Source organism: Collinsella sp. CM84Y_54, from assembly GCF_036317945.1.
Lineage (GTDB): Bacteria > Actinomycetota > Coriobacteriia > Coriobacteriales > Coriobacteriaceae > Collinsella.
Genome location: NZ_JAWQCX010000002.1, coordinates 115,343 through 467,163 on the forward strand (window position 1 = coordinate 115,343; position 351,821 = coordinate 467,163).

Consider the following 351,821-nt stretch of genomic DNA (forward strand, 5'->3'; position numbering starts at 1 on the left):
GCGTCCATGTACTTCTTAGCCTGAATACCAAGCTCGGTGCCACCCTTGACGGCAGCACGCAGCAGGTCGCCCGTGGAAATGTGAGCGACGCCAAACTCGGCGACGAGCTCCTGTGCGACGGTGCCCTTACCGGCACCCGGAGCTCCGAGCAATACGAGGTTCATGAGCAATCCTCCTCTAGCCTATTTAAAGAATCCATCGTAATCATACATCTTGATCTGGCCTTCGAGCTTATCGACCGTGTCGAGCACGACGCCGACCATGATGAGGATGGACGTGCCGCCAAATGCCTGGATCAGATGGTTACCCGTGAAGGAGAAAATGATCGAAGGCACGATGGCGATGAGCGCCAAAAAGACAGCGCTGGGAAGCGTGATCTTGTTGAGCGCGTTCTTGATGTAGGCCGCGGTAGCCCTACCCGGACGCACGCCCGGAATAAAGCCGCCCTGCTTCTTAAGGTTGTCGGCCGTGTCATCGGGGTTGAACACCATGGAGGTGTAGAAGTACGCGAAGAACACGATGAGGACAACGTTAAGCACCCAGTTGAGCCAACCGGTCGAAAGCGCAGAGGCAACTGCCTGAATCCAGCCGATGCCGGGGAAGAACACGGCAATCTGAGCCGGGAAGTACAGCAGCGCCGAAGCGAAGATGATCGGCACGACACCCGCGGTGTTGACCTTGATGGGCAGGTAGGTGGTCTGGCCACCCATCATGCGACGGCCCACGACGCGCTTGGCGTAGGAGACCGGGATGCGGCGCTGGCCGCGCTCAAGGAAAACGATCAGCGGGATGACCAGCAGGATGATGGCGCAGATGATCACCATGGTGATGATGCCACCGGCATTGCCCTCGGTGCTGGAGAAGATCGCCTGCGGCAGACCGGCCATGATGTTCGCAAAGATGATCAGCGACATGCCATTGCCGATACCGCGCTGGGTGATGAGCTCACCAATCCACATGATCAGCATGGCGCCCGCGGTGAGCGTGCCGACGACCATGAGGTCGAAGATGATCTCGGGAGCGCCGGCGCCATTAAAGCTGATGCCGAAGCTCTTAAAGAGGAAGAGGTAACCCACGGAGTTGAGGATTGCCAGAGCCAGGGTGAGGTAACGCGAATACTGCGTAATCTTGGTCTGACCGACCTCGCCCTCGCGGGCAAGCTCATGCAGGGAAGGCACAACGGCCTGGAGCATCTGGAGGATGATCGAGCTGGTGATGTAAGGCATGATGCCCAGCGAAAACACCGACACATAGCTCAACGCGCCGCCAGAGAAAAGATTCAGGAGGGCCATAGCACCTGCGGCGACCGAATTGTTATCGGTCGAGAAAAGGCCCAGCATCCCCTGGAAGGGAATGCCGGGCACAGGAACGTGCGCACCAATGCGGTACACGACGAGCATAGCTATGGTAAAAAGAATCTTTTCGCGCAATTCTTTGATGCGGAAAGCATTCTTAAGACCATTTAGCACGGCAGCTCGACCTTTCCGCCGGCGGCCTCGATCTTGGCCTGCGCAGAAGCGCTGACCTTGTCGACCTTGACCGTGAACTTCTTGGTGAGCTCACCATTGCCGAGCACCTTGACGGGCTCGAACTCGCTCTTGGTGATGCGAGCGGCCTTAAGAGCGGCACCGTCGATCACAGCGCCGTCCTCGAACTTGCGCTCGAGACGCTCAACGTTAACAGCGGTGTACTCGATACGACGGGGGTTACGGAAGCCCGGAAGCTTGGGCAGGCGCATAGCCAGAGGAGTCTGGCCACCCTCGAAGCCGGCACCCTTGGTGCCGCCAGAGCGGGAACCCTGGCCCTTCTGACCGCGGCCAGAAGTGGTGCCGTGACCCGAAGAATTGCCACGGCCGACGCGCTTGCGGTTCTTGGTGGAACCGGGCGCGGGAGTAAGATCGTGAAGCTGCATTTGCTACTCCTCTACAATCTCGACAAGGTGCTTGACCTTGAAGATCATGCCGCGGACGGACTCGTTGTCAGCAATCTCGCGAACCTCGCGGATCCTGTGGAGACCGAGGGCACGGACAGTACGGACCTGGTCCTGCTTGCAACCGTTGGTGCTGCGGACCTGCTTGATCTTGATGGTGTCAGCCATGCTTAGTTCTCCTTACCGACGAACATCTCGGAGACCGTCAGGCCACGGCGAGCCGCGACGTCCTCAGGGCTGGAGAGCTCCTTGAGGCCCTCGACGGCAGCCTTGATGATGTTGAGGCCGTTGTCGGTACCGAGGGACTTGGACAGGACGTTCTTGATGCCAGCAAGCTCGAAGAGGGGACGCACAGCGCCGCCGGCGATAACGCCGGTACCCTCGACAGCGGGCTTGATGATGATGCGACCGGCACCAAAGTGGCCGAGAACCTCGTGCGGGATGGTGCCCTGCTCGGTCACCGGCACGTGGAACATGTTCTTCTTGGCATCGAGAGACGCCTTGGAGATGGCCATGGGCACCTCAGCGGACTTGCCCATGCCAACGCCGACGTTGCCCTTGCCGTCGCCAACGACGACGAGAGCGACGAGGCTCATGCGACGACCACCCTTGACGGTCTTCGACACGCGGTTGATGTAAACGACGCGCTCCTCGAACTCGGAGGCCTCGCGCTGCTGCTTCTGATTACGAGCCATGTGCTACATACCTCCTAGAACTCGAGACCGGCGGCACGAGCACCGTCGGCGAGGGCCTTGACGCGACCGTGGTAGATACGGCCACCACGATCGAAAGCGACCTTGGTGATGCCGGCCTCGATGGCACGCTTGCCAACGAGCTGACCGACCTTCTCCGCAGCCTCCTTGTTCGAGGTGTGGGTGCCCTTGAACTCGGCCTCGAGGGTCGAGGCGGAGACGAGCGTCAGGCTGGAGCCCTTGCTGTCGTCGATGATCTGGGCATAGATGTTGGCGTTGGTACGGGTCACGCGAAGACGCGGACGCTCGGCGGTACCCGAGACCTTGCCGCGAACACGACGCTGACGACGCTTGAGGCCTTCCAGCTTCGCCTTATGCTTGTTCATACGTAAACTCCTAAAAAGGTTGATCTTGCCAGCACCTAACGGGGTGCTGGTCTTATGCGAGTAAGTCGGTTACGACTACTTGGCGGCCTTACCCAGCTTGCGGCGGATGTGCTCGCCAACATAGTGGATACCCTTGCCCTTGTAAGGCTCGGGAGGACGATGGCCGCGAATCTCAGCGGCGATCTGACCGACCTGCTGCTTGTTGATACCCTTGACGTTCACGTGGGTGTTGTCGGGAACCTCGAAGGTGATGCCCTCGGGAGCCTCGACGATCACAGGGTGCGAGAAGCCCAGGGAGAACTCGAGGTTCTTGCCCTTCTGCTGCACGCGGTAACCGACGCCGGCGAGCTCGAGCTTCTTCTCGAAGCCCTCGGAAACGCCAACAACCATGTTGTGGATGAGGGCGCGGGTGAGGCCGTGGCGGGCACGGGTCTCACGCTCGTCGTCGGGACGGGAAACGGTGAGGACGTTGTCCTCGACATTGATGGTGAGCTTCTCAAAGACATCGAGCTCGAGCTGGCCCTTGGGGCCCTTGACGATAACGTTGTTGCCGTTGACTGCCACTTCGACTCCGGCGGGAATCTGGACAGGCTTATTACCGATACGAGACACGGTGATCTCCTTTCCTTCTACCTACCGACCGAATTACCAGACGTAAGCGATGATCTCGCCGCCGACGTTGTGCTTGCGAGCATCGCGGTCGGTCATGACGCCATGGCTAGTGGAAATAATGGCGGTACCAAGGCCGCCGCGGACGCGGGGCATGTCGGCAACGCCGGTGTACTTACGCAGGCCCGGCTTGGAAATGCGGCGGATGCCGTTGATGACCTTAGCCTTCTTGGGACCATACTTAAGCGTGATGTGCAGAGTCTTCTGGGGCACGGTGTCCTCGACATCGTAGCCCTCGATGTAGCCCTCCTCGTGCAGAACACGAGCGATCTCGACGAGCTTCTTGCTGCTCGGCATGGAGACCGTGGCCTTGTTCACAGAGTTAGCGTTACGGATGCGCGTAAGCATATCTGCGATCGGGTCTGTAAGGTTCATACAGATTCTCCTTCGTTCTTGATGAACACGTGCTCTTGGTTCTTCGCCGCCCTTAACGGCAAAGCCTATTTAGCGCGTTTTCCCTGTTCCAAACTGATGCTTGAAACGCTGGTAGTGACTTACCAGCTGGCCTTCTTAACGCCGGGAAGCTCGCCCTTGAGTGCAAGCTCACGGAAGCAGACACGGCACAGGCCGAACTTGCGGTACACAGAGTGCGGACGGCCGCAGCGCTGGCAGCGCGTGTACTCACGAGTAGAGAACTTCTGCTTGCGATTGCACTTGACGATCATCGATGTCTTAGCCACTTATATCCTCCTCACATAGAGTATTGTTCGCCCCAAGCGCCGCCCCCTTGTGGGAACGGCGCTTATGGGGCAGGTGAACCTATTTCTTGAACGGGAAACCGAAGGCGTCCAGAAGGGCCTTGGCCTCCTCATCGGTGTTGGCGGTGGTCACGAAAGTGATGTCCATACCACGCTGGTGATCGACGGAGTCGAAGTCGATCTCGGGGAAGATGAGCTGCTCGGTGACGCCCATGGAGAAGTTACCACGGCCGTCGAAGCTCTTGGCGGAGATGCCGCGGAAGTCGCGGATACGGGGGATCGCGACGGAGGTCAGACGATCGAAGAACTCCCACATACGGTCGCCACGCAGGGTAACCTTGCAGCCGATCGGCATACCAGCGCGCAGGCGGAAGGTAGCGATGGACTTGCGGGCACGGGTGATCATCGGCTGCTGGCCGGTGATGGCGCGCAGGTCGCGCACGGCACCGTCGATGGCCTTGGAATCGGTAGCGGCCTCGCCGACACCCATGTTCACGACGATCTTCTCAAACTTGGGGATCATCATGACGTTCTCGTACTGGAACTTGTCCTGAAGCTGCTGCTTGACCTCGTTGTTGTACTTGGTCTTCAGACGCGGCACATACTTCTCTTCTGCCATTGTTCACTCCTTCTTGGGGTTTTAAGCACGGGGCGTGGCCACGATGGGTTGTCCTCGTGCCTCCTGGCTGCATCCGCGCCGCTCATGGCATTTCGCGGTTTGGACTCGACGCAGCAGGAGCCGACAAAACAATCGGTACTATACGCGCATCGGGAGCGTATTTCCAGAAAAACCTCTTCTGCCTGCACAACTCCACAACTCCCCCGCACAAATGGATCCCAAAAGCTGTTGCGGTGAAATAGTTCCTGCCGACCGCCCGTCGGGCCCATCTAGGAACTATTTCGCCGCAACTTATTGATGGGGATGAGATTAGCGCTTGCGGGGGACGAGTTTGGTGCGGCGCAGGTGGATCATCTCGGCGGCGATGGAGATAGCGATCTCCTCGGGGTCCTCCGCCTCGATGGCAACGCCGATCGGCAGGTGCAGCTCGTCGATTTGCTCCTGCGTAAAGCCCTCCTGCTCCAGGCGGGCGCGCACAAAGGCCGTCTTACGGCGCGAACCCAGACAGCCCAGGTAGGCAGGCCTGGCGCGCATCGCCTGAATCACCACGTCGATATCGGACTTGTGGCCCGCCGTGGCCACGACCACCAAGTCGCGCGGACCGATGGGGCACAGCTCGCTCAGGTTCTTGTAATCGACCAGGCGTCGATCGTAGACACCGGGCACCCATTCGGGGGTCAGCGTACCGGGGCGGTCGTCACAAGCCACGACGGCAAAGCCCGCCGCCGTGAGCACCCGCGCCGTTGCAGCGCCCACGTGGCCGCAGCCAAAGATATAGGTCAGGCCCTCGGGGCAGAGCGTCTCGATGTGCGCCGGGGGAATCTCGGAGGCGGCGTTGGTGTAGGTGACCTTACTCCCCTCCTCCACCAGCGAAAGCTCGGGGCAGCCCATTATGGTGCGGCGCGATGCCTCGCCATGGTACTCGGCCACATCGCCCTCGATCGCCTGGGTGACAAACGGTTCAAAGTCGATGACGAAGTCGCCGATGCGCCGATAGGCCAAAACGTCGGCAACCGACTGGAACAACGGCACCTGCGATACATCCAGGTGCAGATAGCACAGGCAGATGGCTCCGCCGCAGATCATGCCAGTATCGGAGTTCTCGCCGCCCATGGTGTAGCGGACCAGACGCGATTGCCCTGCGGCCAGCAGCTCGCGCGCCTCGTCCAGCGCAAAGAGCTCAATCTTGCCGCCGCCGATGGTGCCCGCTTGGCTGCCATCGGCAAAGACGGCCATCCAGGCGCCCACGCCGCGCGGCGATGACCCTGCCGTACCGGCAACTACCACCAGCTCGCACGTCTTACCAGCCTTCAGGGCGCCAAGCGCAGCATTCACCACATCGAGCTTTTCCATTGCAATTTCCTATCCCTGGAATACACCGGTGAGCATGGCGAGCGCCTCGAGTACGCCGCCGCCGACCGACGTCGCCTTGTCCGAAATATAGTTGATATAGCTGGCATCGCCGCGCGGGTCGACGTCGGCGCACTTAAAGCCCTCGGTCACCTGAACGCCGTCGGCCAAAAGGCCGCGCAAGCAGCCGTCAATCTGCGTGACCATGGGAGTATCACCCGCATACCCGATCACATCGCCGGCACTCACGATGTCGCCGATCGCGCGGTCGGACCTAAACACGCCGGCGGCGGGGCTGTGGATAACACGCTCCTTGCCGTATCCGCCGATCATGCCCGGCACGCCCGTGTTGGGCTGGGGCGAGCCCTGGGTGATGACGCGGCCCAAAAAATGCCCGCGCATAGTCTCGACCACGGCATCGCAATCAACCGGAGCGGTAAAGCCCGGCCCTACCGCGATGACGGCAGGAGCCATGTCGCGCGTGGTGCCCAGATTGCGCTTAGCTAGAATCGCGTCTACCACGGCCGCGGGTCTAAGTTCGCCGAGCATCTGTGCCTGGGGGTCCACCACCACGGCGACATCCCCCGCCTCGGTAATCTCAAGCACCTCGACCGGCGTCTGCGCCAAGCGGGCACGAATGCCCTCGACCTGGACCTCGCCCAGGCGAATGGCCTCGCAAAAACTGATTGTGCGACGGATGCACGTGGGGACCGCGATATCGGCCATGACAACCGACACGCCGGCGCGTACCAGACGAGCAGCCACGCCCGTGGCGATATCGCCGGCGCCGCGAACATAAACGAGCATTCCCGGGGCACCTCCCTGTGCTACGGTTTGAGCAGAGCAAAAGCGGTTCGACCGCTACTCTGATGATTATTTATTATCACAGTATTATACGGCGGTGAACAGATGGAAACGGTTAACGGCAGCCTTGCCTCCACGCTCAAGATTGAGCCGGGCATTACCGCGATCATCGGCAGCGGCGGCAAGTCGACGTTGCTCAAGACGCTGGGTCTCGAGCTCATGCGCGCCGGCGGCAGGGTGCTTCTCTGTAGCACCACGCACATGTTTCCCGTCGCCGGTGTGCCATGGGACGGGTCGAACCGTCGCCTGGACGCCGCGCCTTGGCAGCCGGGGACCCTGCATGTTCCCGGCTGCACCTGCGAGGCATGCGCGGGCATGAGCCGCGGAAGCATCTGCCAAGCAGGCGTCTTGGACCCCGAGACAGGTAAGCTCTCCTCCCCTGCCGAACCGCTCGACCAGCTGGCGCAGCGCTTTGACTATGTGTTGGCCGAGGCAGATGGCAGCAAGCGACTCCCACTCAAGGCCCACGCCGCCTGGGAGCCGGTTATTCCTGCCGGCACTGCCAACGTCATCTGGATCGTCGGCGCCTCAGGCTTGGGCAAGCCCATCAACGAAGCCGTCCACCGCCCCGAGCTCTTCTGCGAGCGCTGCGATTGCGAGCCCACCGACATCGCCACGCCCGAGCGCGTCGCCATGGTGCTCAATGCCGAACTGCGGATGCTGAACCTCAACTATGCCCGCATCATGCTCAACCAAGTCGACACGCTTGCCGACCCGGTCGTGGCAAGCCGCTTTGAGACTGCCCTCAGCCGCCCCATCGTCGCCACCAGCCTCAAATAGCCGGCGCTGCCCCAGCAGACCTATAAGTTGCGGTGGAATAGTTCCTGAAACGGCCTATTTGGCGGCTAAACAGGAACTATTTCACCGCAACTGCGAAGGGAATCCGGCGCCCTTCTTGTTAGCGGGGGACGTAGCGGCCGGGTTGGGCTCCGGTGGGCTCGCCGTCGCGTGCCGCCAGCACGCCGTTCACAAACACGGCCTTGGCGCGGCCATGTGCCTCAAAACCCTCGAGCGGCGTGTAGTCCACAGCCTGATGCTGCGTCGCCGCGCTAACGGTCCAGCGCGCCTTGGGATCCCACACGCACACGTCGGCATCGGCGCCCTCGGCAAGACAGCCCTTGCGCGGATACATGCCAAAGACGCGCGCCGGGTTCTCGCTCATCAAGCGGCACAGATCCTCGGGTCCCAGCTGGCCCTCAAAGCTCGTAGCGATCGCGACGGGACGATGCTCCACGCCGGGCCCGCCGTTGGGAATCGCGCGGAAATCATCGCGTCCGCGGTCCTTTTGCCCGTGTAGGTTAAAGCTGCAGTGGTCGGTCGCAATCGTATCGATCTCGCCTGCCACAAGCGCCTCGCGCAGCGCGGCACGGTCGCCGGCATGGCGCAGTGGCGGGCTCATCACGTACTTGGCGCCCGCAAAGCCGTCCTCGCCCTGCTCCAGATAGCAGGTGTCGTCGAGCATCAGATACTGGGGGCAGGTTTCGACATAGATATTCTTCTGCCCGCGCGCCTTGGCGGCACGGATGGCCTCAAGACCAAGCTTGGTCGAAAGGTGCACCACGTTGACTGGTGCGTCGCCGGCCAGGTGCGCCAGATACAACAGACGGCTCACGGCCTCGGCCTCGCACACATCCGGACGGCTGAGCGCATGGCCCTCGGGCCCGTGGATGCCCTGCTCAAACACGCGCTTCTGCAGCTCATTCACCAGCGTGCCGTTCTCGCAATGCACGCACAGTATGCCGCCAATACGCTTGAGCTCCTCGAGCACCTCGAGCGTCTCGGCATCGTCCAAGCGCAAATGATCGTAGGCAAAGTAGGTCTTAAACGACGACACGCCCGCCTCGCGCATGGCCGAAAGATCGGCGCGGTTGCGCTCATTCCACTCGGCGAGTGCCATATGAAAAGCGTAGTTGGCCGTGCAGGTTCCGTCGGCGCGGCGATGCCACTCGGCCAAGGCATCGGGCATGGTCACGCCGCGATCGGCCGTCGCGTAGTCCACAATGGTCGTCGTGCCGCCGCAGGCGGCCGCGCGCGTGCCGGTCTCAAAGCTATCGGCTGTCCAATCCATGCCGGTCCAGCACTGCATGTGCGTGTGGCCGTCGATAAAGCCGGGAAACACCCAGCAGTCCGCGGCATCCTCGACGGTATCGCCCTCGACCGGCTCAATCGCCGCGGCGATCCGCACGATCTTATCGCCATCCATGGCAAGATCGGCGCGGCGAAGCCCCTGGGGCGTCACGAGCGCGCCGTTTTTGATGATGATCATGTTACTCCTTATTGATTAATACAGTTGGCTACGCGATCAAAATACGAGCAGGCCGCGATATGCTCCGTTATGCGTCGCTGGCCCTTGGCGGTATCGACATCCCACAGCTCATAGGCGCGCGCTTCGACCAGCATCACGTCGGTACGGTCCTTGAGGATCGAACCGCCGCCGTCCTTGCCCTCAAGACACATAAGTGCATCGAACAGTTCCGCCGGAAAGAGCACCGGGCTCGAAGGCTCACCGTTGCACGCAAGACGCACCGGATGCTTGCGACCACGCTCGTCAAATGCACGAACCATAGCCTCAAAAGAATCCGCGCTCACAAGCGGCTGGTCGCCCGGCAAAAAGAGGCAACCTTTCCAGTTGCGTTCGACTCCCCACGAAAGGCCCGCACGGACGCTTTCGCTGCGCAGCTCGCCATCGTGCAGCACGCACTGGCAATGCTTGTCCTCGCAAATCTGGGCAACCTCGGGCCAACGCGTCGAAACCACGACGTCAAAGCCCCGGGGAACCGAATCGATGGTCCGGGCAATCAGCGGCTCGCCATAGATATCGGCAAGCATCTTGTTAGAGCCAAACCGCTTACCCTCGCCCGAGGCCATAATCACGCAGCCAAGTTTCATGGCGATACCTCCCCTGAAACCATCGTACCCATAACTCGCGCCGCGGGGCACCTACATCGAAAGCGCTTATCCTACACGCCCGCGATGCAAAAAGGGGGCACCCCGCCGGTTGGCAGAGCGCCCCCTTTACATGGTTTACCTCAGCCCAGCTTTAGGCCTGGAACCAGCGGGCGGTGTTGCGCTCGTCGAGGGCCTTGAGGGCAGCGGCGGGATCGGCAACCTTCTGCAGGAACATCATGGCTGCGATGGCGTACGGCTTGTAGCTGGCCTCCTTGTACATGCCCACACGGTGCATGTCGAAGACGTCGGCGTTGACCTCGCCGTGCTCGCAAGAAACACCGGAGATGTCGGCGGGCAGCGGGTGCATAAAGATGGTGTCCTGGCCGTTGGCAGTCTTCTCCATGAGCGCGGTCGTGGAGCACCAGTCCTGATGGGTGGCGTTCTGGGCGAGCAGCTCCTTCTCGAGCGCGGCGATGCCGGCGTCGTCGCCCTCGGCGTACAGGTTGGTACGCTTCTCCATGGCGGCAAACGGAGCCCAGCTCTTGGGGATTACGATGTCGGCGCCCTCGAAGGCCTCGGCCATGGTGTTGACCTGCTTAAAGGTGGTGCCGGACTCGGCGGCATAGCCCTTGGCGCGCTCAACGACCTCGGGCATGAGGTCGTAGCCCTCGGGGTGGGCCAGGGTGACGTCCATGCCAAAGCGGGGCAGCAGGCTGATCAGCGACTGCGGGCAGGACAGCGGCTTGCCGTAAGAGGGCGAATAGGCCCAGGTGACGGCAACCTTCTTGCCCTTGAGGTTCTCAAGGCCGCCAAACTCGTTGATGAGGTAGAGCATGTCGGCAGAGGACTGCGTGGGGTGGTCGGAATCGGACTGCAGGGAGATGAGCGTGGGACGGTGATCCAGAACGCCGTCCTCGTAAGCCTGCTGGACAGACTCGGAGACCTCGGCCATGTAGGCGTCGCCCTTGCCGATGTACATGTCGTCGCGGATGCCGATGACGTCGGCCATGAAGGAGATCATGGTAGCGGTCTCGCGGACGGTCTCGCCGTGAGCGATCTGGGACTTCTTCTCGTCCAGGTCCTGCAGCTCAAGGCCGAGCAGGTTGGCGGCCTTAGAGAAGGAGAAACGCGTACGGGTGGAGTTGTCGCGGAATAGGGAGACGGCCAGACCCGAGTCGAAGATCTTGGGAGAGACGTTGTTCTCGCGCAGCTGGCGCAGGGCGTCGGCGACGATGTAGAGCGCCTTGAGCTCATCGGTGGTCTTATCCCAGGTGTGCAGGAAGTCGCTGCCGTACATACCCTTAAAATCGAGGCCGTTCAGCTGCTCGACGAGCTCGGTAAACTTGGCGTCCATGGAAATGTCCTTTCTAAAGATGAAACGATCGCAATGAGTAGATGCGCTCCGGCATGCGCGTGTGGCTAGAACATGCAGAGCGCTATGACGAGGACCCGCTACCGTCGAGGAAGCATGGGAGATAACGACCGCGGGCCCCAAGTCGACAGGGGGTGCCGGGGACGCGAGCGGCCCCCGGCTCAACAAAATCGAGGAATGGGACTAGTCGATCTTGTTGTTGGTCAGACCGGCGCGAAACACGGTGGCGTCGCCATCGGCCTGGCTCGGATCGTAGAGGTTCAGGGCAGCCACGTACATGGCGGCAGCGGTGACCAGGTCGTCCTTGTAGGTGACCTCGTTGGGAGCGTGAGCCTGAGACTCGGCACCCGGGCCAAAGCCGACGCAGGGGATGCCATAGCGGCCCTGAATGGAAACGCAGTTCGTGGAGAAGGTCCACTTGTCGCACAGCGGACGACCGGTGCGCTTGTCCATGCTGGGCTCGCAGCCGATGCGCTCGTCACCAAACATGGCCTTGTGAGCGTCGACGAGGGCCTTGACGTGCGGAGCAGTCTCCTTGTTGATCCACGTGGGGAAGTAAGCCTCGGTCTCGTAGACCTCGCCGGTCCAGGACGGACGGTCGTACATGTACATGGAGACCTTCACGTCGTCGCCGTACTTCTTGGCGGCCGGCAGGTTACGGATCTCGTCCAGGCAGGACTCCCAGGTCTCACCGGCGGTCATGCGACGGTCGATGGAGATGGCGCAGGAGTCAGCGACAGCGCAGCGGCTGGGGCTGGTGTAGAAGATCTGGCTGACGGTGCAGGTGCCGCGGCCCAGGAAGCGGGCGTCCTCGAAGTGCTCGGGGTTGTACTTGGGGTCGAGCATCTTGACGAGACCCTTGATGTCGGTCGACTCGTCGCAGCCGTTGTTGTTGAGGGCGCGGACGTCGGCGATGATGTCGGCCATCTTGTAGATGGCGTTGTCGCCGCGGTCGGGAGCGGAGCCGTGGCAGGAGGTGCCGTGAACGTCGACACGGATCTCCATGCGGCCGCGGTGACCGCGATAGATGCCGCCGTCGGTGGGCTCGGTGGAAATGACGAACTCGGGCTTAATGCCGTCCTTGTTGTAAATGTACTGCCAGCACATGCCGTCGCAGTCCTCTTCCTGGACGGTGCCGACGACCATGATCTTGTAGCCCTCGGGGATAAGGCCCATGTCCTTCATCATCTTGGCAGCGTAGGTAGCAGAAGCCATGCCGCCCTCCTGGTCGGAGCCGCCGCGGCCGTAGATGATCTCGTCGGTCTCGTAGCCCTCATAGGGATCGGCATCCCAGTTCTCGATGTTGCCGATGCCGACGGTGTCGATGTGGGAGTCGATGGCGATGATCTTGTCGCCCTCGCCCATAAAGCCCATGACGTTGCCCAGGCCGTCGACCTTGACCTCGTCATAGCCAAGGTTCTCCATCTCGGCCTTGATGCAGGCGACAACCTCGCCCTCCTCGCAGGACTCAGAGGGATGGGAGATCATAGCGCGCAGGAAGCGAGTCATATCAGCACGGTGAGACTCGGCAGCGTTTTTAATTGCCTCAAAATCGAGTTCCTTAGTCATAACAGTTAACCTTTCTACAAGGATTTACCTACAGGTAGATATTTCAGATAGATCACTTGTGCCAAACAGCGTGAGGTCGAGCACCCCACAAGCAAGTAACCATAGGAGGCGGACGGAGGACTTTGCTCCGTCGCGAGTTCCGCACGAGCCGGAGAGCACTTAATGTGCTCTCCGTGCGAGCAGGACTGTCCGAGCAGGGAGTAAAGTCCTCCGGCTGCCTCCGGACAGGTCAGACCTGCTAGCAGGTGGGGTACTCGCCCTCCCAGACGATGCGACGGTACTGATCCGGATCGGTGTCGCCCTCGGTGGAGAAGCAGAGCACGGAGCTCGTCTTGTCCAGGCCGATGAGCTCCTTGAGCTCGGCGTACTCGGGGTCGAGCATGAGGGTCTCGACCAGACCGGTGGTCACAGCGCCGGACTCGCCGGAAATGACGCGCGGGTCGCCCTTCTCGGGAGCACCCAGGGTGCGCATGCCGCGAGCGGTGACCCAGTCGGGGCAGGACACGAAGGCAGTGGTGTGGTTGCGCAGGATATCCCAGCCCAAGATGTTGGGCTCGCCGCAGCACAGGCCGGCCATGATGGAGGGCATGTCGCCGTCCACGATGCGCGGATCGCCGTCGCCGGCGGCAGCACCCTTGTACAGGCAGGCGGCCGGAGCGCACTCGACCACAACGAAGGTGGGCGGGTTATCGGGATACAGGTTGGTGAAGTAGCCCACCACGGCGCCGGCCAGCGAGCCCACGCCAGCCTGGACAAAGACGTGCGTCGGGCGGTTGATGGCCATCTCGCGCAGCTGCTCGGCAGCCTCGGAAGCCATGGTGCCGTAGCCCTCCATGATCCAAGACGGAATCTTCTCGTAGCCCTCCCAGGCGGTGTCCTGAACGATGACGCCGCGCTCGCAGGCATCGGCCTCGGCGGCGGCCATGCGCACGCACTCGTCGTAGTTGACCTCTTCGATGGTCACCGTGGCGCCCTCGGCGGCGATGTTATCGAAGCGGGGCTTGGTGGAACCCTTGGGCATGTGCACGACGGCCTTCTGGCCCAACTTGTTGGCAGCCCACGCCACGCCGCGGCCATGGTTGCCGTCGGTGGCGGTAAAGAAGGTGGCCTGGCCAAAGTCCTTGGCAAGCTGATCGGAGGTCAGGTAATCGAAGGTGCACTCGGCAACGTCCTTGCCGGTCTCGTCGGCAATGTAGTTGGCCATGGCAAACGAACCGCCCAGAACCTTAAAAGCGTTGAGGCCAAAGCGATAGCTCTCGTCCTTAACGCACAGGTTGGACAGGCCCAGGCGCGCGGCCTGGCCGTCCAGGCGGGCAAGCGGAGTGACGGTGTACTGGGGGAACGACTGGTGGAAGGCACGGGCCTTCTTCACGTGGTCGAGGCTCATGATTCCCAAGTGCTTGTCATCGCTCTTGGGCATCGTGTTACCCGCCCACTGGATCTTATCGGCCATACGGTGAACTCCTTAAGTTCTCTCTTGCCGGCCCCCGCATACGCGTTTCAGCCCATTCCCATTCCTGCGACTGAACTTTTATGTGGATGCCAAACAAAAAGTTTGTTAGCTCTGTTCTATCACACTTTTTGATTGGAAAACCTAACAAATTGTTTGTTGCCGTAATCGGTACCCTTTTCCCGCCGAACGGTCAGATAACGCAGCGACGCTTTCGTTATTTGCGAACAAGTGGGGTTTATGGCAAAGTGTGCCCAAACTAATTTTTAGGAAGGCACCCATGACCCCCGCACAGATTGAGTTTTACAAGCGCCTTGCACACGGCCTGGCGCTCCAGTTTGGCCCCAACTGCGAAATCGTCGTCCACGATCTGGAGACCGAGGACGTGGACCACTCCATCGTAGTGATCGAAAACGGCCACGTCAGCGGGCGCAAACTGGGTGACGGCCCCAGCCATATTGTGTTTGAGTCCATGCACGAGGGCACCACCGACGTGCACGACCGCGAGCCATACCTCACCAAAACCACCGATGGCAAGCTGCTCAAGTCCTCGACGATCTTTATCCGCAACGACGAGGGCAAGCCCGTCGGCATTTTGAGCATTAACTTTGACATTACGCTTATGAAGGCTTTTGAGCGCTCGCTCGATGCCTTTACCGGCATCGGCGGCACGGGCTACACCGAGCCCGAGCCCATTACCAAAAACATCGGCGACCTGCTCGAAGACCTGCTGCGCGAGTGCGAACAGCTTGTGGGCAAGCCCGCGGCGCTCATGACCAAAGACGAGCGCATCCGCGCCATTGGCTACCTCGACCGTCGCGGCGCCTTCCTCATCTCCAAGTCGAGCGAACGCGCCTGCGAGTTCTTTGGCATCTCCAAATACAGCTTCTACAGCTACCTCAACGAGGCAAAGGCTGCCGCCGGCGACAAATAGTCAGCGCGCCTGCGCCCCTCCCCTTTTGGGCGCGAGTTCTGGAATGCGCGAATCCGAGAGTCGGCCGCAAGGCAAGTTCCATATAATCGATGAATGCGAGCATTTCGAAAGGATGGGACAAAATGGGGTCGAGCAACGCATCACGCAACGGCCGCGGAGGCTTCGCTTCTGCCGCCAGGCATGCGAAACGCGCGTTTGACGAGGGCGAAGACAATCTGTTTGCGTTGAGCCTCGACGACGTGATGAGCGACCGCCCTTGGACCGCCGATGAGCTCATGGGCGGCGGGGTTCGCCCGGCAGGCCCAAAGCCTACGTCGGCCGCTGCTCCCGCTCCGGCCACTACGCCTACGCCAGCATCCGTGCCCGCAGATGACTTTGCCACCCGCCCCATCATGCAGGTACCGCGCCAGGCCGCACCTGCGCCCCGCCCCACCAGCGATCCGTCCGAGACGGCGGCTTTCCTTGCCGCGGCGGCACAGCGCCATGCGCCCAGCAGCGCACCCGCGTATGCCACCCCGCAGCAGCCGACACACGCGGCTCCCGAACCCCAGCCCGAGCCCGAACTCGAGCCGCCCGTTATGGATCTGGACGACCTCGCCAACCGCCAGTTTGCCTTCGATTCCTGGGCCGCGGCCGACTTGGACGAGACCTCGGCCGGCATGCCGGCGCTCGACATTCCGGTCAACCCGCTGTTTGCAGCTGCCGAGGAGCGCAACTCCGATTACAACGAAACAACAGCGCACGATGACCGCTTTGATGCCGCGCCCCGCGCCTCCCGCATTGAGACCGAGAGCTACGGATCCGCATCGAGCGCATACGATAACGGCCCGTTTGCCAACGCGTCCGCTCCTGAACACAACAAGGCTGGCGTAAAGGCCGCATCGGCATCGTCGTATACCCGCGGCACCGACGACGAGCGCTTTGCCGACTTCTACACCGAGGAAGAGCCGCCGCACTTCTCTGAGTTTCCCCAAGCGGCAAAGATCGTCTTTATCGCGATTATCGTGGCCCTACTCGGCGTGATCGCATTTGAGGGATTCCAGCTATTCCGCAGCCCCACCGCGTCCGAATCGGCAACGCAGCAAAAAGAGGACGACAACCAGTACCTGGACATCAACACCCTCAAGGGCGACCCCAACGACGGAGACGACAAGTAGCGAGGGTTAAGAGAGGGCCGGAAGAGCCGGCGGCACGTCACGGCTCCAAAAGCCCTGCCATAAAGATGGGCAGATACAGCACGTCGCCATCGCGGTGAAGATTACATTCCGTAAATACCAGGGCGCGATCGATTCCGTAGCCCTTCGTTGCCAGTGCGTTATCGAGCGCCGCGTGGGACTTAAAGCTCTTGCCCGATTTGACCTCGATGGCAAGCACCTCCCCATCGAGCGTCTCCTCGACAAAATCGAGCTCGCCGACCTTTTTCGACGTAAAGTAGCGCAACCTGAATCCATGGGCTTTGAGCTCCTGGGCAACAAAGCCCTCAAACGCCGCCCCCATGTTCATGCCAAAGGCGTCTTCTGCCTCTCCATCAAAAACGCCTTGAGCGACCCTTTTGGAATACGACGACATGAGCATTCCGGTGTCCAGGTAAAACAGCTTAAATAGATTTCGCTGCTCCCCCAATAAAAGGGGTGCCACGGGCGCCGTTACGTTATACACGGGAAGCGCAACGCCTGCCTCCGACAACCAGAGAAAATGATCTGTCACCTGCGAAAAACGTTTGACGCCGTTAATCGACGACAGCTTGAATCGCTTGTTTTTGGAGCCAGCCTCGCTGGGAATCAAATCGTAGATATCGCGAATAACCAAGCGTAGCTCGGGCGGAGCGTACTTTGCGATGTCATCGCGATACAGGGCGTGAAGATCGCGGTGGATGTTTCGAACCTCGTCGACATTGCGCGTCGCCAAGAAGGAATTGACCGCGTCGGGCATGCCTCCCACCACCACATACTGATGGAACAGATCGAGCAAGCGGTCATACAGGTAGCCGGGGAGCTCCTCCTCATCCTTTAGACAGCCCCTGAGCATGTCAAACACGCTGGCACCAACGCCATTTGCCCAGCAAAACTCCTCGAAGTCGAGCGGGTACATCTGGACCTGCTCGACATACCCCACCGGCAGAGAATCGATGCCCTCGAGCTCAACGCCAAGAAGCGATCCGGTAAGGATGTATCGAAAGTCGCCGCGCTGGATCAGGTATTTGATAAACGTCACCACGTTGGGGCATCGCTGCACCTCGTCGATAACCACGACGGTCTTGTTCGCAACCATCGGCTGCGTCGCAGCGATAGACATGCGCATAAGCAGGTCGTCCGCACTTTTCGCCGCCAAAAACGAATCACGCACGGACGCGTCGGCGATAAGGTCGAACGTCACGACATTTTCGAACGAGTCGTTTGCAAAGACGTTGACCAAATATGACTTTCCTACCTGTCGGGCGCCCTTGACCAAAAGAGCCTTGTTAAGCGACGAGGTAAGCCAAGATTCAAACTGTGCTTTCGCTTTTCTCTGTAGCATAAGCGCACCCCTTATTACATGCTGTTTTAGCACTAGGATACACTTTTCCGTAGTTGTTAGGCGCTTATTTCGACACTTTTCCGAGGTTTTAAAGTGTGTATTACGACACTTTTCCGTACTTTTACACAGGATATTTCGACACTTTTTCGAATTAAAGCCTAACAGCGGCCGGCGAAATCAAGCGCCACTCACGCGCCATTTCGCAGGCGGCGCTTGATTTCTGTCCGCACGTGCTGATAGACTCCATCGTGCCCGCAAGGAGCGGGCGCGTTTTATCCAGAGTCGGGGTAGAGAGTTGGCTCCACGATCCCGACGCCAACCGGCCAAGAGGCACGGTGGCCCTGCCAACATCGATGAAAGGAGTCCGTATGGACAATTTCTCCGTGCGCAGCGAGCGTAACTTCCACAACCTGGCAGCCAAGCCAAAACGAATGCATCTTTTGGACGAGCCGAGCGGCTATGCCTCGGCCATGGTCAAGAGCAGTCTCTCCCACCAGATGCGCTTTACGGTACAGAAGCTCGAGGAAGAGCTCTGTGCTGCTGGCAATCCACATGTGTTGCAGATCAAGCTGCTCGGAGACGACTCACGTGAGCCGTCCAGCTGGAAGCTCTTCGCCGACGGCGTGTGCGTTGCGGACGGATCTGGCACCTTTGCCCGTGAGTGCTTCTGCGAGGGAGCCGAGGTGTTCCTGGACCTGTGCCGCGACGCCGTACGCACGACCGAGCTGCGTCAGTGGAGCCAGAGGGAGTATGAGCTGCTGAGTGCCGCGCGCGGGATTGCGGAGGTGCAGGCGAACGCAGGCGGTGCCATGGTGACGTGCGGCCGTTGCATGCCGTTTCTCAAATCACACAAGCGCCAGCGTGGTTCATTCGTGATCAGCAGAACCTTTTGATCACTGCCTACTGAACAGGCTGTTACAACGTTTGTAAGCACCCCAAAAGCGAATCAAACACTCGATTTGCCTTTAACAGAGCCCTGTATAGGAGCCAATCGCAACCATTGAATTTACAACTTCTCATTTCGATAAGTCAGATTGTCTGGACTCCAATCATTACGGCGATGGTCCCATAAGAGACTTCTTCATCCACATAATCAATGTCGCTAAAGGAAAAAGTCAGCCCAAGAGTTCAACAACTCCACTTTCGAATGCACGAGGAAATGCAAATGACCTTGACGTACCTCCAAACTCGGCGCTTATATATAAGCCCGCCTCACCATGCGGAGACCGATTAACACAAGTTACAACGCCTTCTCCAAGGCCGGCATGTCTGAGATGGCTTCCAACCGGAGGAGGGGCTTTGCCAACAGGAACAGCATGAAGAGCTGAAACCTCCTCAGAGTCCCGTCCATTACTTCCGCCCGCGTTGCCCTCGAGCCAATCCAGAAGGGCAATCGGATCGCCCATCACGTCAGATGGAGGGGTCAATATAGAAGTTAGGCTCTTTTTGGCGCTCACATCGTCTAATGAGCTGAAGCCCTCATCGTCATCTAGCCCGAGACTTTGCGCCTCCCACTCGAGATCGTCGAGATCGACGCAATCTTCCTGGTCGATTTCCTTAAGCGAGCCATCAATATAGTCATCACCATATCGAGTGGCATAAGTGTTGAGCACCGCCTCAATCGCTTCGTTTCGATCCTCGCGGGTAAATGCCGAAAGGTCGACCATGGAAGAATAGTTAACAGAAGGAAAGACAACCTCATAGGCTGCAATATAGCGCGATAGCGGATATTTATAGTAGTCCCTTATAGCTTCGAATTCTAGAGAATCGAACAAGTCGATCGAGCTCAGAAGTGAGCATGATCCAATATGAATTCTTTCGAGCTGCCCAATATCAACTGTGTCAAACGTAAGCCAATCCGAAAGATAGATGGCTACAGAGCCCTCGCCCGTTGTTTGGAGAAACGAGAGCAAAACGGATTTTTCGCTACGAAAAAAGACGATACTAGGATTATCGTTAAATTTTGAAAAAACCGCATGAATGCCGTAAGCCGCCTCACTACGCATACTGCCTGCATCTTTTAGATCAACAGCGTAGATATCAATGTCAGTAGACGGCTCTTCGTAATCAGAGCTATAGAAAGCGGCGATCTTCGCACACTTATCAATCCTGCCTAGCGCGCGCCTGTCCTCATCAGAAAGAAGTTTATCCTCGGGCAAAAGTGAATACACAAGTCTGTCAGACGAACAAGCGGCTATATCAACTTCTTTGCCCTCGTCCAGATATCCTAAGTTTGAAAAAAACCGCACGGCGGCAGCGTCGATTGGCAGAACAGCCAATTGATCAAACCATTGATATTCATCTTCAAGCGTTACGGCGCCGTCATTCAACGCATCTATCCTTGCATAAGAGACTCTAATTTATCTGAAAAATCAACATCATCAAGCTCGTCTTTAAAAGTCTCCATGACATCCATGGCGCGATCGAGGTACTCGTCTGCCGTTACACCGTGACCGTCTATGAACTGCTCATACATCTCTTCAATTCCCCCACGCACATACGAATTGAAAAGTTCCATATTGGCGACCAGCTTACCAGGAGCGGCATCGTCCGCATAGCCGGATTCTGGAACACGCCTTCCGTCCCAGGCCTCTACCGGAAAATGCGCCCCACCCTGAGGCTCGATTCCGGGACACGGTTTCCGTTTGAAGCCCCGATGGGAAAGCGTGCCCCGTTCCGAGAGCTCATTCCGGGATGCAGTTTCCGCTAGAGATGCCACCGGGAAAGCGTATCCCGTTTTGGAGCCAAATTCCGGGTCGTAGTTTCCGCCTGAGGGCCGATCCGGAAACGGCATCCCATTCTGGGGCCGAATTCTGGGACGCAGCTTCCGCCGACACAGACGACGATCCGCCGCCCTTATCACATACCTTCAAATATGCGATCCAGAAACACAAAACAGCAGATAGAATGCTCTTTTTCAAAAAGTACACGTCCCGAAACTTACCAAGACTTCATATCCAGTTACCGTTCACGGTCGCCAATTACCGCCCACCGATTCAAACAAGAAATATATCGCCAAAAGCAGGTCATCTGCCTGCATGGTTAGATTTTGGTCAGCTTTTGGTCAGTTGAGCGGCAAGTTCCGGCTGATACGTTTTTGCAACCCCAAAAAGGAGGCGGTAGCCCATGGCGCATTGCAACGACCAAACCATCGACCAGCTGTTGAGCCAAGCCGAGCAGGAGGGACGATGCCTTATTCCCCCAAGTGCGGCGATCCGCAAAGCGCTCCTTCGGCGCATCGGCGACATGGTTGTCTCCCCCATGCCGGGACTGTTCGCGCACAAAATGCGCTGGGATGAGCTCAACCGGGCGCAGCGTCATTGCGAGACTATTCGCGCCCTTGCGATCATCCACCCCGATTGGACGTTCTGCTCGTTTTCGGCTGCCTGCCTGCTGGGGCTCGAGGTCTCGTGGCGACACCTGAATGTCGTGCATGTCTGCAGCGCCACCAAGCCGTCGGCTCGCCCGGGCGCGCATATTCAGCGGCACCAGATTGAGCCGGCCGGAGCAATACGCAGAGCCGGCATATCGGTAACGCCGCCCATCCAAACGGCCACAGATTGCCTGCTGCAAACTGGTTTTGCCGACGGCATGCCCATTGCCGATTCGGCGATCTCAAAGCTCGGCCTTGCGCCGGAACAGCTGACGGAGGCCGTTGAGCAACGAGCGACTGCCCGCAATGGTCGCGCGATTCGCACCGCCCTCACAACGCTTCGATATGCCGACGCCCGCGCCGAGAGCGGCGGGGAATCGGTCGCCCGAGCCATCATGATCGAGACGGGCTTTGCGCCCGACTGGCTTCAATACGAGCTGACGGACCCCTTCGATTCGGCCAAGCCCATACGAACGGACTTTGCCTGGGAGCGCCAGGCGCGGGAACTCACGCTGGGCGAACTCGACGGGCTCATCAAATATACCGACCAGACTATGCTGGCCGGACGCACCACCGCCGAGGCGCTCGTTGCCGAACGACAGCGCGAGGCGCATCTATCGCTCTACGGTCACCCTCTGCTGCGCTTTACCATCAGCGAGGTCCGCTCGGCAGGAGTGCTCGCCAAAAAGCTGCAGACGGCAGGCATCCGGCAGACCGCGCTGCCGACATGGCTCAACGAGGTGGACCTGTAGGAGCTGTTGAGCTTATGCCCGCCTGCCCATCAAACTGGGGCACACTTTCCAGTTGGCGGCACCGCGGAAACCATATCTCAGATTGAGTGCTCAGAATGGGATGCGCCTTCCATATGGCATACCTAGCGGAAACCGTGTCCCGGAATCAAGGCCCAGAACGGGACACGCTTTCCGGCTGAAGCGCCCAGCGGAAACTGCATCCCGGAATAGACGCTCAAACTGGGACGCAATTTCCGCTGAGGTTCCATCCGGAAACTGTGTCCCACTCCGAGCGTCAATTCTGGGATGAACTTTCCGCCAGAGGGTTCAGCCGGAAACGGCATCCCACTCTGAAGCGAAATTCTGGGACGCAGTTTCCGGTTGAGGGCTGTTCCGGAAAGTGCGTCCCATTCCAGGCGCGGATTCCGGGATGCACTTTCCGTTTGAAGCTCCAACCGGAAAGTGCATCCCACTCTGGAGCCAAATTCCGGGATGCGCTTTCCGCTAGAGGCTCAAAAGGAAAGCGCGTCTCATTCTGAGGCTTGAATCCGGAACACAGTTTCCGCTCCAAACAAAAGGCCCCGGCTCGCGATGGAGCCGGGGCCAAAGGCGCAGCATATACAGTTGGTGTTGTGCGCGAACAGCCCATCAGCAATGCCGTCTGCGCTCTACCCTACCCGCGGTGACGAGCGCGGCTGTACGGGGTATCCACCATGGGCAGATTTGGACGCAGCTTACCGTCAAACGCGCGGTAGGCGTTCTGCACGGCGGGCGCCGTGGGGATCGTTGCGATCTCGCCAATGCCCTTGCCGCCGTATGCCACGGGCAACAGCTCGTCCTTCTCCACGTAGATGGCGTGGATATCCGGAATCTCGGGCGCTCGGAACAGCCCGAGCGTGCCGTACCTGGCCTGGGGTACGCAGTCCTTGAGCGGCCAATCCTCGGTAAGCGCATAGCCCATACCCATGAGCACGCCGCCTTCGATCTGACCCTGGATGGAGATGGGGTTGACCACCTTGCCGGAATCGTGCGCGGCATAGACCTCGCTCACGCGGCCGTCATCATCCAGAATGACCACATGCGTGGCAAAACCGTAGCAGATGTGGCTCTTGGGGTTGGGAACGTCGGCACCCAGCTTGTCGGTCGGCTCCAGATACACGTAGCCAAACTCGCATCCCTCGAGTGCCTTGATGGCGGCCGCGGGATCCTGAGGATGCATGCCCTGGCCAGCGACGAGCTCCTGCGTGTGCAGCTGATAGGCGCGACCGTCGTCGTACTCGATCTTGACGCCGTCGCCATGCGCGCTCACGGGAGCGTCGGGTGCGGGCTTGCCGGCCTCGATGCCAACCATGGCATCGCGCAGCAGGAAGGCGGCACCGCGCACGGCCTCGCCGGTCACGACCGTCTGACGCGAGCCAGACGTGGTGCCGGAGTCGGGAGCGTTCTCGGTGGAGCACTCGCCGTTGGCGATGCAGCGAAGCGGCAGGCCACATGCCTCGGCAACGTCCTGCAAAAAGACCGTGTTACAGCCCTGGCCGATGTCGGACGTGGCGGCATAGACCACAGCCACGCCGTTCTCGATGCGGATCTTGCAGCGGCCGGCATCGGGCAGGCCCACGCCCACGCCGGCGTTCTTCATGGCGCAGGCGATACCGGCGTGTCCGGGATGCGCATAGTAGGCATCCTTGACCTCGAGCAGCGTCTCTTTAAGCGCCGTGGAGCAGTCGGCAATCTGACCGTTGGGCAAAACCTCGCCCGGCTCGATGGCGTTTCTGTAACGAATCTCCCACGGATCCAGGCCGACCTTCTCTGCCAGCAAGTCGATCAGGCTCTCGAGTGCAAACTCGGACTGACAGACGCCAAAGCCGCGGTACGCACCGGCGGGCGGGTTATTGGTGTAGTAGCCAAAGCCGCGAATGTCGGTGTTCTGGTACTTGTAGGGGCCGACGGCATGCGTGCAGGCGCGCTCGAGCACCGGGCCGCACAGCGAAGTGTAGGCGCCGGTATCAAAGTTGATCTCGCAATCCAGGCCGGTAAAGTTGCCCTCGGCGTCGCAACCCAGCGTAAAGGTGCCGTCCATGGCATGGCGCTTGGGATGGAACGCAAGCGACTCGGCACGCGTGAGCTTGCACTTCACAGGACGTTGGAACTTATATGCAGCGAGCGCAGCCAGGTGCTGGATGGACACGTCCTCCTTGCCGCCAAAGCCGCCACCCACGAGCATAGTCTCTACAACCACGCGCTCGGGCTCGCTATCCCAGCCAAACATGTGGGCGCACTCTTTGCGCGTGTCGTAGGCGCCCTGGTCGGTCGACTGCACCTTGACGCCGTTCTTGTACGGGAAGGCCACGGCGCACTCGGGCTCCAAGAAGGCATGCTCGGTAAAGGGCGTGGTAAAGCGCTGTGTCACGGTAAACGCGCTCTCCGCCAGCGCCTTGGCGGCGTCACCGCGAGTCACGTGACGGCTCTGGCACACGTTGTCCTTGAGCTCCACCGTGTTGCCAAAGGCAAAGAAACTGTCATGCAGACGCGGGGCGTCGACGGCCTTGGCCTCGGCGATGTTGCGCACGGGCTCCAGCGGCTCGTAATCGATCTTTACGAGCTTCTTGGCCTTCTCGAGCGTCGCCTCGTCCTCGGCAACCACCAGCACGATGGCGTCACCCACGCAGCGGGTGATATCGCCCTGGGCGATCATGACGTCCCAGTCCTGGATAAGGTGGCCGACCTGGTTGACCGGCACGTCCTCGGCGCGCAGGATGCCCACCACGCCGGGCAGGGCCTCGGCCTTGGAGGTGTCGATGGAGAGCACACGGGCGCGCGGGTACTTGGAGCGCACGGCGCTGGCATAGGTCAGACCCGGCTGATCGAGCTCGTCGATGTCATCGGGATACTTGCCCTCGCCGAGCACCTTCTTGCGCACGTCGATACGGAAGGCGCGCTTGCCCACGCCGTAGTCGTCGCCGCGCTCCAGGTCCTCGTCGATCTGCTTTTCGCCGCGAAGCACCGCAGCGGCCAGCGAGATGCCCTCGATAATCTTTTTGTAGCCGGTGCAGCGGCAGACATTGCCACGGATGGCGTACTTGATCTGCTCCTCGGTGGGCTCGGGGTCCTCGGCGATGAGTGCTGCACCCGCCATGACCATGCCGGGGATGCAAAAACCGCACTGCACGGCGCCCACGGCGCCAAAGGCGTACACAAAGGCCTCGCGCACGTCCTCGGGCAGGCCCTCGACGGTCACGATGTTGCGACCGGCGGCAAGAGCGGTGGTCAGCACGCACGCCTTGACGGCTGCACCGTCCACATGGATGGTGCAGGTGCCGCACGCACCCTCGGAGCAACCGTCCTTGGCAGAGTGAATGTGCAGGTCGTCGCGCAGGTAGCGCAGCAGCGGTTTATTTTGGGTCGTCGTGCGCTCGACGCCGTTAACGGTAAAAGTGAATTCCTGTGCCATGGTGATTCCCCTCTACACGCCGGCGGCGATGCCGGTGCGGTCGTGGATGGCGCCATGCGGGCAGACGACGGCGCACATGCCGCACGACAGGCAGTCCGCGCCGTCGATATGGGCGCAGTTGTCCTCGATGCGGATTGCGCCGGCAGGGCACTTTTTGGCGCACATGCCGCAACCGATGCAGCTCGTGTCGCAGATCTTGCGGGCGATGGCGCCCTTATCGGTGTTGTTGCAGCGCACCAGGATGTTCTGGTAGCCGGGAACGAAGGCAATCACGCGCTGCGGGCATGCCATGCCGCACAGGCCACAGCCCGTGCACTTTGAGCGGTCCACGCGGGCGATGCCATCGACCAGCGCAATGGCGCCGTGGGGGCAGGCCGTGACGCAGGCGCCACAGCCAATGCAGCCTTCGCTGCAGCGGGCGTCGCCGCCTGCGGAGGCGCAACCGCTTCCGCAGGCAACGTAGGCCACGTTATGTTGAATGGATTTGGCCATAAGAGACTCGCCTATTTCTTAAGAAGGTACGAATAGTTGTCGCGCACGGCCCTGATGGTCAGGCGGACGGCCTCGGGAAGGCCGGTGTTGACAGCATCGACCGAGACGGTGCGGACCGTGCCGGCGACGCGGACCTTAAAGTGGTCCTCGTCCACGGCCAGGAAGCCCTCGTTCTCGGAGTTCTCCATGTCCTGCTCGCTCCAGAACAGGGTGAGCTTGTCCTTGTAGGGACGACCCTCCTGGTAAGGGCAGAACACGGCGCAGTTGCCGCACTCGTTGCACATGCCGTCGACATGGACGACCTGATGCTTGGCCAGGCCCGGCACCTTAATTGCCACGTTGGCGCGGTTGGGGCACACGTCGCAGCAGACCTCGCACACCGAGCCGCAGCCCAGGCAGCGGGTCTTGGTGCAGTTGCGCTTGTCGCGGCACAGCGACCCCTTGCGCTCGTAGCAGGTGTCCTCGCGGCCGGCCTTCTCGTTGCAGTCGGCGTACTTGTTAAAGTCCACGCCGGCGATGGCGCGTGCGACTTCGGCGGCGTCGGCAATAGCCTCGACCACGGTGGCCGGACCGCGACGGCAATCGCCTGCAGCCCAGACGCCCTCGACGCCGGTGGAGGTGGCGGCAAGACGGCCGCGACGGTCGTGCTCGACGCCCGCGGCATCGTACAGGCTGGCATCGATGCCCTCGCCCACGGCGCAGATCACCGTGGTGGCGGAAAGCTCGACGGTCTCGCCCGTGGCGACGGGGCTGCGACGGCCGCTTGCATCCGGCTCGCCGAGCTCCATAACGTCGCAGGTCAGCACGGAGCCGTTGAGCGCCTTGGGCGCCAGCAGCTCGCAGAACTCAACGCCGTCGGCAAGAGCAAGATCGAGCTCTTCCTCGTCGGCGGGCATCTGCTTCTTGGTGCGGCGATACACCAGGCGCACGTTCTTCACGCCAGCAAGGCGCTTGGCCACGCGGGCCGCGTCCATGGCGGTGTTGCCGGCGCCAATGACCACGACATCCTCACCCAGCTCGAGTTTCTCGCCCTTCTTGGCGGCCTCGAGGAACTCCAGCACATCGAGCTCGGCACCCTCGCCCAGGCCCGCAGAGCCGGGCATCCAGGCACCGGTGGCCACGACCACGTCGGTAAAGCCCTGGGCCTTGAGCTCGTCAATGGACTCCACGCGAGCGTTGAGCTGCACCTTGGCGCCAAAGGCCAGGCAGAGCTCGGCGTCGTGGGAGATATCGTCGCTCGCAATGCGGAACTCGGGAATCACGTGACGGACCACGCCGCCGAGAGAGTCGCGGGCCTCGAAGATGGTGACGGGCGCGCCGGCACGCGTCAGGAAGAATGCCGTCGCCAGGCCGGCCGGGCCGCCACCGATAACGGCAACGTTGCGCTCGCCGTCGTTGGCGATGGCCTGAGCACGCAGCTTGGGCAGCACGGCGGTCATGGCCTCGCGGGCGGCCTTGAGCTTGCTGGCGCGAATCTGGGCGCCCTCGGGCTCGTAGAACGCACGCTCGCAGGCACGGCCGCAGGGATGCGGGCAGATGGTGCCGGTAATGAACGGCAGGGCGTTGCGCTCGATGATAATGTTGAGCGCGTCCTCGTAGCGGCCCTCGTCAACAGCCGCCAGATAGGCGGGAATATCCTGCTGAATGGGGCAGCTCGTGCGGCACGGCGTGGTAAAGCAGTCGGAAAGCGGGCTCTTGCCGGCGACCTTGCGGTCGGGCAGCGGGCGCAGCGGCTTCTTGTAGAGCGGGTTGGTGAGCGAGTCGGTCTGGATCGCGGTCACGGCCTCGAGAGAGACACCCGCGAACGGCTTGCCGTCCAGGTCGGTAAACTCGCCGGCCATCTGGCTAAAGCGCTCGTAGCCACCGGGTTTGAGAACGTCGGTCGCCAGGGTGACGGGCCAAATGCCGGCATCATACAGGGCGCGGATGTTGTAGACCGTAGCACCGCCGGAGTAGCTGATGCGCAGCTTACCGTCAAACTGCTCGGTAATGCGGCGGGCGGCCTCGATGGTCAGCGAGAACAGCGAACGGCCGGACATGTACATCTCGGTAGAGGGCAGCTCGTTTCTCGTCACGTCGACGGGGAAGGTGTTGGTCAGCTTGACGCCAAACTCCAGGCCGCGCTCGGCGCACAGGGCAATCAGGCGCTCGAACATAGGCACGGCATCGGCCCACTGCAAATCCTCGCGGAAGTGCGTGTCATCGAAGACGATGTAGTCAAAGCCCAGCTCGTTCAGACGCTGGCGTGCAAACTCATAGCCCAGCAGCGTGGGGTTGCACTTGATGTAGGTGTTGAGGCCCTTCTCGGTGATCAGATAGGTCGCGATGCGCTCGATCTCGGCCGGCGGGCAGCCGTGCAGGGTGGACTCGGTGATGGAGTTGGAGACGCGCGCCGGGATGGACTCGACAAACGCGGCGTCGACATGCTCAAACTTGTCCAGGTTGGCGAGCGCCCACGTGCGGCACTCATTCCAAACCTCGGAGCCGCTGGCGTCCTTCATGCCCTCGATGTAGGCGTCGACCTTGGGGCTCTTGATGCCCTCGAGGTCATAGCCCACGGACATGTTAAAGACAAAGCCGTCCGGGCTGCCCAGGCCGTACTCGCGAGCGATCAGGTGGCAGGCAAACCATGCCTTCACGTACTCGGCAAAGGCCTGCGGAACCTCGAGCTCGGTCGACCACTCGCAGTTGTAGCACTCGTCCTGCGCCACGATGCAGGGTTTGTTCACACACTTGGAGAGTTCCTCGCCGTCCATCACCTGAACGGTCTTGAGCTCAAAGAAGCGTGAACCGGCCACGTAGGATGCCACGATGTTCTGGGCAAGCTGCGTGTTGGGGCCGGCGGCCGGGCCAAACGGGGTCTCGATGCGCTCGTCAAAAATGGGAAGCGCGCCCTCCTGGTTGGCCGTGACCATCTTGCGCACGCCAAAGATGGCGCCCCGAGTCTTGTGCTCCTCGATGATCCAGTTCATCAGCTGCGAAAACGGGATCGGCCTCATGATGTCGCTCATAATGAGCTCCTCTCTGTAACGCCCGGCGAGACCGCGCGGCGGGCGCAAATACGGTGTAGCGCTAGCACAGCGCCGGCGACCCCGCGGAGGCCGCCTATACGCGCGTCGGATGCGGCGAAACATACGACGCGCGCGAATCTCCAATTGGAATTAGTACACGCGATCGTTAAGCGCGCTCCAGAGCTTCTTGGACTCAGCCATGGTCCACGCGTTGATCTTGTCCTCATCGATACCGACAAACTCGCGATCCTTGTACAGGACGCGGCCGTTGATGATGGTGGTACGGCAGTTTTTGCCCATCATGCCAAAGAGCATGTGGCCGTCGATGTTCTCCTCGCTCAGCGGCGTAAAGGGCTTGTAGTCCATAACGATGACGTCGGCGGCAGCGCCGGGCTCAAGCACACCGAGCTTGCGATCGAAGTACTTGCTGGCCATCTTGGCGTTATTCTCGAACAGCATGGTCATGGCCTCGCACCAGCCCACGTTGGGCATGGCGGCGTTGTGGCGCTGAATGATCAGGAAGACCTTGAGGCTCTCGAGCATATCGTGGGTGTAGGCGTCGGTGCCCATGCACACGGGGATGCCGCGACGGAAGAACTCGAGCACGGGGGCGCAGCCCACGGCGTTGCCCATATTGGATTCGGGGTTGTTGACGAGCCAGGTGCCGGACTCCTTGACGATATCCATCTCGGCGGGCGTCACGTGGATGCAGTGGCCGAGCATGGTGTCGGGACCCAGCAGGTTGTGCTGCAGTAGGCGCTCGACGGGGCTGATGCCGCCGCGGTTGAGGCGGGAGTCCCACACGTCGTTCATGCCCTCGCACACATGGATGTGGAAGCCGGTCAGGCCGTTGTTGGCCTCGGCCATCTTGTCCATGGTCTCGTCCGACAGCGTAAAGGTGGCGTGACCGCCAAACATGGCGGCGATCATGTGGTTATCGTTATCGCGACGCTCCTTGGCGGCCCACTGGGCAAACTCGGCGTTCTCGGCAATGGCCTGGTCGCATTTTTCCTGGCCGCGACGATCGGAGACCTCGTAGCACAGGCACGAACGCATGCCCAGCTCCTGCGCGGCATCCTTAATGGTAAAGAGGCTTCCCGGGATCTCGCAGAAGCTCGCATGGTGATCGAAGATCGTGGTGACGCCATCGCGGATGGAGTCAAGAATCGTGGCATAGGCGCTGGCCTTGGTGCCGTCGAGCGTCAGGTTGTCGTCGATCTTCCACCACTGCTGCTCAAGATTCTCCAGGAAGTTGGTGGGGTTGCAGCCCTTGATGGCAAGGCCGCGGGCCAGACCCGAGTAGATGTGGGTGTGGCAGTTGATGAGTCCGGGCATGATGAGGTTGCCCTGGGCGTCGACGTACTCGGCATCCGGGTACTTGGCCTTGAGCTCGCACTCGGGGCCCACTTCGACGATCGTATCTCCGTCAATGGCGACCGCACCGTTTGGAATGAACGGGGTCTGAGCGTTGCGGGTAAAGACGGAACCGTTAGCGACCAGAAGCATGGATGCTCCCTTCAACATCAGAGGCGGGGTTTGACACCTCTGACATGGCGGAGTGCGAAGCGCCGGCCTACACCGGAAACGGGCCCTCTCCCGTCAACGCTTCACCAAAGGGACAAACCCTTTGAAGTGCGGCTTGGCGCCGCATGACGTCGGCGGACGAGGCGATGCGTCCGCCGACAAATAGCACCGAATTGGTTACTTCTTGCTCTCGGGCAAGACCAGATCCACGGCAGCGTCCTTGGCAGCATCGATGTGCTGAGCCACGACCGGCGTCTGCGGAAGAATCAGGTTAAGGACAATGGCCATGATGGCGGTGGGGGTTACAGCATTGGAGCCGATGACGGTGGGCACCCAGGTGGGCATACCCTCACCGGCAAGGCAACCGCTGGCCATCCAGATACCCAGGCCAAAGACGACGGAGGTACCAACGATGGTGGTAGTGCGCTGCGTGAGGCCCTCGCGGGTGAACATGCGCACGCCGTTCATGGTGATGGTGCCAAAGACGCCGACGGTCGCGCCGCCGATGACGGGCTGCGGGATAGCGGAAAGAACGGCAGAGAGCTGCGGGAACAGACCGGCGATGGCAAAGACGGCCGCGATGATCACAAAGACCCACTTGTTGACGACCTTGTTGGAGCAGATGATGCCCACGTTCTGGCCAAGGGCGCTGGTGGGAAGACCGCCCAGCAGGCCGCCGACCATAGAGGTGAGGCCCTGGGACACGATAGCGCCGGAGAGTTCGCGCTCGGTGGGCATACGGTCGATAGAGCCCAGGCAGGCGGCGGAGACGTCACCGATAACCTGGATGGCAACCATGGGGAACACGACGGCGAGGGTAATGCAGACCTCGGGATCAAACTCGAGCGCGTAGGGCATGAGCTTGGGAAGGGCGAAGACCTGAGCGGTAGCAACGCTGGAGAAGTCGATCATGCCAAAGGGGATCGAAACGATCATGCCAACGATCATGCCAAAGAACACGGATCCCAGCTTGAGCGTGCCCTTGCCAAAGTTGGCGAGCGCAAAGACCACGGCGAAGGTGATAAGAGCGACGCACCAGGCCTGCGGGGTGCCCCACAGCGGCGTGCCCATGCCGCCAGCCATATACTTGACGGCCGTGGGATACAGCGAAACGCCGATGGAGAAGATGACCGTACCGGTCACGACGGGCGGGAACAGCCACTTAATCTTGCTGTAGGCCAAACCAAAGAGGACCGCGACGGCACCGCCGACAATCTCGCCGCCCAGCAGCGCACCAAAGCTAAAGCCCGAGGCGCCCATGGCCTGCAGGGCCGGCAGGAACGCGAACGAAACGCCCATGACGATGGGCAGGCCGCCGCCGATGCGACGGAAGGGAGCGAAGGCCTGAAGGGCCGTGTCGATTGCCGAAAGAATAAGCGCAACCTGAATGATGTCGGTGCTCTGCTGGCTATTAAAGCCGTAGACGCCGGCCATGATGACCGCCGGGGTAATAATGCCGGCAAACGATGCCAGTACGTGCTGAAGGGCACACGGGATCATTTCCTTAACGGGCGGCATGCCTTCGCGAGTGAACAGGGCTTCAGTGCCGTTCGTAACCGTCTCCTGGGTCATTTGACCACCAATCCTCGAAGTAGTTGTTTCGCATCTAACGCTCTATTGTGACGCAGTGCGGGGGTGAGGTTGTGCCTTCGTTGCATATCGTATTAAAGATGATTCTCATTCTCAATAATAATTTTTTGTTATCAGACTATTCTTGAGCTGAGGCAATGCATTTCCACAGGTCAGGAAAGTGTCTGGTCAAAATAACATCTAACTTTTCTTTTGGTCGACCGTTTACCGCCAAATTCCTACCGCTCGTCCGTATTACGCAATGTACCTGCGAATATGCGAGTCAATAGACACCGTGTTACCATGAGAATAAATTGTTATGAACATTTCCAATTTCACCCAAAGGAGTTGCCCGTGAACGAGATCGTACGTCGCTTTTTGCCGATGGTCGATTTCCTGGAGCAGATACTCGGCAAAAACAGCGAAATCGTGCTGCACGATTTCTCGGATCCCGACCACGCCATCGTCGATATTCGCAACGGCATCGTGAGCGGCCGTAAGGTCGGCGGTCCCGCCACCGATCTGGCACTCAAGATCATGCACGATGGTAAATATCGCGATCTGCCGTTCATTACGGGCTACGAAGGCCGCGGTGCCGGTGGCAAGACGCTGGAGTCGGCGACGTACTTCATTCGCGAGGACGGCGAGATCGTCGGCATGCTCTGCGTCAACACCGATCTTTCGGCCGTGCGCAACATCAGTGCCATGGCCCAGCAGCTTATGGCCTGCTTTGACGCCGCTCCCGCACGCACCGAGCCCTCCCCCATCGAGGTCGAAAGCCTTTCGGAGTCCACGCAGGAGCTCATCGACCGCAGTATTTCCGAGCTGCTCGAAAGCCGCGGGCAGGATGTCGCCTCGCTCGGCCAGGCCGACCGCGTCGATGTTATCCGCCATCTCAACGGCAACGGCGTGTTTATGCTCAAGGGCGCCGTTGCCTGCGCTGCCGCCGTGCTTGGAATCTCTGAGCCCAGCGTCTACCGCTATCTGCAAAAGGTCCGCAAGGAGGGCTAACCCACTGATCCCTTGGGGACGGAGGAAAACGGATCATTTTTGTCGCATCGCTTGACAAAAGACCCTGCAGCTCGCACGCGCTGCAGGGTCTTTTTGCATGTCATGTTTAGTTGTTGTCAACGCCTTAGAGGGCGGCGATGACCTCGATCTCGACCAGACCGCCAGCCGGAAGGGCGGCAACCTGGAAGGCGCTGCGCGCGGGGAACGGAGCCTCGAACTTGGAGGCGTAGATCTCGTTCACGGCGGCGAAGTCGGCGATGTCGGCCAGGTAGACCGTGGTCTTGACGACATCGGCAAACGTGGCGCCGGCAGCGGTCAGCAGGGCCTCGACGTTAGCGAGGGACTGCTTGGCCTGAGCCTCGACACCCTCGGGCATCTTGCCGGTCGCAGGGTCAATGCCCAGCTGGCCGGACAGAAACACCATGTTGCCGGTCTGGATACCGGGGGAATACGGGCCGATGGCTGCGGGTGCGTTATCGGAAGACACGACGGTCTTGCTCATGTTTTTCTCCTTACGATCAAATAGAGAGCGTGAGCGCGGCGTTCGCACCGGGAGGCACAGTTCGGTCTGAACACCGCGCTTGATTGGGATAGTAGGGGATGATTTTGCCCGATGCAAGATAATTATCAGATTGCGATAATATTTTATCGCCCAACGGCGCGTACGGGCCGACGAACGGCGTGACTGGCAACCTGCCTAAAAACTAACCCCTTTTCTTCCGTCCCCTTCGGAGCACCTAATTCCTTGGGGACGGAGGAAAAGGGATCATTTTTGCCCGAGAGGCTGCTGAAGACTTTGTCCTGCTTAGGCTGCGGGCATCGCCCATCGCGACGGCGCCACTATACTTTTGAGTATCTGAGCATTTTTGAAAGGCAGGATATGACCGCAACCGCCAGTCGAACCACCAACCGCAGACCCGAGCTCTTGGCCCCCGCCGGAGGCCCCGAGCCCTTTGCCGCCGCACTCGCTGCCGGCGCCGATGCCATCTACTGCGGCATGGGCAGCTTCAACGCCCGCCGCAAGGCAACGAACTTTACCGACGAGGCCTTTGAGCAGGCCTGCCGCGCCGCGCACCTGGCCGGCTCGCGCGTCTACGTCACGGTCAACATCGTCATCAAGCAGTCCGAGATGGGCGATGCGCTGCAACTCATCCATCGCTGCTCCACGCTGGGCGCCGACGCCTTCATTATCCAGGACTGGGGCCTGTTCTTTGAGGTCAAGCGCACCATGCCCGGCATCGAGACGCATATCTCGACCCAGGCGAACATCCACGATGACCGCGGGACTATCTGGTGCCGTGAGCAGGGCGCCGACCGCGTGACCTTGTCGCGCGAGCTCTCCATCGACGAGATCGCCGCCATCCACGACGCCGCGCCTGACGTTGACCTGGAGGTCTTTAGCCACGGTGCCATCTGCTTTTGCTACTCGGGCCTGTGCCTGCTGTCGAGCTTTGCCATGGCGGGACGCTCGGCCAACCGCGGCATGTGCGCTCAGCCCTGTCGCCTGCCTTACGAGCTGATCGACGAGAACGGCCGTTCGCTCTCCCCTGCCGGTCGCGAGCGCGCGCTGTGCCCACGTGACACCAACACGTCGCAGCTTGTTCGCCGTCTGTATGACGCCGGCGCCGCATCGCTCAAGCTCGAGGGCCGCATGAAAGCCCCCGATTATGTGCACTCCATCGTCGACGTGTATCGCCATCAGATTAATGACATGCTGGCCGATGTTTCGACCTCTAAGGATGAAGAGGCCGCCCGCCAGCGCCAGCTCAAGCGCTGCTTTAACCGCGACTTCACGCACGCCTACCAAGACGGTACCTCGGGTGACGAGATGATGAGCTACGAGCGCTCCAACAACCGCGGCCAGATCGTGGGCACGGTGCTGGGCAGCCGCCCGGCCAACCGCGATGTGCGCGGCCTCAAGCCCGACGACCGCCGTCGCCGCGCCGCCATCGCCCGCATTGAGCTGTTTGAACCCGTAGGCAAGGGCGACCTGCTGGAGCTTCGTCATGACGATGAGTTCGACCAGTTCCTGACCACCATCGCCGCCGAGGATGCCGCCGCGGGCGACATCATCGACTGCCGCGTGCCTCGCAGCATGCCCGAGGGCTGCCGTGTGCGCGTGATTCGAAGCCAGCGCGCTATCGACGCCGCCGGGGCTGCGCTCAAGCGCGACGTGCTGCGCCGCCGCGCCGTAGACGTGTCCGTTGTGGCGCGTCTGGGCGAGCCGTTTACCGTTACGCTCAGCTGCCGCGACGACCCCGCGCTCACCGCCACTGCCACGGGCTTTACCGTCGAGGCCGCCAAGACCCGCGCGGTCGAGGCTTCCGATCTGGTAGAGCATGTGGGCCGCATGGGGTCCTCGCCCTTTGAGGCCGCGAGCTTTGATGTGGCACTCGATGAGGGCTGTGGCATGGGCTTCTCCGCTGTGCACAAGGTGCGCACCGCCGCCTGCAAGGCTCTGGAGGAGGCCATTCTGGCGCCGTATGAGGAGCGTGTCCGCACGCTCGAGCTGCCGGCGATTGTAACCAGTGATTCCCGCCCCGCGCCTGAGCACTACCGCGATGAGCCGCAGATCTGCGCCACCGTCACCTCGCTCGAGGCCGCCGAGGCAGCGCGCGCGGAGGGTGCAACGCGCATCTACATGACCACCGACGCGCTCGATGCGGCCGAGCTCTCCCCCGCCGATACGCTTGAGCAGGGCATCGTGCCCGTGCTCGACGAGGTCTGCCGCGCCGTTGACCACGTCCGCGTTGACCCGTGGATACAGGCTGGAGCGACTGTCGCCGTCGGCAATATCTCCGAGCTTGCTACTGCCGCGCAGACCGGCGCCACGGCCGAGATCCGATCCTGCCTGCCCGTGCACAACACGCCTTGCATGGAGGCACTTGCCGAGCGCGGAGCCGGCGCGTTTTGGCTTTCGCCCGAGATCACGCTCGACGAGATTATCTCGCTTGGCACCTCCGCGCCCGCAGCCCTGGGCATCACCGTGTTCGGCCGCCCGCGCGTTATGACGAGCGAGCACTGCATCCTGCAGGTGGCCAACGGTTGTATCCACGATTGTGCCAGCTGCCGCCTGCGCGTCCGCAAGCTGTCGCTCAAGAATATCGACGGCAAGGTCATGCCCGTGCGTACCGACATCCACGGCCGCTCACGCCTGTACGATGCCTACCCTATCGACCTCACGCCGCAGGTTCCGCAGCTGCTCGATGCCGGCGTGCGCCGTCTTATGGTTGACGGAACCCTGCTCGAAGCCGATGAGATTGGCCGTGCCGTTGCTCGTGTCCGCCGCGCCATTGAGGCAGCTCAGGCAGGTCGCAAGCCCGCTGCCCGCCTGCGCGGCGCCACCTCGGGCTGCATGTTTGTGGGAATTAGCTAACCGAAAGGCTTACACGTGAACGAAGAACCTCAAGTCCTCTACTGCGACGCCTGGCTCATGGCCATCGATAAGCCCGCCGGCATGATCGTCCACGGCGACGGCACCGCTGAGCGCACACTTACCGACTACGCCAGCGACCTTTTGCTGGCGATGGGCGACGGCTTTGCCGCGACCGACATGCAGCCGCTCAACCGCCTGGACCGCAACACCACCGGCGTGGTGCTGTTCTCGCTCGACAAGCAGACGCAGCCCGCCTTTGACCAGATGGTGAACGACCACGCCTTCGAAAAGCACTATCTGGCGCTGGCCGAGGGCAAGATCGACTGGAACGAGAAGCTCATCGACAAGCCCATCGCCCGCGACCGCCACGACAGCCGCAAGATGCGCGTCGGCGCCAGCGGCAAGCCGTCGCAGACGCGCGTGAAGGTGCTCAAGCGCCTTAAGAGCCGCCGAGGTCTGCCCACGCGTTCGTATATCGATGTCGAGCTGCTCACCGGCCGCAAGCATCAGATTCGCGTCCACCTGGCCAGTGAGCATCACCCCCTGGTCGGCGACGACCTGTACGGCACTGCTCGCCCCTGTGGATTGATGCTCCACGCCCACAGCGTGTCCTTTACGCATCCCGTTACCGGCGAGCACATCCACATCGAAGCCCCCTGCCCCTGGGAGCCTTAAACCACCACAATGGGGACAGGCACCTTTGTGGTGGTTTTGACGCAATGGCTTAGCCGCGGTCCCAAAACGTCTCGATCTGTAACAGTTAGAACCCATTTTCCGGTCTATCTGTTACAGATCGAGACACTCAAATCCCCCTCAAGGGAAAATCTCAATCTGTAACAATAACTCGGCAAAATCCGTCCCAGATGTTACAGATTGAGACAAAGGGACGGCGCGGTTCGGAAGTATCTCAATCTGTAACACCTAGCCTACTTTTAACGGTCCAGTTGTTACAGACTTAGACAAGCCGGCAGACAACGAAATCGGCAACGCCCGTGATGGACGTTGCCGCTTTTCTAATGGGAAAACTACTCGGTTTTCGTTACTAACCACCACAATGGGGACAGGCACCTTTGCGGTGGTTTTGGCCTTAACCTGCCTCTGCTTGCTAGACCGTGATGACGTTGTCCATTGCCCGGTACTTGGCGGGGACCTCGCCTGCGGTAATAATCGTTGCGTCGCGGAAGTCCGCAAACTTGACGGGCGCCACCATGCCAAATTTGCTGGCGTCCGAGATTACGAAGCGCTTGGCCGTATGGCGCATCGAGATGCGCTTTACTTGCGCCTCCTCGATATCTGGCGCCGTGAAGCCCTGCTCGGCAGCAATGCCGTTAGAACCCCAAAAGCCACAGTTGAAGTTGTAGTGGTCTAGGGTTGCCAAGGCATCGGGGCCAACGAGCGCCTCGGTCTCGGGCTTGAGCTCGCCACCCAACACCACGGTGCGCATGCCGCGCAAAGCAAGGTGCTGAGCATGGAGCACGGAGTCGGTCACGTAGGTGACACCTTCAAGGTGTGGAAGATGCTCGATGAGCTTGAGCGTCGTCGAGCCCGAGTCGATGTATACAAAGCTCTCGGGCTCCACAAGCGCCGCCGCACGGGCGCAGATACGCTCCTTGTCGTCGTTATGGAGGTCGCTGCGCTCATTGAGCGTTAGGTCGCGCGTCACGTGCGCGCGTTCAAGACTCGTCGCTCCGCCGTGGACCTTGGCGATGCGGTGCGCTCGATCGAGCGTCTGCAGGTCGCGCCGAATGGTAGACGCCGTCACGCCCAGGGTATCGGCAAGCTCTGGCACAGTAACCGAGCCAGCCTGCTGCACCATCGACACAATCGCGTTGAGCCTATCTTCCGCAAGCATCGCTTACTCCTCCTCGGGGTACACGACTCCCCAGTCGGCGCGGAGCTTGGTCATAAGCTCCATAACATCATAAGCATAATCCAGCAGCTCGCGCTTGGAGTCGTCGCCGGCAACCGCCTTCTCGAGGTCGGCCATCTCGTAGCACAGGGCATAAGCCTCGGTGCCGGCGTGGACCTCCTCGCGGTGGCCGTCCGCAGTCCACACAATGGTCGCGTGATCGGCACGCGGATACTCGTTGACCTCGATATAGCACTTGTCAAAGCTGATGACCGAGCGCTTGGGCTGCTTGGAGTGAAGCGTAAGACTCACAACACCCAGCTGCTGCTCGGCATTACGGCAGACGATGCCGCCCGCAACGTCAACGCCGGTCTCACAGGTGTTGCCCAGCGAAACGACCTCAGCGGGCTGGCTTGCCATAAAGAGGCGCATAACGGACAGAGCATAGACGCCAATGTCGAGCATGGCACCGCCAGCAAGGTTGCGATTGTAGAAACGGTTGGTCAGATCGCCGTACTCCTTGTAGCTGCCAAAGTTGAGCTGAGCGAGGTTCATGCGGCCAAACTCAGCGGCATCCATGCGGCGGCGCAGCTCTTGATATAAGGGCATGTGGAGCACCGTTGTAGCGTCCATAAGGACCACGTTATGCTCGTCGGCAATGGCACGTGCCTCGTCGAGCTCGGCGGAGTTGAGGGTAATGGCCTTTTCGCAGAGCACGTGCTTGCCAGCTGACAGGGCGGCGCGCAGGTAGGTGATATGCGTGTTATGCGGAGTGGTGATATAGATCGCGTCGATGTTAGGGTCGGCATAGAGGTCCTCGGCCGTTTCATAGACCTTCTCGATGCCATACTGCTCGGCAAAAGCTTGAGCCTTTGACAGCGTGCGATTAGCGACGCCCGCAAGCTTGCGACCGGCAAGAGCGAGAGACTGGGCCATCTGGTTGGCGATAACGCCGCACCCAATCACAGCCCAACGAAGCTCGGGAGCCGTAAAGATATCATCGGGGAACGGCTTGCCCTGGACCGAAGCGAACGCTGCCTTTGCGGCTGCCGCGGAGTCGAGTGGAGCCTGCTTGGAATCTGCCATATGTGCCTCCTACATCGTGAAAAGTCTTTCATTTCTGACAGCTCTATATTCGCACAAATGCGCGTGTATGTGCGTGCTTCTGCGTGTATTACCGCTAAATGGTCAAAATTCAGGAGTTAACGGCGCATATACACGTATACTCACGCAATCATACGCACGCAGCTACGCACAGATGCGCATCACCTGATCCCCTGGGGACGGAGGAAAACGGATCATCTTTTACGCGGAAAGCTGTGATGATCCGTTGGGGACGGAGGAAAACGGATCATTTGAGGCGTCGCGCCAGCCAGCAGTTGCCCTTTTAACCGTTGCCTCACCGAGTTCGCAACAACGCACGAGCTGACCGACTGTCACGCCAGCCTTTCGCGCGCGCAACCACTCATTTAAGGCTGTCCCCAATGAGTACCCAATGAGTAGGGATAGAAAAAAGGCCCGGGTGCCGTGGCATCCGGGCCTTTGCTAGCAACTTAACTGTTGCGGGCAGCTTAGAACTTGTGGCCGCACTTCTTGCAGACGCGCAGCTTGTTCTTGCCGTCCTTCTCGTGACCGACGCGGGTAACCTTACCGCACTCGGGGCAAACGAGATTGACGTTGGAGGCGTCGATGGGAGCCTCCTGCGAAACGATGCCGCCCTGCTGGTTGGCAGCGTTGGGCTTGACGGCCTTCTTGACGACCGAAACGCCCTCGACAACGACCTTGTTCTCGGCGGGGAGAGCACGCAGGACAACGCCCTGCTTGCCGCGATCCTTACCAGAGAGAACCTGGACCTTATCGCCCTTCTTGATATACATATATCTCCCCTAACTACAGGGTCTCGGGAGCGAGCGAGACGATCTTCATGTACTTCTTGTCACGAAGCTCGCGAGCGACGGGCCCGAAGATACGGGTGCCGACGGGCGAACCATCGTTGTTGATGACAACGCAGGCGTTCTCATCAAAGCGAATGTAGGAGCCATCCTTGCGGCGGATCTCCTTAACGGTGCGAACGACGACGCAACGGACAACGTCCTTCTTCTTGACGTTGGCGCCAGGGGTAGCCTCCTGGACAGCACCGATGAACACATCGCCGATGCCTGCATAACGACGCTTGGAACCGCCAAGCACCTTGATGCAGCGAATCTTGCGAGCGCCGGAGTTGTCGGCGACGTTCAGCATGGTTTGCATCTGAATCATGGTAGATGTTCCTCCGAACTAAGAACCGAAGAGAGGTGCGCAGCCTTTATACGGCCCGTGGTATGCAAGCCAGGCATACGCACATCTTCGGAAACGTACAAGTCGTAAGAGCGACTGCTTATTTAGCGCGCTCGACGACCTCGATGAGGCGCCAGCGCTTCATCTTGGACATAGGACGGGTCTCCATAACGCGGACGGTATCGCCCACGCCAGCCGTGCACTCCTCGTCGTGAGCGTGCAGCTTCTTGGAGCTGGTCATCATCTTGCCGTACTTGGGGTGACGCTTGCGCTCGGTGATGGTGACAACGATGGTCTTGGCACCGGAGACGGAGGTAACGACACCCGTACGGACCTTACGCGAGTTACGCGAATCAGTCATGTTCTCTCCTTAGGTCCTACTCGGCGACAGCGGACTTCTCCGCTGCGATCTCGCGGGCGCGCTGCTCCGTGAGGACGCGAGCGATGTCCTTCTTCACGGTGTTGACGCGAGCGGTGTTGTCCAGCTGGCTGGTGGCCATCTGGAAACGAAGGTTAAAGAGCTCGGCGCGCATTTCCTTCAGCTTCTCAACGAGCTGAGCGTCCGAGAGCTCACGAATCTCTGCGGGCTTCATTAGTTCTCCTCCTTGGCGGCGGCGGCGTCCTCAGCAGCCCACTTGGCCTCGAGAGCGGCCTCCTCAGCCATCTCCTTCTGGATGCGCTGCTCAGCGTTCTTGGCAGCAACAATCTTGGTCTTGATGGGAAGCTTGTGCTGTGCAAGACGCAGAGCCTCGCGAGCGACCTCCTCGGGCACGCCCTTGACCTCGAACATGATGCGGCCGGGCTTGACGACGGCCACCCATTCCTCGGGGTTACCCTTACCAGAACCCATGCGAGTCTCGGCAGGCTTCTTGGTGATGGGCTTATCGGGGAAGATCGTGATGTAGACACGACCGCCACGCTTCATGTAGCGGGTCATGGCAATACGAGCGGCCTCGATCTGACGGTTGGTGATCCAATGGGCCTCGAGAGCCTGGATACCAAACTCGCCGAAATGCAGCTCGGTATTACCCTTGGCCTGGCCCTTCATGGAGCCACGCTGCACCTTGCGGTGAAGAATACGCTTAGGGGCAAGCACTACTGACCCCTCCTCTCGGAGTTACGACGACGAGGACGGGAAGAGCCCTCGAGTGCAGGGTTGGGAACAGGCTGGCCCGGGAGCTTCTCGCCCAGGTAGATCCAGACCTTCACGCCGCAGGCACCCATGGTGGTGCTGGCGACAGCCGTGCCGTAGTCGATCTTGGCGCGGAGGGTGTGCAGAGGCACGCGACCCTCACGGTACCACTCACGACGGCCCATCTCGGCACCGCCGAGACGACCGGAGCACTGGATACGGATGCCCTTGGCGCCGGCCTTGCGGGCGGACTGGACAGCCTTGCGCATAGCGCGACGGAAGGCAACGCGGCCCTCGAGCTGCTCAGCGATGGACTGAGCAACGAGGTTGGCGTCGAGCTCGGGGCGCTTGATCTCGACAACGTCGACGGAGAGCTGGCCCTTGGAGACGCCAGCGACCTTCTCGAGCTCGGTGCGGAGGGTATCGATCTCGGCACCCTTCTTACCGATGACAACGCCGGGGCGAGCGGTGAGGATGATGACCTTCACCTTGTCGCCAGCGCGCTCGATCTCGACGCGGGAGACAGCTGCGCGGGAAAGACGCTTCTCGAGGTACTTGCGGATCTCGAGATCGTTACCGAGGGTCTTAGCGTAATCCTTCTCTGCGAACCAGCGGGAGCGCCAGTTCTCGGTGATGCCAAGACGGAAGCCGGTGGGGTAGACTTTCTGACCCATACAGCTTTACGCCTCCTTTCGAGGAGCAACGACGACGGTGATGTGGGAAGTACGCTTCAGAATGCGAGAAGCGGAACCCTTGGCGCGGGGACGGATGCGCTTAAGCGTCGGACCCTCGTCAACATAGGCAGCGGCGACAACCAGGTTGTCGGCACGCAGACCATTGTTGTTCTCGGCGTTCGCAACGGCGGAACGGAGAACCTTCTCGACATCCACGGCGACGGCGCGGTCGCAGAAGTGGAGGATGTCGAAGGCCTGAGCGACAGGCTTGCGGCGGATCAGATCGACCACCAGGCGGGCCTTGCTGGGGGAAACACGCACGTACTTAGCGACGGCGCGAACCTCGGTGGCCTCAGTTTCAATAGACTTAGTTGCCATTTACGGTTAACCCCCTATTTGGCCTTGTGGCCACGGAACGTACGAGTCGGCGCGAACTCGCCGAGCTTGTGACCAACCATGGACTCGGTAACATACACGGGCACATGCTTGCGGCCGTCGTGGACGGCGATGGTGTGACCAACCATCTCGGGGAAGATGGTGGACGCGCGGGACCAGGTCTTCACGACGTCCTTCTTGCCAGCCTCGTTCATCGCGGTGATACGCGAGAGAAGGCGAGTCTCCACGAACGGGCCCTTTTTGAGACTTCTGCTCATAAGTGCTTTCTCCTAAAACTCGGTATCCGAAATTACTTCTTACGGCGACGAATGATGTGCTGGTTCGAGACCTTCTTCTTCTTGCGCGTACGAAGGCCCTTCGTCGGCTTACCCCAGGGGGTAACAGAGGGACGACCAGAGGTGTGGTTCTTGCCCTCGCCACCGCCGTGCGGGTGGTCGACAGGGTTCATGACGGTACCGCGGACGGTCGGGCGCACGTTCATGTGACGCTTACGGCCGGCCTTGCCGATGACGATGTTGGAGTGATCGGCGTTGCCGACCTCACCGACGGTGGCGCGGCAGGTAACGAGGATGCGGCGCATCTCGGAGGAAGGCATACGGACGATAGCGTACTTGCCCTCCTTACCCATCAGCTGGCAGGAGTTACCGGCGGAACGGGCGATAGCAGCGCCCTTGCCCGGCTGGAACTCGACGGCGTGGATGAGCGTACCGACGGGGATGTCGGCGAGGGGCAGAGCGTTGCCCGGCTTGATGTCGGCGTCAGAACCGGACATGATGGTCTGGCCGACCTCGAGGCCCTTGGGGGCCAGGATGTAGCGCTTCTCACCGTCAGCGTAGTGCAGCAGAGCGATGCGAGCGGAACGGTTCGGATCGTACTCGATCGTGGCAACCTTGGCGGGCACGCCGTCCTTGTTGCGCTTGAAGTCGATCACGCGGTAACGACGCTTCACGCCGCCGCCCTGGTGGCGGGTGGTGATGCGGCCGTTGTTGTTACGACCGGCCTTCTTGGGCAGGGGCTCGAGAAGAGACTTCTCGGGCTTGGTGCAGGTGATCTCGGAGAAGTCGGAGATCGTCTGCCAACGCCTACCAGCGGAGGTCGGCTTAAGGTGCTTTACAGCCATTACAATCCCTTTCAATAGGAATCCGTTAGCCATCGCAGACAGGGATTCGAGGTTCTGCCTCGGGTGCGATGACACCGGACGTATACACGGCTCCGGGCGTGTCCATTTTATACGCCCAAAACCTTGAGCTCTCGCCTCCCCTATTTGGGAGGCATGAGCTCACTCAACAGCAGCGAGTCTTAGGCCTGGTTGCCAAAGACCTCGATGGTGTCGCCCTCGGCCAGCGTGACGATGGCCTTCTTCCAAGAACGGGTCTTGCCGGCGACATAGCGCACGCGCTTGGTCTTGGGCTTGACCGTCAGGGTGTTCACGCGAACGACCTTGACGCCGAAGATCTCCTCGACAGCGTCCTTGATCTGATACTTGTTAGCATCCTTGGCGACCTCGAACGTGTACTTGTTCTGCTCCATGCCGGAGAAGGAACGCTCGGACACGATCGGACGGATGATGATCTCGTGGGCGGTCATTTAAGCAAGCACCTCCCCGAAGTGAGCGGCGATGTCGGCGGGCATCAGCACGGCGTTGTTGTTGACGAGATCGTAGGTGTTGGCCTCGTCGGCAGTGATGATGAACGTCTTGGGAATGTTGCGGAACGACAGGTAGGCGTTGACGTCCTCATCGCGAACGATGATGGTCAGACGCTTGCCCTCAAGGCCGAGAGCCTTGAGCATGGCAACGGCAGCCTTGGTGGAAGGCTTCTCGAAGCCGTAGTCGTCGACGAGCACGAGCTCGCCATCGGCCAGCTTGGCGGACAGCGCCGAGCGCATAGCCAGCTTGACCTCCTTGTTGTTCATACGCTTAGCGTAGGAACGGGGCTTGGGGGCGAAGACAACGCCACCGTGACGCCACTGGGCAGCACGGATGGAACCCTGGCGGGCACGGCCGGTGCCCTTCTGACGCCAAGGCTTCTTGCCGCCACCGGAAACCTCAGAGCGGCCCTTAGCGGACTGGGTGCCCTGACGCCAAGAGGCCATCTGGCACTTGACGATGTGGTGCATAACGTGGATGTTCGGCTCGATGCCGTACACCTCAGCGGCGAGCTCGGCCTCGGCGACCTTCTTGCCCTCGCTGTTCTTTACTTCAAACTTTGCCATTTAAGTGTTCTCCTTGGTATGACGCTGGGCTAAATGGGCTGGGCCCTTAGGCCATACGGATGGCGACGAGACCATTCTTGGCACCCGGGACAGCGCCCTTGACCAAGATGAGGTTCTGCTCGGCATCGATGCGGACAACGGAAAGGTTCTTGACGGTAACGCGCTCGTTACCCATGTGACCGGCCATCTTGACGCCCTTGAGGACGCGCGCAGGATAGGCGCACTGACCGATAGAACCGGGGTGACGCTGGAAGTGAGAACCATGCGTCATAGGACCGCGGCGCTGACCCCAGCGCTTGATGCGACCCTGGAAGCCCTTACCCTTGGAGGTACCGATGACGTCGACCTTCTCGACATCAGCGAAATCAGCGACGGTGACGACCTCGCCGACCTTGTGCTCCTCGCCGTTCTCGACGCGGACCTCACGAAGGAAACGGACAGGCTCGACGCCAGCCTTAGCGAAGTGACCAGCCATGGGCTTGTTCACGTTCTTGGCCTTGATGTCGCCGAAACCGATCTGGACGGCGTCATAGCCGTCGGTTGCCTGAGTTTTAACCTGCGAGACAGCGCAGGGGCCAGCCTGGATGACCGTGACGGGAACGACGTTGTCGTCCTCGTCCCAAACCTGGGTCATGCCAATCTTGCGGCCGAGAATCATGCTGATCAAGATATGATCCCAACTCTCGCGTGGTCTTGGGACAATGCGTACACCACCGAGCGTACGCCCCTAGAGGACCACTACTTACACGACGTGCTCCCCAGTCTTGTATTGCGCCCAGACTACCTGACAACCCTATTAAGCAGGCATTTTGTCCAGCCAGAATACTCCCCTGGTTTCACACAGCTGTTTAGTATACACGGCTGCGGGCGTATCCATCGAGATTCATATTTCACTCACATTGTTTACGCAGGTAAAGTGCGTGGAGTCGCCTGGGCTTGGCAGAGGGGCGGCGAAATATATTAAGTTTGCTGCTCTACAGTCCTGCGCAAGACGGAAAGCACATTAAGTGCTTTCCTTTGCGTGCGGAACTCGCGACAAACTTAATATATTTCGCCGCCCCTCTGCCAAGCTCGGGAGACGACACGTTGATGTCTGCTTAACTCTGCTCGCTCAGCTAATTACTTTGTTGGGGGTCCACTATTTGCTGAAGGGTGAACTTACACTGCATTGGCTCGCCTTCTGCTTGCGGCTTTTCCTCGTCAAAATCGAAGATCATGATGGCGCAGTTGGGGAGTTTTGCTGGGAGCTCGAAGCCCTCTGGGGCTGCAGCCTTGATGAATTGGCGGCTGGCGCTGCCGTGGCTTACTGCTAGGAGGGTTTCGATATCCTCGGCGCCCATGATATTGGTGAGGGTGTCTACCATGCGCTCTTGCAGCGCCTGGCTTCCTTCTCCTCCGAAGGGCACCAAGTCCTCGCCCGGATCCCATACGTCGGTAGGCAATGCGTCGTGGGGACCTTCCTCAAAGGTTCCGTAGCTGCGCTCGATGATGCCTTCGCAGGGCTCGACTGCTGCATCCGGACCGAGGAGTTCGCATGCGACGAGACTTGCCGTGTCCATGGCTCGGCCTAAGGGTGATGAGACTACTTTGTCGGGGACGACGCCATGGACCTTGAGCCATGCGGCGGCTGTCTGTGCCTGTTGACGACCCAAATTGGTGAGCGGTGAATCGCAGCGACCCTGGACGAGCTTTTTGACGTTGAATTCCGTCTGGCCGTGGCGGAGCAGATACAGCTTCTTCATAGTCTCCCCTTCTGTATAACTTGCTTTGCCGGCACAGCCCTACTCGTGGGTATGCCCTACGTAGTCTTCGTCGATCGTAATCTTTGCAATCGACTTGGGATATTCCGATTCGACCCGTTGTGCCAGCGCGTGTTTGAGCTCATCGGCATCCATGTCCAAATCCGAGGGTCGCACACAGTCAAATATCACATTGGTGTGCGTGGGGCCCGGCACGCAGCGCAGATCGTGAATCGAAAGGCGACTATCGATCTCTTGAGCCATAGCGTTGATGCACAGGCGCATGCTCGCCACATTTGAATCGTCGGTCACGATGGGATCGTAATGGAGCGTGACGATCATGCCGTCCTCGTCCCTAAACGACTGCTCGATGTTATCGAGCGTGTCGTGACTTTCCAGCGGGCTGGCCTCGGCCGCCATCTCGGCGTGCGCACTTGCAAACTTCCTGCCCGGACCGTAATCGTGAACCATCAGGTCATGAACGCCCAAAACGCCGGGGTAGCTCATGATCTTGTCTCGGATGTGCTTGACCAGCTTGGGATCGGGTGCCTGGCCCAAAAGGGGGCTCACCGTATCTTGGATAAGCTCAAAGCCGCTCCAGCCAATATAGGCGCCAACGGCAAGGCCGACCCAAGCATCAAGATTGACATGCGTCACCTGGGAAACAATCGCGCACGCCAGCACAGCGCCCGTGGCCAGGACATCGTTCTTTGAGTCCTGAGCCGTCGCATGCAGCGTATCGGACTCAATACGGTCACCGAGCTTTTGGTTGAGGGCCGCCATCCAGAGCTTTACGACCATCGAAAGCACTAGAACCGTCACCAGGGCAAGCGAGAACTCGACAGGTTCGGGGTGGATGACGCGCTCAACCGAGGACTTGATAAGCTCAAGGCCGATCAGCAGCACGAGCGCCGCCACGACCAGACCCGAGAGATACTCGTAGCGACCGTGACCGTAAGGATGCTCGGGGTCGGCCGGCTTGCTCGCCAGCTTAAAGCCCAGCACGCTCACGATATTCGAGCTGGCATCGGACAGGTTGTTCATGGCATCCGCCACGATCGAAACCGATCCCGAAACCACGCCAATTGCGCCCTTCGCAGCACATAGTGCCACATTGGCGAGAATACACACAACGCCCGTCAACGTGCCCACGCGCGCACGGTCGCCCTGCGCACGCTTAACAATCCACTCGACCATCTACATCCGCCCCCACGGTACTACCTATATATCTATTGCTCAAACGGATTGTAGTGTAGCCACTTTGTCCCCCAGATACAAAAAAGGCCGCAACCCACACGGGCCACGGCCTTGGAATATGGCAAAGGAATCGTCCTTGTGTCGCACAGGTTTACGCGCTTACTTCGGCCACGCTCTTCGAGGTTTCGGGTGAATCGGCTCCGTCCCCCGTCGCTCGCCCCTTCGTCGGCACCACGCCAAAGCAGTAGCTCAGCGCCGCAGACGCCGCAAATGCCGTGCCGCCGGCAACGCAGCACCACAGCAGGTTCAAAATACCGCCCGTGGCAAAGCCAATGACCATGAGGACATTCGTCATGCCGATGGTATAGGCCGTAACGTGGCCCACGGCTGCAACAAGGCCTCCGACGGCGCCGCCAATGGCCATGCACGTCAGGCACCTGCCATATTTAAAGCCGCAGCCGTACAGCGCCGGCTCGCTTACGCCGCCAAGCACGCCCGAGATTGAATAGCCCAGCATGAGCGCCTTCTCATCCTTATCCGCAATGCGGAGCGACGCACCAAAGGGCATGCCCCAAACGGCGAACGTCGCCATTGTCGCGGCAATGAGAATGCACGAATCCGTTCCCACGCTCATAAACTGCGCGTACGCAAGCGATAGGACAACGTTGCTGACGCCCGCAATCTTAAGAAACTCCCAACCCGCGGCAAGCCCCATGAGCGTGAGCAGCGACACGATGCCACCGGAATTGCCAAGCATAAACATAAGTTGGCCCAACAGCATGCCCAGATAGCTGCCCGCCGGCGCCGTAATACACAGCGAAACCGGAACCATAACGAGCATGGTCGCAAACGGAACGAACGAAAACGCCACGGCCTTAGGGATAACGCGCTGAAAGAAACACTCCACTCGCCATAGCACGGGCACCGAGATGAGAACCGGAATAACAGTCGTCGTGTAATCGTTGACCGGCGCGGGAAACAGACCATACACGGAAGTCATCGATGCCGCCGTCGTCGATGCGACATCGACGAGCTTAAGCAGATCGGGCGCAATCAATACGCCGCCCAGCATCATGCCCAGCTGCTCCGAGCAACCGAGCTGGCGGGCGGCCGCCCAACCAAGATAAATGGGCAAAAAGTAGTAGCCGGCGTTATAGAGCCAACTGTAGAACAGGCGATAGATATCGGAATCTGCAGACCACAGACCCAGCATGCCTTCGCCCATAATGACGGCGACGGTGCGAAACAACGCCGCGCAGACAATAAACGGCAGCGCCGACATCATGCTTTTGGACAGATAGTCCACCACGGCCATGGCGTTTGATGAGACCGTCGTTGTAAACGAGGTGTTAGAAACTTGTGACATGGAACGCCTTTCCCAATGTGACATGCGGACTGTCCCTTTGTCACATCGTGCGGTACTGACCGATTGCGCGGTACTTTTCGTAGCGGAGGTTTGTGAGGGTCGCGTCGTCGAGCCGCCCAAGCGTATCGAAGGCATCAAATGCCGAGGACATGACGGCACCGGCGATCTCCTCATGTGACAGGCCCCTATCGTCGACAATGCCGTCGATGATGCCGAGCGCCAACAGATCGGGGGCCGTGAGCTTAAGCGCCTCGGCGGCCTCATTCGCACGCTCGGTATCTTTCCACAGGATCGACGCACAGGCCTCGGGGCTCACGACCGAATAGGCCGAGCTCGAGAGCATCAGGATGCGGTCGGCCACGGACAGCGCCAGCGCGCCACCAGAGCCGCCCTCGCCTGTCACCACCGAGACAATCGGCGTCTTAAGGCCGCTCATCTCCATGAGATTCTGGGCAATCGCCTCGCCCTGGCCGCGCTCCTCGGCACCGATGCCGCAAAACGCACCCGAAGTATCGACCAGGCACAGAACCGGTCGACCAAACTTTTCGGCCTGGCGCATCAGGCGACGCGCTTTGCGATAGCCCTCGGGATGCGCCATGCCAAAGTTGCGGCGCATACGCTCTTTGGTCGTGGTGCCGCGCTCGATGGCGATGACCGTTACGGGGCGTCCGTTTTTCCAGCCAATACCGGCCACCACAGCGGCGTCGTCTCCAAAGTAACGGTCGCCGTGCAGCTCCACAAATCCATCCAGGCCCAGTGAGATCATCTCACCCGCCGTGGCGCGATCTGCCGAGCGGGTCTGCTTGACAATCTCGAGCGCGGTTTTTGGTGCCGTCGAGCGCTTAAACAAGTGTCCCAGCTTTTTGCCGCGGCGACCCGTATGCACGATCTCGTGCGGTGCCCCCAGACCGGGCGCGTGTCCTTCGTGCAGCGCCAGCAGCTCTCCCACTGTGAGCGCAATCTCGCCACGCGGAACAACGGCATCGCAAAAGCCGTGCTCCAGCAAAAACTCGGAGCGCTGGAATCCCTTGGGCAGGCGCTTGTGCATGTTCTGCTCGATCACGCGCGGGCCGGCAAATGCCGTCAGGGCATCGGGCTCGGCCAGGATAATGTCGCCCTCCATGGCAAAGCTCGCGGTTACGCCGCCAGTCGTGGGATCGGTGAGCACCGTGATATACAGGCCGCCCGCCTCGCTATACTTTCTCACGGCAGCAGAGATCTTGGCCATCTGCATAAGCGATGTCACGCCCTCTTGCATGCGCGCACCGCCCGAAACGGTAAAGCCGACAACTGGCAATCCCAGCTCGGTCGCATGCTCAAATGTGCGACAGATCTTCTCGCCCACCACGGAACCCATCGAGCCCATCATAAAGTTGGCGTCCATAAAGAAGAGCGCCGTATCGCAACCGCAGATTTTGCCCTTGCCGCACACAACGGCATCGCGCTCGCCCGAATGCTCGACCGCGCTCTTGAGCTTGTCGGCATAACCGGGAAACGAGAGGAAGTCCTCCGACGCCAGATTGGCATCCCATTCCTCAAACGTGCCCTCGTCGACCGTCATGCGCATACGCGCGCGACCGCTCACGCGAAAGTGTTTGCCGCAACGAGGGCAGACCTCGAGGTTGTCGTGCAGACGTGCTTCATCGATCACACGGCGGCACTCCGGACACTTGATAAACACGTGGCGCGCGGGAAACTCGGCGCACGACTCGGTCATCGGCCCCTCGAGGACGTTGACCGTCTTCGCTTTTCTATTCACCAGCATAGAGATGCCCCATCAGATCGGTGTGATACATGCCCGACAAGAACTCATCGTTTGCCAGCACGTCGAGCTGAAGCTCGCTGTTTTCGCTCACGCCCTCAATCACGAGCTCGCCCAGGGCCGAGCGCATCTTGCGAATGGCGCCGTCGCGCGTGGGCGCACACACGATGAGCTTGCCGAGCATGGAGTCGTAGTACGGCGGAACGTTCGCACCGGTAAACATGGCGGAATCCCAGCGCACGCGCGGACCACCCGGCACACGCAACGCGGTGACCGTTCCGCATGACGGCAGAAAGTCCGGCGTTTCGGCATTGATGCGGCACTCCATGGCGTGGTTGCGGACCGGAACGTCCTCCTGCTCAAAGGGCAGAAGCTGGCCGGCCGCCACGCGCAGCTGCCACTTGACCAAGTCGGTATCGGTCACAAACTCCGTAACCGGATGCTCCACCTGCAAGCGCGTGTTCATTTCCATAAAGTAGAAATTGCCGTCGTCCGAATACAGGAACTCGATGGTACCGGCTCCTTCGTAGCCGACGGCACGAGCCAGGTCGCGCGCGGCCTTGTGCATACGGGCACGAATGCCGTCGTGTCCGTCGAGGCACGGCGCGGGGCTCTCCTCGATCAGCTTTTGGTTGCGGCGCTGCACCGAGCACTCGCGCTCGCCGAGCGAAAACACATGGCCCTGCTTATCGGCCATAATCTGCACCTCGACGTGGTGCGCCGGCGCGACGAACTTCTCCATGTAGCACTCGCCGTCGCCAAAAACGGCCTCGCCCTCGGCACGCGCCTCGATGAACGCCTTTGCCGCATCTTCCACGCGCTCGACCTTGCGAATGCCGCGACCGCCACCGCCTGCACGCGCCTTAATAAGCACGGGGCAGCCAATGCGCTCGGCCTCGGCCGTTGCCTCCTCGGGGCTTTTGAGCAAATCGCAGCCCGGTACGATGGGCACGCCCGCCGCGGCAGCCGTTCGACGTGCGGCGTCCTTGTCGCCCATGTTGTCGATCACCTCGGCCGAAGGACCGACAAACGCCAGGCCATACTTGTCGCAGTCGCGCACAAAGCTCGCCTTCTCGGAGAAAAAGCCATAGCCGGGATGAATTGCCTTAGCTCCCGACTTTACGGCACAGGTGAGCACGGCATCGTCGTTGAGGTAGCTCTCGGCAAGACGCGGGCCGCCGATGCAATACGCCTCGTCGGCAAGCTGCACGTGCAGTGCGTCCGCATCGGCCGTGGAATAAACGGCGACGGTCTTGATGCCCATATCGCGGCACGCGCGGATAACACGGACCGCGACTTCGCCGCGATTGGCGATGAGCACTTTGTCGAACATGAAGCCTTCCTTAACTTTCGTGCATGAGTGCAAAAGACATGTCGGCGCGGCAGCAAACCTCACCGTTGACGCTCGCAGTACCCGTCGCAAAGCGGAACGGCCCGCGCGCACGCGTGATGGAGCACACCAGATCCACCGTGTCTCCCGGGCGCACCGGACGCTTAAAGCGCACCTTGTCCAGACTCGTGTAGAACGGCGTCGCGCCGCGCGCCTCCTCATCGCCCATCAGCAGCACGCAGCAGTTCTGGGCGAGCATCTCGCATTGGATCACGCCGGGGACCACCGGGTTTCCCGGAAAATGCCCCTGCAAAAAGTACTCGTCGCCCGTAATCGTGATCTTGCCGTGGGCCTCGTCGCCCACCAGCTCGGCTCTGTCGAGCAAAAGCATCGGCTCTCGATGCGGCAACAGCTTCTTGAGCTCTTCTTTGTTCATGGATATCACCTATCCGATCCTCATGAGGCAGCTGCCAAACTCTACGAGGTCGCCGTCGGCCACGCAGATCTCGAGCACCTCGCCATCCGCCTCTGCCGTCACCTCGTTGAGAACCTTCATGGCCTCGATGATGCAGAGCGTCTCGCCGGCCTTGACTTTGGAGCCCACGTGCACAAACGGCTCGTCGCCCGGCGCCGGGGCAGCATAGAAAACGCCGACCATGGGAGCGGTCACCTCGGTGCCCTTGGGCTCCGGTGCGGCGGCAGGCGCCTGCGCGGCGGGCTCCGGTGCGGCGGCAGGCATGGCGACAGGAGCCACCGCCGGAGCAGTCACGGCACCCGGCATAGGCATGGGCACGGCAACCGGCTGCGCGGCGCTCGCGCGCTCGAGCTCGACCGCGGTGCCATCGGGCTCCTCAACGCGTACGCGCGTGAGGCCGCGGTCCTCCATCACATCGGCTATCTCGGCAAGTCTTTTGGAATCCATGCTCTAGCTCCTTGCATATCTACGCAGCGCGATGGCGGCGTTGTGCCCGCCAAAGCCCAGGTTGGTCGAAAGCGCCCAGGTAAGGTCGGCGCGAACCGCGCGATTGGGCGTGTAATCAAGATCGCAGGCGGGATCGGGTGTGTGGTAGTTAATGGTCGGCGGCACCACGCCCTGCTCGAGCGCCATGGCGCAGGCCATGACCTCGATGGCGCCCGTGGCACCGATCATGTGGCCGGTCATCGACTTGGTCGACGAGACATGTGCGGCGCGCGCCGCGTCCTCGCCGAGCGCTCGTTTGATGCCCGCCGTCTCGGACGAATCGTTGAGTTTGGTCGAGGTGCCGTGAGCGTTGATGTAGAGGCCCTCGGAAGGCTTAACGTCGCCCTCGGCCACCGCCAGCGATATCGCACGGGCGATACCTGCCGCGTCCGGGTCGGGACTCGTGATGTGGTAGGCGTCATCGGTGTTGCCGTAGCCCACGACCTCTGCGTAAATGTGCGCACCGCGGGCCTGTGCGTGCTCCATACCCTCGAGCACGAGCACGCAGGCGCCCTCGCCCATCACAAAACCGTCGCGGTCTGCATCGAACGGGCGGCAGGCCGTCGCGGGATCGGGGTTGGTGGTCAATGCGCGGCAGGACGTAAAGCCCGCAACGGCATCGGGGATAATGGCGGCCTCGGCGCCGCCGGCCAGGATTGCATCGGCATAGCCGTGCTTGATGGCGCGGAACGCCTCGCCCACCGCATGGGCAGAAGTCGCGCACGCGGTCACCACGGGCAGGGTCGGGCCCTTTGCCTTATGGCGAATCGCAATGTTGCCCGAAGCCATGTTGGGAATCATCATCGCAATCATGTAGGGCGATGCGCGACGAGGCCCGCGATCGGCAATCGTGTGGACGTTGTCGACAAGCGTCTGCATGCCGCCCACGCCCGAGCCCACATAGACACCCAGGCGATCGCGATCGACCGCGCCCTCAACATCGAGGCCCGCATCGTGCATGGCCTCGTCCGACGCCGCCATCGCAAACTGTACACAGGGGTCGAGATGCTTGGCGTCGTGCTTGCCAAAGTACTCGTTGCCGTCAAAGCCCTTGACCTCGGCCGCCACTTTAACGGCGAACGCATCGGTATCGAAGTGCGTGATCGGGCCGATACCGCACGTGCCGGCGCACATGGCCGCCCAGGTGGCAAGCGCGGTATTGCCGAGCGGCGATACGGCACCGATGCCGGTGATTGCAACTCTCTGTTCCATCATGGTCTCCTCATCCAAGCCGTTGTTCGGCCCTGGTTTCTACATCGCCATTCCGCCGTCGACGCGCACGACCTCGCCCGTAATGTAAGCGGCCGCATCGCTCGCCAAAAAACGCACCACGCCGGCCACTTCCTCGGGGCGCGCCATGCGCTTAAGGGGAATCTGCTCCTCGGTTGCCGCACGCACCTTCTCCGAGAGCTTTGCCGTCATATCTGTCTCGACAAACCCGGGGGCGACCGCGTTCACTCGTACGCCGCGGAGCGCAAGCTCGCGCGCTACCGCCTTGGTCAGGCCGATAACGCCCGCCTTGGAGGCAGCATAGTTGGCCTGCCCGGCATTGCCCATCAGGCCCACAACCGAGCTCATGTTGACGACGCAACCGCCGCGCTGGCGCATAAAGGTCTTGGTGAGCGCGCGCGTCGTATTGAACGTGCCCTTGAGATTGACATCGAGCACGCGGTCGAAGGCATCGTCGCCCATACGCATGAGCAGGCCGTCGCGCGTGATGCCGGCGTTGTTGACGAGCACCCAAATGGAGCCAAAGTCATTGAGAACCGTCTCCACGCATGTGTTGACGGCATCGGGGTCGGCCACGTCACATTGATATGCGCGCGCCGTGGCGCCTGACGCCTCGCAGGCTTCACACGTCTCGCGCGCCGCGTCGACGCTACCGGCATAAACGACGGCGATATCGTAGCCATCCTCCGCCAGGCCCACGGCACAAGCGCGACCGATGCCGCGCGAGCCGCCCGTGATCAGCGCCACACGACGTGAATCGTCGCGCTCGAGCGCGCCGTTGTTCAAATTGCCCATGTCGTTCCTTTCGGGTTACAGCCCTGTGGGCTATGCGAGCTCGTCGGCAATAGCTGCGACCTGTTCGGCCGTTTCGCACGAATACACGTGAACGTCGCTCAGCGTACGCTTGACCAGGCCCGACAGCGTTTTGCCAGGGCCGACCTCAATAAACGTGTCGATGCCCTGATCCTGCAGAGTGTGCAGCGTGTCGACCCAGCGCACGGCATGGCTCACCTGGTTGGCCAGCACGTCCGATACTGCTCGCGGGTCCGCCGGATAGGGCGCCGCCGTCATGTTTGCCATGACCGGAATCAGCAGCGGAGACGGCGCGTGGCCGGCTTGGATATACGTTGCCAGCCCCTCAGTCGCCTCGGCCATATAGGGGCTATGGAATGCACCCGACACCGCGACCTTCATGGCGCGGCCGCCAGCCTCTTTTACCAGGACGTCGAGGGTCTGCAACTCATCGGGCGCTCCGGCCACAACCGTCTGCTGCGGGCTGTTGTAGTTGACCGGCCAGCAGTCCTCGCCGGCCTGTTTTGCCAGGTCCTCGACTTGCGCCGCATCGAGCTTGATGACGGCGCGCATGCCGCCCGGATGGCGCTCGGCAGCCGCGGCCATCAATGCCGCGCGCTCACACACGAGCTCAAAACCCGCTCGCGTATCGAATGCCCCCGCAAAGGTGAGCGCGGCGCCCTCGCCCAGCGAAAATCCCGCACAGGCGGCAGGCGCCACGCCGCGCTCACGCAGGGCGACAGCCGCTGCCAGGTCATGAACGAACACGCACGGCTGCGTGTTCTCGGTCTGCGAGAGCTCCTCCTTGGAGGCGTTCCGGCACTGCTCGCTGGTTCCCGGACGCACCTCGTCGGCAATGGCGAACACCTCGGCAGCCGCCGGCGATGCCTCGATCAGGTCGACGCCCATCGCGGGGTGTTGGGCACCCTGGCCGGCGAACAAAAACGCTACGCTACCCATGTGGACGCACCCTTCAGAACGCGCTCGGCACCATCGACCAGGTCGTCAACGATTTCACGTGCGCTTTGGCGTTCGTTGACCATACCGGCAACCTGTCCGCACAAAAACGAGCCCTCTTCGTAATTACCGTCCTTTGCGGCTTTACGAAGCGCGCCCGTGCCCATGGCCCCGAGCTCCTCGGGGCTTGCGCCCGCCGCCTCGTTCTTGGCATACGCGTTGGTGAAGGGGCTCTTAAGCGCACGCACCGGATGCCCCGTCGAACGGCCAGTCGCGCGCGTCGAGGTGTCTCCTGCCTTGAGCACCAGCTCTTTGTACTGTTCGGATACGGTGCACTCGTTTGCGACCAGAAAGCGTGTTCCCACCTGGACGCCAGCGGCGCCAAGCATAAAGGCCGCTGCCACGCCGCGACCATCGGCGATACCGCCAGCTGCCACAACGGGGACATCGACCGCGTCGACAACCTGCGGAACGAGCGCCATCGTCGATGTCTCGCCAATATGTCCACCCGATTCGGTGCCTTCGGCAACCACGGCGGTGGCCCCACGACGCGCCACGAGACGCGCCAGCGCCACCGAGGCAACGACCGGGATGACCTTGATGCCGGCGTCGTTCCAAGCCTTCATGTACTTGGTGGGATTGCCGGCACCCGTCACGACGACCGGCACCTGCTCGTCAATCACAACCTGCGCGACCTGGTCGGCAAACGGGCTCATAAGCATGACGTTCACACCAAAGGGCTTATCCGTCTTGGTGCGCAGCTCGTGAATCTGATCGCGCAGCCAGTTGGAGTCGGCATTCATGGCCGCGATGATTCCCAACCCGCCGGCCTCGGACACGGCCGATGCCAGCGAGGCATCGGCAATCCAGGCCATGCCGCCCTGGAACACGGGCTTTTCGATGCCGAGCAGCTCGCAGAGAGGAGTCTTGAGCATCTCTACTTCTCCAATGCCGCCTCGACCGTATCGGCGAACTCGCCGACCGTCTTGGGGTTCTCCTCGGTATCGAGCTCAATGCCAAACTCGTCCTCGACGGCGACGAGGATCTCGACGGTGCCCAGGCTGTCGAGGCCAATCTCCTCGAGCGTGGACTCGGGCTTCATCTCGACGTCGTCAAGGCCAGCGGTCTCGCGGATAACGTCGCAAACGCGCTCGAAGGTCTTCTGATCTGCCATGGTAGTTCTCCTTTGTTTGTGCCCTAGGGGCGTTTTTATTTCCTATGTGCGACTACTTCCAGCGAAGTAAATAGCCACCTATATCCAAACCGGCGCCAAATCCAACGAGGGCGATGGTGTCGCCCGCAGTCAGTGCGTCGGTACGTGCCAGCCGGTCAAGCGCAAAGGGAATGCAGGCGCTCGAAATGTTGCCGGTCTCGCGCAGCGTTCGAACCACGCGCTCGTCTGGCACGCCGAGGCGCTTGACCGCCTGACTCAGGATTCGTTCGTTAGCCTGATGGAATACAAAATGATCGATGTCTTCGACCGAAATGCCCGCATCGATCGCAAGCTTATGGACCGTGTCGCAGATGGCGCTGACGCCGAACTTGAACACGCGGCGGCCTTTCATGGACAGCACGCTCTCACTATCTGCGGAGTCCTTAAACGGCGAGGTGCCGATCAGACCGGGAACGCGCAACGTCTCGACGTCGGGCGCCGTCGAAAGCTCGACGGCAAGGGGGCTGTCTCCCCCAGCTTCTATCACTGCAGCACCCGCGCCGTCACCAAAGAGCACGCACGTGGCGCGATCTGTCCAGTCAAGCGCGCGCGTCATCTGCTCGGCAGCAACGACAAGCACATGCTTGGCTCGTCCTCGGGCGATATAGCCCTCGGCGACATCGAGCGCAAATACGAAGCCGGCGCAGGCCGCCGAGACATCGAAGGCAGGGCACGTCGCGCCCAGACGCTCGGCAACGGCACATGCCTCGGCGGGAACGAGATGGTCACCCGTTGTCGTCGAGCAGACGATCAGATCCAGCTGGCTCGCGTCGATTCCGGACACCTGGAGTGCCCGCTCGCTCGCCGCTACGGCAAGGTCGTCAAGTGACTCGGTGGAGCAGACGTGGCGGCTCTTGATACCTGTGCGGGTAAAAATCCACTCATCCGAGGTATCGAGGAACTCAGACAGCTCGTCATTGGAAACACTGCGCTTAGGAAGCGCCGAGCCTGTTCCAAGAATCGTGAAACCCATCACTAACCTCCTTTGAGTTGTTGACGTGTTTACATCGACCAAGAGAGGATAACGCATTTCAGTCGTTGTTGACGTGTTAACATTAAATTGTTCAAATGCGACAAAGGCTTCACATTGTGTCTATCTCTCGACACCATTACGCGATTGCCTTATTACCTTAGGAGGTAGCAGCTGTTATGGATTCTCGTTTAACGGTGGTCGACGTAACCGGATCGACCAACGATGACCTGCTCGAAGCAGGAAAACAGGGAGCGCCGCACGGCACAGGACTTGCCGCCCGGGCTCAGACAGCAGGACGCGGCCGGCGCGGCCACAAGTGGGATTCAACCGCCGGCAACCTATTGCTTTCGATTGTTCTGCGCCCATGCGTTAATCCTGCAAAGTACTCTGGTCTTGCCGCCGTCAGCGGCCTAGCGGTGCTCGAGGCGCTCGAAATGCAGGGCCTTGCAAACGAGATTGACCTCAAATGGCCCAACGATCTGGTCGCGCGAGGGCGCAAGCTCGGCGGCATTCTGGTCGAGGCCGCACGCGATAACGACGGCAAACCTTTCGCCGTCTGCGGCATTGGCGTCAATGTGAACTATGTGCCCTCGGAGGTTCCCGATGGCGGCCTGCCGGCAATCGGTCTCTCGGATCTCAACGAGAACATTCCCGCCGTCGATGTGTTACTCAAGGAGGTCTATCACACCGTCGTAAACGCTGTGAACGCGTGGGCAGAGCGTCTCAACGCCATGGAAGATAACGCCGGACCACTCGCGCCCGTCCACGGCGAATATGTCGCTCACCTCAATTGGATTGGGGAGCACGTTATCGCCCGTTCCCCTGCCGGTGACGAGCTGGCACGCGGCATCTTTAAAACCGTCGATGCCTTTGGTCGCGCGTGTATCGAAGCGGAAGGCGGCGTGCGATCCTTCCATTTTGAGGAGGCATCGCTGCGCCCCTTGAGCGAATAGGGCGCCGCAGCCACCTACTCGGCAGCAATACCCGGCAGTCCAAACCATCATTCAAAACAAAAGAGCCCCGCTACCGTAATGGTAGCGGGGCTCTGTAAGCTATGAGCGATATCGCTTAGAGCTTGATGTCGATGTCGACGCCAGCGGGAAGGTCGAGACGCATGAGCGAATCAACGGTGCCCGAGGTGGGGTCGAGGATGTCGATGAGGCGCTTGTGGGTGCGCATCTCGAACTGCTCACGGGAGTCCTTGTTCACGTGCGGCGAGCGGATAACCGTGTACAGGTTGCGCTCGGTGGGCAGGGGGACAGGACCGGAAACGCGAGCGCCGGTCTTCTGAGCGGTCTCAACGATGAGCTTCGCGGACTGATCGACGACCTCGTGATCATAGCCCTTGAGGCGAATGCGGATCTTCTGGGTAGCCAACTTAAACCTCCAAAGAGTGCGAGAGATGTTCTCGCGGATTACGTAACAGGGAGCTCGAACTTAGGCGTTCTTGCTCATGACCTCGTCCACGATGGACTTGGGCGCCGGCTCATAAGAGTCGAACTGCATCGTGTAGGATGCACGGCCCTGGGTCTGGGAGCGAAGGTCGGTAGCGTAACCGAACATCTCGCCCAGCGGCACCTTGGCACGGATGAGCTTGCTGTTCTTGCGATCCTCCATGCCCTCGATCTTGCCGCGGCGACCGGAGAGGTTGCCCATAACGTCGCCCATGTACTGCTCGGGGGTCTCGACCTCGACAGCCATGATCGGCTCGAGCAGCTGCGGATCGGACTTCTTGAGGGCGTCCTTGATAGCCATGGAACCGGCGATCTTGAAGGCGGCCTCGGAGGAGTCGACCTCGTGGTAAGAACCGTCGAACAGGGTGACCTTAACGTCGAGGACCGGGAAGCCGGCGATAACACCGGTGTTCAGGGCCTCCTGGATGCCCTTGTCGATGGACGGGATGTACTCCTTGGGCACGACGCCGCCGACGATAGCGTTGACGAACTCGTAGCCGAAGCCCTCCTCCATCTTCTCGAGCTTGATGACGGCGTGGCCGTACTGACCGCGACCGCCGGACTGACGGACGAACTTGCCCTCAGCCTTCTCGACGTCGTGACCAGCGGTCTCGCGATAGGCAACCTGGGGCTTACCAACGTTAGCGTCAACCTTGAACTCGCGGAGCAGACGGTCGACGATGATCTCGAGGTGCAGCTCGCCCATGCCGGCGATGATGGTCTGGCCGGTCTCGTGGTTGGTGGACACCTGGAAGGTCGGGTCCTCCTCGGCGAGCTTGGTCAGAGCCAGGGACATCTTGTCCTGCTCGGCCTTGGTCTTGGGCTCGATGGCAACGTCGATAACGGGCTTAGCGAACTCGATCTTCTCGAGGACGATCTCCTTGCCCTCGGCGCACAGGGTGTCACCGGTGGTGGAGTTCTTGAAGCCGACGCAAGCGACGATGTCGCCGGCAGCGGCGTCGTCACGGTCGATACGCTCGGCGGCGTTCATCTCGAGGATGCGGCCGAGGCGCTCACGCTGACCGTTGGAAGCGTTGACCACGTAGGAGCCGGACTCGGCGCGACCGGAGTAAACGCGGACATAGGTGAGCTTACCGACGAACGGGTCGGTCATGATCTTGAAGACCAGGCCGGAGAAGGGCTCGTCGAAGGAAGGATGACGCTGGATCTCCTCGCCGGTGTCCGGATCGGTACCGGTGACGGCCTCGACGTCGAGCGGGCTGGGCAGGTAGTCGACGACAGCGTCGAGCAGCTCCTGAACGCCCTTGTTCTTGTAGGCGGAGCCCACGAAGACGAGGTTGAGCTCGTTGGCCAGAACGCCCTTGCGCAGAGCAGCCTTGAGCTCCTCGACGGTGAAGTCCTCCTCCATGAGGATCTTCTCCATGAGCTCGTCGTCAAAGCTGGCAGCAGCGTCGAGGAGCTCCTCGCGCTTGGTGGCAGCGATGTCAGCAAACTCAGCCGGGATCTCGTCCATCGGCTCGGGGTAGGTCATGCCCTTCTCGTCGGCCTTGAAGTCCCATGCAGTCATGGTGACCAGGTCGATGACGCCCCAGAAGTTGTCCTCGGCACCCATCGGGACCTGAGCGGCCACGGCGTTAGCGTCGAGACGATCCTTCATGGTCTCGATAGCGTTGAAGAAGTCAGCGCCCACGCGGTCATACTTGTTGATGAAGGCGATGCGGGGGACGTTGAAGGTGGAAGCCTGACGCCAAACGGTCTCAGACTGGGGCTGAACGCCGGCAACGGCGTCGAAGACGGCGACAGCGCCATCGAGGACGCGCAGGCAGCGCTCGACCTCGGCGGTGAAGTCAACGTGGCCCGGGGTATCGATGATCTGGATGCGGTAGTCCTTACCGTCCTTGTTCCAGAAGCACGTGGTAGCAGCGGAGGTAATGGTTACGCCGCGCTCCTGCTCCTGAACCATCCAGTCCATGGTGGCAGCGCCCTCATGGACCTCACCGATCTTGTGGGTCTTACCGGTGTAGTAAAGAATACGCTCGGTCGTGGTGGTCTTACCAGCATCGATGTGAGCCATGATGCCGATGTTACGGGTATCGGAAAGCTTGTACTTAGGCTTAGCCATGTTAGTTCCTTACCTTAACTTACCAACGATAGTGAGAGAACGCGCGGTTGGCCTCGGCCATCTTGAAGACGTCCTCACGCTTCTTGACGGAAGCGCCCAGGCCGTTGGAAGCGTCGAGGATCTCGTTGGCGAGACGCTCGGCCATGGTCTTCTCCTTGCGAGCACGGGAGAAGTTGACGATCCAGCGGATGCCCAGAGCGGTGGAACGACGGGAGTTGACCTCCATCGGGACCTGATAGGTAGCGCCACCGACACGCTTGGGCTTAACCTCGAGCGTGGGCTTGACGTTGTCCATAGCCTTCTTGAAGGTAGCGAGAGCGTCGCCACCCTCGGACTTCTCGGCAACGATCTCGAAAGCGGTGTAAACGATGCGCTCAGCGGTGGCCTTCTTGCCGTCAAGAAGGACCTTGTTGATGAGCTGAGTCACCAGGCGGTTGTTGTAAACGGCGTCAGGCTGAACCTCACGACGATTAGCTGCTGCACGACGCGGCATGTGAAATCTCCTTAAGTGTCTACCGTGCGGCGCTTAGGCGGCACACGGCGAAAGTATCAAAACGTTATCTGGCTTATTTGGCCTTGGGGCGCTTAGCACCGTACTTGGAACGGGCCTGCATACGGTTCTGGACCGGAGCAGCGTCGTAGGCGCCACGGATGACGTGATAACGGACACCAGGGAGGTCACGGACACGACCGCCGCGGACGAGCACGATGGAGTGCTCCTGCAGGTTGTGGCCCTCACCCGGGATGTAAGCGGTAACTTCGATGCCGTTGACGAGGCGAACACGGGCAACCTTACGAAGAGCCGAGTTCGGCTTCTTGGGGCTCGTGGTGAAGACACGGGTGCACACGCCGCGCTTCTGGGAGTTGTGCTGCAGAGCAGCGTTCTTGGACTTCTTGGGCACGGAACGACGGCCCTGGCGAACCAGCTGGTTAATAGTAGGCAAAGCGTACTCCTTCTCGAATGATTCCAGCTTTCTGTAAAGTGCAACGGCTTGAATCGAGGGGTCAGCATCCCCCTACGAAACACGCAGTTCGATAGGATACGTGCCGTTAGCTGTGCCGTCAACAGACCACGCCGCCGGGCGTATCCTTAAATAGCCACATTTCCGCAAAGCCTACACAAAAGGAATCCCCTCCTGTGCGCTTGGGCGGATTCCCGGACCGGGCGGCCCAGGTTTTAAGTTTGCTGCTCTACAGTCCTGGCTCGCACGGAGGCCACATTAAGTGGCCTCCGGCTCGTGCGGAACTCGCGACAAACTTAACCCCTGTGCCGCCCGGCCCGGGAATCCGGCGTGCTCGTTGGGGCAACGTTTCTCACCAAAAAAAGACCCGCTTCCCTGTTAGGAAACGGGTCTTTGGAAGGGCGGTTAACGTACTAGGAAATTACTCCTCGTCGTTGTCCTTGGCCTCTTCGGCGTCGTCGGTGTCCACGAGCTGGTTGAGCAGCTCGTCGAGGGACGCCATGTCCTCGTTGATCGCGCCGTTGGCGGGAGCCTTCTTGTCGTCGATCGGGGCGCCCAGGAGCTCCTCGTCGGCGTCGGCGTGATGCGTCGGAGCGGAGGTACCCAGCAGGATATCGTCCGGACCGTCGGGGCTAAAGACCATCTGCAGCAGCTGCGAGAGGTCTTCCTCGTCGGCAACGTCGTCGTTGTTCTCGAGGATGTAGAGCAGGTCGTGGGCCTCCAGGCCGTCACGGAGCTCCTCGATCGCCTTGGCACCGATACCATCGATGCGCAGCAGATCCTCCTCGGACTTGCCAACCAGGTCGCCGACCGTCTCGATGCCGACCTCGCTGAACTTGTTGGTCCAGCGCTGCGACACGCCCAGGTCGTCGAACAGGTACAGGCGAGCCTTCTCGGCGGAGATGGTGTGGCCGTTGCGGGTGAACGAACCGTCAGCACCACCGAACTCGTCGTAGCCGGCCCAGTCGAGCTGCTGCGGGAGCTGCTCGTCCAGGTCCTTGAGCTCAACCGGAGCCCACTCGGGCAGCGACTTGGCGTTGGGCGAAGCCGGGCCGTCGATGTCGACATAGCCGTCGGCCGTGCGATACGTCAGCTTGGCGTTGGCGTACGGCTTAAGGCCGGTACCAGCCGGGATCTTCTTACCGACGATGACGTTGGACTTAAGGTCGAGCAGGTGATCGACCTTGCCCTCAATGGCAGCCTCGGTAAGGACGCCAGCGGTACGGATGAACGAAGCGCTCGACAGCCAGGAGTCGATGTTGGACGCGACCTTGAGCGTACCCAGGATGACGGGCTCGGCCACAGGAGCCTGACCGCCCAGACGGGCAACGCGCTCGACCTCGTCGGCGAACTCGTAGCGATCGACGTACTGACCAAGCAGGTACTTGGAGTCGCCGGGGTTGGTGATCTGAACGCGACGCAGCATCTGACGTGCGAGCACCTCGATGTGCTTGTCGTTCAGGTCGACGCCCTGGCTGGTGTAGACGTCCTTAACGCTCTCGACGAAGGTGTGCATCGTCGACTCGATGTCGGTCAGCTTACGCAGGTTGCGGAAGTTGACGAAGCCCTTGGTGATCTGGTCGCCGGCGCGAACCTCACAGCCGTCCTCGATCTCGGGCATAAAGCGCACCGAAGCGGGGACGCGACGCTCGTCGAGGACACGGGTGTGGTCCTCGGAGTCGGTGAGCGTCAGCACGTACTCGGACTTCTCGGGCTTAATCGAGAGGTGCCCGGAGTACGGAGCCAGCTCGGCCTCGCGACCCAGGATCTTCTCGTTGACGTTGCCGACGATATCGAACATACGGCTGACCGTAGGCAGACCCTGCGTAATATCGTCGACGCCAGCGACGCCGCCGGAGTGAATGGTACGCATCGTAAGCTGCGTACCGGGCTCGCCGATGGACTGGGCGGCAATAATGCCGACCGCGGTACCGATGGCGACCGGACGACGGGTGGAAAGATCCCAGCCATAGCACTTCTGGCACACGCCGTACTTGGAGCGGCAGGTGAGCAGCGCGCGGAGCTTGACCTTCTTGAGGCCCGCATCGACCATCTTCTGGATGTCGGCGACCTTCTCGATGTAGCCGTCCTGTTCAAAGAGCACGGTGCCATCGGGAGCCACGACGTCCTCAATGAAGCAACGGCCGACAAGGTCGGTGTTGAGGTCGGTGGTGCCGGGAATGATGAGGTTGTAGGTGACGCCCTCGTGCGTACCACAGTCCTCCTCGCGGACGATGACGTCCTGGGCCACGTCGACCAGACGACGGGTCAGGTAACCAGAGTCCGAGGTGTGGGATGCAGTATCGACCAGGCCCTTACGGGCGCCGTAGGTCGAAATGAAGTACTCGAGCGGCAGCAGGCCCTCGCGGAAGTTCGCCTTAATGGGAAGGTCGATCGTCTCGCCGGACATGTCTGCCATCAGGCCACGCATGCCACCGAGCTGACGCAGCTGGGTCTTAGAACCACGGGCGCCGGAGTCGGCCATCATGTACAGCGGGTTCTCCTCGTCGAACATGTCGAGCATGAGCGCTGCGACCTTGTCGGTACAAGCGGTCCACTCGTTAACGACTTCGATGTGGCGCTCCGTCTCGTTGATGAAGCCCTCCTCGAAGTACTCGTTGATCTGGTCGACGTTGGCCTGGGCGCGATCGAGCAGTTCCTGCTTCTCGGCAGGGATGAGAGCGTCCCACACCGAGATGGTGAGGCCGGCGCGGGTAGCGTAGTGGAAGCCGGAGTACTTGATGGCGTCGAGAATCGGGCCGACCTTGGCCTCGGGGTAACGATCGCAGCAGTCGGCAACCAGCTTGGCCACATCGCCCTTGACCATCTTGTAGTTCATGAACTCGTAGTCTTCGGGCAGGCACTGGCGGTTGAAGATGATGCGGCCGATAGAGGTCTCAAAGCGCGCGGTCTTGTTGCCGGTGACGTCGTAGTCGACAAACTCGTTCTTGCCGTTCTTGACGCGGAAGATACGGGTGCCGTCCTCGTTGATGACGTTGGCGTTCTCGGCGGACACGCGGACCTGGATCTTGGCCTGCATGTCGACCTCGGAGCGGCAGTCATAGGCGTGCAGCGCGTCGTCGAAGCTGGCGAACACGTGGTTCTCGCCCGGCAGACCGTCGCGGACCTGGGTGAGGTAGTACACACCGATGATCATGTCCTGCGAGGGGATGTTGACCGGCTTGCCGGATGCCGGCGAGCGCAGGTTGTTCGCAGAGAGCATGAGCACGCGAGCCTCGGCCTGAGCCTGGCTGGACAGCGGCACGTGGACAGACATCTGGTCGCCGTCGAAGTCGGCGTTGAAGGGCGAGCAGACCAGCGGGTGCAGGTGGATAGCCTTGCCCTCGACCAGCACCGGCTCAAAGGCCTGGATGGACAGACGGTGCAGGGTCGGTGCACGGTTGAGCAGCACGACGCGGCCGTCGATGACCTCTTCGAGGATATCCCACACAAAGGTGGCACCGCGGTCGATAGCGCGCTTGGCGCCCTTGATGTTCTCGACCTTGCCAAGCTCGACCAGGCGCTTCATGACGAAGGGCTTGAAGAGCTCCAGCGCCATGGTCTTGGGCAGACCGCACTGGTGCAGCAGCAGCTTGGGGTCGGTAACGATGACCGAACGGCCGGAGTAGTCGACACGCTTGCCCAGCAGGTTCTGACGGAAACGACCCTGCTTGCCCTTGAGGGCCTCGGCGAGCGACTTGAGCGGGCGACCGCCACGACCAGAGACCGGGCGACCACGACGGCCGTTGTCGAACAGGGCGTCCACGGACTCCTGGAGCATGCGCTTCTCGTTGTTCACGATGATCGCGGGGGCGTCCAGGTCGAGCAGGCGCTTGAGTCGGTTGTTACGGTTGATCACGCGACGATACAGGTCGTTGAGGTCGGACGCGGCGAAGCGGCCGCCGTCGAGCTGAACCATCGGGCGCAGATCGGGCGGAATGACCGGGATGACGTCCAGGATCATGTTCGCGGGGCTGTTGCCGCCCTTCAGGAAGGCGTCAACGACCTCGAGGCGCTTGACGGCCTTCTCGCGCTTCTGCTTCTGGGAGTCCTCGTCGGCGATGATGGCCTTGAGCTTCTCGGCCTCGGAGGGGAGGTCGATGGCAGCGAGCAGGTCGCGGACGGCCTCGGCACCCATACCACCCTTGAAGTACATGGAGTAGTAACGGGTCATCTCGCGGAACAGCGGCTCATCGGAGATGAGGTCGCGCTCGGTGAGCTTCATGAAGGCGTTGAAGGCGTCCGTGCGGAGCTGCTTCTCGTCCTTGCACTCTTCCTCGATGTCGACGATGCCAGAGGCGATCTCCTCGGGGGTCAGCGGCTCCTCGTCGGAGAACTCGTCAAAGTTCTCGGGGTTGCCCTGCTCCTTGAGGGACTCGATCTGGCGGGCGCACTCGGCATCGATCTCTTCCAGATCGGCGGCGAGCTCCTCGCGCAGGTCGTCAGCGTCGGCCTCGCGAGCCTCGTAGTCGACCTCGGTGATGATGTAGCTGGCAAAGTACAGAACCTTCTCGAGGTCCTTGGACTTGATGTCGAGCATACGGCTCATCGGGAAGCTCGTGGGGCTCTTGAAGTACCAGATGTGGGACACGGGAGCGGCGAGCTCGATGTGACCCATGCGGTCGCGACGCACCTTGGCCGAGGTGACCTCGACGCCGCAGCGCTCGCAGACGATGCCCTTAAAGCGGATGCCCTTGTACTTGCCGCAGGAGCACTCCCAGTCCTTGGCGGGACCGAAGATCTTCTCGCAGAACAGGCCGTCCTTCTCGGGCTTGAGGGTACGGTAATTAATGGTCTCCGGCTTCTTGACCTCACCGTGCGACCAGGAACGGATCTGGTCGGCGGAGGCAAGGGAGATCTTTACCGAGTCAAAATCAGTAGCTTCGAAATCTGCCACAGTCAACTACTCCTTATCAGTGGTCGTGGCGGCGACAGCCTCGGGTGCCTCGGCGGTCTCGGCATCCTGGGCCTCGACGTCGGCGTCAACGCCGGCGAGCGCAGCCAGGTCGTCGAGAGCAGAGGTCTCCTCGGCGGTCACAGGGGCGGAGGCGTCCTCGTCGGCATCGTGCATGGGCTCGATGTCCAGCGCGAGGGAACGGATCTCCTTGACGAGAACCTTGAAGGACTCGGGGATACCCGGGACAGGAACGTTCTCGCCCTTGACGATGGACTCGTAGGTCTTGACGCGGCCCACGGTATCGTCGGACTTGACGGTCAGGATCTCCTGCAGGACGTTGGAAGCACCGTAAGCGTACAGTGCCCAAACTTCCATCTCGCCGAAGCGCTGGCCGCCGAACTGAGCCTTGCCGCCCAGAGGCTGCTGGGTAACCAGGCTGTAAGGGCCGGTCGAACGGGCGTGGATCTTGTCGTCGACCATGTGGCCGAGCTTGAGGATGTAGGACGTGCCCACGGTAATGGGCTCGCGGAACTCCTCGCCGGTGCGGCCGTCGAACAGACGGGTCTTGCCGCGCTCGTCAAGCTGGGTGACAAACTCGGGGCGCATGTGATCGCCAAAGGCAGCGGTGGCCTTGTTGAGCATGTTCTTGTTGGCGCGACGGATGACCTCGGCGATCTCGTCCTCCTTGGCGCCGTCGAAGACGGGCGTCGCGGTGAAGAACGGACCGGGGACATACTTGTCGGAGTCGGCATCCTCGGTATCCCAACCGCAGGCAGCAGCCCAGCCAAGGTGGCACTCGAGCAACTGGCCGACGTTCATACGCGAAGGAACGCCCAGCGGGTTGAGGATAACGTCGATCGGGGTACCGTCAGCCATGTAGGGCATGTCCTCGACCGGCAGAACGTTACAGATAACACCCTTGTTGCCGTGGCGACCGGCGATCTTATCGCCCTGCTGGATCTTACGACGCTGGGCGACGTAGACGCGCACCTGCTCGTTAACGCCGGGGGCCAGATCGTCGCCGTTCTCGCGGCTAAAGCGGACGACGTCGATAACGCGGCCGTAAGCGCCGTGAGGCATCTTAAGGGAAGTGTCGCGAACGTCGTGAGCCTTGGCACCGAAGATGGCGCGCAGCAGGCGCTCCTCGGCGGTCAGAGCGCTCTCGCCCTTAGGCGTGACCTTGCCGACCAGGATGTCGCCAGGACCGACCTCGGCGCCGATGCGGATGATGCCGTCCTCGTCGAGGTTGGCAAGCATATCCTCGGAGAGGTTCGGGATCTCGCGAGTGATCTCCTCGGGACCGAGCTTGGTGTCGCGGGCGTCGATCTCGTGACGGGTGATATTGATGGTCGTCAGCAGGTCCTCGGCCACCAGGCGCTCGGACACGACGATACCGTCCTCGTAGTTGAAGCCTTCCCACGGCATGTATGCCACGGTGAGGTTCTGGCCCAGTGCGAGCTCGCCATGATCGGTCGAAGGACCATCGGCCAGAGGCTCGCCCTGCTCAACGGTGTCACCGACACGCACGAGCGGACGGTGGTTGATGCAAGTGGACTGGTTGGAGCGCTGGTACTTGGCCAGGTGATACTCGTCCATGCCACCGGCATGCTTGACGATAATCTTGGAAGCGTCGGCAAAGATGACCTCGCCGGCGTTCTTGGCCAGGGTGACCTCGCCAGAGTCCAGGGCGGCGCGACGCTCCATGCCGGTACCGACATAGGGAGCGGCAGGGTGAACCAGCGGCACGGCCTGACGCTGCATGTTGGCGCCCATGAGCGTACGCTTGGCGTCGTCGTGCTCGAGGAACGGAATCAGCGTGGCTGCGACGGAGAGCATCTGACGCGGCGAGACGTCCATGTAGTCGACGTCCTCGACAGGCACGTCGGCGGGAGCGCCGAAGGAGCCGTCGAAGTCGCGGGTACGGGCGATCACGGTGTGCGGACGGACAATCTTGCCCTCGGCATCGGTCGTGATGAACTCGTTGGTCTTGGGATCGAGCGGCGTGTTGGCCGGCGCGATGACGTGCTTCTCTTCCTCGTCAGCGGTCATCCAGTCGATCTGGTCGGTGGCAACGCCGTTCTCGACGCGACGGAACGGAGCCTCGATGAAGCCGTACTCGTTGACGCGGGCGTAGAGGGCGAGCGAGCCGATCAGGCCGATGTTGGGGCCTTCGGGGGTCTCGATCGGGCACATGCGGCTGTAGTGCGAGTTGTGAACGTCGCGGACGGCCGTCGGCACGTTAGTGCGGCGGCTGGAACCCGACTTGTGGCCGGCAAGACCGCCAGGGCCGAGCGCGGAGAGACGGCGCTTGTGGGTCAGACCGGTCAGGGGGTTCGCCTGGTCCATGAACTGCGAGAGCTGCGAGGAACCGAAGAACTCCTTGATGGAGGCCACGATCGGGCGGATGTTGATGAGCGACTGCGGGGTGATCTCATCGATGTCCTGGGAGCTCATGCGCTCACGGACGACGCGCTCCATACGGCTCATGCCGATACGGAACTGGTTGGCGACGAGCTCGCCGACGGTACGGATGCGGCGGTTGCCAAAGTGGTCGATGTCGTCGACCTTGAAGCCCTGCTCGCCAGCAGCGAGGGACAGCAGGTAGCGCAGCGTAGCGACGATATCCTCGTCGGTGAGCACCGTGACCTCTTCCTCGGTGGTGAGGTTAAGCTTCTTGTTGACCTTGTAACGACCGACGCGGGCCAGATCGTAGCGCTGCGGGTTGAAGAGCAGGCCCTCGAGCAGGCTGCGGGAAGCATCCACGGTGGGAGGCTCGCCCGGGCGCAGGCGACGGTAGATCTCGATGAGGGCATCCTCGCGGGTGAGGGCGGTATCGCGCTCCAGAGTGCGCTTGATCACATCGGAGTTGCCGAGCAGCTCGATGATGTCGTCGTTGGTGACGGCGATGCCAAGGGCGCGCAGAAACATCGTGGCGCTCTGCTTGCGCTTACGGTCGATGGAGACCATGAGCTGGTCGCGCTTGTCGACCTCAAACTCGAGCCAGGCACCGCGGGACGGGATGATCTGGGCCTTGTAGATCTGCTTGCCCGAATCCATCTCGGAGCTGTAGTACACGCCCGGGGAGCGGACGAGCTGCGAGACGACGATACGCTCAGTACCGTTGATGATGAAGGTGCCCTGATCAGTCATCATGGGGAAGTCACCCATGAAGACGAGCTGCTCCTTGATCTCGCCGGTCTCCTTGTTGGTAAGACGGACGTCGGTCAGAAGCGGAGCCTGATAGGTCATATCCTTCTCGCGGCACTCCTCGACGGTGTGCGCGGGGTCGCCGAACTGATGCTCGCCGAAGGTAACCTCGAGAACATGGTTCTGGCTCTGGATGGGGCTGGATTCCTTGAACGCCTCACGAAGGCCCTCGTCCTTAAAACGCTCAAAGGATTCCCTTTGAACAGAGATAAGGTTGGGGAGCTCCATGGCCTCCGGGATTTTCCCGAAGCTGACGCGCTTGCGCTCAGTGGCAGTGTATGCGTAGGTCACCAGGTTTTTCCTCCTTCACGGAAATGCTCGGTGGGTTGGCGAGGCATAGCTTCGCCAGTTATCGCAACCTAATAGTTTATCAGGTACCGACCGTTGAGCAAGAAAAGCCTTGACGCGATTGAGTTTTTGGAGTAGCAAAGTTTTTCGACAGAAAACACGCAGGTAGATGCATGTGTATCGAACATCTGTTCATATATTTTCTGTGAACAGAGAGCCAACAATCGCAGCTCTTATAAAAAACGGGCGCAGACCGAAGTCCGCACCCGTAAATGTCGATGCCCGAAGGCTTACTTGCGCATCAAGCCGCCGCGCTCGTCGATGGCGTCCCAGAAGGCGCTTGCAAAGCGAGGATCGCTTGCAGCCATAAGAGCGTTGGTGGCCATCCAGCCAGACGGGGTACCGGTGTCGTAGCCCGACAGCGGGTCGATGACGACAGCGTACATGGCCTCGCGATCGAGCGAACGGGCCATAGCGTCGGTCAGCTGGATCTCGCCGCCCTTACCGGCCTGCTGGTCGGCCAGCAGGTCCATGACCAGCGGGCTCAGCAGGTAGCGACCGACGATGTACAGGTTGGACGGAGCCGCCTCGGGAGCGGGCTTCTCGACCAGACCGCCAATGCGCCAGACAGCGCCCGGCTCGGCATCGGCAGCATTCTCGAAGCCCTCGAGAGAGCCCACGCGATCGCCGGCGATAACGCCGTAGCGGCTGACCTCCTCGGGAGCGCACGCGGCAACGGCGATAACAGAAGCGCCACCATGCTCCTTAGAGACGGCAAGCATCTTGTCGCAGATGTCACGGTTGGGCACAACGTAATCGCCCAGAAGAACCAGGAAGTTCTCCCCTGCCACAGCGTCGGCGGCAGAGCGAATGGCGTGGCCAAGGCCCTTGGGCTCGTACTGATAACGGAAGTCGACCGGCATACCACCCGCATGGGCGACGGCGTCGGCATAAGCATCCTTGCCGCGCTCGCGAAGCAGGTTCTCGAGCGAGCGATCGGGCTGGAAATAGCTCAGCAGCTCAGGCTTGCCGGGAGAGGTGACGATAATGGCATCGTCGACCTCCTCGGGGTCGAGTGCCTCCTCAACGACGTACTGGATGACCGGCTTGTCGAGCACCGGCAGCATCTCTTTGGGCGTGCACTTGGTACCAGGCAGAAAACGCGTGCCAAGACCGGCGGCGGGGATGATTGCCTTCATAGTATTCAGGGATCCTTTCGCAGGCGCAAATAGCGCCCGTGCATGCGGCTCACCGGCCGCAGACCAAATTGCGATACCGGATTATCTTACCGCTGTTAATTAACGTTAATGCAGGCAAACGCCATTCTTCAGCAGGTCAACGCAAATTATTGCTTGAATGGTGCAATTTTATCGCCCAACGGTAGCGACCCCAAAGCACCGCAAACGACAGCAATTTGCATGCCGAGCCAGCAAAATAGAGTGGTCATAACAAAAAAGACGGGGCTCGCAATGCGAACCCCGTCTGCAAAGAAATCTGGCGAGAAAGCCTGATTACTTGAGGGTGACAGCAGCGCCAGCAGCCTCGAGCTTCTCCTTGGCAGCCTCGGCGTCCTCCTTCTTGGCACCCTCGAGAACAGCCTTGGGAGCGCCCTCGACGACCTCCTTGGCCTCCTTCAGGCCAAGGTTGGTGAGCTCACGGACGGCCTTGATGACCTGGATCTTGTTGTCGCCGAAGCCCTCGAGCACGACGTCAAACTCGGTCTTCTCCTCGGCCTCAGCAGCGCCAGCAGCGGGAGCGGCGACAACGGCGGCAGGAGCAGCGGCGGAAACGCCGAAGGTGTCCTCGATAGCCTTAACGAGCTCGGAAGCCTCGAGAAGGGTCATTTCCTTAAGAGCATCGATGATCTCATCGGTGGTAAGCTTAGCCATTTCTAAGTCCTTTCGGTTTCCGTGTCTGTGCACGGAGATCAGTTAAAACACGGCGCGAATGCGCCAGGGGTGCGGCGTTGCCGCCGCGGGTGAAAACAGCGACTAGGCTGCCTTCTGCTCGGAGACCTGCTGGATCGAACGAGCGAGACCAGAGGAAACGCCGTTGACGCAGACAGCGATGTCGCGAGCGAAACCGGAGATGAGACCGGCGATCTGGCCGAGAAGCTGATCCTTGGTGGGCAGCTCGGCGATAGCCTTAACATCATCAGCGGAAACGGCCTTGCCGTCGGAGATACCGCCCTTGATCTCAAGGACGCCCTTGGACTTAGCAGAGAAGTCCTTAAGGGCCTTAGCGGCCTCGACCGGCTCGGACTCGTAGAACACATAAGCGACGGGGCCGGCGAGGATCTCGTCGAGCTCGGGCTGCTCCTGGTTCTTGAGAGCGATCTTGACCAGGTTGTTCTTGTAGACCTTCATCTCGGCGCCGCACTCGCGAAGCTGATGACGCAGCTCCTGAGCCTGCTTAACCGTCAGACCGTTGTAGTTGACGACGAACAGACCGGCGTTCTCGGCGATACGGGACTCGATCTCTGCAACCTTGTCGATTTTGTACTGCTGGGGCATGAATTACACCTCCTCGAATTCTTTCCGGGCACGGTCCGCCACAAGGACGTGACGGGGGCATGTCCAAAAAGAAAGCCCCCGCGCTGCATGAGCGACGGGGGCGAGAAGACATATCTACTCGACCACCTCGGCTGGCGGGATATCCCATTAAGCTCGCGGGCGATGCCCGTTTGCACCGGCTGTCTCTGGCAGCGGATTCGTGCGTGAACCGAAAGTATTATGGCGGGGACCCCGGCGTCGGTCAACGGAAAACCGGGCTGCACACAATTCCACCATCCGGCACGCTCCGCCGAAGGCCGGGCGCAAGGTTTTCGCTCGGTCAAGTCCTGGGCTCGCACGAAGACCACATTAAGTGGCCTTCGGCTCGTGCGGAATCTACGAAAACCTTGCGCCCGGCCTTCGGCGGCGCGGCCTGCGGTGACTTTGGGGCAGCCCGGGTTTTCGTTGGCTGACGCCCCCACTCATAGTGCTTGAGTCGGTGGGCTGATGTGTTGCGTCCCGCTGGGCTATAAGGTCGAAATGAAGGTGGACAGGCGATTTAGGCCTTCGTCCAGATCTTGGTCGGAAACGCAGTAGCTTAAGCGGATGTGGCCTTCGGTTCCGAAGCAGTCTCCGGGAACTAGGGCTACATTGGCTTCTTTGATGACTTTGATGCAGAAGTCTTCGCTTGTTAGGCCGAATTGTTTGATGCTCGGGAAAGCGTAGAAGGCGCCCGCCGGTTCCACTACGTCGAGGCCCATGGCGTTTAAGGCTACGAGCACGCGTTCGCGGCGAGCTTGGTAGACATTGAGCATGGGGGTTGGGTCGACGGTCAGAGCTCGAGCCGCGGCGTCCATCTCAAAGGAGACGGCACTCGATATTAGGTATTGGTGAGCTTTTGCGATCTCGGCGATGACGGGGGCTGCGGCTGCGAGCCAACCTAAGCGCCAGCCGGTCATGGCCCAGGGCTTGGAGAAGCTCTCGATAACTACCGTCTGATCGCGAAGCTCCGGGTGACGCTGGGCAAATCGCTCGTAGCCGTCCACGTAGACCAGGCGGTTATATACGTCGTCGCAGATTACGTAGATGCCCGTCTGGTCTGCCACGCGCGCCACGGCGTCGAGCGACGCCGCGTCGAGGATGCAACCCGTGGGATTGTTGGGCGAGCAGATGACGATGGCCTTAGTCGCCGGTGTCACGCAATCACGAAGTGCGTCTTCGTCAATCTGGAATTGTGCAGGCTCTGTATCCAAAAAGACCGCTTTGGCATGATTGGCCACGACGATGCTCTCGTACAGGCCAAAGGCCGGCGTTGGGATAATGACCTCGTCGCCGGGGTTGAGCATAGCCATAAATGTTGCCGACAGGGCCTCGGTCGCTCCGTCGGTCAGGATGACCTCGTCGGCCGAAAACGTAAGGCCCGCGTCCCCCATGTAGGCAGACAGCGCCTCGCGCAGGGCGGGGCGACCGTTGTTGGGCGGATAGTGCGTGTCGCCGCGGCCCAGCGCGGCGGTCACCTCGGCGCTAATCACATCGGGCGTGGGAAAATCAGGCTCGCCAAGCGCAAGCGCGATGCACCCCGGATGCTGGGCGGCGAGCGCATTGATCCGACGGATGCCGGAGGGCTTGAGCGTGGCAAGCGAGGTATTCATGGGCAGACGCATGGCATTCCTTTCGTAAGGGTTGCACTAGGATAGCGTGGCGAGACGCCGCCAGACGGTGTAACCTAAACGGAAACCAACCGGAAAGGAGGCGGCATGGAGACGACCGCACGCGGCGATATACCAAAAACGCTGCATAACATCGCGTTTGTCAGTATTCCCGAGAGCGCCGATCTTGAGTTTTTGCTCTGGGACCTCCAGGATGCCATCGCCGCCTATGCCCAGCTTTCTGGCACCGTACTCCCCCGCCCAGTCAACTTGAAGGCAAATGATGCCGGTGCAGTCGATGGCATGGTGCTCGCTGTTGACGATGCATTTGATGATGAGGCTATGATTGCTGTCGAGCAGATACTCGATCGCCTTGGGAATACAGAGACACGCATCTATGTCGTCGTCCAGGCCCTGTCAAAAAACAACAAGCAGGCGGACGAAGTCCTCGACCGCTTGCACCGGGCATGCATTCTACGTGACCTGCCATGGTGCGACGGCGTTGTCATCTGTGCCGGCAGCGGCATCGCAGCGCTTCACCATTCCCCACGCATGGGCGTCTTGCGCCGACCATTTTCGGAAGCGATGGATAAGCTTGTAGGCGCTGTGCGCATGGGCTGCTCCATCGAGCATGCGCAGCTGCTTGGCGGTGGCAATGCCGGTAGTGTCGATGCCGACGGCATGGTGCGTGCCAGGCCCGCCGTGCCCGCACCAATCTGGCGCGTCATCATCAAACGCCTCGGCACCCGCGCCCAATCAGATATCTAAATTACAGAGCGCCCCAATCAACGGCATCGCGCCAGCGCTCGACAAGGCGTTCCAGGCGCCATGCCGCATTGGCGGGACTTGTCGACGGCAGAACGATGGCGGGCAGCCCGGTGCGTTCTTGTAGATAGCGCCTGTAGAGCCGACCAGCTGTGCCACCGTTGCATATCACCTGCTCAATGGGGGCTGCGCCGGTAATGCACTCGATATGTGCCGGCACAACGTTGCGAATGCTCGCGTCACTCGAGCCCTTAATGTCGCAGCTCTCAATCACATCCCATAGGGCTACGCCGCCGTAAAGCAGCATAGATCGCTTGACGGCAATGGAGGCATCGAGCGCCGCGTGCTCACCGCTTGCCAAAGAATCGCCCTCGTTGGGCGGCACAGGCACACCGAGGCACGCGGCCATCACGCGCCAAAAGCGATTCTGCGGATTGCCATAGTAGAAGGCATTGGCGCGCGAAAGCACCGAGGGAAACGACCCGAGCACCAAAACGCGCGAGTGCTGGTCGAACACGGGCTCAAACCCATGCTCAATATGTTGATAGCCCTCGTCGGACGCCGCCATGATCTAGGCCCTCAACAGATAGCGCACCTCGTAGGGCGCAAGCTCGAGGGTGCCCGTCAGCTCGACCGCGAGCGCGTCGTCGGCAAGCAGATCGACAAAGGAGCCGTTGAGCTCGCCGGCGCCAAAGGTGTAAGGCTCGCCCACGGCGTTCACCGCCACGAGCACCGTCGCGCCGTCACAGGCGCGCTCGAACAGCAGCTGCTTGTTCTGGATCACCACGTTGCGATAGGCACCGTAGTTGAGGGCGCGGGCCGCCGCACTGTCTGTCGAGCGCAGGTGCGCGAGCTGCTTGATGAAGGCCGTCAGCTCGTTGGGCGCAGGCTCATCGAGCGCAGGTCGCAGCGCCCAGTCGCCATCGGGGCCGCCCTTTTCGCCAGGAATCCCCCACTCGCTGCCATAGTAGACGCACGGAATGCCCGGCATGCCAAACAGCATGCCATAGGCGGGGCGCAGGCAGGACTTGTCCGTCAGGATGCTCGCCAGGCGCGGCACATCGTGGTTGTCGACAAAAGACAGCAGGTGTTTGCCGCGGTAGATGCACCACGGGTCGCCGCCAAACTGACGGTGCAACGAGTGGGCGATCTCGAACATGTTGACCGAGTTAAAGCTGGAGTACAGGCCCTTGTAGCACTCGTAGTTGGTGCAGGAGTCGAGCATCTCGTCGTTGACGATCTGGTTGTAGTCGCCGTGGAGCGTCTCACCAATCAGCACAAAGTCGGACTTGAGCTCACGGGTAAAGGCGTGCAGGCAGCGCATGAAGTCGCGGTCGAGCATATAGGCGACGTCCAGGCGCAGGCCGTCGATGCCAAAGACCTCGGCCCAGTGACGCACGGACTCAAGCAGGTAATCAACCACAGTGGGGTTTTGCAGGTTGAGCTTCACAAGCTCAAAATGGCCCTCCCAGCCCTCGTACCAAAAGCCGTCGCCGTAGCACGAGTCACCGTCGAAGCTGATGTGGAACCAGTCCTTGTACGGCGAATCCCACTTGCGCTCCTGCACATCACGGAAGGCCCAAAAGCCGCGACCGACGTGGTTGAAGACGGCATCGAGCACCACACGGATGCCGTGGGCATGCAGCGTCTCACACACGGCGGCAAAGTCGGCATCCCTACCCAGGCGGCGGTCAATATGGCGCAGGCTGCGCGTGTCGTAGCCGTGGCTATCGGACTCGAGCGGCGGGTTGATGAGCACGGCGCCAACGCCGAGTTCCTGCAGGTAGTCGGCCCATTGGGCGATCTTCATGATGGGAGCGTCGGGATTGGGCGCGGCGTTGGCAACCTGGGCGAGCTCGTCCTCGGCAACGGGCGCGGCATTCTCGTGCGGAGCTCCGCAAAAGCCCAGCGGATAGATCTGATAGAACGTCGTCTCGTATGCCCACATAACAGCCTCCCAGAAATCCTTCACGCAACGCCACCCATTGTATGCCCAGCTTGTATCCTCTTCCCCAAAATAAGTTGCGGTGGAATAGTTCCTGCTTGGGTCTTCAGAGGCCTTAAACAAGAACTATTCCACCGCAACTGATGAGGGGATGTGGCTAGGCGACGGGCTTTGCGCGGCGTATGGCCGGGAACAGTACGGTAATGGCGAGGATGACGCCCACGACGGCGATCGTGCCGCCCGCGTAGCCGATCCAAGCGATGCCCGGGCCCGACACCACGGCGCCGCCGATTGCGGTGCCCGTGCCGATACCCAGATTGAACAGGCCCGAGAAGATCGACATGGCGACAGCCGACGAATCCGCCGGCGTGTTCTTGATGAGCTCGGCCTGGAACGCCACGTTAAAGGCCGTGGCGCAGCAGCCCCACAGTGCGCAGACGGCAAGCACTGCCGCGAGCGACGATGCGGCCGGACCCATGAGCAGCAGGGCCGCCGGCACGCCGGAGAGCGTAATAGCCAAGAACGGGAAGCGATGCCCATCGAACAGGCGGCCAAACAGCCAGCTTCCGAGCAGACCAGAGCAGCCAAACGCCGTCAGCGTCATGGTGATGGCGCCCGCGTCGACGTGCGCGACCTGTGCCAGGAAGGGCTCGATATAGCTGTAACCCGCGTAGTAGCCGGTCGCCATAAAAACCGTGACCGCGTAGAGCGCGATCAGGAGCGGGTTCTTGAGCAGCTCGGGCAACTGTTTGACGGTAAAGCGCTCGCCCGCCGGCATGGCCGGGAACACGGTCGCCTGGTAGACGACCGCGATGGCCGAGAGGACCCCGACCACGGCAAACGTCATGCGCCAGCCCACGGCCAAGCCAATAGCGCGACCGAGGGGCAGACCAAAGATCTGCGCGATTGACGAGCCCGTAGCGATCATGCTGATGGCGAGCGCCCCGTGGCGAGTGTCGACCAGGCGCGAGGCCATAATCGAAGCGACCGACCAGAACACGGCATGTGCGCAAGCGACCACCAGGCGCGCACAGACCAGGACGGGATAAGTCGGCGCCACAGCGGACAGAAACTGGCCCAGCGAAAACACGGCCAGCACGCCCAGCAACATCCGCTTGAACTCAAAGCGCGAAGCGAACACCATGAGCGGCAGCGACAGCAGCATGACGCCCCAGGCATAGACCGAGATCATGATGCCGGCTTGGGACTCGGTGAGCGAGAACGACGCGGCGATGTCAGTCAAAAGACCGATGGGCATAAACTCCGACGTGTTGAACACGAAGGCGCAGCAGGTGAGTCCGATGAGCGGGAGCCACTGCTTGAGCGTGATGCCGTCTTGCCTTGCCTGAGTCATATATAACGTCTCCAATCGTTTTGAGCGGAGGCGATTATATAGCAACGGTCCCGCATCCGTCAGTAACGGACACGGAACCGAAAACAATTCGATACACAGAGGTTGCGCCGTCAATAAATAACTAAGCCAGCCCCAGCAATATGCCCGCCGAATGCACGACAAACGCCACGATCCAGGCGACTGCCACCTGAAACGCGAACACGGCAACGGCGTAGCGCGCGCCCAGCTCGCTCTTGACGGCGCCGATCGCAGCCACGCACGGCGGGTACAGCAACGTAAAGACCAGGAACACATAGGCAGTAAACGGCGAAAACATGGTCGACAGTGCCGCGGGCGAGGTCGCGCCCAAAAGTACCGTGAGGGTCGAGATGACACTCTCCTTGGCGATAAGTCCGGTGACGAGCGCCGTGGATGCACGCCAGTCGCCAAACCCAAGCGGCGTCAGCGCCGGCGCGATGATGCTGCCGAGGCCCGCAAGCAGACTCTGCGACTGATCGGCGACCACATTAAAGCGGATGTCGAACGTCTGAAGGAACCAGATGACCACGGTAGCGGCAAAGATAATGGTAAAGGCCTTGGTAATAAAGTCTTTGGCCTTATCCCATGCCAGCATCACCGTCGTCTTGACGCTCGGCAGGCGGTAATTGGGGAGCTCCATAATAAACGGCACTGGGTCGCCCTTAAATGCTGTGCGATTGAGCACCAAAGCCGCAATGCAGCCGACCACGATACCGATCAGATAGAGCGAGACCATAGCGGGAACCGTCGCCTGTGGGAAAAACGCCCCGCACAGCAGACCGTAGACCGGCAACTTGGCCGAGCAGCTCATGAACGGCGTAAGCATGACCGTCATCTTGCGGTCGTGCTCGGATGGGAGCGTACGGGTCGACATGATAGCCGGCACGGTGCAGCCAAAACCGACGAGCATGGGCACAAAGCTACGGCCCGACAGGCCAAAGCGACGCAGCACCTTATCCATGACAAAGGCCACACGCGCCATGTAGCCCGAGTCTTCCAGAATGGAGAGGAACAAGAAGAGCACGACGATAATCGGCAGGAAGGTCAGTACGCTACCCACGCCCGTAAGCACGCCGTCAACAGCCAGCGAGCGCACCACGTCGTTGGTGCCGAACGCCTTGAGGCCCGCATCGGCCGAGGCGATGATGGCAGCGATGCCGTCCTCCATAAGTCCCTGCAACGCCGCGCCGATCACGCCAAACGTCAGCCAAAAGACAAGGCCCATAATCACCAGGAACGCCGGAATGGCCGTGTAGCGACCCGTCAGGATGCGGTCGATCTTGACAGAGCGCACGTGCTCGCGACTCTCGTGCGGCTTGACGACGCAACGCCCGCACACGTCGCCGATAAAGCTAAAGCGCATGTCGGCCAGCGCGGACAGGCGGTCGGTGCCGGCCTCGCCCTCCATCTGGGTAATGATGTGCTCGATGGCGTCGAGCTCGTTGCGGTCCAGATGAAGCGCCTCGGTTACCAGCTCGTCGCCCTCAACCAGCTTGGTCGCCGCAAAACGCACGGGAATGTGCGCCGTCGCGGCATGGTCCTCGATAAGGTTGGCGATGCCGTGGATGCAGCGATGCAGCGCACCGCCGTCCGAGCCATCGGGCGCACAGAAGTCCAGGCGACCGGGGCGCTCACGGAACCGCGCCACGTGCAAGGCATGATCAACCAGCTCGCCGATGCCCTCGTTGCGGGCAGCGCTAATGGGGACAACGGGCACGCCCAACAGGCTCTCGAGCAGGTTGACGTCCACGGCGCCACCGTTGGCCGTCACCTCGTCCATCATGTTGAGCGCGATGACCATGGGGCGATCGAGCTCCATAAGCTGCAGCGTCAGATACAGATTGCGCTCGATGTTGGTGGCGTCAATGATATCGATGATGGCGTCGGGATGCTCATCCAGGATAAACTGGCGGCTCACGATCTCCTCACCCGTGTACGGCGACAGAGAGTAAATGCCGGGCAGGTCGGTAACGCTCGCCTCGGGGTGGTTACGAATGGTACCGTCTTTGCGGTCGACCGTTACGCCGGGAAAGTTGCCGACGTGCTGGTTGGAGCCCGTAAGCTGGTTGAACAGCGTGGTCTTACCGCAGTTTTGGTTGCCGGCGAGGGCAAAATGCAGCGGCGCGCCCTCAGGCACGGCCGTCTTCGCGGCGCGGGGCGAATACGTCCCCTCGCCCAGGGCCGGATGCTCCGTCGTGCCGATTGCGGCGTTAGCGCGCGGACCCGCATCGGTGTCGTGAACACCCACGAGCTCGATGCGAGCGGCATCGTCCTTGCGCAGCGTCAACTCGTAGCCACGCAGGCGGATCTCGAGCGGGTCACCCATGGGGGCGTACTTCATCATGGTAACTTCGGTGCCCGGCGTTAGACCCATGTCCAAAATATGCTGTCGAAGCGCCTGATCGTCGGATGTCACCGATGCGACAACGGCGTCCTTTCCAATCTCGAGTGTATCGAGCTTCACGTCCGTGTTCCTCCCCCGGCGCCCACAGGGCGTTGTATTTATGTTCACCATGGCTAACCGTTTGCCATGACTAACCAATTGTAACCATGCATGATAGCGCGAACACACAACGACGTTCAATCGACAGATCGGTGCGATGGGGACAGGCAGGAGAGTTCAGGGCCATAGTTTCCCGATGAGGCCTCTCGGGGAAACTACATCCCAGAATTCTGGCTCGAAACGGGATATGGTTTCCCTAACAGGCCTCTTACGGAAAATGCATCCCAGAATCCCCGCTCGAAACGGGACGCGCTTTCCCAGTCGAGGCCCTATGGGAAACTGCGTCCCACCTTGAAAGGCAAAACTGGGACGCAGTTTCCGGGCGGGGCATCAAAAACGAAGTTGCGGTGGAATAGTTCCTGGATGGGCTGGTTGATGCCCCAGATCGGAGCTATTTCACCGCAAGTTATTGAAGGGCTGGGATGCCCGTCCTCTTACAGATGGCGCTCCAGGAAGCGGAAGGCTAGGCGAATCCAGGGACGGACCGCCACCTGCTTGTCCTCGTTGTCGACCGCGGTGTTGGCGTTGCCGAGCGAAAGGCCGTGACCACCCTGGTCGAAGACGTGCATCTCGCATGCAACGCCCTCCTCGGCCATGCGCTGCGCAAACGGGCATACCTGCGCGATCGGCGCCGTCTTGTCGTCGGACACGCCCCACACAAAGGTCGGTGGCATCTGACGCGAAACATGCGTGGTGGGGCAGATGTCGGCCAGATGCTCGTCAGTTGCCTCGCCGCCCGTCACCATCGACAGGTAGTCGTTGAGCAAATCGCGTCCCGTCTTGCCGCCCGTCTTGGGCACGCGCAAGTCAATGCGCGGATCGCGCGTCTGCATGTCGCGCACATAGGCAAAGTCGAGCAATGGATAGCCCAGCACCACGGCATCGGGACGAATGTCGTCCGGACGCGCCCCGGCAAGTGCCGCAAAGGGGCCGGTCTTCCACTGTGTTGCCAGCGAGGCGCAAATCATGCCGCCAGCAGAAAAGCCCACGACGCACACGCGCTTAGGATCGACATGCCACTCGTCGGCGTTGGCGCGCACCGTGGCGACCATCTTGGCAAGATCTGCCTGGGGGTGCGGAAAGCTCACGTCACCCGTAGAACTCGTGACATAGTTGAGCACAAAGGCCTGGTAACCGTGATCCAAAAACGCAAACGCCACAGGATCCTGCTCATGCGGAGCGATATGCGTAAACGCACCTCCGCCACAGATAATCACCGCGGGGCGGCGGCCATTCGGTTTATCGGGCAACGGCTCGGCACCCAAATACGTAAACGTCGCCGGATAATCCTCGGTCGGCTCCTCGCCCCACAGCGCATGGTTCTCGACAATCATATGTGCTCCCTTCGCGCAAATTATGCGCCCTTGTTTTTCGCCTTCAAGCGTACCCCACTTGAACCCGTGGCGCAGAAACACTCCGGCAATAAGTTTCCCTTCAACTGATATATCACATAATCCCAGTTCAGAGGTATCGTTGAGCAGCGTAGAATAGGGGCGTTGACCAAGCCGCGAAACACATGTGAAACGTTTCCGGCAAACCAAACGCGCGATATGCGCCTATTTAAGTTGGAGGCAACTATGGGTCTGCTCGATTCGCTTAAGTCCACCTTCACCTCGACCGGCGAGGCGTCCGTTCCGCCCGCAGCAAGCTTCGCTACCCGCGAAGGCGTCATCTATGCCCCCGTCAACGGCGTGCTCGTCAACCTGGACGAGGTTCCCGACGAGACGATCGCCTCGGGCATGCTTGGCCAGGGCTATGGCATCGAGCCCATTACCGGCACCATCTATGCGCCCGCCAACGGCCGCATCGGTGCCACCACTGTCACCAACCACTCCATCGGCATGATTACCGAGGACGGCCTGCGCGTGTTCATCCATGTCGGCCTGGGCACCGTGGAAATGAACGGCAAGGGTTTTGCCCGCTTTGTCGAGATGGGCGATGTGGTCAAGGCAGGCCAGCCGCTCATCAGCTTCGACCGCGAGGCCATTAAGGCCGCTGGTCACGAGGACATCGTGACCGTCATCGTCTCCGAGCTCGATCGTCTTAAGAGCATCGACCATGTCGGCGAGTCTGGAACGCTTATCGGCGGCAACCCGCTCGTCAAGCTTGGCGACCCGCTGCTGGTAGCCAAGACCAAGTAGCCAGGCCCCGCGCCACACAGCCAAAAGGCACCTCGTCAAGCGCCCGCGACCATTTGGCCGCGGGCGCTTTTCGTTTGAAAAACCATCCCGCCAATGCCTTATCTGTATAGCCCAAATGAGACGAGCTGCTAGAATAACGAACTGTATGGATAACTATCATTCAACCGTTATGGGAGGATACGTGAACCGCACCAAAATCGCGCAGCTCTATGCCGATGCCGAGTCGCTCGGCGGCCAAACCGTCACCGTCGCCGGCTGGGTCAAGTCCGTCCGCGACATGAAGAACTTTGGCTTTGTTACGCTCAACGACGGCAGCTGCTTCCGCGACCTGCAGATCGTCATGAACCGCGAGGCACTCGACAACTACGACGAGATCGCCCATCAAAACGTCTCGGCCGCACTCATTTGCACCGGCACCGTCAAGCTGACCCCCGATGCGCCCCAGCCTTTCGAGCTTTCTGCCACCTCCATCGAGGTCGAGGGCACGAGCGCCCCGGATTACCCGCTGCAGAAGAAGCGCGCAACCGTCGAGTTCCTGCGCACCCAGCAGCACCTGCGCCCGCGCACCAACCTGTTCCGCGCCGTGTTCCGCATCCGCTCTGTCGCGGCTGCCGCCATCCACCGCTTCTTCCAGGAGCAGGGCTTTGTCTACGTCAACACCCCCATCATCACCACGAGTGACTGCGAGGGCGCCGGCGAGATGTTCCGCGTGACCACGCTCGACCCCAAAAACCCGCCCCTCACCGAGTCCGGCGAGGTCGACTGGAGCCAGGACTTCTTTGGCAAGCATGCGAGCCTCACCGTGTCCGGCCAGCTCAATGCCGAGAACTTTGCCATGGCCTTTGGCGACGTGTACACCTTTGGCCCCACCTTCCGCGCCGAAAACTCCAACACCACGCGCCACGCCGCCGAGTTTTGGATGATTGAGCCCGAAATGGCCTTCGCCGATCTGAACGACTACATGGATAACGCCGAGGCCATGCTCAAGTACGTCCTTAAGGACGTCATGGCCACCTGCCCCGACGAGCTCAATATGCTCAACAAGTTTGTGGACAAGGGTCTGCTCGAGCGCCTGGACCATGTCGCCAACTCCGACTTTGCCCGCGTCACCTATACCGAGGCCGTCGAGATCCTGGAGCAGGCAGTCGCTGCGGGTCACAAGTTTGACTATCCCGTGAGCTGGGGCATCGACCTGCAAACCGAGCACGAGCGTTTCCTGACCGAGGAGCACTTTAAGCGCCCGACCTTTGTAACCGACTACCCGGCCGAGATCAAGGCGTTCTACATGCGCATGAACGAGGACGGCAAGACCGTCGCCGCCGCCGACTGCCTGGTTCCCGGTATCGGCGAGATTATCGGCGGCTCCCAGCGCGAGGAGCGCCTGGATCTGCTCGAGGCCCGCATCAAGGACCTGGGCATGAATCCCGAGCAGTACAAGTACTACCTTGACCTGCGCCGCTACGGTTCCTGCAAGCACGCCGGCTACGGCTTGGGCTTCGAGCGCTTGGTGATGTACCTCACCGGCGTGGGCAACATCCGCGACGTCCTGCCGCACCCGCGCACCGTGGGCAACGCCGACTTCTAATCGCCATAGCGCCACCAAACGCGTTCCAGCGCATCACGCCAGCGCCTCTCGGCAAGCCGAGGGGCGCTTTTTTTCAACAGCATCCGTCAAGCTTTTGGCAAGGTTTTGGTCAGTTAGGCAGGGTTGTTGAAAACTCGACCCGCCGTTTGCCGGCAACCATCGACCGTCCAAGGCGTCACGCGTCCTTGGCCAGACTCCGCACCCTAGGCTCTGATCTGCCATCACCAAAAAAAGGAAAGGACGTGGGCGCTATGACCGAAGCCGTTGTTGAAAACTACGAGACCACGACCAGGGGCTCCGCCTCGATGGCAGCCTATCGCGCCGTACGCATTCTGCAGCTCTTGAGCGAGAACACCGGCGAGGACAAGGCGCTGCTTTCCGACGAGCTGGTCGAGCTCCTCGCCCATCCCGACGACCCCGCCCGCATGCCCATCTCGGCGGCACGCCGCAGCATCTATACCTCGATATCTGCACTTCGTCACGCCGGATACGAAATCGACTATAAGCGCGGCGTGGGCTATCGGCTCCTCACCCGCCCGCTTGCTGACGAAGAGATCATACGGCTCCACGGCATGGTCATGCGCAACCGATCGACGCCCATAGCCATTCGAAAGAGCATGGCACAGCACCTGGTCGCCATGGCGAGCGCCGATGTTCGCGACTATCTCGATATGCCCGAACCGGCACCGGCCGCCAACGACGCGCCCGTCAAGGCAACGCGTCCGCACGCCAAGCGTATCGACACGTGCGAGCTCGTCGAACAGGCCATCGACCATGGAACAACCGTCAGCTTTGATATCACAAATGTCCTGACCCGGGGCGAAATCGAGGTGGTGCGGATGACGGTCCGGCCCTTTGCCATCAGGCAACGCGATGGCGTCTCGTATCTGCTGGGAACGGTCTACGACACCCGAGGCGCCGACGACACTCTGCGCACCGTTGAGGTCAGCCGCATGAGAAACGTCAGCACGCGTTTGCTCGACGGCAAGAAACTCTTTGCCGCGCTAGACGAAGAAGACAGCCCCGCACCCGCAGCATAAGCCCCGTTACCGTCCGTCGTTCCTCAGCACCGCCCATCCGGTTCAGTATTAAAAAACCCGCCAGGTTATTGTAAAAATGGACATCGGCGTTACTATAGTCCCACTTGCACTTTTTCCTAGTGCAGTGTTTCCAGCCATTTTTATACTGGGGGTAATGATATGAAGGACATCACCATCAGCCGCAGGAGCCTTCTTGTCTCCGCTGGCCTGCTCGCGCTCGCTCCGCTCGCCGGATGCGGCGGCAACTCTGGTTCCGGCTCCGCTGCCGCCGGTTCCGACTACACCATCGGCGTTCTGCAGCTTACCGAGCACTCCGCGCTCGATGCCGCCAACGACGGCTTTGTCAAGGCCATCAAGAAGAGCGGTCTCAAGGTCAAGATCGACCAGAAGAACGCCCAGAACGACCAGTCCACGTGTAAGTCCATTGCCGACAAGTTCGTAGGCGACGGCGTCAACCTGATCTATGCCATCGCTACGCCCGCCGCGCAGGCTGCCGCCGGTGCCACCGCCGATATCCCCATCGTTGGCTGCGCCATCACCGACTACGCCGCTTCCGGCCTGGTCCAGGACAACGACAAGCCCGGTACCAACGTCACGGGCGCTTCCGACCTCACCCCGGTCGCCGAGCAGCTCGAGATGATGCAGAAGGTCCTGCCCGACGTTAAGAAGGTCGGCTTGCTCTACTGCACCGCCGAGTCCAACTCCGACGTCCAGATCAAGGCCGCCAAGAAGGAGCTCGACAAGCTAGGCCTCGAGTACACTGACTTCACCGTCTCGAGCTCCAACGAGATTCAGTCTGTCGTCGAGTCTGCCGTGGGCAAGGTCGACGCGCTGTACTCCCCCACCGACAACACCATCGCCGCGGGTGCCTCGCAGGTCGGCCAGATCTGCAAGGAGAACAAGCTCCCCTTCGTGACCGGCGAGGAGGGCATGTGCAAGACCGGCGGTCTGTTCACCCTCTCCATCAACTACGAGGACCTGGGCTATGCCGCGGGCGAGATGGCCGTCAAGATCCTGAAGGGCGAGGCCAAGCCCGAGGATATGCCGATCAAGCACCTCTCGAGCAAGGACCTGGTCGTCGTCAAGAACGACGAGATGGCCGAGGCCCTGGGCATCGACCTTTCCGCTCTGGACGCGTAGCGGCATGCGCGGCGATGTGCCTAGGGCCCATACTCGCGCCGTTGCCGTGCTATTCAATATCTGAGCCACAGGGGCGGACGTCAAAGACCGGCGTTCGCCCTGCTTGTTTCGGATGAGACAAAACATCCGTCCGCAGCTCTTTTATGCATTGTTACCGCTATTATGGAAAATCACGTGTCTACCCTATCCTAGGAGGTATGAAGCATGCTCATTGCATTGCAGGGCGCCGTTTCCCAGGGTGTCCTCTGGGGCATTATGGTGCTTGGCGTGTTTATCACGTTCCGCCTGCTCGACATCCCCGATATGACCTGCGACGGCAGCTTTGCCCTCGGCGGCTGCGTTTGCGCCGTGCTCATTGTCAACAATAACGTCGACCCCTTGATCGCCGTGCTGGCCGGCATGTGCGCCGGCGCCATCGCCGGCGCCGTCACGGGTATCTTGACCACCGTCTTTGAGATTCCCGCAATCCTCGCCGGAATCCTTACGCAAATCAGTCTGTGGTCCATCAACCTGCGCATCATGGGCAAATCCAACACGCCCATCCTTGCCAAGGGCACCATCTTCTCATCCGTCAGCCACATGACGGGCCTGCCGCAGTCCACTGTTGCCATTATCCTTGGCATTGTGCTGGCCGTGGCCATCGTCGCCATCCTGTACTGGTTCTTTGGCACCGAGATCGGCTCGGCGCTGCGTGCCACCGGCAACAACGAGTACATGATCCGCGCCCTGGGCGTCAACACCAACTCCACCAAGATGATCGCCCTCGTGCTCTCTAACGCCCTTATCGGCCTTTCGGGTGCGCTCATCTGCCAGAGCCAGAAGTACGCTGACATTGGCATGGGCACCGGCGCCATCGTTATCGGTCTTGCCGCCATTGTTATCGGCGAGGTGCTCGGCCGCCTGCTGCCCGGCGGTCTCACGCAGTTCTCCGTCCGTCTTGCCTCTGCAGTCTTTGGCTCCGTGGTGTACTTCCTCATTCGCGCCATCGTGCTGCAGCTGGGCATGGATGCCAACGACATGAAGCTGCTCTCCGCCGTGATCGTTGCCGTGGCCCTGTGCGTGCCCGTGGTTTGGGAGCGCTACAAGCTCCGCAGCTCCTATACGAAGGGAGATGAGGCAGATGCTTAAGCTCTCGCACGTCAAAAAGACCTTTAACAAGGGCACCGTCACCGAGAAGCGCGCACTCACCGGCGTCGATCTCACCCTTAACGACGGCGACTTTGTAACCGTGATCGGCGGCAACGGCGCCGGCAAGTCCACGCTGCTCAACATGATCGCCGGCGTGTATCCGCTCGATTCGGGCGTTATTGAGCTTGACGGCAACGATATCTCGCGTCTGAGCGAGTCGCAGCGCGCCAAGTACCTGGGCCGAGTGTTCCAGGACCCCATGCGCGGCACCGCAGCCGACATGCAGATTGCCGAGAACCTGGCCCTCGCCAAGCGCCGCGGCCAGCGTCGCGGTCTTTCGTGGGGCGTCACCAAGGCCGAGAAGGACGAGTACATTGAGCTGCTCAAACGCCTGGACCTTGGTCTGGACACGCGCCTCAACGCCAAGGTCGGCCTGCTCTCGGGCGGCCAGCGCCAGGCACTCACCCTGCTGATGGCCACGCTCACCAAGCCACGCCTGCTGCTGCTCGACGAGCACACCGCGGCCCTCGACCCCAAGACGGCTTCTAAGGTGCTCAACCTGACCGAGGAGATCGTCGACGAGAACCACCTGACCACGCTCATGGTCACGCACAACATGAACGACGCCATCCGTCTGGGCAACCGTCTGATCATGATGCACGAGGGCCATGTGATCTACGACGTGGCCGGCGACGAGAAAAAGTCGCTCACCGTCGCCGACCTGCTCCAGAAGTTCGAGGAGGTCTCGGGCGGCGAGCTCGCCAACGACCGCATGCTGCTGAGCTAAAACCTGCCAAAGAGGGACAGGTTTATTTTGGCAGGTTTTATCTGCACAAACGTCAAAACCGCCGCAAAGGGACAGGCGCCCTTGCGGCGGTTTTCGCATATCATGTCGATAATCCAGCGTCAGCAGGGACCACTGGTCAAGAACTAAGGAAACTGCCTTGAGAAGATCTCTTCCCCGCCGTGCAAACCTTATACCCACCAAGAAGCCTGTCCGAATTTGATCGGACGGGCTTCTTGTTGGGTATCATGGTTGAACGATCATGAGGAGGTTTCCCTACATGGAATTGTTTGAGCCAATTCTTCATTTCTTTGCACAACGATGGGTCCACAACATCATCTGGGCAGGTATCTTGGCTATCGGCACCGCCGTTGCCGCCAAGGTCGCGTCCAAGACCCTGCGCCACCTGCTTAACCGCGACGATAACCCACTCCCTTCATCCAGCATCTTCATCAACATCGCGCGCGCCGTCATATGGACGATCGGCGGCAGTTTTATCCTCGACAACTGCTTTGGCATTAACGCAAACGCTCTCGTCGCCGCTCTTGGCGTCGGCGGCATCGCCATCTCGCTCGGCTTTCAGGACACGCTTTCAAACCTCATCGGCGGCATGCAGGTGACGTTTATGGGCATCATCAAGCCCGGCGACAATATCGAGGTCGGCGGCGTTTCGGGCGTGGTCCAAGACATCACCTGGCGCCATACGACCATCGAGGACGCCTGCGGGCAGACCATCATCGTCCCCAACTCCAACATCTCCAAGAACACGCTCGTGCACCTCATGCCCTTTGGGCGCGTTGCCGTGCCCGTCGCGGTCAAGGACACGTCCAAGTGGGCTTCACTGGACGCGCTGGCAGATGAGCTCACCGACGTCACCAAGGCCGCCGTGCTTCCCATCTCGGGCTTTGACAAGGAGCCCTACGTACTCTTTAGTGAGATCGGCGACTTTGGCATCAAGGGCAAGATCATCTTTATCGTCAGCGACGACAGCACCACCTTCACGGCAGCCGACGCCTGTATCCGCGCCATCGCCCCCATCATCGCCTAAAACCACCACAATGGGGACAGGCACCTTTGTGGTGGTTTCGCATCGTGGTACCATGGTTCATATCGTTGTTTAAACGACTAAGGGAGTAGACACCATGGAAGAGGCCTATCGTCAAGCACGCAAGCGCGGCGAGCAGGGACGCCGTCGCGCCATCAGCCAAAGCGAGCACCCGTACCTTACGGACCTCGACGGCCTCGTTGCCCAGCTCCCCTTAGGCCAGCGAGAGAGCGTCGGCCTGAGGGACATTCCGCTCGAAATGGTCGTCGGCACGGTCACCAAAGGCCGTCAGTCTGCCTTTTCGTGTAACTTTATGCCCCTGCTGCCGTTTAACACCGAGTTCGCCCGCAAGTGGTCCAATCTCTACGACATCCAGGTGACCGAGGGCTATCGCGACCCCATCATCGTCACCGAGTTCATGCATCGGTTCTATGTCCAGGAAGGCAACAAGCGCGTCAGCGTCCTCAAATTCCTGGACGCCCTGACGGTTTCGGCCAAGGTCACCCGTCTCTACCCCGGCACATGGGATTCCGTCGAAAGCCGCCTGTACGGCGAGTTCTGCGCGTTTTGGCGCGTCTGCCCCCTATACGAGATCGAGTTCTCGCGTGAGGGAAGCTACGAAACGCTCGCCAAGATGCTCGGTCAGAACCTTATCGAAAAATGGCCGCAGAAAAAGGTCGACTACCTGCGCCACACCTTCTTGCTCTTTAAGCGCGCCTACCTTCGCGCCGGCGGCGACCATCTGGACATTACACCCGCCGACGCAATGCTCGTATACCTCAATGTGTACAACCAGGACCGACTGCTGGATACGCCGACGGACATCGTCGTAAACCGCCTGTGCAAGATCTGGCGCGAGCTGGTCATCACCGGCAAAAATGACGAGGACAAGGTCGATCTTGTCGAAGCACCGAGCGTCGATGAGGAGGAGTCGCCCGCCAAGTCCACCTCCGGCGTGCTCAACTTCTTTATGGGCAAGACCGTTTATTCGGCGGCCAACCCCCTGCGCATCGCCTTTATCCATGAATTCCCCTGCGCCACGTCGAGCTGGGACAGCCTGCACGACCAAGGACGCCAGCATCTCGACGATCACTTTGGCGGCATCGTGCGCACCGAGGCATTCGAGAACTGCCACAATCCGGACGTGTTCTACGCCGCCGTGGAAACGGCTGTCAAACATGGAGCTAACGTCATCTTCTCGACCTCGCACCGCCTGATGGAATACACGCTCAGGGCTGCCGTCGAGTATCCCCAGGTACGATTCCTCAACTGCTCTATCGGCCTTCCCCACCAAAGCGTCCGTTCGTACTTTGGCAAAATGTACGAGGCCAAGTTCCTCCTGGGCGCCCTTGCCGCCAGCATGGCGGACAACCACCGCATCGGTTACCACGCGTCGGTCTTCGCCTCGGGCGCGCTCAGCGAGATCAACGCCTTTGCCATCGGCGCCTCGCTGCTCGACCCTCGCGCGCAGGTAATCCTCACCTGGGGCGATGTGCCCGCCGGCGGTCTTGCCGAGGCCATGTGCCGCGAAGGCGTGAGTGTTATGACCGGCGCCGACATGTCAAAGTCGCTCGAAGACCCCACGGCCTACGGACTTCACCGCCTGGTCGATGGCAAGGTCGTCGGCATCGCCATGCCGGTATGGAACTGGGGTCGATACTACGAGCTTATCGTGCGAAGCCTGCTGCATGGCACCTGGGATGAGACCAGTGACGATAGCCAGGTTCGCGCCGTCAACTACTGGTATGGTATGAGCTCGGGCGTTATCGACATTCGCTACGCTCCGGGCCTGCCTTATCAGACGCGCAAGCTTGTTCAGCTGCTCCGCAATGGCATCGTCGAGGGCTCCATCAATCCATTTGGCGGCGAACTCCATAGCCAAGACGGCGTGGTGCAGATCGAGGGTTTTCCCCCATTGCCGAGCACGCAGATTGTCGAGATGAACTGGCTGGCCGACAACGTGGTGGGCACCATTCCGCAGCCCAGCGATGAGCCGAAGGTCCGCGCCCTATGAAGATCCTTGCCATAGCCGATACAGAAGAACGATGCCTTTGGGAGTGTTTTCACAAGGAACGCTTTGAGGGTGTTGACCTGATTTTGTCAGCTGGCGATCTGGACCCGGACTATCTTGAGTTTTTGGTCACCGTCATCAACAAGCCGCTCATCTACGTGCGCGGCAACCACGATGACCGCTATGCACGTCATGCACCGGGTGGATGCATCTGCGTCGAAGACACCGTGTACGTGTATCGCGGCGTCCGCATTGCGGGGCTTGGCGGCTCCATGCGCTATCGAGACGGTGCCAACATGTACACCGAGCGCGAGATGGCCAAGCGCATGCGCAAGCTGTCGCGTAAAATCAGGATGGTCGGCGGCTGCGACATCTTGCTCACCCATGCACCCGCCGCCGGCGTGGGCGATCTGGATGATCTGCCACATCGAGGATTCGAATGCTTTAACACAGCGCTCGAGTCCTGGAATCCCGACTACATGGTGCACGGGCATGTGCACCAATGCTATGGCCACGACTTTCAGCGTGAGCGTCGGCATGCATGCGGGGCAACAATCATCAACGCCTGCGGCTATACGCAGTTTGAACTTGACGAAGCGCACTACCCTATCCGTGGCTGGCAGGCAGCCTGGCTCAATTCGCAAACCATGCGCCGCGAGCTCAAGCGCCACGAGGCCATCGAGTCCTCTACCGCCAGAACCCCCTGGTAACCACCTTTAAGGCTTGACGCTGCGCCGGCCCCAAGCACCCCATCTCGCCCCTCAAGCCGTCGCTCGCGTACCAAAGTACGCGTCGCTCCTCTTTCGGGGCGACCTGGGGCACTTGGAACCGGCTCGCTGCGATGCCATAACATTGACGCCAAAGTGCCAAAACCACCACGAAGTGCCTGTCCCCTTTGTGGTGGTTTTGGCCCGAGATAGCAAGAAACCCGGGCCTGTACGAGGCAGAACCGGGTTTCTTTAGCAATGCTTGCTTTGCTCAGGCAGTAACTAGCAGCTACTCAGCCAGGAAGTCACGCTGGACAGCGGGATCGACCTTGACGCCAGGGCCCATGGTGGAAGACACGGAGATGGACTTGACGTACTTGCCCTTAGCAGAAGAGGGCTTGACGCGCAGGATCTCGGTGTACAGGGCAGCGTAGTTCTCGACGAGCTGCTGCTCAGAGAAAGACTTCTTGCCCAGGGGCACGTGGCAGATGCCGTAGCGATCGGCGCGATACTCAACGCGACCGGCCTTGAGCTCGGAGACCATCTTGGCGACGTCCATGGTCACGGTGCCGAGCTTGGGGTTCGGCATGAGGCCACGGGGACCAAGGATCTTACCGATGCGGCCGACCTTGGCCATCATGTTCGGCGTAGCGATAGCGGCGTCGAAGTTGATCTCGCCCTTCTGGATCTGGGCAACGAGCTCGTCGGAACCGATGATGTCGGCGCCGGCAGCCTCGGCCTCGCGAGCCTTCTCGCCCTCAGCGAAGACGGCAACACGAACGGTCTTGCCGGTGCCGTGGGGCAGGGAGATGGAACCACGGATGTTCTGGTCAGCCTTACGAGTATCGATGCCCAGACGGAAGTGGGCCTCGACGGTCTCGTCGAACTTGGCGGTGTCGAGCTCCTTGATGAGCTTGGCAGCCTGAAGGGGGGTGTAGAGCGCTGCGCGGTCGATCTTCTCGGCAGCGGCGTTATAGCTCTTACCATGCTTAGCCATGTGCATTACCTCCTGTGGTTAAACGGGCTTATGCCCTCCCACATCGTATCGTGTGCCCTATTGCACACATATAACGGGCGCCCCGATCGGAGCACCCGTCATTACCTAAAGAAATCGCTACTCAGCGATGGTGACGCCCATGGAGCGGGCGGTACCGGCGATGATCTTCTTGGCGGCGTCAATGTCGTTGGCATTGAGGTCCGGCATCTTGATCTCGGCGATCTTGGTGAGCTGCTCCTGGGAGAGCTGACCAACCTTGTCGGCCTGCGGCTTAGCGGAACCAGACTTGAGGTTCAGCTCCTTCTTGATGAGGTGAGCCGCCGGCGGGGTCTTGGTGATGAAGGAGAAGGACTTGTCCTCGTAGACAGAGATCTCAACGGGGATAATGTCGCCCTTCTTGTCCTGCGTCTCGGCGTTAAAGGCCTGGCAGAACTGCATGATGTTCACGCCAGCAGCACCCAGGGCGGGGCCGACGGGAGGAGCGGGGTTAGCTGCACCAGCAGGAATCTGGAGCTTAATGACGTTGGCAACCTTCTTCTCAGCCATGGTCATTCCTTTCGAATCACGAGTGTGAAGTACTTGCTATATCGTAAGCACGCACGTGTTAGAAGCACTCCTGAGATGAGCAGTCACAGAAGAAGCACGCTCGCGCGAACGGACGAAAACTTAAGCGATGACAGCGACCTGGTTAAAGTCGAGCTCAACCGGCGTCTCGCGGCCAAAGATCATCAGCGTGACCTTGAGCTTGCCAGCCTCGGTGTTAACCTCGGAGACCTTGCCATCAAAGTCGGTAAGCGGGCCATCGGTGACGCGGACGGACGTGCCGACCTCAATATCAACCGAGGTGCGCTTGGGCGAATCGCCCTTACCGGGACGACGAGTCATCTTATTGTACTCGTCGCGGGAAAGCGGAGCGGGCTTGCCGTTGCCGCCCAGGAAACCGGTGACGCCGGGCGTGTTGCGAACACACGTCCATGCATCGTCATCCATCTCCATGCGGACCAGGACATAACCCGGGAAGATCTTGGAATCCTTGGTCTCACGCTTGCCACCCTCTTTAATCTCGGTGACGCGCTCCATAGGAATCTCGATATCAAAGATACGGTCCTGCATGCCCATAGTCTCGATGCGATGCTCGAGATCGGACTTAACGCGGTTCTCGTATCCAGAGTAAGTGTGAACGACGTACCAACGCTTAGACATGGTTTAGCCCCTCAATCCAGAGAACAGAGCAAGAGCCTCGCCAAAGCCAGCATCGAGCAGAGCGATGACGACGCCGACGACGATCAGAGAAGCGCAAACGACGACCGAGTAGTTCACGAGCTCCTTCTTATCGGGCCACGTGACACGCTTCATCTCGGACTTGACCGAAGCGAAATACTTCTTGGTGCGGGCGAAGAAACCAGGCTTCTCGTTCTTCTTGGACTTCGCAGCCTTCTCGTTCTTCTTGGCAACGGCCTTCTTGGCCTCAACCTTGGAGTTGGCGGCAGCGTTGTTGGCAGGTGCCGGCTGCTGAGCCTTCTTCTTGTTCTTCTTGTTGGCCATTTGGGTTACCTCCGCGCAATGCGCTTATACATGAGTAAACCGTAAGCCCCCAATTGGGAGCTTACGGAATAATGACTGGCACGCCAGGAAGGACTCGAACCCTCAACACTCGGTTTTGGAGACCGATGCTCTACCAATTGAACTACTGGCGTATGTGACTAGAGACTAGCGAGTCTCTTTGTGCAGCGTGTGATGACGGCACCAGGGGCAATACTTCTTGATCTCCATACGATCAGGCATGTTCGCCTTGTTCTTGGTGGTCGTATAGTTGCGGCGCTTGCACTCAGTGCACGCAAGAGTAACTAGAGTACGCATGTATCCTGAACCTTTCATATCCGCCCCGTACGGGCACGAGATGGTACTTTATCAGCTCTATGTAAGTGCTGTCAATGAAAACCTCGAATCAATTGGTTCTCGCTGGATCCATTCATATTTGGAACACATCAATGAAGCCAGCGAGATCTAATCGATCCCTCACGCTCGGCTTAAGGGCGAGCGAAGCGCAATCGGCAGGGAACAAGCCCCGCGTAGAAAAGAACCCGGCACCCTATAAGTGCCGGGTTCTCTAAGTCAGCTATATCAAAGAGCTAATTTACTCAATGATCGTGGAGACGATGCCCGAACCGACGGTGTGGCCACCCTCGCGGATAGCGAAGCGCAGGCCCTCCTCCATGGCGATCGGGTGAATGAGGTCGCCCTCGATGGTGATGTGGTCACCAGGCATAGCCATCTCGGTGCCCTCGGGCAGCTTGACCGTACCGGTAACGTCGGTGGTACGGAAGTAGAACTGAGGACGATAACCATCGAAGAACGGGGTGTGACGACCGCCCTCCTCCTTGGTCAGAACGTAGATCTCGCCGGTGAACTTGGTGTGCGGGGTAACCGAACCGGGCTTGCAGAGAACCTGGCCGCGCTCGATGTCCTCGCGCTTGATGCCGCGGAGCAGCAGACCGACGTTGTCGCCAGCCTCGCAGAAGTCCATGGACTTACGGAACATCTCGATACCGGTAACGACGGTGTTCTGGGTATCCTTGATGCCGACGATCTCGACGGGCTCGTTGAGCTTGAGCTCACCGCGCTCGACACGGCCGGTAGCAACGGTACCACGGCCGGAGATGGTCATAACGTCCTCAACGGCCATCAGGAACGGGAGGTCGTTGTTACGAGCAGGCGTCGGGATGTACTCGTCGACGGCCTTCATGAGCTCGCGAATGGCGTCCATCCACTTGGCGTCGCCCTCGAGAGCGCCCAGAGCGGAACCACGGATGACGGGGATATCGTCGCCGGGGAAATCGTACTCGGAGAGGAGCTCACGGGTCTCCATCTCGACGAGGTCGATGAGCTCGTCATCGTCGACCATGTCGCACTTGTTCAGGAAGACGACGATGTAGGGGACGCCGACCTGACGGGCGAGCAGGATGTGCTCGCGAGTCTGAGCCATGGGGCCGTCGGTAGCGGCGATGACCAGGATAGCGCCGTCCATCTGAGCAGCGCCGGAGATCATGTTCTTGACGTAGTCAGCGTGGCCCGGGCAGTCAACGTGAGCGTAGTGACGGGCAGCAGTCTCGTACTCAACGTGGGAGACGGAGATCGTAATGCCGCGCTCGCGCTCCTCGGGAGCCTTGTCGATGTTCTCGAACGCAGTGAAGTCAGCCTTGCAGCCCTCGGTCTCAGAGAGAACCTTGGTGATGGCGGCGGTCAGCGTGGTCTTGCCGTGGTCGACGTGACCAATGGTGCCGATGTTAACATGCGGCTTAGTGCGCTCAAACTTCTCTTTGGCCATAAAGCCCTCCTCTTAACAGGTCGTCCCCGGACGGGACTTTGCCTTTATACCATAGTGGCCTCTCAACATACTATTGAGAAGCCACCGTGTTACCTATGGTAGCGGTGACTGGATTCGAACCAGTGACGCCACGGGTATGAACCGTGTGCTCTAACCAACTGAGCTACACCGCCGGATGGAGCCTGCAACCAGACTTGAACTGGTGACCTCTTCGTTACCAACGAAGTGCTCTACCGACTGAGCTATACAGGCACTTGACGGGTGGGAGCTATAGGATTCGAACCTATGTAGGCAGAGCCAACGGGTTTACAGCCCGTCCCCATTAACCACTCGGGCAAACTCCCAATCGTTCAAGTATCCGCAGGTTCTTTGGTCTTTTGGACCGCCGCCCCCGCGAACGAAAAAGATAATACGATGCAACCTTGGGGGCTGTCAACGAAAACCTCTAGATACACGGTGCCGGGCGTATCTATATGCCTTTGACCTGCGTTTTTGTTGAGTTTAGATATGAAGGGCGGTGGATTTCGCTACGCTGGTGACATTTCCCAAGGGAACACTTTGGCACGGTGGAGTACGCCTACAGCATCGACCTTCGATAACGACCCTCTCGCACTATTACATAGGTCGCGATCGAGCTTTTCCGGCACGGACGAGTGTGGATTATCTCCCGTTTGAAATCGAGCGTGGATAATCTCCCTCTTTTAGCACGGCTTCGAACCCAAAGTGGCAGATTATCCACGCTCATTCACTAGGCGGTAGATTTTCCACGCTCGTACGTCCAGAAATCCACGCTCAAGGTAAACGGCTGGGCCCGCTCCCGCCTTTGTCTCTATCTGTAACATTTAGAGAACATTTTCTCCCCTATCTGTTACAGATCGAGATGTTTCGCAGAGACCCTGGCTTACGTCTCATTCTGTAACAGTACGAACGGTTTTCCGCCCCTTCGTGTTACAGATCGAGACATTTATCTATTCTCGCCTTACATCCACGACATCTGCCCAGTCAATAACGTCGTAGTCATCATCGCTTCGCCAGACGACACACTTGGGTCGTGAATCCGCTTGGGCTGCATCGTCCCTCGCCGCTTGTGGACGACTCGCAAAGAAGCGCCCAAGCTCAGCTCGCGGCAAGATAATCCCTTGCACGCTCCCGCCACCCGCAAGACACACACGCGCCCAGCGACCAGCCTTTTCATATAAGAGCCAATTGGCAACCTGCGAAGATCTGCCCTCAGGCACTTTATCCCCTGGAATATCAGGAACAAACATGGGGTCGACCTCCTCCAGTTGAGCAAAGCCCATCCCCTCCAAACGCGAACCAAGTTTTTCCTTAGCGTAACCGCTCAGCTCGCGCTTGATCATGCCTGCAATACGCCGGGCCGTCCTACCATGGGGATCAAACCGGCTGCATCCGCGCTCATAGGCAGCCAGCGCATCCATAAGCACGTAGACCTCGCTCAAATTGAGCGGCAGCGCCAGCGGGTGTACCGAGGACCTGAATTCGCCGCGATACCCAAACTCCTCGGCCACGCACATGCCGCCGATACGCACGCCATCGCGAATCCTGGCACGGCGCTCCCCCACCGCGTTCTTGCTGCACAGCAAAACGTTATAGGCGATGTCTTCCTGCGAGCGCTCTTCGTGGGAAACGGTGAGCATAATCAAGTCCGCCTCTTCACCGCCAATAAAGGAATCCTTGAGTTCGTAGCCCTTCATGCCTTTGTTAGACGGCTCAGCTGCAAGCAGCGCAAAAAGCTCGTGCACCTGATGGTAGAGCGCTAGGCGTCCCTCCAAATATGGACCATCGGGTCCATTTGCATACGCCTTGACATGCATCCGCAAGGCCCCCGTGTCGACGGGCGCTACCGCCATCTGGCTAATAGCATATCCCTCGCCTGGACGGGAAATCATATCGTTGAGCTCGACCGCATCTGGCATGTTTCTTTTTATGTACTGTCCAAGCAGCATTGGCGGCGCCCGCCTTTCCAATCTTTAACCTATCGATTTTTTCTCTTCGAGTCCATCTCAAGATAGCGTTGGATTTTGTCGAGCGACAAATTGGTCCGGCCCAGGGACTCTGCCGCCGTCAAAATCTTCTGTGCAAGATTTGATCCAAAGTAGTAAATCACATCTCCATTGGCGATGCGCTCAACGTATTCGTCTCCAATCTTATTAATAAGGGAGAAAAACTCGGGGCACAGCATGGGATAACGCTCAGCTATTTCCGTAATCCCCGCATGGCCAAAATCGGCAACGTCCTCGCACTGCCGCTCAAGATCTTCGATACCGTGGCCATTAAGGCCGCGCCCGCAGGAAAAAGCAAGGCCGCGAGACAGGGCAGTTTTGACGCGTTGCCCCTGCTCGTTCGATAGCTTTCCACCCAGCAGAGCTCGCATCATGATCTGGCAGCAAGCGTACGTAGGTCGATAGAGAAAATCGACACGTGCATCACTGGGCATATGGCAATCGCTGCTCAGAGGAAAACAACCGTCTTCTCGTTGCGACTCGAGAATGACATCGAGGGACTCGCGCCAATCCGGATCGTCATCCAAACCATAATCGCGAAAGTAGCGCAGTAGCTGCATCTCCATATCCATGGCACGGATGCTGATGATCGGCTTATTTGTTGCCCTGTCCTTGCCGGCAATGTCGCAAAGAGAGTAAATCATGGTCTTTTTTCCTTTCCGTAGACCCTATGCCAACGATTTCCTTTCGTTGGCTTTGTTGACTCCATTCTCTTTTACAAAGCTATATCCAACGACCAAGCAGTGCTTGGTTATTGCAGGTGACGGAAAAGGAACCAGACCACGTAGGCGCCTACCTAAAAAGAAACGGGCCCTGTCCCATATAGAGACAGAGCCCGAAACTCTCATGGAGCCAGTGACAGGAAGTCCGCGTATTCGCTTCGCGAATCCGCTCCGGCTTCGGATGCCTGCCGGCATCCTTGCCCGCTCGCTACGAACGCTCCGCGTTCGCTTGACGCTCGCGCCCTCGCAGGTTCGATTCCGGCACACATAAGAAACGGGCCCTGTCCCACAAGGGAACAGAGCCCGAAACTCTCATGGAGCCAGTGACAGGAATCGAACCTGCAACCCACTGATTACAAATCAGTTGCGCTACCGTTGCGCCACACTGGCACACTTGGCGCTTTCGCGCGAAGCCTGTTTAGAATAAAGGAATTGCGGACGAGGCGCAACAGGCCCTTTGACCGACCACATCTCAAAACTATTCGTCAGAACGAATAGTTTTTATTACAATGAAGAAGATAAAACTATTCGTTCTGACGAAGGGTTTCGCGATGTTGACCACGAAGGAAGCTGCAGAGCTACTCGACATCACCCCGCGCAGGGTGCAGGAGCTCATAAAAAACGGAGCACTTGAGGCCCGCAAGGCTTCTGGTGTATGGCTCATCGACAAAGACAGCGTCGACACGCGACTCCGTTCCGTGACCAAAACGGGGGGACGTCCCCGCCGCGGCCACGGTAAGAGCGAGATCGCATTCACCCTCATGAATCGCACACACGAAGTCGCTCAGCTGGTCTACAGCACATCGCGAAAAGACTTTACCCACATCGGCGCCGACGTCGATCGTGCCCACGCCCCTATTGGAGTATTTGGCCCTAATAGTCCCATATCGCTCGACTCCTTCCGCATCTGGTGGCGCGGCCGCGGTATCCCGCTCGCACGCATTGGGCTAGCCTCCCTGCTTGCAGAAGCCGCAGTCGATGTTCCCGATGAACTCGTACAGCGAAATCTTGGCCTCTCCCTATCCGACCAGTATTGGATTAGGCCCCAAGACTCCGGTCTCGCGTGGGAAGATATCAATTTCTTCAATAATGCTTTTGACGACGTCTCGCTAACCATTGCACCCTTCGCCCCGGAGGGTAAGGCAGCTGCCGCAAAGCCTGACAACACCTCGGACGGCAATCTTCAAAAGTACTGGACATGCGAGGGTGACCGTCGAATCCTCCACAAGGCAGGTGCACATCTAAACCAGGAACCTTATAACGAGCTGGTGGCGACTGCACTTCACCGTCGCATCCTAAACGGTTGCGATTATGTACCCTATTCGCTCGAAGGCGCGGGTACTTCCGCCTTGAGCACATGCAATGTCTTCTTAACTGACGAAGAAGAATATGTCCCTGCGTTCTATGTAAACCAGCATGCAAATGCAGACGAGCGACTAACCGATTACGAACGGTATGTAGCAAACAGCGAGGAGCTTGGAGCGACAGATATAAAAGACGCCCTTGACCGCATGATCGTATGCGATGACATCATTGCCAACTACGATCGTCATTGGCGCAACTTCGGCCTCGTGCGAAACGTCAACTCACTGGCCTGCAGACCAGCCCCCATCTTCGATTCGGGCTCATCACTCTGGTGCAACATATCACTAGAGGAGCTTAGGGCGGGAGAGCACAGTTTTACCAGCGCACAATTTCATTCAAGCCCCGCCAAACAAATGTTGCTCGTCGAGGACATGGGCTGGTTTGACGGCGGCAAACTCGAAGGCTTCGTTGACGAGGCGATCGAGATTCTGTCTAAAAACGATGCCCTAGCAGCGAGACTGCCTTATCTAAAAGAGGCGCTAACATGGCGCCTCGAAAGAATGGTCGACATCGCTGAATGGAGTTAGCGAGGCAGCATTGCCCCGCCAACTCCCCTACCTCCCGCGCAGGGCCTTGAGCTTGGCCAGGGCATCGGGACTCAGGCGACTGCCCAAAGTCATCTTGATCTGCGGAGCTTCCTCTGCCTCGTGAACGTCGTTATCGATCTGCTTGATCTCGTCCACCAGCATGCGGCTCGAGATACGCGTGACACCCTTGCCCATGACGACGGCCTGGATTGTACCGTCACTCGATACCACGGAGCACGCGCGGCCCTCCTCACGTGCCTCGATGCAGAGCTTCTGCACCACGGTGTCGGCAGAGACGCCCGTCGGCGAAAACTCGATGCGCACGCCGCGGGCCGGCAGGTTGGGACGCTCGCTGGAGATATTGCCCGCGCCGTCGAACACGATCACGGCCTCGTAGCGGCCCTGGGCAAAGGCGGCGACGTCGTTGATGAGGGCGGTGCGCGCCATATCGTGAACGTCGCTGGAATACGGATCGTCGGAATGGTCGTATACGAGCTTTTCGTAGCGCGGCGTGCAGTGGATCACGTTGTAACCGTCGACCACCAGCAGCTCGGGCTTGTTGGAGTGCACCGTCGAGACTGGGTCGGCGATAGCCTGTGCAAACGCATTGCCGCCCACGCCGTAGGTCGCGGCCGAGACAATCGGCTTGGCCGAGCCTTCGCCAAAGCGCTTGGCTTTGGACTTGGCACGGTTCTTTTTGGACATGCGCTACTCCTCCCCCATGAGCTCGCCGGCGTTGCGGCGCAGCCACTCAAAGCACAGCGCCGTGGTCGCCTGGGCAACATTGAGGCTCTCGGTCATGCCGCGCTGGGGAAGCTTGGTCAAAAAGTCGCATTTCTCGAGCACCAGGCGCGAGATGCCATCGCCCTCGGACCCCATGACGAGCGCCACGCGACCCTCGAAGGGAGCATCCCAGCAACTGCCTTCGGCGTGCTCGGAGGCACCGCCCACCCAAAAGCCGGCGGCCTTGAGGTCATCGAGCGCACGGGCGATGTTGGGCACCTGCGCGATAGGCAGATGCATGACGGCGCCGGCTGAAGTCTTGTAGCTGCCCACGGTCACGCCGGCGGCGCGCTTGTTGGCAATGATGACGCCGGCCGCACCCACAACCTCGGCGGAGCGCACGATGGCGCCAAAGTTACCGTCGTCGGTCACATGGTCGAGCACGATGACGAGCGCCGGACCGTCGCCCGCGCGGTCGAGGATACCGGCGACATCGGCATAGGGGAAGTTGCCAACCTCGAGCGCAATGCCCTGGTGAGCGCCATGGCTCGACAGTGCGTCGAGCTGCGCGCGCGGCACATACTTAATGCGGACACCCGCGGCGTTGAGGTCGTCGACCAGGCGCGACAAGGCAGCATCGCGCTCCCCGCCCTCGGCGATGAGCGCGCACTTGATGGGAAAACCGGTGCGTAGCGCCTCGGCGGCAGCACGACGGCCTTCGATAAACTCGCCCTTGGGAGCCTGAACGTTGTCGCGGCCACGCTCGCGCTGCGGACGAGCGGCCTGGGCGCGATCGCGCTGGCCCTTAGGAGCGGCAGCGCGATCATTGCGGCGAATCGGACGCGAGCTAGAAGCAGCCTGCTTGCCGCCACGAGGCGCACGCTTGCGATTGTCGGCCATAAAGCGACCTCCTAAATACAACTATCAATCGAAACAAAATAAACGACCGCCCATGAATATTAATTCGGGCGGTCGGTACGGGTTTTCCAAGTGCCCGAGATTGCCGTGAAAGAGGAGCGACGCGTACTTGAGTACGCGAGCGACGGTTTGAACGGCAAGGTCGGGTGCTTGGGAAACCCGCAGGGATTAGAGAGATTTGATACGGGTACCGGCGGCAGTATCCTCGATCGTGAGGCCCAGGTCCTTGAGCTGATCGCGAATGGCATCTGCCAGATCCCAGTTCTTGGCGGCACGGGCCTCGGCGCGAGCCTCGAGAATCTTGGAAGCTGCCTCGTCCACGTCGTCACCAGTGTAGGCGACCAGGCCGGCGGCAACGCCCAGCAGGCCCAGCGGCAGCTCGACCTTGGGCTCGGGGAGCTCAACGCCAAGCGTATCGAGCAGCTCGGCCAGCGTGTCGGCGGCGGCAAGCGCGGCGGCCTTGTCGGCAGCATCGACCGCCTGCTCCAGATACTGATTGCACTCGGTGACAAAGCCAAAGACGGCACCCATGGCACCGGCGGTGTTAAAGTCGTCGTCCATGCACTCCTTAAAGGCGGCACGAGTCTCGGCGGCCTTGGCGACAAACGCCTCGGCGGCAGCCTCATCGGCGTCGGCCGTCGCGTGGCTTGCAGCCCAGCGCAGGTTCTCGACCGTGCCGGCGATACGCGTGAGCGAGTTCTCGGCACCCTCCAGGCGCTCCCAAGAGAAGTCGAGCGGCGAGCGATAGCTCGTCTGCAGCATCAGCAAGCGCAGAGCCGCGGCAGAGTGCTGCTCGAGCACCTCGGCCAGCGTAAAGAAGTTACCGAGCGACTTGGACATCTTCTCGCCGTCGACCAGCAGCATGCCCGTGTGCATCCAGGTGTTGGAGAAGCCCTGGTGCCAGGCGCAGGTAGCCTGGGCGCACTCGTTCTCGTGATGCGGGAAGGCAAGGTCGGAGCCGCCGCCGTGGATGTCGATCGGGGTGCCCAGGTAGCGGTGCACCATGGCGGCGCACTCGGTGTGCCAGCCGGGACGGCCCTCGCCCCAGGGGCTCGGCCAGCTGGGCTCGCCGGGCTTGGCGGCCTTCCACAGGGCAAAGTCGAGCGGGTCGTTCTTGTCCTCGTTCTCCTCGATGCGCGCGCCCACCATAAGGTCATCGATGTTGCGGCCCGAGACCTGACCGTAGTTGGGATCGCTGCGCACGGCAAAGTACACGTCGCCGTTATCGGCTGCATAAGCGTGGCCCTGCTCGATAAGCGTCTTGATCATGGCGATCATGGGGCCGATCTCTTTGGTGGCGCGGGGACGCACGTCGGGATCGAGCACGTTGGCGGCGCGCATGACGCCGATGAACTTGTCGGAGAACTCCGTCGCGACCTCGGCGGCCGTACGGCCCTGCTCGTTGGCGCGCTTGATGATCTTGTCGTCGACATCGGTGAGGTTCTGAGCAAACGTGACCTCGTAGCCGCTCGCGATGAGCCAGCGGCGAATCACATCGAAGCTGATGAACGTGCGGGCGTTGCCGATGTGGATGTTGTCGTAGACCGTGGGGCCGCACACGTACATGCGGACCTTGCCGGACTCGATGGGCTGGAACTCTTCCTTTTTATGGGTAGCGCTGTTGTAGATACGCATTCGTTACTCCTTAACGGTTTTCTGTAGCAGGCAGACGGCCCAGGCGCCAATTCCCTCGCCTTGGCCTTCCCAACCGAGCTTTTCGGTCGTAGTGGCGGCAACGCCCACGTTTTCGACGTCAACGCCCAGGGCATGGGCAAGGTTGGCGCGCATGGCATCGCGGTGCGGGGTGATCTTGGGTTGCTGGCAGGCAATGGTGCAATCGGCATCGACAAACTCAAAGCCCAGCTCGCGCGCATAGTCCATCACACGGGCAAGCAGCACCATCGAATCGGCACCCTCGTAGGCGGGATCGGTGTCGGGGAATAGCTTGCCGATGTCTCCCCCGCGGCAGGCGCCCAAAATGGCGTCGGCCAAGGCGTGCGCGAGCACATCGGCATCCGAGTGGCCCAGCAGGCCGCGCTCGTAGGGAATGTCGACACCGCCGATGATACATCGACGCCCCTCCACCAAACGGTGGACGTCGTAGCCGTGGCCAATGCGCAGGTTACTGAACATGGGGAAGATCCTCTCCCTCGGCCATGCGGCCGAGCAGAATCGCGGTTACGGGACGCAAGTCCTCGGGTACCGTCACCTTAAGGTTATCGCGTGGGCTCTGGACGCAGCGGACACGCCCGCCCATGCGCTCGACCAGCGACGAATCGTCCGTGCCGATAAAGCCCTCGGCAATCGCCGCGGCATGGGCGCGCTTCATAGCGTCGACACTAAAGATCTGCGGCGTCTGTGCAGCCCAATAGAGTTCGCGCGGCGGTGTCTCAACGATGTTATCGCCATCGACGATCTTGAGCGTGTCAATCGCGGGCTGACCGCACACGACACCGTCGAGCGAGCGGTCACCCATGAGCACGTCGATAGCGTGGTCGATGGCCTCGGTCGTAATGAGCGGACGAGCGCCGTCGTGAATGGCGACGTATTCAAAGCCTGCCGGTACCGCATGCACGCCGGCTCGGGTGGAATCCTGACGGGTATCGCCGGCATCGGCAAAGCTGATGGGCGTGTCATAGCCAAACGGGTCGATGGCCAGGCGGCGCATCTCGGCACGGCGCTCGACAGGACACACCACCACGATGTGGCCGACCTTGTCGCTCCGATCAAATGCGCGGATGGACCAGCTCATGAGCGGACAGCCCGCTACATTGACGAGTTGTTTGCCACCGGGGTTACCAAAGCGCTGGCCGCTGCCACCGGCAACGACCACGGCGCATACGGGCGCCATTATGCGTTCCCCTGTTTGGTGCCCTTCATGCGGTACAGCGAGTCCGCAAGAATGGCAGGGTTGTTAACGCCAAAGTCGCCTAGGCGCTCCGGGTCCTCGCTGATGTCATCCATGAGCTCCTGCAGCGAGCCGTACTCGTCGACAATCTTCTCGGCCACGCCGTCGCGCACGACGGACACGCGCGAAAGCGTGCGCAGGCCCAGCGGCGTCATGACGGAGTCCTCGTCCAGGTCGTCGTAGCCCAGAACCGCCGCCACATGCTGCGGATCGGACAAGTCCTTGGGCGTCATACGGGCAAGCTCAGCGCGAATTTTCTCGGCGTTTGCTTCGGAGGAGTCACTCGCGTAGTCGCGGATCATCAGGTCATACTCGGTATCCATACTGGAGCCGGCGAGCTGCTCGAGCTGCATCTGCACGAGCTTGCCCTGGTTGCCCAGCTTGACAATGCAATCCTTAAGCTCGGTCTTTGCCTGCTGCATGATCTCGAAGCTCGAGAAAATACCGGTAATGTCGGCGAGCGTAACGTAGTCGTCGAGCTCGAGGGCCGTCAGGCGCAGCAGGGAGCGATCGAGCGACTGACGGGTAGTCTGGAGCGTGGCGACGAGCTGGTTGACCGAGCTCATGATGGTGGTAACGGGCTGGATCTCGTAGCTCTTGCCGTGAACATACACGTTGACAACGGCACGACGGGCCGAGACCGAGATCACGATGGCATCCGTGAGCACCGACATGCGAGCGGCGGTGCGGTGACGCATACCTGTCTCGCTCGTGGCAAGCGAGGGATCGGGATTGAGGTGGAAGTTGGCGCGCAGGATCTGGGTGAGGTCACCGTCGATGACGATGGCACCGTCCATCTTGGAGAGCTCGAACAGACGGTTCGAGGTGAACGAAATGTTGAGCGGGAAGCCGTCGTTACCGGCAGCGAGCACGTTTTCGGTGTCGCCGACGCAGATAAGGGCGCCCAGGTGACCGGCGATGATCATGTCGAGGGCGGTGCGGATCGGCTGACCAGGTGCCGTCAGGCGGATGGCCTGTTCCATACGCTTTTGCAGCTCGTTCTTATCCAAGGCATCGCTCCCATCGTATACGCTCCATAAACGCTAAATAGTTTCTCACGGTTTGTCCCCGCAGCAGCCACGAAATCCGATGCTTACAGAATGAGCGAACACCGCTTAGGTAGCTCATTTGGGACGGGGCTCCTTTGACTGCTCATGTGGTAGCATCGGGTCTCATATAAATGAGGGAGTAGTCGCGTAATCGGGCTCGCCCGCAGAGAGGGAGCCAGACCATGGGACTCGCAGAGCTCGTGTTGCTCGCCGTTGGCCTTTCGATGGACGCCTTTGCCGTTTCCATCTGCAAGGGTCTCGGCATGAAAAAGATCAACCTTAAAGTCGCCGTGGTGCTCGGCCTGTTCTTTGGCGGCTTTCAGGCCGGCATGCCCGTGATCGGATGGGCGCTCGGCAGTCAATTCATGGGCATCATCGGGCCCATCGACCATTGGATCGCCTTTATCCTTTTGGCCTTCATCGGCGGCAAGATGCTGTGGGAGGCCTTTACCGAGGACGAGGACGAGAGCGACAACAAGAATGCCGAGAAGATTGACCTGATAGAATACCTGGTTCTCGCCATTGCCACCTCGATTGACGCCCTGGCCGTAGGCATCTCGTTTGCGGCGCTCTCGGTTGACATCGTGCCCGCTGTATCGCTTATTGGCATCACAACCTTTATCCTCTCCATCGCCGGCGTGGCGATCGGCCATACCTTTGGCGCGCGCTACGAAAAGCCTGCCACCATCGTGGGCGGCGTCGTGCTCATCCTCATCGGACTTAAGATCTTGCTTGAGCATCTGGGGATCCTCGCGATATAAAAAACGCCTCTCATAAGCTCAACGTCAACGTGGAAGTCTCATGCAGAGTTTTGCATAAGGCCTTTTCGTGCAGACTTTTGCATGTCATACTGATATGCAAAAGTCTGCACGTTAGGAGATTGCCGTGGATACCTTTCCCATCACCACGCCGCGCCAAGCTGGCATCTACGTGCGCCAGGCACGCGAGTCACAGGGAATCACCCGTGCGACCCTCGCTAAAAAAGCCAGTGTTTCGGAGCGCCTGCTCGCATCGCTCGAGCTGGGAGATGCCACCGGCATTCGACTCGACAAGCTATTGGCGATCTTTAATGCTCTCGGACTGGCGCTCGCCGCTCAAGGGGATATCGTCAAAACGAATAACGAGCAATCAGCCAACGTTCCGCATGCCGATCTGCAACCTCGTAGCACCCCCAGACGCCATCGCGCTCAACGTTTTCGCCATCGCAACCGTCGCAGCGCAGCCATTCCGGCTCTCGCAGACGCCCCCTTTACGTCTGAACTCTACGACAAAGCCTTCGCAGATTTCGCCATGTCCAATCTCGGAGTCTCGATTGCCGCAAACGCATCTGTCCAACCAAAGCCTGACGGGAAATAGCCAATGGCCACCACATCGCTTCGGACTATTATTTGCGGCGAACCTGCAGGAACGCTCATGCAAGATGAGAACGGTCTAGTCAGCTTTGCCTATGATCAAGACTATGACGGGCCAGCATTATCGATCAACATACCCGTATCAAATCGTACATACAGCCAACAGGTCATGAATCCGTACCTGTTTGGCCTTCTACCCGACAGCGAGGACCAACGAAAAGCGATTGCCGCCGAATTCGACGTTAGGCCCAACAATCCCGTTGCGTTGCTCAGCCATATCGGACTCGACTGTCCGGGCGGAGTGCAGTTTTGTGCCGAAGAAGATGCCGACGCCGTCCTGCATCGCGCTGGCGAATACCGCCCTATAGACGACCACGAAATTGCTCTCCGTCTCAAGTCGATCAGAGATGACCGCGATGCATCGTGGATGGGTCTAGATGAAAGTTGGTCACTTGGAGGCAACCAGGGCAAGTTCGCACTCGCACTCATAGACGGTCGCTGGTGCGAATGCGTAGGTTCCTCGCCCACGACGCATATTTTCAAAAATGGCGTTATCGGATTTAAGCTCGAAGCGCTTAATGAGTTTGTCTGCATGAAAAGCGCCCAGCGCGCGGGTATCGCAACGGCGAACGTTGAGTATCGCTTATTTGAGGACGAACCCGCCCTCATTGTTGAGCGCTATGACCGTGTGAATGTCAAAGACGGGACAATCATGCGTCTACACCAAGAAGACCTCTGTCAGGCCCTTGGAGTGATGCCCGCTCAAAAGTACACGGCAGACGGCGGCCCGACCGCACGCGATATTCAGGAACTCCTCGTCAATACGAGCCATCATCAACTTAACCTGTATCTGTTTACGCAGATACTTTTCTTTAACGCCATCATCGGCGCACCGGACGCGCATGCGAAGAACTATTCCCTGCTTCTTGGAAACGGCGGCACAGCTATGATGGCCCGTATGTATGACGTTGCATCTGGGCTGGCATACGAACGTATGCGGCGAAAAGCGCGCCTCGCCATGAGCGTTGGCGGCGAAAACCGTGTGGGACGCATCGGTCCAGGCGCTATCCGCCGATACCACGGTATGGGCGACCCCGCGCTGGAGGCGGCACTCACCGATGCCGGGCTATCCGAGAAGTTTTGCTTTGCGACCATGATGGACCTCGCCTACGAGGTACCCATTTGCATGGAAGAGGTCATGGACGAATACGCCGATCTGCCCGGCATGGCGGACCTGCGCAAGCATATGCTCGGGCCCGTCCGCGAAAACTGCCAGCGCACCCTCGACCTCATCAAGGCGGATATGGGCTAGACGCCAATCAGTTTCCCATTTCTTAAAAGAAGAGAGGGGGCACCCGTCGCAAAAGCTCGGGTACCCCCTCTCGTAATGTCATTTGCAATCCATCAGCAAAGGTTTTGGATCGCCGTCAATGCGACCTTTACGCAGCGAGGCGCTTGAGGACGTCGATGAGCAGCTCGTAGAAGCGCTCGGCAGAAGCGAGCTCCATGCTCTCGTCCGGGGTGTGGACATCGGAGAGCGTCGGGCCCACGGCGATGGCGTCCAGGCCGTGCAGGGCCTCGGCAAACAGGCCGCACTCAAGGCCGGCGTGAATGGACTCGATGCGCAGCTCGGAGCCAAAGAGCTCGCGATAGCTCTCGACAAAGATGTCGCGGACCGGCGAATGCTCGGCATAGCTCCAGCCGGGATACTCGAACTCGAACTTGGCGTCGAAGCCCAGGACATCGGCCAGCGTCTGCAGGCGGTCCTTGAACTCGTTCTGCAGCGAGGTAATCGAGGAGCGCGGGGACAGCATGATCTTGACCTCGTCGTCAGAAGTGGCAACCACACCGATGTTGGAGGAAACCTCGACGGAGCCGTCGGTGGCGACGTTGCGGCGAATCACGCCGTTAGGGGCAAGACGCAGGGCGCGGATGAGGGCAAGCGCGGACTTCTGATCCATGGCCTCGACCTCGGCGTCGTCGGCAATCTCGACGGTGCAGGTAAAGCCGGGGTCAAAGACCTCGAGCTCGGCAGTGACGTCGGCAATGATGCCCTTTGCGATCTGGGCCGCGGCCTCGGCGGCAGCGTGATCAGTGTAGACCAGCTCGGCCTTGCACTCACGGTTGATGGCGTTGTCCTTAGTGCCGCCGTTAAAGCTGACGATGGCGGGCTCGCCGGCGACCATCAGGCGGTCGATGATGCGGGCCATGATGAGGTTGCCGTTGCCGCGCTCCAGGTGGATGTCGGCGCCGGAGTGACCACCCAGCAGGCCGGAGATCTCGAGCGTAAGGGTGCTGCCGGTCTTGTGCTCGCGCACGATCGGGCAGGTGTAGGTAACGACGACACCGCCGGCGCAGCTGACGGTGGCCACGCCCTCCTCCTCGGAATCGAGGTTGATCATGGTGCGGGCGCTAATCTGGGACTTGTCGAGCGTCTCGGCGCCAACCAGGCCAGTCTCCTCGTCGGTGGTGAACACGCACTCGAGGGCCGGATGAGCAATCGAATCGTCGTTGAGCACGGTGAGCATCAGAGCGACAGCAATGCCGTTGTCGGCGCCCAGGGTGGTGCCGTTAGCGGTGAGGACGCCGTCCTTGACGACCAGGTCGATACCGTCGGTCGTAAAGTCGTGCTCGACGGAACCCAGCTTGTCGCACACCATGTCGATGTGACCCTGCAGCATCACGGTCGGGGCATTCTCGGCGCCGGCAGATGCGGGCTTGCGAATGATGACGTTGTAGACCTCGTCCTGATACACATCGAGACCGCGCTCCTTGGCAAACGCGACCAGGAAATCGCTGATGCCCTTCTCGTTGCCAGAACCACGGGGGATCGCGCTGACCTCCTCAAAGAAATGGAACAGCTGGGCGGGCTCGTAGCCGGTAATCTTGTAGTCCATGGTGCCTCCTTGGCGCAACTGGTTAGACAGTAAGACATGCGCCTTGTATATTCCCAGACTTTGCGTGCATAAACCAGTCGAAAACGCCGAGCGTTCTCGCATCATCGGCTAACGGTGGACCGTATAGCGTAACGGTCACAATCACCGCAGCTCTACAAATCGAGGCGCCCTTGCCAGAGCGCCTCGATTGAGCGTATCAAATTGTCGCCACGCCCTACAGCGCGCCGGAGCCAGCTTGCATCATACCGCCGGGGCCCGAGGTCACGCCACTACTCACAGGCGCAGCGTTTCCGGTGTGCGGCGCTGCCGGAGCGGTATCGCCACCGAGCGTGCCCGCCGGACGCGGTGCCGGGATCTCGCCCGTACCATGGCTAAAGACAAACTTGCCATCGGCCACATCGCACAGGACGGTATCGCCACTGCCCCACTCGCCGGCCAGCAGCTCCTCGGACAACGGATCCTCAATGAGCTTTTGGATGGCGCGGCGCAGCGGACGCGCACCGTTGGTGAGGTCGGTGCCCTCGGCCACAATCTTGTCGTAGGCCGCATCGGTGAGCTTGATGTTCATGCCGTTGGCAATCAGGCGCTGGCGCAGGTCGTCCACCAGCAGGTGAGCGATCTTGGTCAGGTTCTCGCCCGAAAGCTTCTGGAACACCACGATGTCATCGATACGGTTGAGCAGCTCGGGGCGGAACAGGCGCTTGAGCTCGCCCATCGCGCGACCACGGATCTCACTCGACGTGAGACCCTGCTCGCCGGTGGTGCCAAAGCCAACGCTCGCATCCTGCGCAATCTCGCGGGCGCCCACGTTGGACGTCATGATAATCACGGTGTTGCGGAAATCGACCGTCTTGCCCTGGCTATCGGTCAGGCGGCCCTCCTCCAGCACCTGCAGCAGAATGTTGAAGATATCGGGGTGCGCCTTCTCGATCTCGTCGAACAGCACGACCGAATACGGGTGACGACGAACGGCCTTGGTGAGCTGACCGCCCTCGTCATGGCCAACGTAGCCCGGGGGGCTACCGATAAGCTTGGAGACCTCGAACTCGCTGCCGAACTCCGACATGTCGAAGCTGATGAGCGCGTCCTTGCTGCCAAAGAGATACTCGGCGAGCGTCTTGGCGAGCTCGGTCTTGCCCGTGCCGGTGGGGCCCAGGAAGATAAAGCTGCCGCCGGGGCGACGCGGATCCTTGAGCGGCGAGCGACTGCGGCGCACGGCCTTGGCAACGGCCTCGACGGCCTCGTCCTGGCCGATAATGCGGGTCTTGAGCACGCTTTCGGCTTGCAGCAGGCGACGGCTCTCGCTCTCGGTAAGCGAGGACACCGGCACGCCCGAAGTCACGGACACGATATCGGCGATCTGGCTCACGTCGATGGTGAGCGGGCTGGCGTCGAGCTCGGCCGTCCAGGCGGCCTTGGCCTCGGCGAGCTCAATCTCGGCAGCTTTCTGCTGCTCGGTGATCTCGGCGGCCTTGTTCATATCGTCGCTCTCGGTGGCCTCCTGCGCGGCGGCCTTGAGCTCCTCCACGCGATGCTCGGCCTCACGCACCGGCTCGGGCGCGCGATTCGCGGCGATGCGAGCGCGGGCACCGGCCTCGTCAATGAGGTCGATAGCCTTATCGGGCAGGAAGCGATCCTGGATGTAGCGGTTGGAAAGGTTCGCGGCGGCCTCGATAGCACCCTGCGTATAGCGCACATGGTGGTGCTCCTCGTAGCGCGGCTTGAGTGCGGTCAGGATCTTGACCGTGTCCTCAACGCTCGGCTCCTCGACATCGATGGTCTGGAAACGACGCTCAAAGGCCGGATCCTTGGTGAGGTACTTGCGGAATTCCTCGGCCGTGGTGGCGCCGATAATCTGGAAGGCACCGCGCGCAAGCACGGGCTTGAGCATAGAGCTCGCGTCGATGGAACCCTCGGCAGAACCGGCACCGATGATGGTGTGCATCTCGTCGATAAACAGGATGACGTCATCGGCTTCGGTGGCCTCCTGGATCACGTTCTTGAGGCGCTCCTCAAACTCGCCGCGATACTTGGCACCCGCCACGAGGCCCGGCAGGTCGAGCGTCCAGATATTCTGGTTCATGAGGTTCTCGGGCACGTTGCCGGCTGCAATCTGCTGAGCTAGGCCCTCGACAATGGCCGTCTTGCCCACGCCGGGGTCGCCCAGAATGAGCGGGTTGTTCTTGGTGCGGCGCGAAAGAATTTCCATCATACGCTGGACTTCCTTTTCGCGACCGATTACAGGGTCGAGCTCGCCGTCGCGCGCCTTCTGTGTGAGGTTGGTCGCGAACTGCTTAAGCGTATCGGTGCCACTCCCCTTTTGCTGAGAGGCATCCGAGCCGCTAAAGAACGGCAGGCCCGCACCGGGACGACCAGCACCGGCGCCGGCGAGCGGACGCTTCTTGTCCTGGTCCTTGGCGGTGAGTTTCTCGATAGCCTTTTTGATGGAGGCGGACGACACACCTAGGCGCATGAGGATGTCCATGGCCATGCCGTTGCCCTCTTCGACGATGCCGATCAGCAAGTGCTCGGTCGACACGTAGGTCTGGTTGTTCTCACGCGCCACGCGGAATGAACGCTCCATCACGCTAATGACGAGCGGCGTAAAGGCGAGCTTGGCCGCCTCGGTCTCCTCACTGGGCTCGGGAACCGTGGTCTGGACCTCTTTGAGAGTATCCATGATGTCATCGTAGGAGATGTCGAGCGAACGCAGTGCCTCGGCGGCAATGCCCTCGTCCTCCTTGGCAAGCGCGAGCAGCAGGTGCTCGGTGCCCACCTTATTTGAATGAAGATCGAGCGCCTCCTGTTTGGCCATCGACATGACCTTGCGCGCTCGATCGGTAAATCTATCTAACATGCTCGTTTCCTTACATGAGTTCATCGAAATCAAAACGCCCGCCCGTCGGCGGCGCTTTTGTCTCTTTACCCACAGGTTGTCTATGTTAACAGCTGGAGGAATATCTATAAACCCGGCTCACATGAATGCAGGTTATGACCGCATCGCGGGACTCACCGCGCGATGCGCGACAGGCGCCCCGCAAGAGAAACCCTAGGCGTCTTTCACCACGTCGGGACTCGTCGCACGCGATGTGCGATAGGCATCGGCCTCCTTGGAGACGCGTTCGAGCAGCTCGGATGTATCGACACCCTCGACTTGCGCGACCGTTTCCACCGTCTGCATGGCGACCGCCCTCAGGTACGCGCACGCGCTGTCCCCCAGCTGCTCGAGGTCTATCTCCTCGCCGCCCTCCCGGGCAAAGCCGACCGCCATCACAAAGTCCATGATGCCCGAGGCCAGAAAGCCCACCGCAAAGCTCGAATCCGCCTTGAGCTCTTCTCCGTCGGGGTGGACGATCTCTCTCACGCGGTCGATGATGATCGTATGGATGCCCTGCACGACCTGCTCGGCGGCACCCGCTCTCATGGTGATGACGATGCGCCGCAGCAGGCAGCGGACGTCGCGCCGGTCGAACGCCGAAAGGTCGCCCTCGCTCGAAAAATGCCAGAGGGCATCGGTGATGAGCTCGTTATCCTGCAGCAGCTGGGCTATGGCGATGGCGACGAGTTCATCGAAATCGTGAAAATAGTAGTAAAACGTTCCGCGATTGCACCGGGCGGCGCGGGTCACCTCGCCAACCGACAGCTCGAAGATGCTGTTGTTCTCGATGAGCTCCCAAAACGCCTCGATGATACGGGTGCGTGCATCGGGCGCATCGGCGTCCTTACGCGGTCTCGCCATGCGCCTCACCGCACCCCTGCGCCTTGGCGTTCATGATGAGCATCTGAAGACGGTTCTCCACGTTGGCGAAGCTCACGTCGGGATCGTAGTCGAGCGGCAGGAACTGCGCCGTGGGATACTGCTCCTTGAGCGCATGGATGAGCCCGCGCCCCACGACATGGTTGGGCAGACACCCGAACGGCTGCAGGATCACGAAGTTGCGGCAGCCGCGCTTGGCGTGCTCGAGGATCTCCGCCGGAATCAGCACGCCCTCGCCCGCATCGAACGTATGGTGCAGGATCTTATCGCTCGCGCGCACGAGCTCGGGCATGCGCGTCGGCGGCTCGTAGAGCGGGCTCGCCGCGCCCAGGCGGTCGCAACGGTCGTGCGCGAGCTCGAACAGGTTGTCCGCCGTGGCGTACCAGGCCTTTTCGGGCAGCGACAGGTCGACGTGGAACTCGCGCGACTGCGCATGCTTGTAGAAATAGGTCTTGCGGATCACGTCGGTCATGCGCGCCTCGATGACCTCGAGCCCGTTGTCCTCGAGGTAGCGCTCGATCTCGTGGTTGGCGCCGAGATGGAAATTGAGCAGGTACTCGCCCACGATGAGAACGGTCGGATGCGGGTTCGAGCGGTCGTACGGAACGGCGTCCATGATCGCAAGCGCGCGTTTGAAGCCCGTCGCCTGGCCTCTCAGCCCGGAGCGCTCCATGCCCTCGATAACCTCATCGAGCGCGCGGTCGAACGCAGCGTCCGCCGCGCCCTTCTCGAGCTCGTAGGGACGGATGCGCCTAAGCATGGCCTCGAGGGTATCGATCATGGGAAGACCGTAGGCGATCTGGATGCTCGGGCCAAGGCCGAGCTTGAAGCCCGGATGCGCATTGTGGGCATCGACGTCGTCGTTGGTGAGCACCGGGACATAGTCGTATCCCGCGTCGTCGAGCGCGCGGCGCAGCAGGGGCATGTAGTGCGTCAGGCGGCAGTCGCCGATATACTTGCCAGTCACCACGGCGACGTCGTGCGGGTCGTACTTACCGCTCTCGAGTGCCGCGAGCGCCTCGCCGATCACGATTTGCGCGGGGAAGCAGATGTCGTTGTGCACATAGCGTTTGCCCAGGCGGATGGCATCCTCGCGCCCGATATCAAGGGCCTCGGCGCGCACGCCCTGATTGCGCATCGCCGCGGTCATGAGCCTGCAGAACGCATGGGAGGTGTTGGGGACCAGCGCGATCTTGTCGTGCCGGTCGCGCTTGGTGTACTTGACCTTATACGGGTCGTCGAGCGGATGGACCGCGTGCACCCGGGCGCCCTCGGCACGCTCCTCCGCGCGACGACGGTTGACCGACTCGATAAACGAACGCACGCGAATGCCCATGGGACCGGCGACGTCGCTCTCATCGAGCTTGATCATCATCGGAACCTTGGAGCCCATCTCGCCCATCATGCGCGCGATCTCGTCGGTGAGATACGCATCGTGGCCGCAGCCGAAGCTGCCCATCTGCACGAGCTCGAGCTCGGGCGTCGATGCGACGATGACCGCGCACGACAGCATGCGCGCATGGTAGTTGTTCACGATGTCGATGCGGCTGTTGGAAAGATCGACGTTGCAGACCCCCGGCACCGCATCGGGCGTCAGCACGGGGATGCCGCGCTCAGAGAAGAGCTTGGGCAGCCCGTGGTTGACCAGCGGGTCGTTGTGGTACGGGCGCGAAGCGATCACCACCGCGTAGCCGCCGTCCTCGCGCACGTTCTCGAGCACCTGCCTGCCGCGCAGCTGCAGCTGGTTCTCAAACGTCTGCTGCGCGCGGTCCGCCTGCTCGGTCGCCTTGGCAACCAGGTCGGCATCGATATCGAAGGTCTCCTTGCACCACGCCTTGAGCTGGCGGTTTCGGTCGCCCTCGTCGTACCAGTGGAACAGCGGCGTATCGAACGGAACGCCGAAACGCTCCTCCGGGTTATCGGAATTGCGCATCACGTAGGGGTATCCCTTTACGACGGCGCACATCCACTCGCTGGTAGAGGCGGTGTTTTCGGTGGGCACCGTCGTGATGATGGGCATGAAGATGCGGTCGACGCCGGCGTCGACGAGATTGCAGATGTGCCCGTGGACGAGCTTGGCCGGGAAGCACACGGTGTCGGATGTGACGTGCGCCAGACCGCGCTCGTACATCGCCTTGGTGCTGCGTCCCGAGACGCGCACCTTAAAGCCGAGCGTGCTGAAGAACGTCGACCAGAACGGCATGGTGTCCCAGAACTCGAGCACACGGGGAATGCCGATCGTGACATCGCGCCCCCCGCAGACGGGAACCGTGGGGCATGACTCGAACAGCAGCTTCTCGCGGTCGACAAAGAGATTGGGGGCAGCCGCGGTTCGGTCGCGCCCCGTGCCGGGTGCCTGTGCCTCGCAAGTACCCTGCGGACGCAGCTCCTCCGCCGCGGGAACCTCGCGCACGAGCTCATCCCATGAGATGGCGCCGCCGCGCGGGCAGCGATTGCCCGTGACGTAAAGCGAGCCGTCGCCAAATGCCACGACCGCGCGCTGGCAGCGGTTGTTGCACCGACGGCAGGTAACGCCGCCGAACTCGCGATGCTCGAAGCGCTCCACGGCATCGAGCCCGATAAACGACGTGCCGGCGTCGCCCTTGCGGCATTCCTCGCGCGCGAGCAGGGCGATACCGATAGCGCCCATCAGCCCCGGGTGGGGCGCACGCGTGACGGGTTTGCTCAGATACTGCTCGAATGCGCGCAGCACCGCGTCGTTTCGGAACGTGCCGCCCTGGACGACGACTTTGTCGCCCAGACGGTTGAGATTTGAAACGCGAATGACCTTGGTGAACACGTTCTCGATAATCGAACGGCAGAGACCAGCCATGATGTCGCCCGGACCCTTACCGCGCCGCTGCTCGGAAACGACGCTGCTGTTCATGAACACCGTGCAGCGGCTGCCGAGAACGGCGGGGGCTTTGGACGAAAATGCCTCGGTCGCGATATCCTCAACGGCTATTCCGAGGTTTTTGGCAAAACCCTCGAGGAACGAGCCGCAGCCCGCAGAGCACGCCTCGTTGACGACGATATCGGTCAGCACGCCGTGGTTGAGCCAGATGGCCTTCATATCCTGTCCGCCGATGTCGAGCACGAAGGTCGCATCGGGAACGCATGCGCACGCGGCGCGGGCGTGCGCGACCGTCTCGACCGTATGGTAGTCGGCGTGGAACGCGCGCGCGAAAAGCTCCTCGCCGTATCCCGTGGTGCCCACGGCATCGATCGCAAGCGTGACTCCCGCTGTCTCCCAGCGGTTCTTCAAGCTGACAAGACCCTGTTGGGCGACGTCGAGCGGTCTGCCGTTATTAGACGCGTAGAACGAATCGACAAGCTCACCCGCCTCATCGACCAGGGCGAACTTGGTCGTCGTGCTCCCCGAATCGATACCGAGCGCCACACGCACCGTCTCTCCGGGCGCATACGCATCCGGACCCTTTGCCGGCGTCTCTTTGCCATGGCGTGCCGTAAAATCCGCCTGCTCGGCAGGTGTGGCAAAAAAGGGCTGGGCAAGACGTCCCTCCCCGCTTGCGGGCGCGACCGTCTCGAGCTTATCCAGCCGGACAAAAGCGTCGGGAAGGTCGATCGGTTGGGACGATGCGAACATGTCGGTCAGCGACAGGGCGGCACCGCGCGCGACCATGATCTGCGGATCGCGCGGGACGATAACCTGATCGTCCGATAGATTCAGTTGCTCCCGGAACACGCGGACCAGCGTGGGGTTGTAGGCGAGCGTACCGCCCTCGAAGATTACCGGCGGCTCGATGTCGATACCCTGGGCCAGACCGCCGATCGTTTGGCGGGCGACCGCGTGAAGCGCCGAAAGCGCCAGGTCGGTGGTAGGAATGCCCTCGTTGAGCAGCGGCTGGATATCGGTCTTTGCGTACACGCCGCAGCGGCCCGAGACCTCGTGGACGGTCGTTCCCCGGCTTGCGAGCTGCTCGAACTCGCCCGATTCGGTGCCGACCCCCATGAGCTTTGCCATCTCGTCGATAAATGCACCGGTACCGCCTGCGCACGAGCCGTTCATGCGCATGTCGGCAACCTCGATGTCTCCCTTATCGTTGGTGCGGAAGAAGATCATCTTGGCGTCTTGGCCGCCCAGCTCGATGGCGCAGCGCGTCTGCGGATAGAACCTGCTGATCGCGAGCGCGTTGGCGACCACCTCCTGAACGTACGAGGCGCCCAGCGCGGTCGCGATATCGCGCGCACCCGAGCCGGTCACCGCAACGCGCAGCGACTCATGGGGAAAGCGCTCGGCGAGCTCGCCGAGCATGGCGCGCACGCTCGCTGTCTGACACGCCCCGTGGCGGCGATATCCCCACCACGCCTCGGTCATATCCTCGTGCATCGCGTAAACTTTGGTCGTCGTCGACCCTACGTCCAGTCCTACTAGCAACGCCATAATGCTCCGTCTCTCGCATTTTTTCTGCTAGAGATATACCACTCTACGTAATACAACAGACTGTTGTATTTAAACTCCGTATAAAAAGCGGCTGCCGAAACGCTTCAGCAGCCGCCGAATGCACCAACAGATTGTTCTGCGCGCTAGCACGTCGGGCAACGGAGCAGCACGGGGCCTCCGGTCATGCGCACCGCTCACGCCCGCGATGTCGCCGAGAGAGCTATCCACGCTTAGGGCTCCAACCAAGCAAGTCGCCCGCGCTCAGCAGATCCCTAAGCGAGCTACTCGCACTCAGGAGCCATAGCCTGCTCCAAGAGCTCGGCATGCTCCTCCTCGAAAACCGTCCCCACAGGGAAGGCGCGACGGAAGACGAAGTGGGAAATCGGACCGGCTACCAAAAGGTTCCACGGCAGCGCCATCACAAAATTATGCGGGATGTTGATCATCCAGATCGCAGGCACGGAATACAGGTTCGCAAGGATGCCGCCGGGCATGTGCGTCAGACCCTCGCAGGCACCGTACAGCGACATGATGATGACCATGGGAACGACCATGCAGGAGCTAACGGCGAGCGTCATGGCGAGCGGCGAGCTCTTGCCCGGCGCGACCAAGTACTTAAAGGCGAAACCCTTGGCGAGCGGGCTGGCGACGAACCAGTCGCAGCACATGGCAAAAATGTAGGCAACGGGGAAGCCGAGCCACGCAGCGGCAACGACCTCGCCGTTGATGGCCCCGTGCTGCAGGGCAACGTTGTAGATGCTCATCCAGAGCACCATGCAAAAGCACATGATAAAGGTGAACAGCAGGCTCTCTCGTTTGTTGATAGGCATAAAGGGCATGGTCCTTTCCGTGTTACGCCGCGGCATCACGCAACAAAAACGGGCGGGCAAGATGGAGCTGTTGGGACTTCATCTCGCCCGCCCGTGATACGTGCGTCTGCGACTACTTATGTGGTGGAACCAGCCTAGCACGAAAACCCCGCGCTTCGTAAGCGTTGAGTTTATGAAGATGCAGGGCACCAATAATCCCCCGACCCCCTAAGTTGCGGTGGAATACGGACTGTTTTGACCCTTTAAGCAGCAATTCAGTCCCTATTTCACCGCAACTCATTTGGTGCAAAGTAACATGTCCCCCTTGCACCAATTAGCTGGTATGGCGCCAGCGAGGGTCGGTGAGCGTACGTGCCACACCCAGGCCAACGGGCAAAAACGCCACGATGAGCACTGCACGCACAAACCAGCCGAGCATATTGACCGTGTCGAAGGTGCACATGTAATACATCGAGCGATACAGATACAAACCCGGCACCATAATGACAATCGATGGCACCGTGAGGGCGATACGTGGATAGGTGAGTTTGATTTCAGCTAAGCTCGCGAGCAGCCCCGATACCAGCGCACCGATAAACGCAGCCGCCTCGGGAGGCATGCCCGCACTCAGCCCCAGGAAGGGAAGCATCGTCGGCGCATCGACGAGCGCAAGACGCAAGGTATTGGACACGGCGCCGATGAGCCCTGCCGCCGCTGCCATCTTTACTGGGCTGTTGAACATAACCGAGAAGCCAAATACGCCGATAAAGCTCATCAGTATGCGCAAGAGCGTAAGAGCCAACGGTGAGAGGCCGAGCGGGGCGAAGTCATCCGGCGCCAGTCCCACGCACTCGGCAACCATCCAACCCACGAGGGTCGCCATCACAATAATCGATACGGCATACGAAAGGCGCTCGATACCGCTTCGCATGTCGAGCTTAGCGATGTCGAGGCCTGCCGTAATGAGCGGAAAGCCGGGAATCACAAAGAGCATGGCGCCGATATAGCCTTCTTGGTGCGACATTGCCCCCGGTATGACCTGGCCAAGGCCGAGCAATGCCAGCAGATACGAAACGCAAGCGAGCGCAACGCCGGTCGTCAGCGCGCTGAACTGACCAAGGCCCTGCTTAAGAATATGGGAGCGGGCAAAGTTGCCGACACCCGCGCCTACGAACGCGCATGCCATCTCAATAGGACCGCCACCAAGTAAAAAGACAAAGGCGCCACAGGCGCAGGCCGCCGCAAGGCCCTGTTGCCAAGGCGCGTAATCAGGTTTTGAACTCTCAACGGTCTTGAGCATCTCGTGATACTCGTGCACCGTGAAGCGACGACCATAGGTCTCGATTTCCTTGAGGAAACTCTCCATCATCCAAATGCGATGGGTATTGACGCCCGTTGTGGGCAAGCTGACGACCTCATTAAAGCAGTGGCCATCTTCGATGCAGGTGCACTCAAACGATAGGAGACTCAGGTCGACATGGATGGTGACGCCGAGCACGTCAGCAACACGATTCATGGTATCGCGCACGCGCCAGGCACCCGTTCCGCTCGCGAGCATAAGCATACCGGTGCGGCAGATGATGGATGATTTATCGGTGAGCGGCGCATCGACGGCAAGTTCATCGCCTGCCGTCACGATCTGGTGCCAGTCAGTTTTCATATGGAGCGCGCCGGCACGGACACCGTGGTGCATGGGGGCTCTCGAAAGCAGCGAGTCAAGGCGCGAAGGCTGTGAGGGCTCCGCCGATTCGCCCTCGTCCTCGTCGGGCTCTTCATCGACCAGATCAAAGGAATCAAGCGGCGCTGGCTCGCGACGGTCGATCAGCTCCTCGTCCTCATCATCAAAGTAATTGAACTGATCGAGCATGTCCTCTTCGATAGCACGCTCGCTCGCATCGTCCATCCCGGTGCTCCCTTCCTACCGACTAACCCCATCCTAGGCAGCAACGGCTAAAGGAAACATAAAAGAGACGGCTGTCATGCGAACCATGTGCGCAATAGCCGTTGAGTAGTCGTTTAAGAATGCCCCCGATGACTATTGACGGCCAAGGCAACGCCGATGCCCTGGCAACGACAGCGAAAGCCCGCCAGAGCGAGCAAGGTGCCTTGAAACAAGGCGGCATTGACCTTTTGGTCATGCCGCCGAAGTTGAAAGGCAGATTGCCGCTCTGGCGGGCTTGCAGCGTCAACTGGTTACGCGGGTTGGTAAACCCGCGTAACCCCCTAGCACATCTTTGCGCCGGCAGGGATGGAAGCGTCGAGCTGAATCAGGTTGAGGCGCTCCTCGCCCTCCTCCTCATGGATGGCGCTGATGAGCATGCCGCAGCTGGGGATACCCATCATCTTGCGCGGAGGCAGGTTGGTGATGGCGAGCAAGGTCTTGCCGACCAGGTCCTCGGGCTCATAGTAGCCATGGATGCCGGAGAGGATGGTGCGGTCGGTGCCGGTGCCGTCGTCGAGCGTAAAGTTCAGCAGCTTCTTGGACTTCTTGACGGCCTCGCATGCCTTGACCTTCACAGCGCGGAAATCGCTCTTGGAGAAGGTATCAAAGTCGACGAATTCCTCGAACAGCGGCTCAACGGCGATCTTGGAGTAATCGAGCGTGGGCTTGAGCGGCTTGACGAACGGGCTTGCGGCGTTGCCGGCCTCGGCAGCCTTGGCAGCGGCGGCACCGGACTGGAAACCCTTCTCGGGCTTCATGTGCGGGAACAGCAGGACGTCGCGAATGGAAGCCTGGTTGGTGAGCAGCATGACCACGCGATCGATACCGATGCCGATGCCGCCCGCGGGAGGCATACCGTACTCGAGGGCGCGCACGTAGTCCTCGTCGTACTCCATAGCCTCGTCGTCGCCGCCGGCCTTCTCGGCCATCTGGGCAGCAAAGCGCTCGGCCTGGTCGACCGGGTCATTGAGCTCGGAGAATGCGTTGGCGTACTCATGGCCGGCGATGACCAGCTCAAAGCGGTGCGTCAGGCGCGGATCGTCCTCAAAACGCTTGGCAAGCGGGCTGACCTCGATGGGGTAATCGCATACGAAGGTCGGGTTGACGATGGTGTCCTCGCCCAGCTCATCGTAAATCTCGGCGATGATCTTGCCAGCAGTCCACTCGGGCTTAATCTCCAGGCCCTTCTCGCGTGCGGCGGCGGCAAGCTCCTCGACCGGCGTGTCGATGGTGACCTGCTTGCCGAGCACGTTCGAGACGATGTCGGTCATGGGACGGCTTGCCCACTCACCGGAAAGATCGATGGTCTGACCCTGGTACTCAATGACCTCGGGGTTGCCGATGGCCTTGTTGGCAGCCTTGATGACACCCTGGGCGAGCGCCTTCATGCCCTCGAGGTCGGAGAAGGCACGGTAGGCCTCCATCGTGGTGAACTCGGGGTTGTGGGTGAGGTCCATACCCTCGTTGCGGAAGATGCGGCCGATCTCGAAGACGCGCTCAAAGCCACCGACGATGCAGCGCTTGAGGTGCAGCTCGGTAGCAATGCGCAGGTAGCACTCCTGATCGAGCGCGTTGAAGTGCGTGATGAACGGCTTGGCCGTAGCGCCGCCCTGAATGGTCTGCAGGATGGGGGTCTCGACCTCCATGTAGCCGTCGGACTCCATAAAGCGGCGGAAGGTGGAGAGAATCTGCGAGCGCTTGCGGAAGGTCTCGCGAACATCGTCGTTGGCAATCAGGTCGACATAGCGCTGACGATAGCGGGTCTCCTTGTCGGAGAGGCCGTGGAACTTCTCGGGCAGCGGGCGAACGGCCTTGGAGAGCAGCGTCGCGCTCTTGGGGGCAACGGAGAGCTGGCCGCGCTTGGTGCGAACAACCACGCCGGTCACGCCCAGGATATCGCCAAGGTCGAGAGCCTTGAGCGTATTCCAAGCTGCCTCGTCCATGTCGTTGATGCGGCAGAACAGCTGAATCTCGGCGGTAGCGTCGCGCACGACGATAAACATGATCTTGCCCTGACCGCGCTTGGCGACCACGCGGCCGCCGATCTTCACGACGTCCTCAGTATCCTCGCCATCGGCAAGATCGGCATATTTGGCCTCAATGTCGACGACATAGTCCTCGATCTCGGAGTGCTCGGGATAGGGGTTCTGGCCCGCCTCGAACAGGGCGGCGCGCTTTGCCAGACGCGTGGCGCGCTCGTCGTTGAGCGTCGAGGCCTGATCAGCGACGTTCTGGTTCTCTGCCATAAGTTAGCTCCTCAAACTAAAACGCTCCCCAGGATTCGGTCCCAGGGAGCGAAAACATACCTTTACGCGGGACCGTGGTCTAGCGTGCGATCTTGGCGATGGTGTAGACGCGGGTCTTGCCAGAAGGCGTAACGACCTCAACGGAGTCGCCCTCGCCGTGACCGATGATGGCGTGACCGACCGGAGACTCGTTGGAGATCTTGTGCTCGAGCGAGTTGGTCTCGGTGGTACCGACGAGCGTGACTTCCATGACCTCACCGTTGGGATCGATCAGAGAAACGGTGGAACCGATGGAGACGGTCAGATCGCCCGTGGTGGCAGCAACCTGAGCGTTGGCGAGGATGGCCTGAATCTCGGCAATGCGAGCAGCATTCTGGGCCTGCTTGTCCTTGGCGGCATCGTACTCGGAGTTCTCCGAAAGGTCGCCGAACGCGCGGGCTTCCTTGATGTCCTCGACGATCTCCTTGGCGTAATCGCCCTCACGCCAAGCGAGCTCCTCGACGAGCTTCTGGCGGCCCTCAGCGGTCAGTACGATCTGGCTTGCGTCCATACGGATATCTCCCCAACTATGATGTAACGATCAACTGTCAACAAAACGAAAAAGACCGGCTAGCCTGCGGGCAAGCCGGTCAGGTGCTCACCCCAAAGGGATGGGACTACTCTGCGTCCGCGTCGCTGTCCTCTGCCTGCTTTTTCTTGGCAGCAGCGAGCTTGGCCTCGAGCTCTGCGATCTCCTTGTCCTCCTTGGACTCCTCGACCACAACGTCCTCGGCCTGCTTGGTTTCGCCCTTATCGTCGCCCTCCATGCCCTCGCGGATATTCTTGACGGTAGAGCCGAGAGACTTGCCGAGCTTCGGCAGGTTCTTAGGCCCGAAGATGATCAAGACAACGACGAGAATAATGATGAGCTCAGGAGCCCTCAGTCCAAACATGTAGACCTCCACAATACAGCGAGACAAGCTCGAATGAGTATACCGCGGGTGCCGCGGTATCACAACAATAGCTAAAAAAAGGGACCGCAAGAAGCGGTCCCTTCTCATGCTCTGGTCGGGTTGACTGGATTTGAACCAGCGACCCCTGCGTCCCGAACGCAGTGCTCTACCAAACTGAGCCACAACCCGTTAGCTCGACTATAGTAACAAAGATTTTCGTCGCGTGCTAGAGAAATTTTTATTTCTTTGGCGCGTCGATTTGAACCGTGTTGGGAATAAGCTCAGTCGCGCAGGCCCACCAGCCATTTTGCTGGGCAGCTCCCGCAAGATGGGCTGCTGCAGCGACGGTATCGCAAATGGCAAACGAGCAAGCACCCGAACCACACACGTCCACGGCAACGGTTCCCTCCTGTGCGCGCAGCCAGTCGAGAACTGCCTGAATCCGCGGCTCCATCTGCGCGGATATGACGCCCAGATTGTTATGAACGAGCGCATATGCCGCCTCGGCATCGCCGGCGCGTAAGACAGAAGCAATCGCATCGGGTTTTTCCGCGGGCACCGGGCTCTCATCAAATCGTCGATACGCTTCAACCGTTGAAATGCTCGTCTCGTGCGGTTTGACCAATACGACAGGTGTCGCCGGAAGCACAGGATACTCAGTGGCCAGCACATCTCCCCCGCCAACGTAGAATGCGGGACTCGTGTGCAAAAAGAACGGCACGTCGGCGCCGATACCGCGAGCGATGTCATCGAGCGCGGGGTCGGCGCGGTCGATACCCCACAGCTCGGCCAAGGCAACGATGACCGCAGCGGCATCCGTCGAGGGGCCTCCCAGGCCGGCGCACAGCGGAATGTGCTTCTCGATCGTCACGCAAACGTTGGCCTCCCGACCATAACGCTCAGCCATAGCGAGCGCAGCACGATAAGCCGTATTCTTTTGCATGGGAAAGTCGGATGCCGGAACCGTCTGGACGGTCAGCTCCTGCGCCGGGGCGACCGTCACGATATCGGCAAGACCGACGGCTGCCATCAGGGAATCGACCTTGTGGTAGCCGCGGTCGTCACGCTCGGTATGAACCCCCAGGTAGAGGTTTATCTTTGCCGGCGCAGAAAGGGTCAGGGACCAATCGGTCACCGTTAGTGCTCCTCGAGCTGATTGCCGAGCGGGGTAAAGATGTGCTCGCCGCTCTCGGGGTCGAACAGTTCGACCTGACCGGTAAGGACATCGATATACTGGTAGGACTGACGCGATTTGCGGCCGCGGCGCTCGTCGACCTCGACGATAAAGACGGCGGGGTGAACGCTCTTGATGGTGCCCATGCGCTCGACGACGCGGGTACGGCCCATGTTGGCCTTAACCTTGACGCGATCGCCCACCATATCGGTCAGCTTCTCGTGGATGTCGTCGACGTGATTGACTTCCATCTCTTCCATGAATGGGGCCTCCAGAGGGTGCAATTCAAAAAGGGGATAATACCCCTAAGATAGACAAAACTCTAATACTATAGCACCCTGCTGCAGTCATATGCAAGCAGCTAAAAAGCCCGGTCCCAAATACGTACCAGTCGACAACCTCGCATGACCAGTTCACGTCAGCGAGCGACGGTTTGAGCGACAGATTGGCCGAATGGTGGCCGTGCAGCGTCGAGTAGTTACGCGGTTTGGTAAAACCGCGTAACCTAAAGGTTGTCGGTATCGAGGACGATGGTGAACGGACCGTCGTTGACCAGGTCGACCTTCATGTCGGCGCCAAAGATACCGTGCGCCACGTGATCGACGTCCTGGGCGACGAGCGTCAGAAAGTACTCGTAAAGTTCGTTAGCGACATCGGGCGCGCCGGCATCCGTAAACGACGGACGGCGGCCGTGGCGGCAGTCGGCAAACAGCGTGAACTGCGATACCACGAGTACCTCACCGTCGACATCGGCCAGTGCCAAATTGGTCTTGCCGTTCTCGTCCTCGTTGATACGCAGCCCGCGGAGCTTGCTCCACAGTTTGTCGGCTTCGGCGCGTGTGTCGCCGTGGCCCACGCCTAGCAGTACCAGGTAGCCGCGTCCAATGCGGCCCACGCACTCGCCGTCGACCGTCACGCCGGCGTTGAGCACGCGCTGTACCACCGCACGCACGACCTACTCCTCGCCCGTCAGCTTGGCGGACAGGTGCTCGAGTGCATGGAAACGATGGCTGATGGCGTTCTTCTCGTCCGCCGTGAGCTCGGCCATGGTCTTGCCCGGCGTATCGACCGGCAGGAACAGCGGGTCGTAGCCAAAGCCGTGATCGCCGCGACCCTCGTGCGCAATAACACCCTCGCAGGCGCCCTCGCCATAGGTGACCAGGCCGTCCGTATCAATAAGCGCGACAACGCTCATAAAGCGCGCGGTGCGGTCCTCGTCTGCCACGCCTTCCAGGTTAACGAGGAGCTTGGCGTTGTTGGCGGCATCGTCGCCATGCACGCCCGCATAGCGCGCGCTATACACGCCCGGCTCACCGTCCAGGGCGTCGACGACCAAGCCAGAGTCGTCGGCAATGGCCATAAGGCCCGTCTCCTCAACGGCAGCCTGCGCCTTGATGATGGCGTTCTCCAAAAACGTCGTGCCGTTTTCCTCGGGGTCCTCAAAATCGCCCAGCTGGCCGAGCGCCACAAAGCGCACCTCGGGCATGACCTTGCCCAAAATGGCCTCGATCTCGGTGAGCTTATGGGCGTTGCCGGTTGCAACGACGATGGTCGCCGCCGGGTCGAGGGTGTCGATGTCAATCTTCTCAAGTGCCATAGCTGGCCTCCTTTGTCTCTATAGCAATGCCGAGTTGAGGACGACGAGGACCTCGGCCTCTCCCCTCTCAATCAACGGCAGTCTTATACTTCGGCGTTTTCGCAGATAAAACCTGCCAAAATAAACCTGTCCCTTTTTGACAGGTTAGGCGAGGGCCTGGCGCTGAAGCTCGATAAGTTCGGCGATACCCTTGTCGCCCAGGTCGAGCAGGGCGTTGAGACGCTTGCGATCGAAGGGCGCCTGCTCGCCGGTACCCTGAAGCTCGATCATCTCGCCGGTGTCGGTAGCGACGAGGTTCATGTCGACCTCGGCGTGGCTGTCCTCGGAATAATCCAAGTCGAGCAGGGTGTTGCCGTCGACGACACCCATAGAAATCGCGGCAACCTGGCCCGTGAGCGGAATGCGCTCGAGCTTGCCCGCCTCGACCCACATGGCAAGGGCGTCGTGCAACGCCACCCAAGCGCCGGTAATGCTCGCCGTTCGCGTACCGCCGTCTGCCTGAATCACGTCGCAGTCGACGGTGACGGTGTACTCGCCGAGCGCCTTCATGTTGACGACGGTGCGCAGGCTGCGGCCGATGAGCCGCTCGATCTCCATGGAGCGACCCTTGCGGTTAGCATGCTCGCGCTTGCAGCGCTTGCCGGTCGATGCCGGCAGCATGGCATATTCCGCCGTTACCCAGCCGGCCTTGGCGCCCTTGCGCCAACCCGGCACGCCCTCTTCGATGGTGGCGGCGCACAGTACGCGCGTGTCACCGAACTCGGCCAGGCACGAGCCGTGGGCGTGCTTCATGACCCCGCGGGTGAGCTTAACGGGGCGCAGTTCGTTGGCTGCGCGGCCATTGGCGCGGTTGACCTGCATATATTCCATAAGAAGACCCTTCTCGACCAAAAACTGTCAAAAGCGAGCGCGCTAGCGCAGCTCCTCCAAGTCGACATGTTCGACGCTCTTGAGCGGCTGACCAAAGATAAAGCTACCAGCAACCGCGAACTCGGCGATGTTATCAGACGTCGTGGCAAAGCGATGCAGAGGCTCCGCGCCGGCCGCCGCAAGCTGCTCGCGGCGTGTAAGGATATCGGCAAGCTCGCGCGTGGTCTCCTCGGCAGAGCTCACCACGCGCACATGAGATCCCAGCGCATGGCGAATGGGACCCGCAAGCAGCGGAAAATGCGTGCATCCAAGCACCACGGTGTCAATGCCGTGCCCCAGCAGGGGCTCGACCGTCGTACCGACTAACGAGCGCACCTGGGGGGTGTCGAAGATGTCGTCGTTTTCGAGCCACTGCTCCTGCAGATGCGCGCCCGAGGCAAGCTCGCTTTCGACTACCTCGACAAAGCTTGAGGCAGGGCAGCCGTACACATCGACGCCCGCATCCAGGTCCTGGATAGCGCGCGTGTACGCGCCAGACCGAATCGTAAGGTTGGTGGCCAGCACGCCCACGCGGCGCGTGCGCGTGCTGTTAATGGCGGCACGGGCGCCCGGCGCGATTACGCCGATGACCGGAACATCGAGCACCTGTTGCGCGACGCGAAGGGCAGCGGCCGTTGCCGTATTGCAAGCGATGACCATGATCTTGACATCGTGGTGCGAGAGCCAGCGACCCACCTGCAGGGCAAACGAGCGCACCTCGTCCTCATCCCTCACGCCATAGGGACAGCGCTTGGTGTCGCCAAAGTAGTAAACAGACTCATGCGGAAGGGCCGTTGCGATCGCGCGCGCGACCGTCAAGCCGCCCAGGCCCGAGTCGAACACGCCGATCGGACGCGTGTCCCCGGCCAGATTCTCGATATCGGACATTACCTCACCAGATTCTCTCTCGAAAAATGCGACCACGCGTGATGTGTCGCGCTACGAACGGGCCGCGACCAGCAGCTCGGCCGTTGCCACCCAACCGTCGACAATCTTGCCGCGCGTTACATAGGCATTGTCGCAGGTGTCCAAGAACTCCGGGGCGCCGGCGCTCGTCAGACCGTTCTCGACCAGGCAGAACATGCCCACGTGGTCGGCCATGTAGAAGTCGGACTCGGAGTCGCCGAGCGCGAGCGTCTCCTCGCGCTCGATCCCCAGGTGCTCGCAGAAGCGCGCAATGGCAACGCCCTTGTTGAGACCCGCCGGATTGATATTGAAGGCGCGGCCGTCCTCGACGCGATCAAGCTCGAGCGTCGTCGGCTTGGACAGGTGCGTCAGATGGCCGTTGCAAGCCCAGACCAGACCGCAGCCGGCCTCGTCCAGGATGGCCTGAACCTCATCGTCGGGCACATCGCCGCGCATGCCGACGGTGACCTCACGGTACTTGTAGCCGGTCGACATGTCGTTGTGGTACTCGATTTTGTGCGGCCAGCGGGCAAGGATCTTCTCACACACGCCGGTCTGCTCAATCACCTGGTGCGGCGTGAGACCGCAGGCGGGGTCGTAGGGCATGTCGCCCGTCAGGTACTCCCAATCGTTGGCCTTGAGGTCGTACATGACCAGACCGCCCATCTCGCCGATGTAGGAGTTGAGGCCGAGCACGCGGGCGTCCTCATGGATCATGGTGCGATTGCGACCCGAGGTGGGGACCACCTGGATGCCGGCACGAGCGAGCGCGACAACCGCCTCGACGAGCCTGGTCGAGGGATTGCCGTCGTTATCGCGCAGCACGCACGAGCCGGGGGCGAGCATCGTGGCGTCCAGATCGGTAAAGATATACTTGACCTTGGCAAGACGCTCGCGCATCTCGCCCGAAAGCTCGGCAACGGTCGGCAGGATGTTGTGGGACATGGTCACTCCGTTTACATAGAAGGGGCTGGTCTTGAGTAGTGAGGCTCGCTTAAGCGAGTCGCACTTGGAACGACGGCGCCCTCAACGCACCGTCGTCAACACAATGTATCAGTCAAACTGAGTAACATCGATCAGGCGATGCGCCAGCGAAAGGTCACTCTCGATGGGCACGAATTCGTCGCCCACATGCATGAGCTCCTCGTCGCCCTTGGCAAGCAACAACACAATCGTGGGCGCATCGGGGTTGATGCACTCCTCGCGTGCCGCCTTAAAGGCCGCGTGCACTGCCGCCTCGCGATCAAGAATAATCTTGTTCGGTGTGTCATCGGGGACATTTTCCGCGAGCTCACGACAGACCTTCATCGGGTCTTCGCGAGCGGGGTCCTCGTTGGTAAAAATCATCAGGTCGGAATACGGTGCGGCCTCGCGCGGTAATTGCTCGCGGCGCTCCTGAGCCTTGCCGCCGGCGGCGCCAAACAGCGCAATGACAGGGCTGGCGGGAAACGCACGTTTGACCGACGAGAACAGCGAACGGAATGAAAGCTGGTTGTGCGCGTAGTCCACGACGCAGACCACACGACCGTCCTTCGACTCCACAACCTCCATGCGACCGGGCACGCGGAATTTGGAAAGGCCCTCTTTGATGGCGTCGATGCCAATGCCAATCTCGCGCGCGGCGGCAATTGCCACCAGCGCGTTTTCCACGTTAAAATCGCCCGCGATACCCAGCAGAATCTTCTCCCCCGCCGCGGGCTCATCTGCGCTCAGGCCATGCAAGTTAAACTCGATGTTAAAGCCAACCATGCGCACGTCGCTTACCCACAGGCTAGCCTCAGGATGCTCAACGCCAACGGTCACGAGGCGCTCGGCCGTCGATGCCGCCTCGAGCACGCGATTGACCTCGTCGGTGCCAAGATTGACCACGGCTGTTTTTGCCTGGTCGAAAATCCTGAGCTTGCTCTCAAAATAATCCTCAAACGTAGGGTGCTCGATAGGCGAAATGTGATCGCGACCGATATTGAGGAAACACGCAACGTCAAAGGGCAGGTTCTCGACGCGCTGGTACTTGAGCGCTTGGCTCGAGACTTCCATAACCATAAACTGACGGCCGGACGTACGGCAATTGGCGATATGGCGCCAGACCTCGGGGGCCTCGGGCGTGGTGTTGGTACTCTCGTAGCACTCGACACCATCGTCGGTGCTCACCGAGCCAATCATGCCGCAGGACTTGCCCGCCGCCTTGATGATGGACTGGAGCATGAAGGCCGCCGTGGTCTTGCCCTTGGTGCCGGTAATGCCCACGATCTTAACGTCGCGATCGGGACGACCGTAAACCTCGGGCGGCAATAGCGCCATCGCCGTGCGCACGCTACGAACGACCAGCATGGCCGCACCGCGCTCTTTGCCCAGCGGAGCAAGCTCGTCTACCAAAGACTCCTCGCACACAAAGGCAACGGCACCGGCGTCGAGCGCCATCGATAGAAACGATGACTTAAAGGAAGCGCCCTTGCAAAAGAACACATCTCCTACCGCGACCGCGCGGGAATCAAATGAGCAGCCGGTCACAGCTCGGCCGTCGAGGCGCTCAGATCCGCGCAGCTCGCCGCTCTTATTGAGCAGGTCGGCAAGAGCGGCGACAGTAGTCGTGATCATACGGTCAGATTGGTGCATCTTGAACCTTTCTGGATTATCCGCCGTTAACGGTTTGCATCTCGTAACAACTTTAACGCACCCGCAAGGATGCGACTTCCCGAGAAACCGTAAAGACACAGCATCGATTAGCAAGGCAGGCCCGCGTCGACACCATACTCACAGGACCCATCGATATTGCGTTATGGATTAGCAGTGTACCGAGCCCGATATCGGCTATACTCTATGTCCGCGGGCGATTGGCGCAACGGTTAGCGCAGGTGCTTTACACGCACAAGGCTGGGGGTTCGAATCCCTCATCGCCCACCATTGAATTGTTAGGCCTCCAGTGATGGAGGCCTTTCTTTTTTTGTGCCCAGCGCATGGGATTCGAACCCGCAAGGGTGCGGAGCTGAGGAAACGCGAAGCGTTTTCCAGCGCAGCACGCGAGGAGCGGAGCGACGAAGCGGGGCGCGGGCGGCGCCAGCCGCACGCGGACATCCCTCATCGCCCACCATTGAATTGTTAGGCCTCCAGTGATGGAGGCCTTTCTTTTTTGTGCCCAGCGCATGGGATTCGAACCCGTCAGCACGTCTGTCACAGAGGCCGTGGCCAAAAATGGCAAAAATGAGTACTGTTACTAATTTTGTAGCAGCGATTATTGGATATGGCTGGGTAAATCAAGCCTTGAATCAGCAATTTGAAGCCTTCGCTACTAGTTTTCCACTAACATAACTGAACATGTGTGGTCTAACTAATCCTGGCCAGTCGGTTTGATATGAGATTCAACTGGTGACAGTACTCATATTTGGCATTTTTTGGCCAGAGGCTCTCCTGGCCTTTGCAGATTTATGACAAAAAGGGTTCCAGACCGTCCAATGATGCATCAAATGACGCACTGACAATCTGGAACCCGTTCAAACTGGCTATGTTTTACTCTCGCTAGGCCAAAACGTCCGACAGAATCTCGATCAGGCTGTCCACGTTGGCCTCTTCGCACACGAGCGGCGGAAGGAAGCGCAGCGTATGAGCGCCCGTAGCGTTGATCACGGCACCAGCCCCCAATGCACGGGCCACAACGTCGTGTGCATCACCCGCGGCATCGTCCAGATCGCAGCCGAGCATCAGGCCGCGACCACGCACCTCTACCACATGCGGAATCTTAGCCAGCGCCTGCTCCATATAGGCACCCACCTTGGCAGCATGCTCGGCATAATCGCCGCGCACAAGCACGGAGAGCGTCGCGGCACACGCCGCAACGGCCAAGCAGCTACCACCGAAAGTCGAACCATGATCGCCGGGCTTAAAGACGTCGGCGATTTCCTTCTTTGCCACCACGGCACCCATGGGCACGCCGTCGGCGATACCCTTGGCAAGGCTCATGATGTCGGGCTCCACGCCATAGGTCTGGAACGCAAACGGCTTACCCGTGCGGAAGATACCACACTGGACCTCGTCGGCGATAAGGACGGCACCCACCTCGTGCGCCAAGTCGCGCGCCGCGGCCATAAACTCCTCGGTCATGGGATGCACGCCGCTCTCGCCCTGAATCGGCTCGAGCATCACGGCGCAAATCTCACTGCCCAACTGCTTAAAGATTGCGCGCAGTTCATCTACATCGTTGGGCGTGCAGGCCACAAAGCCACCCGGCAGCGGGCGGAAACTGTCCTGCAGCCAATCCTGCATGGTCGCGGCAATGGTCTCGAGCGTACGACCGTGAAAGCCGCCGCGCATGCACACGATGGTGTTGCCTCCGTTGCCGGCACGCTTGGCGTACAGACGCGCGAGCTTCATCGAGCCCTCGTTGGCCTCGGCACCGGAATTGGCAAAGAACGTCTCCCACACCTGCTCGCCCGCAGCCGGAGCGCCAAGTGCCGCCGCCGTGGTCTCGTCGCCAGCGGCAATCGCGTCGGCAAGCACGCATGCACCGTCCGTATCATCGTTAGCGAGTTTGGACAACAGCGCCGCGACCTGGCCACGCTGCTCGATGTAGAAGTAGTTAGACACATGCAGAAGCTTTTTGGTCTGAGCCTCGAGCGCCGAAAACACTGCCGGGTTGCCGTGGCCCAGGCTGCACACGCCGATGCCGGCAAGAAAATCGAGGTATTCGCGGCCATCGTCGCCGGTGAGCTTCATGCCGCGGCCTTCGACAAACTCGACCGGCGAGCGACCAAAGGTGTGCATGACGTAGTAGGATTCGAGCGATTGTTGTGCTGCAAGTGACATGAGATACCTTTCGTTAAGCGCCAGGCAGCGCGGACTGCGGGCGTAATGGCGTAGCAATTTCGAGCCGGCTAGACCGTTTGAAGCTTCTCGACCTCGTCGAGGTTCTCGGTCAGGCGCGCCGCAAAGGTCGAAAGCGGGTGCGGGTGCGTATCGAACTCGTAAGCCGTCTCGGTGGAATGGATCACGGTGCCGACGCCGGCATCGGTCAGCAGCTCAAGCAGCAGCGAATGCGGCGTGGTGCCGTTAATGATGTGGGCGCGAAATACGCCACCGGCAAGCGCATCGACGGCGGCACGCAGCTTGGGAATCATGCCCTTATCGACCTCGCCACCGTAGAGCATCTCGTTAACCTCGTCGAGCGTTAGGTTAGAGATGAGTGAGTCCTTGTCGCTAAAGTCCTTGTACAGGCCGTCGACGTCGGTCAAAAAGATCGCCTTATGCGCATGGAGCGCCGCCGCAACGGCGCCGGCGGCGGTATCGGCGTTGATGTTGAAGAATCCGCCGTCCTCCCCCGCCGCGACGGTAGCGATAACGGGAATGTACTCGCTATCGAGCAAGCGCTCGATATAGTCGATGTTGACGTGCGTCACTTTGCCCACGCGACCGAGCTCGGGGTCGAGCGGCTCGGCGATGAGCGTGCCGGCATCGCTGCCCGACACGCCTACGGCCAGGTTGCCGTGGCGGTTGATGGCGGCGACCAGCTCCTGGTTAACCTTGCCGCCCAGTACCTCGCGCACAATATCCATAGTCGCCGGCGTGGTCACGCGCTGGCCGTTCTTAAATTCGACGGGAATATCGTAATGGCTCAGCGCCTCGTTAATAGCCTTGCCGCCGCCATGCACGATGACGGGGCGCATGCCGATAATCTTGAGCAAAACGATGTCGCTCATCACGTCGCGGCGCAGCTGCTCGTCAACCATGGCTGCTCCGCCATATTTGATAACGACCGTCTTGCCGGTCAGGTTTTTAATCCACGGCAGCGCTTCGAACAGCAGCTGCGCGGTTGCTTCGTTGGATTCGCTCGAACGACAATCACGTGCGAATTTCATAATCTGCCTCGTCTTTCGTATCGTTATCGCGCCGTGCTCCGCTGTACGCAATTGCGGCAAGATGCGCAGCGTGCCTGGAATCTAGGAACGGTAGTCGCCGTTAATGGAGATGTACTCGTGCGTGAGGTCGCAGGTCCACACGGTCGTTGCCGCGTCGCCTGCGCCCAGGTCGGCCGAGATTATGATCTCGGGCGCCTCAAAACGTCGCAGGGCCTCATCCTCGTCAAAGGGAACGGTCAGACCGTCGCGGCAGACGGGCATGCCCATCATGTCGATGGAAACGTCTTCCTGATTAAACTTCACGCCGCACTTGCCAAGCGCCATGGCAACGCGGCCCCAGTTGCAGTCGTGGCCGGCGATGCAGGTCTTGACGAGCGGCGAGTTGGCGACGGCACGGGCGGCGATATCGGCTTCCTCGTCGTTGGCGGCGCCGGTAATGTTAACCGTCACGAGCTTTGAAGCACCCTCGCCATCGGCCGCGATGTTGCGCGCCAGACTCTCGCACACCTCGTGCACGGCAAAGGCCAACTCGTCAAAGGAGTCAGTGCCCTCGACGATGGCCTCGGCATCTGCGGCTGCAGCGCCAGAAGCAAGCATAATGCAGGTGTCGTTGGTCGAGGTATCGGAATCGACCGTCACCTTATTAAAGGTCTGCTTAACGGTCGAGAGCAGTAGGGTGTGGAGCGCCGCCGGCTCGACGGGGGCATCGGTAGTAATGACCGCGATCATGGTGGCCATATTGGGCATGATCATGCCCGAGCCCTTGCACATGCCGCCCACCGTATAGGCGTTGCCCGCATGGCCCGCGGCCTCACTGCGATAGCGAACGGCATACTCCTTGGAGTGCGTATCGGTCGTCATGATGGCACGGGCCGCATCGGCACCGCCATGGGCAGAGAGCGCCTCGTAGGCGGACGGAACGGCCGTCTCAAACGTGTCGATCGGCAGAATCTGTCCAATCACGCCCGTAGATGCAACTAGGATCTGCTGGGGTTCACAGCCGATGACCTGCGACGCGATGTTGCAGGTCTCGCGCGCGCAGGCAAGGCCGGTCTCGCCCGTGGCAGCGTTCGCGTTGCCGGAGTTGATTGAAACACCGGCGATAATGCCATAGCCCTTGTCCGCACCGCCCAGGTTGGCACGACTCACCTGCACGGGCGCCGCGCAAAAGCGGTTGGTCGTAAACACGCCAGCGCCGGGACAGGGCTTATCGGGCACGACGAGTGCATAGTCCAAGCGCTCGGGATTCTTCCGGAATCCCGCATGGATGCCTGCGGCCTTAAAGCCGGCCGCTGCCGTAACGCCACCCTCGACGGCGCGAATCTTGATAGCAATCAGGTCGGTATTCATCGTCCCTACGACTCCTTATATCAAATAAAAATAGCGGGCATCGGCTGGCACGCCATACCGGTCGCAATTAGTAGACCAGCTTAAAAGTGGCGCCCAACTCGATACCCGACTACCAAATCGTTAACAATCGAATGTGCTACACCGGGCACGCCACTGTGGGCAAGCCTCGTCGCTCGTCAAAACCAAAGACGATGTTGGCGCACTGGACCGCCTGGCCCGCGGCACCCTTGCACAAATTGTCGATAGCGCCCGTCGCCACCAGCACGCCCGCACGCTTGTTGAGCGCAAGGCCGATCTGGGCGGCATTGGTACCGACAACCGAAGCCGTCTTGGGCTGCTGACCGGCATCGAGCACGCGCACAAAAGTACGACCGGCGTAAAACTTCTTGTAATGGTCGACGACATCCTCAAGAGTCAGCGTGTCGAGAGCCTGCGGCGCGAGCGGCAGCGTCACCGTAGAGAGCAGGCCGCGCTTGAGCGGTGCCAGGTGCGGAGTAAAGACGACGCGGTCGGTCAGGCCCAGAATTTGCTCGATTTCGGGCGTATGGCGATGCTTGCCCACGCCATAGGCCTCCAGGTTCTCGTCAGCGCTACAAAAATGGGTGCGGGCGTTGCAGGACTTACCAGCACCCGTCACGCCACTAATGGCATCGACGATTACGGGGCCGTTCTCGGCCACCCAGCCCGCACGCACGGCAGGAGCGGCCGCAAGGCTCGTTGCGGTGGGATAGCAGCCGGCGCAGGCGACCAACACGGGCCTGCCAGCGGCATGGCTGGAAGCAGCGGTCTCTAAGTCCTGGCAGAACAGCTCGGGCAGGCCGAAAGCGCGGGTCTTGAGCAACTCGGGGCTCGTGTGCTCGGCGGCATACCATGCCTCAAAGACGGACGCGTCGCTCAGACGGTAATCGGCCGAAAGATCAAAGCAGGAAACGCCTGCGGCAAGCAGTGCAGGCACCTGTGCCATGGCAGCCGTGTGCGGCACGGCAAGAAAGACCGCATCGCAGCTCTTGAGCTCGGGGGCGTCATGCGTGGTGAAAACCAGGTCGCTCACGCCAGCAAAGCTCGGATACACCGCGGACAGCGGCTGGCCGGCATCGGCGTTGGACGTAATGGCAACAAGTTCAAACTCGGGATGGCCGAGCACGAGGCGAATGAGTTCGGCTCCGGCATATCCAGCCGCGCCGACGATTCCAACCTTCAAAGACATATCAGACTCCTTGTCTGCGATTTATGCACCGATGCGCATTTCGCAGCGGTCGTTATGAAGTGGCTTGAAACTTTAGCACCGAAAGATGCATGAATACGTAAATAGCTTGCATGTTCATGCATTGAAACATTCCCGACATATTCGCTTGAAGGAATTGACAAATAGAGCAGGTCCCGTATTGCCCGGCGCTCCTAACGGCGTCAGGCAATACGGGGCCCGCCCATGCGAAAAACCAAGTTGTTGGGATGAGCCAGCTGGTTAGAGCTCGACCGGCACCCATTCGTCGTGATTGCAGATAAAAGCCTCGGGATCCTCGACGCTAAAGAAAACAAGCGTGGGGTCGTTAGGCCCCTCATAGTGCTCGCTCAAGCGCTCAAGATGTTTCCATCCGGCCTCGCGCATTTCGCTCGAAGCCCGGTCTTCCAGCCCCGCACGCCCGCGCAGGATCAACCAACCGTGGCCCGGCCACCAACTCGTGGCCTCAAAGCGCTGGTTTTGCAGCAGCTCCTGCCACACATCTTTGGTGCGCGCCGTCACAAACCACAGCTTGCCGTCCTGAATCTGTGCAAACGAGAACGGACGCACATGCGGCTGCCCGTCCACGCTCGTCGCCAGATACCACGCCGGCACCGACGTCAGATACTCCAGCACCGTATTCAATCCGTCCACGTTTCCTCCTGCCGCCTGACCAGTCTTTTTGGAATGGGTAGTTAATTTGGGAAATTAGAGCTCGAGGAGCTCTTCGCTGCCGTCGATATCGCAGAACCGCGCGGCGATGTTGCGGACCGAGAAGAACGCAAGGCGGCCGTCGTTGGCACTATCGTGTTGCTCGCCAATGCCCACCATGTGCTTAAAGCCCGCCTGGCGCACCTTGTCGCTCACGAATGCATCGTCCTCGAGCGCGGCCTCACCGGTTAACACGATCCAGCACTCCCCCGGCTTCCAGCCCGATACCTCAAACTTGGGATTCGCGCTCAACTCCGCCCACACGTCCTTGTCGCGCGACGTGCAAAACCACAGTTTGCCGTCATCAACCATGGCAAACGAAAACGGCCTCACGCGGGGCTGATGCCCGTCGCTCGCATCGGTCGTGGCAAGATACCACGCCGGAATGCGTCTGAGATACGTGCAGACGCGTTCGAGCTGAGCCGTGCGATCGATGTCGGTCATAGAGACCCCTTTCTTGCGCTCGAATCGAGCTTAGACGAGCTGAAGATTGATAACGACAACGCATGTCACCAGCAGCGCCATCGCCACCGCGGCCAGTGCATCCCCGCGGCCAAACGTAAGCGCATGCAGACGCGTGCGTCCCTGCTCGCCGTGATAACAGCGCGCATCCATGGCGGCCGAAAGCGTCTCGGCATGACGGAACACGCCGGTGAACAGCGGAATCGCCACACTGCCGAGCATGCGCACACCGCCGAGCGGACCGCCCGTCACGCGCGCGCCGCGGCTTGCCTGTGCATCGGTCGTCTGTTTCATCTCGGTTGCAAATTGCGGCATAAACCGCAGCGCGATACCCATAATCATGCCGAGCTCGTGCGCCGGAAGCCCCACGCGTGCAAATGGTGCGAGCAGGCGCTCAAAACCCGCGGTGAGGTCGAGCGTCGGTGTGGTGAGTGTAATGGCGCTCATGCCGGCCATCATCAGGGTCAGACGGCACGCCATAAACGCCGCAGAACGCAGCGAGCCCTCGCTCACCTGCAAAAAGCCAAGCTGCCACAGGGTGCGGCCGCTCTGGTCGGAAAACAGGTTGAGTACCGCGACCACCACGACAATCGCCAGCAGTGGTGCCATCGATGATAGGACCCGGCGCAACGGCACCCGGGCTGCGACATAGACCAGCACGACAAACATTGCAACCGGCACCAGCCCGCGGAAGCTTCCGACGGTGAGCACAGTGATCAGAAATGCGAAACCTAGGAGCAGCTTAGTGCGCGGATCCAGACGATGCACCGCGCTATCCCCGGGATAGTAGCTGCCAAATGAGAACGCCTCCATTAGCAGCCCTCCTCTCGCGTGGCTATCTTGGAACCGGTCTGAGACGGAACCCTCAAAGGCCCGTCCGCGCAGCCCGGTAGCAAGCCGGCCAGCTCATCGGCTAACAACTCAACCGTATAAAGCCTGTCGCAGCGGAGCGGCACGCCGGCCTGTGCGAGCGCCAGCGCCATACGCTGGGCGGCAGGAACGCCCAGGCCAATCGACTTGAGCTCGTTCGCGTGCGCAAAAACCTGCGAGGGCGTTCCCTCGGCAAACACCGCGCCCTCGTTCATTACAACGATACGGTCACAACAATTTGCCAGGTCATCCATGCTGTGCGAAACCATGACAACGGTCAGGCCCTCGCGATGGAGTCGATCGATGAGCCCTAGGAAATCCCTGCGCGCAGCCGGATCGAGCCCTGCCATGGGCTCATCGAGTACTAGGACCTCGGGCTCTATAGCAAGCACGCCAGCAAACGCCACACGCCGCTGCTGGCCGCCCGAAAGCTCAAAGGGGCTCTTGTCGCCTATCGCGGCAACGTCGAAGCCCACGCGTGCGAGCGATGATGCGACACGGCGTGCGACCTCGTCTTGCGGCAGGCCAAGGTTACGCGGGCCAAACGCCACGTCCTGCGCCACGGTCTCGGCAAATAGCTGGCGCTCGGGATACTGAAACACCATGCCGACCTTGGCCTTAACCGCGGCGGCGTCTTTCTTGTTTGATAGGTCGAGCCCCAGCGCGCAAACGCTTCCCTCCTGCGGACGAATCAACCCGTTGAGATGCTGAACCAGCGTCGATTTACCCGAGCCGGTATGACCCGCCAGTCCCAGAAACTCACCGCGACGCACCGTCAGCGTAACATCACGAAGCGCCCAGGGGCTGTTTGGATCGTTGCCCCAAAGGGCCTGTTTGCTCGATGCGTCCGCAGTGGTCGAGCGCTTGTGCCATCGACGGCGCTCGCGGGCGCTCAGCGAGTAACTATGCGAGAGATGCGAAATCTCGATGACGGGCTCCGACGCGCCCATCCCGTCGGCCGCAGAGGATCCATTGTCAAGCACATGAGAATCGGATGCGGAAGGCTGCTCTGCGATGTCCAACCCGCTCCGCTCGGTATAAGCCTGTGCAATCTCGGAGACCATATCTGCCTCGCGCACCTGCGCGCAAACGGGCACGCCCTTCGCACGAAGCGACCTGCCCAGACAGCACGACGCCGGCATATCCAGGTTGAGCTGCGCAAGTTCGTCTGCCCGCGTCAAGATTTCCTCGGGCGTACCGAGCATGGCAACGCGCCCCGCCCGAAACACCGCGACACGATCGGCCTCGGCGGCCTCTTCCATAAAGTGCGTAATCATCACGACGGTCATGCCGCGATCGTGCAACGCGCGGCAAGCCTTCATGAGGCCCTGACGCCCACGCGGATCGAGCATCGAGGAAGCCTCGTCCAATATGAGCACGCGCGGTTCCATGGCGAGCACGCCGGCAAGCGCCACGCGCTGCTTTTGGCCGCCCGAAAGCGTGTGGGTCTCGTGGTGCTCAAAGCCCACCAGGCCCACGCCCTTCAGCGCCTCGCGTACGCGCTGCGCAATTTGCGCCGATGGCACGCCAAGGTTTTCGGGACCAAACGCAACGTCATCTTCGACAAGCGTTGCCACCAGCTGATCATCGGGATTCTGGAATACCATGCCCGCGGTCGAACGAATGTCGTAGACCAGCTCGGGGTCGGACGCATCCATGCCGTTGATACGCACCGTGCCCGCATCGGGCTGCAACAGTGCATTCAGATGCTTGGCAAACGTCGACTTGCCCGACCCATTGCCACCGAGGATGCAGAAAAACTCCCCCTCCTCGATGTTCAGATCGATGCCATCGAGCGCCGGTGCAACACCGTCATAGCTAAAGGAAACGCCCCGACACTCAATCATGCGCGACCTTTGACCTGGTCCTTCTTGGGCGTGATGAGATTAGAGACCGCCTTGTACACTGCAAGCGTCAATACCGAGTTAAGCACGGTCTTGATAAGGTTGAACGGCAGAACAGCAGGAAGCATGAGTGGCAAAATCACATCGGCCGAGCCATACCAGAACCAAACGCCGATGGTCAGGTTTGCGACCATAGACAGCACCGTAGCGGCAATGACGCCGAGCGCCAGGCCAATCACGGCACCCTTATAGGTATGCATCTTCTGGTAGACGATAGCCGCAGGCAGAATATAGCCCAGCGTGGCAACCAAGTTCATAAGCGCACCGACCCAATCGCCCGTGGTAAGCGCATGGATAACGATCGCCATAGCGGCAACAGCGGTGCCGGCACCAGGGCCATACGCAAATCCACACACCATCGCCGGCACCAGCGACGGATCGTACGTCAAAAACGGCGCCGAGGGGAGGATGGGCAGCTGCACATACATAAACAGTGCTCCCAAGGCGCACATCAACGCCATGGTAACGAGCTGTTTGGTGCTCCACCTATTCGTGTTCTCAAAATGGATATGCTGCGACTGTTCAGACATAAGATCACCTGCCTCTTTCATCCGGACTCTAACCGTTGGTACTGGAATCTCACCAGTTCAGCCGGCATGCGAACCAACGCACACACGGGTCGCGGACTCATCGGCTCGGCCGCAGGCACGTTTCCTGCGCCACGGTACCCCTTTGGCACCGCCCGATTTACCGCCAGTGGGGAATTTCACCCCGCCCTGAAACAGCAATTGCAAGTGTAGCACGGGCAGGCTTTCGCGCAAGTATGCCAAGGGTAATTTATGGTGGGGATCAGTTGCCGCAACAACCACGTTCTCCGTTCGCTCCAAAGTAGCGCGCCTTTCGCGCAAAGCGCGAAACAGCGAAAGGGACACGTATCCCCATCAACCACATTCTCCGCCCACGCCGACCTCAAGGCCGTAAACGCAGGGGATCCGGGGGCGTGACGGGGTTTCTCTCCGGAACATTCCGCAGGACGCAAAGAGGCTCCGCAGCGCGAAGCGCGATGCGGAGCCTCTTTGCATGTCCGAGGACGTTCCGGAGAGAAACCCCGTCACGCCCCCGGATTCCCGGTGGGAGTTCTAGACCTTGTCGGCCTTAGTACATACCGCCGCCCTGCTGACCAGCGGTGGCAGCAGCGATAGCGTCCTCAAGCTGAGTGTTCTTGGGCACATCGGAGACGGTGGCCTCGGTGATGAGAATCAGGCTGGCGACGGAAGCAGCGTTCTGCAGGGTGACGCGGCTGACCTTGACGGGGTCGAGGACACCCATCTCAATCATGTCGCCCCACTCACCGTTAGCAGAGTTGAGACCCTGGCCGGCGGGCAGCTCGGCAACCTTGTCGACCACGACAGCGCCCTCAAAGCCAGCGTTCTTGGCGATGGTAGCGACCGGAGCGGTCAGAGCCTTCTTGACGATATCGACGCCAATCTTCTCCTCGGGGTCGTCGATCTCGACAGCATCGAGCGCAGGAGCAGCATCCATGAAGGCGACACCGCCACCGGCGACAATGCCCTCCTCGACAGCAGCACGGGTAGCCTGCAGGGCGTCCTCGACGCGATGCTTGATCTCCTTGAGCTCGGACTCGGTAGCAGCGCCGACCTTGATAACGGCAACGCCACCGGAGAGCTTGGCCAGGCGCTCCTGGAGCTTCTCACGATCGAAGTCAGAGGTGGTGTTCTCCATCTCGCCCTTGATCTGAGCGATGCGGGCGTCGATGGCCTCCTTGGAGCCAGCGCCGCCGACGACGACGGTGTTGTCCTTGGAGATGGTGACGGACTTGGCGGTACCGAGCATATCGGCGGTGATGTCAGCGACCTTCACGCCCAGCTCGTCCAGAGCAGCCTGACCACCGGTGAGGACAGCGATGTCCTCGAGGATGCGCTTGCGGCGGTCGCCGTAGCCCGGAGCCTTGACGGCGCAGACGTTGAGGGCGCCACGGATCTTGTTGAGGACGAGGGTAGGCAGGGCCTCGCCGTCGATGTCCTCAGCGATGATGAGCAGGCCACGGCCAGCGCGCTGGACAGCCTCGAGAACAGGCATGATGTCCTGGACGCTGGAGATCTTCTGGTCGGTGATGAGGATGTACGGATCCTTCATCACGGCCTCCATGCGGTCGTTGTCCGTGACGAAGTAAGCGGAGACGTAGCCCTTGTCGAACTGCATGCCCTCGACGGTGTCGATGGTGATATCGAACGTCTGGGAATCCTCGACGGTGATGACGCCGTCCTTGCCCACGACCTCCATGGCCTCAGCGATCTTCTCGCCGACCTCGGGGTCACCGGCGGAGATGGTACCGACGGAAGCAATCTGCTCCTTGGTCTCGACCGGCTTGGCCTGCTTCTTCATCTCGGCGACGGCGGCGTTGACGGCCTTGTCGATGCCGCGACGGATGGCCAGCGGGTTGGCGCCAGCGGCGACGTTGCGCAGGCCGTCGTTGACGATGGCCTGGGCGAGCAGGGTTGCGGTGGTGGTGCCGTCACCCACGGTGTCGTTGGTCTTGGTGGCGACCTCCTTCACCAGCTGGGCACCCATGTTCTCGATGTTGTCCTCGAGCTCGATCTCCTTGGCGACGGAAACGCCGTCGTTGGTGATGGTCGGAGCGCCGAACGTGCGCTGCAGGGCGACGTAGCGGCCCTTGGGACCCATGGTGACGGTAACGGCGTCGGCCAGAGTGTTGACGCCCTTGGCGAGCTTAGCGCGGGCATCGGTGTTGAACGTAATGTTCTTTGCCATGGTGAGTAATCCTCCAAAAGAAATGTGACTCGCGTCGCCGCTTCCGAGTCCTATGCGGCGACCGCGTTCAAAGACGAATCAGAGAGCCTGGTGAGACTAGGCCTCGACGACGGCGTAGATGTCGTCGGCGCGCATCAGCAGATACTTCTCGCCGTCGACCTTGACCTCGTTGCCACCGAACTTACCGTAGATGACAACGTCGCCAACCTTGACGTCCATGGGGATGCGCTCACCCTTGTCGTTGACCTTGCCGGCGCCCACGGCAACGATGGTGCCGCGCTGCGGCTTCTCCTGAGCGTTGCTGGCGATATACAGACCAGAAGCGGTCTTCTGCTCGGCCTCGTCGGGCTTGACCAGAACACGATCTGCAAGCGGCTTCAAAGACGACATGCTTGTCTCCTCCTTTTTGGGCCGCGTGGTTATGCCACGCGAATTAACCCTTTTTGTTTGCGTACGCGTTGAATGGTACCCACGAATGGCGGGTTATACAACACAGAGTCAAAAAATCTTATTTTTTGGCACTTAGATTTTCTGAATGCCGGGGGATAACTTAGCGGTGGCTCCCGTGTGGCTCCGGAGGGGCGGGGCATAAGGTTTCCTGCTCGGGCAGTCCTGCTCGCACGAAGGCCACATTAAGTGGCCTTCGGCTCGTGCGGAACTCGCGATAAACCTTATGCCCCGCCCCTCCGGAGCCACACGGGAGCCAGGTTAACTAATTCGGTCCCGGTATTCAAAAAAGTCGGTGCAGCAAAATGGCGATGCAGATGGTGCGAATAAGAAAGGGGCACGTTGCTGAAACGTGCCCCTTATGAGTGGGGTATGGGGCTAGCGCTCGTAGATCAAGTTACCTGCCAGGTAGGTGGCCTGAACCTTGGTGGCCTGGAGCTCTTGGGGGTCGATGGTGAGCGGGTTTTGGTCCAGGACTACCAGGTCGGCGTACTTGCCAGGCTCCAAGCTGCCAAGGTTTTGCTCGTCGCCCGCTGCATAGGCACTGCCCAGGGTGTAGTTGCGCAGAGCCGTTGCTGCATCGATGCGCTCGCTCGGCAACCAGCCGCCCTCGGGCCAGTGGCTTTTGGGGTCCTGGCGCGTGATAGCCGTGTAGAGCACGTTCATGCTGGTAACGGGCGTGATAGGACTGTCGGTACCGAAGGCTTGGCGAATGCCGCGCTGCTTATAGGTTGCGAACGGCCACATGATGCGGCTGCGCTCCAGGCCCAGATCGCGCTCCGGTCCACCCGGGTCGAGTGTAATGTGGCAGGGCTGGCTCGAAGCAACCACGTTGAGTTTGCGTAGGCGGTCGATGTCCTCGGGCAGGAGGTTCTCCAGATGCTCGAGCGTATTATGGCCGTGCTGGGGCAGGCCGTACAGGTCGGCGGCCTCCTCGAAGATATCCAGTGCGGCATGAATCGCACCGTCACCAATGACGTGGATGCGCACGGTGTGGCCTCGCTCCGCGGCCGCCAGAACCAGCTTGCGCATGCGCTCAGCCGGGACCGTCAGACGGCCCTGGTCGCCCGGGAAGCGCGGATTGGTATAGGGCTCGGTGAGATATGCCGTGTGTTCGCTCGACACGCCGTCGAAGAACTGCTTAAAACCCGGCGCCGAAAGCAGTGCGTTGTTCGCGTAACGTACCTGCAGCTCTTCTAGACGCGACTGGTCATCCAGCAGCGTGGGGAACAGATGGGCACGAATGCCCAGCTTGCCGGCCGTCTGCAGTTTGTCGTAGACATCGTCGCGGATAAAATCGCAGCCCGGCATGGGCATGAGCGACATATCGCAGATCGAGGTAATACCCTGCTCGGCCATGCGCCTCATTTGATCGGCGTAAGCGCTTGCGATGCGATCTTCGCCCAGCCACTCAAGGCAGCGCGGCAACAGCTGCATGGCAGCCGCTTCGTGCGCAATGCCCGTGAGCTCGCCGTTTGCGTCCTTGTCGTAGCTGCCGCCCGCCGGTGGCTCGCTGTCGCGTGTAACGCCAAGTGCCTCGAGTGCGCGGCTGTTGAGCCACAGCGTGTGGCCGTCACCCGAATACATAACGCAGGGACGATCGGGGAATGCCGCATCGAGCGACGCCTTGGTAGGATGCTCGGGCGGGTCCCAACGGTAGTCGCGCCAACCCTGCGTCACAACCCAAGCGTCATCGGGCAGGTCCTGGGAAAACTCGAGCGCGTGCTGCACCAGCGCCGCCTCGGACGTGCCCATATCCATGAGCATATACGGCGAGGAGCCAACCGAGGTGTGGAAGAAGTGCAGATGCGCGTCGTGGAAACCGGGGCAGATAAACTGCTCGCCGTAGTCGATAACCAGCGTGGCGGCGGGAGCGGCGGCGATCACGTCATCGGGCGCACCGACTGCGACGATACGGTCGCCTGCGATGGCGATCGCCAACTCGCGGGCGGTATCGATGCCGTCTTGGGCGGTAAAAACGTTCTTGGAGCGGATGATCCGATCGATATGTTGCATGGGCATCCCCATCTCTGGCAGGAAATTCAACACCCCCGAGTGTACTCCCCTGCCCTTGCAACAAAACCCCAAGCGGCAAACGGCAACTTTACCAGCCCTAGCGGCAGGTGGCATACTGGAGAGAGCCTGTACGATTTTGCGATCAACCCAGCAAGGAGCAAATCGACCATGACGAAGACCAAGGCACAGCAGATTATGGCGGCGACCGAGGCTCGCGCGGCTGACGACGTCACCGCGGCCATCCAAGATATCGCCGCCGAGTTTGAGCCCTATATCATCAAGCAGCGCCGGCACTTCCATAAGTACCCGGAGCTGAGCCTCGCCGAAGAGCGCACGACTTCCGACATCGCCAACCAGCTCGACGCCATGAATATCCCCTACGAGCGCCCGCTTAAGACGGGTCTGGTAGCGACCCTTCGCGGCACCGCGCCTGACGCCTATCGCGAGGACGGCACGCCGCGCCGCCGCATCCTGCTGCGTGCCGACATCGACGCCCTGCCCGTCACCGAGCAGACCGGCGAGGATTTCGCCAGCGTCAACGAGGGCTGCATGCACGCCTGCGGCCACGACTGCCACATCGCCATGATGCTCGGCACGCTGCAAATCCTGCGCCATATGACCGACGACATCCACGGCGAGGTCCGCATCGTCTTCCAGCCCAGCGAGGAAAACGGCCAGGGCGCCAAACTCATGATCGGCACGGGCGTGCTCGACGGCGTCGATGGCGCCTACGCCGCGCATATCTGGAGCGAGGTCGACGCCGGCACCGTAAGCTGCGAGCCTGGCCCGCGCATGGCCAATACCGACTGGTTCCGCATCGATGTCCGCGGTACCTCGTGCCATGGCGCTATGCCCCAGCGCGGCCACGACGCTGTCATGGTTGCCGCCGAGATCGTCAACGCCCTGCAGACCATCGTCTCGCGCGAAATCAGCCCCTACGAGCCGGCCGTCATCACCGTTGGCGAGTTGCATGGCGGCACCGCGCGCAACGTTATCGCCGGCACGGCCTACCTCGCCGGTACGGTGCGCACCTACGGAGATTCGACCCACGAGGAAATGCCGGAGCTTATGCGCCGCATCGTGGAGCATACCGCGGCCGCCTTGGGCGCCGAGGCAGAGCTCACCGACTACACCATCGCCAACTACAAGGTCGAAAACGACGCGGCCTCGAGCGAGCGCTGCCGTCAGGCCGTAATTAAGTGTCTGGGTCCCGCCGGCCAAGGCCATTATCGCGGCACACTTTCGGGCGAGGATTTTTCGGAGTACCTGCGCCGTGTGCCGGGCGTGCTCGCCTTTGTAGGTACGCGTAACCCCAAAATTGGCGCCACGTACGCCCAACATTCCTGCTTCTACAAGATCGACGAGACCGTGCTGGCAAAGGGCTCCATGGTGGCCGCCCAGTATGCTATCGACTTTTTGTCCGAGCCCACGCAAGAGGAGCTCGACGGCCCCGCGATCACCGCGGTCGCCGAAACCAACCCCGATCTGGCCGCCAAGTTGCGCTCTGCCAAGGCGACGACCGCCGAGGCTCGTGACGCCATCCACGACGCCCGCACGGCTCGCCATGCCGCAATCAAGGGCATCCACGAAGCCCGCGCCGCCGCTCGCCGCGAGGAGAAACACGACGAGTAGTCGTCACACCCATCCATAACAGCCTGGCTAAAGCAAAGCAGGGGCGGACGCGTCGAAACGTCCGCCCCCGCTCATCTGTCAAGCGTTATTTCTACCATTTCTACCCCGTCCCCAAATGGCAGGCGGCATGCTACTCGTCCTGAGGGTCCTCGTCGGAACTTGACTCGGGCGCCGGCTCAGGCGCGGGCGCCGGCTCAGGTGCAGGTGCCGACTCGGGCGCCGGCTCGGGCTCAGGCGCAGGCGCAGGCGCAGGCTCAGGCACGGGCGCCGGCTCGGGCGCGGGCTTGGGCTCAGGCGCGATATCCGGAGCACTGTAACCCGAGGGAGTGGACTTCTTCTCGAAGGGCAATACAAAGGTCAGGACGTCATCCTTGTCCTCGTCGGCCCACTCGCTTGCATAACGCGCGACCCAATAGCCAACGGCACGGTGCTTGAGCATCTTGCCAAAGACCGTAAGAAATACGGTGACAAAAGCGACCAGCACCAGGAACAGCACGAGTGTGATGCCACCGCCGGCAACAATCGCCTCAATACCCGTAGGACGATAGTAGTAGCTATACATACCGACAGAGGCAACGGCGCCAAAGACGACCGTCAAGATCCATGTGACAACGTTGGCGACCAGGCCCGTCAAAAACTCGGGAAGGAACGAAGCGCAGAACAGCTTGGTCTTATTGTTCTTAAAGGCTGCCCAAACCTTATCGAGCGAAAACGCGCTCTCGACGCGACCGGTCACCGCAAAGTGCATCACGGCAATGTCGGCGAACATCTTAAAGAAGACCCCCAGGACCGCCGTGGCAATCATAGCCAGGACAAGCAGGCCAAGCGAGCCAAACAGCGCAGCCTCGAGCGCATAAGAGCCGTAATAAGAATACGAGCCCGCGGCGCCAATTACCACGCCCTCCACCAGCGAAAGCACTACACCGATAATGGGAATGGCAGCGATAAACTCGAGTACGACCGAAATAACGCTCGAAAAGATTCCGAGACCAAACGACGTGGAACGCATCAACGGACGACCCATGCCGTCATCGATCTTAAGCGACAGGTCGCGACCCCACTCGATGCCAAAGCCCGAACCGCACACGCTCGCCACGTAGGCAGCCAAAAAGCCGATGGCAGCCGCAATACCGCCGATAACGGGGATGAACAGCACGAGTACCGACACGACACAGATAAGCGCCGGCAAAAAGGCAATCTGGCACACGCGCTGCAGCACGCCCGGAGTCTTGGTCATATCCTCAAACGCCTGAGCCGTGCAGCCCTTGGACGCGTTCGCGACAGGTTGAGGAACAAACTGCTGAGGCTGAGGCTGACCCTGAGGGGTGGAAGCTGCAGCACCGACATTGGGGGCACCACACACGCCGCAGAACTTGTCGTTATCGCCCATGGGGGCGCCACACTGCGAACAGAACATCGAAATCATCCCTTCGTATCTAGAGCGAATCACCTGGATCGCAAACGATGTCTTTGGCATCATTATCACCCAATGTGAGGACAAATACTCTTAGATGACGTATTTGCAACGCGCGAGGCGCTTTTCGATTGTTTGATGAGTGTGTCCGCGCTAGTTCGTGCCGCGGAAACCCTTGCCGACGATCTCGGAGCTGTCGACAATCGTGATAAAGGCACCCGGATCGACCTCGCGCGCATAGCGGCGCAGTTGCACGGCCTCGCGACGGCTCAGCACGCTCATGATCACCGTCACGCACTTGCCCGAAAAGGCACCGTAGCCGCGGCTGATAGTCGCCGTACGGTTGAGATGTTTGACGATAAACTCCTCAACTTTGCGCGGCTCGGAGCAAATGATCGTGCAGACTTTGCGCAGGTGAATGCTCTCGATGGCCTTGTCGACCACAAGCGTCTTGGCAAACAGGCCGAGCACGCAGTACAGACCGACGCGCGGACCGTACAAGAAGGCCGCGATGGTCACGATGCCGATATCGACCAGCAACAGCGCGCGGCCAATCTCGAGCGTGGTGCGTCGCTTGAGGATCATGGCGAGGATATCCGTGCCGCCCGTCGAGGCGCCGATATCAAAGACGATGGCGCTGCCGAGCGCCGGCAAGATGACAGCAAAGCACAGGTCGAGCCACATATCGCCTGTCATCGAGACATCGGTCGGGATAAAGAGCTCGAACAGCGAAACATAGGCAGACAGCGCAAACGAGGCGAAGACGCTCCACAGGATTGCCTTGCGCTCCAAAAAGATAAAGCCCAAAACGACGAGAACCGCGTTGATAATCCACATAAAGACGCCGACGGGCAGGGTCGGGAACAGCGTGGACAGAATAACCGACACGCCCGAGGTGCCGCCAAAAGCAAAGTGATTAGGGGTTTTAAACGCAACGATGGCAAAAGCCGTAAGAATCAGGCCCAGATTGAGCTCGGCGAAAAAGCGCGGGAAGCCTGGCTCCTGGCTACGCTTTTGGCCGGCACGCTCGCCGCGCTCGATATCGGTGCGATCAACCACGCGTTCCATCGGCACCACGGGAGGACGATGTACCTCCTCGGCAGCTCGCGATGCCGCCTCTGCCGCGGCAGCCTCAATCGCCCATGCCTGGCTTTCTGTTTCGTGCTCGTCAGCCATTACGGCAACCCCTCGTTAACAATTTGGAAACAATGCGCCCATTAGGGTAACGCGGAACGCGACGATTGCAACCCCTAGTTAGACGAGCGGTATGCCTACATCGGGGACATACAAATAACGGCCGGCCGCACATACATCCGTGCGGCCGGCCGTTTGACGTTTTCGCAGATAAAACCTGCCAAAATAAACATCCCTTTTTGGTAGGTTACTCGTGCTGGTTGGTGCGGTGTTCGTACTCCTCGGGGGTGATGACATCCTCGATGCGCAGGTTGACGCCTGCCACCTCAAGGCCGGTCATCGCGGCCAGACGCTCGGTCACGCGCGCCTTAACGTCGTCGAAAATCGCGGGCGCGTAGGCGCCGTACTCGATAATGACGGAAATGTTGACGACCACGCGGTTGTCATCGGTGACCTCGACCGTCACGCCCTTGGTCAGATTCTCGGCACCGAACTGCTCCTGCACAAAGTGCATGAGGTTGCCCTTCATGCCCAGGACGTGCGGCACCTCGCGGGTGGCCATGGCGACGATCTTCTCGATCACACCGTTGGAATAGGTCAGCGAATCCTCAGACTCGTCTGTTTCCTCATCGTCCTCGTCCGCATCGTCGGCGGGTTCGGCCTCGACGAGCGCCTCGTCCTCGAGCGTTACGTCCTCGGCCTCGGCAGCGACGGTCTCGTCCGCCTCGAGCTCGGTATCGGCCACATCGACCTTCGTGTTAAAAGCCATGGTTCCTCCTTATGCCCACCGCACACGCGGCGGTCGAATACATGCTAGCGACCGCTAAACAGACGGCCGAAGAAGTTAACGATCCCGTTCTCGCCGTCGCGGATCTGGCCAATCACGGCGCCGATCAGCACAAAGAAAGCAATGACGAGCGTATCCCACAGGCCGAGCGTGAGCACCAGCACGGCGAGCACAAAACCAGCGACGGCTCCAAGCGTGGTGTTGGGATGACGGACGGCATAGCTCCAGATGGCTGCCCCCGTACCCTTGATGAGACCCATGGCCTCATCAAAATCATCGGCGACCGCGTCATGCGACTCGGCGCCCTCTACCTTGGGATCGACGACCTCGCCTGCCGGCGCAGCGCTCTGATCGATGGTCAGGCGCGGAGTGCGAACGGTCTTGTCTTGATTGGTATCACTCACCGGAAACCTCCACGGTCTGGACGGTAGTCTTGGACGGCAAAAAACGAACGCGTGCGATCGTGCCCGGCGTACCGAGCATGGTGTCGCAGGCCTCCTCGATACGCTGCTGCATCGCGGTGGCAAGGGAAGCCATGTCCCGGTCGTCGAGCGCGATGGCGTCGACCTTAAAACGGACGCGCGATTCGTCGGAGCCCTGCACGCGCGCCTCGACATGCTCGACCATCACGCGGTCGTCGCGCTCTGCCGCGGTGCGGGCACACGAGGAGAGGGCCGCGAGCGTGACCTCGATATTACGCTCCCCCGCCGGATGCACGCAGGACGGCTCGCGACGAGCAAACACCAGGCGGAAGAAACCCACGAGCACGCCGAGCGCCACGACGCCGCCGCACGCCGTAACAACGATGCGAGGCAGCGGATCGCGCATCAGCAGCATAAAGCGATAGGCATATGGCCCCCAAAACTGGCAGACCAACGTACCCAGCGCCACGACGGCGGCGGCAAGATACACGATCGCCAGGGCTCGTTTGAGCACGCGCATGCGGCGCTCCCTTCAAATCTCGATCCACAGAATGCAAAACGATTCGCATCATTATAAAAGAGCCGGGTCCGGTGCCTCATGCACGCGGATCCGGCTCATCTATTCCACGAGGCTTGCATGCTCGCTTCATTATGCCCAGATATGCACGGCTCAATCCGTGCGGGCGCTACTCCTCCTCGAGGGCAGCGATGACCTCGTCGGTCATGTCCATGGTGCTGTAGACGTCCTGGACGTCGTCGAGCTCCTCAAGACGGTCGATGAGGCGCTGAACCTTCTTGGCGTCGGCGCCGGAGACCTCGGTCGGGGTGGTCGGGACCATGGTGGTCTCGGAGCCCTTGACCTGGACGCCCTGCTCCTCGAGTGCCTTGGAGACAGCCATGACGTCGTTGGCGGCGGTCCAGACGATCCACTCCTCACCGGCGTCCTCGTAGTCCTCGCCACCGGCCTCGGCGATCGCCATCATAAACTCATCCTCGTCACCGGCAGCACCGTTGGCGATCATGGTCTCCTTCTTGGCGTTCTCGTCCAGGATCTCCTTGGCGACGACGATCTGGCCCTTGCGCTCAAACTGGAAGGCGACGGAGCCCGAGGTGCCCAGGTTGCCACCAGCGTGGGAGAAGGCGGAACGGACGTCGGCGGCAGTGCGGTTGCGGTTGTCGGTCAGGCAGTCGACGTAGACGGCGACACCGGCGGGACCGTAGCCCTCGTACACGATGTTCTCGTAGACGGCGGCATCGGCACCCGAACCAAAGGCCTTATCGATAGCGGACTTGATCTTGTCCTTAGGCATGGACTGAGCCTTGGCCTTGGCAACGGCAGCGGCGAGGCTGGCGTTGTTCTCGGGCAGCGGGTCGCCGCCGAGACGGGCAGCAACGGTGATGTTGCGGCTGAGCTTGGAGAAGAGGGCGGAACGCTTGGCGTCCTGCGCGCCCTTACGATGCTTGGTTGTGGCCCACTTAGAGTGTCCGGACATACGTGTCTCCTATCGGTTTCGACCTAAAGCCCAGCGTGGATGCTCGGGCAATATAAACAAACGTCGTTATGATATACCTACCGGCCTGCAAGATAAACCCCAAAATGAAGGCGTCGTGATGATGCAGCCTCTTGGCACAAAGCAGCCTGGCCCCAATGTGCCAGTCTTTGGTTAGGTCCACAGGAGGTCGCTGCGGGTGACGGTGGCGCCGATGGCGAAGGGCATGCAGGCGATGACCGGGTACAGGTAGCGCATGTAGGTCGATCCGTTGCATGGACCGATCAGGCACACGGCGAGCACGCCCAGCAGCGGTATCCAGATGGCCAGCGCGCGCCACGAATGGCGGCGCAACAGGTAGACCACCACGACGATCATGATCCACACGTAGGTAGCCGAGCTCATGGTGAGCGAGATAAACGGAATGCGCTGCACCGCCACGCGGTACAGGTTAATCAGATGATCGCACCAGCGCACGACCTTGCTATCGACCGGATGGAAGTCAAAGTACTTGAGGTTATCGGGCTTCGCCATGATCTCGGCACTGCGCGCCGTGCTGTAGACCCACGCATCGCGAGCGCTCGGATAGAAGTACCCGTAGTAGTTATTGACGAGCGCCGAGATATAGCACTCGGGATCCTTTTTGAACATCTGGGCCCACACCTCAAAATAGGCCTTGATGTCCTCCTGCGAGGCGTACTCATTGAAGCAGTTTTTGACGGCATCCGACTTGTCGGGGTTATAGCGACGGCCCAGGTTCTCGTACTTAAGCACGCGATCAATCACAGCGCGCTCCTCATCGGTCACCAAGCCGTCGCAGGGAGCTTCCTCAATCGTGCCATCGTCTTTGACCTTGGGGTTAACGCCCGAATTAAGGCCGTCGTGCTTTTGGACGAAGCGTGCCGTCTGTTGAAACGGAATCGAGAGGATCTCGCGCTTGGAGCCCGGCGTGATATCGTGCGCCGGCATAAACACCCTGGTGAAATACATGTTGGAGACAAGGCAGAGCGTAAGCACTGCGAGCACGCCGACCCAGCAGAAGCGCGGCGTGGCGTATGAGGGCGTGACGCCAGACTGTTTGGCCACGCGACGGGCCACATGCGCGTCCCAGGCGCAAAACGCCGCCGCAATCACGCAGGCCGCCAACGGAAAGACCAAGCCGCCATTGCGCAAAAACGTGGAACCCATGGCACCCAGCACGAGCAACAGCCAGTCATGGCGCGCAAAGAGCACGGGCTTCCGTTCGCCCGCACGCTCGGCATTGGCATCGCGACGGGGCAGGCCACATGCCACGAGCTTGACGGTCGGAACGAGCAGCACCAAAAACGCATCGGCGAAAAGTACGTCTTTGGTCAGCAGCGCCGCGTAGTTTGAGAACATCGGCATAAACGCAAAGAACAGCAAGATGACGCCGCGGACCGGCAGGCTCACGCCCAGCTTGCGCAGCGACGATATGGAATAGGCCACGCAGGCGGCCGTGATGACAAATTGGGCACAGGTGTAGATGGCAAGTCCCGCATTGGCGCTGTTGAATAGCGAAAGCCCCAGTTGCACACACGAGCCGATGATGGCCGTGTGCACCACCGGATGATGGCCGTTGAGCAGCACGTTGGGGTTAAGCAGGCGTAGGTAATCGCTCGTGCCGTTGGGGTAGTTGAACCATTGGCGGATCTGCGCGCCTGTATCTCCCATAAAGAGGCCGGGCAGCGAGGCGATAAGCGTGGGCGCCCAGACAATCATGAGCACAAGAAACGGCCCGGCAAAAGGATGGACCGAGAGCACGGCGTGCGCCACACGCCACACGCGGCCAAAATGCGCCTCCGAAAACGGAATGCGGCGAGAGCTCAACCAATCCAAAAACTCAAAAGCCAGATAGAAGGCCACAATCGCCAGAAGCATCCAGCCCGCGCCGCCAATCCAGGCGCAGATAACGCGCGCTTTGTCGCCCAGCACAATCTCGGCCGAATCGGTGAGGTCGTAACTACGGCCAAACACCATGCAAACGGCAAAGAACAGCGATGGCAGCACGACCGACGGACGCCAAGCGTCACCGCGGCCAAAGAACACATAGCGAAACGGCAGCGTGAGCAAACAGGCAAGTGCGAGCAGCATCACTGCGTCGGTATGGCCGGCAAACGAGAGAAGTACCTCGTAGCACACGTAGAGCGTGCCCGTCGCCTTGGGGTCGATCGCCAGGACCGCGTTGCTCGACACCGGGGCGGGATCGATGGAAAACGCCGTGGTCGCCAGCAGGGCGAGCAAAAATGCGACGAGCGTCTGCTTGGCGGGATAGCGCTTAAACCAAACGATGCGGGCGGCGTCGCGCGCAGCCGTTGCGGAGAGGTCGGAATCCTTCACAGTCCGAATAGCCTTTCTAGAAACCTGCCAAAAAGGGACAGGTTTATTTTGGCAGGTTTTATCTGGGGAAACGTTACTGTTCTGTCATCGTTGCCCGGCAAAACCACCACAAAGGTGCCTGTCCCCTTTGTGGTGGTATGTGACAGCTAGGCGTCGAGGTAGACGCGCTGGGAACGGTTGCGGCGGAGGGCAAAGATGATGAGCGCCAGGCCTGCAATCACGAGTGGCAGGCTCAACAGCTGACCCATGGTGATGACGCCGCCCAGCAGATAGCCCAACTGGGCATCGGGCACGCGCACAAACTCAATGAGGAAGCGGACGATGCCGTAACCCATCACAAACACGCCCATAAACGTGCCCTGGGGCAGCAGCGGTTTTTTGCGGCTGAGCACCTGCAGAATGCAGAAGAGCACAATGCCCTCGAGAAATGCCTCGTAGAGCTGGGAGGGATGGCGCGGCATATCGCCCGCGGTGCCGCCAAAGATCACGCCCCAGGGCAGATCGGTCGGCTTGCCCCACAGCTCGCCGTTGACAAAGTTGGCGCAGCGCCCCAGGCACAGGGCCAGCGGAGCACCGATGACCGCGAGGTCTGCCAAAGTCCACGCATCGAGCTTGTACATGCGGCACACGAGCACGCCGCCGATGATGCCGCCCACCAAGCCGCCATGGAAACTCATGCCGCCCTCATTGGTGGCAAAGATCTCGAGCGGATGCGCCCAGTAGTAGCCGTCGCCGTAAAAGATGACGTAGAACAGGCGGGCGCCAATGATAAGGCCAAAGACCACACCGACCACGACGCTCGTCAGGTCGTCGACCGTAATGTCGAAACCCCAGCGACGCTGCGTGCGATACATGATGACCGCCGTGAGCAGAGCTCCGACCACATAGGCCAAGCCGTACCAGTAGATGGTGATGGGCCCCGCCGAAATGGCGACGGGATCAAGCATATGGTAGAGGTCGTTGAGCATATCGGTCCCCTGCTCCCTACATACAAATGCGGCCGCGGGCCTTACGCTCGCAGCCGCATATTTGGGCGTAACGTCTGTGCGGAGCGCACCGTCCGCAGCTTTCGCATCTTAAAACGGCGCGTACTCGTCGTACAGGTCCTCGGCCTCGCCGGAAGCATTGACCTGCTCAACGCGGGTAACGCCGGGCACATGCTCCTTCAGGATACGCTCGATACCCATGGAAAGGGTTAGCGAGCTCATGGGGCAGCCGGCACAGGCGCCCTGCAGCTCCAGCTTGACGACACCCTCGTCGTCGACGCCCACATACTCCATATCGCCGCCATCGGCCTGCAGGTTGGGGCGGATCTCTTCAAGAACCTTCTTAAGCAGCTCTTCGTTAACAGCCACAGGGGCTCCTTTCTCACAATAACGCGGGCGCGCCCGCGGACAGAAGCTATGTTACTACAGCCATGTACCCGCTCACGAGCCGTCCATGCGCGCAGACGCGACTTTCACGAGTAGCCAATTTGGGACGGGGCTCTTTTGGCTGTTTTGCCGCCAGCTGGCGTTGGCACGCGCTACTGCTGAGCCTGTCCCCCGGTACCAATCTGGACATCGACGATGACCTGGCGGTAGCTGATGCCGCAGGAGTCGAGAATGCGGCGGCTGATACGGCCGTCGTCGGTATCGGCATACTTGTTGTCCAGGTAGACGACCTCGCCCACGCCCACCTGCGCCAGGATCTTGGCGCAGTCGTGGCACGGGAACAGCGTGACGTAGACCGTGGAACCCTCAAGGTCTTTGAGCGAGCCGCGGTAGTTGAGCACGGCGTTGGCCTCGGCATGCACCACGTAGTTGTGCTTATCCTGCAACGGGTCGTCGCTCGTGCCCCACGGGAAAAAGTCGTCGTTGAGTGCCGAGGGCGTACCGTTGTAGCCCACCGAAAGGATACGGTGGTTGGTGCTGGCGATGCACGCGCCCACCTGCGTATTGGGATCCTTGCTGCGGCGCTGCGCGGCGATGGCCACGCTCATAAAGAACTCGTCCCAGCTAATAACGTCGCGGCGCTTGCCCGACGCGGTTTGATGAAGATCGTCCGACATGGCAGACACCTCCGTAATCGCAACATTTTGACCCATTGTAGCAGGTGAAAGGTGGGGCTGTTTCCTCTCCCGCCGACGTCCTCAGCTTTATGCGCGACGAGGCTTTTGGTTGATGCGATACAGCTCAGCGAGACCCCGCAGTGTCAGTGCGTCGTCTACCGTCAGGCTGTGGCCGACCAACGCCGCGAGCGCCTCGGCATCGTCGCCGGTAATGACAATGGGCACGCTGCCCTCCCCCGCCGCCTTGGTCGCGCGCATCTCGGCAAGCACCATGTCGAGCATGCCGTCGATGCGGGCCACCTCGCCCAAGACCACGCCCGAGCGCATGGCCTCGCGCGTGTTGCGACCGATCACATGCGTGGGTGCCGAGGGCTCGACCTGCGGCAGGCGCGCCGCAGCGGCCGAAAGCGAGCGGGCGCCAAGTGCCAGACCCGGCGCGATGACGCCGCCGACAAAGGTTCCGCGCGCGTCGATGACCTCGATATTGGTCGTGGTACCCAGATCGATCACAATGCACGGCGAGCCGTAGACGGCACGGGCAGCCACGGCGTCGGCGATGCGGTCGGGACCGATCTCGGCCGGATCATCGTAGTGCACGGGTATGCCGGTCTTGAGGCCCGGCCCCACGGTGAGCACGCGCCCCGTGCAAGTGCGGGAAAGCGCCACCTTCCACGGGCGCTCGAGCGCCGGCACTACGCAGCTCAGCACTGCGGCTGCGGGAACGAGCACACCCGGCATGCCCGCATCGGCTGACAGCGCGCCCATGACCTGCGTGAGCCTCATGCGCGCCTCGTCGGCTGTGATGCTCGACGGCGTCGTGATCTCGCACGTCGCAAGCGGGCATTCCTGCGCCGCGGCCGAATCCTCGGCAAACAGGCCAAAGCGAATGAACGTGTTGCCCACGTCGACCGTCAATATGTATGCGCACCCATTAAGCATCGTCGGCGCTCCTTTCGTCTGCCCAGCAGTATATCGCCTCCCTAAACCAGTCATCCCAAAATGACTAGCTTGCGGCTATACTGGTGCGCGGTCGTGCGCGAGCTCACGCGGCGGCCCTTGGTAACCCGACTTCCCGCGCCGTATCCGTAGCGGCGCTCCCGGGGGAAGCGGATATACGCAAAGGAGTTCTATATGAGCAATCCCTCGAACCGTACCTCGATGCGCGGTCAACTCACGCTGCGCGGCGTCGTCATCGGCGTCCTTGGCTGCGTGATCATCACGGCAAGCTCGGCCTATACCGCCCTCAAGATGGGCGCACTCCCCTGGCCGATCATTTTCGCTGCCGTCATTTCGCTGTTCTTCCTGAAGCTCATGGGCAACGCCAGCCTCAACGAGGCCAACGTCACCCACACCATCATGTCCGCGGGCGCCATGGTCGCCGGCGGCCTGGCGTTTACCATCCCGGGCGCCTGGATGCTGGGCTATGCCGACCAGATCAGCTGGCTCGACATGTTTATCGTGGCGCTCGCCGGCACCATCTTGGGCCTTCTGGCGACAGCGCTCATCCACCGTCACTTTATCGTGGACGCCGCGCTGGAGTTCCCCACCGGCAACGCCGCAGCTCAGACCCTGCGTGCCACCGAGGCCGGCGGCAAGACCGGCAAGCAGCTCTTTGGCTCCATGTCCATCGCAGGCATCTACAGCGTGCTGCGCGACGCTCTGGGCGTGGTGCCCAGCATGCTGTGCACGCTCAATATCCCCGGCGTGACCTTTGCCATCTACAACTCGCCCATGTTGCTGTCCATCGGCTTTTTGGTGGGCTTCGCCCCCGTCGCCTTCTGGTTTGCCGGCGCGCTGCTGGGCAACTTTGGCATCATCGTTGGCGGCACCGCTGCCGGCCTGTTCGATATTGTGACCGCGCAGGGTATCGTCAAGTCCCTCGGTATGGGCCTTATGATGGGCTTTGGCGTCGCCGTCGTCCTTAAGGACATCCTGCCGCAGGTCGCCGGTATCGTCCGCGGTCTTGCAGCCGACAGCTCCACCGACACCGACGAGCAGTCGCTCATCTCGGGCTCGCTTAAGCTCGACGCCGGCGTCATCGGCCTGGGCACCGCAGCCATCGCCGTGATCGTTGCCATCGCGCTCGACCTCGGCCCCGTTCCGGCCGTCATCGTCACGCTGTTCACCTTTGTCACCACCATTATGAGCGCTCAGAGCTGCGGCCAGACGGGTATCGATCCCATGGAGATCTTTGGCCTCATCGTCATGCTCATCGTGGCAGCTTTCGCGCAGCTCGCGCAGGTCAAGCTGTTCTTTATCGCCGGCATCGTGGCCGTGGCGTGCGGCCTTGCTGGCGACGTCATGAACGACTTTAAGGCCGGAGCCGTACTGGGTACCAACCCGCGCGCACAGTGGGTCGGCCAGGCCATTGGCGGCATCGTGGGCGCCCTGGTCGCTGCCGCTGTCATGGTCGCGCTCGTCACCGCCTATGGTCCGGACGCCTTCGGCCCCGACAAGAGCTTTGTGGCCGCGCAGGCAAGCGTGGTAGCCACCATGGTCTCGGGTATCCCGAGCGTGCCGTGGTTCGCAGGCGGCTTTATCGCCGGCATCGTCATGTACTGGCTCGGCATTCCGGCCATGATGATCGGCCTGGGCGTGTACCTGCCGTTCTACATGTCGCTCACGGCCTTCTTGGGCTCCTGCGTTAAGCTCGCCTACGACAAGTGGGCCGCACACCGCGACGCCGAGGCCGGTCTTTCGGACGAGGAAAAGGCCGCCAAGGACGCCGCCTTCCAGGAGCAGGGCCTGGTCGTTGCCAGCGGTCTGCTGGGCGGCGAGTCCATCGTCGGCGTTATCCTGGCGTTTGTTTCTGTTGGCCTGAGCCTGCTGGGCTAAACCCAATAACAACGCACCCGTGCAGAGCGCGGGGTCGGAGACCATCCGGCCCCGCGCTTTTCTGTATCTGCCGAAACCCTCGGCTTCAGTCTCATTTGACGCGCCCCCTTTACCTACTCGTCTAAGTTTCACGTCAAGATGACCACCCCGCCTGTCGCGGTGTAGAGTAGAGGTAGCGGGCGCGATGCATAGCCCGCGGCGGAGCGAGGTGAACATGAAACTCGATAACCAGCAGCTCAAGCGGCTGCGCGAGCGCCATCACCGGCGCCACGGCATCCGCCCTGCCTATAGCGAGGTCATGGAGAACGCCGGCCGCTTCCTGAGGCGCGCATTCAACATTCGCGAGGGTCGCGCACCCTATCACGTGATTCGCAAGCGCTTTGTAAATGGGGCGCGCCTGACCGGCTCTCACCTGTGCATCCTCATCATCGCCATGCTCATCGCGAGCATCGGCCTCGACATCGATTCGGACATTGCCATCGTGGGCGCCATGCTTATCTGCCCGCTCATGGGCTCGGTGCTTGCCATGGCATACGGCATTGCCACGCTCGACCGCGAGATTACCGTCGAGGCCGTTGCAAGCCTCGCGTTGCAGATGGTCTTTTGCCTGATCACGTCCACGCTGTATTTTAAGCTCTCGCCCCTTGGCACCACCACGGCCGCCATCATCGACAACTCGACACCCACCGTATGGGACCTTGCCGTCGCGCTCGCGGGCGGCTTTGCGGGCGGGCTGGGTAACTCGCGCGACCAGGAACCCGCCACGCTCATCGCCGGCGTGGCCGTGGCGACCGCGCTCATGCCGCCCCTGTGCGCGGCGGGCTATGGCATCGCCATCGCAAGCGGGTCACTGTTTCTCTCGGCGCTTTATGAGTTTGGCATCAACGTGGTCTTTATCGCACTGGCTGCCGAAGCCGTGCTGCTTCTTTTGCGCGTGCCGCTCAAGCGCGACCTGAACGGCGACGGTATTGTGACTGCTGAAGAAAACGCCGAGGTCAACGAGCTATCGCGCAAGGTGCGCCGCCACATCATCGTGGGCACGGTGATCTTTGCCATCCCCTGCATCGTTATGACCGCGGGGTCCATTGGCTCGGCGCAGGCCGGCGTGCAGGACGGCTACGGCGTCACTGAAACCACGCGCGAGCTTGCGGCGGTGCTGCCAGGCTTTAAGGACTACACCGTCGCCGTCGAGACCTCGGCCACCGAAGGCGACGAGGAGGGCATCGTCGCGCGCGAGGTTGTCGCCCATGTGACGACAAGCGAGGCGCTCGGGGCACGCGACCGCCACGTCGCCCGCAAGCTCATCGACCTCAATGTGCCCGAGCTCGATCGCGTGGAATTTGACGTGAAGTGATGCAGAGCGCGGCCCTACAGGTCGTACTTGTACACGCGATAGATGTACTTCTCGGCTTCCATCTCGTAGGTGGCGATGGGTAGACCGTAGCGGTCGTACTCGGTAAAGGTCTTGGCCTGGCCCGATGCCACGAGCATGCTATTTGAATCGCCAACGTGCTGCGCACTGCTCACATAGCCCGAAAACGGCACGGCGATCTGGTCTTCGAGCTCGTAGGTGCGCGCGGTCTCGTCCACCGTAAAGATGCGCCCAAACGAATGCGTGCCCTTGCTATAGTCGGTCACCACCGCGGCGCCCAGCTGGCCCCAGTCGAACTTGGGGTAGCTCTTGGCCGCGCCAAAGTTGTTGTCGTACAGCAGCACCTGGTAGCGACCGGTCGTTGCCGTCTTGTCGTTTGGCAGATAGGTCACGCTGTGCTGGCCCGCGTTGAGCGAAAAATCGCCCTGGGCTTGCAGCAGCTTGTCCTCAAAGCCCGAGCCGGCCCATTGCCACTCCTTTCTATTTCTGGGTCCATCTTCTCACTGTTGGCGGCCGAAAATGATCCGTTTTCCTCCGTCCCCGAGATGTCATTTTTTAGTACTTGAAGAAGCCCTCGCCCGAGCTTTCGCCCAGCTTACCTTCGTCGAGCATTTTCTTGAGGACGGATGCCATAGCCTTAAAGTTGTAGGGCATCATCATCTTCTTGAGCAGCGGGCTCACCAGGCCCGGGACCTTCTGATACTGCATGACGATGTTGTAGGCCGTCTGGATACCCACCGTGTCGAATACGCGAAACGGACCCTTGGGAGCGCCGGTGCCGCGCGTCCACGCGAGATCGATGCTCTTGGGGTCGCTCACGCCCGAGACATACAGGTCAAGGCCCGAAAGCAGCCACGGCACCAGCATGGAATTGAGCAGGTAGCCGTTCTTTTCCTTGTTGACGGGCAGGGCAAGCATGCGGATATCGTTGGCGAAGTCGACGAGCTCGTCGAAGTAGCGCTTGTCGGTTTGGCTCTGGGCCATGACCTCGGTCATGTTGTTCTTCCAGATGGAGTTGGCAAAGTGCAGCGACAGGTACTTCTCGGGGCGGCCGGTGTACTTGGCAAAGGTGCTCGGCAGCAGCGTGGAGGAGTTCGTCACGATGACGGTCTTTTGCGGCAGGACCGGGGCGAGCTTCTTGTAGAAGTCGATCTTTGCCTGGGTGTCCTCGGCCATAGACTCGATGACCAGATCGGCGTCGGCCACGGCCTTGGCAAGATCGAGCTCCAGCTTGAGCGTGGAGTAGGCACGCTCAACGGCGGCGAGTGCCGCCTCCTTGTCGAAGGGCTGGCCGCTATCGGCGATACCGGCACACCACTCGCCCGTGCCGTCCGCCATGCCCTCGATAGCAGCGATGTACTCCTCGCGCACATGATCGATCTTGGGCTGGGTGCGGCCGATGCTGCCCTCGCTGCGCAGCCAAATCGTTACATCAAAGCCGCAGTAGGCAGCCTGAAAGGCAATCTGGCTTCCCAACACGCCGCCGCCGGCAACACAAACGGTCTTGTAGCTCATGGGACGGTCCTCTCTTACGTAATTCCATAGATGTGTATTTATTCAACCGTAAGGAGGACGCGCGCTGGGGGTGGGTTCTATAAACGGACGGTAATTTGCGGCGAACGGCAACACCTGTTCATTAACTCTCGATTTTGAGGGCATTTTTTGGCGCTGCTGAACCGCTGTTTTCGGAAGTGCGGGGAAAATCGGGTTTCGCCGACCAGACCGGCTTTTTTTAAAACAAAACCGCAGGTCGCGAGAGTCTAAAAAGGCGGTGCGCTCGGAAGGTTCGCGTTTTTCCCCGCACTTCCGAAATTCGAGTGCATAGAAGGCTGCGACAAAACGATTTACGCAACATATGTCCAGCAAAAACGGGTGGTAGCCGGCACGGCTACCACCCGTTTGTCTCACATCTAGCCCATAGCAGGCCAGTTACTTCTTAATGCCGCGCCCCAGACGCTTGGCGACCGATGCCACGGCCTCCTCGCTGGCAGGTCCGCAGCTCACGCAGCCGTCATGGGCACGCATCTGGCCGGTGACCTCGTCCATCGCGAGCGGCGCCACCTTCTCGAGCTTAAAGCCCTTACCGGCGCGCATGTTCTCCTTCGCCACGCTGATCATGAGCTTAATGCGGTTGAGCTGGTTGACCTCGGACGCGCCGGGGTCGTAGTCCACCGCGACGATATTGCTCTCGGGATGTTGACGGCGCAGTTCCTTGATCACGGCTTTGCCCACCACGTGATTGGGCAGGCACGCGAAGGGCTGCGTGCAGATGATGTTGGGTGCGCCATGGTCAATCAGGTCGAGCATCTCGGCCGTGAGCAGCCAGCCTTCGCCCATGTTGTTGCACACCGAAAGCACCGTGCGAGCCTTGTCGGCCATGGTGCCGATGCGCTCGGGCGCCTCAAAGCGGCGGGACTTTTCGAGCATCTCCTCCACCGGCGTACGCATCCAGTCCACGAGCTTAATAAGCGCTTGCATGCCCGCGCGCGTAATGGCAGAGCTTCCCAGCTCGTCCTTCTGCAGCTCGGCATTGCTCATGGAGTACAGGAAGAAGTCGAGCAGGCCCGGCACCACGGCCTCGCAGCCCTCGCGCTCGATCACGTCGACCACATGGTTGTTAGCCGTGGGGTGGAACTTGACCAAGATCTCGCCGACCACGCCCACGCGCGGCTTGGTGCCCTCGCCCACAAGCGGCATGGTGTCGAACGCGTGGATGGCCTCGCGGCACAGCTTGGTGTAGTTGTGGCGGTTGAACTTGGGCGCCAGCTTGCGGGCGCGCGCCATGTACTCCTCGTAGAGCGCGTTGGCGGCACCGGGCGTGGCCTCGTACGGACGGCAGCGATAGAGCATCTGCATCATGACGTCACCAAAGAGCACCGCGTACACGGCCTGCTTAAGCAACGCCGGCGTAATCTTAAAGCCGGGGTTGTCCTCGCCCAGCGCCACGGCGGAAAGCGAGATCACCGGAATCTCGGGGTGGCCGCTCTCGCGCAGGGCCTTGCGGATGAGCGCGATGTAGTTGGTGGCACGGCAGCCGCCGCCGGTTTGGCTGATAACCACGGCCGTCTTGGACAGATCGTACCGACCGCTCTCGATGGCCTCCATAATCTGACCCGTTACCAGGATCGACGGATAGCAAATGTCATTGTTCACATAGCGCAGGCCAGCCTCGACGGCGTCGTGATCGGTTGAGGGCAGCAGCTCCAAGTTGTAGCCGGCACCGCGGAACACCTCTTTGACCAGGTCAAAGTGGATCGGCGCCATCTGCGGGCACAGGATGGTATAGCCCTCGTCACGCATCTGCTCGGTAAAGGGCACCTTGGGCCATGCGGTCGAAGCGCTCTCACGCTGCGCCTCGAACGTGTACTTGCGGCTCGCGAACGCGGGGGCATCCTTGGAGGGAGCCACCGGCGCGGCATCGCCCTGCTCGTAGGCCTCGCCCGCGGCCGTGGCCTCGGCCAAGCGCTCGGCCTCCTGGTCCTTGAGCGCTGCCATGAGCGAGCGGATGCGGATGCGCGCGGCGCCCAGGTTGGACACCTCGTCGATCTTGAGCACGGTGTAGATCTTGCCGCTGGCCTCCAGAATCTCCTGCACCTGGTCGGTAGTCAGGGCATCGAGACCGCAGCCGAAAGAGTTGAGCTGGATCAGGTCCAGGTCGTTGCGCATCGTCACAAAACGGGCGACGGCGTACAGGCGGCTGTGGTACATCCACTGGTCGACGACGCGAATTGGACGCTCGGGCTTCACCAGGTGCGCAAGCGAATCCTCGGTAAAGACCGCAAAGCCAAAGCTCGAGATAAGTTCGGGCAGGGCGTGGTTGATCTCGGGGTCGTTGTGGTAAGGACGGCCGGCGAGTACGATGCCGTGGCCGCCGTGGTCCTCGACCCACTTAAGGGCCTCCTCGCCCATGGTCTGGATGTCCTCGTGAAAACGCGCGTCGGCCTCGTAGGCGGCGTTGACGGCGGCATCGACCTCAGAGCGCGTGATTTTGGGACCGCGCACGCGACCGCGACCGGCCTCAGCATCGGCCACACGGTCGACGGCGAGCACCTGGTATAGACGGCGCTTGAGCTCGGTCTTGTCGTGATAGGGCACAAACGGGTACAGGAACTCGATGTTCTGCTCACGGATCTCGTCGATGTTGAGCGCCAGCGCCGTGGGGTAGCTCATGACGATGGGGCAGTTATAGCAGTTGCCGGCGGTCGGATCCTCCTTGCGCTCCCAGCGCACGCACGGCATCCAGATAAAGTCGACGTCACGGTCGATGAGGTTCATCACGTGGCCGTGGCTCATCTTGGCCGGATAGCACACGCTCTCGGACGGCATGGACTCGATGCCCGCCTGGTAGGTCTTTTTGCTCGACTGGTCGGACAGCTGCACGCTAAAGCCCAGGCGCGTAAAGAACGCATGCCAGAAGGGGTAGTTCTCGTACATGTTGAGTGCGCGCGGGATACCCACGGTGCCGCGCGGGGCCTCGTCGGGGCTCAGCACCTCGCGGTCAAAGAGCAGCTCGTTTTTCTTTTTGAAGAGGTTGGGGGCCTCAGTCTTCTGCTTTTTGTGGCCGGCGCCCTTCTCGCAGCGGTTGCCGGTAATGAAGCGCCTACCGCCGCCAAAGTCGTTGACGGTAAGCTGGCAGTTGTTGGAGCAGCGACCGCAGCGGACATGCTTTTGCGTCACGGTGAGGTGCGCGATGTCCTCGGCCGAGAGGATGGTCGAGGTGCCGTCGGCGCCGGCGCGATCGCGGGCGAGCAGGGCCGCACCGTAGGCACCCATGCAGCCGGCGATGTCGGGACGCACGGCATGAACGCCGGTGAGCTGCTCAAATGCGCGCAGCGTGGCATCGGACATAAAGGTGCCGCCCTGGACGATCACCTGACTGCCGATCTCCTTGGGGTCGCGCAGCTTAATGACCTTGAACAGGGCATTCTTGATGACGGAATAGGACAGGCCGGCCGCGATGTCGCCCACCGTGGCGCCTTCCTTTTGCGCCTGCTTGACGCGCGAGTTCATAAAGACCGTGCAGCGACTTCCCAGGTCGACCGGGGCCTTGGCATGGATGGCGGCGTTGGCGAACGCGCGCACGTCCATGTTCATAGAGACGGCGAAGCTCTCGATAAAGCTACCGCAACCCGACGAGCAGGCCTCGTTGAGCATGATGTGCTCGATGACGCCGTCCTTGACGCGCAGGCACTTCATGTCCTGGCCGCCGATGTCCAGGATAAACTCGACGCCGGGCAGGAATGCCTTGGCGCCGCGCAGGTGCGCAACGGTCTCGATCTCGCCGGAATCGGCCTTGAGGGCCTCGATGAGCAGCGCCTCGCCGTAGCCCGTGGTGGTCACGTGGCCGATGGTGCAGCCCGCGGGGATGTGGTTGTAGAAATCGGCCATGATGACCTTGGCCGTGCCTAGGATGTCGCCGTTGTTGTTGCCGTACCAGGTGTGCAGCAGCTGACCGTCCTCGCCCACGAGCGCGGCCTTCATGGTGGTGGAGCCGGCGTCGATGCCGATGAACACGCGGCCGGTGTAGCCTTCGAGCTTGCCCTTGGGGACGACCTCGGCGTCGTGGCGGGTTTTGAACTCGGCAAAGTCCTCGTCGGTGGCAAAGAGCGGATCCAGACGCTCGACCTCGGCACCCTGCGTGTCGCCCAGGGCATCGATGGCCTCGATGAGCTGCGGGAACGTGCTGAGCTTGTTGGACTCGTGCGCCATGGCGGCGCCGCTCGCCACAAACAGGTGGGCGTTTTGGGGCACAATGCGGTGCTCCTCGTCCAGGTTGAGCGTGAGGTAGAAGCGGTGGCGCAGCTCGGAGAGGTACTGCAGCGGGCCGCCCAGGAAGGCAACGTTGCCGCGGATGGGACGGCCACACGCCAGGCCCGAAATGGTCTGGGTCACGACAGCCTGGAAAATGGAGGCGGCCACGTCCTCGGGGCGGGCGCCCTCGTTGAGCAGCGGCTGGACGTCGGTCTTGGCAAAAACGCCGCAGCGGCTGGCAATGGGATAGATGGTGGTGGCGTTGGCCGCGAGCTTGTTGAGGCCACTGGCATCGGTGTGCAGCAGGGTTGCCATCTGGTCGATGAACGCGCCCGTGCCGCCGGCGCAGGTGCCGTTCATGCGCTGCTCGATGCCGTTGTCGAAGTAGATGATCTTGGCGTCCTCGCCGCCCAGCTCGATGGCGACATCGGTGGCCGGGATGAGGGTCTCGACGGCACGCTTGCTGGCGATGACCTCCTGGACAAACTCCAGGTCGAGCCACTGGGACAGCAGCAGGCCGCCCGAGCCGGTAATGGCGCAAGTCATCTGGGCCGTCGGCAGCACGGTCGCAGCGCCCTCGAACAGGTCACGGGCGCAGGCACGGACGTCGGTGTGGTGGCGCTGGTACTTGGCGTAAACGATCTGGTTGTCGTCGTTGAGCACGGCGAGCTTGACGGTGGTGGAGCCCACGTCGATGCCCAGGTGCAGGTTGCCACGAGCGTTCTCGGGGTTGAAGATCGCGCCTTCGGGGGCGTGGGCGGCGGTGGCGGCTACGGGTTCAGCGGCGATGGCGGGCTCGCTAGCGACGGACGTCTCCCCTGCCGCGTTCTTGGCATCGGCAACTGCCTCGGCAACTTTCTCGGCAGCTGCGGTCGCGGCCTTCTGCGCGGCATCCACCACGGCGGGCGCAGCCTCACGCGCGGCAGCGACCATACGGTCTTTAATGCCCTCGACGAGTTTGCTCATTGTCTCTCCTCTTAGTTGTTGGACTCGACGGCTGCGGTGGTGTCGGCCGCGTCCTCGAGCTGCAGGTTCAATAGCTTCATGCCGTATTCCGGCACGTTGATATCGATGGGTTGGCCATACAGGTCACCAGGGCGCACAAAAGCGAGCACCGTCATAATGCGCGCCATGGCCTCGGGCGATTCGGTGAGCCCACGCTCAAACCAGCGCTGAATCATGCCGACCTCGGCACTCACGACGTAGGTGACGTAGTAGTCAAAGAACGTGCCCAGCGCCAGGCCCAAAATGCCCGTCTGCGCACGCGGCACCACAGCCTCACGAGCGGTGTCGATGATCCTTTTAATGAAGGCCTGGTCGCCGCCCGGACCCAGCAGCGCACCGATTAAGTCGCGGTTGGCCGCAAGATAACGCAGCAGCTCAACCGAACCGGGCGCCGGCTCGAGCTCATCGATGTTGTGATAGAGATCGGGCAGCTGAGCTGCGGTGATGAGCTCAATACGCTCACGGATCTCGGCCAGCAAGCCGTCCTCGATTTGATTGATAAAGTCGGGGATATCGCGGTAGTGCGAATAGAACGTGCGGCGCGTAAGGCCAGCGCGCTCGGTGAGCGACGCGACATTAATGCGCGAAAGGTCGCCGCTTTCGGCAAGCTCGCTGGCAAGTGCCTGGCGAAGGGCACGCTGCGAGCGAAGGGACCGGCGATCGCATTTCTCGAGCTGGGACAAGCGTCCTCCTTGTTACTCAGCCTGTGCGCTATTGCACAGTGCGAGTATTATTGCACACCGTGTGCATCAACACGTAAAGGCAATATTTTGGATGTGACGAAGAGACAGTCCTTTTGTCACATCATTCGATGACGGTGCGAGAGTTTTGCTTGCGCATGGTGGCGAGCATGTGTTTGGGGACGGCGTGGACCATGCAGCTGCCGATGGTCGCGCTCGCGGCGGCCTTGGCTGCATCGCTTGCGTTTTTGGTCGCGTAGCTGTGGCGGAAACGCTTGAGCATGGCGATGTCGTTGCCGCCGTCGCCGTAGACCGCGACCTCATCCTCGGCAATACCGTAGTAGCCCGCCAGCCAGGCCACGCTCTCGCCCTTGTTGCACGCCACGTCCGTGATCTCGAACATCACCGGATCGAACGGCGCGTTGACCACGCGGTCCGATCGCTCGGCCAAATATGCCTTAAGGTCGCGCTCCAGCTCGGGCGAGGTCACGCGGCAGTTGATCTTGCACACATCGTGGCGCAGGATGTCACCGATCGACTGGTCGAAATACTGCTCCTCGTGATACCCGCCACGTGCACGCATGCCACGCATCACGATGCGCTTGATGGGGCTGTCCTTCTTAAAACCCGCCTGGTGCATCTCGAACGAGCCGCTCGAGAACATGCCGTCGGGCGTGGAGCAGTCGAAGCAAATGTCCGGGAACGCCTTGAGCAGCTCCTCGGTAACCTGCGGGTCGATGGTCCAGGTCTTGAGCACCTCACCATGGCTGTCACGCACGATGGATCCGTTGGAGCAGCAGGCGTCGAGTGCCAGACCTGTGAAGCCATGCTCGCCGATCGGCAGCGTCGAGCGTCCGGTCGCGGGAACCACATGCAGGCCGGCCTCGGTCAGCTCGCGAATGGCACGGCGAATGGTCCCGTCTGCCTCGTGCAGGGCATTCAACAGCGTTCCGTCTAAGTCACTCGCAAACATCTTGATCATGGGCATGCCTCTCCTTCGTCTGCACGATATTGTAGACGAGAACGGGCGCGCCCCGAGAGAGGCGCGCCCGTCAGGCGAAAGATTGCCCTACACCGCAGAAGGGCCGTGTTCGCCGGTACGGATGCGGATAACTTCCTCGACCGGCTCGACCCAGATCTTGCCGTCTCCAACGGCGCCGCAATCTTGGAAACGGCGCGGCAACGGACGCGAAACGAACGGGAAATACGCGAGCAAGGGAGCCGTGAGCGCGCCCATCCCGGCTAGCGCCGAAACAGCTCGTGGGCGCGGTCGCGGAGATTAGTTGCTCGAATGACACCTTCGTAGCGATTGATGCGCAGACGCGGGAAGGCATTGAAAAAGCGCAGGTCACGACGACTGAGTGACACGCTCGGTACCGGACGGCTCATGCGCTTACCGGCAAGGCGACGGCTGAGCGACGGACGCGGCATGCTCGGCGCGGCATCGGCCACGCGGCGGGCAGCGAGCGCCAGGCCGCGAGCACCATCCGAGATAAACGTCGGCATCGAAGCCTTCTCGCGCAGGGCATCGAGCGTCGCGTCGCCCAGCTCCGCCAGCCACGCGTTAACGGCACGGCTGCGGATGTGCGTCTGTGCCACCGAGTCGATCGCCGAATCGGGAATACGTTCGAGCATGGAGTCTGACGCATCGGCAAGCGACTCATTGATGCGGTCGGCAAGGTCGGCCCGGACGCGCTCCAACTGATCGGACAGACGCCGCCAGCTCGCCAACGAGCACACCGCGTCGACCATCATCGCGACCGCGACGATAAAGGCGGACAGCCGCACAATCAGCACCGGCAGATGGGCAAGCAGGCCCAACACCGCCGGCTCCACCACGCGACAAATGCACAACGCACCCAGGCCAAACGCGCATGCCCAGTACAGACAGATGCGTCCGTGCAGGTTAAACGGCAGGTGCGAATAGTCCCAAAAGCGAGCGCCTGTTGTTTTTTCCAGCAGCACGCCCACGCTGTACTCAATCACGCTGCATACGAGCGCTGCAGCGACAAACTGGCTCGACGCGTCAGGAATTCCGCGCAACAGCAGCCAGCAGGCAATGCCGCCCGCGCCATAGATGGGGCAACACGGTCCCAGCAAAAAGCCGCTGTTGGCAAAGCGTCCGTGGTTGAGCATGGCGCAGACCGTCGATTCCCATGCCCAGCCGCAAAACCCGTAGAAGGCGAACGAGAGCACCAGTGCCGAAAGCGGACAGGCGGCAAGCGTCGCGCCGTCAAATGCCATGTCGATCGCGGTCCCCACCGTCTACCCTCTCCTCTTTTCACTCGAATCTTTGCTCGAGCCGTCGCTCGAGCCCTCGCTCAAATCGTTCGCGTCGTCTTTGCGCGGCAGACGGCCGGCGACCGTCTCGCGCAGCGCGCACCATTTATCTGCCAGGCATACAATCCAAGCCTCACGACACGTCGGCGGCACCGGCACCAGCGGAAACATATGCCGCACGATAATATTCCGCTCGCGCGACGTCAGCTCAAAATCTTCCTCCGCACGTGCCAGGGCAAAAAACGGATGCCGAAATCCGTGCAGTCGATGGCTCGGGTCGGGGTCGTGCCAATCGTAGAGAAAGTAATCGTGTAACAGGGCTCCGCGCAGCAGCGAGGCACGGTCGACCGAAATGCCAGCACGGCCCAAGCGCTCGGCAAAGGACAGGCTCGCCCGCGCTACCGAAGTCACATGTGCATAGACCGTCACGTCACCATGCTGGATAAACTCGTGCGTCAGGTCCAAGCGGCCTGCCTGGGCCAGCTGGCGGGCGGCATCGTCGACCTCGCGCGCGATTTTCTCGGCACGAACGGCACTGGACATGCTGCCTCCTTCCAGCGGCTCACGGCGGCAAACCACGGACTGCACGCATTGAATAAAATCATCATCGAATTTACTAGTATGGCATCGGACAAAACGTTTTGCCCCGCCAGTTGGCGAATTACCGCGCCGCCGTCACATATCAAACGCCAAAATGTGCGAGACTGTTTTGTGCAATTGTGCCGGCCGAGGGAGCGCCGGCGCTCGATTCGCATGGAGTAACCCACAACGATGCTGCTTACGCAAACGACAACGCCCGAGGACGTCAAGGCTCTTAATCGCGCCGAGCTCCCGCAGCTCTGCGACGAGATTCGCCACGCCATCCTCGAAAGCTCCGCCGCCGTCGGCGGACACGTTGCCCCCAACTTGGGCGTCGTTGAGCTCACGGTCGCGCTCCATCGCGTGTTTAACTCCCCCACCGACAAAATTGTCTTTGACGTGTCGCACCAGACCTACGCCCACAAGGCGCTGACCGGGCGCGCGTACACCTATATCAATCCGGAGCGTTATGGTGAGGCTTCTGGCTTTGCCAATCCCAACGAGTCCGAGCACGACCTGTTCGCCATGGGCCATACCTCCACGTCGGTGAGCCTGGGCTGCGGCCTTGCCCACGCGCGTGACCTGGCGGGCGACACGTATAACGTCATCACCATCATTGGCGACGGCTCGCTTTCGGGCGGCCTGGCGTTTGAGGGCTTTAACAATGCCGCCGAACTCGATAGCAACCTGATCATCATCGTCAACGATAACGACCAGTCCATTGCCGAGAACCATGGCGGCCTGTATCGCAATCTGGCCGAGCTGCGCGCCAGCAACGGTGCCTGTGAGCGCAACGTCTTCCGCGCGATGGGGCTCGACTACCGCTATCTGGACGCCGGTAACGATGTGTTGGCCCTCGTCGACGCGTTGCAGGAACTGCGCAATATCGATCACCCCATCGTGCTGCACGTCTCCACCGCCAAGGGCAAGGGCTTTGAGCCAGCCCAGAGCGACCCGGAACGCTGGCACCACGTGGGTCCGTTTGACATGGCGACTGGGCGCAAGCTCTGCCCGGGCCATCCGAGCGAGCCCGCACCGCGCACCTATGCCGATATTACGGGCGAGGCGCTCAGCACCGCCATCGAGCGCGATTCGCAGGTCGTGGGCATCACGGCCGCCACGCCCTACATCATGGGCTTTACACCCGAGCTTCGCGCTGCGGCAGGTAAGCAGTTTGTCGACGTGGGCATTGCCGAGGAGCACGCCGTAACTTTTGCCACCGCGCTTGCGCGCTCGGGCGCCAAGCCAGTCTTTGGTGTGTACGGCACGTTTTTGCAGCGCGCCTACGACGAGCTGTGGCACGACCTGTGCCTCAACGATGCCCCCGCAACCATCTTGGTGTTTGGCGCCTCGATCTTTGGCACCACGTCCGAGACGCACCTCTCGTTCTTCGATATTTCCATGCTGGGCGCTCTTCCCAACATGCGCTACCTAGCGCCGGCCTGCATGGAGGAATATCTGTCCATGCTGAACTGGTCGCTCGACCATCGCGAACATCCTGTGGCGATTCGCGTGCCCGGCATTGGCCTGGTGAGCCGTCCCGACCTTGCGCCCACCGAAGACACCGACTACAGTGCCGTTCACTACAACGTGGTTCGCCAGGGTCGCGACGTAGCAGTGCTCGCACTCGGTGATTTCTTTGAGCTGGGCGAGCGCGTGGCAAACCGCCTGGCCGCCGAGTACGGCATCGAGACCACGCTCGTCAACCCGCGCTTTGCAACCGAGCTCGACCGCGAGTTCCTCGACAGTCTTGCCGCCGAGCATCGCGTTGTCGTCACCCTCGAGGACGGCATCTTGGACGGCGGCTGGGGCGAGCGCGTGGCGTGCTACCTGGCCTGCACGCCCGTGCGCACGCGCACCTTCGGCATCGCCAAGGGCTTCCCCGACCGCTACGATCCCAACGAGCTGTTGGCTCAGAACGGCATGACGGTCGAGAATATGGCCGCCGAAGCCGTAAGGCTACTCAACGAGTAAAAAACCTCCGCAGGGGAAGCACCCCTGCGGAGGTTTTTGTTTTCACAGCTCAATTATCTCAATCTGTAACATCTAGGGCCCGAATTCCCGTCTAACTGTTACAGATCTAGATAAGATGTCTTAGTCCCAGACCTTTGTCTCAATCTGTAACAGTAAGAACCCATTTCCTCGTCTACCTGTTACAGATTGAGACAAAGCAGCGAGACATGCCACCACATCTGCAAGAACCACCACAAAGGTGCCTGTCCCTTTTTGGTAGGTAGAATTACCCATAAGTTAAGTATGTTTCTGAGTTATTTCGTGTTGACCCATTTGAGCGCGATAGGGTATAACTCTACTCAACCGCTAGGGATTTTATTGAGAAAGGTGTTCTACCATGAGCAAGAACCTCTCCCAGCAGGTCGTTCTCGACCGCCGCGGCTTCGTTGCCGCCACCTTCGCAACCGTCGCCGGCCTTGGTCTTGCCGGCTGCTCCGACACCAGCACCGAGGCCGACAAGGGTTCCGCCGCCGGCTCTTCCAAGAGCTCCAATGATACCGAGGCTTCCACCACGCTCGACGCTAAGGCATTCGACAAGCTCGTCGACAACGGCCCCAAGGCCGATGACGACGCCATCGCCGCCAGCACCTGGGCCACGGCCGTTAAGGACGCCGGCGTCTTTAAGATCGGTGGCGTTCAGACCTCCACGCTCTTCTCCCTCCTCAACGAGAAAGACGGTCAGACCCGCGGCTTCGACGCCGGTATCGCACAGCTCCTGTCCAACTACATTCTGGGCGAGAACAAGGTCGAGATCACCCAGGTAACCTCGGACACGCGTGAGTCCGTCCTGCAGAACGGCCAGGTCGACGCCGTCTTCGCCACCTACACCATTACCGATGAGCGCAAGAAGCTCGTCTCCTTTGCCGGTCCCTACTACTACACCCAGCAGGCCATCCTGGTACTCGCCGATAACGACGACATCAAGAGCGTCGACGACCTGGCCGACAAGAACGTCGCCGTCCAGTCCGGCTCCAACGGCCCCGCCATCCTGGAGGAGTTCGCTCCCAAGGCCAGCCAGCAGGAGTTCAAGACCGACGAGGAGGCTCGTCAGGCACTCCAGCAGGGCCGCGTTGACGCCTACGTCATCGATAACAACATGCAGCAGAGCGCCCTGGTCCGCGAGCCCGGTAAGTACAAGATCGCCGGCAAGCCCTTCGGCAGCAAGGAGCCCTATGGCATCGGCCTGCCGCTCGATTCCGACGGTGTCGCCTTTGTCAACGACTTCCTTAAGAAGATCGAGGACGATGGCACCTGGACCGAGCTGTGGCAGATCTGCATCGGCGACCGTACGGGCGACACTAATGTTCCCGAGCTGCCCGAGATCGGCGCTTAGGCAGCGAGCCTGGTAACGGCCGCAACGAAACCATATGGAAACGCACGATGCGCTTTATTGCGGTAAACTGTTTCCTCACAGAGTTGTCGGGGCTTCCGTACACACGGGAGCCCCTTTCCTTATCGGCGGGAGGTCCGCATGAGTCTCTCCGAACTCTGGTCGCTCTATGGCCAGAACTATATCGACGCGCTGCTAGCAACCTGGGGCATGACGCTTGAGTCGTTTGCCATCGCCATGGTGCTGGCCGTCGCCGTCACCGTGATGCGCGTGTCGCCGCTCAAGCCGCTGCGCGTCTTTGGCGACCTGTATGTCCAGGTCTTCCGTAACATCCCCGGCATCGCACTGCTCATCATCGTCGTCTATGCGCTGCCGCCGCTCAAGGTCGTCCTGCCCTACCGCACCTGCGTTATCGTCGCCACGGTCCTTTTGGGCTCGGCCTTTGGCTCCGAGAACTTTATGAGCGGCATCAACACCGTCGGCGTCGGCCAGGTGGAAGCCGCCCGCTCGCTGGGGATGAGCTTCAGCCGTATCCTCGCCAAGATCGTGATTCCGCAGGCGCTGCGCTCGAGCGTGCTGCCCATGACCAACCTCTTTATCGCTGTCATGCTCACCACCGCGCTCGGCAGCCAGGTACCGTTGCAACCGCAAGAGCTCACCGGCGTGGTGAGCTACATCAACACGCGCTCGCTCGGCGGCGTCGCCGCGTTCTTTATCTCGGCGCTCGGCTACCTGGGCACGGCCTTTGTGGTGAGCCACATTGGTAACTACATTGATAAGAAGGTGAGGATCCTCCGATGAGCAAGCACTCCACCTCCGCGCTCACCATGCGCGATGCGCTCTACGAGGCTCCCGGCCCCAAAATGCGCGCCAAGATTCGCATCGGCACCGCCATCTCGCTTGTTGCCGTCGCCGTGCTCTTCGCCCTCGTGTTGCAGCGCTTTTATGTGACCGGCCAGCTTTCGGTCCACTATTGGTATTTCTTTACGCACCTCACCACCTGGAAGTTCCTGCTTGCCGGCTTTGAGGGCACCGTTAAAGTCGCACTCACCGCCGGCGCCATCGCGCTGGTGCTGGGCTTAGCCCTTATGCTCGGCCGTACCAGCGACATTAAGCCGCTGCAGCTGGTCTGCCGCGTGCTCACGGATTTCTTCCGCGGCGTGCCGAGCCTGCTGTTCATCTACTTCTTCTTTTTGGTGCTGCCCCAGTACAAGATCGCGCTGCCGTCGTTTTGGATGCTCACGCTTCCCGTCGCGCTCGCTGCCGCCGGCGTACTCGCCGAGATCTTCCGTGCCGGTGTCAACGCCGTACCGCGTGGCCAAGTCGAAGCCGCCCAGGCACTCGGTCTCTCCAAAGCTAAAATCACCTTTAAAATCGTGTTGCCGCAGGCCATTCGGTTTATCATTCCGTCGTTGATTTCGCAGCTTGTGGTCGTAGTCAAAGACACCACCGTCGCCTATGTGGTGAGCTACCCCGACCTCATGCAAAACGCCCGCGTGCTCATTACCAACTACGACGCCCTCGTGTCGGTCTACCTGGTTATCGCGGTCATCTATATCCTCATCAACGTCGCGATTAACAAGGCTGCTGTCTACGTTTCGCACAAGACCGGCGCGACCATCATCCGCTAACGCTTTACCATTTCGAGTCATAAGGAGCCGAGCACATGGCACAGAGCACCTCTTCCACCGGCAATCAGCCGCTGATCGAGCTCAGACACGTCGATAAGCACTATGGCGATCTGCACGTCCTCAACGACATCAATCTCTCGGTCGACCGCGGCGAGGTCGTCGTGGTGATTGGCCCCTCGGGCTCGGGCAAGTCGACCATGTGCCGAACCATCAACCGCCTGGAAACCATCGACTCGGGCGAGATCCTCATCGAGGGCGAGCCCCTGCCGCAAGAAGGCAAGGATCTTGCCCGCATGCGTGCCGAGCTGGGCATGGTGTTTCAGCAGTTCAACCTGTTCGCACATATGACCGTACTGCAGAACGTCATGCTGGGACCGGTTGATGTGCTGGGCGTCTCCAAGGACGAAGCCCGTGAGCGCGCCATGGACCTGCTCGGCCGCGTGGGCGTGGCCGAGCAGGCCGATAAGGTGCCCGCACAGCTCTCGGGCGGCCAGCAACAGCGCGTAGCCATCGCCCGCTCGCTTGCCATGCAACCCAAGGCCATGCTCTTTGACGAGCCCACGAGTGCCCTCGATCCCGAGATGATCAACGAGGTACTCGAGGTCATGGTCCGTCTGGCCCAGCAGGGCATGACGATGATCGTCATTACGCACGAGATGAACTTTGCCCGCCGCGTAGCAGACCGCGTCGTATTTATGGCCGACGGCCAGATCGTGGAAACCGGCACACCCGACGAGTTCTTCGACCATCCCCAGACCAAGCGCGCCCAGGACTTCCTCAACTCCATCAAGGGCCACTAACCCAATTGCCACTCGGGCAAATTCATCAGTAACGTTTGCCCCGCGCCACCCCTGTGCCATGTCCACCCGGATTCGAAAGCCGCAACCATGATCGGAACCCGCACCTCATCGTCCTACACCCCGCACGTCGACGTCGCCCCCGCCGACCGCCCACTCATCCTCGTCGCACCGCGCTGGGAAGAGGCAGAGCCGTTTTTAACCGAGATGCTCTCCCCCAACGAGGAAATCGCAAGTGTCTTTGTCGATGCCATCCTTGCCGCTGGCGGCCTGCCGCTGCAGATGTCCATCACCGAGGACATTGAGGTCATCCGTCATTACGTTGATATCGCCGACGGCATCGCCATCCCCGGCGGCCCCGACGTCAATCCCAAACGTTGGGGCGATGATCGACCCTACGACCCCACCCTCTGCTGCGAGATCCGCGATAGCTTTGAGTTTAAGCTGGTCGGCGAGGTGCTTCGCGCCAAGAAGCCGCTCTTTACCACCTGCCGCGGCACGCAGCTGCTCAACGTCGCCACTGGCGGCACCCTGTGCATGGACGTGCCGAGCCTGGGCGCTCGCGAGGGCCGCACGCAGTGGCGCCACACCCACGTGCTCAACGACCCCGTGCATCCCGTCGAGGTCGTGCCGGGCTCGTTGCTCGACCGCGCGGTTGGTGGCGCCAAGCTTATCCAGACCAACTCCGCACACCACTGCTGCGTCGATTGTCTGGGTAAAAGCACGCGCTTGGTCGCCAAGGCAACCGACGGCGTTCCTGAGTGCATCGAGGTCGAAGGCCAGCCGTTCTGCCTGGGCGTGCAATGGCACCCTGAGTACACGTGGAAGACGCTCGAGACCGACTTTAACCTGTGGAAGTCGTTTGTCGAGGCAGCGGCAAAGGTTAAGCAGGCTCGCTAGCCCGCAAACCACTCAGGTTAAAGCCTCCTATGCCAGGCGGGCGAACACCAGCCACGGTGCCCGCCCGCCTGCATTTGGTTTGCTCGGTATGATTATCCCTCACAAACAATCAAATAAATCTCGACCGCAATCGGTCGATAGTGAAGCAAATGGTAAAAACGCTTGCTACGTTTATTAGGCAGTCAATTAAAATCGAAACGCATTGGCCGTCCCCCAACGGGGTCACACCGCAAATCCACATGAGCATCGAGGACGGAAGCGGAAGCATGGAATTGGCCCCGAGCTGTATGTAGATCGCTACAACATTGACAAGCAGCAGCATGCCAATCGGACCGAAGCCGGACCCAAAATAGGAAACAGCAATCACGCAAGAGACCACATATGCAAGGCAGATGACACTCGCCAGAAGAAGTCGATAGCAAAAAATATTCAGGTTGAAATACTGCTGAGCATCCAAAACGATTACGCAGTTAAGACAGTACAAAACGACACTTGACAGGATAAATGCGCCCAAAAGGGCAAAAGAAGACAGCACCACTCGCGCAACGATAGCGCACACACGCTTCCCTCCCCGAGCCTCCGACAACCCCCACGGTTCCTCAATAAAGCCCGAACTGACAAAGCGCGGCACAATGCAAGCCGCGATGAACGGAAAGAACAATGCATGAGCCAACGGGGCCACGTTGAACAGCAGACCGCGGAAAACCTCTGCATTACCAAATAGAAGGACATCCTCTGCCGATAGCCGAAGTGTCGGGTCTGGGAAAAAGCCCAAGAAACTGTTCTCACGGAGGCTACAGAACCACATCGGGAAAGAATTAAGCTGCAATACCACCATGCACGCATAAATTAACAGGATTAAGGCGTACGTCCATTTGCTCACATGCCTCAATTCTGAATGAAGAAATCTTCTAGTCTGGCGAGCCATTGAGCACACCCCCAGCACGAAAGCTCACGAGAGCGTAAATCAATACCGATAGACAGCTGGCTGCCGCGCCATATCCCAGAAGCGTCAGCTGCCCCATATCGCTATACCCAAGGGCACATCCGACTCCAAGGTACGGCCCCGGAAGAAAGAAGATCCATCGCAAGAACGGTATGGGCATCTGAAGGTAAGTTCCGTAGAGCGTCAAGCTCATGACAAATCCAATAATTATCGCAGCCCCGCTCAATACAGCGCTGTCTGTAATCCGATAGATGGTCACCGTCTCCAGCGCAACCGATATCACCAATACAGCGTTGACTATCATTGCAGGCAAAAATGCAGTTAGCATATCGTGCGAGAGGTTATGCCCTCCACGTATTATGGCTATTGCAAAAAGAAGAAGGCAAAGCGCACTATATGCTACGCCAATTATTAAAGCAAACGAAAGCACATGTGCTAGGACCCCATTAAAGCGGGTAAGACCTCTTGCTGAAGAAATTCGGTGCCCCTCTTCATAGCCGCGCTCCTGTAAAATCGCCAGGCAAACGATGAGCGGAACGAACAGAGACGTGCCGGCAAAAGCACTGCGCACAAGGGACTCATCGGGTGCAGAAGGATCGATTACATTCCAGCAGAAACCAATATCCTCCCCAAAAACGCTATTGCCAAAGGCGAGCAACGTTGTTCCGTTTTTTAGAAAGACACCGAAGAGAAGGCCGAACGCCAGAATAAGCGCAAGACCAAACTTCGCCGGAAACATCCTGTGCAAACGCATCATATCTGCCTTTATGGGATGGATCGCCCGCTTCATAGCGAGACCGCCTTCATCAAGCGCCTGTAATACTCTTTTAGGGACGACGCCTCATCCCTTATGACGTCCATCGATTCCTTTTTCAGCAGTTCGCCGTCATGAATAAACACGCAACTTGTTGCAACTGATACCAACTCATCCAAATCATGGCTAGAGACGAGCATGGTCTTACCCTGTTCTCGATTCAATCGACCGATAAGGGCCCATATACTCTCGATGCCCAGCGGGTCTAATCCATTTGCCGGCTCATCGAAAAATAGTACGTCGGTGTCGCCCAACAAAGCCGTAGCTATATCCAGCCGCCGTTTCATTCCCAGAGAAAAACTGTTCACGCTCTTTTTCTCTTCGACGTCCAGCCCGACTAGGCTCAAAACGCGAGGAATCTCACGATTCGCATCAAGCCCCCATTCCGCACATCGGATCCGAAGATTCTCAGCCGCACTGAGGGATTGGTATGCTCCGCAGGAATCTGGCACATAGCCGACACGCGTCCGCATCAGGCTCAGCTCTTTTTTCGACTTGCCCCCAAAGAGCTCCACGCTCCCCGACGACGGCTCGCAGAGGCCCAAGACGATTTTAATAAGCGTGCTTTTGCCCGCACCGTTTGCACCAACAAGGGCAAGGAGCTCAGACTGATGCACCTCGAAGGAAACGTCATGCAAAACGCGCCGTTTCCCGTAGCGCTTTGACACCTTTGATAACTTTATCGCTGATGCGTTCATCGGCCTCCCGTTCTGCTTGATAGCAAAACCGCTCATATCGTTCCTTCTTTCCTTTATCGTTTTTCATAGTTGTTATTGTTTTTCGATAACTCATATTTGTCAAGGTAATCTAAAAGAAAGAACCCGTGTTAGACACGGGCCCCTTTACGCTGATATTTCGTTATAGTTGTTCGCTTTATGCTACTCGTCGCTCAAATCTACAGCAAAGACTGATGTCGGAAGCAACGCCTCATTGCCTCCGCCGTCCCGCATCTGCCTCACGACATTTTTTGCACGCTCAACAATAAGCTCCTCAAGCTCTTTCTCGCTCACGCGCTGAATAATATCTCCCGGTTGACAGTCAAGTTCATCGCAAATATCGAGAAGCGTCTTAAGGCGAATAGCTTTAATTTTTCCGTTTCTTAGCTTAGAAATATTAGCCGGAGTATGCCCCGTGGCACGAATCAGATCAGCACTGGTCTTTCCGGTCTTAAGTAGCTGCGTCTCAAGCTCGATGATGAGATAGCTCATGCTTCCTCCTACACAAGCTCGTCAGACTGCTCTTGGAGCAGCGAGGCATAACTCCAGATCACCGAGATACACAGACAGACAGCCGCGCCGATAAGCGACCCCGCATCAAAGGCAACGCCTTGGCAAATCTCAATAACGAAGGAATGAGGCACGACGTAAAGCTCCAGCCCACCAATGGTAAGATTGACCGATCCGTAGGCACCAATAAGCGAAACCGCGGCGTTAACAGCAAAGGCAAGCGCAAGAACACGGATAAGCCGCACATGCGTCTTGGTAAAGGGCGAGACGCCTCGCGAGATGTTACGGCTGATCCCACACAGAACGACAAGCGAAATACCCACGACGAGTGCCAGGCACAGTCCGCTTGGGATAACGATGCACCCGCCATCGAGAAGCGTCACGACGCCGAAAGAATCGACAGAGGCAACGTTTGCAACCGCATACCAGATCACGTAAACAACCAACGCGGCAAAAGCGACGAGCATCCCTGCAAAAACGGCTGCCATGCAAAAGCCAAGCTTCCTGATATTTTCGCCCGCTTTGGCCATACGCTGAACGCTGTTAGACATACACTCACCCTCATCGACTCTATCGTTATTCGAACAGTTTATCGAACAACGATATTGATTGCATGCGGAAAGCCCCGCCAGTGCGCATAGGCCATTTACTAACCCGGAGGGGTGAGCGTGGATTTTTGGACACATATCGAACGAGAGTGGATAATCTCCCACTTTAAGGCCGCCACCGGGCCTAAAACGGGAGATTATCCACTCTCATAGTCATCAAGGCCCGCAAGCTCTTATTCGGCCGCCTCGCGCAGGGCCGACATCGTTGCCGCATATTGCTGCTGCAACGCATGCATTCCCTCGCGAGCGCCGTCAACGGCATCGGCGCCGCGCAACGCCTCGGTCACCACGACCGCCGGCTCGTACAGATTATCGAATCCCAGGTTCTGGCTCACGCCCTTGAGCGTGTGCGCTGCCATAAACGCACCTTCGGCGTCTCCCGCCGCCATGGCGGCCTCCAGCTTGTCCATGCTCTCGTCATCCAAAAACTTGAGGGCAAAGCGGGCAAGCATTTCCCCGCCCATCAGCCGAGCGCACGCGTCATCATAATTAGCGCCGATCTTCTCATACGCCTCACGCATGGAAATCATGGATTAAAAACTCCTTTGGTCAAACTAAATCGTAGGAAACGCGACGACATCGGCGGGGCGTGCCAATGTCTCGGCAATTTGGTCTTGCACCTCGAGCAAACAGTCGAGCAGCAACGGGTTAAAGGTGCCGCACTTACCGTCCAGAATCATCTTGATCGCTTCCTCGTGCGGGATAGCGTCCTTGTACACGCGCACGCTCGTCAGGGCATCGTACACGTCGGCCACCGAAACCACCTGTGCGGCAATGGGAATTTCGTCGCCCTTAAGGCCATCGGGATAACCCTTGCCGTCCCAGCGCTCGTGGTGCCAACGCGCGATCTGGTACGCATATTCCATAAGCGCATTGCCGGCGTGATGGCTACCCAGCTCACGCAGCATGTCGGCGCCGATCGTGGTATGCGTCTTCATAATCTCGAACTCCTCGGGCGTAAGGCGTCCGGGCTTGTTGAGAATCGCATCGTCAATCGACATCTTGCCGATATCGTGCAGCGCCGAAGCCAGGGCGATCGTGGAGCGTTCCTCATTGTCGAGGGAGATCGTGTCGCTACGCCGGACCAGACAGCCAAGCAGCAGCTCGGTCAGCTTCTCGATGTTCGTAACGTGCCTGCCGCTCTCGCCGTTGCGAAGCTCCATGACGCCGGCCATGATGTCGATGAGCATGCGACTGTTCTTGACGCGCTCGTTGTACTGCTGGGACAGCAGATTCGTCAGGCGGCGCTGTTTGGCGTATAGGCGGATAGTGTTGCTTACACGGCGGCGCACGACACGGGAGTCAAACGGGCGGTTGATATAGTCCGAGGCGCCCAGCTCGTACGCGCGCAGAACCATATCATCGGAATCTTCGCTCGAAATCATGATGACGGGCAGATTGTCACTAACCGATCGGCGCGACAGATCGGCCAGCACCTCAAAGCCGCTTACGCCCGGCATGACAATATCCAGCAGCACGAGCGACAACTCATCGCCATAGCGGTCGACCATGTCGAGCGCCGCACGACCGTGGTCGGCCTCGAGGATGCAATACTCGTCCTTGAGCATCTCGCTGAGAATGGCTCGGTTCATCTCGGAGTCATCGACGATAAGCACCGAAGGCTTTTCGCTTTGGAAGGCCTCGATGGAATCGCCATCGGTCACGACCGTACCGGCTTTTGCCTTGGCACGGCTCAGTAACTGGACAGCGCGGCCAACGCCCTCATCGACCGTCTCGCCATGAATGCGAACGCCACCAACACATGCCGTCAAGCTCACGTGCTCATGGCCCGGAATAATCGTGGCATGAACGGCATCGGATACCTGACGCAGACGACGGGCAAAGTCATCGGAGGGAATATTGGGCATGACAGCTACAAACTTGTCGCAGCCATAGCGCACAAGTTCGTCAGTCGAACGAATACCGCTGCGTATGGCTGTTGCCACAGCACCGAGCGCAAGGTCGCCGGCATGGCGGCCACACGTATCGTTGAAGACCCTAAAATCATCAAGGTCGATCATCGCAACACCGGCCTTCATGCGGGCGCTACGGAGCTTTTCTTCGTAATATCGGCGATTGCGCACATTCGTCAGCACGTCGGTGTAGACAAGGTCCTCTTCTGCAGCCTCTTGCCCATCGATCGGACGCACCATCAGCAAGACATGAGGCTCGCCCTCGACCTTTAGAGGGCGCAGACGGGCGCGGTACTCAACACCATCGTTGAGCAGTTGCTCCGACACCTCATCGGAATCTGTCAAGGCCTCAAGACTCGACTGACGCAGACAAGGGCAGCGATCGCCGGCGAGCAGGCAGTTAGGCTCGCTCTTAATCTGATCGGCCGACAGCAAACGTACCACGGGGTAGGTCCTTGCGACACGGGCGACCTCGGCGGCAGCCTCCTCGTCGGTTAGATTGACCTCGTGATTATTGAGCATACGGGGCCCTTTCGATAGTTTCGCATGGAGCGGTGGGTTCCAAATGTTACAAGGGTAACACCTTGTCGATGCAGGTAGGCACGTGAATGCTGTTACATTTTTATGAGTTGGCAGACGGCGCGATTGAAGCCGCAGGCGTGAGGTTTTGAGCACGTTTGTTAACACGGCCGAAACGTTTGCGGATGAAGCCTGTTTTGTTTTTTTGCAGCTGCTAGAACCCCAGGATGCCACGGACAGTCTGGGCAGCCGCTGCCGGGCGATCGCGCAGGCCGTTGTGCGCGCCGGGAATCGTTACGAGGGGGCAATCCAAAAGCTCAGCCGCCATCCTCGTACCCGCCTCGCGGGGCGTGCCAATCGAAAGCTCGCCCAAAAGCACGGCGGCCACCGTTTTCGACGCGCGAACGCTATCCCAATCGGGAACGCAGGTCATAGTAATCCCGTATTCGTTCGCCATGAAACTGCGGCCGTTGCGCAGGGCATGCTTGGCTTCTGCCTCGGTTAACTTGGGGGCCTCAGGGTCCGAATCGCCGATGGCGCCCAGGAAGGCCCGTAATGCCCTGGAGACCTTTCCTGCGGCGATCATCTCGAGCAAAACCGGGGCCGCGCCCAGACCGGCACCCTCATCCGTCACGGCGGGTTCATGCAGAATCGCACGCGAGATTATGGCGGGGTTTGCACGGAGAAGCTCCAGGGCCACCAGCGTACCGGCACTGTGCGCGAGCACGTTTACCGGAGCGCCAATATGCTCGATAACAGCTTGCAGGTCGGCGGCTTGGGCGGCGAGGTCGTAGCGTCCGTCTGCAGCGTCGCCACTCTCGCCGCAACCGCGGCGGTCGTAGGCAATGACGCGATAGTCGCAGGCGAGCTCGCGGGCGATACCGTCAAAAAAGACACCGTCGACGCAGGCGCCGTGCACGCACACCAAGGCGGGTGCATCGGACGATACAACCGGGCCGGCATACTCGCGGCAGGCGATCGTAGTGCCCGCATTCTCGACCGTAAAATCCATACTGTGTTCCCATCGTCAACGCCCATCCAGTTGCACGTCAGTACGGCTAGATGGACCCGCATTGCCTTACAGCTTGTTAACAGATTAACTGTACCCGACCCGAGACTTTTCATGGCACGGCATAATGAGCGACGTGAAAAAACGAAACTTGTAAAGCAAGAGCCCGCACCTTGCTTTGGAGCCGATGCTATGCTTAGGCACAATTGTCTTGAGGAGCATATGCCTATGTCTACGTTTTTGAATGCCAGCCCCATCTTTGGGCCCGTTCGCAGCCGTCGCCTTGGTCTCTCGCTCGGCGTCAACATGATGCCGGCCAGCGGCAAGATCTGCACGTTCGACTGCATTTACTGCGAAAACGGCCTCAACGCCGAGCGCCCCTGCCACGAGCCGTACAACACAGCTACCGTGGTACTCGACGCGCTCGAGGCAAAGCTGTGCGAGATGGCAGCCGAGGGCGAGCTCCCCGATGTGATCACCTTCGCAGGCAACGGCGAGCCCACCGCCGCACCGGAGTTTCCGCAGGCCATCGCCGGCGCCGTCGCGCTGCGCGACGAGCTTGCCCCAAACACCAAGATTGCCGTGCTTTCCAACGGCACACGCGCCGACCGTCCCCATGTACACGATGCGCTCATGATGGTTGATGACAATATTCTCAAGCTCGATACGGTCGACTTGGCATTTATCCAGCTGCTCGATCAACCCGTTGGCCCCTACGATGTGGAGCACCAGATCGAGACGTTCACGAGCTTTGACAGTCATGTCATTATCCAGACGATCTTTTTGACCGGCGAGTATCAGGGCAAGCTCATCGACAACACCGGCGAGGAATACGTCGGCCCTTGGCTCGCGGCGCTCGAGCGTATTCGCCCGCAGGAGGCGACCATCTACACGGTGGCGCGCGAGACACCGGTCGCCGGCCTTGCCAAAGCAGCGCCCGAGGTGCTCGACGCCATTGCCGCGCGCGTGCGCGCCCTCGGCATCCCCTGCCAGGTGAGCTACTAGCAAAACCACGCAGCAGCTAGCACCCGCCATCCCGCCCCATCAGTTGCGGTGATATAGTTCCTATTTGTGCTGTTAAACCGCTTTAATCGGAACTATATCACCGCAACTTTTATGGACGCATGGGTGGGCTATACTAGCTGCGGATGAAAGGAAGTTAGCCATGTATGACAAAGGACCCGTACCCGGCCGCAACGACGCTTGCTGGTGCGGCAGCGGCAAAAAATATAAGAAATGTCACAGCAGCTTCGACGAGCGCCTCGAGCGCCTGTGGGAGGAGGGCTGGGAGGTTCTGCCCCGCACGCTCTACAAGACGCCCGCCGACATCGAGGGCATCAAGCGCTCCGCCGCCATCAACGTGGGCGTGCTCGACTACGTAGGCGAGCACATCGCCGCGGGCATGACCACCAACCAGATCGACCAGATGATCTACGACTACACCGTCGAGCACGGTGGCACGCCGGCCGACCTCAACTACGAGGGCTACCCCAAGAGCGTGTGCACCTCGATCAATGACGTGGTCTGCCACGGCATCCCCTGCGATACGGACGTGCTGCACGAGGGCGACATCATCAACGTGGACTGCTCCACGATCCTAGACGGCTACTTTAGCGACTCGAGCCGCATGTTCTGCATCGGCGAGGTCTCGGCCGAGCGCCAGCGCCTGGTCGACGTCACCCGCGCCAGCGTGGAGGCGGGCCTGGCGGCCGTCAAGCCATGGCTGCCGCTGTCCGTTATGGCCGAGGCCGTACAAAAGACGGTCGAGGACGCCGGCTTTAGCGTGGTGCGCGAGTACGGCGGACACGGCATCGGTAAGGAGTTCCACGAGGACCCGTTTGTGGGCTTTACCACCGAGGCACCCGATGTGGACACCATCATGGCTCCGGGCATGGTCTTTACCATCGAGCCCATGGTCAATGCCGGAGCGCCCGACATCAAGATTAGCAAGGGTGACGGCTGGTGCGTGCGCACCAAGGACGGCAGCGATTCGGCCCAGCACGAGGTACAGCTCGTGGTGACCGAGGACGGCTACGAGCTGCTCAGCTGGTAGTTGTGGATGCGCCGGATGCTGACGGGCACGCTCGTCTTGCATCCGGCGTTTTTGTTTGAGCGTTTTGCCTGATAAAACCTGCCAAAATAAACCTGTCCCTTTTTGGCAGGTCGAGCGGAGAGGACTGCTTGTGAACATTCTGGTTTTGCTGCCCGTCAACGACCGCCATCGCGCAATTCTTGAGTCGAGCGCTCCGGGCGAGGACTTTATCTACACGAGCTCCGACGCCGCCACGCGCGAGCAGGTCGCCGATGCCGACGTGATCTTGGGCAACATCGACCCTGACATGCTCACGGCATGCGAGCATCTTCAGCTGTTGCAATTGCAGACCGCCGGCTATGACGATTACTTGGCCGCCGGCACCGTGCCGGCCGACGCCAAACTGTCTTGCTCGGTGGGTGCCTACGGCCAGGCCGCGAGCGAGCACATGTTTGCCATGGTCCTTTCCATGATGAAGCGCCTGCCCGGCTATCACGATCTGCAGCGTGAGCATCGCTGGGAGGATTTGGGGCCGGTTACCTCGCTCAAAAACGCCAATGTGCTGGTGCTGGGCGCAGGCGATATCGGCGGCCACTTTGCCACGCTCTGCCGCAGCATGGGTGCGCACGTCCGCGGCATAAAGCGCCATCCGCTCGTCTACCCCATTGTGTTTGAGGACATGGACGGCATGGACGCTCTGCCCGAGCGCCTGGCCGAGGCAGACGTCGTCGCATCCTTCATGCCGAGCACGCCCGAGACCCGCGGCCTGGCGAACGCCGAGTTCTTCGCCACGATGAAGCCGGGCGCTTTCTTTGCCAACGGCGGCCGCGGCGACCTTGTGGTCGCCGACGACTTGGTTGCCGCCCTGGAGTCGGGACATCTCGCCGGCGCCGCGGTCGACGTCACCGACCCCGAGCCGCTGCCTGAGACAAGCCCTCTGTGGGATGCGCCTAACATGCTCATCACGCCGCACGTCTCTGGCTGGTTCCACCTGGCCGCCACGCTCAACAACGTCATCGACATCGCCGCGGAGAATCTGCGTCACCTGCAGGCCGGCGAGACCCTGCGCTGCTGGATCGAACATTAGGGTTCCGCCGTTCTAACGAACGTCGGACCGGTCGACGCTGCGAGCCCGCCGTTTGGCCAATCTGCCGTTCAATTTCAAAGGCGCGACCAGAAGGTCAGCGCCTTTTCATTTCACGGCACATTGGCTCAAACGGCGGGCTCTCGCTGACTTTTGCTCAACCTGCGGCGTTTCCTTTTTGGTGCAATGGGGTCAAGTTGGCTTGCGCCATACCGGTAGTTCTGTCTGCGACACTCTCGCCAAAGTGATCTCAGACATACACCTAGTGTTTTCGACGCTCCGCTTATTAGAGCCAGTCCGTCTCCTCGTCGTAGCGGTCCGAATAGGCGTTACGCTTGAGTTCTTCATCGCTCGTTGGTCGCGCCTTGGACACGTCGACCCCTGAATCGCGGCAAGCAGTGGCGAACAGCTGCGAACCCTGATCGATAAGCTCAATCTTGCGCTCGGCCTTCATGTCTTCGGCCTGCATTTACAGCCCCACGCTTTCGGCTCCGTTGATGGTTAGGTTGCGCTCGTAGAAGGCCGTGAGGGCGCGGATGGCGTACATCACGTCGCGCACGCCGCCGGTCTCGTAGCTTGAGTGCATGGCCAGCTGCGGCAGGCCCACGTCCACGGCATGCATGCTCGCCTGCATATTGGACAGGTTACCGAGCGTGGAGCCGCCGGCCATATCGCTCTTGTTGGCGAAGGCCTGCGTGGGCACATCGGCGTCATCGCAGATAGCCTGGAACACCGCGCGGCTAAAGGCATCGGTGCAGTAGTGCTGGTTGGCGGCTTCCTTGATGACGATGCCGCCGTTGAGCACAACCTGGTTGCGCGCATCGCACTTCTCGGCGTGGTTGGGGTGCACGGCATGCGCGTTGTCGCAGCTCACGAGCATCGATGCGGCAAGGGCGCGATGATACGACTCGTCGTCAAAGCCCAGCGATCCGTTGATGCGGCGCAGCGCGTCGGCCAAGAACGTCGACATGGCGCCCTGCTTGGTCTCGGAACCAACCTCCTCGTTATCGAAGCAGCAGAAGACCGAGACGTCGCGCGCGTTCTCGGCACCCAAAAATGCCTGCAGCGAGGTGTAGGCGCAGGCCAGGTCATCAAGCTTGGGCGACGAGATAAACTCGTCGGCCCAGCCCCAAATGCGCGCATCCTGACGATTGACCAGGAACAGGTCGCGACCCAAGATTTGCTCGGGCTCAACGTCCAGCTCGTCGGCGATCAGAGCATCAAAGTCGCCCTGCTTAAGCTCGCCGGCGCTGATGAGCGGGCAAAGGTCGACGGCGCGGTTGGGCGCAAAGCCCTCGTTAACGCCGCGGTTCATGTGGATGGCAAGGCTCGGGATAATAGCGACCTCGCGCTCGGTGGCAAGCAGACGGCTCTCAATACGGTCGCCCTCGCGCACCAGCACGCGGCCCGCGAGCGCCAGCGGGCGATCGAACCAGGTGTAGTCGATCATGCCGCCGTAGGCCTCGGTGTTCAGGCGCAGCGTTTCGCCCGCGCCGTCAAGCTCGGGCACGGCCTTGACCTTAAACGTCGGCGAATCGCTGTGCGACGCCGTGAGCTGAAAATGATAGTCACCGGCAACGCCGTCCTCGCCCCACGTCGCGGCCAGGTCCTCGCCCACCTTAAAGGCGATAACGCTCGAGGTGTTGCGCTGCGTGTAATAACGCCCGCCCGGCTCGATGTCCCACGCCGCATTCTCGGGCAGGTAGGTAAAGCCCGCCTCGTCGAGCTCGGCCATAATGGTCGCCGCCGTATGGAACATGCTGGGGCATGCCTCGATAAAGTCGACAAGGTCGTTGGCGGCCTCGATATCGTCAGCCGTCACGTGCACGCGCTCGGGCGTTTCCTGATCCGTCATGCTCTCCCCTTTCGCTGGGTTGATGGTCCCCTCCAGCATACCCCGCCACGCCAGCGCCGCACTCTTCATTCCGTGCTTAATTCCGCGCCGCTCACCAAGTTGAGCCATCATGCCCGCGCTCCTTTTGCGACAATTGCGCTAACAGGACGAGAGGAGCCGTCATGAAGCCACGTAACATTGCCATCGCCTGCGGTGTCGCGGGAGTCGCCGTCGGCCTTGCCGCTGCCGCCGGCATCGTTTACCGCAAGCAAATCAAGTCCGCCGCGTCGCTCAAACGCTTGACCGGCTACGCGGATGGCTATGACCTGCACGCAATCGACATCGTCTACGACTACGACCTCGACTGCATCATCGCCGCCGATGTGCGCGACGACCAGGCCTACATCGATGCTGTGGTGGCACAGGTGTTGCCCGGCGTGCCAGCACATGTCCAGGCGCCCCAGTTTGCCTGCAGCGCTTTTATCGCCGTAGATGCCGAAGGCCGCGTGCGCACCGGCCGCAATTACGACTTTAAGGACGACACCTCGGCGCTGCTGGTGCGCAATCACCCACGCGGCGGCTATGCCTCCATCGGGTTTGCCGCCCTTAACAACCTGGGCGATAATACTCCGCTTGACTCCGTCGCCGGACGCGCCGCCGCGCTCATGGGCCCGTTTGCCCAGCTCGACGGTGTTAACGAATGCGGCGTGTCCATTGCCGTACTCACTCTGGATTCCAAGCCCTGTGACCAGGACACGCAACGCCCCGTCATCAACACTTCGCTCACCATCCGCCTTGTGCTCGACCGCGCGGCTACCACACAGGAGGCCGTAGACCTGCTTTCTGCCTACGACATGCACGCCATGGCAGGACGCGATTACCACTTCTTTATCAACGACGCCTCCGGTGACGCGCGCGTAGTAGAGTGGGATCCGCGCGATCCGGACCGCGCTTTCAAAGCGACCCCTGTACGCCAGGTTACGAACTTCTACGCCTGCTATGGCGACGAAGTGCTGCCCAACCAAAAGAATGGCGAGCTTGGCCATGGCAAGGAACGCGCCGTCGCCATCGCCGATGTCCTTGACGCCCATGCCGGCGCCCAAGACGAGGCAGTCGCTTGGAAGGCCCTACGCGCTGCAGCGCAAGAGCCCAATCCGGAAGACATCACCAGCAATACGCAATGGTCGGTCGTCTTTGACAATACCGAGCCCGCTGCCGCCATCACGCTGCGCCGCCACTGGGGCGACGTCGACGCCTTCGCGCTGTAAGGAGCTGGCACCGTCGTCCTTACGCTCGCCTGACGTTGCTTACATTTCCATACGCTTGAGCTAACACGTTTTACCCCCGTATCAACAGTGTGCGGGGGTAAACTTATGCGCATGTTATAACTTGCCCGGAAGGACTCATCATGCTTAGAATCGGTCTTCTTACCAGTGGCGGCGACTGCCAGGCGCTCAACGCCACCATGCGCGGCATCGTCAAAACGCTCATGACCAATAGCGAAGAGCCTATCGAGATCTACGGTTTTGAGGACGGCTACCAGGGCCTTATCTACAGCAGATTCCGCGTCATGACGCCCGCCGATTTTAGCGGCATCCTCACCCGCGGCGGCACCATTTTGGGCACGAGCCGCACGCCGTTCAAGCGCCTGAACATTCCCGAGGCCGACGGCGTCGAGAAGGTGCCCGCGATGGTCCACACCTATCATAAGCTGCAGCTCGACTGCCTGTTTATGCTGGGTGGCAACGGCTCCACCAAGACCGCCAACCGCCTGCGCGAAGAGGGCCTCAACGTTATCGCCCTGCCCAAGACCATCGATAACGACACCTGGGGCACCGAGATGACGTTTGGCTTTACGAGCGCCATCGACGTCGCCACCAAGTGCATCGACGACATCCACACCACCGCCTCGAGTCACGGCCGCGTGTTCGTTATCGAGATCATGGGCCACAAGGTTGGCTGGATCCCGCTGTACGCCGGTGTCGCGGGCGGTGCGGACGTCATCCTGATTCCCGAGATCCCCTACGACATGGACCAGGTCATCAAGACCATCGAGCATCGCATGGAGACCGGCAGCCGCTTTACCATCGTGGCCGTCGCCGAGGGCGCCATCTCTAAGGAGGACGCGGCGCTGTCCAAGAAGGAGTACAAGAAGAAGCTCGCCGAGCGCACGAGCCCGTCGATCGTCTACGACATCGCCAAGGAGATCGAGGCCAAGACCGGTCGCGAGACCCGTGTCGCTATCCCCGGTCACACGCAGCGCGGCGGCCAGCCCGACGCTCAGGACCGCATCTTTGCGACCCAGTGCGGCGTCGAGGCCGCGCTTGGCTGCCTGCGCGGCGAGTTTGGCTACATGATTGCCCTGCGTGACGGCAAGATGTGTCACATGCCGCTCGAGGATGTTGCCGGCAAGCTCAAGTATGTCGACCCCCAGAGCGATCTGGTGCGCGAGGCCAAGGCGTTGGGCATCAGCTTCGGCGACGAATAGCCTCGGCTGGAACCGCTCTCATCGGAGGCCCCAGGGCTTACCTCCCAAATCGTCCTCGGACATGTCAGGACCCCGCCGTGCGCTTCGCGCGGCGGGGTCCTTCCGTCCTGCGGAAAGATTTGGGAGGTAAGCCCTGGGGTCTCCTGCGGCAACTGAGGAGGCTGAGGCTATTCGTCTTCTTGCTGCGGGTGCCTAGGGTGGGATGCGGCGTGCATTTTTGGGAGTATTCAGCAGCCGAAGGCACCTGCATACTGGATTTTGGGCGAAAGGCAGGCACTATGGGCCGCATCCTGTAAAAAATGATCGGTCCTCGAGGCACCGGGGGCTCAGAATCAAGGCTTTCGGCGCGGTTTTGCACTCCCATTCCCGCGCCCGCGGGCTCCGAGATGCTGAATACTCCGGAATTTGCACGCCGCCCCCGGGGGTACCCGTGGGCAAAAAGCAACCGCCCCGTCAAAGTATGCATTTGGCGGAGCGGTTTATGCAAAAACGCTGCTGCGGGCGTGTCGGCAGTTCGCTAGAACTTGGATCCCAGGACAGGTTACTCGGCACTCTTGAGGGCGCCGACCATGTCGATCTTGTTGAGGGTACGATTGGTGGCGAGATTGACGATAAACGTAAAGCCAAAGGAAAGCACCACGGCGAGCACGTAGCTTAGCGGCTCGACCTCGACGTCAAAGTACAGCGACGGCATCTGCAAAATGTAGGTAAAGCTCTCGGCCAGCAAGCCGCCTAGCGGCACGCCCAGAGCGGCGCCAATCGCCGTGAGAATCAACGTCTCCTTGTTGACGTAATGGTGCACCTCACCACGGCGGAAGCCCAGCACCTTGATGGTCGCCAGCTCGCGTTCGCGCTCGGAGATGTTGGTGTTGGACAGCGTAAACACCACCACAAACGACAGACACGCTGCCATAAAGGTCACGAGCACCACGACCGAATTGATAATCGTAAAGTTCGCCTCATAGTTTTCCCAATGCTCGGCCGTACTCGAAATCGTGAGCCAGCCGTCACTCTTAAGATTCTTGCTAAACGCAATCTGGTCGGCCGACGAACCCTTAAGCAGCACAAAGACGCCGTTAAGGCGTGCGCTTCGACCGAACGCGCGCTCATAGGTGCCCTGAGTCATATAAAGCGTGTTGCCCAGATAGTTGAGCGAAATGTCGCTGACTTTGACCTTGGCAACGTTGAGCGACGAATCCTGGACGTGTGCTGTATCGCCCGGCTGAATCCCCAGCACCAGCTGTGAACTCTTGCTCAGATACACATCTCCGTCACGCAAAGACAGCGGCTCTTTGGACTCATCCTCAAGGCGAACGTAATTGCCCAAGTCACCCGTGCGGTCATCGGGCACCACGATCAGCTGCACGGTCTCGCTCTTGCCGCCAAACGTAAAGGTGACGTTGTCGGTCATAATCGGCAGGGTCGAGGTCGCGGTCACGTTGGAATCATTGGCCGCGCTGCGCTCATCCAATGCCGCGCACGTCTGAGTAAAGTCGTCGGGATTGGCGACCGCCAGCAGGTCGTAGCGCGTGATATGCCCGTACTGTTTGGGCGAAAGCGCCACCGACGTGTCACGGATGCCCATGCCGCAGATCACGAGCGCCGTACAGCCCGCGATACCGAAGATGGTCATAAAGGCGCGCTTTTTGTAGCGGAATAGGTTGCGTGCAGCGACCTTGTTTAAGAAGCCCATGCGGCGCCAGATAAAGCCGATATGCTCGAGCAGAATGCGCGAGCCGGCGCGCGGGGCCTTGGGACGCATGAGCGAGGCTGGGGTCTCGGCCATCTCGTGGCGGCAGGCGATAATCGTAGCGCCCACCACGCCCACGGCAAACAGCGCCACCGACACGAGTGAAGACACGATATCGTACGAAAGCAGCATCTGGGGCAGCGAGTACATGTCGTCGAACACCGTAAACAAGAACAGTGGCAGGCCCACAAAGCCGATGATGTTGCCGAGCACGCCGCCGATCAGACATGCCCACAGCGCATAGTCCACGTATTTGGACAGGATGCGCTCGCGTGAATAGCCAAGCGCCTTGTACAGGCCAATAAGCGTGCGCTCCTCCTCGACCATGCGCGTGGCGGTGGTGAGGCTGATGAGCACGGCGACGATAAAGAAGATAAACGGGAACACCGTGGCGATGGCCTCAATTGACGAGCTATCGCTTTCCACGCTCGAGTAGCTTGCGATGTTACCGCGGTCCTGAATGTACCAAGTGCATTCACCCAGATTGGAAAGCTCGGCGCGGGCATCGGCGAATTGCTGATCGGCGGCGGCGCGGCGCTGGTCCAACTCGGCCTGAGCTTGGACGCGCTCCTCGCTGCCCTCGGCCATGCGGTTGATGCTATCCTGCTCAATCCCAAAGAGCATGGCGGCCTGGCGCTCAGCCGCATCCAAGCTTGCCGGCGTGTCAACCGTCAGCTCCTGGACGCGCGCCTTTTCACGCTCCTCGCGGATCTTCTCGATATTGCCCTTGACCTCATTGATCTTTGCCGTGTAGGCATCCGAGTAGGAGTTGAGGCTCTTGGCTCCCTCGACGATCACGTGGACCGCGGAGTAGGACGATGATGTCGCGGCATCCTCGCTCACATAGAACTTATAGTCCGCAGCCGAAGCGGCACGGAAGGCGTTGACTGTCGAGTCGGAGCTCACATCAGTGGGGTCGAGGACCTCGGCCGTAATGGTGTAATCGCCCGCGGCAAACTGATCCTTGGCGCTTTGGTTCGACGAGCTCGCGTCATTGGCGGCAAAACTCACGGTATCGCCGAGCTTTTTGCCCGAAGCCTTCAGGAACTTCGAAGTTACCGCCACCTCATCGGCGCTCTCGGGCAAATCGCCGTTCACGAGCACTGGCTGATCGATGTTCTCCTTGGAGAGACTTTGCACGACCACGCGCTCGCGCGTTGTGCCCACGGCGGTGTAGGCGGTCTCGGTGTAGATACCCTCGGCCGTCTCGACGCCGTCGATCTCTTGGATAGCCGTGAGATCGTCGCGCGTAAGGCCACAGGTCGACTGCACGTTAATGTCATAGACATTCTGCTGGTCAAAATAGGCGTCGACCGAATCGCACAAATCCTCGCAGCCCGCCTTAAGGCCGCACATCACACTCACGCCGAGCGCGGTGATGACCACGATGGACAAGAAGCGCTTAAGACTGCCGCGGATTGTGCGGTAGATGCCACGGCGAAATACCGTCGGCACCATATCGTTTGAGCTTTGAGCAGTGCGGTAGGTCGTAAAATCCTGCTCGCACTCCGCGTTCTGCGCGTCGCGGCGCTGGCTGTTTTGGCGATCTTGGTCCATGGGCGCTACCACTCGATCGTCTCGATAGGCACGGGATTTTGTTGAACTGTCTCGCTCTCCACGCGACCACTCTTAAAGCGGATCAGACGATCGGCCATGGGCGCGAGCGCGGAGTTGTGCGTGATGATGATGACCGTAATGCCCTGCTTGCGGCAGGTATCCTGCAACAGCTGCAAAATCTGCTTACCGGTTTTGTAGTCGAGTGCACCCGTGGGCTCGTCGCACAGGAGCAGCTTGGGATTCTTGGCCAGTGCGCGTGCAATGGACACGCGCTGCTGCTCGCCGCCCGAAAGCTGCGCCGGAAAGTTGGCGAGGCGCCCGCCCAGGCCAACCTGGCGAAGCGTCTGTTCGGCATCGAGCGAATCGGGGCAAATCTGCGCCGCAAGCTCGACATTTTCGAGCGCCGTCAGGTTGGGGACCAGATTGTAGAACTGGAAGACAAAGCCGACGTCGGCACGGCGGTATTCCACGAGCTGCGCCTCGTTGGCGGAGCTCACGTCGCGCCCGTCCACCGTCACGGTGCCGGAGGTTACCGTATCCATGCCGCCCAGGATGTTGAGCGCCGTGGTCTTGCCGGCACCCGAGGCGCCCAGGATAATGGCGAGCTCACCGCGCTCAACGGTAAAGCTCGCGCCGTCGAGCGCGTGAATGCGGGCATCGCCCTCGCCGTACGCCTTGATGACGTCTTTGAATTCGATATAAGCCATCGATTAATTCCCATCTGGTCGGATAACTCCTTAGTATTACCCATTTCGCACCGACCAAAAAGGGACAGGTTTATTTTGGTAGGTTTTAGAGGCGGACGGTGAAGGTAATCTGGTTGCCGTGGCCGCAGGCAGAAGCGCTCCCGCCATGGGCTTCGGCGATGGCTCGTATCACGGATAGGCCCACGCCCGAGCCGCCCGTCTTGGAGCTGCGCGATACGTCTGCACGATAGAAGCGGTCGAACAATCGGTCCAGGTCGCCTTCGGGCAGCTCGTCCACGGCGTTCGATACGACAAGCTCGGCGGCACCTTTACCCTGACCGCGCGAAACGGCACGCAGGCTCAGCTCAATCACGCTGTCCTCGCTTGCGTAGCGTGTGGCATTGTCCAGCAGCAGCTCAACAACCTGCGCCACTGCCGCGGCATCGGCATGGGCCCGCACACCGCTCGCGATCGACGTCGACAGCCGCTTTCCGCGCGAAACCGCCACCGATTCAAACGGTGCCGTAGCCTTGTCCACGGCCTCTGAAAGATCGATCGATGTCATGGTAAAGCCGGCCGAACCCTCGTCCATACGCGCCAAGAACACCAGACGCTCCGTCAGCGCCGTCAGCCGCGCGACCTGCTCGTGAATGCTCTGCGTCCACTCGCTCTCGCCGCTCTCAATTTCCTGTACCTCGTTAGCGGCATCAATCACGGCCAACGGCGTCTTGATCTCGTGGCTTGCATCGGTAATAAAGCGCTTTTGCTTGCTGTAGCTCTCGACCATCGGTCGAATCACCGCACCCGAGGCACCCGCCACAATTGCAAGCACCGCCAGCCAGCCAATGCAACTGATCGCCACGCTCGCGCTCAAAAACGAATGAAAGCTTGCAAGCTCACGCGAGCAGTCCACGAACACATAGGTGGTCTCGTCGCCCTGAACCGTAACCGTATAGCGGTAGTTACCAGAAAAGCCCGAGGTCCAACCCTTGGAATATAGTCCTGCAGCGATGCATGCAGCGCGCTTGGCGCCCACCGCGGCAATGCGGGCCGTATTGACATCGGCAACCTGTCCGGCGTCAATCGTCACCGTAAAGTAGCGCGTGTCGAAGGGAGACTCCGCCGTCATGCCTTCGAAGTGCCTGATGCGAACGCCCGCCTGGCTATCGCCGGCATCCTTGCCATTAGTGGGATCGTCTTTAGGCTCGTCCCCCCAATCGATACCGTCCTTGCCCGCCAGGATATAGTCCAGGCGAGCGTCGGCCATCTTGCAGACATGCGAATAATTGACGATGTTGATGCCGGCGATGATGAGCGTGAGCACCACGGTCACGGCGCCCATGGCAACGAGGATAAACTTGCGACGCAGGCGGCAGCCCAATGCGTCAACAGAATTTGCCCGCCCCGTACTACTCGAGGCGGCGTGAAACCGCTCCGTCATGCGTTTGCACCACGCGCGCACGCTCACGCCTGTTCGCCTTCCTCGACAACCTCAAGCGAATATCCCTGATTGCGCGACGCGCGGATGGCCACATTGGCACCCAGCGCCGTCAGCTTTTTGCGCAGGTACGAGATGTAGACCCACACCACGTTAGCGCCTTCGGGTGCGTCCTCACCCCAAACCCCGAGCATCAGACGCTCGGTGGGCATGCGCGTGCCGGCGTTACGCATAAAGAGCTCCATAAGCTGAAACTCACGGTTGGCCAGATGTTCCTCGCCCAAAGGCCCAACGAGTGTGCAAGCCGCCGTGTCGAGGCGCACGTTGCCCACACTGAGCGTCGTGGCGTCAATTGCCGTCGCCGCGCGCGTCATGGCACGAATACGCGCAAGCAGTTCCTTGGCGGCAAACGGCTTGGTCAGGTAATCGTTGGCACCAGCATCCAGGCCCTCGACCTTATCGGACACCTCGCTTTTTGCCGTGAGCATGATGATGGGCAGTCGCTTGCCGGCGGCGCGCGTGCACTTGAGCACCTCGATGCCATCCATGCCGGGCATCATGATATCTAGGATTGCGGCGTCATAGTCGTTGGCGAGCAGATATTCGAGCGCCGTCAGACCGTCGAGGGCGGTGTCGACCTCGTAGTCGCTATGTTGAAGAATCGCGGTAAGGGCACGGGAGAGGCCGGGTTCGTCCTCGGCAAGCATCAGCTTCATAGTTGTTCCTTTAGCGCACGGCTATACAGGTTTCGATACTGCCGATGATAGCGCACCGAAAGCTGCCTTAGTGCAGCCTTAGCTGCTCAACCTGCGCGTTTTCAAATACGCAGGATATGGCTTAACCAAACTTAAGGCTCAGATGTCGAGCGCTTGGACGCATGCCGGTCGCGAAAAGACGGCGACTCGTTCTTTCACGGCGTCTTGGCTATGCAAAGTGTTCGAGCGTTACTCCTCGTACGCACCCTCGAGCCGCAGCAGCCACTCCTTGCGGTCAAGGCCGCCGGCATATCCGTTGAGCGATCCGTCGGCCGCCACCACGCGATGGCACGGCACGATAATCGAAATGGGATTACGTGCGACCGCAGCCCCCACCGCACGAGGAGACACAACGGGCGCCTCGTTTCCCGGTGCACGATGTCGAGCCGCAACACGTTGGGCGATCTCGCCATACGTAGCGACCTCGCCACGCGGAATAGAAAGCAGCTCAAACCAAACTTCACGCTGAAACGCCGTACCAATCATATGCAACGGCGGTGTAAACCGAGGCTCCTGCCCCGCAAAATAAGCATTCAACCAAGCCCAAGAACGCTCAAGCACCGAAGACGCCGCACCATTTGCGGGACCCACCGAAGACATCCCACCGGTACCAGAAACTGCATCGGCACCTACGACATACTCCGCATCTTCTTTGAGAAGCGTGGAGCCAAAGTGCTCCTGCCCCTCAAACCAAAGCCCTGTCAAACCGCGGCCATCAGCGGCAAGCAAGATTTCGCCCAAAGGCGAAGCAAACGTCGTCGTGACCACCAGCGGCTCCTTTCAAAACTCCGCAACATAATACCGCGAATTGTGCAGACAACTCCCGCAGATGCGTCCGGACAGACTCGATTGTCCAAGAGAGGGCGTTTTCCCTCTCAATATCGGCCGATACCGAGTCGCAACGCCCAAAACGATGTCCGGCAAAAACGAAGGTGAATGGTTTTCCGAGAAGTGGACGAGTAAAACTAGGGCCCCGAAGCATCCGCATTTTTTAATTGCAAAACAGCAGGATTCATGCGATAAAACCGCAGGAAATGGCGGCCAAAATATGCCGATGCTTCAAGGGTCCAAAATAGGTCGTTCACTTCCCGGAAAACCATTCACCTTCGATTCGCATCAACCCCTAAGCCCTCACAAGCAACAAACACAGGCGCGCCAAAGTTACCGCCTCAACCCCAAAGTTCCCGCAGGCAGCAGGCGCAACAGCGCCGCAGCTGCCGGCGGCGCTCCACAGTCCCAAAAGGCGGCAGGCGCGAAGCGCCGGGGTCGCCGCCGGGACTAGGGCCCGCAACAGCCACGTGCCCCCACATCAGCCCAGCGGCCCCAACCGACAACGACCCCATCGCAGATCGCTTGCAGCAGCGTCGCCGCAGGCGGGGGCTGGGCTTAGTTTTCAGAACACTCCGCAGACCAGTGTGGCGCCTTGTCCGCGGCTCCGAAGGAGCAGGACAAGGCGCCACACATGGTCGAGGACGTTCTGAAAACTAAGCCCGGCCCCCGCCGGACAGGTCACGCTACTCGCAGAGCAGCTTAGCGATCTGGACGGCGTTGGTTGCCGCGCCCTTACGGATTTGGTCGCCGCAGCACCAGAAGGTGATGCCACGCGCGGCCTCGGGGTTCGAGATGTCGCGGCGCACGCGACCGACCCAAATCAAATCCTGGTCGGACGTATCCATCGGCATGGGGAAGCGGTCGTGCGCATCCTCGGCAGCCATATCGTCAACCAGCTTGACGCCGGGAGCGGCAGCCAGCGCAGCACGGGCCTCGTCAACCGTAATGTCGCGCTCAAACTCAAGCGTAATGCTCTCGGAGTGCGAGCGCAGCACGGGCACGCGCACACAGGTGCAGTTCACGCGCAGCTCGGGCAGGTGCATGATCTTGCGGCCCTCGTTTTGCAGCTTCATCTCCTCGGAGGTAAAGCCCTCCTCCTTGACGCCGCCAATCTGCGGAATCAGGTTGCTCGCCAGCTGGGCGGCAAATGCGCGCGGCTCGGGAATCTCCTCGCCGCGGCCCAGGGCGGCCAGCTGAGCCTCGAGCTCGGCCATACCGGGAGCGCCGGCACCCGAAGCCGCCTGATACGTGGAGACGATCATGCGCTTCACGCCGGCGAGCTGATGCAGCGGCCACGTGGGAACCAGGCCGATGATGGTCGCGCAGTTGGGGTTGGCGATAAGGCCATGATGCCACTTGATATCGTCGGCATTGATCTCGGGCACGACCAGCGGTACCTCGGGATCCATGCGGAAGGCGTGGCTGTTGTCGACCACGACCGCGCCGCGCTTGACGGCCTCGGGCAGCAGCTCCTTCGCGATATCGTCGCCGGCAGCGCCAAGTACGATGTCGCAGCCCTCAAAGGCCTCGGGGCAAGCCTCTTCGATCACGATCTGCTCACCGCGGAACTCAACGGTCTTACCCGCGGAGCGTGCACTTGCCAACAGCTTGAGCTTGCCGACCGGGAACTCCTGCTCGTTGAGGCACTCGAGCATCTGGGTGCCCACGGCTCCCGTCGCGCCCAAAATAGCAACCGTGTACTGTTTCATGCTTCCCCCTTTAAAGGTTTTGGCTTTTGCCCGCACGCCGAGCAGGCTGATTATTGTTGTCAGTGTATACAAGAACGGGGCGGACACGAAACCCGCCCCGTCGAAACGAAACCGAAACGAAACGCCCCGCCGTAGATTTTTGAGGCGAGTCCCAAAAATCTAGCGAGATAGTAGCTACTTGTGGAGCGCAGCCAGGGTGGGATCGACCGGCGTGGGAGCCTCCAAGTCGGAGACCTTCACAATGCCGTTCTCGTCGGAGAAGGCACGGTAAATGGTCCGAATCGCCAGGTCGAAGTCCTTCTCCTCGACACCGATAATGATGTTGATCTCGTCGCAGCTCTGCGAAATCATACGCACGCTCACGCCGGCCTGGCCAAGCATGCCAAACAGGTGGCCCGAGATGCCGGCACGACCGCGCAGGTTGCGGCCAACGGTAGCGATAAGCGCCAAGCCCTCGACAACCTCGATCTCGAGCGGCTCGACCTCCTGCTGAATGTCGCTCACGAGCGAGTACAGCGAGTCGTGCACATCCTGCTCCTGCACCACGGCGCCAAAGCGGTCGACACCGGTAGGCATGTGCTCGACGGAAACGTCATAGCGCTCGAACACCGAAAGCGCACGGCGCATAAAGCCGACACGGGGCTTGGTGCGGTCGCGGGCCACGTTGATGGCGACAAAACCGCGTTTGCCGGTCACGCCGGTAATGATGGGCTCGGCCTCACCCTCATCAGCCGTCTCGCTAATGATGGTGCCGGGGTCCTGCGGCGCATTGGTGTTCTTGATGACCAGCGGAATACCCGCCTCGCGCACGGGGAACACGGCTTCCTCGTGCAGGACGCTTGCGCCCATGTACGAAAGCTCGCGCAGCTCCTCGTAGGTAACGCGCGCAATGGGCTGAGCCTCCGGAACAATACGCGGATCCGCAGAATAGAAACCCGAGACGTCGGTCCAGTTCTCGTAAAGGTCGGCGCCCAGGCACTTAGCCAAAATCGAGCCCGAGATATCGCCGCCGCCACGATCGAGCAGCTTGATCTGGCCCTCACGCGTCGCGCCGTAGAAACCGGGCATAACAAAGCCGCCCTGCTGACCGTACTCCTGCACCAGCTCGGAGGTGCGATTCATGCTGAGCGTACCGTCGTGATGGAACGCCACAACCGTCGCGGCGTCCAGGAACGGCAGGCCCAGGTACTCGGCCATCAGGCGAGCGGTGAAATACTCGCCGCGGCTCACGAGCTCCTCGGTAGAGTAACCGCCCGAGCGGGCGCGCTCGGCAAAGGCCGCAAACTCCTCGCGGATGGGATAGGTGAGCTCCAGCTCGTCAGCAATATCAAAATAGCGCTGGCCAATGTCCTCGAGCAGTTCCTCGCACGACACGTGATACTTAACGTGCGCGTTAACCAGGTAGAGCAGGTCGGTCACCTTGGTGTCGCCCTTAAAGCGGCGGCCGCAGGCGGAAACCACCACAAAACGGCGGGCAGGGTCGGCGTCGACGATGGCCTTGATCTTCTTGAAGTGTTCGGCGTCGGCGACCGACGAGCCGCCAAACTTGGCAATCTTAATCATGGGCTGGAGGTTACCTTTCTAAAAAGCCTCTGCGAACCTATTTTGCGCGCTCTGATACCATGGTTTCACCGATTGGGACCAAGGCATCCGAGGAGCAGTGTTATATGGGAACTTATCATAGTACACGAGGACGCACTTTATCGTGCTCAAGTAAGGTGGCAATCCGCACCGGCATCGCTCCCGACGGGGGTTTGTTTGTCTCGGACGAGCTCGGCACCCAGCAGGTCGATATCAGCTCGCTTGCAGATAAATCGTACTTTGAAATCGCTCAAGATGTGTTGGGAATGTTACTGAATGATTACACGGCCGAAGAAATTTCGGCGTGTGTCGACGAGGCATACCGCGGCACGTTCGCGAGTGAAGAGGTTACGCCGCTCGTCAAACTCGACGCCGCACCGGGTGCCGACGCCCCTCAGACCTATGTGATGGAGCTCTTTGGCGGCCCCACGAGCGCCTTCAAGGACGTCGCCCTGCAGATGCTCCCCCGCCTCATGGCCCGCACCTCCGCCCAGGACGGCGGCGCCGAGCGCATCATGATCGTCACCGCCACGTCGGGCGACACGGGCAAGGCAGCACTCGCCGGCTTTGCCGACGCCCCGGGCACGGGCATCACCGTCTTTTATCCCGAGGGCAAAGTCAGCCGCGTACAGAATCTGCAGATGTCCACTCAGGAGGGCGATAACGTCGCCGTCTGCGGCATCCGCGGCAACTTTGACGACGCCCAGAGCGCCGTCAAGCGCATCTTTGCCGATAAGGAGCTTGCCGAGCGTCTGGAGGCCGCAGGCACGGTGCTTTCGAGTGCCAACTCCATCAACGTCGGCCGTCTGGTACCGCAGGTCGTCTACTACTTTGCCGCCTATGCGCAGCTGTTGCGCGCCGGCGCCATCGAGGCCGGCGACGCCGTGGAGTTCTGCGTACCGACCGGCAACTTTGGCGATATCCTGGCCGGTTACTATGCCAAGCGCATGGGTCTGCCCGTCGCCAAGCTCATCGTCGCGAGCGACAAGAACAACGTGCTGGCTGACTTCCTGACCACCGGCGTCTACGACCGCAACCGCCCGTTCTTCACGACCATCTCGCCTTCGATGGACATCCTCATCAGCTCTAACCTGGAGCGCATGCTCTACTTCCTGTCCGATGGCGACTGTGAGCTCGTTGCCGGCCTTATGGAGCAGCTGGCACAGACTGGTCGCTACGAGGTTCCCGCCGATCTGCTGGCAAAGATTCAGAGCGTCTTTGGCTGCGGCTGGGCCAGCGAGGACGAGGTCCGCGCCGCCATCAAGAGCTGCTGGGATGCAAACGGCTACGTGATCGACCCGCACACCGCTTGCGGCTATCACGTCTTTGAAAAGGTCGCTCCCGCCGAGGGCGCCAAGGCCCGCGTGCTGCTTTCGACCGCCAGCCCCTACAAGTTCCCGCGCGCCTGCTGCGACGCCCTGGGGCTCGACGTTCCCGAGGACGACTTTGAGGCTATGCGCGTGCTCGAGCAGGCAACCAACACGGTTGCCCCGGCACAACTCGCCGAGCTCGAGTCCAAGCCCGTCCTCTTCGAAGACGTCTGCGACGTTAATGAGATGGCAAGCTACGTCGAGTCTGCAGCAAAACGAATGAGCACCAACTAGATCCCTTATTAAGCGCCGGCGAAAGCCGGCGCACCTTCTTTCATCAGATAACCCCCGGGATGATGACGAACGCGCACAGCGTGCCTGGCTGTTTAGTTCGTCGCGAGTTCCGCACGCAAAGGAAAGCACTTAATGTGCTTTCCGTCTTGCGCAGGACTGCCCGAGCAGCGAACTAAACAGCCAGGCACGCCAGGAGGACTCACATGATCAAGATCACTGTCCCAGCCACGAGCGCAAACTTAGGCATCGGCTACGACACCCTCGGCATGGCCGTCAGCCTCTACTCGCACTTTACCTTTGAGCGCGCCGACAAACTCACCATCACCGGATGCCCCGAAGAGTTCCAAAACGAGAACAACCTAGTCTACGTGAGCTTTGTGGATGCACTGGCCGCATGGGGCGAGCCGGCCTTCCCCGTTGCCATCGACATTCAGACTGACGTTCCCGTCGCCCGTGGCCTGGGCTCCAGCTCCACCTGCGTCGTCGCCGGCATTATGGCCGCCGCCGCGTTGACGGGCCACACCGTCGACCGCGCTGAGCTCGTCCGCATTGCCACCGAGGTCGAGGGCCACCCCGATAACGTCGCCCCCGCTATCCTGGGCGGCGCCGTTTGTTCCTTTACGCCGACCGATTCGCTCCCCCAGTGCCTGCGCTACGAGGTGAGCGATCGCCTGCGTTTTATTACCGTGATTCCACCTTACGAGGTACATACGAGCGAGGCGCGCAAGGTTGTGCCGCAGGAGATTCCACTCTCCACCGCCGTGTGGCAGATGGGCCGCATCGCCGGCATGACGCGCGGCTTGGAGACTGGTGACCTGGACCTGATTGCCGCCGCTAATGACGACCGCATTCAGGAGCCCTATCGTCGCCGCCTGATTCCCGACTACAACGCTGTGCGCGACACCTGCCTTAACGGCGGTGCCAAGACCATCTGGATCAGCGGTTCGGGCTCGACCCTTATGGCTGTGACCGACGACACCATCGTGGCAAAATTCCTGCAGGTCAAGCTGCGCGAGCAGTTCCCCAAGTGTGAGACGCACATTCTGACGTGCGACACGGAAGGCGCCCAGATCGAATACCTGTAGTCGCCACCCCGTATACCCGCCGAGGAGGCCAGGGGCTTTGCCCCCAAATCGTCCTCGGACATGGCAGGACCCCCGCTGCGCACTTCGTGCGGCGGGGGTCCTGCCGTCCTGCGGAAAGATTTGGGGGCAAAGCCCCTGGCCTCCCCTACGTTAACGTCGCTGGCGGCGGCTACAGGAACCTACGCTCTGGAAAGTCGCCGGGCTGATTTTTTGGCTTCTATTTGATAAAGGCGCACTTCCCAGCATCTCATTCGCCCTATAGCTCTGTTTTAATTTCTAATTGATGATCGATGCGTGACGTCATCTAATTATCTTCGCTACTCAAAACAGCCCCTAGTTTACGTACTAGCGTCTCAGCAGTAATTCCGAGTGCATCCGCATAGACAAACTGCTCATAAACCCTAAGGCTGCGTTCCCCGGTCTCGACCTTTGAGATGAACGATTGAGGTACCCCCAGTTTCTTTGCGAGTTCAACCTGAGTGATACCTTGCTCCCGACGAATCTGGGAAAGGCATTTTCCGCATGTCCTGTTAGCATCAACGTTCATGCCGTTTACGCTATATTCCATTTTGATATATCCCAAACTGGGATATATTTATGTCACCAGCCATTCCGCTTATCAAAAATGCCCATCGCAGATTCATAGCTAGGAAGGAGCCTCGATAAACATGAATGACGAGATGAAGGAGCCCGACGAGGAAAAGGCGCTCAGCGAGTCCGACGAGCGGAAACCAGATTTCAAAGCCGAGCAGTTTTCTGATGGCGCTAGCGACACCCCCTCCTCTGAAATTCCGCCATCAAACGAAGATGACGGCGCACGCAAAAATGAAGAAAACGACTCACTTCTAACGCGGGCCATTCATAAATTAGGCAATAAAAAAAGAGCGGCAATCGCAGCTGCCGTGGCAGTTGTCATCATCTTCAGTTTGCCCATGCTGTTTCCTCAATTGTTTTGTAGCCACAAACTATGGGCCAATGCAACCTGCACTAGCCCTCGTGTATGCAAAAGTTGCGGCAAAACCGAGGGAGAACCTCTCGGGCACGAATGGGAAGAAGCAACTTGTACGACACCGAAGACCTGCCAGCGTTGCGGCAAAACGAAAGGGGAGCCACTCGGACACCAACCGGGCTCGTGGACCAAAGAAGTCGACTACGTAGATGCCACTTCGAAGGAAATACGAGAATGCGAGAGATGCGGAGAGGTCGTTGACACCCGCAACGAGAAGGAAATCACATCTTTTCTTGGCGACGGAAAGTTTTCAATTTCACCTGAAGGCTTTATTGATCGACTTAACGAGGAATTCTCCAATATCCCCAATTGCAGCAGCATGAATGCGGATTACGAACTAGACGATAGCGGCATGGGGCTCGAACTTCAGATCAAAAACGGTTCAAAGATTGCCGGTATTGGAGGCTTCTTTTCGGACTCGAGTAACCCGGTGCTACTCAGCTATCTTGGATCCGAAAACTGCTTCAAAAACATAGTCATGTACTTCGAGAACTCCGACTATGCCGCGGCGACAGCATTGGCAACTATACAAGCAATCGATCCAACACTTTCGTTTTCAGACGCCAAGGAAGTTGGTGCTGCCTGCGTAGATACGCCAACTGTCAAAAATGGAATTACGTACGCAATCGTAGCTTCGAATGGAGAGTACTGGCTAAGCGCTCGAATTGAATAATTTCCTTCGATTACTAAATTCAGACGCCTCTTACTCGCGACATATTAAAACTCAACCCCTGGCAGCATCGTTAATCGAAAATTGCCCCGCCGAGCACTTTAGCTTGGCGGGGCATTTCAATATGAAAGCGGATTTAAATATCAACAAGGCCTGCACGCCCCAACGAGCAGCCGGCTTCGCTGCTCAAATTGCCCTTGGTGAACCACAAGTTGAGCAATCAGTGGCCAAAATCCCCTTTAGGCGGCGCTGGTTTCTTTGTATTCGAAAACTGGTTCTAGGAGGTCTTCGATATTGCAGTGGAGGGCTTTTGCTATAGCTCTTACGGTTGTTACTGAGGCTTCATTGATGTTTCTCTGGCGCTGTTCGTACATTTGGATTGAGCGGAGTGATACGCCCGATTCGTATGCCAGGTCTTGCTGGGTTTTCTTAAGCCTCTTCCTTGCTAGCGCCAGTTTGGTTTGACGAGGTGTTTTCTTCGCTATATCGCAAACAAGACGCGCCACACGCTCCTCTGAGGCTTCGTGCCAGGGGTAATACATATTGCACAGCGCATCGAACGGAACGACATGCAGCAGGTCTTCGAAAGACTCGCCCAGACGCCATTGCAGATATGCCAATATCCAGCCTGTCCAATACTCCGGCGTCTTCTCAAAACGATAGGTGCGGTCCGGTATAGACCCGCTTTGATATCTCGACCTTTCGGCGATAAGTGCGAACAGCTCAACACCTGATTTTCCCGATACGACCCATGCGTTGCCGCGTTCGAACTCGCGAGCTACACCGCTCAGGCAAAAGAGCTCAGCGACCTCGGACCCTTCCGCTCCATAGTCGTTCACGGCATAGTCAAAGCAGTCGCCAAGGTTGTTCATTGCATCCTCAAGGTAGTAGACGGGATATGTCCTACTCGGCCCACAATCCGTTAACTCTTGGATCATTTAAATCAACCCTCCCTGCCATTAAATCCCTAATGTCGATACCTTCGGAATCGAACCCGTTAACCGTATCCAAGTATTTGCGTCGAGCATTCTGCTCTCGCTCAAAACGCTTGGGATAAAACTCAGACCCCAAAGCCTGCTTCCAATCGCAGAATCTTATCGCCGAAAATGCGCACTCGCTCATAAGAGCATATTGGATACCCAAATCACCCAAGCGCATGATACGTTGCAGCTGCCTGAGCGAGATCATGCCGCTGACAAACTGTCTTGCAAACGAAAAATAGGAGTCGTCGGCGCGATAACCTCGAATTACGTCATAGGGAGAAATATCAATCAGGCAGTTATCCAGCAGATAGCGAAGTCCTTCGCGCGCCAGCGGTGTCGAAACATTGAACTCCCTATTGTTAGCCAAAATCGCAAGCCAATTGAGAATTGAAAACTCCCCGGACTCCAAATCCAAGACTGCGAGACCATCCATATCGAGCTCATATCGATTTGCAATGCCATCAGACTCAGTCCGACATGCCCACTCCATTGCCATTTCCTCATGTGGCGTGCAATAAAACCCACACCCATAGTCATTGAATTGTCTGCATTTATCCAACGACGGATGCTCGACAACAACCTCCGACCCGTGCCAAAGCTCCATATCGACCTCCAAACAAAAATATCACCCCAGTGATAGTGTACCAATAACTATCACTGGGGTGATATAGATAGATGCAAACTATTGCCTGCCAAGAGCCCTTACTAGAGGCAGGCCTCGGCGATGCGCTTTTTGAGTTCGTCGATGCCGGTACCGGTCTGGGAGCTTGTGATGATCACGTTTTCGGCCGGGACGTTGAGCTGTTTTTTGATGGCTGCTGCCTGGCGGGCCTGCTGGGTGCGGCTGAGCTTGTCGGCCTTGGTAAGGCAGACGATAAAGTTGAACTCGTTGCCCTGCAGGTAGTCGATCATGTCATGGTCGAGCTTGCTCGGGTCGTGACGAATATCCACCAGCGACACGACCAGGTTAAAGCTGCGCTCCGAGTCGAAGAAGTCGCCGATAAGTTCTGCCCAACGGTCGCGCTCGGCCTTGGAACGACGGGCGAAACCATAACCCGGCAGGTCGACGAAGTGCACGTCGTCGGCCTCGAAGAAGTTGATGTTGCTCGTCTTTCCCGGCGTGCTCGAAACCTTGACGAGATTTTTGCGGCCAAAAAGCTTGTTCATGATCGACGACTTGCCCACGTTGGAGCGGCCGACGAAGCTCACCTCGGGGCAGGTGGACTCGGGAATCTGCGAAACCTTGCCATAGCTGGCAACGAACTTGGCAAGCTGGTAGTTAATGGAATCGGCCATGGACACTCCTTGGTCGTAGGTTCTTACAAAAAACGCGCTAATAGATAGCAGCGATACGGCGAACGATATCGAGCGTAATGCCACTCGCGGTACGGGCATACTCGAACAGGTCGAACTCGCGGTCGCAAATCGCATCGTACGCCTCGTCACAATTATCGCTGATAGCGCGCAGCACCAGGCAATCGACACCATTTTTAGTTGCGACATGAGCAATTGCCGCGCCCTCCATGCCGACACAATCGGCGTGCGTCGCCTCGATAGCGTCGTTGCGCATGGCGGCGCCCGCCACAAAGCGGTTGCCCGTGGCAATCGTGCCGACCAGGAATTGTTTGGCTCCCTCGTTCGAAGCGGCTGCATTTGTCGAAACGTTGACAAAGCCACGCTCAGCAAGCACATCGGCAGCAATATCGACCAGCGCAGGCGTCGAGCCAAACTCCTCGAGCCCCGGTGCAGACTCGGCGATAAGCGCGGTATCGGTATCCAGATAGCGCAGGCGTTTGCCGATGACCACGTCGTCGATATGGAGCTTGGGGTTCAAACCGCCCGCGATACCCGAAAGCACAACTGCCTGCGGAGCATACTTGCTAATGAGGTGCTGTGTTGCGGCGGCAGCGTTTACCGTGCCCATGCCCGCCGTCGTGGCGACAATCGACAGACCATCGAGCCCGCCGGTCACAACGTTCAAGCCCGCCTCCTGTACCATGCAAACGTTACTCAGCTCTTCCTTAATCTGCATGATCTCTTTTTCGAGTGCGCCGATAATCGCGATGGTAGCCATGCCATTCCCCAAACCTATACGAAATTCTCAACCACGGTATGGTACCAGCATTTTGTTTGACCTCGTCAAACGAACACGCTAGGCCAGTGCAGCTCGCGTATCAAACAGAGCCTTTGCAATCGCAGCCGTAACCTCGCTCGAGCGGTCGCTCCACGGCATCGATGTCATGACGCTCATGACATAGGTACGGCCATCGATGTCGATAAGGCCCGCATCGCATGTCGAATAGCAACCATCCTCGCTAATCCAGCCTGCCTTGTTGCGCACCAAGGCTTGGTCGTCCGCAATGCCATCACGGATAAATGAGCGCGATGTTGATGACAGCAGTTCAGATAACCACTGGGAGGTCTCACTGCCCCTGCTCAAATACTCACCCATCTCGCGCCACAACTTGGCCGAGGTGCGCGGGCAATAAGTGGGAAAATCACTCATCGGATCGAGTGCGGTATCGTAATCGATGCCAAGACCGACAATCCAATCCTCGTAACCGACACGGTCAAACGCCGCGCGTAACGCAATAAACGAATCGTTGTCCGAATTAACGACCGAGGCCTCGATGAGTTCGCGAACCGTCAGCCAGCCCATACTGTAGCCGCCATAGGTGCCCAGAGTATCATCGAGCGATACTTGCCCTGTCTCGACCAGGGATTCACAGACGTAGAGCACATAGAGCGCCTTATAACTACTCGCACCGTAAACCTCGACATCGGCGTTATACGTCACGCCCTTGCCACTTGACAGGTCGTAGAACACCACGCCCACATCGCCCAATTCCTTGGCCTGATCAAGGGCATCTTGGAGCGCGGCGAGGCCCTCATCCTCCAGGGCGGGGATCTGGTCATCAACCAGCGAGAAGGTCTGCACGGTATCGCCTGAGGGAATATCGTTAAAGTCCGCCTTCGAAAGCCTCGTCTTGAGACTCGCTGTCGACAGAGTTTGGCTTGCGGTGGCTTTAGATTCAGAGCCCTTTTTGTTTTGCGTCTGTACCGTTGACGCATCTGAGTGTGCCATTCGCTCCGACGCGTAGGTTTTGGCGGTAATTCCGAGGATAATAACCGCCAACGTTAACATCCCAATGGCGGCAATCTTCGTCACGCGGATGCGAGCGTCGGCAAGGCCACGCGAAGACGTGCCCTTCGTCTCATATCTGCTGCTATGCTGCGGCACATACTCGTCCCGCGATGCGTTGTTTCGCACGTGGTCTCCTGACTGCTACCGTTCATATACGAGCAGCATAATACCGAGCAGGCATTTCTTTCCAAAGATATTCAGCGGCGTTTAAGGTGTCTTTAAAGAAACCACAAGCGTATTTATCCAAATGGCACGATTCTGTTGCGCATCTCCACCCAAAACGCAGTTGCGGTGGAATAGTTCCTATTTGGGCGGCATAAGCCGTAAAACAAGAACTATTCCACCGCAACTTGACGGGGCTCTTTGGCAATCAACTTGGTGCCCAGGGGCACTCATTTAAGTCTGTCCCCAATGAGTGCCCTTGGGGAGCGAAAATGGCTCGCTAGCCGATAGCGTTTTTGAGTTCCGCGCGGCGCTTTTTCATGCCCGTCATGACGGCGTTGCGCAGCTCGGGCATGCGCGCGGTATCCATCTGGGGCACGCCCTCGAGCTTATAGGGAATGCCCAGTTGCTCGTACTTGACGACGCCCATCGTGTGATACGGCAGCATTTCCAAGCCCACCACGTTGTGCCATGGAGCGATCAGGCGACCGAGTGCCTCGCACTCCTCCACCGTGTCGGTAATGCCCGGCACCACCACGTGGCGGATAACGACCTTAATCTTGCGACGGGCAAGCTCATCGCCAAACGCCAGGATGCGCGCAGGATCGCAGCCGGTCAGCTTTTTATGCTCAGCCGGATCGGCATGTTTGATGTCGAGCAGCACCATGTCGGTCTCGCTGAGAACGGCATCGAACTTCTCGGGATGGTTGGGGTCAAACGCATATCCGCAGCTGTCAAGGCAGGTATGCACGCGACCATCGGGGTTGTTGTGCATTGCACGGAACAGATCGGCCAAAAACTCGGGCTGCAGGAGCGGCTCGCCGCCGGACACCGTAATACCGCCGCTGCGGTAAAACTCATGGTTGCTCTGGAACTCGTCCATCAGGTGCTCGACGGTCACCATGGTGCCGCCGCTAACCGACCAGGTATCGGGGTTGTGGCAATACGCACAGCGCATGGGGCAGCCCTGAACAAACACCACAAAGCGGATGCCGGGTCCATCGACCGTTCCCATCGTCTCAATCGAATGTACGCGGCCCAGGGCAAACGCAGAGTCCTCGGGACGAGCGTCCACACCCTCGAGCGTCATCTCAGCCATTCCCGCTACCTTGCCTCTCATTGGTTTTAGCTACATAAATGCCAGAATCATTCTAGCCCATACGCATGATGGCGAAACGGTTTAGCGGTCAATTGGGTTGTCCTATTTGGCCCTACGCAAGAGCGGCGGGAAGGTTATCGCAACCCGCCCGCCGCTGAGGCAATAGAAATCGATAGACGCCAGACCTTACGCCTTAAGCGTGAGCACCGCACCGAAGGCGGTCGGGCCGCAATGGCTCGAGATGACACCGCCGACCTGAGTCCAGGTAACGTCCTTAAAGCCCAGGTCGTGCGCATAGACTTCCATGTCGTCGCGCAGCTCCTGGGAAAGGCCTACCGAATACGCCAGGCCAATATGCGAGTAGTCAATCTCGCCCTTCGCAACCATGTGGTCAATAAAGGCGCGGGCGCACTTGAGCATAGAGCCGCGGAACTTCTTGGTTGCCACGAACTTGCCGCCCGTTACCTCAATGCAGGGCTTAATCTTGAGCAGATGGGCACCGAGGAATGCCACGTTGGATAGACGACCGCCCGCCTTAAGGAAGGCTAGGTCGGTAGGAACAAAGCCCAGCAGCACACGGTCCATGACGGAATTCGTAAATGCAAAGATTTCGTCGACGGTGGCATCGGGGTGAGCCTCGATGTATTTGGCGGTCTCGACGGCAACAAGCGACTGGCCCACCGAGACAAAACGCGTGTCCATGGAGTAGACGTAGTCGCGACCCTTGGCGGCAATCTTAGAAGACTGGTGTGAGCAGGTCGTGGCCTCGGAATACGCAAGGTGCAGAATAGTCGCATCGGGCTGCTCGGCATGGATGCGATCGTACACGTGCGCAAAATCTGCCGGCGCGCAGCCGCTGGTCTTGGGCATCACGCCAAACTCGTTGCAGCGCGAATAAATCTCGAGCGGATCGATCGAGCCGTCCTCGACGGTCTCGTCACCAATCGTGACATGCATAGGTACGCGCACGATACCGTAGCGTTCGCAGAGCTCCGGCGTCACATCCGAACCAGACTCAACCACGATTACGTACTTGCCCATTATCATCACGACCCATCTCAACATTGGCTTTTCAACACATGGCACGCGCCGCCGCACTGTTGCACAACGGCGGCAGAGCGCCAAAGAGACGCCGCCCCTTGCACACAACAAAGGACAGCGTCTCCCTGGAAAAACTCCGTGCTAATCTGAGATTCTACACGGTTTATTACTAAGTGTTACTTACTCCGCAAACGGTCGCTATACGCGATAAACGGTAGTTCGCTGCGGCAACTGCGACACATTCCGCCCAGCAAGTCCAATCGTGCTCCACACACGGTTAATGCGCGAGGCGGTAGAAATTCATCGATGCCGCGCCCTCGGCGTGCAGCTCCATCGCCGGAACCGCCGGCGAATAGGTACGGCTCGTAAGTGCCGCCTCGCCGCCATTTGCAAAAATCTCGACCATCGTAGTGTCCGAAAGCACGCGCAGGTCGCGAAGCTCGCTGAGCTCAATCGACCTCTGGTCGCGCCCATAGCCTTCGTCACCCATGTCGAGGGTAAGCATCCCGTCTGCATAGCGCACAAAGACACCCTTGCGGATTTCGAGCTCGACCATCTTGGCGCCCTCGCAGGAAACCACAAGATCAAACAGGCGGCCCGGCTCCTCAACGGTTTCACCGCCTATCGCGCGAACGCAGTCACCGCGCATCCTCTCAATCTCGTGCGCCGGCCGCTGGCAGAGCTTACCATCGCGTATGCTCAGCTCTCGCGGCACCGTCAACGCGCACTGCCACCCGCGCGCCACCGTCGGGTTTTCTGCCGTCGCGTCGGGGCAACCCGACCATCCGATCATCAAACGCCGGCCTGCAGTATCCTCAAAGGACTGCGGAGCATAGAAATCAAAACCGGCATCGACCATCGGGGGCATGCCCTGCCCGACGATTTTAAAGCTCGGCGCCTCCCAATCGGCCTCGATGGAGAACCACACGCACTGATGCGGATTGCGGTAATGCCAACCATCGGCAGGCACACCCTGCGGACAGCAAACGAGAATAAGCTCGCCATCGAGCTCAAACAGATCGGGGCACTCCCACATAAAGCCAAACTTCTCGTCCAACTCAATGCGCGTCGCATAGCTCCAGTCCTCAAGATTGCGCGAGGTATAGACAAGCACGCACCCGCGATTGTCTTTCGTACGAGCGCCGAGAACCATGTAGTAGATACCGTCGTGTTCAAGGATCTTGGGGTCGCGCACGTGCGTACCGATATCGTCGGGGTAATCGACCGGCCCAACAGCTATGCGCTTCTCGCCCAATTCGTCGGGATTCTCGGCAACCATATGAATCTGGTTTTGCTCACGGCCCGTCAACACGTAGTCGTAATCATCGCGGTCAAAATGCTTAACGTTGCCGGTATAGAAGTAGTGAATCTTGCCATCACGTACAAAGGCAGAACCAGAATACGCTCCACTCGAATCCAAATCGGAATCGGGGAACAACACGGGGCCGCGATTCTCGTACGTCACAAAATCCTTTGTCGTCAGATGGTTCCAAAGCACTGGACCGCCATGCGCAGCATCGAACGGATCGTATTGATGATAGATGTGATACGTATCACCAATCTGAACCAAACCGTTGGGGTCGTTGAGCCAGCCAAGCTCAGGCTCCACATGGAACAAAAGCCTATCGGGGTCGGACGCGATGCGAGCCGCCGTCTCATCCTGTCCAGCTCGCCACTGCTCATAGTCCGCACGCATCACCTTGTTTTTTTGATTAAACATCGCCATTGACCTTCTCGTCTATGGGAAAGGACGCTCGACTCACACGAGCCGAACGCCCTTCCTCAAATGGACTTATCCTCAGATTACGCTGAACGGCTCAACTAGAAGCTGACATCGAAGCCAGCGCCAGCGCCCTCTTCATCAGTGGTCGGCACGCCCTTTGCCTTGTTGTAGGCAAAGATCAAGACGATCGGCACGATAAAGGCGATGAGATTGCCAGCCACATACCACATGAGCGTCTCGGGCGTGACGATGAGCAGGCCAAGCACGCCGGTCAGACCCTGACCGATGGCGCGCACCTCAAAGAGCTTCACGAAGGCACCGCCGCAGCCTGCACCGATGCAAGCGCAGATGAACGGGATGATCGAGTAGCGCATGTTTGCAGCGAAGATAGCGGGCTCGGAGATTCCGACCAGCGTCGGGATAAAGGACGACATGCAGATGTTGCGCTCTTTGGAATGCTTCTTATGAATGAGGTACATGCCGATGGCGCCGCCGCCCTGGGCGATAATGGAAACCGACCAGATGGCCTGGATGTAGTTGAAGCCAGTCGTGGCGACGAGGTTTGCCTCGATACCCTGGATGAACTGATGCGTACCGGTAACGACAAGCGGCTGCAGGAACGCGGCGAAGACAAAGGCACCAAAGACGCCCATCCTGTTGTACAGGATATCGATTACGCCGCCGAGGACGTCGCCGATCAGGTTGCCGAGCGGGCCGAACACGGTGAACAGGGCAACGTTAGCAAGAATCAGGGTAACGGTCGGGACAAAGACGAACGAAACGACCTCGGGGATGTACTTCTGGGCAATCTTCTCGACCTTGGCCATAAACCAGGCAGTCAGGATTGCGGGGAACACACCGCCCTGGAAAGCAACCATGGGAATGGATAGCGGACCGAAGTTCCAGTACTCAGCACCCGTCGGGTCCATAACGAACGTATTGCGGTTCATAAGGCTCGGGTGAACCATGACGATACCGACGAGGATGCCCAGGATCGGGTTACCGCCAAAACGCTTGACCGCGCTGTACATAACCAGGACAGGCAGGTAGTCGAACGTGGTGGCGATAATGGCAAAGAAGCTTGCGAGGTTCTTGAGGAACTCGCTGTGATCGGCGAGGCTGCCTTCCATGCCAAAGAGGCCGTTGGCAACGATCAGCGACTTAAGGCCGATGATGATTGCAGCGCCGACGAAGGCGGGAATGATGGGGATAAAGATGTCCGAGAATACCTTGAGGACCGAGAAGAACTTGCCCTTCTTGTCCGCCTCGGCGCCCTTGACCTCGGAAGCGCTGATCTCCTTAACGCCCGTCAGAGCCATAAACTCATCGTAAACCTTGTTGACGGTACCGGTACCGAAGATGATCATGAGCTGGCCGCTGTTGTACAGCACGCCCTTGACGCCATCGATGTTCTCGAGCTCGGCCTTGTTGTATTTGCTCGTATCCTTGAGCACCAGACGCAGACGGGTCACGCAATGCGTGGCGCCCTCGATGTTCTCCAGTCCGCCGACGTTGTCGACGACTTGCTGGGACACTGCCTTGTAGTCCATGTTCCTCTCCATTCCTTTTCTAAATCATAAAACGGTTCGTTGCCGCTACAGAGACGCGATCGTTGCGTTTGCGCACTTGAGCGCACCGTCGGTGACGGTAAGCGCCACACCCTGGCCCTGCTTGTTGCAGAAGCGAGCGTTGAGCGCAACGTCATCGACAAAGATGGTCGCGATGTCGTCGTCGACGACCAGACGCACATGGTGAGTGCCCTCGCCCTTAAAGAACAACGGACGCTCGAGGCCCATGTTGTTGACCTGGAACCACGGGTACTGGGGAGCCGGCGCGAACTCGAGCTTGCCCTCGCGCAGGTTGGCGCGGAACTCATAGGCAAGACCGGTCTCGGCGTCCTCGGCGAACTTGACCGAGAAGCCGGCAGCGTTACCGCCGAGCTCAATGTCGGTATCGAGCAAGTAGGTGGAGCCGGCGTCTGCAGACAAAACCTGCTCGACCTTGCCCGACTCGCAGGAGAGCTCGAAGGCTTCGACAGCCTTGCCCTCGCCAAAGGCGCCGAGCATGCTCTCGGGAAGCTTGGTGCCGAGCGTTCCGTCGGCACGCTGAACGATCTCGAGGGGCATAAAAGTGCCACCCCACAGGTAAGAGCTGGGGTCGCCGCCCTCGTCGCGCGTAGGAACCCAACCAAAGAGAACGCGGCGCTCGCCATCGAATGCGGTGCGAGCGGCGTAGTACGCGCGGCCGTCGAAGGAGTCGTCAGCGGGGGTAATCCAAGGACCGTTGATGGACTTGGACATGCGGTAACGGGTCTTGTTGCCGTCGCTGTACTCGGAAAAGACGAGGTACCACCAGTCGCCCATCTTAAAGAGATCAGGCATCTCGAACATGGTGTACAGGCCCGGGTTCCACCAGTCGCCCTGGAACTCCCAGTTGGTCAGGTCCTTGGAGGTGAACTTGACCAGACGACCGGTCATCAGACGCTTGTCCTCGCCCACACGTGTGCCGAGGATGAGCATGTACTCTTCGTTCTCCTCATCCCAAAGCACAAAGGGATCGCGCCAGTTGCGGTCATCGTAACCCTCCTGGGGCGGAAGCAGCGTCTCGGCGATGTTCTTCTCCCACTTGACGGCGTCGTCGCTCGTTGCGTGAAGAAGAACCTGCTTCATCAAACGTGCGCGGACCTTATCGCGATTGCAACCAGTGTAGAGCGCATGGTACTTGTCGCCCACCTTAAACACCGTGCCGGCATAAATGTACTGGTCGACTTCCTCGTCGCCGCCACGCTCAAGGCTCTCGCCAAAGTCCTTGTAGTTGACGAAATCCTTGGTCGTAGCGAGTGCCCAGCCAAACGGCTCTCCGAAAGGTTCGGGGTTACGCGTGTCACGCTGATGATAGAGATAGAACGTGCCGTCCTCGCCGTACGGCATGATGTCGCCTACCCAAATTCCCTCAGGCTGGTAATACACCTTGTGCATCCGAGACTTCCTTTCCACGACATACTAACTCGGTACAATGGCAAGATATGTCAATCGTTTTCATATGTCAAACGTTTTCATACCAATACGTCTTTTCGCAGTTCCAGTCGTCGGTAAACGGTTGACATATGCCGGCGAACGGTCATCAGAGGCGTTTGAGGAATTCTTTTGGCACGGGATGAACTACGCGGTTTTGCCCTCAATGAGTTCAACGGGGAGCTTGATATTCGATTCGGGATTATCGCCGTTAATAAGAGCGATGATGGATTGCGCCGCGAGCTCTCCGATGCGATCGATATCTTGACGTACGGTTGTTAAGTCAGGCATAAACGTCATGGTTCGGCGGGCACCATCCGCGCCCACGACCTTAATATCGTCTGGAGCGCTCAAGCCGCGCTGCTTCATCACGTTGAGACAGATGGCCGCCATCGTATCGTCTCCCGCAAAGATGCCGTCAATATCGGGGTTCTCATCGAGGATCTTCGCAACGACCGCGCCCTTTTCGTCGTCGGGCTTAACGAACTCAACCTCACGGACAAGCGCGGACAAACCGGCCTGCTCAACAACATCGAGGTAGGCATCGGTACGCTTATTGGCAGGCATGCGCATGCGGCTATTGCTGCGCAGGCACAGGATACGCCTGCAGCCGTCATCAATCAGACGGCGCGTAGCGAGCTCGCCAATGCCATAGCTGTCACTTGCAATCTGGACAGAGCCCTCGCCAAGATCGCAGTCGATGCCAACCAGACTCAAGCCCATCTCGGCATATGCCTCGGCACCGATATTGAGGGAGTTGACGATGACGCCGTCGACCATATTGCGGCGGAGCATGTCAATATAGGAACGCTCAAGATCGGGTCGATTGGCGCTGTTGCACAGCAACATCTTAAAGCCGTTTTCCGCTAACGTGCGCTCGACCGTCTGCACAACCTGAGCATGGAACGGGCTGCTCACAAAGGGAACGATCATACCGATAAGATTCAGGCGACCGTTGAGCATGGCACGGGCGATATCGTTGGGCGTATAGTTGATGCGCTCCATCGCGGCATGGACCTTATCGCGGGTCTCTTGGCTAATATAGCCGCGATTATTAAGCACGCGAGATACCGTAGTAGGCGAAACCCCCGCCACCGCTGCAACTTCCTTGATGCCAGGCTTAGCCGTATCTTTAGAACGAGCACTCTCGCGAGCCATAGCACCCTCCCCCATCAACATGTCATACGTTTACATACGAACAAAGCATACCCCAACAACAGCGGGAAGACGGTAACAGCACAAGTAAGTAAACGACTCATCCAAATAATTAGGAGAGTTCCGCCTAAAGGGTGACTACACAGGACCCCCGCCGGGCCGGTTTTGGGTTATTTTCCAAAACATCCCGCAGGACGCAAAGAGGCTCCGCCGCGCAACGCGCGCAGCGGAGCCTCTTTGCATGTCCGAGGACGTTTTGGGAAATAACCCAAAACCGGCCCCAGTAATCCTACAGGAGTTGAACCCTTTAGAACTTGTCGTGGAAGGTACGCGAAATGACCTCGTCCTGCTGCTCCTTGGTGAGCGTGTGGAAGTTCACGGCATAGCCGGAAACGCGGATGGTCAGCTGCGGGTACTTCTCGGGGTGAGCCTGAGCGTCGAGCAACGTCTCACGGTTGAAGACGTTGATGTTCAGGTGGTGGCCACCCTTCTCGGCGTAAGCGTCGAGCATGTGGACCAGGTTATCGGCCTGAGTCTCGGAAACTTCAGAAACCTTCATAATGTGTCTCCTTCGATTAATAGGCGCCGGCCGAAACCGGCGCGCTAATCAGTAATCGTTATTGTTAGTATAGCACTAACAATAGTTACTCGCCCAGCTGATCAAGGTCGATATCGCCAAAGAACACCTGGTCCTCCTTGCCGAGCGCACTCGGGATGATGGAGAAGGTGTTGGAGATGCCGTCCTGAGCATCGCGGAACGGGAGCTTGGAAACCGAAGACAGCGAAGCGATGGCGCCGTGGCTATCGCGCTTGTGCATGGGGTTAGCACCCGGGGCGAACGGCTGGCCAGCCTTGCGGCCGTCGGGCGTGGAGCCGGTCTTCTTACCGTACACGACGTTGGAGGTAATGGTCAGAACCGAGGTCGTAGGCACGGAGTTGCGGTAGGTATCGTTCATGCGGATGTACTCCATGAACTGGTGCACAACGTCGTGAGCGATCTGGTCGACGCGGTCGTCGTCGTTACCGTACTTGGGGAACTCGCCCTCGGTCTCGAAGTCGACGATGATGCCGTTCTCGTCACGGACGGGGTGGACCTTGGCGTACTTGATGGCGGACAGGGAGTCAGCCACGACGGAAAGGCCAGCGATGCCCGTAGCGAACCAGCGGTGCACGTGCTTGTCGTGCAGAGCCATCTGGATGCGCTCGTAGCAGTACTTGTCGTGCATGTAGTGAATGATGTTCAGCGAGTTGACGTACACGCCAGCGAGCCACTTCATCATGTCGTTGTACTTGGCCACAACGTCGTCGTAATCGAGCGTATCGCCCTCGACGGCGCGATACTTGGGGCCGACCTGCTTCTTGGAGACCTCGTCAACACCGCCGTTGAGTGCATACAGCAGGCACTTGGCCAGGTTGGCGCGGGCGCCGAAGAACTGCATCTCCTTGCCGATGCGCATGGAGGACACGCAGCAGGCGATGCCGTAGTCGTCGCCGTGGTAAACGCGCATGAGGTCGTCGTTCTCGTACTGGATCGAGGAGCTGGCGACAGAAGTCTTGGCGCAGAACTTCTTGAAGTTCTCGGGCAGACGGGTCGACCACAGAACGGTCATGTTGGGCTCGGGGCTGGTGCCCATGTTCTCGAGCGTGTGCAGGTAGCGGTAGCTCATCTTGGTAACGAGCGTACGGCCGTCGACACCCATGCCGCCGATGGACTCGGTGACCCACTGCGGGTCGCCGGTGAACAGGGCCTGGTACTCGGGGGTACGGGCAAACTTGACCATGCGGAGCTTCATGATGAAGTGATCCACGAACTCCTGGATCTGCTCCTCGGTGAAGGTACCGTTGGCAAGGTCGCGCTCAGCATAGATGTCGATGAACGTAGAGGTACGGCCGATGGACATAGCGGCGCCGTTCTGCTCCTTGACGGCAGCAAGGTAGGCGAAGTACATCCACTGGATGGCCTCCTGCGTGTTGGTAGCAGGGTTGGAAATGTCGAAACCATAGGTCTCGGCCATCATCTTGAGCTCGCCGAGGGCGCGGATCTGCTCCTGCAGCTCCTCACGGTCGCGGATGTTGTCGGCGGTCATGACCGTCGGAGTGGAAGCCTTCTGGGCCTCCTTGTCCTTGATCAGGTAGTCGACGCCGTACAGGGCAACACGACGGTAGTCGCCGATGATGCGGCCGCGGCCATAGCCATCGGGCAGACCGGTGATGATGTGAGCCGAGCGGCAAGCACGCATCTCGGGGGTGTAAACATCGAAGACGCCGGCGTTGTGGGTCTTGCGCTCAAAGGTGTAGCGCTCAACAACGTTCTCGTCGACCTTGTAGCCGTGCTGGCTGGCAGCCTGGCAAGCGATGCGGATACCACCGTTGACGTGCAGCGCGCGCTTGAGCGGCTTGTCAGTCTGGAGACCGACGATGGTCTCCTTCTCGCGGTGGGCGTTATCGATGTAGCCAGCGGGGTGGCTCACGATACCCGTAACGGTCTTGGTGTCCATATCGAGGACACCACCCTGCTCGCGCTCCTTAAGCAGCAGGTCGAGAACCTCGCCCCACAGCTCCTTGGTACGCTCGGTCGGACCTACGAGGAACGACTCATCGCCCTCGTAGGGGGTGTAGTTCTTCTGGATGAAGTCTCGGACGTCAACCTCTCCCGTCCAGATACCTTCCTTGAAGCCTTCCCATGCCTCCTGCATTGTGTAACCACGCTCCTAGTTACGTGTAATGCGGCGCTCTCTCACACCGCTACTTATTGAATTCTTGAATTATCGGCTTGCACTACCGGCTTCTTCCGTTCTTCACCACACGTTGGTACAGGGAAAAACGTTTGTCCACCTTGGAACTGCAACCCAAAACCCAAGATTTCACCCGTTTGAGAAGGATAACATAGCCACCCCCTTCATCAGGGCTGTTATATGTTTCTTTTTTTATACCATTAGGGCATTTTTAACAAATCCGCAGGAAATGCGAGCGCGAACAACTACCGTTCACCGATTTGTTTGGTATTTTTCCTTGCCTTTGTACGACGTTCACTCTAGCTGTTATGCCAGCTTTAGCAGGGTAAAGTGCCTCTGAGTAGGCTTTGGGACATGCCTAACGATCTGCCCCAAACTTTACTGGCACCGACGGTGTACGGAGGTCGCCTAAAGGTAGTTTTCTAGGCATGTCCCAAAATCTACCGTATATGGCGCGCGTGCAGGGGTATCATCTTTCACCGAAAATAGTTTCTAGTGTTAGGGGTTTTCGGTGGAAGATACCGATTTCCATGAGCTTGGGAGTCAGCTCCTTACCGAGTTTGGCGGCATTCACCAGCGCGTTTCGCGCTTTGTGGACAAAGCTCTCAGCGGCGAGATGGCTGTCATGCGCGCCCTTATGCTCGCTGGCGGTTCGCTCACGCCGAGCGAACTCGCTGATCGCGCCTGGGTCTCGAACGCCCGCATTGCCAATATCCTACGCGCTCTCGAAGCCAAGGGCTGGGTTGAGCGTGAGCACTCAAAGACCGACCGTCGTCGCGTACACGTCATAGTGACCGACAAGGGATTCCAGGATCTCGAAATCAAACGCCGGGAATTCGAGGACCGCACCGCGGCTTTCCTCGAACAGCTCGGCGAAACAGATACCCAAGAGATGGTGCGTCTTCTAAGGCGTGCCAACGAAATTATCGACCACAATCAAGAAAGGAGAGATGCCGAGTGAGGATTCTCAAGCTCTTTAAAAAGCATGTCCTGGCACTGCTCGCAGCTATCGTACTTATCGTAATCAGCTGCAACGCCGATCTGGCGCTGCCTACCTATATGAGCGACATCGTCGACGTGGGCGTGCAGCAAGGCGGCATCGCCTCGCCCGTGCCCGACACCATTCGCGCCGAATCGCTCGACGACCTCGAACTCTTTATGAGCGCCAAGGACGCCAAAGCTGTGGAGGCCGTGTTTAGTAAGGCGGACAATAACGGCATTCGAACGTACAAGGGCACCGAGGAGGAGCGCGGCGACGGCGACAAGATTGCCGACATCATGAGCCTGCCTGAGACCGTCGTGCTCGCCTTCAACCAGGGCATTGACGCCGACTCCATGGGCGACATGACCGGCGCATCCACCGAGGCAAGCGATGGCGGCGCCGCTCAGGCCATGCCCACCCCCGAGCAGATGGCAGCGATGACGCCCGAGCAGCTCGCCGAGATGCAGCAGAAGGCCGCAGCCGCGCAGAGCATGCAAAAGCAGATCGACGCCGACGGCGGTAAGATCACCATGAAGAGCCTGCGCCTAGGCGTTGAAGGCGGTCTTATCGATCAGGGCAAGCTCGTCGAGGGCGCCAACCAAATGGCGGACAAAATGGGCTCCATGTCGGGCTCCATCGTCACCCAGCGCGCCGTGAGCTATGTACAGGACGAGTACAAGGCACAGGGCATCGACCCCGCCGACGTGCAGAACGCCTACCTGAGCCGCATGGCGACCACGATGTTTGGACTGTGCCTCGTGTCGCTCGTCGCCACCATCCTGACCGGTGCCGTGGCTTCGCGCACCGCCTGCTCCATCGCCCGCGACCTGCGCCGCGAGACCTTCAACAAGGTTATGCACTTCTCGCCGGCCGAGGTGGGCAAGTTTAGCCAGGCCTCGCTCATCACCCGCTGCACCAACGACATTCAGCAAATCCAGATGGCCGCAACTCTGTTTATCCGCATGTGTCTGATGGCCCCCGTCATGGGCATCGTCGCCGTCATGCGCGTCCTGGCCAACCATACCGGCCTGGAGTGGACCATCGCCGTTGCCATCATCGCGGTCTCGGCCGTCGTCGGCGTGCTTATGGGCCTCACCATGCCCAAGTTCAAGAAGATGCAGAGCTTCGTGGACCGCGTGAACCTTACCGCCCGCGAGCTACTCGACGGCCTTATGCCCATCCGCTCGTTCAACCGCGAGGAGCATGAGCTCGAGCGTTTTGACAAGGCGTCGCTCGACCTGATGACCACGCAGCTCTACACCAACCGCGCCATGAGCTTTATGATGCCGCTCATGATGCTCGTCATGAACTGCATCACCGTGCTTATCGTCTGGTTTGGCGCGCAGGGCGTGTCCGACGGCGTGATGCAGGTCGGCAACATGATGGCGTTTATCTCCTACACCATGCAGATCGTTATGGCGTTTATGATCCTCACCATGGTTTCGGTCATCCTGCCCCGTGCCGAGGTCGCGGCCGAGCGCGTGGAAGAGGTCATCACCTGCCCCACCAGCATCAACGACCCCGCCTCGCCCAAACTGCCTGCCGCCAGCGCGCCGCGCGGTGAGCTCACTTTCCGCGACGTAAGCTTCCAGTATCCCGATGCCCGCGCCGACGTCATCAGCGGCGTGAACTTCACCACGCATGCCGGTCAGATGCTCGGCATCATTGGCTCCACGGGCTCGGGCAAGTCCACGCTCGTGCAGCTGATTCCGCGCCTGTACGACGTCACGGGCGGCAGCATTTCGCTCGACGGCATCGATGTGCGCGACATGACCCTTTCCGAGCTGCGCCGCCGCATTGGTTACATCCCGCAGCAGGGGCGCCTATTCTCGGGTACCGTCGAGAGCAACCTCAAGTTTGCCGGCGACATGGTAAGCGATGATGACATGCGCCAGGCCGCGCGCATCGCCCAAGCCGAGGACTTTATCGCCGAGCGCGAGGGCGGTTACGACTCCCCCATCAGCCAGGGTGGCTCCAATGTTTCGGGCGGTCAGCGCCAGCGTCTGGCCATCGCCCGCGCCCTGGCCAAGAAGCCCGAGGTCGTGGTGTTCGATGACTCGTTTAGCGCGCTTGACTACAAGACCGACGCGCGCCTGCGCGAGGAGCTCGCCAAAAACGTCACCGACGCCGCGCTCGTGGTCGTGGCCCAGCGCATCGCGACCATCATGCACGCCGACCAAATCATCGTGCTCGACGACGGCCACGTGGTGGGCACCGGTACGCACGAGGAGCTGCTGCGCAGCTGCCCGGCGTACCTGGAAATCGCACAGTCGCAGCTTTCCGCCAAGGAGCTGGGACTTACCCAAGAAGAAATTGCAGCCGTCATGGAAGGAGGCGAGCGCTAATGGCAGACGAGACCAAGACCCAAATTCCCAAGCCCACCCGTCAGCGTGGACCCATGGGCCGCATGGGCGGCATGCGTCGCGGCGAAAAGGCCAAGGACTTTAAGGGCACCATGAGGCAGCTGCTCGGCTATATCGGCCAGCACAAGGTTGCCGTGTTTGTCGCCGTCGCCTTTGCCGTATGCTCGGTCATCTTTAACATTGTGGGACCCAAGGTACTCGGCCAGGTTACGACCAAGCTGTTCGAGGGCCTGGTTGCCAAGGTCAACGGCACCGGCGATGTCGACTTTAACTGGATCGCCAAGACGCTCGGCTTTTTGCTCTGCCTGTATCTGGCGAGCTCTGCCTGCAGCCTGATCCAGGGCTGGCTCATGACCGGTGTCACGCAAAAGATCTGCTACCGCATGCGCAAGGAGATTGCCGCCAAGATTGCCGTCGTGCCGATGAGCTACTTCAACGGCCACAGCAAGGGCGACGTGCTCAGCCGCATCACCAACGACGTCGATACGCTGGGTCAGTCGCTCAACCAGAGCGTGACGCAGCTCATCACGTCGGTGACGCAGATTATCGGCGTGCTCGTCATGATGCTGTCGATCAGCCTGCCGCTCACCGGCGTCACCGTGCTCACGCTGCCGGCAGCCGCAATTATCTTGATGGTGATGATTCACTTCTCGCAGCCGTACTTCCGCGAGCAGCAGCAGGTCCTGGGCGCCGTCAACGGCATTATCGAGGAGGACTTTGCCGGTCAAAACGTCATTCAGGTGTTCGACCGCGCCGAGGCCTCAATCGAGGAGTTCGACCGTCAAAACGACCGCCTCTTTATTAGTGGCTGGCGCTCGCAGTTCCTGTCGGGCCTGATGATGCCGCTTATGAGCTTGGTGGGCAACATGGGCTACGTGGGCGTCGTCGTGGTGGGTGCGCAGCTCGCGCTGACCGGCAATGCCACGCCCGGCGACATCCAGAGCTTTATCCAGTACGTTCGCAACTTTACGCAGCCCGTGCAGCAGCTGGGCAACGTGAGCAACACGATGCAGTCGATGGCCGCCGCCACCGAGCGCGTGTTTGAGTTTTTAGCCGCGCCCGAGGAGGAGCAGAAGGCCGACGCGCAGATTCCCGAAAAGCGCCCCGGCCACGTGGAGTTTGACCATGTCAAGTTTGGCTACACGCCCGACAAGACCATCATCCACGACTTTAGCTGCGAGGCGCAGCCCGGCCAGACCATCGCCATCGTCGGTCCCACCGGCGCCGGCAAGACCACGCTCATCAAGCTGCTGCAGCGCTTCTACGATGTGGACGGCGGTTCGCTGCGCGTCGAGGGTGTCGACGTGCGAAACTGGGACCGCGCGGCGCTGCGCGGCGAGTTTGCCATGGTGCTGCAGGACACCTGGCTGTTTAACGGTACCATCCGCGAGAACATCCGCTACGGACGCCCCGATGCGACCGACGCCGAGGTTGAGGCCGCTGCGCGCGCCGCACGATGCGACCACTTTATCCATACGCTCGCCGGCGGCTACGACTTTATGATCAACGAGGAGGGCACTAACCTGTCGCAGGGTCAGCGCCAGCTCGTGACCATCGCCCGTGCCATTTTGGCCGACCGCCCGGCGCTGATTCTGGACGAGGCGACCTCCAACGTTGACACTCGCACCGAGGAGCTCATCCAGCGTGCCATGGATGCGCTAATGCAAGGCCGTACCAGCTTTGTTATCGCGCACCGCCTGTCCACGATCCGCAACGCCGACGTGATCCTAGTAATCCGCGACGGCGACATCGTCGAGAAGGGCACGCACGACGAGCTGCTCGCCCAGGGCGGCTTCTACGCCGACCTGTATAACTCGCAGTTCGACGAGGCGGCGTAAATTCTGCCGCAGTGAACGAATAACGCCCGAGAACGGGGGCGCAGGACAACCTGCGCCCCCGTTTTGTGTCCTTCGAGCCTCGAAACGCCTTCCCTGAGACCTCATTGACGGCGCTTTCCAGACCCCGTGGGCAAAAAAGGGCAAATATGAGTACTGTCACCTTTTTAGTAACAGCCAAAACCACCTCAAACGACCTCTTTGCGGCCCCTATACGCCTTTGAATTAATCAAAACGCCCGTTAGCAGACTTCTGTCTGCTAACGTTAATGAACATATTTATCACTTTGTCTATTATCTCGCTAGACTGATATGTTACTAGGTTGGCAACAGTACTCATATTTGGCATTTTTTGCCCACTGGGTACTCCCCGGGGAATCGGCGGCAGGCTTAGGGTCCCTCACGGCGTCATCCCATCCTGGTGAGCGCCAACGTTTACCCAGATAAAACCTGCCAAAATAAACCTGTCCCTTTTTGGCAGGTTTCGGGGTAACAAGGGCTTGCACTTTAGCGTGCGACAGCGGATAATGCCGAACACTCGACAATACGCTTATTGCTCTTTCTTTAGATTGAGGAGGCCCCTATGGCCATGGAATTCAAACGCAGGCTGCCGATCCCCATGGAGATCCGCGAGGAAATGCCGCTTTCTGCCGAGCTTACCGCCAAAAAGCAGGCATTTGACGCCGAGGTCGCCAAAGTCTTTACCGGCGAGGACGCACGCAAGGTGCTCATCATCGGCCCGTGCTCTGCCGACCGCGAGGATTCGGTGCTTGAGTACATGAACCGACTGGCCAAGACCGCCGAGGAGGTCAAGGACAAGCTCATCATCATTCCGCGCGTCTACACCAATAAGCCGCGTACCAAGGGCACCGGTTACAAGGGTCTTCTGCACAACCCCAACCCCGAGGCTCCCGACGACCTGCTCGAGGGCGTCAAGGCCATCCGCCATATGCACCTGCGCGTTATTGAGGAAACGGGCTTCTTCACCGCCGACGAGATGCTCTATCCGTCCAACTACCAGTACCTCGTTGACCTGCTGAGCTATGTTGCCGTGGGCGCACGCTCGGTCGAGAACCAGGAGCATCGCCTGGTGTCGAGCGGCATTTCGGTACCCGTCGGCATGAAGAATCCCACTGCTGGCTCTACCACCGTTATGCTCAACTCCATTTACGCCGCGCAGGCGCACCAGAGCTTCATCTTCCGCAACTGGGAGGTCGAGTGCGACGGCAATCCGCTCGCGCACGCCGTTATGCGTGGCTACATCGGTCTCGATGGGCGCACCTACCCCAACTACCACTACGAACACCTGGAACGCCTGGCCGAGCGCTATACCGAGCACGCCGGCTATGCCAATCCCGCAGCGGTCATCGACTGCAACCACGACAACTCGGGCAAGCGTCCGCTGGAGCAGTATCGCATTTGCAAGGAGGTGCTCGACAGCTGCCGCCGCAACGAGTCCATCTCCAAGCTGGTCAAGGGCTTTATGATCGAGTCCTACCTGGAGGACGGCAACCAGCCGGTCGACGGCGGCGTCTTTGGCAAGTCGATCACCGACCCGTGCCTGGGCTGGGAAAAGACCGACTACCTCATCCACGAGATCGCGGAGCGGATTTAGAGTTACGGCGTTTTACCAAACGCCGTAACGGCTCGACGCTGCAAGCCCGCCAGAGCGGCAATCTGCCTTTCAACTTCGGCGGCATGACCAGAAGGTCAATGCCGCCTTGCTTCAAGGCACCTTGCTCGCTCTGGCGGGCTTTCGCTGACTTTTGCTCTACCTGCGGTGTTGGCGGGGTAGCTAATTTAGGATGGGCTCTTTTAGCTGCCCGCAAAGTAGTCATTGGGGACGTTCTTGTTTGACTAGTCGTTTAAGAACGTCCCCAACGACTACCCGGGGGAGTTGCCTTCCCTCGTGGCGGTCTTCTAGCAGAAAAACCAAGTGAGTAGGCTTTTTGCAGGAGGGCAAGCACGCCCCAAAACGCCACAGTTCTGACCTGCAGTTTTATAGATCATTTGTCGCGATGTGCTCGGCAGGTTCAAAAAAGTCTACTCACTTGTATCTGAGACGCACCAGATTGGCAAAAACCGCCGCGAAAGGGCCCCTGGTCCCTTCGCGGCGGTCATACGCCTCTGATTTTGCGACGGTTTTGTCCGCTTGTTACTCGCTGTAGCGGGTGGCAATGGCGGCTCGCACCATGCCGGTGCTCATGAGGTAGGTCACCAGGAAGTAGCCACCGTATGCTGCCAGGAAGATTGCACAGGTGAGGCCCACGGTGCCGCCGATGCTCATATTTCCGAAAATGCTCACCAGCTCGATGATCACCTTAAGTGCCACAAAGGAGTGCGCCAGGCCCACTGCCAGCGGGAACAGGAAGAATACCGCTTGCTGCGCCATCACCGAATGACGAATCTGGCGGTCCTCACAGCCGATCTGTGCCAGCACACGATAGCTGCGGCTGCCGTCGGCCACGTTGGAGAGTTGCTGGATCGACAGAATCGCCGCGCATGCAACGACCAATACAAAGCCGATGTAGATGGCTAGGTAGCTAATAAGACCGTTCATTTGCGCTGCTTGCGCGTACATCTCGGAGCGTGTGATGAAGGTTCCCCACGACCCCGGCTCCTTGCCGTCAACGAGCAGATTGTCGAGCACAGTGTATTTAATACTCTCGTCTGCCTCGGTCGTATCCATCCCCTGTTTGTAGTTAACGAGCAGGCTACTGGAATACGGCTGCAGATTAAGTTGGGACAACAGCTCGTCGGCAACGACGACGGTACCCGGATTACTGCCCATCGCCGAGTTGGCGATGGCCGCCGCATCTTCGTCCGACTTATCGGTTGCGGGCTTGAGCGTATGCCCGCCCAAGGTAAGGGCATGGCCGCCAGCCATATACTTGGTGTACAGGTCGACCAGCTCGCCGCCCATATCACACGTGAGCAGATACTGGTCGTGACCGATGTGCACCGGCTCCTCGCCCATCATCTGACGCAGTTTGTTGTACTGGCTCGCCGGCGTCACAAACAGACCCATCGTATCGGCATTGCTACCCCCGAACGCCTTGGGAAGCTTTTCGCCCATGACCTTGCACATTTCACTTGGAGTCACCGAAGGATCCGAACCGCCAAGCGGGTAACTCAGATACGAATCGATCTGCACATGCTCACCGGCAACATCGGCAATATTGACCTTCTTGCCGGTCTCGTCGTTGTTGTCCGCCGACTTGCCCTTACGATCGCCGTGCCATGGATCGCCGTGCCATGCGGAGTACAAATCGACCGTACTATCGGCCAGCACCATGCGATCGGCTTCAGACGGATTGATGTACTCTTTGTAGTAGTCGAGCGTATCGGGCGTGTAATAGACATACGTCTGTGACACGTCAACAGGGTTATAGCGCTCCAGGTTTTCGTTCATCACATTGGCAATCGACATACCGCACGTCACCGAGGTGATGGCCAAAAACAGGAGCATCGCGATGACGCCCATCGAAAAGCACACCGTGTTGACCTTGGCCGCAAGCTGGCGCACGGTAAACATGTTGAGGCCGCGCCAATACACGCCGCGCAGGCTCTGCAGCAGCTTGATGAGCATGCCCGAGAGTCCCCAGAACAGGGCAAAGGTGCCCACGGTAACCATAGCGGTCGTAATGCCAAACTGGTTCATGGCCTCTTGCAGCTTGCTGTCCGTCGCGGTTAGCGGGAACCCATCACGTAGCAGACGGTAATAGGCCACGCCCACAAGCACCACGCCCACGGCAAAGATGGCAATCGCAATCCAGGGGTTGCGCGTCTTGATGCTCTCGTTGCGACGCTCGGCACCCATAAGCTCGATGAGTTTGGTACGACGCACGGCGCGAAGGTTCAGCAGTAGCGTGAGCACAAACATTACGAGCATGCAGGCAAGAGTCAGATTGAACGCATGCACCGAGAAAAAGAAGTGGAAATTGGCAATCTGTGTCTTAAAAAGCGAGGCCGTAAAGAACGTCATGAGCTGGGAGAGTCCCACACCCAGCACAATGCCGGCGACAAAGGCCACCACCGAGACAATCACCGTCTCGAGCGCCATGATCGTGGCGACGCGCCCGCGCCCCATGCCGAGCACCTGGTACAGGCCAAACTCCTTTTTGCGGCGTTTCATGATGAAGTTATTGGCATACACCATCAAAAAGGCCATGACACCGGCCAAAAAGTACGTCAGGTCGCCGAGCATGCTGCCCATAACCTGCGCCAAGCCCTCTTCATCGATGCCGGCGATGTCGACCTGCATCGAGATGGTGTTAAAGGCATAGAAGACCGTGACGCCCAGGGTGAGCGTCAAAAGGTAGACGAGGTAGTCGCGGCCGGCGCGGCGGACGTTGCCCCAAGCGAGTTTACAGAGCATCGGAGCCCTCACCGCCCATCATGGCAACGACCTCCATAATGCGGTCGAAGAACTCTCGGCGGTCGGTGTCGCCGCGGCGCAGCTCGGTGAAGATCTTGCCGTCGCGGATAAACAGCACACGGCTCGTGTAGCTGGCGGCAAAGCTATCGTGCGTGACCATGAGCACGGTAGCGCGTAGGCGGCAATTGAGGGCCTCCAGGCTCTCGAGCAGCAGACGGGCGCTCTTGGAATCGAGGGCGCCGGTGGGCTCGTCGGCCATGATCATGGTGGGGTCGGTGACGAGCGCGCGAGCCGCGGCAACGCGCTGCTGCTGGCCGCCGGACATCTGGTAGGGATACTTGTCGAGCACCTGACTGATGGACAGGCGCGCTGCCACATCCTGCACGCAGGTCGAGATCTCTGCCGAGTTTGTGCGGGCAATGGTGAGCGGCAGGGCGATGTTCTCGCGTGCCGTGAGCGTATCGAGCAGGTTGGAGTCCTGGAAGATAAAGCCGAGCTCCTCGCGGCGAAACTGCGAGAGCTTGGCCTGCTTCATGCGCGTCACGTCCTGCCCGTTGATGCGGATCGTGCCGCTCGTGGCGCTATCGATGGTCGACACGCAGTTGAGCAACGTCGACTTGCCCGAGCCCGAAGCGCCCATGATGCCAACAAATTCGCCGCGGTTGACGGTAAAGCTGACGTCGTTGAGCGCACGGGTCACGTTGCCCAGCGCTCCATATACCTTTTCGAGATGCGCGACCTCCAGTACCGGGGTCGCCATGTGCGTGGTTTGCATACCGAGTCCTTTCTTGCGATTAGTCTACGGCATCTATAGTCGCAAGAAGACGAGTCGGCTACCATCGATATGGCTTACGCTTGCCTTACCGTTGTGTAAGGTACGCGTAGCTACCCTGCCACGTGTTGATGTTGAGAGAGGACTCCTGTTGAAGACTGTTCATGTTGCCGCTGGGATCATTCGCAAGGAAGGATCTGATGAGCTGCTTGCCGTGCAGCGCGGCTACGGCGACATGCAGGGACTTTGGGAGTTTCCCGGTGGCAAGCTCATGCGCGGCGAGTCGCCCGAGGACGCCGTACGCCGCGAGCTTATGGAAGAGTTGCAGGTCAAAGTCACCAATCTGCGCGATTTCTATACCGTTGAGTACGACTACCCCGATTTTCATCTCTCCATGGAGTGCTACTACTGCTCGCTGGCTAAAGAGTCTGGCGAGCCCCAGAAGCACGACCGCCAGCTCGATATCCGCTGGATTCCGCGCACCTCGCTTGCCACCGTTGAGTGGATGCCCGCCGACAAGGGACTCATTGATGCCCTAATTGAGTTGAAGGAAGACCGGCTTGAGGCCAACGGCGTTGCCAACGACGCCGAGGCCACCGCGACCGACGAGCCCGCCACCAAGCCCAAGCGCGCACCTAAGCGCCGTAGCAAAAAGCGCCCCAAACCAGGTCTGCTCGACGGCATCGACACCTCGGACCTTTCCGCCGACGAGCGTGAACTCGTGCGCCGTCGCGCCGCTATAAAAAAGTCCATGAAGGGCAACAAGCGTGCAAACACCAAGCCCGAGCTGCTCGTTCGCCAGCGCTTGCGCGCAGCGGGCCTTACGGGTTATCGCTTGGAATGGAAGGTTCCTGGCAAGCCCGACATCGCCTTTCCCGGCCGCAAGATCGCTATCTTCGTCAACGGCTGCTTTTGGCACCGCTGCCCCAAGTGCAACCCTAGCCAGCCCAAGCGCAACGTTGAGTTTTGGGAGGCAAAGTTCCGTCGCAACGTCGAGCGCGACCGCGCTGCCGTGGCAGCACTCACTCAAATGGGCTGGACACCCATAACCATCTGGGAATGCGAGCTCAAAAAAGACCGCATCGACGCCACGATGGAAAAGGTCATCGAGCAGGTGCGCGCCGCAGAGCCGCAGCGCTAGGAACGAGCCATCCACACGCCCCACACAGGCGAGCCACATCCGCGCCACAAACCTTAGAAAGCCCTTAAGCTCAAAACCTTTCAAGAGTGTTACTCGATGGCTTTGACCTGCAGTTTCATCGTAACATCAAACCAGGTTAAGCCTTTCTTTAGCGCTTCTTTGCAGCAGCCGCGGCATAATACTGCCAACGCACGGGACCTAGCAGCATACCCCGAGCGCAATCTATTGGTGGACATCGAGGAGGCCGCACAAGCATGCATTCTTCCAATGACGCAGCACAGCAGCCATCCCTAAAATATGCAAACCTTTTCTCCTTCCCCCCGACACAGAGAAACGGTCTCCTCGACTCCCCCACCACAAAAACCAAGCGCTCAGCCGATCAGAGCCTCAACTTACGAGCATCCTTCGAAAAGCTCCAAGCATCCCTAGACAAAACCTTCCCCAACCAAGCCCGGGCATACTAATCCCCCATCAGCAAAGAAGCCCTAACGCCCCACCCATTTCCGCCCTAACGCCACAAGGGCGACGATCTCGAGCAGGTCACCTTGGGAGGGACGAGGGCTTAGTTCCCCAATCTTTCCGCAGGGGGCAAAAAGCCTCGCCGCACGAAGTGTGCAGCGAGGCTTTTTGCATGCCCGAGGACGATTGGGGAACTAAGCCCTCGTCCCTCCCCGGGATATGTAGCGAGTCGGAGTACCCTTGCTGTTACTCTGCCTTGCCCACAGAGTTAAGGTTGGTCATGCGGATCTTAACCAGCTCGGTGATCTCACGCATACCCTCCTTGGCCGGCTTCTTGGGATCGAAGCAGGCAGGGTTCTCGGCCATGTAGGCCATGAAGCCCTTGGTGTAGGCCTGACGCAGCTCGGTGGCGTAGTTAACCTTGCAGATGCCGTTCTTCACGGCCTCGGCGACCTGCTCATCGGGCACACCGGAAGTGCCGTGCAGAACCAGCGGCACGTCGACGGCGTCGCGGATGGCCTTGACCACGGACTGCTCGATGTGCGGATCGCTCGTGTACACACCGTGGCTGGTGCCAACGCCAATAGCGAGAGAGGTGCAGCCGGTGCGCTCGACGAACTCCTTGGCCTCGGCCGGATCGGTGTAGGGGCTCTCGCCCTCAACCGCGGGACCGTCGTCCTCCTTGCCGCCAACCTTGCCGAGCTCGGCCTCGACGGGCACGCCCATGGCGCGGCCAGCGTCGGCGACGGACTTGGTCAGGGCGATGTTGTCCTCGAAGGACTCGTGCGAGCCGTCGATCATGACAGAGGTGTAGCCCGTGCGGAAAGCCTGCATGCAGCGGTCATAGCCATCGCCGTGATCGAGGTGCAGAGCGACGGGCACGGAAGCGCGCTCGGCGGCAGCTTTGACCATGCCGTAGAAGTAGTCCAGACCAGCGGTCTTGATGGTGCCCGGGGTGGTCTGCATGATGACGGGGGACTTGGTCTCCTCGGCAGCGGCCAGAACGGCCATAACAAACTCGAGGTTCTCGACGTTGAAAGCACCAACAGCGTAGTGGCCGGCCTGAGCGTCCTTGAGCATCTTTTCGGTGGTAACAAGTGCCATGAGCGTTTGCTCCTCTCCCTCGCCCGCATCTGGACGTCGGGCGTAGTTGTTCACAAGGCGTTTTACCTTGCGTTTTGCTGCGCTCATTGTATGAAATTCAGCAGCTTTGCACGTGCGAGATATTGAGCCGATGCAGGTCAATACAGTCGTTTTTGAAAAGTAAACGGAAGGAATTTGAGCCGAGTGGACATGTTCGATATTGAATTTTGGGCGTTCAGCGTCTTTCTTTTATAGAAAAGATAAGTAATCGAAAGGTGTTTTCTTACTCAAAAAGAAAATGAACGAAAATAGAGTCAACACAATTCCTGCAAATTTAGCCGAGAATGGAGCAAGCATGGCCCAAGCCACCAACCGCGCTTTTGCCGACGAACGCCGTACCGCCATTATGGAAATGCTCGATCATAATGCCTCGGTGCAGGTAGCAGAAATCGCCCAGACCTTTGGCGTGTCCTCCGTCACCGCCCGCGCCGACCTGGACGCGCTCGCCGAAGCAGGCAAGCTGCGCCGCACGCACGGCGGTGCCGTATCACTCCACAAACGTCTGACCGTCTCCACGCAGGATCGCCGCATCAATGTCAACGTCGCCGCCAAGCAGGCCATCGCGCAAAGCGCCATCGAGCTCGTCAATGACGGCGACACGCTGCTCGTCGACTCGGGCACCACGGCGCTCGAGTTCGTCCGGCTCCTCGATCAGCGCGACGGTATCACCGTCATCACGGCCGACATTACCATTGCCGATTACATCGACGAGAGCATGCCCTCAGTCGATGTCGTCATGCTGGGCGGGGCGCTGCGCAAAGGCCATCGTTATTTGTACGGACCGCTCACTATGCAGGCGCTCCAAATGGTCCATGCCGATCTGGCCGTCATGTGCCCCGGCGCCTTTGTCCCCAGCTGCGGCTTTACGACCGACTTTCCCCAGATGGCCGAGACCAAAACGGCTATGATCACCGCGGCCCATCAAAGCGTCGCCCTCATGGACGCCAGCAAGGTTAACGGACGCGGCATGTACCGCTTTGCCGAGCTTGCCGATGTCGACTCCATCGTGATGGACCGTGACCCCGACCATGCCGTCGCCACCTCGATCGACGAGGCCACTGACAGCTCACGTCCAGCCCTCGTCATCGCCGGCGCTTAAACAAAAACCACCACAAAGGTGCCTGTCCCCTTCGTGGTGGTTTGAGCGTTAAAAGCGATATATCGCTACTTGGACAGCTCGTCGGCGAGGGCCTCGATTTGGGCGCGCGAGGCGTCGTTGAGCGAGCCCAGCACAGTCACCTTGTTCTGCGTCAGGGTGATGTCCTTCATGCCCTCGAGCTCCTTGGTCATAACCTTGGCAGCTGCGGGCGCCCAGGAACCGGACTCGACAAGCGCCACGGTGCGGTTCTGGTAGGCATGCTCGGCGAGCGTGTGGATAAAGGTGCTCATGCACGGGAAGATCTCGCCCTGATAGGTAATGGAGGCGAGCACCAGACGGTCGTAGCGGAACGCATCCTCAACGGCCTCGGCCATGTCGTCGCGAGCCAGGTCAAAGACGGAGACCTTCTGGCCGCGAGCCTCGAGCGCAGATGCGAGCTCCTCGACGGCAGCTTTCAGGTGCCCATACACACTCGCATAGGCAATGGTGATGCCCTCGTCCTCGGGCTGATAGCTCGACCAGGTGTTATAGGTGTCGAGGTAGTAGCCCAGGTTCTCGGTCAGCACGGGGCCGTGGAGCGGGCAGATGATCTGGATGTCCAGGTCGGCGGCCTTCTTGAGGACGGCCTGCACGAACTTGCCAAACTTACCGACGATGCCAAAGTAGTAACGGCGAGCCTCGCAGGCCCACCCTTCCGGATCCTCGATGTCGTTGGCGCCGAACTTGCCAAAGCCGTCGGCACTAAAGAGCACCTTGTCGGTGGACTCGTAGGAGAAGATCACCTCGGGCCAGTGAACGTTGGGGGCGCCGATAAAGGTCAGGCTGTGGCCGCCCAGATCGAGCACATCGCCCTCTTTGACGACCATTTTGCGCTCGGGGAAGTCGGTGCCAAAGTAGTTGACCATCATGCGGAAGGCGCCCATGCTGGCCACAATCTGTGCCTGGGGATAGCGCTCCATAAAGGCGGCGATACCGGCGGAGTGATCGGGCTCCATGTGATGGACGATCAGGTAGTCAGGCGTACGGCCATCGAGCACGGCCTCGAGGTTGCCGAGCCACTCGTCAACAAAACCGCCGTCGACTGAATCGGCGACAGCGATCTTTTCGCCCAAGATAACGTAGCTGTTGTATGCCATACCGTTCTCGGACACATCGTACTGGCCCTCGAACAGGTCAATGTCGTGATCGTCGACACCGATGTAGCGGATATCCTTGGTGATCTCCATCAGGCAAAGCCTCCTAGATAGACAAAAGAACCCGTCTATCATAACACTCGCCTTCATAGCCACGGCTATCCGTCAGCATCCTTACCGATTGTAATTGAGGCGGAATATACTGCCGTTGACCTGCACAAACTATGCGCGCAGTATCGCCGTGCTATGTCGAATAATGAGCTGGCCGGGAATACGGATGGCAACGGTTTTGCCCGCCGTACCCGCCTCGGGAACCGCATGCTCAAACACCTCGCGTCCGCGCTGATGTAGATCGAATCGCACGGTCGTGAGCTCGTTGTGTGCCACAAAATCATCGAGCGAATCATCGACGCCCACCACGCTCACGTCCTCGGGCACACGCAGGCCGCTATCGCGCAGCGCCGCAATTGCGCCGTTTGCCATCTGGTCGTTTGCCGCGTAAATCGCCGTCATGGTGTGATCGTGCTCGGCCAGGCGCCTGCCGGCCTCGTAGCCGCTGTTTGCAGACCAGTCGCCCTCGAGCGGCTCTGCCGGCTCGATGTGTTTACGCTCGAGTGCATCCTGCCAACCGGCGCGACGAAATTGTTCGTCGACCGAGAACGACGGGCCGCCAATATAGCGAATCTGCTCGTGCCCCAGCTCAAACAGGTGATCCATAAGCAATAGCGAGCAGCCGTAATGATCGGAATCGACCGTGGTCACCCGCGGGTGCGCATACATGGTAACGATGACCGTGCCAATGCCCGGCAGTGGATCAAACGTCTCAAAATCGGGCGCCATGCGGCTCATGCCGATGATGATGCCGTCCACGGGCAGTGCGGCCATACGACGCGTGGCCTCGGCAAGCGAAAACTCCTCGGTCTTGGACATCTCGACCAGCGTGATGGCACAATTATGCTCGCGAGCAGCGCTGGCGATGCCGTCGATCATTGAGAGGTTGCCAAACTTGGTGACATCGTTGACGCATAGGCCAACCGAATGGTATCGACCGTCGCGCAGCGAGCGACCGGCATAACTCGGACGAAAGCCGAGCTCTTGCATAGCGGACTGCACGCGCTGGCGCGTCTGCTCGTTAACGTTGGGCAAGCCGTTGGCGACGCGCGAAACCGTCTGCTGCGAAACGCCGGCAGCGCGGGCGACGTCGGCCATGGAGACCGGACGCGTACCTGTATCGTTGGACGGGCGCCTTGCCACAGGATCACCTTCACCCTTGCGAGATCTGAATAGCGTGAATGCCGGCCCGGGCAGGAGTTTAGCCCGCGCCGAGGCCCGCTATCGTCGGACGCATGTTAACGTACTCTACTTTTTCAATCCGCATCTCTTCTGCTTTATAAGTCCATACGGCAATACCGTTCACGGCTGAATTTCTACCGATTACCAGATTCTCAAAAAGTGACAAGAGTTGTGTTATGAGTACGTTAACATAGCCCGTAACGTGCGGTATCGTGAACACTTGGTTCATGCCGCTTCAAGTTGTTAACGTACTCATAACGACGCAAAACTCACCCTCGCGCGCCAAGGAAAGGACTCCCATGACCACCCCCGACGAAAAGACACTCGCCACGCTCACCAAGCTATTTGAGGAGGAGTTTGGCCCCATCGGCGACCGCCAGGTGCTCTACGTGCACGCGCCCGGCCGTTCCGAGATCAGCGGCAACCACACCGACCACGAGGGCGGCCACGTTATCGCCGGCTCGCTCGATGTCGCCGTTGACGGCATCGCCGTGGCAACCGACTCCAACAAGATTCGCGTCGCCGACGAGGGCTATCCTACGTTTGAAATCATGCTCGACACGCTGGATATTCAAGAGTCCGAGAAGGGCACGTCCGCGAGCCTCGTCCGCGGCATGGCCCACGAGATTGCAGCCCTTGGCGTTGAGCCCCACGGCTTCGATTTCGCCTTCACCTGCTCCGTCCCCTCGGGCGGCGGTCTTTCCAGCTCTGCCGCCGTCGAGGCCGCGTACGGTCGCGCCATGGAAACCCTCTGGGGCGCACCCGCCATCGAGCCCGTCGCGCTCGCGCAGATGAGCCAGCGCACCGAGAACAACTATTACGGCAAGCCCTGCGGTCTGATGGACCAGGCCGCCGTGTGCCTGGGCGGCCTTGCCTACATGGACTTTGAGGACCAGGCTCAGCCTAAAACCCAGAAGCTCGAGCTCAACTTTGAGGATCACGGCTATGCGCTCGTGCTCGTTAAGGTCGGTGCCGACCACGTGGCCGCCACCGACGACTACGCCGCCGTTCCGCGCGAGATGCAGGACGTTGCCGCCGAGTTTGGCAAGGCACGCCTGTGCGAGGTCGACGTTGCCGATTTTGACGCCAAGCTCCCCGAGCTGCGCGCCAAGCTGGGCGACCGCGCCTGCCTGCGCGCCGTTCACTACTGGTACGAGAACGGCCTGGTCGACAAGCGCTGGGCTGCTCTGAACGCCGGCGACATCGATCAGTTCCTGGTCCTGACGCGCGAGTCCGGCGCCAGCTCTGCCATGTACCTACAGAATGTCGTTGCCAAGCTGGGCTCCGAGCAGCCCTCGATGTATGCCCTGGCACTGGCCGAGCACGTGCTCGACGGCCGTGGCGCCGTCCGTATCCACGGTGGCGGCTTTGGTGGCACCATCCAGGCCTTCGTGCCGCTCGACCTGGTCGACACCTTTATCACCAAGATGAACGGCTGGCTAGGCGAGGGCTCTGCCCGCCACTACGCAATTTCTGACAAGGGGGCTTACGCGGCATGGCTGTAATGACTGACGTGCGCGAGGCCGCGCAGGGCCTTATCGAATATGCCATCCACCGATCGATGATCGGACAGGACGACCGCATCTGGGCCTACAACACCATTCTGGAATGCATCGGCGCCACGGGCCCCGCGCTCGACATGGCCTGGGCGCTCCAGGTTGAGAAACTATCGCTCTTGCACCCCGATACACTCCCCGACTTTGATCTTGAAGGCACGCTTGCCGCGCTTTCCGAGGCCGCCGTTGCCAACGGTGCCGCCGAGGACACGGCATCGGGCCGAGACCGCATCGCCATGCGCATCATGGGCGTACTGATGCCGAGGCCTTCAGTTGTAAACGAGGAGTTCAACGGACGCATGGGCGTCAACGAGCCCCGCGCCGCGACCGACTGGTTCTATGGTCTGTGCTGCGACGCCGGCTACGTGCGCCGTGCCGCCATCGCGCGCAACATCAAATGGAGTACTTCCACCAACTGGGGTGACCTGGAGATCACCATCAACCTGTCCAAGCCCGAGAAAGACCCGCGCGATATTGCCGCAGCCGGTGCCGCCAAAAACACGGGCGAGAAGTATCCCGCCTGTCAGCTCTGCATCGAGAACGAGGGCTACCCCGGACGCTCCGCCGCAGCCGACGGCGGCGCTCATCCCGCCCGTCAGAACCTGCGCGTTATTCCCATTCAGCTCGACGGCGAGCGCTGGGGCTTCCAGTACAGCCCGTATGCGTATTTTAACGAGCACTGCATTACGATGAGCTCCGAGCATCGCCCGATGCACGTGGACCGCAAGGGGCTGACCTGCCTGCTCGATTTTGTGGACCTGTTCCCGCACTACTTCATCGGCTCCAACGCCGACCTGCCCATCGTGGGCGGCTCGATCTTGTCGCATGACCACTTCCAGGGCGGCGCGCACGAGTTCCCCATGATGCATGCCGCTGAGGTCTCGCAGTTTAGCGTGCCCGGCTTTGACCAGGTCAGCGGTACCGTGTTGCAGTGGCCGCTCTCGGTGCTGCGACTGCGTTCGCACGACCGCGCCCAGCTGCTCGACGCCGCCGAGAAGATTATCCTTGCCTGGCGCGAGTGGACCGATGAGTCGGTTGGCGTCGTCGCGCACACAGCCGATGGCGTGGCGCACAACACCGTGACGCCCGTCATCCGCCGCGTCGACTCCCGCGGCAATGCCGGCGGCGAAATCTACGAGGCCTACCTGGCGCTTCGCTGCAACATCACGACTGACGAGCATCCGCTGGGCGTATTCCACCCGCATGCCGAGTACCACCACATTAAGAAGGAGAACATCGGCCTGATCGAGGTCATGGGCCTGGCCATTTTGCCGCCACGCCTGGTTCCCGAGCTCGGCGCCGTCCGCGAGCACCTGCTGGCCGCCAAGGTCGACGCAAGCTACGACCTTGGCGCCGCACTCGAGGGCGACGACCTTTGCCGCAGCCACGCCGCATGGGCCGAGGATGTCTTTGCACGCCGCGCCGATGAACTTACGACCGACAACGCCATCGATATCCTGCACGAGGAGGTGGGCGTGGTGTTTGGCCACGTGCTCGACAACGCCGGCGTCTTTAAGTGGGACGAGGCAGGACGTGCCGCCCAGCAGCGCTTTATCGACTCGCTGTAGAGCACAGACCCGGACGCTCAACGGCAGCCCCCACGACATAGCCACCTACACGACAACGGCGCCCGCCGGCAACATCGCCGGCGGGCGCCGTTTTTGCGTGTAGTCATTGGGAACGTTCTTGTTCGACTAGTCATTAAAGAACGTCCCCAACGACTAATGACTCGAGCGTGGAAAATCTCCCACTTTGAGCTCGTATGGGCACCAAAAGCGGGAGATTATCCACGCTCATTCTATTGGGAGTCGCAACCGCTACAACTCTACGACCTCAACGCTGCTGTAGACCTCGTCCCAGCAGTCCATGACCAGGTGGCCGGTCTTGGGGTCCATGGCGTTGAGCTTGCCGCAGGTATTGGCGGTCTTGAGCACGGTGACGTCGTCGGCACCAGCAGCAATAGCATGCGCAAAGCCGGCGATGGTCGAGTCGCCGGAACCCGTCGCGTTCACAGCCGCAATCGCGGGCGTCTTGGCACGGAACGCGCGACCCTCATGGAAGCCCACCGAACCGGCAGCGCCCATCGAAACGACAACCCAGGGAATACCGGCAAAACGGTCATCGGCGGCAAGCGCCTCGCGCAGGGCATCGACATCATCGGTCGTAAAGGACGTACCCAGCAGGCCGTTAATCTCGGTCAGGTTGGGCTTTACGAGCTCAGGCTTAGCGTCGGACTCCAGCGCGGCCTCCAGCGATGCACCCGAGGTATCGAGCAGCACCTTGGCGCCCGCCTCCTCGGCGATCTTGACGAGCTCGGCATAGTAGCCGGCATCGACGCCACGCGGCAGCGAGCCCGAAAGCGTCACAACGTCCGCCTTCGCTGCAAGCTCGGCAAACTTGGCCGTAAAGGCCTCGAGCTCGGCCGGGGCGATCTGCGGGCCGCTCTCCAGCAGCTCGGTCTGATTGCCCTCGTGCAGAATATTCAAGCAAATGCGCGTCTCACCGGCGATGGGCACAAAGTCGTTCTTGACGCCGTCGGCATCCATGAGCTCGGCCATATAGGCACCCATATGGCCACCGAGTAGACCGGTCGCGAGCACGTCATCGCCCAGCTGCAGCAGCACGCGGCTCACGTTGAGGCCCTTGCCGCCAGCGGTCTTTTCGGGCGTCACACGGTTAACATCGTCGATGATCAGCTTGTCGAGCTGATAGCGCGTATCAATCGACGGGTTCATGGTAACGGTCAGAATCATGTTGAACTCCTGTTCCGGGGCGGCATAACCCGCCCCAAACATACGATAGCTCGTTAAAGGATCTCGATCTCAAAGCCGCGGGTGACGGTCTCTCCCGGCTTGGCCACCAGGCAGCCGCGCTTGTGCTCCAGAATATCGTCCTCGTCGGAGCAGGTGGACAGGCCGCCCCACGGTTCCACGGCCACAAAGTCGCCCTCGGGCTTGCTCCACACAATCAGGTATGGCATATCGGGGAACGTCAGGCGCACGCCCTTGTCCTCGGTTTTCTTGGTCAACGTAACCACGCGGCTCTCGAGCACGTCAAAGATGGTCTCCGCGAAGTCGAAGAGTTCGTGGGTAAGCGGCAGGTCATGGCCGATCATGGGGTTCTTGCTGCGATGCTCAACATCAATCAGGCCCGTCGAGGGAACGGCAGTACAGAGCTCGGTGGCCTCACGCTGCTCAAAACGAAGCTCATAATCGTCATAGGACTCGCCCTCGTCAAGCGGGCACTTAAAGCCAGGGTGACCGCCCACAAAGAACGGCATGTCCTCGGTGCCCTCATTGGTCACCTCGTACGACACGGCCACCTTCTCCGCATCGATCGTGTAACGAGCAACGATCTTAAACGGATACGGGTACTGCTCGAGCAACTCGGCATGGTCGGCAGAGCTTAAGCTCAGCACAACCATGTTGTCGCTCTGCTCCTCGAGCTTCCACTCCTGCTTGCGAGCAAAGCCGTGGCGGGCGAGCTTGACCTCGCGGCCGCCCATGGTCATTGCGCGACCGTCACGAAGGCCGCCGCAGATCGGGAAACAAATGGGTGCCTGGCCCGACCACACCGCCGGGTCGCCCTGCCACAGGTACTCACGGCCGTTGGCCGTAATAGAAGTGAACGACCCGCCCGCCGTGCTCAGTGCCACGCGGATAGAACCGTTATCAAGAACAAACTCCATAGGAGCCTTCCCTTTCTTACGACAGCCCGCCAAGTCAATAGGGCTGATAGAAAACCGGCCCGCGCCCCCTCACAGAAACGCGAGCCGTCAATTGAAAAGCTGCAGAATACTGGGTCCCGCCAAAACGAAGCCCACAAGCTCAGCAAGCAAACGTGTTATCGGAGCAGCTTACTGAACCAGAAAGCTTCGCAACAACAGCGGCGACCCCACAGGCACCCCCAACGTCAGCGAGCGCCGCGCAGCATCGACCCGTTACGCGGTTTGGTAAAACCGCGTAACCTCCTTAGTCGTGGTACTCGCCGCGGTCCCACTTCTCGAGGAACTCGTCAAAGAAGTGCGGGTCAGCCTGAGCCTCGGCGTCGGCCTTATTGCAGGCATCGATCTTGGCGATCAGGGCATCGTGCTCGGGGGTCTTCTCGTAGGGCTCCTCCAGGAAGGCAAGCATGATATCGGCCATCAGGAACTCGCCGGTGATCTTGCCGCCAAAGCCCACGATGTTGGCGTTGAGCTCGCGACGAGCGTACAGGGCAGAGGTCATGTCGCGGACCAGGGCGCAGCGGGCGCCGGGAACCTTGTTGACGGCGTTGGTGATGCCAATGCCGGTGCCGCACAGGGCCACGCCAAAGTCGGCCTTGCCGCTGGCAACAGCCTCGCCCACGGCCTTGCCGTAGATGGGATAGTGCGTACGGGTGTGGCTGTAGGTGCCGCAGTCGAGCACCTTGTAGCCAGCCTGCTCCAGGCGGTCGGCCAGATAGATCTTCTCGTCCGTAACGATATGGTCGCAACCGATTGCGATGGTCTTCTTCATCAGAACGTCCTTTCGTCTGAATTCACAAGTTGAGGTAGAAGTTCGAGTTCTCGGTGGCTCTCGTTAGGCCATCTTGTTGAGCATGTCGACACGGATCTGGTGACGGCCGCCGGCGTACTGTGCACGCAGGAACTCGCGGGCGATCTTCTTGGCAACCTCGGTGCCCACAACGCCCGGGCCCATGGTGACCATGCGCGAGCCGTTGTGCTCGCGGGTCATGTAAGCGGAACGCTCGTCGGAAATGTTGGCGACGACCATGCCCTTGATCTTGACGGCGGCCATATAGGAGCCGACGCCGTACTTATCGAATGCGAAGCCCTGGGAATCCTTGTGCTCCAGCAGGTCCTTGGCAACGGCGGTCGCGGAATCGACAAAGTCCGCGGCAGGGGTCTCGGAATAGTCGACGACCTCGTGACCGTCGGCGATGAGCATCTCCTTGATGGACTCCTTCATCGACATACCGTCGGCATCGGAAGCGATTACAACCCTCATGACATCCTCCTTGAGAGATACGCAGGTGCGTAGTTTCTGTTTGGAAGTGTTGAATCGCGTTCAGGTCCGGGCATCTGAATGTGCGGTTCTTCACTGTTCATGTTTATTTGAACACATTCGAACATCAACTGCAAGAATTATTTGTTTGTCTTTGTTCTTTTTTGAACAAATACCGTTCGCGGATGATTGCTGACCGTTTGGAATCGGGGAAAGCCCGCCCTGCCACGTATTCAACAAACAAAAGGGCGGCCGAGAACGTGTCTCGGCCGCCCTTCGGCGGTATTCCCCGGTATATACAGCTGTTTTAGCTACTCGGACTGCCCGCCCTTTTTGGCGTGCTTGGACGGAGCGCTCAGAAAGCGACCCGTCAAATAGTTCGCCGGGCCGGAAATATCAATCCCCAGCAGGGTATGCCCCAGCCACAAAAACGCCGCGAGCACCAGCAATGGAATCACGCACGAGGTCACGATCATCACGATGACGCCTTCGATAAGGTCGGTCACCTGCTGCACGATCTCGTCGGTCATCTGCTTGGCGCCACTGGTTACCGACGTGACCAGGCTTGAGGCACCGTCGGCAAGCTGCTCAAGCACGTTCTTGGACTCTGTGGACTCGGTCTTTTTCTTGCTTGCTTTGGAGCTATCACTATTTGCCGTACCCGCAGCGTCGGCCGCCTTTTGCTCGGCCGCTTCGATGCTCACTCGATACGTTTCGTCGACCTTTTGCGACACCCATACGCTTGCAGGCACCAACGCCATGCCGATCGTGGCGACCACCAGCACGCGAGTCGCCACGCGGCGCAGGACGGCGCTCGTGCTCCAGCGCCCGTGAATGCCGAGCGACACCGCAAGGAGCACCAGCGCAAACGGGATCAGGATGCCCAGGCCAACCGACCACAAAATGGTCAGCAGGTATTTCTCGAGGTAGAGCACGGCAAGCACGATGCCCAAGTTACCCGAAAGCTGCGCGAGCTGCTCGGCAACCGGCGTTCCCGTATCGCCCGGCAGCGCAGTGATACCCGCAGATAGGGCGACGCACGAGGTCGTGAGCGCCAAAACATTGCCCTTCTTTTGATCGATGACCTCGATGGTGGAGTCCCAAGTCTTGGTATCGGCGAAATGCGGACGAGCTACAAAGCCCGACAGCAGCGCCAGTACCACGAGCGCAACGATAAAGCCAATCTGCAGCTTTTTGTTTGCGCACACGACATCGGACAGACTGGGCTGCAGCTCGGTTACCGTCGTGTGCTCGGTTATCTGGACAGGACGCCCATGAGCCATCTCGTGCGCGTCTCTTTTTTGTATTGACCCGTTATCCGGCATTTGGATACCTCCTCAGTCCGGGGCTTAATGCGAAAGGAAGTATACCCACCGAGCAAAAAACGAACGGGAAGACGAACAGAGCGCACCAAGACTGTCCCCAATGACTATCTCCGGATGAGTTGCGGTGGAATAGGGATTGTTTTGCGCCCGTCAGCCCCTATTCAGTCCCTATTTCACCGCAACTTGGAGGAGGACAGAAAAAGCCCTGCTGCGGATAGCGGCAGGGCTTATGGAAGGGGACTTGGTTGTGAGGGCTCGTTAGGCGAGCTTGGCCTCGAGCTCGGCGATGCGCTTGTAGGCATCGATGGTAAAGCGGGCCTGCTTCTCCAGGATCATAGTGGTCATGAGGGTGTCCTGAGCGTGAGCCATGATGAAGGTCATCTCCATCTCGCCACCGCCGGCCTCCTGCGAAAGCAGCTTGGTCTGCGTGTCGTGGGCACCGATGAGCGCATCGCTGGCATCCTTGTGCAGCTGCTCGGCCTTCTCAAAGTCACCCTCGCGAGCAGCATCGAGCGCTGCAAGCAGATCGGTCTGGGCGTCACCTGCGTATGCGACAATCTCGAATCCAACCATCGAGATTTCTTCTTTGGTTGCCATATTGCGTTCCTTTCACATATGAACCAATGGAGAGCATCGCGTCCGGGCATACGCGCTGCGTTCTGTATGGCAGAAACATTAACATTCAAACAAAAAAGAACAGCGCAAAACGTAATTTCAAGCTATGAACGGTCACTTTTCGCCCGTGAACGGTTTTTAAACCAATCTGAACAATATCGAACACAATTAGCGGCAACCCAAACAGACCTGCGCCCTAGCGTACATCGCGCACCGTATCGCCCTCGACGAGCACGCCCGGAAACAGCATGTGCTCCACACCGGGCGCAACGCCCTCGGCGCCGGCAATCTTGTCGACCGCCCACATGCCGACGCGCTTGTTATCAAAGCGCACCGTGGTCAGGCGACAATCGGGCACGATATCGCCCAGGCTGTCATCAACACCCACCACGCTCACGTCCTGGGGCACGCACTTCCCGCGCGACTCGAGCCCACGGATGCAGCCATATGCCATGGCATCGTTGGAGGCATAGATGGCGGTACAGGTCGGATCATCCGCCAGAGCCTGGCCTGCGGCATATCCACTCTGCGCCGTCCAGTCGCCGCGCACGAGCTGCGGTGACTCAATACCATGCGCGCGCAATGTCTCGCGCCAGCCTTCCTCGCGCCGCATGCCCGAAAGCGAGCGCTCGGGGCATGAGATAAAGTGCACAGCCTTGTGCCCCCTCCCCAGCAAATACTCGACCACCTGGCGCGAGCAATCGAACTGGTCGTTATCGACCGTTGAACAGAGCGGGTGCTCCAGCATGGTAACGAGCACCGTCTGCATACCGGGCAGCGGCTCAAAAGTGCCAAAGTCTGCCGGCATGCGGTTCATGATCACGACCATACCGTCTACCGGCAGCGCGCTCATGCGTGACGATGCGCTCTCGAGGGTATACGGATGCCCGTCTACTTTAGTGAGGGTGATGGCATAGCCATGTTTGTCGGCCGCGGCGGCAAAGCCCTCCATACGGTCGAGGTTGCCGGTACCGGTAATGTTGAACATGGCGACGCCGACGGTCTTAAACCTGCCACGGCGCAGCGATCGACCGGCAAAATTGGGGCGATACCCCAGCTCGCGCATGGCGGCACGCACGCGTTCCTTGGTCTCGGGGCGCACGCTGGGCGAATCGTGCACGGTGCGCGAGACCGTCTGCTCCGAGACGCCCGCGAGGCGCGCTACGTCTTTGACGGATACCGATTTTTTAACAGCGGCCATAGGTCGATCTTTCTATGTCAACGATGCCATTGGTGGCACCCTGCGCAGTCATTTTTAACGCCTTCAAGTATATCCAACGCCTCCCCCACCATACGCTCACCACCCAAAACCTACCGTTCACCGACATTTTTGCTTCCACGAACGGCTTTTGTCGACCAAATGTTAACGTTGCCATTGTGCAAACACAGAGCCACCGGGCGGCTCAAACGTTTACGCGTAAGGAATCGACGGTTCGCAGGCACAGGAACCACCGGTTCGCGTCTTTTTTTGTGTCACAAAATGGCAACGTCAACATTTTGGCAACCGAACGCCAAAAGCTACCATCGTTGCTAACCCACCGACTCTTAGGAGCATTGCATGGAGCAACTCATCGCCATCATCGAAAAGGGCCAGCCCTTTTTCAACGCGATCGCCCGCAACAAGTACCTCAAGGCGATCCGCGACGGCTTTATCTCCGTCATCCCCATCATCATCTTCTCGTCCATCTTCTGCCTGGTAGCCTCGGTCCCCAACATCTGGGGTTTCTACTGGCCCGATGACATCAACAACGCCCTGTGGAAGTGCTACAACTACTCCATGGGCATCCTGGCCATCGCCTGCGCCGCCACCACGGCCAAGCACTTCGCCGACGCCCAGAACCGCGATCTGCCCAAGAACAACCAGATCAACTTCATCTCGTGCATGTGCGCGGCCATCATCGGCTTCTTGCTCCTTTCGAGCGACACCATCGCCACGGACGCCGCCAGCGGCTTCAACACCACCTACCTTGGTTCCAAGGGCCTGCTGACCGCTTTCATCGCTGCGTTTGTGACTGGCATCATCTACAAGTTCTTCATTAAGCGCAACATCACCGTCAAGATGCCCGAACAGGTTCCGCCCAACATCTCGCAGACCTTCAAGGACATCATCCCCTTCTCCGTCTGCATCACCGTCTTTTGGGTTTTTGACATCGTCTTCCGCGCTGCTTTTGGCTTCTGCTTTGCCCAGGGTGTCATCCAGGTGTTCCAGCCCCTGTTCACCGCTGCCGATGGCTACATCGGCCTCGCTGTGATCTACGGCGCCATGAGCCTGTTCTGGTTCGTCGGCGTCCACGGCCCCTCGATCGTCGAGCCCGCCATCGCCGCCGCCCTTGTTGCCAACATGACCGACAACCTGGCCGCATTCCAGGCTGGTCAGCACGCTTCCGCTGTCCTGACCCAGGGTGCCCAGTACTTCGTCGTCTGCATGGGCGGCACCGGCGCCACGCTCGTCCTGGTCTTTATGTTCTGCTTCCTGGCCAAGTCTCAGGAGATGCGCGCCGTCGGTAAGGCCGCCATCGTCCCCGTCTGCTTTGCCGTCAACGAGCCGCTGCTGTTCGCCGCACCCATCGTGCTCAACCCCGTCTTCTTTGTCCCGTTTGTCTTTGCCCCGATCGCCAACATCTGGATTCTCAAGATCTTTATCGACTTCTTGGGCATGAACGGCTTTATGTACACCCTGCCTTGGACCGTCCCCGGCCCCATCGGCACCATCATGGGCCTGGGCTTCCAGCCGCTCGCCTTTGTGATGCTCGCCCTTATCCTGGTCGTCGACTTCGTTCTGTACTACCCGTTCTTCCGCGCCTATGACGCCCAGAAGTGCGCCGAGGAGGCCGAGATTTCCGAGGAGGAGCTCGCCGCCAAGAACGCCGAGAAGGCCGCCAAGCTCAACGATGCCTTCCAGGGCAAGGCTGACGCCAAGAGCGTTGCCGCCGGCGCTGCTGCCGAGGCCGTGAAGTCCGACGCCCCCGCCGCTTCCGCCGCTGTCGCCACTGAGGCAACGGCCGTCAGCGACCTCAACGGCAAGCGCGTGCTCGTGCTCTGCCAGGGCGGCGGAACCTCGGGCCTGCTCGCCAACGCGCTGGCCAAGGCTGCCAAGGAGCGCGGCATTAACCTCGAAACCGCCGCCGAGGCCTATGGCAACCACGTCGACATGCTCCCCGACTTTGACCTAGTCGTCCTAGCCCCGCAGGCCGCAAGCTACCTGGCCGACCTGCAGAAGGACTGCGAGCGCGTGGGCAACAAGTGCGTCGCCTGCCGTGGCAAGCAGTACATCGAGCTCTCCCAGAACGGCGACAAGTCTCTCGCCTTCGTAAGCGAACAGCTTTCGAAGTAAGTAACGCTTAGGGCCAGCCGACCATCCACAGCCGGCTGGCCCTTCGATTTAGACGATTGGATCATCATGTCCGTTAACCCTGCTAGCGTCACCAACCCGCCTGCGCAGTTTCCCGAGGACTTTGTCTTTGGCGGCGCCACTGCTGCCTACCAAGTAGAGGGCGAGACCCGCACTCACGGTAAGGGCAAGGTTGCCTGGGACGACTTCTTGGAGGCCCAGGGCCGTTTCTCCCCCGATCCCGCTTCGGACTTCTACAACCAGTACCCCGTCGATCTGGAACTGTGCGAGGAGTTTGGCATCAACGGCATTCGCCTCTCTATCGCCTGGAGCCGCATCTTCCCCAACGGCACCGGCGAAATCAACCCCGAGGGCGTCCAGTTCTACCACGATCTCTTCGCCGAGTGCCACAAGCACCACGTTGAGCCGTTCGTCACGCTGCATCACTTTGACACGCCGCTTCCCCTCTTTGAGAAGGGCGACTTCCTCAACCGCGAGACCATCGACGCCTTTGTGGACTTTGCCACCTTCTGCTTTAAGGAGTACGCCGACCAGGTGACCTACTGGTTCACCTTTAACGAGATCTGGGCCGACGCCTCCAACACCTACATCGAGGGCACCTTCCCCGGTGGCGTCAAGGCGCATCTGGCCGAGGCCTTCCAGTGCGAGCACAACATGATGCTCGCCCACGCCAAGGCCGTGCTGGCCTTCCACAACGGCGGCTTTAAGGGCAAAATCGGCGTCATCCAGTCGCTGGAGTTTAAGTACCCGCTCAACGAGAACGACCCCGCCGACATCAAAGCCGCCAACAACGAGCACGTGCTGCAAAACCAGTTTTTGCTCGACGCGACGTTCCGCGGCGAGTATGCCCCCGACACCCTCGAGTGCGCCAACCGCCTGGCTGCCGTCTCGGGCGGCACCATCGAGATCTTGGACGAGGACCTCGAGATTATGCGCGAGGCAGCGCTCTACAACGACTACCTGGGCGTTAACAACTATCAGTGCCGTTTTTTGAAGGCTTACGATGGCGAGAACGACCTGCACCACAACGGTACGGGCGAGAAGGGCACCGGTCGCTGGCGCGTCAAGGGCATTGGCGAGCATGTGAACAAGCCCGGCATCCCCACCACCGACTGGGACTGGATCATCTATCCCGAGGGTCTGTTCGATCTGCTCGTCTACATTAAGCAGCGCTACCCCAACTACAAGCAGATCTTCATCACCGAGAACGGCATGGGCTACAAGGACCCCTACAAGAACGGTTTTGTGGACGACCAGCCGCGCATCGACTACATCGAGCAGCACCTGCGTTGGCTGCTCAAGGCCATGGAGGTGGGCGTCAACGTGGGCGGCTACTTCCTGTGGAGCCTGCAGGATCAGTTCTCCTGGACCAATGGCTACAACAAGCGTTACGGCTTCTTTTACGTTGACTTTGAAACCCAGAAGCGCACGCCCAAGGCAAGCGCCTACTGGTACAAGCACGTGGCGCAGACCCGTCGTCTGGACTAGTGGCTGGCGGGGTTGCCCGCTCACACAACCTGTCCCCATTTCTCAGCCGGGGGCGGCACGTCACACGGCGCGCCGCCCCCGGTCTTTTTGTTTTTGGGCTGGTCGGGAGCCGTTTGTCTCGATCTGTAACATCTAGCTGAGTTTTTCGCTCCAAGCTGTTACAGATCGAGACAAACAGAACGCCCGAGCAGAAATATCTCAATCTGTAATATTTAGCTGAGTTTTTCGGTCCTAGCTGTTACAGATTTAGACGAACAGGCCGAGCACGTCTACGCCCGCAGGTCCTTTACGCTGGAACGCTCGACCAGCACACCCGAGACAAGCGTACGGCTTCTGGAGCTCGGAGCTTCTAGGCCCGCAACGACCTCGTTGAGCGCACGGATGCCCAGCTCGCGGTGGCGAAACTTCACCGACGTCAGAATCGAGTTGGGAATCGTCTTGTAGAGCTCATCGTCGAAGCCGATCACGGACACGTCGTCGGGCACACTGAGCCCTTTGTCACGTAGAGCCATCATCACGCCGTTTGCCATGCAGTCGTTAGCAGCGAGGACCGCCGTGCAATCGGGCTTATCGGCAAGCACAAGGCCCGCGGCATAGCCACTATCCGCATTCCAATCGCCTTGCAGAGGCTCGGGCGGCTCAATGCCACGCGCCTCGAGTGCCGCACGCCAACCTTTCATACGGCACTGGCTCGACAACGACTCTTTCTTACCCGAAACGAAGTACACGTTCTTGTGACCGTGGTCCAAAAAGTACTCGCACGCCATACGCGCGCCGCCCTCTTGGTCGTCACTGACGGTAGAGCAGGTAGGATGTTCCATCGGTGTGATAATCACCGTCTTGAGGTCTTTCGGCGCCTCAAAGGTATCAAAGTCATCGACCATCTGGCGCAGATTGAAGATCATGCCATCAACAGGCAGCTGCGACATCCTGCGCGCTGCGTCGGCAAGGGTCATCTTCTCCCCTGCCCGCTTTTTGATCATCGTGAGCGCAAAGCCGCGTTCTTCGGCGGCATCGGCGATACCGTCAATCATGTCCACGGCGCCGCCCGACAAGTGGAACATCACCAAGCCGATGCACCCGTAACGGCCCAACTTGAGTGAACGCGCGGCAAAGTTCGCCCGGAACCCAAGCGTCTCCATGGCAGCATGGACCCTATCGCGTGTCGACTCTCGCACGCTATCGGGCTCGTTGATCACACGCGACACCGTCTTGAGAGAAACACCTGCGGCAATCGCCACATCGTTCATTGAGACATTTTTCTTGTCCATCGTTGCCACTACTTCTCCAGTCGGTTTTGCATCGCTTGTTTTTTGTGTTCTAGCATACACTACCTGCCCGACTGACAAATCAACCGTTTACCGGACAATATCGACCGCTCACCCGTATATCCTTGTTGCTCTTCCAAAAATGTCTTACGTTGTCATTAACAAAATGACAACGTTGTCATTTCGCAATGCCTTCCTTAAGCAGGAAGGTTTCCGGGCAGTCCTGACCATCCATCGACGACCAGTTCCATCCACATGCATCGCGCATCAAGTAGCAAAGGAGCTCTATGGACGCCATCGTAAAGATGCTCGAAAAGCATCAACCGTTCTTCGAGAAGATCTCGAGAAACATCTACCTCCAGGCCATCAAAGACGGATTCCTTGGGTGCATGCCCATCGTCCTTACCTCTTCGATCTTTCTGCTGATCGCCACCCTTCCCGGCGTAGTTGGAATCACGTTGCCCCAGCCGCTCATCGACTGGTGCAACAAGCTGTACAACTTCACCATGGGCGTCATGGGCATCATGGTTGCCGGCACCACCGCCAAGAACTTTACGGCTTCCATGAACCGTCGCATGCCCGCCGGCAAGGTGCTCAACGACGGCTCCACCATGGTTGCCGCCCAGTGCAGCATGCTGCTGCTCGCAGTCACGCAGTTCACCACCAAGTTCAACGGCTCCGAGCTTTCTGTCTTCGATTGCACCAGCATGGGTACGCGCGGTCTGTTCTCGGCCTATATCGCCGCGTTCATTACCGTGTGGGTCTATAAGTTCTGCGTCTCGCGCGATCTGACCATTAAGCTGCCCAAGGAGGTTCCGGGCGCCATCGCACAGAACTTCCGCGACATCATCCCCTTCGGTGGCGCTGTCATCATCTGCGGCATCATCGATGTCATCGTGCGCAACCTCATGGGCGTTCCGTTCTCCGAGCTGCTTATCAAGCTGCTCTCCCCGCTCTTTACCGCTGCAGAAACCTATCCTGGCCTTATCCTTATCCAGGCAGCCACCGCGTTCTTCTGGTTCATCGGTGTCCACGGCCCTTCGATTGTCCAGCCGGGCATCGACCCCATCCGTCTTGCCAACCAGGCCGAGAACCTGCAGGTTCTGCTGGCCGGTGGCCACCCCGCCCACTCCCTCACCTTTAACATGTCGCTCGTGGGTGAGTTCGGCGGCACCGGCGCCACGTTCATCGTTCCGCTTCTGCTGATTCTCTTTATGAAGTCCAAGCAGCTCAAAGCCGTCGGTAAGGCCTCGATTGTTCCTGTTGCCTTCGCCGTCAACGAACCGCTGCTCTTTGGCGCGCCCATGATCCTCAACCCCTACATGCTCATCCCCTTTGTTGCCGCCGGCTGCGTCAACGTAAGTGTTGCCAAGTTCTTTATCGACAACGTGGGCATGAACGGCTTCTCCTTCGTGGTGCCTTGGGCTACCCCTGCCCCCATCGGCATCTTCATCACCACGAACTTCCAGCTTATCGCCCTGGTATTTGTCGCGATCATCATCTTGCTGGACGCCATCATCTACCTGCCGTTCTTGAAGGCATACGATAAGCTGCTCTGCGACCAGGAAGCCGAGCGCGCCGCCGAGCTGGGTCTCGAGTCCGATGGTGCTGCCACCATCGCCGCCAGCACCTCTGCGCCCGCTGTCGAGCAGGCCACCGCTGCCGTCGAGCCGACCGCCGCTGCCGCTGACAGCAAGCCTGTCGCCGATCAGCCCGAGCCCGCTGCCGATGCATCCGCTAAGAAGGATGTCGACGGTCTGAAGGTCCTCGTCCTGTGCGCCGGCGCCGGCACCTCTGCCATGCTTGCCAACGCCATCAAGGAAGGTGCCGCGCAGACCGGAGAGAACATCGCTTCCTCCGCAGGCGCCTATGGCCAGCACACTGCCATCATGGATCAGTACGACGTTATCGTGCTTGCCCCGCAGGTCCGTAGCTACTACAACGACATGAAGGCCGACACCGATCGCCTGGGCATTAAGCTGCTCGCCCCGCGCGGTAAGGAATATATCGACCTTACTCGCGACCCCGCTGGCGCCATCAAGTGGCTCCGCGAGAACCTCGACTAGGTTCCTCCCTCTGTTGGTGCCCGGATCCCCAGTTCGGGCACCTCTCCCTATTCGAATCCCACAGAAAGGATGACTCATGACCAACCCCATGCAGTTCCCCGACGGCTTTGTGTTTGGCGGCGCCACCGCCGCTTACCAGGTTGAGGGCGAGACCCGCACGCACGGCAAGGGCAAAGTGCCCTGGGACGATTTCCTGGCAGCTCAGGGTCGCTTCTCCCCCGACCCCGCAAGCGACTTCTACAACAAATATCCGGTCGATATCGACTTGTGCCAGCGCTTCGGCATTAACGGCATTCGCGTCTCCATCGCTTGGAGCCGCATCTTCCCCAATGGCACCGGCGAGATTAACCCCGAGGGCGTCGCTTTCTATCACGAGCTTTTCGCCACCTGCAACAAAGCCGGCGTTATCCCCTATGTCACGCTCGATCACTTCGATACGCCCGAGGCCTTTTACCAGAACGGCGGCGAGGGTTTCCTAACGCGCACGACGATCGACGCCTTTGTCGAGTATGCCAAGTTCTGCTTTGCCGAGTTCACCGAGGTCAAGCACTGGTTTACCTTTAACGAGATTCCCGCGACCGCCGAGGGCAGCTTTATCGTCGGCAACTGGCCGCACGGCGAGAAGTATCGCCTGGACAAGGCCTTCCAGCTCATGCACAACATGATGGTGGCCCACGCCAAGGCCGTCGTCGCCTTCCATGAGGGCGGCTTTGAGGGCGAGATCGGCATTGTCCAGAACCTAGAGCCCAAGTATCCCCTCGATCCCAACAGCGCTGCCGACTGCGAGGCAGCCCGCATGGCCGACGTCATCAACAACCGCTGGGTGCTCGACGCCACCTTCCGCGGCCACTATGCAGCCGACACCATGGAGGCTGCGACCAAGCTGGCCCATATCGCCGGCGGCGAGCTCGACGTTCGTGACGAGGACATCGCCGCGCTGACCGCCGCGCTCCCCTACAACGATTGCCTGGGCGTCAACACCTACAAGTGCCAGTTCCTGCGCGCCGCCGAGGGCGAAAACGACATCAACCACAATGGCACTGGCGACAAGGGCTCCTCGCGCTGGTTCCTCAAGGGCGTGGGCGAGTCATGCGTGCGCGAAGGCGTACCCACCACCGATTGGGACTGGATCATCTATCCCGAGGGCCTGTACGACCTGCTGCTGCGCATTAAGAACGATTACCCCAACTACAAGAAGATCTATATCACCGAGAACGGCATGGGCTATAAGGACGACTTTGAGGACGGCTTTATCGACGACGCCCCTCGCATCGACTACATGCGTCAGCATCTCGCATGGATCCTCAAGGCAATTGACGGCGGCGTGAACGTCGACGGCTACTTTGTGTGGTCGCTGCAGGACCAGTTCTCCTGGACCAACGGCTATAACAAGCGCTATGGCCTGTTCTACATCGACTTCGAGACCCAGAAGCGCTATCCCAAGGCGAGCGCGTACTGGTACAAGAACGTCGCGGAGACCGGCCTGCTCATGGCCTAACTTTTGCCGCATACCCCCTGTCGGCCGCATGCGAATCCCTCCACGGGTTCGCATGCGGCCTTTTTGTTTTTGGTGAGCCCGTGCAGGCCGTTTGTCTCGATCTGTAACATCTAGCAGGGATTTTCGGTCTTAAATGTTACAGATCGAGACAAACGGAACGCCCGAGCAGAAATATCTCAATCTGCAACATGTAGACCACTTTTGACCGTCTACCTGTTACAGATCAAGACAATAAGATAGTCAAACCCAAACTTTCCAAGCAGTTATGAAACATGGTTTCTAGTTTTCGGTATAACGAACATACTTTCGGTATCATTTAATGGTATTATGATATCGAAAGTATGTTCGTGATACCGAAAGGAGCCGCATGCGCCAGTTCGATTACGCCACAGTCCCAGCGGAACTCGAAGCAACTCCAATCACCAACCTCCTCCTCTCGATACGCGAGCATAAAGGCCGTCAGCTTGCTCTGAGTCAAGTCAAACCCGAACTTCTATCGTCCCTTATGGAGGAAGCTAAGATCCAAAGCACCCAATCCTCCAACGGACTTGAAGGAATTATTACCACCCAAAAAAGACTCAAAGCGATCATGGCGTATTCCGCCAAGCCAAGCTCCCGCGCAGAGGAAGAAATCGCTGGATACCGAGATGTGCTGTCGCTTATTCACGAGCAACACGATTCCATTCCCGTAACGCCATCGGTCATTTTGCAGTTGCATCGTGACCTCATGGCGCACACGGCAATCTCGTATGGAGGCCATTGGAAAGATAGCGATAACGAAATCGTCTCCATTGACGATCAAGGTAATCGATTTGTGCGCTTTAGGCCCCCTTCGGCTCTAGCAACCCCGGGACTTATTAAAGAAGCCTGCCAATCCCTCAACGATGCTTTATCTCGCCAAGTTTGCGACCCCCTCCTTATATCGCTCCGCTTTATCTTCGATTTTGTTAGCATTCATCCCTTCAACGATGGCAATGGCAGGATGAGCCGGCTCCTTACAACGCTGCTGCTCGAAAAGACTGGATACGACGTTGCGCGTTACATCAGCATCGAACGACTTATTGAAGACAACAAAGCGCTTTACTACAACGCCCTCGCTGCAAGCTCCACTGGATGGAATGAAAATCAAAACACCGAAGTACCCTTTATCCGTTTCATGCTCGGAACAACCCTGGCCGCCTACCGAAAGCTCGAGCAGCGTACCTTAATTGAATCAAGCACTCGTCCCATGTCGAAGCAAGCGCGCATCGCTGTTCTATTTCAACAGAGACCCGGCGTCATTAAGAAATCCGACATCCGATCAAACTGCCCCGATATCAGCGAGGTTACCGTTAAACGAACCCTCGGTCAGCTTGTTAGCTGCAGCGCAATCGAAAAAACAGGAGCGGGTCGTTCGACGGGCTACATACTCAAAGACGTCCATGCTCTAGAACTATTCTTGCAATCCACAATACCCGACAGCGAGGCCGCAATAACAAAAGAGGCTCCAAAGGATAAGCTTCTTGAACGTGTAAACCGCGCCGAGGATGAAAGCAGAGAGGGGCTCTATGAAGACTACGATTCATTCTCAAGGGACATAAAGACGAAATACGGAGTCTAGTCATATCCCAGAATAGTCTCATCCTTGTTGCCCAAAATTATTTACGCGTCATTGTGAAGCGATAATCCCCGCGCCGGCAGGGGGCAGAAGTATCGCCTGCAGCGTTAGCTAGCAGATGACCTGCGTGTGTTCCTCGATGGCGGCACGATTCTCAGCGGCGATACCCGGTTCGCACACCACGGCATCCAGGCTGTCCAAGCGACAGAAGGTGTAGAAGTCGCGCTTGCCAATCTTGCTGGAGTCGGCGATCAGATAGCGCGAGTCTGCCTTGCTAAAGGCGAGCTGCTGGATACGGCCCTCGTCCATGTTGGACGTAGATACGTCGCCATCCAGAATGCCGTTGGCGCCGATAAACGCAGCGTCGATACCCAGTGCACGCAGGGTATCCTCGGCCGTTGGTCCCACAAAAGCGGCGGTGCGGCGACGGTACATGCCGCCCACCAGGCACAGGTCGCAGTCTTCGCGCGCCTCGAGCAGGTTAAACACCGAAAGCGAATTGGTCACAATGCGCAGGCGAAACGCCGGCAGCATCGAGGCCATCTGCTCAACCGTGGTGCCCGTGCCCAAAAAGATGGTCGAGCCTTCCTCGATAAGCTCCACAGAACGGCGCGCAATCTGCAACTTTTCCTCGGCATGCTTCGTGCGCTTTTCGCTGTGCGAATACTCATGGCGCAGCATAGCGTGTGGACGGCCCTGCGCACTGCGAGCTCCGCCGTGCACGCGCTCGATCTCGCCCAGGCTCGCAAGCTCCTCAAGGTCACGGCGGATCGTCATATCCGAGACACCTAACGCATCCGAAATCTCCTTGACCGAGACCGTTCCCTGTTCCTCGAGCAGCTGCCGAACCTTATCCTGTCGCTCCGCTTTAATCACGATGAGTCCTCGCTGTTCCACGCTCACGTCAATTCAAACAATAACGAACAAATTGTATCAGACTCGCGCGCGTCAGAAATGAACGCCCGCACAGCTCCAATCATCACTTTTTTGAGAAAAATACCCCCTGCTTTAGTGGGGTGTAGTGATAATCTCGCCTGTTCGCGCTACAGTTTGTCCGAAATACCTCGATGTTAGGAACCAAATGATCACTTCCGAGCTTTTCGGCACCGCGCCGTGCGGTACCCCCGTTCATTGTTACACCCTCAACGGGCCCGAGATCTGCGTTCGCATTATGGACTATGGCGCCACCGTGTTGGGCATCGACGTGCCCGACATCCCCGGCAACGCGCGCGATGTGGTGCTGGGCTTCGATAAGCTCGAGGATTACTTTGACAACCCCGCCTGCTTTGGCGCGACCATCGGACCTGTGGCCAACCGCACTGCAGGTGCCACGATCACCATCGCCGGCACGGACTGGCATATGCCCGCCAACGAGGGCACCAACAACCTGCACAGCGATCTTGAGCATGGTCTGCACAAGCGCGTATGGGACGTTGAGCTCGACGAGGTCCACAATGCCGTGCGCATGACCACCTCGCTTGAGGACGGTGAGCTGGGCCTTCCCGGCAACCGCACCTTTACGGCCGTGTTTACCGTGACGCGCACCGGCTGCTTCCGTATCGAATATGGCTGTGAGAGCGACCGCGCCACGTACGTGTCCATGACCAACCACACGTACTTTAACCTTGCCGGTCACAACGCCGGCATGGACTGTGAGCACTTCTTTGTTGCTAACGCTGCCCACTACCTGCCCATCAACGAGCAGAATATCCCCACCGGAGAGATCGCTCCGGTCGAGGGCACGCCGTTTGACTTCCGTGAGCTGCGCCCCGTCGCGCCCGGCATGGAAGCCGACGACCCGCAGATTAAGCAGGCCCGTGGCTACGACCACTGCCTGTGCATCGATGGCTATCAGTACGGCCGTAATCTGCGCCGCGCGATGCACGTCGAGGAGATGTGGACCGGCCGTGAGCTGGACTATTACACCACTGCCCCGGGCGTGCAGCTCTACACCGGCAACTGGCTGGGCGACGAACACGCCAAAGACGATGCCAACTACGGTTGGGGCGCCGGCTTTGCCCTCGAGGCCGAAATGTATCCTGACACGCCGCACCATGCGCTGTTCCCCCAGGGCATCGTGGGCCCCGGTCATCCCTACAGCAATGTGATCGAATACCACTTTATGAGGCACTAGGCCCACAACGCGACATATCGCACAGCAACGCCCGCCGGCACACCGCCGACGGGCGTTTTTCATCTTTTGGGCTCTTTTTCGCTGTGACTGTATGAGTGACATATCAAAACTATGCCCATTTACTACGTTTAGCCCGGGATGCTCGACCATGCACCGGTTTTTGTTAAATGCGCGAGCCGTCTACCTGCGGTTTTGTTTTTCTCAAATTCGACATGCTCGGCGATAACCGATCAAACGTAGTAAATGGGCATAGTTTTTGACAGGCGGCATCGCGCGCGTCCCTCGCAAGGGCAAAATGATCCGTTTTCCTCCGTCCCCAAGGGATCAGTTGAACAGATTGTCGATGGGATCGGGGGCGGAACTGGGGAGATAGCGGATTTCTAGCTCTATGCCGAGTTCTTGCAGCTCTTTGAAGGCGGCGATGTCCATATCGTCTACGGCAACGGCAGGCGTTGCAGAGCGTTTGCCCTCCCCTGTCTGCATATGGCCAATGCTGATCTTGGTTATTGGCACACCACCCTTAACCAGCGCGAGCGCATCTGCGGGTGAGGCCACCATGACCAGAATCCATTGACGCGGCGTTGCGGTATGAATGATATCGATGGTCCTTTGCACCGAGAAAAACCGTGTCCAAACGCCTTCTGGCGCGGCCACCCTCATGGGTGCCCATTGGCGCGAATCCGCCGCGATCTCATCGTTGACGATTAGGACAAGGTTGGAACCAGTCGCCTCGTTCCACAGCTCAATGTCTTGCCCGCAAATAAACCGGTCGTCGATGCGTGTGAGAAGAATCTTGGGTTGAGCCATCGCCACCCCATTCTGTTTGAGACCCGTAAGAGCAAGACATCGCGTCTCCAATATTAGTGCATTTAAAGTGAGAAAAGCCGTCAGAACACTTGCGCGGATGTGCGATGTCCCGTATCATAGACAGCCGTTGACGCCTCAGTTGCGTCATCATATGGCCGCCAGCGTAGCTCAGTTGGTAGAGCACCGCTCTCGTAAAGCGGGGGTCACCGGTTCGAGCCCGGTCGCTGGCTCCATTGCACAAGATAGCCGCCTTTGGGCGGCTTTTTTGTTGTCGATTATGGGCGCGCGCCAATCCACGCATCGCCACGTCGATCGCTTCCTACTCAAAAACAGAAAACCCCACCAAACGTGATTTCCCTTAGGGAAACACGCTTGGCGGGGTCGTAGCGTGATTCCCCTAGGGGAATCACGCCATCAGACGAACAGCTCAACCGAGCAGCTCGTTACTCCTCCCAGTAAGCGTCGGCAAGCAGCTTACTCGGCGAACGCATTACCAAAGCTGTTGCCGCCCACATACGTCTCGACCAGGGTAAGGTCGGGATTGAACACGACTGTGTCAGCGTCGCGCCCCGGCATAATGCTACTGCACTTATCGTCGACAGGAGCTAGCAAGCGATGCCGGGGCCGTCACCCAAACTCTTACAGCTCGGTCACGACAACGCCGTTGTAGACCTCGTCCCAACGGTCCATGACCAGATGGCCGGTCATGGGATCCATGGCGTTGAGCTTGCCGCAGGTGTTGGCGGTACGCAGCACCGTCTCGTCGTCTGCGCCGGCAGCGATGGCATGCGCGAAGCCTGCGATAGTGGAGTCACCAGAGCCCGTGGCGTTAACGGCAGGGATATCGGGCGTCTTTGCGCGGAACGCACGGCCATTGTGGAAGCCAACGGAGCCGGCAGCACCCATGGACACGACGACCCAGGGGATATCGGAGAAGCGGGCATCAGAGGCGAGCGCGGCGCGGAGCTCGTCCACATCGTCGGTGGTAAAGCTCATGCCCAGAAGGCCGTTGATCTCGGTCAGGTTAGGCTTGACCAGCTCGGGCTTAATTTCGGACTTAAGGGCGGCCTCGAGCGAAGCACCCGAGGTATCGAGCAGCACCTTGGCGCCGGCGTTCTCGGCAATGCCCGTGATCTTGGCATAGTAGTCTGCCTCGACACCGCGGGGCAGAGAACCCGAAATGGTGACGACGTCGGCCTTGCCCGCAAGCTCAGTAAACTTGGCGGTAAAGGCATCGAGCTCCTCGGGGGCAATTGTCGGGCCACTCTCGAGCAGCTCGGTCTGGTTGCCGGCGTGGAGGATGTTGAGGCAAATGCGAGTCTCGCCCTTGATGGGCACAAAGTCGTTGTTAATACCGTTGGCGTCCATGAGCTCAGCCATGTAGGCGCCCATGTGGCCGCCGAGCAGACCGGTTGCCACAACGTCGTCGCCCAGCTGACCCAGCACACGGGCCACGTTGAGGCCCTTGCCGCCGGCGGTCTTTTCGGGCGTCACGCGGTTGACGTCGTCGATAACGAGCTCGTCGAGCTGATAGCGCGTATCGACAGACGGGTTCATCGTAACGGTGAGGATCATTTTTAGCTCCTTATCTCGCAGGCTCCTTGTGCCTCGCGATACGAGTCGACAAAACGGAATTACAGAATCTCAATCGTGAACGAGCGAACGACGGTCTCCTTGGGCTTAGCGACAAGGCAGCCGCGCTTATGCTCAAGTACGTCGTCCTCATCGGAACAGGTCGAAAGGCCGCCCCAGGGCTCAACCGCCACAAAATCGCCCTCGGGCTTACTCCACACAATGAGATACGGGAAGCCCTCAAAGCTCAGGCGGACGCCCTTGTCCTCCCCCTTCTTGGAAAGCGTGACCTGACGGCTCTCGAGCACATCAAAGATGGTCTCCGCAAAATCGAAGAGCTCATGCGACAGAGGCAGTGTCTTTCCCACCATGGGGTTCTTGGAGCGATTGGTCACGTCAATCAAGCCAGTCGAGGGGACGGCAGTGCAAAGCTCCGCAGCCTCGTCCTTCTCAAAGCGCAACTCGTAGTCCGTATAGGCCTCGCCCTCATCGAGCGGACACCTAAAGCCGGGATGACCGCCGATAAAGAACGGCATGTCCTCGGTTCCCTCGTTGGTCACCTCATAGGAGACGCGCACGGCAGCGTCCTCGAGCGTATAGCGAGCGACAAGCTTAAACGGATACGGATAATCGCTCAGCAGCGCGGCGTTATTCTCCGAAGCCAGGCACATCACCAGCTCGTTTTCGCCTTGGCTCAGCAGCTTCCACTCCTGTTTGCGCGCAAACCCGTGGCGAGCGAGCTTTACATGATGCCCGGCAAACGTCATGGCGCTGTTGTCGCGCAAGCCTCCGCAAATCGGGAAGCAAATCGGTGCCCGGCCGGACCACACGGCGGGATCGCCCTGCCACAAGTACTCGCGACCTCCAGCCTCAATCGAGGTAAACGAACCACCAGCCGTGGACACCTTAATAGAAATCGAATCGTTGGAGAGAGCGTATTCCATTGCCCATCCTTTCGAACAACTGCTTTTGCTCGCAAGTACCTGTCTCGGCCCTGACCAAAGGACAAACCCGCACGTTCACCGATGCATCCGGTATCCCAGGCATGCAACGGGGCACCATACAGACATTGATGCAATTACAGCTGAAAGGCCTTCTTATGCGAACCATCATCCTCTATGCCTCGCGCCACCACGGCAATACGAAAAAGCTCGTGGACGCCATCGTCGAGGCGCACCCCGAAATCGATACCCTCGACGTCAAGGCGCTTGGCAAAAACGAGTACCCCGACCTGCACGAATACCATCTGATTGGCGTCGCCACGGGCATCTATTACTCCGAGATCGACAAGGACATGGCACGCGTGCTCACGAACGTGCTGCAGCCGCAGAACAAGGTGTTTGGCCTTATGACCTACGGTGGCAAAAACAAGTGGTACGGCAAGGATATCGATGGTATCTGCCGCATGAGGCAGGCCATCTTTATGGAGGTCTACGGCTGCCCCGGCTTTGATACGTGGGGGCCGTTCAAACTCACCGGCGGTGTCCAAAAAGGACACCCGACCGCTGAAGAAATTAAGGGCGCCGTCGACTTCTTCGACAAGATTGAAGACGAGTACGGCGACATCATCGTCGAAGAGTATGCCAAGCGCGAGAAGCGTCTAGCCTACGAGAAGGAGCATCCTGCAGGAGGCCTGGTGGCCGGCGTCAAGCGCACGGCAAAGAAGATCGCTAACAAGCTGTAACTGTAAAGGTGCTTTTGAGCGTTTAACCCATACGGCGGGTCCGAGCAGATTCGGGCCCGCCGTTTTTTCTATCGTTACTCGGTAAAGGCGTTGCCGACGCTCTGACCGCCAACATACGTCTCGACGAGGGTGAGCTCATGGTCGAACACGACAAAGTCGGCGTCGCGACCCGGCATGATGCTGCCGCACTTATCCTCGATGTGCGCAGAGCGAGCCGGCACCTCGGTTGCCATGCGAATGGCGATATCGGCGCTGGCGATGCCCCAGTCGACGATGTTCTTGACGCCCTGGGCAAGCGTGAGCACCGAGCCGGCAATGCTCTTGCCGTCGGCGAGCCAGCACAGGTTGTCTTTCATGATGACGTCCATGCCACCACTGGTGTAGCTGCCCTCGGGCATGCCGCCGCAACCCAGGCAGTCGGTAATGAGCACCGTGTGCTGCCAGCCCTTGGCCTGCAGCAGCGCCTTGATGGCAGCAGGGTTAACGTGCTTGCCGTCACAGATGATCTCGGCGTAGGTCTCGGGCGTGGACATGGCAGCGCCCACGACACCGGGCTCACGGTGATGCAGCCCGCGCTGGCCGTTATAGGTATGCGTAAAGCAGCTGGCACCGGCGTTGATGGCAGCGATGCACTCATCGTAGGTGGCGTCGGAGTGACCGATGCTGGTCACCACGCCCTTGGCGTTCAGAGCAGCCGCATAAGCAGCGGCACCGTCGCGCTCGGCCGCCATGGCGCTCTTGACGATGCGACCACCCGCAGCCTCCTGCCACTGATCAAAGATCTCCTCGGAGGGATCGATAAGATAAGCGGGGTTCTGCGCGCCCACGTGCTTCATGGTAAAGAAGGGGCCCTCCAGGTAGATGCCCTGAATGCGAGCACCGCAGAAGTCGGGGCCGCGACCCTCGTCCGCCTGAGCGATGGCAGCGCAGGCGTCCTTGATCTGCTCGACGCCATCGGTGAACGTCGTGGGCAGCCAGCTGGTGGTACCGCGACGGGCGAGCTCGGTCGAGCTGATATCGATGCCCACGGGATCATTATCGGTAGTTGAGTGGTTGTAGAAGCCATGGATGTGAGTATCGACCATACCCGGTGCGATCCACGACCCCGTGTAGTCCTTAATCTCGCAAGAGGGCTCGTCGGCCTGCCAGGCGCCAAAGACGCCATCCTCGACCATAAGATAGCCGCCCAGTTGCGGGCCTGCCGGCAAGAAGAACTTGTCAGCCTTAATTGCGTACGTGCTCATATGCACTCCTTGCTTCTAAAGCAGTTGACTGTGGTGATGCTATGCCCAGCTCAGGTAAAACAAAAAGCGCCCGCCCGCCGTTATGAGCGGACGGGCGCCCTTACAGAGGGACGCGATCAAGCGGTGAAGGGGTGAATCGTCACGCCCTTGACCACGCGATTGACCGTGCCGGTGGGGCTCGGCGTATCGGGCGTGTTGCCCACACGCACGGAGTTGAGCAGGCTGATAGCCTGGGCAAACATCACGAACGGCAGAGCAAGGTAGCCCTCGGGAAGTGCCTCGTAGCCCTTAAAGGTGAAGGACTCACCCTCGTAGACGGTGGCACCTTCCTGCTGAACGGCGACGGTGTGCTGAGCGATCTCGTCGCCACCGATCTCGTTGAGGATGTCGATGTCGTACTGACGGGTATAGGCATCGTTATTGACGAACACGAAGACGAGCGTCTTATCGTCGACGAAGGACTTGGGTCCGTGACGATAGCCCATAGAGGTGTCGTAGGAAGTAGCGACCAGACCGTGAGCGAGCTCGAGGATCTTGAGCTGGCTCTCCTGGGCAAGGCCACCGAAGGAGCCAGAACCCAAGTAGGTCACGCGGTTGAAGTCGCCAGCCAGGTAATCGGCGATCTCAGGCTCACGAGAGATGACCTCCTCGCCCATCTTGGCAATCGTCTCGACCCACTCGGCCTTCTGCTCGTCAGAGGCCGTATCGAAAATAAGGGTAGAGAGCAGGGTCATGCAGGAATAAGAACCGGTCATGGCGAAGCCCTTGTCGTTGGCGCGCGGAATGAGCAGCGTCAGCGCGTTGGGATCATCGGCAGACTCAACGGCGAGCTTGCCCTCGGGAGCGCAGGTGATGTTGAGGAACTTGACGTTGTGGACGAGCTCCTTTGCAACGGCAACGGCGGCAAGGCTCTCGGGGCTATTGCCAGAGCGGGCAAAGGAAACCACGAGCGTAGGATCCTCGGCGCGCAGGAAGTCGCGCGGGGCGCTCACGATGTCGGTCGTGGCGATGGGCTTAAAGTCGTAGAGATCAGTGTTGCCAGCGTGACGCAGGTACGGGGCGCAGGTATCGCCAACGTAGTCGGACGTACCGGCACCGGTGAAGACAACGGACAGACGACCCTCGCCCATAGCGCGAGCCTCGGCCAGGAAGGCCTCGATGGCCTCCTTGTTCTCGCGATAGATGTTGAGCGTATCACGCCAAAGCTCGGGCTGCTGAGCAATCTCGGCCGTGGTGATCTGGGCGCCGAGCTCGGTGAGCTCCTCGACACTCTTCTCGAACATTTCTAATACCTCTTTCTTTACTAAATTGCCTGATATACAAAGACTCAACCTGAAAAGTCAAATCGAGTAGTAGTCATAGGCTGTTTTTCTTTCGTTAGCACTCGTATCCGATCACACAGTATCTCGATAGTGAGAGATTCTGTACTTGAACTTGTCCGCGCGAGCCACCGAAAGCGTGAACTCGACAACATCATTTTGGGTGTTGTGAGTAGTTCGGGCTATGTCCAGAACTGGCGCACCCTCACTAATACCTAGAAGCCGAGCGTCACATGGACGTGCTATACCCGCAGAGAACTCCTCATCTGCTACTCGAATTTTCTGCTGATAATCCTGCTCAATGACATCGTAAAGGGGCTTCTGTTCGAGTAGAGGACGCTTGAGTGAAATAAAGAGCCTTGCTGGAAGATAGCTACGCTCAACCATCATAGGTATACCATCTGCCATCCGTAAACGTTTGAGTTTTAACACCTTTTCACCCAAACGAATCCCCATTTGTATCGAGAGCGTTTTATCTGCTTCCATTTCACAGAACTCTAAGATGGTTGTTTCTGGCAGCCGGCCCATCGCTTTCATCTGTTCAGTAAAACTGTACGATTGGGTAAGATTTGTTGCTTGAGCTAGTCGATCGGCAACAAACGTACCGCGACCTTGTTTTCGCACAATCCGACCAAGATACTCAAGTTCCTGAATTGCAAGTCGGACAGTCGATCGCGAAAGCCCGTAGCGTTCGGCAAGCTCACGTTCGGACGGAATCAAATCACCTGGCTGATATTCATGATCAATTTTTTCGATCAGAATATCTACGAGCTGGTCATATAGCGGTTGTCTGTGCCTCGTGCACGTCATGATATTCTCCACGAAATGAGCAATTGACCAATACTTCAGCCTTCAGGTAACGCACCAACATGTCCAATAAATGGGCTAATAGCGACACTACATCTCATCGTCTTCGTCAATGTCAGCACTCTCGAGTTTCTTGAGATCGACTCCCTCACGACCAACGACCCGTGCGCGTTCGGCAAGTTCATCAAGCGTTGGGTCTCCAAACGCACGCGTCATAACGAGCTCCACCAACATAGGTAGATTTGTTCCGGTGACAACGGTCACGTTATCGAGCTCAGTCGTCATTGGGATAGCTTGATTGAACGGAGTACCGCCAAGCAAATCAACAAACACCAATACGCCATCACAAGCTTGACGCATCTTGGCAATGCAGGTTCGCAAATCATCACCAAAAGTAACCGCCTCCGAGCCCGCAAAAGGAACTACCTCAAAATTAGGCTGTTCGCCGGCGACCATATCCACAGCGCTTTTCAAACCAGGTGCAAACTGACCGTGACCAGTTAGTACAAATCCAATCATTCTATCTACCTTTCTACCGTTCGCTTTCTCTAGCCATAGAACCCCTCAAAAGGGCTCTTACGACCACTGCATCATTAAAGTTTAGTGAGTATTTTGTTTTATCGTGGGAGGTCTGTGAGCGTCTCTAAGCTGCTTTTCAAGGTTGCGATATCTACGTGCTTCGCTCTTGTTCCCGCTACTCTCATATTGATATGAGAGCAGCAGATAGAGCTTTCCGCGTAACCCAAGGTCGTTCGTATCTAGCATGGCTTCCATCTCATCGATCTTATCATGCCGACGGCGAAAGACTATGTCGTAGGTCAATTGACTGTCCGCCAAAATACCCTTCGACACGACGGGACGCATCTCTTCCAACATGGACGCCGCCCGCTTGCGGTCACCCGTCTTGATATAGAAATTAAAGGCGCGAACCGCAAGCTGTCGACGTTGCTTATCGCTGCACGACATCTCCAGCAAGTGGTCAAGCATTCGATCTGCATATGCGTCCATATCAGCAGCTTCGTAGATAGTGAAACGAAGGTAATACTGCTTATACGTAGACATTACTATACGCGCTAGTTTGCGATCGAGCAGGTCTATGCAATCTTGGTATAAGCCCAAGTTAAACAATACCTGCAATTTCATATCGAAGTTTTTTTTCGCTCCTTCGGTCACAGCGAAATAAGCCACGACAACACAAATGAACAGGACAATCCAAAATGGCATTGCACTATATTCCCTTCAAGGCAGCCTTAATGAATTAATCGAACACGATGACTGCATAACCGCCTATGAACAGCGGTGTCCGACAAAACAAAAGAGGCGCACACTCCAGGGGATATGGCGATAAAGTCGCCTTGGAGGTGTGCGCCACATCTTAATTGAGGATCAAATGTCGCGACAATATGGGGTACTTAGCCCTTGCAAATGATACCGAATGCACCCAAGGCAATGGACAGAACCAAGACGATAAAGATAGCCTTCGTCGAGGTCATGCCCTTCTTACCAAGGAGCCAGTATACGAAGCCGACGAGCGCGGCAGGAACCAGCTTGGGGCAAATCATATTGCAGATATTCTGCAAGTCAACGGTAACGCCACCGATAACAGGCTTCGCTGCAATGACGATACCGACATTGGTTGCGACCAGGGCACCGACCATAAAGACACCCATTACGGAGGCCGCGTCGGTCAACGCGTTCAGGCGGTCGCTCATGGTGGTGACGAGCTTCATACCCTGCTCATAGGCCATGTGGGTCTGCTTGCAGCGGAACCAGTCAACAAGGATGTTAACGGCGACCCAGATGAAGATACCCAAGGGGTTGCCGTTCATGGCCATATTGGCAGCCAGGGCGCCAAAAATGGTCGGGAGCAGCGAACCGAAGATGGAATCGCCGATGGAAGCCAGCGGTCCCATGAGACCAGTCTTGAGACCGGCAACAGCCTCGAGGCCCTCAATGCCCTCCTCTTCCTCAATCGCCAAATCGATACCGGTGATGATCGTGTTGAGGAAGTTTGAGGTGTTGAAGAACGGTGCGCACTGGGCGCGGCAGGCTTCTTTTAGCTCCGGCGTGCCGTCACCGTACAGCTTGCGCAGCGTGGGCAGGATAATCCAGAGATAACCAGAGTGTTGCATGCGCTCGTAGTTCCAACCATCCTGGAAACCAAGCAGGTTACGACGGTTGATCTGCGCAAGGTCGTCCTTGGTAATCTTGTAGCCAGTGGTGCCATTGGCGAGTTTCTCATTAGAGCTCATCGTCGTCGTCTCCCTCCGCAGCGCCAGCAGCAGCGACGGGACGCTGGTTGTTCTTGTAGTACAGCAAAGACAGAGCAAAGCCAATAATAGCGATCGCCAGCATCGACATGTTATTGAACATACCGACCATATCCACGGCGCCCTTACCAAGCGCACCGTTCACAGCGACGATGTTGGCGTTGAGGTTCATGATGCTCGTGAAGGCCGTACCAAACAGGGCGGCGACTACAAAGCCGAGCAGCAGGTAGGCGACGTGCTTTTTGACCGGCAGGTAACGGAGCAGGATGGCGAAGCCAACGGCGGGCAAGGCACCGCCAGCAACAGACAGACCGTCACCCAGCCACTTCAAGTCGCCGTTAAGGGCGGTGGTGATGCCCTCGACCAAGCCCTGGCCAAATGCGAGAGCCAGGAAGACCGGAATCATGCGGGACAACATCCAGGAAACGGCACCGAGCAAGTAGTGTACGTTGTAGGCGCCCCAGTTCATCTTCTCGATATCGGCATCGCACATGTGACCGAAGAACGTGTTGGCGAAACGACCGGCGATATCGGTGTAAACGAGAATGGCAGCGACAGGTACGCCGATAGCGGCAAGAGCCGTCTCGGGATTCATGCCCGCGCCCACGGCAAAGGCCGTGGCGACCAGAGTGCCGGAGTTGGCATCGATACGAGAGGCGCCGCCAAAGGTACCAACGCCCAGGACGGTGAGCTGCATGCTGCCGCCGATAAACAGGCCAGTCTGTAGGTCACCCATAATCAAACCGGTAATCATACCAGAGAAGACGGCTGAGCCGGCACAGGTGTACCAGTTCAGCTCATCCAGAATCTGATAACCCGCATACAGGGTTAACAGAAGAATCTGCCACCAAGCAATCATGGTTAACTCCTTATTTAAGGTGTAACAGTTTCTACAATACCAATACGCTTATATAAACCGTGCATCCCCCTTCACGGCCTAGCGTTAATTCGACTAGAGCGTGAGAGCCTCTGGGTTATCCTGCGGCGTCAGCTGAATGACAATAGGAAGATTATCGGCCTTGAGTTTGGCAAATGCGTCAAGGTCCCCCTGGTCGCAACTAATGTTGCGATTCAGCTTCTTGACCGGCTCCATTGTCGTCATATTACCGACGATGAGCTGCTCAAGCTTAACACCTTGTTCCAAAAGTCGAACGTAGACCTCAGGCTTTTTCGCAACAATGAAGAGACGTTGCGCATCATATTTGCCAGCAGTGATGTTGGCAGCGGCCTTGTCGACAGGAAGCACGGACAACTTCACAGTTGCCGGGCAAGCCATGCGAAGAACCTGCTTTTGGGTAGCATCTTGCGATACCTCGTCGTCAACTACCATGAAGCGGCTTACCTGACGGGCGTTAGACCAGAGGTTTGCCACCTGTCCGTGAATCAAGCGAAAGTCGATTCGTGCGCCTACAATCATTTCTACTCAACTCCTTCTTGTTCAAGTGTACGGATAACGGGCTCAGAGCGAAGGGAGATTTTCGCATCATACACGCCCTCTGTTTCGAACATAACGAGTTCATTGGTACCAGGGTGTAATAAACCGTGCGGAACATAGAGCGTCATGATGGGACCCTTATCCCAAAAACGTCCGACATTCGTTCCGTTTACGAATGCCACACCCTTTCCAAAACCCGTAGTGTCGATAAAGGTATCAGCCGGCTCAGATATATCAAACTTTGCGCGATAAAAGGAAGGTTGCCCCTCTACCCAGCCGGCGGAATAATCAAGATTATCGATGTTATCGAGTGGCAGACAACGCATCTCCCAACCGGTAACAAAGTGAAGATCAACGCAAACTCCTGTCCTAATGCCCTTATGCTGCGTATCAGCGAGCAATTTGTGACCATAATTGACGCGACCCATATCCTCGGTCAGAACATCCAGGCGGTTGTGTTCACAGGGAAGAACGCAGTGAATATCTTCCCCGATGTGCTCCTGATACTGCGTCGCCACCTTGTCACCGTTCACAAACACCTGAGCGCGGTCGCGGGCGTCAATAACCCGAATACGCTCTTCATCTGCACGGTCACGCTCGACAGTCGTGGTATATAACGTATATCCATACGACTGACCCATCTCTTCCATGGGCATAGGATATTGGGCTTCAATCGGCTCCGAAAGAATATCGAGCACATTAAAGAGACTTACGCGCTCACTCACCGAAATATCGGGCATGGAAAACGCCTTTTTTGTTAACGGCTTGCTTTGCGCGATATCGGGATACAGCTCGTGAACTGTCCTTTGAATTGCGAAGTATTTCTCGGTCGGGTTGCCCTGTTCGTCCAATGGAGCATCGTAGTCATATGATGTCACCTGGTGCAGGTCATGCGTATGGCGTGCAGAACATCCGTTCATAAATCCAAAGTTGGTGCCTCCATGAAACATGTAGAGGTTTAAAGATCCTCCAAGCTCGAGCACCTCGCGAACGCAAGAGGCAAGATCTTCGGGATCGCGTCTGATGACGTTCTCCCCATAGCGATTGAACCAGCCGTCCCACAACTCCATGCACATAAGAGGCCATTGTTTTCCATGCTCCTTGTGAAAAGCAGAAAGAGCCTCAAAGTTCTCCTTTGCATGAGAACCAAAGTTGCCGGTGCACAACACATCATCGTCAATGAGCGTACCGGCACGAAGGCACCCACGCCACGGGCCATCGGAAGTACAAAGGGGCACGGAAACCCCACGCTCGACCATAAGGCGACGAATCGCGCGAAGATAGTCCTTATCCTCGCAATATGATCCATACTCGTTTTCAACCTGCATCATGATGATATTTCCGCCCTTGTCAATCTGACGCGAGACGAGTATCGGCATGAGATGGTCGTAGTACTGCGCAACGTGAGCAAGAAATTTGGTGTCGCTGCTACGCGGCCTCATATCATGTTCGCGCAGCAGCCATGCTGGCATGCCGCCAAATTCCCATTCTGCACAAATAAACGGAGAGGGCCGAACAATTGCATACAGACCGAGCGATGCTGCCTCATCAAGAAATGCCGCCAAATCGATTGAGCCAGAAAAATCGAAGACGCCAGGCTTTGGCTCATGAAGATTCCACGGTACATACGTTTCGACCGTATTAAACCCAAGAGCCTTAAGGTTATAGAGCGAGTGGTGCCAGTCGCTCGGATGAACACGCATATAGTGAATCGCCCCCGACAAGATGGTGAACGGCTCATCATCAAGTAGGAATTGATTGGTGATCTTAAACGAATGCATGCTACTCCCGATCTTCGTGCTCTACGACGCGGATGCCGGTTCCTCGGCCCTCGGCTAAACGCCTTGCCTATTATGGACGCATTAACGCAATTATGTAGACAGAATCTGAAGTGGTCCGTAAACGGTAGCGAAATGGCGATGAACGGCTTTAATGAACAAAATATAAACCCGCTGGTAAATTACTTTTTAACTATAGATTTCTAACGATTCTATATTTGAAAGGTGGTATGTACCAGCTATCCACTATTTCATACTAGTTACATTATGTTTCAATCGCATTTCTTCAAATGCTTATCTACTTTGTTGTTGCCGATTTGAGTGCGCGTGCGCCAACCCAAGCATCGTCACGGCTTCAGTTCCCCTATTCATAAACATAAAACCCCGCCAAACGTGATTCCCCTAGGGGAAACACATTTGGCGGGGTCCTTGCGTGATTTCCCTAGGGGAATCACGCCATCAGGCGAACAACTCAGCCGAGCAGCGCGTTACTCCTCCCAGTAAGCGTCTGCAAGCAGCTTAAAGCAGATCTTCTTGACCGGCTGTGCGCCATCGCCCGGGAACTCGAGCGTGGGCATGTGAGGCTCGCCGGCAACAAACAGCGCGAACTTGTCGTCGGCAAGATCGCCGGCGATCGAAGTGTCGGAATCGACCAGATCGTAATCGTCCTTCTCGTCAAACTCCTGGACCAGCGTCAGGCTACCCGTAGCGACCTTAAAGGCCTCGCGACCCTCGACGTCGATCTGCAGATCGTGATAGCGCTGATGCGTCTCATAGTGAGCCTCGTCCTCGGGACGCGTCGTGGGAGCCATGACGTTCGCAAAGACCTTATCACCCAGAATCGGATGGCTTCCGACCTCGAGCTGCGCCGGGTCGTTCTCCTCGAGCCAGTCGATCAGCACGTCGAGGCCCTTGAGCATTCCGCGGTACTCCTCGATATCGCCCAATGCACCGTAAATCATCTAAATCCCCTCTCGGTTCGTTTCTTTGGCGGCTACTCGGTAAACGCGTTACCGACGCTATTGCCACCCACATACGTCTCGACCAGGGTAAGGTCGGGATTGAACACGACAAAGTCGGCGTCGCGGCCAGGCATAATGCTGCCGCATTTATCCCCGACGTGAGCAGAACGCGCAGGCACCTCAGTCGCCATGCGAATGGCGATATCGGCGCTCGCAAGGCCCCAGTCGACGATGTTCTTGACGCCCTGTGCGAGCGTGAGCACCGAGCCGGCGATAGCAGAGCCATCGGCGAGCCAGCAAAGGTTGTCCTTCATAATGACGTCCATGCCGCCGCTGGTGTACTTGCCCTCGGGCATGCCGCCGCAACCCAGGCAGTCGGTGATCAGCACCGTGTGCTGCCAGCCCTTGGCCTGCAGCAGGGCCTTGATAGCAGCGGGGTTCACATGTTTGCCGTCGCAGATGATCTCGGCATAGGTGTTGGGCGTGGTCATAGCGGCCCCGACGACACCGGGCTCACGGTGATGCAGACCGCGCTGGCCGTTGTAGGTATGCGTAAAGCAGCTGGCGCCAGCATTGATGGCGGCGGCGCACTCATCATAGGTGGCATCGGAGTGGCCAATGCAGGTCACGACACCCTTGGCGCTCAGAGCCGCGGCGTAAGCGGCAGCGCCATCGCGCTCGGCCGCCATGGCGCTCTTGACGATACGACCGCCGGCGGCCTCCTGCCACTCGTCAAAAATTTCCTCGGACGGGTCGATCAGATAAGCGGGGTTCTGGGCGCCCACGTGCTTCATGGTAAAGAACGGACCCTCCAGGTAGATGCCCTGAATACGAGCACCGCAGAACTCGGGCCCACGCTCTTCGTCCGCCTGTGCAATAGCGGCACAGGCGTCCTTGATCTGCTCCACGCCGTCGGTAAAGGTCGTGGGCAGCCAGCTGGTGGTGCCACGACGAGCGAGCTCGGTCGAGCTGATGTTGATACCCTCGGCATCGTTATCGGTCGTGGCATGGTTATAGAAGCCATGAATGTGGGTGTCCACCATGCCCGGCGCAATCCATGTACCCGAATAATCTTTGATCTCGCAAGCGGGCTCATCGGCCTGCCAAGCGCCAAAGACGCCATCTTCGACCATAAGGTAGCCGCCCAGCTGCGGCCCCGCCGGCAAAAAGAACTTGTCGGCCTTGATAGCATACGTGCTCATCTATGCTCCCGTACCCGCAGTGCGTTTTAGGGCGGATCAAAAACCACTGCATTGTTAATTCGAGCGATTGTTCGTTGCCTTCTACCGCTTGGCACATTTTGCACCCGCCGCAAAACACGCCAAGCCGTTTATACCCAATAACTCTAGACTGCGCGGTTGTGGTAGACCTTGTACTTAAACTGGTCGGCGCGCGCAACCGAACGCGTATACTCGATAACCTCGTTGTTCATGTCATATGTGGTACGAATCAAATCCAGGACCGGTGCGCCTTCGGCAATCTCGAGCAGACGAGCGTCGGAATGGCGGGCGATACTCGCGTAGAATTCTTCCTCTGCCACGCGAACTTTCTCGTGAAAGTCCTGCTCGATCATGTCGTACAGCGATTTGTTCTCAATCATGGGGCGCTTAAGCGCAAAGAACTTGCGGCTCGGCAAATACGTGCACTCAATCATCAGCGGCACACCATCGGCAATACGCAGGCGCTTGATCTTGTACAGACGCTCGCCCAGGCGTGCGTTCATCTCTGCCGCAATATTCTTATCAGCCTCGACCTCGGTAAACTCAAGAATCGTCGTCTTGGGCACACGGCCGATCGCCCTCATCTGCTCGGTAAAGCTATAGGTTTGCGTGAGGTTTGCCGTTTGCAGAGAGCGGTCGCACACCATGGTTCCACGGCCGCGTTGACGAACCACCAAGCCCAAGCGCTCAAGCTCCTGCAGGGCAAGGCGAACCGTTGTACGCGAGAGCCCATAGCGTTCCGACAGGTCACGCTCAGACGGCAAATAGTCGCCGGGTCGAAGCTCGTGATCGATTTTATCGGTCAGCAAATCGACGAGCTGATCGTACAGAGGTTGTTTGCGCGCTCCCATTGCCATAATGATACCTGCCGGATAAATGACTCGAAATTGGTTGTAACCAGACACCACGTACTATAGCAGTTTTAATGGAATAACAGCAGGTCAACCAGCATATTTCAATATTGTTTGCCGGTTGATAGCCTGCACACTGTAATACCAATTACATCACTGCATCAAGTATTGAGGTAGCAAAAAGGGCCGCCCCCGCGGAGCGGGACGACCCTTTGTAAGACTGATACGTCTTTAAGGCTTAGAGAAGCTTCTTGAGCTCCTCGGCAACAGCCTGGACCTGCGTGCCGATGATGACCTGGGTAGCACCCTTGTCCATCTTCATGACACCCAGAGCGCCAGCCTTCTTGCAGGCGGCCTCGTCGACCAGCTCGGAATCGCCAAGCTCAAAGCGCAGGCGAGTAGCGCAGCAGTCAACGGTCTTGACGTTCTCCTTGCCACCGACGGCAGCGAGAACAGCAGCGGCCAGAGCGGCGAACTTGTCGTCGCCAGCGGCAGCGGAAGCGGAGGTCTCCTCGACATCCTCGTCCTCGCGACCAGGGGTCATGAGGTCGAACTTGGTGATGGCGAAGCGGAACACGAGGTAGAAGACCACGAAGGCAGCGATGCCCAGCGGGATGATCATCCAGGTGTTGGCAGCAGCCGGGAGGCTAGCGGAGAACAGGAGGTCGGTAGCACCAGCGGAGAAGCAGAAGCCGGCACGGAAACCAACAAAGTAGGTGATGACGGTGAAGACGCCGTACAGGGCAGCGTACACGACGTAGAGCGGGAAGCACAGGAACATGAAGCCGAACTCGAAGGGCTCGGTGACGCCGCAGACGAAGGCGCAGATGGCAGCGGAGACAACCAGGCCGATAGCAGCCTTCTTGTTCTTAGCGGTCTGAACCATAGCCAGGGCAGCACCCGGGATACCGAACATCATGCAGGGGAAGAAGCCGGACATGTACATACCGAGGCTCCACTTGACGTCAGCGGAGGTCTCGCCAGCCCAGAAGTGGGTCAGATCGCCCAGGCCGATGGTGTCGAACCAGAACACGTTGTTCAGAGCGTGGTGCAGACCAGTCGGGATGAGCAGGCGGTTAAGGAAGGCGTAGATGCCAGCGCCGATACCACTCATGGCGGCGATACCCTCACCAAGAGCAACAAGAGCACCGAAGATGAGCGGCCAAGCAAAGAGCAGGACGACGGAGACGACGATGCAGATGACGGCGGTCATGATGGCGACGCAACGCTTGCCGGAGAAGAAGGCCAGCCAGTCGGGAAGACGGGTGTCCTTGAACTTGTTGTAGCAAGTACCACCGATGACGGCGGACAGGATACCGATGAAGGAGTTACCAGCGATCTTGGAGAACGCGATGCCCTCGGTCGTGGCAAGCCAAGCGGTCTGAGCATCGGCGTCCATACCACGAATGGTGCCAACAACAGCGGGGTTCAGGAGCTGCTGGATCATCAGGAAGGCGACGAGGCCAGCGAGGCCAGCGGTGCCATCGTGATCGTCGGCAAGGCCGACAGCGGCGCCGACTGCGAACAGCCAGGCCATGTTATCGATAAGAGCGCCGCCTGCCTTGATGAGCAGGAAACCGGCGGTATAGGCAAAACCGGTAGTGTCACCGGCAGCACCCATGACTGCGGGAGCGAGCAGGTAGCCCACACCCATAAGAATACCTGCGACGGGAAGCGCCGCGACGGGAAGCATCAGCGCTTTGCCGAGCTTCTGGAGGTACTTCATCATATGGTATCTCCTCCAACCTTTCTTTCGTTGTTCACCAACGAGTTCCATGTCCGCGCCTTGTGCATACCGGCTTCTCCGCTTGCCGGCATTGGTGCGCAAACTTAGACAACCCAATCCCTATTTGGGGTTGCCGGTATGTACGGTAGCACACACTCAATTCAAACGTCCACCACATTTCGTTCAAATTACTATATCGTTGCCAAACGGTTATTTTTAGCCCGTAAACGGTAATTTCCGCAGGTAGACATGGTGCATTTCTTTCGTTATCAAACTAATTCTTAGCAATTTCCATTCGATTTCGTCTCAAAATTGGTTACTACCAGATGAACAGTGGTACCACATTGTTACTACCAGTTTGGCCGAAATCATTTTCACTTTACATGAATAAAGTCTTCAAGAATTTGTATATAAACCCCTCCCCTACCACTCTCTTCCCCGCCCTTTCTTACAACGCAAAAGCCCGCTAGAACGGCGTTCGTTCTAGCGGGCTCAATCAGATATATCGGCTTCGTACTCGAAAGCTCAGGCGATCTTTATGCAAACAGGCCGTAGATGCTGATGTTGGCCTTGGCGTAGAGGCCGTTAGCATACTCGGTCCACTTGGAGCTGGCGCTCGAAGCCTGCGAGGAATACTGCTGGTAGGCGGTGTAATAGGCGGTCATGGCCTGCTTATAGGTAGCGCTATCGGCCGTAAAGGCATCGTCGGCAAAGGCCTTAGCGTAGGCGCTATCGGCGTCCTTCCAGGTGCCTTTCTCGCTATCCCACTCGTCGCCGGCAAGGTTGATGATGTAATCGGCGTAGTCCTTGCTCGCGGTCTCCTCGTTGCCGTCAGCAGGCTCGGTCGGAGCGGTCGGCATGCTTGCGGAGCTGTCGCCCACCTTCTTCTTATAGAGCTTCTGCAGCGTCGCGGACTGACGGACGATCTGCTTGGCCTGGTCCTTGGACACGCCATACTGCGTGGCCATGGTCTTGTAGTCCGAAGTGCCGATGGAATCCTCGGCGTACTTCTTCATCTCCTTAGAAGAGACGGTGATGCCCTCGTCCTCGGCAGCGTCGAGCAGGATCTTGTTGCGCACGTAGGACAGGATGACGTCGGCAGAGGGAGCGGTGTAGTTGCCATCGCCATCCTTGACGGTGTCGAGGCTGTACTGGCTCTCAATGGCCTCGCGCGCGGTGATGTCGCTCTTCTTGCCGTTGTAGCTGTAGCTTGCCACGGTCGAATCGAGCTGGTCCTCGGTGAGGGTCGCCGAGCCGACGCCCTTGCCGCCAAAACCACCGTTGCCGATAAAGAAGCCGACCACAGCAGCGATCACGACTGCAACCACGAAGGCGGCAATCATCGTCTTCTTGTGCTTGGATGCGCGGTCGTCTTCGTCGGAACCCAGGATATCGTCGTCCTCGTCCTGCTCCTCGGGCATGAGGTTCTCGTCGGCGGCGTCCGCGGCGATCTTTGCCTCCAGGCGAGCGTCCTCCTCCTCGGCCGTCGTACCGGCGGCAATATGTTCGGCAGACGTACCGGCGACCAGATCGATCTTCTCCTCCTCATCACCATCGGGGCCTTCGCCGCGCTCGATGATCTGGATGCCGTCGATCTCGTCCTTCTCGTCCTTCTTTTGAATCAGACCCATATCAGTTACTCCTTGTTAGGAAACATAGTCCACAATAGAATACGCCCGACAAAGCGCCGGGCGTATTGATTCTCAGGTTATACGCAAACACTTAAGTACTATTTAGGCGTTTGCAGTCTGCATGCCTTAGGCCAGGTGCGCGATAACGGCATCGGCAAAGGCCTGCGTGCCCACAGCGCCCTCAACGGAGCCGGTCTGGGCACGACGAACGTCGCCGGTAACCTGCTCACCCTCGTCGAGCGTGGCAGAAACGGCGGCGCGAATGCGATTGGCCGCGTCGTTCTCGCCCAGGTGATCGAGCATCATAGCCGCGGACAGAATCTCGGCCGTGGGGTTAGCGATATCCTGGCCAGCGATATCGGGCGCGGAGCCGTGCGTCGCCTCGAAGATGGCGCAGTCGGCACCGATGTTGGAACCCGGAGCCATACCCAGTCCACCTACCAGACCGGCGCACAGGTCGCTCACAATGTCACCGTACAGGTTGGGCAGCACCAGGACATCGAAGTCGTTGGGGTTCTGGACCAGGCCCATGCAGGTGGCGTCGACAATCTTGTCGTTGAACTCGATATCGGGATAGTTGGCGGCCACCTCGCGCGCAACGCGCAGGAACAGGCCATCGGTCGCCTTCATGATGTTGGCCTTATGCACGGCCGTCACCTTTTTGCGGCCGCAGCGGCGGGCGTACTCAAAAGCGTACTCCACAATGCGGCGGCTCTTGGCGATGGAAATCGGCTTGATTGAGATGGCGGAATCCGCGGCGAAGGTCTTCTGGCCCGAGCGCTCGACGAGCTGCGAGAGCTCCTCGACCTCGGCAGCGCCCTCATCGAACTCGATGCCGGCATAGAGGTCCTCGGTGTTCTCGCGCACGATAACCAGGTCGACGTCGCGGAAGCGCGAGCCGTCGCCCGGCTGCGACAGGCAGGGGCGCACGCAGGCGTACAGGTCAAAATGCTTGCGCAGGGCGACGTTAACGCTGCGGAAACCCGTGCCGACCGGCGTGGTGATGGGGCCCTTGATAGCAACCTTGGTCTCGGCGACCGCATCGAGCACATGTTGGGGCAGCGGCGTGCCAAACTCGTCCATGACGCCGGCACCGGCCTCCTGGACGTTCCAGTTGATCTGGACACCAGTGGCCTCGACCACGCGGCGCATAGCCTGCGTAATCTCGGGACCGATACCGTCACCAGGAATCAGGACTACATCGTGCGCCATAATCTGTTACTCCTCGTCTTCGGCGTCGTCAGATTTTTTTACGCTAGCACGCTTCTTCTTTTTGGAGAGATCCAGGCCAAAACGTTTAACAAGCATTTCGCAAATCTCGCTCGAACGGGCCTTGAGATAGCTACCCTTGCCGTTCTCGGCATCGAACTTAAGGCGCAGCGCGAGCTTCTCGGCGACCTCGGCGTCAATCTCGCCCCGGCCAAACTCGTACAGGCAACCGAGCATGTCGCGATACTCGAGGTCGCCGTGGTAGCACTGGATGGCCTCGTCCAGGATGGGCCAAGCCTCGCGCGAACGCTCGACGCTCGTGGCGCCCCACACGCACAGCAGGCGGAAGGCGGCATAGCGCAGCGTGGACGAAATCTCATCGAACAGCGCGGTCTCGGCGCCCTCAAAGGCATCGCCCAGCTGCTCGGGGCAGGTGGTGGCGAGCGCCGCCAGGGCATCGAGAGCCTCCCAGCGGGTCTGAGCCTCGGGGCGGTCGAGCGCCTCGATCAGCGCGGGCACGCAGGGCACGACGCGCTGCGGATCGCGCTCGGCAAGCAGGCGCAGCACGCGGGCGGCAAACTGACGGATGCGGCGCGTGGGGCAGCCGAGCTCCTGGACCAGGCGGTCGACGGCGTTCTCGTTCTCCTCTGCCAGCTGGAGCTGTGCCAGCTCCTCGTCGGTGAGCTGTTCGTCTTTGTTTTCTGCCATAGTTACCTCTTTTTACTATTTCTTAGCGTGCTTGTCAGCACCCTTGCTGTCATCGGTGACCGAGATGAGCTGTCGGTCGGCCGCGCCATTGCGACGCGCACGGCGGCGCTCCTCGGCATCGCCCGCGTCGGCGGCGGCGCGGTGAGCCTTGTTAACGTTAAAGACCTCGTCGTGTTTGCGCCACGGACCGACGGACTCGCCAAAGCTCATCTTAAGGCCGGCGATAAAGCCGCCGAGCCAGCCGATCGGCGCAAACTGCACCAGCGGGAACAGCGAGAACACCCAGGTCAGCAGGATGACTGCCGCCGCTCCCGCAAAGTTGGCAATCCAGTAGTCGCGCTTGGTGATGACGCGCTTTTCGCACGCCCACTGGCCGCACAAAAAGCCAATGTAGATCGCGAAGAGAAAGAGCACCAGCGCAAGCACCACGAACGTCCAGCTCATGGGCGCTACTCCCCGTGATGGTGGCCGCAGCAGCACTCGTGGCCATCATCATGGCCGTGGCCGCCGCAGCACTCGTGGTCCTCGCCATGGTGGTGGCCGCAACCGCACTCATGGTCGTCGCCGTGCTCGCCGCAACCGCAGCCGTCCTCGTGAGCACCGTGCTCTTCGGGACGATACTGCGACCAGTCCAGACCGGCGGCGATGGCGTCGGCCTCCTCCTTATAGAGGACCGTGATGGCCTGGGTGCCCAGCTTGGCACCACCGATGGCATCGAGCATGTCGTAGAGCGTAAAGGCCACGTCGGCGCCGGGCAGCGCAAGCTCGCGATCGTCGGCATAGGCGAGCGCCAAGCGCAGGTCCTTGATGAAGTGCTCGACCATAAAGCCGGGCTTGTAGTCGCCGTCGAGCGCCTTGGTAGCCAGGCTCTCCATGGCGCCGGACTTGCCGGTACCGCCCAGGATCATCTGGCGGGTCTTCTCCAGATCAAGGCCGCTCAGCTCGGCAAATGCCATGGCGTCTGCCATGCCGACCATGCAGGCGCCCAGCGACACCTGGTTGGCGAGCTTGGCAGCCTGGCCCTTGCCGGCGCCGTCGAAGCAGCAGATGTTGGCCGCAAAGGTGGCAAGGATGTCGCGGACCGGCGCGATGTCGTTCTCGGTAGCGCCCACGATAGCCGTGAGCGTACCGGCGATAGCGCCCGACTCGCCGCCGGTGACGGGGCAGTCAAACGCCATGCGACCAGAAACCTGGGCGGCCTCGGCAATGTCACGGGCAAGCTCGGGCGAGCTCGTGGTGAGGTCGATCAAGACCGCGCCGGGCTTAGTGCACGCGAGCAGGCCGTCGCCCGCCAGGTAGAGTTCCTCGACCTCGGAGGGATAGCCCACCATGGTAAAGACGACATCGGCGTTCGCCGCGGCATCGGCCGGCGTATCTGCCCAGACGGCGCCGCGCTCGATAAGCGCCGCCGCCTTGGACTTGGTGCGGTTGTTGACCGTGACGGGATAGCCGGCGTCCAGAATGTGGCCGGCGATGGGGGCACCCATGATTCCGGTGCCGATGAATGCGACGGAGAGCTTGTTTGCCATGAAACCTTTCCTTTTGGGTTGGGTGTTGTTACCAGGGTGAATACTCAGTGCCAGCGCTTGGGCTGTGAGTCGAGGGCGATTACGGACGCAGCGCTTGCCTACTGACCGCGCACGCGGCGGGCGATACGGTCGGAAAGCGACGCCTTGTCGGCGCGGTTCTTACCCCAAAACGCGCAGCCCACCATGCCGGGGCCCACGTGCGAGCCGATGGTGGGACCCACGGAGCCGCGAATGATCGTGACGTCGGCGCAACCCTCCTCCTTGCGGATGGCGGCTTCGAGCCAGTCACCATCCTTTTCGGCATCGGCCGTCATGATGGCGATGGGCATGGTGCGATCGGGCACGTAGTTCTCGCGGAACGACTTGAGGATGGACTTGAGCGCCTTCTTGCGGCCGCGGTTGACGCCGATCAGCGACAGCGAGCCGGCCAGGTCGTAGGAGAGCTCGGGCTTGACGTCGAGCTTTGCCGTGAGCTGCGCCGCCGCGGGAGGAATGCGGCCGCCGGCAGCCAGTGCGTCGAAGCTCTCGAGCGTAAAGTAGCCGTGCACGTAGGTCTTTGCCTCGTTTGCCCAATCGACCAGCTGCTTGGCGGTCAGTCCCGCCGAACGCTGGCGCACGGCCTCGAGCGCCAAGAGCGCACCGGTCGCGCAGGGCAGAGCGTTGTCGACCACGTAGAGCTCAAAGTTGGGATACTCGGCGCGCACGACATCTGCCGCCTGGCACGCGGAGTTGTAGCTCGACGACAGCGCCGAGGTAAAGCACAGGTAGACCGTGGGCGTGCCCTCTTTGGCGCACTCGGTAAAAAACTCGATATAGCGACCGAGCGACACAGCCGAGGTGGACACGCGGGCACCGGCGCGCATGCGGTCGTAGAACTCCTTAGGGCTCATGCTCGACCAGATGTCGTCTGTGCGCTCCTCGCCATCGATAATGAAAGGGAAACCCAGGATATCGACATCGAGGTTCGCGGCGACCTCGGGGCTAAAGTCGCAGCAGGTATCGACGACGATGCGGCAACGGTTCGAATGACCGGCGGATGCGGCCTTGTCCATCAAAGCGACTCCTTACGTAAAAAGGCGGCCACCCGCATGGGATGGCCGCCAACCGTTAACTCATGCAAGTTAACGTATTTTACTCGTCAAGTGTTTCGATGCGGGGCTTGATGATGCCATATCCACCATTCTTACGGTGATACACCACATTGATGAGACCGGTCGTCGCGTTCTCGAACACGTAGAAGTCGTGGCCCAGCAAATCGGTCTGCACCAGCGCCTGCTCCTCGGTCATCGGGGTGACATCGATGACCTTCTCGCGGACGAGCAGGTCGTCGTCCTCCTCGGGCAGCAGCAGGTCGGCCAGATCCTCAACGCGCTCGACCGGCGCGACATCCGCGGCACTGGCACCACCCTGGCGGTTGTCCACGACCTTGGTCTTGAACTTGCGCAGCTGGCGGGTAACCTTATCGGCGGAGAGGTCGATGGCGGCGTACATATCTGCGCCGTGTTCGGCAACGCGAATCACAGAGCCGCGGGCACGAACCGTGACCTCGACGATTGCCGGGTTGGGGTTCGAGGGGTTCTTCTCATAACGAAGCACGACGTCGACTGTCATGGGCTCGATATCGAAAACCTTGAGCGCCTCACCGATCTTCTCATCCACATGCGCACGCAGAGCATCGGTTACCGTCGTCTTGCGTCCAGAAACCTTGATATCCATACGTGGCTCCAATCTGCCTCGGGGACTTACTGTACTGGCTATGTACCCATTGCCGTACATTTAATCACCCGGATTCTCAAAGACCCGAATAACGATTGCTTGATACCGCATACCGAAGTCTCGCACTTTTCTGTAGCAAAGTGCGCTATAGGAAGGCGTCGGCAAAGCTAGTTTTTCTCCTGGAAATCAGCTTTTACCTGCTGTTTTTACCAAAATAGAAAAGCCGGGCTCCCCTATTGGGGAGACCCGACTATGCGTGTTGAAACCATGAAGAAGCGCCTCGTTCAATGTATGGCAGACGCCACCCCTACCAATAACTAGCTATTGAGCTTGTTGATGTCATCGTCGGTGATGGTGCCTTCCTGGCTAGACGACGGGCTGTCGCCGTTGTTATCGGAGGCGTCGTCATCGGAGGGCTCAGTCTCGTTGGACGTGGAGTCGGATGTCTGCACATTGGCTCCCGAAACGGTCTTGGCGGTAAGGTCATAGGGCATCTGGCCGTACCAGACGCAGTGGACTGCCTCGAGCGTGCCATCGACCGTGATACCATCGAGGGCATCGCTCACGGCACGGCACAGCTCATCGTTAGAGCTAAGGCCTGCGACACCAAGCGTGGAGGGCGTCTCGAGCGTGCCGACATAGGAGATCTGGCTCATCAGGCGCGCGAGGTAACCACCGGCCGTGGAATCACAGATCACGTAATCGACTTCGCCCGACTCGAGCGCCTCAAAGCACTCATTGATGTTGGAGAAGGTCTTTTGGTTGGCCGTAATGCTCTGCTTGGCGAGCGCTTCCTGCGAGGCCGAAGAGGTCTGAACGCCCAGGGTAGCGGTGTTAAGCGTTTCGGTCGAAACGCTCAGCGACTCTCCGTCGCTGCTCTTGCCGAATACGGCGGGGGCGTCGTACAGACAGGTGCCAAGCGAGCTGATATCGCCGTCCGTAGACCTGACGTCACCAATGAAGATGTCGGCCTTTTTATCGCTGAGCGCGGAATCGGCCGAGGACGCATCGACAAAGGCGACCTTGAGACCCATGCGGCATGCGAGGGCACGAGCGGCATCGACCGCATAGCCCGTGAGGTTTCCGTCGGCATCCTGCATGGCTTGCGGGGCATCGGAAGTATCGAGAGCGACAGTCAGGGTTCCCGGCGTGACCAGGGCATTGTCCGATACCGTGGGGGTAACGGTCTCGCGCTCGATCTGGTCGATCGTGGGCGTCGTGAACGTGGACAGTGGATTGAACGCGCATCCACTCAGGCCCAAAACGGCGATGACCGCTGCGGCCCCAGCACCTAACCGAGCCGCGTGCATCAAGCTGCCCCTCACCATGTCCACTACCCTGCCTTCTGTGTCGTATACGATCCGTGCGTTGCGCGGAATATCAGGTTGTTCCCACCAGCTGACCTGGTATTTGACCCCACACTTGCGCACCGGGGTGTTTGCTCGGGAGGCCGCAGCCACCTTCACGACTGGCCCGCTCGCCCGCGAGGCGGTATTGCCCCAAAGAAAGTAGAACGGACGGTGCGGCTTACATCTAGGACGCGCCATGATCGCGCCGCGCGCACGCGGTCGCTTACGTGGATCCCTTTGACCGCGTCTGTCTTGGACTAGGACGGGCATTTCGTCCGTCCGCAACCACAGCCTGGTAGGAACGAAGCGCATTATAGCTAAGTTCAAGCTAAAGTTTAAGGTTAGGGGCGTCATTCGCATCGCGAGTACAGATTTCGCAGGTCGGAGCGGGCTATTCGTGCCCCTATGAAGCCCGGAGCTCCCCTACGGGGAGCTCCGGGGCACCCTTCTTAGGGTGCCCCGGCCAAAATATGGCAAATATGAGTACTGTCACCAATTTAGTAACAGGCAATTTTGGCCTTTCGGACAGATTTTGCGCTCAGAGTCGCCAACCTGATGCTTAGTTATTCTACATTTGTTTATTATCTTCTTACTTTACGCCGCCTCCGAGTTCTAAATTCCTTGATTTTGCTGTTACTGATTTAGTGACAGTACTCATATTTGCCATATTATGGCCAGGGCATATGATTAACCCTCTATTTTCGACGCGAATTAGACCGGCTTAAGCCCAAAACACGCCCGCAGCGTGTTAAGCAACGCTTCTTGCTTCTTCCTGCGAGCATCGACACGATTCCGGTACCGCTTTCGCATACGCTGGTGCATGCGCCATGCGAGCGCCTCCACCGCTTCCATGTCACAGAGCATTTCGTTGTTGACCGTCGCGACCTCGATTCCCATAGTAATCAAGCCCGTGTTGCGCTTTTCATCATGGATACGTCCCCTCCGAGAGGAATGGCCCAGCTCACCGTTGTATTCCAGGTCAAACCGGGCTGCTTCTTGATACGCATCGCAAACTGCATGGGACATCCCCGAGATTGCCTGCGCACGGTCATCGAACTCAATCTTGTAGTCGGTCTTAAAGGGACCGCAGGCAAATCCGCCACAGGAAAACGGAAGCGAAAACAGGGCGAGCATGATGCACTCCATGGGCGAGCGCAGGTTTTCCGAAAGATAGGGACACAGACGCTGCAGCTGCTTGGCTGCGTTCCCCTTGCATACCGCGAGGTAATCTGCCAGACAATCGGGCGTCAGCACCGGCTCAGCCTCAAAGTAGCCCACATCTGCTGGCTGGTCCTTGTCCTTTGCAAGTTTATTCGTAACAGGCGAGGTGTAGGGAGGCAGATACTTCCCGCGGTCACTCAGCGAAATCTTAGAGCACAGCTCCTGAGCCAGGGCAAATGCCTGGATGCAGCCGACCTCGCGCGCAACGGCAACACAAAGGGCCTCGGGAGATAGACTGTACACCCCCGGTTCCACCTCTAGAATCGAGCCGGCGGGCAACCCGGAGCATACGGACCAGCTCACGCCAAGAATGCGGCGGCGCTGCGCTGCAGACCCTGCCAGCAAGCACAAATCCTCTTGCACCTCGCCGCTTGCGGCCCCAATCCGCACCAAGTCGGGAAGATAGATGTCCTCGGTCGAGGGCGACGACGTGCGCAGCACACGGCGCTCTTCATCGGGATCGAGGTCCCTCCAGCTGATGTAACCCATTTGTCGGCGCTCGGCGCGCATCATGCGTAGCGCCGAGGCGCCGGTCAGAATTATGGAGGCCGCCAGTTGCTCGCTTGTCGGCTCGTTGCGCCGCTCAATCTTCACTGCCACAAAACCACCCCTACCAAACGCGTGCGATAGCGAGACCATCGACTGCCGCGGCGCCGGCACGCTTGAGCTCCGCCGAGGCCGCTGCCATGGTCGCGCCCGTGGTAATGACATCGTCGACGAGCAGCAGGCGGCGGCCGCGCACATCCTCGACCGTCTCGTACATACCCCGAGCGTGTTCCCGGCGCTCATCGCGACCGAGCTCGCGCTGGTCACCATGGCCGTACTTAACGAGGGCGTCGAGCAGGGGAACACCCGACAGCTCGCAAAATGGACGCGCAATAGCCTCCATATGATCAAAATCACGCCGCCGAAACGCTGCCGCCGTCGCAGGCACAAACACCACCGCATCCGCACCGGACAGCACACCTCCATAGCGATCGGGCGCTACGACCTGGGCATGCAGGGCGGTGTCGTAGAGCAGCTCCGCCAGATACGGAGCCAGACGTCGCTCGCCCGCATCCTTGTACGCTTTAATGATGCGCGGCAGCGGATGCGCATAGACGGCGCACGCCAGGCAGCGGTCGAGCGCCTCCGTCATTGCCGAGGACGTGCCCTCGACCGAACACTCAGTGCACAGCAAATCCCCAAACGGGGCGCTGCATCGGGTGCAGCTATGACGTGGGTCGATGAGCGTGAACGCGGCAAGGCAGTCTTGGCAAATAAGCGCACCGGCGCGCTCGCAGCCGGCACATCGTGTTGGCGACAATGCCTCGAGCGCCTCGTACGTCGCGCGCTCGGCAAGCGGTAGCAATTCGTCCGCAAACGGTAGGGTGCCTGCACCCTGCAAGCGACTCAACACATTCAAATGCCTCTTCATGACACAACCCTCCCTACGCGAAGGCGAAGGGAGGGTTGTCGGTGTAGAGCCATGATACCCAGAGGCGCTAGGGTCAGGCGAGTCACATCCGCTTACGGGCGCTATTCGCCGGCAGGCGGTTGCGGTGCGGACGAGGTGCGGGTCGAGCCCTCGCCGCCGTCCTGACGCGGCTTGCGGGAGCGACGGCGACGGCGACGCTTTTGACCCTGGTCGGTCGAGCCCTCGCCGCCGCGATCCTCACGCGGTTCGCGCTCGTCGCGAGAGCCGCCGCGCGAAGCCTTGGCGGCAGCTCCTCCGCCGTCTCCAGGGCGACGGCGCGTGACCTTGACTTCGCCATCCGAAACCTGATCGGCCACAGAAGGAACCGAGGGCTTCTGCTGCGTGCCCGAGGAATGGCGACGGCGCGGACGTGGCGCGCGCTCCTCCTCGCCACGCGGCTTGCCAGCCTTGTCGGCAGGCGCATCGGAGGCCGAGACGCCCTTGGGAGCGGCACCGGCCTCGCGAGCAGCTGCGGCGCGGAAGGCGTCCTCGCGCTCCTCGCTCGACAGGTGACGGCGACGACGGCGCGTGGGGTTCATGCCACCGCCGCGGTTTTGCTGCTGGGGCTGCTGAGCCTCGCGCTCGCGGGAAGCGTTCTTGCCCGCGGTCTCGCCATTGTCGACGGACGCCGTGCGCTTGCGGCGGCGACGGCCACCGGCTGCCTCCTCGGCCTCGGGTGCCTCGGCCTTGCCGCGACCCTTTCCACGGCCACGGCCCTCGCCCTGGCCCTGACCGGAGCGAGCATCGGATTCGGCATCGCGGCGACGGCGCTTGGGTATCGACGTGCCGGCCAGACGGTCGGCACTCGACAGACCATCGCCCACATCGACGCCATTCTCGCGATCGAGCTCCATGAGCGCCAGGCGCATCTCGGGCGACTCGATGCGCTCGAGCACGTCGCGCGTCACGCAGTCGGGGCGGCAGTTGCAGCCCTGCTCGGCGGCCTTCTTTTTGCAGCCCTCCGAGCACGTCATATCGGCCAGGTTGACCTTAAAGACTTTGCCGTTCTCCAGGCGCAGCACCAGCTGCTCACGCGGCGTGTCATATTCCTGGATACGCGCCTTGCCAAGCGGCGTATCGATGAGCGTCTTCTTTTTGGGCGCACGGCTCTTAAAGTCCTTGTACGCCTCGAACTCATAGCGCAGGCAGCACATCAGGCGGCCGCAAACGCCGCTGATCTTGGACGAGTTGAGCGGCAGGTCCTGCTCTTTTGCCATGCGGATCGAGACGGGCTCAAACTGTCCGCCAAAGCGCGTGCAGCAGAGCTCCTGTCCGCATTGGGCATAACCGCCCACCAGACGGGTCTCGTCGCGCACACCGATCTGGCGCATGTCGACGCGAATGTGCAGCGTCGAGGACAGGTCCTTGACGAGCTGACGAAAATCGACGCGCTCCTCGGCCGCAAAGTAGAACACGGCCTTCTCGCCGCCAAACAGGTACTCGACGCCGACCGGCTTCATCTCGAGGTCGAGCTCTTTGACGAGACGGCGGAAATCGACCATCGCCTCGTCGCCCTGGATGGCCAGGTCGTCGGCAAGCTGCAGGTCGATGTCGCTCGCCACGCGCAGCACGGGCTTGAGCGGCTGGCCGATCTCATCTTGCGGCACCTCGAAGGGATCGGCCGTGACCAGGCCGATCTCGGTCCCGCGCTCGGTGGAGCAAATGGCATAATCGGCCTCGAGGATATCCAGATCCTGCGGGTCAAACCACAGGTCGCGCGAGGCGTAGGTAAACTTAACGGGTACGACTAACGGCATTTCAGTGCCTTCCTGATATCGAACAGCATGACCTCGATGGCCAGCTGGGGAGTAACGTTTCTGGCGATGTTGCGCTCGGCGGTCGCGACCGCCTCGAGCGCCCGGGTGGCACCCGCAGCATTCGTCGCGGCGGCAAGCCGCCCGATCGTGTCGCGCACGTCTTCGTTCACGACGTCGGCCGCCTCGTCCTGAAGCGTCAGCAGCACGTCGCGCATGAGCGTCCGCGCGCTCGCCAGCGCTTCCATGATACCCGAACGCTCGCGCGCGTTGAGTTCGCGCTTGTTGCGGTCCTCAAGCTGCTTCAATGCTCCACGCGACAGATAGTCGGCGTTTTGCTCGAGCACCTTTTCCTGTGTGGACTTGACCTCGGCGAGCGGTGCCTTAACGGCGACGATGAGCGACTTGGCGCGGCTGAGCACATCAGCCTCGTCGGCAGCGATGAGCGAATCGATGGCGCGGACCATTTGGCGGCGAGCATCCTGGCGCTCGGCACTCTTAAGGAACTCGATGCCGCGTGTGGGGCTTCCCGCCACGGCGACCACCATGCGGCAACGCGCGAGGTCCTGACCCGTCGCGCGACTCACGGCCTGCGCGGCCACGGTGGGCGACACCAACCGAAACGGCACGCACTGACAGCGGCTCACGATGGTGGGCAACATCACGTCTGCCGAGGTGCCCAACAAGATGAACATAACGCCCTCGGGCGGCTCCTCGAGTGTCTTGAGCAGCGCGTTGGCGGTGTTAGCGCGCAGTTGCTCGGCGCGATCGATGATGTAGACCTTGGCCTTGGCACGGATGGGCGCCAGCGGCACGTCATCGAGCAGCTCGCGGGTCTGGGCAATGAGGTAGCCTGTGGCGCTCTCGGGCGTGTAATAGTGCACGTCGGGATGTGTGTGCCGCGCAACGCGCACGCAGCTGTCGCATGCGCCGCAGCCGTTCTGCTCGCAGAGGAAAGCTTGGGCGAGCGCCCATGCGGCATCGAGCTTGCCGGCACCGGGAGCGCCCAAAAACAGGTAGGCGTGCGATGCGCGGCCGCTGGCGACGGCGTTGGTCAAAAAGTCGCGAACGCGCTCTTGGGTGTCGAGCTTGGCCAGCAGGCTTGCCTGAGCGGGGGCCATGTTACTCGGCCTCCTTGGCAAGCGCGGCGGCGACAGCATCTTGCGAAATGTCGAGACCGTACGCGCGAATCTGCTCGACCGTCTTCTCGAAGACTTCCTCGACGGTCGCAGTGGCGTCGATGAGCTTTACGCGGTTTGGCTCCTCGGCAGCAATAGCGCAGAATCCCTGGTAGACACGCTCCTGGAATGCCATGCCTTTGGCCTCCATGCGATCTGCCGCGCCACGGGCTGCCATGCGCAGCGCCGCCTGCTCGGGCGTGATGTGATAGACGAGCGTGAGCGCCGGGTGCGTACCCGCGACGGCCAGGTTGTTGGCGTCACGCACCATCCGGCGATCGAGACCGTCGGCAAACGCCTGGTAGCAGGTTGTGGAATCGTAGAAGCGGTCGCACAGAACCACCTTGCCGGCCGCGAGGGCGGGAGCTATGACCTCGTGCACCAACTGGGCGCGCGCTGCCTCGTAGAGCAGCAACTCACAGGTGTCGCCCATCGCTGTATTGGCGGGGTCGAGCAGCAGAGCGCGGATCTTTTCGCTGATGGCGGTACCGCCCGGCTCGCGCAGGCTCACAACCTGGTAGCCAGCGAGTTCGAGCGCGCGGGCAAGCAGACGCGCCTGCGTGGACTTGCCGGCGCCGTCGACGCCCTCGAGCGTGATAAAGCTATGTTGAGCAGGCTCAAAAGTCATGGGCGCAGCCCCTTCCTACAAGGCGCGTAAATGCAGATATATCAACCAAGCCATGATACCCCAGTGCTCGGCGCGTCCCCAATGGCTAAAGGTGCCTTTCCAAAGTTGCGGTGAAATAGGGACTGATTGAAGCTCTGAGACCGCCAAACAGTCCCTATTTCACCGCAACTTATGAAGGGGAATTTTGGACGCTGGGTATAATCGTCGTATTGCATTGAAATGTGGCGAAAGGAGTGGCAATGTCTCGGTATTGCGCCTCGTGCGGCAAACTTCTTGCAGATAATGCCAAGTTCTGCACCTCGTGCGGTGCACCCGTTGAGCAAACAACCGCAAGCGATAGCCAGCCCGCTTTTGAGCAGACCGGTTCCCTCGATACGCCGCAAGCCAAGGCGGACGACCCCCTCGCCTATCGCCCCGACCCCGCCGCAGGCCCCGCGGCCGTCGAGACCACGCAGCGCATACCCGTCGCGAGCGGCTCGCCCCAACAGCAGCCGGCTCCCGCATACGCGCCCGCTTCGCCACAGACCCCCGCTCCCAAAAAGAGCGGCATCGGGCCGCTTATCGCCGTTATCGTTGTGCTGGTGGCGATCATCATCGCCCTGGTCGTTTTCTTTGTGATCAAGCCTTTCGACAACGCCGCCACGCAGACGACTGCCGAGGTAGCTAAGCTGCACCATGACGTCGACGACGATGACCTAAAGCCTCTCGGCGATCCCAACAGCCTGTACGACGATGACGACGATGACGATGACGACGAGGATGGCGGCGAAGCAACGCTCTCCGAGCAGAATCTCTACCGCCGACTGAGCGAATACTACGACCTGCTCGAAGACCTCGACAGCTACGTCCGTGGCTGCGCGCAGAACTTCAACGGCAGTTATCTGGAAGAGGATCGAACCGCCCGTCAAAATCTCGCCGACGTCGCCGAGCGCACGGAGGACACCATCGAGCAGTATTACGACATCGTCGAGGACCTAGACGTTCCGACGAGCTCCAAGAACTACAGCTCCTGGAAGGACATCATCGCCCTGTACGACGACCTGGATCACCGCATCGATGCGATCTGCGATGCCTGGGAGATCAGCTTAAAGTACGCAAAGCCCGCGGACCATAAGAATGAGATCGTGGCGCCGCTGTCGCGCGACAACGTGGCGGGCACCAATGACAATAAGTACCGCCTAGACTTTGAGGAGCGCTATCCCGGCGCCAAACCCGTCGAAGTGAACTAACGCCTTGTCGTTTCCGAGCCGGCAGTTAGGGACGTTCCTAAACTGCCGGCAGAAAAAGGAACGTCCCTAACTGCCGGTCAAAAAAAGAGCGAGGATCATGGGACCCTCGCTCGTTTTTGTCTTAGTCAATGTTTCGGCTGCGCCGTTACTTATCGGCGGCCTTCTTGGTGGTCGTCTTTTTCGCGGCAGTCTTCCTGGCGGTCGTCTTCTTGGCAGCAGTCTTCTTTGTCGCCGTGGTCTTCTTCGCCGTGCTCGCCTTGGTCGCAGTCTTGCGGCCACGGGCGGGCTTCTTCTCCTTGGTCGGGCAGTCCATGTTGACGCAGATACGCCACGGACCGCGCGCCGTGTTGACCACCACGATGGGGGCGCCGCACTCGGGACAGGTCTCACCCGTCGCCTCGAGTTTGCCACGCGCCGGCAGCGGATAGCTCACGCCGCAATCGTCATAGTTGGTGCAGCGGATAAAGCGCTTGCCGCTCTTCTCGCTCTTGTGCGCAATCAGATCGCCATGGCGTCCGGCCTCGGCACACACCTTGCACTCGCCCACCTTAAGGTCGGGCTCGTAGTTAGTGGGGCATGTGGGGTTCACGCAGATCTCGAAAGCCTTCTGGCGGAACGGCTGGCACTTAATGCGCGGTGCGCCGCATTCGGGGCACACGGCAGCCTCGCCCTCGAGCGGGCTCACCTTGACGCCGCTCGGCACCGGATAGGTCACATCGCAATCGGGCCAGCCCATGCAGCCGATAAAGCTGCCGCGGGTCTTGGCGCTCGTCTTCATAACCAGGTCCTTGCCGCACTTGGGGCAGGCGCCCACGCGCGCATCGGCTGTGACGGCGTCGCTGATGGCGTCGCCCAGCTCCTGCGTATGCTTGAGTAGCTCGTCGAGCACGCCGGCCAGCAGCGCGCGCGAGTGCGTCACGACATGCTCTTCGGTATCCTCGCCGCGCTCCACACGGGTCATATCGCCATCGAGCTCGCTGGTCATATCGGGGCTCGTGATGCGCGGGGCAAACTGCGTCAGCGCGTCGATGATGGCGATGCCCAGCTGGCTCGGCTCAACGGGATCATTTTTGAGATAGCGCACGGCATACAGGCGCTCGATGATGCTCGCGCGCGTGGACTTGGTACCCAGGCCGCGCTTTTCCATCTCCTGAACGAGCTTGCCCTGGCTATAGCGCGCGGGCGGCTCGGTCTGCTTGGCCTCGAGCTTAATGTCGAACACGTCGACCGTATCGCCCTGCTCCAGCGGCGGCATCTGCTCGTCGCGCTTAAGGCCGTACGGGTAGGCCTCGCGGAAACCCGGGGTCACGAGCACATCGCCCGAGGCCACGAACGGCTCGCCGTTCACGTCGAGCTCGAGCTTGGTGTTCTCGATGGTCGCGGGCCCCATGAGCGTTGCCAGGAAGCGACGGGCGATGAGGTCGTAGAGCTTGCGCTGTCCGCCATCGAGCGTGGACGGATCGCCCTCGCCCGTGGGATAGATAGGCGGGTGGTCGGTGGTCTCGACCTTGCCGCGCGTGGGCTTCATGGGACCGGCGAGCACCTTTTTGCACACCGGCGCCAGCGCCGGGTTGATCTTTGCCAGATCGCTCACCACGGCGCCCAGATCGAGCGTCGCAGGGTACACGGTATTGTCGACACGCGGGTAGCTGATGAGACCGGCCATGTAGAGGGACTCGGCGATGCGCATCGTACGCGCAGGCGAGATGCCCTCGGCTGCGGCGGCAGCCTGCAGCGAGGTGGTCGCAAACGGCGTGGGCGGCTGCTGCTTACGCGAGCGCTTGGTCACCGCGGCAACGGTCGCCGTCGCGACGCCGTCGACATGGCCGTACGCCGTCTCGGCAGCATCCTTGTCGGTAAAACGCGCCGTCTTGTGCGCGATCTTAAAGCGGTCGTCCTCGGCAGCGCCCTGCGCGGCACCCATGCCGCGAATCTGCCAATAGTCCTCGGGCACAAACGCCATGCGCTCGCGCTCGCGCTCGACCACCAGGGCGAGCGTCGGCGTCTGCACGCGGCCGGCAGAGCGCACGTTACCAAAGCCGCCAAACTTGGCGAGCGTCAGATAACGCGTGAGCACCGCGCCCCAAATGAGGTCGATGTGCTGGCGGCTCTCGCCGGCGTCGGCCAGGTTCTGGTCGAGCGAGACGAGATTATCGAAGGCGTGCGTGATCTCGGCCTTGGTAAACGAAGAGTATTGGGCGCGGGCAACCGGCAAGTCGGGCGCCACCTCACGCACCTTGTTGAGGGCGTCCGAACCGATCAGCTCGCCCTCGCGATCGAAGTCCGTGGCGATAATGACGCTGTCGGACTTTTTAGCGAGGTTCTTGAGCGAACGAATGAGCTCCTTCTCGGCCGGCAGCTTAATGACGGGTGCCCAGGTGAGGTAAGGCAGGCTCTCGAGCTTCCAGCCCTTGATGGAGATGCCATCGGCAAGGAACGGCTTGCGCTTGGTGTCGTACGGCGGGCGGGCCAGGCCATCGGGCATATCGGCCGGCAGCATCTCGCCGTCCTCGGTGACCGAATACCAACCCAGCTTTTTATCGAACAGCACGCTGTCGCAAAAATCGGGTGCAAGGATGTGACCGGCCAGGCCGATGGTCACGCACTCCTCGCCCTTCCACTCAAAACGGTAGATGGCGGTGTTGTACACCTTATCCTTTTTGGGTTTACCCGTGGACAGACGCTCGGCGATCTGACGCGCGGCGTCGTTTTTCTCGGCGATGATGAGCTTCAAAAGAGGCTCCTATCTCGTGTCTCTGCGGCTACGCCCGCCCGTATGGCGGCCGATTTACGCCCTTGCTTGCTCGATCTGCCCGATGAGCCAATCGCACCAGGCATCCATGCCCTCGCCCTTGCGCGCGCTCACGGCAAACCGCGGCGCCTGCGGATTGAGGTCATCGAGTGTCTTAGTATACCTATCCATGTCAAAATCGAAAGCCGGGGCCACGTCGACCTTATTGAGCAGCTGCGCGCCGGCGTGCTGGAAGATGCCCGGGTACTTGATGGGCTTGTCGTCGCCCTCGGGCACCGAGAGGATCATGATGGACAGGTTCTCGCCCAGGTCAAAGTCGACTGGGCAGACCAGGTTACCCACGTTTTCGATAAAGATGACGTCGATGTTTTGAAGACCCACAGCCCGGTCGAAGGCGTCAACGGCCTCCATGATCATGTTGCCCTCGAGATGGCACAGGCCGCCCGTGTTGATCTGGATGGCGGGCATGCCGGCTTCCTTCATGGTGATGGCGTCGACATCCGAGGCGATATCGCCCTCGATGACGGCACAGCGCAGGCCGGCCTTGTCACGTAGACGCTCGTTGGTGCCCAGGATCGTGGTAGTCTTGCCCGAGCCGGGGCTTGACAGCACATTGATCACATAGGTGTTTGTCTCTTTAAATCGCTGTCGCAGCTGATCTGCCAGGCGCTCATTGCGCGACAGAATCGGCGACGCGATATCAATCGTTTTCTCGGCCATATTCGGCACTCCTTAATTTCCAACATTTATACCCCGTCCCCAGGTGGCTGGCGGGCTAATCGTCGGGGGTTTCGATTTCTATACTGGCGATGTCGAGCTCGCGGCCGTGCAGTAGGCGCACGTTGGCGCCACCGCACTGGGGACAACGGCAATGGAAGCGGTCGTGCTCAAAGACCTCGCCGCAGTCCAGACACTCGCTTTGTGGATGGACTTCCTCTACGGCAAGCTCGCAGCCGCGCGTGAGCGGGTCCTCGTCGCGAAATGTCTCCCATGCAAAGTCGAGTGCCTCGCGCACGACCTCGGTCATATCCCCGATACGCAGCGTTACCAAAACGGCGCGCGAGGCCCCCGCCCCACGCGCCGCGCGAATCACTGTATCGAGTATGCCGTTGACAATGCCAACCTCGTGCATACCGATTTACTCCTCGTCGTCCTCGTCGTCCGAGAACAGGTCCAGACGACTCACGAACAAGCCCTCCTTGCCCTCGCGCGCGGTAATGACCACACGGGCGATGGCAAGCGAAATCTCGTAAAGCGAGAGCAGGGCGCCATACATGAGGCCGAGCGTAACGGGCGAGCCGTCAGGCGTAATCACAGCCGAGCCCACGAGCAGGCCAACGTATACATAACGCCAGGCACCGCGGAAAGCAGCGTAGGACACGATGTGGAAGACGGACAGGTAGAAGATGATGAGCGGCAGCTCAAACGCCACGCCAAAGCCGATCATAAAGAGCAGCTCCATGTTGACGTAGTTCTCTAGATCGGGCAGCGCCGTAGCGACGGCCGAGGTCTCGCCGATGAGCCACTCAAAGCCCGCAGGAATGATGATGAAATAGCAGAAAATGGCGCCCAGGAAGAACAGCACCGTCGAGGCGAGCACCGTGGGCACGACCCACTTGCGCTCGTTGGGGCGAAGCGCCGGCAGGAAAAACGCCAGAATCTGCCAGATGATCATGGGCGTGCACATGACAACGGCCATCTTGATGGCCAGCGAAAAGCGCAAACCAAAGCCACCGAGCGTGGTGGTGATGTAGAACTTACCGTCCGGCACAAAAGAGCGGATGGGGTCTTCCAGGATGTCGAGCACCACAGGCGTGGCGAAATACAGCACGATAGCGGCGGCAAACACCGACACGACCACGATGGTTAGACGGCGACGGAGCTCTCCCAGGTGATCGAAGAGCGGCATACGCGCAGGTCCGATAGGCATTACTCATCGCCTCCCTTCGGGGCGTCGGCGGCAGCGGCGTCGTCCTCGGCCTCGAGCTCGCGAGCGAGCTGGTCGACGACAGCCTTGCGCTTACGGGGACGACGGGCGTAGAGGTCAGCCGTCGTGGGCTCTGCCGGCTCGGGCTCGGGCTCCGGCTCTGCAGCAGGCTCGGGCTCGGCGACGGCAGCGGCAGGCTCGGCCTTGGCGGACTCGGCGCTCTCGGCCTCATCAGCAGCGCCTTCGCCCTCGGTGGCACCCTCGCTCGCAGCCTTCTCGGCGGCAAGGCGGGCACGGCGCTCGGCAAAAGTCTCCTTCTTTGCGGGCGCAGCCGTCTCGACGGCACCCTCGTCCGCATCGGAATCGTCATCGACGGCAGCCTTCTTGGGCTTGACCGGGGCCGACGCGGCCTCGCTTACCGGATCGATAATCTCGGACTGAACAACGGCCGTCATCTTTTCCTGCGTCTCGCGGAACTGACGGATGGCACGGCCGATTGTGCGGCCCATCTGCGGGAGCTTATCCGGGCCAAACAGCAAAAAGCCGAAGACCACGATGATCGCGAGCTCACCCTCTCCAATACCAAACACACATACCTCCAAGGCTCGATGTGAGTCGAGCCCGCACCGCGCCATTCGGCCGGAACTCGTCTATTCATTCGGTCAAGTATAGCGCCCGGACGCCAAAACGTCCGAGCGCATCACAAACATATGCCAAACGGCACGCCCCTTTTGGGGCAGGGCTTATGCCGCCGTGATCGAGATCTCCTGGTCGACGCCCAGCAGCTGAACCACGCGCATCACCGGGGGCTGCACATTGGTGCAGCTAAAGCGCTTGCCGTGGTCGACCGCGTGGTGCGCGGCGCCCACGAGCACGCCAATGCCCGTCGAATCAATGTAGCTCACCTGGGCAAAGTCGAGCTCAACGGCCTCGGTGGGCTGCTCGAGCGCCAAGTCGATGGCGTTGCGCAGACTATCGGCATTGGAGATATCAATCTCGCCGGTTACCTTAATGGTATAGAGCTCTGGCGTGGGGTTGGTGGAAATACCCAAATCCATGTATACGCTCCTTTACGTATCGAAAGTGCGGATAGTACGGGAAGCCGCGCGTTAGGCGCGCTCGGCACGCGCAAGCTCGGCAGCGACCAGCTTCACAGCCAGCACCAGCACATCGAGCGCGGCCTCCAGGTCCTCGACCGTGGGATAGCTCGGCGCGATGCGGATGTTGGTGTCGCGCGGGTCCTTGCCATAGGGCCAGGTAGCACCGGCCGGCGTGAGCTTGACGCCCAGGTCGGCGCAAAGCGCGGCGACCTTCTGGGCCGAGCCCTCGGGACCATCGAAGCTTACAAAGTAGCCGCCGCGGGGGTGCGTCCAGGTGGCACAGTCTGTGTCGCCCAAGCCCTCGGTGAGCTTGCGCTCGACGGCCTCAAAGCGCGGACGCAGGAACTCGGCATGCTTTTTCATGTGCTCCTTGACCGCCTCGATGGTGGGAAGGAAGCGTACGTGGCGCAGCTGGTTGAGCTTGTCGGCGCTGATAAGGCCGGCCTTCAGGCGCTTGGAGAACTCCGCGATAACCGCGGGGCTCGCACCGATAAAGCCGATGCCGGCGCCCGGGAAGGTGATCTTGGACGTCGAGGCAAAGGCCACCACGCGGTCCTCGGTGCCCGCCGCGCGAGCGAGATCAAAGATGTTGGCGAGCTCGTCGGTCTCGTCGTACAGGTCGTGCACGCAGTAGGCGTTGTCCCAGAAGATGCGGAAATCGGGCGCGGCCGTGGGCATCTCGACCAGGCGACGCACGGTGTCCTCGCTAAAGGTGATGCCCGTGGGGTTGGAATACTTGGGCACGCACCAGATACCCTTGATGGAGTCGTCGGCGGCAACCAGGCGCTCGACCTCGTCCATGTCGGGGCCGTTGTCGGTCATCGCGACGGGGACATTCTCGATACCCAAGTCGGCAGTGATGCCAAAGTGGCGGTCGTAGCCGGGAACAGGGCACAGGAACTTGACCTTCTTGCCGTCATGCGCGGTCTCATAAGCCTCCCAAGGCTCGCTGCCGCACGAGCCGCAGCGCCAGAACATGCCGGCGATATCGTGCTCAATCAGCAGGCTCGACGAACCCAGTACGAGCGTCTGCTCGGCGGGGCAACCCAGGAACTCCCCCGCCAGCTTGCGTGCCGAGGGAATGCCCTCAAAGCAACCGTAGTTGGAGCAGTCGACGTTGCCGTCGTGCAGATCGGCATCGGCATTGAGGATATCGAGCATGGGTCGAGAGATGTCCACCTGGGAGGGCGACGGCTTGCCGCGGGCCATGTCGAGCGCCAGGCCCTTGGCCTTGACCTCGGCGACCTCGGCTTTGAGCGCCTCGATGGCGGTATCGAGTTCGGTGGTTTCCATCTTCTGGTAGATCGTCTGCATGGGGTGCGACCTTTCGCGAAGCGGTACGTTGCAGTTCGTCTAAGTATAGACCGCCACCGCCGCAACGTTATGAAGCCGTGATAGATTAAGTCCATCGCAATAAATTACGAATCGCCGCGCATGCCGGCGTGGGGCGCCCAAGGAGGCACTATGGAGTATGGATCGTTCCAGGCCGAGGAATTCGGCGACTTGCAGCGCCTGGTCGACGGACTGTTTTACGACCGCCACGCCATCGACCGTCTGGACCTGATCGTACAGGCCGAAATCTTGGACCTGGCGCCCGATCTCATGGAGATCGTCAACCTGCTACCGCCCGGCTACTACGACCGCCAATCGCTTTGCGACCAGCTCAACTCCGCCTTGGCCGCCCACGGCTGGGGCGCCGTCTACGGCACCGTGGAATAAGCCTCGAGGCCGGCATTTGGCCCGTTTCCCGACCCTGGCGAGGCTTGTTTTAGGGCTTGTGGCCAAAAAAGGGCAAATATGAGTACTGTCACCTTTTTAGTAGCAGCGTTTCTTGGTCGAAATCGGCAAAACTCGACTTGAAACTCCCTAATCACCGTCAGCTAGCGCCAAATTGGAAGTCGATGGTCACTCATTAACGTACAGTTCTTATAAATTTGTTCATTATTTTCCGCACCTAAAATGATACGCCGTTTGTGACAGTACTCACAAACGGCGTTTTTTGACCACGGGGGGTATCTGGCAGGGGGCCAGTAGCGCTCGGATCCGAGTTTCGAACGCATCCAAACCGGTTCTGGTGTCTTTTTTCGAGCTTTTACTCGTTCTTGGGCGCGGAGTGCTTGCAGACCACACTCATGTAGATCATGCCGAGCACGGCCGCGGTGACCGAACCGGCAAGAATGGCAGCCTTGGCGGCAAGAACCTCAAACTCGGCCGTCGGGAAAGCGAGGCCGCTGATGAGGATCGACATCGTAAAGCCGATGCCGCCCAGAATGCCCACACCGGCAATCATGTGCCAGTTGACGTTGCGCGGCAACTGGCAAGCCTTGAGCTTGACCAGGGCAAATGTCATGCCAAAAATACCAATCGGCTTGCCCAGCAGCATGCCAAAGTACACGCCGAGCGTCACCGGGTCGGTGAGCAACGTGCTCATATCCACGCCTACCAGGCGAACCTGTGCGTTCACGAACGCAAAGATCGGCAGAATCACAAAGTTGACCGGTGTGGAGATCAGACGCTCCATGCGGATGAGCGGCGGGGTCACGCGGTGCATGACGCGCTCGACCCTGGTGGTCGAGACGGTAAAGTCATGCTGGCCCAAGATGTGCGCCTCGTCGTCGTAGCGGTCATCGAGCAGCGGCAGGCACTCGCCCAACCAATCGGTGAGGCTATCGAGCTTGACGCCGCACTTGGCCGGGATGGTAAAGGCCAAGATAACGCCAGCAAGCGTGGCGTGCACGCCGCTCTTGAACATACAGAACCACAACAGCAGACCCAGTACCGAATACGGGGCAAGGCGGTAATGCTGCGTCTTGTTGAGCCACACGAGCGCGCAGGTCACAAGCGCGGCGGCGCCCAACCAAAACGGATTGGGGCTCTGACCGTAGAAGATGGCGATGGCGGCGATGGAGATGAGGTCGTCGGCGATGGCGAGCGTCGAGAAGAACACGCGCACGCCGTTGGGAACGCGATTGCCCAAAAGCGATAGCACGCCCAGCGCAAAGGCAATATCGGTTGCCATGGGGATGGCCCAACCGTTGCGGGCGCCGGCATGGTTGAAGATCAGGTAGATACAGGCGGGAACGACGACGCCGCCCACGGCCGCCAGCATGGGAAGCATGGCCTGACGCGGATTCTTGAGCTCGCCGACCGTCATCTCGTACTTAAGCTCAATGCCCACCAACAAAAAGAAAATCGCCATGAGGAAGTCGTTGACGAAAAGCTCAACGGTGAGACCGGCCGTAAGGTTGCCCAGACCCACATACAGCGGGGTCTCCAAAAAGTGATGGATGGCCTCGTAGGCATCGGTATTGGCGCAAATGACGGCGGCGATGGCGGCGAAGACCATGACGGCGGCGGAAATCGTGCCGTTCTCGGTGATGCGTTCCCAAATGTCGTGACGTTCAAAGCGCTTGCGCTCACGAACGTTGAACAGCTGCTCAGTTGCTGCCATGGGCGGCTCCTTTCACGGGAAAGCTCCCGTCTTAAAAAAGCACGGCCCGCCCAAGTGGCGGCGCCGCGCTCTAACGTATTACGCTTGCATCTAGCCTACCCTGCACGACAAGCACGCAGGCGTGGCCGAAAAGCGGAACCACAGGTTGAACATTATTTGCTCAACGGCACGGGCACGCCTGTCCAAGAGACGACGCGGCGCCGTGCACAAAAAACGACCGGAGCGCGGGGCGTCCGCGATCCGGTCGTGGCGTTTAGTCAACTAAACCTAGCAGGCGGCCATGATGGGGGCAGCGACCTGCTTCTTACGGGAGAGGACGCCCGGCATCCAGACGCCGTCGTGCTCGTCGGCAATGCCCAGGCCCTTCTGAGCAGCCTCGGTCTCGCCCTCGAGCAGGACCTGCGAGCCCTCCTCCATGATGTCAGTGATGCACAGGACAATGCCGTCGGCACCCTTCTCGGCGGCGTAGGCGCGCATGGCCTCGCGAATCTCGTCGATCATGCCGAGTGCGCGGGTCTTGTCGACAGTCTCGTACTGGCCGATGAGCAGCTTCTTGCCGGCGGGCTCGAACATCTTGATGTCGTTGCCGACCATCTCGGCTGCGGTGAAAGAGCCAGACGGACGGGTGAGGAAGACCTCCATGCCAAACTTGACCGGGTCGACGCCCACCTGCTCGCCGAGCTTGGCGGCGACGGCGCGGTCGACATCGGTGGTGGTGGGGCTCTTGAGCATGAGCGTGTCGGTCATCATGGCCGAGAGCAGCAGCTTAGCCTGGACGTCGGAAAGCTCAACGCCGAGCACGCCGGCGAGCTTGGTGACGATGGTGCAGCTGGAGCCCCAGGGCAGGCAGATGTAGTGCAGCGGGCCGGCGGTCTCGAAGTCGCCGATGCGGTGATGATCGACAACGCCAAAGACCGTGGCGTCCTTAAGGCCAGCGACGGACTGGGCAGACTCGTTGTGGTCGGTGAGGACGACGAGCTGACCGGCCTCGACGGACTCGATCACGCGGGGCTCGGCGATGCCGGCGTCGGCGAGCAGCTTGGCGGACTCGGCCGGAAGCTGACCAAGGGCGCAGGCCTCGTAGGTGTTGCCGGCATACTCAACCTGGTTGAGCAGCTGGGACAGGACGACGGCGCTCATGATGGCGTCGTTATCGGGGTTCTGGTGACCAAAGACAAGAACGTTTGCCATGGATATCCTCCACTTGATATGTGTACTTGGACGTAGCTATGGTAGCACGCGGATGCCAAGCCTTCGCAGACGGAAGGGCCGCGGCACAATTTGGGACAAGCATGATGGTCAAGTCCGTCACCTTTGCACCATGTTGGTGCAAAGTAACCTGACCCCCTTGCACCAGCTATTTGCCGGCGGCGCGCAGGGCTACGTAGGCGGCACCGATGATACCGGCGTCGTTGCCGAGCGAGGCGACCTCGATGGGCGTCTCGCGCGAGGCGGAAAGCGCGTACTGCTTAAAGTGCTCGCGCACCCTATCGAGATAGACATCGGCCGAGGCGGAGGCGCCGCCGCCGATCAGGAACATCTCGGGGTCGACCACGTTGGCGATAAGTGCCAGAGCACGACCGAGATAGTCGGCCATGGTGTCGGCCGCGGCCAGCGCGAGCTTGTCGCCCTCGCGGCAGGCCTGGAACACGTCCTTGGAATCGGAGGGGCCGGTGAGCTCGATGGGGTCGACGCCCGCCTTCTTGCACTCGGCCAGGTAATTGCTCACCACGCCGGTGGCACTGGAATACTGCTCTAGGTGGCCATGGCCGCCACAGCCGCAGGTGCGCTCCTCGTCGGGGTTCAGGCACATGTGGCCGATCTCGCCGCCGGCGCCCACAACGCCCGATACCACGTCGCCGTTAACGATAACGCCGCCACCCACACCGGTACCGATGGTGACCATCACCACGTTCTGTACGCCCTTGGCAGAGCCGAGCCAGGCCTCGCCCATAGCAGCGGCGTTGGCATCGTTCTCGTACTTAACGACCGCGTCGGGGCAGTGCTTTTGAATGGCAATCCTCAGCTCGGGCAGGTTAATGGCAATGTTGGCCTTGACCTTGGCATCGCCCGACGCCGGGATGGGGCACGGAACGGCCAGGCCAATGCCTGCCACAAAGGCACGCGGAATCTGCGCCTTGGCGACCACCTGGTCGATAGCCTCGGTCACCGCGGCAAAGCCCGCAGCGTCAACGATGGGAGGCGTGGGCACGCTGGCCTTGGCAAGCAGGTTTCCGTCCTCGTCGAACAGGCCCTCCTTAACCGAAGTGCCGCCGACGTCAATGCCGATGTAGTACTGCTTAGGTTCCATGAGAGCCCACCTTTCTCGTTTAAACATTGCCTGTATGGTACCGCTCCCAAGGCAAAAACCTACCAAAAAGAGACAGGTTTGTTTTGGCAGGTTTTATCTGGGGAAATGCAATTGGCTGCTCAACAGGCCGCACAAGACCATCCTCAAAAATAGAGGCGCCGGGAGGCGGAGACTCCCGGCGCCCGTCAAAGGGACTATGTTGTCTGTTGGACCGCACGGTCCGTCGTGGCGATAGCGCCGACTAGGCCTGAAGTGCCTGCAGCTGCTTGTGGATTTCGATGAGCTCCGTCGCCATGACGCGCATGGTCTCGGTGCCGGCCATCTGGTCCTCGGCATGCAGCAGAATCAACGGGGCCTCGCCGTTACGCTCGCCGTTGGCCTCCTTCTTCAGAAGCCCCATGTGAACATCGTGGCCACCGTTATAGGCCTCATCGCCCTGCTTGATAAGCTCCTCGGCGGCGTCAAAATCGCCCTCCTTGGCCTTTTGCACGGCATTGATGTACATGCTCTTGGCGGTACCGACGTAGCTGATGATCTCGAAGCAGGTCATCTGCAGTTCGTTCATATCCTCCATGCGGAGCACCTAGCCCATCACGCTGACGCAGTGGTCGATGATACCGGCAGCGTTCATGCGGCCGTAGTCGACCATGTTGATGACCTCGACCGGAAAACGACCGGCGGCCTCCTTCTCAAAATCGCCCTTGGTGTAGCCGATCTGCGGGCCAAGCAGCAACATGTCGCACTCGTCCAGGTGATCGTGGGCCTCGTTCATGGGACGAGCCTCGACCTCGATATCCAGACCACGGTTTGCAACCTCGGCCTGCATCTTCTGGACCAGCAGGCTCGTGGACATACCGGCATTGCAGCAGAGCGTGATTTTCTTCATGGTTTCCTCCTTATAACTGCGCGGCGCGCAGACGACAACTGGTTTTATTCCTTGCGGCTATTGTGCCCTCTTTCTGCACCCTTACGCAGAAGAGAAATGCGGGCACCGGCACCGCATACCGGCGCCCGCAAAGGTGAAAGGGACGAACGTTAGGCGTTCTACTCGGCGAGAGCCTCCTGCTTGGCGATTGCCTTCTCGGAAATCTTCATGAAGGGCAGGTAGACGGCCATGCCAATGACAATCTCGAGAGCCTGCCACACGCCGGCGCGCCAGTCAAAGCCCGTAGCGAGCAGGGCATTGATGACGGGAGGCATAGTCCAGGGCACCTGGGCGATGCAGGGGCTGATGATGCCTGCGCAGGTAAGGCCATAGGTGACGCCGATGAACAGATCGGGAAGGAGGACAAACGGGATCATGAGCGGCAGGTTGTACACGATGGGGTAACCGTAGATAACCGGCTCGTTGATGTTGAACAGACCAGGCAGGATAGCCATCTTGGAAACGGTCTCGGAAGCCTTGTTCTTGGAGAACAGGAGCGTGTCGAGCAGGAGCATGAGGGTGCAGCCCGAGCCGCCGATGAGGGCGAAGCTGTTAACGATCTGCATGTTCATGTAGTGATCGGGCTGAATGGTGCCACCGGCGGCAAAGGTAGCCATGTTGTCGACGATGAGCATGGTCAGGATCGGCTCGACGGTAGCGCCAGAGATGGTGGACTGGTGAATACCGACGCAGAACAGCAGGTTAGCAAGGGTGTAGATGAGGATAACAGCCCACGGACCGGCGTTCATGATGTTCTTGAGCGGGTTGGAGATGCACGTGGAGATGATGGTGCACAGATCGGTGCCGGCGCACACGGCGAGCAGGGCTGCGGCAAGAGCGAAGATCGCGAGGTTGAGCAGCATCGGGATCATGACGTTGAAGGAGTTGGAGACCGCGGGAGGCACGCCCTCGCCCAGCTTAACCTTGAGCTTCTCGACGCCAGAAATCTTGATGAAGAGCGAGACGGAAAGCAGGGCGATGATAATAGCCGAGAACAGACCGTTGGTGCCGGTGTTGGCAGTCGAAAGGGCGCCCGTGACCTCGGTGGAGGTGATCTTGTCGGTGAGCAGTGGGCTCGTGGCGGCAAGCGAGGCGGTGATCTGCTGCGGCATCATGATGACGAAGGCAGAGATGGCGACGACCACGCAAGCGAGCGGGTTATCGAAACGCTTGTTCTTGGCGAGGCTGTAGCCAATCAATCCGGCCAAGATAATGGCAGAGACGTTGAGGGTGCCCAGCGTAATTGCCGAGCCCCACGTCTGAAGGTTGGCAAGGCCCGCCGCATCGAGCGGGAACAGAGGGAACACGACGTTGTTAATAAGAACCGCGATACCCGCAAGGATATAGAGCGGCGTGATGGTCGCGAAGGCGTCACGCAGGGAACGCAGGTGAACCTGGTTTCCCACCTTCGCAGAGACCTCGGCAAACTTGTCGAGGAAGCTCTTTCCGTTGTCACTGGCCATGATTGCTCCTAACTTTCAAATCCGGCCTTTTCCTATGCGCACGGTGGTCTGTCGCCCTCTGCCACCAGATGTGCCATGTGTTGCGCGCGGCGGCGCGCGGTCTGGGCGTTCGCCCGGTCGCTAATCAACCACGTGGGTCGTGGCGACCTGTTTGAGCCAGGCCGCCGACTTCTTAAGGCGGCGCTTGTAGCCGTCCATGAGATCGACCTCGACAAAGCCGTAACGATTCTTAAAGGCATTGGCCCAAGACCAGTTATCGATGACGGCCCAGTAGTGATAGCCCCGGCACTTGGCGCCCTCGGCGATTGCCTTGGCAACCCACTCCAGGTGCTGACGTACAAAGTCGACGCGGTAGTCATCCTGGATGGTTCCTTCGGCGTCACGGTTCTTGTATTCGTCCATGATGCCGATGCCGTTCTCGGAAACGAACCACTCAAGATCGGGGTAGTTCTTAGCGCAGTCCATGCCAAAGTCGTAGAGGCCCTGCGGGTAGATCTCCCAGCCGCGGCTCTCGTTCATAACGGCGTCGGGCCATACGTACTCGTCGGCAAAGTGCGGCAGGCCGTACTGGTCGACCTTGCTCGCCGGCGCCTGAACACGCGTGGGGTGGTAGTAGTTGCAGCCGAGCCAGTCGACAACACCCTGCTTGAGGATCTCTTGGTCGCCGGCGCGGAACGGGAGCTTAACGCCGCCCTCGGCCAGGCTGTCGAGCACGTCGGCAGGAAGCTCGCCCTTGGTGATGAGGTCGAGCCACCAGCGGTTGTTGATGCCGCTGGTCATGCGCACGGCCTCGAGGTCCGCCTCGCTGGGGTTCTCCTTGGTGTAGACCGGGGTAAAGCAGTTGATCATGCCGATCTTGGCATCGGCGCGAATAGCGCCCTCGTCATAGGCGCGACGATAGTTGGCCACGGCCAGCGCGTGCGCCAGCGAGATGTGATACTGCACGGTGCGGGCGCGGTTGAAGTCGTGGAGCTGCGGGAACCACACGCCCTCCTGATAGCGCTGCTCGGGCTCGACGATGGGCTCGTTAAAGGTGAACCAGTACTTAATCTCCTGGCCAAACTCGTGGAAGGCGACGTCGGCGTAATGTGCGTAAGCCTCGACAACCTCACGGCTCTCCCAGCCGCCACGGTTAAAGAGGTAGGTGGGCATGTCAAAGTGGTACAAGTTGACAAACGGCTCCAAGCCGGCTTCGCGAGAGGCGCGGAACAACTCGTGATACCACGCGGCACCTTCCTCGTTGAGGTTGCCGTCGGCATCGAGCAGACGGCTCCACTGGATGGAAGTGCGATAGGTATCCAGACCCAAGTCCTTCAAAATGCGAAGGTCTTCCTGGTACTTGGCCATAAAGTCATTGCCGGCGTAAGAGCCAACGCGGTTGTAGAACGAACCCAGATCCTGGATGGACCAGGTGTCCCACAGGTTCTCGAGCTTGCCGCCCTGGTTCCACTGACCCTCAGTCTGCGGGCCGGACATAGCAGCGCCAAAGAAGAAGTCGTTGGGCAGCTGATACTGTGCCATCAAAGTCCTCGCTTTCGTGTTCTAGAGCTTCCGGTTGGAGACGGGTTTGCTTTGGCAGGTTATCCGGCGCGGGCGCGCACCGGCCATACCGATATCCAACCCGCCAAAACAAAACCGTCCCCAAACGGTCGATCCTGTTGTGCGGAAGGATTCCGTTCGTTGCTTAAACTATAGCGCTCTAATTTTAAAAGTAAAGCGTCTTTTTCTTTTTTCTTTCTCGAACTTCTTAGATAAAAGTAATATGGATGCCCTGTTGAGGGTTATACTTACTTTTTGTATTCATATATGTCGGAAAGGAGGTTCCATGATTCCCAAATACGAGGCGATAGCTGCAGATATTCGTCGAAGTATCGAGGATGGCGCTCTTAAACCGGGCGACAAGCTTCCCACCGTCGTTGAGTTCTGTGAGCTCTATAGCGTTTCCAAAATCACCGTCAAACGAGCTATCGAGCAAATCACCGAGGAAGGTCTTATTACCAGCCGGCGCGGATCGGGTACCTACGTTAAGGACACGGCGGGACTTCCCGGCCAGGCGTTTTTCCAGGGCAAAAACGACCGTGCCCAGGGCTTTTCGTATGAGCACCGCGGGGAAAAGGTGACCTCGGTGGTCTACGATTTCTCGATTGTTAATCCACCAGCGGACATCGCAGCCCAGCTGGGAATTGCCGAGGATGACTTTGCCTATCACGTCGTGCGCGTGCGTCAGGCCGATGGGAAGCCCATCGTTATCGAGTACACCTACATGCCCCTCGAGCTGATTCCAGGCCTTAAAAAGAAGGACCTGTACGGATCGGTCTACCATTTCATCCGCGAGCAATGCGGGCTGAAAATTTCGAGCTTCCACCGTACCATTCGCGCCGTGGCAGCAACCGAGGAAGAAGCCAATCGCCTGGACACCAAACCTGGCTCTCCCCTGCTCGAGCTCACCCAGATTGGCTTTTTGGACAGCGGCGCCGCCTTTGAGTATTCGGTCTCGCGCAACGTTGGCGACCGCTTTGAGTTGCACAACGTAACGTTGGCATAGGTTTTTGTAGTCATCCGGGCGCTCGCTTTGAGCTGTTTTGTGCAGCGCCCGCACAACACAATGGGGGTATAAACATGTCCGATTTGATTAAGCTGACGCCGATCTTTCACGAGAAGATCTGGGGCGGCCGCCAGCTCGAAACCGTATTTGGTTACGACATTCCCGATGGTCCCATCGGTGAGTGCTGGGCCATCTCGGCCCACCCCAACGGCGACTGCCAGATCGCTGAGGGCCCGTACGCCGGCCACACGCTGTCGTGGCTGTGGGCCGAGCACCGCGAGCTCTTTGGCAACTGTGAAGGCAAGGAGTTCCCGCTGCTCATCAAGATTCTGGACGCCAAGGACGACCTTTCGATCCAGATTCACCCCAACGACGAGTACGCCGCCAAGCACGAGAACGGCAGCTTGGGCAAAACCGAGTGCTGGTATGTGCTGGACTGCGAGCCCGGTGCCACGATCATTGTCGGCCAGCGCGCCAAGGACCGCGTCGAGGCCGCACAGATGATCGAGGAAGGCCGTTGGGACGACATGCTCAACGTGCTGCCGATCCACAAGGGCGACTTTTTCCAGATTGATTCCGGTACCGTGCATGCCATCAAGACCGGCACGCTCATTTTGGAGACGCAGCAGTCGAGCGACGTGACGTATCGTCTGTACGACTACGACCGCCCCGGCACCGACGGCAAGCTGCGCCCACTGCACATTGAGCAGAGCCTCGACTGCATCGACTTTGATGCTCAGGCTCCGACCGACGGCACGGTGACCGCGCCCGAGGTGGACGGCGTGACCGAGCTCGAGTCCAACCCCTGCTACACCGTCGATCGCGTGCGTGTCGACGGCAGCAAGACCCTCGACCAGCGCTGGCCCTTCATGTGCCTGTCGGTCATCGACGGCGAAGGCACCGTCTGCGGCGACCCCGTCCACAAGGGAAGCCACCTGCTGGCACCCAGCACCGTCAGCTCCATCGACCTCGAAGGCAAAATGGAACTGATCATCAGCCACCTGTAGGTCGCACCAACAACCCAAACGCAACAAGGGGCTCTCCCGTCCATGTGCGGGAGAGCCCCTTGCCATATCTATTTATCAGCCCACCCGGCTCTCCAGATCAAAAAGCGAACGAGCAGAGCGACGTTCGCAAGCACCGTTACCCAAGGACCTGGGCGGGCGTATAGGGCAACATCGATCGCGAGTTCCGCACGCAAAGGAGAGCACTTAATGTGCTCTCCGTCTTGCGCAGGACTGCCCGAGCAGGCGATGTTGCCCTATACGCCCGCCCAGGTCCGCCAGGATCACGACAGCTTGACGATCGGCGCAAAGCCCTTCATCAGCTTTTTGGTCTGGCCGGTCTTTTCGAACTGGACCTCGATCATGTCTCCGGCGACCGAGATCACGGTACCCGTGCCAAAGGTCTTGTGGCTCACGGTATCGCCCGCGGCAAAGTCCTGCGATGCGCTGGCGCGATCGACCTTGCGCTCCACCGTCGGAGACACCTTGGACGACGGCTTTTTGGCTCGCGGCGCACCCGAACCAAAGGTCGAGGCAACACGGCCGGCGTCGGGCGAGACCCCACGATGGCGCTCGGTCCCGTAGCTGCTGCCGCCAAAGAAATCGTCAAAGCTCGATCCGCCGCGCGAACCGGAACCGCCGGTCGAGCGCGTATGCGAACCGAACACCTTGCCGCCATACATATCCGAACCCATGCCCGAGCCAAAGGTGCCGTGACGGTCGCCGCGCTTCTCCCAGCCCGTGCCCTCAAAACCGGCAGAACCGATACCGCTAAACTCGATATCCTCAAACGGAATCTCATTGAGGAAGCGCGAGCGCGGGTTGGCAGAGGTCGAGCCGTAGGTGCGACGCGTGGCCGCATAGGTCAGGAATAGGCGCTTACGGGCACGCGTGATGGCGACGTAGGCCAGGCGACGCTCTTCCTCGAGCTTGCCCGGGTCATCGCTGCCGCCAGAGTCGTGCACGTGCGGGAAGATGCCCTCCTCCATGCCGGCCACGAACACCGCCGGGAACTCCAGGCCCTTGGCGGAGTGGATGGTCATCATGGTAATGGCATGCGTCTCGCCGGCCAGGGAATCCAAGTCGGAGCGCAGGGCCAGCCACTCCATGAGTGCCGGCAGCGCCTTACAGGTGAGCGGACCGTAGGTGCGCTCAATCTCGTCGGCATGCACGGCACCCGCCGGCATCTCCGTCGGCGCGGCATACGCGTTGCCCGCGATGGCGGCGGCCAGGGCGTCCTGCGGCGAGAGCGCCGGGGCGGCTAGGCTATCGAGCGGATTGGAACCTGCGGCATCGCGCGCGCCGACGAGCGCCTCAAACGAGGATGCCGGGGCAGATGGCCCCGGTTCGGGCGCAGGCGCGCTCACCACAACGGGCTCGGACTCAGGCTCGGCAGGCACGTCGGCAACGCCGGCTGCGCGCAGCTCTTCCAAGCTCTCGAGCGTACCCTCGATATCCTCGTGCGTCTCCTCAAATTCGGCGGCGACGCCCAGGAATTCCTGAATGTTCTCGGCGCGGCTCTCGGACTCCATGGTGCCCTCGGCGCGAAACGCCTGCAGCAAGCCCGTCTTATCGACGATCATCTCGACAACGTCCTTGAGCTCGCCGTCCATGCGGCGGCCCTCGCGCACCAGCGACACAAAGCTCGACAGGCCGTTGCGCACCTTGGCACTAAACATGCCCGTCTCGGCGCACGCGATCTCGCAAGCCTGGAAGAACGAGCAACGGTTGTCGCGCGCCAGCTGCTCGATCTTTTGGATCGAGGTGGAGCCGATGCCGCGGCGCGGCGTGTTGATGACGCGCTTGACGCTCATCTCGTCGGCCGGGTTCACGATCATCTTAAGGTAGGCCATGACGTCGCGGATCTCGGCACGGTCGAAGAATCGCGTGCCGCCCACGATCTTGTAGGGCACGCCCGCGCGCAGAAACATATCTTCGAGAATACGCGACTGGGCGTTGGTGCGGTAGAACACGGCGATGTCGTCGTAACTCGTGCCCTTGGCATGCAGCTTTTCGATCTCGCCGGCAATCCAGCGACCCTCGTCGCGCTCATCGCTTGCCTGGAAGGCCTGGATCTTCTCGCCGTCGCCCTCGGCCGTAAACAGGCGCTTGTCCTTGCGCTGCGAGTTGTGACGTACCACGGCGTTGGCGGCGTTCAGGATATGACCCGTAGAGCGGTAGTTCTGCTCCAGCTTGACGGTCTTGCAGTCTTTAAAGTCCTTCTCAAAGTCCAGGATATTGGTGATGTCGGCGCCACGCCAGCTATAAATGGACTGATCGTCGTCGCCCACGACCATGAGGTTTTGGTACTTGGCGGCCAGCAGGTTGGCGATCTCGTACTGGACGTGGTTGGTGTCCTGATACTCGTCGACGCTAATGTAGCGGAAGCGCTCCTGATACTTGTCGAGCACCTCGGGGCGGGTGCGCAGCAGCTCGAGCGTGCGCACGAGCAGGTCGTCGAAGTCCATCGCGTTGGCGGCGCGCAGGCGGCGCTCCAGCTCCAGGTAGACTTGCGCGGCCTTTTTGTCATTGGGGCTGTCGGCGGATTTGAGCATGTCCTCGGGGCCGATCATGGCGTTTTTGGCCGAGCTAATCTTGCTGCGGATCATGTTGATGGGGAACTGCTTTTGCTCGATGCCGAGCGCCTGCATAATGTCGCGCACCATGCGCTTTGAGTCATCGTCATCGTAGATGGTGAACTGACCGGTGTAGCCCAACAGGTCGGCGTCCTCGCGCAGCATGCGCACGCACATGGCATGGAAGGTGCACACCCACATGCCACGGGTGCCGCTGGGAATGAGTGCCGCCAGACGCTCGCGCATCTCTGCCGCGGCCTTGTTGGTAAACGTGATGGCAAGAACCTGCCAAGGTTTAACACCCAGGTCGCCGAGCATATGTGCGATGCGGAAGGTCAAGACGCGGGTCTTGCCCGAGCCGGCGCCGGCGAGCACCAGCAACGGGCCCTCGGTGGACAGGACAGCCTCGCGCTGGGCGGGATTAAGGCTGTCAATGTCGACGAGCGGCTTGGCGGGCTTGGGCGCCGGCGCGGGAGCGTCGTAAATGTCGAGCGGGACGAGCTCGGGCTCCGGCGCAGCAGGAGCGGTGTATGCATCGAGCGGCACGGGTTCCGGCGCGGGCGGCACGGATACCGCGGCGTTCTTTTCCCAGGGCAAGGGCTGGGTCATGGGTGACTCCTCATCTGACGGACGGCGCGCCTGCGGGCGGCGCCATAGTTTGAGCCGTACCAGTATACCGAGCCGCGCGGACACCGACGCAAATCACACCACGACTCCGTGCGCCACCGTCAGGCCCACCCCAGCGGATTAGGCGCAATGGGGTCAGGTTAGTCTGCACCAATCAATTGACAATCACGAAACCGCCGATGTCATGGCAGCAGCAGCGAGCGGTGGCCGGGGCGAACAAATTGGCATGAAAAGGGGCGGCATAGACCTTCTGGTCATGCCGCCCCCTTTGAATGACAAGTTGTCGCCCCGGCCGCCGCGCAGCGTCGACTAAGTTACAGGCCGAGCATCGGCTCCAGGACAAAGAAGTACGCAAGCACCACGATGCCCAGGATGATGCGGTAGACGCCGAAGCACTTGAAGTCGTGACGGCGGACGAAGCCCATAAGCCACTTGATGGCGATAAGCGACACCACAAAGGCGACGACGCAGCCCACGCCCAGGATGGCGATCTCGTTGGTGCCGAAGGTGCCGCCCTTAACGAAGTACTTGACCAGCTTGAGCGCGCTCGCGCCAAACATGACAGGAATGGCCAGGAAGAACGTGAACTTAGACGCCACCGAACGCGTGCAGCCCAGCAGCAGGCCACCGATGATGGTAGAACCGGAGCGCGACGTGCCCGGCACCAGCGAGAGCACCTGGAAGCATCCGATACCAAGCGCGGTCTTCCAGCTCAGATCCTCGAGCGTAGTGATGGAGCCAAAGTCCAGATTATCGTCATCGTCTGCAGCGGCAGTCGCAGCGGGCGCGGCAAAATGCGCACCAGCGGGTCGTCCGCCCGCCACCACGGCACGCGAACCAAACGAACCGGCAAGAGCGGCCTGGTCGCGCTTGTTCGCGCGCCAGTTCTCGATCACGATAAACAGCACGCCGTACACAATGAGCGCCAGCGCCACGACGGGAGCATTATAGAAATGCTCCTCCATCCAGTCGTTAAGCGGCAGACCGATCGCCGCGGCGGGAATGCAACCGAGCACAATCTTGCCCCACAGCACCCAGGTGTCGCGACGGCCCTCCTTGCCCTTGCTGGGAGAAAACGGGTTGAGATCGTAGAAGAACAGGGCGCAGACGGCCAAAATGGCGCCAAGCTGAATCACGACCAGGAACATATTCCAGAACGTCTCGCTCACGTTCATCTTGACGAACTCGTCCACCAAGATCATGTGACCGGTCGACGAAACAGGCAGCCATTCGGTAATGCCCTCGACCAGGCCCATGAAGGCAGATTTTAGAAGCTCGATGATATCCAAAGGGACCCCCTCGTTAGACACCCGCCGATAGTTGTTCTGCGGACGGTTGCGGGCGATGTCCCATTATCAACCGTTGGAGGCGCGCCCGCGCCTACCCTTACCAAAAAACTCGCCCGTTCACAGAATTGCGAGCGGTCAAACCCAAATCCTTGGGTATAACTGCAACAAGATAAAGTGTCCGGCGGCCACGCATCCGCGTCCGCCCGATGCACGAGCCCCACGCCCGTGCGATAGACCAAGGAGGAAACCATGAACGAGGGCTACACCAAGGTATTTGTTTCACTCGACGGTACTGAGCAGCAGGATTTTGTGCTCGCACGCGCCATCAAGGTCGCCGCGAACAACGGCGCCAAGCTGATTATCGGCCACGTTATCGATTCCACGGCACTCGAGAGCGCCGGTTCCTATCCGGTCGATCTGGTCAACGGCCTAGAGGAGGCATTTAAGAACTCCATCGCCAAGCAGCTCGAAGAGGCCAAGGCCAATCCCGACATTCCCGAGGTCGAGGTCATGATTCGCGCCGGCCGCATTCGCGAGACGCTCAAAGACGAGATGCTCGACGTGGTCAAGCCCGACCTGGTGCTCTGCGGCGCTCGTGGCCTGTCCTCGATCAAGTATGCACTCCTGGGTTCAATTTCGACGTTCCTGCTGCGCAACACCGACTGCGACATCTTGGTCGTGAAATAGGTTCCTTCCCGCCGGCGCAAGGCCTGCGGGGTTATCACGCCGACGTCCTCGCCGCTTCGCGGCTGCGGGATGTCGGCTTAGATAACCCCTCCCGGCCTTGCGCCTTCGTCACCGTACTTCAGCGAGTTATCTGATAGAAAAATGGCGTGCCGCCCCGTTTGGGGCGGCACGTTTTGTTTGGGCGGCACGTTTTTGTTATAAGGCGATCCTGCTTAAACGAGCTTGCACTTCTGGAATGATCTTCTCGAACATTACCTCCGCCTCGGGAAAACCCTCTTCTTTGAGACCGCGCGCCGCGTCTCTTAGCGCGTCTGGAACCTCATTGCAGGTATCAGCAATCATTCCGGCGACAATTCCCCCGGGCAAACCCGCCTCAATCATTTGGCTCATCACCGACCCACGCGTTACGTCGTCAATCTTGCGGCTCCCACCAAACGAGACGCCCATCTCACGAACGAGACTGGGGTAAACCGTTGTGGACAGCACGTCATAGAGCGGCGCCAACCTCACCTGCTTCCAACTTTCGTCCCATACGAGCGACCAGTTCTTTAGATGGTTATCACAGTTACCTACGGCATAGTCGAACAGCTGGTTATAGCCGACAAGGAACCTGTCCTCCATTTGATTCGTCGACGCCCTTCGCACCGCATCGACGATAAGCCCCAGGTAATTGACGCCCGTCGGCTCATATTTAAGCTCACGCGAGATGCCCTTGGCCTGACAAACATCTTCCTGGTGCAAACGGTATGGAATTGGCAATCCGTCAACCGAGCGTCCGGTATCAGGCGTTACTCGGTCAAATCGTTTCACGGCGATAATTGGCTCGGCATCCTCAACTCGGATAAGAAAGCACTCTTCGGCCGATAGGTCCATCAGAGAGGCGGCTCTCACGCACATCGCTTCGCACACTGTCTCGCCCGGGAACGTTTTCGACCCTGCCTTGAGAATGTGTGTGGATGGGGCCGCTCCATGAGGCAGGTACCATCCACCACATGGGTCATCACCCGTATGGTAGAGACCGACCTTCGCCTGAGCACCTGCAAGGGAGATTCGACTCTCTAGCGTTAAATCAAAAGCAATCTCCGCCGGTGCGTATGCCAGTCCGCTTAGCTGTTCCGCATCTATCTCTTCATAGCCCATTTCGAGACCGTCGGCCGAAGGCTCTCGCGTCAAAACCAGAGCGCCGACAGGTTCGTCGCGGACCAAATCGAGCACCTTAAAGTAATCTCCGCGTTCCGCTCGCGCCCTTTTCTCAAGGTCCCTGTTGAGCTGCCCCTCCGGAATGATGCCGGAGAAAAAGGAACCCGTTGCGTCCGGACTAAATGTCTCGGCCGACAACGGCAGCGAGATCGAAATCGGCGCCGCATCACCGCTCTCGAGATACTTGGGGCTATAGGTGAATATCGGAAACCCCGCATTTTCCTCCAATATGCCAACCGGCTGGTAAGACCCATTAAACTCACGGTGAACGAACAGCGTGCCATCCATTACTTCCCCCTCACCTTCAGAATAAAATCAACATCCACGATGGAGGCGTAATCGAAAATGACACCAATTTCGACCGTTGTCCGCCCCCGTTCGATATCACCAATCACACGAAGGCTGCGACCCGTCATAGTCGCGACGTCACGTTGAGTCAAGCCGAGTTCACGCCTTCTGAGCCTAAGGGCCTTCCCCATCTCGGCGGGATCGAAAACCGTGCGCTCCGAGAAAGCGACTTCCGACGGTTTGAGCTTGATGCGCCCATCCAGCTTTTTAATCGTTGTCACCGTTCTCATGACGCCTCCAGCTATATTCCTGTCCGTGAACTTAGTATAAAACTGTAGCACTATGTTCATGTACGGGAATATAGTGTTGACTACATTAGCAATGTTCCCGTTCAGGAATATAGCTGCTGAAAAGCCTGATTTCTTCTTACATGGGAAGATCCTGAACGGCTACGCCATACGGGCTGACTACTCAAAGTATTGGAACTTGTTGGTTGAGAAGGCAAACGTGATGACGAAGCCTTCGCCGGGCTCGGATGCCGCGGTGACGTCAATGCCCATCTTGGAGCACAGGCGCGCCACCAGGTAGAGGCCGATGCCCGTTGCGCGCTTGGTGGTGCGGCCGTTGTCGCCGGTAAAGCCCTTCTCGAACACGCGCGGCAGGTCGGCCGCGCTCACGCCGCAGCCGTTATCGGCAACAGTGAGCTCAATGCGCTCACTTGCCAGGCCCTCGTCCAGCAACGCGCCCGAAAACACGATCTTCGCGCCGTCCTCGCGCGCGTATTTAATGCTGTTCTGGATGAGCTGCCCCAAGATAAACTCGAGCCACTTCTCGTCGGTAAAGACCTCGAAGTCGAGGTTCTCGCACACTGGGGCCACGTGCGCCGCGATGAGCTCGCGCGCGTTGGCCTTAATCGCGCCCGTCACCAAGGTCTTGAGATTCCAGCGGCGAATCAGGTAGTCCCGCTCCACGACTTCCGAGCGCGCGTAGTACAGTGCCTGGTCGATATAGCGCTCCACACGAGCCAGCTCACGGCCCAGGTCATCCACACGCGACAGATCGTCTTCGCTGCCGTCCAGGTTTTCCAAAATTAGATGGGCCGCCGCCAGGGGCAGCTTGGCCTCGTGAACCCAGCTTTCGATATAGTCGCGATAGTCATCGGTCTGACGCCGGCCTTCGGCAACCTCGTCGCAGGCAGCTTTGCCCACCCGGCGCAAGACCTCGTACTCGAGCTCGCCCTCGGCATAGGTCGGACATTGCACCATCTCCTGCACCCATGCGGGACTCTCGAGCTCCTCTGCCGCACGCTCCAGCTGGCGCAGAAAACGACGACGGCGCGCGTACTCGATCACGATGCCGAGCATACCAAAGATAAAGGACACGCCGACCGCCACGACCACGATAGAAACGGGTGCGCCGGCGACCGTCAGCACAAAGCAGCTCAGCAGCACACCGCACGTCCACACGGCGACGGGAAGCAGCGCATCTTTAAAGAACTTGCCAAACGACATAGCCGGCCCCTAGACCGAATAGCCTTGGCCGCGATGCGTGGTCAAATACCCCTTGATGCCGATTTTTTCGAGCGTGGTGCGCAGGCGGTTGATGTTGACGGTGAGCGTATTGTCGTCCACGAAGGCGTCGGAGTCCCACAGGTCCTGCATGATGGCCGAGCGCGAAACGATCTTGCCCGCGCGGCTCAGAAGCAGCGAGAGGATACGCAGCTCGTTTTTGGTGAGCTCGGTGCTGGTGCCCGTTTGCGTGTTGGTGACCATGGAGCGGGCGAGGTCGAGCTCCAGCCCCTTGTGGACAAGTGTGCTGCGCTCGCCTGCCGCCGTGGTGCGGCGCAGCAGTGCGTTGATGCGCGCCACGAGCACACGGGCGCTGTAGGGCTTGGGAACAAAGTCGTCCGCGCCGAGCGTCATGGCCATGACCTCGTCAATCTCGGTCGTGCGCGACGTGAGGACGATGATGGGAACCTCGGATTCGCGGCGAACCTCATGGCAGATGTGCTGGCCGTCTTTGACAGGGAGTGTGAGGTCGAGCAGCACCAGGTCGGGAGCGGCGGCGAGAATATCGCGCGAGACGTGCTCGAACGATCCGCAGGCCTCAACCCCAAAACCGGCACGGGCGAGGATGTCGGCGAGCTCGCGACGGATGGGCTCGTCGTCCTCAACGATATAGATCAGCGGCATGGGTTCCGCTCCCCTCTTGGTTGTCTTGCCACCATTATGGCTGCGAAACTGCAGGTGTGCACCGCGCGCGGCGCCAAGGTGACAGAACTGTTCGCGAACGAAAGCGTTTGGTTCGCCCCTCGCTCGCAACGGGAGCGAGGATCAAATGATTATTAAATCCCCGTCCCAGAAAAATCATTTAGCGGCGGGCACGAAGCTTTTCGTAGCCGTCGGCAAAGAAGGCGACCGTGGCGGCATCGGAGTCGGCAGCGTCACCGTCGGTGGCAGGAACCACGCCGTGCTCGTCGCTCACTAGGAACAGCGCGCCCTTAAGCTGCGCGGGAATGTCTACGCGCGTGACCGGGATGCCCTTGGTCTGGGCCAACTGCTCGATGAGCGTCGCCGTGCCACACAGGAACTCGTCCGCCGGCGCCACAAAGGCGAGCTCGCCGTTGTTGACGGCGGCGAGCAGCTCGGGCGCCACGCCGGTCTCGTCGGCCTCGGAGCGGGCCTCGGCGGAGCGGGCGCGCAGCGCCTTGGCCGACGTATCGGCGAGCGGCTCGTACTCCCCCACCGTCATGGCGGCGTTGCCGTTGATGTCGATCACCAGCATGAGCACGCCGTCGCGTGCGGTGTAATCACCCTCGGCAAGCGACCACTCAACGTGCTGTTTGGCCCAGCTGAGCATGTTATGGGTAAGCGGCTCGCCCTGCACCAGGCGCTCGGACAGTGCGCGAATGTGGCGGTTGAGCATGGGCACCTTTTTGTTGGACATGCGCCAACGGCAGACAAGCGCGGGCTTGTCGAGCGTGAACTTCTCGACCGCCTCCTGATTGGCGCAAAAGTCCTCGTACGCACGCTGATCCTCGGCATTGCCAAACAGCTCGGCATCATCAATCTGGGGCATGGTCATACCTTTCGTGTTAGTCATTCCGTCCTCTTATACCAAAAAGACGGCCCTCCAAACGGAGCGACCGTCTTTTGCAGAGATTATTTTGTCCCGAGGCGAAACTTAGTGCCTAAAGTGGCGAGCGCCTGTAAAGACCATAGCAATATTGTGCTCGTTGCAGGCCTGGATGCTCTCGTCGTCGCGCTTGGAGCCGCCGGGCTGGATGATGCAGGTCACACCATGCTCGGCAAGCACGTCGACGTTGTCGCGGAACGGGAAGAACGCGTCGCTTGCGCAGGCAAAGCCGCCCTTCTCCACGCCCTCGCGCTCGCAGAAGTCCTCGGCGCGCTCGCAGGCAAGCAGCGCAGAGTCAACGCGGTTAGGCTGACCCGGGCCCATGCCAATGCCGGCCTTGCCCTTGGAGACCAGGATGGCGTTGGACTTGACGCCCTTGCAGACCTTCCAGGCAAACTCGAGCTCGGCCATCTCGGCGTCAGTGGGCTTGCGGTCGGTGGGAAACGTGAAGGTCGCGGGATCCTCGGTCACGTGGTCGACTTCCTGCACCAGCATGCCGCCGTCGACGGAGCGCAGCTCCACCTGGGCGCCGTGGTCCACGCCGCCGGTAGCCAGCACGCGCAGGTTGGGGCGCTTGGTCATGCGCTCGAGCGCCTCGGCAGTGTAGCTCGGGGCGATGATAACCTCGACGAACTGCTTGTTCTGATCGGCGAAGTGCTCGACCAGCTCATAGGGAACCTCGCGGTTGCAGGCGATGATGCCGCCAAAGGCGCTCTTGGGATCGCAGGCAAACGCGCGGTCGTAGGCGGCCGTGATGTCCTCGGCCGCGGCGGAGCCGCAGGGGTTCTGATGCTTGAGGATCACGCAGGCAGGCTCGTCGAACTCGCGGACCAGGTTCCAAGCGGCGTCGGCATCCAGATAGTTGTTGTAGCTGAGCGGCTTGCCCTGGATCTGCTCGGAGCCCACGAGCGGGAACTGCGAGCTCGCGGTGTTCTCGCAGCCCTCGGCAAAGCGGTAGACCGTAGCCTTCTGCTGAGGATTCTCGCCATAGCGCAGGTCGTCGACCTTCTCCAGCGAGATCTCGAGCTTGGCAGAGGAGTCCGCCACGTCGCTTGCCCGAGCGGCGAGCCAGCGGGAGATGGCCGTGTCGTAGGCAGCGGTGGTCTGGTAGACCTTCACCTGCAGGCGACGACGGGTGGAAAGCGTGGTGCAGCCACCGGTCTCGCGCATCTCGGCCAGGACGGCATCATAGTCGGCCGGGTCGGAGATGACGGTAACGCTCGCGGCGTTCTTGGCGGCAGAGCGCAGCATGGAGGGGCCACCGATGTCGATGTGCTCGATGGCATCCGCGAAGGTGACCTCGGGGTTGGCGACGGTCTTCTCGAACTCGTACAGGTTGACGACGACCAGGTCGATCAGCTTAATGCCGTGCTGAGCGGCCTCCTGCATGTGCTGCTCGGAATCGCGGCGGGCCAGCAGCGCGCCGTGAACCTTGGGGTGCAGGGTCTTAACGCGGCCGTCCATCATCTCGGGATAGCCCGTGAACTCCTCGATGGGGGTTACGGGAACGCCCGCGTCCTCAATGGCACGAGCCGTGCCGCCCGTAGAGATGATCTCGACGCCAAAGTCATCGACCAGCGTCCGTGCGAAATCGACGACGCCCGTCTTATCGGTAACCGAGATCAACGCGCGTGCGATCTTCACATCAGATCCCATGCAGTCCTCCTGTCTGGTACGCCGCCGTGCTCTGTGAGTCGGTGATACGTCGATCTGCAGCGCTCGCGCAGCGGCATTGAAAATACTGATTCAATGTAGCGCATCGAGCGCATCGATGCACCCCGCAACGGGCGCATGTGCAGAAAAAGTTTGTGAGCGGAGGGGATGGGCACGGCACTGGGCACGGTGAGTTCATGGAACACAGGGGCACCATAATTTGATGCCAATGGCGTGGTAGAACTGTGCTCGATATGCATCCGCAAAAGAAAGAGGCACCATGGTCTCGCGGGTTCTCTACCGACCGTTTGATACCGAAGACTTCGACGCCATCGCGCTGATTCTGCAACAGCTTTGGCATAACAATTCGGATAACGATGAGTACAACCGCCTTGAGGCCGCGTGCGACCTCGCCTATTGCCTTTCGTCATCGACGTTTTCGCAGGTTGCGGTGATTGACGGCGAGGCGCGCGGCATTGCACTTGCACGCGCAGGACAGAACTCCGGCGTCACTATCAACGAGCATTGGATGGATACCGAACGCGCGTTGCTGTCGCAGATGCGTGAGCTGGAGCCTGATGCCTGCGCCGAATATCTCTCGTTTGTGCGCGCAACCATCCGAACCAACAACCGCCTGCTCGAGAGCAGCCCGTTGCCGCACGACAACGAGGTCACGCTGCTTGCCGTGGATCGCGATGTCCATGGCCTGGGCGTTGGCACGGTTCTGCTCGATGCCGCGGTCTCGCACCTGTCCTCGCTTGGAGCGACGAGGGCGCACCTGTACACCGACTCCAACTGCTCGTGGAAGTTCTACGAGCTGCACGGCTTTAAGCGCACGGCCACGCACCGCGCCAACCGCGAAGAGCGCCGTCACGACATGCCGCGCGAAAGCTTCCTCTACGAACTCGACCTAACAGCCTAGGCCCAGCAGCCATACCTAGTCATTTAGGAACGTCCCCAGTGACTAGTCGTTGGGGACAGTCTTCGTAGGTAGCGCATAAAAAAGGGAATGGGCTTCCCCCGACGGCTGTCGAGAAAAGCCCATCTCGTAATTTAGGACCGTTAGAACGTTCCGCCGCCGCCTCCGCCGACGCCGCCGCCTCCGCCGCCCGAGAAGCCGCCGCCACCGCCGCCGCTCGAGCTATCGGAACTCGAAGCCAGCTCACGGATGCTCTCGTGATACACATCGTTAAACGAATCGAGCGGCGACTCGGTACCGTAATGATGGTAGTACCACCAGTAGCAGGGGTAATTGTCGTAGAAACCGTCGGCCTCGCGCACCTCGGGAGGAACGGCCTCGGCAAGCTGACGCAGGACTTCCTTCGAAACGCCCAGCGCCGCACCCATCACCAGAAGTTTATTCCACAGGACCAGATCGCCGGGGACGGCTTCCTTTAGGCGCGTGAAGTCCTCGAGCCAATGCTTAAGCGCCTTGCAGCGAGCCGCCACCTCGGCGCCCTCCGGCGTAAAGCGGCGGAACGTAAAGCCCACGCCAATACCCACCAGCACAATCGGCACCGAGATAACCGCAGCGATAATGTTCGCCTGTGCACCGTCGGTAAAGATGATGGATCCCGCGGGAACAAAGGCGATCAGAATACCAAGAACCAGGCAAAACACCATTGCGACAATGCCGTCCGAGGCAACATACTCGCTATCGGCCAGCTTGCCCTTAACGGTGTTCTGATAGTCCTCGAGCTTGTCGCCCACGGGTGTAGCGTGCTGCTTGACGTAGTGCTGTAGCTCGTCAAACGTGCGCGAGCGGTCGCCGTTCTCGTCGGGCTTAGCACCGGCAAAGAAGACCTTGAGCACCATGTGGTCAATGCCCTTGGCCGACTTCCAGCCCGCATCACTCACCGTCACGCGATACGTCTGCTCTTCTTTTTCACGCCCCAACAGACCCTTCTTGGCCTTGGTCACGGTCGCCTGCTCCAGCTTAATCACACGGTCGTCAGTGAGCTTCATGAGCGTGGCGATATATGCCTGATCGGGCACCTCGTTCCAGCTCATGAGGGCCGAAAGCACGGCGGGATGGTCGGCCGAAGGCACATCGCGGAAATATTCGTCCTGAAAAAGCGGCTTGGGCTTGCGCTTACGCAGCTTGAGCACAACGATTGTGCCGGTAAAGGCCACCGCCGCGACAACACTTAGCACGGCAAGTGCATTGGCAATCATGCGAGCGTGAGCGCGGCGGGCGTTAGCTTCGTCGGCCCATTCCTTCTCTTCGCTCAGGATCGTTGACATGCGCTCTTCGCTCGAAGCGGAAAGCCAAGGCACCCAGTCTCTGGGGAAGGCGATGCGCGCCTCGGCGAATTCGCCCTGATGCACACAGGGAATGGCATAGGTGACCATGGGCTCGTCCGCATCGAGCGATACGTCGCCCGTCAGCGGGCCGTGGCCCCATGCACGGAAGTTATCGCCCTTGACGGCCGCCGTCCCGGCAGCGGCATTTGCGAAGTACACTTCCATCTCGACATCTTCGGAATCCGCGGACCAGCCGTCGCCCACAAACTTCCAGTAGAGCTCAGCGGTATCGGACCAGTTCATAACCGCACCGGTCATGGTGTAGCTCACGTAATAGATCGCGCTGTCGCCGCTCTCGTGGGGGCTGAACACCTTAATCCTTACGCCGTCACCGGTCTGCTCGACCGTGTAGACGCCAGAGTCGCCCTTGTTCGCGCTATCGACTTTGTTAAACGCGGCATCGTCTTCCTCAACGCTCAGCACATCGACGCCCGCCGTGCCGCCCTGCTGGTTGGTGCCCGCATTGATCTCCCAAAACACGCCGTTAATGTCGTCATCGAAATCAAACTGGCGTCCCTCGACAACGGTCAGCGAGCCGTCGGCCTCAACCGTGGCGCCGATATAGGTTTGGGTCATGGAGTAGCCGTCGGCACGTGCAACGGCGGGCAACAGCAGCAGTGCGCACGCGACGAGCGCGCAAATGGAAGCAAATCGCGCAAACGGGCGGCGCTGCTTGCTGACTTTGGCGGCGAGGGTGTTCATAGGCACATCCTTTGTCTGTAAAACCAACAGCGCCATTGTCCCACGTTTGCGGGTACACATGACGAACATCTGGGCCAACGGAACGTCAAATGGGACAAAAGTCCCACCCGAGCCTGGCACTTAGGGACGTTCCTTATCTGCCGACAGTTTGGGACACTCTTTGGTACGACCTGCGCCAGCAATAGATACCATTTCACAGCTCTGTCACAGGTGTAGCGGCTTTGTGTGGGCGCGGCACGCGCTGATTGAGCCGCCAGCCGAGGGGCATAAAGCAGTTGAGCGAAAACGGTTTGCCCCTTTGCCGTTCGCTCGAGGATCATGTCCCCCTTTTCCGCGGAAACCCCGGCAGTTGCGAAGAGCTGCCGGGGTTTCTGTCGTTTGTGAGGCTAAGTCGGTGCGCAGCAATCGAGACCTTGAGCCGCAAACCAGCCGCGTGCAATGCGCAGCGCGGCCAACTTGCGGACCACAGTGACGCCTCCCCATCGCGCCCCGCGCTATACTCGTCCGCATGGATATCAAAGCACGCAACATAGCAATGCCCGCCGCGAACGCGCCAACGACGCCGCCCACCTCCGTTCCCGCGCCTGTCGTGGGACGCTTTGCCCCGTCGCCATCGGGCCGCATGCACCTGGGCAACGTGTTCAGTTGCCTGTGCGCGTGGCTTTCGGCCCGCAGCCAAGGCGGCAGCATCGTGTTGCGCATCGAGGACCTGGACGATCGCTGCAAGCGCCCGGAACTTGCCGCTCAGCTGATTGACGACCTGGCCTGGCTGGGACTCGAGTGGGACGAAGGCCCCTACTACCAGCACGATCGCCTCGACCTGTACGAGAGCGCCTTGCACCAGCTGCAAGACGCCAGCCTCACCTACCCCTGCTTTTGCACGCGTGCCGAGCTCCACGCCGCGAGCGCGCCACACGCCAGCGACGGCACGCCCATCTACCGCGGCGCCTGCCGAGACCTTTCTGCCGAGGAGGTTACCCGCCGCAGTGCCCTGCGCGCTCCGGCCACGCGCCTGCGCGTGCCCGCCGTCGACGACCTCGCGGGCGACGTGATCGAATTCGTGGATCGCACGTATGGTGCCCAATGCGAAGCACTCGCCACCGAGTGCGGCGACTTTTTGGTGCGCCGCAGCGACGGCGTGTTTGCTTACCAGCTGGCCGTGGTGGTCGACGACGCCGCCATGGGCGTCACCGAGGTCGTGCGCGGATGCGATCTGCTGGGCTCCACGCCCCGCCAAATCTACCTGCAGCGTCTGCTGGGACTGCCCACACCGCACTACTCACATATTCCGCTGCTCATGTCACCGGACGGCCGCCGCCTTTCCAAACGCGATCGCGATCTGGACCTGGGCGAGCTCCGCACCCGCTTTGGCACACCCGAGGCACTGCTAGGCTGGCTCGCCGGGCAAACAGGCATCGCGCCGGACACCACGCCGCGCTCTGCCGAGCAGCTGGTCGAGCACTTTAGCTGGGACGTCATCCGCGCGCACAGGGAGAACATCACCGTAACGGCCGAGTAGCCAAACGCCCCGCCCCTACGCAATGTCCCAGGGTTGGAGTTCGTCACCCAGGTGGATGATGCAGTCGTAGAGTACGGTGTGGCGCTCGGCCGGATTGGCATCGCGATGAAAATGCCCGTAGTACCAGCGCTTGTAGTCCAAGCGATCTTCCAACTCGTCAAAAAAAGCCGTGAGCCGATCGACATCGGGTCGGGTCCAGCCGGGCGCCGGATAGAGCGTGGGCGAAAGCAAGCGCGTGGAGCAGGTATGGGTGATCACGTAGTCGACCTTCCAGTCCACACTATCGAGCTTTGCCCGCGCCTCCTCAAAGTTGCGCTCGTCCGGCAGCTCCTGCGGCCACCAGCTGGAATACGGAATGCGGTATTCCTTATCCACGCTCGTGGCACCGCCCATGGTAAAGATTGTTGAATCGTCAAGCTCAAAAACCTCGCCACGCGTCAGGCGCCGTATGGGCGAGGTGTCCGACAGGCGCTGCGTCAGACCACCATGCCACAGCTCCATAGGGCGCTCCGCCCAATGGTCGAAGCGTTCGTGGTTGCCGTCGACGAACAACACGGTATAGGGACGCGATTCCAGCCAGGCGATATCGGCGCACTCCTCGGCAGAGAAATCCCAGGGAAAGCCAAAGTCGCCCGCAACAATCAGATAGTCGTCACTCGTCAGACTATCCCCAAGATCCCAGTCGCGCAGCTTTTGCATGTCGACGCCACCGTGAATGTCGCCCGTCACATAGACCGTCATCGGATCACCACTTCCCTCTTATAGGTTTCGAGATCGTGCTCGATCTGCTCGTTGCCCGTGGCGTTGACCCACCACGGCCACTTGACGCAGCTCACCGGCTCGTCTACCTGCACAAACCACGACTTGAGCTCCTCCAGGCTCACCGGGGCGTAGCTGTTAGCGCCCGCGCCCACGTCATAGCGCAGCAGCCCCTGTCTGAGGTTGAACTTGTTGTACGCGTCGCCGCAGCTGTGGATATGCCCGTGCAGATGCCAGCTACCGTGCGACATGCCCTGCCAGTCGACCATGGGATAGTGGCTCAGCACGATTTTTTGGCGGTCAATCTTGAGCACGCAAATGGGCGGCTCGACGATAAAAGCATCCGCTACGGCAGGCTGCGTCCAGTCTTTGTCGTGGTTGCCGGGCAGTAGGTGGACGCGCTTGCAGACAATGCTTTTACGCAGCTCGTAGGCGTCTTGGACCGTCATCTTAAAGCTGAAGTCGCCCAAGATGTAGAGCTCGTCATCCGCAGCGACCTTGCTGTTAATGTTAGCGACCATGGCGTCGTTCATCTGCGCGACAGTCGACCACGGCCTGCCGCAGAGCCGCAGCATGTTCTCGTGCCCAAAATGTGTATCACTGGTAAACCAGATCATGGGGAACTCCTAACGCTGCGGGGCATCTATCCCTTATGGCTTACCCCTCGTTCTTCCATCCAAACGGGTCAAGCACCCAAAAAATCAGATCGAGCACGCCGCCAGTTATCATGGCGCCGACAAGGGCCATGCAAACGTGCAGAGAGCTGACACTTCGGAGCACGTCGAACGGTCCCAGAACAGCCAGCAGCGCGACCGCTGCGCCGGCAAGGCACAACGCGAGGCACGGTCCCGCGTCCTTGACGCACTTCTTTGCGAGATGCTTGGTGTTGTCACTCATCAATATTGAACTCCTTAGAGAGTCGTTGTTCAGATGCATGCCGCCGCGGCAGAGCAGGGCGACAGGGTAAGTGTCACATGCCGTGCGGACACGTGTGCAAGCTCATGCCAAACTGCCAACCCCAATCGTCATACATCTAAAACACGAACGATCGATCTGCTATCCTGGCGCCAACATAGTCTTTCGAAAGGTTTGGCCGGGATGACTACGCAGCGACAGATTGATATTGAATTCGACTCGCTTACACGCGAGAACGATTCACCCAAGCTCATCGCCAACTCGAAGGCGACAGGCGGAACACTACTATCCGTTATCAAGGAGCAGCTCTCAGCCTGCGGCTCTTTTGACTTCTGCGTAGCGTTTGTTGCAGACGGCGGCCTTCAAATCCTAGTCGAGACGTTCCAGGAGCTCAAGCAGCGTGGCATTAAGGGCAGGCTGCTCACGTCCACCTATCTCAACTTCAACTCACCCGATGTCTTTCGCAAGCTCCTGGAATACGACAACATGGAAGTTCGCGTATTCCAGGGTAATTTGCATGCCAAGGGATACATTTTTGATAAGGGCGAAACCAGCACGGTCATCGTCGGTAGCTCCAACATGACGCAGACCGCCCTCACCTGTAATAAAGAATGGAACGTGCTGTACCAGACTGTCGAGAACAGCCGCCTACTCGGCGAACTGAGGAGCGAGTTCAATTCGTTGTGGAACGACACCTCAACCGTTTTGCTTTCCCAAGACTGGATTGAGAACTATGCCGCATATCGATCGGCACGTCCGTCAAAGCCCAAATCGAAACCACCGTTCCAGGCGGCTGTTTGCCCAACCACGAACGACCTCGAAGAAATCAAGCCCAATAAAATGCAGCAGCGCGCCCTTGAGGCGCTCGGTGTAATCCACCGCAAGGGCGAGACCCGCGCCCTGTTGGTCTCGGCAACCGGCACCGGCAAGACCTTCCTTTCGGCGTTCGACGTGCTCGCAACTAAACCCCGGCGCGTCCTCTTTCTTGCGCACCGCCGGCGCATTATCGACGCCTCCCGTGCAAGCTACGAACGCCTCTTAGGTAGTACCTATACGTTCGACACCTATCAAACTGGCAAGAATATAAGCAATGCTACCTGCGTGTTTGCCATGTGTTCTTCGGTCGCCAAACATCTGAGCGATTTCCGTCCCGATGAGTTCGACTACATCGTCATCGACGAGGCCCACCGCACGGGATCCCAGGGTTACCAATCCATCATGTCGCACTTTACGCCTCGGTTTTATCTGGGCATGACCGCTACACCCAATCGCACCGACGGCTATGACGTCTTTGCCCTTTTCAATCACGTCATCGCGTTCCAGATCACGCTGCAGGACGCTTTGGCCGAGGAGATGCTAGCCCCCTTCCATTATTTTGGCATTCACGATCTGGAGATTGACGATGAGACAATCGAAGATACCGCCCTGTTCGGGCGCTTGACGTCCGATGAGCGCGTGCGTCACATCACCGAGAAAATCGAAGAGTATAGCGTCACCAAAAGCAACCGCAGGGGCTTAATTTTCTGCAATCGAAACGCCGAGGCCGAAGAACTGTCGCGCAAATTCAACGCTCTCGGATATCGAACGGCTGCGATTAGCGGTCAAGATTCCGATGAGGTCCGCGATGCCGCGATCAGCCGACTTGAAGCCGGCGAGCTCGAGTACATTTTCTCGGTCGACATCATGAACGAGGGCGTCGATATCCCCTCACTCAACCAGATCATCATGCTTCGCCGCACCGATTCGGCGATTATCTTTATTCAGCAACTCGGACGCGGTTTGCGTCTGAATGATGGCAAAGAATACGCGCTAGTTCTCGATTTTATTGGCAACTATCAGAGCAACTTCTTGGTGCCCATCGCGCTTTCGGGTGACAAGACATATAACAAAGACCGCCTGCGCTGTCTTGTCCAAGAGGGCGATTCGGCGATCCCCGGATGTTCGACCGTGAGCTTCGATCGTATTTCCGAGGCACGCATTTACAAGGCCATCGACGGCGGCGATTTCACCTCCGTCAGGTTTTTGAAAAACGAATATCTCGACTTGCGCCAAAAACTCGGCAAGATTCCCTCGCTGCTCGAATTTGATCGTAACGGCTCCATCGATCCGCTGCTTATCTTCAAGAATAGCGGCCTGGGGTCCTACCACGCATTTCTTTCCAAATACGAGCCGGACTACACAGTCCATTTTTCCTCTGATCAAACCAAAATTCTCAAATATATTTCTCAAAAACTTGCCGCGGGCAAGCGATTCGAAGACCTCTATTTGCTTCAAACGCTCGTCGAAGCCGGACACGAGGGCTACCGGCATATGCGCGAGGCTGCGCTTAGGAACTACCGTGCACAGCTTAAGGACAGCGCCGTTAGGTCGGCAATCGCAGTCCTTAAGGGCGACTTTGCCACTCCTAAGGATTTCGTTTCCCTGCTTATTGACGATGGATGCGGACCTCGTCTGACCGAAGTGTTTGCGACCGCCCTGCGCAACGCGGAGTTCAAGCGTCAGATTCTCGAGGTGCTGGATTTTGGTATTGAGCGCAACCGACTCGACTATGCCGAGACGTACGAAAACACAAATTTCGTTCTCAACGCCAAGTACACGTACGAGGAGGTTTGCCGTCTGATGAACTGGCAAAAGAACATCAACGGCCAAAACCTTGGCGGATACTTCTACGATGAAAAGACCAATACATTCCCCGTGTTTATTAACTATGACAAGGCGCCCGACATTAGCGAGTCCATTCAGTATGAAGACCGCTTTGTTTCGCCGAGCAAGCTTATCGCAATCTCCAAGGGCAACCGTACGCTCAACTCTCCCGAAATTCTGCGACTGCAGGCATGGCCGGAAAACGGCCTGAAGACGTATTTGTTTATGCGAAAAAACAAGGACGATAAGGGTGGCAAGGAGTTCTATTTCTTAGGCGAAATGCATCCGACCGGCGAGTTCGAGGCTATTAAAACTAAGAGCAACGACAACGCCGTCGAAATCGAATATGAGCTCAATACGCCCGTGCGTCAGGATATTTACGAGTTTATGCTCAGCGATTTGAGCGAGGCTGAGTAAAAAAGAGCGGGCCGCCATGTGGCGCCCGCCCCTTTCTTACATAAGTCCGAGTTTCTTTTCGAGCTCCTTAACGACTTTAACGTCTGCCGGAAGCCAATCGACCTCCCACAGGTTATTGGTATCAAGCCATTTCATATCCTCGTGAGCGTGCTCTTTGAACTCCCCCGAAAGGATGTTAGCTAGATAGCACTGCATCGACAGGTGAAACGTCGCGTAATCGTGTTCGACCGTGCAAAGATAGTCGAGGTTACCGATCGTGACCTCGAGCTCTTCCTGAATCTCGCGCACGATTGCCTGCTCGCCGGTCTCGCCCGGCTCGAGCTTGCCGCCCGGAAACTCCCAGCCGTCTTTAAACTCGCCATAGCCTCGCTGGCAGCTCAGGATCTTCCCGTCTTTCTGAATAATCGCTGCTGCAACATTGATTGATTTCATAACTAGCCATCACCTCTCCAATTGAGCCCAACCAGTATAGGTGATCGACCGCCCGCCATGTCCCAGTCGTCTGAAAACTGTCTGCTCGACCCATTTCTGCCACCACTTTGTCATCGGCACCCCATCTCCCGCTATCGAGGTCTAATACTTTTCCCACCGCCACCCAAAAACTCATCCAACATTAATCTTGGCTCAAGAATCGCTTAATCTATAACCTGCACTATAGAGTTCGACCAAGGGCGGGGAGGCACCGCGCAACGCAGGCCGCCGAACGCAACGCTCGCGCCCGGGCAGATCGCCCGGCGTCGCGCCCATCGAACGAAAGGACAGGTCATGGACGACCTCGAAAAAGTTGAAACCATCCGCACCAAGTGCAACGTGAGCTACACCGATGCCAAGGCGGCGCTCGACGCTGCCGACGGCAACGTACTGGATGCCATCATTTGGCTCGAGTCGCAGGGCAAGACGCAGACCACGTCGGCGCACGCCGCCACCGAGTCCGCGCCGGTCGATGAGCCCTCGGCCGAGATGGTCGCCGCGCAGGCCGCTTACGAGAAGTCGAGCAAAAAGACCGACTTCTCCAAGAAGATGGACAGCGTGTGGGAGTACCTCAAAAAGCTCTTCCGCCTGAGCCTGGACACCAAGTTTATCGCCACGCGCCGCGATGCGATCATCCTCAACATTCCCATCTTGATCCCAATCGTCGCCCTGTTTGCCTGGGGCGCCACGATATGGCTGATGCTGATTGGCCTGTTCTTTGGCATGCGCTACCGCATCGACAGCGACGGCGACGTGCCCGGCAGCATCAACAACCTCATGAATCACGCCGCCGACGCCGCGGACGACATCAAGCAAAATCTCAACGACGACAAGTAATCGCAGACGGGGGCACGCATGGCACGGATCCTGATCGTAGAGGACGAGGAGAAAATCGCCCGCTTTGTGACGCTCGAACTGGAGCACGAGGGCTACCAGGTGGAGCACGCCGCCGACGGCCGCACCGCCGTGGATCTGGCTCTGGAGCGCGACTACGATTTGATTCTGCTCGATGTGCTGTTGCCACAGCTCAACGGCATGGAGGTCTTGCGGCGTGTCCGCAAGCACAAGGATGTGCCGGTGATTATGGTTACCGCGCGCGATGCCGTGATGGACAAGGTTGCCGGGCTCGATGCCGGCGCCGACGACTACTTGACCAAGCCGTTTGCGATCGAGGAGCTGTTCGCACGGATCCGCGTGGCGCTGAAGCGCTCGGAAGCCGTGCGGGCGGCTTCGGGCGTTGGCGACGCCAGCGCCGGGGCTGGCGCAGCGAGCGGCACGGCCGCCGGTATCGCCACAATGCCCCCGGCAACCGACACGACCCAGACCGCTGCCACGCCCTCCCCCGCCGCGCTTACCGTGGGCTCGGTCGCGCTCGACCCCAACCGCCGCGAAGTCACGGTCGGCGATTCGCCCATCGCGCTCACGGCCCGCGAGTTCGATGTCCTCGCCCTGCTTATGGCGCATGCCGAGACCGTGCTCACACGCGAGCGCATCGCGCACGAGGCGCTGGGCTATGAATACGTGGGCGACACCAACAACGTCGACGTACACATCGCGCACCTGCGCGCCAAGATCGAGGACGCCGGCGGCGCCCGCATCATCCAGACCGTGCGCGGGGTGGGCTATGTCTGCCGTGCGTAACGCCGAGGCCAAGCGCGTCACCTCCATCGCCCGCGCCATCAACTGGGGCTATATGTGGCGCCGCCTAATGAACTACGTCTGGCTCGATCTGCTGCTGATGGTGATTGCGGTGGCGATCCTCGTCTATGGATACAACCAGACGCTGCCCGACAGCGCGTTTACCGCAGGCTGGATTCCCGGCGCCACCGTTCACGGCATGTCGCTGACGCCCGCGCGCGGCTGGGACCTGACAACGCTCACCTATGCCGTCGAGCTTGCGCGTACCACCAAGACCTTCCCCCTTGCGCAGGACCTCGTCGCGCTATGGCCTCTCTACCTTGTCGTTGTGGGTTGGCAGGTCATCAGCGTGCTCAACATGCTCGGCGGCGCCCGCCGCGTACGCCGCACCATGGCACCGCTCAACGACTTGGCACTGCGCGTGGACGAGCTCGGCCGCATGCAGCTCGCCGGCGGCAAGATGGAAACGCTGGAGCAGGCCATCGCGCGCGCAAGCGTCGACTCGCCGAGCGTCACCACCGGCGACGCCGACCTGGCAAGCATCGAGGTCGCACTCAACCGCCTGCTGCGCCAGATGCAAGAGGCCAAGCTGCAGCAGATGCGCTTTGTCAACGATGCAAGCCACGAGCTGCGCACGCCCATCGCGGTGATTCAGGGCTACGTGAACATGCTCGACCGCTGGGGCAAAGACGACCCGGACGTGCTGGCAGAATCCATCGCGTCCCTCAAAGCTGAAAGCGAGCACATGCAAGAGCTCGTGGAGCAGCTACTGTTTTTGGCACGCGGCGATGCCGGGCGCACGGTCCTGCGGCGCGCGCATACCAACCTGGCCGCGCTGGTCGGCGAGGTATGCGAGGAATCGCAGATGATCGATACCGAGCACACGTATCGGCTGGCCTTTGACGCTGCGCTTGTCAGCGACCCGCGCTGCGACGCGCCCGTCGACGTGGCGCTCGTGAAGCAGGCTCTGCGCGCGATCGTGCAAAACGCCGCCAAGTACTCGGATGCGGGAACGACCGTCACATTTGGCATAACGCCCGATGCGGGCATGGGCACGATCGACATAAGTGTTGAGGACGAGGGCATCGGCATGAACCAGGAATCCGCAGCTCACGCGTTCGAGCGGTTCTACCGTGCCGACAACGCGCGCGATGCCGGCGCGCAGGGCTCGGGTCTGGGACTCGCCATTGCCAAGTGGATCGTCGATAGCCATGGCGGTGTCATTGGCGTGACCTCAGTCGAGGGCGTCGGCAGCCGCTTTACGATTCGCCTGCCACGGTAGGGATGCCCCTCGGCATAAATAAAGGGATAGGGCCACGCGGCTCTATCCCTTTTTGCTAGCTGTAGCAGCTTGTGCGCTACTCGCGGCACAGGTGCACGGCGAAGCCGGCGAACTCGCGCTTAAAGTACACGAGCTTGGTGCCGCCGTCGGGCAGCAGCACGCGCGACTCCTCGTTGACCTCGAGCCCGCGCTCGGCAAACCACTTCTCGGCCGCATCGATGTCGTTGACGGCAAAGCCAATGTGGCCCTTGGCGCCACGACCGTTCTGCTTCATGACCTCGACCAGCGAATCGTTGAAGTACGAAACCGGGGTCTCGATGACGGGCAGGCCCATCATCGTCGAGAACAGCTCCGCGATCTCCGGGGCGTCTGCCAGGTCGGTGGCGTTAATGCCCACATGGGCAACGCGCATGCCAAAGAGCTCGACCGGGTTGGCGTTCTGCTCACTCATACAGGCAGCGCCTACTGAGCCATAACGTCGAGGACGGCCTTCTCGGCAGCGACGCGGTTCATGCCGGTCATGAAGGGCACGCCGCTCACGTACGGGCAGGTGAGGCCCTCGGGGGCAACGGTGGTGGCGATCAGCAGGTCAGCGCCCTCGTCGCAGTAATCCTTGGCCTCGGAGATGGCGCACTGCACGATCTCATACTTGCCGGCATAACCGTTGGCGTCGAGCAGGGTGGCGACCTTCTGGGCAACGAGCGTGGAAGTAGCAGCGCCAGCACCGCAAGCCAAAACGATCTTCTTCATAGGTAATGTCTCCCTTCATGGTTTACTTTAGGTAAGTGTACCGCAGCGAGCGATGGCACTCAGCCTCGATGAGCTTTTATGCCAGTTTGCTTGCGCGCTGCGTATAATACATCTAGTACGTGTTGTCATACCACTCGCTTTATGAGCGACTAAGGACCCTAATATGCCCGATTCCCGCACACTCTGGACCGCCGTCGTTATCATCTGCATCGCCGTGTCGGTGTTCTTTAGCGTCAAAAAACGCACCACGTTTAAACGCCTGCAGCAGCTTATGGCCGCCAAGCAGTGGGACGAATTCGATCGTTTGCTCGACGGCAAACTCACCAGCATGCTGTACCCGCGCTACAACCGCGACTACCTGCGCCTGAACTCCTATCTGCTGCGCGAGGACCATGAGCACGCCAGCGAGATGTTCGACCTGCTGCTGGGACTCAACCTGCCCAAGATGCAACGCGTCGACCTGGTCATTAAGGCCTTTAACTACTACGTTGGCCAGGAGGACCGCAAAAAGTCCAAAGAGCTGCTGCACGAGATCAAGGGCTTTGAGGGCGGTCAGGCCGAGGCAGTTGCGCACGAGTGCCAGCTGATGTACGACACGATGATCCTCAAGCGCCACAACGACATTCCCGAGCTGGAGCGCATGCTCGAGGAGGCCGGCGACGATAAGGTTAAGAGTTGCCGCTTGGAGTACCTGCTGGCCCTGCAGTACCAGAACAAGGGCGACGAAGCCAAGTTCCAGGAGTTCCTTGAGAAGTCGGGCCAACACTCGATGGCTGTCAACGCGTAACGGGCGGCTTGTGCTAGACTTCTAGTCTCACGGGGGCGTGGCGGAATTGGCATACGCAGGAGACTTAAAATCTCTCGCCGCAAGGATTGTGGGTTCGAGTCCCACCGCCCCTACCATGTGATCGCTTGCGAGCCCGTGTTCCCCAGGGATGCGGGCTCGCTTCTTTTAGATGCCGGTGGGACTCGAACCCGCGAGGGGGCGAGCGTTAATCGGACGCGCAGCGTCCGTAGCGAGCCGGCGAGGGCGCCGACAGGCGGCCGAAGCCGGTGCGTACTTGCGCAGCAAATGCGCGGACGTCCCACCGCCCCTACCATTTGGTTTTTACGAGCCCGTGTCCCCCAGGGATGCGGGCTCGTTTCTTTTACACGCCGGCGGGGCTCTAAGTTGCGGTGGAATAGATCCTGTTTATACCGTTTACCAGCTTATTTAGGAACTATTTCACCGCAACTCAGAGGAAGACGGTTAAAGGGCGCTCAGGCTCGGGGTCCAGCCGATGGTGGGGGTGACGCCGTCGAGAACCTCGTTGATGGTGGCAGCCATGCCGGCGAGCAGGCTGTTCTCGCTTACGGTGAGCGTGTCGTAGCCGCCGGATTGCATGAGCTCTCGAATCACCACGGCGCCTGCCAAGATCACGCCCGCGCGCTTGGGTTGCACGCCCGGCAACGCGGCGATACCCTCAACATCCAGCGCGGACATGCGCTCGATAGCGGCCGAAACCTGCTCCAGCGAAAGCTCGCGCAGGTGCACAAAGCTCGAATCATACGGCTCCAGCTCGTGCACCAGCGCCACGAGCGTGGTGACGGTGCCGCCCACCGCAACGAGGCGCTCGGCGCGCTCAAAATTGCTCGGCAGGCCCTCAAAGTAAGCCCCGAACTGTTCGCCCGCCCATGCGCCAGCGGCGGCAAGCTCACAGTCCGCCGGCGGCAACGCCGAGAAAAACCGCTCGGTCACGCGGCGGCAACCGATGTCCAGCGAGCGCGTTCCCTCCAGCGCAAAGACGCCGCGTTCCGGCGCATAGACGCCCGTCGCGAGCTCCGTGGATCCGCCGCCCGAATCGGCAACAATGATGCGCTCGCCAGCAAAGTCGTGCGCCACGCCAAAAAACGTCAGGCGCGCCTCGACCTCGCCCGGAATCACCTGCGGCTCGAGCCCCAGCTCGCGCAGGCCGTCCAGTAGCAGCGCGGCATTGGACGCATCACGCGCGGCGCTCGTGCACGTGGTGCAGATGCACACGGCCCCAAAGGCACGGGCCTCGTCCACAAACATACGGCATGCAGCGAGCACGCGCTCAACGGCCGCCTCGCAAAAGCGCCCCGTCGCATCCACGCCCTCGCCCAAGTCGGTAATCTCGGTATGCTTGGACGATTCCACGATCGCCCCGCCCTCGACCTGGGCCAGCACCAGTCGCGACGACACCGTTCCCAGGTCAATCGCCGCCACCTTATATCGTTTGCAATTCGTCATTGCGGGCTCCCCTCCGGGCGCTATTTGCCGTTGGACACGACTGTCTGGCCCTCGACGCCGTTAAACCCAAAAAGCATATCGAGCGTTTGGATGTACCACGGTACGTCCTTGCCGACCTCTTCGATCTCTTTGGCAACTTCGCTGGCCTTCTTGGCGTTCGAGGACTTTTTGCTCGAAGACGAATCCGAATCGTCGTCCAGGCCCTGCACTTCAATCCTCTTCTCGCCGGGCATCACCAGGCCCAGGTCCTCGGATGCCGCGTCTTTAATGCCCTTCTCCGAGAGCAGTTTGTCGACGCTTTTCTGCAGCTCGTCGTTGTACTGCTGGCGAATCTCGACCTGCTTGGCCAAGATATCGTTCGAGCGCTTGGCAACGTAGAGGTCGCGCACGGGAAAGTACAGGCTCACGAGCACCAGGACGACAACAATGCCAATAAACAGCCCGCGCTGGGGTCCATGGGTAGAGTCGTAGATTGCCTTGACCACCGCGTTGTCGTTGGCGTAGTGCATGAAGTCCGAGCCCGAAAGACGGCTCGAGGGCCTGGTCGACTTTTCGTGTGTTTGAGCCGAGGGGCGCTGAGCATGCGTCGGGCGCGCCGAACGTGGCGAACGGTCCGTCGGCATATTCATTTGAGCACGGGGGTGCGAGGCACTTGCCGGACGCTGTGCGCGGCGATCGACGCCGGCGTAGTCGGACCCGCCGAGCTGCACGGTACCCGCGCGGCGAGGCGACGGCTCGCGCGAACCGGCGGAATAATACCTGTTGTCGTAAATCTGATCCATGTGCGCCTTGTGCGGTTGAGGTTTGTTTGCGCTAAGCCTTTTAGTTATAGCACGAGCGCCCGCACCGCCTTCGCCAGCCTTTGCTCGACATAAAAAAGGCGCCGAGCCGTATGGCCCGGCGCCCAATGGTGCTCAACAGTGCCTGGCGGAAGCGAGGCGAATCCGAGTCAACCCCGCCCCCGCACACGCCGCTGCCTAGCGAATGTTGTAGAACGCAGACTTACCGGCGTAGCGCGCGCTGCCCTCGAGCTCGTCCTCGATGCGGATGAGCTGGTTGTACTTGGCGATACGGTCGCTGCGGCACGGGGCGCCCGACTTGATCTGGCCGGCGTTGACGCCCACGACCAGGTCGGCGATTGTGGAGTCCTCGGTCTCGCCGGAACGGTGGCTCACAATGCAAGCGTAGCCGGCCTCCTTGGCGGTTTCGATGGCCTCGAGCGACTCGGTGAGCGTGCCGATCTGGTTGACCTTGACCAGGATCGCGTTGGCGGCGCCCAGCTCGATGCCCTTCTTGAGGCGCTCGGTGTTGGTGACGAACAGGTCGTCGCCCACCAGCTGCACCTTGTTGCCAATGCGGCGGGTGAGCTCAACCCAGCCGTCCCAGTCCTCCTCTGCCATGCCGTCCTCGATGGAGATGATGGGATAGGTGTCGACAAGCTTCTCCCAGTAATCGACCATCTGAGCGCTCGTATACTCAACGCCCTCGCCCTTGAGCTCGTACATGCCGGTCTCGGCGTTGTAGAACTCGGTGGACGCCGGATCCATGGCGTACATGAAGTCAACGCCGGGCTTAAAGCCAGCCTTCTCGACGGCCTTGGTGATGTACTCGAACGGCTCGGCATTGGTCTTGAGGTTGGGCGCAAAGCCGCCCTCGTCGCCCACGCCGCCGCCCAGGCCGGCCTCGTGCAGCACACCCTTGAGGGTGTGGTAGACCTCGGCGCACCAACGCAGGCCCTCGGCAAAGCTCGGGGCGCCCACCGGCATGATCATGAACTCCTGGAAGTCGACGTTATTATCGGCATGCACGCCGCCGTTGAGAATGTTCATCATAGGTGTGGGCAGCAGGTGGGCGTTGACGCCACCCAGGTACTGGTACAGCGACAGGCCCGCCGACTCTGCCGCAGCGCGCGCGGTGGCCAGCGACACGCCCAGGATGGCGTTGGCACCGAGCTTGGTTTTGTTGGGGGTACCGTCCGCGGCAATCAGCGCGGCATCGACGGCACGCTGGTCGAAGGCGTCGAGGCCCACGACGGCGTTAGCGCACTCGTTGTTGACGTGCTCGACGGCCTGCGAAACGCCCTTGCCCAGGTAGCGGCCCTTGTCGCCATCGCGCAGCTCGCAGGCCTCAAAGGCGCCGGTCGAAGCACCCGAAGGCACCATTGCGCGGCCAAAGCTGCCGTCCTCGAGCACGACCTCGACCTCGACGGTGGGGTTGCCGCGGCTGTCGAGCACCTCGCGACCGTAGACGTCCAAAATATCGCTCATGTTGTCTCCCTCTCACTTGGAAACGTAGTGGATGCAAGCGACCGGCTGACCGTGCACCATCGGTGCGTCTCCGTAAGTTAGCCATGTCGCACTTTTTGCATTATGCCCTAAGTTAGCCAAGGGATACAATTGTTTTTCGAAAAATTTAGCGGGAACGATGAGGCATGTCAGCCCGTCGTTCCCGCGGTCTTACTCCTCTGCCTTGGCGGCATCCCACAGGTCGTTGAGACCGTGGGTCGAAAGCTCAGCCAGATCCACGTGGGCGTCGGCCGCCATCTGCTCCATCGCGGCCCAGCGACGGCGGAACTTGGCCGTGCTGGCACGCAGGGCGCTCTCGGCGTCGATTCCCTCTTTGCGCGCAACGTTGACTAGAGCAAAGAGCAGGTCGCCAAACTCCATTTCGCGCTCGGGCGAGCCGGGCTCCTCGGCCTCAAACTCGGCACGCTCCTCGGCGACCTCGTCCCACACATCCTGGACCGTCTCCCACTCAAAGCCCACGGCAGCCGCCTTGCGCGACACCTTCTGAGCCTGCATCAGCGCCGGCAGATGCGTGGGCACACCGTCGAGCAGCCCCTCAGGAGCAGCCTCGCCCGCCGCCACGGCCTTGTCCTTGGCGGCCTTCTCGGCAAGCTTGACCTCATCCCAAATCTTGAGCACCTCGTCGGAGCTCTCGGCGTCCGCATCGCCAAACACGTGTGGGTGGCGGCGGATGAGCTTGGCGTCGATATCGTGCGCCACGTCGGCCAGCGTAAACTCGCCGGCGTCCGCCGCGATCTGCGCATGCAGTACTACCTGCATGAGCACGTCGCCGAGTTCCTCGCGCAGATGCGTGGCATCATCGGCCTCGATGCAATCGAGCGCCTCGTAGGCTTCCTCGATCATGTTCTTGCCGATGCTCTGATGCGTCTGCTCGCGATCCCACGGGCAGCCATCGGGCTGACGCAGACGCCAGATAGTCTGCACCAGATGCTGCAGCTCGGCCGACGCGTCGACCAGCGTGGACAGGTCGCGCGAACCCTCGGCATTTTGCTGAGCCATGTGCTGCGCCATGGTTATTCCTCCTCTAGGACCACGTGACGGAACGTGCCGCCCTCGTAGATGCCGTAGCTGTGCGTACCGTCCTTGGGAATGCTCACGCTGCCGGGATTGAAGAGCCACAGGCCCGGGTGCGCGGCGCTTGCCTCGTTAACCTTGATGTGCGTATGGCCGTAGACGAGCGCGGAGCCCTCGGGCAGCGCGGGCGCGTGGTCGACGCTGTTGTGCATGCCAGCGCCAAAGACGTGGCCGTGCGTCAGGAACAGCTCGCGGCCGGTCTCGTCAAACAGCGTGGCGTAGTCGGCCATGACGGGAAAGTCGAGCACCATCTGGTCGACCTCGGCGTCGCAGTTGCCACGCACCGCGATGATGCGGTCGGCCAGGGCGTTGAGCAGCGGAATCACGCGCTTGGGAGCATAGTCGCGCGGCAGGTCGTTGCGCGGACCGTGATAGAGCAGGTCGCCCAGCAGGACGATGCGGTCGGGCTGCTCGGACTCGATGGCGGCGCAGAGGCGCTCGGCCCAGTATGCCGAGCCGTGGATGTCGGAAGCGATGAGGTATTTCATGGTGGTCCTTTCGGGTGGGGTTGATGGAGCTGGGCGTGGCGTGCCGCCGGCCGCGTTACTCAAATCGCAGTGCCGCGCTCTGGGCCGCCTGCATCACGCGTTGGAGCGGCACATTGTGCTCGCGGGCAAGGCGGGCGCAGTCCTCGTACTCGGGCGCTGCACGCTCGCTGCCGTCGGGCAGGGTTGCCACTTTAACGGACACCTCGCCCCATGGCGTCGTTACGCGCTCAAAGCGGCGTGGTAGGCAAACGCGCTCCATAACCTGGCGGCGAATGCCATTGGTCGTGGTCTCCAAAAAGACAATCGTCTGCAGGCGCTCGATATCCTCGTGGGTACAGATTACCTGCAGCTGCCAGCCGGGACGGCCCTTCTTGCAATAGAGGGGCAGCCAATGCACCTCGCGCGCACCGGCCTCGCGCAGGCGGTCGGCGGCGTAGGCGAGCACCTCGGGCGATGCGTCGTCGATATCGCATTCCAGCTTGACGATGGTCTCGGGCGCATCGGTCTCGCGGGACAGCGGAGATTTGCTATCGCATGGCATACGGTCCGGCTCCTTTCCGCACGGGCTCGTTTTGTTCACCCAAACGCTAACACATCGCGGGCGGCGTGGATGTGGCGGAGCGCGATGAGCGCGATTTCCTGTCCGCAAGAAACCGACACTCCACCGCCTCAGCCAAACATGTACGTCAGCCTCCAAACATGTCATTTTTTGCAGCTTTTGGAGGCTGATGTACATGATTCGGAGCAAGACCGATGCCGCGTGGTGACCCCCGCGCGCAACCCACCTTTCCAGTCGATTTCGGTCCCCAGCGCGCTCGTCGCATCGAGGGCCGCACCGCGCAAGGGCTTGGACGACTACTATCCCGCGACCGGGCTGCTGCGTTGCTTTGCCCATGCCGAGGTGCCGATTACCTTTGGTTCGGATGCGCACCGAGCCTGCGATATTTGCTGGAGCATCCGCGAGGCCCAGGCCCACGTCTACGACTGCGGCTATCGAACCTTCGACATCCCTCACGCCACCGGCGAATGGGAACTCACGCCCCTAGCCTAGCCATCCCTTCATAAGTTGCGGTGAAATAGGGATTGTTTGAGGTGCAGTTAGTCATTCACACTTAAAACCGTTTGACCAAAAAAGAATACCGCTGACCGAAATGGAAAGATGGTAACAACGAAATAGATTAGTCGCACTTGTTTTTAAGAACCGTTTGTTCCAGCCCGCCCTGTTTGCAAACACCCCAACTATCATGAAATCCGTAAACAGAGGCGACATCAACACCTGACGCCGGCAAGTATGCGAGTGTCGTCTCTGCCTAAGGGGCAAGCCCCCGAGATTAGTTAGGAGAGGGGAAGAGATGGATAAAGTCAAAACGGCCTTCCAGAACTTTGGCCGCGTTATCGTCGACCCTATTTTGTACCTTTCGGTAACGGGCATCATTTTGGCCATCGCCACGGTATGCTCGCTCGGCAGCGGAGTTGTCGCAGATCTGGGCACGCTGCTCTCCGCGGCAACCAACTCCGCGGTGATCGGCAACCTGCCGGTGATTTTCGCAGTCGGCCTAACGGCAGGCTTCGCAAAGAAGCAAAAATCCAACGCGGCAGTGTTTGGACTTATTAGTTACCTCATGTTCCTGTATGTCAACAACGCCTACCTGACGCTCACCGATCAGCTGGCAAAAGCTGGCGCGATGGGTCTGTATGGCACTGGCCAGGCAACGGTACTGGGTCTTCAAGTTACCGATGTCAACGTCTTCGGCGGCGTACTCATCGGATGCTTCTGCGGTTGGCTCTATAACAAACTGATCGACGTTAAGGTATCGGAGTATATCCGGATTTACGGCGGACCCCGCCTGGCCCTTCTGGCGATGGTTCCGCTGAGCATTGTCTTCGGCATCGGAGCGACTATCGTGTGGCCCCCTATCGCCAACGCCATCAGCAACGCTTCTTCATTCATCGCAGCCTCGGGTGGTCTGGGCGTTTTCATTTACGGCTTCCTGAACCGCGTCCTCGTACCTCTCGGCATGCACCACTTTATGTGGATGCCGTTTGACTACTCCGCGATTGGCGGCACGGCGGTCGTCGCCGGCCAGAGTGTTTCCGGCGCAGCAAACATCTTCTATGCCGAGCTTCCCCATATCGCCGACGGATCCCTCACCACAGTCGACCCCTCTGTCCGCTTTGCCATGTTCGGCTTTGGCAAGGAATTCGTAACCCTCGGCACCGTGCTCGCAATGATTGCAACTTCCCGTCCGGAGAATCGAAAAGCCGTCGCAGCCATGCTGGTGCCCATTTACATCACCGCCATGCTCTCCGGCATCACTGAGCCGCTCGACTTCATGATCCTGTTCGCGTCTCCGATTCTCTGGGTTGCCTACAGCCTGTTCTACGGACTGGGCGAGATGCTCCTGTTTGTCCTGGGAGTCCGCTTGCTTAACATGTACGGTGGCATCGAGCTGCTCACGCTCGGCCTGCCTTTGCCAATGGGCGTCACCAAGTTCCCGATTTACATCGTCTTGGGCATCGTGTTTGCCGCCGTTTCGTTCATCGTTCTGGCGATGGTGATCAAGAAACTCAACCTCATGACGCCCGGCCGTTCCGCAGAGTGGTCTGCAGAGGTCTCCGGAGACAACAATGCTCTCGAGTCCTCCGGAACTCCGGAAGTCGACGCAAAACAGCAGGAGATGGTGCAGAACATCATCAACGGCCTTGGCGGCAAGGACAATATCAACACCATGGGCTGCTGCATGACTCGTCTCCGTGTCGAAGTCAAAGATCCCAACAAGGTCAACGAAGAGACCATCAAGAAGGCTATCGACAAGGGCCTGTTTAAGAACGGCACCAATGTCCAAATTGTCGTGGGAACCAACGTGCACTCCGTCTTCGACCTGCTGCGTCCCATCCTTAATCTGGAAGATTAACAGTCGCTTCAGCGATAAGCGATAAGCGAGGAGCGAGGAGACCTCATGCTGACCAAAACGTTTCATTCAATCCAAGGCATGTTCGAACGCCTGCTCAACATGTACAAAGAAAAGTCGACAAGGGGTCTTCTCGTACTTATTGCTGCATTCGCATGCGGTTTTATCTGGCCGCTCCTGGGTCTACTCGCTGCGGTTTGGACCCGGCGTTCAGGAAGGCACGCGGACGCAGGCAGCATTGCAGGCATGGCGGCGGTCATCAACATTGCTACCTACTTCGTGCAGATAGTAACCAAGATTGTCTGCAGCTCAATTTGATTTGAAAGGCATTTGATTTGAAAGGCATGAACAACATGAACGGATACAAGATTGTCATCTGCGGCGGCGGCAGCACCTATACCGCCGGTATCGTCAAAGACCTGCTTGATCAAAAGGACGAACTGGGGATTCGTGAGCTTTGGCTCTATGACATCGACAAGGAACGCCAGGACACGGTCGCTGTGGTGGTTAAGGCAGTTATCGATGACCTTGCCCCCGAGATCCCCTTGCATGTAACCGTCGACCCCAAAGAGGCGTTTACAGATGCGAACTTTGTTATGGCGCAGATGCGCGTGGGCGGGCTCAAGATGCGTATCCAGGATGAGCAGATCAGCCTGCGCCATGGCGTAGTCGGCCAAGAAACCTGCGGAGCAGGTGGCATGGCCTATGGCATGAGGACCATCTTCCCCATGTGCGAGCTTGTCGATTTCTGCGAGGAGTACGCCTGCAAGGACTACTGGATCGTCAACTACTCTAACCCCGCTGCCATCGTAGCCAAGGCGATGCACAAGCTGCGTCCAAACGCTCGCATTCTCGACATCTGCGATATGCCGGTAGAGATTGAAGCCCGCATGGCGGAGATTTTGGGCTGCGAACTCGACGACATTGAAGTCGACTACTTTGGCCTCAATCACTTTGGGTGGTATACCAGCGTACGCTGCAAGGGCGTCGACGTTACGGACAAGCTCAAAGAGCACGTGCGTAAGTACGGTTACATTTCCGAGGCAAGCCTCAATGACGCATTGGTAAAGGACCCAGACTGGGCCCACACCTTCAAGAATGCGGCAACGATTTCTACGCTATTCCAGGATTACCTCCCCAACACCTATTACCAGTATTACCTGTTGCCCGATGCCTGCGTGGAGTACATGGACATCAATAACACGCGTGGCATGCAGGTCGTAAACGGCCGCGAAAAGCGTATCTTCGACGCATCTGCGGCGCTTAAGCGCGGTGAAAAGGTCGATCTCACGCAGTTCTATGTAGGCGTCCACGGCAGGTTCATTGTCGATGTCGTCAAGTCCCTGGCGAAAGACCTGCGCCATCGCCAGCTGGTGATTGTGCCCAATAATGGTGCAATCGAGAATCTCTCGGACGACGCAACGGTCGAAATTCCGGCGTACATCACCGATCGAGGAGCCGAACCGATCCGCGTCGGGAAGATTCCCCGCTTCTACAAGGGCCTTATCGAACAGCAGGATGCCTGCGAGGGCCTTGTGGTCGAGGCCGTTATCGAAGGCTCCTACCAGAAGGCACTCGAGGCCTTCACCCTCAATCGCACGATTCCCTCAGCCCGCGTGGCCAAGGAAGTCTTGGACGACATGATCGAGGCGAACAAGGGCTATTGGCCTGAGCTGAAGTAGAGAAGCCATCCAAATAGCAAAAGCACAAAAGGTGGCCTCAAGGCAAAAATGCTTTGGGGTCACCTTTTTTATGACTAAATCTCCGCAAAACTCGTAAAGATGAACGAATCGGCCTCGTGTTTTACACGATAGTTCTCTTGATAATCCTGATTGAATATAAGCGAATAAATAACCTGAAGCGTATACGTGAGCGAGATCATGGAAGAGTAATTGGCAACCTTTCCAATCACGCGCTCTGATTTTGGAATGAGCAAGACAGTGTCGCATTGCCTGGCGAGCGCCGAATCAGAAAACGCCGTGATTAAACACGGCTTGATTCCACGCTCGGAAAGAGCGGTGGCGTATTTGGAATAATCATAGTGAATGCCGCTGTAGCTTAGGAATAAAAACAGGTCGCCGGGCCTACCGTTCTTAACGTGCAGCGTCTGCAGGCCCCCGTCGTCTGCCATGGTGACATGACGATCGAGCTTGAGAAGATTGTTGCGAAAGATACTTCCCGCCAGATAGCTTTCCCCTTTAGCAAAGATGTAAATTCGCGGGGCGCTAAGAACTGCCTTGGCGATTATGCTCAATTTGGCGCTATCGAGCTCGATTTTCGTTTGATCTATGACGCCCTTCAGGAGATTTGCAAGGTTGCCCTCGATGGCCTCAATTGAATCGGTACTGCCAAAAGGACGATTGTGATCGACAGTGGCAGCCAGAAGATAGTCTCCGCTTATCTCCTGGATGAGCTGCATAATCAACTCTCGATAGCCGCTTAGGCCCAATTTCTTACAAAAGCGGATGATAGTCGCGTTCGAAGTGTAAGTCTCCTGTGCGAGCTTTGCCATAGTGAGGGTCTTAAGGTCGCCGGTATGATTGAGCAGATAGGTAGCAATGGCTCGGTCGGTTTCATTAAAAGACGCGCTGTTACGCAGGCTGTCAAGAATCATGGTCGCTCCGATCGCTTCAGTTTGCCACTTAATTATGTCATTATCAAAACGACGGGCAGCTCTTCATGCGCTGACTTACGCCCCGCAATCTCTCTTCTGATATTCCGCATACTTCGGTGACATTATTTGTGCGGAGCGCATCGCTCAAGTCTCAGTGAACAGATACGAAGAAGTTCGATTGCCAGAATCCACTGCCCGCCTTGAGACGCAGAGACGGCCTCCGACCAAGCTACATGCGGACTTGAGACAGCATAGCGCTCGCCCGTCGGCATCTTACAACCCGTATCCCCCACTCCCCTGTTTCCGTGTTGAGAGCAATAGACGGGGTTCCAAGGGGACTCGTCCCTTTGGCGCGCAGGGTCCGGGGGTGGCGCGGTCCATCCCCGGGAAACGGCACGGGCGGGCGCTCAAGGTCGTCGCGAGGAAGCGGCTCAGGGCGATATACGCCGTGATGCGCGACCGGATGCCCTACCGGGAGTGGCCCCGACGGTTGACAAAACTATAGGAACACATTGCATAAAAAAGAATCAGCCCCCGCATATCGAAACGGTCGAGAGGGCCTGCTCCGGGCGGGGTGCCCTGCTCCGGGAAGTTCGCGAAGCCCACTTCCCGGAGCAGGGCACCCC

The 351,821-nt window shown here is 59.9% G+C and carries 309 protein-coding genes, 9 tRNA genes, 2 pseudogenes and 2 riboswitches (1 of these 322 cut by a window edge); of the genes and pseudogenes, 74 read left to right on the forward strand and 246 right to left on the reverse strand.

The features are described 5' to 3' along the window. The 12 genes from V2391_RS03640 to yqeB all read right to left on the reverse strand — a co-directional run. A protein-coding gene (locus tag V2391_RS03640) for an adenylate kinase (RefSeq protein WP_006235269.1) crosses the window boundary here: on the reverse strand, positions 1-164 show its 5' portion. It extends 463 nt beyond the left edge of the window; 164 of the gene's 627 nt are visible here — the first part of the coding sequence; it begins with the start codon at positions 162-164; its stop codon lies beyond the left edge, outside the window. An 18-nt stretch (positions 165-182) separates the two neighbouring features. Next, the gene (secY, locus tag V2391_RS03645; RefSeq protein WP_089573561.1) at positions 183-1,469 is read right to left on the reverse strand and encodes a preprotein translocase subunit SecY; all 1,287 of its coding nucleotides are present in this window, start codon (positions 1,467-1,469) and stop codon (positions 183-185) included. Continuing rightward, entirely contained in the window at positions 1,463-1,912 is a 450-nt protein-coding gene (gene rplO / locus V2391_RS03650) for a 50S ribosomal protein L15 (protein WP_006235267.1), read from the reverse strand. The genes secY and rplO overlap by 7 nt, the downstream gene beginning before the upstream one ends. Before the next feature lie 3 nt (positions 1,913-1,915). Next, positions 1,916-2,098 (reverse strand): 50S ribosomal protein L30, encoded by a 183-nt coding sequence (gene rpmD / locus V2391_RS03655; protein WP_006235266.1) that lies wholly within the window; start codon positions 2,096-2,098, stop codon positions 1,916-1,918. Positions 2,099-2,100: 2 nt separating this feature from the next. Next, positions 2,101-2,625 (reverse strand): 30S ribosomal protein S5, encoded by a 525-nt coding sequence (gene rpsE, locus V2391_RS03660; protein ID WP_006235265.1) that lies wholly within the window; start codon positions 2,623-2,625, stop codon positions 2,101-2,103. 14 nt (positions 2,626-2,639) lie between these two features. Next, positions 2,640-3,008, reverse strand: a complete 369-nt coding sequence (gene rplR, locus V2391_RS03665) for a 50S ribosomal protein L18 (RefSeq protein ID WP_055252235.1) — start codon at positions 3,006-3,008, stop codon at positions 2,640-2,642. Between the two features lie 75 nt (positions 3,009-3,083). Beyond that, positions 3,084-3,620 (reverse strand): 50S ribosomal protein L6, encoded by a 537-nt coding sequence (gene rplF / locus V2391_RS03670; RefSeq protein WP_329738299.1) that lies wholly within the window; start codon positions 3,618-3,620, stop codon positions 3,084-3,086. 33 nt (positions 3,621-3,653) lie between these two features. Continuing rightward, complete coding sequence (gene rpsH / locus V2391_RS03675; RefSeq protein ID WP_006235262.1) at positions 3,654-4,052, reverse strand: 30S ribosomal protein S8; 399 nt, start codon at positions 4,050-4,052, stop codon at positions 3,654-3,656. A 119-nt stretch (positions 4,053-4,171) separates the two neighbouring features. Then, positions 4,172-4,357, reverse strand: coding sequence for a type Z 30S ribosomal protein S14 (locus V2391_RS03680; protein WP_022094280.1), 186 nt, complete (start codon positions 4,355-4,357; stop codon positions 4,172-4,174). Between the two features lie 79 nt (positions 4,358-4,436). Beyond that, positions 4,437-4,994 (reverse strand): 50S ribosomal protein L5, encoded by a 558-nt coding sequence (rplE, locus tag V2391_RS03685; RefSeq protein ID WP_006235260.1) that lies wholly within the window; start codon positions 4,992-4,994, stop codon positions 4,437-4,439. 309 nt (positions 4,995-5,303) lie between these two features. Further along, positions 5,304-6,347: an XdhC family protein gene (locus V2391_RS03690; protein WP_329738300.1), complete on the reverse strand. Its 1,044-nt coding sequence runs from the start codon at positions 6,345-6,347 to the stop codon at positions 5,304-5,306. 9 nt (positions 6,348-6,356) lie between these two features. After that, a complete protein-coding gene (yqeB, locus tag V2391_RS03695) occupies positions 6,357-7,151 on the reverse strand; it encodes a selenium-dependent molybdenum cofactor biosynthesis protein YqeB (protein ID WP_329738301.1) in 795 nt (264 codons plus the stop codon). A gap of 102 nt (positions 7,152-7,253) precedes the next feature. Between yqeB and yqeC the strand changes: the two genes are divergently transcribed. After that, the gene (yqeC, locus tag V2391_RS03700) at positions 7,254-7,988 is read left to right on the forward strand and encodes a selenium cofactor biosynthesis protein YqeC (RefSeq protein ID WP_329738302.1); all 735 of its coding nucleotides are present in this window, start codon (positions 7,254-7,256) and stop codon (positions 7,986-7,988) included. Between the two features lie 118 nt (positions 7,989-8,106). Here the strand turns inward: yqeC and hydA are convergent, their stop codons facing one another. The 5 genes from hydA to dpaL all read right to left on the reverse strand — a co-directional run bounded on the left by hydA (position 8,107) and on the right by dpaL (position 14,491). Beyond that, complete coding sequence (hydA, locus tag V2391_RS03705; protein ID WP_329738303.1) at positions 8,107-9,474, reverse strand: dihydropyrimidinase; 1,368 nt, start codon at positions 9,472-9,474, stop codon at positions 8,107-8,109. 8 nt (positions 9,475-9,482) lie between these two features. Beyond that, entirely contained in the window at positions 9,483-10,097 is a 615-nt protein-coding gene (locus tag V2391_RS03710) for a nucleotidyltransferase family protein (RefSeq protein ID WP_329738304.1), read from the reverse strand. Positions 10,098-10,248: 151 nt separating this feature from the next. Continuing rightward, positions 10,249-11,451 carry a knotted carbamoyltransferase YgeW gene (gene ygeW, locus V2391_RS03715; RefSeq protein WP_329738305.1) on the reverse strand — a complete coding sequence of 401 codons (1,203 nt, stop codon included), beginning with the start codon at positions 11,449-11,451 and terminating at the stop codon, positions 10,249-10,251. Between the two features lie 201 nt (positions 11,452-11,652). After that, positions 11,653-13,038, reverse strand: coding sequence for a YgeY family selenium metabolism-linked hydrolase (locus tag V2391_RS03720; protein WP_117861979.1), 1,386 nt, complete (start codon positions 13,036-13,038; stop codon positions 11,653-11,655). Between the two features lie 238 nt (positions 13,039-13,276). Beyond that, the gene (gene dpaL, locus V2391_RS03725) at positions 13,277-14,491 is read right to left on the reverse strand and encodes a diaminopropionate ammonia-lyase (protein WP_055252227.1); all 1,215 of its coding nucleotides are present in this window, start codon (positions 14,489-14,491) and stop codon (positions 13,277-13,279) included. Positions 14,492-14,768: 277 nt separating this feature from the next. On the opposite strand from dpaL, the gene V2391_RS03730 reads away from it, so the two are divergent. Beyond that, on the forward strand, positions 14,769-15,422 hold the full coding sequence (locus V2391_RS03730; protein WP_329738306.1) for a helix-turn-helix transcriptional regulator: 654 nt from the start codon (positions 14,769-14,771) through the stop codon (positions 15,420-15,422). 122 nt (positions 15,423-15,544) lie between these two features. After that, entirely contained in the window at positions 15,545-16,579 is a 1,035-nt protein-coding gene (locus V2391_RS03735; protein ID WP_329738307.1) for a hypothetical protein, read from the forward strand. A gap of 37 nt (positions 16,580-16,616) precedes the next feature. On the opposite strand, the gene V2391_RS03740 is transcribed toward V2391_RS03735, so the two are convergent. Next, the gene (locus V2391_RS03740; protein ID WP_329738308.1) at positions 16,617-17,939 is read right to left on the reverse strand and encodes an ATP-binding protein; all 1,323 of its coding nucleotides are present in this window, start codon (positions 17,937-17,939) and stop codon (positions 16,617-16,619) included. A 269-nt stretch (positions 17,940-18,208) separates the two neighbouring features. Continuing rightward, a riboswitch (SAM riboswitch) is annotated at positions 18,209-18,299 on the forward strand. An 8-nt stretch (positions 18,300-18,307) separates the two neighbouring features. Here V2391_RS03740 and V2391_RS03745 point away from each other — a divergent pair. Further along, on the forward strand, positions 18,308-18,832 hold the full coding sequence (locus V2391_RS03745) for a hypothetical protein (RefSeq protein WP_329738309.1): 525 nt from the start codon (positions 18,308-18,310) through the stop codon (positions 18,830-18,832). 222 nt (positions 18,833-19,054) lie between these two features. On the opposite strand, the gene V2391_RS03750 is transcribed toward V2391_RS03745, so the two are convergent. Both V2391_RS03750 and V2391_RS03755 read right to left on the reverse strand, forming a co-directional pair. Beyond that, positions 19,055-20,269, reverse strand: a complete 1,215-nt coding sequence (locus tag V2391_RS03750) for a hypothetical protein (RefSeq protein WP_329738310.1) — start codon at positions 20,267-20,269, stop codon at positions 19,055-19,057. Positions 20,270-20,274: 5 nt separating this feature from the next. After that, positions 20,275-20,457, reverse strand: coding sequence for a hypothetical protein (locus V2391_RS03755; protein ID WP_329738311.1), 183 nt, complete (start codon positions 20,455-20,457; stop codon positions 20,275-20,277). Between the two features lie 608 nt (positions 20,458-21,065). Between V2391_RS03755 and V2391_RS03760 the strand changes: the two genes are divergently transcribed. After that, complete coding sequence (locus tag V2391_RS03760; RefSeq protein ID WP_329738312.1) at positions 21,066-22,064, forward strand: hypothetical protein; 999 nt, start codon at positions 21,066-21,068, stop codon at positions 22,062-22,064. Between the two features lie 652 nt (positions 22,065-22,716). Here the strand turns inward: V2391_RS03760 and xdh are convergent. The 5 genes from xdh to V2391_RS03785 form a co-directional block, all read right to left on the reverse strand. Further along, positions 22,717-25,494 carry a selenium-dependent xanthine dehydrogenase gene (gene xdh, locus V2391_RS03765; RefSeq protein WP_329738313.1) on the reverse strand — a complete coding sequence of 926 codons (2,778 nt, stop codon included), beginning with the start codon at positions 25,492-25,494 and terminating at the stop codon, positions 22,717-22,719. A gap of 12 nt (positions 25,495-25,506) precedes the next feature. After that, on the reverse strand, positions 25,507-25,986 hold the full coding sequence (locus V2391_RS03770) for a 4Fe-4S binding protein (protein ID WP_055252516.1): 480 nt from the start codon (positions 25,984-25,986) through the stop codon (positions 25,507-25,509). Positions 25,987-25,997: 11 nt separating this feature from the next. Next, positions 25,998-28,997 carry a putative selenate reductase subunit YgfK gene (gene ygfK, locus V2391_RS03775; RefSeq protein WP_329738314.1) on the reverse strand — a complete coding sequence of 1,000 codons (3,000 nt, stop codon included), beginning with the start codon at positions 28,995-28,997 and terminating at the stop codon, positions 25,998-26,000. Between the two features lie 150 nt (positions 28,998-29,147). Further along, complete coding sequence (gene ssnA, locus V2391_RS03780; protein ID WP_329738315.1) at positions 29,148-30,503, reverse strand: putative aminohydrolase SsnA; 1,356 nt, start codon at positions 30,501-30,503, stop codon at positions 29,148-29,150. 195 nt (positions 30,504-30,698) lie between these two features. Continuing rightward, the gene (locus tag V2391_RS03785; RefSeq protein ID WP_006235052.1) at positions 30,699-32,093 is read right to left on the reverse strand and encodes a uracil-xanthine permease family protein; all 1,395 of its coding nucleotides are present in this window, start codon (positions 32,091-32,093) and stop codon (positions 30,699-30,701) included. Between the two features lie 351 nt (positions 32,094-32,444). On the opposite strand from V2391_RS03785, the gene V2391_RS03790 reads away from it, so the two are divergent. After that, positions 32,445-33,101 carry a helix-turn-helix transcriptional regulator gene (locus V2391_RS03790; RefSeq protein ID WP_329738316.1) on the forward strand — a complete coding sequence of 219 codons (657 nt, stop codon included), beginning with the start codon at positions 32,445-32,447 and terminating at the stop codon, positions 33,099-33,101. A 124-nt stretch (positions 33,102-33,225) separates the two neighbouring features. Here V2391_RS03790 and V2391_RS03795 read toward each other — a convergent pair whose 3' ends face one another. Continuing rightward, positions 33,226-33,603 (reverse strand): RidA family protein, encoded by a 378-nt coding sequence (locus V2391_RS03795; RefSeq protein WP_118345133.1) that lies wholly within the window; start codon positions 33,601-33,603, stop codon positions 33,226-33,228. A 378-nt stretch (positions 33,604-33,981) separates the two neighbouring features. Between V2391_RS03795 and V2391_RS03800 the strand changes: the two genes are divergently transcribed. Beyond that, on the forward strand, positions 33,982-36,477 hold the full coding sequence (locus tag V2391_RS03800; protein WP_329738317.1) for a U32 family peptidase: 2,496 nt from the start codon (positions 33,982-33,984) through the stop codon (positions 36,475-36,477). A 15-nt stretch (positions 36,478-36,492) separates the two neighbouring features. Beyond that, complete coding sequence (locus tag V2391_RS03805) at positions 36,493-37,152, forward strand: RluA family pseudouridine synthase (RefSeq protein ID WP_329738318.1); 660 nt, start codon at positions 36,493-36,495, stop codon at positions 37,150-37,152. A 430-nt stretch (positions 37,153-37,582) separates the two neighbouring features. Here the strand turns inward: V2391_RS03805 and V2391_RS03810 are convergent, their stop codons facing one another. The 27 genes and pseudogenes from V2391_RS03810 to V2391_RS03940 all read right to left on the reverse strand — a co-directional run bounded on the left by V2391_RS03810 (position 37,583) and on the right by V2391_RS03940 (position 58,539). Further along, positions 37,583-38,329: a DeoR/GlpR family DNA-binding transcription regulator gene (locus tag V2391_RS03810; protein WP_006235045.1), complete on the reverse strand. Its 747-nt coding sequence runs from the start codon at positions 38,327-38,329 to the stop codon at positions 37,583-37,585. Between the two features lie 3 nt (positions 38,330-38,332). Beyond that, positions 38,333-39,412, reverse strand: coding sequence for a Gfo/Idh/MocA family protein (locus tag V2391_RS03815; protein WP_271747282.1), 1,080 nt, complete (start codon positions 39,410-39,412; stop codon positions 38,333-38,335). Positions 39,413-39,897: 485 nt separating this feature from the next. Continuing rightward, positions 39,898-40,203 (reverse strand): 50S ribosomal protein L24, encoded by a 306-nt coding sequence (gene rplX, locus V2391_RS03820; RefSeq protein WP_006235043.1) that lies wholly within the window; start codon positions 40,201-40,203, stop codon positions 39,898-39,900. Positions 40,204-40,216: 13 nt separating this feature from the next. Then, positions 40,217-40,585 (reverse strand): 50S ribosomal protein L14, encoded by a 369-nt coding sequence (gene rplN, locus V2391_RS03825; RefSeq protein WP_006235041.1) that lies wholly within the window; start codon positions 40,583-40,585, stop codon positions 40,217-40,219. A 118-nt stretch (positions 40,586-40,703) separates the two neighbouring features. Beyond that, positions 40,704-40,964 carry a 30S ribosomal protein S17 gene (gene rpsQ / locus V2391_RS03830; protein WP_006235040.1) on the reverse strand — a complete coding sequence of 87 codons (261 nt, stop codon included), beginning with the start codon at positions 40,962-40,964 and terminating at the stop codon, positions 40,704-40,706. Positions 40,965-40,980: 16 nt separating this feature from the next. Then, positions 40,981-41,196, reverse strand: a complete 216-nt coding sequence (gene rpmC, locus V2391_RS03835) for a 50S ribosomal protein L29 (RefSeq protein WP_006235039.1) — start codon at positions 41,194-41,196, stop codon at positions 40,981-40,983. Positions 41,197-41,285: 89 nt separating this feature from the next. Continuing rightward, positions 41,286-41,699: pseudogene (rplP, locus tag V2391_RS03840) on the reverse strand (50S ribosomal protein L16); the annotation flags it as partial. Further along, the gene (gene rpsC / locus V2391_RS03845; protein ID WP_006235037.1) at positions 41,699-42,409 is read right to left on the reverse strand and encodes a 30S ribosomal protein S3; all 711 of its coding nucleotides are present in this window, start codon (positions 42,407-42,409) and stop codon (positions 41,699-41,701) included. The gene rpsC and the pseudogene rplP, both read right to left, overlap by 1 nt. A gap of 6 nt (positions 42,410-42,415) precedes the next feature. Then, positions 42,416-42,787, reverse strand: coding sequence for a 50S ribosomal protein L22 (gene rplV, locus V2391_RS03850; protein ID WP_006235036.1), 372 nt, complete (start codon positions 42,785-42,787; stop codon positions 42,416-42,418). A gap of 14 nt (positions 42,788-42,801) precedes the next feature. After that, positions 42,802-43,062 (reverse strand): 30S ribosomal protein S19, encoded by a 261-nt coding sequence (gene rpsS, locus V2391_RS03855; RefSeq protein ID WP_006235035.1) that lies wholly within the window; start codon positions 43,060-43,062, stop codon positions 42,802-42,804. A gap of 32 nt (positions 43,063-43,094) precedes the next feature. Then, positions 43,095-43,925, reverse strand: coding sequence for a 50S ribosomal protein L2 (rplB, locus tag V2391_RS03860; protein ID WP_022094198.1), 831 nt, complete (start codon positions 43,923-43,925; stop codon positions 43,095-43,097). Positions 43,926-44,104: 179 nt separating this feature from the next. Further along, a complete protein-coding gene (gene rplW / locus V2391_RS03865) occupies positions 44,105-44,392 on the reverse strand; it encodes a 50S ribosomal protein L23 (protein ID WP_006235033.1) in 288 nt (95 codons plus the stop codon). After that, a complete protein-coding gene (rplD, locus tag V2391_RS03870) occupies positions 44,393-45,019 on the reverse strand; it encodes a 50S ribosomal protein L4 (protein WP_006235032.1) in 627 nt (208 codons plus the stop codon). A 46-nt stretch (positions 45,020-45,065) separates the two neighbouring features. Beyond that, positions 45,066-45,686 (reverse strand): 50S ribosomal protein L3, encoded by a 621-nt coding sequence (rplC, locus tag V2391_RS03875; RefSeq protein ID WP_035137484.1) that lies wholly within the window; start codon positions 45,684-45,686, stop codon positions 45,066-45,068. A gap of 448 nt (positions 45,687-46,134) precedes the next feature. After that, a complete protein-coding gene (locus V2391_RS03880; protein WP_329738319.1) occupies positions 46,135-46,761 on the reverse strand; it encodes a histidine phosphatase family protein in 627 nt (208 codons plus the stop codon). Positions 46,762-46,800: 39 nt separating this feature from the next. Continuing rightward, the gene (locus V2391_RS03885) at positions 46,801-47,955 is read right to left on the reverse strand and encodes a cation diffusion facilitator family transporter (protein WP_329738320.1); all 1,155 of its coding nucleotides are present in this window, start codon (positions 47,953-47,955) and stop codon (positions 46,801-46,803) included. Positions 47,956-48,106: 151 nt separating this feature from the next. Then, positions 48,107-49,321: a PTS transporter subunit EIIC gene (locus V2391_RS03890; protein WP_329738321.1), complete on the reverse strand. Its 1,215-nt coding sequence runs from the start codon at positions 49,319-49,321 to the stop codon at positions 48,107-48,109. A gap of 40 nt (positions 49,322-49,361) precedes the next feature. Beyond that, complete coding sequence (gene accD, locus V2391_RS03895; protein WP_329738322.1) at positions 49,362-51,086, reverse strand: acetyl-CoA carboxylase, carboxyltransferase subunit beta; 1,725 nt, start codon at positions 51,084-51,086, stop codon at positions 49,362-49,364. After that, a complete protein-coding gene (locus tag V2391_RS03900; protein WP_329738323.1) occupies positions 51,073-52,416 on the reverse strand; it encodes an acetyl-CoA carboxylase biotin carboxylase subunit in 1,344 nt (447 codons plus the stop codon). Before V2391_RS03900 ends, accD begins: the two co-directional genes overlap by 14 nt. A 10-nt stretch (positions 52,417-52,426) precedes the next feature. Next, positions 52,427-52,849 carry a 3-hydroxyacyl-ACP dehydratase FabZ gene (gene fabZ, locus V2391_RS03905; protein WP_329738324.1) on the reverse strand — a complete coding sequence of 141 codons (423 nt, stop codon included), beginning with the start codon at positions 52,847-52,849 and terminating at the stop codon, positions 52,427-52,429. Positions 52,850-52,858: 9 nt separating this feature from the next. Then, a complete protein-coding gene (gene accB, locus V2391_RS03910; protein ID WP_117765060.1) occupies positions 52,859-53,335 on the reverse strand; it encodes an acetyl-CoA carboxylase biotin carboxyl carrier protein in 477 nt (158 codons plus the stop codon). Between the two features lie 3 nt (positions 53,336-53,338). Continuing rightward, positions 53,339-54,586, reverse strand: coding sequence for a beta-ketoacyl-ACP synthase II (gene fabF, locus V2391_RS03915; protein WP_117639580.1), 1,248 nt, complete (start codon positions 54,584-54,586; stop codon positions 53,339-53,341). Between the two features lie 39 nt (positions 54,587-54,625). Further along, positions 54,626-55,399, reverse strand: a complete 774-nt coding sequence (fabG, locus tag V2391_RS03920; protein WP_329738325.1) for a 3-oxoacyl-[acyl-carrier-protein] reductase — start codon at positions 55,397-55,399, stop codon at positions 54,626-54,628. A gap of 30 nt (positions 55,400-55,429) precedes the next feature. Then, positions 55,430-56,356 (reverse strand): ACP S-malonyltransferase, encoded by a 927-nt coding sequence (locus V2391_RS03925; RefSeq protein WP_329738326.1) that lies wholly within the window; start codon positions 56,354-56,356, stop codon positions 55,430-55,432. Further along, the gene (gene fabK, locus V2391_RS03930; RefSeq protein ID WP_195245967.1) at positions 56,344-57,288 is read right to left on the reverse strand and encodes an enoyl-[acyl-carrier-protein] reductase FabK; all 945 of its coding nucleotides are present in this window, start codon (positions 57,286-57,288) and stop codon (positions 56,344-56,346) included. The genes V2391_RS03925 and fabK overlap by 13 nt, the downstream gene beginning before the upstream one ends. A 2-nt stretch (positions 57,289-57,290) precedes the next feature. Beyond that, the gene (locus V2391_RS03935; RefSeq protein WP_117639573.1) at positions 57,291-57,527 is read right to left on the reverse strand and encodes an acyl carrier protein; all 237 of its coding nucleotides are present in this window, start codon (positions 57,525-57,527) and stop codon (positions 57,291-57,293) included. A gap of 52 nt (positions 57,528-57,579) precedes the next feature. After that, positions 57,580-58,539 carry a 3-oxoacyl-ACP synthase III family protein gene (locus V2391_RS03940; protein WP_195245966.1) on the reverse strand — a complete coding sequence of 320 codons (960 nt, stop codon included), beginning with the start codon at positions 58,537-58,539 and terminating at the stop codon, positions 57,580-57,582. Between the two features lie 176 nt (positions 58,540-58,715). Here V2391_RS03940 and V2391_RS03945 point away from each other — a divergent pair, with 176 nt between their 5' ends. Further along, the gene (locus V2391_RS03945; RefSeq protein ID WP_329738327.1) at positions 58,716-59,492 is read left to right on the forward strand and encodes a biotin--[acetyl-CoA-carboxylase] ligase; all 777 of its coding nucleotides are present in this window, start codon (positions 58,716-58,718) and stop codon (positions 59,490-59,492) included. A gap of 115 nt (positions 59,493-59,607) precedes the next feature. Here the strand turns inward: V2391_RS03945 and rpsJ are convergent, their stop codons facing one another. From rpsJ to V2391_RS03995, 10 genes are all read right to left on the reverse strand, one after another. After that, positions 59,608-59,916 (reverse strand): 30S ribosomal protein S10, encoded by a 309-nt coding sequence (gene rpsJ, locus V2391_RS03950; protein WP_022094184.1) that lies wholly within the window; start codon positions 59,914-59,916, stop codon positions 59,608-59,610. A 60-nt stretch (positions 59,917-59,976) separates the two neighbouring features. Next, positions 59,977-62,076, reverse strand: coding sequence for an elongation factor G (fusA, locus tag V2391_RS03955; RefSeq protein ID WP_022094183.1), 2,100 nt, complete (start codon positions 62,074-62,076; stop codon positions 59,977-59,979). Positions 62,077-62,095: 19 nt separating this feature from the next. Next, the gene (gene rpsG / locus V2391_RS03960; protein ID WP_006235013.1) at positions 62,096-62,569 is read right to left on the reverse strand and encodes a 30S ribosomal protein S7; all 474 of its coding nucleotides are present in this window, start codon (positions 62,567-62,569) and stop codon (positions 62,096-62,098) included. A gap of 73 nt (positions 62,570-62,642) precedes the next feature. Continuing rightward, positions 62,643-63,020, reverse strand: a complete 378-nt coding sequence (gene rpsL, locus V2391_RS03965; protein WP_006235012.1) for a 30S ribosomal protein S12 — start codon at positions 63,018-63,020, stop codon at positions 62,643-62,645. 439 nt (positions 63,021-63,459) lie between these two features. Further along, the gene (locus tag V2391_RS03970; RefSeq protein WP_329738328.1) at positions 63,460-67,935 is read right to left on the reverse strand and encodes a DNA-directed RNA polymerase subunit beta'; all 4,476 of its coding nucleotides are present in this window, start codon (positions 67,933-67,935) and stop codon (positions 63,460-63,462) included. A gap of 6 nt (positions 67,936-67,941) precedes the next feature. Continuing rightward, the gene (gene rpoB / locus V2391_RS03975; protein WP_329738329.1) at positions 67,942-71,433 is read right to left on the reverse strand and encodes a DNA-directed RNA polymerase subunit beta; all 3,492 of its coding nucleotides are present in this window, start codon (positions 71,431-71,433) and stop codon (positions 67,942-67,944) included. Positions 71,434-71,720: 287 nt separating this feature from the next. Continuing rightward, positions 71,721-72,629, reverse strand: coding sequence for a UTP--glucose-1-phosphate uridylyltransferase (locus V2391_RS03980; protein ID WP_022094178.1), 909 nt, complete (start codon positions 72,627-72,629; stop codon positions 71,721-71,723). Between the two features lie 312 nt (positions 72,630-72,941). Then, a complete protein-coding gene (gene rplL, locus V2391_RS03985) occupies positions 72,942-73,319 on the reverse strand; it encodes a 50S ribosomal protein L7/L12 (protein WP_006235005.1) in 378 nt (125 codons plus the stop codon). Between the two features lie 102 nt (positions 73,320-73,421). Continuing rightward, the gene (gene rplJ / locus V2391_RS03990) at positions 73,422-73,943 is read right to left on the reverse strand and encodes a 50S ribosomal protein L10 (protein ID WP_006235004.1); all 522 of its coding nucleotides are present in this window, start codon (positions 73,941-73,943) and stop codon (positions 73,422-73,424) included. A gap of 506 nt (positions 73,944-74,449) precedes the next feature. After that, entirely contained in the window at positions 74,450-75,586 is a 1,137-nt protein-coding gene (locus V2391_RS03995) for a pyridoxal phosphate-dependent aminotransferase (protein WP_329738330.1), read from the reverse strand. 93 nt (positions 75,587-75,679) lie between these two features. On the opposite strand from V2391_RS03995, the gene V2391_RS04000 reads away from it, so the two are divergent. Continuing rightward, on the forward strand, positions 75,680-76,339 hold the full coding sequence (locus tag V2391_RS04000) for a hypothetical protein (protein ID WP_329738331.1): 660 nt from the start codon (positions 75,680-75,682) through the stop codon (positions 76,337-76,339). Between the two features lies 1 nt (position 76,340). On the opposite strand, the gene V2391_RS04005 is transcribed toward V2391_RS04000, so the two are convergent. The 5 genes from V2391_RS04005 to V2391_RS04025 form a co-directional block, all read right to left on the reverse strand. Further along, positions 76,341-76,904, reverse strand: a complete 564-nt coding sequence (locus tag V2391_RS04005; RefSeq protein ID WP_329738332.1) for a DNA-deoxyinosine glycosylase — start codon at positions 76,902-76,904, stop codon at positions 76,341-76,343. A gap of 3 nt (positions 76,905-76,907) precedes the next feature. Next, positions 76,908-78,284, reverse strand: a complete 1,377-nt coding sequence (locus V2391_RS04010) for an alpha-amylase family glycosyl hydrolase (protein WP_442877998.1) — start codon at positions 78,282-78,284, stop codon at positions 76,908-76,910. Positions 78,285-78,438: 154 nt separating this feature from the next. Then, on the reverse strand, positions 78,439-79,635 hold the full coding sequence (locus V2391_RS04015; RefSeq protein WP_329738334.1) for an MFS transporter: 1,197 nt from the start codon (positions 79,633-79,635) through the stop codon (positions 78,439-78,441). A 121-nt stretch (positions 79,636-79,756) separates the two neighbouring features. Continuing rightward, positions 79,757-82,168 carry a ferrous iron transport protein B gene (feoB, locus tag V2391_RS04020; RefSeq protein WP_329738335.1) on the reverse strand — a complete coding sequence of 804 codons (2,412 nt, stop codon included), beginning with the start codon at positions 82,166-82,168 and terminating at the stop codon, positions 79,757-79,759. A 422-nt stretch (positions 82,169-82,590) separates the two neighbouring features. Next, positions 82,591-83,490, reverse strand: coding sequence for an alpha/beta hydrolase (locus V2391_RS04025; RefSeq protein ID WP_329738336.1), 900 nt, complete (start codon positions 83,488-83,490; stop codon positions 82,591-82,593). A gap of 243 nt (positions 83,491-83,733) precedes the next feature. Between V2391_RS04025 and V2391_RS04030 the strand changes: the two genes are divergently transcribed. From V2391_RS04030 to V2391_RS04070, 9 genes are all read left to right on the forward strand, one after another. Then, the gene (locus tag V2391_RS04030; RefSeq protein ID WP_022093882.1) at positions 83,734-84,297 is read left to right on the forward strand and encodes a PTS sugar transporter subunit IIA; all 564 of its coding nucleotides are present in this window, start codon (positions 83,734-83,736) and stop codon (positions 84,295-84,297) included. A gap of 181 nt (positions 84,298-84,478) precedes the next feature. After that, complete coding sequence (asnS, locus tag V2391_RS04035; protein ID WP_329738337.1) at positions 84,479-85,882, forward strand: asparagine--tRNA ligase; 1,404 nt, start codon at positions 84,479-84,481, stop codon at positions 85,880-85,882. Positions 85,883-86,133: 251 nt separating this feature from the next. Further along, entirely contained in the window at positions 86,134-86,922 is a 789-nt protein-coding gene (locus tag V2391_RS04040) for a hypothetical protein (protein ID WP_329738338.1), read from the forward strand. 159 nt (positions 86,923-87,081) lie between these two features. Continuing rightward, positions 87,082-88,062, forward strand: a complete 981-nt coding sequence (locus V2391_RS04045) for an ABC transporter substrate-binding protein (RefSeq protein ID WP_329738339.1) — start codon at positions 87,082-87,084, stop codon at positions 88,060-88,062. A 204-nt stretch (positions 88,063-88,266) separates the two neighbouring features. Continuing rightward, entirely contained in the window at positions 88,267-89,190 is a 924-nt protein-coding gene (locus V2391_RS04050) for an ABC transporter permease (RefSeq protein ID WP_329738340.1), read from the forward strand. Further along, positions 89,183-89,977 (forward strand): ABC transporter ATP-binding protein, encoded by a 795-nt coding sequence (locus V2391_RS04055; protein WP_329738341.1) that lies wholly within the window; start codon positions 89,183-89,185, stop codon positions 89,975-89,977. Before V2391_RS04050 ends, V2391_RS04055 begins: the two co-directional genes overlap by 8 nt. Positions 89,978-90,254: 277 nt before the next feature. Then, positions 90,255-91,022: a mechanosensitive ion channel family protein gene (locus V2391_RS04060; RefSeq protein ID WP_329738342.1), complete on the forward strand. Its 768-nt coding sequence runs from the start codon at positions 90,255-90,257 to the stop codon at positions 91,020-91,022. A gap of 94 nt (positions 91,023-91,116) precedes the next feature. Continuing rightward, positions 91,117-93,033, forward strand: a complete 1,917-nt coding sequence (locus V2391_RS04065) for a BMP family ABC transporter substrate-binding protein (protein ID WP_329738343.1) — start codon at positions 91,117-91,119, stop codon at positions 93,031-93,033. Continuing rightward, entirely contained in the window at positions 93,030-93,740 is a 711-nt protein-coding gene (locus V2391_RS04070; RefSeq protein WP_329738344.1) for a metallophosphoesterase family protein, read from the forward strand. The genes V2391_RS04065 and V2391_RS04070 overlap by 4 nt, the downstream gene beginning before the upstream one ends. A gap of 286 nt (positions 93,741-94,026) precedes the next feature. On the opposite strand, the gene rplA is transcribed toward V2391_RS04070, so the two are convergent. The 13 genes from rplA to V2391_RS04135 all read right to left on the reverse strand — a co-directional run bounded on the left by rplA (position 94,027) and on the right by V2391_RS04135 (position 101,198). After that, positions 94,027-94,734 (reverse strand): 50S ribosomal protein L1, encoded by a 708-nt coding sequence (gene rplA, locus V2391_RS04075; protein WP_273375079.1) that lies wholly within the window; start codon positions 94,732-94,734, stop codon positions 94,027-94,029. Between the two features lie 117 nt (positions 94,735-94,851). After that, the gene (rplK, locus tag V2391_RS04080) at positions 94,852-95,280 is read right to left on the reverse strand and encodes a 50S ribosomal protein L11 (RefSeq protein WP_022093893.1); all 429 of its coding nucleotides are present in this window, start codon (positions 95,278-95,280) and stop codon (positions 94,852-94,854) included. Between the two features lie 120 nt (positions 95,281-95,400). Beyond that, positions 95,401-95,937 (reverse strand): transcription termination/antitermination protein NusG, encoded by a 537-nt coding sequence (gene nusG, locus V2391_RS04085; protein WP_099432095.1) that lies wholly within the window; start codon positions 95,935-95,937, stop codon positions 95,401-95,403. 3 nt (positions 95,938-95,940) lie between these two features. Beyond that, the gene (gene secE / locus V2391_RS04090) at positions 95,941-96,279 is read right to left on the reverse strand and encodes a preprotein translocase subunit SecE (protein WP_117583102.1); all 339 of its coding nucleotides are present in this window, start codon (positions 96,277-96,279) and stop codon (positions 95,941-95,943) included. Between the two features lie 76 nt (positions 96,280-96,355). Then, positions 96,356-96,431: transfer RNA gene (locus V2391_RS04095), tRNA-Trp, on the reverse strand. A gap of 13 nt (positions 96,432-96,444) precedes the next feature. Then, positions 96,445-96,594 carry a 50S ribosomal protein L33 gene (gene rpmG, locus V2391_RS04100; RefSeq protein ID WP_102372646.1) on the reverse strand — a complete coding sequence of 50 codons (150 nt, stop codon included), beginning with the start codon at positions 96,592-96,594 and terminating at the stop codon, positions 96,445-96,447. Between the two features lie 277 nt (positions 96,595-96,871). Then, positions 96,872-98,062, reverse strand: coding sequence for an elongation factor Tu (gene tuf / locus V2391_RS04105; RefSeq protein WP_035137538.1), 1,191 nt, complete (start codon positions 98,060-98,062; stop codon positions 96,872-96,874). Positions 98,063-98,158: 96 nt separating this feature from the next. Further along, a tRNA-Met gene (locus V2391_RS04110) sits at positions 98,159-98,235 on the reverse strand. A 3-nt stretch (positions 98,236-98,238) separates the two neighbouring features. Beyond that, positions 98,239-98,314: transfer RNA gene (locus tag V2391_RS04115), tRNA-Thr, on the reverse strand. A gap of 10 nt (positions 98,315-98,324) precedes the next feature. Beyond that, a tRNA-Tyr gene (locus V2391_RS04120) sits at positions 98,325-98,406 on the reverse strand. A 624-nt stretch (positions 98,407-99,030) separates the two neighbouring features. After that, positions 99,031-100,029, reverse strand: a complete 999-nt coding sequence (locus tag V2391_RS04125; protein WP_329738345.1) for a hypothetical protein — start codon at positions 100,027-100,029, stop codon at positions 99,031-99,033. Positions 100,030-100,058: 29 nt separating this feature from the next. Then, positions 100,059-100,730 carry a hypothetical protein gene (locus V2391_RS04130; RefSeq protein WP_329738346.1) on the reverse strand — a complete coding sequence of 224 codons (672 nt, stop codon included), beginning with the start codon at positions 100,728-100,730 and terminating at the stop codon, positions 100,059-100,061. 393 nt (positions 100,731-101,123) lie between these two features. Then, positions 101,124-101,198, reverse strand: a tRNA-Thr gene (locus V2391_RS04135). Positions 101,199-101,317: 119 nt separating this feature from the next. Between V2391_RS04135 and V2391_RS04140 the strand changes: the two genes are divergently transcribed. Further along, positions 101,318-102,700 carry a DNA-binding protein gene (locus V2391_RS04140; protein WP_329738347.1) on the forward strand — a complete coding sequence of 461 codons (1,383 nt, stop codon included), beginning with the start codon at positions 101,318-101,320 and terminating at the stop codon, positions 102,698-102,700. Between the two features lie 27 nt (positions 102,701-102,727). Here V2391_RS04140 and V2391_RS04145 read toward each other — a convergent pair whose 3' ends face one another. From V2391_RS04145 to disA, 6 genes are all read right to left on the reverse strand, one after another. Continuing rightward, positions 102,728-103,405 (reverse strand): NYN domain-containing protein, encoded by a 678-nt coding sequence (locus tag V2391_RS04145; RefSeq protein WP_006234978.1) that lies wholly within the window; start codon positions 103,403-103,405, stop codon positions 102,728-102,730. Between the two features lie 3 nt (positions 103,406-103,408). Next, the gene (gene rlmB / locus V2391_RS04150) at positions 103,409-104,323 is read right to left on the reverse strand and encodes a 23S rRNA (guanosine(2251)-2'-O)-methyltransferase RlmB (protein WP_329738348.1); all 915 of its coding nucleotides are present in this window, start codon (positions 104,321-104,323) and stop codon (positions 103,409-103,411) included. Positions 104,324-104,509: 186 nt separating this feature from the next. Then, a complete protein-coding gene (gene cysS / locus V2391_RS04155; RefSeq protein WP_329738349.1) occupies positions 104,510-105,976 on the reverse strand; it encodes a cysteine--tRNA ligase in 1,467 nt (488 codons plus the stop codon). A gap of 3 nt (positions 105,977-105,979) precedes the next feature. Further along, on the reverse strand, positions 105,980-106,474 hold the full coding sequence (gene ispF, locus V2391_RS04160) for a 2-C-methyl-D-erythritol 2,4-cyclodiphosphate synthase (protein WP_006234975.1): 495 nt from the start codon (positions 106,472-106,474) through the stop codon (positions 105,980-105,982). Then, the gene (ispD, locus tag V2391_RS04165) at positions 106,464-107,192 is read right to left on the reverse strand and encodes a 2-C-methyl-D-erythritol 4-phosphate cytidylyltransferase (RefSeq protein ID WP_329738350.1); all 729 of its coding nucleotides are present in this window, start codon (positions 107,190-107,192) and stop codon (positions 106,464-106,466) included. Before ispD ends, ispF begins: the two co-directional genes overlap by 11 nt. Further along, the gene (gene disA / locus V2391_RS04170) at positions 107,192-108,232 is read right to left on the reverse strand and encodes a DNA integrity scanning diadenylate cyclase DisA (RefSeq protein ID WP_006234973.1); all 1,041 of its coding nucleotides are present in this window, start codon (positions 108,230-108,232) and stop codon (positions 107,192-107,194) included. The genes ispD and disA overlap by 1 nt, the downstream gene beginning before the upstream one ends. A 248-nt stretch (positions 108,233-108,480) precedes the next feature. Here disA and V2391_RS04175 point away from each other — a divergent pair, with 248 nt between their 5' ends. The 3 genes from V2391_RS04175 (at position 108,481) to V2391_RS04185 (ending at position 110,962) form a co-directional block, all read left to right on the forward strand. Continuing rightward, positions 108,481-109,059: a manganese efflux pump MntP gene (locus V2391_RS04175; RefSeq protein WP_329738351.1), complete on the forward strand. Its 579-nt coding sequence runs from the start codon at positions 108,481-108,483 to the stop codon at positions 109,057-109,059. A 124-nt stretch (positions 109,060-109,183) separates the two neighbouring features. Then, positions 109,184-109,654: a helix-turn-helix domain-containing protein gene (locus V2391_RS04180; protein WP_329738352.1), complete on the forward strand. Its 471-nt coding sequence runs from the start codon at positions 109,184-109,186 to the stop codon at positions 109,652-109,654. A 3-nt stretch (positions 109,655-109,657) separates the two neighbouring features. Continuing rightward, positions 109,658-110,962 (forward strand): type II toxin-antitoxin system HipA family toxin, encoded by a 1,305-nt coding sequence (locus tag V2391_RS04185; protein ID WP_329738353.1) that lies wholly within the window; start codon positions 109,658-109,660, stop codon positions 110,960-110,962. Between the two features lie 127 nt (positions 110,963-111,089). Here the strand turns inward: V2391_RS04185 and V2391_RS04190 are convergent, their stop codons facing one another. The 18 genes from V2391_RS04190 to V2391_RS04275 all read right to left on the reverse strand — a co-directional run bounded on the left by V2391_RS04190 (position 111,090) and on the right by V2391_RS04275 (position 133,840). Next, positions 111,090-112,547 carry an aminoacyl-histidine dipeptidase gene (locus tag V2391_RS04190; RefSeq protein WP_329738354.1) on the reverse strand — a complete coding sequence of 486 codons (1,458 nt, stop codon included), beginning with the start codon at positions 112,545-112,547 and terminating at the stop codon, positions 111,090-111,092. A 214-nt stretch (positions 112,548-112,761) separates the two neighbouring features. Beyond that, a complete protein-coding gene (locus tag V2391_RS04195) occupies positions 112,762-115,404 on the reverse strand; it encodes an ATP-dependent Clp protease ATP-binding subunit (protein ID WP_329738355.1) in 2,643 nt (880 codons plus the stop codon). A 192-nt stretch (positions 115,405-115,596) separates the two neighbouring features. Then, entirely contained in the window at positions 115,597-116,286 is a 690-nt protein-coding gene (locus V2391_RS04200; RefSeq protein ID WP_329738356.1) for a TetR/AcrR family transcriptional regulator, read from the reverse strand. After that, a complete protein-coding gene (locus V2391_RS04205) occupies positions 116,270-120,709 on the reverse strand; it encodes an acyl-CoA dehydratase activase (protein ID WP_329738357.1) in 4,440 nt (1,479 codons plus the stop codon). The genes V2391_RS04200 and V2391_RS04205 overlap by 17 nt, the downstream gene beginning before the upstream one ends. A gap of 281 nt (positions 120,710-120,990) precedes the next feature. Beyond that, positions 120,991-121,539 (reverse strand): DUF2798 domain-containing protein, encoded by a 549-nt coding sequence (locus tag V2391_RS04210; RefSeq protein ID WP_270225813.1) that lies wholly within the window; start codon positions 121,537-121,539, stop codon positions 120,991-120,993. Positions 121,540-121,852: 313 nt separating this feature from the next. Continuing rightward, the gene (locus V2391_RS04215; protein WP_329738358.1) at positions 121,853-123,421 is read right to left on the reverse strand and encodes a threonine/serine ThrE exporter family protein; all 1,569 of its coding nucleotides are present in this window, start codon (positions 123,419-123,421) and stop codon (positions 121,853-121,855) included. A 320-nt stretch (positions 123,422-123,741) separates the two neighbouring features. Further along, the gene (gene lysS, locus V2391_RS04220) at positions 123,742-125,706 is read right to left on the reverse strand and encodes a lysine--tRNA ligase (protein WP_329738359.1); all 1,965 of its coding nucleotides are present in this window, start codon (positions 125,704-125,706) and stop codon (positions 123,742-123,744) included. A gap of 79 nt (positions 125,707-125,785) precedes the next feature. After that, positions 125,786-126,256, reverse strand: a complete 471-nt coding sequence (gene greA / locus V2391_RS04225; RefSeq protein WP_006234960.1) for a transcription elongation factor GreA — start codon at positions 126,254-126,256, stop codon at positions 125,786-125,788. A 106-nt stretch (positions 126,257-126,362) separates the two neighbouring features. Continuing rightward, positions 126,363-126,638 (reverse strand): twin-arginine translocase TatA/TatE family subunit, encoded by a 276-nt coding sequence (gene tatA / locus V2391_RS04230; RefSeq protein WP_158554565.1) that lies wholly within the window; start codon positions 126,636-126,638, stop codon positions 126,363-126,365. 112 nt (positions 126,639-126,750) lie between these two features. After that, positions 126,751-126,827: transfer RNA gene (locus V2391_RS04235), tRNA-Pro, on the reverse strand. 49 nt (positions 126,828-126,876) lie between these two features. Continuing rightward, positions 126,877-127,773, reverse strand: a complete 897-nt coding sequence (ispE, locus tag V2391_RS04240) for a 4-(cytidine 5'-diphospho)-2-C-methyl-D-erythritol kinase (RefSeq protein WP_329738360.1) — start codon at positions 127,771-127,773, stop codon at positions 126,877-126,879. A gap of 2 nt (positions 127,774-127,775) precedes the next feature. Further along, on the reverse strand, positions 127,776-128,072 hold the full coding sequence (locus tag V2391_RS04245) for a Veg family protein (RefSeq protein ID WP_006234957.1): 297 nt from the start codon (positions 128,070-128,072) through the stop codon (positions 127,776-127,778). A 245-nt stretch (positions 128,073-128,317) separates the two neighbouring features. Further along, positions 128,318-128,764, reverse strand: coding sequence for a D-aminoacyl-tRNA deacylase (gene dtd / locus V2391_RS04250; RefSeq protein WP_329738361.1), 447 nt, complete (start codon positions 128,762-128,764; stop codon positions 128,318-128,320). A 3-nt stretch (positions 128,765-128,767) separates the two neighbouring features. Further along, positions 128,768-129,409 carry an RdgB/HAM1 family non-canonical purine NTP pyrophosphatase gene (gene rdgB / locus V2391_RS04255; protein WP_022094898.1) on the reverse strand — a complete coding sequence of 214 codons (642 nt, stop codon included), beginning with the start codon at positions 129,407-129,409 and terminating at the stop codon, positions 128,768-128,770. A 144-nt stretch (positions 129,410-129,553) separates the two neighbouring features. Next, positions 129,554-130,279: a ribonuclease PH gene (gene rph / locus V2391_RS04260; protein WP_329738362.1), complete on the reverse strand. Its 726-nt coding sequence runs from the start codon at positions 130,277-130,279 to the stop codon at positions 129,554-129,556. 42 nt (positions 130,280-130,321) lie between these two features. Further along, positions 130,322-131,206 (reverse strand): glutamate racemase, encoded by an 885-nt coding sequence (murI, locus tag V2391_RS04265; protein ID WP_329738363.1) that lies wholly within the window; start codon positions 131,204-131,206, stop codon positions 130,322-130,324. A gap of 51 nt (positions 131,207-131,257) precedes the next feature. Beyond that, the gene (locus tag V2391_RS04270; RefSeq protein WP_329738364.1) at positions 131,258-132,169 is read right to left on the reverse strand and encodes an HAD family hydrolase; all 912 of its coding nucleotides are present in this window, start codon (positions 132,167-132,169) and stop codon (positions 131,258-131,260) included. Between the two features lie 108 nt (positions 132,170-132,277). Beyond that, the gene (locus V2391_RS04275; protein WP_329738365.1) at positions 132,278-133,840 is read right to left on the reverse strand and encodes a Mur ligase family protein; all 1,563 of its coding nucleotides are present in this window, start codon (positions 133,838-133,840) and stop codon (positions 132,278-132,280) included. Positions 133,841-134,052: 212 nt separating this feature from the next. Between V2391_RS04275 and V2391_RS04280 the strand changes: the two genes are divergently transcribed. Then, positions 134,053-134,128, forward strand: a tRNA-Val gene (locus V2391_RS04280). 612 nt (positions 134,129-134,740) lie between these two features. On the opposite strand, the gene V2391_RS04285 is transcribed toward V2391_RS04280, so the two are convergent. The 12 genes from V2391_RS04285 to V2391_RS04340 all read right to left on the reverse strand — a co-directional run bounded on the left by V2391_RS04285 (position 134,741) and on the right by V2391_RS04340 (position 148,794). Continuing rightward, positions 134,741-136,024, reverse strand: a complete 1,284-nt coding sequence (locus tag V2391_RS04285; RefSeq protein WP_329738366.1) for an aspartate aminotransferase family protein — start codon at positions 136,022-136,024, stop codon at positions 134,741-134,743. Positions 136,025-136,092: 68 nt separating this feature from the next. Next, on the reverse strand, positions 136,093-137,073 hold the full coding sequence (argB, locus tag V2391_RS04290; RefSeq protein WP_329738367.1) for an acetylglutamate kinase: 981 nt from the start codon (positions 137,071-137,073) through the stop codon (positions 136,093-136,095). An 81-nt stretch (positions 137,074-137,154) separates the two neighbouring features. Continuing rightward, a complete protein-coding gene (gene argJ, locus V2391_RS04295) occupies positions 137,155-138,423 on the reverse strand; it encodes a bifunctional glutamate N-acetyltransferase/amino-acid acetyltransferase ArgJ (protein WP_329738368.1) in 1,269 nt (422 codons plus the stop codon). A gap of 136 nt (positions 138,424-138,559) precedes the next feature. Next, on the reverse strand, positions 138,560-139,630 hold the full coding sequence (argC, locus tag V2391_RS04300; protein ID WP_329738369.1) for an N-acetyl-gamma-glutamyl-phosphate reductase: 1,071 nt from the start codon (positions 139,628-139,630) through the stop codon (positions 138,560-138,562). A gap of 258 nt (positions 139,631-139,888) precedes the next feature. Then, on the reverse strand, positions 139,889-140,299 hold the full coding sequence (locus V2391_RS04305; protein WP_055286773.1) for a pyridoxamine 5'-phosphate oxidase family protein: 411 nt from the start codon (positions 140,297-140,299) through the stop codon (positions 139,889-139,891). Between the two features lie 54 nt (positions 140,300-140,353). Continuing rightward, the gene (locus V2391_RS04310; RefSeq protein WP_329738370.1) at positions 140,354-140,800 is read right to left on the reverse strand and encodes a pyridoxamine 5'-phosphate oxidase family protein; all 447 of its coding nucleotides are present in this window, start codon (positions 140,798-140,800) and stop codon (positions 140,354-140,356) included. 30 nt (positions 140,801-140,830) lie between these two features. Beyond that, positions 140,831-141,631, reverse strand: coding sequence for an energy-coupling factor transporter transmembrane component T family protein (locus V2391_RS04315; protein WP_329738371.1), 801 nt, complete (start codon positions 141,629-141,631; stop codon positions 140,831-140,833). Beyond that, a complete protein-coding gene (locus V2391_RS04320) occupies positions 141,631-143,535 on the reverse strand; it encodes an energy-coupling factor transporter ATPase (protein WP_329738372.1) in 1,905 nt (634 codons plus the stop codon). Before V2391_RS04320 ends, V2391_RS04315 begins: the two co-directional genes overlap by 1 nt. Next, entirely contained in the window at positions 143,532-144,122 is a 591-nt protein-coding gene (locus tag V2391_RS04325; RefSeq protein ID WP_329738373.1) for an ECF transporter S component, read from the reverse strand. Before V2391_RS04325 ends, V2391_RS04320 begins: the two co-directional genes overlap by 4 nt. A gap of 5 nt (positions 144,123-144,127) precedes the next feature. Continuing rightward, positions 144,128-144,320, reverse strand: a riboswitch (FMN riboswitch). 367 nt (positions 144,321-144,687) lie between these two features. Then, complete coding sequence (gene groL, locus V2391_RS04330) at positions 144,688-146,325, reverse strand: chaperonin GroEL (RefSeq protein ID WP_006234938.1); 1,638 nt, start codon at positions 146,323-146,325, stop codon at positions 144,688-144,690. A gap of 96 nt (positions 146,326-146,421) precedes the next feature. Beyond that, positions 146,422-146,715, reverse strand: a complete 294-nt coding sequence (gene groES / locus V2391_RS04335; protein WP_022094351.1) for a co-chaperone GroES — start codon at positions 146,713-146,715, stop codon at positions 146,422-146,424. Positions 146,716-147,150: 435 nt separating this feature from the next. Then, positions 147,151-148,794 carry an amidohydrolase gene (locus V2391_RS04340; protein WP_329738374.1) on the reverse strand — a complete coding sequence of 548 codons (1,644 nt, stop codon included), beginning with the start codon at positions 148,792-148,794 and terminating at the stop codon, positions 147,151-147,153. Between the two features lie 162 nt (positions 148,795-148,956). On the opposite strand from V2391_RS04340, the gene V2391_RS04345 reads away from it, so the two are divergent. Beyond that, a complete protein-coding gene (locus tag V2391_RS04345; RefSeq protein ID WP_329738375.1) occupies positions 148,957-150,420 on the forward strand; it encodes a M20 family metallopeptidase in 1,464 nt (487 codons plus the stop codon). Between the two features lie 130 nt (positions 150,421-150,550). Here the strand turns inward: V2391_RS04345 and V2391_RS04350 are convergent, their stop codons facing one another. From V2391_RS04350 to V2391_RS04400, 11 genes are all read right to left on the reverse strand, one after another. Further along, on the reverse strand, positions 150,551-151,837 hold the full coding sequence (locus V2391_RS04350) for a zinc-ribbon domain-containing protein (RefSeq protein ID WP_329738376.1): 1,287 nt from the start codon (positions 151,835-151,837) through the stop codon (positions 150,551-150,553). Positions 151,838-151,987: 150 nt separating this feature from the next. Beyond that, on the reverse strand, positions 151,988-153,010 hold the full coding sequence (locus V2391_RS04355; protein ID WP_329738377.1) for a YitT family protein: 1,023 nt from the start codon (positions 153,008-153,010) through the stop codon (positions 151,988-151,990). Between the two features lie 205 nt (positions 153,011-153,215). Continuing rightward, complete coding sequence (locus tag V2391_RS04360; protein ID WP_329738378.1) at positions 153,216-153,737, reverse strand: Asp23/Gls24 family envelope stress response protein; 522 nt, start codon at positions 153,735-153,737, stop codon at positions 153,216-153,218. A 44-nt stretch (positions 153,738-153,781) separates the two neighbouring features. After that, positions 153,782-154,159: a DUF2273 domain-containing protein gene (locus tag V2391_RS04365; RefSeq protein ID WP_329738379.1), complete on the reverse strand. Its 378-nt coding sequence runs from the start codon at positions 154,157-154,159 to the stop codon at positions 153,782-153,784. Continuing rightward, positions 154,152-154,697, reverse strand: a complete 546-nt coding sequence (locus V2391_RS04370) for a hypothetical protein (protein ID WP_329738380.1) — start codon at positions 154,695-154,697, stop codon at positions 154,152-154,154. The genes V2391_RS04365 and V2391_RS04370 overlap by 8 nt, the downstream gene beginning before the upstream one ends. 166 nt (positions 154,698-154,863) lie before the next feature. Beyond that, entirely contained in the window at positions 154,864-155,670 is an 807-nt protein-coding gene (locus V2391_RS04375; RefSeq protein ID WP_117734266.1) for a YebC/PmpR family DNA-binding transcriptional regulator, read from the reverse strand. A 171-nt stretch (positions 155,671-155,841) separates the two neighbouring features. Then, positions 155,842-158,025 carry a DUF6020 family protein gene (locus tag V2391_RS04380; protein ID WP_329738381.1) on the reverse strand — a complete coding sequence of 728 codons (2,184 nt, stop codon included), beginning with the start codon at positions 158,023-158,025 and terminating at the stop codon, positions 155,842-155,844. Positions 158,026-158,171: 146 nt separating this feature from the next. Further along, positions 158,172-158,993, reverse strand: a complete 822-nt coding sequence (gene lgt / locus V2391_RS04385) for a prolipoprotein diacylglyceryl transferase (RefSeq protein ID WP_329738382.1) — start codon at positions 158,991-158,993, stop codon at positions 158,172-158,174. A 108-nt stretch (positions 158,994-159,101) separates the two neighbouring features. Continuing rightward, complete coding sequence (locus tag V2391_RS04390; protein ID WP_035137589.1) at positions 159,102-159,380, reverse strand: NifU family protein; 279 nt, start codon at positions 159,378-159,380, stop codon at positions 159,102-159,104. A gap of 170 nt (positions 159,381-159,550) precedes the next feature. Then, the gene (locus V2391_RS04395) at positions 159,551-160,075 is read right to left on the reverse strand and encodes a deoxycytidylate deaminase (RefSeq protein ID WP_089572276.1); all 525 of its coding nucleotides are present in this window, start codon (positions 160,073-160,075) and stop codon (positions 159,551-159,553) included. 87 nt (positions 160,076-160,162) lie between these two features. After that, positions 160,163-161,014 (reverse strand): type III pantothenate kinase, encoded by an 852-nt coding sequence (locus V2391_RS04400; protein WP_329738383.1) that lies wholly within the window; start codon positions 161,012-161,014, stop codon positions 160,163-160,165. A 192-nt stretch (positions 161,015-161,206) separates the two neighbouring features. On the opposite strand from V2391_RS04400, the gene V2391_RS04405 reads away from it, so the two are divergent. Then, positions 161,207-162,910, forward strand: a complete 1,704-nt coding sequence (locus V2391_RS04405; RefSeq protein ID WP_329738384.1) for an OPT/YSL family transporter — start codon at positions 161,207-161,209, stop codon at positions 162,908-162,910. A gap of 214 nt (positions 162,911-163,124) precedes the next feature. Further along, a complete protein-coding gene (locus V2391_RS04410; RefSeq protein ID WP_329738385.1) occupies positions 163,125-164,264 on the forward strand; it encodes a DUF389 domain-containing protein in 1,140 nt (379 codons plus the stop codon). Positions 164,265-164,278: 14 nt separating this feature from the next. Here V2391_RS04410 and V2391_RS04415 read toward each other — a convergent pair. The 8 genes and pseudogenes from V2391_RS04415 to V2391_RS04450 all read right to left on the reverse strand — a co-directional run. Beyond that, a pseudogene (locus V2391_RS04415) lies at positions 164,279-164,740 on the reverse strand (aryl-sulfate sulfotransferase); the annotation flags it as partial. Positions 164,741-164,837: 97 nt separating this feature from the next. Continuing rightward, positions 164,838-165,797, reverse strand: a complete 960-nt coding sequence (locus V2391_RS04420) for a 3-hydroxyacyl-CoA dehydrogenase (RefSeq protein ID WP_238022572.1) — start codon at positions 165,795-165,797, stop codon at positions 164,838-164,840. Between the two features lie 414 nt (positions 165,798-166,211). Continuing rightward, complete coding sequence (locus V2391_RS04425; protein ID WP_329738386.1) at positions 166,212-170,999, reverse strand: acyl-CoA dehydratase activase-related protein; 4,788 nt, start codon at positions 170,997-170,999, stop codon at positions 166,212-166,214. 11 nt (positions 171,000-171,010) lie between these two features. Beyond that, entirely contained in the window at positions 171,011-171,721 is a 711-nt protein-coding gene (locus tag V2391_RS04430) for a TetR/AcrR family transcriptional regulator (protein WP_329738387.1), read from the reverse strand. Between the two features lie 121 nt (positions 171,722-171,842). Further along, positions 171,843-172,700 (reverse strand): HAD-IIB family hydrolase, encoded by an 858-nt coding sequence (locus tag V2391_RS04435; protein ID WP_195535528.1) that lies wholly within the window; start codon positions 172,698-172,700, stop codon positions 171,843-171,845. A gap of 87 nt (positions 172,701-172,787) precedes the next feature. Beyond that, the gene (locus tag V2391_RS04440) at positions 172,788-172,955 is read right to left on the reverse strand and encodes a P-II family nitrogen regulator (protein WP_329738388.1); all 168 of its coding nucleotides are present in this window, start codon (positions 172,953-172,955) and stop codon (positions 172,788-172,790) included. A gap of 5 nt (positions 172,956-172,960) precedes the next feature. Beyond that, complete coding sequence (locus V2391_RS04445; RefSeq protein ID WP_329738389.1) at positions 172,961-173,980, reverse strand: putative ABC transporter permease; 1,020 nt, start codon at positions 173,978-173,980, stop codon at positions 172,961-172,963. A 3-nt stretch (positions 173,981-173,983) separates the two neighbouring features. Beyond that, positions 173,984-174,541: an HD domain-containing protein gene (locus tag V2391_RS04450; protein WP_329738390.1), complete on the reverse strand. Its 558-nt coding sequence runs from the start codon at positions 174,539-174,541 to the stop codon at positions 173,984-173,986. A 228-nt stretch (positions 174,542-174,769) separates the two neighbouring features. Here V2391_RS04450 and V2391_RS04455 point away from each other — a divergent pair, with 228 nt between their 5' ends. From V2391_RS04455 to V2391_RS04480, 6 genes are all read left to right on the forward strand, one after another. After that, positions 174,770-176,551, forward strand: a complete 1,782-nt coding sequence (locus tag V2391_RS04455) for a 1-deoxy-D-xylulose-5-phosphate synthase (protein WP_329738391.1) — start codon at positions 174,770-174,772, stop codon at positions 176,549-176,551. A 376-nt stretch (positions 176,552-176,927) separates the two neighbouring features. Continuing rightward, entirely contained in the window at positions 176,928-177,923 is a 996-nt protein-coding gene (locus tag V2391_RS04460) for a glutamate ABC transporter substrate-binding protein (RefSeq protein WP_329738392.1), read from the forward strand. 138 nt (positions 177,924-178,061) lie between these two features. Next, a complete protein-coding gene (locus V2391_RS04465; protein ID WP_035137611.1) occupies positions 178,062-178,721 on the forward strand; it encodes an amino acid ABC transporter permease in 660 nt (219 codons plus the stop codon). After that, a complete protein-coding gene (locus tag V2391_RS04470) occupies positions 178,718-179,551 on the forward strand; it encodes an amino acid ABC transporter permease (RefSeq protein ID WP_329738393.1) in 834 nt (277 codons plus the stop codon). The genes V2391_RS04465 and V2391_RS04470 overlap by 4 nt, the downstream gene beginning before the upstream one ends. A 35-nt stretch (positions 179,552-179,586) precedes the next feature. Beyond that, positions 179,587-180,351 carry an amino acid ABC transporter ATP-binding protein gene (locus tag V2391_RS04475; RefSeq protein ID WP_022094659.1) on the forward strand — a complete coding sequence of 255 codons (765 nt, stop codon included), beginning with the start codon at positions 179,587-179,589 and terminating at the stop codon, positions 180,349-180,351. Positions 180,352-180,438: 87 nt separating this feature from the next. Further along, the gene (locus V2391_RS04480) at positions 180,439-181,248 is read left to right on the forward strand and encodes a gamma-glutamyl-gamma-aminobutyrate hydrolase family protein (RefSeq protein ID WP_329738394.1); all 810 of its coding nucleotides are present in this window, start codon (positions 180,439-180,441) and stop codon (positions 181,246-181,248) included. A 109-nt stretch (positions 181,249-181,357) separates the two neighbouring features. Here the strand turns inward: V2391_RS04480 and V2391_RS04485 are convergent, their stop codons facing one another. The 8 genes from V2391_RS04485 to V2391_RS04520 all read right to left on the reverse strand — a co-directional run bounded on the left by V2391_RS04485 (position 181,358) and on the right by V2391_RS04520 (position 188,286). Beyond that, positions 181,358-182,176, reverse strand: coding sequence for a hypothetical protein (locus V2391_RS04485; protein ID WP_329738395.1), 819 nt, complete (start codon positions 182,174-182,176; stop codon positions 181,358-181,360). Beyond that, positions 182,160-182,984 carry a hypothetical protein gene (locus tag V2391_RS04490; RefSeq protein WP_329738396.1) on the reverse strand — a complete coding sequence of 275 codons (825 nt, stop codon included), beginning with the start codon at positions 182,982-182,984 and terminating at the stop codon, positions 182,160-182,162. Before V2391_RS04490 ends, V2391_RS04485 begins: the two co-directional genes overlap by 17 nt. Next, positions 182,981-183,742, reverse strand: a complete 762-nt coding sequence (locus tag V2391_RS04495) for an ABC transporter ATP-binding protein (protein WP_329738397.1) — start codon at positions 183,740-183,742, stop codon at positions 182,981-182,983. The genes V2391_RS04490 and V2391_RS04495 overlap by 4 nt, the downstream gene beginning before the upstream one ends. Positions 183,743-183,886: 144 nt before the next feature. Further along, the gene (locus V2391_RS04500) at positions 183,887-184,216 is read right to left on the reverse strand and encodes a helix-turn-helix domain-containing protein (RefSeq protein WP_316366833.1); all 330 of its coding nucleotides are present in this window, start codon (positions 184,214-184,216) and stop codon (positions 183,887-183,889) included. Between the two features lie 8 nt (positions 184,217-184,224). Continuing rightward, positions 184,225-184,785 carry a hypothetical protein gene (locus V2391_RS04505; protein ID WP_117798465.1) on the reverse strand — a complete coding sequence of 187 codons (561 nt, stop codon included), beginning with the start codon at positions 184,783-184,785 and terminating at the stop codon, positions 184,225-184,227. 230 nt (positions 184,786-185,015) lie between these two features. Next, positions 185,016-185,372, reverse strand: a complete 357-nt coding sequence (locus V2391_RS04510) for an Hpt domain-containing protein (RefSeq protein ID WP_089572324.1) — start codon at positions 185,370-185,372, stop codon at positions 185,016-185,018. Between the two features lie 24 nt (positions 185,373-185,396). Next, on the reverse strand, positions 185,397-187,277 hold the full coding sequence (locus tag V2391_RS04515; protein WP_329738398.1) for a diguanylate cyclase: 1,881 nt from the start codon (positions 187,275-187,277) through the stop codon (positions 185,397-185,399). A 211-nt stretch (positions 187,278-187,488) separates the two neighbouring features. Next, positions 187,489-188,286: an alpha/beta fold hydrolase gene (locus V2391_RS04520; protein ID WP_329738399.1), complete on the reverse strand. Its 798-nt coding sequence runs from the start codon at positions 188,284-188,286 to the stop codon at positions 187,489-187,491. 225 nt (positions 188,287-188,511) lie between these two features. On the opposite strand from V2391_RS04520, the gene V2391_RS04525 reads away from it, so the two are divergent. The 3 genes from V2391_RS04525 to V2391_RS04535 all read left to right on the forward strand — a co-directional run bounded on the left by V2391_RS04525 (position 188,512) and on the right by V2391_RS04535 (position 191,402). Continuing rightward, complete coding sequence (locus V2391_RS04525; protein WP_329738400.1) at positions 188,512-189,288, forward strand: radical SAM protein; 777 nt, start codon at positions 188,512-188,514, stop codon at positions 189,286-189,288. A 160-nt stretch (positions 189,289-189,448) separates the two neighbouring features. Continuing rightward, positions 189,449-190,336, forward strand: a complete 888-nt coding sequence (locus V2391_RS04530) for a methionyl aminopeptidase (RefSeq protein WP_329738401.1) — start codon at positions 189,449-189,451, stop codon at positions 190,334-190,336. Between the two features lie 130 nt (positions 190,337-190,466). Further along, positions 190,467-191,402, forward strand: a complete 936-nt coding sequence (locus tag V2391_RS04535; protein ID WP_329738402.1) for a D-2-hydroxyacid dehydrogenase — start codon at positions 190,467-190,469, stop codon at positions 191,400-191,402. Between the two features lie 283 nt (positions 191,403-191,685). Here V2391_RS04535 and V2391_RS04540 read toward each other — a convergent pair whose 3' ends face one another. Beyond that, on the reverse strand, positions 191,686-191,868 hold the full coding sequence (locus V2391_RS04540; RefSeq protein WP_329738403.1) for a hypothetical protein: 183 nt from the start codon (positions 191,866-191,868) through the stop codon (positions 191,686-191,688). Continuing rightward, a complete protein-coding gene (locus V2391_RS04545; protein ID WP_329738404.1) occupies positions 191,869-193,254 on the reverse strand; it encodes a M18 family aminopeptidase in 1,386 nt (461 codons plus the stop codon). It abuts the gene before it with no gap. Between the two features lie 161 nt (positions 193,255-193,415). Between V2391_RS04545 and V2391_RS04550 the strand changes: the two genes are divergently transcribed. Together V2391_RS04550 and V2391_RS04555 are read left to right on the forward strand one after the other, a co-directional pair. After that, positions 193,416-194,501, forward strand: a complete 1,086-nt coding sequence (locus tag V2391_RS04550) for a carcinine hydrolase/isopenicillin-N N-acyltransferase family protein (RefSeq protein ID WP_329738405.1) — start codon at positions 193,416-193,418, stop codon at positions 194,499-194,501. Positions 194,502-194,641: 140 nt separating this feature from the next. Further along, positions 194,642-195,721: a 6-phosphofructokinase gene (locus tag V2391_RS04555; protein ID WP_117798256.1), complete on the forward strand. Its 1,080-nt coding sequence runs from the start codon at positions 194,642-194,644 to the stop codon at positions 195,719-195,721. Between the two features lie 541 nt (positions 195,722-196,262). Here the strand turns inward: V2391_RS04555 and V2391_RS04560 are convergent. The 7 genes from V2391_RS04560 to V2391_RS04590 all read right to left on the reverse strand — a co-directional run bounded on the left by V2391_RS04560 (position 196,263) and on the right by V2391_RS04590 (position 206,010). Then, entirely contained in the window at positions 196,263-199,028 is a 2,766-nt protein-coding gene (locus V2391_RS04560) for an ABC transporter permease (protein WP_329738406.1), read from the reverse strand. A 5-nt stretch (positions 199,029-199,033) separates the two neighbouring features. Further along, complete coding sequence (locus V2391_RS04565; protein ID WP_148346463.1) at positions 199,034-199,735, reverse strand: ABC transporter ATP-binding protein; 702 nt, start codon at positions 199,733-199,735, stop codon at positions 199,034-199,036. An 85-nt stretch (positions 199,736-199,820) separates the two neighbouring features. Further along, positions 199,821-201,155 carry a sensor histidine kinase gene (locus V2391_RS04570; RefSeq protein WP_329738407.1) on the reverse strand — a complete coding sequence of 445 codons (1,335 nt, stop codon included), beginning with the start codon at positions 201,153-201,155 and terminating at the stop codon, positions 199,821-199,823. Positions 201,156-201,178: 23 nt separating this feature from the next. Then, the gene (locus V2391_RS04575) at positions 201,179-201,868 is read right to left on the reverse strand and encodes a response regulator transcription factor (protein ID WP_329738408.1); all 690 of its coding nucleotides are present in this window, start codon (positions 201,866-201,868) and stop codon (positions 201,179-201,181) included. 228 nt (positions 201,869-202,096) lie between these two features. Next, entirely contained in the window at positions 202,097-202,675 is a 579-nt protein-coding gene (locus V2391_RS04580; protein ID WP_329738409.1) for a methylated-DNA--[protein]-cysteine S-methyltransferase, read from the reverse strand. A gap of 746 nt (positions 202,676-203,421) precedes the next feature. Further along, positions 203,422-204,447: an aspartate-semialdehyde dehydrogenase gene (locus V2391_RS04585; protein WP_055252592.1), complete on the reverse strand. Its 1,026-nt coding sequence runs from the start codon at positions 204,445-204,447 to the stop codon at positions 203,422-203,424. A gap of 174 nt (positions 204,448-204,621) precedes the next feature. Then, positions 204,622-206,010 carry an aspartate kinase gene (locus V2391_RS04590; RefSeq protein ID WP_329738410.1) on the reverse strand — a complete coding sequence of 463 codons (1,389 nt, stop codon included), beginning with the start codon at positions 206,008-206,010 and terminating at the stop codon, positions 204,622-204,624. 104 nt (positions 206,011-206,114) lie between these two features. On the opposite strand from V2391_RS04590, the gene thrC reads away from it, so the two are divergent. Then, complete coding sequence (gene thrC, locus V2391_RS04595; protein WP_329738411.1) at positions 206,115-207,632, forward strand: threonine synthase; 1,518 nt, start codon at positions 206,115-206,117, stop codon at positions 207,630-207,632. 203 nt (positions 207,633-207,835) lie between these two features. Beyond that, on the forward strand, positions 207,836-208,717 hold the full coding sequence (gene thrB, locus V2391_RS04600) for a homoserine kinase (RefSeq protein ID WP_117563865.1): 882 nt from the start codon (positions 207,836-207,838) through the stop codon (positions 208,715-208,717). Between the two features lie 304 nt (positions 208,718-209,021). Here thrB and V2391_RS04605 read toward each other — a convergent pair whose 3' ends face one another. Then, a complete protein-coding gene (locus V2391_RS04605) occupies positions 209,022-209,285 on the reverse strand; it encodes a helix-turn-helix domain-containing protein (RefSeq protein ID WP_329738412.1) in 264 nt (87 codons plus the stop codon). Between the two features lie 100 nt (positions 209,286-209,385). Between V2391_RS04605 and V2391_RS04610 the strand changes: the two genes are divergently transcribed. Further along, complete coding sequence (locus tag V2391_RS04610; RefSeq protein ID WP_329738413.1) at positions 209,386-210,399, forward strand: hypothetical protein; 1,014 nt, start codon at positions 209,386-209,388, stop codon at positions 210,397-210,399. A gap of 236 nt (positions 210,400-210,635) precedes the next feature. Here V2391_RS04610 and V2391_RS04615 read toward each other — a convergent pair whose 3' ends face one another. The 13 genes from V2391_RS04615 to pflB form a co-directional block, all read right to left on the reverse strand. After that, positions 210,636-211,268 carry a helix-turn-helix transcriptional regulator gene (locus tag V2391_RS04615; protein ID WP_329738414.1) on the reverse strand — a complete coding sequence of 211 codons (633 nt, stop codon included), beginning with the start codon at positions 211,266-211,268 and terminating at the stop codon, positions 210,636-210,638. A 31-nt stretch (positions 211,269-211,299) separates the two neighbouring features. Continuing rightward, positions 211,300-211,983 (reverse strand): DUF3990 domain-containing protein, encoded by a 684-nt coding sequence (locus V2391_RS04620; RefSeq protein ID WP_006234872.1) that lies wholly within the window; start codon positions 211,981-211,983, stop codon positions 211,300-211,302. A gap of 101 nt (positions 211,984-212,084) precedes the next feature. After that, positions 212,085-212,675 carry a ribosome biogenesis GTP-binding protein YihA/YsxC gene (gene yihA, locus V2391_RS04625; protein WP_006234871.1) on the reverse strand — a complete coding sequence of 197 codons (591 nt, stop codon included), beginning with the start codon at positions 212,673-212,675 and terminating at the stop codon, positions 212,085-212,087. Positions 212,676-212,712: 37 nt separating this feature from the next. Continuing rightward, a complete protein-coding gene (gene mtnN / locus V2391_RS04630) occupies positions 212,713-213,453 on the reverse strand; it encodes a 5'-methylthioadenosine/S-adenosylhomocysteine nucleosidase (RefSeq protein ID WP_329738415.1) in 741 nt (246 codons plus the stop codon). Positions 213,454-213,531: 78 nt separating this feature from the next. After that, positions 213,532-214,650 (reverse strand): serine hydrolase, encoded by a 1,119-nt coding sequence (locus tag V2391_RS04635; protein WP_329738416.1) that lies wholly within the window; start codon positions 214,648-214,650, stop codon positions 213,532-213,534. 316 nt (positions 214,651-214,966) lie between these two features. Beyond that, positions 214,967-215,785 (reverse strand): pyruvate formate-lyase-activating protein, encoded by an 819-nt coding sequence (pflA, locus tag V2391_RS04640; protein ID WP_329738417.1) that lies wholly within the window; start codon positions 215,783-215,785, stop codon positions 214,967-214,969. A 186-nt stretch (positions 215,786-215,971) separates the two neighbouring features. Beyond that, complete coding sequence (locus V2391_RS04645; protein WP_117821044.1) at positions 215,972-216,826, reverse strand: DegV family protein; 855 nt, start codon at positions 216,824-216,826, stop codon at positions 215,972-215,974. A gap of 277 nt (positions 216,827-217,103) precedes the next feature. Next, positions 217,104-218,546 carry a glycoside hydrolase family 32 protein gene (locus tag V2391_RS04650; RefSeq protein WP_329738418.1) on the reverse strand — a complete coding sequence of 481 codons (1,443 nt, stop codon included), beginning with the start codon at positions 218,544-218,546 and terminating at the stop codon, positions 217,104-217,106. Between the two features lie 101 nt (positions 218,547-218,647). Next, positions 218,648-220,099, reverse strand: coding sequence for a PTS transporter subunit EIIC (locus V2391_RS04655; RefSeq protein WP_118081156.1), 1,452 nt, complete (start codon positions 220,097-220,099; stop codon positions 218,648-218,650). 45 nt (positions 220,100-220,144) lie between these two features. Continuing rightward, positions 220,145-221,527, reverse strand: coding sequence for a family 43 glycosylhydrolase (locus V2391_RS04660; RefSeq protein WP_329738419.1), 1,383 nt, complete (start codon positions 221,525-221,527; stop codon positions 220,145-220,147). A gap of 183 nt (positions 221,528-221,710) precedes the next feature. Next, a complete protein-coding gene (locus V2391_RS04665; protein ID WP_329738420.1) occupies positions 221,711-222,721 on the reverse strand; it encodes a LacI family DNA-binding transcriptional regulator in 1,011 nt (336 codons plus the stop codon). Between the two features lie 304 nt (positions 222,722-223,025). Next, on the reverse strand, positions 223,026-223,277 hold the full coding sequence (gene grcA3, locus V2391_RS04670; protein WP_117583521.1) for an autonomous glycyl radical cofactor GrcA3: 252 nt from the start codon (positions 223,275-223,277) through the stop codon (positions 223,026-223,028). Positions 223,278-223,362: 85 nt separating this feature from the next. Further along, entirely contained in the window at positions 223,363-225,414 is a 2,052-nt protein-coding gene (gene pflB, locus V2391_RS04675) for a formate C-acetyltransferase (protein WP_035137643.1), read from the reverse strand. Positions 225,415-225,964: 550 nt separating this feature from the next. Here pflB and V2391_RS04680 point away from each other — a divergent pair. The 4 genes from V2391_RS04680 to V2391_RS04695 all read left to right on the forward strand — a co-directional run bounded on the left by V2391_RS04680 (position 225,965) and on the right by V2391_RS04695 (position 232,247). Continuing rightward, entirely contained in the window at positions 225,965-226,414 is a 450-nt protein-coding gene (locus tag V2391_RS04680; RefSeq protein ID WP_117840216.1) for a MarR family winged helix-turn-helix transcriptional regulator, read from the forward strand. After that, complete coding sequence (locus tag V2391_RS04685) at positions 226,411-228,780, forward strand: ABC transporter ATP-binding protein (RefSeq protein WP_329738421.1); 2,370 nt, start codon at positions 226,411-226,413, stop codon at positions 228,778-228,780. Before V2391_RS04680 ends, V2391_RS04685 begins: the two co-directional genes overlap by 4 nt. Next, positions 228,780-230,636, forward strand: coding sequence for an ABC transporter ATP-binding protein (locus V2391_RS04690; RefSeq protein WP_329738422.1), 1,857 nt, complete (start codon positions 228,780-228,782; stop codon positions 230,634-230,636). The genes V2391_RS04685 and V2391_RS04690 overlap by 1 nt, the downstream gene beginning before the upstream one ends. 579 nt (positions 230,637-231,215) lie before the next feature. Continuing rightward, on the forward strand, positions 231,216-232,247 hold the full coding sequence (locus tag V2391_RS04695) for a 3-deoxy-7-phosphoheptulonate synthase (protein WP_006234851.1): 1,032 nt from the start codon (positions 231,216-231,218) through the stop codon (positions 232,245-232,247). A gap of 540 nt (positions 232,248-232,787) precedes the next feature. Here V2391_RS04695 and V2391_RS04700 read toward each other — a convergent pair. After that, positions 232,788-235,010 carry an ABC transporter permease gene (locus tag V2391_RS04700; RefSeq protein ID WP_329738423.1) on the reverse strand — a complete coding sequence of 741 codons (2,223 nt, stop codon included), beginning with the start codon at positions 235,008-235,010 and terminating at the stop codon, positions 232,788-232,790. Further along, positions 235,000-235,785, reverse strand: coding sequence for an ABC transporter ATP-binding protein (locus tag V2391_RS04705; RefSeq protein WP_329738424.1), 786 nt, complete (start codon positions 235,783-235,785; stop codon positions 235,000-235,002). The genes V2391_RS04700 and V2391_RS04705 overlap by 11 nt, the downstream gene beginning before the upstream one ends. Positions 235,786-235,933: 148 nt before the next feature. Between V2391_RS04705 and vsr the strand changes: the two genes are divergently transcribed. After that, positions 235,934-236,923, forward strand: a complete 990-nt coding sequence (gene vsr, locus V2391_RS04710) for a DNA mismatch endonuclease Vsr (RefSeq protein WP_329738425.1) — start codon at positions 235,934-235,936, stop codon at positions 236,921-236,923. Positions 236,924-237,628: 705 nt separating this feature from the next. Here the strand turns inward: vsr and V2391_RS04715 are convergent. Continuing rightward, positions 237,629-238,486, reverse strand: a complete 858-nt coding sequence (locus V2391_RS04715; protein ID WP_022095149.1) for a class II fructose-bisphosphate aldolase — start codon at positions 238,484-238,486, stop codon at positions 237,629-237,631. A gap of 334 nt (positions 238,487-238,820) precedes the next feature. Between V2391_RS04715 and V2391_RS04720 the strand changes: the two genes are divergently transcribed. After that, complete coding sequence (locus tag V2391_RS04720; protein ID WP_329738426.1) at positions 238,821-239,624, forward strand: DeoR/GlpR family DNA-binding transcription regulator; 804 nt, start codon at positions 238,821-238,823, stop codon at positions 239,622-239,624. Positions 239,625-239,689: 65 nt separating this feature from the next. Here the strand turns inward: V2391_RS04720 and V2391_RS04725 are convergent, their stop codons facing one another. Then, positions 239,690-240,850, reverse strand: a complete 1,161-nt coding sequence (locus V2391_RS04725; protein WP_329738427.1) for an FprA family A-type flavoprotein — start codon at positions 240,848-240,850, stop codon at positions 239,690-239,692. Between the two features lie 129 nt (positions 240,851-240,979). Next, positions 240,980-241,966, reverse strand: a complete 987-nt coding sequence (locus tag V2391_RS04730) for a LacI family DNA-binding transcriptional regulator (RefSeq protein ID WP_329738484.1) — start codon at positions 241,964-241,966, stop codon at positions 240,980-240,982. Between the two features lie 383 nt (positions 241,967-242,349). Between V2391_RS04730 and V2391_RS04735 the strand changes: the two genes are divergently transcribed. Both V2391_RS04735 and V2391_RS04740 read left to right on the forward strand, forming a co-directional pair. Further along, positions 242,350-243,555 carry a galactokinase gene (locus V2391_RS04735; protein ID WP_329738428.1) on the forward strand — a complete coding sequence of 402 codons (1,206 nt, stop codon included), beginning with the start codon at positions 242,350-242,352 and terminating at the stop codon, positions 243,553-243,555. Beyond that, entirely contained in the window at positions 243,546-245,174 is a 1,629-nt protein-coding gene (locus V2391_RS04740; RefSeq protein ID WP_329738429.1) for a UDP-glucose--hexose-1-phosphate uridylyltransferase, read from the forward strand. Before V2391_RS04735 ends, V2391_RS04740 begins: the two co-directional genes overlap by 10 nt. Before the next feature lie 249 nt (positions 245,175-245,423). Here the strand turns inward: V2391_RS04740 and V2391_RS04745 are convergent, their stop codons facing one another. The 7 genes from V2391_RS04745 to V2391_RS04775 all read right to left on the reverse strand — a co-directional run bounded on the left by V2391_RS04745 (position 245,424) and on the right by V2391_RS04775 (position 251,732). Beyond that, positions 245,424-246,359 carry a hexose kinase gene (locus V2391_RS04745; RefSeq protein WP_329738430.1) on the reverse strand — a complete coding sequence of 312 codons (936 nt, stop codon included), beginning with the start codon at positions 246,357-246,359 and terminating at the stop codon, positions 245,424-245,426. Positions 246,360-246,412: 53 nt separating this feature from the next. Continuing rightward, positions 246,413-247,294, reverse strand: coding sequence for an aldose 1-epimerase family protein (locus V2391_RS04750; protein WP_329738431.1), 882 nt, complete (start codon positions 247,292-247,294; stop codon positions 246,413-246,415). A 283-nt stretch (positions 247,295-247,577) separates the two neighbouring features. Next, positions 247,578-248,102, reverse strand: a complete 525-nt coding sequence (gene lacB / locus V2391_RS04755) for a galactose-6-phosphate isomerase subunit LacB (protein WP_006234831.1) — start codon at positions 248,100-248,102, stop codon at positions 247,578-247,580. 63 nt (positions 248,103-248,165) lie between these two features. Further along, a complete protein-coding gene (lacA, locus tag V2391_RS04760; protein ID WP_006234830.1) occupies positions 248,166-248,594 on the reverse strand; it encodes a galactose-6-phosphate isomerase subunit LacA in 429 nt (142 codons plus the stop codon). 308 nt (positions 248,595-248,902) lie between these two features. Continuing rightward, on the reverse strand, positions 248,903-249,874 hold the full coding sequence (locus V2391_RS04765) for a hypothetical protein (RefSeq protein ID WP_138113293.1): 972 nt from the start codon (positions 249,872-249,874) through the stop codon (positions 248,903-248,905). A 300-nt stretch (positions 249,875-250,174) separates the two neighbouring features. Then, positions 250,175-250,513, reverse strand: a complete 339-nt coding sequence (locus V2391_RS04770) for a PTS lactose/cellobiose transporter subunit IIA (RefSeq protein WP_055252615.1) — start codon at positions 250,511-250,513, stop codon at positions 250,175-250,177. A 214-nt stretch (positions 250,514-250,727) separates the two neighbouring features. Further along, the gene (locus tag V2391_RS04775) at positions 250,728-251,732 is read right to left on the reverse strand and encodes a LacI family DNA-binding transcriptional regulator (protein WP_329738432.1); all 1,005 of its coding nucleotides are present in this window, start codon (positions 251,730-251,732) and stop codon (positions 250,728-250,730) included. Between the two features lie 357 nt (positions 251,733-252,089). Here V2391_RS04775 and V2391_RS04780 point away from each other — a divergent pair, with 357 nt between their 5' ends. Together V2391_RS04780 and lacG (V2391_RS04785) are read left to right on the forward strand one after the other, a co-directional pair. Continuing rightward, the gene (locus V2391_RS04780; RefSeq protein ID WP_329738433.1) at positions 252,090-253,865 is read left to right on the forward strand and encodes a lactose/cellobiose PTS transporter subunit IIB; all 1,776 of its coding nucleotides are present in this window, start codon (positions 252,090-252,092) and stop codon (positions 253,863-253,865) included. A 66-nt stretch (positions 253,866-253,931) separates the two neighbouring features. Beyond that, positions 253,932-255,371, forward strand: coding sequence for a 6-phospho-beta-galactosidase (gene lacG / locus V2391_RS04785; RefSeq protein ID WP_055310567.1), 1,440 nt, complete (start codon positions 253,932-253,934; stop codon positions 255,369-255,371). 269 nt (positions 255,372-255,640) lie between these two features. On the opposite strand, the gene V2391_RS04790 is transcribed toward lacG (V2391_RS04785), so the two are convergent. After that, positions 255,641-256,642: a LacI family DNA-binding transcriptional regulator gene (locus V2391_RS04790; protein ID WP_329738434.1), complete on the reverse strand. Its 1,002-nt coding sequence runs from the start codon at positions 256,640-256,642 to the stop codon at positions 255,641-255,643. Between the two features lie 284 nt (positions 256,643-256,926). Between V2391_RS04790 and V2391_RS04795 the strand changes: the two genes are divergently transcribed. The 3 genes from V2391_RS04795 to V2391_RS04805 all read left to right on the forward strand — a co-directional run bounded on the left by V2391_RS04795 (position 256,927) and on the right by V2391_RS04805 (position 261,803). Continuing rightward, a complete protein-coding gene (locus V2391_RS04795) occupies positions 256,927-258,705 on the forward strand; it encodes a PTS lactose transporter subunit IIBC (RefSeq protein WP_271730403.1) in 1,779 nt (592 codons plus the stop codon). A 76-nt stretch (positions 258,706-258,781) separates the two neighbouring features. Continuing rightward, on the forward strand, positions 258,782-260,203 hold the full coding sequence (gene lacG / locus V2391_RS04800) for a 6-phospho-beta-galactosidase (protein WP_229058862.1): 1,422 nt from the start codon (positions 258,782-258,784) through the stop codon (positions 260,201-260,203). 367 nt (positions 260,204-260,570) lie between these two features. Beyond that, positions 260,571-261,803, forward strand: a complete 1,233-nt coding sequence (locus tag V2391_RS04805; RefSeq protein ID WP_215673645.1) for a Fic family protein — start codon at positions 260,571-260,573, stop codon at positions 261,801-261,803. Between the two features lie 108 nt (positions 261,804-261,911). Here V2391_RS04805 and V2391_RS04810 read toward each other — a convergent pair whose 3' ends face one another. Then, positions 261,912-262,676, reverse strand: coding sequence for a DeoR/GlpR family DNA-binding transcription regulator (locus V2391_RS04810; protein ID WP_271740777.1), 765 nt, complete (start codon positions 262,674-262,676; stop codon positions 261,912-261,914). 205 nt (positions 262,677-262,881) lie between these two features. Here V2391_RS04810 and V2391_RS04815 point away from each other — a divergent pair, with 205 nt between their 5' ends. Beyond that, complete coding sequence (locus V2391_RS04815; RefSeq protein WP_271730401.1) at positions 262,882-263,934, forward strand: aldose epimerase family protein; 1,053 nt, start codon at positions 262,882-262,884, stop codon at positions 263,932-263,934. Between the two features lie 324 nt (positions 263,935-264,258). Here V2391_RS04815 and V2391_RS04820 read toward each other — a convergent pair whose 3' ends face one another. Continuing rightward, a complete protein-coding gene (locus V2391_RS04820) occupies positions 264,259-264,741 on the reverse strand; it encodes a PTS system mannose/fructose/N-acetylgalactosamine-transporter subunit IIB (protein ID WP_271730400.1) in 483 nt (160 codons plus the stop codon). A 157-nt stretch (positions 264,742-264,898) separates the two neighbouring features. On the opposite strand from V2391_RS04820, the gene V2391_RS04825 reads away from it, so the two are divergent. Continuing rightward, positions 264,899-264,974, forward strand: a tRNA-Thr gene (locus tag V2391_RS04825). Between the two features lie 406 nt (positions 264,975-265,380). On the opposite strand, the gene V2391_RS04830 is transcribed toward V2391_RS04825, so the two are convergent. Next, positions 265,381-266,316 (reverse strand): hexose kinase, encoded by a 936-nt coding sequence (locus tag V2391_RS04830; protein WP_271730399.1) that lies wholly within the window; start codon positions 266,314-266,316, stop codon positions 265,381-265,383. Between the two features lie 59 nt (positions 266,317-266,375). Continuing rightward, positions 266,376-267,257 (reverse strand): aldose 1-epimerase family protein, encoded by an 882-nt coding sequence (locus V2391_RS04835; protein WP_271730398.1) that lies wholly within the window; start codon positions 267,255-267,257, stop codon positions 266,376-266,378. Positions 267,258-267,412: 155 nt separating this feature from the next. On the opposite strand from V2391_RS04835, the gene V2391_RS04840 reads away from it, so the two are divergent. After that, positions 267,413-267,997 carry a flavodoxin domain-containing protein gene (locus V2391_RS04840; RefSeq protein WP_271730397.1) on the forward strand — a complete coding sequence of 195 codons (585 nt, stop codon included), beginning with the start codon at positions 267,413-267,415 and terminating at the stop codon, positions 267,995-267,997. A 74-nt stretch (positions 267,998-268,071) separates the two neighbouring features. On the opposite strand, the gene nagA (V2391_RS04845) is transcribed toward V2391_RS04840, so the two are convergent. From nagA (V2391_RS04845) to tmk, 26 genes are all read right to left on the reverse strand, one after another. Then, positions 268,072-269,241 (reverse strand): N-acetylglucosamine-6-phosphate deacetylase, encoded by a 1,170-nt coding sequence (gene nagA, locus V2391_RS04845; RefSeq protein ID WP_099432209.1) that lies wholly within the window; start codon positions 269,239-269,241, stop codon positions 268,072-268,074. 116 nt (positions 269,242-269,357) lie between these two features. Continuing rightward, positions 269,358-270,524 (reverse strand): SIS domain-containing protein, encoded by a 1,167-nt coding sequence (agaS, locus tag V2391_RS04850; RefSeq protein ID WP_271730396.1) that lies wholly within the window; start codon positions 270,522-270,524, stop codon positions 269,358-269,360. Positions 270,525-270,635: 111 nt separating this feature from the next. Continuing rightward, the gene (locus V2391_RS04855) at positions 270,636-271,370 is read right to left on the reverse strand and encodes a GntR family transcriptional regulator (RefSeq protein ID WP_329738435.1); all 735 of its coding nucleotides are present in this window, start codon (positions 271,368-271,370) and stop codon (positions 270,636-270,638) included. 87 nt (positions 271,371-271,457) lie between these two features. Then, positions 271,458-271,886: a PTS sugar transporter subunit IIA gene (locus V2391_RS04860; protein ID WP_040360084.1), complete on the reverse strand. Its 429-nt coding sequence runs from the start codon at positions 271,884-271,886 to the stop codon at positions 271,458-271,460. Between the two features lie 81 nt (positions 271,887-271,967). Then, complete coding sequence (locus V2391_RS04865; RefSeq protein WP_329738436.1) at positions 271,968-272,591, reverse strand: hypothetical protein; 624 nt, start codon at positions 272,589-272,591, stop codon at positions 271,968-271,970. 188 nt (positions 272,592-272,779) lie between these two features. Beyond that, positions 272,780-273,619: a PTS system mannose/fructose/sorbose family transporter subunit IID gene (locus V2391_RS04870; protein WP_006236265.1), complete on the reverse strand. Its 840-nt coding sequence runs from the start codon at positions 273,617-273,619 to the stop codon at positions 272,780-272,782. Further along, the gene (locus V2391_RS04875; protein WP_195543933.1) at positions 273,609-274,496 is read right to left on the reverse strand and encodes a PTS mannose/fructose/sorbose/N-acetylgalactosamine transporter subunit IIC; all 888 of its coding nucleotides are present in this window, start codon (positions 274,494-274,496) and stop codon (positions 273,609-273,611) included. Before V2391_RS04875 ends, V2391_RS04870 begins: the two co-directional genes overlap by 11 nt. A 93-nt stretch (positions 274,497-274,589) precedes the next feature. Next, positions 274,590-275,054: a PTS sugar transporter subunit IIB gene (locus tag V2391_RS04880; RefSeq protein ID WP_006236263.1), complete on the reverse strand. Its 465-nt coding sequence runs from the start codon at positions 275,052-275,054 to the stop codon at positions 274,590-274,592. 2 nt (positions 275,055-275,056) lie between these two features. Continuing rightward, positions 275,057-276,853 (reverse strand): glycoside hydrolase family 35 protein, encoded by a 1,797-nt coding sequence (locus V2391_RS04885; protein WP_271730394.1) that lies wholly within the window; start codon positions 276,851-276,853, stop codon positions 275,057-275,059. Between the two features lie 485 nt (positions 276,854-277,338). Further along, the gene (locus V2391_RS04890) at positions 277,339-277,812 is read right to left on the reverse strand and encodes a YhcH/YjgK/YiaL family protein (RefSeq protein ID WP_271730393.1); all 474 of its coding nucleotides are present in this window, start codon (positions 277,810-277,812) and stop codon (positions 277,339-277,341) included. Positions 277,813-277,844: 32 nt separating this feature from the next. Then, the gene (gene nagA, locus V2391_RS04895; protein ID WP_238057373.1) at positions 277,845-279,014 is read right to left on the reverse strand and encodes an N-acetylglucosamine-6-phosphate deacetylase; all 1,170 of its coding nucleotides are present in this window, start codon (positions 279,012-279,014) and stop codon (positions 277,845-277,847) included. Between the two features lie 143 nt (positions 279,015-279,157). Further along, entirely contained in the window at positions 279,158-279,889 is a 732-nt protein-coding gene (locus V2391_RS04900; protein WP_271730392.1) for a GntR family transcriptional regulator, read from the reverse strand. Positions 279,890-280,121: 232 nt separating this feature from the next. Further along, positions 280,122-281,612 (reverse strand): PTS transporter subunit EIIC, encoded by a 1,491-nt coding sequence (locus V2391_RS04905; protein ID WP_271730391.1) that lies wholly within the window; start codon positions 281,610-281,612, stop codon positions 280,122-280,124. 533 nt (positions 281,613-282,145) lie between these two features. After that, on the reverse strand, positions 282,146-283,240 hold the full coding sequence (locus tag V2391_RS04910) for a hypothetical protein (RefSeq protein ID WP_329738437.1): 1,095 nt from the start codon (positions 283,238-283,240) through the stop codon (positions 282,146-282,148). A gap of 126 nt (positions 283,241-283,366) precedes the next feature. After that, positions 283,367-284,452 carry an isocitrate/isopropylmalate dehydrogenase family protein gene (locus tag V2391_RS04915; RefSeq protein ID WP_022094615.1) on the reverse strand — a complete coding sequence of 362 codons (1,086 nt, stop codon included), beginning with the start codon at positions 284,450-284,452 and terminating at the stop codon, positions 283,367-283,369. A 6-nt stretch (positions 284,453-284,458) separates the two neighbouring features. Continuing rightward, complete coding sequence (locus tag V2391_RS04920) at positions 284,459-285,157, reverse strand: hypothetical protein (protein WP_271730389.1); 699 nt, start codon at positions 285,155-285,157, stop codon at positions 284,459-284,461. Positions 285,158-285,172: 15 nt separating this feature from the next. Next, on the reverse strand, positions 285,173-285,601 hold the full coding sequence (locus V2391_RS04925) for a hypothetical protein (RefSeq protein ID WP_022094617.1): 429 nt from the start codon (positions 285,599-285,601) through the stop codon (positions 285,173-285,175). A gap of 5 nt (positions 285,602-285,606) precedes the next feature. Further along, on the reverse strand, positions 285,607-286,686 hold the full coding sequence (locus V2391_RS04930) for an NAD(P)-dependent oxidoreductase (protein ID WP_022094618.1): 1,080 nt from the start codon (positions 286,684-286,686) through the stop codon (positions 285,607-285,609). Between the two features lie 98 nt (positions 286,687-286,784). Continuing rightward, entirely contained in the window at positions 286,785-287,738 is a 954-nt protein-coding gene (locus V2391_RS04935; RefSeq protein WP_022094619.1) for a DegV family protein, read from the reverse strand. Between the two features lie 79 nt (positions 287,739-287,817). Next, positions 287,818-288,402, reverse strand: a complete 585-nt coding sequence (hpf, locus tag V2391_RS04940; RefSeq protein ID WP_055285508.1) for a ribosome hibernation-promoting factor, HPF/YfiA family — start codon at positions 288,400-288,402, stop codon at positions 287,818-287,820. Positions 288,403-288,719: 317 nt separating this feature from the next. Further along, complete coding sequence (locus V2391_RS04945; RefSeq protein WP_329738438.1) at positions 288,720-289,712, reverse strand: substrate-binding periplasmic protein; 993 nt, start codon at positions 289,710-289,712, stop codon at positions 288,720-288,722. Between the two features lie 750 nt (positions 289,713-290,462). After that, positions 290,463-291,572 (reverse strand): hypothetical protein, encoded by a 1,110-nt coding sequence (locus tag V2391_RS04950; protein WP_329738439.1) that lies wholly within the window; start codon positions 291,570-291,572, stop codon positions 290,463-290,465. Between the two features lie 10 nt (positions 291,573-291,582). After that, the gene (locus V2391_RS04955) at positions 291,583-292,389 is read right to left on the reverse strand and encodes a phosphoribosyltransferase family protein (protein ID WP_329738440.1); all 807 of its coding nucleotides are present in this window, start codon (positions 292,387-292,389) and stop codon (positions 291,583-291,585) included. Between the two features lie 101 nt (positions 292,390-292,490). Beyond that, on the reverse strand, positions 292,491-294,185 hold the full coding sequence (locus V2391_RS04960; protein ID WP_329738441.1) for a PSP1 domain-containing protein: 1,695 nt from the start codon (positions 294,183-294,185) through the stop codon (positions 292,491-292,493). Then, positions 294,176-295,303 carry a DNA polymerase III subunit gene (locus V2391_RS04965; RefSeq protein WP_329738442.1) on the reverse strand — a complete coding sequence of 376 codons (1,128 nt, stop codon included), beginning with the start codon at positions 295,301-295,303 and terminating at the stop codon, positions 294,176-294,178. Before V2391_RS04965 ends, V2391_RS04960 begins: the two co-directional genes overlap by 10 nt. A 1-nt stretch (position 295,304) precedes the next feature. Further along, on the reverse strand, positions 295,305-295,988 hold the full coding sequence (tmk, locus tag V2391_RS04970; RefSeq protein WP_329738443.1) for a dTMP kinase: 684 nt from the start codon (positions 295,986-295,988) through the stop codon (positions 295,305-295,307). Positions 295,989-296,227: 239 nt separating this feature from the next. On the opposite strand from tmk, the gene V2391_RS04975 reads away from it, so the two are divergent. Continuing rightward, positions 296,228-297,217: a zinc ribbon domain-containing protein gene (locus V2391_RS04975; protein ID WP_329738444.1), complete on the forward strand. Its 990-nt coding sequence runs from the start codon at positions 296,228-296,230 to the stop codon at positions 297,215-297,217. A 145-nt stretch (positions 297,218-297,362) separates the two neighbouring features. Here the strand turns inward: V2391_RS04975 and V2391_RS04980 are convergent, their stop codons facing one another. The 7 genes from V2391_RS04980 to V2391_RS05010 form a co-directional block, all read right to left on the reverse strand. After that, positions 297,363-299,951 carry a DNA topoisomerase I gene (locus tag V2391_RS04980; protein ID WP_329738445.1) on the reverse strand — a complete coding sequence of 863 codons (2,589 nt, stop codon included), beginning with the start codon at positions 299,949-299,951 and terminating at the stop codon, positions 297,363-297,365. Between the two features lie 54 nt (positions 299,952-300,005). Continuing rightward, positions 300,006-300,689: a hydrogenase nickel incorporation protein HypB gene (gene hypB, locus V2391_RS04985; RefSeq protein ID WP_329738446.1), complete on the reverse strand. Its 684-nt coding sequence runs from the start codon at positions 300,687-300,689 to the stop codon at positions 300,006-300,008. A gap of 55 nt (positions 300,690-300,744) precedes the next feature. Continuing rightward, positions 300,745-301,101, reverse strand: a complete 357-nt coding sequence (gene hypA, locus V2391_RS04990; RefSeq protein ID WP_117565013.1) for a hydrogenase maturation nickel metallochaperone HypA — start codon at positions 301,099-301,101, stop codon at positions 300,745-300,747. A 6-nt stretch (positions 301,102-301,107) separates the two neighbouring features. Continuing rightward, a complete protein-coding gene (gene tatC / locus V2391_RS04995; protein ID WP_022093860.1) occupies positions 301,108-301,899 on the reverse strand; it encodes a twin-arginine translocase subunit TatC in 792 nt (263 codons plus the stop codon). Beyond that, positions 301,899-302,486, reverse strand: coding sequence for a twin-arginine translocase TatA/TatE family subunit (locus V2391_RS05000; protein ID WP_270224990.1), 588 nt, complete (start codon positions 302,484-302,486; stop codon positions 301,899-301,901). Before V2391_RS05000 ends, tatC begins: the two co-directional genes overlap by 1 nt. 153 nt (positions 302,487-302,639) lie before the next feature. Then, a complete protein-coding gene (locus tag V2391_RS05005; protein WP_035137695.1) occupies positions 302,640-302,954 on the reverse strand; it encodes an STAS domain-containing protein in 315 nt (104 codons plus the stop codon). Positions 302,955-303,005: 51 nt separating this feature from the next. Beyond that, complete coding sequence (locus V2391_RS05010) at positions 303,006-304,310, reverse strand: aminotransferase class I/II-fold pyridoxal phosphate-dependent enzyme (protein ID WP_329738447.1); 1,305 nt, start codon at positions 304,308-304,310, stop codon at positions 303,006-303,008. Between the two features lie 150 nt (positions 304,311-304,460). Between V2391_RS05010 and V2391_RS05015 the strand changes: the two genes are divergently transcribed. Beyond that, positions 304,461-304,715, forward strand: coding sequence for a hypothetical protein (locus V2391_RS05015; protein WP_022093864.1), 255 nt, complete (start codon positions 304,461-304,463; stop codon positions 304,713-304,715). A 373-nt stretch (positions 304,716-305,088) separates the two neighbouring features. Here V2391_RS05015 and nhaA read toward each other — a convergent pair whose 3' ends face one another. The 7 genes from nhaA to V2391_RS05050 all read right to left on the reverse strand — a co-directional run bounded on the left by nhaA (position 305,089) and on the right by V2391_RS05050 (position 312,667). Next, on the reverse strand, positions 305,089-306,447 hold the full coding sequence (nhaA, locus tag V2391_RS05020) for a Na+/H+ antiporter NhaA (RefSeq protein ID WP_329738448.1): 1,359 nt from the start codon (positions 306,445-306,447) through the stop codon (positions 305,089-305,091). Positions 306,448-306,714: 267 nt separating this feature from the next. After that, positions 306,715-307,638, reverse strand: coding sequence for a manganese-dependent inorganic pyrophosphatase (locus V2391_RS05025; RefSeq protein ID WP_118226883.1), 924 nt, complete (start codon positions 307,636-307,638; stop codon positions 306,715-306,717). Positions 307,639-307,804: 166 nt separating this feature from the next. Beyond that, positions 307,805-308,758, reverse strand: a complete 954-nt coding sequence (locus V2391_RS05030; protein WP_329738449.1) for an ROK family protein — start codon at positions 308,756-308,758, stop codon at positions 307,805-307,807. A gap of 241 nt (positions 308,759-308,999) precedes the next feature. Further along, positions 309,000-309,332, reverse strand: coding sequence for a PTS lactose/cellobiose transporter subunit IIA (locus tag V2391_RS05035; RefSeq protein ID WP_199410549.1), 333 nt, complete (start codon positions 309,330-309,332; stop codon positions 309,000-309,002). A 9-nt stretch (positions 309,333-309,341) separates the two neighbouring features. Continuing rightward, positions 309,342-309,644 carry a PTS sugar transporter subunit IIB gene (locus tag V2391_RS05040; protein WP_329738450.1) on the reverse strand — a complete coding sequence of 101 codons (303 nt, stop codon included), beginning with the start codon at positions 309,642-309,644 and terminating at the stop codon, positions 309,342-309,344. A gap of 158 nt (positions 309,645-309,802) precedes the next feature. Continuing rightward, a complete protein-coding gene (locus V2391_RS05045) occupies positions 309,803-311,146 on the reverse strand; it encodes a PTS sugar transporter subunit IIC (RefSeq protein ID WP_329738451.1) in 1,344 nt (447 codons plus the stop codon). 120 nt (positions 311,147-311,266) lie between these two features. Continuing rightward, positions 311,267-312,667 carry a glycoside hydrolase family 1 protein gene (locus V2391_RS05050; RefSeq protein WP_329738452.1) on the reverse strand — a complete coding sequence of 467 codons (1,401 nt, stop codon included), beginning with the start codon at positions 312,665-312,667 and terminating at the stop codon, positions 311,267-311,269. Between the two features lie 304 nt (positions 312,668-312,971). Between V2391_RS05050 and V2391_RS05055 the strand changes: the two genes are divergently transcribed. Both V2391_RS05055 and manA read left to right on the forward strand, forming a co-directional pair. Then, entirely contained in the window at positions 312,972-313,691 is a 720-nt protein-coding gene (locus V2391_RS05055; protein ID WP_158554581.1) for a GntR family transcriptional regulator, read from the forward strand. 74 nt (positions 313,692-313,765) lie between these two features. Next, positions 313,766-314,698, forward strand: a complete 933-nt coding sequence (gene manA, locus V2391_RS05060; protein ID WP_329738453.1) for a mannose-6-phosphate isomerase, class I — start codon at positions 313,766-313,768, stop codon at positions 314,696-314,698. Positions 314,699-314,979: 281 nt separating this feature from the next. Here the strand turns inward: manA and V2391_RS05065 are convergent, their stop codons facing one another. After that, entirely contained in the window at positions 314,980-317,880 is a 2,901-nt protein-coding gene (locus tag V2391_RS05065; RefSeq protein ID WP_329738454.1) for an ATP-dependent helicase, read from the reverse strand. Between the two features lie 332 nt (positions 317,881-318,212). Further along, positions 318,213-319,187: an undecaprenyl-diphosphate phosphatase gene (locus tag V2391_RS05070; protein WP_329738455.1), complete on the reverse strand. Its 975-nt coding sequence runs from the start codon at positions 319,185-319,187 to the stop codon at positions 318,213-318,215. A 249-nt stretch (positions 319,188-319,436) separates the two neighbouring features. Between V2391_RS05070 and V2391_RS05075 the strand changes: the two genes are divergently transcribed. Then, entirely contained in the window at positions 319,437-319,874 is a 438-nt protein-coding gene (locus V2391_RS05075) for a universal stress protein (protein WP_006235921.1), read from the forward strand. Positions 319,875-320,069: 195 nt separating this feature from the next. Here V2391_RS05075 and V2391_RS05080 read toward each other — a convergent pair whose 3' ends face one another. The 6 genes from V2391_RS05080 to purH form a co-directional block, all read right to left on the reverse strand. After that, entirely contained in the window at positions 320,070-321,362 is a 1,293-nt protein-coding gene (locus V2391_RS05080) for a HipA domain-containing protein (RefSeq protein WP_329738456.1), read from the reverse strand. Then, positions 321,362-321,652, reverse strand: a complete 291-nt coding sequence (locus V2391_RS05085; RefSeq protein ID WP_329738457.1) for a helix-turn-helix transcriptional regulator — start codon at positions 321,650-321,652, stop codon at positions 321,362-321,364. The genes V2391_RS05080 and V2391_RS05085 overlap by 1 nt, the downstream gene beginning before the upstream one ends. Before the next feature lie 177 nt (positions 321,653-321,829). After that, on the reverse strand, positions 321,830-322,873 hold the full coding sequence (locus V2391_RS05090; protein WP_329738458.1) for a sensor histidine kinase: 1,044 nt from the start codon (positions 322,871-322,873) through the stop codon (positions 321,830-321,832). A 9-nt stretch (positions 322,874-322,882) separates the two neighbouring features. Beyond that, a complete protein-coding gene (locus V2391_RS05095; RefSeq protein ID WP_329738459.1) occupies positions 322,883-323,554 on the reverse strand; it encodes a response regulator transcription factor in 672 nt (223 codons plus the stop codon). A 178-nt stretch (positions 323,555-323,732) separates the two neighbouring features. Further along, positions 323,733-324,464: a hypothetical protein gene (locus tag V2391_RS05100; protein ID WP_271737210.1), complete on the reverse strand. Its 732-nt coding sequence runs from the start codon at positions 324,462-324,464 to the stop codon at positions 323,733-323,735. A gap of 81 nt (positions 324,465-324,545) precedes the next feature. Further along, complete coding sequence (gene purH, locus V2391_RS05105; protein ID WP_329738460.1) at positions 324,546-326,153, reverse strand: bifunctional phosphoribosylaminoimidazolecarboxamide formyltransferase/IMP cyclohydrolase; 1,608 nt, start codon at positions 326,151-326,153, stop codon at positions 324,546-324,548. Positions 326,154-326,430: 277 nt separating this feature from the next. Between purH and V2391_RS05110 the strand changes: the two genes are divergently transcribed. After that, the gene (locus V2391_RS05110) at positions 326,431-327,072 is read left to right on the forward strand and encodes a GNAT family N-acetyltransferase (RefSeq protein WP_148332653.1); all 642 of its coding nucleotides are present in this window, start codon (positions 326,431-326,433) and stop codon (positions 327,070-327,072) included. 140 nt (positions 327,073-327,212) lie between these two features. Here the strand turns inward: V2391_RS05110 and V2391_RS05115 are convergent, their stop codons facing one another. Continuing rightward, positions 327,213-329,156, reverse strand: coding sequence for a DUF2207 domain-containing protein (locus V2391_RS05115; protein WP_329738461.1), 1,944 nt, complete (start codon positions 329,154-329,156; stop codon positions 327,213-327,215). A 535-nt stretch (positions 329,157-329,691) separates the two neighbouring features. On the opposite strand from V2391_RS05115, the gene gluQRS reads away from it, so the two are divergent. Continuing rightward, the gene (gene gluQRS / locus V2391_RS05120; RefSeq protein ID WP_329738462.1) at positions 329,692-330,675 is read left to right on the forward strand and encodes a tRNA glutamyl-Q(34) synthetase GluQRS; all 984 of its coding nucleotides are present in this window, start codon (positions 329,692-329,694) and stop codon (positions 330,673-330,675) included. 15 nt (positions 330,676-330,690) lie between these two features. Here the strand turns inward: gluQRS and V2391_RS05125 are convergent, their stop codons facing one another. The 3 genes from V2391_RS05125 to V2391_RS05135 are packed head-to-tail and all read right to left on the reverse strand — an operon-like array spanning position 330,691 to position 332,331. Then, positions 330,691-331,416, reverse strand: coding sequence for a metallophosphoesterase (locus V2391_RS05125; protein WP_195444697.1), 726 nt, complete (start codon positions 331,414-331,416; stop codon positions 330,691-330,693). Beyond that, a complete protein-coding gene (locus V2391_RS05130) occupies positions 331,413-332,051 on the reverse strand; it encodes a metallophosphoesterase (RefSeq protein WP_329738463.1) in 639 nt (212 codons plus the stop codon). Before V2391_RS05130 ends, V2391_RS05125 begins: the two co-directional genes overlap by 4 nt. A 40-nt stretch (positions 332,052-332,091) precedes the next feature. After that, a complete protein-coding gene (locus V2391_RS05135) occupies positions 332,092-332,331 on the reverse strand; it encodes a hypothetical protein (RefSeq protein WP_329738464.1) in 240 nt (79 codons plus the stop codon). 201 nt (positions 332,332-332,532) lie between these two features. Between V2391_RS05135 and V2391_RS05140 the strand changes: the two genes are divergently transcribed. After that, positions 332,533-335,409 (forward strand): DEAD/DEAH box helicase, encoded by a 2,877-nt coding sequence (locus V2391_RS05140; RefSeq protein WP_329738465.1) that lies wholly within the window; start codon positions 332,533-332,535, stop codon positions 335,407-335,409. 36 nt (positions 335,410-335,445) lie between these two features. On the opposite strand, the gene V2391_RS05145 is transcribed toward V2391_RS05140, so the two are convergent. Next, the gene (locus V2391_RS05145) at positions 335,446-335,841 is read right to left on the reverse strand and encodes a (deoxy)nucleoside triphosphate pyrophosphohydrolase (protein ID WP_329738466.1); all 396 of its coding nucleotides are present in this window, start codon (positions 335,839-335,841) and stop codon (positions 335,446-335,448) included. A gap of 333 nt (positions 335,842-336,174) precedes the next feature. Here V2391_RS05145 and V2391_RS05150 point away from each other — a divergent pair, with 333 nt between their 5' ends. From V2391_RS05150 to V2391_RS05160, 3 genes are read left to right on the forward strand one after another with little or no spacing between them, the layout of a single operon-like run. Then, positions 336,175-336,717, forward strand: a complete 543-nt coding sequence (locus V2391_RS05150; RefSeq protein WP_329738467.1) for a DUF4342 domain-containing protein — start codon at positions 336,175-336,177, stop codon at positions 336,715-336,717. A gap of 18 nt (positions 336,718-336,735) precedes the next feature. Next, on the forward strand, positions 336,736-337,521 hold the full coding sequence (locus V2391_RS05155; RefSeq protein WP_329738468.1) for a response regulator transcription factor: 786 nt from the start codon (positions 336,736-336,738) through the stop codon (positions 337,519-337,521). Further along, the gene (locus tag V2391_RS05160) at positions 337,505-338,800 is read left to right on the forward strand and encodes a sensor histidine kinase (RefSeq protein WP_329738469.1); all 1,296 of its coding nucleotides are present in this window, start codon (positions 337,505-337,507) and stop codon (positions 338,798-338,800) included. The genes V2391_RS05155 and V2391_RS05160 overlap by 17 nt, the downstream gene beginning before the upstream one ends. A 76-nt stretch (positions 338,801-338,876) precedes the next feature. Here the strand turns inward: V2391_RS05160 and V2391_RS05165 are convergent, their stop codons facing one another. Both V2391_RS05165 and V2391_RS05170 read right to left on the reverse strand, forming a co-directional pair. Further along, complete coding sequence (locus tag V2391_RS05165) at positions 338,877-339,251, reverse strand: VOC family protein (protein WP_329738470.1); 375 nt, start codon at positions 339,249-339,251, stop codon at positions 338,877-338,879. Positions 339,252-339,262: 11 nt separating this feature from the next. After that, positions 339,263-339,550: a PTS sugar transporter subunit IIB gene (locus tag V2391_RS05170; protein WP_117564906.1), complete on the reverse strand. Its 288-nt coding sequence runs from the start codon at positions 339,548-339,550 to the stop codon at positions 339,263-339,265. 163 nt (positions 339,551-339,713) lie between these two features. On the opposite strand from V2391_RS05170, the gene V2391_RS05175 reads away from it, so the two are divergent. After that, entirely contained in the window at positions 339,714-340,337 is a 624-nt protein-coding gene (locus V2391_RS05175; RefSeq protein ID WP_329738471.1) for a hypothetical protein, read from the forward strand. Between the two features lie 31 nt (positions 340,338-340,368). Then, positions 340,369-340,453: transfer RNA gene (locus tag V2391_RS05180), tRNA-Leu, on the forward strand. Positions 340,454-340,799: 346 nt separating this feature from the next. Here V2391_RS05180 and V2391_RS05185 read toward each other — a convergent pair. The 6 genes from V2391_RS05185 to larC all read right to left on the reverse strand — a co-directional run bounded on the left by V2391_RS05185 (position 340,800) and on the right by larC (position 346,210). Continuing rightward, positions 340,800-341,801, reverse strand: a complete 1,002-nt coding sequence (locus V2391_RS05185) for a Ppx/GppA phosphatase family protein (RefSeq protein WP_329738472.1) — start codon at positions 341,799-341,801, stop codon at positions 340,800-340,802. 20 nt (positions 341,802-341,821) lie between these two features. Next, the gene (locus tag V2391_RS05190; RefSeq protein ID WP_329738473.1) at positions 341,822-342,583 is read right to left on the reverse strand and encodes a hypothetical protein; all 762 of its coding nucleotides are present in this window, start codon (positions 342,581-342,583) and stop codon (positions 341,822-341,824) included. Positions 342,584-342,778: 195 nt separating this feature from the next. Next, the gene (gene eno, locus V2391_RS05195; protein ID WP_329738474.1) at positions 342,779-344,068 is read right to left on the reverse strand and encodes a phosphopyruvate hydratase; all 1,290 of its coding nucleotides are present in this window, start codon (positions 344,066-344,068) and stop codon (positions 342,779-342,781) included. Positions 344,069-344,257: 189 nt separating this feature from the next. Beyond that, positions 344,258-345,118 carry a nucleoside triphosphate pyrophosphohydrolase gene (gene mazG / locus V2391_RS05200; RefSeq protein WP_329738475.1) on the reverse strand — a complete coding sequence of 287 codons (861 nt, stop codon included), beginning with the start codon at positions 345,116-345,118 and terminating at the stop codon, positions 344,258-344,260. 2 nt (positions 345,119-345,120) lie between these two features. After that, positions 345,121-345,669 carry a phosphodiesterase gene (gene yfcE / locus V2391_RS05205; protein ID WP_329738476.1) on the reverse strand — a complete coding sequence of 183 codons (549 nt, stop codon included), beginning with the start codon at positions 345,667-345,669 and terminating at the stop codon, positions 345,121-345,123. A 55-nt stretch (positions 345,670-345,724) separates the two neighbouring features. Then, the gene (gene larC / locus V2391_RS05210; protein ID WP_329738477.1) at positions 345,725-346,210 is read right to left on the reverse strand and encodes a nickel insertion protein; all 486 of its coding nucleotides are present in this window, start codon (positions 346,208-346,210) and stop codon (positions 345,725-345,727) included. A gap of 219 nt (positions 346,211-346,429) precedes the next feature. Here larC and V2391_RS05215 point away from each other — a divergent pair, with 219 nt between their 5' ends. The 4 genes from V2391_RS05215 (at position 346,430) to V2391_RS05230 (ending at position 350,263) form a co-directional block, all read left to right on the forward strand. Then, positions 346,430-346,720: a hypothetical protein gene (locus V2391_RS05215; protein WP_329738478.1), complete on the forward strand. Its 291-nt coding sequence runs from the start codon at positions 346,430-346,432 to the stop codon at positions 346,718-346,720. 301 nt (positions 346,721-347,021) lie between these two features. Further along, on the forward strand, positions 347,022-348,584 hold the full coding sequence (locus V2391_RS05220) for a PTS transporter subunit EIIC (protein ID WP_329738479.1): 1,563 nt from the start codon (positions 347,022-347,024) through the stop codon (positions 348,582-348,584). Positions 348,585-348,629: 45 nt separating this feature from the next. Further along, positions 348,630-348,899: a hypothetical protein gene (locus V2391_RS05225; RefSeq protein ID WP_329738480.1), complete on the forward strand. Its 270-nt coding sequence runs from the start codon at positions 348,630-348,632 to the stop codon at positions 348,897-348,899. 35 nt (positions 348,900-348,934) lie between these two features. Further along, a complete protein-coding gene (locus V2391_RS05230; protein ID WP_329738481.1) occupies positions 348,935-350,263 on the forward strand; it encodes a 6-phospho-alpha-glucosidase in 1,329 nt (442 codons plus the stop codon). 74 nt (positions 350,264-350,337) lie between these two features. Here the strand turns inward: V2391_RS05230 and V2391_RS05235 are convergent, their stop codons facing one another. After that, the gene (locus V2391_RS05235) at positions 350,338-351,195 is read right to left on the reverse strand and encodes a MurR/RpiR family transcriptional regulator (protein WP_329738482.1); all 858 of its coding nucleotides are present in this window, start codon (positions 351,193-351,195) and stop codon (positions 350,338-350,340) included. Between the last annotated feature and the right edge of the window lie 626 nt (positions 351,196-351,821).

Bases quoted from the DNA above. Each gene is read 5' to 3' on its own strand.
- rpsH (WP_006235262.1), bottom strand. From the start codon at position 4,052: ATGAACCTTACAGACCCGATCGCAGATATGCTTACGCGCATCCGTAAC.
- nagA (WP_238057373.1), bottom strand. From the start codon at position 279,014: ATGAGCACGTATGCTATCAAGGCCGACAAGTTCTTTTTGCCGGCGGGG.
- fabK (WP_195245967.1), bottom strand. From the start codon at position 57,288: ATGCTCAAGACTCCTCTCTGCGAGCTGCTCGGCATCGAAAAGCCCGTG.
- V2391_RS04195 (WP_329738355.1), bottom strand. From the start codon at position 115,404: ATGTTAGATAGATTTACCGATCGAGCGCGCAAGGTCATGTCGATGGCC.
- V2391_RS05085 (WP_329738457.1), bottom strand. From the start codon at position 321,652: ATGAGAACGGTGACAACGATTAAAAAGCTGGATGGGCGCATCAAGCTC.
- V2391_RS04740 (WP_329738429.1), top strand. From the start codon at position 243,546: ATGGCTGTAATGACTGACGTGCGCGAGGCCGCGCAGGGCCTTATCGAA.
- V2391_RS04540 (WP_329738403.1), bottom strand. From the start codon at position 191,868: ATGCAGGCCGAAGACATGAAGGCCGAGCGCAAGATTGAGCTTATCGAT.
- argB (WP_329738367.1), bottom strand. From the start codon at position 137,073: ATGAAATTCGCACGTGATTGTCGTTCGAGCGAATCCAACGAAGCAACC.
- V2391_RS04310 (WP_329738370.1), bottom strand. From the start codon at position 140,800: ATGACCGACATCGATCGCACGGCTCAGCTCGAACGCGTCTGCACGTAT.
- V2391_RS04870 (WP_006236265.1), bottom strand. From the start codon at position 273,619: ATGAGCTCTAATGAGAAACTCGCCAATGGCACCACTGGCTACAAGATT.
- V2391_RS04055 (WP_329738341.1), top strand. From the start codon at position 89,183: ATGCTTAAGCTCTCGCACGTCAAAAAGACCTTTAACAAGGGCACCGTC.
- greA (WP_006234960.1), bottom strand. From the start codon at position 126,256: ATGGACGCAAGCCAGATCGTACTGACCGCTGAGGGCCGCCAGAAGCTC.
- V2391_RS04605 (WP_329738412.1), bottom strand. From the start codon at position 209,285: ATGGAATATAGCGTAAACGGCATGAACGTTGATGCTAACAGGACATGC.
- V2391_RS04665 (WP_329738420.1), bottom strand. From the start codon at position 222,721: ATGGCTCGCGAGAGTGCTCGTTCTAAAGATACGGCTAAGCCTGGCATC.
- lacG (WP_229058862.1), top strand. From the start codon at position 258,782: ATGACCAACCCCATGCAGTTCCCCGACGGCTTTGTGTTTGGCGGCGCC.
- V2391_RS05005 (WP_035137695.1), bottom strand. From the start codon at position 302,954: ATGGATTTGGGTATTTCCACCAACCCCACGCCAGAGCTCTATACCATT.
- V2391_RS04210 (WP_270225813.1), bottom strand. From the start codon at position 121,539: ATGCCTATCAACAAACGAGAGAGCCTGCTGTTCACCTTTATCATGTGC.
- rpsQ (WP_006235040.1), bottom strand. From the start codon at position 40,964: ATGACTGATTCGCGTAACTCGCGTAAGGTCCGTACGGGTGTCGTTACC.
- V2391_RS03925 (WP_329738326.1), bottom strand. From the start codon at position 56,356: ATGGGTAGCGTAGCGTTTTTGTTCGCCGGCCAGGGTGCCCAACACCCC.
- V2391_RS05090 (WP_329738458.1), bottom strand. From the start codon at position 322,873: ATGTCGTTTGGCAAGTTCTTTAAAGATGCGCTGCTTCCCGTCGCCGTG.
- V2391_RS04720 (WP_329738426.1), top strand. From the start codon at position 238,821: ATGGCCCAAGCCACCAACCGCGCTTTTGCCGACGAACGCCGTACCGCC.
- V2391_RS04620 (WP_006234872.1), bottom strand. From the start codon at position 211,983: ATGGAGCTTTGGCACGGGTCGGAGGTTGTTGTCGAGCATCCGTCGTTG.
- V2391_RS04565 (WP_148346463.1), bottom strand. From the start codon at position 199,735: ATGGCTTATATCGAATTCAAAGACGTCATCAAGGCGTACGGCGAGGGC.
- rpmD (WP_006235266.1), bottom strand. From the start codon at position 2,098: ATGGCTGACACCATCAAGATCAAGCAGGTCCGCAGCACCAACGGTTGC.
- V2391_RS04885 (WP_271730394.1), bottom strand. From the start codon at position 276,853: ATGCATTCGTTTAAGATCACCAATCAATTCCTACTTGATGATGAGCCG.
- fusA (WP_022094183.1), bottom strand. From the start codon at position 62,076: ATGGCTAAGCCTAAGTACAAGCTTTCCGATACCCGTAACATCGGCATC.
- V2391_RS05100 (WP_271737210.1), bottom strand. From the start codon at position 324,464: ATGACTAACACGAAAGGTATGACCATGCCCCAGATTGATGATGCCGAG.
- hpf (WP_055285508.1), bottom strand. From the start codon at position 288,402: ATGGATATCAAGGTTTCTGGACGCAAGACGACGGTAACCGATGCTCTG.
- V2391_RS04050 (WP_329738340.1), top strand. From the start codon at position 88,267: ATGCTCATTGCATTGCAGGGCGCCGTTTCCCAGGGTGTCCTCTGGGGC.
- accD (WP_329738322.1), bottom strand. From the start codon at position 51,086: ATGCTGGTGAATAGAAAAGCGAAGACGGTCAACGTCCTCGAGGGGCCG.
- argC (WP_329738369.1), bottom strand. From the start codon at position 139,630: ATGTCTTTGAAGGTTGGAATCGTCGGCGCGGCTGGATATGCCGGAGCC.
- rplO (WP_006235267.1), bottom strand. From the start codon at position 1,912: ATGCAGCTTCACGATCTTACTCCCGCGCCCGGTTCCACCAAGAACCGC.
- V2391_RS04530 (WP_329738401.1), top strand. From the start codon at position 189,449: ATGTATGACAAAGGACCCGTACCCGGCCGCAACGACGCTTGCTGGTGC.
- V2391_RS05145 (WP_329738466.1), bottom strand. From the start codon at position 335,841: ATGAAATCAATCAATGTTGCAGCAGCGATTATTCAGAAAGACGGGAAG.
- rplA (WP_273375079.1), bottom strand. From the start codon at position 94,734: ATGGCTAAGCATGGTAAGAGCTATAACGCCGCTGCCGAGAAGATCGAC.
- pflB (WP_035137643.1), bottom strand. From the start codon at position 225,414: ATGCAGGAGGCATGGGAAGGCTTCAAGGAAGGTATCTGGACGGGAGAG.
- murI (WP_329738363.1), bottom strand. From the start codon at position 131,206: ATGTCCGATATCGAGAATCTGGCCGGGGACACGCGTCCGATCGGCGTG.
- hypB (WP_329738446.1), bottom strand. From the start codon at position 300,689: ATGGCCGAGAAAACGATTGATATCGCGTCGCCGATTCTGTCGCGCAAT.
- V2391_RS03815 (WP_271747282.1), bottom strand. From the start codon at position 39,412: ATGGCAGATTCCAAGCAGGCTCCACTCGACTCCGCGGCAGCCGCAAAG.
- V2391_RS04425 (WP_329738386.1), bottom strand. From the start codon at position 170,999: ATGAGCAAACTCGTCGAGGGCATTAAAGACCGTATGGTCGCTGCCGCG.
- V2391_RS05130 (WP_329738463.1), bottom strand. From the start codon at position 332,051: ATGATCTGGTTTACCAGTGATACACATTTTGGGCACGAGAACATGCTG.
- V2391_RS04340 (WP_329738374.1), bottom strand. From the start codon at position 148,794: ATGCCCATGCAACATATCGATCGGATCATCCGCTCCAAGAACGTTTTT.
- V2391_RS04975 (WP_329738444.1), top strand. From the start codon at position 296,228: ATGTCTCGGTATTGCGCCTCGTGCGGCAAACTTCTTGCAGATAATGCC.
- V2391_RS04510 (WP_089572324.1), bottom strand. From the start codon at position 185,372: ATGATTTCCATGCGTGAGGCGTATGAGAAGATCGGCGCTAATTATGAT.
- lysS (WP_329738359.1), bottom strand. From the start codon at position 125,706: ATGGCAGAGAACCAGAACGTCGCTGATCAGGCCTCGACGCTCAACGAC.
- V2391_RS04070 (WP_329738344.1), top strand. From the start codon at position 93,030: ATGAAGATCCTTGCCATAGCCGATACAGAAGAACGATGCCTTTGGGAG.
- V2391_RS04025 (WP_329738336.1), bottom strand. From the start codon at position 83,490: ATGATTGTCGAGAACCATGCGCTGTGGGGCGAGGAGCCGACCGAGGAT.
- rplB (WP_022094198.1), bottom strand. From the start codon at position 43,925: ATGGCTGTAAAGCACCTTAAGCCGACCTCCGCTGGTAGGCGTTGGCAG.
- feoB (WP_329738335.1), bottom strand. From the start codon at position 82,168: ATGGTGAACATAAATACAACGCCCTGTGGGCGCCGGGGGAGGAACACG.
- V2391_RS04650 (WP_329738418.1), bottom strand. From the start codon at position 218,546: ATGTTTAATCAAAAAAACAAGGTGATGCGTGCGGACTATGAGCAGTGG.
- V2391_RS03935 (WP_117639573.1), bottom strand. From the start codon at position 57,527: ATGGCAGATCAGAAGACCTTCGAGCGCGTTTGCGACGTTATCCGCGAG.
- accB (WP_117765060.1), bottom strand. From the start codon at position 53,335: ATGGATTCCAAAAGACTTGCCGAGATAGCCGATGTGATGGAGGACCGC.
- V2391_RS04690 (WP_329738422.1), top strand. From the start codon at position 228,780: ATGGCAGACGAGACCAAGACCCAAATTCCCAAGCCCACCCGTCAGCGT.
- V2391_RS03810 (WP_006235045.1), bottom strand. From the start codon at position 38,329: ATGCTTGCGGAAGATAGGCTCAACGCGATTGTGTCGATGGTGCAGCAG.
- V2391_RS04345 (WP_329738375.1), top strand. From the start codon at position 148,957: ATGACGAAGACCAAGGCACAGCAGATTATGGCGGCGACCGAGGCTCGC.
- V2391_RS05220 (WP_329738479.1), top strand. From the start codon at position 347,022: ATGGATAAAGTCAAAACGGCCTTCCAGAACTTTGGCCGCGTTATCGTC.
- V2391_RS04930 (WP_022094618.1), bottom strand. From the start codon at position 286,686: ATGGCAAACAAGCTCTCCGTCGCATTCATCGGCACCGGAATCATGGGT.
- V2391_RS04830 (WP_271730399.1), bottom strand. From the start codon at position 266,316: ATGATCCTCACCGTTACGATGAACCCGTCTGTCGATACGCGCTATCAG.
- xdh (WP_329738313.1), bottom strand. From the start codon at position 25,494: ATGGCACAGGAATTCACTTTTACCGTTAACGGCGTCGAGCGCACGACG.
- rpsS (WP_006235035.1), bottom strand. From the start codon at position 43,062: ATGAGCAGAAGTCTCAAAAAGGGCCCGTTCGTGGAGACTCGCCTTCTC.
- V2391_RS04175 (WP_329738351.1), top strand. From the start codon at position 108,481: ATGGGACTCGCAGAGCTCGTGTTGCTCGCCGTTGGCCTTTCGATGGAC.
- V2391_RS04865 (WP_329738436.1), bottom strand. From the start codon at position 272,591: ATGCCATTTTGGATTGTCCTGTTCATTTGTGTTGTCGTGGCTTATTTC.
- ygeW (WP_329738305.1), bottom strand. From the start codon at position 11,451: ATGGACGCCAAGTTTACCGAGCTCGTCGAGCAGCTGAACGGCCTCGAT.
- V2391_RS03795 (WP_118345133.1), bottom strand. From the start codon at position 33,603: ATGAGCAAGACCGTCGTGTCTTCCGATAACGCACCCGCAGCCATCGGC.
- ssnA (WP_329738315.1), bottom strand. From the start codon at position 30,503: ATGCTTCTGGTCGCTAACGGTTCCGTCTTTACCCGCAACGCTCAGACC.
- V2391_RS04215 (WP_329738358.1), bottom strand. From the start codon at position 123,421: ATGGACGATGCGAGCGAGCGTGCTATCGAAGAGGACATGCTCGATCAG.
- V2391_RS04615 (WP_329738414.1), bottom strand. From the start codon at position 211,268: ATGAACAACCTTGGCGACTGCTTTGACTATGCCGTGAACGACTATGGA.
- V2391_RS04660 (WP_329738419.1), bottom strand. From the start codon at position 221,527: ATGCACAAGGTGTATTACCAGCCTGAGGGAATTTGGGTAGGCGACATC.
- rlmB (WP_329738348.1), bottom strand. From the start codon at position 104,323: ATGGCCGACAATCGCAAGCGTGCGCCTCGTGGCGGCAAGCAGGCTGCT.
- V2391_RS05075 (WP_006235921.1), top strand. From the start codon at position 319,437: ATGAACGAGGGCTACACCAAGGTATTTGTTTCACTCGACGGTACTGAG.
- V2391_RS04585 (WP_055252592.1), bottom strand. From the start codon at position 204,447: ATGAAACAGTACACGGTTGCTATTTTGGGCGCGACGGGAGCCGTGGGC.
- V2391_RS04005 (WP_329738332.1), bottom strand. From the start codon at position 76,904: ATGGCGGCGTCCGACGAGGGCTATCAACATATTGAGCATGGGTTTGAG.
- V2391_RS04325 (WP_329738373.1), bottom strand. From the start codon at position 144,122: ATGTCTGAACAGTCGCAGCATATCCATTTTGAGAACACGAATAGGTGG.
- groL (WP_006234938.1), bottom strand. From the start codon at position 146,325: ATGGCAAAGAACATTACGTTCAACACCGATGCCCGCGCTAAGCTCGCC.
- V2391_RS04010 (WP_442877998.1), bottom strand. From the start codon at position 78,284: ATGTGGGCATACGAGACGACGTTCTATCAGATCTATCCGCTGGGCTTT.
- V2391_RS05225 (WP_329738480.1), top strand. From the start codon at position 348,630: ATGCTGACCAAAACGTTTCATTCAATCCAAGGCATGTTCGAACGCCTG.
- rpmG (WP_102372646.1), bottom strand. From the start codon at position 96,594: ATGCGTACTCTAGTTACTCTTGCGTGCACTGAGTGCAAGCGCCGCAAC.
- V2391_RS05115 (WP_329738461.1), bottom strand. From the start codon at position 329,156: ATGAACACCCTCGCCGCCAAAGTCAGCAAGCAGCGCCGCCCGTTTGCG.
- V2391_RS04555 (WP_117798256.1), top strand. From the start codon at position 194,642: ATGCTTAGAATCGGTCTTCTTACCAGTGGCGGCGACTGCCAGGCGCTC.
- V2391_RS04455 (WP_329738391.1), top strand. From the start codon at position 174,770: ATGCTGCTTACGCAAACGACAACGCCCGAGGACGTCAAGGCTCTTAAT.
- V2391_RS04750 (WP_329738431.1), bottom strand. From the start codon at position 247,294: ATGGAGTTTGTTCTTGATAACGGTTCTATCCGCGTGGCACTGAGCACG.
- V2391_RS03900 (WP_329738323.1), bottom strand. From the start codon at position 52,416: ATGTTCGACAAAGTGCTCATCGCCAATCGCGGCGAAGTCGCGGTCCGT.
- V2391_RS04515 (WP_329738398.1), bottom strand. From the start codon at position 187,277: ATGCTCAATAATCACGAGGTCAATCTAACCGACGAGGAGGCTGCCGCC.
- V2391_RS04945 (WP_329738438.1), bottom strand. From the start codon at position 289,712: ATGCACGCGGCTCGGTTAGGTGCTGGGGCCGCAGCGGTCATCGCCGTT.
- V2391_RS05035 (WP_199410549.1), bottom strand. From the start codon at position 309,332: ATGGAGGATATGAACGAACTGCAGATGACCTGCTTCGAGATCATCAGC.
- V2391_RS04140 (WP_329738347.1), top strand. From the start codon at position 101,318: ATGAAGAAGATAAAACTATTCGTTCTGACGAAGGGTTTCGCGATGTTG.
- V2391_RS05235 (WP_329738482.1), bottom strand. From the start codon at position 351,195: ATGATTCTTGACAGCCTGCGTAACAGCGCGTCTTTTAATGAAACCGAC.
- manA (WP_329738453.1), top strand. From the start codon at position 313,766: ATGTCCGATTTGATTAAGCTGACGCCGATCTTTCACGAGAAGATCTGG.
- V2391_RS04490 (WP_329738396.1), bottom strand. From the start codon at position 182,984: ATGAAGCGGGCGATCCATCCCATAAAGGCAGATATGATGCGTTTGCAC.
- groES (WP_022094351.1), bottom strand. From the start codon at position 146,715: ATGTCGTCTTTGAAGCCGCTTGCAGATCGTGTTCTGGTCAAGCCCGAC.
- V2391_RS04040 (WP_329738338.1), top strand. From the start codon at position 86,134: ATGACCGAAGCCGTTGTTGAAAACTACGAGACCACGACCAGGGGCTCC.
- V2391_RS04820 (WP_271730400.1), bottom strand. From the start codon at position 264,741: ATGGCTCAACCCAAGATTCTTCTCACACGCATCGACGACCGGTTTATT.
- V2391_RS04285 (WP_329738366.1), bottom strand. From the start codon at position 136,024: ATGTCACTTGCAGCACAACAATCGCTCGAATCCTACTACGTCATGCAC.
- V2391_RS04520 (WP_329738399.1), bottom strand. From the start codon at position 188,286: ATGGATTTTACGGTCGAGAATGCGGGCACTACGATCGCCTGCCGCGAG.
- rplJ (WP_006235004.1), bottom strand. From the start codon at position 73,943: ATGCCCCAGCAGTACAAAATCGACAAGGTTGCAGAGATCGAGTCCCGT.
- V2391_RS04420 (WP_238022572.1), bottom strand. From the start codon at position 165,797: ATGAGCTACAAGACCGTTTGTGTTGCCGGCGGCGGCGTGTTGGGAAGC.
- V2391_RS05110 (WP_148332653.1), top strand. From the start codon at position 326,431: ATGGTCTCGCGGGTTCTCTACCGACCGTTTGATACCGAAGACTTCGAC.
- V2391_RS05230 (WP_329738481.1), top strand. From the start codon at position 348,935: ATGAACGGATACAAGATTGTCATCTGCGGCGGCGGCAGCACCTATACC.
- V2391_RS05185 (WP_329738472.1), bottom strand. From the start codon at position 341,801: ATGACGAATTGCAAACGATATAAGGTGGCGGCGATTGACCTGGGAACG.
- V2391_RS04725 (WP_329738427.1), bottom strand. From the start codon at position 240,850: ATGGAGATCACCAAGGATATCCGCTACATCGGTGTCGACGATCACGAC.
- V2391_RS04145 (WP_006234978.1), bottom strand. From the start codon at position 103,405: ATGTCCAAAAAGAACCGTGCCAAGTCCAAAGCCAAGCGCTTTGGCGAA.
- V2391_RS05165 (WP_329738470.1), bottom strand. From the start codon at position 339,251: ATGAGTGAGCAGAACGCCAACCCGGTCGAGCTCTTTGGCATGCGCGTT.
- rplW (WP_006235033.1), bottom strand. From the start codon at position 44,392: ATGACCGCCCACGAGATCATCATCCGTCCGATCGTGTCCGAGCGTTCC.
- V2391_RS04400 (WP_329738383.1), bottom strand. From the start codon at position 161,014: ATGCTTAATGGGTGCGCATACATATTGACGGTCGACGTGGGCAACACG.
- V2391_RS04315 (WP_329738371.1), bottom strand. From the start codon at position 141,631: ATGGAGGCGTTCTCATTTGGCAGCTACTATCCCGGGGATAGCGCGGTG.
- V2391_RS05050 (WP_329738452.1), bottom strand. From the start codon at position 312,667: ATGGCACAGTATCAGCTGCCCAACGACTTCTTCTTTGGCGCTGCTATG.
- V2391_RS04065 (WP_329738343.1), top strand. From the start codon at position 91,117: ATGGAAGAGGCCTATCGTCAAGCACGCAAGCGCGGCGAGCAGGGACGC.
- hydA (WP_329738303.1), bottom strand. From the start codon at position 9,474: ATGATCATCATCAAAAACGGCGCGCTCGTGACGCCCCAGGGGCTTCGC.
- V2391_RS04890 (WP_271730393.1), bottom strand. From the start codon at position 277,812: ATGATTTACGGTGCATTGGGCGATATCGAGGAGTACCGCGGAATGCTC.
- rpsC (WP_006235037.1), bottom strand. From the start codon at position 42,409: ATGGGTCAGAAAGTCTACCCCACCGGCTTCCGTCTTGGCATCACCGAG.
- ispF (WP_006234975.1), bottom strand. From the start codon at position 106,474: ATGTTCAGTAACCTGCGCATTGGCCACGGCTACGACGTCCACCGTTTG.
- V2391_RS04485 (WP_329738395.1), bottom strand. From the start codon at position 182,176: ATGGCTCGCCAGACTAGAAGATTTCTTCATTCAGAATTGAGGCATGTG.
- V2391_RS04910 (WP_329738437.1), bottom strand. From the start codon at position 283,240: ATGGGTCTGATTCAAAAGAAGGACGAGAAGGACGAGATCGACGGCATC.
- secE (WP_117583102.1), bottom strand. From the start codon at position 96,279: ATGGCCAACAAGAAGAACAAGAAGAAGGCTCAGCAGCCGGCACCTGCC.
- V2391_RS04435 (WP_195535528.1), bottom strand. From the start codon at position 172,700: ATGATCAAGATGTTTGCGAGTGACTTAGACGGAACGCTGTTGAATGCC.
- V2391_RS04935 (WP_022094619.1), bottom strand. From the start codon at position 287,738: ATGGACAAGGCCGCATCCGCCGGTCATTCGAACCGTTGCCGCATCGTC.
- V2391_RS04545 (WP_329738404.1), bottom strand. From the start codon at position 193,254: ATGACGGATCAGGAAACGCCCGAGCGCGTGCACGTGACGGCTGACGAT.
- V2391_RS04880 (WP_006236263.1), bottom strand. From the start codon at position 275,054: ATGATTGTAGGCGCACGAATCGACTTTCGCTTGATTCACGGACAGGTG.
- V2391_RS04780 (WP_329738433.1), top strand. From the start codon at position 252,090: ATGGAGCAACTCATCGCCATCATCGAAAAGGGCCAGCCCTTTTTCAAC.
- V2391_RS03785 (WP_006235052.1), bottom strand. From the start codon at position 32,093: ATGACCCAGGAGACGGTTACGAACGGCACTGAAGCCCTGTTCACTCGC.
- ygfK (WP_329738314.1), bottom strand. From the start codon at position 28,997: ATGAGCGACATCATGAGGCCGATCCCGTTTTCGCAGCTGATGAACTGG.
- lgt (WP_329738382.1), bottom strand. From the start codon at position 158,993: ATGCTCAACGACCTCTACCATATGCTTGATCCCGTCGCCATTTCGGCG.
- V2391_RS05190 (WP_329738473.1), bottom strand. From the start codon at position 342,583: ATGGATCAGATTTACGACAACAGGTATTATTCCGCCGGTTCGCGCGAG.
- mtnN (WP_329738415.1), bottom strand. From the start codon at position 213,453: ATGGCTACCATCGCGATTATCGGCGCACTCGAAAAAGAGATCATGCAG.
- V2391_RS04410 (WP_329738385.1), top strand. From the start codon at position 163,125: ATGAAACTCGATAACCAGCAGCTCAAGCGGCTGCGCGAGCGCCATCAC.
- V2391_RS03800 (WP_329738317.1), top strand. From the start codon at position 33,982: ATGACCGCAACCGCCAGTCGAACCACCAACCGCAGACCCGAGCTCTTG.
- V2391_RS04470 (WP_329738393.1), top strand. From the start codon at position 178,718: ATGAGCAAGCACTCCACCTCCGCGCTCACCATGCGCGATGCGCTCTAC.
- V2391_RS04045 (WP_329738339.1), top strand. From the start codon at position 87,082: ATGAAGGACATCACCATCAGCCGCAGGAGCCTTCTTGTCTCCGCTGGC.
- V2391_RS04495 (WP_329738397.1), bottom strand. From the start codon at position 183,742: ATGAGCGGTTTTGCTATCAAGCAGAACGGGAGGCCGATGAACGCATCA.
- yfcE (WP_329738476.1), bottom strand. From the start codon at position 345,669: ATGAAATACCTCATCGCTTCCGACATCCACGGCTCGGCATACTGGGCC.
- V2391_RS04405 (WP_329738384.1), top strand. From the start codon at position 161,207: ATGAGCAATCCCTCGAACCGTACCTCGATGCGCGGTCAACTCACGCTG.
- V2391_RS04465 (WP_035137611.1), top strand. From the start codon at position 178,062: ATGAGTCTCTCCGAACTCTGGTCGCTCTATGGCCAGAACTATATCGAC.
- ispD (WP_329738350.1), bottom strand. From the start codon at position 107,192: ATGGCGCCCGTATGCGCCGTGGTCGTTGCCGGTGGCAGCGGCCAGCGC.
- V2391_RS04460 (WP_329738392.1), top strand. From the start codon at position 176,928: ATGAGCAAGAACCTCTCCCAGCAGGTCGTTCTCGACCGCCGCGGCTTC.
- V2391_RS04775 (WP_329738432.1), bottom strand. From the start codon at position 251,732: ATGGCCGCTGTTAAAAAATCGGTATCCGTCAAAGACGTAGCGCGCCTC.
- V2391_RS05025 (WP_118226883.1), bottom strand. From the start codon at position 307,638: ATGGCAAACGTTCTTGTCTTTGGTCACCAGAACCCCGATAACGACGCC.
- fabF (WP_117639580.1), bottom strand. From the start codon at position 54,586: ATGGAACAGAGAGTTGCAATCACCGGCATCGGTGCCGTATCGCCGCTC.
- lacB (WP_006234831.1), bottom strand. From the start codon at position 248,102: ATGAAGAAGACCATCGCAATCGGTTGCGACCATATCGTTACGGACGAG.
- V2391_RS03740 (WP_329738308.1), bottom strand. From the start codon at position 17,939: ATGCTACAGAGAAAAGCGAAAGCACAGTTTGAATCTTGGCTTACCTCG.
- V2391_RS04770 (WP_055252615.1), bottom strand. From the start codon at position 250,513: ATGGCAACCAAAGAAGAAATCTCGATGGTTGGATTCGAGATTGTCGCA.
- V2391_RS04570 (WP_329738407.1), bottom strand. From the start codon at position 201,155: ATGACGGAGCGGTTTCACGCCGCCTCGAGTAGTACGGGGCGGGCAAAT.
- V2391_RS05065 (WP_329738454.1), bottom strand. From the start codon at position 317,880: ATGACCCAGCCCTTGCCCTGGGAAAAGAACGCCGCGGTATCCGTGCCG.
- V2391_RS05010 (WP_329738447.1), bottom strand. From the start codon at position 304,310: ATGCAGACGATCTACCAGAAGATGGAAACCACCGAACTCGATACCGCC.
- V2391_RS04920 (WP_271730389.1), bottom strand. From the start codon at position 285,157: ATGGCAGAAAACAAAGACGAACAGCTCACCGACGAGGAGCTGGCACAG.
- V2391_RS04855 (WP_329738435.1), bottom strand. From the start codon at position 271,370: ATGACGTGCACGAGGCACAGACAACCGCTATATGACCAGCTCGTAGAT.
- V2391_RS04200 (WP_329738356.1), bottom strand. From the start codon at position 116,286: ATGGCGAGACCGCGTAAGGACGCCGATGCGCCCGATGCACGCACCCGT.
- V2391_RS04030 (WP_022093882.1), top strand. From the start codon at position 83,734: ATGGGTCTGCTCGATTCGCTTAAGTCCACCTTCACCTCGACCGGCGAG.
- rdgB (WP_022094898.1), bottom strand. From the start codon at position 129,409: ATGGCACTTGAGAAGATTGACATCGACACCCTCGACCCGGCGGCGACC.
- V2391_RS03690 (WP_329738300.1), bottom strand. From the start codon at position 6,347: ATGGAAAAGCTCGATGTGGTGAATGCTGCGCTTGGCGCCCTGAAGGCT.
- cysS (WP_329738349.1), bottom strand. From the start codon at position 105,976: ATGCGTATCTACAACAGCGCTACCCATAAAAAGGAAGAGTTCCAGCCC.
- disA (WP_006234973.1), bottom strand. From the start codon at position 108,232: ATGGAACAGGCCATCCGCCTGACGGCACCTGGTCAGCCGATCCGCACC.
- V2391_RS03980 (WP_022094178.1), bottom strand. From the start codon at position 72,629: ATGAAGGCAATCATCCCCGCCGCCGGTCTTGGCACGCGTTTTCTGCCT.
- V2391_RS04375 (WP_117734266.1), bottom strand. From the start codon at position 155,670: ATGTCCGGACACTCTAAGTGGGCCACAACCAAGCATCGTAAGGGCGCG.
- V2391_RS04610 (WP_329738413.1), top strand. From the start codon at position 209,386: ATGAATGACGAGATGAAGGAGCCCGACGAGGAAAAGGCGCTCAGCGAG.
- V2391_RS04505 (WP_117798465.1), bottom strand. From the start codon at position 184,785: ATGTCTAACAGCGTTCAGCGTATGGCCAAAGCGGGCGAAAATATCAGG.
- hypA (WP_117565013.1), bottom strand. From the start codon at position 301,101: ATGCACGAGGTTGGCATTGTCAACGGCATACTCGATACAGTGATTCGC.
- tatC (WP_022093860.1), bottom strand. From the start codon at position 301,899: ATGCCTATCGGACCTGCGCGTATGCCGCTCTTCGATCACCTGGGAGAG.
- larC (WP_329738477.1), bottom strand. From the start codon at position 346,210: ATGCCATGCGATAGCAAATCTCCGCTGTCCCGCGAGACCGATGCGCCC.
- rpmC (WP_006235039.1), bottom strand. From the start codon at position 41,196: ATGAAGCCCGCAGAGATTCGTGAGCTCTCGGACGCTCAGCTCGTTGAG.
- pflA (WP_329738417.1), bottom strand. From the start codon at position 215,785: ATGGCTGAGATGACGCTCGAGGGTGTGGACGCTCGTCCCGAGGACTCT.
- V2391_RS04500 (WP_316366833.1), bottom strand. From the start codon at position 184,216: ATGAGCTATCTCATCATCGAGCTTGAGACGCAGCTACTTAAGACCGGA.
- V2391_RS05030 (WP_329738449.1), bottom strand. From the start codon at position 308,758: ATGGAACCTAAGCAGTACTACATCGGCATTGACGTCGGCGGCACTTCG.
- gluQRS (WP_329738462.1), top strand. From the start codon at position 329,692: ATGCCCGCCGCGAACGCGCCAACGACGCCGCCCACCTCCGTTCCCGCG.
- V2391_RS04715 (WP_022095149.1), bottom strand. From the start codon at position 238,486: ATGGCACTTGTTACCACCGAAAAGATGCTCAAGGACGCTCAGGCCGGC.
- V2391_RS04185 (WP_329738353.1), top strand. From the start codon at position 109,658: ATGGCCACCACATCGCTTCGGACTATTATTTGCGGCGAACCTGCAGGA.
- rplR (WP_055252235.1), bottom strand. From the start codon at position 3,008: ATGAACAAGCATAAGGCGAAGCTGGAAGGCCTCAAGCGTCGTCAGCGT.
- rplL (WP_006235005.1), bottom strand. From the start codon at position 73,319: ATGGCTAAGCTTACCACCGATGAGATCATCGATGCTCTTAAGGAAATG.
- V2391_RS04805 (WP_215673645.1), top strand. From the start codon at position 260,571: ATGCGCCAGTTCGATTACGCCACAGTCCCAGCGGAACTCGAAGCAACT.
- V2391_RS03940 (WP_195245966.1), bottom strand. From the start codon at position 58,539: ATGGGTTTCACGATTCTTGGAACAGGCTCGGCGCTTCCTAAGCGCAGT.
- fabZ (WP_329738324.1), bottom strand. From the start codon at position 52,849: ATGAACAAAGAAGAGCTCAAGAAGCTGTTGCCGCATCGAGAGCCGATG.
- V2391_RS04730 (WP_329738484.1), bottom strand. From the start codon at position 241,966: ATGGCCGACGTCGCCCGCGCTGCCGGCGTTTCGCAGCAGACGGTTTCG.
- V2391_RS05150 (WP_329738467.1), top strand. From the start codon at position 336,175: ATGGACGACCTCGAAAAAGTTGAAACCATCCGCACCAAGTGCAACGTG.
- V2391_RS04450 (WP_329738390.1), bottom strand. From the start codon at position 174,541: ATGTCCAGTGCCGTTCGTGCCGAGAAAATCGCGCGCGAGGTCGACGAT.
- rpsE (WP_006235265.1), bottom strand. From the start codon at position 2,625: ATGGCTCGTAATCAGAAGCAGCAGCGCGAGGCCTCCGAGTTCGAGGAG.
- V2391_RS05040 (WP_329738450.1), bottom strand. From the start codon at position 309,644: ATGAAGAAAATCACGCTCTGCTGCAATGCCGGTATGTCCACGAGCCTG.
- tuf (WP_035137538.1), bottom strand. From the start codon at position 98,062: ATGGCCAAAGAGAAGTTTGAGCGCACTAAGCCGCATGTTAACATCGGC.
- V2391_RS05045 (WP_329738451.1), bottom strand. From the start codon at position 311,146: ATGGCCAGTGACAACGGAAAGAGCTTCCTCGACAAGTTTGCCGAGGTC.
- V2391_RS04965 (WP_329738442.1), bottom strand. From the start codon at position 295,303: ATGGCCCCCGCTCAGGCAAGCCTGCTGGCCAAGCTCGACACCCAAGAG.
- rplV (WP_006235036.1), bottom strand. From the start codon at position 42,787: ATGGCAACTAAGTCTATTGAAACTGAGGCCACCGAGGTTCGCGCCGTC.
- V2391_RS04695 (WP_006234851.1), top strand. From the start codon at position 231,216: ATGGCCATGGAATTCAAACGCAGGCTGCCGATCCCCATGGAGATCCGC.
- V2391_RS04370 (WP_329738380.1), bottom strand. From the start codon at position 154,697: ATGCGCGTGCTCAAACGAGCCCTGGCGATCGTGTATCTTGCCGCCGCC.
- V2391_RS05135 (WP_329738464.1), bottom strand. From the start codon at position 332,331: ATGAGTGACAACACCAAGCATCTCGCAAAGAAGTGCGTCAAGGACGCG.
- V2391_RS03945 (WP_329738327.1), top strand. From the start codon at position 58,716: ATGGATTCTCGTTTAACGGTGGTCGACGTAACCGGATCGACCAACGAT.
- V2391_RS04645 (WP_117821044.1), bottom strand. From the start codon at position 216,826: ATGGGCAAGTACGTAATCGTGGTTGAGTCTGGTTCGGATGTGACGCCG.
- V2391_RS05140 (WP_329738465.1), top strand. From the start codon at position 332,533: ATGACTACGCAGCGACAGATTGATATTGAATTCGACTCGCTTACACGC.
- V2391_RS04705 (WP_329738424.1), bottom strand. From the start codon at position 235,785: ATGCAAACCACGCACATGGCGACCCCGGTACTGGAGGTCGCGCATCTC.
- V2391_RS04350 (WP_329738376.1), bottom strand. From the start codon at position 151,837: ATGTTCTGTTCGCAGTGTGGCGCCCCCATGGGCGATAACGACAAGTTC.
- V2391_RS05095 (WP_329738459.1), bottom strand. From the start codon at position 323,554: ATGCCGCTGATCTATATCGTTGAGGACGACGAGCCCATCCGTCGCGAG.
- V2391_RS04245 (WP_006234957.1), bottom strand. From the start codon at position 128,072: ATGGAAGAGATGGAAGTCAATCACGTCGACGACATCCACGAGAAGCTG.
- V2391_RS04550 (WP_329738405.1), top strand. From the start codon at position 193,416: ATGAAGCCACGTAACATTGCCATCGCCTGCGGTGTCGCGGGAGTCGCC.
- fabG (WP_329738325.1), bottom strand. From the start codon at position 55,399: ATGGGCAATTTGAACAACGGCGCGCTCGAGCGCGACGATTCACGTCGT.
- V2391_RS03995 (WP_329738330.1), bottom strand. From the start codon at position 75,586: ATGCGTCTGCCCATGAATACCTCGCTTGCCACGCTCAAGCCCTCCGGC.
- nusG (WP_099432095.1), bottom strand. From the start codon at position 95,937: ATGTCTAAGCGTTGGTACGTCGTTCACACTTACTCTGGATACGAGAAC.
- V2391_RS04745 (WP_329738430.1), bottom strand. From the start codon at position 246,359: ATGATTCTGACCGTTACCATGAACCCGTCGATTGATACGCGCTATCAG.
- V2391_RS03770 (WP_055252516.1), bottom strand. From the start codon at position 25,986: ATGGCCAAATCCATTCAACATAACGTGGCCTACGTTGCCTGCGGAAGC.
- V2391_RS03885 (WP_329738320.1), bottom strand. From the start codon at position 47,955: ATGGTCGAGTGGATTGTTAAGCGTGCGCAGGGCGACCGTGCGCGCGTG.
- V2391_RS04560 (WP_329738406.1), bottom strand. From the start codon at position 199,028: ATGGACCAAGATCGCCAAAACAGCCAGCGCCGCGACGCGCAGAACGCG.
- rph (WP_329738362.1), bottom strand. From the start codon at position 130,279: ATGGAATATATGCAGGTCAACCGCGCCAATGGCCGCGCAGCCAACGAA.
- V2391_RS04270 (WP_329738364.1), bottom strand. From the start codon at position 132,169: ATGTCCCACAACATCCTGCCGACCGTTGCCGAGCTTTCGGGCGAGATG.
- purH (WP_329738460.1), bottom strand. From the start codon at position 326,153: ATGGGATCTGATGTGAAGATCGCACGCGCGTTGATCTCGGTTACCGAT.
- V2391_RS04320 (WP_329738372.1), bottom strand. From the start codon at position 143,535: ATGATTGAGTGTCGGGGCGTTTCCTTTAGCTATGACGGTGTTGCACCG.
- V2391_RS05055 (WP_158554581.1), top strand. From the start codon at position 312,972: ATGATTCCCAAATACGAGGCGATAGCTGCAGATATTCGTCGAAGTATC.
- V2391_RS04275 (WP_329738365.1), bottom strand. From the start codon at position 133,840: ATGCACCAATCTGACCGTATGATCACGACTACTGTCGCCGCTCTTGCC.
- V2391_RS03880 (WP_329738319.1), bottom strand. From the start codon at position 46,761: ATGAAGAAGCTGTATCTGCTCCGCCACGGCCAGACGGAATTCAACGTC.
- rplK (WP_022093893.1), bottom strand. From the start codon at position 95,280: ATGGCTGAGAAGAAGGTTGCCAACGTCATTAAGCTCCAGATTCCTGCT.
- V2391_RS04875 (WP_195543933.1), bottom strand. From the start codon at position 274,496: ATGATTGCTTGGTGGCAGATTCTTCTGTTAACCCTGTATGCGGGTTAT.
- V2391_RS04900 (WP_271730392.1), bottom strand. From the start codon at position 279,889: ATGGCAATGGGAGCGCGCAAACAACCTCTGTACGATCAGCTCGTCGAT.
- V2391_RS04905 (WP_271730391.1), bottom strand. From the start codon at position 281,612: ATGATGAAGTACCTCCAGAAGCTCGGCAAAGCGCTGATGCTTCCCGTC.
- dpaL (WP_055252227.1), bottom strand. From the start codon at position 14,491: ATGGCCGATAAGATCCAGTGGGCGGGTAACACGATGCCCAAGAGCGAT.
- grcA3 (WP_117583521.1), bottom strand. From the start codon at position 223,277: ATGAAGGTTTCTGAAGTTTCCGAGACTCAGGCCGATAACCTGGTCCAC.
- V2391_RS04590 (WP_329738410.1), bottom strand. From the start codon at position 206,010: ATGATTAAGATTGCCAAGTTTGGCGGCTCGTCGGTCGCCGACGCCGAA.
- V2391_RS04925 (WP_022094617.1), bottom strand. From the start codon at position 285,601: ATGAGCTGGACGTTCGTGGTGCTTGCGCTGGTGCTCTTTCTCTTCGCG.
- V2391_RS04835 (WP_271730398.1), bottom strand. From the start codon at position 267,257: ATGGAATACGCTCTCTCCAACGATTCGATTTCTATTAAGGTGTCCACG.
- V2391_RS04735 (WP_329738428.1), top strand. From the start codon at position 242,350: ATGACCACCCCCGACGAAAAGACACTCGCCACGCTCACCAAGCTATTT.
- V2391_RS04130 (WP_329738346.1), bottom strand. From the start codon at position 100,730: ATGATTTACTCTCTTTGCGACATTGCCGGCAAGGACAGGGCAACAAAT.
- V2391_RS05125 (WP_195444697.1), bottom strand. From the start codon at position 331,416: ATGACGGTCTATGTGACGGGCGACATTCACGGTGGCGTCGACATGCAA.
- V2391_RS04190 (WP_329738354.1), bottom strand. From the start codon at position 112,547: ATGGACTACAAGATTACCGGCTACGAGCCCGCCCAGCTGTTCCATTTC.
- V2391_RS03710 (WP_329738304.1), bottom strand. From the start codon at position 10,097: ATGAAACTTGGCTGCGTGATTATGGCCTCGGGCGAGGGTAAGCGGTTT.
- V2391_RS05170 (WP_117564906.1), bottom strand. From the start codon at position 339,550: ATGAAGAAGATCGTTTTGGCTTGCGGTGCTGGCGCTGCTACTTCCACG.
- V2391_RS05155 (WP_329738468.1), top strand. From the start codon at position 336,736: ATGGCACGGATCCTGATCGTAGAGGACGAGGAGAAAATCGCCCGCTTT.
- V2391_RS04765 (WP_138113293.1), bottom strand. From the start codon at position 249,874: ATGGCTCATGGGCGTCCTGTCCAGATAACCGAGCACACGACGGTAACC.
- V2391_RS04655 (WP_118081156.1), bottom strand. From the start codon at position 220,099: ATGGACTACAAGGCAGTGTCCCAGCAAGTCGTCGACAACGTCGGCGGA.
- rplE (WP_006235260.1), bottom strand. From the start codon at position 4,994: ATGGCAGAAGAGAAGTATGTGCCGCGTCTGAAGACCAAGTACAACAAC.
- nhaA (WP_329738448.1), bottom strand. From the start codon at position 306,447: ATGGCAGCAACTGAGCAGCTGTTCAACGTTCGTGAGCGCAAGCGCTTT.
- rplN (WP_006235041.1), bottom strand. From the start codon at position 40,585: ATGATTCAGATGCAAACCATGCTGAACGTCGCCGACAACTCCGGCGCT.
- V2391_RS04915 (WP_022094615.1), bottom strand. From the start codon at position 284,452: ATGGCGCACGATGTAGTCCTGATTCCTGGTGACGGTATCGGTCCCGAG.
- V2391_RS04860 (WP_040360084.1), bottom strand. From the start codon at position 271,886: ATGATTGGATTTGTACTAACTGGTCACGGTCAGTTTGCACCTGGTTTG.
- V2391_RS04440 (WP_329738388.1), bottom strand. From the start codon at position 172,955: ATGGGCGCGCTCACGGCTCCCTTGCTCGCGTATTTCCCGTTCGTTTCG.
- yqeB (WP_329738301.1), bottom strand. From the start codon at position 7,151: ATGCTCGTTTATGTTCGCGGCGCCGGCGATATCGCCACGGGCGTGGCT.
- V2391_RS05160 (WP_329738469.1), top strand. From the start codon at position 337,505: ATGTCTGCCGTGCGTAACGCCGAGGCCAAGCGCGTCACCTCCATCGCC.
- V2391_RS04575 (WP_329738408.1), bottom strand. From the start codon at position 201,868: ATGAAGCTGATGCTTGCCGAGGACGAACCCGGCCTCTCCCGTGCCCTT.
- V2391_RS04700 (WP_329738423.1), bottom strand. From the start codon at position 235,010: ATGCTCTGTAAACTCGCTTGGGGCAACGTCCGCCGCGCCGGCCGCGAC.
- agaS (WP_271730396.1), bottom strand. From the start codon at position 270,524: ATGTTCGAGAAGAGTGTCGAGGAGCTCACCGAGCTCGGCGCCCAGATC.
- argJ (WP_329738368.1), bottom strand. From the start codon at position 138,423: ATGAATACCGACCTGATTGCTATCAAGATTCGCGCCGTCGAGGGTGGC.
- V2391_RS04815 (WP_271730401.1), top strand. From the start codon at position 262,882: ATGATCACTTCCGAGCTTTTCGGCACCGCGCCGTGCGGTACCCCCGTT.
- V2391_RS03890 (WP_329738321.1), bottom strand. From the start codon at position 49,321: ATGTCACAAGTTTCTAACACCTCGTTTACAACGACGGTCTCATCAAAC.
- V2391_RS04000 (WP_329738331.1), top strand. From the start codon at position 75,680: ATGGAGACGACCGCACGCGGCGATATACCAAAAACGCTGCATAACATC.
- lacG (WP_055310567.1), top strand. From the start codon at position 253,932: ATGTCCGTTAACCCTGCTAGCGTCACCAACCCGCCTGCGCAGTTTCCC.
- V2391_RS03730 (WP_329738306.1), top strand. From the start codon at position 14,769: ATGACCCCCGCACAGATTGAGTTTTACAAGCGCCTTGCACACGGCCTG.
- rplX (WP_006235043.1), bottom strand. From the start codon at position 40,203: ATGTATATCAAGAAGGGCGATAAGGTCCAGGTTCTCTCTGGTAAGGAT.
- rpsG (WP_006235013.1), bottom strand. From the start codon at position 62,569: ATGCCGCGTCGTGCAGCAGCTAATCGTCGTGAGGTTCAGCCTGACGCC.
- thrB (WP_117563865.1), top strand. From the start codon at position 207,836: ATGATCAAGATCACTGTCCCAGCCACGAGCGCAAACTTAGGCATCGGC.
- tatA (WP_158554565.1), bottom strand. From the start codon at position 126,638: ATGTTTGGACTGAGGGCTCCTGAGCTCATCATTATTCTCGTCGTTGTC.
- tmk (WP_329738443.1), bottom strand. From the start codon at position 295,988: ATGACTTTTGAGCCTGCTCAACATAGCTTTATCACGCTCGAGGGCGTC.
- V2391_RS05080 (WP_329738456.1), bottom strand. From the start codon at position 321,362: ATGGATGGCACGCTGTTCGTTCACCGTGAGTTTAATGGGTCTTACCAG.
- yqeC (WP_329738302.1), top strand. From the start codon at position 7,254: ATGGAAACGGTTAACGGCAGCCTTGCCTCCACGCTCAAGATTGAGCCG.
- V2391_RS04475 (WP_022094659.1), top strand. From the start codon at position 179,587: ATGGCACAGAGCACCTCTTCCACCGGCAATCAGCCGCTGATCGAGCTC.
- V2391_RS04125 (WP_329738345.1), bottom strand. From the start codon at position 100,029: ATGCTGCTTGGACAGTACATAAAAAGAAACATGCCAGATGCGGTCGAG.
- thrC (WP_329738411.1), top strand. From the start codon at position 206,115: ATGGGAACTTATCATAGTACACGAGGACGCACTTTATCGTGCTCAAGT.
- V2391_RS04205 (WP_329738357.1), bottom strand. From the start codon at position 120,709: ATGGCGTTGCTAGTAGGACTGGACGTAGGGTCGACGACGACCAAAGTT.
- V2391_RS04355 (WP_329738377.1), bottom strand. From the start codon at position 153,010: ATGGCTGACGAGCACGAAACAGAAAGCCAGGCATGGGCGATTGAGGCT.
- mazG (WP_329738475.1), bottom strand. From the start codon at position 345,118: ATGGCGCAGCACATGGCTCAGCAAAATGCCGAGGGTTCGCGCGACCTG.
- eno (WP_329738474.1), bottom strand. From the start codon at position 344,068: ATGAGCGATATTTTGGACGTCTACGGTCGCGAGGTGCTCGACAGCCGC.
- V2391_RS03735 (WP_329738307.1), top strand. From the start codon at position 15,545: ATGGGGTCGAGCAACGCATCACGCAACGGCCGCGGAGGCTTCGCTTCT.
- yihA (WP_006234871.1), bottom strand. From the start codon at position 212,675: ATGGCCGATTCCATTAACTACCAGCTTGCCAAGTTCGTTGCCAGCTAT.
- V2391_RS04790 (WP_329738434.1), bottom strand. From the start codon at position 256,642: ATGGACAAGAAAAATGTCTCAATGAACGATGTGGCGATTGCCGCAGGT.
- V2391_RS04955 (WP_329738440.1), bottom strand. From the start codon at position 292,389: ATGAAGAGGCATTTGAATGTGTTGAGTCGCTTGCAGGGTGCAGGCACC.
- V2391_RS04015 (WP_329738334.1), bottom strand. From the start codon at position 79,635: ATGACTCAGGCAAGGCAAGACGGCATCACGCTCAAGCAGTGGCTCCCG.
- V2391_RS04960 (WP_329738441.1), bottom strand. From the start codon at position 294,185: ATGCCGTTAGTCGTACCCGTTAAGTTTACCTACGCCTCGCGCGACCTG.
- nagA (WP_099432209.1), bottom strand. From the start codon at position 269,241: ATGAGCACGTACGCAATTAAGGCTGACAAGTTCTTCTTGCCGGCAGGC.
- V2391_RS05015 (WP_022093864.1), top strand. From the start codon at position 304,461: ATGGAGTATGGATCGTTCCAGGCCGAGGAATTCGGCGACTTGCAGCGC.
- V2391_RS04840 (WP_271730397.1), top strand. From the start codon at position 267,413: ATGCGAACCATCATCCTCTATGCCTCGCGCCACCACGGCAATACGAAA.
- V2391_RS04525 (WP_329738400.1), top strand. From the start codon at position 188,512: ATGTCTACGTTTTTGAATGCCAGCCCCATCTTTGGGCCCGTTCGCAGC.
- V2391_RS04480 (WP_329738394.1), top strand. From the start codon at position 180,439: ATGATCGGAACCCGCACCTCATCGTCCTACACCCCGCACGTCGACGTC.
- V2391_RS05175 (WP_329738471.1), top strand. From the start codon at position 339,714: ATGCCCGATTCCCGCACACTCTGGACCGCCGTCGTTATCATCTGCATC.
- V2391_RS03755 (WP_329738311.1), bottom strand. From the start codon at position 20,457: ATGGAACTTTTCAATTCGTATGTGCGTGGGGGAATTGAAGAGATGTAT.
- V2391_RS04395 (WP_089572276.1), bottom strand. From the start codon at position 160,075: ATGTCGGACGATCTTCATCAAACCGCGTCGGGCAAGCGCCGCGACGTT.
- V2391_RS04060 (WP_329738342.1), top strand. From the start codon at position 90,255: ATGGAATTGTTTGAGCCAATTCTTCATTTCTTTGCACAACGATGGGTC.
- rplD (WP_006235032.1), bottom strand. From the start codon at position 45,019: ATGGCAAAGTTTGAAGTAAAGAACAGCGAGGGCAAGAAGGTCGCCGAG.
- V2391_RS04360 (WP_329738378.1), bottom strand. From the start codon at position 153,737: ATGGCTTTTAACACGAAGGTCGATGTGGCCGATACCGAGCTCGAGGCG.
- V2391_RS03720 (WP_117861979.1), bottom strand. From the start codon at position 13,038: ATGACTAAGGAACTCGATTTTGAGGCAATTAAAAACGCTGCCGAGTCT.
- lacA (WP_006234830.1), bottom strand. From the start codon at position 248,594: ATGAGGGTTGTAATCGCTTCCGATGCCGACGGTATGTCGATGAAGGAG.
- V2391_RS03745 (WP_329738309.1), top strand. From the start codon at position 18,308: ATGGACAATTTCTCCGTGCGCAGCGAGCGTAACTTCCACAACCTGGCA.
- V2391_RS03760 (WP_329738312.1), top strand. From the start codon at position 21,066: ATGGCGCATTGCAACGACCAAACCATCGACCAGCTGTTGAGCCAAGCC.
- V2391_RS04795 (WP_271730403.1), top strand. From the start codon at position 256,927: ATGGACGCCATCGTAAAGATGCTCGAAAAGCATCAACCGTTCTTCGAG.